The organism is Streptomyces sp. NPDC001663 (genome assembly GCF_042893105.1).
Lineage (GTDB): Bacteria > Actinomycetota > Actinomycetes > Streptomycetales > Streptomycetaceae > Streptomyces.
The window spans coordinates 1-456,620 of sequence record NZ_JBIAUR010000003.1; the positions used below are offsets into that span (position 1 = coordinate 1).

Consider the following 456,620-nt stretch of genomic DNA (forward strand, 5'->3'; position numbering starts at 1 on the left):
TCTACACCCGCGGCAAGGTCGTCACCACCCGCTGGCCCGACCCCGCCGACGCCCCCGCCGGCGTCGACCTCGGCTTCCCCCGCAACCACTGAGCACGTACGGTGCCCCGCCCTCCGGAGACTCCCTCCGGAGGGCGGGGCACCGCCATGTCCGGGTCAGCCCTGCTGCCCCTGGTTCTTCTTTATCTCCTCCGTGAGGTCACCGACCTGCGCGGCCGGCGGGGCCTTCACGGGGGCCGTGGCGCCGAACTTCTCGAAGTCCATGGTCACCTTCACCGCACCGATCTGCTGCTTCAGCCGGACCGGCAGGTCCTTGGACCCGACCCAGATGTCCATGGTCAGCGAGTCGGCGCCGCCGGTCAGCGAGCCCATGACGTTGCTCTTGTCGCCGTACGCGTCCTTGAACTTGCCCATGTGCGCCTTGTCGACCACGGCCCGGTAGTGGGTCGTGGTCTGCCCGTCGACGGTCTCCTTGCCGAGGTCCTTGACGTTGTTCGCGTACTTGAGGCTCTTCATCGAGGCCGCCGGGTTGCCCCCGCTGCTGCCGCTGAAGGCCTGCGAGCCCTTGTCGCCGAAGATCGCCGACGAGTCGATCTTCATCCACTCCTTGCCCTTGAGCGGGCCGGAGGACTGCGGGTCGATGTCGTAGTAGTAGGCGCCGTCCACGAACAGGATCCGGGTCGTCGGGCTGGCGTGCAGCTGCTGCAGCTGGGCGGCCCTGGTGTCCATCCGGGCGTCGAAAGCGAGGCCGTCGCCCCAGGAGTAGGTGCCGTTCATGGCGATCGGGGTGCCCGTGCCCATGTCGGTGCTCACCTTGACCTCGGCCGAGCCGAGCTGCTCGGTCCGGTCGGTCGCCCGCGCCAGCACCGCCATGATCTTGTCGGCGTTGTCCACGGCCTTGGCCGCGGTCTTCGCGCCTTCGGCGCTGCACGCGGACGCCGCGACCATCGCCGCTGCCGTGAACCCCACCCAGGCAGCGGTGTACTTCAGCTTCATGAGTCCCCACCCATTGCTGTGATTCGGTTGTGAGTTCCTTGATCGATGACTCTAGCGGGACACACTGACAGGTCCGGATCCCGGACGTCCTCCCGTTTTTTCGCCGCCGCCCCTGCGATTCCCGTACGACTCAACAGGCCGGAATGACCTGACCGAAACACCGTATCCGCGTGTCCGAGTGCGATTGATCTACGGATTCCGTAGCAGAACACCCATTGACGCGATGGTTTTCGTCGGGGTTCCATGCAGCACCGCCCCACCGCCGGAGGCATTCCGCACGAGTCGATCGGAACCGCTCGATGACCGACACGCTCCGCCCTGTCGACACCGCCGTCCCAGAGGCACCGGACACCAGCCCCACGAAGCTCAAGCGCTCCATCGGGGTGGTGGGCGGGACCCTCCTCACGCTGTCGTGCGTGACGCCCGCCTCCACCCTCTTCGTGGTCGTCCCGGACCTGTTCGGCTCGCTGGGCACGGCAACCGCCCTGACGATCGCCATCGGCTCGGTCCTCTGTATCGCCGTGGCGTTCTGCTACTCGGAGCTGGGCACCCTGATCCCCAGCGCGGGCGGCGAGTACGCGATGGTGTCGACGATGGCGGGACGGCTCGCGGGCTGGCTGGTCTTCGTCCTCTCGCTCCTGGTCGTGATGATCGTGCCGCCCGTGATCGCGATGGGCACGGCGGACTACCTGGCACCGGTGGTGCACCTCGACCCGTCGATCGCGGGAGCCGGCGTCATGCTGCTCGCGACCCTCGCCGGCCTGCTCGACCTGCGCGCCAACGCCTGGATCACCGGCATCTTCCTGGTCCTGGAGGTCATCGCGGCGGCCGTGGTGGCGGTCCTGGGCTTCGCGCACAGCGAGCGGGGCGTGGGCAGCCTGGTGTCGATGCAGGTGGCCGGCTCCGGCGGCCACACGGACACGGTGACGGCGATGCTGGTCGTCTCGGGTCTCGCCATCGCCCTCTTCGTCACCCAGGGCTTCTCGACGGCCGTCTACCTCTCCGAGGAACTGGAGAACCCGCGCCGCAACGTAGCCCGCACGGTCCTGGCCACCCTCGCCATCTCCACGGTGATCATCCTGGTCCCGGTGGTGGCGATCACGATGGGCGCCTCCGACCTCTCCGAGCTGACCGGCGGCGACATCAGCTCCATGGTCACCGCCTGGTCCAACTCCGCGGTCGGCACCTTCGTCAGCCTCTGCGTGGCCCTCGCGATCATCAACGCGGGCATCGTCATGGTCATCCAGAACTCCCGGGTCCTGTTCGCCTCGGCCCGGGACAAGGCCTGGCCCACCCCGGTCAACAACGTCTTCGCCAAGCTCGGCCGCTTCGGCTCCCCCTGGGTCGCCACCCTCGCGGTCGGCGTCCCCGGCGCCCTCCTCTGCTTCGTCAACCTCGACACCCTGTACGGCGTCACAGGCGTCTCGGTGACAGGCATGTACCTCCTCGTCGCAGTTGCCGCCCTCCTCTCCCGCCGCGGCTCCCACAAGCACACACACGCATGGCGAATGCCCCTGTGGCCGGCGATGCCGGTACTCCTGATCGCAGTCCTGGCGTACATCCTGAGCCGGCAGGAGGTGACCTACCTGCTGTGGACGGGCGGGATCACGGCGGCGGCCACTCTCTACTGGGCGCTGTACTTGCGCCCGCGCAAGGCCACGCGGTGGCTTGTTTCACTGCCGGACGACGAGCGTCTTTAGGGGCGCGGGGAACTGCGCGACAAGCCACAACGAACCCGCACCCGGCAAAGCACGGAACCAACCGAGCTCGTAGCCGTACAGCAGTCGCGGTACAAGACGATCACCCCGTACTCCCCCGGGAGGGCCGGACGTTCACCCCGGGGTCTGCCCCGACTGTCGGAGACGCCCCGTACCGTTGAGACATGGATCTTCGACCGCCCCGCCTGCGAGGGCTGTTTCGGGGGCCCCGGAGGCTGCTTGCCGCCGGGGCCGCCGTCGTCGTACTCGCCGGTGCAGGTACGTGGACGGTAGCCGCCGCCTCCGACGACGCACCGCAGGTACACCGCGCCGACCGGATCATGTCCGTGGACGGCGTACGCATCGACACCTCGTACTTCACGGCGGGCCCGGCCGGCAGGCGCCCCGCCGTCCTGCTGGCCCACGGCTTCGGCGGCACCAAGCAGGACGTCCGGCAGCAGGCGGAGGACCTGGCCGAAGACGGCTACGCGGTGCTCACCTGGTCGGCCCGCGGCTTCGGCAAATCCACAGGCAAGATCGGCCTGAACGACCCCAAGGACGAGGTCGCCGACGTCTCGAAGCTGATCGACTGGCTGGCGGAACAACCCCAGGTCGAACTCGACAAGCCCGGCGACCCGCGCGTAGGCGTCGCAGGCGCCTCGTACGGCGGCGCGATCTCCCTGCTGGCGGCCGGCTACGACCATCGCGTGGACGCCATCGCCCCGGCGATCACGTACTGGAACCTGGCGGACGCCCTGTTCCCGAACGGCGTCTTCAAGAAGCTGTGGGCCGGCATCTTCGTCAACACCGGCGGCGGCTGCGACAAGTTCCAGCCCGAGCTGTGCCGGATGTACGAGCGCGTGGCCGAGTCGGGCAGGCCGGACGCACAGGCCCGCGAACTCCTGGAGGCCCGCTCCCCGTCCGCAGTGGGCGACCGCATCAAGGTGCCCACACTCCTGCTGCAGGGCCAGACGGACTCCCTCTTCCCGCTCGGCCAGGCCGACAAGGCCGCGAAGGCCATCCGGGCAAACGGCGCCCCCGTCGACGTCGACTGGATCGCGGGCGGACACGACGGCGGCGACATGGAGACGAGCCGCGTCCAGTCACGCGTGCGTGCGTGGTTCGACCGCTACCTCAAGGACGACAAGGCCACGGACACCGGCCCGGCCTTCCGCATCACCCGCACCGGAGGCGTCGACTCCACCGACGGCGCGGCCCAACTCCGGGGCGCGAGCGGCGACACCTACCCCGGCCTGGAGAGCGGTCAGAAGTCCATCACCCTGACGGGCCGAACGCAGAGCTTCGACAACCCGGCAGGCGCCAGCCCGCCCGCCGTCTCCGCCCTGCCCGGCCTCGGCGGAGGCGGCCTCGCACAGCTCTCCTCGCTCGGCGTCGGGGTGTCGCTGGACTTCCCCGGCCAGTACGCGCAGTTCGAGTCGGCACCGGTGAGCAGCAGCATGCGGATCACCGGATCGCCGACGGTCACCGTCCACGTGAAGTCGACCAGCGACGACACCGTGCTCTTCGGGAAGGTCTACGACGTCGGACCCGGCGCCGGCACACCCGTGCTGCCCTCGCAGCTGGTGGCACCCATCCGGGTCGAGGGCGCGAAGGCCGGCAAGGACGTGACGATCACGCTCCCGGCCGTCGACCACGAGGTCGAGCAGGGCCACCGTCTGCGCCTGGTCCTCGCCTCCACCGACCTGGGCTACGCCTCCCCGGCGACCCCGGCGACGTACACCGTCTCGGTCCAGGGTGACCTGAAGGTGCCGACGGCCCCCGGCGTCACGACCGCGGCCGCCCCGCTGCCGTCCTGGGTCTGGTGGCTCCCGCTGACCGGCGCGGTGATCGCCCTGGCCCTCCTCCTGACGAGCCGCCGCCGCACGACCACGGCGCCGCCGCCCGCCCCCGAGCTCGCCGAAGTGCCGCTCCAGATCACGGACTTGAGCAAGCGGTACGCGAGGTCGGCGGACCGTTACGCGGTACGGGACCTGTCCTTCCGCGTGGAGAAGGGCCAGGTCCTGGGCCTGCTGGGCCCCAACGGCGCGGGCAAGACCACCACCCTCCGTATGCTGATGGGCCTGATCAAGCCGGACGGCGGCGAGATCCGCGTCTTCGGCCACGCGATCCGCCCGGGTGCCCCGGTCCTGTCCCGGGTCGGCGCGTTCGTGGAGGGCGCCGGCTTCCTGCCGCACCTCTCCGGCCGCGAGAACCTGGAGCTGTACTGGCAGGCGACGGGCCGCCCGCCCGAGGACGCGCACCTGGACGAGGCCCTGGAGATCGCCGGCCTCGGCGACGCCCTCGCCCGAGCGGTGCGCACCTACTCCCAGGGCATGCGCCAGCGCCTGGCCATCGCCCAGGCCATGCTGGGCCTGCCGGACCTGCTCATCCTCGACGAGCCGACCAACGGCCTCGACCCGCCGCAGATCCGCGAAATGCGCGAGGTGATGATCCGCTACGCGGCCGCCGGCCGCACGGTGATCGTCTCCAGCCACCTCCTGGCCGAGGTCGAACAGTCCTGCACCCACCTCGTGGTCATGGACCGCGGCCGCCTCGTCCAGGCGGGCCCGGTGGCCGAGATCATCGGCTCCGGCGACACCCTCCTCGTCGGCCTGGCGACCGACATCGCGGACCCGCTGGTCGAGAAGGTGGCCGCACTGCCCGGCGTGGAGTCGGCGGTACGGACGGACGGGGGCCTCCTGGTACGGCTCGCTCCCGGCGAGGGGTCCGGCCCGGGCGGCGTCGGCGAAGTCACCTCCGGTTCGGCAGCTCCCACAAGGGGCGCGGGGAACTGCGCGACCAGCCACGACGCTGCTGCGGACGAACGACAGCATGTCGCGGCACTTGCCGTGGAGCGCCCCGCGGTCGTGCCGGCGCATGCCGAAGAGGCCAACGGTATGGAACCCGCAGCCACCCACACGGGCTCCGCCGCCGCCCGCCTTCTCGTCGAGCTGGTGCGCCTGGAAGTCCCGGTCGCCTCCCTCGGCCCCCACCGCCGCCTCGAAGACGCCTTCCTCACCCTGATCGGAGGTTCCGCATGAGCACGCTCGTCGAGCGCACCGAGACCGCCTCCGGGTACAAGGCGGGCCGCACCCTGCCCCTCCGGGTCGAGCTCGTCCGGCAGTTGAAGCGGCGGCGCACGCTGGTCATGGGCGGGATCCTCGCCGCGCTGCCATTCGTGCTGCTGATCGCGTTCGCGATCGGCGGCGACCCGGGCGGCCGCAACGGCCAGGTGACCCTGATGGACACGGCCACCGCGTCCGGCGCCAACTTCGCCGCGGTGAACCTCTTCGTGTCGGCGGGCTTCCTGCTCGTCATCCCCGTCGCCCTGTTCTGCGGGGACACCGTCGCCTCGGAGGCCGGCTGGTCCTCCCTGCGCTATCTGCTCGCCGCCCCTGTGCCGCGCGCCCGCCTGCTGTGGTCCAAGCTCGTCGTCGGACTCGGCCTCAGCCTGGCCGCGATGATCCTGCTGCCGGTCGTGGCACTCGCCGTCGGCACGGCCGCCTACGGCTGGGGCCCGCTGCAGATCCCCACGGGCGGCGCGCTGGACTCGGGGACAGCGGCGCAGCGCCTGCTGGTGGTCGTGGCGTACATCTTCGTGTCCCAACTGGTCACCGCCGGGCTGGCGTTCTGGCTGTCGACGAAGACCGACGCGCCCCTCGGCGCCGTCGGCGGCGCGGTCGGCCTCACCATCGTCGGCAACGTCCTGGACGCCGTGACGGCTCTCGGCGACTGGCGCGACTTCCTGCCCGCGCACTGGCAGTTCGCCTGGGCGGACGCCGTCCAGCCGCACCCCGAGTGGTCCGGCATGATCCAGGGCACGGCGATTTCCATAACGTACGCGCTCGTGCTGTTCGCCCTGGCCTTCAGGGGTTTCGCCGGCAAGGACGTGGTGTCCTAGGTCAACGGAGGATCTCCCACCGGTCTCGACGGCCCATGATCGTGGCCGTCTTGAGATCCATCCGCAACACCCCGTGCCGCACATTCCGGCCCGCTGCGCCGTCACAGTCACAGACGTCGACGTCAACGCACCAAGGGGGCACGGAAGATGGAGCGGTACCGAACACCACGACCGGGCACGCGACACCGCACCCGACGGCTGCGCGCAGCTGTCCTCGCCGTCACGGCGGCGAGCGGCCTGCTGCTCACGGCCTGCGGCGCGGGCGGTTCCGGGAGCAACAGCAACAAGGCCTCCGACAGCTCGAACAGGACCGGCTTCCCGGCACCGGCCCCGCAGAACAGCCGGGCCACCGGCGAACGGCAGGACGGCGAGGACTCCTTCGCCGGCCCGTCCCCGACGCCCGACTACCTCTCCACCTTCGCCCTCGACGTCGACACCGCCTCCTACGGCTACGCCCGTCGCACCCTCGCCGCAGGCGGGCGCCCCGACCCCGCCACCATCCGCCCCGAGGAGTTCGTCAACAGCTTCCGCCAGGACTACGAACGCCCCGACGGCAACGGCTTCACGGTCACCGTCGACGGCGCCCGCACCGATGAGAAGAACTGGTCCCTGGTCCGCGTCGGCCTCGCCACCCGCCCGGCCACCGACACCGGCGAACGCCCGCCCGCCGCCCTGACCTTCGTCATCGACATCTCCGGCTCCATGTCGGAGCCCGGCCGTCTCGACCTCGCCCAGAAGTCCCTCGACACGATGACGGACCGCCTGCGCAACGACGACTCGGTCGCGATCGTCACCTTCAGCGACAAGGCCGAGCGGGTCCTGCCGATGACCCGCCTCGGCGGCCACCGCGGCGAGATCCACGACGCGATCGACAGCCTGGAGCCGACCTACTCCACCAACCTCGGCGCGGGCGTCAAGACCGGCTACGCCACCGCCGTCGAGGGCCGCCGCGCGAACGCCACCAACCGCGTGGTGCTCGTCTCGGACGCCCTCGCCAACGACGGCGACACCGACCCGGACTCCATCCTGGAGCGCATCTCCTCGGCCCGCCGCGAGTACGGCATCACCCTCTTCGGCGTCGGAGTCGGCAGCGACTACGGCGACGCCCTCATGGAACGCCTCGCCGACAAGGGCGACGGCCACACCGTGTACGTGTCGGAGGAGGACGACGCCCGCAAGGTCTTCTGCCAGGACCTCCCGCAGAACATCGACCTGACCGCCCGCGACGCCAAGGCCCAGGTCGCCTTCGACCCCGGGACGGTCGAGGATTTCCGCCTCGTCGGGTACGACGACCGCCGGGTCGCCGACGACGACTTCCGCAACGACCGCGTCGACGGCGGCGAGGTCGGCCCCGGCCACACGGTCACCGCCCTGTACGCGGTCCGCACCAGGCCCGGCGCCGACGGCCACCTCGCCACGGCCACCGTCCGCTGGCTCGACCCCGACACCCGCGACCCGCACGAGAAGTCCGGCGAACTGGAGACGGGAGCCCTTGACGACTCCCTCTGGGAAGCGAGCCCCCGCTTCCAAGTGACCGCCGTGGCGGCCTACTTCGCCGACTCCCTGCGCCAGGGCGACGAGCGCTGGAGCTCCCTGCCGGGCGACCCGGGCCTGGGCGAACTCCAGGACCGCGCCGAGCAGTTGGCGAAGAAGACCGAGGACAAGGACGTACGGCAACTCGCCGAGGCGATAGACCAGGCCCACCGAGGCCAGGGCTAGAACGTCAGTCCATGGTCACCGCCCCATTGACCTTTCCTTACTTACGAGTAAGTTGACCTCCCAATCAGAGCCGACTGGGGGCCGTCATGGGCGTACGCAAGGATCTGAAACGGGCAAAGCGGCGCACTGACCTGGGGTCCCGCACCAGGACCGAGGTCGTCAAGGACGAGGACGGTGTCGTACGCGAGGCCCGCACCCCCGCCCTCGCCCCGCGCGCGACCGCCGGCAGCACCGCCGACCTCCCCTTCACCAACGCGGCCGAGGCGCCCGACGCGGTGGTCCTGCGCCGCAAGCAGCACGAGCGCGACACCTGGCAGCCCGTCACCGCGGCGGCCTTCGCCCGCGAAGTCACCGCTGTGGCCAAGGGGTTGATCGCCGCCGGCCTCGAACCGGGCGGCCGGGTCGCCGTGATGTCCCGCACCCGCTACGAGTGGACGGTCCTCGACTTCGCGATCTGGGCGGCGGGCGGTCAGACGGTCCCCATCTACGCCACCTCCTCGGCCGACCAGGTCGAGTGGATCGTCCGCGACTCCGACGCCCGCTTCGTCGTCACCGAAACCGTCGAGAACGCCGCCACGGTGACGACGGGCACGGCCCGCCACGAACGGCAGCCGCGCATATGGCAGTTGGACGACGGGGCACTCACCGACCTCACCACCCTCGGCCGCGACATCCCGGACGAGGAGGTCACCAAGCGCCGCACCGCCCTCACGCCCGACACGATCGCGACGATCTGCTACACCTCCGGCACCACCGGAAAGCCGAAGGGCTGCGTCCTCACCCACGCCAACCTGTATGCCGAGGCCGCCAACACGGTCGAGCTGCTCCACCCGATCTTCAAGGAGGTCACGCGTCAGGTCGCCTCGACGCTCCTCTTCCTCCCGCTCGCCCACATCCTCGGCCGCACCCTCCAGATCGCCTGCCTGATGGCCCGCATCGAGATCGGCCACTGCCCGAGCATCAAGCCCGACGAACTCCGGCCCGCCCTCAAGGAGTTCCGCCCGACCTTCCTCGTCGGCGTCCCGTACCTCTTCGAGAAGATCCACGACACGGGCCGCGCGACCGCCGAGAAGATCGGCCGCGGCGCCTCCTTCGACCGCGCGGACCGCATCGGCGTCCGCTTCGGCCAGGCGTACCTGAACAAGTTCCTGGAGACGGGCAAGGGCCCCGGCCCCGCCCTCTACGCCGCCTGGGCCCTGTACGACCTGCTGGTCTACCGCCGCGTCCGCAAGGAACTCGGCGGCCGCATGCGCTACGCCATCAGCGGCGGCTCCCCCCTCGACCGCAACCTCAACCTGTTCTTCTACGCCGCCGGGATCATCGTCTACGAGGGCTACGGCCTGACGGAGACGAGCGCGGCCGCCACCATCGTCCCGCCCCTCAAACCCCGCCCGGGCACGGTCGGCGTCCCGGTCCCCGGTACCGCGGTCCGCATCGCCGACGACGGCGAGGTGCTCATCAAGGGCGGCATCGTCTTCGGCTCGTACTGGAACAACCCGGCCGCGAGCGACGCCGTACTCCAGGACGAGTGGTTCGCGACCGGCGACCTCGGCTCCCTCGACGAGGACGGCTACCTCACCATCACCGGCCGCAAGAAGGACATCCTCGTCACCTCCGGCGGCAAGAACGTCTCCCCGGCCGTCCTGGAGGACCGGCTGCGCAGCCGCCCGCCGATCGGCCAGTGCATCGTCGTCGGCGACAACCGCCCCTTCGTCGCCGCCCTGATCACCCTCGACCCCGAGACCGTCGCGCACTGGCTGACGGTCCGCAAGCTGCCGGCGGACACCCCGATGTCCGAGGTCGTACGGGATCCGCGGATGCGCGCCGATGTCCAGAAGGCCGTCGACTACGCCAACGAGGCCGTCTCCCGGGCCGAGTCGATCCGCGCCTTCACGCTGGTCGAGGGCGAGTTCACGGAGGACAACGGGCTGCTCACCCCGTCGCTCAAGGTCAAGCGACACGCCGTGACGGCGGCGTACAAGGAGGAGATCGAGGCGCTGTATCGCGGCTGAACACGCCTCAGGGGTCACTCGTGCGGACGATCGCACGGGACAGACCAGCTCAAGTGGCGCAATTAAGTGATATATGACTAAGTGTCATTGTTGTGTCACTGTGAGCGAATCTGCGGCGTAGGAGGATGCATGGCCCTTGATCGCCGCCGGTCCGCCCTCGGGCGACTGACGTACAGCACCGCCGCGGTGGCCGTGGTCGCGGCTCTCGCCCAGGGTCCGGCCTTCCCGGCCGCGCTCGCCGCACCGAGTCCGCCCCCGTCGCCCCCGTCGCCGCCGGTCGCCCCGGCCGTCCCGGCCGCCCCTTCGGGACCGGACGAGCGCCGGTTCGCGTTCGGCGCGTTCCTCGACTCCGAGCCCGAAGGCCTGGAGCGCCTGAAGGAGTTCAGCGGCTGGCTGGGCGGCGCCGAACTGCGCGTGGGGCACACGTATCTGCCCGGGGATCTGTGGAGCAATATCGAGGCCGCGCACAACTTCCTCGACAGCTGGGCCAATTGGCGCCGCGCCAAGGCCGACCGGCTGCTCGTGCTCAACGTCCCGTTGATGGAGCGCAACGAGGAGGGCGTCTCCGACATGGGCGTCAGACGGCTGCTGCGGCGCGCGGCGGCCGGCGCGTTCGACGACCACTTCCGGGTGCTGGCCCAGCGCCTGGTCGACCTCGGCGCGACCGACACGGTCCTCGTGCTCGGCTGGGAGATGAACGGCATCACCTACACCCACCGCTGCGGCCCCGACCCGGAGAACTGGAAGCGGTACTGGCGGCGCATCGTCACCGTCATGCGCTCGGTCCCCGGGCAGAAGTTCAGGTTCGACTTCAACCCGAACCGGGGCAGGGACGCGATCCCGTGGCCGGAGTGCTACCCCGGCGACGACGTCGTCGACATCATCGGCATGGACTCCTACGACCAGCCTCGCGGGATGTCGTTCGACGAGGAGGTGTCCGAGCCCTACGGCCTGCAGTTCCACGTGGACTTCGCGCGGGCCCACGGCAAGCCGATCTCGTATCCCGAATGGGGCCTGTACCGCAACGGCGACGACGATGAGTACATGCTGCGCATGCTCGCGTGGATGGACGAGCACAAGCCGCTGTACAACACGATCACCGACTACTGCCCGCACGGCGTGTGGCTGTGCTCCGACAACCCCCGCTCGTCCGCCCTGTACCGCGCGGTGCTGACCGCGAACCTGAAGCCGCAGCCGACACCGGAACCGTCGGTCCCCCTCCCGAACCCGCCCACGGCTCCTGCCGCACCGACTCCGCCCACGGTCCCCGCCGTACCGGTGCCGACGCCGGCACTGCCGCCGACCCCGGCTCCGACTCCCGAACCGACTCCCGAACCGACTCCCGAACCGACTCCCGAACCGACGCCGCCCGCCAAGCCGCCCGACTGCACGCCGGCGGACTTCGCGCACCTGATGCAGCAGCTGGTCGGAGTCAAGAGCGCCGCCTGCCCCCACTGAGGGGAGCGCTACCAGTGTTCCTTGGTGTCGGGGCGAATACGCCGGACCTTCCTGGCCCCGCACCGGGCGGCGACGTCGCAGACGGTGGCGGCCAACAGCGGCAGGGTGCACAGACCGGCCAGCAGTAAACGCTGGTTGACGACCGTGTCGGGGTTCCAGCGGTACTTGTACGGCTCGTCGCCGCGCAGCAGGCTCAGCACCCGGCGCTCGCCCTCGGACGCGAGCCGCTCGGTGGACGCGCGCAACAGCATCGTCGCCACGTCCACCCTGCGCTCCCGCAGCCCCGGATGGAAGCCGTACAGATACTGGCCCGCCAGCCCGCCCGACAGCAGATGCAGGTTGACCGCCACCACCGCGCCGTCGAGCAGGAACTCCGTGAGCGTGGCCTGACCGGAGCGGGCCATCGGGACCACCGAGCGGACCAGGTGCTCCAGAAACCGCGGCCGGGTGTGCTCGGGCGTCATCTTCTTGCCCTCCCACTGCAGGCGGTGCAGGTCGATCAGCCGCCGCAGCGCGATCTCCGTCTCGTCGGGGTCCACCCCGCGCCACTCGACCCCGACCTTGCCACACCTGTTGATCTTGTTGCGCACCCGCTGGGCCCGCGCCGGCGGCAGCCGCTTGACCAACTCCGTCATGGGTACGGCGGGCAGCTCCAGGCACGCCGAGTCGCGCAGGCGGCGGCGCGGGCCGCGCCAGTGCCGGTAAACCTGCTCCACCGCGCTGCCCGGCCGTACCTCCCGGAAGTCGATCAGGGCGGTGCGGGCCGCGCCGGCCAGGGCGTCCGCCAGGGCCACGCTGCCGTGCTCGGCGGCGCTCTCGTCGATCAGCACGTCGCAGAAGTCGGAGATGGCACCGCCGATCGGCACCAGCTTGGGCAGCGGATGCCGCACCCGCATCAGCGGCGCGGCGGCCACCAGTTCACCGCCCCGGCGGACCAGGAACAGCCGCAGCCCGTCGGGTGTGCCGTAGGAGAGCCACCAGGAGTGCAGCCAGGCGTGGCTCTGGAACGGTGTCGCCGACGGACAGGCCCCGTGCAGCCGGCCCCACTCCTCGGCCAGCGCGGCGAACGTGCGCTCGTCGGTGCACAGTTCCACCGACATCGCGCGGGCGGACGCGGTCGTCGGAGCGCTCATCGGGCGTCCGCTGCGTGGGTCGGGGCGGGCACCGTCGGCTGGCCCGGGCCGTCCTCCTCCGCCGCCCGCCGCGGCCGGGCCAGCAGCACCAGGCCGCCCAGCAGACCTCCGGCGCTCGCACCCACCAGCCCGGCCAGCTTCGGGGAGACGGACGACGGCTCGGTGGGCTTCAGGGCACGGGACAGCCGCTCGAGCCGAATGCCGGTGGTGGCCTTGGTGTGGCTCGCCTGCGTGACGAGCGCGCCGGACACGGCGTCGGCCATGTCGACGGCCTGGGCGGGGCTCGTCGAGGTTGCCGAGACGGAGACCATCGGCGCGTCCGGCGAGGTCGCGACCTGCACGTTCTTGCGCAGCTTCGCGGCCGGCACACCCGCCGCCACCTGGGCGTCCCCGAGCACCGCGAGCTGCGGGGCCACCCGGCCGTACGCCTGCGCGAAGCCGAGCGCGTCGGCGCAGTCGACGTCGGAGCGGCCGGCCGCCACGGCGACGACGGAACTCGTCGCGGTGTACTGCGGCGGCTTGACCATGCCGTACGCGCCGCCGGCCACGGCTCCGAGCAGCGCGCCGGCCGGCATCAGCCACCACGAGGGCAGCCGCCTCGCACGTGCGCTCGCACGGTGCCGGTCACGCTGAGCGGGGTTGTCGGTCATCGAGAACTCACTTCCAGGGTCGAGCCGGCCAGGGCGGCCGTGTACACATCCATCAACTGCCGGGCGCTGCAGGCGATGTCGTAGCGCCGCACGGCCTCCGGGGCGGTTCGCCCGCCCGGGCCCGCCGCCCGCAGCCGCAGCAGTTCCCGCACATAGGCGCCGGCGCCGCCGGTGACGCGCAGGGCACCGGGTGCCGCGTCCGGCGGCAGGTCCTCCACGGCGGGGCAGCTCGCGTACAGCACGGGGAGCCCGGCGGCCAGCGCCTCCACCACGGCCAGGCCGAAGGCCTCCTGGGCCGACGGCGAGGCGAGCACGTCCATCGCGCACAGCAGGGCGACCAGGTCGGGCGCGTCGTCGCCGGGGTCCGGCAGACACGGCCGCTCGCCCGTGAGCACCAGCCGGTCCGCGACTCCCAGCGCCCGGGCGGAGCGCCTGAGCGCCGTCTCCTCGGGCCCGCCGCCGACCAGCAGCAGCCGTACGTCACCGGGCAGCCGGGACAGCGCGTGCACCAGCAGGTCGAAGCGTTTGCCCGGGGCGAGGCGTCCCACCCCGCCGATGACGTACGCGTCCTCCGGCAGCCCGTAGTGCGCCCGGGCCTCCTTGCGGCGCACCTCGTCGAAGCGGAAGCGGGGCGCGTCGATGCCGTTCGGGATGACGCGGATACGGGGCCCGGGCACGCCCCAGTGACGCAGCCGCTCGGCCACCGTCGGCGAGACGGCGACCGTGGCGCGGCCGAGGCGCTCGCCGGCCAGGTACAGCGCGCGGACACCCGCGGTCAGCGGCCGGCCCTCCAGCAGGGTGTCGCCGATCGAGTGCTCGGTGGCCACGACGGCCCGGACTCCCGCGAGCCGCGCCGCGACCCGGCCGTAGAGACAGGCCCGGTACAGGTGGGTGTGCACGAGGTCGTAGCCGCCGCCCCGGATCAGCCGGGTCAGGCGGGGGAGCGCGCCGAGGTCGCGGTTGCCGCTCATCCCGAGGTGGGTGACGCGGACGCCGTCGGCGGCCAGGCCCGCGGCGACCGGGCCGGGGTTGGTCAGGGTCACCACGTCGCACTGCGCGGGAAGGTGCCGCAGCAGCAGGCGCAGCTGCTGTTCCGCGCCGCCGACGCCGAGGCCGGTGATGACGTGCAGGGCCCTCACACGGCCTCCACAGTGCGGCCGAAGAGCCGGGCCAGGCGTCGCTTCAGCGCCAGCCGCGCCGGGGTGTCGGCCGTCCCGACGTGGATGCGGGGCAGCGCGAAGTCACCGCAGCCCTCCGGGCCGGGGGTGATCGCGCAGGCGTAGCGGTACCCGGCCAGGCGCACGGCGGCGGCGACGCGCTCGTCGAGGTAGCCGTACGGATAGCAGAAGCCGCCGATGTCGGTGCCGGTGATCGAGGCGAGCAGATGACGGCTGTCGTGGACCTCGCTGTGCAGCACCTCGTCCGTGACCTTGGTCAGGTCGAGGTGGGTCATGCCGTGCGAGGCGATCTCCATGCCGGCGGCCGCGGCACGGTGGATGCCGGCCACGTCGAGCAGCGGCTTGCGCGGCCCGAGCGGCTCCCACCCGTTCTCGCCGCCGAGCCGCCCGGGCAGCACGAACACGGTCGCGGTGAAGCCCCAGCGGTACAGCACGGGCAGCGCGCAGCTGGTGAAGTCCGCGTACCCGTCGTCGAAGGTGAGGCCCACCAGGCCGCGCTCGGTGCCGCGGGCGCGGGCCGCGAGCAGCTCTCGCATGCTCACCCCGCGCAGGCCGCGGTCGGACATCCAGCCGAGCTGGCGGTCGAGGCACGCGGGCGTGACGGTGACGTTGTAGGGATCGTCGGGGCACTCCGAGACGGAGTGGTACATGGCCACCCAGACGGCGGGGCCACGCTTGGAGCGCCTTTTGGCGGGCGCGTGCGGTGCAGCGGAGACGTCAGCGACCATGGCCCAGCTTTCGTGTGACGGAGTGACGGAGGAAGTGCACGACGGGAAGCAGTAGGGACCGGGCGTCCGCCGCGTCGAGGATCCACGCCAGCAGCAGGAACACGGCGGTCACGGAGAAGGAGCAGGCGACGACCGACGCCGCGGGCGAGGTGAACAGCCCCGCGCTCAGCAGCCCGACAGCGGTGGCGCACAGGGCCGCGCACACCGGCCGGACCAACTGGGCGACGACCCGGCGCACGCGCACGGGCACACTGCGCGGCCCCAGGCCCTGCAGCATGAGCAGCGCGGTGACGGTGATGCCGATCGCGTTGCCCGCGGCGATACCGCGCGCCCCCCAGGGCCCGACGGCCCAGGCATTGACGACGACGGTGACGAACGCGCCCACCCCCATCGCGCCCAGTGGGAACCAGGTGGTGCGCCCGGCCGCGAAGTACGACCGCACGAGCGCCCCCACCAGCGTCTGCCCGAGCAGCCCGGCCGCGTAGACCCGCATGACCGAGGCGGTCGCCGCGGTGTCCTGTGCGGTGAACGCCCCGCGCTGGAACAGGAGTTGGACGATCTGCGGTGCGCAGGCCACGACCACCGCGGCGCCCAGCAGGACGAGACAGGCGATCAGCACGATGTCCCGCTCGACCCGGTCCCGGGCCCCCTCGGTGTCGCCCTCGGCGATGGCCTGCGCCACCACCGGGAAGGTGACGACGCACACCATCATCGACAGCGACATCGGCAACTGGGCGATCTTCTGGGCGTAGTTGAGGTGCGAGATGGCCCCGGCGGGCAGCGCGGAGGCGAAGTAGCGCTCGATGAGGACCTGCGACTGCCGGCACAGCGCGAACAGCAGCACCGCGGCGACGAGCCCGGACGACAGCGCCCGCCCGCCGTCCCCGTCGTAGCCGCGCTCGGCCCGCCCGGGCCGCCCGGCGATCCGCCGCACCAGCGACGGTGTCTGTACGGCGACCATGAGGCACCCGCCGAGCGCGACACCGAGCGCGGCGGACCGCACCCCCCAGCGCTCACCGACGACGAACATCGTGGCGATGATCGCGATGTTGTACGCGATGTAGATCGCGCCGGGGGCGAGATACGAACGGTGCGCCCGCAGCGCCGCACTGCAGTACCCGGCAAGCCCGAAGCTCAGCACACAGGTCGCGGTCAGCCGGGTGCAGGAGACGGCGAGTGACGGATCGGGCAGACCGGGCGCGAGGGCGGAGACCAGCAGCGGCGCCCCGGCCACCAGCGCGGCGGCCGTCGCGGCGAAGGCGAGGCACAGCCGCGGCAACGAGGCGCCGACCAGGGCGCGTACGGGATCGAGGGCGCCGTTCCCGCGCGCCCGCCGCGCCAGCGCCATGCTGAACGCGGGCACGAGCACGAACGCCATGCCGTCCTCGATCAGCAGCGTCGCCGCCAGTTCGGGCACGGTCCAGGCCACCAGGAACGCGTCGGTCGCCTCGCCGGCGCCGAAGAGGTGCGCGAGCGCCTGGTCGCGTCCGAGGCCGAGGACCGCCCCGGCCATGGACAGCACGGCGGACAGCAGCGTCGCCTTGGCGAGGAAGCGGCCCGAGGCGGTGTCCGCGCGCAGGGCACCGGCCTGGCCGCGGCCGTCGCCCGCCGGGAGCGTGCCGTCCAGGCCGGTCGTGTGGTCGTAGGGGCCCGCGGTCCTCGCGGGTCCGGGCCTCATAGTGCGTCCGATTCGGCGGTGAGGCCGGTCGTCGCCCCGCCTGCCAGCGACCACCAGGCGGCGAGGCCGAAGCAGACGGCCGTCAGGGTGGTGGAGGGTCCGCCGATGTCGGCGTAGAGGAAGTTCACCAGCTGCCACAGCAGCAGTCCGCAGGCCGCGAGCGCGCAGTCCCGGGCGGGTCCGGCCCGGCGCAGCCGGCGCAGTGCGCAGACCAGCAGGGCCAGCCAGCTGCCCGCCACCGTGAGCAGGCCGAGCAGGCCCTGTTCGCTGAGGACCAGCATGTACATGTTGTGCGGGGAGAGCAGGGGCTGGCGCCGGAAGGCCTGGCCCGCGCCCTCGGTGTCGCTGCCGGACGACAGCGCGAGCGAGGCGTGGGAGTCCCGGTAGGCGGGGAAGGCCTTCAGGCCCACGCCCGTCATCGGGTGCTCGCGCCACATGTCGGTGGCCGCCGCCCACATCGTGTAGCGGTCGAGGACCGACTGGTCCGGTGTGTCGGTGACCTGCGTGATGCTGGACAACCGCTCCTGCAGCGCCGAGCCGCCCACGCCGAACCCGCCCACCAGCACCACCGCGGCCGCGGCCGCCGCCGCGAACAGCTTCAGCGCCCGCCGCACCCCGGCCAACAGCAGCACCGCTCCGCACGCCGCGGCCGTCGCGATCCAGGCACCCCGGCTGAAGGACATCGCGAGCGGCACGAGCAGCGCCAGCGCACACCCGGCCGCCACGACCCGCTGCCGCCCTGCCCGCGCCCCGAGGGCGAGACCGGTCAGGGCCACCACACCGGAGGCGACGACGCTCGCCATCCCCATCACGTCGGACGGCCCGAACGTGCCCACCGCCCGGATGTCGGCCCCCTGGTAGGAGGCCCCGGTCCCCGTCACGTACTGGTGCACGCCGACCGCCCCCTGCCAGAGCGCGAGGCCGGCCAGCGACCAGAGCACCAGCCGGGCGTCGCGCCGGTCGCGCACCAGCAACACCACCCCGAGCGGGACCAGCACGAACACCTGCAGATAGCGGGCCAGTCCGTCGATCCCGTCGCCGGGCGTCACCGCCCCGGTCGCGGCGACCGCGATGCCCACCACGGGCAGCCCGAGCACGACCGCGGCGGTCCGCGTCAGCGGGCGCTGCGTCCGCCCCACACTGCGTACGGCGGCCCAGAGCACGACCAGCCCGCAGGCCAGGTCGGCGGGCGTGGCGCCGCTGTCCGGCTCGGCCGGCAACCCCAGCAGGGCGATCACCGCCACGACGGGCAGCACGGGAGCGGCCCGGTGCAGCGCCGACAGCGGCGGCACGAGCGGTACGGAGGCCGCCGAGGGAGTGCTCACCGGCGCTCAGCTCCCCGTCGGACGTACGAACAGGGCGGCCGTACGCACCAGGATGCAGATGTCCTGCCACAGCGACCAGTTGTCGATGTAGGCGTTGTCGAAGCGGCACCGGTCCTCGATGGAGGTGTCGCCGCGCAGCCCGTGGATCTGGGCGAGCCCGGTGATCCCGGTCGGCATCCGGTGACGCTCCGAGTAGCACGGGTAGGTCTGGCTGAACTGGGCGACGAAGTAAGGCCGTTCGGGCCGCGGCCCGACCAGGCTCATGTCGCCGCGGCAGACGTTCCACAGCTGCAGCAGCTCGTCCAGCGAGGTGCGGCGCAGGAACTGGCAGAAACGGCTCATCTCCTGCTCGTTCGCCACACTCCAGCGGGTCGCCGCCTCGTGCGCGCTGGCGGGCCGGTGGGTGCGGAACTTCAGCAGCGTGAACGGCCGCCCGTCCTTGCCGATCCGCTCCTGCCGGAACACCACGCCGGGCCCGTCCTTGACCCGCAGCACGAGTGCGCACACCAGCAGCACCGGACAGGCCAGCAACAGCAGCGACCCCGCCAGCACCACGTCGAGCACCCGCTTGCCCGTTCTGCCGGGCCGCCGGCCTCCCGGACACAGCAGCCTGCGGGAGAAACCGGCCAGATGCCCGGCGCTCTCGCGCCGCCCACCGGTGCGGTACGACGGCGCGTCCGCGTCCAGTTCCCACAGCACGCATCCGTACGCGGCGAGATCCCGCAGCACGGGCGCCTTCTCCAGCCGAGTGGTGGCCCCCACGACGAGCACCGTCTCCACACCGTTCTGGATGACCGCCCGGCGCGTCGCCTGATCCGTCGTCAGCACCGGCAGCTCGGGGCCCTCTCCGGAGTCGGCGAGGACGTCCAGCGGGCCCGTGACCAGGCCGATCGGCCTTACGCCGCAGCCCGGTCGGCGCAGCAGCGCGGCGGCGACGGACCGGGCCGTCGCGATCGGGCCGACCACCAGGGCGGGGCTGGGCCCACGCAGGAGCGTCCGCTGTGCGTGCACCGCCGCGCGGCCCGCACAGGCCGCGGCGCAGTGCACGGCGAACGCGACCCCCAGCACGGTCGGCGGAATCGGCCGCAGAGGGGAGAACGCCGCGAAGGCCGCCCAGCCGAGCGCGATCCGCCCGCAGAGGGAGGGGAGCACGTCGAGCACGCCGGGCACGACCCGGAGGTCGTACAGACGCGCCCGCCGGTTCAGCCCCATCACACCGAGCGCCAGCAGGACGATGAGCAGCGGGTACCTGTGGGCCCCGGGCACGACGAGAGCCCCCAGCACGGCGGCGCCCCCGTCGACGAGAAGCAGGGGCAACCGGGAGGTCCGGCGCGGACGGCGGGCCCCCCGGCCCGGGGGCAGTCCGCGCCCGGCTGCGGGGCCACGCTCGTCGAGGACGGAGACAGCGTGATCTGCCGCCCGCGGCTGCTGCCCCGTAGAAGAGGGAACGGTACTTTCCGCAGTCATCTGGTGGTGCACTTCCTGCTCTTGTCGGGTGCGACGGCCGGCGCGCCTACGACGCCGAGCAGTTCGCGGTACACGTCGGTCACGGCCTCGGCCGCGCGCCGTAGATCGTGAGCGGCGAGCACATGCCGGCGGCCCTGCGCGCCCAGCGCCGCGCGCAGCTGCCCGTCCCGCAACAGCGCCGTCAGCGCCCGCGCCAGCGCTGCGGGGTCCTCCGGCGGCACCAGGCAGTACGGCAGTTGCTCCGGCGGCAGGCTCTCGCGCGCCCCGTCCACGTCCGTGACGACGACCGGCCGGGCGCACGCCATGGCCTCCAGCGGGGCGAGCGCCATGCCCTCCCAGCGGGACGGCAGGACCACGACGTCGGCGGCCCGGTACCAGGGGGCGGCGTCGGCCGCGGCACCGGCGAAGCTCACCGACTCGGGTGCACAGCCGCGCAGTTGCTCCGCGTCCGGACCGTCGCCGACCAGCACCAACCGTGCACTGGCCACCTCTCGCACCACCTCCGGCCAGGCCCGGAGCAGCACGTCCTGCCCCTTCTGACGGCACAGCCGGCCCACGCACACGACGAGCGGACCCGCCCCGGACGCCGCGTCGTCCCCCTCCGGCCGGAACCTGAACGTGTCGACTCCGTTGGGGACCACGTGCCACGGAGCGCTGATTCCGCACCGCTCCCCGGTACGCCGCTCCGCCTCGCTCACACACACGACGCGCGTCGCCCACCGCGCCCCGAACCGCTCCCAGCCCAGCGCCAGCCGCGCGACGACTCCGTCCGCGGCCTCGAACGACCAGGCGTGCGGCTGGAAGACGGTCGGGAGGCGGCCGCGCACCGCGAGCCGGGCCGCGAGCCCCGCCTTCGCGCTGTGCGCATGCACCAGGTGCGGTCCTACGTCACGCAGGATCCGCGCCAACTGCCGTACCTCGACCGGGAGTCGGGAGCCCGGCGCGCGGGTCGCGTCCCAGCGGAGCACCGTGCAGCCCGGCGCGCGCAGGGCGTTCGTCAGTGTTCCCCCCTCCGGACAGGCCACGCTCACCCGCAGTCCCGCGGCGAGCTGAGCCGCCACCAGGTCCGTCACGACCCGCGCGACACCGCCCTCGACGGGCTGGGCGACATGCAGGATGTGCGGGGGAATACGCATGAGCGAGGCTGCCCTTCCGAACAAAAGAGTCCGAGCCGGGGCCAGGACGTGCGGCTCGTGTTTCCGATATAAAATCCCGCACCCGTTCGAGAGCGTGAGTTCCGTTGTTTCGACCGGCATCGCCGACTTTACGAGGTGAGCAACTGTAGCCGCTCATCCGTATTTAGCTGCCGACCCGTCAACTGTGTCGGAATGGTGGCGTTTCCATGGGCTATTTGTCGCGCCGGACCACCCATTTGGAGCAGAGGCGTCGGCAACAGGGTTTCCAGAAAGCCCCGTCCTCGTTAGGCCAGGAGAAGTGAGGCTTACGAAAGAAAGGCACACGATGAAGACTCTGAAGGCTGCCGCCGTCGTCGCCGGCTCCCTTGCCATCGCCGGCGTTGCCCTGCCCGCCGTCGCGGTGGACATGCCGGCGCAGGGCCTTGTGGACAGCGGAAAGATGGTCGCGGGCGGTGTCCCGGAGGCAGCCAAGGTGTCGACCGGCTACGTGGGCGACAACGTCAAGGACGTGGCGTCGGGCGTGAAGGACGGTGTGAAGAACTCGGGAGTCGTGAAGACCCCCGTCGTCGGCAACACCGTTCCGAAGGCCGCCCTGCCGGGCCCCGTCGACGGCCAGCTGCTCGGTGGGCTGCCGCTCGGCAAGGGCAAGTAGGCAGTGCGGTAGGGCAGGTTGGGCGATTCGGGTCGGCTCCGCATTCCTCGGAGCCGGCCCTTTTGGCATATGTGGGGGAGTGCGGCCGTCATGGCGAGGGGACTGCGATCGCCCGGCGTGCGCTGGGCCAAACGAACGAAACGGGGTGACCGAATGGGGGAGAGCGCCGTTGGTCCCATTGGAATGGCCCCAGTTCGTGCATCGGGGTCATCCGCCGACGCGAGCCGGCAGGAATGCCGTAGGTGGTGGGGCGCTTTTCCTCCTCCTTGTTGCGCGCCCTGCTCGACCGGCGACATACCTGCCGGCCTTCGTCGGCCGTCTCCTGACCGTGGGGCCCGTCTGCATACGACGCAGACGGGCCCCACGGGCTTTTGCGGAACTCGGCGGAGTCGCGCGGGCGCACGGGAAAGCCGATGGCGGCCCGCCGGAAATCCGGCGGGCCGCCATCGGATGACGTACTGCTCAGAAGAGGAGGCCACCGTGGTACGGGGCGTTCTGCGACTGGTCGACCTTGTCCGTGTTGCACGCGGCGTAGTGCGAGTTCGGCGCGGCAACACCGCCGAGGACGGCGCCGTTGGACCACGGCGCGATGCAGCGACCGTCGATCAGCGAGCCGTTGACGATGGCAAGGCCCTGCTGAGGGGCGTTCACGACGACCGGGCCCTGCGAGAAGCCCTTGCCGCCGGTGACGGTGGTGTTGGTGTCGTCGGCCGAGGCGACCCCGCCGGCCGCGAGGACGATGCCCGCGGCGAGGGCGGAAATGGCCGTAACCTTGTTACGCATAAGATGCGCCTTTCGGTGGGGCGGTTGGATTTCCGTGCTCCGAATTGCTCGGGGCAGGTCAGAAGAGCAGGCCGCCGTGGTACGGGGCGTTCTGCGACTGGTCGATCTGCGCCGTGTTGCACGCGGCGTAGTGCGAGTTCGGGGCGACGGTGCCGGCGAGGACGGCACCGTTGGACCACGGCGCTACGCAACGGAGGTCGACGCCCGTGCCGTTGACGATGACGGCGCCCTGCTGAGGGGCGTTCACGACGACCGGGGACGACGAGAAGCCGTCACCGCCGGTGACCTCGGTGCAGTTGTCGGCTGCGGCGGTGCCGGCCGCCGCCAGGACGATGCCTGCGGCGAGGGCGGAGATTGCCGAAACCTTGTTACGCATGAGATGCGCCTTTCCGGGCTGTGTTCGGGGGTGTGCCTGCTCCGAATTGCTCGGTGCAGGTCAGAAGAGCAGGCCGCCCTTGTAAATGGCGTTCTGCGACTGGTCGACCTTGTCCGTGTTGCACGCGGCGTAGTGCGAGTTCGGGGCGACGGTGCCGGCGAGGACGGCCCCGTTGGACCACGGCGCGATGCAGCGACCGTCGATGAGCGTTCCGTTGACGATGAGGACGCCCTGCTGGGGGGCGTTCACGACGACCGGGGACGACGAAAACCCTTTGCCGCCGGTGACGGTGGTGTTGGTGTCGCTGGCCGAGGCAACACCGACGCTGCTCATGACAGCGCCGAGGGTAAGGGCAGTGATGACCGCGAACTTCCTGGGCAACTCGGTTCCTTCCTGAATTCCACGGTTGCGCACGCTTGCATACCAGGAAACCTTGATATGCGCGTATAAGTCACGGGAAGAGCGTCTAAAGAGGGCTGATTCCATCGGATGGCGCAATGAAACATGTCCCGGTGGGGACGAGCATGAATGGCGGCGGTATCCGCACGGCTCTTCAGAATGAGCGCCGACGTGTGTCCGGCCCACCGGAAGGGAGAGGGCCGGTGGGCCGGAAAGAGGGTTCGTGGGTCCCGGCGGTATTCGGAGACCGCCGAGTCCGGATGTGGAGCTGTGCGTGACGGACGAGCGTCACAATTCCGGGCCCGCCTGCGCCGGCTTTCGCCGCACGGCCGACTCCTGGGGTTTCCGTTCGGTCAGCGGCTGAGCATGCTGCCGAGCCCGACAGCGGTCGGGGCCTCGAGCGGGTGCACCTGGACGGCGCCGCTGCCGGCCGGGTTCTTCAGGGGGAGGGTGGGCTTCCTGGCGGCGTTCGGGTCCATGCCGTCCAGGTAGACGCCGGAGAGGCGGGCGGTCTTGTTGGCTCCGGAGACGGCCTGGTTCGTGTCGAAGGCGCTACCGTTGGTGATCTTGCCCTTGTTGGCCAGTCGCGCCACGGTGTCGGCCGCGGGCACGACCGACGGAGTCACCTTGGTCGGGGACATGAGACCGAGCAGGCCACCGTTCGAGGGGGCCGGAGCCGGGGCGGCCGACGCCGCAACGGCGGAGCCGCCCACGAGACTCGCGCCGATGGCCAGCGCAGCAGTTGTGAAAACTGCCTTCTTCATGATTCACCTCGATTGAAAGTACCTCTGATCCGACGGCTGGAGAACATAGCAGTCCAAGGCCTGTGTAAAAGCGGCGCGCTACTCCATACGCATGAAAGTCAGTGGGGTGAACAATGCCTTGAGTACGGTGCCGTCGGAGGGATTCACATCTGGTCGGTGAATCGATTGATCGTATGGTGCGCCCGGCTTTGATCGCATCAATAATCCGAAAGAGGAATTTCGGCACGACAGCCGGAATCCTGGCCGGTCCTACTCCTTCGCAGCCCTACCCTCGCCGCCATGACTGCCGACAGTGCCAAGTTCACACCGACCGCGTCCGCTGCCGTCTCCACCGGCAAGTCGCTTGTCTGGTCGGAGGAGTTCAACGCCCCGATCGCCTGGGGCTCCAAGTGGGTCGGCGACAGAACCAGCGCCTACCGCTACGGCAACCACAACCCGGACGACAACAAGCTCGACTGGCTCGACCCCGGCTGTGTGACCGTCTCCGGCGGCGTGGTCACCTTCACCGCCACCCCGGCCGGCCACACCCTCGAGAACGGTCTGCAGGCCTGGCGCACCGGACTGCTCACCACCGAGTACTCCGCCGAGGGCTTTCAGGTCAGGACCGGCGACTACGTCGAAACCCGCGTCAAGCTGCCATCCCGGGACGGCGCCTGGCCGGCGCTGTGGACCTGGAAGGACGGCCGCAACGAGATCGACACCTTCGAGTACCACCCGGACAACCCGCACCTGCTGGAGCTGTCCAACCACGTCCACTCCGGCTGCACTTACCACACCGACGCCGAGGCGATCGTCCCCGACGAGTGGGTGAGCATCGGCAGTTGCTACGGAGAGCACTCCGTCGACTGGTACGTCGACGGCGAACGCGTCTTCCGCGACGGCACCGGCGTGGGGGCCGACTGGTCGGCGTACCTGATCCTGAACCTGTCGCTGTGCGCCGGGCGGTACCACCCGGCCCCCGCCGGGCCGGAGCCGATCACCTTCGCCGCAAGCCACCTCCGCGTCTACAGATAACGCGCCTCCGCGGCAGCCCCATGCTCGCCGGTGGGCTGCCCGCAGCGAACCGGCCGGGTCTGCCCAGCCTGCCGTTGCCGGTCCGACGGCGGGGGCGTTCGCTTCCCTCGTCCGTGTGGACGGCCCCGAGGGCATCGACCGGACGGGTGAGGAGAGGCCGGGTGGTTCGCCGGCCCGTCGGTAGGGTCGCGCGATGACCTCAACCCCAAGCGACACCAGCCCCCACGGCATCGCCGAGCTCGGCACGCTCGTCCTGCTGCCCTGGAGCGGCGAGGCCCCCGACGGATCCGACATGCCGTATCTACTGGCCTACTCGCTCGGAGACGCCGAGGGCGGTCCGGAGACGACCGCCGCCGCGGTGGAGGGGTTGTTGGCGAGCAACGGGCTGTCGGTCGGCGGGAATCTCGTCGACGGCACCGCCATGCCGGGCCTGGCCGTCACCCTGCGCGTCGAGGGCGGGCAGGTCGTCGTCGGCCTGCCGCAGCTGGGCGCCCGGTGCGCCGCTCCGCCGGATTGGCTCGCGGCGATCGCCGAACGCGGTTACGCCTACCTTGTGTTCACCACCCGCGCCTGGTCCGACGGACGGCCGGGCCAGGCGATCGATCCGGCCGCGCTGGCCGCCTTCGCCGGTGCCGAGCAGACCTTACGGGCCGCCGCGCACGTACTCCTGCCGGCGCTCGGCCCGCGCGGCTGATGCGGCGGGCCGCGGGCGGGCCCGCGTTCGCCGTGCTGCTGGTGCTCACGGGCGCGGCCGGGCTGCTGGCCTCCTGGGTCATCACCCTCGACAAGTTCAAGCTCCTCGAGGACCCCGGCTTCGTCCCGGGGTGCAGCCTGAACCCCGTGGTGTCCTGCGGCAGCGTGATGAAGAGCGACCAGGCCCAGGCCTTCGGCTTCCCCAACCCGATGCTGGGTCTGGTGGCCTACGGCATCGTCGTCTGCGTCGGAGTGAGCCTGCTGGCCGGGGCGACGTTCCCCGGCTGGTACTGGCTCACCTTCGAGGCGGGCTGTCTGTTCGGGATCGGGTTCGTGTCCTGGCTGCAGTTCGAGTCGCTGTACCGGATCGGTGCGCTGTGCCTGTGGTGCTGTCTGGCCTGGGTCGCGACGATCCTGCTGTTCTGGTATGTGACGTCGTTCGTCGTGCGGGGTGGCTTCCTGCCCGCTCCTGGCCTGGTGAAGGGCCTATTCGAGGAGTTCACCTGGGTGCTGCCGCTGCTGCACGTCGGAGTCGTCGGAATGCTGATCCTGACCCGCTGGTGGTCCTTCTGGACGACGTGATGGTTACTGCGGCCGGGCGATTCTTCAACCGACGGCGGGGCCGTACCTGAGCTGAGGTCGGCCACCTGAGCAACCCTTGCCGGACAGCACCGGACGAGGGAGTGAGCCATGGTCGTCACCGGCGGAGCGCCGAAGGGTGCGGAGCAGGGGACCGGGAGCCCGGCGAGAAGCGGGCCCGGGCCGCGGCCGTGGCAGGCGATAAGACGCAGGCTGCTCGCCTCCTTCGCCGCCCTGGCGCTCGCTCCCCTCGTCGCCGCCTCGCGCGCGCAGCGGCCTGTGGACGGCTCCGAAGCACCCGAGAACGCGGGGGCCACGGCCTTCGACGAGATCTACCAAGGCCGCCGTATCCAGGGCACCTTGCTCGCCGCCGACGAATGCGGTGCCGACGACTACGAGTGGCAGGTCACCGTGGACGGTCACCCGCTGCACCTGATGCGTCGCGCCGACGGCAGCTGGCTGACCATGATCGACCACTACAGCTCGTACCGCACCTCGCTGGAGGCGACCCGGGCGGCCGTCGACGAACTCGGCCCCGGGCGGCGGCTGCGCGATCTGGCCCCCGGCCCGCTCGGCGGAAGCCATCTGCACTTGGGGGCGGCGCATGGCGTACGTGCGTAAGGACGTCAGCAAGCTGACGAGTGCCGAGCGGCGGCGGTTCGTGAACGCGCTGCTCGAGATCAAATGGCGTGGTGTGTACGACGAGTTCGTGCGGATGCACATCGCGTACTACACGGCCGACGGTGAACGCGGCCTGCGTGCGGCCCACATGGGGCCCTCCTTCCTGCCCTGGCACCGCCGCTTCCTGCTGGAGCTGGAGGGGGCGCTGCGCCGGGTGGACCCGGCGGTGACGGTGCCGTACTGGGACTGGACGCGGCATCGTTCGGCGACGTCCCTGCCCTGGACGGACGACCTGCTCGGCGGCAACGGCCGCAGCTCGGACCGCATGGTCGTCAGCGGGCCGTTCGCGTACCCGCAGGGCTACTGGACCATCAGGGAGGGCGTCACCGACGGGCCGTTCCTGACCAGGGACCTGGGACGCTCCGGCGATCCGATCGTGCTGCCTACGAAGGCCGAGCTGGATTCGGCGCTCGCCGAGCGGGTCTACGACACCTCGCCCTGGGACTCCACCTGCACCAAGGGGTTCCGCAACAAGCTGGAGGGGTGGAGGACCGGGCGGGACGACGTCCACTGGCGCAACCACAACCGCGTGCACCGCTGGGTCGGCGGTGCCATGCTCGGCGGGGCCTCCGTCAACGACCCCGTCTTCTGGCTGCACCACGCCTTCGTCGACCTGCAGTGGACCCGCTGGCAGCGCAGGCACAAGGGGGCCCGCTATCTGCCGGCCGGGCAGCCCGGCGCCGGCGACGCGCAGAGCGGGCGGATCGTCGCCCGGCACGAGAAGATGCCGCCGTGGGGCGTGACGCCGGACGAGATGGAGGACGTGAGCCGGATCTACCGGTACGCCTGACCCGGCGTCGCGTCGGCCCCCTTGCTCAGCCCAGCCGCCGTACCGGTGCCCCGTCCAGGAACGCCCGGATGTCCTCCACCGCATGGCCGTAGTACGTCTCGTAGTTGGACCGCGAGACATAGCCGAGGTGGGGTGTGGCGAGCAGGCGGGGGGCCGAGCGCATCGGGTGGTCGGCGGGGAGGGGCTCGAGGTCGAAGACGTCGATGCCCGCGCCGGCGAGGCGGCCCTCGTGCAGGGCGGTGAGCAGGGCGTCCTGGTCGACGATCGCGGCGCGCGAGGTGTTGATCAGGTACGCAGTGGGCTTGAGCAGGGCGAGTTCGGCGGGGCCGAGCAGGCCGCGGGTGCGGTCGCTCAGGGCCAGGTGGACGGAGACGTAGTCGCTGGTCGACAGCAACTCCTCCTTGGAGGCGGCGAGTTCGACGCCCACCTCGTCGGCGTACTCCTTGGTGAGGTTCTGGCTCCAGGCGGTGACGTGCATGCCGAAGGCGAGGCCCACGTGCGCCACGCGGCTGCCGATCTTGCCGAGGCCGAGCAGGCCGAGGCGGCGGCCGTGCAGGTCGGCGCCGACCGTCTGCTGCCAAGGGCCGCCGGAACGCAGGGAGTTGGCCTCCTCGACGATGCCGCGGGCGAGGCCGAGCAGCAGGGCCCAGGTCAGCTCGACGGGCGGCGTCGAGGAACTCGCCGTACCGCACACGGTGACGCCGTGCGCCTCGGCGGCGGCGTAGTCGATGACGGTGTTGCGCATGCCGGAGGCGACGAGCAGCTTCAGACGGGGCAGGCGGGCGAGGAGGGAGGCGGGGAAGGGGACGCGCTCGCGCAGGGTGACGACGATGTCGAACTCGGCGAGGGCGGCGGCGAGTTCGTCCTCGGTGGCGATGTGTTCGGGGAAGGACGTGACCTCCACCCGCTCGGCCACCGGCGACCAGTCGGCGAGCTCCGTCGCCACCTGCTGGTAGTCGTCGAGTACGGCGCAGCGCAGTCGCACGGCGGGTCCCTTTCTTCGGCGTACCTGGTCAGGTCAGTAATGGTCCCGCATGAGGTCGGGTGGCCGAGTCGGGCCGGGCGGTGAGCCCCTGGGGGCCGAACTCGGGTCGTGGGGCGCTGTCAGTGGGCGATCCGCCCGGCCTTGGCCTGTACGTGGGCGACGTAGCGGACGGTGAAGACCATCGGGACGGCGAAGCCGGCGATCTGGATGAGGGTGGCGGGGGTGGAGTGGCCGTGTCCGGTGTGCGCCTCGTAGGCCAGTGCCAGGGCGGTCAGGGCGAAGGCGGCGGTCCATACGGCGGTGATGACGACGTTGACGCGGATGAACGGCTTGAGCTCCCACAGCTCGCGGGGCGTCGTGCGCTTGGCGATACCCAGCGTGAACGGGCGCCCGATCGCCAGCGAGCCCCCGGCGATGACCGCGAGGACGCCGGAGGACAGGGCGGCGGAGTACGTGTGGACGCCGGAGTGCGGGTCCGCGAAGGCGATGGCCGCCAGGGCGGCGAAGAAGGCCGCCGATCCCGTTTCGATGATGAGCGCGTCGAATCCGGCGCCCGACCGCTTCTGCTCGACGATGATCGCCACCGCGACCACCAGGGCCGCCAGGGCTCCCCACTGCCAGTCTCCCGAGGGGATGACGGCGAAGACGATCCACGGCAGGAAGGTGCGCAGGTACGACATCGGGGACCCCCGGTTTGTAAGTTCCTCTTCCGACATGTCAAAAGTAGAAGGTCTAGCTGCGACATGTCAATAGTGGAAGGTGGAGGGTAGGGTGGGCGCATGAGCCTTCGACACGCACTGCTCGGGCTTCTCTCGGAGCGCCCCGCCAGCGGGTACGACCTGCTGAAACTGTTCGAGACGTCGCTGGCCAACGTCTGGCCCGCGACGCAGAGCCAGATCTACACGGAGCTCACCAAGCTGGCCGGCACCGGTCTGATCACGGTGGCGGCGGAGGGCCCGCGCGGCCGCAAAGAGTACGCCATCACCGACGAGGGACTGGTGGAGCTGCGGCACTGGCTGACCGAGACCCCTCCACAGCGGAACACCCGCAGCGACGTACTGCTGCGGGTGTTCTTCCTCGGGGTGCTGACGCCCGATCAGGCGCGGTCCTATCTCACCGAGTTGATGGAGATGTCCGAACAGGGGGCGGAGAGCCTGCGTCGTCTGTCGGACTCCATTGACTGGGACGACGACAACCTGTCGGTCTACGGCCGGATCGCCCTGGAGTACGGCCTGCGGTTCAACGCGATGCGGCGGGAGTGGGCGGAATGGGCGGCCGGGCAGATCAGGTAGTCGTGCCTTTCGAGGCGGTGCGGGTCGGCTTGCCCAGCGCCCAGAAGAGCACGCCGAGGAGCATGAACCCGACGAGGGGGACGGCCTCCGTCAGCAGGTACTTGACGCGCTCGTCGTGGCTCCAGCCGTCCGGCGCGTAGTCGGTGCCGAACCAGTTGTCGCCGGCCCCGGGGGCGACGAGCTGCAGGGTGGCGAACAGGACGAGCACCGTGAGGACGATGCTGATGGCCAGGGGAGCGGGTGCCTTGTAGGGGCGGGGGACTTCCGGGGCCTTGCGGCGCAGGACCGCGAGGGCCGGGAAGATGCCCAGGTAGCTGACCAGCGTGGTGGAGACGGCCAGGCCCAGGACGGCGCCGAAGAGTTTCGCCGCGCTGCCGTTGGTCAGTTCGTGGGCCAGCACCAGGACGACGGTGGAGACCAGGCCGCTGAGGATGTTGACGCGCACCGGTGTGCCGAAGCGGCTGGAGATGACGCCGAGGAAGCGGGGCGCGGCGCCGTCGTAGCCGGAGACGGCCAGGGCGCGGTCGGAGCCCATGACCCAGGTGACGCCGGAGGAAAGCACCGTGAGGATGAACATGATCGCGGCGAGGTCCCCGAGCAGGCTGCCGGCACCGCTGAGCGTGGCCGTGCCGTCGGAGGCGACATGGCCGCCGTACACGGTGAAGACCTGGCGGATCGCGTCGATGAAGCCGCCGAGGCCGGTGATGGCCTTGACCGGCAGGACGAGCAGGATGCCGAGGATCGGCAGCGCGTAGAGCAGGACGGCGAGGCCGGCGCTGCGGAAGATGGCGAAGGGCACGTCCTTCTGAGCGTCGGTCATCTCCTCGCCGGCGGTGTTGGGCAGCTCGAAACCGACGTAGTTGAACATCAGGACCGGCACCAGGCCGACGAATCCCGCGTACGTCGGGGAGAAGTCGCCGAGCCCGAAGCCGTGCAGGCCGTGCTTGACGCCGTAGATGACGACGGTGACGGTGAACAGGCCGAGCAGGACGAAGCGGCTCCAGGCGCCGATGGTGGGGATCCACTTGCCGACGTCGAAGGAGAGGATCGCGGCGAGCACGCCCACCCAGACGAACACCAGGGTGAAGACGTAGAAGGCCGGGGTGCTCAGGTCCTTGCCGTCGTTGAAGAAGGTGGTGAAGGCCGTGACGGCGGAGACGGAGAGCGTGCCGCCGAGCCACACCGGGTTGGTGATCCAGTACAGGAAGTTGTTGACGGCGCCCGCGAGGCGCCCGAAGGCCCGGCTGGTCCAGATGTAGGGGCCGCCCTCGTCGGGGAAGGCGGCCCCGAGTTCGGCGGTCAGCAGCGCGGACGGCACGAAGAACACGACGGCCAGCACGATCAGCCAGGTGAAGGCCTCGGCACCGGACGAGGCCACCGTGCCGATGGTGTCCACACCGACGATGGTGCAGAGAAGGAAGAAGAGGATGTCGAAACGGCCGAAGTGCTTGCGCAGCTTCTGCCGTTCCGTCTGGGCTGCCGCCGGCGCTCCGGCCGGCTCGAATGCTATTTGCTCAGCGGCCACCGGGAGCTCCTGCGTGTGGGTGGGTGCGGGCGCGAGATTTGGCCAATGATCTGCCGCCGCACAAAAGCCCACAAGCGTTCATGGACAAGTCTTGACCATGACTTCTTCGCACGAAGCCACCGGAAACCGCACAGAAACATGGGGGTGGCGATGGTGAGGAGTGGAAGCGCCCCCGGCAGGACTCGAACCTGCGGCCAAGCGCTTAGAAGGCGCCTGCTCTATCCACTGAGCTACGGGGGCCGGGTGTGTGGCCTCTGTCTTGGGTGCCCGGGTGTGGGCCGGTCCGTGACGTTGCCGGGGACAAGGATAGGGCTCCCGCGTCCTTGTCCCTGTTGCTTCGCCTCCGTGGCTCGATGTGGAGGTTCGGTGAAGCGGTCCTGATAATCGCAGGCAGGTACGAATCGTGCATCGCTTTTGGGCTCTCACGCACCGGGTGTTGTGCACTCGTTATGCCTGGACTGTGCCTGCGTCCCAGTCGCCCCTTCCGTCCCTTGTGTCCTGTCGGCGCGCAGACATGCTCATATGCTTCAGAATTCCCCTAAAATTGGGCATTCTTCGCATGTGGTGACCTTGGACGTACGGCCTCAGCTGCTCGACGCACTTTCCGCCCTGCGCGACCGTGTCGCCGCCGCACGCTTTCCGCTGCCCCTGGCGGGGGCTCCACGCGCGCGTGCCAACCGCGACGAACTGCTCGCGCAGCTCGACGACTACTTGGTGCCCCGGCTGAGAGAGCCCGAAGCGCCCTTGCTGGCCGTCGTGGGCGGATCGACCGGCGCCGGCAAGTCGACCCTCGTCAACTCCCTTGTGGGGCGGCGGGTCAGCGAGGCGGGTGTGCTGCGGCCGACCACGCGGACGCCGGTGCTGGTGTGCAACCCGGAGGACCATCACTGGTTCAGCGGGATGCGCGTGCTGCCCCAACTCACGCGGGTGTGGGTGCCCCATCGGGACGCGCAGGACGACCTGTTGCTCCCCGACGAGAACTCCGCGCGCGTGCTGCGCGTCGAGACCGCGGACACGCTGCCGCGCGGCCTCGCCCTCCTCGACGCCCCCGACATCGACTCCCTGCTCTCCGACAACCGCGTCCTGGCCGCCGAACTCCTCTGCGCCGCCGACATCTGGGTCATGGTCACCACGGCCGCCAGATACGCGGACGCCGTCCCCTGGCATCTGCTGCGTACCGCCAAGGAGTACGACGCCATGCTCGTGACGGTGCTCGACCGTGTGCCGCACCAGGTCGTCTCCGAGGTGTCGCGGCAGTACGGCGCGCTGCTCACCAAGGCCGGCCTCGGCGACCTACCGCGCTTCACGGTGCCCGAACTGCCCGAGTCCGCCTGGGGGAGCGGGCTGCTGCCGGCCACCGCCGTGGCTCCGCTGCGGAACTGGCTCGTGCACCTGGCGCAGGACCCGGCCGCCCGGCAGCACGCCATGGCCCGCACCGCCTACGGGGTGCTCGACTCCCTCAAGGCCCGGATGCCCGAACTGGCCAGTGCCGCGGCCGCCCAGTACGCGGCCGCCCTGCGGCTCACCTCTGCCGTCGACGGGGCGTACGACAGCGAGTACGCGCGCGTGCGGGGGCGTCTGCAGGCCGGTGCCGTGCTCGCCGGGGACGCCCTGAAGCGGTGGCGGGCCTTTCCGCTCGACTGCACCGCCGGTGAGCTCCTCGACGCGCTCGTGGGGAGCCTGGCCGCGCTGCTGCTGTGCTCCGTCACCGCCGCCGACGAGCGCGTCGACGAGACCTGGCGACGCGAACCCGCGGCGCGCGCACCGGAACTGACGGAGCGCGACCCCTCCCTGGAGACCGCCGAGCACCGCATCGGGATGGCCGTACGGCGGTGGCGGCGGGAGCTCGAGGAGTACGCCGAGGAGGAGGTGCGCGACCTGGACCGCAATGTCGCGCCGGACCCCGAGGTGGTCGCCGCCCTCGTCGCCACCGTGCTGCTGGGCGGCCGCCGGGCGCGCTCGGCCGGTGAGTCGCTCGCCGAGCGGATCGGCGCGCACGGAGCGCTGCGGCTGCGCGACCGGGGCGGGCGGCTGCTCGCCGACCATCTGGACCGAGTCATGCACACCGAACGCGAGCGCCGTCTCGCGCCCCTCGACGCGCTGGAAGTCCATGCCGAGCCCCAGGCCGAACTCATCGCCGCGCTGTCCGTCATGCAGAAGGAGAGGTGACCGGTGACCGCCGTCACTGACCAGGACCACACCGAGCACGCTGATCACACGGGCCACACGAAGCACGGTGATCACACCGATCGCTCGGAGGGCGCGGGCTCCGAAGTCGAGCGCCCCGAAGAGGGAGCCTCCCCGGACGCCGCCAAGGACGCCTCAGGGGAGGACATGTCCGGGAGCGGCCTTCCCGAGGGCGCTGCGGATGAAGAGGGCGCTGCGGAGGACCGGGCCGGTGAGGAGGCCGGCGACGGGGCCGGTGACCGGGAACCGGCCGAAGGTCCGCGCTCCGGTGCGACCGACGAGCGGCACGCGCGCGTGAGCGACGACGACAGCGACGGCCGTAAGCACGGCGTGGGCTCGGGTCGTGGCGACGGCGACGGGACCGCTCGCAAGGACGTGGCGGGCGCCATCCGCAAGGGCGGTGACGGGCTAGGCCGCAAGGGCGGTGACGGGCCCGGTCGTAAAGAAGCCGGCGGACCGGGTCGCAAGGGTGACGACCGCTCGGGTCGTACGGACTCCTCGGGCGTCTGGGACGACGGGCTGATCGCGCGGCGGGTGAACGAGGACAGTGCCGGGGCCGAGCCAGTCGCCGTCGTAGACGTCCGGGCGCACGGTCCGCATGCCGTGGCGCCGCTCGTCTACGACCGGCCGTTGCGGTTGCGGCTCGAGGCCTTGCGGGAGCTGGTCGGGCTCTCCCGGACCCGGCTCGACAGCCGCACGCTCGCGGAGGCCGGGCGGGTGCTCGACGAGGCGGCGGCGCGGCGCAGGCTTTCCGGGCAGCACACCGTGGTCGCCATCGCGGGCGCGACGGGCAGCGGCAAGTCCACGCTCTTCAACACGCTTGCCGGGGTGGCCATTTCGGAGACGGGTGTACGACGGCCCACCACTGCCGCGCCCATCGCGTGCAGTTGGAGCGACGGCGGGGCGAGCCTCATCGAGCGGCTCGGCATCCCGCCCCGGCTGCGGCGGCGCCCGTTGCAGAACTCCGAGGCGGAGGCGCAGTTGCGCGGGCTCGTCCTGGTCGACCTGCCCGACCACGACTCGGCCGCCGTACAGCACCGCGAGCAGGTTGACCGCGTCCTGGCGCTCGTGGACGCCGTCATCTGGGTCGTCGATCCCGAGAAGTACGCGGACGCCGTCCTCCACGAGCGCTATCTGCGGCCCATGGCGGGGCACGCCGAGATCATGTTCGTCGTCCTCAACCAGACCGACCGGCTGCCCGGCGAGGCCACCGACCAGGTGCTCGACGATCTGCGCCGGCTGCTCGACGAGGACGGGGTCGCCCTGGGGGAGTACGGCGATCCGGGCGCCATCGTGCTCGGGCTGTCCGCGCTCACCGGGGACGGCGTCGGCGAACTGCGCGAGGCGCTCGGCCAGTTCGTGGCCGAACGCGGGGCCGCCGCGCGCCGGATCTCCGCCGACCTCGACTCCGCCGCGGCGGGGCTGCGCCCCGTCTACGCCACGCGGCGGCGGACCGGGCTGAGCGAGGAGGCACGCGACGAGTTCGCCGCCCGGCTCGCGGACGCCGTGGGCGCCACGGCCGCGGGCGAGGCCGCCGAGCGCGCGTGGCTGCGCAACGCCAACCGTGCGTGCGGGACGCCCTGGCTGCGGCTGTGGCGGTGGTACCAGGACCGGTACGAAGCGCCCACGGGGCGGCTGACGTTGACCGGGCAGGCGGACGAGGAGGCCACGGCGCGCCAGCGCGTCGAGCATGCGGTGCGGACGCTTGCCGACCGGGCCTCGGCCGGGCTGCCGGCGCCTTGGGCGCAGGCTGTGCGGGAGGCGGCCGTCCGAGGCTCACAGGGGCTGCCCGAGGCGCTCGACGACCTGGCGGCGCGGGCGGGACTGCCGCCGGGGCGGCCGCCGCGGCCCGGGTGGTGGCCGGCGGCCGTGCTGGGGCAGGCGGCCATGACCGTCCTCCAAGTCATCGGCGGGCTCTGGCTGTTGGCCCAGATCATCGGGTTCATGGCGCCGAACCTGGGGGTGCCGGTGCTGCTGATGGTGACCGGCATCGTCGGCGGCCCGCTCGTCGAGTGGGGCTGCCGGATGGCGGCACGGGGGCCTGCCCGGCGCTACGGCACGGATGCGGAACGGCGGTTGCGGGAGGCGGCCGCCGGGTGCGGGCGGGCGCGGGTGCTGGATCCGGTGGCGGCGGAGCTGCTGCGGTACCGGGAGGTGCGGGAGCAGTACGGGCGGGTCACGGGGGTGACGGGAGTGGGGGTCACGACCGGGTGAGCCCGGGTGTGATGGTGGGCCCCTCGGCTGATGATCACTCGTCCGGGTGACGGTGTTGTCCACAGGCTGGGGGTGATCCACAGGGCTCAGCGGGCTCGGCCCGACGGAGGCAGTCTGGCGGTGCGGCGATCGCGAGGGACGTGATCGCCGCGGCAGACGCAGCCGTACGGGACGGGCCCGTACGTGTATCCGCCCGGCCCCGGCGGCCGGGTGAGGGAGGGACTCGCGATGAACGAGACGATCATCTGTGCCGTGGGCAACGTGGCGACGCAGCCGGTGTACCTGGACCTGGCGACGGGGCCGTCGGCGCGGTTCCGGCTCGCGGTGACCTCGCGCTATCTGGACCGGGAGAAGAACGCCTGGACCGACGGGCACACCAACTTCTTCACGGTGTGGGTCAGGCGGCAGCTGGCCGCGAACGTGCAGGCCTCGCTCAACGTCGGCGATCCCGTCATCGTGCAGGGCCGGTTGAAGGTGCGCTCGGATGCGCGCGAGGGGCAGAACTGGATCTCGGCGGACCTCGACGCGGTGGCCGTCGGACACGATCTCGCGCGCGGTACGTCGGCCTTCCGGCGGGTGGTCAAGCCGGACGCCGGCGCGGCTGTTCCGCAGCAGCCCGAGCCCAACTGGGAGACCCCGCCCGGAGGTTCGCAGCAGGTCGCGGCTCAACAGGAGCCGGAGCCCGCCGCGGTGACGTGATGTCAGACAGTGCCCCGAGCTGACCGGACTGCGGCTTATCGGCGAATGCGCTCCGAACGACCCGGTGGATTTGTCGATAAGCCCTGCTCACAGCCGTCTTGGCGATAACGATTCCGAGTCGGATCGGTTGTACGACGGTATGACTGGGAAGCGCGATGCTCCGCGTCCCTAGGATGCCGGGCATAGCTCTCGGGGCTTCTGATTCTGCTGGTGGGACCACACCCCCCACATCAACGGGTCCTGCTCGAAGGGGAATTTGGTGTTCTTTGCTTCGTTCTCTGCGTTTGCCGTGCGCAGGCGAGGGGCGGCCCGCCTCGCCGCCGTGACGATGGTGTCCGGGCTCGTGGCCGCCGGTGTGCTCACCGGGACCGGCGCGGCCGCCGCCGAGGAGACGACACAGAGCCAGGGCGGGGCGACGGCCACCATAGGTGGGCTCAAGACGTACGGCGCGGCCGTCATCCACGAGGACACCGGGGACCAGCAGGTCTCGGCGGGCCTGTTCGAGATGTCCGTCGACGGCGGCGGCATGCTGCAGACGTACTGCGTCGACATCCACAACCCCACGCAGCGGGACGCCAAGTACCACGAGACCGCCTGGAGCGGCACGTCGCTGGGCGCCAACAAGGACGCCGGCAAGATCCGCTGGATCCTGCAGAACTCCTACCCGCAGGTCAACGACCTCGCGGCGCTCGCCGCCAAGGCGGGCGTCAAGGGCGGCCTGACCGAGCAGGACGCGGCGGCCGGCACCCAGGTGGCCATCTGGCGCTACTCGGACGGGGCCGACGTCGATGCCGTGGACCCACAGGCCGAGAAGCTCGCGGACTATCTCCAGAAGAGCGCCGTGGGCGTCGCGGAGCCCCAGGCGTCGCTGACCCTGGACCCGCCCGCGGTCTCCGGTCACCCCGGTGAGCTGCTCGGCCCGGTGACCGTGCACACCAACGCGGCCGGTGTGACGCTGACGCCGCCGGCGGACGCGACCACCAGCGGGGTGCGGATCGTCGGCAAGGACGGCAAGCCGCTCACGTCCGCGGCCGACGGCAGTCAGGTCTTCTTCGACGTGCCCGAGAAGGCGGCGGCCGGTTCGGCCGAGCTGACCGTGCAGGCCTCGACCACCGTGCCGGTCGGCCGGGCCTTCACCTCCGAGAGCCGGAGCCAGACGCAGATCCTGGCCGGCTCCAGTGAGTCGACGGTCTCGGCGACGGCGAGCGCGACCTGGGCGAAGAAGGGCGCGATACCCGCTCTCTCCGCCGCGAGGAACTGCACCAAGGGCGGCGTGGACATCACCGCGGCCAACCAGGGCGACGAGGCGTTCACCTTCGAGCTGATGGGCGCCGAGCACAGCATCCCGGCGGGCGAGTCGCGCACGGTGACGATTCCGCTGCAGGAGGACCAGGCGTACGACTTCACGATCACGGGGCCCGGCGGCTTCGCGAAGCGGTTCACCGGCGTCCTCGACTGCAAGACGCAGAGCGAGGCGGGCGGCGAGACGACCCAGACGCTCAGTGAGCCGAGCCCGGCCACGGTGGGCGGCGGCACGTACGACGACACCAACCTCGCCGCGACCGGCGGCTCCAGCGCGACCCCCCTGATCGCGGGTGTGGCCATCGCGCTGGTGGTGATCGGCGGCGCGGCCCTGGTGCTCGTGCAGAAGAGGAAGACGCCGACGCAGGACTGAGACGAGACGCGGGGCCGGACGGCAGGATGGCCTCATGACCAAGCCATCCGCACTTCCGGAGCACCACACCCCCTCTGGCTCCGTGCTGTCTCTCTGGTCGCACGACTCGGTGCTGTCGATCGGTTCGGTGGGGTCGGTGCTGTCCATCGGCTCCGTCGGCTCGGCCCTGTCCGTCGGCTCGATCGGCAGCGCGCTGTCCGTGGGCTCGATCGGCTCGGCGCTGTCCCTGATCTCGACCGGATCCTGGCTGAGCAAGGGCTCGCTGCTGTCCGCACAGTCCCAGTGGTCGGTGCTCTCCTGGCGCTCGTCCCGGTCGTTCCGGTCGGCCGGGGCGGTGGGCGCGGTGACCGTGACTGCGCTGCTGCTGGCTCGGCGGACACTGCAGAAGTCGTCCGACGTGGTTGGCTGAGCTGCGGCCGACGACTGCGAACCCGCAGGTCAGGGGCGTGCGGCCAAACGGGTTTCCCCCGCGGGGTGGACGTCGGGCAAGATGGGGTGTTACTTGCCGCCAGAGGGCATGAAACAGCCCCTCACCAGCGGTTTTGCTGCCGATGAGGGGCCGTGTCAGGCGGCTTGGGCCGTCTCTGGGCCGTCGTGGGCGTGACCGGCGGCCCGGTACATCGCGGAGATGGCTTTCCGGGTGCGCGTCTCGCTGGACGGCATGAGGTGCGTGTAGACGCGGAGGGTGAACCCCGGGTCACTGTGGCCGAGGTAGAGGCTGAGGGCCTTGATGTTCTCCCCGGCGTCCAGGAGGACCGAGGCGTAGAAGTGGCGTAGGGCGTGCATGCCGTGTTCGCGGGCCACCGCGAACCGCTGCCCCTTCTCGGGGACGGGGATGATCCCGGCGGACGCCAACGCGGGCTTCCACGACTGATCGTTGAACCCTTGGCTCCAGATGGCGGAGTCGACGCTGTTCGTGAAGATCAGCCGGTGCGTGACCTTCGGGCCGTCCGGCCTGAGCCACGGCAAGGTCACCTCGACAGGCGGGAACCGCTTCATGTGCTCGTGCAGCGCGGCCGACACCTCGGGATCGAGGGGGACGTCACGGAGCTTGCCGCGCTTGGGCGGAGCGAAGACGAGGGTCCCGCGCACCTTCTTGACCTGTTGGCGGACGTAGAGCCAGCCGAGATCCCCGATGTTGTCGACGGCCAGCCCGAAGATCTCGCCCTGTCGCAGGCCGCACCCGGCACCGACGTCGACCATGGCTTGGTAGCGGTCGGGCAGTCCGGTCCGTACGCCGAACACTTGCTCAGCGGACCACGGATGGACGCGTGTCGGCAGGGGGCGAGGTGCCTTGACCGATCGGGCCCGGCAGGGGTTCGAGGCCAACAGGCGGTCATCTACAGCCGCGTTGAGCACCGAGGAGACGGCGTCGAAGATCAGGCGTCGGTACTGGGCTGACGACACGGCCCCTTCGAGCTGGCGGTTCCAGTCGCGGATGTGCTCCGGCTGGAAGGAGCCCACGGGGCGCGTGCCGAGGTAGGGCAGCGCGTGCAGCCTCAACCGGCCTTCGACGGCGGCCCGGCTCGTGAGGTCGATGGTGAGCGCGGCCAGCCACTTTTCCGCGTACTCCCGGAAGGTGATCCGCGCCGCTCGCGGATCGATGTACTGCCCGCGCGCCATGTCCGCTTCGATGTTGGTCAACCAGGCGTCGGCCAGTCGCTTTTGCTTGTCGGGGAAGCCCTTCGACTTCTCCGTCCCGTCCGGGGCGACGTAGCGGGCGCGGTAGCGCAGACCTGTGCCGTGGCGCTCAGTTTTGACCTTGCGGGTCTTGCCGTCCGGCCCTACCTCGGCCTTGTACCAGCGGTCTTGGACGTGTCCGGCCATCAGGCAGCGACCCCCTCAAGCTGGGAGTCGACCCAGGCGCGTACGTCTTCCGGGTCGAAGCGGAGATGCCGGCCGACGCGGAAGCCGCGGGGACCGGTGCGCTTGCGGCGCCATTGGTAGACCGTCTCGATGCTGGGCAGGTCGAACATCTCGACCAGGTCGTCAGGGGTCAGGAAGCGGTTCGGCAGCTCTGATGCCATGGTCACCACTCCCTTTCGTCGACGAGCGTGCGCAGTTCTTCCCGGGCTGTTTCTCGGCCGAGTTGGAGGTCGCGGGCGATGGTGGCGGCGAGGGCGGATTCGCCGGGGGTGTGGCCGTGTCCGGCGTACTGCCAGTCGGTGAGGACGAGGACGGTGTCCGGCTCGTGGTCGTCCAGGCCGAGCGCTTCACGTTCCTGGGCGGCTCGGTAGTCGGCGCGTGCCTTGCGGAGGGCGCCGAGGGTGATCGAGTAGCGGCGTGACTTGGAGCTGAAGTGGCCACGGAAGCCCAGCATGTGAGCCCACGCCCAGAGGCGGCGGTCCGGGTAGAGCGGATCGAGTGCCTTGCACGCTTCGATCAGGCGGCGGGTGTGGTCCGGGACCTGGTGGCGGTCGAGTTCGGAGAGCTCACCGATGCGTCGGTCGAGGGTGCCCGTGTTCTCGGCCGCCTTGGTCGCGTACTTGGCGACGTAGGAGGCGACGGCCTGTTCGGTGATGTCGGAGCCGTCACCGAAGGCCTTCACGGGGCGTACATCGAGCTGTATGCCCCAGCGGAACGTACGGGCGGGCTGGTCGTCGGCGGCCGGGACGGAGACCGAGGTGTACGAGTGTCCGGCGGCGGCGCGGATGGCGTCGGTGAGGAGGTCGACCGTGGCCCAAGCGGGCGGTGGGGTGTCGGGTCCCTCGGGGCCATCGAGGCGGATCACGGCATGGAAGTGGAGGGCGCCGCGTTTCTGGAACTCGGCGACCTTGCCGTATGAGACCCGTACGTGGTTGGGGAGTTCGCGGCGGGGGAGTCCGGCGCGGGCAGCGATCTCGCGGCGTAGGCGGGTGGTGAAGCGCTGCCACAGGTCGCCCGCGTGGTTGTTGAAGAGGACGGCGCCCGCGTAGTCGTACGACGTCGGGTCGAGAGCGGTGCCGAGGGCGGGATCGTCGGCGGTGTGGCGGGTGCCGCAGCGGCAAGCGCCTCGGTCGGGGCGGTTGTGGACCGGGCCGAAGGACGGGGCGGTGAGGGTGGCGAAGACGCGGGGGTGGTCGCGGACGGTGGCAGGGATGTCGCGGTTGTCGTCTCCGGCGAGTCCGGCGCGGATGAGGTGGTAGGTGTCGCCCGCGTAGGTCCAGGCGCAGGCCGGGCAGCGGGAGGCGCGGCGGTTGCCGCAGGCGACGCGGAGGCGCCCGCCCGGCTCGTACTCGGTGGAGTAGTGGTGCAGGGTCTCGCCGGTGGTCTTGTCTTTGCGGAGGACCCAGCCGGTCAGGTGGATCGGGTCGGCGCAGCCGCCAGTGCGGCGGACCTGGTCTTCCCAGCGTGTGTAGTCGGAGGCCGAAGCCACCCTCAGCAGGTCGCCGAGGGTGGTCGGGTCGAGCAGCTCGTCAGACACGGGCGCCCTCCCGCGTGCGGCGGGTGCGGGTGACGCCGAGACCATTGCAGGCCGGGCAGTGCGCGGTGATGGTGCGCAGGTGGCCGTGCCGGTCGCGGCCGCCGAGGGTAACGGCAGCGGAGGCGAAGCCGTCGCAGTTCGGGCAGATCCGGTCGGTTGTGGCGGTGGCCGGGGTCGGGCCGGTCATGATGGAGGTTCCTTCCGGTTCTTCTGGATCGGGCAGGGACGGCGCCCGGAGCGGACGAGACTTGGCGGTTGAGGCCGCTCCGGGGGCCGGTCAGCGGTGCTTGGCCTCGGAGGCCAGCAGGGAACGCAGGACGACGGCGACCACGGCGACCGAGACGCCCGTGATGGCCACGGCGAGCAACAGCGAGACCAGGACGGCGCCGACGACCAGGACGACGGCGGTGCCGCCGCCGACGAGGGCGATCACGGTGCCGGGGGTGAGCTGGACCACCGGCCGGGACGGTGCCGGGGCCACCGGTGCGGGCGGCGGAGTCTGAGCGGCCGGGACGATGGCGGTTGGCTCGACGACGGCGGGCGGGGTGACGCGGCCGGTCGGCGTCGGCATGGCCGGGATCTTCGGGCGGAGCATGAGTGAACTCCCTTCTGAAGTGGGCTACTTGACGAGGGCGTTGAGCGCGGGGGCCAAGACGCTGTCGGCGAGGAGGAAGCCGCCGAGGAGGAGTACCGCGATGAGCCAGGCGGGCGGGCGGATGAGCTTGACGCCGAGGTAGCCGACGACGAGCAGGGCGAACCAGAGCGGGACGTCCATGGGGGCCTCCTAGCGGACGCGACAGCGGTGGGTGCGGGCGGCGAGCTGGGCGGCGGTCTGGCTGGTGTAGTCGGCGGACCAGCCGCAGCGGTCGGCGGTGCATACGGCGGCGTGCCGGGTCTGGCCGTGGCGGTCGCGGTGGGTGCCGATCTGCACGGGGCCGATCTGCATCAGCGAGTGAAAGTGGTCGCGAGCGGGCATGGCGGGTGGTTCTCCTTCCTGGTCAGGCGAGTTGGGCGGCGATCGCGTCGGCGAGGTGAGGCGGGACGCCGAGGCGGGCGCGCAGGGTGTCGGTGTCGATCGGGGCCCCGGTACGGGTCCGGTGGTCGTCGGCGACCTTGCGGGCGTGGTCGACGAGCGCGGCCGGAACCGGGACCGCCGGAGGCTCCGGGGCACGGTCGGCGGCCGGGAGTGCCGGGGGCTTGTCGGTAGCCGGGACCGGCTCCGGGACGGGGGCGGGTTCGGGTTCGATGTCGGGTTGGGGGGCCGGGGCTGCGGGTGCCGGCGGAACCGGCACCCGGTCCCCGGCCGGAGTCGGCGAGTGGGCGAGCAGGGTGCTGCCGAGGAAGGCGAGGGCGGGCCATCCGGCGACGAGGATGCGCAGCCAGGCCGGGGGGCTGGTCAGGTCCAGGAGTCCGGCGGTGGCGATGTTGGCGCCGAGCGAGGCAACCAGGGCGATCAGGAACCAGAACCAGGCCGTCACGGACCGGTCGATGCGCAGCCGGTGCAGCACGCACACCAGCAGCAGGTCAACCGAGAGGGGATAGGCCCAGGCCTTCCAGCCGCCCTGCCCGGCCGCCGCGGCGAGGTCATGCAGGTGGGCGAAGGACAGCGAACCAACGATCACGGCCAGGGCGAGGACGATGGGGCGGATCGAGCGGGTCACGGTCACCACCCCTCGCCGGGGTATTCCGGGCCGTCGGTGGGGTCGTAGCCGGGCGGGAACAGGCCGGGCGGCGGCTCCGGCAGGGATGCGGCCAGGCACGGGCCGACGGCGTCGACGAAGTCGAGGTCGGCTCCGAACATGTCGGCGTAGAGGGCGAGTTGGCCGAGCATGACGACGGTGCGGGCGAAGTCCTCGCAGTGCTCACACATGCCGCTCACCCCTGCGAGCGGCGGTCAGCCACACGCTCAAGCCAGCGCGCGGTGAGGCTGTCATCGGCCATGAGGAGTTCCGTGCCGACCGGGTCGCAGTTGCCGTAGTCGGCGTGGCGCCGGTCGGTCTGGGCCTGGCGCTGTTCTTCCAGTTCGGCGGCAGCGGTGGTGTCGTCCTTGCGGTTCATGGGCTTCCTCCTGGTTTTCGGCATGGAGGGGGTAGGGACCTGGCGCGAGACGGTCGCGCCGACCGGGGTGCGTTGGGTGGGATTAGGCGGCCGGGGAGGACTCGACGGCCGGAGCATCGACCGGCTTCAGATGGCCGAGCGCGGGCCGGAACGGGGCCAGGGCGGGCAGGTCCGGGGTGCGGTCGACGTGCCGGTTGCAGGTGTTCACGGCCTGCCGCAGCGAGGTGTGCGGGGCACGGATGCGGTGCCAGCCACCGGTCGAATCGCCCGCGATGGCGACGCCGCGCATGTCGGCTGGGATCTGGATCGCAGCAAGGACGGCGTCCGGGGCGATGTCGCCGAAGGCCATGTTGGCGCTGGATTCGTCGTTGACGCGGTGCGCGGTGCGGCCGGTGAGCTGGGCGCGGAGCATGGTGATGCCCTTGCCGAGTTCGGAGCCGAAGCGCTGCCCGCAGATCTCCAGGTAGATCCCGGAGGCACGGCCGAGCTGGGCGAGCCGGGCGAGCGCGGTGATGATCCGGTCCCGACGCTTCTCCTCTTCCTTGTTGGCGAACAGGGCGAGTTCGGCGACCTCGTCGACCAGGACCACGATTGGCACCGGCCGCAGTTCGGCGGGCAGGTCCCAGATGTCGGCGGCGATCTCCGCGTCCGGGACGTCGGCGGTGATGCGCTGCTCGGCGCGGATCAGGTGGTAGACGCCCTCCATGTGCTGGACGAGTGCGTCGAGTAGGTCGGCGGCGGCGTCGGGGTTGTCGGCGAGCGCGGAGAACCGGCGGGCCAGCGGGAACAGTTCGACGCCCTGCTTGCAGTCGATGCCCACCAGGGCGACGTCCAGCGGGGCGAGCCCGGCGACCAGGTTGCGCTGGTAGACGGACTTGCCGGACTCGGTGGCGCCGAGGGTGAGGGCGTGCGGGATGGCCCGATAGTCGCGGTAGTGGACGGCACCGTCCTCGCGCAGAGCAACGGGGACCCGCATCGGTGTCGTGTCGGTCTGAGCGGGCATCTGCACCCGCTTGAGGACGTCGTAGCCGGTCATCCTCAACTCGACGACGCCCGAGCGGACTTCGCGGGACGTGACGCCGTACATCGAGAAGGAGTGGCGTAGCCGGTCGGAGGCGGCGGCGATATCGAAGGCGTCCTGTCCGGGCCGGAGCTTGAGCCGCAGGACCAGGCCGGTCCGGGTGGGCCGCATCCGCAGAATGCGCGGCGGGCGGGACTCCGGCACAGGCCGGTTGGCGACCCGGGCGAGGGTGAGACGCCAGCGCGAAGGCGGGACAGTCAGGCCGCAGGCGTCCATGACCGAGCCGTACTGGACCAGGACCCGCAGCATGGCGAGGACGGCGCCGAAGGCCAGCCAGTACCAGGCGGGGCGCCGCCACCGCAGGAGACCCGCGGCAGCGACGACCAGCACGAGCGCGACCGTGAACCAGGTCATGGTCAGGCCGCCTTGGGCTTCGTGGCAGCGGCGGCGAGCGAGGTCACGGCGACCGCGCGGAAGGCGATGCCGTGCCGCTTCTGGCCGTTGAACTCGTTCTCCCACGGCCGGGCAATCAGGCCGGTCAGCGCGACCGGCGTACCCATGCCCAGCTCACCGGAGATGCCCGGCTCCGGGACGGTGATCGACAGGATCTCGACCTCGTCGTTCGCCGCGAACATCACGTCGACGGTCATCATCTTCGCGCCGGTCTCGGCGTCCATGGCGATCTCGCCGGTACGGCGGTCCTTGACCTTGGGCTGCGGGGTCTTGGCGACCATCACGGTCGCGGCGGAGGTGTCAACGGGAATCTGACGCACAGCAGATCACTCCTGTAGAGATGCTGGACTCCGTCACTCATGTATATGAGTGACATGAAGAAGAGTGCCTGACTCCTATACATGAGTCAACCCGCCGCGAAGAAGAACTCGCGACGGGCTGCGGGGAGTTGGGTGCGCGTCAGTCGGCGGCGGGGATCCGGTACTCGAAAACGAACTGGTCAGCGGCCATGAGCGTGTCGCAGACCTCGACCACGAGACCCTCGGTCGTACGGGCCTCACGGATCAGGTGAACTACCGGCGCCCCGGGGCTCAGCGCCAGCTCGGACGCCTCCGCCTTGGAGGCGGGACGCGCCTGCAGCGTCTCAACGAACTCCGCGAACTCGTGCCCGTGGTCCTCGAGTCGGGCGTAGATGCCACCGCCGCCGGGGTTCTCGGCGAACAGCTCCGGGATCTCCTTGACGACGTCCCAAGGGAGGTACGACGTGGCGGTCTCGACGGGCGTGCCGTTGCGGAAGTAGAGCCGCCGCCGGGCGAGCACCTGGGTGCCGGCGGGGACCCCCAATCGTTGGGCAGCATCCTCCGGGGCCTCCATCGGGCCGATGTAGAGGACGCTCACCTTGGCCGTGGCGCCGGACTGCGCGGACTCGGCGAGGTACGCGGCCTTGCCGCCCTGGCGAAGCGAGCGCCGGAAGCGATCGGAGGAGCGGTGCCGTACCGGCGGCCGATCCTTCACGATCGAGCCCTTGCCGTGCCGGGTCTCGACGAGCCCGCTTGCGCGCACCTCGACCATGGCCTTGCGGATCGTGCCGCCGGAGACGCCGTAGCGCTCGACGAGGTCGGCTTCACTCGGCACCATGTCACCAGGCTTGATGATCCCCGCCCGGATCTGCTGAACGATCTCGTCGGCGATCTGCACGTACCGAGGTACGGACCGCTCTCCTCCTACTGCGGTTCCCATAGTCCTTCTCTGCCTCCTATGCTCCTGTACATGAGTACATCACGGGAAGCAAGGTCGTCGATGCCGCTGCACTCCGTATCTGTGGCCGGAGTGGTGGTGCGCGACGACGGCCGCCTCCTGGCGATCCGCCGCGCCGACAACGGCACTTGGGAACTCCCCGGCGGCGTACTCGAACTCGACGAGACCCCCGAGGCGGGCGTCGCCCGCGAGGTCCTGGAGGAGACTGGCATCCACGTCGAGGTGGACGAGCTCACCGGCGTCTACAAGAACACGACCCGGGGTGTCGTGGCCCTGGTCTTCCGCTGCAAGCCCTCCGGCGGCATCGAGCGGACATCAAGCGAGTCGACGGCCGTCGCGTGGCTCACGCCCGACGAGGTCGCGGAGCGCATGGCCGAGGTCTTCGCAATCAGGCTCTTGGACGCCTTGGACGGCAACGGCCCGCACGTACGGAGCCACGACGGCAAGCGCCTCATCCCGGCGGGATAGGACTTTCCCTACTTCATCAAGGCCCGCGCGCGGCGCGGGCGCGCGCCGCCCCTGCGCGGCCCGCCTCTGTCTTCGCCCCGGCTGGCCGCGCCAGGCGGCGCGCTGGCGAGCTGCGGGCATGAGGTAGGAGACACCCTCTGTGGCTGGGGCGGTCGGCTCCACGGCTTTAGGCAGCCACCATGGGGCGAGCCTCTAAGATCATGGCCCCAACGTCGTGCTTTACCGGGCAGGTCCACAGACTGCCCGACGCGCCGGAAGCTTACGGGGCCATGATCACTCGCCCCATGGCAGCTCCAGCCCAAAGCCGCTCCGCCGACCGCGTGGGCAACGCACGCAGCTTCAACGAACTACACCCCTTTATCGGGCAAGCTCACTTGCAATTCTCTTTGTACCAATCCTCCATTGCCACGTTAACCACATTGGCGGTGTAGCAGTCGCGAGCCCAGTCTCTCTCTGTAAGCTTCTGGTTATCTTCATTCAGGTTGTAGTTGAAATCGTGGTCCAGCATGATGGGCGGAACCAAGAATCCCGAACTTCCTTTAGCTGCGAGTTTGGCTGCCTTATTGACGACGTCACCCATATAGACGATGTCAGAAATGCCGCTTCCGCTATATCCGGCCTTAATCATTAGCGCCCGGCCGTAAGCCGCACCGAAACCCACCTCGATAGGGTCGCTATATCCGGCTTTGCTCAGCTTAAAGTTGAGCACTTTGACAAGACTATTGCAGCGCGCGATGACCGAGAAGACTTCATCGATGTTGCGCTTGTACGGCGTGTTGAAAACAGCCCACACGCCATCTCCGACAATATTGATCTCTCGCGCCTGCTCGCTGCCGTTCATAATGGCCACCATTTCAGAAATGTAGGCACGGTAGAGTTTGGCCAGTCTCGGGCGCTTGTACTTCTCCGGCAGGCTTGATGACTTGCGGATATCGGCAAATAGTGCAGAGCAAGATGCATAAAAGCCATTGGTGTAGGTCAGCTTATCCCTATCGGGGAGCTCATGTGTCTCCTCGTAGTTCCCTGAGGGCAAAGCCAAGATGTCATCGATGCGAGAAAAGCTAGACACGTGATTGTATGCCTTGTAATTGCTATCCATGCCGATCGATCCTCCTAAGTGAAGTGGATAGCTACTGCGGTAGCTGCAAGTGTCGGAAGAGCCAGAAGCAAACTCGTCAACCCGTAATTACCCCATCGGTATTTGTCGCGCGCCACGTGCGCATTAGCCCAAATCTGTGACGCAATCTCAGATACAAGTAGATCGGCATCTGCCGTCAAAGCCTTCAATTGCTCAATGTAGAGATCGCTTCCACTCCTTCGCTCATACTTGCGAGCGATGTGATGGTAATAGAGCGGACTTGTGGGTTCTTCTTCAGACCGCAATCGAGGCCGGAGCGCCAGTCCTGCGCAAAGCGCCGCTAGAGCAGTAAAGAGCGTGCAAGCGGATGCGCAGACCAAGGAAATGCACGAGAATTTCTTCTCCTCCTTCACGAGATTGTACAGAATTGTTGCGGTGACTCCGGAAGATGCAAGTGTGGCCGCCGCTTTTGTTTCTGCATGCTTAATCCAGTCAACAACTAGAGAAAGAGCTTTCCAAGCTTGATCGGGGTTAGTGATGATTGCGGGCGCAGCAGTGGGCTTGGCGCCGAACCATCTAGGCTTTGGCATTCAGAACCTCCAAATCAAATGTGAAACACGAAGCTTACTTGCAGTTTTCCTTAAACCAGGCTTCCATTTCTGAATCGACTACGTTGCCATTCCAGCATTTTCGCTGATGGTTCCAGCGGAGAAGGCCCTTATTTTTGTCGGTTAGGTTTTGGTAGAAGAGGTCGGATACCATTAGCGGCTCGTCGCCGTCGCTCTTATTTCCATGTGCAGCCAGCTTGGCAGATTGATTTACTACGTCGCCCATGTAGACCACATCGTGCAGTCCGCTTCCGCTGTAGCCAGCCTTGATCATCAAGGCTCGCCCGTACGACATTCCCAAACCTACTGAAATCGCGTCAATCCGTCGGCGCCGCAGCTCGTAGTTCAGAACCTGAATCATTGAATTGATAGTGTAGGCAGTTCGGAAAACGTCATTGATGTCTCTCACGCTCGGCGTATTGTAGACGGCCCAAGCGCCGTCACCGACGATATTGACTTCCCGGCAGAACGGGTCGCTATTCATGATGGCGACAACTTCACTCACGTAGGCTCGATAGAGTCGAGCAAGGGTCGGACGCCGATATTTCGAGGGAAGTTGTGATGACCCGCGAATGTCAACAAATAGAGCGGAGCAATAGGCATAGAACCCGTTCGAGTATGTGAGCCTAGTTCGATCGGGAAGTGAATCCTCTTCGCTGTAATTTATGTCCGACTGGTTTAGAATCTCGCGGATTCTTGAAGCGCTGGCTACATGATCGTAGGGCTTGTAGTTGCTGTCCATTTCTCGCGCTTTTACCTCATCTCGCCGAGTGGTTTAGACCGGAACGCGATGGTAAGGGTTGGCTAACCTAAACGCGTATCAAGTCCTATCTTGTCCATCTAGCGACGACGCTAGCAGCGGGCACTGACAATCAAGGCGGTGTGCAAAAGGCGCGAGGTAGGCCTCGGCGCCTTTGGTGTGGCTCAGGCAGGTCTGGCGAGGCAAGAGCCGGGTGAGGCCGCCGTAGCCGAGCGGCCTCGACGCTCTGGCCCGTGAGTGCCGGGCGCGTCTCGTTCAGTGACGCAGAGGCCGTGGCCAGATCGCACCCTTGTGCGCCCATTGGGTGCGTGTCACACAGTTCAGAGGCAGGGTGATCGGCGGAGGGGGACGCTGCATGTCCGTGTCGGGTGGCAATCCAATAGCACCGTCAACTTGGGCGATTCAGCGGTTCGGGCAGCAGGCCGGCCAACTCGCCGGGGCCGTTCCGGTGCAGCTGGCCAAGGCGCACGCGAAAGCTCATGCCACGCACCTCACTGCCGGGCTGAAGAAGCGAAGTCCCTACGGCGTCACGCTCGCGGAGGCCGTGCGCGAGAACCTGGCTGACATGGCGCGGGAGCTCGGTGAGTCCGTGCGTGACGTACGTGGATACGAGTACGCGGTGATCAACGAGCACGCCCTCTTCCCCTATAGGTACGCAGACCGGCCGAGGGTGCTCGATCGTGCCCGGCTGCCCTCCAACGCTTCCCCTACACGGCGGCGGCTGTTCCGGGCTCACGGACCGCAGTCGCCGGAGGGACTGTTCGAGCTCGACGACGACCTCACGACGGAGGAGTACGTCGAACTGCACGAGGCGTTCGAAGAACTCGGAGCCGCCACAAAGCTCGTGTGCGTGTTCTTCACTGCCGACGTAGAGGGCGGGATCCACGTCATCCACTGGGGAGAGGCTCACCTCGAACCCGACCGCACGTTCACGTGGCCCTACAGCGAACAGCTTCCGGTAGCTCCCGTGCCCCTTGAGTGATCGCGGCACCGTCGCAACCTGCATGTGGCGAGGCGCGGAGGCTGACTCTCGGGCCGTCCCTGGGCCGTCCGACGCCCCCCGAGGCCACTCGACGCCGACCGACAGTGACAGTCGACCCACAGCCGCCAACCACGAACCCCCAGGTCACAGCCCCCCGACCAAACGGGTTACCACCCAAGGCTGGACCTCAGGCAAGATGGGGTGTATCTGCCCACTGCCAGATTTCAAGCTGCCGGACGGTTTCTCTTGGCTGAGTTCATTTACACCATGCGCAAGGCGCGCAAAGCGCACGGCGACAAGGTGATCCTCGACGACGTCACCCTGAACTTCCTCCCCGGGGCGAAGATCGGCGTCGTCGGTCCGAACGGTGCCGGTAAGTCGACCGTGCTGAAGATCATGGCGGGGTTGGAGCAGCCGTCCAACGGCGACGCCTTCATCTCTCCCGGGTACAGCGTCGGCATCCTGATGCAGGAGCCCACCCTCAATGAGTCGAAGACCGTCCTGGAGAACGTCCAGGAGGGTGTCGCCGAGATCAAGGGCAAGCTCGACCGGTTCAACGAGATCGCCGAGCTGATGGCGACCGACTACTCCGACGCGCTGCTCGACGAGATGGGCAAGCTGCAGGAGGAGCTCGACCACGCCAACGCCTGGGACCTCGACGCTCAGCTCGAGCAGGCCATGGACGCCCTCGGGTGCCCGGCCGGCGACTGGCCCGTCACCAACCTCTCCGGTGGTGAGAAGCGCCGCGTCGCGCTGTGCAAGCTGCTTCTCGAGGCGCCCGACCTGCTGCTCCTCGACGAGCCCACCAACCACCTCGACGCCGAGTCCGTGAACTGGCTGGAGCAGCACCTCGCCAAGTACGCGGGCACCGTCGTGGCCATCACCCACGACCGGTACTTCCTCGACAACGTCGCCCAGTGGATCCTCGAGCTCGACCGCGGGCGCGCCTACCCGTACGAGGGCAACTACTCCACGTACCTGGAGACCAAGTCGACCCGTCTCAAGGTCGAGGGCCAGAAGGACGCCAAGCGCGCCAAGCGGCTCAAGGAAGAGCTCGAGTGGGTGCGGTCGAACGCCAAGGGGCGTCAGGCCAAGTCCAAGGCGCGTCTCGCTCGCTACGAGGAGATGGCCGCCGAGGCCGACAAGATGCGGAAGCTGGACTTCGAGGAGATCCAGATCCCGCCGGGCCCGCGGCTCGGCAGCATCGTCGTCGAGGTCAACAACCTCAGCAAGGCCTTCGGGGACAAGGTCCTCATCGACGATCTCTCCTTCACGCTGCCGCGTAACGGGATCGTCGGGGTCATCGGGCCGAACGGCGCCGGCAAGACCACGCTCTTCAAGATGATCCAGGGGCTGGAGACGCCGGACTCCGGTTCGATCAAGGTCGGCGACACCGTCAAGATCTCCTACGTCGACCAGAGCCGCGAGAACATCGACCCGAAGAAGTCGCTGTGGGCCGTCGTGAGCGATGAGCTGGACTACATCAACGTGGGCCAGGTCGAGATGCCCTCGCGCGCCTACGTCTCCGCCTTCGGGTTCAAGGGCCCGGACCAGCAGAAGCCCGCGGGCGTGCTCTCGGGCGGTGAGCGCAACCGGCTGAACCTCGCGCTCACCCTCAAGCAGGGCGGCAACCTGCTGCTCCTCGACGAGCCGACCAACGACCTCGACGTCGAGACCCTGTCGAGCCTCGAGAACGCGCTGCTCGAGTTCCCGGGCGCGGCCGTGGTCGTCTCCCACGACCGGTGGTTCCTGGACCGGGTCGCCACGCACATCCTCGCCTACGAGGGCGAGTCCAAGTGGTTCTGGTTCGAGGGCAACTTCGAGTCGTACGAGAAGAACAAGATCGAGCGGCTCGGGCCGGATGCCGCCCGTCCGCACCGTGCCACCTACAAGAAGCTGACCCGGGGCTGATCGATCTTGCGCCACATCTACCGCTGCCCCCTGCGCTGGTCGGACATGGACGCGTACGGCCATGTCAACAACGCGGTCTTCGTCCGCTACCTGGAGGAAGCCCGTATCGACTTCCTGTTCCGTCCGGAGAAGGACTTCAAGCAGGGGTCCGTGGTGGCGCGCCATGAGATCGACTACAAGCGGCAGCTCGTCCACCGGCACCACCCGGTGGACATCGAGCTGTGGATCACGGAGATCCGGGCCGCGTCCTTCACCATCGCCTACGAGGTGAAGGACGACGACCTGGTCTACGTACGGGCCTCGACGGTGGTCGTGCCGTTCGACTTCGAGAACGAGCGGCCGCGACGGATCACCGACGAGGAGCGCGAATTCCTCAGCGAGTACCGGGACGACGACGAGGCCGTCGCCGCATGACGGTGTTCCACCTCGCCGACGAGGGGGAGGCGGCGGACCTCGCGGCCTTCCTCTCCCGGCTGCTCCACTACGACCGTTCGGCCGCGGTGCGCCTGCAGGCGGCCGGCACCGCGCTCGCCGTGTTCGGACGGCCGCCGTCCTTCGAGGTGCTGGCGATCCGGGCGGTGCGGCTTGCGAAGCCGTACGAGAACGGGCTGGAGGTCACGCTCGACGTGACCGTGTCCGCCGGGGAGTTGCTGGAGTCCGTCGACGAGTCGGCGGCCACGGCAGGCGTTCCCGCCGCGGTGACCGGGCCGCCGTGGGCGGGAGTGCTGCCGCCGCGCGGTGGCTGGCGTCCCGAGGCCGGCCTGCCGGTGCCGGACGCGCTGCGCACGATGGTCCGGGCCGCGGTCGCCGAATTCCGCGGCCGTACGCAGGAGCTGGCGCCGGAGGGTCGTACGCGGGCCGAACTCGACCGGATCGGGCGGGACATCTGGTCCCGGACGGTCGGGGACACGCCGCTTCCCGTGCGGGCCGTGCATGCGGCTCAGTCGCTCGGATTTCTCCGGGCCGACGCGCCGGTCGCGCTCTTCTCGTCGGGCGCGTGGCTGCGGCTGCGTACGCCGTACGGGTCGATCGCCGTGCGCCGGGCGGGACTTGGGGCGTTGGACGTCAGCGTCCGCTGAGCAGTCGCGCCACCTGGTGTTCTGCGCAGTCGCTCACTCGTCTTCGCTGTCGTCCGGCCATACGGCTATGTGGTCCGGCTCCAGTTCCAGGGCCACGCGGTCGCGCATGCCCAGGGCCTCGGTGTACTCGGCGGGGAGCTGGAGGCGGCCGGCCCGGTCGAGCATCGCGTACTCGCGGGCGACCACCGTCTCGTGGCCGGTCGTCTCGTCGACCTCGCTGCGGCGCAGGACCTCCGTGGAGGTGCGGCCGTCGCGGATGGCGACCGTGCGGCGGACCTGGCCGGCGACCGCCTGGTCGTGGGTGACGATCACGATGGTGGTGCCGAGGCGTTCGTTCGCGGTGCGGAAGGCGGCGAAGACCTGTTCCGCGGTGTGGGAGTCGAGTTCGCCGGTGGGTTCGTCGGCGAGCAGGACCGCGGGGTTGTTGGCGAGGGCCACGGCGATGGCTATGCGCTGCTGTTGGCCGCCGGACATCTGGTGCGGGCGGCGGTCGCGGCAGTCGGCCACGTCCAGCAACTGCAGGAGTTCCAGGGCGCGTTCGGATTGCGAGCGGTGTTTGCGGGGGCCGGCCAGTTGCATCGGGAGGGCGATGTTCTGGGCCGCGGTGAGGTACGGGAGCAGGTTGCGGGAGGTCTGCTGCCAGACGAAGCCGACGGTGGTGCGGCGGTAGGTCAGGCGGTCCTTCGCGGTCATCGTGAGGAGGTCGCGGCCGGCCACGCGGGCGGCGCCGGCGGTGGGGGTGTCGAGGCCGGCGAGGATGTTCATGAGGGTGGACTTGCCGCTGCCGGATGCGCCTACCAGGGCCATGAGTTCGCCCTCACGGACGAGGAGGTCGAGGCCTTGGAGTGCCTGGACCTCTATGCCGTCGGTGGTGAAGATGCGGACCAGGCGGTCGCAGGTGATCAGGGCGTCGTGGCCGTAGGTGGGGCGGTTGCGGTGTTCTGCGGCGCGGGTCGCCAGGTCGGCGAGGGTGGGGTTGGTCGTGGTCATCGGCCTCTCCTGGGCTTCGGCTCGTCGACAAGGGCCCGGGGGGTCCTGTGGAGGTGGGTTTCGACTGCCCGCGGGCTTGGTCGGCTGACTGAGTACGTCACCGCACATCCCCCACCCTCAACTCCGCCACAGCCCCCCGCCGTCCCGTCCACCAAGCCTGAACCCCCGCGACTCCCACCGTCACGAGGACGATCGCCAGCGCCGGTATCAGCAGCGACATCGTGTCCGTACGCAACTCGGCTCTGCCGACCGGCGTTTGGGTCGACGCCAGTGCGATCGTCGTCAGGTCCACGCCCGGTGACAGCAGGCGGATCGTCGCCCAACCCGTCAGCACGCCGCCGGCAGCCGCCAGTACGGCTTGCGGCAGGGACTCCAGGATCAGGAGGCGGCGGCCCTGTGTGCGGGTCAGGCCCATGGTGCGCAGGCGGGCCAGCAGGGCCGCGCGTTCGGGGGCCGCGCGGAGAAGGGAGAGCAGGAGGGCCAGGACGGCGTAGCCCGCGCCCGCCGCCACGCCCGCCGCGTAGACGCGTTCCGCGCCGGACTGGAGGGGGGAGTCGATGTATCGGGCTCGTTCCTCGGAGCGGAGGTGTACGTCCGCCGAGCCTCCCGCGGCCCGGCGCAGTGCGGCTGCGTCCAGGTGGGCGCCGGTCAGCAGCAGTGCGGTCGGGCGGGCCACCGACGCGTCCAGGCCGGCGCGGTCCACGACCAGGAAGTCCTCGCCGTTGACGGCCGGGGTGCTGTCCCGGACGGCGGCGATGCGGACGGCGACCGTGCTGCCGTCCTCCAGGCGCACCGGCAGGGTCCGGCTGCCGAATCTCGATGCGGCCGCCGGGGAGGCCACCGCCGGAAGCGCCCCGTCGGCCGACGGGCGCCTCAACTCCCCGGGCGCGAACGCCCCGAGCCCCGTCTGCTTCGCCAACTCCGCGTAGTCCCCCGGGTCCACGCCCACCAGCCGCAGTGACTGCGTCTCGTCGTTCGGTCTGGCCTGGTACGTGATGCTCACCGCGGCCAGCGTGCGCACACCCGGCGTCCGGCGGATCCGGTCCGGCAGGCCCGACGGCAGTGGCGCCGACCCCTCGACCCGGGCGTCGGCGCCGACGGACAGCAGTGCCGCGTGGTCGCGGGCCCCGGCCACGCCCGCGAGGACCGAGCCGCCGAAGGCCGCCGTGGTCAGGGCGGTCAGCAGTGCCAGCAGGGGCAGGACCGCGGAGGCGGACGTGCGGCCCGCGCGGGCGAGCGAGAGGTGACCCACCGCGCCGCGCAGCCGGGCCGCCGGGCGGGCCAGGCCGCGTAGCGGGAGGGGGTAGAGGCGGACCAGGAGCAGGGCCGCCGCCACTCCCACCAACACCGGTGCCAGGGAGGCCAGTTGGTCGCCGGAGGTGCCGGACGTGCCTCGCCTGCGGAGGGTTCCCACGGCTGCCAGGGCCACGGCGACCAGGGTGAGTTCCACGACCGTACGGCGTCTGGACGGTCGTACGGACGCAACATCCGAGCGGGCGCCGTGGATGCGTACGACTCGGTGGGCGGCGGCTGCCCGCAGGGGCAGGGCCGCGCAGGCGACCAGGGTGACCGTCGTGGCCGCCGCGGTAGCGTAGAGGGCGCGGCTCCCGGGGAGTGCGAGCAGTGCGGCCGTCAGGCCCAGGGCGCCCGCGGGGAGCGCGATCACCGTCGTCTCCGCGAGCAGGCGGGCCGTCAGGCCCCGCAGGGAGGCGCCGCGGGCGCGGAGCAGGGCGAGTTCGGTGCGGCGGCGGTCCGCGGTGAGGCCGCCCGCCATCAGCAGGACGACCGCGGCGACCGTGCCGGTCCCGAAGGCGGCGACGGCGACCAGCGGGCGGACCCCGCCGCGCAGCCCCGTGTACGCGGTGAGCACGTCGTCGAGGCCGGTGCTCACGTCCGTGGAGGGGTCGGTGACCGAGCGCATCTCCTGCATGGCGGGCCCGCCCTCCAGGGAGGCGACGGCGGACCTCAGACGCTCCAGCTCGTAGGCGTGGAGGTTGTCGATGGCGGGGGCCAACTGCCAGTACCGCACAGGGTCTCCGGGCGTGCCGAGCAGTGCGGGGGCCGCCTCGGGGGCGAGCAGCAGGGCGCCGAGCCAGTACTTGTCGCGTTCGGTGTTCGGGACCGTGATCAGGCTGGGCGTGCGCAGCAGCAGGTGGCCGGACCAGTAGGCGCCGTCCGGGTCGCGGGGGGCGAGGATGCCGGTGACCCGGACGAGGAGCGGGGCGCGGCCCGTGCCGGGGAAGTGGATCACCGAACCGACCTTGATGTGCAGGCTCTTGGCCGTCTCCGCGCTGACCGCTGCCTCCACCGAGGGCGTCGCCGCGGTCACTTGGCCGTCGGTCCGGGGCAGGCGACCGGACCTGACCTTCGCGTGTCCGGCCAGTCCCTGCTGCGCGGCGAGCTCGAACTTCGCCGGGATGCCGCTCGGCCTGGGCAGCCAAGGATCCGGCACCGCCTGCCCGTTGGCCGTGCGCACCCCGTACGTCGACTGGTCGCGGTCGACGACGAGCGGGCGCGGGACATTGGGCAGGACCCGTGAGTACTGCACGCCGAGCGAGTCAGGGCGCAGCGCGTCCTCCAGCATCCGCTGCGACAGCAGCGGGTCGGACTGCCCGGCGTACACGCTCACGCTGGTCGCGTCGGGCCGCGCCCGCTCGACGGCCCGGCGCAGCCCCGCGTCCTCGTAGCGGTCCACCGCCCGTGGGAACGCCGCCGCCAGACAGGCCGTCAGCATCACCAGCAGCGCCAGCGCACACGCGGCACCGGGCGCCGTCCGCAGCCGCGTACGCACCCAGGGCGCCCTGACCCGGCTCACCTCACTCACCCCCCGGTTCCCGCAACGACACCACCGGATCGGCCCGCCGCAGCGCCAGCCCCGCGATCACCAGCAGCGGTGCGACCGCAACTGCCGTCAGCAGTACGGCGATCTGCAGCACCGGCAGTTCGACCAGCACCTGCGGCACGGGCCGGGTCGCCTGCGCCGTCAGGACGATCAGTGGGACCACCGCCCGGGTCAGTACCGTCCCCAGTGCCGCTCCGACGACCAGGGCCAGCGCCACCAGGACGCCCTGTTCGACGGCGATCATGCGGGCCAGGCGGCGGCGCGGTGCCCCCAGGGCGCGCAGCACCGCGAGTTCGCCGCGCCGCTCCCGAAGGGAGCCCGCGGCGCTCACGGCGAAGCCGACCGCCGCCAGGGCCGCGGCCACCGCGGCCGCCGCGGCGAACGCGGCCTCCGGGCCCGCACCGAACGGGTCGTCCCGCAGCTGCACGGCCGCCTCGTCCCGCACCAGGACCTGTGCGGGGTCCAGGTCGGGCTGCGCCCGCAGGGCCGCGGCGACGCGGGCCGTCTCGCCCGGCGCGGTGCGCAGCCACCACTCCGTGGGCGGGACGCTCACGCCGTACCGCGCCCCCAACACCCGGTTCATGGCCCGCAGATCGACCACCAGGGCGCCGCCGTTCGAATCGCCGGTTGTCGGCAACTCCCGTACGGCACGCACGATCCGCACCGGCACGCTCTGCCCGCCGATCGGCACGTCCACCTCTTGCCCGATGTGCGCGCCCGCCGAGTCGAGGAAGCGGTCGGTCGCGACAGCCGTGATATCGGGCGGCCTGGGCTGGGCGACCTGCAACCGCACCGTCAGCGTCGAGACGGTCCAGATGTCTCCGTCCGGCTTGAACCCCGTGCCGTACTCGACCGTCGGCGATCCGGACCCACTCGTCTTCGGCTTGGTCGGGTGGGTGCGCTCGTCCGGCGACGACACCTGCCCGTCGAGGTGCGAGGTTGCCTTCCAGTCGGTGGGCCACGGCAGCCGCCGTACCGTTCCGTCGGTGCTGACAGCCGTCAACTTGCCCAGCCTGAGTTGGTGTTGTTCCGGCCGTTCGACCGGCTGGGCCATGACCAGCTGCAGGTTCGTGAGCGTCAGCGGACCGGGGGAGACGCTCATGTCGAGTGTGTGCGTCCGGCCGTCGGCGGGGAGTTGGCCCGCCCGCAGCTCGTACGGCGTCCCGTAGGCGTCCTCCACCGTGGCCGTCAGGTCGGCCGTCATCCCGGGCCCGGTGGAGCTGTGCAGGGCGGCCGTCAGCCTCAACCGGGCGGTGTGCGCGGGCACTTGGGTGCCCGCCGTCCGTGCCTTCGGACTCAGCGACGCCAGCAGCGGCCGTACCGGCTCCGAGGCCAGGTCCCGGCGCATCAGCACCATGTCCGCCGCGTGCGCGGTGTCCAGGGCCAGCAGCGTCGCCGTACGGTCGTCGGACAGGGGCAGGTCCGTGCGGACCGCGGGAGCGATCTCCCGTACGTGCGTCACGTCGGCGTACGTCTCCGTGCGGCCGAGGCCGCCGTCCCCGGCGCCCAGGATCCGCACCGGCGCTCCGGCACCGAAGTCCGCCTGGTCGTCCTGCGAGCGGTTCCAGGAGGCGCCCTGGCCGATGGCCAGCATGCCGAGTGCGACGGCGAGGACCAGCAGCAGCACCGGGCCCGCCCCGCGCATCGGGCGGCGGCTCAGCTGCCAGCCCGCCAGCGCCGCCGTCAGCCCGCGCCCGCCGGCCGCCCGGCGCTCCGCGAGCCGCGCGACCAGGGGCAGCAGGCGCAGCGTCAACACCGTGCCGGCGAGCAGCGCGAGCGCGGGAGCCGCCACCAGGAGCGGGTCGATGCCGAGGGTGCCGGAGCTGTTGCCGGTCACGGCGCCGGAGGTCTGGCGGTCGAGCTGCCAGTACGCGACGCCGGCCACGGCCAGCAGGCCCAGGTCCGCGCCCGCGCGCACCGGAGCGGGCAGCGCGCGGGCCCTGCCCCGGCGGAAGCCCTCGACGGTCAGCGCCGGCAAGGTCACCGCGAGGGCGCAGCCCAGCGCCACGCCCGCCGCGACCAGCCACACCCCGAGCCGCCCGGCGGCGGGCACGTCCAGGTGCAGCCCGATCCGGGCCAGCGCCCCCTGCCCGGCCAGCAGCCGGGTGAGCGGGCCCGACAGCAGCGGCGCGCAGACCACCGCGGGCACCGCCAGGAACAGCGCCTCGAGGGCGGCGAGTGCCCCGACCCGGGCCCGGGAGGCGCCGCGGGCCCGCAGCACCCGGGTCTCGCCCTCGCGTTCGTCGCTCAGCAGCCGGGCCACCAGCAGCAGCGCGCACCCGGCGAGCAGCGCGAGTTGCAGCGCGACGATCAGGAGGGTCGAGCGGGAGACCAGCAGCGAGCGTTCGACGCGGGTCAGGACGTCGGGGAGGGCGGTGGTCACGGCCGTGGTGCCGCTGAGCACCGGCTGCTTGCGCAGGGCCGTGCTGCCGGTGCGGGCCGCGTCGCGCAGCTCGCCGATCCGTCCCGTCGTCAGCGTCGAGAAGTCCGGCGACGCCAGCCAGGCCGACTGCCCGGCGCTGACCTGGCCGCCGGTCAGGACTCCGGGAGCGGCGAGCAGGGGACCGTACGTGGTGAAGCCGAGCGTCTTGATGCCCCGGCCGCCCAGGTCGTCCAGCCGCCAGTAGGGCGAGTCCGCCCGGGTGGGCCGGTACAGGCCGGTGAGCGTGACGTGCACCTTCGGGCCGCCGAGCCGGTCGGTGAGGGTGAGACGGGCGCCGGGTTCGAGGCGCAGGCGCTGGGCGGCGACCTGGGGGAGGGCGACCTCGACGGCGTTCCCGGAGCCGGCGTCCCGCGGCATCCGCCCCTCGACGATCCGCACCTGCCCCGCGTCCAGCGCCGCCAGGTAGGTCAGATCCGGGTCCCCGGACCGCGCGGCCGGCGCCTGCAGCGAACGCGGCAGTGCGTACGGGCCCGAGCGCACCAGCGTCCGTACGGACACCGGCAGCCCTTCGAACGTCCGGCGCGCTCCCTGCCGTACGGCGTCGTCGGCGGCCTTGCGCTGTGGCTTCGGCACCTCGGCCTTGACGATCAGCGCGGAGTCGGCGGCGTTCTGAGAGTCCCGCAGCGAGTGGCGCAGGGCGGCGTCGCCGATCGCGCCCGAGTAGGCGGTGAGGGTGGCGAGGACGGCGGTGGTCAGCAGGACGGTCAGCAGCGCGGCGGCGAGCAGGAGGCGGTGCGCGCGGGCACGTAACAGGACGAATCGTGCCACAGCACCGAACGCCGACACCCCGACCCCCCGTGGTTGTCCAGACCTCCGGGCGATGCTGTCAGAGGACCCGGGTCGCGGGTAAGCGCTTGTACGGCGGGCTTGACCGGATTGTGACCGGATTCCGGCGCCGTACGACCGGAATCCGCACGTCAGTCAGGAGCGGCCGGCCGGTCAGCCGGTTATTCCGGGGTGTTCACCATCGACGCGGCGGCATACGTCATGTACTGCCACAGCTGCTGCTCGTGCTCCTCGGACAGGCCGAGTTCCTCGACGGCGTCCCGCATGTGCTTCAGCCAGGCGTCGTGCGCCTCGCGGTTCACGGTGAAGGGGGCGTGGCGCATGCGCAGCCGGGGGTGGCCGCGGTTGTCGCTGTACGTCGTCGGGCCGCCCCAGTACTGGATCAGGAACAGCGTGAGGCGCTCCTCGGCCGGGCCGAGGTCCTCCTCGGGGTACATGGGCCGCAGCACCGGGTCCTCGGCCACCCCCTGGTAGAAACGGTGGACGAGGCGGCGGAAGGTCTCCTCCCCGCCGACCTGCTCGTAGAAGGTCTGCTCCTGAAGCGTGCCGCGCCGAATCTCTGTCACGCCCTCCATGCTCTCAGACCGGGCGGAGGAGGACTTGAGGCTTAGGTCCTGCCCCCGGGCAGGAAGCGGACATTCCGGATCTGAAGCCTCCGGTACTCGCCTCGTGCCCCGTCCCGCAGGACAGTGGACGTATGGTCGCGCAAGCTCTCGACAAGGATCTGGACGATCTCGCCGTCACCGTGCGGGCCGCGCTCGTGCGGGAGATCGATGCGAGCGGGGCCTGGGACGACGACCCGGTGTGGCGGGAGGCGTTCGCGGCGGTCCCGCGTCATGTCTTCGTGCCGTACTACTACGTCGGCGTCATGGGCGGCTACGAGCGGCGGTGGGGTGAGAGCCCCGATCCTCGTACGCGGGAGAAGTGGCTGCGCGGTGCGTACGCCGACGCCCCGCTGGCGACCCGGCTGCGCGACGGCGAGCTGGTCTCCTCCAGCAGCCAGCCCTCGCTGATGGCGAAGATGCTGGCCGAGTTGAGGGTCGAGGACGGCGACCGGGTCCTGGAGGTCGGCGCAGGCACCGGCTACAACGCGGCCCTGCTGGCCCACCGGCTCGGCGACGACGACCTCGTCACCACCGTCGACCTGGAGCCGGAGATCACCGAGACCGCGCGGCAGCATCTCGCCGCCGCCGGGTACCGCCCGGCCGTCGTCACCGGCGACGGCGCACGCGGCGTCCCCGAACGCGCTCCCTTCGACCGGATCATCGCCACTTGCACGCTGACCTCGGTCCCGCACGCCTGGCTCGCCCAGTGCAATCCCGGAGCGCGCGTCCTGACCCCGTTCGCCACCGGCCTGCTCGCGCTGACGGTCCGGGACGCCGGGCACGCCGAGGGTCGCTTCCTGCACACGCCCGCCTACTTCGTGCCGCTCCGCGGCCAGAGCCGCCCCGAGCCCGAGCCCGCACAGCTCGGCGGGATCCCGCGCCGGGCCAGGGACCACGAGCTCTTCCGCTTCCTGCTGGCCCTGACCCGCGGCAGCCTCGACCCCCAGGAGGCGTTCGCGTTGTGGGAGCGCGAGGAGCAGCCGACACGGGAGCGCTACGGCATCACGGTCGCCGGCGGGTACGAGTGGGCGTGGCTGGACGATCCGGAGGGGCCGTACGTCTGGCCCCTCCCGGTCTAGCCTGCTCAGCCCCTACGGATCGTGATCGTCGTCCACGCGCCGACGTGCACGCGGTCGCCGTCCTGCAGGGGTACCGGCACGAAGGGCTGGATCGGCTCCTCGGAGTTGTTGACCGTGGTGCCGTTCGTGGAGTTCTGGTCGACGACCGCCCAGCTTCCGTCCGGCTGCTGGACCAGTACCGCGTGCTGGTGCGAGACGCCCGGGTCCTCCGGCGGCACCGCCAGGTCGATGTCGGGGGTGTCGCCGGTGGAGTGCCGGCGGCGGCCGATGGTGATCTGGTTGCCGTTGAGGGCGCGCTGCTGCTCCGGCGAGTACGCGGGCAGGTTGAGGCCCGCGGCCTCGGGGCCGGAGCGCTGCATCATCGCCATGAAGTACTCGCGGTCCGGACCGATGGTCGCCGTCCAGGTCGCGGGACCGGCCGGCGGCTGCGGGAAGCCCGGGCCGGGCGGCGGCGGGGCCTGGGTCGAGCCGGGCTGCGGATAGCCGTAGCCACCGCCCTGACCGGGACCGCCGGGACCACCGGTCGGCGGGGAGATCACCCAGTCGTCGTCACCGCCGCCGAACGACGGACCGCCGTGCGCGGGCCGCTGCGTCTCCTGCGGGAACCCGGGCGGGGCGGACTGCTGGTACGCCTGTGGGGCGCCCCCCGTCATGCCGGGACCGGCGGGCGGCGTGGGCCCGGGCGGCGGCGGAACCGGCCGCGACGGATCGGCCCCGAAGCCCTGGGGGCCGCCGGGACGCGGGTCGTTGCCGAAGCCCTGGGGACCGCCGGGACGTGGGTCGTTGCCGAAGCCCTGGGGGCCACCGGGATGTGGGTCGTTGCCGAAGCCCTGGGGGCCACCGGGATGTGGGTCGTTGCCGAAGCCCTGGGGGCCGCCCGGTCGCGGGTCGTTGCCGAAGCCGCCGGGGCCCGACGGCTCGCTGCCGAAGGGCGGGATCGGCTCGGCGGGGCGGTTCATCTGCGAGGGGCGGGAGCCCTGGTACTCGTACGAGTCACCGGCGCCGTACGACGGGCCGGGCGGCTGCTGGTAGCGCGCGTTCGGGCCGGGGGCCGGCGGGCGCGGGGCGGCCGGGGTGTACGAGGTCGCGGTGTTGGTCAGGAAGTTCCACCGGCACTCCTCGCAGAACGGCGCACCGCCCTCGCGGGGCGTGCGGCACTGCGGGCAGAGCTCCGGCTCGGGGTCCGGCACGGCGGACAGGTGTGGACGGCCGCCGGGCTGGCCGCCGGGACCACCGGGCGGCGGGAAGCCGTAGCCACCGCCGGGCGGGGGCGGCGGAGGGGGCGGAGGCACGGCACCGGCCATGCGGTGACCGCAGACCTCGCACCAGTCGTCGGAACCCGACTGGTGTCCGTTCGGGCAGGTCGGCATGTCGGCGCTTCCCCCTCTCCTTCAGGGTCCTGCTGATTCGTGCAATGACACTTCGTGTGTCACTGCCTGTGTCACTTCTTTACACGAACAGTCTTTGTGGACCGTGTCTCGAGAGTCATCTCGTCGGCCTCCGCGACCTTCGCTTTCAGTCGCACAGTACCCGTCGCGGCATCGACCACGTCCACCACCTTCGCAAGCAGTTTCGCAGTATCCGCGTTTCCGGAGGCACTTGCGAGCTGAACAGCCCGGCCCAGTTTGGCCGTTGCGCCGTCGAAATCACCCGCTTTGCGAAGATCGAGACCTTGTTGGATGGCCTGTGCCAGTTCGGCCTGCCCGGTGTAGTGGGCGACCTGGGGGTTGATCGACGTGGAGGCCGCCATGTCGTCGGTCCACACAGCCCGTACGAGGCCCTGGGCGCCCAGGTTCTGGGCGCTTCCGTCGGGCTGCGGGATGACCAGGGAGACCCGGGCGGCGAGCATCTCCTGACCGAGGCCGGCGGCCGGGACCTCCACGCATACGTGGTAGTCGCGGGACTCGTCGCCCCAGGAACCGGTGGGGTAGTCCCCGGCGCGCGGGCCCGCCTCGGTGCGGCGGTCGGTCAACTCCTCGACGGTGGGCGCGACTTGCTTGACGAACTTGATGGAGGTGCCCACCGGCGTCCACAGCCTGAGCGCGACGTCGGCGACCTCCTTGCCCATCGCCTTTTCCATCATCTGCGTGAAGTCGGCGGCGAGGGCGGCCGGGTCGGCGACGATGTCGGCGGTGCCGAGCAGCGCGGAGGCGATCCCTGTGACTTCTTTCACTTCCCAGTCGGTGCCCACGCCACGTGCGTCACACGTGAACCGTCCGGCACAGGAGTCAAGGGCGGCCTTCAGGTCCTCGGGCGACTCGTGCTCGTTGCGGCCGTCGGTGAGCAGGATGCCGTGCCGGATGGCGACGTCGTCCGAGGAGAGCAGGCGGTCGGCCAGGCGCAGCCAGGTGCCGATGGCCGTGCCGCCGCCCGCGCTGAGCTTGCGCAGGGCCTGCTTGGCCTGCTCGCGGGTGGTGGCGTCGGCGACCGCGATGCGCCCGCCGCCCGGGTAGACCTCCTTGGCCACGTGCGTGCCGCCGATCACCGCGAAGTGCACGCCGTCGCGCAGGGTGTCGATCGCGGCTGCCGTCGCGTCGCGGGCGTTGCGCATCTTGGTCGGCGGGTAGTCCATCGAGCCGGAGCAGTCGACCATGATCGCCACCGCCGCGGAGGGGCCCTGTCCGGGCGAGTACAGATGGGGCGCCGCGACCGCGCTGCCGACCGTGCCGCCGCCGGTGGCGGTCACCGTGACGATTGCGTTGACCTCACGGCCGCCGTCCGGCAGGTACTCGTTCTGGTACACGTCCATCGAGAACTGCGGCACGTTGGACTTCGAGAAATTGGCCATACGTACTCAAATCCCCCTTGAAAACCCCGCAGTTGCGAGGCGACGACTGAATGCGGACCGGTCCCCTCCGGTCCGCCGAGGCCTCCCCGTCACGCGGCCTCAGGCCGATCCTGCCCCCGGAAGGACGGCCGGGAACGGCACGACGGCCACTGTTACGTTGTCGTGGCCCCCGCCGTCCAGGGCGTGGCCGACCAGAACGCGGGCGCTGTGCAGCGGTCGTACGGCAGCGTCCAGCGGCACGACGTCCGCCATGTCCTCGGCTGCCTCCGCGTAGTTCCACAGTCCGTCCGTGCACACCACCACTACACCCGGCCGGTCCGGCTTGAAGGAAGCGGTGTGCGGCTCCAGTTCGTAGGCGTCCGCGCCGAGCCAGCCCGTGATCGCGTGGGCGCGCTCGTCGGCGTAGGCCTCGGCCTCGTTCATCAGGCCCGCGGCGACCATCTGTGCGGCCCAGGAGTCGTCCTCGGTGAGCCGGGCCGGGGGTGAACTGCGGTCCACCGGCACCCAGTAGGCGCGGCTGTCGCCCACCCAGCCGACGATCAGCAGGCCGGTCGTGACGACCGCGCCGACGATCGTGCAGGCCGGAGCGTTCTGGTGCGGGGCGTGCTCGCGGGCCGTGGCGGGCTCGGCGGCCAGGGCGTTGACCGCGTGCGAGGCGGTGACGATCGCGTCGTGCATCGCCTGCTGCGGGTGCGTACCGCGCGGCAGGGCGGCCAGCAGCGACTCGTTCGCGGCGCGGGCGGCGGCGAGCGAGGCGTCGTCGGGGCGCGTCGCCGAGGAGACGCCGTCGCAGACGATCGCCACGGACGCGGGGGAGCCGTCGGGCAGGGTGGCGGTGCCGATGCCGAAGGCGTCCTCGTTGCGATGGTGGCGCAGTCCGCGGTCGCTGACCGCGGCGACCGGGCCGCTCTCTTGTTCCATGTGGTCGCGCTCCCGGGGCTGGGCGTGCCCGCAGTTCTCGCAGTAGCCGTCGCTGTCGACGCGGCCGGCCCGGCAGGCCACGCACAGCTTGGCCTCCTCGGCGGGGGCGGCCAGCTCGGCGACACGTGGGTCCGGTGCCTGCAGAGGGTACTCGTCGGGCTCCGGCGGCCGGTCGAAACGCACACCGGAGGCCGGGGACACCGGCGATCCCGTGGGCTGCTCCGGCGGCAGCGGGGAGCCGCCCGAGTCCGTGCCGTGCAGGTCGGTCGGGAGATGGGTCGCCGCCGCGGTGTCGGAGCCGGCCGGCTGGTGGGCGACGGGCCAGTCGGTGCCGTCCGTGCTCGGCGCCGGCACCGATCCGTTCAGAGTGATCGTCGGCTGGTCGTCCGGCCGCGCGGGCACCACGGACAGGTCGTATCCGCACGCACCGCAGAAACGGTCACCCGACTCGAGCGGCTCCTCGCAGCTCGGGCAGGCGGACAACTGGGGCATCTGCGACATCAACTACACCCACGTCCGGGGGCGGTAACGGTTGGCACGTTCCACCAGGTCGATCCTCTCCTCGCCGCCTCGCGCCAGCCTGGCCAGCGTGCGGTACGAACGCTCCAGTCCGAAGCGGAGTCCCCGCTCGTCCAGGTCGCTGCCGAGCAGCACCCGCTGCGCGGCGGGCGCGGAACCCTGGCCACCGGAGAGTATCCAGTCCAGCGCGCAGCCGAGGACCTCGGCCGACAACTGCTCTCTGCGCGCCGGGTCCAGACCGTACGCGTCCAGCGCCTCGACCTGCCGGGCGGCGGCCGTCAGATCGTCCAGGAACGGCGCGTCCGCGGCGGTGGCCGCGCGTTGACGCAGCCGCGCCCGTACGGCGGCCACGCGCGCGGCCGTGTAGTGGATGGACGACTCCGGGATCGACTCCAACGTCCCCACGGCGCTGTGGCGGTCCCCGGCCGCGAGCTCGACGCGGGCCAGGCCGAAGGCGGAGCTCACATAGCTCGGGTCGGTCGACCACACCAGACGGTAGTACTCGGCGGCGTTGTCCAGCTGGCCCAGCACCTCGGCGCACAGGCCGAGCGCCAGCTTGGGCGCGGGCTCGCCGGGGAAGGCGTCGTAGATCGCGTCGAAGGCGAGCGCGGCGCCCTCGTGGTCGCCGGTGACCAGCGCGGCCACACCCCGGTACCAGACGACCCGCCAGTCGTCGGACTGCTCGTTCTCCAGCTTGGCCAGGGACGTCAGCGCGGCGGCGGAGTCGCCGTTCTCCAGCAGGGCGCGGATCTTCCTGAGCCGGGTCTCGACCGACGACACCGGCGCGGCGTTGAGCGCGCCGAGCAGTTCGGCGGGCGCCGTCGTCATCAGGCCCGCGAGGAAGCCGGCGTTCGGGTCACCGGGGTCGACGTGGGGGACCGGCAGGGCGAGGGCCGCCGCCGGGGAGTTGACGGGCTTGACGAGGGCGGGGGAGCCGGCCGCGGCGGGCAGTTCGGCCTGCTGCGGCTTGCGCTGCTGCGCCGCCCGGGCCCCCAGCAGCGACACGTCCCCTTCCAGCTTCGGGAACAACTCCGTGTCCGTGACCCTGAGTTCGGGTCCGAACAGCGTCGACAGCGCGGGCCGCGCCCGCCCCGACTGCAGCGAGACGACCTCGCGCAGCACACCCGTCAGCTGTTCGCCCATCTCCTGCGCGGAGGCGAACCGGCGGGCCGGGTCGGGGTCGGTGGCGCGCACCAGGAGCCGGTAGAAGGACTCGTACTGGCGGAAGACCTCGATGTTGTCCGGGTCGGGCAGCGAGTCCACGAAGACGTTCGTGTAGCCCTGGAAGTCGAAGGTCAGGACGGCCAGCGTGCGCGCGACCGTGTACAGGTCCGAGGCCACGGACGGGCCGACCTCCGCGACCTCCGGCGCCTGGTAGCCCACCGTGCCGTAGATGGCCGACTCCTCGTCGTCCATCCTGCGCACCGCGCCCATGTCGATCAGCTTGAGCTGGTCCTCGGTCTGGATGGCGTTGTCGACCTTGAAGTCGCAGTACAGCAGGTTGCGGCTGTGCAGATGGCCGAGCGCCTCCAGCGCCTCGATGCCGTACGCGCAGGCCTGCTCCACCGGCAGCGGGTCGCGCTTGCCGTCCGGTGTGCGGCGGCCGTTGGCGATCTCCTTCAGCGACTTGCCGCCGACGTACTCCATGACGATGTAGCCGTCGAGCGAGCCGGTGCGCTGGTCGAGGTGCTCCACGAAGTTGTAGATCCGCACGATGTTGGCGTGCTCGATCTCGGCCAGGAAGCGCCGCTCGGAGATCGCGGCCGCCATCGCGTCCTGGTCGCCGGTGTCGAGCAGGCCCTTGAGCACGACCCACCGGTCCGACACCGCGCGGTCCACGGCGAGATAGACCCAGCCGAGGCCGCCGTGCGCCAGACAGCCCACGACCTCGTACTGGCCGTGCACCACGTCGCCGGACTTCAGCTTCGGGACGAAGGAGTACGGGTTTCCGCACTTGGTGCAGAAGCCCTCGGTGCGGCCCGTGCGCTCACCGCGCGAGCGCCCCACCGGCGCCCCGCAGTCGGAGCGCGAGCAGAACCGCTTCCGCTCCGGCACCTCCGGGTTGTCCAGGACCATCGCGCGCGGGTCGGGCCGCGGCACGTCCGGCACCTGCACCAGGCCCACGCCCAGCCGCCCGCGGGCGCTCGTCCCGGCGCTGGAGCCGGAGCTGCGCACCGACACCGAACGGCCCGAGGTGCGGCCCGACAGAGACCGCGAGAGCCGGCCCGACACCGAGCGCCGCGACTTCGACGACTGCGAGGACGTACGGGAACTGCCCCGGCTGCCGCGGCTGCTGGGGCGCGAACCGCCGCTGCCCGACGAGCCGTTGTTGCCGCCGCCCGTGATGCCGGTGGCCGGCGAGCCGACCAGGCCGTTGGACGACACGACCGGTGCGAGGCCGCATGTGTCGCAGTACAGTTCGCCGCCGCCCACGTCCTCGTAGGCACCGTCGCAGCCGGGCCGCTGGCAGTTCTGCTGTGCCTGGCTCATCTCGCTGCACCCCCTTCGTCACTCACGCTCCGGGCCCCCTGCGATCCTGCGGCCCGCCCTGCCCCGGCACCCGCGGGGCGCCCAGCACCTCGGCGGCCGCCTGCTGGTAGCGCAGCACCGCCTGTTCGGCGACGCGCAGATCGCACGGCGCGCTCCACAGCATGCGGCGCGCCGCGTCGTACCGCTCGATCAGCAGCGAGTCCTCGGCGAATCCGTGCCGGGCGACCTTCGCCTTGTACGCGTCGAGGCGGCCGCGCAGCTCCGCGCGGACCGCGAGCGGCGCGGTGACCGCGGTCAACGACTCGCGGGCGCGCAGCAGTTCGTCCTCCGCCTTCTGCTCCAGGGACTCCAGGAGCGGGGACAGGCGGTGCCACTGGGCGTGTCTGCGGTACTCGGCGGCCGTCGCCAGCTGCTCCTGCAGCACGGTCGGCGGGCCGCTGACCACCGGCACCTCCGTCGCGGCGATCTTCGCGAGGACCTCGCCGCGCGCGGTGCGCGCCTCGGCGAGGGTGCGGTCCGCGCGGGAGAGCACGTCCCGCAGCTTCACCAGCCGCTGCTCGGCGTCCTGCCGGACGGTGAGCACGGCGTCGATCTCCCGGCGCACCTCCTCCAGGGCGCGCGCCTCCCGGTCGTACACCGCGGTGTCCGGGCGGCCGCCGCCCGGCGCCGAACTCCCGTGCGTGGGAAGCCAGTACGCCAGCGGGTCCGACACCACCTGCTCGCGCAGCGACGTCAACATGCGCGTGATGCGCTCCAGGTCGTCGCCCGACGGGTGCTCGCCCGGGCGCACGCCCACGGAGTGCGCGAGCTTGCGGGTGCGCTGGAGCTCCGCGGCCAGTAAATCGATCCGGGCGGGCAGCGCCGACCAGACCGCGTCGGCGGCGACGACCATGTCCAGGCTCGTCGCGTACAGCTCGTTCATCCGGTCGACCAGCGCGGACAGCGAGAACTGTTCGCTGAGCTTGCCCGAACCGCCGTGCAGCGTCGGAGCGTTGGCCGTGGCCGTCGCGCTGCCCGCGACCGTGACGGACTCGCCGCGCAGCAGCTCCGTGAGCTCCACCAGGTCCTCGCGGCTGGACCAGCGGCGGCGGGCGCGGATGTCCCGGGCACTGCGCAACGCGTCGGTGTACGCGTCGAAGTACGCCCACAGCAGCGTGATCGAGGCCTCCGCGGCCGTCCAGCGTTCCTTGGTGATGCCGGTCAGCTCGGCGCCTTCGAGGAGTCTGCGGCCCGCGTGGTCCTGCAGGGCGAGGAGTGAGGTCTCGATCGCCTCGTGCTCCGCGCCGAGCCGCGCCAGCGCACGGTCCACCTCGTCCCGGTCCATCACCGGCCCGGCGGGGTCCGTGACGCCCATCGATCACCTCTCGCTGCTGTCGTGTTCCGTCGTGGGGTTTCGTGCCGTCAATCGTCCGTCAGTTGATGGTCGGTCACTTGTAGTGGGCTGCGGGAGGGGTCGCCGACGCCGATTTCTTGTCGCCGTTGTCCATGGTCGGGTGCAGCCACTTCTTGTACGACTCCTGCCAGCCGCCGTCCTTGATGTAGTTCTGCAGGGTGCGGTTGACCTGGCGTATCAGATCCTTGGAATCCTTGTTCATCGCCACGCCGTAGTACTCGGTCGTGAACAGGCCGCCCTTGAGTTCCACCGTCGGGTCCTGCGCGGCCTGGCTGGCGGCGAGCGCGCCGTCCGTCACGACCGCGTCGACCTCGCCGAGCTGCAACTTCACCAGGCAGTCGAGTTGGTTGGGGACCACCGTCTTGATGTTGGCGGAGGCGGGAAGCTTCCCGGACCCCTTGTCCGCCTCGAGATTGTCGAGCGCCGTGGACCCGTCGGCCGAGCAGATCCTCTTGTCGGCGAGGGTCTTGTTGTACCCCGTGATCGTCGAGGTCTTGAGTGCGAGGACCTGCTGGCCGGTGCTGAAGTAGGGGGCGGAGAAGGCGACATCGCCCAGTCGGTCGCAGTTGATCGTCATGGTGCGGACCACCATGTCGACCGCGCCGCTCTGGATCGCCGGAATGCGCTGGTTGGTCGGGATGGCCTTGAACGACACCGCCTTCGGGTCGCCGAGAAGGTCCTTGGCGATCCGGTGGACGAGGTCGATGTCGAAGCCCTCCAGCTCACCGGAGGCGTTGTTCGGGTTGAGGTAGCCCCAGCGGTAGCTGTTGGTGTCGACGCCGACGATCAGACGCCGGTCCTTGCGGGCCTTGATCTTGTCGATGGTCGTCGTGCTGCCGTCGCCGCCGGACGGCGAGAGGCTCTGGTCCTGCGGAAGGAGGCCGTTGTCGCACTTCGTCTCCGCCCTGGCCTGGGTGGCGTGGGCGACGCCCTGGCCGCCGCTGCCCGCGGCACCGTCCGCCCCGCTCGTCCGGGTGGTCAGGGGCAGCAGCAGCGCGAAGGCCACGGCGAGGGCGCAGACGGCCGCCATCGCGCCCACCCCGCCCCAGCCGCGCAGGCTGGTCCGCAGACGCTGTGCCAGACGATGTGTCGGACGTTGTGCATTCATCTTCACGCCCCCTCTCACCGGTATTCCGAAAGCCTGCGTCCGATGCCGACCACCGCGCCGGCCGCACCGAGGACGGCGAGGACCGCGGCGCCGTACGGCAGGCCGGTCAGCGCGTCCCGGCCGCCACTCGCGGCCTGGTGGAACTCGGCCTGCTCATGGTCGAGCGCCGTCTTCAGCGCCTTGTCCACGTTGTCGAAGCACACGCTCGTCGGGTCCTTGCCGACGCCGATGACCTTGTCGCGGGCCTTCTGGTAGTCGCCCTTGTCGTTCATGCTCTGGGCGACGCCGTGCCGGTCCTTCCAAGCCTTCATATAACCGTTGGCGTCCTGTACGGGTGTCTTGCCCGCGGAGTCGTCGGCCAGATCGTCGGCCTTGGTGAGCTTGTCGGCGAGGACGTCGATCTGCTCGTCGTAGCCCGCGGAGTACAGGTCCACGGTGTCGCCCTTGGCGTTCTTCGTGGTGTCCGCGCCGCGGCGGATCAGGTTGAGGTTCTCGTCGCTGCGGGCCGTCAGGGACGCGATACGCGCGTCGTGCAGGACGTTCAGCGAGAGGACGCCGTGGTCGTAGGAGTCGTTCAGGCCCGCGCGGGCCACGGTGTGGCCGACGACGGCCCAGAGCAGGACCACCACGGACGCGGCCGAGGCGGTGACCAGGCCGTGGTTCAACACCCGGTTGGTGCGCTGGTAGTTGCGGCGCTGGGCCCAGGCGAGCCCGCCCAGCGCGAGCAGGCCGAGGCCGGTCGCGGCCCACGGGAACGACTTGGCGTCCGCGTAGTCGGAGTTCAGCCGCTGGTTCTCCCGCTGGTACAGGTCCTCGGCCTTGGGCAGCAGCTGCCCCTGCATCATCTCGTTCGCGGCCCGCAGGTAGGCGCCGCCCACCGGGTAGCCCTGCCGGTTGTTGGCCCGGGCCGTCTCGACCAGGCCCTTGTACTGCGGCAGCAGCTTGTTGAGCTGGGCGATGGTCTTCGCCGAGTCGGATCCCGCCTCGGAGTTGGCGGCGGCCGTGACCAGCTTGCCCGCGGCGGTCCGGATGTCGTCCTCGTACGTCTGCCGCATCCCGGGCTTTTCCTGCGGTCCCGCGAGATAGCCGCTGGCCGCGGCCGTGTTGGCGTCGGCGAGCGAGCGGTAGATGTCGGCCGCGTCGGAGCTGAGCGGCTGACTGCTGTTGAGCACGTCGTCGGCGGCCGAGGCGCGGTCCGTCATCTGCCAGGCCGTGACCGCGCCGAACGCGACGACCAGCAGGGCGAGGAGCGCCCCGATGATGCGCAGCCGCCCCGGCTCGGTGGTGGCGGCCACGCGCAGCCGGTCGACGCCCTCCGCGAAGGCGGTACGGCGCGCGGAGACGGGCTCGGGAACTTCGGCGGGACCCGGCGGTGTGGGGGGTGCCGGCCGGCCCTGCTGTGGCGGGACGGCCGGCATCGTGGGCATGCCGGATCCCGGTGGCGCCGCGCTGCTCTTCGGCGGGTGTGTCACCTTGACCTCCCCCATGGTCATCCGTCGCCGCCAGTATTGCGGGCGGGACCGACATCCGCACCGGCCTTAACTGGATCTTGATCGGATCGCAAGCGCGCTTGCTGTTTCGACCGGCGCACGACGCAGCGTCCCGCACCACCCCCTGCCCATGAATACGCCGCCGGAATCAGTTCGGTTCCAGTGAGGTCACTCCTCGAAGTACGCCCGTACCCGTTCGTGCACCTCCGGCTCCGCCCCCACCCGGTCCAGGCCCAGCAGCGCCGCCCCCAGCACCGGGCTCGCCGTGACCACCCGGGCCACCGCCTTCGGTGCCCGCGCAGCCAGCAACTCCCTTATTCCGTCGCTCAGTTGGGGATGCTGCGCGGCCAGCACGCCCCCGCCCAGCAGGACCGGTGTCTCCTCCTCCAGCAGGTCGAGGCGGGTCAGTGCGACCGTCGCCATGGTCACCACCTCGTCGGCCAGCCGGTCCACGATCGCGCGGGCGACCGGGTCGCCGTCGGCCGCCGTGGCGAACAGCACCGGTGTCAGCTCGTGACGGCGGGCGTGCGCCACCTGCTCCAGGTGCAGGGCCTGGATGAGGCCGAGCATGGTGTCGTGGCCGAAGTGCGCCGGGAGTGTGTGCGCGAGGGCCGTGGGTTCGCCGCGGCCGTCCTCCGCCCGCGCCGCGTGCCACAGGGCCTCCTCCGCGAGCCCCCAACCGCCGCCCCAGTCGCCGGAGATACGGCCGAGCGCGGGGAAGCGTGCGGTGCGGCCGTCGGGGCGCATGCCGACGCAGTTGATGCCGGCGCCGCAGACCACGGCGACACCGCGCGGCTCGGTGATGCCCGCCCGCAGGATCGCGAAGGTGTCGTTCCTGACCTCCACTGTCGTGCCCCACGCACGCGCGTGCAGCGCGGCCGCCAGCTGCTCCTCCTCGACGGGGAAGTCGGCGTTGGCCAGACAGGCGGAGACGTGGTCGACAGACTCCACCCCGGCGGCGGCGAAGGCGCGGTCCACCGCCTCGGCGAGGGAGTCCACCGCTGTCTCCACGCCCACCACGGGCGGCCGGAAGCCGCCGCCGCGGCTCGTGGCGAGGACGGTTCCGTCGGCCGCCACCACCGCGACGTCGGTCTTGCTGTTGCCCGCGTCGACGGCGAGGACACGTGCGGTCATGCCCACGCGAGGTGCTCCCGGTTGTGTGCGATCAGTCGGTCGGTGAGGGTCTCGGCGTACTCGTACTGGCCGATGAGGGGGTGGGCGAGCAGCGCCCTGAACACCCGGTCGCGGCCGCCCCGCAGGGCAGCCTCCAGGGCCAGGTCCTCATACGCCGTCACGTTCGCCATCAGGCCCGCGTACAGCGGGTTCACGGCCGGCACGGGCAGCGGCATCGGCCCCTTCGGGCCCACCGCCGCCTGCACCTCGATCACCGCGTCGTCCGGCAGGAAGGGCAGCGTGCCGCGGTTGTAGGCGTTCACCACCTGGTACGGCGACCCGCCCCCGCCGAGCAGCGAGGCCGCCAGGTCCACGGCCGCCTCCGAGTAGTACGCGCCGCCCCGCTTGGCGAGCAGCTCCGGCTTCTCGTCGAGCTCCGGGTCCGCGTACATCTTCAGCAACTGCCGTTCCATCTCGGCCACTTCGGCCGCCCGCGACGGCTTGGTCCGCAGTTCTCGTACGACCTCGTCGTGCGCGTAGTAGTAGCGCAGGTAGTAGGAGGGAACCACGCCCAGGCGGTCCAGGAGCGGGCGCGGCAGGTGCAGGTCGGCGGCGATGGTGTCGCCGTGCTCGGCCAGCAGCTTGGGCAGGACGTTCTCGCCCTCGGGGCCCTCCAGGCGTACGCCGGTCTCCCAGGTGAGGTGGTTGAGGCCGACGTGGTCGAGGTGCACGTCGGAGGGCGAGACGCCGAGCAGGTTCGCGAACTTCCGCTGGAAGCCGATCGCCACGTTGCACAGGCCGACCGCCTTGTGGCCCGCCTGCAGCAACGCGCGCGTGACGATGCCGACCGGGTTGGTGAAGTCGATGATCCAGGCGTCCGGGTTCGTACGGCGGACCCGTTCCGCGATGTCGAGGACCACCGGGACCGTCCGCAGCGCCTTCGCCAGGCCGCCCGCACCGGTCGTCTCCTGGCCCACGCAGCCGCACTCCAGCGGCCATGTCTCGTCCTGCTCGCGGGCCGCCTGACCGCCGACGCGGAGCTGGAGCAGGACCGCGTCCGCGCCCTCGACCCCCGCGTCCAGGTCGGACGTCGTGACGACACGGCCGCTGTGCCCCTGCTTGGCGAAGATACGGCGGGCGAGGCCGCCCACCAGCTCCAGGCGCTCGGGGGCCGGGTCGACGAGGACCAGTTCCTCGATGGGCAGGGTGTCCCTCAGCCGGGCGAAGCCGTCGATGAGTTCGGGGGTGTAGGTCGAGCCTCCGCCGACCACGGTGAGTTTCATACGGGGTTAACCCTTCACTCCGGTGAGCGTGACGCCCTCGACGAACGCCTTCTGGGCGAAGAAGAAGACGATGATCACGGGGGCCATGACCAGCACGGTCGCGGCCATGGTGAGGTTCCAGTCGGTGTGGTGCGCGCCCTTGAACGACTCCAGGCCGTAGGAGAGGGTCCATGCGCCCGTGTTCTCCGACGCGTAGATCTGCGGGCCGAAGTAGTCGTTCCAGGCGTAGAAGAACTGGAACAGGCCCACCGCCGCGATGCCGGGCTTGGCCATCGGCAGGACGACCTTCAGCAGGGTCCTGAAGTCGCCGCAGCCGTCCACCTTCGCCGCGTCCAGGTACTCGTTCGGGATGGTCATCAGGAACTGGCGCAGCAGGAAGATGGAGAACGCGTCTCCGAACGCCATCGGGATGATCAGCGGCCACAGCGTGCCCGACAGGTCCAGCTGCTTCGCCCAGAACAGGTACATCGGGATGATGATCACCTGCGGCGGCAGCATCATCATCGAGATGACCAGCATCAGCGACAGATTGCGGCCGCGGAAGCGGAACTTGGCGAGTGCGTACGCCACCGGGATCGACGACACGACGGTAAGGACCGTTCCCAGTCCCGCGTAGATCAGCGTGTTCTTCCACCAGGTCAGGAAGCCCGGGGTGTCGAAGACCTTCTTGTAGTTGGACCATTCCCAGGTGTGCGGGATCAGGTCCCGGCTGAGGGCCTGGGTGTCGCTCATCAGCGAGGTCAGGAACACGAACACGAAGGGCAGCACGAAGAAGAGCGCGGCCGCGACGCCCAGGGAGTGGATCGCGATCCACTCCAGGAGCGTCCGGCGGCGAGCCGTGCGCTCGGCGGGGGAGACCGGTGCCTTCAACTGCACGGGCTTGTCCAGGACTTGGGCCATGGTCAGTCACCTGCCAGGTTGAGACCGCCCCGGCGCCGCATCAGGAACGCGGTGAACACCATGGACAGGGCGAACAGGACCAGGGCGACGACACACGCGGAGCCGTAGTCGAAGCGCTGGAATCCGAGGTTGTAGACGAGCTGGGGGAGGGTCAGGGTCGACTTCTCCGGGTAGCCGGGCTCGAACTGGGTGCCCGCGCCCTGGATCACGCCGGAGGCGACCTTCCCGGCGATGAGCGGCTGTGTGTAGTACTGCATCGTCTGGATCACGCCCGTGACCACCGCGAACATCACGATCGGCGAAATGTTGGGAAGGGTCACGAACCGGAACCGCTGCCACGCCGACGCGCCGTCCAACTCCGCGGCCTCGTACTGCTCCTGCGGCACGTCGAGCAGCGCGGCCATGAAGATGACCATCAGGTCGCCGATGCCCCACAGGGCGAGCAGGGTGAGGGCCGGCTTGGACCAGTTGGGGTCGTTGAACCAGCCCGGGCCCGGTATGCCGACCTTCTCCAGGATCGAGTTCACCGGGCCCGTACCGGGGTTGAGGAGGAAGGCGAAGGCCATCGTCGCGGCCACCGGCGGGGCGAGGTAGGGCAGGTAGAAGAGGGTGCGGAACACCCCGGTGCCCGTCTTGATCTTCGTGATCAGCAGGCCGACGCCGAGACCGAAGACGACCCTCAGGGTCACCATGATCAGCACCAGCCAGAGAGTGTTGCGCAGGGCCGGCCAGAAGAAGGGGTAGTGCTCGAAGACGTACGTCCAGTTCTTCGTTCCGCTCCACGTCGGCGGCTTGAAACCGTCGTAGTGCATGAAGGAGAAATAGACCGTCGAGATCAGCGGGTACGCGAAGAAGACCGCGAAGCCGATCAACCAGGGCGACATGAAGGCGAGAGTACGAAGCGCCGACCTGCGGCGCTTCGACGCCAGCGTGATGGTGCTCATCGCTCGACTACTTCGCCTGCGCGATGTCCGTGTCGATCTGCGCGGCCGTCTTCTTCAGGCCCGCCTTCAGGTCGGTGACCTTTCCGCTCTCGTAGTCGTAGCCGAAGTTCTGGATCGTCGCGAGGTACACACCGCCGTTGATGGAGGCGGGAGACGTCGTCGAGTTCGGGTTCCCGGCGATTTCCAGGAACGTCTTGAAGCGCGGGTCGTACTTCAGCTTCGGGGACTTCAGCGCGGCGAGCGTCGAGGGCACGTTGTGGATGGCGTTGGAGAATCCGACCACCGCGTCGGTGTTCGTGGAGATGTACTTCACGAACTCCCAGGCCGCGTTCTGCTTGTGGCTGGTGGCGGCGATGCCGGCGATGGTGCCGGTGATGTAGCCCTTGCCGTAGGTGCTGACCTGGTCGTCCGGGACGGGCAGCGGGGCCACGCCGATCTCGAACTTCGGCTTGGCGTCCAGGGCCATTCCCAGCCGCCACTCGCCGTCCAGCTGCATGGCCACCTGACCGGTGTGGAAGGGGTGCTTGGGGCCCCATTCGTCACCGAGCTTGGAGCGGTAGGTCTCCAGCTTCTTGAATCCGCCGAGTTCGTCGACGAGCTTCTTCTGGAGCTTGAATCCGGCCTCGAACGCGGGGTCGGTGGCGAGGCTCGACTTGCCGGCCTTGTTGAAGTACGTCGGGGAGAACTGCCCGAAGTAGTGCTCGGTCGTCGTCTCCCAGCCGTGGTAGTCCGGCATGAAACCGAGCTGCTTGTAGCTGTCGCCCTGAGTGATCGTCAACTTCTTGGCGTCGGCCTCGAATTCGGACCAGGTCTTCGGCGGGCTGGTGATGCCCGCCTCCTTGAACGCCGTCTTGTTGTAGTAGAGCCCGTACGCGTCACCCAGCAGCGGAACCGAGCAGCGGTTTCCGTCGAACTGGGTGTACTCGTTCATCGCCTTCGGGAACGTCGTCTCCGGGTCGATGCTCGCCTTCTTGAAGAAGGGGTTGAGGTCGACCAGCGCACCCGACGAGCAGAACTTGCCGACGTTGTTGGTGGTGAAGGAGGAGATGACGTCCGGCGCCTTGTCGCCGCCCGTCCGCAGGGCCTGGTTGATCTTGTCGTCCGTCATGTTGCCGACGACGTTCACATGGATGTTGGGGTGCGCCTTCTCGAAGCCGGCGACCAGGGACTTGACGGCCTTCACTTCGTTCGGCGCGCTCCAGGCGTGCCAGAAGTTGATGGTCGTGTCCTTGGACGCGTCGTCGTCGGCACCGGAGGAGGACTGGCCGGTACAGGCGGTGGCGAGGAGGGCGAGGGAGGCGGACGCGGCGAGAGCGACGGCCGCCTTCCGGGATATTCCGGGCATGGCAGGGTCTCCCAGGGACAGGGCGGGGGATGGTGAGGAAGGCGGGGGGTGAGTACGGGGGCCCGTACGCGGTGCGTACGGGGTGGTCAGCGCGAGGTGTCGAAGACCTCGTCGCGGGTGGTCGCGAGCGCGCTCTCCAACGCGCCGCGCAGCACGGGATGTTCACGGACGTCGCCGACCACGAGCCGGGGCCGGGAGGCGGCCAGCTCCTCCAGCTCGTCCTGGACGAGGGTGCGCAGCACCTCGCCGCCCGAGGTGAGCGCGCTGCCGCTGAGGACGACGAGTTCGGGGTCGAGGACGGAGACGAGGGAGGCGAGACCGGTGGCGAGGTGCGTCGCGTACGTCTCCAGGAGCCGCCGGTTCAGGACGGTGTCCTCGGTGGCGGCCCGTTCGACGAGGGCGGCGGCGACCTCGGCGTACGGACCCGAGGGGATCTCCCCGATGCCGAGTTCGCGGGCGAGGTGCGGGATGGCCTGGGAGCCGGCCAGCTCCTGGTAGCCACCACTGTTGGCTTTGGTTACGTGACGGACCAGGGGCGCGCCCGGAACCGGCAGGAAACCCACCTCCCCGGCGCCGCCCGTCCAGCCGCGGTGCAGCCGCCCGCCGAGGACGAGAGCGGCACCGAGGCCCCCCTCGTTCCACAGCAGCACGAAGTCCTCGTGTCCACGGGCCGCGCCGAGCCGTTGTTCGGCGACGGCGGCGAGGTTGACGTCGTTCTCGTACTCGACCGGCATGGGCAGCGCGGCGGCGAGTTCGTCGAGGAGGGCCGGGGTGTGCCAGCCCGGGAGGTGGGAGGCGTAGCGCAGCCGGCCGGTGTTGGGGTCGAAGGCGCCGGGGGTGCCGATGACGAGCCGGTGGACGTCGTCGCGGGCGAGACCCGCGGCCTTCACGGCACCGTCGAGGGCGTCGGTGACCTGCCGGACGACGGGCTGGGTGGGCCGCCTCCCGGGGGTCTGGAGCTCGAACGACCCCACCGTGCGGCCGGTGACGTCGGCGACGGCGGCGACGATGCGCTCCGGGGTGACGTCGAGTCCGGCGGCGTACGCGGCGGCCGGATTGACCTCGTACAGCTGGGCGTTGGGGCCGGGCCGTCCCTCGGTGGTGCCGGTGGCGAGGACGAGGCCGGCCGCTTCGAGACGGGCGAGCAGCTGGGAGGCGGTCGGCTTGGAGAGGCCGGTGAGCTTGCCGATCCGCGTGCGGGACAGCGGCCCGTGTTCCAGGAGGAGGTCCAGGGCGGCACGGTCGTTCATGGCGCGCAGGACGCGAGGGGTGCCCGGCGTACCGGCGGATCCTGCCATGTGTGTCGACACCTGCCTTTCGACTGCCCAGCTTCTCAGTGACCTGGGAGGTAAGTCCATCGGTTGATCACCGGACGATCCCCGTGCGGCCACTGACCGATCACTGTTAGGAAAGTTTCCTATTGGCTGGAAAGGAAGGTAGGCCCCGGGCGAAGCGGGCGTCAATAGGAACCGCCCCCGAGGCAACAGACTCGTTACCTGCGGGGGCGGTGGTGGGGCGGAAGTGGTCCGAGTGGGGCTCAGCCCTCGAGGCTCGGTGGCCCTGGGCGTATGCGCTCCAGAACAAGGGCCCGCTGTGGGGGTGAGGCTAGAGGGTCGGGAGGTGTGGCCGGAATGCGATCGGCCTGTGAAGGCGATCTGAGTTCCGGCCGGGCCTCACTTCGCCGCCGGCCGCTGCTGAGCGATCGGTGAAGCCGCCGCTGCCTGGGGCGAGTCGGGGTTGGAGAGCACCGACGGGGCGGCCACCGATGCCGTGGGGTCGACGGGCTCCTCGTCCGCCGGGGCCGTCGCGCCGCCCACGATGCGGATGTCGGCCGCGTCGAAGGCCCGCTTGATGCGCCAGCGCAGTTCGCGTTCGACCGTGAGGGACTTGCCGGGCATGGTCTTCGCCGAGACGCGGACGACCATCGAGTCCAGCAGCACGCTGTCCAGGCCCAGAACCTCGATCGGGCTCCACAGGAGCTCGTTCCAGGGCTCCTCCGCGCTCATCTTCTCCGCGACCTCGTCGAGGGTCGCCTTCACCCGGTCCAGGTCCTCGTTCGCCTTCACCGTCACGTCGACGCCGGCCGTGGCCCAGCCCTGGGAGAGGTTGCCGATGCGCTTGACCTCGCCGTTGCGGACGTACCAGATCTCGCCGTTGTCGCCGCGCAGCTTGGTCACACGCAGGCCGACCTCGATGACCTCGCCGGAGGCGACGCCCGCGTCGATCGAGTCGCCGACGCCGTACTGGTCCTCGAGGATCATGAAGACGCCGGAGAGGAAGTCCGTGACCAGGTTGCGGGCGCCGAAACCGATCGCGACGCCGGCGACACCGGCGGAGGCGAGCAGCGGGGCGAGGTTGATCTGGAAGGCGGCCAGGACCATCAGGCCCGCGGTGCCGAGGATCGCGAAGGACGCCACCGAGCGGAGGACGGAGCCGATCGCCTGCGAGCGCTGGCGACGCCGCTCGTTGTTGACCAGCAGGCCGCCCAGCGAGGTGCCGTCGACGGCCTCGGCCGTGCGGGTCATCCGGTCTATCAGCTTGGTGATCGCCCGCTGCACGACCGCTCTCAGCACCCCCGCGATCACCAGGATCAGCAGGATGCGCAGACCGATCGCGAGCCACGTGGACCAGTTCTGCTCGACCCAGCTGGCCGCGTTGGTCGCGCTCTCCTGGGCATCCTGGAGCGAGGGCACCGCCGGCGTCGTCGACACCGAGGGGGTCGGTGACGGTGACGAACCGGCGGCGAGCAGTAGGGCGGGCAAGGACACGGCGGGTACCTCCAGGTGCAGCGGTCCGCCCTCCGGCGCGTGACGCGGTCAAGGTCACGAAAAGGTCACCGGACGGGCAGGCCCACCACACTATCGGGGCACGGTGTGCGAATCCTTGCCGTCTTCTGAGAGGGGATTGTGCCCACCCCGGGATGAGCAGGTGGGATAAAGCGCAGCCCCTCCGGGGGATGAATCAGATGTGGTCGAAAACACTCCCAGCCCGTTACCGGGACATGGTGGCGCTTCCACCAGGCAAGAGGGGAGACTGACTGCAGATCGTCCCGGCGCGAGCCACGCGCCGCCGACGCCCAAGGAGGCATCCGTGCCGCATGTCCTGGTCCTCAACGCGTCGTACGAGCCACTCGGCGTCGTACCGCTCCGCCGCGCGCTCGTCCTTGTCCTGGAGAACAAGGCTGTCTCCCTGGAGGAATCGGGCGCCTTCATGCACAGCGCAACCGTCACAGTCCCCGCACCAAGCGTGGTCCGGCTCAAGCGATTCGTCCGGGTTCCCTATCGGGGGCCCGTTCCTCTTACCCGACGTGCGCTCTTCGCGCGCGACGGGGGCCGGTGCATGTACTGCGGTGGCGTCGCAACCAGCGTCGACCACGTCATCCCGCGCAGCCGCGGGGGCAAGCACGTCTGGGACAACGTGGTGGCCTCGTGCCGCCGCTGCAACCACGTGAAGGCCGACCGACACCTGTTCGAAATCGGCTGGCGGCTGCGCCACAAACCGGCCCCGCCCACCGGTCTGGCCTGGCGCATCATCGGGACCGGACATAGGGACCCGCGCTGGCTGCCCTACTTGCAGCCGTACGGCGCGGAGGACGCCATGGCCCGGATCGACGGCATCTCCGCCTGACGATCCGGGCCTTCGCATACCCCCTGACCGCATGGCCACCAGGGCGTGCGGACACAGCATGTCCGGCCCGGGAGCCCCCCGTACTCCCGGGCCGGACGGTCATGCGGTCAGGTGTAGCGGAGCTCGGCCGGGTGGACCGAGCGGCGCAGCAGCGGGAGCGAGGTGGCTGCCGCCAGCAGACAGGCCGGATAGACGGCGAGAGGGACCAGGAGCGAGGTGTACGGCACGGGCACTGCCGTGTGCGCCGAGACGATCGAGCCGTACCAGAAGCTGATCACCGTGCCGCCGAGGCCCGCCGCCGCGACCGCGAGCGCCAGCGGCACCGCGGTCTCCAGCAGCAGCGCCCGGGCCAGTACACCGTGCGGCACCCCGGCGGCGGCCTGCGCGGCCAGGCCCCGGCGCCGGGTGGCGACGGACTCGGCGGTGCCCACGGCGAGCGCGGTCAGCATGAGCGCGAGGGCGACGAGGATCGCGGCGCCGGTCAGGTCCAGGCCGTTCTCGTAGAACCCGGGCCCTTCGGCGTAGTGCGCGTCGGGGGCGTGCAGATCCGACAGCATCACCTGCCGTACGCCCATGAAGGCCGATGCCACCACCGTCACCAGCAGCACCGCGGCATGGGTACGGGCCGCCGCCCACGGGTCGTCGCGCAGCCGTCCCGCAGCGATCAGCACCGCGGGTCTCCTGGCGCGGGCCGTGAGCCCCTCGCCCAGCTGCCGGGCCGACGCTCCGGTCAGCCACACCGCCACCGCGCCGACCAGCAGGGACACGGCGAACACGGTGAGCGGGGCGAGCGCGAACTCGAACGGGACCTCGTGGAAGGGGGTGGTCGCGATGTACCCCACCGTGAGCACGAGCACCGCGGTCGCCACCCGGAACATCCGCCCCGGACCCTCGGCCGGCCGAACCCGCCGGATCCGCCCCAGCGGCGAGGCCACCACGCGGCGCAGCACCAGCACGCTCACGGCCGCGCCCAGCACCGGCACCCCGACGGCCACCACGGCGACGCCCGCCCAGGCCAGGGGGGCGGGGCTGTGCCACAGCCGCAGCAGGGTCAGCACGGAGAACACCGTGGCCACTCCTGAACCCGCCAGACACGCCAGCCCCGACTCCAGTGCCGCGATCCGCCGCACCTGGGCGGGCGTGGCCCCCGCCAGGCGCAGCGCGGCCAGCCTGCGGTCCCGGTGCACGGCGCCGATCCGGGCGCACTGGCCGAGGAACCCGAGCACCGGGATGAACAGCATCAGCAGCGCGAAGATCACGCCGATGCGGGTGCCGGGCTCGTCGAGCAGACCGCCGCCCACGGACATGCTGTGGTGGCCGTCCAGCGACAGCAGCACGACGATCACCAGCCCCAGCCCGGTCGCCAGCCCCGCGCCGACGGCGGTGAGGAGCACGCGCCACCATTCGCGGCGGTCCGAGCCCCGGGTGAGCAGCCAGGCCAGCCGCAGATCCGCCCTCACGCGGTCACCCCCGCCGGCAGCACGGCCCCGTCGCTCAGCCGCACCTCGCGGTCCGCGTACGCCGCCACCTGGGCGTCGTGCGTGATCAGCAGCACCGCCGTGCCCGCCTCGCGGGCGGTGTGCGCCAGTGCCGTCATCACCTGCTCGCTCGCCAGGGAGTCCAGCGCACCCGTCGGCTCGTCCGCGAAGACGACCTTGGGGCCGGTCACCAACGCCCGTGCCAGCGCCGTCCGCTGGGCCTGACCGCCGCTCATCTCACCGGGCCGCAGCGCCTCCTGCCCCCGTACGCCGAACCGCTCCAGCCACTCACCGGCCCGCGCCTGGCCGTCCGCACGCGAGGCGCCCGCCAGCATCAGCGGCAGCGCGACGTTGTCGAGGGCCGTCAGCTCCGGGATCAGCTGCCCGAACTGGAACACCACCCCGAAGTCGGTCCGCCTGAGCTCGCTCAGCCGCTTCTCCGGCAGCCGGTCCAGCCGCTCACCGGCATACGTCACCGAGCCCGCGTCCGGGCGGACGATCCCGGCGAGGCAGTGCAGCAGCGTCGACTTCCCGCTGCCGCTCGCGCCGGTCACGGCGAGGATCTCGCCCGCGCCCAGCTCGACCGAGGCGCCGCGCAGCGCCTCGGTCCTGCCGTGCGCCTTGGCGAGATCGCGGGCCGCCAGAAGCGGCACCGTGCTGTCTGGGCTGTCCCCGTTGCTCATGCTGCGTCGACCTCCGCGGTCAGGGTGGTGAGCCGGGCCGCCGTGGTCGTCATCCAGCGGAGGTCGGCGTCGAGGTGGTTGAGGGCGTAGTCCGCCGAGAGCACGGTCGCGAGATCGGCGCCCCGACCCGTCTTCACGGCCGTGAGCTCCCGCATCCGCTCCATGTGGGCGGCGCGCTGGGCGGCCAGATAGGCGGCCGGGTCGCCGCCGGACAGGATCGAGACGACGACCTTGGCGAAGATCTCGTTCGTCACGAAGGGTGCGGGCGGCGCGATCTCCCCGGCCCACTTGGCCAGTTCACGCGCCCCGTCGTCGGTCGAGCGGTACGCCGTCCGCTCCGGCCCGCCGTCCGAATCGGTCCCCTCGACCTCGGCGAGACCGTCCCGGACCAGGCGCTGCAGGGTCGTGTAGACCTGCCCGTAGGCCAGCGGTCGGGCCTGCGGGAAACGTTCGTCGTGCCGTCGCTTGAGGTCGTAGCCATGGCTGGGACCGGAGGCGAGCAGCCCCAACAGGATGTGGCGGGTGCTCATGCGGATCATTATGCACCCAGTACATGTACTGAGTGAATAGTGATCCGCGAAGCCGCTCGTAGGTGGAGCAGAATGTGAGGCGTGGCACCTACTTCCTTCCTGTACGTCTGCCGTCGCGCCCGCTGGGTAGGGCTGCGATAACCCGCAAGGTCGCCGTACACGAAAAGGAGGCCCCTCGTGGCCGCACCGGCATACCCCCTCTCCAAACCCGTGGCGCAGCTGCCGTCCGTCGAACCCGAGCCGCACTTCTGCGTCTTCAGTGCGGAGGGCGCCTGCGCCGAGATCCCGTTGACCAGTGAACCGCCGCTGCCCGACGCCGAGCCCCTGACCAGCGAGCCGCCGCTCGCCGACGCCGCGCCGCTGACCAGTGAGGCCGCGGCCCCCGAGCCGGACTGCACGAGGCCCTAGATGACAGCGCAGGCGCCGGCCGAACCGCCCTCCGAGGACCTGTCCCGGCTCGCCGGGCTGCACGGTGTTGCCACCTCCTACAGCCCCTCCCCGGACCGTACGGTCGCGGCCTCCGCCACCGCCGTCACCCTCGCCCTGGCCGCCCTCGGCGTCGACGCGGGCACCGACGAGGCCGCCCGCGCCGCGCTCGCCGCCCGTGAGCGGGAGCTGGCCGAGCGGCTGCTGCCGCCGACGGTGGTGCTCTGGAGCGGCGGTACGTCCCCCGCGCTCGCCGCCCTGCCGGACGGCACCCGACTGCGCATCGAGACCGAACAGGGCGATACTCGCGCCTCTGCCGAGCAACTGCCGCCCGGCGTCCACCGCTTGACGGCCACCGCACCCGACGGCCGCGGTGCCGAGGCCCACCTCGTCGTGGCCCCGCCCCGGCTGCCCACGCCCACCACGCGTTCGTACGGCCTGATGGTCCAGCTCTACTCCCTGCTGTCCCGGCGCTCCTGGGGCATGGGCGACCTCGGTGACCTCGCCGAACTCACCGCCTGGGCCGGCCGGGCGCTCGGCGCCGGATTCGTGCAGGTCAACCCACTGCACGCGGCCGTACCGGGCGCTCCCACCGACCCCTCCCCGTACCGCCCGTCCTCCCGCCGCTTCCCCGACCCCGTGCACCTGCGCGTCGAGGACGTCCCCGAGTACGCGTACGTCACGGAGCGGGAGAAGGTGCGGACGCTGCTCGAACGGGCGGACCGGCTGCGTGAGTCGGTCCTGGACAAGGGCGCGTTGATCGACCGGGACGCCGTGTGGGAGCTCAAGCGGGAGGCGCTCGAGCTGATCCGCGAGGTGCCCCTCGGGCCGGGGCGGCGGGCCGCGTACGTCGACTTCCTCGCCGAGGAGGGCGAGGCCCTGGAGGACCACGCCACCTGGTACGCACTCGCCGAGGTCCACGGCCCCGACTGGAGTCGCTGGCCCGCCCCCCTCCAGGACCCCCGCTCGGCCGAGACGGCGCGCGCCCGCGGGGAGTTGATGGACCGCGTCGATTTCCACTCCCGTCTCGCCTGGCTCACCGACGATCAGCTGACGGCCGCCCAGCGCGCCGCCCGCGACGCCGGGATGCCGGTCGGGATCGTGCACGACCTGGCGGTGGGCGTGCACCCCGACGGCGCCGACGCCTGGGCGCAGCAGGAGTACTTCGCCGCCGGGATGTCGGTGGGCGCCCCGCCGGACGCCTTCAACGCACGCGGCCAGGACTGGGGCCTGCCGCCATGGAGACCGGACCGCCTCGCCGAGTCCGGCTACGAGCCGTACCGCCGCCTGCTGAGGGCCCTCTTCCGCTACGCCGGCGCCCTGCGCATCGACCACGTCATGGGCCTGTTCCGCCTCTGGTGGGTCCCACAGGGCCACCCGCCCACGGAGGGCACATACGTCCGCTACGACGCCGAGGCCATGCTCGCGATCCTCGTCCTGGAGGCCGCGCGCGCCGGGACGGTCGTCATCGGCGAGGACCTGGGCACGGTCGAGCCGGGGGTACGGGAGCGGCTGCGCGAGCGCGGTGTGCTCGGCACGTCGGTGCTGTGGTTCGAGCGGGACTGGGAAGGTGACGGGCGGCCACTGCCGCCCCAGGCCTGGCGCGCCGACTGCCTCGCCACCGCCACCACCCACGACCTGCCGTCCACCGCCGCCCGCCTCACCGGCGAGCACGTCGAACTCCGCGACCGGCTGGGCCTGTTGACCCGCCCGCTGGAGGAGGAGCGCGCCGAGGCGGCCGCGGACACGGGGGAGTGGCTGGGCCTGCTCACCCGCCTCGGCCTCCTGCACGGCACGGGCGGCGCCCACGGCGCCTCGGAGGAGGAGGCCGAGATCCAGGCCGTCCACCGCTTCCTGCTCCGCACCCCGTCCCGCCTGCTCGGCATCTGGCTGCCGGACACGGTCGGCGACCGCCGGCCCCAGAACCTCCCCGGCACCTGGGACCAGTACCCGAACTGGCGGCTGCCGATCGCGGACGCGGAGGGACGGCCGGTGACGCTGGAGGAGCTGGCGGCGTCACCGCGGCTGCATGCGCTGGTGGAGGTGCTGAGAGCGGGCGCGGAGGGGGATGCCGCGCAGTAGGGCGGTTCCTGCGAAACCCCTGGCGAGCGGCGATACGGCACCCCGGACGAGCGGCCCGGATCGGCCTTCGATATTTTTGCACCGTGGACAAGAAGAACGCCCTGCGCGCCGGCGCCCTGGCTGCCGGTACGACGCTGATGATGCTGCTCATGTCGTCCCCCGCGCTCGCGCTGACCCGCGACGACGGCGACGACCCCGGCACGGGCCTGAGTGTCATCGACACGCTGGGCCTCTACGTTGCCGCCCCGATCATCCTGTTCGCGGTCATCGCGGGCCTGGTGATGGTCCTGGACAAGTCCAAGGACCGCGAGCCGAAGGCCAAGGCGAAGGCCTGACCTCACGCTTTTGCCGAGGGCGCCTGCCTCACCGTGCGTCGGTGAGACGGGTGCCCTCGGTGTTTTCTCACGGGCTCGGTGCCGTCAGATACCGCTGCACCGTGGGCGCCAGCCACGCCACGATCTCCTCGGGGTGCAGCGCCACGACCGGCGGGATCCGCAGGACGTAACGGGTCAGCGCCAGCCCGAGCATCTGCGTGGCCGCGAGCCCGGCCCGCGCCGGCGCCTGCTCGCGGTCCGGGCACACGGCGAGGGCGACCGGCAGCAGCTGGTCCTGGAAGATGCCCTGCATCCGCTCGGCTCCGGCCTGATTGGTCGCGCCGACCCGCAGCAGCGCCGTGAGCACCTCGTTCCGCTCCCACATGCCGAGGAAGTGGACGACGAGTGCCCGGCCGACGTCGTGCCGGGGCAGTGAACCCGGGTCCGGCAGCTCCAGATCGACGGAGACCGCGGCCGCGAACAGCCCTTCTTTGTTTCCGTAGTAGCGCATCACCATCGACGGGTCGATGTTCGCGTCCTTCGCGATGGCCCGGATCGTCGCCCGGTCGTATCCGTCGGAGGCGAAGCGCTCGCGGGCTGCGAGGAGGATCGCGCCGCGGGTCGCGTCGGAGCGGCGGCGGGTGCCGGAGCCGGAATCCGTGCTGCTGTCGCTGTTGCTGTCATGCATGCCAACGAGCGTAGGCCAACATGCGTAGGCCAACAAGTGTTGACTTCCCGGATCGGGCGCCTCTACTCTCGTCAACAAGCGTTGGCAAACAAGCGTTGGCAACTGGAGGCCCCAATGAACGGCACCGCCACCAACCGCTCCGTGATCGTCGTCGGCTCCGGCCCCGCCGGTCTTCTGCTGGCCGGCGACCTCGCGACCGCCGGCGTCTCCGTCACCCTCCTCGAAAAGCGCCCGCACAAGATCAGCAACCTCTCCCGCGCCTTCGTCCTGCATGCCCGCACCCTCGAGCAGCTCGACGCCCGAGGTCTCGCCGACGGTCTGGAGTCCGTCGGCCGCCCCCTCGACCGCCTCCGCCTCTTCGGCCGCCTCACCGTCGACCTCGGCGCCCTCCCGTCCCGCTTCAATCACCTGCTCGTCATCCCGCAGTACGAGGTGGAGAAGGTCCTGGAGCACCGCGCCGTCGAGGCCGGGGTCGACTTCCGGTACGAGACCGAGATGACGGGGCTGACCCAGGACGCGGACGCGGTGACCGTCGGGGTCCGCGGGCCCGGCGGGGCGACCGGGAGTCTGCGGGCCGCGTACGTCGTCGGCACCGACGGCATGCGCAGTGCCGTACGCCATGCGATCGGGCTGTCCTTCCCCGGTCACTCCGTCATCCGGTCCGTCGTCCTCGCGGACGTGAAGCTGGCCGAGGAGCCCGAGTCCCTGCTGACCGTCAACACCGCCGGCGACGCCTTCGCCTTCCTCGCGCCCTTCGGCGACGGCTACTACCGGATCATCGGCTGGAACCGCGCCCGCAACGTCCCCGACAGCGAGCCCCTCGACCTCGAGGAGGTCAAGGAGGTCGCCCGGCTCGCTCTCGGCCGCGACTACGGCATGCGCGACGCCCGCTGGATGTCCCGCTTCCACAGCGACGAGCGCCAGGCGCCCGCCTACCGTGTGGGCCGCGTCTTCCTCGCCGGAGACGCCGCACACGTCCACACCCCGGCCGGCGGCCAGGGCATGAACACCGGGCTGCAGGACGCGGCCAACCTGAGCTGGAAGCTGGCCGCCGTCGTCCAGGGCCATGCGGACGCGGCCCTCCTCGACACCTACCAGGCCGAGCGCCATCCCGTCGGCAAGTCGGTCCTGCGCAGCAGCGGCGGCATCGTCCGCCTCGCCATGGCCAAGCGCCCCTGGACGCTGGCGCTGCGGGCGGTGCTGACCACCTTCCTCAACAACGTCGGCCCGGCCCGCCGCAGGGCGGCCGGCCAGATCACCGGCATCGGCTACAACTACCCGGCCCCGCGCGGTGCCCACCGCCTCACCGGCACCCGCGTCCCGGACGTCGCGCTCAGGGGTGGCCGCCTGTACGAGGTCCTGCGCGGCGGCAGGTTCGTACTGATCACCCCGGAGGAGTACGACGACGGGGGCACCCGCAAGGGCCGGCTGGCCGTGGAGGGCTGGGCGAGCGACCGCCGTACGACCGTGCTGGTCCGCCCCGACGGATACGTGGCCTGGGCGTCGGACTCGGCGGACGGTGCGGCGATCGAGAAGGCGGTCGCCGAACGAGTGGGGTGAGCGGAGCCGGGTTCAGCGGGTCCCGGCGAGCAACTCCCGCAGCAGGCCGGCCAGTTGGCCGGCCTGTTCGTCGTCGAGGACGGTCAGGGTCTCCGTCTCGGCGGCGAGGCCCGCGCCGACCGCCTCGTCGATGATGTTCAACCCCTCTTCCGTCAGGGTGACTTGGAGGGCCCGGCGGTCGTGCGGATCGGGGGAGCGGCGGAGCAGGCCGGCCCGTTCCAACTTGTCGAGGCGGCCGGTCATGCCGCCGGTGGTGAGCATCAGCGTCGCCGAGAGCTCGCGGGGGGAGAGGGTGTAGGGCTCGCCGGAGCGGCGCAGCGTCGCCAGGACGTCGAACTCGCCGCGGGAGATCCCGAAGCGCGCGTACGCCTTCTCCATCCGGTCGCCCATCGCGCGCGACAGCCGGAAGATCCGCCCGAAGACCTCCATCGCCCGGGTGTCGAGGTCCGGCCGCACCTCCGCCCACTGCTCGATGATCGTGTCGACGGGGTCCTTGGCCTGTGCACTCATGCGGTGAGTATCGGACGGATCCCGGTTGCCCGCAAGAAAGTGGCTTGGTAGAAAGTAGCTTAGGGCTAAGCTACTTTCTACCAAGCTAATTCCATCAAGTCACTTCGTCGCCTTCGAGAGGGGTCCGGTCATGAAACGGCCCGCGACCGTACTGCTCACCGCCCTCGCCCCCGTCTCGTGGGGCACGACCTACGCGGTCACCACCCAGTTCCTCCCGGCCGACCGCCCCCTGTTCACCGGCCTCATGCGCGCTCTGCCCGCCGGTCTGCTCCTGCTGGCGCTCTCCCGTGTCCTGCCGCGCGGCGCCTGGTGGTGGAAGGCGGCGGTCCTCGGCGCGCTGAACATCGGTGCCTTCTTCCCGCTGCTGTTCCTGTCCGCGTACCGGCTGCCCGGCGGAATGGCCGCCGTCGTCGGCTCGGTCGGGCCGTTGTTCGTGGTCGGACTGTCGGCGGTGCTGCTGGGGCAGCGGCCCACGGGGCGGGCGCTGGCCGCCGGGGTCGTGGCCGCGTTCGGCGTCAGTCTGGTCGTACTGAAGGCGGCCGGGGCGCTCGACCCGGTCGGGGTCCTGGCCGCCCTCGCCTCGACCGCGTCCATGTCGACCGGCACGGTGCTGACCAAGAGGTGGGGTCGGCCGGAGGGTGTGGGGCCGCTCGCCCTCACCGCCTGGCAGTTGACCGCCGGCGGCCTGCTCATCGCCCCGCTAGCCCTCCTGGTCGAGGGCGCGCCGCCCGCCCTGGACGCCCGTGCGCTCGGCGGATACCTCTACCTCGCCCTGGCCAACACGGCCGTCGCCTACTGGCTGTGGTTCCGCGGCATCGGCCGACTCACCGCCACCCAGGTCACCTTCCTCGGCCCGCTGTCCCCGCTGACCGCCGCGGTCGTCGGCTGGGCGGCCCTCGGGCAGGCGCTCACTCCGGTCCAACTGGCGGGCATGGCGCTGGCGTTCGGGGCGACGGTGGCGGGGCAGCTCGGAGGGCGTCGCACCCTCGTATCGTTCAGTTCTTCTGAACGGAATCGTCGGAAAGATTCGATGGACGTGACAGGTGCGGCGCTGCGACGGTAGGTCCACCGAGATCACCGACCAGTGAAAGGACCTCCGTGGCCGTCGCCCTCCACCGGACCGCCTCCCGTACCACCGCCCCGCTCCTCGGGCTCGCCCTCGCCGCCCTCGCCACCGTCGTCTGGTCCGGCAGCTTCGTGACCTCCCGGGCCCTGCACGACAGCGTGCCGCCGGTGCAGCAGGCGTTCTGGCGGTGGGTGGTGGCGCTGGTGGCGGTGGCGCCGTTCGGGGCCCGACAGGCCTGGCGACAGCGGGAGTTGATACGACGGCACCTCGGTTTCGTGCTGCTCGCCTCGCTCCTCGGCGTGACCGTCTACAACACCCTCGTCAACCAGGCCGGGTTGACGACTCCGGCCGCCAACATGGGCATGGTCATGGCCGCTTCGCCGGTGCTGATGGCGGTGTTCGAGCGGGCGGGCGGCGTACGGCTGGGGGCGCGGCGGGTCGCCGGGCTGCTGACGGCGTGCGTGGGTGTGGTGCTGCTGGTCGGAGGCGGCGCGGGTTTCGCCTCCGGTGACCTCTGGATGATCGCCGCGGCCTGCTGCTTCGGTTCGTACAGCGCGCTGCTCAGGCGCAAGCCGGCCGAACTCGGCGGTACGGCCTTCCTGTTCACCACCTTCCTCCTGGGCACGGCTCTGCTGCTGCCCGCCCAGGCCGTGAGCCTCACCGCCCAGGGCGGCTTCACGCCGACGCCGGGCACCGTCCTCCCGCTCCTCTACGTCGGCGTCGCCTCCTCCGCCGTCGCCTTCCTCGCCTGGAACAAGGCGATCGCCCTGGTCGGCGCGGCCCGGGCGGGAGTCGTCTACTACCTGCAGCCGGTGTGCGTGGCCCTGCTGTCCTGGGCGGTGCTCGGTGAACGGGTGGGCCCGGCGCAGCTGCTGTGCATGGCGCTGATCCTCGGCGGGGTGATGCTGGGGGCCGCCGTATAGGTTGCCGCCATGGTCGACTGGGACATCCGGAAGCTGCAGATCCTGCGGACGCTCGGGGAGCGGGGGACGGTGACCGCGACCGCCGAGGCGCTGCGGATGACGCCCTCGGCCGTGTCGCAGCAGTTGACCAACCTCGCCAGGCAGCTCGGGGTGCCCTTGCTGGAGGCGCAGGGGCGGCGGGTACGGCTGACGGACGCGGCGCGGCTCGTGCTGCGGCATGCGGAGGCCGTGTTCGAGCAACTGGAGCGCGCGGACGCCGAGTTGGCGGCCTATGTGCAGGGTGACGTGGGCGAGGTGCGGGTCGGGGCGTTCTCCACCGCCGTGCCCGCCCTCGTCGTACCGGCCGTGAAGGCGCTGCGGACCGCGCACCCCGGGGTGACCGTGCGGGTGCGGGAGGCGGAGGCCTCGGAGGCTTACGAGCTGCTGGCCGCCGGGGACGTCGATCTCGCGCTGTCCCTCGCCGCGCAGGCCCCGACGGCCGCGGACCCCCGCTTCACCCGCGTACCGCTGCTCGCCGACCCCCTCGACGTCGCCCTGCCCCGCGACCACGCGCTCGCCGCTGTGGACGGGCTGCGGCTCGCAGACCTTGCCGGGGAGCCGTGGATCTTCGGCGGCAGCGGGCCCTGGTCCGACATCACCCGCGGGGCCTGCGAGGCGGCCGGGTTCAGCCCGGTCCAGGGGCACTCGGCGGCCGGCTGGACGGCGATCCTGGCGATGGTCGAGGCCGGGATGGGCGTCGCGCTCGTCCCGCGCATGGCGGCCGTGGGGAGGGAACGCGGCGTGGTGATGCGGGAGTTGACGGCGGACCGGCCGCTGCGGCACGTGGTGGCGGCCGTACGGAAGGGGGCCGGGGAGGGGGCAGCGGTGGGGCGGGTGCTGGAGGCCCTGCGGGAAGCCGCGGCGGGTCAGCTCTCGAAGTAGTGCCCCTCCTCCAGGTCCTCGATCAGACCGGGTCCCGTCGGCTCCCAGTCCAGCCACTTGCGGGTCAGGGTGTTCGACGCCGGTACGTCGAGGGCGGCGACGGTGGCCAGCCAGCCGAAGTGGGTCTCGGCCTCCTCGGGGGCGACGGACCGGACCGGCACGTCCAGGTGGCGGCCGATGACCGTGGCGATGTCGCGGAACGGGACGCCCTCCTCGCCGACGGCGTGCAGACGGGCGCCCGCCGGTGCGGACTCCAGACCGAGCCGGACCAGGCGGGCGGCGTCCGAGCGGTGCACGGCCGCCCAGCGGGTGGCGCCGTCGCCGACGTAGGCCGCGAAACCCTTCTCGCGGGCGGTGGCGATCAGCATCGGGACGAAGCCGTGGTCGCCCCGGCCGTGCACGGACGGGGAGAACCGGACGGACATCGAGCGAACCCCGCGGTCGGCCAGCGCGAGGGCAGTGATCTCGCTGCGCCCTCGGAGCGCCCCGAACGACCCCGGCTGGAACGTGTCCTCCTCCGTGCCGACCGTTCCCGGCTGGAGCAACGCCGTGCCCGAGGCGACCATGAAGGGCTTCCCCGAGCCGTCCAGCACCGCCCCGATCGTCTCGATGGCCCGCCGGTCGGCGGCGTACCCGGCCTCGAGGTCCGAGAAGTCGTGGATGAAGGCGAGGTGGGCGACACCGTCGGCCGCGGCGGCCCCCGCGGCCAGGCTGTCCGGGTCCTCGAGCGAGCCCCGGTGCACCTCGGCCCCGGCGGCCGTCAGCGCCGCCGCGGACGCCTCCGAGCGGGCGAGACCGGTGACCTCGTGCCCGGCGTCGAGAAGTTCGCGGACCACGGCGGAACCGATGAATCCGGTCGCGCCCGTGACGAATACGCGCATGGTCAGTCCTTCGAAAAGAGGGGAAGTGGATGTGCCTCCATCCTCGGAAGGGACCGCGGCCCGCGTCCAAAGCTTCTTTCGCATGGGGCAATGCGCTTCGGGCATCACCCCAGATGGCTACGCTGGATCGTATGGCCGACCTCGATCTGCGCCTCGTCCGGTACTTCACCGCTGTCGCCGAACACCGTCACTTCGGCCGGGCCGCCGAGGCCCTGCACATCACCCAGCCGTCGCTGAGCCGGCAGATCCGCCGCCTGGAGCAGCAGGTCGGCGCCCGCCTCCTGGACCGCACCCCGCGGGGCACCCGGCTCACCGAGGCCGGCGAGGTGTTCCGGCCGCAGGCCGAGGCGCTGCTGCGAGGCGCCGCCCAGGCCACCGCGCAGGCCCGGGCGGCGGCAGAGCCCAGCCGGTTCACCGTCGGCTTCACGGCCGCGATCATCGTCACCCCGGCGGTGCGTGAGCTGCGGCGCCGGAACCCGGAAGCCGAGGTCCGGTCCATGCACCTGGACTGGGGCGAGACGCACACGGCGCTGCTGGACCGCCGGGTGGACGCGGTGGTGGCCCGACTGCCCTTCCCCACCGACCGGTTGGAGGTCACGATCCTCTACGACGAGCCCCGGACCGTGGTGGTCCCCCTCGACCATCGGCTGGCCGGCAAGGAGTCCGTCACCCTGGACGACATCGCCGACGAACCCCTGCCGCGGCTGCTCGGCGCCGATCCGGCCGTGGACGCCTTCTGGCGCCTCGACCCCCGTCCGGACGGCAGCCGGGCACCCGACGGCCCTGTCATCGAAGCCCTGGAGGACAAGTTCGAGGTCGTCGCCGACGGACAGGCCCTGGTCATCGCGGCCGACGTGCGAGGCCGTGCCCTCCGCCCCGACCTCACCGCCGTCCCCCTGCACGGCGTCGAGCCCTGCCATGTCGTCCTGGCCACCCGGGCCGGCGACCGCAGCCGTCTGGTGGCGGACTTCCGCAAGTGTGCGCGCAGCCACCTCACGGGCCCCGACCCGCGATAGCGTCACCCCGTCCCCGCGTGACGCAACTCCGGAGGTGCCCGTGGTCGCCGACGTCTGTGCCGTCTGCGCGAAGCCGCTGCCCGGCCGGAAGGGCCGCACCGGCCGCAGCTCCGTCTACTGTTCGGCCGCCTGCCGGCAGAAGGCGTACCGGGAGCGGCAGCAGGCCGGGGCGAGTGTGCAGGGGCTCATCGAGGACATCGGGCGCCGGGTGAAGGACCTGGTGCCGCAGCCGGCCTCCGTCCTCTACTCCGGGGTGACCGAACTGTCGGCCGCCGTCGCCCAGCTGCGGCGCGTCGCCCGGGTCGCCCGGGACAGCGCGAACGATTCCGTCACGCCGACCCCGGTGACGAAAGACCTCCTCACCGAAGCGGACTTCGCCACCCTCACCGAGTCCCACCGCCGCGAGATCCAGGTGCACTGCTACCGCATGACCGGCTCCTACGACGACGCCGAGGACCTGGTGCAGGAGACGTTCCTGCGGGCCTGGCGGGCGCGGGACGGCTTCGAGGGGCGGGCCGGCGCCCGCACCTGGCTGTACCGCATCGCCACCAACGCCTGCCTGGACTTCCAGCGCCGCACCGCCCGCCGCCCGCAGCGTTACGAGCCGATCCCCGGCATGAACCACGGCACCGGCGAACCGCCCGCCCGCATCACCTGGCTGCAGCCCTATCCCGACGACGAGCTGCCCTCCGCGCAGGAGCAGCCCGAGGCCGCCGCCGTCTCCCGCGAGACCCTGGAGCTGGTCTTCCTCTCCGCCATCCAGCACCTCCCGCCCCGCCAGCGCGCCGTACTGATCCTGCGGGACGTGCTCGGGCTGAGCGCCGCCGAGACCGCCGAGGCCCTCGGCCTGACCGTCGCCTCCGCCAACAGCGCCCTGCAGCGGGCCCGGCCCACCCTGCGCGACCATCTGCCCCGGCAGCGCGGCGACTGGACGGCCGCCGAGCCCACCGAGGCCCAACGGGCCGTCCTGCAGCGGTACATGACCGCCGTCGAACACCTCGACTTCGACGCGATGACCGAGCTGCTCGGCAAGGACGTCACGCTCACCATGCCGCCGAACCCGTTCTGGTTCACCGGCCGCGACGCCCTCCTCGACTTCGTCCGCCCCAACCTCGACCCGGCCTCCCCGATGTTCCTCGGCCACTGGCGCAACCTGCCCGCCCGCGCCAACGGGCAGCTGGCGACCGGGGGTTACGTCCGCCGCCCCGGCACGAACGTCTACCGCGCCCAGGTCCTGGACGTCCTCCGCTTCGACGCCGACGACCGGATCGTGGAGATCATGTCCTTCGAGCCGCACCTGTTCCCGGCCTTCGGACTTCCGCTGCGGCTGTGAAGGGCTCCATGCCTCCCGACCGATGAGCGATCGCGGTGCCGTGCGTCTGTATGACCGACTCGTACGACACGACCCCGACAGGGAGTTGATCACCATGCTGCTCACCGACAAGACCGCGATCGTGTACGGCGCCGGCGGCTCGATCGGCGGTGCGGTCGCCCGCGCCTTCGCCGAGGAGGGCGCCCGCGTGCACCTCGTCGGACGTACGCGTAGGACGCTGGAGGCGGTGGCCGGTGACATCAAGAACGCCGAAGTCGCCGTCGTGGACGCCCTCGACGAGGCGGCCGTGGAGGAGCATCTCGCCCGCGTCGGCGACGTCGACATCTCCTTCAACCTCGTCACGCGCGGCGACGTGCAGGGCGCCCCGCTCACCGACATGCCCGTGGACGACTTCCTGCGGCCCGTGCTCAACGGCGTCCGCGCGGGCTTCATCACCGCCCGCGGTGCCGCCCGCCGGATGGCCGAGCGCGGTTCCGGCGTGATCCTCACCCTCAACAGCGGTTCCGCGCACGGCAGTCCGATGATGGGCGGCACGGGACCCGCCGATGCCGCCATCGACACGCTCGTACGCAACCTGGCGGTGGAGTGCGGTCCCCGCGGGGTGCGGGCCGTCGGGCTGTGGGCGGCCGGGGTGCCGGAGACGTTCACCGTCGAGAAGCTCTCCGCGGTCAACCCGGCCATCGATGCCGCCGCCGTCCAGGGCATCGTCGACAACCTCGCCGGGATGCGCATGACCCGCCGCAACCCCACCCTGGCCGACGTCGCGGCCACCGCGGTCTTCCTCGCCTCCGACCACGCGGCCGGCATCACCGGCACGTTCGTCAACGTGACGGGTGGGATGGTGCCGCGCTGAGCGCACACACGGAAGAGGGCGCCCGGCGGATCGCCGGGCGCCCTCATTCTCGTAGGAACTCTTGCGGGAACTACTCCGCGGCTGCGTCCGCGGCCTGTGCCTTCAGGGCGCGCTCCACGCCCGAGCGGGACTCGGAGACCAGGCGGCGCAGGGCCGCGTTGGGCTCGGCGGAGGAGAGCCAGGCGTCCGTCTTGTCGAGGATCTCCTGGGAGACCTGGATGGCCGGGTAGAGGCCGATCGCGATCTGCTGGGCGATCTCGTGCGAGCGGGCGTCCCAGATGTCCTTGACCACCTCGAAGTACTTGTCGGTGTACGGGGCGAGCAGCTCGCGCTGGTCGATCTGGACGAAGCCGCCGATGACGGCCTCCTGGACGGCGTTCGGCAGCTTGTCGGACTCGACGACCGACGCCCAGGCCTCCGCCTTCGCCTCCGGGGTCGGACGGGCGGCACGGGCGGCTGCCGCGTGGCGCTCGCCGGCGGCCGTCTTGTCCCGCTCGTACTCGGCGGCGATCTCCGCCTCGTCGAACCGGCCGACCGCGGTGAGCCGCTCCAGGAACGCCCAGCGCAGTTCGGTGTCGACGGCCAGGCCCTCGATCGTCTGCGAACCGTCGAGCAGCGCCTCCAGCAGGTCCAGTTGCTCCGGCGTGCGGGCCGTCGCCGCGAACGCCCGCGCCCAGGCCAGCTGGTGGTCGCTGCCGGGCTCGGCCGAGCGCAGGTGGGCGAGGGTGGCGTCGGTCCAGCGGGTGAGCAGGGCTTCGCGGGCGGCCGGGTCGGCGTACAGATCGATGGCGAGCTTGACCTGGCGGTGCAGCGACTGCACGACGCCGATGTCGGACTCCTTGCCGATGCCCGACAGGACGAGGGAGAGGTAGTCGCGGGCGGCGAGCTCGGCGTCCCGCGTCGTGTCCCAGGCCGACGCCCAGCACAGGGCGCGGGGGAGGGAGGACTCGAAGTCGCCGAGGTGCTCGGTGACGAAGGCGAGGGACTGCTCGTCGAGACGGACCTTGGCGTACGACAGGTCGTCGTCGTTGAGGAGCACGACCGCCGGGCGGCGCTTGCCGGTGAGCTGCGGTACGGCGGTGAGCTCGCCGTCGACGTCCAGCTCGATGCGCTCGTCGCGCACCAACTTGCCGCTGTCCTCGTCGAGTTCGTACAGGCCGACGGCGATGCGGTGCGGGCGCAGGGTCGGCTCGCCCTTGGCGCCGGCGGGCAGGGCGGGGGCCTCCTGGCGGATGGCGAAGGAGGTGATGACGCCGTCGGCGTCCGTCTCGATCTCGGGACGGAGGACGTTGATCCCGGCGGTCTGGAGCCACTTCTCCGACCAGTTCTTCAGGTCGCGGCCGGAGGTCTCCTCCAGGGCGCCGAGCAGGTCGGACAGCCGGGTGTTGCCGAAGGCGTGCCGCTTGAAGTACGCCTGCACACCGCTGAAGAACTCGTCCATGCCGACGTAGGCGACGAGCTGCTTCAGGACGCTCGCGCCCTTGGCGTACGTGATGCCGTCGAAGTTGACGAGCACGTCGTCCAGGTCGCGGATCTCGGCCATGATCGGGTGGGTGGACGGCAGCTGGTCCTGCCGGTAGGCCCACGTCTTCATGGAGTTGGCGAACGTGGTCCAGGAGTGCGGCCAGCGCGACTCCGGGTGGTACGACTGGCACGCGATCGACGTGTACGTGGCGAACGACTCGTTCAGCCACAGGTCGTTCCACCACTCCATGGTGACCAGGTCGCCGAACCACATGTGGGCCAGCTCGTGCAGGATGGTCTCGGCGCGCAGCTCGTACGACGCGTCGGTGACCTTGGAGCGGAAGACGTACTGGTCGCGGATGGTCACCGCTCCGGCGTTCTCCATCGCGCCCGCGTTGAACTCCGGCACGAACAACTGGTCGTACTTCTTGAACGGGTACGCGTAGTCGAACTTCTCCTGGAACCACTCGAAGCCCTGCCGCGTGACCTCGAAGATCGCGTCGGAGTCGAGGAACTCGGCGAGCGAGGGCCGGCAGTAGATGCCCAGCGGCACGGACTGCCCGTCCTTCTCGTACACGCTGTGCACCGAGTGGTACGGCCCGACGATGAGGGCGGTGATGTACGACGAGATCCGCGGCGTCGGCTCGAAGACCCAGGTGTCGTCCTTGGGTTCGGGCGTCGGGGAGTTGGAGATGACGGTCCAGCCGGTGGGGGCCTTCACCGTGAACTGGAAGGTCGCCTTGAGGTCCGGCTGCTCGAACGACGCGAACACGCGGCGGGCGTCCGGGACCTCGAACTGGGTGTAGAGATAAGCCTGTTGGTCGACGGGGTCGACGAACCGGTGCAGGCCCTCACCGGTGTTGGTGTAGGCGCAGTCGGCGACGACCCGCAGGACGTTGCGGCCCTCGAGCAGTCCCGGAAGGGCGATCCGCGAGTCCTTGAAGACCTCGGCGGGGTCGAGGGGGTCGCCGTTGAGGGTCACCTCATGGACGGTCGGTGCCACCAGGTCGATGAAGGAATCGGCGCGGTTTTCGGCCACGTCGAAGCGCACCGTGGTCACGGACCTGTAGGTACCGCCCTCCTGCGCGCCGGAGAGGTCGAGATCGATCTCGTACGAGTCAACGTTGAGCAGCTTCGCCCGCTGCTGCGCCTCTTCGCGAGTCAGGTTTGTGCCAGGCACGCGGTCATCTCCTCGTTATGTGTCGGTTCAGCCATCCTTCCACGGGACCGTGAGGAGGGCGACGAGGGTTTTCCCGATGGATCACCCGGTCAGCACTACCGGACCGCCATGTCCGATTCCCGCCGGTCATCCGGCTTTGCCCGCGCCAGCCTGGACCCATGACGACCTACACCGCACGCCCCATCGCCCCGTCCGCCCTCAAGGAACTGCGCACCGCCGACGACGCGGGCCGCCCCATGACCGCCCTCACGGACGACGAAGGCGGTGCTCCCCTCCGGTGCTGTCTGCGCCGCAGTGAGTCCGGTGAGCGGATCGCCCTTGTCTCGTATGCCCCCCTGCGCCGCTGGGCTGCCGAGACGGGTGCCGAGCCGGGGGCCTACGACGAGCAGGGGCCCGTCTTCATCCACGCCGAGGAGTGCTCGGGGCCCGACCGCGACGGCTATCCGTTCGCCAACGCGCACCGCACCGTCCGCCGCTACTCCGCCGACGGCCGCATCCTCGGCGGCGAGCTGGTCGACGCGCCCGACGACGCGGCCTTCCGTAACGCGTTCGACGACCCGGCCGTGGCGCTTGTCCACGTCCGGGCCGTCGAGTACGGCTGTTTCCTCTACGAGGTGCGCAGGCCCTAGCCCTTCAGCTCGGCCGCCACCAGCTCCGCGATCTGCACCGCGTTCAGCGCCGCGCCCTTGCGGAGGTTGTCGTTGGAGATGAACAGGGCCAGGCCGTTGTCCACCGTCTCGTCGCGGCGGATGCGGCCGACGTAGGAGGGGTCCTGGCCGGCGGCCTGGAGGGGGGTCGGGATGTCGGAGAGCTCGACGCCCGGGGCCTCGGCGAGGAGCTCCGTCGCGCGCTCCGGGGAGATCGGGCGGGCGAAGCGGGCGTTGACCTGGAGGGAGTGGCCCGAGAAGACCGGGACACGGACGCAGGTGCCGGAGACCTTGAGCTCGGGGATCTCGAGGATCTTGCGGGACTCGTTGCGGAGCTTCTGCTCCTCGTCGGTCTCGTTCAGGCCGTCCTCGACGATCGAGCCCGCGAGCGGCAGGACGTTGAAGGCGATGGGGCGCTTGTAGACGCCCGGCTCCGGGAAGTCGACCGCGCTGCCGTCGTGCGTCAGCTTGTCCGCGTCGGCGATCACCTTCTGCGCCTGGCCGTGCAGCTCCGCGACGCCCGCGAGGCCCGAACCGGACACCGCCTGGTACGTCGCGACGACCAGCGCCTCCAGGTCCGCCTCCGCGTGCAGCACCTTCAGGACCGGCATCGCGGCCATCGTCGTGCAGTTCGGGTTGGCGATGATGCCCTTGGGGCGGTTCGCGATCGCGTGCGGGTTCACCTCGGAGACGACCAGGGGGACCTCGGGGTCCTTGCGCCAGGCGGAGGAGTTGTCGATCACGACCGGGCCCTGCGAGGCGACCTTCTCCGCCAGCGCCTTGGACGTGGCGCCACCCGCCGAGAACAGCACGATGTCCAGGCCGGAGTAGTCGGCGGTCGCCGCGTCCTCCACGGTCACGCCCTCCAGGACCGAGCCCGCCGAGCGCGCCGAGGCGAACAGGCGCAGCTCAGTGACGGGGAAGTTCCGCTCCTTGAGGATCCTGCGCATGACCGTGCCGACCTGACCGGTGGCTCCGACGATTCCGACCCTCACGGCGACTCCCTATCTCTCACACTTGACCGAGGCTTTTCCATCATGCGGCCGACCCGGGTCCGCCTGTCCAATCCTTTGCGCTCCATGCCCGAGGAGTGGAACGCCGGACGGTGTGACATACGCCTCGGAAAACTTCCCCGGGGATCCGCCGAACGTTTCCGTGCGCCGGCGCGTCGTAGAGGAAACGCGGTGAGGGGGGTGGCTTGTGCTGCGCAGAAAGGCCCGCCGGGCCCAGGAGGACGATCACGGCGATCCTCTGGACGCGGCTCAGGAACGCCGGGTGCGGGCGGTGCTCGCGCTGGGCGGGGTGCCGCAGGCGGACCTGCCGGACGGGGTGCAGCAGGTCCGCCTGCGGCTGCTGGAGCGGGCGGCGAAGGGGTACGAGGCGCCGCGCGACGTGTCCGCGTGGGCGGCCGTCGTCGCCTCGAACCTAGCCATGGACTGGCACCGGGCGAAGAAGCGGCAGGACCGGCTGGGGGAGCGGCTGGCCTCGCTGCGCCAGCACGAGCAGCCCTCCGGCGAGGACACCAGCGTGCTCTCCCTCGCCGTCGCGCAGGGGCTCGACGAGCTGCCGGACTCCCAGCGCCAGGTCCTCGTCCTGCGTTTCTACGCCGACCTGCCGGTCCGCTCGATCGCCCGGGAGCTGGGCGTCCCCGAGGGCACGGTCAAGAGCAGGCTGCACACGGCGGTACGGGCACTGCGCGCCCGCCTGCACGAGGACGAGGTGGTGTGACATGACCGCGGAACACAACGGTGCGGATGCGCTCATGGCCGCGATCACCGGCGAGGAACTCTCCGACGAGGCCCGCGCGGACACCGCCTTCATGGCCGAGCACCGCAAGGCCGAGGCGGACGTGGCGCTGCTGCGCGAGCAGCTCGGGATCATCGGGGAGGCGCTGGCCCGGGACGCGCGGACACAGGAGAAGCCGGCTCCGGTACGAACACCACGGCCCGCCCGGCCCCGGGTGCGCAGGTTCGCCCTCGCCGGCCTCGCCGTGGCCGCCGCCGCGGGCGCGCTGTCGGGGATGGGCTGGCTGCTGGCGCAGGCCGGCGGCGGCGCCGGCTCCCTGTCGAGCGGGGGCAGCGAGGACTCGGGTGCCAAGGCGGCCGATTCGCCCGGATCCGGCTCCGCCTTCGACAGCCCCGGCTACCTCGCCTGCGCCCGGCTGGTCGCCGAGGGCGAGGTCGCGCGGGTGGAGCAGCTGCCCGGAAACGCCGATCAGGAGCGGATCACCCTGGACGTGACCCGCTCGTACAAGCCGGAGAAGGGGAAGAAGGAGCTCACCTTCCTTGTCGAGGAGGAGCTCGTCCAGAAGGCACTCCACAAGGGAGACCACATCCTCGTGGCGATTCCGCAGGGCGCGGCCACCCCGGACTACGTGCTCGTCGGCGAGAAGTCGATCGCCCGCGAACGCGCCGGACTGGACCAGGCGTTGCAGGAGTCGGCCAACGTCAGCTGCTGATGAGCGGACTCCCACACGAGGAAGGGCGGGCGCCCGTACGGACGCCCGCCCTCACCGTCGCATTACCGACTACGGCGTGACCTTCTCGATCTTCACGCTGCCGATGCCCGCGACCGTGCCCTTCGCGTTCACCAGCTGCACCTGGCCGAAGAACTCGCGGCCCTCCGGGGCGGCCGCCGCGGCGGTGACGCTGCCGGAGACCGTCGCCGAGTCGCCCGTGCCGAGCTTGACCGGCGTCGAGCCGTCGACGGTGACCGTGCCCAGGGACGAGGAGAAGAAGACATCCCGGTAGTCGTAGGCCGTCGAGCCGGACGGGACCGCGTAGCCCGCGACCTCGATGGTGTACGTGCCGGCGGCGGGCGAGGCGACCGAGACCGCCTCCTCCGAGTCGCCGTCGGCGGACGTCCCGACGACCGTGCCGGCGGCGTTCTTCACCGTCAGGTCGAGGTCGGCGGTGGCGTCGGAGACGTTGCCGATGGCGACGTCCAGCGACTTGGCGCCCTCGGGCACCTCGACCGTGGTGGTCTGGGTCTCGCCCTCCTTGATGGTCGGGCGGGCCGTCTTGGACGAGCCGAGCGGGCCGCCGACCAGCTTGCCGTCGATCGCGGCGAAGTTGTTGGTCACCTTCCAGGAGGCGGCGGCCGGGGTGCCGACCTTGGCCTCGGGCACGGTCACGGTCTCCGGGTCGAAGGCCGCGCCGTAGACGGCGACGTCCAGCTTGTACGGGTTGTCGAGCAGCGGCGAGGTGCGGCGCGACTCGACCTCGATCTCCCAGACGCCGGCCTGCGGGTCCGCGTACGAACGCACGTCGGGCTTGCAGCCGTTGCCGTCGAGGTAGTTGTTGTAGCAGTACGGGGTCGAGGTGTTGTCGACCGGGACGCCGTACGGGTGGATGGCGATGAAGCGGGTCTGGCTCTTGTCCTTCAGCCCGCCGATCGCGACCTCGAGGGACTTGGCGCCCTGGGGCACGGTCACGAAGTACGACTGCGTGCTGTTGCGCTGCACGGTGTTCGACGCGGAGTAGGTGTACTTCACCGGCGCCGAGACCACGACGGTGGTGAGGATCTGCTTGTCGATCCCCTCCGTCCTCGGGTCGTCGACCTCGAGGATCGCGCTCTTGAGACCGGCGGACCTCGGGTGCGCCTGGACCTTGACGGTCACCGGCTGGTTCAGCGGCAGCTTCACCTCGTCCGAGCCGACGATCCGGAAGGTGTCACCGGCGTTGTTCTCGAAGTCCAGCTCGTGGCGGACCGCCTTGTCCGTGCCGGAGGTCCGGGTGATCGTGACGTCGTACGTCTTCTTCTGCCCGGCCTTCAGGCCGCCCTCGCGGTCGTAGAGACCGGTGCCGGAGCCCGGCGTCTTCAGGGCCTGGTCCAGCGCGGTGTCGACCGACGCCTTCACGGCGTAGTCGTGTGCGCTCGCGCCGTCGCGGATCGAGTCCCAGGCGTCGACGATGTCGATGAGGCCCGCGCCCTCCTCGTACGCCTGAACACCCTTGATGTGATCGGCGGTTGAGGTCAGCGCCGTGCGCAGAGTGGCGGGCTTGAGCGCGATGCCCTTCTGCTTGGCGGCCGACAGCAGCAGCGCGGAGGCACCGGTCGCCTGCGGGGACGCCATCGAGGTGCCCTGCAGCATCGAGTAGCCGGCCGGCAGCGTGTAGCCCGCCTCGGCGACCGGGGCGCCCGGCAGCCAGGTCTGGGTGGTGTTGATCGAGGCACCCGGCGCGGACAGGGTCGGCGTGAAGCCGCCGTCCTCACGCGGTCCGCGCGAGGAGAAGGGCATCATGGCGTACTTCTTCTCCACGACCGAGCCGTAGTTGGCGGCCCAGGTCTGCTTGGAGATGGTGGCGCCGACGGAGATCACCTTGTCGGCCAGGCCCGGGTCGCCGATCGTGTTGGCGCCGGGACCGGAGTTGCCCGCCGAGATCACGAGCTGCACGCCGTAGGTGTCGATGAGCCGCGTGTACAGCTCCGCACGGGCGTTGTTGCCGTCGTTGAGGGCCGGGAGGCCGCCGATGGACATGTTGACGATGTCGACGCCGCGGTTGACGACGAGGTCGATCATGCCCTCGGTGAGCGCGACGTTGGTGCAGCCGCCGGTCCAGGTGCAGGCACGGGAGGAGACGATCTTCGCGCCCGGGGCCGCGCCGTTCATCTTCCCGCCGAACAGACCGTTGGCGGAGGTGATGCCGGCGACGTGTGTGCCGTGCTCGGACTCGATGACGCCGAGGTTGACGAAGTCGGCCTTCTTGCCGACCCAGTCACCGCCGAACGGGTCCATCGGCACGTCCTTGCGGATCTGCACGACGAACGGCTGGCGCTCGACGACGTCCGTGGACGGGTTGTCGGTGCCGAAGTAGCCGATCTGGTAGCCGTCCTTGTACGGCTTCATCGGCGCGTCGTCACCGAAGTCGAAGTTGTTGTTCAGGTCGACACGGACGGTGCCGGCCGCGGCGTCGTAGAGGACACCCCAGCTGTCGGTCGTGTCGCCGTCGCGGTTCGCGTCGCCCTTGGCGTCGCCGCCCGTGGTGGCGGACTCCTTGAACGTGCTGACCTGGTACGACCCGGCGGGCGCCGTCCAGGTCCTGCCGCCGAAGGTGAAGGTGGGCCCGGACACGGACGTCACCATCGGGCGCCAGGTGGCGTCGCCGTCGACGATCGGGTCGGTCGCCGTCACCCAGTCGACGATCTTCCGCTCACCCGTGGTGGTCTTCTGCAGGGCCGGGTGACCGAGGTCCACACCGGAGTCGAGGATGCCGATGGTGATGCCGCGGCCGTCCGCCTTCGGATGGTCCTTCACGAAGTCGACGGCGCCCGTCTCGAAGGACGGGTTGTACGGGTTCTCGGCGGGGGTGTTCTTGCCGGGGGCCGGGTAACTGGCCGTCGCCGACGAGGACTTGGCGGAGCTGCTCGCGCTCGGGTCGTCCAGCGGTATCTCTTCCCGCAGGTCGATGCCGTGCACGGAGGAGAGCTTCGCGGCGGCGGCGATGGCCGAGTCGGCCCGGCCGGTCGGGACGGTGGCGCGGACGTAACCGAGCTTGTCGTACGTCCTTCCGACCGAGCCGCCCTTGACCGCGTCCAGCTCCTTGGCGACCTGCTCGGTCTGCCCCGGCGCGGTGGCGATCATCATCGTGACGTTCTTGTCGCCGTCGGCCTTGGCCTCGGTGAGCAGGTCCGCGTCGTCGGAACCGAGCTTGTCGTGCGCGGACTTGACGGTGCCGTCCGAGGGTGCGGCGGCGGACGGGTCGTCGGCGGAGAAGGCCATGGGTATCGGCCCCGCCGCAGAGAGGGCGGCGACGAGACCGGCGGCCACGGCTATCCGGGCCACACGTCTCGCGCCGCCCGATATGGGTTCGCGCTGGGGGGTGAGGGTCATCGGCATCCCTTGTAGGTAAAGAGTCCAGTGCCGGACGAGCGCACAGCTTTCCCCAAGGGACAGTTGTTTGGGAAGTGTTGACCGAAACGATATGGACGTATGGGGAAAACCCTTGATGCCCTTTAGGGGTATGAGTCCCCAATAGGGCCAAATGGTGTGGCGTGGTGCGGCGGTTCAGGATTCCTTCGAGCGCGCGTAATGCCGCGACGCCTTCGCCCGGTTCCCGCACGCGGCCATCGAGCACCAGCGGCGCGTGCCGTTCCTCGACGTGTCGAAGAAGTGCAGGATGCACGCGTGGCCGGCGCAGCCGCGGATGCGGTCCGGGGCGGTGGCGAGCAGTTCCAGGTAGTTGCGGGCCGCGAGCCAGGCCGGCCCCCATGCGGGGTTGGCGAACTCGGGAAGCTCGCCGGGTCCGGCGGCGGTGAGTGTGGCCCGGATCCGTCCGTGCTCGAGCACGGCGTCGACCGCCTTCGCGCCTTCCTCCAGTGATCCGTCCACGGCCTTCCGGAGGGCGTCGCGGGCCTGGAGGGTGTGGCGCAGCATCCGGGAGTCGGGGAAGTAGCCGCCGCTCAGCCCGGTGGACTCGAGCCACACGCCCAGCCCGTCGACGTCGGCGAGCAGATCCTGCACGACCCCTTCCTGGTTCCACCGCGTGTTGAGCAGATCGAGCGCGAGCGGCTCACCGGTGAGGGGGCGCGGGTCGTGGGTGCCGGGCATGAGGGGCTCCTTCCAGGCTAACCACTAAAGGGTACGTGACCGGTTGACTCACTCTCGACCTAACCGCTAACGTAAGTGACGACGGTTATATTCGACTGGGGGAGACCCATGACCCTGCGCACCGGCCACATCGGCCTGAACGTCACCGACCTGGACCGTTCGCTCGCCTTCTACCGGGACGTCCTCGGCTTCGTCCTCGTGAGCGAGGGCAAGGAGGAGGGCAGGCGGTACGCGTTCCTGGGCGACGGCGAGCGCCTCGTCCTCACCCTCTGGCAGCAGGCGGGGCAGCCGTACGACGGCGAGCGCGCCGGCCTGCACCACCTCGCGCTGGAGGCGGACTCGATCGAGCGGGTGCGGGAGTACGAGGAGGCCCTGCGCGCGTACGGCGCCGACTTCGCGTACGAGGGTGTCGTGGCCCACCGGGAGGGCGCGGCCTCGGGCGGCATCTTCTTCCACGACCCCGACGGGACACGGCTGGAGATCTCGGTGCCGAGCGGGGCGGAGGGGGCGCCGGTGCCCCACGAGTCGGCTCCGACCTGCGGTTTCTTCTAGACAGGGGGGTGTCACTGGTGGTGGGGGTCTATCACACGGGCTCGCGGGCCCTGCAGGACCTGGTGGGCGTCCGGGAGCTCGCCGACCATGTGGGCCGGGCGATCGGCGAGGGGATCAAACCGGTGGCGGCGGCCTTCCTGGAGCTGCAGCCGCTGCTGGTGTTGGGCGCGGCCGACCCGTCGACGGGCCGCGTCTGGACGTCGCCGCTGACCGGCACGCCCGGTTTCGTACGGGCGACGGGCCCGCACCAGATGTCGGTGACCGGCGGGGTGCCCCCGGCCGACCCGCTGGCGTCGGCGCTCGCGACGGAGGGCACACCCGTCGGCACCATCGCACTGGACCCGCGCACCCGCCGCCGTATGCGCCTGAACGGCCGACTCCGGCCGACGGGGCGGGGGTTCGCGGTGGCGGCGGAGCGGGTGTTCTCCAACTGCCCCAAGTACATCCAGCGGAGGGAGTCGTACGAGGTGGTGGCGGGCCGCGAGCCGGAGCCACCCCGGCGCGGCGGTGAACTGACCACGCAGCAGTGCGAGTTCGTCGCCGCCGCAGACACCTTCTTCCTCGCCACGGTCCACGAGGACGGTGCCGAAGTCAGTCACAGGGGCGGCAACCCCGGCTTCGTACAGGTCGATTCACCGCACGAGCTGAGCTGGCGGGACTATCCCGGCAACTCCATGTTCCTCACCCTCGGCAACCTGCGGTCCGACCCCCGGGCGGGCCTGCTGTTCCTGGACTGGACGACGGGCACGACGCTGCAACTGACGGGCGAGGCGCGGACGGAGTTCGCTCCGGACGGTGAACGCCGGGTGCGCCTGACGGTCACCGAGGCGGTCGAGACCCCGTCCGCGCTGCCGCTGCGCTGGGCGGCGCCCGAATACTCGCCTGCCAATCCGTCCGCCGCGGACTAACGTCTGTACGTGCGCAAGAAGTTGAGGGTGGCGGCCTACGCCATGTGCGTCCGTGAGGACCAACTCCTGCTGGCCCGCTGGATCGACGACCACGGCGTGCCCGAGTGGACCCTGCCCGGCGGCGGCATGGAACACGGCGAGGACCCCTACGACACCGTCCGGCGGGAGGTGCACGAGGAGAGCGGCTACGACATCGAGGTGACGGGCCTGCTCGGCGTGCACAGCAACCGCCTCCGCTTCCCCCGCCGCTTCGGCCGCACCGTCGACCACCAGGGCCTGCGCCTGGTCTACGAGGCCCGCATCACCGGCGGCGAACTACGCCCCGAGATCGGCGGCTCGACGGACATGGCGGCGTGGCACCCACTGGAGGCGGTTCCCGGGCTGAATCGCGTCGGCCTGGTCGACGTGGGGCTGGCGTTGTGGCGGGAGCGGCCGGTTACGGGGCGGGTGGCGACGATCCCGCAGAACCCCGCGGAGTAGCCGCACAGAGCCCGGTGAATAGGTGCAGTACCCCGAAAGATGAACACGGAGTGACCGCCCCCCGGCCGTCCGACGAGCTGTCGTGAACGCGCAAGGTTGCTGAAGATCCACGTACGGTGATCGGCGTTGCACGTTGCCGTCTCGTTCACCAGCAGGTCATTCCCGGTGTCAACGATCCAGTATGAGCGGGATGTTCGCGACTGCGACCGCCCGCGACCACTGCCGACGCGTTCGCACTCGGGGAGATCGCGCCATGTCGCGCATACGCTCTGTCGCCGCCACCATCCCGGCGGTCAACCGCCGTACCGTCCTCGCCGCCACCGGCGCGGCGGCCGTCTCCGCGGGCCTCGGCTACGCCCTGCGGCCCACCGACAGCCAGGCCGCCACCACCACGGGCAGCACCCGGGTCGTGGCGCAGTCCCGCAAGGCGCCGGCCGCGCCCCTCGCCCCGTACACCAAGGGCACCACCCTCGCCTCCGTCGCCGCCCCGCGCACCTCCGCCGGCTACCGCCGCCTCGGCGACGGCCCCGGCTGGACCCGCGTCGTGCGCAGTGAGCTGGCCGCGCCCAAGTCGGGCCGCGCCGGCCGCCGTACCGCGCTCGCCTCCTTCGTGCAGCTCACCGACCTGCACCTGATCGACTCCCAGCACCCGCTGCGCCTGGAGTACCTGCGCTCCTCCGACAAGCACGCCTGGCGCCCGCACGAGGCGCTGACCGTGCAGGGCGCCGTCTCGCTGGTCGAGCGGATCAACGCGCTGCGCGGCGCCCCCGTCACCGGCGCCCCGCTGCACTTCGCGATGACCACCGGCGACAACACGGACAACAACGCCAAGTCCGAGCTCGAGTGGTTCCTCACCATCATGAGCGGCGGCCGGATCAGCCCCAACTCCGGTGACCTGCGCCACTACGAGGGCGTCCAGAACAGCGGCATCAAGACGTACTGGCAGCCCGACTCAGTCCTCCGTGACGCGGACAAGCAGGTCGGCTTCCCGCACCTGAACGGCTTCCTGACCGCCGCGATCCGCGAGGTCCAGAGCCCCGGCCTGAACCTGCCCTGGTACTCCACGGTCGGCAACCACGACGCCATGCCGCTGGGCTGCTACGGCCACGGCGACTCCTGGCTCGCCGAGTACGCGGTCGGCGGCAAGAAGCTGATGTCCCTGTCCGCCTCCGAGGCGAAGAAGCTGCAGGATCACATCAAGGCCGGCAACGACCCGAAGGGCACCGCCTTCCGGGACCTGCTCAAGGCGCACACCCGCGACATGCGGTCGGTCACGCCCGACGAGAAGCGCGCCCCGTACACCCCGACCGACTACCTCAAGGCCCACCTCGACCCGGCCCACCGCGGTCTGGGCCCGGTCGGTCACGGCTACTCCACGGCCAACCTCGCGGCGGGCACGCAGTACTACACCTTCCGCATCGCCGACGACGTCATCGGCATCAGCCTCGACACCACCGACCCGGGCGGCCACTACGAAGGTTCCATCGGCAGCGCCCAGTTGAAGTGGCTGGACAAGCAGCTGCGGGACAACAAGGACTCGCACGTCGTCGTCTTCAGCCACCACACCAGCAAGACGATGACCAACACGAACCACGTCGACCCGGCCCGCCCGAACGAGCGCCGGCACAACGGCCAGGAGGTCATCGCCCTCCTCGGCAGCCACGCCAACGTGCTCGCCTGGGTGAACGGCCACATCCACCGCAACGAGATCACCCCGCACTCGGCCCCCGACGGCCGCTCCTTCTGGGAGATCTCCACCGCGTCGCACGTGGACTACCCCCAACTCGCCCGCGTCATCGAGCTGGTGGACAACAAGGACGGCACGATCTCCCTGTTCACCACCCTCGTGGAGTCCGCCGCCCCGCACCGCACGGACTTCTCCGACCTGACCCAGACGGGCCTGGCAGCCCTCTACCGAGAGCTGTCGTACAACGCCCCCGGCGCCAACCTCACGCTCGGCGGCGACGCCAACGACCGCAACACGGAGCTGGTCCTGAAGAAGGGCTGACGGGCCGACTAACGGTTCGCGTCGAGCGCCTCGCGCAGCCGGCGTACCGCTTCGTCCACCGCGCCGTCCGCGAGATTGCCGTACCCGAGGACCAGGCCGTGATCGGCGTGGTCCTCGGTGGCGTGACAGGCCGCGAGGTCGGCCACCTGCAGCGACCGCGCGGCGGCAGCCCTGAGCACGGCCGCCGTGTCCACGTCGGCGGGCATCCGCAGGATGAGGTGAAGCCCGGCCGCGACGCCGGAGACCGGCGCGACGGGCAACTGCTCGGCGAGCGCCCGCACCAGCGCGTCGCGCCGGTCGCGGTACCGCTTCCGGCAGGCCCGCAGATGCCGGTCGTACGCCCCCGATTCCAGCAGCTCGGCGAAGGCCAGCTGGTCGAGGGTCGGGGGCTGGGCCGCCGCCTGGTCGGCCAGGTGCAGATCGCGGGTCCAGCGCGGCGGGGCCACGAGCCAGCCGATGCCGAGCGCGGGGGAGAGGATCTTGCTGAGCGACTTGAACAGGACGACCCGGGACGGGTCCATGCCCTGCAGGGCCGCGACCGGACGCCGGTCGTAGCGGAACTCCGCGTCGTAGTCGTCTTCCAGTACGACGCCGTCGACCGCGTCGGCCCAGCGCAGCAGGGCGGCGCGGCGCTCGGGGGCGAGCACGGTGCCCAGCGGGAACTGGTGCGCCGGCGTCGTCAGCACGGCCCGCAGGCCCGGGTGCCCGGCGAGGTCGTCGGTGCGCAGACCGCGGGCGTCCACGCGTACCGGCACCGGCTCCAGGCCCGCCGCGCGGATCACCTCGCGCAGCCGCGTCCAGCCCGGCTCCTCGCAGCCGACCGCGGTGATGCCACGGGCGCGCAGCACATGGCTCAGGCGCCGTACGCCGTCGGTCACGCTCGTGCACACCGTCACGTCCTCGGGAGAGGCGGACACCCCGCGGGAGCGGCTCAGGTAGGCGGCGAGCAGGCGCCGGAGCCGGAGGTGGCCGCCGGGCGGCGGGTAGCCGAGCTCCGTGAACGCCACGGTGGTCACCTGCGTGCGGACCGCCTCGGCCCACCGGCGGCGCGGAAACGCCCGCAGGTCCGGCAGGCCCGGGGCCAGGTCGAAGCGGGCCACGGGAGCCGGGCGCGGCGCGCGGTCCGCGGAGCCTCGGTCCGGGCTGTTCGACCAGCGCACCCGGGTCGCGGAACCGGTCTGCGCCTCCAGGTATCCCTCGGCGACGAGCTGCCCGTACGCCTCGGTCACCGCCCAGCGCGAACAGCCCAGGTCGGCGGCGAGCTGCCGGCTGGGCGGCAGGGCGGTACCGATCTCGATCCGCCCCGCCCTGATCGCCGTACGCAGCGCCCGCTTGACCCGTTCGTGCAGCGGTCCGGTGCCGTCCCGGCCCAGCTGGAGCAGGAGGTCACCGGCCAGGTTGGTCTGAGTCGCCCGCACATTGGTCTGTGATTCCCGCATGCCATTGGACAGTAGCAGCGAGCCATTTCTCCCTACCTTCGAACCATGGCATCCCTGAGGCACTCCCGGCCGCCCCAACCCCACCAGCTGTTCCACGGCGTGTTCGCGGACTGGTCCGCCAGGGCCGGTGTCTTCTCGGCGCTGCCGGACGCGCCGGTCGAAGACCGGCCGGAACCCGCTCAACCGTCCCGCAGCGCATCAACCCCGGTCCCGCGGTCCGTGTCTGTCTCCTCCGAACCGAACCCGGTGAGAAGGGGGAAGACATGCGTGTACGTACGGCCCTGGTGGCGACGACGGCTGTGGCACTGACGGCCGCCCTGGCGGGCCCCGCCCTCGCGGCGGCGCCCGCCGACGACCACGCGACGACCAGAGCGGCCGTCGAGGCAGCCGTCGAGGACGGCGTCCCCGGCGTAACGGCGACCGCGAAGGACGCGCACGGCAGCTGGTCGACGAACGTGGGCGTGGGCAACCTCCGGACGGGGAAGCCCCGTTCGGCCGAGGACCGCTACCGCGTCGGCAGCATCACCAAGACCTTCGTGGCCACCGTGCTGCTCCAACTGGAGGCGGAGGGCAGGCTGTCGCTGGACGACACGGTGGAGAAGTGGCTGCCGGGAGCGGTCCGCGGCCACGGCCACGACGGCCGCGCCATCACCGTCCGCCAGCTCCTCAACCACACCAGCGGAGTCTTCAATTACACGGAGGACGACACCTTCGTCCGCACCTATTTCCTGAAGGACGGCTTCTTCAAGCACCGTTACGACCGGAAGACCCCGCGGGAACTGCTGGCGGTCGCGATGTCCCACAAGCCGAACTTCGCACCGGGCACCTCCTGGAGTTACTCCAACACGAACTACCTCCTGGCCGCGATGGTGATCGAAAAGGTCACGGGCCATTCGTACGGATCGGAAATCCGCGACCGAATCATCGCCCCACTCCACCTGACCGCCACCTCGGTCCCCGGCAGCCGGGTCACCGTCCCGCAGCCCAGCAGCCGCGCCTACTCCAAACTCGCCGAAACGACGACGGGCCCGACGTACGACGTCACGACCCTGAACCCCTCCCTGGCCCACGGCTCGGGCGAGATGATCTCGGACTCCGCCGACCTGGACCGCTTCTACGCGGCCCTGCTCGGCGGCCGTCTCCTCCCACCGCACCAGCTGAAGGAGATGAAGACCACGGTGAAGGCCGATGTCGTCCCGGGCGCCCGCTACGGCCTGGGCCTGATCGACCGCACCCTGTCCTGCGGCGTCCACGTCTGGGGCCACGACGGCGGCATCCACGGCTCCTCGTCCGTCGCGGCGACCACGGTGGACGGCCGGCATTCCCTCGCCTTCAACTTCAACGGGGACTGGTCGGGGGACAGCGACGCGGTGATCGAGGCGGAGTTCTGCGCCAAATGACCTCCGATTCACACCACCGTGTAAACAAAAGGCGGGTGTAAACGAGCGGACTCCGACACGAAGCACCGAGTTAATCCGTACGCAATATTCATGCCGCCTCATATCGGCTAACCCGCTGTTCACGGGGATGGCTCGATTTACGCAAGGCGGGTGGTCGTGTGCGTGCTAGGCGCGGACTGCACGTGCTCTCGGTCTACGAGGGTTTCTTCTCCGGCGGAGCCCGGATCGTCCACAGCGATGTCGTACTGGGACTGCAGGAGGGTGACCAGCACCATCGCGTGCTGAGCATCCATGGCGAGGTGCACCGGGAGGCCACCCGGCAGCGCATGGAGGACGACGCCTGCTACCGGTCGCTGACCGCGGCCGGGGTGGGCGTCACTTCCCTGGGCCGCACCTTCCCCGCAAGCGGTGATCCGGCCACGTTCACCGGCCCGGAGCTGGCCGATACGGCCCGGGCCACGGCGGACGCCGACGTCATCCTCTCCCTCAAGGAGCAGCCGCTGCGCCTGCTCAACCAGGCGGGCCTCCCGCGCCGCCCGGTCGTGGTCTGTCTGCACCGCTCCGACCCGGAGAACCAGGGCCGGGCCCTCGACGACCTCAAGGCCGCCATCGCCGACGGCACGGTCGCCGCGTGCGTGTGCTGCGCGGAGTCCACGCGGGCCGCGTACGAGGCCGCCGGGATCCCGGCCGGCCTGCTGCACGTCATCCCGAACGGCGTGGACCTGCTGCGCTTCCGCCCCGACCCGGCCCGCCGGCTCGCGCTGCGCACGTCCCTCGGGATCCCCGCCACCGCTCCGGTGGTCGTCTTCGCGGCCCGCTACGACGCGATGAAGAACGTCCCGCTTTTCCTGCGGGCCGCGCGGGAGTGGCTGGAGCGGGAGCCGTACGGGCACGCGCTGATGTGCGGTGCCGGGATGACGCCCCTCAACCCGGGACTGGACGCGGACATCGACGCCGCGTTCGGCGCTGGCCGGCGGCGGCTCGCGGACCGCCTCCACCCGCTCGGGGTCCGGCACGACATGGAGCACGTCTATGCCGCCGCCGACGTGGTCGCCCTCACCTCCTCCTGGGGCGAGGCGGCGCCGCTGTGCCTGATCGAGGGCATGATGTGCGGCGCGGTCCCGGTGGCCACCGACGTCGGCGACAGCGCGGCCATCGTGACCGGCCACGGCATCGTCACCCCGCCGGACCCGACGGCCATCGCCCAGGCCTGGACGACCGCCACCGCCTCCCGAGCCGCCTTCGCCCCGGCCCTCGCCGCCAGTCGCGAACGCTTCAGCAGGTCACGGATGATCGCGTCGTACGCCGCCCTGCTGGACCGGGTGGCCGCGGGGGCCGCGGCGAGGCGGACGCTGCCGGAGCCACTCTGACCCGCAGCATCCGGCTGGTGGGCGACTTGATCCCCGAGTTCGACCAGTGACAATCCGGCCGACGATATGAGGAGGGGGCCGCCGGTCCCAGGCCCGGCGGCCCCCTCCTCTCCCCTCCTGATACAGCCCCGGTCCGTCACTACCGGGGCAGCACCACGACATACGCGGCGGGATCCCGGTCGCCGGACGCCATCAGTGCCGTGCGGACGACCGCCGCCTGCTGCTCCAGGGAGTCGCGGAGCTTCTTCGGGGTGATGTAGACGACCGTGATGCCGAGGCGCTCCAGGTGTTCGCGCTTGCGGGCGTACTCCGACCACAGGGCGTCCTCGTCCTGGCGCGGGGCGCGGGTGTCCAGCTCGACCGCCACCGCCTGCTCCGGCCAGTACGCGTCGAGGCCGCCGAGGTGCGGACCTCCGGGGAGGCGCAGGTCGACGTTCCAGACCGGGTCGGGGAGGCCGTACTGCTGGACCATCCGGTACAGCCGGTCCTCGGCGATCGCGCGGCCCTCGGCCAGCAGCGAGTCCACCGCGTCCACCACGTGCGGGCGGCTCAGCAGCTTGGCGTTGTTCAACTCCCGTACCACCGAGGCAGGTTCGCAGTGGCCGCCGCGCACCGCCTCCGTCAGCAGACGGCGTACCGCGCCGGCGTCCGACAGCTCGGACACCGCGTCGGCCAGGGCGCGCGGGACCGGTGCGATCGGAACTCCCGTCACCTGCTGGGGAGTCGGGAGCGCAGCCGTACGGACGATCCGGGCGCAGCCCGTCGAGCGCAGCCGGCGCAGCCGCGGGACCAGGACGTCGATCTTGTCCAGGGACAGTAGCGGCGGGGCGGAGGTGAAGCCGTGCAGGGTCAGCGCCGCCAGGCCCGTGATCACGGCCTCCGCGTACACCGGTCGGTGCGGTTCGTCCGCGCCGGGCTGGGCCGGCACCCCCGGTGCCGACTCCCGGGACGCGTACATCAGCACCGCGTGCAGCCGCTCCTCGCTGGTCGGCGGGCCCGGGTGGAGCAGGAAGACGCCCGGGAGGAACTGCTGCCAGGGGCCGCCGGGGCGGCACTGCTCGTTCATCTCCGCGGACGAGACCCCGTGCGAGCGCAGCACGGCCGTCGTCACGACTCGGCGGTGCACCTCCGCGAGGTGGCGGAGGGGGCGGGGGGAGGCCGGGGGGAGCGGGGTGTTGTGGTTCATGTCGGGGGGTTTTCCGCGCCCGGCCCGCCCTTTAACCGCTGTTACACGCTCGTCGACAAATACGGACAAGGCGGCACTAAAGGACGCATGTTCGGGTGCCGATAGGGCACGGAAAACCCCTGGTCCAAACGGGTTGGCCCAGGGGTTACGGGTGTTATTGACCGGATTCCGTAACGGTCACTGGTGGCTCAGTCGTTGGCCAAAGCTTGTGCCCGAAGCGCCCGCGCCAGGTCGTCGCGCGCCTCGAGGACCAGCCTCCGCAGCGCCGGTGCCGCGTCCTCGTGGGCGGCGAGCCAGGCGTCCGTCGCGTCCAGTGTCGACTGCGCCTCCTGCTGGGGCGGGTAGGCCGGGAACAGGCCCCGGACCACGTCCATCCCGATCTGGATCGACCGCTCCTGCCACACCCGCTCGATCGCCGCGAAGTACTTGGAGACGTACGGCGCGGTCAGCTCCCGCTGCGACGGCTGCGCGAAGCCCGCGATGGTGGCCTCCACCAGGGCGTTGGACAGCGCGTCCGACTCCACGACCTGCGCCCACGCCTGCGCCTTGACCGCCTCGGAGGGGCGGGCGGCCAGGCAGCGGACCTGGTGGCGCTTGCCGGAGGCCGTGTCGTCGCGGGCCAGCTCGGCCGCCAGCGCCGTCTCGTCCGCGGCCCCGTGCGCGGCCAGCGGTTCCAGGAACGCCCAGCGCAGCTCCTGGTCGACCTCGAGCCCCTCGATCTTCTCCGTGCCCTCCAGCAGGCCCCGCAGCAGCTGCAGATCGGCCGGCGTCGAGGCCACCGTCGCGAAGAAGCGCGCCCAGGCCAGCTGGTGCTGGCTGCCCGGCCCGGCCGCCCGCAGCTCCCGCTGGGCACCCTCGGCGAGCAGCGCCTCACCGGTCGGACGCCACTCGGGCGCCACGTAGTGGACCAGCGCCGAGTTGGCCCACGCGTGCAGCATCTGCAGCACGCCGATGTCCGACTCGCGGCCCGCGAAGCGCAGCACGAAGTCGACGAACTCCCTCGCCGGCAGCAGCGCGTCCCGCGTCAGGTTCCACAGCGCCGACCAGCACAGCGCCCGCGCCAGCGGGTCGGTGATGTCCCCGAGGCCGGCCCGCAGCGCGGCCAGCGAGGTCTCGTCGAAGCGGATCTTGCAGTACGTCAGGTCGTCGTCGTTGACCAGCACCAGCTCCGGCGCCTCGGCCCCGGCCAGCTCCGACACGACCGTACGGGCGCCCTCGACGTCCACCTCGGCCCGCGCGTACCGCTCCAGCGCCCCGCTCTCCGAGCGCCGGTACAGGCCCACCGCCACGCGGTGCGGCCGGAGTTCGGGGTGGGATTCCGCCGCCTCCTGCAGGACGGCCAGCTCGTCCACGCGGCCCTCCGCGTCCAACAGAACCTGCGGAGTGAGGGAGTTGACACCTGCCGTCTGCAGCCAGGCCCGCGACCACGTGGCCATGTCCCGGCCGCTGGTCTCCGCCAGCACCGACAGCAGGTCGCCGAGGCGCGTGTTGCCGTACGCATGCCGCTTGAAGTAGCGGCGAGCGCCTTCCAGGAACGCGTCCCGGCCGACGTACGCCACCAGCTGCTTCAGTACGGAGGCCCCCTTGGCGTACGTGATGCCGTCGAAGTTGAGCTTCGCGTCCTGCAGGTCGCGGATGTCGGCGGTGATCGGGTGCGTGGAGGGGAGCTGGTCCGCGCGGTACGCCCAGGCCTTGCGGCGGTTGGCGAAGGTGATCCAGGCGTCCTTGAAGCGGGTCGCGCCGACGTTGGCGAAGGTGCCCATGAAGTCCGCGAAGGACTCCTTCAGCCACAGGTCGTCCCACCACACCATGGTGACCAGGTCGCCGAACCACATGTGCGCCATCTCGTGCAGGATGACGTTGGCCCGCGCCTCGTACGAGGCCTGTGTCACCTTGCCGCGGAAGATGTACTCCTCGCGGAAGGTCACCAGGCCCGGGTTCTCCATCGCGCCCAGGTTGTACTCGGGCACGAACGCCTGGTCGTACTTCCCGAAGGGGTACGGGTAGTCGAAGTTGTCGTGGAAGAAGTCCAGGCCCTGCTTGGTGACGAGGAAGACGTCGTCGGAGTCGAAGTACGGCGCCAGGCCCTTGCGGCACAGGGCGCCGAGGGGGATCTCCAGCGTCGTACCGTCCTCGAAGGTGCGCGAGTACGAGTCGGTGACGTAGTGGTAGGGGCCGGCCGTCACGCATGTGATGTACGTCGAGATCGGCTTGGTCTCCGCGAACCTCCAGACACCGTCCGTGAGTTCACCGACGCCGTTGCTCCAGACCGTCCAGCCCTCCGGTGCCCGTACCTCGAAGCGGAAGGGGGCCTTGAGGTCGGGCTGCTCGAAGTTGGCGAAGACGCGGCGGGAGTCGGCGGGCTCGTACTGGGTGTACAGGTACACCTCGCCGTCCTCGGGGTCGACGAAGCGGTGCATGCCCTCGCCGGTGCGGGAGTAGGCGCACTGGGCGTCGACGATCAGCTCGTTGTCGGCGGCCAGGTCCTCCAGGAGGATCCGCGAGCCGTCGAAGACCGCGCCCGGGTCGAGATCCTTGCCGTTGAGTGAGACGGCGGTCACACTCGGCGCGATCAGATCGGCGAAGGTCGCGGCGCCGGGCTCGCTGCTGCGGAAGCGGATCGTGGTGACGGACCGGAAGGTGCGCGGACCGTCGCCGACCTCGTCGCCCACCGCCGTACGCAGATCGAGGGACACGTCGTACCCGTCGACGGACAGCAGTGCGGCCCGCTCCCGGGCCTCGTCACGGGTCAGATTCTCACCGGGCACGGGCGGTACTCCCTCTGGACATATCGGACATGGGTGGGGTGCGGCGGAACAGGACCGATCCTGCCATGTGCCCCTGACGCCGGGCACCCGGGAATGGGGGCGGCATGGTGGGTGTTGCCTGGGGAAACGCACGCCTTTCCTAGGAGAGCCATGTCCGAGAGCGCGACCACGTCCGCCAAGACGCCCGTCGACTTCTGGTTCGACCCGCTGTGCCCCTGGGCCTGGATGACGTCCCGCTGGGTGCTGGAAGTGGAGAAGGTCCGGGACATCGAGGTCCGCTGGCACATCATGAGCCTGGCCGTGCTCAACGAGAACCGGATAGACGAGCTGCCCGAGCAGTACCGGGAGATGCTCGCGACCAAGGCGTGGAAGCCGGTGCGCGTGGTGACCGCGGCCTGGCAGAAGCACGGCGCGGACGTCCTCGGCCCGCTCTACACCGCGCTCGGCACGCGCATCCACAACCAGGGCGAGGGTCCGACCGTCGAGGCGATCGTCGGTGCGCTCGCGGACGCCGGCCTGCCCGCCGACCTGATCGACTACGCCGATCAGGAGGACTTCGAGTTCGAGGCCGAGCTGCGCGCCTCCCACAAGGAGGGCATCGAGAAGGTCGGCCAGGAGGTCGGCACCCCGGTCATCGCCGTCCCCGGCTCCGACGGCGAGCAGATCGCCTTCTTCGGTCCGGTCGTCACCCCGGCCCCCAAGGGCGAGGACGCCGCCAAGCTCTGGGACGGCACCCTCGCGGTGGCCTCGGTGCCGGGCTTCTACGAGATCAAGCGCACGCGCACGGCGGGTCCGGACTTCAGCAACCTGTAGGGCGCCTACAAGGGGAAGTCGCCGCCGTCCTGCCAGTCGTTGTACCGCTGGTACCGGGTGCAGTTCCCGTTGTTGCCGGTGCAGCGCCGGTAGGCCTGCGGATCCGACCTGGTGAGCGCGACCCACTTCAGCTCGGCGGAAGTGAGCCTGCGGAACGTCTGCAGCTGCGACGTGTTGCAGTTGGGGCAGCGCACATCCATGGCGGACACCTCCACGAGACGAGGGATCCGGCGAGCGTAGGCCCCCGCAGAGCCGCCGCGGCAGCCCGGAATCCGTCCCGCCAGGGCGGATTCCGGACGTCACTGCCCGGCGGCGGCCTCCACCCGGAAACTCTCGGGCAGGAGGTCGCCCTTTCCCCTGTTCAGATACGGCTGGTACCAGAGGCACTTCTCGGCGGTGCAGCGCCAGAGGTTGCCCACGAAGAATCGGGGTCCCTTCTTCTCCCGGACCGCCGCCTTCTCCTTCGCGTTGAGTTGGCGGAACTTCTGTCTGCTCCGGCAGGTCGGGCACTCCCGCTCGATCTCGGTCATCAACCCCTCCTCGCGATCACCGCCAGGTCCGGGAAGTCGGTCACCACCGCGTCGACTCCCAGGTCGTAGTACAGCGCGTACTCGGCGAATGCGTCCCCGAAATCGTTGGGTCCGGTGCCGCGGCGGAATTCCGGCGGCAGGAACTGGTTCTCGGAGCGGAAGGTGTACGGGCCCACCCGCAGGCCCGCCGCGTGCGCGTCCGTGAGGAGGGACGTGCCGGTGAGCGACGACTTGTCGGGGCCGATCCAGTCCGCGTACTCCGCGATCCTCGCCAGGCCCGCCGGCGTCATCATGTCCTGGTAGGTCGTCGAGGGCAGGTCGTACGGTCCGCCCGTCGTGCCCAGCGCCTGCCACAGCGGCAGGCCCAGTCCCGTCATCCGCTGCAGGCTCGTCGGCTCGAAGGACTGGATGACGCATTCGCGCGGGCCCAGCCGGTTGCGGCGGACGGCCGCCGCCAGCCTCGGCTCCAGCTCCAGGCCGATCGAGCGGAAGTACGTGGGGTGTTTCGTCTCCGGGAAGACGGCGATCGTGCGGCCGTGCGTCCTCGACAACTTCCGCGCCAGGTCGACCACTTCCTGGAAGGTGAGGACCCGGTCGCGGCCGTCGAAGACCGTGTTGCGGTTGCGGACGGCGGGGAGCCGCTCGACCGCCCGCAGGGTCTTGAGCTCCGCCAGCGTGAAGTCCTCCGTGAACCAGCCGGTGACCGAGCGGCCGTCCACCGTCTTGGTCGTACGGCGGTCCGCGAACTCGGCGTGCGAGGCCACGTCCGTCGTCTGCGAGATCTCGTTCTCGTGCCGGACGACCAGGACGCCGTCCTTCGTCGGCACCAGGTCCGGTTCGATCCAGTCGGCGCCGGTCTGGGCGCCGTACGTGTAAGCAGCCGCGGTGTGTTCCGGGCGCCAGCCCGCCGCGCCCCGGTGGCCGATGACCAGCGGGCGGTCCCGGTGCCCGCCGGAGGCCGCCCGTGCGGGTACGGCCGCGGCCGCCGGGGTTGCGGCGGCCGCGAGCAGCAGGGATCGACGTCTTATGCGGTACATCCAACTCCCTTTCGTCATACGGCAATTCAGCCGCGCGCCCGACCCCGCGCCGCCGCCAGCCGGGCCAGATGGTCCTCGTAGGCCTTCGCGTAGTACGCCGCCCGGCCCGGGTCCGGCTCCACCACCGCCGTCGGCTCCGTCCACGCCGCCGCGTCCAGCGCCACCCCGTACCGCTCCGCCGCAGCCAACACCGCGCCCCGCGCGCCCACTTCACCCTCGACCACCCTGAGCGGGCGCCCCAGGACGTCCGCGAGCAGCCGCATCCAGGCGGGGCTGCGCGTGCCGCCGCCGCAGACGGCCAGCGAGCCCGTCAGGCCCGCCGCCGCCAGGCAGTGCCGGGCGGCGTACCCGATGCCCTCGCAGGTCGCGCGGACCAGGTCGGCCTTCGTCGACTCCAGGGAGACGCCGGTGAGTTCGGCGCGCAGCCGGGGCTCGACGAAGGGGGCGCGTTCGCCGGACGGGGCGAAGTACGGCAGGACGCGGACCCCGTTCGCGCCCGGCGGGGTCTCGGCGAGCAGGGCGTCGACGTCCTCGTGCCGGACGCCGGTGGTCGACAGCACCCAGTCCAGGGCCGCCGTGCCGACCATCGCGGGCATGGCGCGCAGCCAGTGGCCGGGGCGGTCGGTGGAGATGTACAGGCCGGCCGGTTCGCCGCTCAGGTCGAGGTCGGTGGTGGCGACGAGGCTGGCCAGACAGGTGCCGACGATGAGGAGACCGTCGCCCGGGGTGGTGACCCCCGCGCCGAGTGCGCAGGACGGCAGGTCGTACGGCCCGTTCGCGAGCCGGGTGCCGGACGGCAGGCCCTCGCCGAGCGCCTCCGCCGTGGTGATCGGGTCGCCGACGGGGGCGAGCAGACCGCGGCGGTGGGTCAGGCCCAGCAGCTCCACCACCCGGTTGTCGTACGTCCGTGTCCGCGGGTCGAGGAACGGCATCGAGGCATCCGAGACATCCGTCGTCACGGGAGCGCCCGTCAGCCGCCGGAACACCATGTCCTTGCAGTACAGCGCGGTGCTCGCCGCGTCGAGGGACTTCGGTTCGTAGCGGTCCAGCCAGGCCAGCAGGGGGCCCGGACAGCCCGGGAACATGGCGCTCCCGGTCCGCCGGAACACCGTCTCGAAGGTGCCGTCCGCCAGCCACTGGTCGAGCAGCTCGTGCGCCCGCCCGTCCATCCAGGAGGCGGCGGGCCGCACCGGCCGGCCCTCCTTGTCGACCAGCCAGACGCCGTCGCCCTGACCGGTGAGGCCGGCCAGTTCGATCGGCTCCGGCACCTTCGCGGTCAGCTCCTGCAGCACACCGACGACGGCCGCGTACACCTCCTCCATGTCCTGCTCGACCACACCGCCGTGCAGGGCGAGGCCGACGGGTCGTGCCTCGACAGCGAGTTCACGGCCGGTGGCGTCGAACGCGGCAGCCTTCACCATGGACGTGCCTACGTCAATCCCGACGTACATAGCGGGCTCTCCTTTACGGTTCGGCAGCGCCCCTGTAGGGGCGCGGGGAACTGCGCGACCAGCCACGACGCCGCCGCAGACCAAAGACGACACATCGCGGCATTCATGTCAGCGCGTGTGCAAGCGGCTCCCCGCGCACCCAGCGGCCCACTTCCTCCGCCGCGATCCGCGCCGCTTTCTCGGCCACCGCGCGTGACGCCCCGCCCAGGTGCGGCGTCATCACCAGCCGGTCGCGGAACCCGAACAGCCGCGAACCCTCCGGCACCGGCTCCTGCTGGTAGGTGTCGAGGGCCGCCGCCGACACCTGACCGCTCTCCAGCGCGTCGCACAACGCCTCCTCATCCAGGAGGGGCCCGCGGGCCGCGTTCACCACCACCGAGCCCCGGGGAAGCAGCGCCAGCTGCCGCGCGCCGATCAGGCCGCGGGTCTCGGCCGTGAGACGGGCGTGCAGGGTGATCACCCGGGAGCGGCGCAGGAGTTCGTCGAGCGAGGAGACGCGCAGGCCGTGGATCTCGCCGCGGACATAGGGGTCGTGGACCATCACCTGCGCGCCGAAGGCGCACAGCGCGCGGGCGACCCGGCTGCCGACCGCGCCGTAGCCGACGAGCCCGATGGGGAGGTCCTCCAGCTCCAGACCGCTGTGTTCGTAGGTGTAGTACGTCGCCCCCTGCCAACTCCCTTGCCCAGCAAGGAGGTTGTGGGCCTGCGGGATGCGCCGCAGGGCCGCCAGCATCAGGCCGACGGTGAACTCGGCGGTCGCGGCGGCGTTGCGCCCGGGGGCGTAGCAGACGCGGACGTCGTGCCGCTTGGCCGCGTCCAGGTTGACGTTGACCGGGCCGCCCCGGCACACGACCACCAGGCGCAGGTCGGGGCAGGCGTCGAGGACGCGTTCCGTGACCGGGCCCATCTGGGTGACCAGCACCTGCGCACCCGCCAGCGCGTCGATCAGCTCGTCCTCGGCGTCGCTCGCCTCCGTCACCTCCGCCACCGGACCGAAGGGCTCAAGGGGCCAGCCGAGGGTCAGTTCGCTCACTTCACAGTCGAGTTCGTGGCCGACCGCCGCAGTGATGAGCGACGGCAGGATGAAGTGGTCGCCGGCGGCGACGACACGTACAGGATCGCTCATCGCAGGGAGTCTCCCGTTTCGGCGTCGAAGACATGGGTGAGGCGCGCGTCGGCGGTGACCCGTACGGGCTCGTCGTGGGCGAGGCGCACCTCGGGGTCGGTGAGGACGACGAGGGGGCGTTCGACGCCGTCGAGGGCGAGGGTGGCGATGCCCGCCTCCAGGAGGGGTTCGTGGGCCACGACCTTGGCGGGCAGGCCGTCGTCGCCGGAGAGGTGGAGGTCCTCCGGGCGGATCCCGACCACCACCTCGCGGCCCTCCGCCACCGGCACCGGCAGGGCGATCCGCACCGTGTCCGACAGGCGGGCGTGGCCGTCGGCGGTCGCGGTCCCCGGCAGCAGGTTGATCGCGGGTTCGCCCACGAAGTCCGCGACGAACAGGTTGGCCGGGCTGTCGTAGATCTCGTACGGCGTACCCAGCTGCTGGATCACGCCGTCCTTCATCACGGCGATCCGGTCGGCGAGGGAGAGGGCCTCCTCCTGGTCGTGCGTCACCAGGATCGTCGTATGGCCCAAGTCCCTTTGGATACGCTTGAGTTCGCGGCGGGTCGTGTCGCGCTGGGCCGCGTCCAGGTGGGAGAGGGGTTCGTCCAGCAGTAGTACGTCCGGTTCGCGGATGAGCGCCCGGGCCAGCGAGACGCGCTGTTTCTGGCCGCTGGACAGGCCGGCCGGGCGGGCCTGAAGGATGCCGGTGAGGTCGACCCGTTCGGCGATCTCGGCGACCTTGCGGGTGACCTCCTTGCGATCGCTGCCTCTGCGCGCCTTCAGGCCGAACGCCAGGTTCTCCGCCACCGTCAGCGGCGGATAGAGGGCGTAGTTCTCGAAGGCCACGCCGATGTTGCGGCGCTGCGCCGGGCGGTCCACCACCGACGCGCCGCCCACCAGGATGTCCCCGCCGGTCACGGTCTCCAGGCCGGCGATCATCCGCAGGGTCGTCGACTTGCCGCATCCGGAGGGGCCGAGCAGCCCGAGCAGCTCGCCGGAGTGCAGGGCGAGGTCGATGCCGCGTACGGCGTCCACCGACGTGCGCCCCCGCGAGCGGTAGGTCTTGCGCAGATCACGTAGCTCCAGCTCGGTCATCGCTGCCCTTCGTCGCGCAGACTTGGTAATTGACCTTGTGCTCGTCCAGGTCCCGCAGCGCCTCCGCCGACGCCCCGTCGTCGACCAGGAGCAGGTCGAAGCGGGAGAGCGGGACGACCCGGTGCAGGGCGGTCCGGGCGAGTTTGGTGTGGTCGATCAGCAGGACATTGCGGGCCGCCGAGTCGAGCATCGCCCGCTTCACCGACACGATGTGCTGCTCCTGGTGGTAGGCGAAACCCCCGCGCACGGCCGAGGTCGACGCGAAGCAGACGTCGACCCGGAGGGACTGGATCGCCTCGACGCAGGACACGCCGAGGAAGGAGGAGTGCAGCGGGTCGTAGTCGCCGCCCAGGGCCATCAGGTGGATGCCCCGCTGGTCGGCGAGCAGGTTGAGCGCCTCCAGGAAGTTGGTGACGACCGTGAGCGGGGTTATCTCGCCCAGGCGGAGTCTGCGGGCTATCTCCAGGGTGGAGGTGGAGTCGTCGAGCATGATCGCCATGCCGGGCTCTATCGAGCGCATCGCCTGCTCGGCCACGGCCGCCTTCTCCGCACGCATGGTCTTCAGCCGGTACTGGACGTTGGACTCGAAGACACCGGACGGCTGTGCGGTCACACCGCCTCTGAACTTCCTTACGATTCCCTGCCGTTCGAGCTCGTCGAGGTCCCGGTGGATGGTCATCAGGCTCACCCCGAAGTGCTCGGCGAGCTCGGCCGCGGTCGCCGAGCCCTGGGCCAGGACCCGTTCGGCCATGGCGGCCTGGCGGGCCGCGGGGCCCTGCTGCGTGTTGTTCATTGCCCGATCCTTCGTCCTGGACGCTCCGGCCGGTCGGCCTCGAACAGCAGCAGGTTCTCAGGCTGGACCGTCAGCCGTACGGGATCGTCGGGCCGCAACCCCGTCGTGTCGGCGCGCGGGGCGACCAGCGACACGTGCTGCTCGCCGAGCCGGACGGTGACCTCGACGGACCGGCCGAGCACCTCGGTGACGTAGACCGTGCCGACGAGTTCGTGCCCAGGGCCCTCGCCGAGCGTGAGATCACGCGGCCGGACGCCGATCAGCACCTCCGTACCGGGAGAGGCCGCGGCTGCGATCGGCAGCTCGACCTTCCCGTCCGCCGACCGGAAACCGCCGTCGGCCGCGACGGCCCCCGGCAGCAGATTGATCCGCGGCCGTCCGAAGGCCCGCGCGACCTCGGTGTCGCAGGGCCGGTACCAGATCTCCTCCCGGGTCCCCGTCTGCACGATCCGTCCCTCCCGGATCACGCCGATCCGGTCGCCGAGCGCCAGCGCCTCGACGGAGTCGTGGGTGACGTAGAGCGTGGTCGTGTTCTGGACCGCGCCGATCGCTTTGAGTTCCGCCCGCATCTGCTGGCGGAGTTTGGCGTCGAGGTGGGAGAGGGGTTCGTCGAGGAGGAAGGCGCGGGCCGGGCGGACCAGGACCCGGCCGAGGGCGATGCGCTGCCGCTGGCCGTTGGAGAGTTGGCCTACCGGGCGGTCCAACAGGGCGCTGATACCCAGGAGTTCGGCGATGGAGCCGATACGGTCGCGGGCCTCGGCGGCGGGCAGACGGTGGCGGGGCGAGCGGAGCGGGGAGGCGAGGTTGTCGTAGGCGGAACGGTGCGGGTAGAGGGCGTAGCTCTCGAAGCACATCGCCACGCCCCGCTCGTAGGGCTCCACGCCCTGCATGTCCTTGCCGTCGAGCATGACGGTTCCGGAGTCGGGCTGTTCCAGCCCCGCGACGGTTTTGAGCGTCGTCGTCTTGCCGGCGCCGGACGGTCCCAGCAGGCAGAAGAACTCGCCCTCCCGGACGTCGAGTTCGAGGCCGTCCAGGGCCGTGACCTTGCTGTACGTCTTCCGGATCCCCCGCAGCCCGATCATGACTTCACCGCCCCGAAGGACAGTCCCCGCACCAGATACCGCTGGATGGTGAGGGCCAGCAGCAGCGGCGGTACGACGGAGACGAGGGCCGCCGCGGCCGTGAGGTTGTACTTGGGACGGTCGCCGCCGAGGAAGGACAGCGCACCGACCGTCACCGTTTGCGCCTCATTGGAGGTGAGGATCAACGGGAACACGAAGTTGTTCCAGGCGAAGATGAAGGCGAGCAGCGACACCGCCGCGATACCCGGTTTCACCAGCGGAAGGGCGACCTTGAAGAAGGCCTGCTTGCGCGTGTAGCCGTCCAGCAGGGCGGCCTGTTCCAGCTCCGGTGTCAGATCGGCGAAGTAGGACCGCATGATCCACACGATCAGCGGGAGCGTGACCAGTTGCAGCACCCAGATCATGCCGACGTACGTGTCGAACAGGCCGAGCTTCTGGTACAGCACGAACAGCGGGATGATCACGGTGAGTTCGGGCGCGAACCGGAACGACAGCAGCGTGAACATCAGGTTCTCGGAGCCCTTGAACCGCCACCGCGCCGACGCGTACGCCGCCGGAAGCCCGACGACCAGGGACAGCGCGACCGCCCCCACCGACACCACCAGGCTGTTCACGAAGAACCGCACGAACGGGATGCCCTCGCTGTCGCCGAGCACCGTGCGGTACCCGTCGAGGGTCGGGGAGAAGGAGAAGTAGGTGCTGAAGAGCTCGTTCGCGGGCTTGAGGGACAGGATCACCATCCAGGCGATCGGGAACAGGGCGAAGACGAAGTAGAGGATGAGGGCGAGATCCGCCAGCCATCCCAACAGGCGCTTTCTGACGGTCATTTCGCCTCGGCCGCCTTTCGCTGGATCTTGCCGAGATGGCGTACGAGCACCATCGCGGCCAGGTACACCACGGCCCACAGCACGATCGTGTAGCTGATCCCGAAGCTGTAGCGCTGGAAGCGGATCGCCTCCAGGTACGCCCGGATCTGCAGGACCACGGTCGAGTCGCCCGGGCCGCCCTCCGTCAGGGCGTAGATGATGTCGAAGACCTTCAGCGAGTCCATGAACCGGAAGATCACCGCGACCAGGACGTACGGCCACAGCATCGGCAGCGTCAGGCGCCGGAAGGTGTACCACCAGCCCGCTCCGTCGACTGCCGCCGCCTCGAAGGGACTTGTGGGCAGCGAGCGCAGCCCGGCCAGTGCGAGGATCGCCACGAACGGGGTGTAGACCCAGACGTCGACGGCGATCGACGACAGCAGCGCACCGGTCGGGGTGTCCGTCCACTGGACTCCCCCCAGGCCGAAGGGTTTCAGGAGGTGGTTCACCACCCCGACCGACGGCTGGAGCATCAGCTTCCACATGATCGCCGCGATCACCGGGGCGATCATCAGCGGCAGGATGAGGATCTTCTCCAGCACCCGCCCCACGATCGACGAACGGTGCAGCAGCAGGGCGACGGCCACCCCGAGCACGGTCTCCACCGCGGCGGCTCCGACGGCGTACAACACCGTCACCCACGCGGAGTTCCAGAAGGCGTCCTGCGTGAAGACGGTCTCGTAGTTGTGCAGCCGCACCATGTCCGGCTGCGGTTTGCTCGCCGAGAAGTCGAACAGCGTGTAGTACAGCCCGAGTCCGAAGGGATAGAGGATCCCGCAGGTCAGCAGGAGCGCCGGCACGATGAGGAAGTACGGGCGCAGGGTGAGCCGCCAGCCCATCGCCGCTCAGCCCACCTTGGAGGCGAGATCGCTCGCCAGCCCGTTCAGCACCGACTTCGCGTTCTTGCCGCCGTAGATCTCCTGGAGGGACGCGGCCCAGCTCGTCGTGGCGTCGAAGAACTGCGCCTGCGGGGTGAACTGGATCTTCGTCTGGTCGACGACCGTCTCGAAGGTCTCGATGAAGCCGGGCAGGTGCTTCATCTTGTCCTTGTACGCCGCGTCCTGGCTGATCGACTTGCGTACCGGGTCGATGTGGTTGTTGGTGACGGCGGCCTTGCGCAGGTGCTCCTTTCCGGTGGCCCACTGCAGGAACAACCAACTGGCGCTCTTCTTCTTGCTCTTGGCGTTCATGCCGAGCGACCAGATCCACATGTTGGTGGCGAGCGAGCCGTCCGGTCCCTTCGGCCCCGGGTGGAAGGCGATCTTCCCGGAGGCGGGGGAGGCCCCCTTCACCGCCTGGAAGTAGGCGGCCGTGTCCGCGTCGAAGAGCATGCCCGCCTTCTTCGCGCCGAGGTCGCTGGAGCACTGGTACCAGGTGTACGACGTCCAGGACGGCGGGCCGCCCTGCTTGACCATGCCGGCCCAGTCCTGGGTGAAGGCGATGGCCTCCGGGGTGTTCATGGCGGGCGTGAGCTTGCTGCCGTTCACGGTGAAGTCGTGCAGGCCGTTGCGGGCGTACATGGTCATGAAGCCCGGGTGGATGGTGGCCCAGCTGCGGGAGCCGCGCACGGCGATCCCGTACATGCCGTCGTATCCGGCGCCCGGGGCCTTGCGCTTGATGACTCCCGCGATCTCCCGCAACTCGTCGAAGGTCTCGGCCGGCTTGAGGCCGAGCTTCTTGAAGACCTCGGTGTTGTAGGCGACGACGTTCGTCTCCCAGCCCCACGGCAGCGCGTACTGGCCGCCCTGGCCGAGCGGTGCGCCCGCCTTCAGCGACCACTGGTCGGCCTGGAGGAGGTTGGGGAAGAAGTCGGCCTGGTCCCATTCGGCGCCGGTGGCCGAGGAGTTGCGCATCCAGGGGCCGAGGTCCTCGAGCCAGCCGGGTGGTCCGTACTGCCAGACCATGTAGGCGCCGAGCATGAAGACGTCGTAGGAGGCCCGCCCGCTGGAGAGATCCACGGTGAGCTTGTCGAAGTAGTTGTCCTCGGGGAAGACGTCGTACTCGACCTTGATGCCGGTCTTGGCGGTGAAGGACTTCAGGTCGGCGATGAGGGCGTCGGTGTACGGGTGCTTGTTGAGCAGGGCCTTGACGGTCTTGCCCTTCTCCCGCTTCCAGTCGAAGGAGCCGGTGACGTCGTCGGCGGCCGAGCCGTCGCTCTTGTTGTCGTCGCCGCCGAAGCCGGCCCCGCAGGCCGCGAGTAACGGGGTCGCGGCGGCCCCTGCTGTGAGGGCGAGGAAGCGTCGGCGGTCGTGCACGTGCTTGTCCATCCGTGACCTCCGCGTGGGGTTGGGCCCGGTGCGCTGTTGGGTTAACACGTCGAGTCGACTCGCTAACAGAGGGTGTAACGGCGGAAGTTGCGCGTCAATCCCTCGCGCAAGCGAAAATCCCGGGTCAATATCGAGGGAGGGTGTGAAGTTCACAGGCAAGGCCGCGATCGCCCGGGAGGCGCGGATGACGGTTGAGGGTGCAGGCGAGGTGTGGCTGGGCGTCGACCTGGGCACGCAGAGCGTCCGGGTGCTGGCGGTCGCCGGGGACGGCACGGTCCTCGGCAGCGGCTCGGCACCGCTCGGCGGGCGCCGGGACGGGGAGCGGCACGAGCAGGATCCGGGGGAGTGGTGGGCGGGGGTGTGCGCGGCCTCGCGGGCGGCGCTCGGTGCACTCGGTTCACTCGAAGGGGTGAGGATCGGCGGGCTCGCGGTGTGCGGGACGTCGGGGACCGTGTTGCTCACGGACGCCGAGGGGCAGCCGCTCAGCCCCGGGCTCATGTACGACGACGGGCGCGCGGCGGCCGAGGCGGCGAGCGCGCGGGCGGCCGGGCTGGCGGTGCAGGACACCTGGGCGCTGCCGAAGGCGCGCTGGCTCGTCGGGGCGTACGGGCCGGGCCGGATCACCCACCAGCCCGACGTGATCACCGCACGGCTCGTCGGCAGACCGGTGCCGACCGACTCCAGCCACGCCCTCAAGACGGCCTACGACGTGGAGCGGGAGGCCTGGCCGGACGTCATGGGGCTGCCCAGGGAGGCCCTGCCCGACGTCGTCCGCCCCGGCACCCGGCTCGGCGAGGTCTGCCCGGCCGCCGCGGAGGCCACCGGCATCCCCGCCGGCACCCCGGTGATCGCCGGGATGACCGACGGCTGCGCGGCCCAGATCGCCTCCGGTGCCCTGCGCCCCGGCTCCTGGAACTCGGTGCTCGGCACCACACTCGTCCTGAAGGGGGCGTCCCCGACGCCCGTGCACGACCCCACCGGCGTGGTCTACAACCACCTTGCTCCGGACGGGAGTTGGCTGCCCGGCGGCGCGTCCAGCGTAGGCGCGGGCGTGCTGACGGCGGCGTTCGCGGGCGCCGACCCGGCCGCCATGGACGCACAGGCGGCCGCCTTCGAACCGTCCGGCGCGGTGGCCTACCCGCTGGTGTCGCCCGGCGAACGGTTCCCCTTCCTGGCGCCGCACGCCTCCGCCCTGGTCCTCGGCGAGCCCAAGGGCGACGCCGACCTGTGGGCGGCGCTGCTGCAGGGCGTCGCCTTCACCGAACGGCTCTGCCTGGACTACCTCCACCACCTCGGCGCCCCGCTCGACGGCCCGCTGACCTTCACCGGCGGCGGCGCCCGCAGCCCGTACTGGAACCAACTGCGCGCCGATGTCCTGGGCCGCCCGGCCCGCGTACCGCTCCAGACCGAACCGGCCCTGGGGATGGCCGCGTTGGCCGCGTACGGCACCGGGGCGGGACCGGAGCTTGCGGACGTCGCCGAGCGTATGGTGCGCATCCGCACGGTCCTCGAACCCGACCCCGACCGTACGGCCCTGTTCGCCGAGCCGTACGCCCGTCTGGTCGACGAACTGGCGGCGCGGGGCTGGCTGCCGGCGCCGGTGGCGGCACACGCCCACGACCGGCTCGAACCGGACACCGTCGACTACCGCAATACTTCGGGCTCATGAGCACCACCCTGCTGCTGGCCCGCCACGGGCAGACCGTCTGGCACGCCGAGAACCGCTACGCGGGGGTGAGCGACGTCGCCCTCACCGAAACGGGCCGCGCCCAGGCGGAGGCCCTCGGCCGCTGGGCCGCCGCCCATCCCGTCGAGGCGATCTGGACGTCCCCGGTGTCCCGGGCGGTCATCACCGCCGAGCCCGTCTGCCGCGCCCTCGGCCTCACCCCGCACCGCGAACCCGACCTGCGCGAATGCGACTTCGGGGTGGCGGAGGGCCGTACGCTCGCCGAGTTCGCGCAGGAGCACCCGAAGGCGGCGGAGGCCTTCCGTGCCGATCCGGTCGCCCACCCCTTCCCCGGCGCCGAGGACCCGGCCGCCGCGGCCGCTCGGGGCGCGGCGGCCCTGCACCGCATCGCCGCGGCGCACGACGGCGAACGCGTCCTGGTCGTCGCCCACAACACACTGTTCCGCCTGGTGCTGTGCGAACTCCTGCGCATCCCGGTGTCTGATTACCGCCGCGTCTTCCCGCGCCTGCGGAACGCCGCCGTCACCGAACTCCGCATGGAAACCACGTCGGTTGGGCTGATGTCGCTGAACGTGCCGTGTGAGCCGGACGAGGCGTAGATGATGGCCGCATGACGGAGATCGACACCTCGGTACCGCATTCGGCCCGCATCTGGAACTACTGGCTGGGCGGCAGCGACAACCACCCGGTCGACGAGGCGGCCGGCGACGCCTACACCGCCGTCTTCCCCGGCATCGTCACCATCGCCCGCAGCAGCCGCGCCTTCCTCGGACGCAGCATCCGGTACCTGGTCACGGAGGCGGGGGTGCGCCAGTTCCTGGACGTCGGGTCCGGACTGCCGACCGTCGACAACACGCACGAGGTCGCCCAGCGCCTCGCCCCCGAGTCGAAGATCGTCTACGTCGACCACGACCCCCTCGTCCTCGCCCACGCCCGCGACCTGCTCACCTCCACACCGGAGGGTGTGACGGCGTACGAGAACCTGAACCTGTACGAGCCCGACCGCATCCTGGAGGCCGCCGGGAGGACCCTCGACCTCACCCGGCCGACCGCGCTGATCCTCAGCGGCGTCCTCGGTCATGTCGCCGGCCACGGCCAGGCCCGCGACCTCGTGCGCAGCCTGCTGGCGGGCCTGCCGTCCGGCAGTCACCTCTCCCTCAACGAGGGCTCACGCGGCACCGACCCCGCCTACGAACGGGCCCAGGACGCCTACAACGAGACCGGCGCCGTCCCGTACTTCCTGCGGCCGGTCGAGCAGATCGCCGCCTTCTTCGAGGGACTCGAGCTGGTGGAGCCGGGCGTGGTGTCCGTCCCGCTGTGGCACCCGGAACCGGGCGCGGCGACGACCCCGATCGGGCAGCACGGCGGCGTGGGCCGCAAGCCTTGAGCCATACGCCATGGGAAAGCCCCCGCGAGTCACTCCCCCGGAGGGGGGACCCCGTCGCGGGGGCTTCCTTCTCTGTGCCGGCCTGCGTGAAGGGTGAGAAGACGATCACGAGGCAGGATGCATCCTTATTGCGAATAGGTTGCAACTACAGGCTAGCAATAAAAAGGTCCGGGGGTCAGCTCCTGGCGCGCGTCTTCTGCCAGGCGTACCCCACCGCCGCCAGGACCGCCGTCATGCCGCCCGTGTAGTAGAGCTGGACCCGGGTGCCGGGCTCCCGTGCCATCAGTACGAAGACCGCCGCCATCCCGGCCAGCGCCACCCACGTCAGCCAGGGGAACGCCCACATCCGTACGGCCAGCTTCTCCGGGGCCTCCCGGTTCAGGCGGGCGCGCAGGCGCAGTTGCGAGACGGCGATGAAGATCCAGACGACCAGGATCACGCCGCCGATCATGTTCAGCAGCCAGGGGAAGACGTCGTCCGGGCGCCAGTGGCTGAGTACGACGCAGACGAAGCCGAAGACGGAGGAGGCGAGGACGGCGGTCCGCGGGACGCCCGACGAGACCCTGCCCAGCGCCTTCGGGCCCTGGCCGCGCTCGACCAGGGAGTAGGCGATGCGCGAGGAGCCGTAGATGTTGGCGTTCATGGCGGAGAGCAGGGCGACCAGGACGACGACGTTCATCAGCTGCCCGGCGCCGGGGATGCCGAGGTGGTCGAGGGCGGCGACGTAGGGGCCCTTCTCGACGACCTCCTTGGAGTCCCAGGGGACCAGCGTGACGATGACCGCCATGGAGCCGATGTAGAAGACCGCGATGCGCCACATCGCCGTACGCACCGCGCTCGCCACACCGCGCACCGGGTCCTGCGACTCCGCCGCCGCGATGGTGACGGTCTCCAGACCGCCGTACGCGAAGATCGAGGCGAGGACCCCGACGATCAGGCCCTCGCTTCCGCCCGGCAGGAAGTCGCTCAGGTTCGAGGTGCCGGGGGCGTCCGTGCCCTGCAGGACGCCCGCGATGGCCAGTACGCCGAGGATCAGGAACAGGCTGATCGCACCGACCTTCAGGGCCGCGAACCAGAACTCGAACTCGCCGAAGTTCTTCACGGCGGCGAGGTTCGCGGCGCAGAAGACGACCATGAACAGGGCCACCCAGGCCCACTCGGGGGTGCCCGGCAGCCAGCCCGTCACGATCTTCGCGGCGCCGATGCCCTCGAGGCCCACGGCCGTGCAGAGCAGGACCCAGAAGGACCAGCCCGCGGTGAAGCCAGCCCACGGGCCGATCGCCCGCTCGGCGTGTGCGGAGAAGGAGCCCGACGAGGGGTATGCGGCCGACATCTCGCCGAGCATCCGCATCACCAGCATCACCAGGAGGCCGGAGAGGGTGTAGGCGATCACGATGGAGGGGCCGGCCGCGGCGATGCCCGCGCCGGAGCCCACGAACAGGCCGGCGCCGATGACACCGCCGAGGGCGATCATCGACAGGTGGCGCTGCTTGAGGCTGTGGGACAGGGTGGCGTCGGCCGCTTGGGGCGGCGTCTCGACCGTGGTGGTGCTGTTCGGCATGAGCGCGGCTGGTCCAGGTAATAGGCGGGCAAAAACGCCCACAGTCTGGGCAGCCTCTCCGCTCAGGAGGAGAGGCTGCCCAGTATCCGGACGCGTTCGGCGCGGTGAGTTACTATGCGGCTACGGACGTGTAGTGCGAGGCGTCGCCCTCGATCGAGTAGCTCTCCTTGCCCTCGATGCCGACCGGGATGTCACCGGCGACGGTCACCCGGTGCAGACGGCGCGGCTGCCCGTCGTAGTTGTCGATGGCGTAGTGCTGGGTGATGCGGTTGTCGAAGAGGACGAGCTGGTTCTCCGACCAGCGGTGGCGCAGGATGTTCTCCGGCCGGGTGACGTACGCCTGGAGCAGGTCGAGGATCTTGCGGGACTCGCCCGGGGAGAGGCCCACGATGCGCTGCGCGAACCCGCCGATGAACAGGCCGCGTTCACCGGTCAGCGGGTGGACGCGGACCACCGGGTGGACCGTGCGGTACTTGATCGACGTGAACTGGGCGCGCTGGGCGGCCTGCTGCTCGTCGAGCTCCTCCTCCGGTACGGCGTAGTCGTAGTCGTTGGTGTGCTCGGCCCAGAGGTTGTCCGCCAACTGCCGGAGAGGCTCGGGGAGTTGGCGGTAGGCGGCCGCCGAGCTGGCGATCAGGGTCTCGCCCCCGTACGGCGGGATCGTGATGGAGCGCAGGGTGCTGGCCTGCGGCGGGTTGAGGACGAAGGTGACGTCGGTGTGCCAGTGGTTGGCGGCCCGGCCGCGCTCGCTGTCGACGGGCAGGACGTTCGGGACGCCGTCGACGGAGGAGACCGTCGGGTGGGCAGTGGTGACGTCCCCGAAGTGGCGGACGAAGGCCTGCTGGCCCTCGTCGTCGAGGTTCACGTCGTCGAAGACCAGGGCCTTGTGGACGTTGAGGGCCTCGCGGAGGGCGGCGGCGGTCTCCTCGCCGAGCGGCTTGGAGATGTCCACGCCGGAGATGCGGGCGCCTATGTGTGCGGTGACCTTCTGGATTTCGATGCCGGACATGTGCGGGTCCTTTCAGACGGCGGCGAGTGCGGGAGTGCTGGTGACGTACTGGTTGGCGGGGCGCGGGAGGCCGTAGCGCTCCCGCAGGGTCTGCCGGGAGCCGTATTCGGTGCGGAGGAGACCTCGGCCGCGGAGGATCGGGACGACCTGCTCGACGAAGGTCTCGAGGCCGGAGGGCAGCACGGCGGGCATGATGTTGAAGCCGTCGGCGGCGCCCTGCGTGAACCACGTCTCGATCGCGTCGGCGACCTGCTCGGGCGTGCCGGCGAAGGTGAGATGGCCGCGTCCGCCGCCGAGCCGGCCGATCAGCTGCCGGACGGTGAGGTGGTCGCGCCGGGCGAGTTCGACGATGAGCGTGTAGCGGCTCTTGGCGCCCTCGATGGCGTCCTCGGGCGGGAGGTCGGCGGGGAGCCGGGCATCCAACTGCAGGGTGCCGGTGGGAAGTTGCAGCAGACGCTCCAGGTTGGCCACGCCGTGCCGGTGCACGATGTGGTCCTCGAGGACCTGCTCGTTCGCCCGGGCCTCCGCCTCCGTCGAGCCGATGACGGGCACGATCCCGGGCAGCACCTTGATGTGCTCGGGGTCCCGGCCGGCCGCCTCCGTGCGGGACTTGAGGTCGGCGTAGAAGGCCTGCGCGTCGGCGAGGGTCTGCTGCGCGGTGAACACCGCCTCCGCGTACCGCGCCGCGAACGTCTTGCCGTCCTCGCTCGACCCCGCCTGCACGAGCAGCGGGTAACCCTGCGGTGAGCGGGGCACGTTGAGGGCGCCCTCGACACTGAAGTACGTCCCCTTGTGCAAGGGCGGGTGGATCTTGTCCTCGTCGCCCCAGACACCGGCCGCCTTGTCGGCGACGATCGCGTCGTCCTCCCAGCTGTCCCAGAGCTTCAGGGCGACGTCGAGGAACTCGGCGGCCCGGGCGTACCGGTCGGCGTGCGCGGGTTCGTGCTCCAGACCGAAGTTGCGCGCGGCCTCGGCACCCGCCGTGGTGACGATGTTCCAGCCCGCCCGGCCGCCGCTGATGATGTCCAGCGAGGCGAACTTGCGGGCCAGGTTGTAGGGGGAGTTGTAGGAGGTGGAGGCGGTGGCGATCAGACCGATGTGCTCGGTGGCCGTCGCCAGCGCGGTGAGCAGGGTGAGGGGTTCGAGGGCACCGGCGGGCCGCTGGGCGATGTTGCCCCACAGCTGCGGGCCGTCGGCGAGGAAGAGCGAGTCGAAGGTGCCGCGTTCGGCGGTTCTGGCGAGCCGTACGTAGTGGTCGAGCTCCACATGTGCGTACGGATCGCTCTCGGGGAGCCGCCACGAGGCCTCGTGGTGGCCGGTGTTCATGAGGAAGGCGTTGAGGTGGAGCTGGCGGGTCATCGGTGATCCTCCGGGGAACCCAGGGCTGTGGTCATGCGTGGTCTTCTGTCACGCCGAGCGCGGCCAGCAGCCGCTCCCGGTACTCGCCGAGCAACGGGTCCCGGTACGAGCGGGGGTGCGGGCGGTCGATGGTCAGGTCGAGGCCTATGCGGCCCTTTTCGAGGACGAGTACGCGGTCGGCGAGCACGATCGCCTCGTCCACGTCGTGGGTGACGAGCAGCACGGACGGCCGGTGGGCCTTCCACAGCTCCCGCAGCAGGGCGTGCATCTTGATCCGGGTCAGGGCGTCCAGCGCCCCGAACGGCTCGTCGGCCAGCAGGAGTTCGGGCTCGCGGACCAGGGAGCGGGCGAGCGCGGCGCGCTGGGCCTCGCCGCCGGACAGCTCGTTCGGCCAGGCGCGCTCGCGGCCGCCCAGACCCACCTCGGCGAGGGCATCGCGGCCCTTCTGCGCCGCCTCCCTGCCGTCCAGGCCGAGGAGCACGTTGTCCAGCACCCGCCGCCAGGGCAGCAGCCGGGAGTCCTGGAAGACCACGGACACCCGCTCGGGGGCGGTGAGCTGCCCGCTCCCGGTGACCTTGTGGTCGAGGCCGGCGATCGCCCGCAGCAGCGTGCTCTTGCCGGAGCCGCTGTGCCCGAGCAGGGCGGTGAACTGTCCGGCCGGGAGGTCCAGGTCGATGCCGTCGAGGACGGTCCGCCCGTCGAACGACCGCGTAAGACCCCGGAGTTGGACGGCGGGCCGGGTCAGCTGCTCAGTGTGCGGCGCCATGACAGCACCCTCCGTTCGATGAGACGGACCGCGCTGTCGGAGATCAGGCCGAAGACTCCGTAGACCAGCAGGCCGACGAGGATGACGTCGGACTGGCCGTAGTTCTGGGCCTGGAACATCATGTAGCCGAGCCCGCTGGTGGCGTTGATCTGCTCCAGGACCACCAGGCCCAGCCAGGAGCCGGTCACCCCGAGCCGGAGTCCCACGAAGAATCCGGGCAGGGCACCGGGGATGACGATCTGCCGGATGAACTGGAACCTCGACAGGCCCTGCACCTCGGCGAGTTCGACGAACCGGCTGTCGATGCCGGACAGTGCGGCATGCGTGTTCAGATAGATCGGGATGTAGACGACGATGGCGATGATCGCGATCTTGAAGCTCTCGCCGATGCCCAGCCACAGGATGAACAGCGGGATCAGGCCGAGGGTCGGGATCGCCCGGTTGAGCTGCACCGTCCCGTCGATCAGCGCCTCGCCGACCCGGCTGAGCCCGGACGCCAGCGCGAGGGCGACCCCGGCCGTCAGACCGATCGCGAAGCCGTACGCGGCACGCTCCAGCGAGGTCAGGATGTCGGTGGGCAGGGTCCCGGCGGTCCACAGATGACCGGCCGAGCGCAGCACCGTCCAGGGCGCAGGGATCGCGCCGGGGTCGAGCTGCCCGGCGGCGGAGGCGACGGCCCACAGGGCCAGGACGGCGCCGGGGCCGATGAGACGGGAGGCGGGCAGCCGTTTGCCGGGGGAGAGGCCTCGCCGGCGTGCCCTGCGTGTGCCCCGGTCCTCCGTGACGACGGGGGCCGTCGTGGTCGTGGTGGTCACGGCGCTCACCTCCGGTACTCCGCCGGTACGGCCTTGGCGGCGATGTCCTCGAAGCGGTGGTCGAAGAGCGAGGAGACGTCGAACTTCTTCACGAAGCCGCCCTCCGCCAGCAGATCGGCGGTCTCCTGCTCCCACTTGACGGCCTCGTCCCAACTCGGCGGGAACAGTGGCTTGTTGGCGAGCTTGGTGATGCCCTGGGCCTGGGCGAGGGTCAGGTTCTGCGTCTTGACGTAGAACTCCTCGTTCCAGGCGTCGGGGTGCTCGTACGTCCAGACCTGGCCCTTGGCCCAGTACGGGATGTACGCGGCGACCGCGGCGGCCTTCGCGGAGTCGTTCAGCACGGAGGTCGGCGCCCACAGCAGGTTGAGCAGGTCGACGACGTCCGTGGTGATGACGTGGGCGCCCTTCGACTCGTACTGCGCCAGGTAGGCGGGGGCCTGGGTGTTGCCGAGCGGCGCGATGTCCACCTGGCCCGACTGCAGGGCCGTCAGGAACTGGTTGCTGGTCAGCGGGACCAGGTCCACCTCGTCGTACTTCAGGCCCGCCTTCTTCAACGCCCGCAGAAGTACGACCCCTTGGGCCTGACCCTGCGAGAACGCGAGCTTCTTGCCCTTGAAGTCCTCGACCGACCGGATGTCGCTGCCGGGCTTCGTGGCGAAGAGGTAATTGGGCTTGCGGGTGATGTTGATCGCGACGATCTTCGCGTCGAAACCCTGGTAGTGCGCCTGGATCGGCGGAATTCCCGCGTTGTTTGCGAGGTCCAGGGACTTGGCGCGGAAGGCGTTGATGACATCGGGCCCCGCGCCGATGTTCACCCAGCTCGACACCTTGAAAGGGAGCTCCAACTTGGCGAGCTTGAACTGCAGTTGCTGGGTGCCCAGATACGAGGCGATCTTCAGGCTCGTACCCGCCGGGACCTTGTCGGCGAGCGGCTCGGACGAGACGCCCTTGGTGTCGGCGGCCGCGCTGCCGCCCGCGCAGCCGGTCAGCCCGGCGACGCCCGCAGCGGCGCCCACGATCGAGGTGAGGAACAGACGCCGGTCGATACCGGACGTACGGGAAAATGGCATGGGAGGACTCCCTGAATCAGCACTGAATGAGCGCACGAGAAAATCACCGAGAAGGGAATTCATGCGCGAGAAATGAGCGCGTCACGCGGGGCAACGTGTCAGCAACAAAGGGCGCGACAGTACAGGTGCGGGCTCATGAACAGGATGTTCCCGGCCGGGCGCAACCCCTGTCAATATTCGGAGTTTCTGAATTAATTCCGCTCAGGTGAGGCGGCCAGCGGATCCCGGTAGAGCACGTCCAATGCCACCGAACCGCCCGCCATCGCCAGCACGGAATCCGGGAAACTCGTCGGCACGACGGAGGCCGCCCGCTCGGCACCGACCCCCTCGCGCAACGCGTTCAGGCAGTCCTGCCGGTGGATGATGCCGATCTCGGTCACGACCACCATCTCCGGATTCAGCACGTCCAGCAGCAGTCGCGCCGCCCGCCCGATGGCACCGGCCCGCTCCACCAGCAGCCGTACCGCCTCCGGATGGCCGGCGTCCGCGGCCGCGACCACGTGCATCGGGTTCACACCCGTCACGAGACCCGCCTCCCGCGCCCTGCTGCACAGCGTCCGTTCGCTCAACTCGGCCTGGAGGCAGCCGATCCGGCCGCAGTCGCACGGCTCCGTGCCGCCCGGCACCGGCAGATGGGCGATCGCGCCCGCCTGGGAGCGCGGCCCGTGGTGCACCTCGTCGCCGGTGGCGAAGGCCGCGTCGACGACATTGCCGACGAACAGGTGCAGCACACTCCCGCTGCCCCGCGCCAGCCCGAACAGCCGCTCCCCGTTCACCAACGCCCGCGCGTGGCCGTCCACATGGACCGGCAGCCCGGTGCGCTCGCCGAGCACCTCCCGCACGGCTACGTCCCGCCAGCCCAGCAGCGGATGCTCCACGACGGTCCCGGACTCCCGGTCGACCCAGCCGCCGACGGCCACGCCGACCCCGAGGGCTCTGCACCGGGGGTTGCCGGCCAGCAGCGCCCCCAGTCCCTCGGCGGCCCGGGCCAGTACCCACCCCGGTTCGGTGCGCTCGTGCTTCAGCTCGCGCCGGGCCACCACCCGGCCGCGCAGATCGAGCAGCGCCACCGTGGTGTACGGCACGGCCACATGCACCCCGACGACCACGAACCGCGAGTCGTCCAGGTCGACGGGGACGTGCGGACGGCCCACCCCGTTCGAGCGCCGGGGCACGTCCGACTCGCGGATCAGGCCGAGTTCGGCGAACCGGGCGCAGTAGTCGGTGACGGACGCGGGCGACAGCCCGGTCAGCCGGGCGATGGTGGAGCGCGCCACCGGCCCGTGCTCCAGCACGGACCGCAGCACGACGCTGGCGCTGGTCCGGCGCCGGTCACTGCGGGGCGGAGGGGAGGGGAGAGTGGTTGCCGCGGTACGGGGCATGGCGATCATCCTCGGGAACGGGTCCGACACTGCGCCGTCTCGTACAGCGGGACGTGCCGGATCCGCTCCGCCCGCCCCGCTAAGTCAGGTGACAGGCGGACGCACCGACTCGTCGCAGGTCGACATGGCGACGCGACGAGAAGTTCCGGGACTGGGCGACCATGAGCTCGAAGCTAGCAAAACGGCCCACCGCTGCCCAGACGGCGACCGACGGGCGAGACGACGGCCAGGTCACTCCGTCTCCGTGACCGGTGTCACGCCGTACCCGGTGTAACCCACATCCTTTGTCCGGAGCCCACGAAGCCGCAGCTCCACGCTTTGTCGAGCGCTGACGGTGATCGCCACGAGTGCCCTGGGTTAGCGTCACCGAGTCCCCTTGTGTCCCCGACCCGCGGAGTCCCCATGAGCACCGCTGCCGCCACCGCCCGCCCCGGACAGGTCCTCGCCGACCTGCTCCCCGCCACCCGCGTCCGCGACATCGCGCTCGTGCTCGGCGGCGCCGCGCTCACCGGCCTCGCGGCCCAGATCTCCGTGCCCGTCCCGGGCTCCCCGGTGCCGGTGACCGGCCAGACCTTTGCCGCGCTGCTCGTCGGGACGACCCTGGGCGCCGGCCGCGGCCTCCTCGCGCTCGCCCTGTACGCACTGGCCGGCGTGGCGGGCACGCCCTGGTTCGCGGGCGGCACCTCCGGCGTCTCCGTCTCCTTCGGCTACATCCTCGGCATGATGCTGGCGTCCACCCTCGTGGGCGCCCTGGCCCGCCGCGGCGCCGACCGCTCCGTGCTGCGCATGGCGGGCACGATGCTGCTGGGCGAGGCGATCATCTACGCCGTCGGCGTCCCGTACCTGGCCTACGCCGCCGACATGTCCGCCTCCGCCGCGATCGCAGCCGGCCTCACCCCGTTCCTCCTCGGCGACGCCCTCAAGGCGGCCCTGGCGATGGGCGTGACGCCCACCGCCTGGAAGCTTCTCAAGCGCTGACGCCGTAGTTCCTGCGGAAGAGGTTCGCCGGGTCGTACCGCGACTTCAGCCCGGCGAGCCTCTTTCGCGTTCCGTCGTCGTACAGCCCCTCCGTCCGGTCACCGGCGCCGAAGGCGAAGTTGAGCGCTCGGCCGATGGTCGTGTCCGCCAGCAGAGCGAAGGCCGGATCCAGCAGCTCACGTGCCTGATCGCGGTCTCCGACCGTCAACAACCGCACCAGGAACCGCCCTTCGCGATACGGCACCGAGTTCGGCGCGGGCTGCGCGAGCGCCCCTCCCAGGCGGTTGATCTGCACCACGCACATAGGCCCGCCCGAGTCCGGACCCACCCGCCCGAGCAGCTCACCGGCGGCCGCCACGTCCAGCTCGCTCAGCACGGCGCTGTCCCCGTAGTACGCGTGCGGGAAGTCCGGGTCGCTGTGGATGGTGTGGCTCTCGGCATACGGCATCTCCCGCAGCGAGTCGGCGAGCACCGGCCCCGACTCCCGCAGTGGAGCAACGAGTTCCGCGCCGTCGCCGCCGGTGTACGCGACGCGCACGGACACCACGTACCTGCCGCGCAGATGCGGCGGCAGCGCCGGGATGTCCGGATACGGTACGGCGGCGAAGGACGAGGTCAGCCCGGCGGGCACGGTCCGCGTCCACTCCTCGTACGCCCGCAGCAGGGCGGCCGGTTCCACCTCCCGCCCGTCGAAGGAGACGGCACCGCCGTACAGCGTCCGCACCGGTACGAGGTCGATCTCCAGCTCCGTCACGATGCCGAGGGTGTGGCCGCCGCCGAGGAGGCCCCAGTACAGCTCGGGGTCCGACTCCCGGGTCACGTGCCGGAGCCGCCCGTCGGCGGTGACGACATCGAGCGAGCGCACATGATCCGCCGCGTATCCGAACTCCCGGGCCAGGATGCCCAGTCCGCCGCTCAGCGTGTACGAGACGGCGCCGACGCTCGGCGCGGAACCGTTGAGCGGAGCCAGTCCGTACGGCTCGGCGGCCGCCACGACCTGCCCCCAGCGGACGCCCGCCTGGACGCGGACGGTGCGGGCCCCGGCATCGACGGTCACCCGGTCCATGCGCTTCGTCGTGACGAGCACACCGCCCTCGAAGCCGCCGGGCAGCCCGTGACCGGTGGCCTGGACGCCGATCGGCAGCCCCCGCTCGGCCGCGTACCGCACGGCGGCGATCACGTCGTCGGCCGAGGAGGCGGCGAGGACCACGGCGGGACACTGGGCGAACCCGGTCTGGAATCCGGCGAGTTCGTCGTCGTAGCCGGGGTCGCCGGGACGGAGGATGAGCAGGTCGGCGGTGTTGTCGACGGAGTTCATGGCGAGCATGATGCCCGCATAACCTGACAAGGACCGTCAGGTTATGCGGACCATGCGATCAGCCGCTTATGCGGGCCATGCGATCAGCCGCGTACTCAGCCGCTCAGCCCCTGCCGGGTCGGCCGCCGGGACGACCACCACAGCCCGGCCGCACCGGCCGCCATCAGCGACGCGCCCGCCGCACCCAGCGGCAGGAGGTCCCGCCCGACACCGGTCTTGGGCAGCTCATTGCTGCCGCCCGGTGCCACCGGCTTGTTGTCGGTGCCGAGGAGGAGCGGCGTGGCCGGAGCGTTCGGCGACGGGTTCGTCGTACCGAAGGGAACCGGGCCCTGCTGCCAGTACGTCTTCTTCCCGTCACCGGTCTGCACCGGCAGGCAGATCTTGCCGGTCTTGCTCAGGTCGTAGGTGGCATCGACCGCGTACGACTTCGACTTGCCGGCCGCCAGATTGTCGATGGGGCAGGCGAAACCGCTGTTCGACCCCTCCGGAAGATTGTTTTTCTCAATTGCGGAGCAGCCTTGGACGTTCTTGACCGTGAGGCCGTCGAAACCGACCACCAAAAGCTGGATCTTGCCGCTGTCCTTGGTCCCCTCGTTCTTGACCGTGGCGGTAATCGCCGTCTTTTGCGAGCTGTTGTCGACCGAGATCTTCGAGGGCAGCAGAGTGGTCAGCTTGACACCTGCCGGGGCCTCGTCCATGACCTTTCCCCCCTTGCTGCTCCCGGGTCCCTGGTCATCCGCGCTGGCGGTGAAGGAAAGGATCATCACCGTCGAAAAAGATGCCGCGACCAGCGATCCCGCGATGGCTGTCGTGCGACGAGAACTCATGTTCACATCCCCCTTGACTCCCCCTGGCTGCGCCTGAATTCGCAGTACTTGAAGAGCTACCACAAGATTTCTCCGCACTATGCTGGTACAGCACGAAGTGTGACCATTGTGTTTCAATAGGGCGTGGTTGAGAGCGCTGAGGGGGTGCAGCGGATTGCCGGGGAATACGGGGAACACGAGGAGCGGCGGAGTCCCAGGGATACTGGTGACGGGGCGCTATCGGTTGGTCGAGAGTATTGGCCAGGGAGGAATGGGGCGGGTGTGGCGAGCGGCCGACGAAATGCTCGACCGCCCGGTGGCCGTCAAGGAGATGCGCATAGACGGCCTGGACGCGGAGGACACACGGACCCGCCGCGAACGCACCCTGCGCGAGGCCAGGGCGACCGCCCGGATCGACCACCCCAACGTCGTACGGGTCTACGACGTGGTGGACGAGGGCGAACGCCTGTGGATCGTCATGGAGTTGATCGCCGGCCGTTCCCTCGAGCGCATCATGGTGGACGACGGCCCCCTGGGCCCCCGTGAGGCGGCCCGCATCGGCCTCGGACTGGTGGCGGCACTGCGCCAGGTGCACGCACGCGGAGTCCTGCACCGGGACATCAAACCCGGGAACGTCCTGGTGGAGGGCGACAGCGAACGCACAGTCCTCACGGACTTCGGCATCGCCGCGATCCAGGACGCCAAGGCGCTCACCATGGTCGGCATGCTGGTCGGCTCCCCCGACTACATGGCCCCCGAGCGCATCTCGGGCCGCCCCCAGGGCCCACCGTCGGACATCTGGTCCCTGGGCGCCACGCTCTGCGCGGCCCTGGGCGGCCGCTCCCCCTTCTCCCGCGACACCACGCTGGCCACCCTGCACGCGGTCCTCTACGAGGAGCCCGAACTCCCCGCCGCGGCCGGACCCCTGCGGGACGTCCTGGCCGCGCTGCTCGAGAAGGACCCGTCGGTCCGCCCGGGCCTCGAGGACCTGGAGGAGGCCTTGCGGCCGGTCGCGTTTCCGGCACCCGAGCCGACTCTTCCCGTCGGCGGGGCGGATTCCGGTCGTCCGACGCGTGAGGAGGAACCGCCGGCCGAGGAGACGGCGGGTTCCGGAGCCGGGCCTGCGACGGAGCCCGAGCCGGAGCCCGTGGGCCGGTCCGAGCACGGGCAGGCGGCGCCCCCTGAATCCGAGCCGCCCGGCCGGACCCCTCCCACCCCCTGGACCCCGAGCGAGGCGCCCACCCCGGCCTACCTGGAAACCCGTCTCGTACGGGCCGCACGCGACCCCAGGCAACCCGAGCCCGAGCCCGCCCCCGTCCAGGACGCGATACCGCAGGAACTACCGGACACCCACGACCTGCGCCGAGACCGCCCCGCACAAGAGGCCCCCGCCGACTCCGCGGCGACGGCATCCCCGGCTCCGGAGACACCCCCGGCGCAACCTGCCGAACCCTTCGTGCACGCCGAGGCGCCCAACGCCTCCACCGAGGTCCCCTCCGAACTGCGCCCGGAGGTCCGCTCCGAGACCCCGTCCGCCGCCAACTCCGCGCCCCCCGCTGCCCATGCCGCTCCATCCGCGCCCCGACCGTCCGGCGTCTCGTTCGTCCGTGAGCACCCGCTAGCCGAGCAGCCCTCCGGGCAGGAGAACGGCTCCGGCTTCGCAACGGGCCTGCATCCGGGCTCCCGACAGGGCGCACAGCCCGGCCCCCGTCAGGGTCCGCCCTCCACCGCCGAGCAAGCCACCCGCCCCGCCCTGGGCCCCCACCCGCTCCGCACTCCCCGGGGCGAACCACCCGGCCCCGCCGTCCCGGCCACCCCCCGTCGCAACCGTCGTCGCACCGGGCTGGTGGCCGCCGCAGGTCTGGTCGGCGCCGGTGCCGTCGTCGCCGTGGTCCTGCTGACGAACTCCGGGTCACCCGGCGACGATCGCGCGGGATCCTCGACGTCTCCGACGACGTCCGCCACCACGCCCGGCGGCAAGTCGTCGCCCACGGTCGAGGGCACTTCCCGACCCCCCAGCCTCCCGCCGGGAACCCACCAGGAGGCCGGCGGCTTCGCGTGGGCTACGCCCAAGGGCTGGCAGCGCAACGTGAAGACGGGAGCGGAGGTGCACTACACCTCCCCGGACGGTGCACAGGAGATCGTGGCCAAGTCGTCCGTCGCGCGCGGCGACCTGCTGAAAACCTGGGAGCAGTCGGAGCGGAACGCCCGCCAGGGCCAGGACTACCAGAAGATCCGCTTCGAGCAGACGACGTTCCGCGGCAACCCGGCAGTGGTCTGGGAGTACACGGTCACCGTCAGCGGTGTGCCCTGGCACGCCCGGCTGCTGGGCTTCAACCAGGAGGGAAGGTCGTACCAGATCAACATCTGGTACCAACCGGACGTCGAGACCGCGGCCGTCAAGACCTACGACAAGGTCAAGGACAGCTTCACCGTGCTGTGAACACACGGTAGAACGCACGGAAGGGGCCCGCGGTCCTCACCGCGGGCCCCTCCGACATGTCTGACGCCGTTCGCGTCAGCCGGTCTTGACCTTGTCGCGCTCCTCGCCGGAGGAAGCAGCCGCGAGGCTCGCCCGGCCCCAGCCCGCCTTCTGCTTCACGACGGCGATGACGAGGACGACCGCCGCTACCAGCAGCGACAGCAGCACCGTCTCCCGCCCGTCGTGCTCCGTGTCCGTGAGCATGTACCCGAGCACGAACACGATCAACGCGGCCGTCGCCCAGGTCAGATACGGGTACAGCCACATCTTCACGACCAGCTTCTCCGGCGCCTCGGCCTGGATGATCTTCCGCATCCGCAGCTGCGAGAAGCAGATGACCAGCCAGACGAACAGGGCCACCGCACCACTGGAGTTGACCAGGAAGAGGAAGACCGAGTCCGGGAACTTGTAGTTGAAGAAGACGGCGACGAACCCGAACACCACGGACGCGACGATGGCGACGAGCGGCACACCGCGCGAGGTCGTACGGGCGAACGCCTTCGGCGCGTCACCCCGCTCGCCGAGCGAGAAGGCCATGCGGGAGGCCGTGTACAGGCCGGAGTTGAGGCAGGACAGCACCGAGGTCAGCACGATGAAGTTCATGATCTGACCGGCGTGCGCGATCCCGAGCGAGTCGAGCGCGGCGACGTAGGAGCCCTGTTCGGCGATGGACTTGTCGTCCCACGGCAGCAGGGTCACGACGACGAAGATCGAGCCCAGGTAGAAGACACCGATCCGCCAGATGATGCTGTTGGTCGACTTGGTGACGGCCCGCTGCGGGTCCTCCGACTCACCGGCGGCCAGGGTCGCGATCTCGCTGCCCATGAAGGAGAAGACGACGAGCAGGACACCGGTGAGGATGGCGCCGGGCCCGTTCGGCAGGAAGCCGCCGTGGCCGGTGAGGTTGCCGAGGCCCGCCTTGTCGCTGTCGACGCCCGGCAGCACGCCGAAGACGGCGAGTCCGCCGACGACGATGAACGCACCGATCGCGACGACCTTGATCCCGGCGAACCAGAACTCGAACTCGCCGTAGGAGCCGACGGACACGAGGTTGGTGGCCGTCAGCACCACCATCACGATGAGGGCCCAGCCCCACTGGGGAACGGCCGGGATCCAGCCTTCCAGGATCTTGGCACCGGCGGTGGCCTCCACCGCGAGCACCACGACCCAGAAGAACCAGTAGAGCCAGCCGATGGAGAACCCGGCCCAGCGGCCGAGCGCCCGGTCGGCGTGCGCGGAGAACGAGCCGGAGGTCGGGTTGGCCGCGGACATCTCCCCGAGCATCCGCATCACCAGCACCACGAGCGTGCCGACGAGGGCGTACGAGAGGAGGATGCCGGGCCCGGCGGTGGCGATACCGGAGCTGGACCCGACGAACAGTCCGGCTCCGATGACACCGCCGATGGCGATCATGGACAGATGTCGGTTCTTCAGTCCGGCCTGGAGACCAGTCATGGGGGAATTCCTTTGTGCCGGGTGAGCGGTCCCCGTACGAGCGGCGTACGAGTTGGTCCAGTGAAACGGAGGCAAAGGAATTCGTGAACCTCTGAATCCAGATCGTTACTTGAGGTTTCCTTGAGGTTCTATGGTCGAACTCGTTTTTTTCCTGGTCGACACCCGGGGCTGCTGCCCAGAAACACCCATGTCACACTCGGAACCATGCGCGTGTATCTCGGCTCCGACCATGCCGGCCTCGAACTCAAGAACCACCTCGTCGAGTGGCTCAAGGCGGCCGGCCACGACCCCGTCGACTGCGGCCCGCACATCTACGACGCCCAGGACGACTACCCGCCCTTCTGCCTCCGTGCCGCGGAGAAGACGGCCGCGGACCCCGACTCCCTCGGCATCGTGATCGGCGGCTCCGGCAACGGCGAGCAGATCGCGGCGAACAAGGTGAAGGGTGTACGGGCCGCTCTCGCGTGGAGCGAGGAGACCGCGTCGCTGGGCCGCCAGCACAACAACGCCAACGTGGTGGCGGTGGGCGCGCGGATGCACACCACGGAGGAGGCGACGAAGTTCGTCGAGACCTTCCTGGGCACCCCGTTCTCGGGTGACGAGCGCCACATCCGCCGCATCGACATGCTCGCGGACTACGAGACGACGGGCGACCTGCCCCCGATCCCGGCGCACCACCCGCAGCAGGACTGACGCCCCGCAGGGGGCCGGAAAGGAACACGCACCGTGCCAGAGGGGCACACGATCCACCGGCTGGCGTCCGACTACGCCGACCGCTTCTCCGGCACGGCACCGCGCGTGACCAGCCCCCAGGGCAAGTTCTCCGACGCCGCCGCCCTACTGAACGGCGCCGAGCTCACCCACACGGAAGCCCACGGCAAACACCTCTTCCTGGGCTTCCGCGACACCGACTGGGTCCACATCCACCTCGGCCTCTTCGGCAAGGTCGACTTCGGCGACGCCCCGGTCCCGCCCCCCACGGACACCGTCCGCCTCCGCCTCGCGAACGACACGTCGTACGTCGACCTGCGCGGCCCCACGACCTGCGCCCTCATCACGGACACCGAGAAGAACGCGATACACGACCGTCTCGGCCCGGACCCCCTGCGCGAGGACGCCGACCCGCAGACGGCGTACCGGCGAATCTCCCGCAGCCGTACGACGATCGCCGCCCTCCTCATGGACCAGCAGGTGATCGCCGGCGTAGGCAACGTCTACCGCGCCGAGGTCCTCTTCCGGCACGGCATCGACCCGTACCGCGCAGGCAGGGACATCGCCCCCGCCGAGTGGGACGCGATCTGGACGGACCTCGTCGAGCTCATGCACGAGGGCGTCCGCCACAACCGCATCGACACCGTCCGCCCGGAGCACACCCCGGAGGCGATGGGCCGCCCGCCGCGCGTCGACGACCACGGCGGCGAGGTGTACGTCTACCGACGGGCCACCCTGCCCTGCCACATCTGCGGCGGCGCGATCCGCACCGCCGACCTCGCCGCCCGCAACCTCTTCTGGTGTCCCACCTGCCAGACCCGCTGACCGGCTCCTCAGAACCCGTGCGGCAGCCAGGGCGCCACCGGTGAGCCGAACGCGATCGACGCCTCGGTCAGCGCACCCTGCCGCAGTTCACGCAACCGCCCGGCAGCCGCCAGCGACACCAGCCGGACGCCGCCGAGGTAGGCCGAGCCCAACTCCCGTACGGACAGGGCGAGATCGGCCGCATCCGTCGTACGCTCGCACGACGCACCCTTCGGATCGCCGGTCAGCCGCCAACGCCCGCTGTTCCAGGGGCAGAAGGCGTCCTCCACCTCCAACACCACGTCCACCGGCGCCTGGTAGGTCCGCGCCTCCAGCGCGGCCCCGACGTCCACCAGCCGTACGTGCAGCGAGTCCCGTACCCGCAGCGCGCACCGCCTGACGTCGGACACCATGTGCTGCCAGGCCTCGTCGACCGGCCGACCGCGCGCGATCACCTTCGCCGTCAGGTCGATGTCGAAGAGGAACCACCACAGCGCCGCGTGCGCCGCCGGATCCAGTGCGCTCACGTCCTGCGTGATCACCGTGCCTCTGGGGCCCGCCGGGTCCCACTCGCTCTTGATCCGGTAGCGGGCGTACCCGACGACCTCGCCGCCCCGCTCAGCCAGCACGCACTGCAGCGGCGAGCCGCCGTCCCGCTCGCTCTCCGGGTCGAGCAGCCACAGCCGCTCCCAGCCCGCAATCCGCGCCACCATTCCGGGCCGCCGAGGCAGGAGTCGGGCGTACACCGCCTCGCACGCGTCGAGCACTTCGGCCGAATTCGCGTACCGCAGCCGTACGTCGTCGGTGCCGGGCGGTACGGACAACCGGACGCGGGTCGTGTCGATCTCGGCGTTGACGTGATATGTCCCGATGCCGTACCCGAATCGCCCGTAGATCACCGGCTCGGAGGCGGTCAGCACGGCCAGCGGCTCGCCCCAGGACCGTACGTCGTCCAACTGCCGCCGCATCATGGCCGTCAGCACCCCGCGCCGCCGGTGCGTGGCGGCCACGCTCACCATGGTGACGCCCGCGGCGGGCACCGCGGCGCCGCCGGGCACGGTCAGCCGGAAGGAGAACGCCCCCGCCGTCCCGACGCACACCTCACCGTCCCAGGCGCCGATGGAACGGTCCGTCTCGGTGAGCTCGCGCCACAGCGCCCGCTCCTCGGCCGACTCCGGAACCCCGCCGAAGGCGCGGATCAGGTTGTCGTACCACTCGTCCCAGTCTTCCTGGTGCAGCACGCGCAAGTCAGTCCCCATGAACCATGACTACCAGGGCATTGCAGGACGAGCGAGGGAATTTCGCCTTGGCGGACCCGCAACGGCTTTCTGTGAAGTTCACTGTGAAGTTGAACCTCGGACGGGGGACAAGTGGGACCTCCCGTGCCAAGCAGCTGGTCCGATGGATAGGGTCCCGAACTAATGGCAGCAGGACGAGAGCGGCGCGCGGCAGCCGAGACGTTCACGGCCCGGTTGAGGATGCAGTGGCACCGGGTCCGCGTCGGCCTGCGCAGAAGCGCCGTGGACTACTTCCGCGGGGACGGCTCGGACTGGGTCGCGCTGGCGGGTCTGCTGCTGACCGTGCCGCTGATCGCGGCCACGACGCTCGCCAACTCGGTGTGGTGCTCGCCGGCCGCGCTGGTCCTGCCGATCGTCGCGGGCGGCCTGGTGCTGCGCCCGGCCAGCCTGCTCGGCCTGTACGCGGCGGCTGCGACGGCGCTGATCGTGGAGTCGGTGCGGCTGGGCCCGTACACGGAGGGCCCCTCGCGCGTGACCCCGGGCGTGGTGCTCGTGGTCGCCGCGTGCGGTTTCTTCGGTCTGCTCCTCGCCCAGTTCCGCAGCCGGGTCGGCGTGCCGTGGCGGCGCGGCGGCACGATGCTGTTCGACCTGCGCGAACGCATCCGCGTCCAGAGCAAGCTGCCGAAGCTCCCGGGCGGCTGGCACCGCGAGATGGCGCTGCGCCCCGCGGGCGGCCAGTCCTTCTCGGGCGACTTCGTGGTGGCGGCGCGCACCAACGGCGGCCGCACGCTGGAGGTCGTCCTCACGGACGTGTCCGGCAAGGGCATGGACGCGGGTTCGCGCGCGCTGCTCCTGTCCGGCGCGTTCGGCGGCCTGCTGGGCTCGCTGCCCCCGCACGCCTTCCTCCCGGCGGCCAACGGCTACCTCCTCCGCCAGGACTGGGACGAGGGCTTCGCCACCTCCATCCACCTGGTCCTGGACCTAGACTCCGGCGACTACGAGTTGTACTCCGCAGGCCATCCGCCGGGACTGCAGCTCAGCGCGGGCAGCGGCCGTTGGGAGGAGAAGGCGGCCGAGGGCCCGCTCCTCGGTGTGTACGACGGCGCGCAGTTCGACCCCGTGAAGGGCTCGCTCCGCCCCGGCGACGTGTTGATGCTGTTCACGGACGGCCTGGTGGAGACCTCCGACCGCGACATCGTCGAGGGCATCGACCGCCTCACCGGAGAGGCCGACCGTTATGTCGCCGGCGGCTTCCACGGCGCGGCCTGGCACCTCATCGAGGCGGTCGCGAAGGACGTGAACGACGACCGGGCCCTGCTGCTGATCTGCCGCGAGGGCCCGACGGCCACGGCGACGGCGCCGTCTCCGCTGTCGGCGAGCTGAGCCCCGCAGGCACGCCACGGTGGGGTTTACCCCCGCCCCGATCCGCCAGCCGCCCTCATCGCCCGAGCACCCTCCGAATCCGTACGTTCGAGACATCACCGAAGTGATGCTCCACCTCGACGTACGGACCGGAAGGGACACCACACATGGCAGGCGACCGGGCGGACTGGGCCGTAGAACTGCACGGAGTGCAACGGCGCTACGGCCGAGGCCGGACCGCCGTGCACGCCCTGCGCGGCATCGACCTCACCCTCCGGCCCGGCACCTTCACCGCCGTGATGGGCCCCTCCGGCTCCGGCAAGTCCACGTTCCTGCAGTGCGCGGCCGGGCTCGACCGCCCCACCACCGGCACCGTCCGCCTCGGCGGCACGGAGATCACCGGCATGAAGGAGAACAAGCTCACCGCCCTGCGCCGCACCCGCCTCGGCTTCGTCTTCCAGGCCTTCAACCTGCTCCCGTCCCTCACGGTCGAGCAGAACGTCGTCCTCCCGATGCGCCTGGCCGGCCACCGCCCCGACCGCCGCCGCACCGCCGACGTACTGGCTCAGGTCGGCCTGACCGACAAGGCCCGCCGCCGCCCCGCCCAGTTGTCCGGCGGCCAGCAGCAACGCGTGGCGATCGCCCGTGCGTTGGTCACCCGCCCCGACGTGGTCTTCGCGGACGAACCGACGGGCGCCCTGGACACCACCACGGCCGCCGAGATCCTCTCCCTCCTGCGCCAGGCCGTGGACACCCACACGGCCACGGTCGTCATGGTCACCCACGACCCGTCGGCCGCGGCCTGGGCGGACCGGGTGCTGTTCCTGGCGGACGGCGAGATCGTGGGCCACCTGGACCGCGGAACCCCGGCACAGATCGCGGCCCGTATGACGGCCCTCACGGCACCGGACTCCTTCACGCAGGCGGCAGCCTGATGTTCGCCCCCAACGGCCTGGCCCGCGCGGCCCTCCGCTTCCGCCCCGCCACCTTCATCGGCACCTTCATCGCCCTGGCGATGGCCGCCATGGTCGTCTCGGCCTGCGGCATCTTCCTGGAAACGGGCATCCGTGCCACCGTCCCGCCCGCCCGCTACGCCGCCGCCCCCGTCGTGGCCGCCGCCGACCAACGCGCCCCCTACGGCCACGGCGACGACGCGGACAGCGAACCGCTGCCCGACCGAGCCCGCCTGGACGCCTCCCTGGTTGCGAGGGCGGCCTCGGCCCCCGGCGCCCGCACAGCGGTGGCCGACGTCACGTTCCCCATTGGCGGCCCGCACTCGACCACCCTCACCGCCCACAACTGGTCCTCCACCACCTTCACCGGCGAAAAGCTCACCGCGGGCCACGCACCCGCCTCCGGCGAGGTAGTCCTGAACCGGGGCACCGTAGGCGACCGCATCACCCTCACCACCCCCGACGGCCCCCACACGTACCGCGTCTCCGGGACCGCCAACACCCGTGAATTCACCGCCTGGTTCACCGACGACGAAGCCCTACGACGCTCGGGCCATCCCGACCGCGTAGACGCCATCGCCGTACTCCCCAAGCCCGGCGTCCCGACCGGCACCCTCAGGTCCCAAGTGGCGCAAGCCCTCGGCAAACACGCCGAGCTGCACACCGGCGACGACCGCGGCACCGTGGAGACCCCCGCCCTCACCGAGGCCAGGGAGACCCTCATGGGCATCGGCGGCTCCTTCGGCGGCATCGCCACCATGGTCGCCGTCTTCACCGCGGCCGGCACCGTGGCCCTCGGTGTGGGCCAACGCGCCCGTGAATTCGCCCTGTTGCGGGCCATCGGCACCACCCCACGCCAGATCCGCCGCACGATCGCCACCGAGACCCTCCTGGTGGCTCCGCTCGCGGGCGCCTTCGGCTGTCTGCCCGGAATCGCCCTGGCCCGTTGGTGGTTCGGGCAGCTGAAGGACAAGGGCGCGATCCCGGAGCCCGTCCACCTCGCCGTCTCCTGGATCCCGCTCGTCTCGGCCATCGGCGCGGTCCTCCTCACGGCCCTGCTCTCCGGCTACATGGCCGCCCACCGCAGCTCCCGCATCAAGCCCGGCCAGGCGCTGACCGAGGCGTCCGTGGAGCGGCTGCGCCCCGGCTGGATCCGCACACCACTCGGCATCGCGGCCGCGGCCGGCGGCATCGTCTGCGCCGGTCTCGCCTCGTCCCTCACCGGCGAGGACGCGGCCAACGCGGCCCTCGGAGTCGTCTTCCTCTTCATGCTCGCCGTGGCCCTGCTCGGCCCGTTCGTGGCCCGGGCCTGCGCCGCCCTGTTCGGCCTGCCGCTGCGCGGCGCGGGCGCCTCCGCGGTGCTCGCGGCCGCCAACTCCCGCACCAACGCCCGCCGTCTGGCCTCCGCGATCACCCCGATCGTGCTCGCCATGGCGTTCTCGTCCGTCCTGATCTTCATGCAGACCAGCACGGACCACGTCACCGCCGACCAGCAGCACGCCGGCATCCGCGCCGACCACATCGTCACCGCCGACCCGGGCCTGCCCCCGGACGCCGTACGACGAGCGGAGCGCACCCCCGAAGTCACGGCGGCCGTGGGCCTGTTGAAGAGCGCCGTACTCGTCCCGGCCACCGGCGGCCTGGAACCGGCCACCGCGCAGGGTGTCACGGGCTCGGCCCACGACCTGACCGCCGTACAGGACCTGGACGTTAAGAAGGGCCAACTGACCCTCGAACCAGGCGAGATCGCCGTAGACGCCACCCTCGCCGACAACTCCCACGTCAAGGTCGGCGACCGCCTCCACCTCCGCCTGCCCGACGGCACGACGGCCTCACCGGTGATCACGGCGACGTACGGACGAGGCATGGGGCTCTCCCAGGTCACCATGGCCCGCGCCGACCTCGCCGGCCACGTCACCTCCGCCTACGACACCGAGCTGTGGACGAAGGGCGGAACGGCCGCCGGTCTCAAGGCACTCGGCACCGTCCTCGACCGCGCCGACTACACCACCGCCCAGTCCCTGGACCGCGAGCTCAACGCCTGGGCCAACGCCGTCATGGCCGGAGTCCTCGGCGGCTTCGCGGCCGTCGCCGCCGTCAACACGCTGGTGATGACCGTCCTCGACCGCCGCCGCGAACTCGGCACGCTCCGCCTCATCGGCTCCACCCGCAGCCAGGTCCTGCGCATGATCCGCTGGGAGGCCCTCCTGGTCGCCCTCGCGGGCATCGCCCTCGGCACGGCGATCGCCCTCGCCACGCTGGTACCGCTGATGAAGGGGCTGACAGGGCAGGGGCCGTACATACCGCCTCTGGTGTACGGCACTTTCGCGGGCGCGATCGTCGTCCTCGGGGTGACGGCCGCGACCCTCCCGGCCCGCGCCGCCCTCCGCAAGGAGACACTGGAGGAGTGACGCACACCCCTCAGTTGACCCTGGCCGAAGTGGAAGCCGTGGCCCGCGCCGCCCACGAAGGGCAGACCGACAAGGCCGGACGGCCCTACGCCGAACACCTCCGGGCCGTCGCCGAGGGCGTACGCGCACGCGGCGGCGACGAGGAGCAGATCGCGGCGGCCTGGCTGCACGACGCCGTCGAGGACGACGCGCTCTCCGAGCAGTGGCTGAAAGAGGCCGCGCTGAGCCGCCGTACGAAAGACATCGTCCGCGCGGTCACCAAGCGGGCGGGGGAGGGGCCCGAGGAGTACGCCGCGCGGATCCTCGCCACACCGGGCGCGCTCCTGGTGAAGGAGGCGGACCTGGCCCACAACGCCGACCCGTCCCGCCTGGCCCGTCTCACCGACGAGCCCACCCGCAAAAGACTGACCGAGAAGTACGCCCGGATGCGCGCACTTCTCGGTCTGCAGGGTGACTAGGCCGGGACCTTCTCGCGCTGGTCGCGCTTCTCGGCCCGCTCCCGCTGCCGTGCAAGTTCCGCCGCGTCGCTCTTGAAGGCCCACTTCATCTCGGGCTCCATCGCGAACTTGAAGACCCGCTGCACCGGCGGAGTGCAGAGCAGGGTGACGGCGGCGGCGAAGACCAGCGTCACGAAGATCTCGCCGAGCGGCTTGTGCAGCCACTTGTGGTCGAACCAGCCGTAGAAGTCACCGGCCTTCACCAGGAACCCGTGCAGCAGATAGCCGTAGAGCGTGCCGGCGCCGAGCGCCGTGAACCACATCTTCCGGCGCGGCACCCAGGCGAAGAAGCAGGCGGTCAGCAGCAGCGAGCAGCCGAACAGGGCGAGCACCATGACCGGCCCGGTCCACCACGGCGCGTTCAACTCCTGTGCGGCGTCACGGTGGTAGAACCACGCGGTGTCCATGCGGGGTACCGCCCACCAGCCGACGGCCAGCGCGCCCGCGACGATCGGCACCGACAGGATCCGCATCTTCCGCGTGCGCACCATCTGGAAGTGCTCGGGCTTCATGCACAGACCCAGCACGAAGTACGGCAGGAACTGCAGGACCCGCTGCAGGTCCAGGTCGTTGCCGATCTCCGGCGAGACGGACCCGAACATCGCGATCCCGAGCGCGACGGGCAGCGGCCAGCGCAGGCTCTTCCACAGGGGGGTCGTCAGGCGCCAGACGAACAGCGCGACCAGGAACCAGGTGAGATACCAGGGGTCGAGCAGACTGACGGTCATGCCCGGGTCGTGGTCGCCATAACGCTTGAAGAGGCTGTACGCCGTCTCGAAGAGGACATACGGCACGACGACGCCGGTGACCAGCCGCCTCAGACGGTCGGGGCGCATGTCGAAACTGCGCGAGAAATAGCCGGAGATGATGATGAACGCCGGCATGTGGAAGCTGTACACGACGGTGTACACGCCCTCCAGGATGCGGCTGTCACCCTTGAGCGGCTCCCAGGAGTGGCCCATGGCCACCAGGACGATCGCCAGGTACTTCGCGTTGTCGAAGAACGCGTCGCGTTGTCTGCCGGGTTTGGGGGTTTTGGTCTGCTGTTCCTGCGGTGAGCGCGGACTCGGCACTCCCGACGCCGGCGGCTGTGCCGGAGGGAGCGGCGCTCTGTTGTGGCCGTGCGGTCGCAACGAGTTCGTCACAGACCCTCCCCCCAGAAACTGGGGGAGACGATCCCGGACCTCGCTGCACGTGCGGGGGACGAGGCAGCGTCAAACATCTGAGGCACCCTAGCGTCGTCTGTGGGTTTTCGTAAAACTCCCCACGTCATTCCTGGTTATTGGCTTCGAGTACCCGTGATTAACGGAAGTTGACGCCTCTGTGGAGGTGACGGTCAACACACCATTACATGTCCTGGTTGTCACGACTCATCCCGACTAAACGGGGCATATGACCAGGGGGCGACTCTGGTGGAATGTCCACTTCATTGCCCTTTTGTGGGGCGGTCGTTGGCGGTTCGGATGTGCCCGTGGCAACAATTCGAATTACCTGCGAACGCGTTGTGTGGACATGGAAACGATCCCGCCGAATTCTCTGTGCGGGTGCACCGTCGAATTGCCGTGCGGCGGGCGGGGGTTGGGGCTTCGCGCGCGGGCGCGTCCTCATGGTTCGGCCATGGGTCGGGCAAAGGTACGGCACAGGTGTGGCCGACGATGCCTCACGGGCCGCATACGCGGGCCTGGTTGGTGGCACGATGGTTCTGGCGGGGGTGCGCGGGCTGGCACTCCCGGGCCGGGAGAGCGGACCGACCGTAGGGTGTGATCAGTTGTGGCCATTTCGTTGTCAGTGGTGCTTCTGTTGGCGATCATCCTGGTGGTGTTGATCCGGGGAGGATCCATCAAGGCCGGTCCCGCCATCGTCGCGGTGCTCTTCGGCTTCTTCCTCGCCTCGACCGGCATGGCCCCGTCGATCAACCGGTTCCTCAACTCGATAGCGGAGACCATCAACTCGATCAGTTTCTGATGCGAGTCCGATCCGGGGAGCTGCGCTCGGCCGTCGGAGGGCTTTCGTGAGGGGCACCCTTCCGGGTGAACGTGTGCCTGCACAGCGTGCGGCTGCGCGGCCGACTGCCGGCTTCGAGCCGCGCCCGGTGGCGACAGCCAAGTCGCCGGGCGGCGGGTAGTCGAGGGCGAGCCCGAACCGGCCGGCCTCCCGGACCCCGCCCGAGTCGGCCCCGACGACATCCGCTCGGTGTACGGCGTGGACGTACGGCGTCTGTGAAAGCGGTTGTACCGGGGTCGCCCCACCGCATGATCGGGCCGATCGCGGGTAAACGAGGGACGTCATGGAGTGACCGGCTTCTCAGCAAGGGTGTGCACCATGAACGAAATCCCCGCCGAGCTCTTCGAGGCAGTGGCCCGGGACGCTCTGCGGGATCTGTCCGCAGCTCCCGACCGCGGGGCCCTGGAGGCGCTGTCGGGCTGCGACGTGCTGATCCCTGCGGTCAGCGGGATCCGTTACTCGCGTGACCGCAGTGAGTTCGTGCGGTTCGTGCTGCCGGTGATCGAGGGCGTGAACGACGCCCCCAAGGTCATGGTCTTCACCTCGGAGGAGCGGCTCCTGAGCGCCTTCCCCCAGGTGCCCTGCTACCGGCCCATCACCTTGCGGCAGCTGGCCGCCCACTGGCCGACCGACGAGGTCGTGCTGGTCATCGACGCCGGACACGAGGACGCGCTGACCCTGTCCGCCCACGAGGCCCGCTGGCTGCTCGCCCGCTGCCTCACCTGAACGAGGTCCGAAACGACCAGGGCCGGGACGGAGGAAGAAACCTCTGTCCCGGCCCTGAGCCGTATGGAGCGGGCGACGGGAATCGAACCCGCGTAGCTAGTTTGGAAGACTAGGGCTCTACCATTGAGCTACGCCCGCACAGCACGCGCCGCAGGTCAGATGACCGCGGCACAGAAGGCATCGTAGCGGGTCGGCCCGCTTCGCCGCACACCCCATTCCCGCCCGCACCGCCTCTTCACCGGCGCTCGGGAAATGCGGCAGCCGCACTGCCTGCGGGCATGTACCCTACGTGTCGCACCAGACGGGGTGTGGCGCAGCTTGGTAGCGCGTCCGCTTTGGGAGCGGAAGGCCGTGGGTTCAAATCCCGCCACCCCGACCACGGGCCGGTCAACACCGGCCACCCGCGCAATCACCTCCTGTGATCGCGTCCCGTGATCGCCTTTGGGGCGTGTCGCCGCTGCCGTTACTATGCAAGCTGCACGCCCGTGTGTCTCTCCCCTACGAAGTCCTCCGGGCGGCGAATCCGCCGGAGCCGTTCTGGCCCCGGCAGAAACCAAGAAGTCAGCCATCAAGGAGACCGAACCGTGAAGAGCGCCGTGGAGACCCTGAACCCGACTCGGGTTCGGCTCACTGTCGAGGTGCCCTTCGAGGAGCTCAAGGACAGCCTCGACGCGGCGTACAAGAAGATCAACCAGCAGGTCACGGTGAAGGGCTTCCGGAAGGGCAAGATCCCGGCGCGCGTCATCGACCAGCGGTTCGGCCGCGGTGCGGTCCTGGAGGAGGCGGTCAACGACGCGCTTCCGAAGTTCTACACGGAGGCGGTCAACGAGGCCGAGCTCAACGTCCTCGGCCAGCCCGAGGTCGACATCACGGAGCTGAAGGACGGCGAGACGCTGAACTTCACCGCCGAGGTCGACATCCGCCCCGCTCTCGAGATCCCGGACTACTCCGGCATCGAGGTCGAGGTCGACGCCGTCGAGGTCACCGACGAGGACGTCGAGAAGTCCGTCGAGCAGCTCCGCGAGCGCTTCGCGTCGACCTCCCCGGTCGAGCGCGCCGCCGAGGACGGCGACGTCGTCACCATCGACCTCGAGGCCAAGGTCGAGGGCGAGGTCCTCGAGGACGGTGTGGCGAGCGGCGTCTCGTACACGATCGGCTCCGGCGAGCTCCTCGACGGCATCGACGACGCCGTGAAGGGCCTGGAGGCCGGTGGCGAGGCCACCTTCACCTCCGAGCTCAAGGGCGGCTCCGCGGCCGGCAAGGAGGCCGAGGTCACCGTCAAGGTCTCCCAGGTCGCCGCGCGTGAACTGCCGGAGCTGGACGACGAGTTCGCGCAGCTCGCCTCCGAGTTCGACACCCTCGAGGAGCTCAAGGCCGACAGCCGCAAGCGCCTCGAGAACATGAAGCAGTACGACCAGGCCACGCAGGCCCAGGAGCGCGTCCTGGAGAAGCTGCTCGAGCTGGTCGAGGTCCCGGTCCCCGAGAAGCTGCTCGAGGACGAGATCAACACCCGTAAGCACAACCTCGAGCACCACCAGCTCGGTCAGATGGGCCTCGACCTCGCGAAGTACCTGGAGATCCAGGGCAAGACCGAGGAGGAGTTCGACGCCGAGACCGAGGAAGCCGCGGTCAAGGGCATCAAGACCCAGTTCGTGCTCGACGAGCTCGTCAAGCAGGAGAAGCTGAACGTCAACCAGGAGGAGCTCACCGAGCACCTCATGCGCCGCGCGGCCTCCTCCGGCATGTCCCCCGACCAGTTCGCCCAGGCGGTCGTCGAGGGCGGGCAGGTTCCGCTCCTGGTCGGCGAGGTCGCCCGCGGCAAGGCCCTCGCGGTCGTCGTCGAGGCCGCCACGGTCAAGGACACCAACGGCGAGGTCATCGACCTGGACGACGAGGACGAGGTCGAGTCGGCCGCCGAGGTCGCCGCCGAGGCCACCGAGGGCGACGCGGTCGAGGCCACCGACGAGAAGACCGAGGGCTGACGCCCACGGCGCCTGGCACGTCGTAGGAAGGGCTCCGGGGACGTATGTCGCCGGGGCCCTTCCGGCTTCCCACGGCGCTACGCCCCCGGCGAACACCCCCCTCTGCGGGATTCCCCGAAGGGACCAGCGCGTTAGGGTCCATGAGTACGAGGGCAGGGAAGTCGGCGAACCGCCGGACAGCCCCTCGCCCCGGCAGAACACGTGAGACGGCCGGACGCCGTCGTAAGACGAGCAGGTGGATACGTGACGAATCTGATGCCCTCCGCCGCCGGCGAGCCCTCCATCGGCGGTGGCCTCGGCGACCAGGTCTACAACCGGCTGCTCAACGAGCGGATCATCTTCCTCGGCCAGCCGGTCGACGACGACATCGCGAACAAGATCACCGCACAGTTGCTGCTCCTTGCCGCTGCCGACCCCGACAAGGACATCAACCTCTACATCAACAGCCCGGGCGGCTCGATCACGGCCGGTATGGCGATCTACGACACCATGCAGTTCATCAAGAACGACGTGATGACGATCGCCATGGGCCTCGCCGCGTCCATGGGCCAGTTCCTGCTCAGCGCGGGCACCCCGGGCAAGCGCTTCGCCCTCCCGAACGCCGAGATCCTGATCCACCAGCCCTCCGCGGGCCTGGCCGGTTCGGCGTCGGACATCAAGATCCACGCCGAGCGACTGCTGCACACCAAGAAGCGCATGGCCGAGCTCACGGCCCAGCACACGGGCCAGACCGTCGAGCAGGTCACCCGGGACTCGGACCGCGACCGCTGGTTCGACCCCGAGGAGGCCAAGGCGTACGGCCTCATCGACGACGTCATCAGCACAGCTGCCGGCATCCCGGGCGGCGGCGGCACCGGGGTCTGACCGCCCCGTGGGGCCGAATCGGCCCCAGCAAGCCCCCCAGCCGACCGCCACAGCTCCTAGGAGACAGACAGTGAACGACATCCCCGGCAGCGGTCTGTTCGACCGCACGCGCGCCGAGTACACGGGCCCGGCCGCCGAGTCCCGCTACGTCATCCCGCGCTTCGTCGAGCGCACCTCGCAGGGCATCCGCGAGTACGACCCGTACGCGAAGCTCTTCGAGGAGCGCGTGATCTTCCTGGGCGTGCAGATCGACGACGCCTCCGCCAACGACGTCATGGCGCAGCTGCTGTGCCTGGAGTCGATGGACCCCGACCGCGACATCTCGGTCTACATCAACAGCCCGGGCGGCTCCTTCACCGCGCTGACTGCGATCTACGACACCATGCAGTTCGTGAAGCCGGACATCCAGACGGTCTGCATGGGGCAGGCGGCCTCCGCCGCCGCCGTCCTGCTGGCCGCCGGTTCGCCGGGCAAGCGCATGGCGCTTCCGAACGCCCGCGTGCTGATCCACCAGCCGTACAGCGAGACGGGCCGCGGTCAGGTCTCCGACCTGGAGATCGCCGCCAACGAGATCCTCCGGATGCGCTCGCAGCTGGAGGAGATGCTGGCCAAGCACTCGACCACGCCGATCGAGAAGATCCGCGAGGACATCGAGCGCGACAAGATCCTCACGGCCGAGGACGCGCTGTCGTACGGCCTGATCGACCAGATCATCTCCACCCGGAAGATGAACAACTCGGCCGTCCGGTAGTCGGAAGGCTGTATTGTCTGCCGCCCCTTGGCCCGGTTGGTGTGCTTTGACACGCTGCACGTCAAAGTGAACCGCGCCAAGGGGGGCCCGAACGGGGGGCCCGGCAAGGTACCGTCGGATTAAGGCAGCACCAGGAGCCGCTGGACCTAGGCGTCTCCCAGGCGAAGGGGAAGCACACCGTGGCACGCATCGGTGACGGCGGCGATCTGCTCAAGTGCTCGTTCTGCGGCAAGAGCCAGAAGCAGGTCAAGAAGCTCATCGCAGGGCCTGGTGTGTACATCTGCGACGAGTGCATCGACCTCTGCAACGAGATCATCGAGGAAGAGCTCGCGGAGACCAGCGAGGTGCGCTGGGAGGAACTCCCCAAGCCCCGCGAGATCTACGAGTTCCTCGAGGGCTACGTGGTCGGCCAGGAGGCCGCCAAGAAGGCCCTCTCGGTAGCGGTCTACAACCACTACAAGCGCGTCCAGGCCGGCGAGAACGGCGGCGGCAGCGGCCGTGACGACGCGATCGAGTTGGCGAAGTCCAACATCCTGCTGCTCGGCCCCACGGGCTCGGGCAAGACCCTCCTCGCCCAGACGCTGGCGCGCATGCTGAACGTCCCGTTCGCCATCGCCGACGCGACGGCGCTGACGGAGGCGGGTTACGTGGGCGAGGACGTCGAGAACATCCTGCTGAAGCTCATCCAGGCTGCGGACTACGACGTCAAGAAGGCCGAGACGGGCATCATCTACATCGATGAGATCGACAAGGTCGCGCGGAAGAGTGAAAACCCGTCGATCACGCGCGATGTGTCGGGCGAGGGCGTCCAGCAGGCCCTGCTGAAGATCCTGGAGGGCACGACTGCGTCTGTGCCCCCGCAGGGCGGGCGGAAGCACCCCCACCAGGAGTTCATCCAGATCGACACGACGAACGTCCTGTTCATCGTGGGCGGTGCCTTCGCGGGCCTGGAGAAGATCATCGAGTCCCGGGCCGGCGCGAAGGGCATCGGCTTCGGCGCGACGATCCGCTCGAAGCGCGAGCTGGAGGCCAAGGACCAGTTCGAGGACGTCATGCCGGAGGACCTGGTCAAGTTCGGCATGATCCCCGAGTTCATCGGCCGCCTCCCCGTCATCACCTCGGTCCACAACCTGGACCGCGAGGCCCTGCTCCAGATCCTGGTCGAGCCGCGCAACGCCCTGGTGAAGCAGTACCAGCGTCTCTTCGAACTCGACGGAGTGGAGCTGGACTTCGAGCGCGAGGCCCTGGAGGCCATCGCCGACCAGGCCATCCTCCGCCAGACGGGCGCGCGAGGCCTGCGCGCCATCATGGAGGAGGTCCTGATGTCGGTGATGTACGAGGTCCCGTCCCGCAAGGACGTGGCACGCGTCGTCATCACGGCGGACGTCGTCCACTCGAACGTGAACCCGACGCTGATTCCGCGGGACGCGCGCAACGGGCGCGGGCCGGGGGAGCAGAAGACGGCGTAACCGCCGCACCGCAGACACCCGAAGGGGCCCCGGTCAACCGACCGGGGCCCCTTCGCAGTTGAGGCGTACGCCGCCCGTCAGGCCTTGACGCGCACGTCGTTGCGGAGCTTGGCCGCGAGGGCCGCCGTTTCGTCGATCGACGGGCTCGACCCGGCGGCGATGGAGGCGAAGCTGAAGGTGGTGACGTCGGCGACGGTGCTGTGGTCGCCCCAGATGCAGATGGGCATCTTGAAGGTCTTCGCGGCACCGGCGCTCGTCGACGACGCCTCGTCGTTCTCGAACTCGGCCACCTGGCACTTCATGATGCCGTTGGAGAAGCCCTCCGGGTGGACCTCCTCCGGGCTGCCGAGGAGCTTGCCCTTGGTGTCCTTGTCCTTCGTGGACTCGGACTTGATCTTCGCGAACATGGCGTCGACAACGGCCTCCGGGTCGTCGATGGTGCCGTAGACGCCGCCGAAGGACAGGTTCGACGCGGACAGCCCGGTGCCCTTGGCGTAGCCCGCGCTGACGCTCTTCGGGTCCTTCACGCCCCACTTCTCGAAGTCGGCCTTGTCGTCGTCGCTGAACGAGTCCGAACTGTCGGCGCTGTTCGACTTCTTGTACGTGCCGCTGATGACCGTCGCCGGCGTCGTCAGCTTGTGCGCACCGTCGTCCGTGATGCCACCGCCGCCGACGCCGCCACCCCCGCCGATCACGAAGTACACGCCGACACCGATCGCCGCCACGACCGCCACCGCACCGATGATCAGGCCCGTCTTCTTGCCGCCGCCACCGCTGGGCACGGGCGGCTGCGGGACCGTGTACTGCTGCTGGCCGTACGGGTCCTGGCCGTAGGCCTGCTGCTGGCCGTACGGCGGGGTCTGCGGCGGGACGCCCTGCGGGGCCTGCTGCGGGTAGCCGTAACCGGGCTGGCCCTGCGGAGGCTGCTGAGGGTAGCCATAGCCGGGCTGGGGGGCCTGCGGCGGCTGCTGGCCGTAGGGGCCCGGCTGGCCGTACGGTCCGGGCTGCTGGGGCTGCCCGCCGTACGGGCCCGGCTGGTTGTGACTCATTTCTGGGTTCCCCTCCAGATGCCTTATGTGGTCCTGACATCCTGGCCTAGACCCGGAGCGCGCGTTCCGGCGGGGGGCGCACCGTTACAGAACAAACGCGTTTCGGGACACCCCCGAGACACCCCTAAACTGGCCCCGTGACCGAGAACGCTCAGCAGCAGCCACCAGCGCCCAACACCGAACTGCCGACCCAGTACGCGCCGGCCGATGTAGAGGGCCCGCTGTACGAGCGCTGGGTAGAGCGCGGTTACTTCGAGGCTGACGAGAAGAGCGACAAGCCGTCGTACACCATCGTCATCCCGCCGCCGAACGTCACCGGTTCGCTGCACCTCGGGCATGCCTTCGAGCACACCCTCATCGACGCCCTCACCCGCCGCAAGCGCATGCAGGGCTTCGAGACGCTGTGGCAGCCGGGCATGGACCACGCCGGCATCGCCACGCAGAACGTGGTCGAGCGCGAGCTCGGCAAGGAGGGCAAGTCCCGGCACGACCTCGGCCGGGAGGCGTTCGTCGAGCGTGTCTGGCAGTGGAAGGCCGAGTCCGGCGGCCAGATCAGCGGCCAGATGCGGCGCCTCGGTGACGCCGTCGCCTGGTCGCGTGAGCGCTTCACCATGGACGAGGGCCTCTCGCAGGCCGTCCAGACCATCTTCAAGCGGCTCTACGACGACGAGCTCATCTACCGCGCCGAGCGCATCATCAACTGGTGTCCGCGCTGTCTGACGGCTATCTCGGACATCGAGGTCGAGTACCAGGACGACGACGGCGAGCTCGTCTCCATGAAGTACGGCGAAGGGGACGACACCATCGTCGTCGCCACGACCCGCGCCGAGACGATGCTGGGTGACACGGCCGTCGCCGTTCACCCCGAGGACGAGCGCTACAAGCACCTCGTCGGCAAGCTCATCAAGCTGCCCCTGACGGACCGTTCCATCCCCGTCGTCGCGGACGAGCACGTCGACCCGGAGTTCGGCACGGGCGCCGTCAAGGTCACCCCGGCCCACGACCCGAACGACTTCGAGATCGGCCAGCGGCACGACCTGCCGGCCATCACGATCATGGACGAGCACGCCGTCATCACCGCCCACGGCCCCTTCCAGGGCCTGGACCGGCTCGAGGCCCGCTCCGCCATCGTCGCCGCGCTGCGCGCCGAGGGCCGGATCGTCGCCGAGAAGCGGCCGTACGTCCACTCCGTCGGCCACTGCTCGCGCTGCAAGACCACCATCGAGCCGCGCCTGTCCATGCAGTGGTGGGTCAAGGTCGGCCCGCTCGCGAAGGCCGCCGGTGACGCGGTCCGCGAGGGCAAGGTCAAGATCCACCCGCAGGAGATGGAGAAGCGGTACTTCGACTGGGTCGACAACCTCCACGACTGGTGTATTTCACGGCAGTTGTGGTGGGGCCACCGCATTCCGGTCTGGTACGGCCCGAACGGCGAAGTCGTCTGCGTCGGTCCCGACGAGGAGCCCCCGAGCGGTGAGGGCTGGCGTCAGGACACGGACGTCCTCGACACCTGGTTCTCCTCCGGCCTCTGGCCCTTCTCGACGCTCGGCTGGCCCGAACAGACCGAGTCGCTCGCGAAGTTCTACCCGAACTCCGTCCTGGTCACCGGCTACGACATCCTCTTCTTCTGGGTCGCCCGGATGATGATGTTCGGCCTGTACGCGATGGACGGCACCCCGCCGTTCCACACCATCGCCCTGCACGGCATGGTCCGCGACCAGTTCGGCAAGAAGATGTCGAAGTCCTTCGGCAACGCGGTCAACCCGCTGGACTGGATGGACAAGTACGGCAGCGACGCCCTGCGCTTCACCCTCGCCCGCGGCGCCAACCCCGGCGTCGACGTCCCGATCGGCGAGGACTGGGTCCAGGGCTCCCGCAACTTCGCCAACAAGATCTGGAACGCCACGCGCTTCGCGCTGATGAACGGCGCGACGGTGGAGGGTCCGCTGCCGGACGCGTCGAAGATGTCCTCGACCGACCGCTGGATCCTGTCCCGTCTCAACACCGTCGTCGCCGAAGTCGACGCGTACTACGAGGACTTCCAGTTCGCCAAGTTGTCCGACGCCCTCTTCCACTTCGCCTGGGACGAGGTCTTCGACTGGTACGTCGAGCTGTCCAAGACGACGTTCCAGGCGGGCGGCGAGGCGGCCGAGGTCAGCAAGCGGGTCCTGGGCGAGGTCCTTGACGTCACCCTCAAGCTGCTGCACCCGGTGGTCCCGTTCGTCACGGAGACCCTCTGGACCACCCTCACGGGCGGCGAGTCGGTCGTCATCGCCGAGTGGCCGAAGGACAGTGGCTTCCGTGACCAGGCCGCCGAGCGGGAGATCGAGACCCTCCAGTCCGTCATCACCGAGGTCCGCCGCTTCCGCGCCGACCAGGGCCTGCAGCCGGGCCAGCGCGTCCCGGCCCGGCTGACCCTCGACGGCACGGACCTGGCCCCCCACGAGGCCGCCATCCGCCAGTTGCTGCGCCTGCAGCCGGAGGGCGAGTCCTTCACAGCGACGGCGACCCTGCCGATCTCCGGTGCCGAGGTGGCCCTCGACCTCTCCGGCACGATCGACGTCGCGGCGGAGCGCAAGCGCCTCGCGAAGGACCTGGCGGCGGCCGAGAAGGAGAAGGCCCAGGCCACCGCCAAGCTGGGCAACGAGGCGTTCCTGGCGAAGGCCCCCGACAACGTCGTGGAGAAGATCCGAGGCCGCCTGGCCAAGGCGGAGGAGGACATCACCCGGATCCGGGCCCAGCTGGACCGCCTGCCGGAGGCATGAGCGGTTGTGCGTGGACGAAGGCCCCCGGAGCTCGAGAGCTCCGGGGGCCTTCGCCTACGTCTGTCAGTGGTCGTCCGTAGACTGGCCCCGTGAGTGAAAGCGACCCCTTCGACGAGATCGTCGCCGCCGAGACCGACCGCGACCCCGACCTCGCGGTCATCGAGGCCGGCAGCCGCACCCTGCGCACCGGGGGCGGCCCGCAGCAGGCGGACGTGCCCGCGCGTCCCGAGGACCCCGAGGTCGACAAGGCGCTGCGCGAGGTCGAGGCGGAGCTCGCGACCCGCTGGGGCGAGACCAAGCTGGAGCCGTCGGTCAGCCGTATCTCCGCGCTGATGGACGTGCTGGGCGAGCCGCAGCGCTCGTACCCCTCGATCCACATCACCGGGACCAACGGCAAGACCTCCACCGCCCGGATGATCGAGGCCCTGCTCGGCGCCTTCGAGCTGCGCACGGGCCGCTACACCTCGCCCCACGTCCAGTCGATCACCGAGCGCATCAGCCTCGACGGGGCGCCGATCTCCGCCGAGCGGTTCATCGAGACGTACGAGGACATCAAGCCGTACATCGAGATGGTCGACGCGCAGCAGGAGTACCGCCTGTCGTTCTTCGAGGTGCTGACGGGCATGGCGTACGCGGCCTTCGCGGACGCGCCCGTCGACGTAGCCGTCGTGGAAGTGGGGATGGGTGGCTCCTGGGACGCCACGAACGTCATCGACGGGGACGTCGCCGTCGTCACCCCCATCGACCTCGACCACACCGACCGGCTCGGCGAGACGCCCGCCGCGATCGCCACCGAGAAGGCGGGCATCGTCAAGCAGGACGCGACGGTCATCCTGGCCCAGCAGCCGGTGGACGCGGCCCAGGTGCTGCTGAAGAAGGCCGTCGAGGTCGACGCCACCGTGGCCCGCGAAGGCCTGGAGTTCGGCGTCGTCGCCCGGCAGGTCGCCGTCGGCGGACAGTTGCTCACCCTGCGCGGTCTCGGCGGTGAGTACGAGGAGGTCTACCTCCCTCTGCACGGCCCCTACCAGGCCCACAACGCCGCCGTCGCGCTCGCCGCCGTGGAGGCGTTCTTCGGCGTCGGCTCCCAGCGCCCCGAGCGCCTCGACATCGACACGGTCCGCAAGGCCTTCGCCGCCGTCTCGTCGCCGGGCCGGCTCGAAGTCGTACGGCGCTCGCCCACCGTCGTCCTGGACGCCGCCCACAATCCGGCCGGCGCGCGCGCCACCGCCGAGGCGATCGGGGAGGCCTTCGACTTCAGCCGGCTGATCGGCGTGGTCGGGGCGAGCGGCGACAAGAACGTGCGAGGGCTGCTCGAGGCCTTCGAGCCGATCTTCGCCGAGGTCGTCGTCACGCAGAACTCCAGCCATCGCGCGATGGACGCCGACGAACTCGCCGCCATCGCCGTCGAGGTGTTCGGCGACGAGCGCGTCCAGGTCGAGCCGCGGCTGCCGGACGCCCTGGAGGCGGCGATCACCCTGTCCGAGGAGGAGGGCGAGTTCGCGGGCGGCGGTGTGCTCGTCACCGGCTCCGTCATCACCGTCGGCGAGGCCCGACTGCTGCTGGGGAGGGGCTGACAACCCGTGCGTACGCTCTGTGCTTCGACCCTGATCGGCGAGCTGTTCGTGATCGGATTCGCCGGACTGGTCGCCATGAAGGACCCCGACCTGTCCGTGTCGACGGTGTGGACGGTCAGCGGCATCGCGATGTTCCTGTGCCTGGTGCTGTGCGGTGTCGTGACGCGTCCGGGCGGGATCGCCCTCGGCTGGGCCCTCCAGATCGCGCTCATCGCCTCCGGGTTCGTCGTCCCGACGATGTTCTTCATGGGCGCGATCTTCGCGGCCCTGTGGTGGGCCTCGGTGCACTACGGCAGAAAGATCGACGAGGCGAAGGCCCGCTTCGCGGCCCAGGCCACCTCCTCCACACCTGACGCTGCGTAACCCGATCTCGGACACGCCCTGTAACCTTCGAACACCCCGCACACTCTTGATCAATAGGAGCCCAGTCGTGAGCCAGCGCACCCTCGTCCTGCTCAAGCCCGACGCAGTCCGCCGTGGCCTGACCGGCGAGATCATCAGCCGTATCGAGCGCAAGGCCGGCTGGCAGATCACCGCGCTGGAGCTGCGCACCCTGGACCTGGACACCCTGGAGCAGCACTACGGCGAGCACAAGGGCAAGCCCTTCTACGAGCCGCTGGTGGAGTTCATGGCCTCCGGTCCGGTCGTCGCGCTGATCGTCGAGGGCGAGCGGGTCATCGAGGGGCTGCGCGCGCTGGCCGGGCCGACCGACCCGATCGCCGCCGCCCCCGGTTCCATCCGCGGCGACTACGGCGTGATCGTCCGCGAGAACCTCATCCACGCCTCCGACTCCGAGGAGTCCGCCGAGCGTGAGGTGAAGATCTTCTTCCCCGGCCGCGCCTGAAAACCCCGTATAACGATTTTCTTCTGAGGCACCGTCACCTCACCCACACGCCTGACCTGGGGCGGCCGAGCAAATCCGGCCGTCCCCTGGCATATGCGTGCCGATCGGGGGAACGAGTGCCCCCGATGGGACGTCTCCACAAGCGAGGCACCACATCATCTGCTGACAATGGCGAAGACCCTCGCGCGGTGTTCGTGCAGGCGCGTCTACGATGGAAGCCTTCACGTCACAGCACCCACTTCGCCGACCTGAAAAGCCCTCAAAAGCTACCAGGAAGGCCAGACGAATCCTGATGGGGAACTCAATGTCGTTCATCGGCCGTGACATGGCTGTCGACCTCGGGACCGCCAACACGCTGGTGTACGTCAGGGGTCGCGGGATCGTACTCAACGAGCCGTCCGTCGTCGCGATCAACACCAACACTGGTGGCATTCTCGCGGTCGGCGCCGAAGCGAAGAAGATGATCGGGCGCACGCCCGGCAACATCGTTGCCGTACGTCCGCTGAAGGACGGCGTCATCGCCGACTTCGAGATCACCGAGCGGATGCTCCGCTACTTCATCCTGAAGATCCACAAGCGGCGGTATCTGGCTCGCCCGCGGGTCGTCGTCTGCGTGCCCTCCGGCATCACGGGCGTCGAGCGGCGTGCCGTCATCGAGGCGTCGTCCCAGGCCGGCGCCCGTCAGGTGCACATCATCGAGGAGCCCATGGCGGCGGCCATCGGCTCCGGCCTGCCGGTCCACGAGGCCACGGGCAACATGGTGGTGGACATCGGTGGCGGCACCACCGAGGTTGCGGTCATCTCGCTCGGCGGCATCGTCACCGCCCAGTCCATCCGCGTCGCGGGCGACGAGTTGGACAATGCGATCATCCAGCACATCAAGAAGGAGTACAGCCTCCTTCTCGGTGAGCGGACGGCCGAGCAGATCAAGATCACGATCGGTTCGGCGTACGACCTCGACGCTGACGAACACACCGAAATCCGCGGCCGGGACCTCGTTTCCGGACTGCCCAAGACCGTCGTCATCTCCGCCGCCGAAGTCCGCAAGGCGATCGAGGAACCGGTCAACGCGATCGTCGACGCCGTCAAGACGACCCTCGACAAGTGCCCGCCGGAGCTGTCCGGCGACATCATGGACCGCGGAATCGTTCTGACCGGCGGCGGTGCGCTGCTGCGCGGCCTCGACGAGCGGCTGCGCCGTGAGACCGGCATGCCGATCCACATCGCCGAGGACCCGCTGGACAGCGTGGCGCTCGGATCGGGCAAGTGCGTCGAGGAGTTCGAGGCGCTCCAGCAGGTGCTGGACGCCCAGCCGCGCAGATGACGTAACTCTTCGATTCCGCCGTGCGAGATGATCTCCTCTCGTGCGGCGGATCGTTGATATAGAGGCATAAGCTCGCCCATAAAGCTCACCCCCCATACCTGCACATTCCTATGAGGAAGGCACGGCCGCCGCACGTGAGGGACACACGAGAGAGCCGGCTGCTCCTGGTGCTGCTGATCGCCATCGCGTTCGCGTTGATCACGGTGGACATCCGCGGCGGGGAGGACTCACCGGTCGACGGCGCCCGACAGGTCGCTGCCACCGTGTTCGGCCCGATCGAGGACGGGGTGTCGTCCGCGGTCAACCCGGTCGGCGACGCGGTCTCCGCGGTCCGTGACTCGGGCACCCGGCACGACCGGCTGGCCCGGCTGGAGAAGGAGAACGCGGCCCTCAAGGCGAAGCTCGGCAGCGACGACCGCAACTCCAGCCGCCTCAAACAGCTCGACAAGATGCTGAAGGTCTCCGCCGAGGGCCAGTACGGCATCAAGGGCGCGCAGGTCATCGCCATAGGGGCGGCCCAGGGCTTCTCCTGGACGATCACCATCGACATCGGCGCCAACGACGGGATCAAGCGGGACATGACCGTGCTGAACGGCGACGGTCTGGTCGGACGGGTCACCACCGTCGGACCCGACACCTCGACCGTCCTGCTCGCCAACGACCCCGACTTCACCGTGGGCACCCGCATGGAGGACAGCGACGAACTCGGCTTCGCCTCCGGACAGGGCGACCGCCCGCTGCGCGTCGAACTCCTCAACGGCAAGGCGGACGTGAAGAAGGGCGACCGGCTCGTCACCTTCGGCTCGCAGGCCGACAAGCCCTTCGTGCCCGGCGTCCCGGTCGGTGTCGTCTCCCGCGTCGAGCCCTCCGAGGGCGGCCTGACCCGCACCATCTACGTCAAGCCGTACGTCGGCTTCACCAAGCTCGACATCGTCGGCGTCGTCGTCGAGGCCCCGAAGAAGGACCCGCGCGACACCGTGCTCCCGAAGAAGCCCAAGCCGACCCCGACGCCGACGGTCACCGTCACGGTCACCCCGTCGGCGACCGCGCCCGTCGACGGCCAGCAGCAAGAGCAGCAGTAGGAGCTGAGTCCCTCATGCGTGTCAACCGGATCCTGCTCTCCTCGGCCCTGATCGTCGTAGCCCTGGTGCTCCAGGTGAGCGTCCTCGCCCGCCTCCATCTCCCGGGCGCCGTACCCGACTTGCTGCTGCTGACCGTGCTGGGCCTCGCCCTGGTGTACGGCCATGTCGGCGGCGCCCTCGTCGGCTTCGGCGCGGGCCTGCTCGCCGACCTCGCCCCGCCCGCCGACCACGCCGCCGGGCGCTACGCCCTGGTGCTGTGCGTCATCGGCTATCTCGCCGGGCTGGTCAAACCGGAGAACGGCCGGCTCAAATCGGCCACCGGCCCCATGCTCGTCGTGGTCGCCGCCGCGGTCGGCTCCACTTTGCTGTACGCCGGTGTGGGCGCCCTCGTCGGCGACACCGCCGCCCGCCATGTCGGCCTGGTCAGCCTGCTGTTCTCGGCGGCCGTGTACGACCTGCTCCTTGCGCCCTTCGTGGTCCCCGGGATCATGTTCCTGGCCCGACGCGCGGAGAACGACCCGCTCGCCGAGACCACCTCCTCGTCAAAGAAGGCCACCGACATCTCCTCCGGCTGGATCTCCGCCGGCACGGGCCTGAAGATCGGCGGCTCGCGCGGCGGCCTCGGCGGCCTGAAGACCAAGGCCCGGACCCGCACCGCGCGCGTGGGACGCATCAAGGGAGTCAAGCGGCTGTGATGGCGCGGGAGTTCACTCGAACGGGGCACCTTTCGCGGAACGACGCCTCACAGGTCAGTCGTTCATCATGCGTACGCGCACACTCATCCGCGCACTGAGAGGGGGAGGCAGCCACACATGACCAACATTCCCGAGACCGGTCGGACGCCACGCGTCCAGATCCGACTCGTCGTCATCCAGATCCTCGTCCTCTCCCTGCTCGGCACCCTCGGCGGCCGCCTGTGGTATCTGCAGATCCGCGAGGGCAACGCGTACGCGAAGGAGGCGTCCGGCAACCACGTCCAGCAGGTCGTCGACCCCGCCGTCCGCGGCTCGATCCTGGACGCGCGCGGCGTGCCGCTCGCCGACAACGAGACGCGGCTGGTGGTCTCCGCCTCCCGCACCGACCTGCTGAAGATGAAGGACGACGGCAAGGCGGTCCTCACCAAGCTGGCCGCGGTCCTCGGCATGAAGCCCAAGGAGGTCATGCAGCGGGTCCGGCTGTGCGACGCCAAGACCCCGCAGCCGTGCTGGAACGGCTCGCCGTACCAGCCGATCCCCATCACCGACGAGGCCACCCCCAAGCAGGCCCTGCAGATCCGCGAGCGCGCCGAGGACTTCCCCGGCATCACCGCCGAGCCCCAGGCCGTGCGCCGCTACCCCGCGCCCGGCAAGGCCAACACCGCCCAGGTCCTCGGCTACCTCTCGCCCGTCACCGACAGCGAGATCCAGCAGGCCAAGGACAGCGACTCGCCCTACCTGCGCTCGGACCAGGTCGGGCGCAACGGCCTGGAGCGCGAGTACGACAAGCAGCTGCGCGGCAAGGCCGGCGTCACCCGCTACGAGGTGGACAACCTCGGGCGCGTGATCGGCAAGGCCAAGGCCGATGCCGCCGAGCCGGGTTCGAACCTCGTCACCAGCATCGACTCCCGCGTCCAGCGGGTCGCCGAGTACCAGCTGGACGAGGCGATGAAGGCCGCCCGCAAGCAGTTCGACAAGATCACCGGCGAGAACTACAAGGCCGACTCCGGTGCCGTCGTCGTGATGGAGGCCAAGACCGGCCGCATCGTCTCCATGGCATCCGCGCCGACATACGACCCGAACGTGTGGGTCGGCGGCATCTCCGCCAAGGACTACAAGCAGCTCACCGGCAAGAACTCCGACTACCCGCTGCTCAACAGGGCCATACAGGGTCAGTCCGCACCCGGTTCGACCTTCAAGGTGATCTCCACCGCCGCCGCGGTCCAGGCCGGCTACGAGTGGGACGGCGGCTACCCGTGCACCAGCTCGTACTCGGTGGGCGGCCAGGTCTTCAAGAACTTCGAGGGCGAGAGCTTCGGCCCCATCTCGCTCGGCCGGGCGCTCGAGGTCTCCTGCGACACCGTCTTCTACGGCCTCGCCGACAGGGAGTGGAAGAAGGACGGCGGCATCAACCCGAAGAAGGGTGAGCCCAAGGACTACTTCTTCAAGACGGCCCACCAGTTCGGCCTCGGCAAGGAGACCGGCGTCGACCTGCCCAACGAGGTCACCGGCCGCGTCCCCGACCGCCAGTGGAAAGAGTCGTACTGGAAGGCCAACAAGGCCTCCTGGTGCAAGACCGGCAAGAAGAACGGCAGTTACGTCGAGAAGATCGCCTACGAGAACTGCCTCGAGGGCAACAAGATGCGCGAGGGCGACGAGATCAACTACTCCATCGGCCAGGGTGACACCCTCCTCACCCCGATCCAGGAGGCCATGATCTACGGGGCCCTCGCCAACGGCGGCACCGAGTACGTCCCGACCATCGGCAAGGCGATCGTCAGCGCCGACGGCAAGACCGTCAAGGAGATCAAGCCCCAGGTCAAGGCCAAGCTCCCGATCAGCCAGGCCACGCACAAGGGCATCGACAAGGCGCTCGCGGGCGTCATCACCAGCGGTACGGCCGCGTGGAAGTTCCAGGGCTGGCCGCAGGACAAGATCACGCTGCACGCCAAGACCGGTACCGCGGAGGTCTATGGCAAGCAGACGACTTCCTGGCTGGCCACGTACTCCAAGGACTACACGGTCGTCATGACGATCTCCCAGGCCGGTACCGGTTCCGGTGCCTCCGGTGAGGCCGTCCGCAACATCTACAGCGCCCTGTACGGCGTCCAGTCCGACGGCTCGATCGACAAGAAGAAGGCGCTGCTGCCCACCCCGCAGAAGGGCCTGCCCAAGATTCAGAAGGACGGCGCGATCGCCTCCCCGAAGATCTCCAAGGACCCGGCCAAGGACCTGACCAAGGCCCTGAAGAAGGCCACCGAGGAGGGCGCGACCGCCCCGGACGAGAACCAGCCGGGCGCCACCACCGCCTCGCCCACCGCGACCAACCGGAACACACGCAGGCGGCCGCGCAAGGGGGGGAGCCGGAGGATGCTCACATGACCGGTGTCAACAGCTTCTCCGTCTCCGGGTACGGACCCGAACGCGCCCGCTGGACACGGGTGTTCGCCCGTGACTCGCTCGCCCGCCGCCTGGACTGGCCGATACTGCTGGCCGCGATCGCGCTCTCGGCGATCGGCTCGATCCTGGTCTTCTCAGCGACCCGCAACCGCACCGAGATCAACCAGGGCGACCCGTACTACTTCCTCATCCGGCACCTCATGAACACCGGCATCGGGCTCGCCCTGATGATCGGCACCGTCTGGCTCGGCCACCGCACGCTGCGCACGGCCGTCCCGATCCTCTACGGCGCCTCGGTCTTCCTGATCCTGCTGGTGCTCACCCCGCTCGGCTCGACCGTCAACGGTGCGCACTCCTGGATCGTCTTCGGCGGCGGTTTCTCGCTCCAGCCCTCGGAGTTCGTGAAGATCACGATCATCCTCGGCATGGCGATGCTGCTGGCGGCGCGGGTCGACGCGGGCGACAAGAAGTACCCCGACCACCGCACGGTGCTGCAGGCCCTGGGCCTGGCCGCCGTACCGATCCTGATCGTCCTGCTCATGCCGGACCTGGGCTCGGTGATGGTCATGGTGATCATCATCCTCGGCGTGCTGCTGACCTCCGGGGCCTCCAACCGGTGGGTGTTCGGGCTCATCGCGACGGGCGCGATCGGCGCGATCGCCGTGTGGCAGCTGCACATTCTGGACGACTACCAGATCAACCGCTTCGCGGCCTTCGCCAACCCGGACCTCGATCCGGCGGGCGTCGGCTACAACACCAACCAGGCGCGTATCGCGATCGGTTCGGGCGGACTGACCGGCGCCGGGCTCTTCCACGGCTCGCAGACCACCGGCCAGTTCGTGCCCGAGCAGCAGACGGACTTCGTGTTCACGGTGGCGGGCGAGGAGTTGGGCTTCGTCGGCGCGGGCCTGATCATCTTCCTGCTCGGTGTGGTCCTGTGGCGGGCCTGCCGCATCGCCCGCGACTCGACGGAGCTGTACGGGACGATCGTGGCCGCCGGGATCGTCGCCTGGCTGGCCTTCCAGACCTTCGAGAACATCGGTATGACCCTCGGCATCATGCCGGTCACCGGCCTGCCACTGCCGTTCGTGTCGTACGGCGGCTCGTCGATGTTCGCGGTGTGGGTGGCGGTGGGGCTGCTGCAGTCCATCAGGGTGCAGAGACCCATGTCGGCCTAGGAACGCATGTCGGTGTGGGAAACCGCCTGTTCCTCCTGGGTTTCCCCGGGATTCACCTTCGGGGGCCTCTGCCATCCGGGGCGGAATCCCACTAGATTCAGGTCATGGCGGACACAAAGCGCGAGATCGAGCGGAAGTACGAGTCCGACGACAGTGGCCTGCCCGACCTGACCGGCGTCGCCGGTGTCGCGGCCGTCATCGACAAGGGTGTCGCGGGCCTGGACGCCACCTACTACGACACCGCGGACGAGCGACTGGCCGCGTCGGCGATCACCCTGCGCCGCCGCACCGGCGGCTCCGACGCGGGCTGGCACCTGAAGTTCCCGGTGGCCCCGGGCGTCCGGGACGAGATCCAGGCTCCGCTCTCCGACACCGTCCCGCGCACCCTCGCCGGTCTGATCCGCTCCCGCGTCCGCGAAGCCGAGCTGCTGCCGGTGATGCGGCTGCGCTCCGACCGCGATGTCCGCGACCTCGTCGACGCCGATGGGCGGCTGCTCGCCGAGGTCAGCGTGGACGCCGTGCACGCCGAACGGCTGGGCGGCGACGGCACCACCGCCCAGTGGACCGAGATGGAGGTCGAGCTCGCCGACGGCGGTGACCCGGCCTTCCTCGACAAGGTCGACAAGCGGCTGCGCAAGGCGGGCGTACGGCCGTCCAAGTCGGCGTCGAAGCTGGCCCGGGCACTCGCGGAGACGGCGCCGAAGAAGAAGCGGAAGAAGCAGCAGCAGGCCAAGGACCCGGTGACCGCCGGCGATCACGTCCTCGCATATGTGCGCCAGCAGCGGGACGCGATCGTCGAACTCGATCCGGCCGTACGGCAGGACGTGTTCGACTCCGTGCACCGCATGCGGGTCGCCACGCGCCGGATGCGCAGCGCGTTCCGCTCGTACGGGAAGGTCCTCGACCGGACCGTCACCGATCCGATCGGCGAGGAACTGAAGTGGCTGGCCGGTGAACTCGGCGTGGACCGGGACCAGGAGGTGCTGACCGAGCGCCTGACGGCGGCTCTCGGTGAACTGCCGCGGACGCTGGTCTCCGGCCCGGTCCGCACCCGGCTGCGCACGTGGATGAACGCCCGGCGCGGCGGATCGCGACGCCGGCTGACCGGCGTCCTGGACTCCAAGCGGTATCTGACCCTGCTCGACACCCTGGACGCGCTGGTCGAGGATCCGCCGCTGCTGGAGGCGGCCGCCGGGAAGCCCGAGAAGGTGATCACCAAGGTCGTACGCAAGGACTTCGGAAAGCTCTCCGGTCTGGTGGAGCAGGCCATCGAGCTCGAGCCGGGGCAGGACCGCGACCTGGCCCTGCACGAGGCGCGCAAGAAGGCCAAGCGCACGCGCTATGCGGCGGAGGCGGCGGCTCCGGCGCTCGGCGGCTCCGCAACGGCCCTGGTCAAGTCGATGAAGTCCCTGCAGGGCCTGCTCGGCGACCACCAGGACAGCGTCATGACCCGCCAGACCCTGCGCGAGCTGTCCGCCGTGGCGCATGCGGCGGGGGAGAGCTCGTTCACGTACGGCGTGCTCTACGGGCGCGAGGAGCAGCGCGCGGCGGCCGCCGAGGCGGCGCTGCCCGCGGCATGGGCGCAGACCGAGGGCGGGATGGAGGTCTGAGCGGTCGCCCGGGCCGCTGATCGGTCGGGGTGGCCTCGCAGTCGCGTTAGGCTAGATGGTCACCCCTGTCAGTTCAGCCCATCCCACGAAGGTTCGCGAGATGTCTGCCGAAGTTGCTGCGGCCGCCGAGTCTGTGTTCCCGCAGCTCGAAGCTCTGCTCCCGCATGTGCAGAAGCCGATCCAGTACGTCGGCGGAGAGCTCAACTCCACGGTCAAGCCGTGGGAGTCCTGCGATGTCCGCTGGGCGCTGATGTACCCGGACGCGTACGAGGTCGGTCTGCCCAACCAGGGCGTCATGATCCTCTACGAGGTGCTGAACGAGCAGGAGGGCGTCCTCGCCGAGCGCACGTACAGCGTGTGGCCGGACCTCGAGGCGCTGATGCGGGAGCACGACGTCCCGCAGTTCACGGTGGACAGCCACCGCCCGGTGAAGGCCTTCGACGTGTTCGGGCTCTCCTTCTCCACCGAGCTGGGCTACACCAACATGCTCACCGCCCTGGACCTGGCGGGCATCCCGCTGGAGTCCAAGGACCGCGGACTGGACGACCCGATCGTCCTGGCCGGCGGCCACGCGGCCTTCAACCCCGAGCCGATCGCGGACTTCATCGACGCGGCGATCATCGGCGACGGCGAGCAGGCCGTGCTGGACATGACCAAGATCATCCGTGACTGGAAGGCGGAGGGCCGGCCGGGCGGCCGCGAGGAGGTCCTCTTCCGCCTCGCGAAGACGGGCTCGGTGTACATCCCGGCGTTCTACGACGTGGAGTACCTCCAGGACGGCCGTATCGCCCGTGTCGTACCGAACAAGTCCGGTGTCCCGTGGCGCGTGTCCAAGCACACGGTGATGGACCTGGACGAGTGGCCCTACCCCAAGCAGCCGCTGGTGCCGCTGGCCGAGACGGTCCACGAGCGTATGTCGGTCGAGATCTTCCGGGGCTGCACACGCGGCTGCCGCTTCTGTCAGGCGGGCATGATCACCCGCCCGGTCCGTGAGCGTTCCATCACGGGCATCGGCGAGATGGTGGAGAAGGGCCTGAAGGCGACGGGCTTCGAGGAGGTCGGCCTGCTGTCCCTGTCCTCGGCGGACCACAGCGAGATCGGCGACATCGCGAAGGGCCTGGCGGACAGGTACGAGGAAGACAAGATCGGCCTGTCCCTCCCCTCGACGCGTGTCGACGCGTTCAACGTCGACCTGGCCAACGAGCTGACGCGCAACGGCCGTCGCTCCGGCCTGACGTTCGCCCCCGAGGGCGGCTCGGAGCGTATGCGCAAGGTCATCAACAAGATGGTGTCCGAGGAGGACCTCATCCGGACGGTGGCGACGGCGTACGGCAACGGCTGGCGCCAGGTGAAGCTGTACTTCATGTGCGGCCTGCCGACGGAGACGGACGAGGACGTCCTGCAGATCGCCGACATGGCGATGAACGTGATCGCCAAGGGCCGCGAGGTCTCGCGCTCCAACGACATCCGCTGCACCGTCTCGATCGGCGGCTTCGTCCCCAAGCCCCACACCCCCTTCCAGTGGGCGCCGCAGCTGTCGGCGGAGGAGACGGACGCGCGTCTCGAAAAGCTCCGGGACAAGATCCGCGGCGACAAGAAGTACGGCCGCTCGATCGGCTTCCGCTACCACGACGGCAAGCCGGGCATCGTCGAGGGCCTGCTCTCGCGCGGCGACCGCCGCATCGGCGCCGTGATCCGCGCCGTCTACGAGGACGGCGGCCGCTTCGACGGCTGGCGCGAGCACTTCTCGTACGACCGCTGGATGAGCTGCGCGGACAAGGTGCTGCCCGCCTTCGGCGTGGACGTCGACTGGTACACGACGCGCGAGAAGACGTACGAGGAGGTCCTGCCCTGGGACCACCTGGACTCGGGCCTGGACAAGGACTGGCTCTGGGAGGACTGGCAGGACGCCCTCGACGAGACGGAGGTCGAGGACTGCCGGTGGACGCCCTGCTTCGACTGCGGGGTGTGTCCGCAGATGGACACCCACATTCAGGTGGGCCCGACCGGTAAGAAGCTGCTGCCTCTTACGGTCAAGAATGCCGCGCCCAGTCCTGGCGGGCACTCGCACTGAGGTGAGCGATCACTGAGGTGCGACGCACTCCATGAGCCCCCTCCGAGACGGGAGGGGGCTCAGTCGTGTCCGGTGCCCTGATCGCTCGGTGCCGTGCGCGGAAGTGCGCGGCTGCCTCGATCGATCAAAGGTGGTGCAGTGTCTCGATGATCTTGGCGGTGACGGCCTTGGTGGAGTAGGGGTTCTGTCCCGTCACGAGTCTGCCGTCGGCTGTGGCGAAGGGGGTCATCGGGATGGTGTTCCTGACGTAGTGCGCGCCCCGCTTGCGGAGTTCGTCCTCCAGCACGAACGGCACCCGCTTCTTCACCATGGCGACTCGCTCCTCCGCGGTGGAGAACCCGGTGACCGTGCGGCCGTCGACAAGCGAGGAGCCGTCGGAGAGCGTGATGTCCAGCAGTCCGCAGGCGTCATGGCAGACCGAGGAGACCACGCCGCCGTTCTCGTAGATCTCACATGCGGCCTGCTGGAGCGCGGAGTTGGAAGGGAAGTCCCACATGACGCCGTGCCCGCCGGTGTAGAAGATCGCGGAATATCGGGCCGGGTCGACGTCGGCCGCCTTGGCGGTGCGGTCCAGGCTCGACATGAACACGGGATCGTTCATGTGGTCGCGCACCGCCTTGTCTGCCATTCTGGTGCTGCGTGGGTCCAGCGGCACCGGTCCCCCTTCCAGACTGACCAGGTCGACCTCGAAGCCGGCCTGACGGACCCCGGCGTGGAAGTGAACCAGTTCTCCGATCCACAGTCCGGTCCGATGGGGGCTCGTCCCGTAGGTCGCCTGGTTGGTGACCACGGCGAGGATCCGCTTCTTCTCCATCACGACTCCTTGCTTGCCACGGAGTTGGCCGCGGAGTTGGCCACGGACCTGGTGTTCAGGCCTGCTCGGTGGGGCGTACGAGCAGCTCGGCGACGGCCACGTGCCGGGGGCGGGTGACGATGTAGCCGACGGTGTCTGCGATGTCCTGGCTCTGCAGCCGCTCGATGTCGCCCAGGGCGGCGACGATGTGCTGCTGGATGACGTCGGGGTTGTGCGTGCGCAGTTCGGTGTCGACGCTGCCCGGCTCGATGACGGAGACGCGGACGTGCTGGCGTGCCAGTTCCTGCCGCAGCGCCTCACTGAAGGCGCCGACGCCGAACTTGGTGGCGCTGTACACGGCGGACATCGCGTAGGCGTTGCGGCCGGCGAGCGAGCCGATGTTGACGATGTCCGCGACCTGACGCGGCTGTTCGGCGGCGGCCTTGACCAGGTGGGGGACGGCCGCGTGGGCGGTGTACATCAGGCCCATGAGGTTGATGTCGATCATGCGCCGCCAGTCGTTCAGGTCCGCACCGGGGGCGGGCCCGAGCAGCATGAGGCCGGCGTTGTTGACCAGCGTGTCCAGACGGCCCAGGCCCTCGACGGTCCGCTCGACCGCTTCCGCGGCGGCCTCGGCGGTGGTGATGTCGGCGGGCACCACCAGAGCCTTGCCACCGGCGTCGGAGATCTCCGCGGCAAGGTCGGTGAGCCGGTCCTCGCGCCGGCCGACCAGGGCCACGGAGGCGCCCTCGCGGGCAAGCTCCAGGGCGGTGGCGTGGCCGATGCCGCTGGATGCCCCGGTGACCAGGGCGACGGTTCCTTCAAGACGACGAGCCATGGGTTCAAGCCTTTCGATGAACGGCCACGCTGTTGCGGGCCGTACGGGACAGCAGGAGGACGGCCCTTTGGCAGGGGCCGTACGGGGGTGGAGGCCGCACGAAGGCGGGCCGAAGGCACAATGGGGGAGTGAGCAGCACTGGGCAGAAGGCCACCGACACCACGCGCCAGGAGACCGGGACCGAGGGAGAACTACCGCCCCGCGAACGACTGGTCCGGGCCGCGTCGCGGTTGTTCTATTACGAGGGCGTACGCGCGATCGGCGTGGAGCGGCTGATCGCCGAAGCCGGGGTGACGAAGGCGACCTTCTACCGGCACTTCGCCTCCAAGGACGACCTGGTCGTGGCCTATTTGCTGACCAAGGACGCCTACTACAAGGGAGTGGCCGAGCCACTGGCCGCCGCGCACCCGCCCGCGGATGCGATCGACCTGATCTTCGAGGCGATCGCCGAGCACGCCCGCGAGCGCGGCTTTCGCGGATCGCCGTTCCTGAACGCGGCCGCCGAGTACCCCGACGCCACCCATCCGGTACGTGGCCTGGTGACGTCCCACCGGGACTGGATCCGCGCCCTCTTCCAGGACCTGCTCACCCGGCTGGGGCATGCCGACCCGGAGTCCGCCGCCGGTGCGCTGCTGATGCTGTACGACGGCGCGATGGCCGCCGGCTACCTGGACGACTCGACGGCCGCCCACAAGACCTTGCTGAACGCGGTCCGGCTCATCCGATCGGGCGGCTGACCCCGTCGGAGCCGCGCGAAACAGCGGCGCTGTGCGAGGCCCCGGCCAGGCCGGGGCGCGGGTTGCTTTCATGGAGCTTCTTGATCTCTCTTCGACGCGCAGCGGGGCCTACCAGCAGTGCTCTGCCGGTAGGCAGTCCCGCCCGGAAGGCCGAGAGGCCGTTCCATCAGAAGTAGGAAGACCGGTCGTTCTCCCTGTCGTCGACGGTAGCCCTCTCTTCGTTCGCGCGCCACTGGGCGGCGCCATTTGTGGCGTCCCTCACCGGTCCGCAGCTGCCGTCGACGACCTCATGGCCGAAGCGAGCGAAGTCGTGTCCGGTCAGCTCTGGCATCCGCAGCCGGATGCCGACTTGGCCTCGGTCGCGGTGAGGGCCGGGTCGGTGGACTGCTCGGTCGGTGTGCAGCATGAGGTGACGCCGCAGCACTCGTCGGCGGCCTCGGCCGTTGCGGATGTCTGCGCGGTGGAGGTGGCAGATGCGGGCTTGATCGCGCGGACGATGGCCGAGTGCATGCCGTCGGCCACCGGGTGTGTGGGTGTGATCTCGATGTCGGTGAATCCGGCCGCTTCGAGGCCCTGGCGGTACTCCGTGAAGGAGAGCGCGCCGGCGATGCAGCCCACGTAGTCACCGCGTTCCGCGCGCTGCGCCGTGGTCAGGGCGTCGTCGGCGACCACGTCGGAGACGCCGAGGCGGCCTCCGGGCCTGAGGACGCGGAAGGTTTCGGTGAAGACGGCGGGCTTGTCGGTGGACAGGTTGATCACGCAGTTCGAGATCACGACGTCGACGGTGTTCGCCGGGAGCGGGATCGCCTCGATGGTGCCCTTGAGGAACTCGACGTTGGTCGCCTTGGCCTTCTGTGCGTTGGCCAGGGCGAGTTGGAGCATCTCGTCGGTCATGTCGAGGCCGTAGGCCTTGCCGGTGGGGCCGACGCGGCGGGCGGAGAGCAGGACGTCGATGCCGCCGCCGGAGCCGAGGTCCAGGACCTTCTCGCCCTCGTGGAGATCGGCCACGGCGGTGGGGTTGCCGCAGCCGAGGGAGGCGGCGAGGGCCTCGGCGGGCAGGGCGTCGCGCTCGTCGGCCGCGTAGAGCGTGGAGCCGAAGTTCTCGTCGACCTCGATGGGCTCCGGCCCGCAACAGGCGGTGCCGCCCTCGGCGACCTTCACGGCTGCCGCCGCGTAGCGTCGGCGGACCGTTTCGCGTAGATCGGTGGACTGCTCGGACATGGCGCACTCCTGGGTGATGGGGCATGGCGGCGCCCCGGAACGGCTTGTATTGACGTTCATTGATGCAACCTTGCGCCTTGGATCGAAAAACGTCAACATAGAGGCATGTCGAAACAAGAGCTGAAGATCCTCGGCCAGGACGCCGACGAGGGCTGCTGCCCCGGTCTCGCGACCGCCCCGCTGGACGAAGACCGGGCGGCCGACCTGGCGAAGATCTTCAAGGCCCTGGGCGATCCGGTCCGGCTGCGGCTGATGTCGATGATCGCTTCGCGCGGGCAGGGCGGCGAGGTGTGCGTGTGTGAGCTGACGCCCGCCTTCGATCTGTCCCAGCCGACGATCTCGCACCACCTCAAGCTGTTGCGGCAGGCGGGGCTCATCGACTGTGAGCGGCGCGGGACCTGGGTCTACTACTGGGTACTGCCCGGGGTCCTGGACCGGTTGGCCGCGTTCCTGACCGCCGCCGAGCCGGCCGGGGTGCCTGCGTGAGCGCCTCTCTGGCCCGGCGTGCGCTGGCCGAAGGGGTCGGCACGGCCGCGCTCGTGACGGTGGTGGTCGGCTCCGGCATCCAGGCCACCGAGCTGTCGCGGGACGTGGGGTGCAGCTGCTGGCCAACTCGCTGGCCACTGTCTTCGGGCTGGGCGTGCTGATCGTGCTTCTCGGGCCGGTCTCCGGTGCCCACTTCAATCCGGTGGTCACCCTCGCGGCCTGGGTTTCGGGGCGGGCGAGCGGCGAGGGGCCGGCCGGCCGGGACGTGGCGGCGTATGTCCCCGCACAGATCGTCGGGGCGGTCGGCGGGGCGGTCCTGGCCGACGCGATGTTCGCCGAACCGCTGGTCAAGTGGTCCACGCATGACCGCTTCGCCGGCCACCTGTGGCTGGGCGAGATCGTCGCGACCGCCGGTCTGGTGCTGCTGATCTTCGGTCTGAACCGGGCGGGGCGTGCCCATCTGGCTCCGGTCGCGGTGGCGTCCTACATCGGGGCCGCGTACTGGTTCACCTCGTCGACGTCCTTCGCCAACCCGGCCGTGACCGTCGGGCGGGCCTTCACGGACACGTTCGCCGGGATAGCGCCGGCTTCCGTCGCCCCGTTCGTCGTGGCCCAACTGGTCGGTGCCGTCGTCGGTTTGGGCCTTGTGGCGGCGGTGTTCGGGCGCCCCGTTCCCGCTGGGACCGGCGTGCCCGTCCCGCACGGCGTCGCCGAATCCGTTGCTCCTGCCGCTCCCTGATCCCCTCTCCCCAGGAAGACATGTCATGACTGTTCCCGGTGCCCGCCCCTCCGTGCTGTTCGTCTGTGTCCACAACGCGGGCCGCTCCCAGATGGCTGCGGCCTTCCTCACCCACCTTGCCGGAGACCGTCTCGAGGTCCGCTCGGCCGGCTCCGCCCCGGCCGATGCGGTCAACCCGGCCGTGGTGGCGGCGATGAAGGAAGCCGGCATCGACATCTCCGCCGAGACGCCGAAGGTGCTCACGGTTGATGCCGTGCAGGCGTCGGACGTCGTGATCACCATGGGGTGCGGCGACGCTTGCCCGGTCTTCCCGGGCAAGCGGTACCTCGACTGGCAGCTCGACGACCCTGCGGGGCAGGGGGTGGACGCGGTGCGCCCGATCCGGGACGAGATCGAACGGCGCGTGCGCGCTCTGGTGGGCGAGTTTCAGCCGTCGCCGGACCCCGGGCCGTAGAGCGCCGCGATGTCCTCGGACCTCGCCCACCGGCTGTACGTGGGTGACTGGGGCCAGCCCTCGGGTGAGTCCTGCCACTCCTCCTGGCGGCCGTACGGCAGGACATCGATCAGGGCGAAGGAGTGGCTGAGCTGTTCGGTGCCCCGACCGTTGGTGTGCCAGGTGCGGTAGACGGTGTCGCCGTCGCGCAGGAACACGTTGACCGCGAATCCTCCGTCGGGCGGTGCGCCGACGTCGGCCCCGAATGAGCTGTTCGCGGTCGAGTACCACGGCATCCGGTTGCCGACCCGCTGCCTGTAGGCGAGTGCCTCTTTGATCGGACCCTGGGTGACGACGACGAACCGCGCGTCGTAGTTGTCCAGGAACTCCAGGCGGGTGTACTGCGAGGTGAACCCCGTGCAGCCGGGGCACTGCCATTCCTTGCCGGCGAACCACATGTGGTTGTAGACGATCAGTTGCCTCTTGCCTTCGAAGACGTCCGCCAGCTGAACGGGGCCGTCCTCGCCCTCGAGGGTGTAGTCGGGCATCTCGACCATCGGCAGGCGACGACGCTCGGCGGCGATGGCGTCGAGCTCCCGCGTCGCGGCCTTCTCCCGGGCACGCAGTGCCTCGAGCCGGTGCTCCCAGGTTGTGGCGTCGACGACGGGTGGTAGTGCGTGGGTGGTCATGGTCCCCTCACAGTTCTCGTGCGCAGCTTTCGCTTGTGCAGAGGCAGACTCCAAAGGGCTGCGGAACTCATCGGTCAACTCCGGAAGTGCACAGCCGAGTTCCTTTCCATGGGCGAGGTGGCCGTTGCTGGATACAGTCGTCTCGTCACAGCTGGTTGTGGGGACAACCAGAGTTCGGTCGGCGATGCCGGCGTCCTGGGGAGGGCTTGCAGCACATGAGTCGTCGCTCTAGTGGTTTTGTCGGTGTCTGGGCCGAGATGGAACGGCAGCGGCAACGGCAGTGGGAAGCCGAGGCCAGGCGGCAGCGGGAGCAGGAGCGGCAGGCGAACGCCTATCAGCGGCAGGTCGCCCGGGGGCAGCGGGAGTTCCGGCAGGCCGAGGCCAGGCGGCGTACCGAGGAACTGGAGGCCCAGGTCGCGGCGCTGCAGGGGCTGCTCGCCGCTGGGTGCCGGGCGCCGGCGTTCCGGGCGGCCTCGCTGATGCGTTCCGAGGAGGTGCAGCCCTTCTCGCCGGGGGCGCTGGCCTCTCCCGTCCCGATGCCGGATCCGAACCAGTACCAGGCCCAGGGCGGATGGACCGCGAACCGGCGGGCGCAGGCGGAGGCCGAGGCGCGGGCCCGCTTCGAGCACGACTGGTATGCGGCGCAGGCCGCGGAGGCGCAGCGTGAGCAGCAGTTGGCGGCATACCGGCGTGAGTACGAGCAGTGGGCCGCGGCGCAGCTGTCGGAGGTGCGGCGGCACAATGCTGGCATCGCCGAGGTGACCGAAGGGGTGCGGGGAAGGGACCCCGACTCGGTCGTCGAGTACTTCTCGGCCGCCCTCCACGCGTCGACGGCGTGGCCGCAGGACTTCCCCCGGCAGGTCGCGGCGGCCTACGACGCGGCGGCGCGGCAGCTGGTGCTCGACTGGCAGCTGCCCTCGTACGGCGTCGTACCCGAGACGAAGTCGGTGCGGTACATGCCCACGCTCGACCAGGAGAAGGAGACCCCGCGTCCCGTGGGCCAGCGGCGGGCGCTGTACCGGGAGGTTCTCGCGCAGGCCATGCTGCTCGTCCTGCACGACCTCTTCGCGGCCGACGAGTTCGGTGCGCTGGAGTCCGTGGCGTTGAACGGGTTCGTGGACGACCACGATCCGGCGACCGGGCGGCAGGCCCACATCTTCCTGGCGACCGTCATGGCACCCCGGTCCGTCTTCTCCGAGCTGCACCTGGAGCAGGTGGACGCGGTCAGCTGCCTGACCGACGGGCTGCGCGGGCAACTCGCCTCCCGGCCCGACCAACTCGGCCCCGTACGGCCGAGCCGCAAGCCGCAGGACGTCGGGAACCGCGTCGTCACGCACGGCGGCGGCTCAGGGCCCGGGCAGGGCGAGGAGGAGCCCGATCTGTACGAGATGGACCCGATCGCCTTCGAGTCGCTGGTCGCCGACCTCTTCCGGGCCATGGGCATGCAGGCCGTGACGACCCAGCGCTCGAACGACGGCGGCGTGGACGTCGACGCCGTGGATCCCACCCCGATCCGCGGCGGCAAGATCGTCGTCCAGGTGAAGCGCTATCGCAACACCGTGCCGCCGACGGCCGTCCGTGATCTGTACGGCACTGTCCAGGACGCAGGCGCCAACAAGGGCGTCCTGGTGACGACGGCGGGCTTCGGCCCCGGCTCGCACACCTTCGCCAACGGAAAGCCCCTGGAACTCATCTCGGGCAGCGAACTCGTCGACCTGCTGCACCGGCACGGACTGCGCGGACGCCTGGGCGACGGCGGACGGGCGACACCGGCGCAGCCGACGCCGCCCGTCGCCACGACCCCGCCCGACGACCACAACGTGCTCGGGATGTCCTGGTCCGGCAACGTCGCGCTGGATGTGTGTGCGCTCGTCTGCTCCGGCAACCGGGTCCTCAGCGACGACCACTTCGTCTTCTTCAACAACCCCCGGACTCCGGACGGTTCGGTGTGTGCGCTGCCGGCCACTCCGCCGGACAAGGCGGCGATTCGGGTCTCCTTCGACGCGTTGCCGGCGAGCGCCGACCGGTTCGTCCTGGTGGCCGCCGTGGACCCGGAGATCAATCCGGAGGCCGATCTGAGCGGGTTCACGGACGCCCGCATCCGGTTGCTCGACCCCGCGATGACGGAACTCGGCCGCCTCGAGGTCTCCGACGGGCGCCCCCGGGAGACGGCCCTGGTGCTCGGTTCGTTCCGGCGCAGAGGCAGTGGAGACTGGGAGTTCGTGCTCGGGGGCAAGGGCTACCCGGGCGGGCTGGAGCAGCTGGTCCAGGAATACGGGATCGACGTGCAGTAGGGCTCCGGTGGGCCGACGTTTCTGCGGACGGATGCATCCGTGGGGGGCGCTGCGGCGTCTTCGACGGTATGGATTTGGAAAAGCCGCCGCAGCGTCAGGAACCCGAGGGCTGCCTCGTGGTGGCGATCCGGCTTCCCGTGCGGATCGTCGTGCTCGTGCTGGTCGTGCCGGTGCGGATGGTGTGGGACGCGCTCGTCGTCTGCGGACGGTTCCTGCGGGACACCGTGCTCAGTCCGGTGGGGCGGGCGCTGGCCTGGGCCGGGCGCGCAGTCTTCGTCTGGCCGTTCGTGGGACTGTGGCGGTACGTCGTCGTACCCCTCGCCAAGGGGCTCGCCTGGCTCGGGAACGTACTCGTCGTCGTACCTCTGATGTGGCTGTACCGGCAGGTGCTGACCCCGGTCGGGCACGCGCTCGTCTGGGTCGCGCGGGGGATCGGAGCCGGTCTTGCGTGGGTGTACGCGCGCGTGCTGACGCCCGTCGGGCATGCCGTGATGTGGCTGCTCAAGGGGATCGGGGCGGTGCTCGCCCTGCTCGGGGCCGGTGTGTACACCGCAGTGGCGTGGCTGGTGCGGTACCTCCTCGTCGTACCCGCGCTGTGGGTGTACGAGTGGATCCTCACACCGGTCGGACACGCGATCGCCTGGTGTGCGAAGGGCCTCGTGTGGGGCGTGAGCATGATCGCCACCGGTGTCGGAGCGGCCCTGTACTGGATCACCCGGATCCTGCTCGTCCTGCCCGCGCTGGCCCTGTGGCGATGGGTGCTCGTGCCGGTCGGACGCGTTCTCGCCGTCGTCGGGCGGGAGGTCGGGCAGGCACTTGGGCACGCCTGGCGGGTGGCCGGGCGGATCTCGCTCGCGGTGGGGCGGGCTCTCGCGACCCTCTTCCGGTGGATCTTCGTAGAGCCCGTGCGATGGGTCTACCGGACGGTGCTCACGCCGGTCGGACATGTCGTCCGGGACGTCCTGCTGCGGCCCGCTGCCGCGGTCGCGCGCAGCGTCGGGCGGGCCACGCGGGAGGCGCTGGCCGCCGCCGCGGAGTCCGTACGGCAGGCCCGGGCCGACTTCCGGCGGATGCTGTTCGGGGAGCCCCGCAAGGTGGCGGAGCCGAACCGGCGGGAACCTGTGGGCCGTGAGACACGTACTCTAGGTAGCAGTACGACCGCTCTCACGAAGGACTGAACGACACTGGGCAAGCGACAGCCCGAAGGCCCGCCGCCCGCACCCGCGGTGCAGCGCATCCGACTGCGCTACACCAAGCGCGGCCGCCTCCGGTTCACCAGCCACCGTGACTTCCAGCGCGCCTTCGAGCGTGCGCTGCGCCGTGCCGAGGTGCCGATGGCGTACTCGGCGGGGTTCACGCCGCATCCGAAGGTGTCGTACGCCAATGCCGCACCCACCGGCACGGGCAGTGAGGCGGAGTACCTGGAGATCGCCCTCACCGAGGCGCGGGATCCGGAGAAGCTGAGGGCGCTGCTCGACGAGTCGCTGCCCGCCGGGCTCGACGTCGTCGACGCGGTCGAGGCGCGGACCTCGGGGCTCGCCGACCGGCTCACCGCTTCCGTATGGGAGTTGCGGCTGGACGGTGCGGACCCGGAGGAGACGGAGCGGGCCGTGGCGGCCTTCAACTCCGCCGAGACCGTCGAGGTCCAGCGCATGACCAAGAACGGCGTCCGGACCTTCGACGCCCGCTCCGCGGTCGTGGATCTCCAAACGCATGTAGATCTTGAAACGCATAGTGAACCGGCTGATAGGCCGACCGACCAGCCCTGTGCGATACTGCGGCTGGTTGTTCGGCACGTGACGCCTGCCGTACGACCCGACGACGTCCTGTCCGGTCTCCGCGCCGTGGCCGACCTGGCGCCGCCGGTCCCCGCAGCGGTGACCAGGCTGGCGCAGGGGCTGTTCGATGAAGAGACCGGCACGGTGACCGACCCGCTCGCGCCCGACCGCGAGGCAGCGACGGCCCTATCCACGGCCGGTTCCGCTGCCGCCGCGAAGGCGCCGGCGTAAGGAAGGTCCCGCGAAAGGACGGACGTCGTAGCGCCGCCCTCGTACTCGGGAGCCACCTGGGTCGGGCAGCGCACCGACCAGAAGACTTTCGCCAGGCCGTACGTACAACATGGCGTACGGAACCGGCGAGACAGGACACAGAAAGCTCCCGTGCGGCGCCCGCGCCCCGGACGGCGGCACCGCGCACCGCGCGAGCCGCGGACGTCAACGGTGATCGATGCCGGACCAGGCGCGGCGCCCGGGAGCCTGACGGGAGAAATGCCCGCATGCTCGAACCGACCGAACCCACTGAGGGTTCCGAACTGAACACACCCAGCGACACACTGCCGCCGCGTCGTCGGCGCCGTGCCGCTTCACGCCCGGCGGGTCCCCCCGTCGCGGCCGCCTCCGAAACCCCGGAGGAGATCGTCGCGCCGGCCATACCGGCCGACGACGACAAGAAGGCCGACGAGGAGGAGACCGCCGAGCCGGTGGTCGTCGCCGAGGCCGAGGAAATCGAAGAGGCCGCCGAGGTCGAGGAGACCGAAGAGGCGTCCGCTGCTGTCGAGGAGCCCGCGCCCGCCGGCCGCACTCGCCGTCGTGCCACGCGTCGCGTGTCCACGCCTGCAGGGGCTCCGGCGTCCGCCGAGGCCGTCGAAACCGTCGTGCCCGTCACCGCTGCCTCCGTGGCGGAGAGTGCGGTGAACGCCGAGGCCGAGGAGGCCGCCGTGGCCGAAGAAGCTGCCGAGGACGCCGCTCCGCGTCGTACCCGCCGTCGTGCCACCCGTCGGGTGTCCGCGCCCGCCGGTACGCCCGAGACGGCGGAGGCTGCCGAGACCGTAGTGGCCGCGGCCGCCGGCGAGAGCACCGAGGAAGAAACGGCGGCTGTCGTTGACGAGCCCGCCGAGGAGGCCGCGCCCGCCGCTCGCACGCGTCGTCGTGCGACCCGCCGGGCCTCCGCGCCTGCCGGTGCTCCGGCGTCCGCAGAGGCCGCCGAGACCGATACGGCTGTCGTGGCCGAGGAGCCCGCCGCCGAGGCCGGGTCCGACGAAGCCGCCGATGAGGCCGCTCCGCGCCGTTCCCGTCGCCGCGCCACGCGTCGCGTGTCCGCGCCCGAGGGTGGCGAGGCCGCGGAGGCCGAGGAGACGGCCGTGACCGCGGTTGCCGAAGAGCCGGAGGCTCCCGCCGCCGCTGCGGCCCAGGCCGAGGACGACGCCGCCCCGCGTCGGCGTCGCCGGGTCGCCCGCAAGGCCGCGACCGGGTTCTCCGCGCCCGCGGCGCCCGCCGACGCCGCCGAGGACGAGGGGGCGCGCAAGCCCGCTCGGCCTGCCGTCGCCGTGTTCCAGGCGCCGGTCTTCACCGAGCCGCAGTTCCAGACGCCGCAGCGGGCCGCCGCCGCAGCCGCCGCCGAGGCCGAGGCCGTGGAGCCCGAGGAGGCTCCGGAGGAGCAGGCCGGGGCGCGGCGCAAGCGCCGTCGTCGCGGTGCCGCGTTCGGCGAGGAGGCCGAGACGCCGGCCGCCGAGTCCGTCGTGGAGGAAGAGGCGGAGGAGGCCGAGGAGTCGGTCGAGGACTCCGCCGAGGGCGACGAGTCCGAGGAGACCGGTTCGCGTCGGCGCCGTCGTCGCGGTGGCCGTCGTCGCCGTCGTGGCGAGTCGGCCGAGGCCGGCGGTGAGGACGAGTCGGACGAGACCGACGAGGCCGCCGCCGCGCAGGCCGATCAGGACGCCGAGGACACCGCCGAGCAGGAGGAAGAGGACGCCGAGGACGCTCACGACGAGCCCGGCGGCTCCAGCTCCAGCCGTCGCCGCCGTCGGCGTCGTCGTCGCTCCGGTGACTCCTCCGTCGACACGGAGCCCGGCGACGGCGACCCCGAGCGCACCGTCGTCAAGGTCCGCGAGCCGCGCCCCAAGGCCGAGCCGTCCGACGAGGTGCAGTCCATCAAGGGCTCGACCCGTCTCGAGGCCAAGAAGCAGCGGCGTCGCGAAGGCCGTGAGCAGGGCCGCCGTCGCGTCCCGATCATCACCGAGGCCGAGTTCCTGGCCCGCCGTGAGGCCGTCGAGCGTGTGATGGTCGTCCGGCAGAGCGGTGAGCGCACACAGATCGGCGTCCTCGAGGACGGCGTGCTCGTCGAGCACTACGTCAACAAGGAGCAGTCGACGTCGTACGTCGGCAACGTGTACCTGGGCAAGGTCCAAAACGTGCTGCCGTCGATGGAGGCCGCCTTCATCGACATCGGCAAGGGGCGCAACGCCGTCCTGTACGCCGGTGAGGTCAACTTCGAGGCGCTCGGCATGGCCAACGGGCCGCGCCGCATCGAGTCCGCCCTGAAGTCGGGCCAGTCGGTCCTCGTGCAGGTCACCAAGGACCCGATCGGGCACAAGGGTGCGCGTCTGACCAGCCAGGTCTCCCTGCCGGGCCGCTACCTCGTGTACGTCCCCGAGGGCTCGATGACCGGCATCAGCCGCAAGCTGCCCGACACCGAGCGGGCCCGGCTGAAGACCATCCTCAAGAAGATCGTCCCCGAGGACGCGGGCGTCATCGTGCGCACCGCCGCCGAGGGCGCGAGCGAGGACGAGCTGCGCCGCGACGTCGAGCGACTGCAGGCGCAGTGGGAGGACATCCAGAAGAAGTCGAAGAACGGCAACGCCCCGACGCTGCTGTACGGCGAGCCGGACATGACCGTCCGTGTCGTCCGCGACATCTTCAACGAGGACTTCACCAAGGTCGTCGTCAGCGGCGACGACGCGTGGGAGACCATCCACGGATACGTCTCGCACGTCGCGCCCGACCTCGCCGACCGGCTGTCGAAGTGGACCTCCGAGGTCGACGTCTTCGCCACGTACCGGATCGACGAGCAGCTCGCCAAGGCGCTGGACCGCAAGGTCTGGCTGCCCAGCGGCGGTTCGCTGGTGATCGACCGGACCGAGGCGATGGTCGTCGTCGACGTCAACACCGGCAAGTTCACCGGCCAGGGCGGCAACCTCGAGGAGACGGTCACCAGGAACAACCTGGAGGCGGCCGAGGAGATCGTCCGCCAGCTGCGGCTGCGCGACCTCGGCGGCATCATCGTCATCGACTTCATCGACATGGTGCTCGAGTCCAACCGGGACCTGGTGCTGCGGCGCCTGCTGGAGTGCCTGGGCCGGGACCGTACGAAGCACCAGGTCGCGGAGGTCACCTCGCTGGGCCTGGTCCAGATGACCCGCAAGCGGGTCGGCCAGGGCCTGCTGGAGTCCTTCTCCGAGACCTGCGTCCACTGCAACGGCCGCGGTGTCATCGTGCACATGGAGCAGCCGACCTCCGCCGGTGGCGGCGGCAAGCGCAAGAAGCGCGGGCGCGGCGGCGACGGGCACGTGCACGAGGCGGCGGTCGCCGTCGAGTCGGCCGAGACCGTCGAGGAAGAGGCGGAGACCGAGGCCGAGGTCGTTGCCGAGGTCGCCGCGCCGGTCGCGCTGGCCGAGCCCGCCTTCGCGCCGGACGAGGAGCTGTACAGCAGCGTCGCCGAGGCGGAGGCCGCGGCGCGCGGCGGCCGTTCGCGGCGCCGCGCGAGCCGGCGGGCGTCCGCCCCGGCGGGTGCGCCCCGGCGCGAGGAGCCGAGGCGCGAGGAGGCCAGGGCCGAGGCGCCGACGGCTCAGGACGTGACGGCCGAGGCCGAGGTGGAGCGTCCGGTGCAGCCGGAGCCCGCCGCCGAGGCGCTCGCCGAGCCCGCCGCCGTGGAGGACGCGGTCGTCCCGGCCGAGGCTCCCGCTGCTGAGGAGGCCGCGCCCAAGGGGCGTACGCGCCGTCGTGCGACCCGCAAGGTGTCCGCGCCGGCCGGGTCGCCCGCGGGTGCCGAGGCCGCCGTGGTGACGGTCGCCGAGACGACGCCGGTCGCGGAGGCCGAGCCGGTCGCGGAGGCGGCGGCGGAGCCCGAGGCTCCGGCCGAGAGCGCCGCCCCGGCCCGTCCGCGCCGCCGTGCCGTGCGCAAGGAGACCGCGCCCACCGCGTCCGAGGAGACGGCCGTCGTGGTCGTACCGTCGGCCGCGGAGACGGGCGAGGCCGCCGAGGAGGGCGTCGAGGAGGCCGCTCCGGCCAAGAAGACGGCCCGTAAGACGGCCAAGAAGGCCACCGCGAAGAAGGCCGCCACCAAGAAGACGGCGGCCAAGAAGACGGTGGCGAAGAAGACCACGGCCAAGAAGGCGGCGAAGACCGCCAAGACGGCCGCGGCCAAGTCGACGGCGAAGAAGACCACGGTCTCGGCCGCCACCGACGAGAGCTGAGCAGTACGAGGTGCGGGTGTGCGGCCGGTCGATGTGATCGGCCGCATACCGGCGGGACCCGGCCCGGTTTGACCCCCTCGGCCACGGCCCCGTAACCTTGACCGTCGGCGTGTCCTTGGATATGGGCGCGCCACATCCCCGTAAACCTCATCCCTCCAGAGCGCTGGGTGTTCCGCACCGGCTGTTCCGGAGAGGCCGTCCGCGTGCCGGGCGGCTGGACTGCGGGGGTGCCGTTCCCGAGCGAGAGAGTGAGATCCGCGTGTACGCCATCGTGCGCAGCGGTGGTCGCCAGCACAAGGTTGCTGTCGGCGACATCGTTGAGGTTGACAAGATTTCCACTGCCAAGGTTGGCGACACGGTCGAGCTCTCGACCCTGCTCGTTGTCGACGGCGACGCTGTGACCAGCGACCCGTGGGTGCTGGCCGGCATCAAGGTCCAGGCCGAGGTCGTGGACCACCACAAGGGCCAGAAGATCGACATTCTGCGCTACAAGAACAAGACCGGCTACCGCCGTCGTCAGGGCCACCGCCAGCAGTACACGGCGATCAAGGTCACTGAGATCCCCGCGGCTGCGAAGTAAGGGACTGAGGAGAGATGGCACACAAGAAGGGCGCATCGTCCACCCGTAACGGTCGTGACTCCAACGCTCAGCGCCTCGGCGTGAAGCGCTTCGGCGGTCAGGTCGTCAACGCGGGTGAGATCCTGGTCCGCCAGCGCGGCACCCACTTCCACGCCGGTGCGGGCGTCGGCCGTGGCGGCGACGACACGCTGTTCGCGCTGCAGGCCGGTGCGGTGGAGTTCGGTACCCACCGTGGCCGCAAGGTCGTGAACATCGTTCCGGTCGCCTGAGTCTTCTGACTCAACGGCTCAGACCGAACGTTTCGCGAGGCGGACCTCACTTCCCGATCGGGAAGGCGGGTCCGCCTTTCGCGTGTTACAGCAGAGACATATCCGTACGTTTTTGAAGTGCTGGAGGCACCCCAGATGACCACCTTCGTGGACCGCGTCGAGCTGTATGTCGCCGCGGGTAACGGAGGTCACGGCTGTGCCTCCGTCCACCGTGAGAAGTTCAAGCCGCTCGGCGGACCCGACGGCGGCAACGGCGGGCGTGGCGGCGACGTGATCCTCACCGTCGACCAGTCGGTCACCACGCTGCTCGACTACCACCACTCCCCGCACCGCAAGGCCACCAACGGCAAGCCCGGCGAGGGCGGCAACCGCTCCGGCAAGGACGGGCAGGACCTGGTGCTGCCGGTGCCGGACGGCACGGTCGTCCTCGACAAGGCGGGCAACGTCCTCGCCGACCTCGTCGGGCACGGCACGTCGTACGTCGCTTCGCAGGGCGGCCGCGGTGGGCTCGGCAACGCGGCGCTGGCGTCCGCGCGGCGCAAGGCGCCCGGCTTCGCGCTGCTCGGCGAGCCGGGGGATCTGCACGACATCGTCCTGGAGTTGAAGACCGTCGCCGATGTCGCGCTGGTCGGATACCCGAGTGCGGGGAAGTCCTCGCTGATCTCGGTGCTGAGCGCTGCCAAGCCGAAGATCGCGGACTATCCGTTCACGACGCTCGTCCCCAACCTGGGTGTGGTGACGGCCGGTTCGACCGTCTACACCATCGCCGACGTGCCGGGGCTGATCCCGGGCGCCAGCCAGGGCAAGGGGCTGGGCCTGGAGTTCCTGCGGCATGTGGAGCGGTGCAGTGTGCTCGTGCATGTGCTGGACACCGCGACGCTGGAGTCCGAGCGGGACCCCGTCTCCGACCTCGACGTCATCGAGGAGGAGCTGAAGCAGTACGGCGGGCTCGACAGGCGGCCGCGGATCGTCGTCCTCAACAAGATCGACGTACCGGACGGCAAGGACCTCGCCGAGATGGTGCGGCCGGATCTGGAGGCGCGGGGTTACCGGGTCTTCGAGGTGTCGGCGGTCGCGCACATGGGGCTGAAGGAGCTGTCGTTCGCGCTCGCCGACCTGGTCGGCAAGGCGCGGGCCGCGAAGCCGAAGGAAGAGGCGACGCGGATCGTGATCCGGCCCAAGGCCGTCGACGACGCGGGCTTCACCGTGACGCGCGAGGACGAGGGGCTGTTCCGGGTGCGGGGCGAGAAGCCCGAGCGCTGGGTGCGGCAGACCGACTTCAACAACGACGAGGCCGTGGGGTATCTCGCGGACCGGCTCAACCGCCTTGGTGTGGAAGAGGAGTTGATGAAGGCCGGGGCCCGGGCCGGTGACGGTGTCGCGATCGGGCCCGAGGACAACGCAGTCGTCTTCGACTGGGAGCCGTCGATGATGTCCGGCGCGGAGATGCTGGGCCGACGGGGCGAGGACCACCGGTTCGAGGCGCCCAGGCCTGCGGCTCAGCGGCGACGGGACCGGGATGCGGAGCGGGATGAGTCCCTCCGGGAGTTCGACGGGTTCGAACCGTTTGGTGAGTAGGCGGGGCGGCGTTTTCGGTGCCGTCGCTGGGGGCTTGCAGCCCCCAGACCCCCTCTTCGGCCCTGAAGGGGCCTCGTCCTCAAACGCCGGACGGGCTGAGGTGCAGTGACGGGCGCTGAGAAGTGCCGGTCGGGCCGGATTGGTTAACGCCGGGAGAATTTGCGGCGCACCCCAGGGCAACCCCATCGCCCCACGGTGAGTCGTACTGGGCAACGCGGATGAGGATCTTGGATCCCTCCGCCGTCAACTGCCCTTCAGACTCCCGGAGTCGACGTGTCCGAGTCCCTTGTTGTGCCCAGATCGCGGCGTGCCCTGGCGGTCGCGATCGCCCTGCTCGCCGGGACGGCCGCCGTGTCGCCGGTCGCGCATGCGCAGTCCTCGACCGTGCAGAGCGTGCGGCAGGACTTCAACGGGGACGGGTACGAGGACCTCGCCACGGGGGCGCCGTACGCCACGGTCGGTGGCAAGAAGAGCGCCGGTTACGTCGCCGTCGTGTACGGCTCCGCGCACGGGCTGAATCTCGCGAGCAAGAAGGTCTTCACGCAGGCGACCTCGGGTGTGCCCGGCACCCCCGAGGCGGGCGACTCCTTCGGCGCCCATCTCACCGCCGGTGACCTGGACGGCGACGGCTACACCGACCTCGTGGTCCCGGCGGCCGGGGAGGAGTGGCAGCAGGGCGGAGTGGCCCGGCACGGCAGCGTGACCGTGCTGTGGGGTGGTGAGAGAGGTCTGTCCGGCGGAACGATCCTGCCGCCGACCGCGCTCCCGTACACGTCCCGGATCACCGCGGGCGACTTCGACGGCGACGGTCATGTCGACCTGGCGCTGGCCGAGGGCGTCAGGTTCGGCCCCTTCACCCGTGGCGGCGCGGCCGCCCGGACCCAGGACATCTCCGTCACCGACGGCGACCAGCAGCTGCTGGATCTGGCGGCCGGGGACGTCGACGGCGACGGCATCACCGATCTCGTGTCGCTCACCGGGCCGTACGACTTCGACGACCCGGAGGACATCAACGTCGGTCACGACCTCCACTATCTGCGCGGCACCCGGGACGGACTCGCCCCGATCACCACGCTCAAGGACAGCCGGGGCCTGGACATCGAGGGCGGCGAGAGCGTCGCGCTCGGCGACCTCGACGGCGACGGCCGCGCCGACGTCGTGTTCGGGCGTCCCTGGTCCGCCAACTCGGGTGACGCGCCTGCCGACCCGCGCAAGTACGGCTCGCGGATCGGCATCGTCTTCGGCACGGCGCAGGGTCCGCAGGCCGGGGATCCGCGCATGATCGACCAGGACACACCCGGCGTGCCCGGCGTCGGGGAGCCGGGCGACCTCTTCGGCGCGGACGTCGCCGTCGGCGACGTGAACGGCGATGGCTACGCCGACATCGCGGTCGGCAACCCCTTCGAGGACTTCTCCGGTGTGACGGACGCCGGCACGGTCGCCGTCATCCCCGGCGGCGCCGCGGGGCCGACCGGCGCCGGCTCGAAGGTGTTCAGCCAGAACACGGCGGGCGTGCCCGGCACCGCGGAGCGCGACGACCGGTTCGGCGAAGCCGTCAGCTTCCTCGACGGCGACCACGACGGTCGCTCCGACCTTGTCGTCGGCGCGCCCGGCGAGAACGCCGACGCCGGCTCGGTCTGGGGCTTCCGTTCGAACGCCTCCGGCGTCACCACCACGGGCTCCGTCTCCTTCGGCGCGACGGCCCTCGGCACGAATCCTCAACTCGCCCGTCTCGGCGGCGAGTTCACGCACTGACCTGCCCAGTAACCCCCCACAACGACAGGAGCACCATGAGCAAGCGCACCTTCGGCCGAGGCATCGGACTCGCGGCAGCGATCGCCGTCGCCGGAGCCGTCGTCACCCCCGTGACCGCGTCCGCCGCCGACGGCGCGGCGGTCACGGCGAAGCCGTCCACCGACTTCAACGGCGACGGCTACGCGGACGTCGCAGTCGCCGCCCCCGGCGCCAAGGTCGACGGCCATGCCCGGGCCGGATACGTGGCGGTGGTGTACGGCTCAGCGCAGGGCGCCGCCCCCTCGCACAAGCAGGTCATCAGCCAGGACACCGCCGGCATACCGGGCGCCGCCGAGACCGACGACCGCTACGGCGACAGCGTCGCCGCCGGTGACCTGAACGGCGACGGCTACGCGGACCTGGTGATCGGCGCGCCCGGCGAGGGAGTCGGCGACGTCACCTACGCGGGCACCCTGGCCGTGGTGTGGGGGAGCGCCCAGGGCCTGTCCGGCGGCACCTCCGTCGCCACCGGCATCACCGACCACCACCTCGACGTGACCTCCGCGCTCGGTGACTTCGACGGCGACGGCCACCTGGACATCGCGACGGGGGACCGGATCCTGTACGGGCCGTTCGACCGCACCACCGGCGCGGCGCGCACGAGTGGCCTCGCGCTCGACTCCGCCGACTACTTCATCGACGACCTGGCTGCCGGTGACGTCGACCACGACGGCATCACCGACCTGGTCGGGCTCATCCACGACTACAGCGACGACGACACGGCCGATCCGGACGCCAAGCACCGTCGCGCGGTCTACGTGCACGGCACGAAGGACGGTTCGGCCGCCCCGGTCACCCTGAAGAACTCCGACGGCACGCTGTTCCGCGGCGGCGAGAGCCTCGGCCTCGGCGACGTGAACAAGGACGGGTACGCCGACCTCGTCATCGGCCGCCCCAACGACGGTTCCGGCGAGTCCACCTCGGTCGACCCCCAGCTGAAGGGCGGTCAGGTGGGCGTCGTGTACGGCTCGGCCGCCGGCCCCGACACCGCGCGTACGACGAACATCACGCAGAACACCGCGGGCGTGCCCGGCGCCTCCGAGTGGGGCGACGGATTCGGCCGGGGCATCTCGGTCGCCGACGTCAACGGCGACGGCTACGCGGACGTCGCCGCCGGGTCTCCGTCCGAGGACCTCGGCAGCGTGTACGGGGCGGGCCAGGTCACCGTCCTGCGCGGCGCCGCCTCCGGCCTCACCGGCACCGGTGCCGTCTCCTTCAACCAGGACACCGCGAACGTCCCGGGCACCGCCGAGCGGAACGACTTCTTCGGCAGCAGCACCGCACTGGTCGACACCAACCACGACGGCCGCGCCGAGCTCTACGTGGGCGCCTCGGGCGAGAACACCTTCGACGGCGCCGTCTGGTCCTTCCGCAACCCCGGCGCCGGTCCCGTCGCCTCCGGGTCGACCAGCTTCGGCGCGGGCACCCTCGGCACCGTCGCGGACGACGCCGGTCTCGGCTCGCACTTCGCCCGCTGACCCGATTTCGGGGCCGACGGCGACCACCTCCTCGTAACGACCGGAACAGGAGAGCGACATGAGCAGACACAGGGGGGCGTGGCGCACGGCTCTCGCCGTCGTCATGGCCGTCACGGGAGCCGTCGCCCTGCCCGCGGCCGACGCCGTCGCCGACAGCGGGCCCGCCACCGCCGAGTTGCGGGACGACTTCAACGGCGACGGTTACGCCGACCTCGTCGTGGCGGCGCCCTCGGCGACCGTCGGCGGCAAGACGCAGGCCGGGTTCGTGGCTGTGCGCTACGGCACCGAGTACGGCTGGGTCACCGGCGCCAAGAAGGTGTTCACGCAGAACAGCGCGGGCGTGCCGGGCACCGCCGAGAAGGGCGACCAGTTCGGCAGCGCGCTCACCACGGCCGACCTCGACAAGGACGGGTACGCCGACCTGATCGTCGGCGTCGGCGGCGAGGACACGGACTCCGCAGGCACCGACTCCGGCTATGTGGAGGTCCTTTGGGGCAGCCCCAACGGGTTGTCCGGCGCCTCCTCCCTGGCCACCGGCAAGAGCGCCTACGACCGCCTCGGTGCAGCGGGTCACCTCGCGGTCGCCGATGTCGACGGCGACGGGGCGACCGATGTGGTGACCGTGCAGAACGAGCACGACCTGCGCGTCCTCAAGGGACCCTTCGGGCGCGACGGTTCGTACGAGGGCGAGCAGGTCGTGAAGGACCAGTACTCCAGCCGCGTCCTGGACCTGGCCGCCGGCGACGTCAACGGCGACGGCATCACCGACATCGCCGCCACCGAGAACGACACGGACGAGTACGACTCCCGCCGGGTCGTCTACTGGCTCGGCACGCACCAGGGCCTGACGCCGTACACCCTGGTCTACGACATCGACGGCGCCGGCCTCCAGGGCGGCGAGAACCTCGCCATCGGCGACATCGACAGGGACGGCTTCGACGACATCGTCGTGGGCCGTGCCGTCGACGGCTACGACAGCGACCTCGACAACCCGTACGTCAAGGGCGGCCGTATCGCCTGGATCCCGGGCACCGCGGACGGACCCGACGGCGTCAGGGCGGTCTTCCTCAACCAGGACAGCGCCGGAGTGCCCGGCACCGCCGAGAAGGGCGACCACTTCGGCACCGACGTGCAGATCGGCGACGTCGACGGCGACGGCTACCCCGACGTGCTCACCGGTGTGCCCGGCGAGGACCTCGGCTCCGTCGCCGACGCGGGCGCCGTCGTCCTCCTGCACGGCAGCGCGGCCGGGCTGACCGGCACCGGCGCCCAGGTCGTCACGCAGAGCACCGGCAACGTGCCCGGGACCGCAGAGAAGGGCGACTTCTTCGGCAAGGCCGTGCACCTCGGCGACTCCAACGGCGACGGGCTTGCGGACGTGGCCGTCGGCGCACCGGGGGAGAACGGCAACTCCGGGTTCGTCTGGCACTTCAAGTCCAGCCCGAACCTCCTCGTGACCCCGAACGCCACCGGCGCCTTCGGCAACACCTGGCTCGGCACCGACGGCACGAACGCCAAATTCGGCTCGAACTTCTCGTACTGAACATCCTTGCGATACGCGTCAATTGAAGTGACGCGAGACCCGTTGTGACCAGAGCACGTTCATTCCGTTGTTCCTGTGTCGCAACGGGTCTTCTGTTGTCTGCCCATTTGTCATGCACGCGAAGGCTCACGTTCAGCGGGTGGACCGCCCGGCTGCGTGAGCTTTCACGTGTCCAAGAGGCCTGCGAGGCAAGGGAGTTCGCCGAATGACCGGAGCAAGCTCGCCCGACCGACGCCGCTTTCTCACCGCCGGGGCCGCCGTCCTCGGTGCCGCCGCCTCCGCCCAGCTGTGGCTGCCGGGCACCGCCCGAGCCGCCGAAACCACCCTGCCCGACGGCGTGTTCAGCCTCGGCGTCGCCTCCGGTGACCCGCTCCACGACGGCATCGTGCTGTGGACCCGGCTCGCCCCGGACCCGCTGAACGGCGGCGGTATGCCCGACAGCGTGATCCCGGTCGAGTGGGAGATCGCCGAGGACGAACGGCTCAGAAAGCCCGTACGCCGGGGCGTCGCCCAGGCCCTGCCCGAGTACGGGCACAGCGTTCACGTCGATGTACGCGGCCTGCGCCCGGGCCGCTCGTACTGGTACCGCTTCCGTGTGAGCGGCCAGATCTCGCCCACCGGCCGCACCCGCACCGCCCCGCACCCGCACAGCAGGGGCGGTTCGCTGCGTGTCGCCCTCGCCTCCTGCCAGAACTGGCAGCACGGCTACTTCACGCCGTACGCCGACATGCTCGAACAGGACCCCGACTTCGTGCTGTTCGTCGGCGACTACATCTACGAGTCCACGCCCTCGTCCGCGGGTCCGCGCCGGCACGAGGGCACGGGGGAGCCGTACACCCTGGTGCAGTACCGCAACCGGTACGCGCAGTACCGCTCCGACCCCGATCTCGCCGCGATGCACGCGAACGCCCCCTGGGTGGTCACCTTCGACGACCACGAGGTCGACAACGACTGGGCCGGCGAGATCCCGCAGGACCCCGACAAGCAGTCGCACGACGCGTTCGTGGCCCGGCTGACGGCGGCCTTCCAGGCGTACTACGAGCACATGCCGGTCCGTGCGACGGCCATCCCGAACGGCCCGCACATCCAGATGTACCGCCGTCTGGAGTTCGGCCGCCTCGCCCGCCTCAACGTGCTCGACACCCGGCAGTTCCGCAGCGACCAGGTGACCAGCCAGGCGGCCGCCGAGAACCCGGCGCTCACGATGCTCGGCGCCGAGCAGAAGGAGTGGCTCCTGGACGGGCTGCAGGACTCGCCCGCCCGCTGGAACCTGATCGCCTCGCAGATAATGATGGCCGAGACCGATCTGCAGATCGGCGAGGGCAAGCTCTGGTACTACGACGCCTGGGACGGCTACCAGGTCGAGCGCAACGCCCTGCTCGAGGACTTCGCCGACATCCGCAACCCGGTCGTGCTCAGCGGCGACCGCCACCTCACGATGATCAGCGACCTCAGGACCGACTACGACGACCCGGACTCCGACGTCGTCGGCGCCGAGTTCGTCGGCACGTCCATCTCCAGCAACGGCGACCAGGACCAGGCCGCCTTCCACGCCCAGTGGGACCCGCTGAAGGCGGACAACCCGCACTGGAAGCTGATCGACGCCCACCGCGGCTACCACCTCTTCGACATCGACCGGAACGGCATCGACGCGCAGGTGCGGGTGGTCGACACGGTCGTACGGCCGACGGCGACGGCGAGCACGCTGGCCGGTCTCCGGGTGGAGAACGGCCGTCCTGGTGTGGAACTCGTCTAGTCGCATGAAGTTTGTGTGACGGGAGCCTGGGACTCATCTGTGTCCCAGGTCTCTCTCAGGTAAGTCTTAGGTGTGCCTCTTACCGTCCCTTAACCATGGAGACGGACTGTACGAGACTGCCCGCGGGCACCCGGCTGCTGCACATCGGCCCGCACAAGACCGGGACGACCTCGATCCAGGGCGCGCTGTTCGCCGCGAAGGACCAACTGCCCGCCTACGGCGTGGAGTTCCCGGCGCACACCCGGCATCCCATGGAGGCCGCGCTGGCCGCCTGTGCCCGCCCGGCGATGATGGGCGACACCGTGCCCACCGACCGGCACTGGACGAAGCTGCTGGAGCAGGTCGGGGCAACCGGCAAGCGCACCTCGGTCGTCAGCAGCGAGTTCTTCGCGGACGCCGAGGACGACGCGACCATCGCCCGGATGGTCGAGCAGCTCGGCGGCGATCGCGTGCACATCCTCGTCACCCTCCGCCCGCTGGCGAAGATCATGCCCTCGCAGTGGCAGCAGTACGTACAGAACGGTCTTCGGCTGGGCTACGAGGACTGGCTGAAGCACATGCTGAAGAAGGCCCCGTACGAGAAGCCCACCCCGAGCTTCTGGCGCCGGCACCGGCACGACCGGCTGGTGGAGCGCTGGGCCCGGGTGGTCGGCCCGGAGCGGATCACCGTGGTCGTGGTCGACGACCGCGACCGGGACGGGCTGATGCGCACCTTCGAGTCGCTGCTCGGACTGCCCGACAATCTCCTGCAGCCGGTTCCGGACGCGGCGAATCGTTCCCTTACTCTCGCCGAGACCGAAATGCTGCGGAATCTTAATAAGGAATTCCGCGGCAATGGACTGCCGGACGAGCTGTATTCCAAGCTCATCCGCAACGGCGCGGTCATGCATATGAAGAACGCGTGCAGCCCCACGCCGCAGGACGTGAAGATCTCGACGCCCCGGTGGGCGGTCGAGGCCGCCGCGGGGACTGCCGCCGAGATGATTGACCGCATCGCTCAAATGGGCGTACGCGTCCTCGGCGATCCGGCACTGTTGTCCGCCGTGCCGAAGCCGTCCGGGCAGGCGTCGGAGCAGGTGTCGGAGGAACCGCGGATCGCGCCCGAGGTGGCGGCGCAGGCTCTCTACGGCGCTCTCGCCGCGGCGGCCGCGGCTCCCGTCCGGCACACCACCCCCGCCAAGGCGCGTACGGTTCACCAGACGTCGTCGGTGGAACTCGTGAAGGTGCTCGGCCACCGTTGTCTGAAGAAGCTGCGACGGCACTGACTCGCTGTGCAGTTACTCACAGCAATTCCAACGGGGCTCACGAAGGCCGTCCCACCGTCACCAGCAGTGCAAGGTGAATGACAGGTTGCGCGCACATATGCAGCGAAGGGCGCTCACCTTGCACAGCGGTAACCGCAAGTGGGACCATTTCGTAGTTCCCTGTCGCCCCAAGGTAGGTCCTCTGTGTCCCAGCACATAGCCAAGCCCCGTACCACCGCAGTAGTCCTGGCCGGTGGTACCGGCCAGCGCGTGGGTCTGTCGATCCCCAAGCAGCTGCTGAAGATCGCCGGCAAGGCAGTCATCGAGCACACCCTGACCACCTTCGAGAAGGCCGACTCGATCGACGACGTCATCGTCCTGATGGCGCCGGGCTACGTCCCCGACATCGAGAAGATCGTCGCCAAGGCCGGGTTCAAGAAGGTCAAGAAGATCATCGAGGGCGGCTCGACCCGGAACGAGACCACCGAGCGAGCCATCGAGGCCCTCGGCGAGGGCCTGGCCGAGGGCGAGGACCTCAACGTCCTGTTCCACGACGCCGTACGTCCCCTGCTGGCGCAGCGCGTGATCGACGACTGCGTGGTCGCGCTGGAGCGCTACCAGGCCGTCGACGTCGCCATCCCGTCCGCGGACACGATCATCGTGACCCGCACGCACGGCGAGGACGGCGAGTTCATCACCGAGATCCCGGACCGCTCCCGGCTGCGCCGCGGCCAGACTCCGCAGGCCTTCAAGCTGTCCACGATTCGGCGCGCCTACGAGGTCGCGGCCGGCGACCCGAACTTCCAGGCCACGGACGACTGCTCCGTCGTACTGAAGTACCTGCCGGACGTGCCGATCCACGTCGTCGCGGGCGACGAGTACAACATGAAGGTCACTCAGCCCGTCGACGTCTTCATCGCCGACAAGCTGTTCCAGCTGGCTTCCACGGCGGCGCCCGAGCAGGTCGATGAGGCCGCGTACCGCGAGCTGCTGACCGGCAAGACGGTCGTGATCTTCGGCGGCTCGTACGGCATCGGCAAGGACATCGCCGAACTCGCCGAGTCCTACGGCTCCAAGGTGTACGCGCTGGGCCGCTCCACCACCGGCACGCACGTGGAGAACCCGGAGGAGGTCGACGACGCGCTGTCCAAGGCGTACGCGGAGACCGGCCGGATCGACTATGTCGTCAACACCGCGGGCGTCCTGCGCATCGGCAAGCTGGCCGAGACCGACAACGCGACCATCGAGGAAGCGCTGAAGGTCAACTACCTGGCGCCGGTGCAGATCGCACGTTCGAGCTACAAGTACCTGTCGGAGACCAAGGGCCAGCTGCTGCTCTACACCTCCAGCAGCTACACCCGCGGTCGCGCCGAGTACAGCCTCTACTCCTCGACCAAGGCCGCCATGGTGAACCTCACCCAGGCCCTGTCCGACGAGTGGGCCGGCGACGGCATCCGCGTCAACTGCATCAACCCGGAGCGCACCGCGACGCCGATGCGCACCAAGGCCTTCGGCCAGGAGCCCGCGGGCTCGCTGCTCTCCTCCGAGGCGGTGGCCCGCACCTCGCTCGACGTGCTGCTGTCCGAGCTGACCGGACACGTCATCGACGTCCGCCAGCAGGACCCGACGGCGGGCGCGGCCAAGGCCTCCGGCTTCGAGCAGGCGCTGGCCTCGGTTCTGGACCGCCAGGACGGCGTGTAATATTCGACGGGAATTAGTCTTCCGTTATTCAGGCCTCTGCTTTCCGGTGTTAATGCAGTGCATTGACCGGGGCTTCGCAGGGGCCTGAATCCGTACACCAGACAAAACACCCGACGAATTGCCACAAATCCTGCGCACTACAGAACAAAACCGGCACTCCCCCTCCCAGAGCAGGTTCTCCGTGATATCCACCGCTATTCGCGTCGCCCGGGTGGGCAGCGCGGCCGAGCTGGCCGCGGCGGCGCTCATGATGCTGGGCTTCCCGGCGCTCATGCTGGCCGCGCTCGTCCCGAGCGTCCCCGCCTTCGCGGCAGCGGCCGCCGTGACGTACCTGGCGGACCACTATCTGCACCGCAAGGGCAGCTACCTGGTCAACCGCCTCAGCAAGGTCCGCGCCGGTCTCTCGATCCGCTTCCTGATCCGAGAACTGCTGCTCATCCTGCTGCTGGCCCGGCTGTCCCTCGCGGACAACCTGATCTACTACGGCGCGGTCGCCTGCTTCATCGCCTTCTACGGCCTCCAGGCCCCGCACGGCGCCCTGGTCACGCTGATCCGCAACCGCCGCCGGATGCCGGTCGCCACCCGCAACGTCGACCTGAAGTCGCGGATCCGCATCCCGGACGCCCCGCCGCGCAGGCTGCTGAACCGCTCGGCCGAGAAGATGCTCCACCTCGACCTCGCGGCCGTCGCCGGCATCCTGGTCGCCGCGGAGATCGAGTCGTCCGTGCCCGGCTTCATCGGCATCGGCGTCACCATCGTCCTGGGCTGCCTGTACGTCCTCGCGCTGATGCCGTACGTCCGCGGCAGCAAGGTCCCGCCGAACGCGGAGAAGGTGCTGGCGGCCGTCGACGACTGGCTGCACGAGTACAAGCCGGAGACGGTGCTCTACTTCTCGGGCTCCAAGGACTCCACGTACCAGGTCAACATGTGGCTGGAGACCATGGAGCAGCTGGACTCCAAGCCGCTGGTCATCCTGCGCGAGCGGGTGATCCTGGCCAACCTGGCGCCCACCACGGTCCCCGTCATCTGCGTGCCCGGCGGTGTGCACCTCATGAACCTGGACCTGTCGAACGTGCGCGTCGCGCTGTACGCGGCCAACGTCGGCAAGAACATCCACCTGCTGCGCGTCCCCACCATGAAGCACGTCTTCATCGGCCACGGCGACAGCGACAAGCTCGCCAGCGTCAACCCGTTCAGCAAGGTGTACGACGAGGTGTGGACCGCCGGGCGGGCGGGCCGCGACCGCTACGCCATCGCCGACGTCGGCGTCCGCGACGACGACATCGTGGAGGTCGGCCGCCCGCAGCTGGCGCCGATCCTGGGCCGGGACGGCGTGCCGGACGGCCAGCGCGGCGGAGCCGCAGACGGACGCTGCCCGACCGTGTTGTACGCCCCCACCTGGGAGGGATGGGACGGCGACCCGGGCAACACCTCGATCGTGCTCGCCGGCGAGAACATCGTGAAGAAGCTGGTGCAGGCCGACCCGCCGGTCCGCGTCCTCTACAAGGCGCACCCGTTCACCGGCACCGTCAGCAAGGAGGCCGGCGCCGCGCACCAGCGCATCGTCGCCCTGGTGGAGAAGGCCGCCGCCGAGCGCGCCGCCGACTCCCGCTTCACCGCCGACGCCGCCGCCCTGGCGCAGGCCAAGGCCGAACTGGCCCGTATCGAGGCCCGATTGGCCGAGCTGTCCGGTACCGGCGGCGAGCGGGGCGACGAGGCCGAGGCCACGCGTGACGGTGTCGTCGACCTCAAGAAGCACGAGGAGGTCGCACGGCTGCGCGGCGAGTGGAACGACGCGTACTGGCGTTCCTTCGGCGCCTTCGAGCACCGTGTCATCTCCGGCGCCGAGCCGCGCCTGTTCGACTGCTTCAACGTCTCCGACGCGATGGTCTCCGACATCTCCAGCGTGGTCTCCGACTTCCTCGCGAGCGGCAAGCCGTACGCGGTCACGGACTCCGCCGAGCTGGGCGTCGAGGAGTTCAAGCGGCAGAACACCGCAGTGCGCGCCGCGACGATCCTGTCCAACAGCGCCGAGGAACTGGGCGAGTTGCTGGCCGCGGTGCGCGACGTGGCCGCCGACCCGCTGGCGGAGGACCGGCTCGAGCTGAAGCAGTACCTGCTCGGCCCGGACGAGCCCACGTCCATCGAGCAGTTCAACAGCGCGGTGGCGAACCTGGCGCTCAAGGCCGAGACGCGCAACCTCGGCCAGGAGTCGCGGGCCGCCGCGGCCGGCACCCCCGGGGCGGACGAGCTCTCGGACGCGCTGTCGGCGCAGCCGCCCACCGCGTGAGAGAGCAGCCCCGCACCGTGTGAAAAAGGTGAGAAGGGCCCGGTTTTCGAGGAGTGATCCTCGAAAACCGGGCCCTTTTACGTATGTTCCGGTGTCCGTAGCTGTCCGTTCACCATGTGACCTGAGTCACGAAAGCGCGGCTTTGAGGCAACCGCTTGCGGGGGTCGGCCGTCTTTCTAAGTAGCGAATGAGGCGATACGGGGGAAATATCCCGTTGATGAGGGGGAAACACGTGACCGTGGCGCAACCTGACGTGACCGTCGTCATAGGTGCGTACGAAGCGATGCCGTACCTGGTCGAGTGCCTTGCATCTGTCGAGGCGCAGACCATCGACCCGGGGCGCATCGAGGTCATCGCGGTGGACGACGGGTCCACGGACGGGACGGGGGAGTACCTGGAGGAGTTCGCGGAGCGCGTGCCCATGTCGGTCACGGTGATCCGGCAGGACAACTCCGGCGGCCCCAGCGGCCCGCGCAACGTCGGCCTGGGCAAGGCCGCCGGGCGCTACGTCTTCTTTCTGGACGCCGACGACCGGCTCGGCCCCGAGGCGCTGGAGCGGATGGTCGCGATGGGCGACCGCAACGGCACGGACGTCGTTCTCGGCCGGGTCGAGGGCATCAACCGCAAGCCGCCGCAGTCGATGTGGGGCAAGACCTTAGAGCGTACGGACGTCTTCTCGTCCAACATCAAGTTCACGCTGAGCGCGCAGAAGCTGTTCCGCCGCGAGTTCCTGGAGCGGCACGGCATGCGCTTCGACGAGTCCCTGTGGACCGGCGAGGACGCGCTGTTCACCATGGAGGCCTATCTGCGGGCGGACGGCGTCTCCGTGCTCGCCGACCACACCTGCTACTACCTGGTGGGCCGCGACGACGGCAAGCACGTGACGAAGAGCGGCAGTTACACCCTGCGCTTCGACTCCGCGCGCGCCCTCATGAACCTGATCGCCGACCTCGTCCCCGCCGGGCCGCGGCGCGACGCGCTCATGATGCGCCCCTTCCTGATCACCCTGCTGCCGCAGTTCGGCCCCAAGTTCCTCAAGGACAGCGAGAAGGTACGGCGGCACAAGTTCGAGCTGGCCAAGCCGCTGATGGAGGAGTTCTGGAACGAGGGCGTCGCCGGCCGCCTCAAGGTCGAGGAGCGACTGCGCCTCCACCTGGTCGCCGAGGAGCAGCCCGAACTCCTCCTCCCCGTCGTGGAGTTCGTCAAGGCGAAGAAGCAGGCGGCCGCCCTCCTGGAGAAGAAGGGCCACCACGTCTACCTCGCCTACCCGCACTTCCGCGACGCGGCGGCGGGCATCCCCGACTCGGTCTACCTCGCCGCCCCGCGCGAGGCCCGCGCCTTCCCGGGCTACCGCGAACACACCACCGCTTCGGTGCTGCGGCGGGCGGTGCGCAAGGCGCGCCGGGTGCTGAAGTCGCGGGTGTCGGCGGGCGGTACGGGTGCGCCGGGCGGGACTGCCGCCGCAGCCTGACGGCGGATCACGGACGGACCGGTGTCACTGCCGGCCCGTCTGCAGCGCCCGGCGGATCGGGCGGCCCACCACACGCCGGGCGCGGCGGTAGACGGACGTGGCCGAGGCCGCCGTGGCAGACCTGGGGTTGCGCTCCAGTTCGCGCTTCAACCGGTCGTTGTCCAGGGACAGTTCGGCGATACGGCTCTGCATCCAGCCGAACCGCGAGGTGAGCGAGGCGAGATCGGCGTCGTTCCAGGGCCGGATGCCCGCCGGGAAGGCCAGCTCCTTCATCCGGGTCTCGAAGGCCGCGCCACCGTCGCCGTGCGTGAACGTGTTCTCCAGGCCGTTCCTGGTCAGGAACGCCGTGAACCGCTCGAAGCGCTCCGGATGACCGCCGGTCAGCCCGCTGAAGTCGGCCTCCTCGTACAGCTGCGCGGGATCCAGGTCCTCGGGCAGCTTGTCGATCCGGCGGTGCGGGATGTCGAAGTAGCGGCACAGCTCCAGCGTCCGTGAGTCGCCGCACAGCACGGTCGCGGGCGTACCCGCCAGCAGCGCCGCGATGTTGCCGTGGATGCGGGAGCCGAACGAGAAGTCGTACCCGCGCAGATCGTCGATCCAGGTCACCGGGTCGACGTAGACACGGACCCTGTCCTCCCGGTACATCGGGTGGTCCGGGTGGGTGGGGCTCGCGGTCACCGCCGCGTTCGGGTGGGACAGGTCCCGCCAGTGCAACTGCCGTGCGTCGCTGAGGTTCTGGCCGATGAAGGTCAGGTGCGGATAGCGGGCACGGGCTCGGTCGATCACCTTGTCCAGGCCCTGCTTCTGCACCGCGCTGTGCGAACCGTTGACCGCGATCCGGGAGTCGGGGGTCAGCTCCAACGCCCGCTTCTGTACGGCCAGTTCCTTGCCGTGCATGAAGAGGGACGGGCAGCCGATGACCTCGACGTCCTTGAAGCCCAGGTCCTTGAGGTACTTCTCGGTGAACTCGCCGCGCACCCCGATCGAGGCACTGCGGTCCAGCACCGCGGAGACGAACTCGCGCACCGACGCCTCCATCGGCTTCAGCCGCGCCGGGTTGTAGCTCAGCCCGGCCTGCGCGCCGATGCCCAGTACGACGACGGGTATCCGCAGCCGGTTGATCAGCCGGGTCAGCCGCTTCAACTGCGGCTCGAACGACGGCCGGAAGGCGTTCGCGAGCGGTACGACGAAGACGTCGTACTCCTCGTTGATCCGTCCCGCGGTGGACACATCGGTCCGGATGCCGTTCGAGACCACCTCAGTGGAGGGTGTCTCGAGGATCTTGTGGGCGGCGTCGCTGAAGATCAGGTTGCCGGAGTTGGTGGCGATGACGTCCTGGTGGAGGGCCTCCTCGATCGGGAAGACGTCGTAGGGGCTCTTGCCCGAGCGGAGGAGGATGCGCTTCACGCGGCGAACTTTAGGTGGCACAGGGTTCAAATTAAGTTTGCTTGCGCTTTGATTTCTATAAGGAACCAGTGCAACCTTTTTGCCGTATGCAACACGTGAGCAACCGGTTACGTGACGCCTGTCCGGGGACTGGACCGATGCGCGGTGCCCGTACCCCTTCGCGTAGATTGCCTGGTGGGGTGGTCCGAGTGCGCGAGGGGACGGAACAGCAGGTGGCAGCGGCTAGGCAGGGTGTGGCGGAAGCCCGCAGGATCGTCGTCAAGGTGGGCTCCTCGTCGCTGACCACGGCCGCCGGCGGCCTCGACGCCGACCGGGTCGACGCGCTCGTCGACGTCCTCGCCAAGAGCCGCAGCGGGGGTGAGAAGGAGATCGTCCTGGTCTCCTCCGGCGCCATCGCCGCAGGTCTCGCCCCGCTGGGCCTGCGCCGCCGCCCCAAGGACCTGGCCCGCCAGCAGGCCGCCGCCAGTGTCGGCCAGGGCCTGCTCGTCGCCCGCTACACCGCCTCCTTCGCCCGCTATGGCGTCCGCGTCGGCCAAGTCCTGCTCACCAGCGACGACATGAGCCGCCGCGCCCACCACCGCAACGCCTCCCGCACCCTCGACAAGCTGCTGGCGATGGGCGCGTTCCCTATCGTGAACGAGAACGACACCGTCGCCACCGACGAGATCCGCTTCGGCGACAACGACCGGCTCGCCGCCCTCGTCGCCCACCTCGTCCACGCCGACCTGCTGGTGCTGCTCTCCGACGTCGACGGCGTGTACGACGGCGACCCCGGCAAGCCCGGCACCTCGCGGATAGCGGAGGTGCGGGGGCCGTCCGATCTTGCCGAGGTGGAGATCGGCAGTGCCGGAAAGGCCGGCGTCGGCACCGGCGGCATGGTCACCAAGATCGAGGCGGCCGGGATCGCTGCGGCCGCCGGTATCCCCGTCGTCCTGACCAGCGCGGTCCACGCCGCCGAAGCCTTGTCCGGCGGTGACACCGGCACCTACTTCCACCCCACCGGCAAGCGCTCCACCAACCGGCTGCTGTGGCTGCAGCACGCGTCCACCCCGCAGGGCTCGCTGACCCTGGACGACGGGGCGGTGCGGGCGGTCGTCGAGCGGCGCAAGTCTCTGCTGCCGGCCGGGATCGCCGCCGTCGAGGGCGAGTTCGTCGCCGGGGACCCGGTGGAGCTGCGGGACGCCCGGGGGCACGCGGTGGCCCGCGGGCTGGTCAACTTCGACGCCAAGGAGATCCCCCAGCTGCTCGGCCGCTCGACCCGGGAGCTGGCGCGCGAGCTCGGCCCGGCGTACGAGCGCGAGGTCGTACACAGGGACGATCTGGTGATCCTGCACCCGTAAATGGGCCGAAACGTCCGCCCCCGGCGGTGGACGTTCCGCAAAAGCGTCACGTGACGGCCTGCGGCCTGCTCAACTTTGTCTCGGGGACACATTCCGCACGAGCACTGCTCGACCTTGCGTAAAGGAGGCCGTCGTGAGACGAGTGCGCCCTGGGACGGCGTCCCGCGGCGGCGCCGGTGCCGCAGCGGGCGCCCCCTCCCGCGCGGCCGGCGAGGAACGCACCCTCACCAGCGTCGCGGCCGGCGACCGGTACGAGAAGCCGGAGGACCTGCCCCGCCTGTGGCACGTCACGCTCAGCGTCTCCGGCGAGGAGGCCCCGCTCAAGGAGGTGCGGCGCGGCCTCGAGCAGCTCGCCCACGACCACCCCTTTCTCCTGACCAGCAGATACGCGAACGACCACGCGGAGATCCGTTACTGGGAGGAGGCCCGCGACCTGCACGACGCGGCCGCCGTCGCCCTGCGCCTGTGGGGCGAGCACCGCCAGACCGCCAAGCTGCCGCCCTGGGAGATCGTCGGCCTGGAGGTCATCGACCGCGAGACCTACCACCAGCGGATCGCGGAGGGGTACGGCCCGCTGCCCGCCACCCCCGTCGGAGTCCACCCCTTTTGAGTCGATACGGCCGCTTGTCGGCCGTTCTGAGGGATCTGCGGGGCTTGTCTCGGGGTTTGGGATGACCGGTGGACGGGCCCGTCCGGCGCACTACCCTTCCCTCATGACCACGCTCTCGCCGTACGACTCCATGTCCCCGGTCACCCAGGCCGCCTACCGCGCCAAGGCCGCCGCCGCCGACCTCGCCCCGCTGCCGCGCGCGGTCAAGGACGACGCGCTGCTCGCCATCGCGGACGCCCTGGAGGTCCGTACGAGCGAGATCGTCGAGGCCAACGCCAAGGACATCGCCAAGGCCCGCGAGAACGGCACCAGCGAGGCCATCATCGACCGTCTGACGCTCACCCCGGAGCGGGTGCGCGCCATCGCCTCCGACGTCCGGGACGTCGTCTCCCTGCCCGACCCGGTCGGCGAGGTCGTCCGCGGCTCGACCCTGCCGAACGGCATCGACCTGCGCCAGGTCCGCGTCCCGCTCGGCGTCGTCGGCATCATCTACGAGGCCCGCCCCAACGTCACCGTGGACGCCGCCGCCCTGTGCCTGAAGTCCGGCAACGCGGTGCTGCTGCGCGGCTCGGCCTCCGCCTACGAGTCGAACACGGCCCTGGTACGGGTCCTGCGCGACGCCGTGGGCGGCGCGGGGCTGCCCGCCGACGCCATCCAGCTCGTGCCCGGCGAGAGCCGCGAGAGCGTGCGCGAGCTGATGCGCGCCCGCGGCCTGGTCGACGTCCTCATCCCGCGCGGCGGCGCCTCCCTCATCCAGACGGTGGTCTCGGAGTCCATCGTCCCGGTGATCGAGACCGGCACCGGCAACTGCCACGTCTACGTCGACGCCCACGCCGACCTCGACATGGCCATCGACATCCTGATCAACTCCAAGGCACAGCGGGTCAGCGTCTGCAACGCCGCCGAGACCCTCCTCGTCCACCAGGACATCGCCCCCGAATTCCTGCCGCGCGCCCTGGACGCCCTCGCGGAGGCGGGCGTGACCGTGCACGCCGACCCGCGGGTGCTGGCGTACGCGAAGGACTCCAAGGCGACCGTCGTCGAGGCCACGCCGGAGGACTGGGACACCGAGTACCTCTCCTACGACATCGCCGCCGCCGTCGTCGACTCGCTGGACAAGGCCGTCGAGCACATCCGGCTGTGGACCTCCGGTCACACCGAGGCGATCGTCACGACCTCCCAGCAGGCCGCCCGCCGCTTCACGCAGCTGGTCGACTCCACGACCGTCGCGGTGAACGCCTCCACCCGCTTCACCGACGGCGGCCAGTTCGGCTTCGGCGCGGAGATCGGCATCTCCACGCAGAAGCTGCACGCGCGCGGCCCGATGGGGCTCCCGGAGCTGACGAGCACGAAGTACATCGTCACCGGGGACGGCCACATCCGGCGCTGAGCCGGCGGTACCGAGGCAGGGGGCGCATATGCGCCGGGCACGCGCGCCTGGTACGCGCCCGTGCCGCACTGGAGATGTCTCAGCAGGCGGATGAATTTCCATACCGTCTGCCCAAATTGACCCCCCAGGTCTACTCTGGATCCGTGCCGGAGGACGTGGGGGGCACGCCGTTCCCTGACGGCTGGGAGCCCGACGACGACCACGACCGCGGGGTGTCGGACGAAGAGTTCGCCTCCGTGGTCTTCGACGAGGCCTTCGTACGGGCGGCCGTGGTGCACGAGCCGACCGCCGTCGAGCGCCTCCTTGCCGCCGCCCAGGCCAGAGCCGAGGCCTCCGAGGCGGAAGCCCGCCGGGCCCTCGGCAGGGGCGAGCGGTACGAGGAGGGCTACGACCCCTCCGGTTTCGGCCGTGATCCCGACCTCGACGACCTGGACGACACCGACGTCCTCGAAGGCCGCTACGGCGCCCCCGGGACGTACGGAAAGCAGGTCCGCTGGCACCGCCCGGTCGCCTGGATGCTCGCCCTGGTGATGGGGATAGGCATGGTCGCGCTGGCCTTCACCGCGGTCTACCGGGGCGCCTCCTCAGGCAGCCGGGACCAGGTCCCACCGCCCGCCTCGACCGGCCTCGAACAGGGCAGCGCGGCAGCGCCCTCCGCTTCCGCCGACACGTCCCAGCCGGCGATCTCGGTGATCCCGCGCAGCCCTTGAGCGGGGCGCTTCGCCCTCACTTTCGATCCTGGTGAGAACCTGTCAGAACTTGTCGTGTACCAGGGCGTTTACCGGGGCGCTCGGCGACCTACCCTGAATGTATGGGAGGGCCTGGAGACCCACCGGAGGGGACACCCGAGGGCGCCCCCGGCGGTGGCGAGGACGAGTACCGATCCGTCGTGTTCGACGAGTCGTTCGTCCGCGCTGCCCGCCTCCAGGAGTTCTCCGCGCAGGAGCGCATGGCCGACCACGCGCCCGCCGTACGCCGCCGCCCACCCCTTCGCCGGGGCCTGTCCCGGCAGGCGCTGATCCTGGTCCTGCTGATCGCCGTGGCCTTCGGCACCGCGATCTACATGGGTGTACGCCACCCCTACCAGACCCCCTCCGCCCGGCAGCCCGTCGAGCCCCTGCGGATGACCGTCATACCGCTCTCCCCGCAGGGCAAGGTGCCCGGCGCGGCCGATCCCGAGTACCTGTACGCGCACAGTCCCGCCGCGCAGTTCCGCGTCGGCGCCGAGGGGATACCCCTGCCCGCCTCGCGGCGCACCGCGCACTTCTCGGACAGCCAGGTGGTTGCCGCCCTGACCACGGCGAAGGACTACATCGTCCGCTCCTCGCTCTACCCCGAGGTCATCAGCGGCCAGGAGGTCCGCCCCGTGCGCGTCATGCTCGACGGCGACCAGCTCGACCAGTTCGACCAGAGCTTCGAGCACCCGGTGGCCGACGGCAGGCACCAGCCCACCGGATGGCTGGTTCGCTTCGACCAGACCCGCGCCGAGCTCGCCGACCGCAGGATCCGCGTCCAGGGCACACTGCAGGCCGCCGAGACCGACTCCTCCACCCTCGAGGTCACCGCCGACCACACCTTCGTGTACGCGCTGAAGCCGACCGGCTCCGGGGCCAAGGCCCAGGCCTCCCTGTTCACCGTCCGGCGCGAGCTGCACTTCCGCTTCGACCGCGACGACCTGCGCCTGCACCAGGCCCAGCTGATCGTCTCCTACGTCCAGGCCGGCCCGCTGTCCTGCGCCGAGGACTCGACCAACCACCTCCACCCGCTCCTGGCCGGCCAGACGGCCAAGGCGGGCGGCCCCGCGGGCACCGACCCGTACGCGACGGGCGGCGCCACGGCCCTGTGCGGATCGCTGGCGACGAGCGCCCAGCCCAAGGTGTGAGCCGAGCGCGCTGCCCCGGGTGCGAGAGGCCGACGGGGCGTTTCCCGTCCCGTCGGCTGCTTACTCGGCCGTCTCGGTCAGTCCTCGTCCCGCGGCGGCGTGTCCGTGGGCGGCTCGTCCTGCGGCGGCTGCTCCTGTGAGGGGGCCGAGCTCGCGAAGCCGTCGAACCCGCGCCGCACCCGCCCGCCGATGCCCCCGGCCCCGCCGGCGATGTCGCTGACGAGCTTCATCAGCGGGTCCTTGGAGCTCTTCACATTGCTGGCGTAGCTCGCCGCCGACTCCCGGAACGAGTCCGAGACCGAGGTGTCCTTGTCCTCGCTGCGCCGCGGGTAGTGGCCGTCCATGATCCGCTGGTAGTCGCGGGTCTCGGACCACTTCTTCAGCTCGGCCGCGCGAATGGTGGTGAACGGGTGCGAGCGCGGCAGCAGGTTCAGGATCTTCAGTACGGAGTCGCGCAGGTCGCCGCCCGCCTCGTACTCCTCGGCCTGCTTGAGGAACGCGTCCACGTTCATCTCGTGCAGATGGTTGCCGCCCGCGATCTTCATCAGACCGCGCATCGAGGCCTTCAGGTCCTGCCCGACCAGGAGCCCCGCCCGGTCCGCGGACAGCTCCGACTTGCGGAACCACTCGCGCAGCGCCGTCACGATCGCCATGATCGCGAGGGTGCCCAGCGGGATCCAGGCGACCCGGATCGCCAGGTTGGTCAGGAACAGCAGGATCGTGCGGTACACCGCGTGCCCGGACAGGGCGTGGCCCACCTCGTGGCCGATGACCGCCCGCATCTCCTCCTCGTCGAGCAGCTCGACGAGCCCGGTGGTGACGACGATGATCGGCTCGTCCAGGCCGATGCACATCGCGTTCGGCTGCGGGTCCTGATTCACGTACATCGGCGGGACCTTCTCCAGGTCCAGGATGTAACAGGCGTCCCGCAGCATGTCGTTGAGGTGTGCGAACTGCTGGTCCGAGACGCGCACCGAGTCGGACAGGAACAGCAGCCGCAGGCTGCGCTCGGGCAGCAGGCCGCTGAGCGCCTTGAACACGGTGTCGAAGCCGCTCAGTTTGCGCAGCGCCACAAGCGCGCTGCGGTCGGCCGGGTGCTCGTACGCACGCGAGGAGATCCCCGGGAAGCGCCGGCGCTGCCTGCTCGGTACGTTCTCGTGTCCGTTGTGCTCGTGGCCGTCGTCGGACATGTCTTCCCCCATGTGCGTGTGAGTGGCCCTTTGCGGACCCTTGTGCGGCCCTTTGCGCCCCCGAAGCAAGGCCCAGCCTAGGCGGAGTTACCGTGGACGGGCACTACACCGAAGGAGTCCCATCACCATGGAGCACACCCCCGCAGCCGCCTGGCTCGCCGAGGCCACGAGCGCCGCCCAGCACCAAGGGCCGGGGAATCTGCTCCGGGTCGTACTGATCGTGATGATGGTGGGTTGCGCGCTGACCGGGTGGTTCCTGTTGCGGGGGTACAAGCAGAAAGACGACTGACGACCGCCCGGGGTTCCCCAACGGCGGAGTCGGCGTGATCGCCGCCGAGAGGCCCCCTTACGATGGGCCGACATCTTTATCCCGCCCACACCGGATAGGTTCTGCCGAAGATGAGCTTCCACAGCACCGCTGCCCAGTTGGTCACCCTCGCTGCCGAGGGCGAGGAGCACGGCGGCAACCACGAGAGCCTCAGCCCCTACGTCACCGGCGGCAGCGCGCTGTTCATCCTGCTGCTCCTGCTGTGGATCACCACCCGCTTCAACCGCGACCGCTGAGTCCGCAGGCGCCCCGTACCAGGGCATCCCGGGCATCCGTCGACCGGCGTCTCAGGCCGGGCCGGTAGGGTCTGCACGCATGGGAGAGCAGGACATGCCTACCGGTCCCGGCAACGGCCCGTCGACCCCCGGCAAGCGGCGTCTCGGCGTCATGGGCGGAACATTCGACCCGATCCACCACGGGCACCTCGTGGCGGCCAGCGAGGTCGCCGCGCAGTTCCACCTGGACGAGGTGGTGTTCGTCCCGACCGGCCAGCCGTGGCAGAAGACCCACCGCCATGTCTCCCCGGCCGAGGACCGCTACCTGATGACGGTGATCGCGACCGCCGAGAACCCGCAGTTCTCGGTGAGCCGCATCGACATCGACCGCGGCGGCCCCACCTACACCGTGGACACCCTGCGCGACCTGCGCGCGCTCAACCCGGACACGGACCTCTTCTTCATCACCGGCGCCGACGCCCTCGGTCAGATCCTCACCTGGCGCGACTCGGAGGAGCTGTTCTCCCTCGCGCACTTCATCGGGTGCACCCGGCCCGGCCACCACCTGACCGACCACGGACTTCCGGAGGGCGGCGTCTCGCTGGTCGAGGTTCCCGCGCTGGCCATCTCCTCCACAGAGTGCCGTGCGAGAGTCGCCAAGGGAGACCCCATCTGGTACATGGTGCCGGACGGAGTCGTGCGCTACATCGACAAGCGCGAGCTGTACCGCGGCGAGTGAGCCGAGAGGGGCACCGGTGAACGACCGATACGACGCGGGCTACGGCGGCGACCACGACGACCAGTACGAGCTCGTCGGCTATGACGAGTACGGCAGGCCCGTGTACCGGCAGGCCCCGCAGCAGCAGGCTCCCCAGCAGCCGTACGACCCGTACGCCCAGCAACAGGGCTACGGATACGACCCGTACGCGACCGGCACACAGCAGCCCGTCCCGCCGTACGACCCCTACGGCACCGGCCAGCAGCCGCCCATGCCTTCCTACGACCCGTACGGCACCGGGGCGCCCCAGGGCGGCGCGCCCTCGGCGCCGTACGACCCCTACGGGCGGGCCGCGGCCAGTGGGCAGCAGCCCCGGGTCGCCGAGCAGACCGCCTACATCCCGCAGCAGGCCGGCCCGGTGGAGCCGACCCGCGAGGCGGAGGCCCCGGGCCGGGACGAACGGGACTACCGCACCGAGCAGTTCGCCTTCGTCGAGGAACCCGACGGCGACTCCGAAGACGTCATCGACTGGCTGAACTTCACCGAGAACCGCACCGAGCGCCGCGAGGAGGCCAAGCGCCGCGCCCGCAGCCGCCTGGTCGCCCTGGTCGTGGTCCTCGCCCTGGTCGCGGTCGGCGGCGTCGGCTACCTCTGGTACGCAGGGAAGCTGCCGGGCCTGTCGAAGTCGGGCTCGAAGACGGCCACGGCGACGGCCGCGGGCGCCCAGAACCGCGACGTGATCGTCGTCCACCTGCACAACACCAAGAAGGGCGGCACCTCCACGGCGCTGCTCGTCGACAACACCACCACCAAGCAGGGCACCACCGTCCTGCTGCCCAACTCCCTTGCCCTGACGGACGACGACGGCAACACCACCACCCTCGCCAAGTCGGTCGACGGCGACGGCTCCTCCGGCACCCGCGACGCCCTCGACACGGTCCTCGGCACCAACATCGAGGGCACCTGGCGGCTGGACACCCCCTACCTGCAGAACCTCGTCGACCTCGTCGGCAACATCGACGTCGACACCAACGCCGACGTACCCGACCCGGACGCCACCAAGAAGGGCGCCGCGCCCTTCGTCCACAAGGGCAAGGACCAGACCCTCAGCGGCAAGATGGCCGTCGCCTACGCCACCTACCGCGCCTCCGGAGAGGCCCAGAACGCCCAGCTGGAGCGGTTCGGCCAGGTCATGCAGGGCGTGCTGCGCAAGCTGTCCTCCGACCCGACGGCGGCGACCACCACCGTGCAGACGCTGGCGCAGATCCTGGACCCCTCCCTGACCGACAAGGACCTCGGCACCTTCCTCGCCAAGCTCGCCGACCTCGCCAAGGGCGGCGACTACAAGACCGCCCTGCTGCCCGTCCAGAACGACGGCACGATGAGCGCGCAGGCCAGCGCCAGTGTGGTCAAGGACGTCCTCGGCGGCACCGCGAAGAGCCCCGACAAGGGCGACGCCGTCAGCGTCTCCGTCCAGAACGCCAGCGGTGTGAAGGACAACACCGAGAAGGCCCGCGTGGTCCTCCTCAACGGCGGCTTCACCTTCCTGGAGGGCGGCACGGCCACCGCCGCCTCGGCGACCTCCAAGGTCGTCTACTCCGACGCCGCCGACAAGGAGAACGCCACCGAGGTCGCCAAGACCCTGGGACTGCCCGGCAGCTCCGTCACCAAGGGCAAGGTCACCTCGAACGCGGACGTCTCGGTGGTCCTGGGCCAGAACTACAAGCCGTCGTCGTCCTGACGGTCCCGGCCGCCCCACGTGATCCCCTAATCACGTGGGGTGCTCCCGGCGGTCCGTGAGACCCTTGATGTCAAGTGACCGCCGACCGAAAGCCACGTAGTGACCGCCACTGACCGTTCTCTCGAGCTCCTCCACACCGCCGCCCAGGCGGCCGCCGACAAGCTCGCGCACGACATCATCGCCTACGACGTCAGCGACGTCCTGTCGATCACGGACGCCTTCCTGCTGGCCTCCGCGCCCAACGACCGCCAGGTCAAGTCGATCGTCGACGAGATCGAGGAGCGGCTCCAGAAGGAGCTCGGCGCAAAGCCGGTGCGCCGCGAGGGCGACCGCGAAGCCCGCTGGGTCCTCCTCGACTACGTCGACATCGTCGTCCACGTCCAGCACAGCGAGGAGCGTGTCTTCTACGCCCTTGAGCGGCTGTGGAAGGACTGCCCCGAGCTGGAGCTGCCCGCCGACGCCAAGGCCACCCGCGGCAAGGCCGAGGAGCACGCCAAGCTGCAGGCCGCCGAGGAGGCGGCCGACCTGGGCGGTGAGTGGTGAGCGCAACCGGTGAGGTGTCCGCGGGAAGGCCGGGCCGGGGCCGCCGCGTCATCCTGTGGCGGCACGGCCAGACCTCCTGGAACGTGGAGCGCCGCTTCCAGGGCACCACGGACGTCCCGCTCACCGAGGCCGGCGTGGCCCAGGCCCGCCGCGCCGCCCGGCTGCTGGTCTCCCTCAATCCCGACGCGATCGTCGCCTCCGACCTCCAGCGCGCCGCGAACACGGCGGCCGAGCTCGCCGGGCTCACCGGCTTGGAGGTCACTCACGACGAGGCGCTGCGCGAGACCTACGCGGGCGTCTGGCAGGGGCTGACGCACGAGGAGATCATCGAGCGGCACGGCGAGGAGTACGCCGCGTGGAAGCGCGGCGAGCCGGTGCGCCGCGGCGGCGGTGAGCTGGAGACCGAGGTGGCCGAGCGCGCCGCCCCCGTCGTGCTGCGGCACGCAGAGAAGCTCCCCGACGACGGCACGCTCGTGGTCGTCAGCCACGGCGGGACGATCCGTACCACCATCGGACGCCTCCTGGGCCTGGAGGCCCACCACTGGGAGAGCCTCGGCGGTCTCTCCAACTGCTGCTGGTCCGTCCTCGGCGAGGGCGCCCGCGGCTGGCGCCTGCTGGAGCACAACGCCGGCACGCTGCCGGAGCCGGTGCTCGGCGACGACGACTGAACGCCGGATCGGCCGTCGCCTGAGCCCCGGGACCCGGATTTCACTTTCCGGCAGGTCGCAGGCTAAAGTTCTTCTTGTTCGCCCCGCGGAGCGGGGGGAACGAAGAACAAGGGGCTATAGCTCAGTTGGTAGAGCGCCTGCATGGCATGCAGGAGGTCAGGAGTTCAATTCTCCTTAGCTCCACAGATCGACTCGACGGATCTACACCCTGTTGAGTTGTCAAAGATCGATTGACGAGGATCCCGTCCCTTCAAGGGGGCGGGATTTTTCATTGCACCCAGGACTCCCGCGACGGCGGCCACAGTTTCTCCCTGCGCTCCCTCAGCAGTGCCGTGCGCTGCGCCGTCTCCTCGTCCTCCGGCGTGTAGACGACGATCCGGCACTCCGGCATGCCGTTGACCGACAGGGACACCGACGTCATCCGCAACTCGCCCACGTCCGCGTGCCGGAAGACCTTCACCCGTCGCCCCGGCTCCGCCACGTCGCCGCTCTCCCACAGCCGGGCGAACAGAGGGCTCGCCGCCGACAGCCTGCGTATGAAGTCCTCCCAGACCGGCTCCCCGGCATGCAGTCCGTACGAGGCGCGCAGGGTCGCCACCATGACCGGCAGCTCGGTCTCCCGGAACAGCAGCGGGCAGTCGTCCTCGGGCACCGTGAACAGCTTCCACAGCGCGTTGGCAGGGCGGTCGGGCGGTATCGGCTCCGTGTGGAACAGGTCGCGGTAGACGGGGTTGGCGGCCAGGATGTCGTAGCGCGAGTTGTAGACCACCGCGGGGCGCGGGTCGAGGGCGTCGATGATGCCCTGGATCTCCGGGCCCACCGTCTGCGCGAGGGCCTCCGGGGCGGTCGTGAACGGCACCTCCGCCAGGTGGTAGAGATGCTCCCGCTCCGGCGGATCCAGTCGCAGGGTGCGCGCCACGGCGTCCAGGACCTGCGCCGAGGCGTTGATCGGTCTGCCCTGCTCGAGCCATGTGTACCAGGTCACGCCCACGCCCGAGAGCTGGGCGACCTCCTCGCGGCGCAGCCCCGGCGTGCGGCGCCGCAGGCCCGGCGGCATGCCCACGTCCGCGGGCGTCACCCGGGCCCGCCTGCTGCGCAGGAACGCGGCCAGCTCGGGCCGTCGTCGGTGTGTCGTCGCCATCGTCACGTCCCCCTCGTCACGACCATCCTCGATGCCGGACTTGTCCCCTGCCAGGTGCTGTCAGTACCAGCATCGGCGGGCTCTCGGCACCCGTACCGGGGCGTCGTCAGGCTCGACGGCATGACGACAACTCCCCGTACGGAACCGGGTTCTGCCCCGGTTCCAAGTCCTGCGAAAAGTGAAACACCCGCCACTGACAATCGGCCCCGGGCGCTGCTCGCCCTCGTGCTCGCCGCCCAGTTCATGGCGCTGCTCGACGTGTTCATCGTGAACGTCGCGGCCCCGACCATCGGCACCGAACTCCACGCCTCGGGCGCCGACTTGCAGCTGGTCATCGCCGGATACGCCATCACCTACTCGGTGTTGCTGATCACCGGTGCCCGGCTCGGCGACCGGCTGGGGCACGGTCGTGTCCATCTGGCCGGGCTCGCCCTGTTCACCGCCGCCTCGCTCGCCTGCGGGCTGGCCCGGGGCTCGACCGAACTCATCGTGTTCCGGCTGGTGCAGGGCGCCGGCTCGGCCGTGATGATCCCGCAGGTGCTCAGCCTGATCCAGCGCAACTTCACCGGCGAGGCCAGGGCCCGGGCGCTCGGCGTGTACTCGGCGGTCATCGCGGTCGGTGCGGCGGCCGGTCAGGTCGTCGGCGGAGTCCTGGTCAGCGCCGATCTGTTCGGCACGAGCTGGCGGCCGGTGTTCCTCGTGAACGTGCCGGTGGGTCTCGTACTGCTGGCCGTAGGAAGTCGCGTACTGCCCGCCAGTGAGGCGGCGCGGGAGCGGGCACGCGGCCTCGACCTGCCGGGGCTGGTGCTGCTCGGCGCGGCCGTGTCGCTGTTCACGGTGCCTCTGGTGCTCGGGCAGGAGGAGGACTGGCCGCTGTGGTCCTGGCTGTCGCTGGCCGCCGCCGCGGTGCTGTTCGCGCTGTTCTGCTTCTACGAGACCCGGCTCGCCCGGCGCGGCGGCGCCCCGCTCATCGCGCCACGTGTGCTTCGTCACCCCGGCATGGCCCTGGCCGTCTTCCGCATCCTTGCGGTCATGGCCGTCAACGGCGGCTTCCTGTTCGCGCTGACCCTGCATGTCCAGGGCGGCCTCGGCTACAGCGCCCTGCGGGCGGGCCTCACCTTCGCGCCGACCGCGGTCGTCTTCGGAGCGGTGGGTCTGACCTGGCGTCGGTGGCCTGCCTCCTGGCAGCGGCTGCTGACGCCCGCCGGGTTCGTGCTCACCGCGCTGTCCGTGGCGGGCGTGGGCATGGTCCTGAAGGGCGGCGACGAGGGCGGAGCGCTGCTGTACGTGGCGTACGCAGGCGTAGGCGTGGGACTCGCGCTCGGTTTCAGCCCGACTCTGACGCGGGCCCTGGCCACGGTCCGGCCGGAGGACGCGGCGGACGCCAGCGGACTGCTCGCCACAGTCGCGCAGCTCGGACAGCTGACCGGAGTCGCCGCGTTCGGCACACTGTTCTTGAACCGGCTTGAGTCACTTGGGGGCCCGGAGGCGTATACCTCTGCGGAGGCGCTTTTGGCGTGCATGTTCGCGCTGGCCGGGACGGCCGCGGTGGGTGCCGTGTCCGGACTGGTACGGAGGCGTCGCTGACCGTATCGGTCCGGCCGTGGCAGAATCAAACGGCCGGAAGGGGGCGCGGCCCGACGGGAGGGAGCAGTGATGCCTGCGAGCATCCTCGAGGAGGTCGGCCACCTCCTCGAAGCGGCGTCGACACGGGACACGGTCACCCGTCTGAGCTGCCCTTCCTGCGGTTCCGCCCATGTGGCCCAGGTCCTTGGCGACAATGGCGGAATTTCCTACGTGTGCACGGCCTGCGGCCACAGCTGGAGCTGATCGATGGGTGCACACAGGCGAAAGTGCGACTGGTGCGGTAGTGGGACGCCGATCGTCCGGGACATGGAACCGGTCAATCCCGACTACCAGTACTGGTGCGAGGAGTGCGCGCGGGCGCTGATCATAAAGGGCGACCCGATCGAGACGTACCGCGAACTGGAGGGCGAGCCGATCTACGGCCGTCTCCTTGAGGAGCACTGCACTCTCAAGCGGTTCTACTCGTTCGTGACGGCTTGACCCGGGCCGCCCCCGGAAACGATTTGGTGTTCCACCCGGGGGACCGTGTAATGTTGGCGCAGCCGCCGGGGGAAACCTCCGCGGAACACCGCAAGGGGCTATAGCTCAGTTGGTAGAGCGCCTGCATGGCATGCAGGAGGTCAGGAGTTCAATTCTCCTTAGCTCCACATTCAGATCCCGCCGGATCATCTCGATCCGGCGGGATCTTTCGTGTGTCCAGGGGGAGTTGGGAAATACGGAAGGGCCGCCCGGTTCGGGCGGCCCTTCGTGGTGCGTGCGTCAGCGGCCCAGTGCGCGTCGTCCGCGGCCCTGGGAGAGGACCGGGAGGTTGCGGGACGGGGTCTTGTCCCGGGGCGTCTCCTCCTCGATGCGCAGGGCGAGTGCCGGGCAGCGGCGGACCGCGCGCAGCGCCTTGGCCTCCGCGTAGCGCGGCACCTGGGCCTGGGCAACGGTCGGGAAGCCGTCGGCGCCGAGTTCGAAGACCTCGGGGAGGATGTCCGCGCAGAGGCCGTGGCCCCGGCACAGCGTCCAGTCGACGTAGATCTTCTGGCGGCTGGGACCGTTCTCCTCGGGCTCGCCGCCGCCCGGGATGCCCGTGGGCAGCTGGCCGCCCTCGAAGAGCGGCAGAACGCCCTCCACGGGCCGTCCGCAGCCGTTTCCGAGGACGTGCGCGGCCAGGTCGTCGGTGAACGCCTTGATGGTCGACTCCAGGAACATCGCGGAGCCGTCCGGGTGCGAGCAGGCGCCGCGCCGTTTCACGTTCTTGGCGACCTGCTTGAGCGCCTCAAGGGCCGCTGGGCCGCCGCCGTTGAGGATGTCGGCCATGCCGCGCGCGGCGGCGGGCAGGCCGAGGTAGCAGGGACCGCACTGTCCCGCGCTCTCCTCCGCCAGCCACTGCGCCACGCGCAGCGACTCGCCCAGCGGACAAGTCTCCTGTGTGATGGGCAGGATGGCGCCGGCGCCGAGCGCACCGCCCACCGCGTCCAGGGAGTTGCGGGAGACGATCGCCTCGTTGACCGTCGCCGCGTCGATCCACTTGCCGTGGTAACCGCCCGTCAGGACGCCCTGCGGGACCGGCGGGGCGCCGGCGAGCTGGAGGACGTAGCGCAGCGGGACGCCCGTGGGCACCTCGATGACCATGGGACGGGCGACCGCGCCGGAGACCGTCAGCATGACGGTGCCCGGCTCGTCGTACAGACCGGTGTTGCCGTAGCGCTCCGGGCCGATGCGGGCCGCGATGGCCAGCTGGGCGAAGGTCTCGGCGTTCGACAGGAGTGTGGGTGCGCCGCCGACGCCGTTCTGGGAGGCGCTGACCTTGCGGCCGGGCGGGATCGCCGGGCCGCCGTCGATCGAGCGGATCAGCGAGGCCGCCGCTCCTGTGACCATGCGGACGGGGTTGCGCTGCACGCTCGCGCGTATCGCTGATCGGCGGCTGTTGCTGAGGCCGCGTTCGGCGAGCGCGGCCTCCATCGAGCGCTGCGTCGACTCACGGGTGACCCCCACCACGAGCGTGCGGGCACCCAGGGCCTCCGCGACCAGCAGCGCGCCGTCGAGGATGAGGTGCGGGGCACGGTTGATCAGCACCGTGTCCTTGCGGCAGGCCGGCTCGTCCTCGCTTCCGTTGACGACGACGACCGGCCGTACTCCGCGCTTGATCGCCGCTTCGGCGACCGAGCGCAGCTTCTTGTGGAAGGGGAAGCCCGCGCCGCCGCGGCCCTTCAGGTTGATGTTCTCGGCGAGCTTGGCGAGCTGCTCGCCGCCCAGGGGTTCGAGCGGCCCGTGCACCTTGAGGTGCATGGGCAGATCGAGTCTTTCGACAAGGTCGAAGCCAGACGTGAGTTGCGGAAGTCCGACCACGCGGACTTCCGGGACGTCGGGCAGGGCCTCGTTCACCTATAGCCTCCGGAAGGCGTGTTCCAAGGTTCGCCCGATCCCGGCGAGTCGAAGGACGCACCGGGCGATGGTTCGTTGGCGGGACCGCTGTTGTACGTGTCGTTCGGGTTGTACGTGCCGTAGAGGTTGTTCGTCTCACCGGTGTCGTACACATCACTGTTGCGGTAGGCAGCGGTGCCCGAATTGCCATAGGTCGGGATGTTGTATCCGGTGTCCTGCATGGGGTCGTACGCCGACGGGGGCGCCTCGCCGACCGGCGGGGGCGACGGGACCGGCCAGCTGCCCGTGTTGCCGCCGTCCATGTGCGGGATCGCCTCCGTGGGCTGCATGTCCATGGGCAGGTCCATGCGTGCCGTCTGGTCGGCCGCCGCGTAGGGCTGCTGCTCGCGCGGGGGCGTGACGGCGCGGTAGGCGGCCGCGAAGCCGTTCGACGGCTCCGGGGTCATGGTGCGCGAGGCGGGGACGTCGTACATGGGGGAGCCCATGGTGTCGGTGACCGACGGCTTCGCCGGGCGCTGGTTCTCGTAGCCCGGCAGCGCGGACGAGGCCTCCGCCACGCGGGCCCGGCTCGCGTCCAGGTCGTCGCGGCCCAGGCGCTCCTCGTTGCCCAGGAGCGCGGCGAGCCGGTCGGCGACCTTGCGCTTGAAGGGGCGGGGGGCCGCACGGAGGGCCAGCGCTCCGGCCACCGCGACCAGGCAGAGCTCGTAGGAGATCATGAAGAACGGCTTGGCCGCGCGGCCCGCGAAGAGGCCGTGGATCAGGGCCGCGCACCAGGCCGGGTAGGCCAGCATGTGCATGGCGCGCCAGCGTGCCGCGACCGGTGCCGGGGAGGCGAACTGGTTGCGCAGGGCTCCGGTGACGCCCACGAAGATCATGAGCAGGCCGGCCAGGGAGCCGAGGCCGATGAGGCCCGCGCTGCCCTTGATGCCGAGACTGAAGGGGATCAGCGCGGCGATGAGCACGGTGTGGTCCAGCGCCAGCTTGATGGTGATGTGGACCAGGAGGAAGGCAATCGAGGCGACGGCGGTCACCCGGTGGATGCCCTGCGCCAGGATCCGCTGGCGCGTGTTGAGGATCAGCCGGTCCTGGGCGACCAGGCCCCAGATCACGGAGCAGCTGAGTGAGACGAGGGACAGTACGCCGGCACCGAAGTTGAGGAAGTCCTGGAGCCAGCCACCTCCGAGCAGCACGACCACGGGTATGAGCAGCAGAACAACAGCGGTCGCGATCCCGTAGGCCGACCGGCCTGCCTTGGGAAGCGAGCTGTTACTACGACGAGGGTTCATGGGGGCAACTCCGAGCGGTTCGGGAAAGCGGTCCCGGTGCCGCACTCTAAGCGGCGCCATACCGGTGGGTACGACGTTTGAGTTATTGCGTTGTTATCAAAGGACAACGCGCTTGTTGCGATGTCCCGGTAGTGGGTGTTACGCGAAGTAACTTTTGACCTTGGTTCAGTTTTTGTCAGGCCGTGTCAGGCACCAAGGACCCATACGGAAGCGCGTCGCGGCGTGCTCAAGGCCTGCGGTACCCTAACCGCATGCGTGCCGTACGCCTTCTGCTTAGCGAGCCGCGCTGATCAGTCCCGACCACCGGTGACCGGATGGATCGGAATCGGCGCGGCGTCCCCTCCTGTGCGAGGGGATTTTTCGTTTCCGGAACGACGCAGCCGCTGGCAGAGACGATCGATGGAGCTTAAGGATCATGAGCGAGACGAACCCCGCTGCCACCGCCGAGGTGGCAGCGCCGCACCGCTACACGGCCGCCATGGCGGCCGAGATCGAGGCACGCTGGCAGGACTTCTGGGACGCCGACGGCACGTACGCGGCGCCGAACCCCAAGGGCGACCTGGCCGGTGACCCGGAGATCGTCGCCCGGCCCAAGAAGTTCATCATGGACATGTTCCCGTACCCCTCCGGTGCGGGTCTGCACGTCGGCCACCCCCTGGGCTACATCGCCACCGACGTCTTCGCGCGCTTCCAGCGCATGACGGGCCACAACGTCCTGCACACCCTGGGCTTCGACGCCTTCGGCCTGCCCGCCGAGCAGTACGCCGTGCAGACCGGCACGCACCCGCGTGTCTCCACCGAGGCCAACATCGAGAACATGAAGGTCCAGCTGCGCCGGCTGGGCCTGGGCCACGACAAGCGCCGGTCGTTCGCCACGATCGACCCGGACTACTACAAGTGGACCCAGTGGATCTTCCTGCAGATCTTCAACTCCTGGTACGACGCCGAGGCGAACAAGGCCCGTCCGATCTCCGAGCTGATCGCGCAGTTCGAGTCCGGTGAGCGTTCCGTACCGGGGCACACGCGCGCGTGGAGCGAGCTGAACGCCGCCGAGCGCGCCGACGTCCTGGGCGAGTTCCGTCTGGCGTACGCCTCCGACGCGCCGGTCAACTGGTGTCCCGGGCTGGGCACCGTGCTGGCCAACGAGGAGGTCACCGCCGACGGACGTTCCGAGCGCGGCAACTTCCCGGTGTTCAAGGCCAAGCTGCGCCAGTGGAACATGCGGATCACCGCCTACGCCGACCGGCTGCTGGAGGACCTGGAGGCGCTGGACTGGCCCGAGGCGATCAAGCTGCAGCAGCGCAACTGGATCGGCCGCAGCGAGGGCGCCCGCGTCGACTTCCCCATCGACGGCGAGCGCATCACGGTCTTCACCACGCGCCCCGACACCCTGTTCGGCGCGTCCTACATGGTGCTGGCGCCCGAGCACCCCCTGGTCGAGAAGTTCACCCCGGACGCCTGGCCCGAGGGCACGCACCAGGTGTGGACCGGCGGTCACGCGACCCCGGCCGAGGCCGTCGCCGCCTACCGCGCGCAGGCCGCCTCGAAGTCCGACGTCGAGCGGCAGGCCGAGGCCAAGGACAAGACCGGTGTCTTCATCGGCTCGTACGCGACCAACCCGGTCAACGGCGAGCAGGTCCCCGTCTTCATCGCCGACTACGTGCTGATGGGCTACGGCACCGGCGCGATCATGGCCGTGCCGTGCGGCGACCAGCGCGACTTCGAGTTCGCGCGCGCCTTCGAGCTGCCGATCAACTGCATCGTCGAGCCGACCGACGGACGCGGTACCGACACGTCCACGTGGGAGGACGCCTTCGGGTCGTACGACGCGAAGATCATCAACTCCTCCAACGCCGACGTCTCCCTGGACGGCCTGGGCGTCGCCGAGGCCAAGGCGCGTATCACGCAGTGGCTGCAGAGCAAGGGCATCGGCGAGGGCACCGTCAACTTCCGCCTGCGCGACTGGCTGTTCAGCCGCCAGCGCTACTGGGGCGAGCCCTTCCCGATCGTCTACGACGAGGACGGCATCGCACACGCGCTGCCCGAGTCGATGCTGCCGCTGGAGCTGCCGGAGGTCGAGGACTACTCGCCGCGCACCTTCGACCCGGACGACGCGAACACGTCCCCGGAGACGCCGCTGTCGCGCAACGAGGACTGGGTCAACGTCACCCTGGACCTGGGCGACGGGCCGAAGCCGTACCGCCGCGAGACCAACACCATGCCCAACTGGGCCGGGTCCTGCTGGTACGAGCTGCGCTACCTGGACCCGCACAACAGCGAGAAGCTGGTCGACCCGGAGATCGAGCAGTACTGGATGGGCCCGCGCGAGGGCCAGCCGCACGGCGGTGTCGACCTGTACGTCGGCGGCGCCGAGCACGCCGTGCTGCACCTGCTGTACGCGCGCTTCTGGTCCAAGGTCCTGTTCGACCTGGGGCACGTCTCCTCCGCGGAGCCGTTCCACAAGCTGTTCAACCAGGGCATGATCCAGGCCTACGTCTACCGCGACAGCCGTGGCATCGCCGTGCCGGCCGCCGAGGTGGAGGAGCGCGACGGCGCGTACTACTACCAGGGCGAGAAGGTCTCCCGGCTGCTGGGCAAGATGGGCAAGTCCCTGAAGAACGCGGTCACTCCGGACGAGATCGCCGCCGAGTACGGCGCCGACACGCTGCGCCTGTACGAGATGGCGATGGGTCCGCTGGACGTGTCGCGGCCGTGGGACACGCGCGCGGTGGTGGGCCAGTTCCGGCTGCTGCAGCGGCTGTGGCGCAACATCGTCGACGAGGCGACCGGCGAGGTCACCGTCTCCGACGCCGAGCCCGACGAGGACACGCTGCGCGCCCTGCACAAGGCGATCGACGGTGTGCGCGGTGACCTGGAGGGCATGCGGTTCAACACCGCCATCGCCAAGGTGACCGAGCTGAACAACCACCTGACCAAGGCGGGCGGCGTCGTGCCGCGCTCGGTCGCCGAGCCGCTGGTGCTGCTGGTCGCGCCGCTGGCCCCGCACATCGCCGAGGAGCTGTGGCGCAAGCTGGGCCACACCGGCTCCGTCGTCCACCGGGACTTCCCGGTCGCCGACCCGGCCTACGTCGTCGACGAGTCCGTGACCTGCGTCGTGCAGATCAAGGGCAAGGTCAAGGCGCGGCTGGAGGTCTCGCCGTCCATCTCCGAGGAGGAGCTGGAGAAGGTCGCGCTGGCCGACGAGAAGGTCGTCGCGGCGCTGGACGGCGCGGGGATCCGCAAGGTGATCGTGCGGGCGCCGAAGCTGGTGAACATCGTTCCGGCATAGCCGCTCACGGGCCGGGGCGCACGCCTCGGGGTAGTCCCCTACGGGCAGGATCGGGGTTCTTCTGGAACTCCGGGCCTGCCCGTCTCGTTTACCGTGGAAAGGCGATGCGATACGTGTCGTGCCCGGCGGAGGAGGAGCGCAGTGGAAGCAGTGATCGCAGTGTTCGCCCTGCTCTTCGTGCTCTTCCTGGCGCTCGGTGTCTACGCCACGGTGAAGGTGGTCGGCGCCGCCAAGCGCAGCGTGGACCGCACGATCACCCAGGCCCGCCGCACGGTCGAGGACCACACCCTGCGGGCCAAGTCCTTCGCCCAGCCCGGAGCGGCGGGCGAGCTGGCCCAACTGCGGCTGAAGCTGCGCACGTCGATGCGCGCCACGCAGGACGCACTGCACGCGGGCGTGAGCGAGGACGAGTCCCTCAAGGAGTCCCTGGGCCTCTTCCAGCGCCTCAGCGCGCACGGACACGAACTGGACGGCGATCTCAAGCGCCTGGAGGCCGAGCCCGACCGGACCACGCTCGCCGCGCGCCTGCCCGAACTGCGAGAGCGCACCGAGCGCATCACACAGTCGGCGGACTCCCTGCGCTGGGCGGCCCGCGACCGGGCCCGCCGCTTCGCCGACGACGACCTGGACACGCTGAGCGCGCAGATAGACGTGGAGGCCGGTGCCCTGCGGCACTGGACGAAGGAGGAGCCGTCCTCCACCCCGCCGCCGTGGCCCGACGCCCCGGCCGCCGACAACGCGACCGCTCAGCAGACATGGCCGGAGACCCCCCGCTCCCGCACGGCCGAGGAGCCCACGCGGGCCTCCATCACCCCGCCCGCAGCACGCCCCACGTACCCATGGCAGAAGAAACCCCGCCCCGAGAGCACTACTTGATCCGGTCAAGGGCATACCAGGTGAGAGGGGCCGGGCTGCCGTCCGGGCGCTACGGCAGGTAACCTCCAGCTCATGTCCCGCCATGTCGCGATCGTCACCGATTCAACGGCCTACCTGCCGCCGCGGACGATGGAGCGCCACGGCATCACAGCGGTGCCCCTGACCGTGGTCCTCGGTGACCAGGCGCTGGACGAGGGGACCGAGATCTCGACCCGTTCCCTGGCCCAGGCCCTGCAGAAGCGGCGCCCCGTCACCACCTCGCGCCCCAGCCCCCAGCTCTTCGCCGAGACCTACCGCAAGGTCGCCGAGTCCGGTGCCACCGGCATCGTCTCCCTCCATCTCTCCGCCGAGCTGTCGGGCACGTACGACGCGGCGGTCCTCGCGGCGCGCGAGGCACCGGTGCCGGTGCGGGTGGTGGACACCGGGGCGGTCGCGATGGCGCTCGGGTTCTGCACGCTCGCCGCCGCGGAGGCGGCGGAGGCGGGCGGCACGGTGGACGAGGCCGTCACCGCCGCCGAGAAGCGCGCCGCCGGGACGTCCGCCTACTTCTACGTCGACACCCTCGACTATCTGCGCCGCGGCGGCCGGATCGGCGCCGCGCAGGCGCTGCTGGGCTCCGCGCTCGCCGTGAAGCCGCTGCTGCAGCTGGACGGCGGCCGTATCGAACTCCTGGAGAAGGTCCGGACGGCATCGAAGGCGATCGCCCGCCTCGAGGAGATCGCCGCCGCCCGCGCCGGCAGCGCACAGGTCGACATCGCGGTCCACCATCTCGCCGCTCCCGAGCGGGCGTCGGCGCTCGCCGATCGGTTGCGCGCGCGGGTGCCCGGGCTGGCCGATCTGCATGTGAGCGAGGTCGGCGCGGTGATCGGGGCGCACACCGGGCCCGGGTTGCTGGGAGTTGTGGTCTCGCCGCGCTGACGTTTCCTCGGCTGACGTTTGCTCACTCGTGTGGGTGGCGGAGTTATCCACAACTGGGCGGTAATCCCCGGGAATTGAGCAAGATCATCACGGGAGCGGCGGTGTGCCCCATCGTCGTGGCATGGCACTTCGATCACGTTCACGCACAGCGACTGCGACCAGTGGCCCGGGGCGCGGCCCCGCCTCCGACGGCCGGATCCGTCATCGTCGTCCACCGGGCCTGAGCCGGGTCCGGCATCGGCACCGGCATGCGTCGGCGGACGAACTCCGTCGACGTGCGGAGGTGCTGTTCCCCGAACGGGCCGGTGAGTGGCGGGAGTCGGGGACGGGGCCGCCGGTCGCGCCGGTGACGGAGGAGGACGAGGACTTCGACCTTCCGTCGGCCCTGCCCCGGGACGACGGGCGCTGCGACACCGATCGCGATTTCGCTTTCGGCGCTGATGCCGACACCGGTGGCGGGCGTGCCGGGGACGGCTGGCGTGTGCGGGCCGGGCTCGCCGTGCGGGAGCGGATGCCTCTGTGGTTGCAGTCGAGGTGTGGGCTGGAGCGGCGCAGCGTGCTGGCGCTCGCGGCGGTGCTGGTGGTCGCCGCTGTGTTCGCCGTGCAGCACTTCTGGGCCGGGCGGACGCAGTCCGTGCGGGCGCCCGAAGTGGTGCGGGCGGCGGCTCCGTTCGGTGAGCGGAAGGAGAGCGGGGAGCCCCGGCCGAGCGGTTCGGTCGGGGCGCCGAATGCCGCGGGCCCGGGCGGGACCGAGATCGTGGTGGACGTCAGCGGCAAGGTCCGCCACCCCGGAATCCATCGCCTCCCGGCCGGTTCGCGGGTCGTCGACGCGCTGCGCGCGGCCGGGGGTGTGCGTCCCGGTACGAGCACGGACGGCCTGAACCGTGCCCGTTTCCTCGTGGACGGGGAGCAGGTGGTCGTCGGCGGTCCCGCTGCCGCCGCGGCGCCGGGCCCGGCCGGTGCGGCCGCCGGAGCTGCGGCCGGGGCGGGCGCTGCTCCCGCGGCTCCGGTCGCCCTCAACACGGCGACCGTGGACCAGCTCGACACTCTGCCGGGCGTCGGCCCCGTGCTGGCCCAGCACATCATCGACTACCGCACGCAGCACGGCGGTTTCCGCTCGGTTGACGAGCTGCGTGAAGTGAATGGCATCGGCGACCGACGCTTCGCCGATCTCCGGAATCTCGTACGGCCATGACGCGCGCTCCCGAGCTCCCGCCCGAGCGCGCGGCCGTCCATGCCCACTCCGGAGGGCGGCTCGGTGCCGCCCATCCCCGACAGGAAGGACCGACGGACCTGCGCCTCGTCCCGCCCGCGCTCGCGGCCTGGGCGACGGCTGCGGTGATGCTGGACGCGACGGTGGGGTGGGTCGTCGGCGTCGCGGTCGTGTGCCTGATCGCGGCGGGCGTTCTTCTTGCCGTACGGCGATGCGGTGCGCGGGTCGGGCCACCGGCGTCGCGGGCCTGGCCGCGTGTCTCGGTCGCCGCCGTGCTGCTCTGCGTCACCGCGGCCGCCGTCTCCGCCGGGCTGCACGGAGCCGACCTGCGGCGAGGGCCCGTGCCCGGGCTGGCGGAGCAGTACGCCACCGTGACCGCCGAGGTCGAGGTCACCGCCGATCCACGGCTCACCCGGCCTCGGATCAAGGGGGATCACCTTGCTCCGGCCTCCGTGGTGATCGAGGGGGAGGTGCGGAAGGTGGCACAGGCGGACGGGACGGCGGTGGTGACGCGGGCGCCGGTGTTGATGATCGTCGACGCGAGGTCGCGTGGGGCGGGGCGTCACTTCGATGGGGTGACCCAGGGTTCGTTCAGGCCGGGAGCAGGCGCGGAACCCTCCGCCGGGCCGCAGCGGTCGCCGTGGCTCGAGTTGTTGCCGTCCACGCGGGTGCGGGTCGTCGCCCGACTGGCGCCCGCAGTGGTCGGCGGGGACCGGGTCGCGGCTGTGCTGCGGGTGCGGGGGAAGGCCGGGCCGGAGGTGGTGGGCGGGCCGTCGGGGGCGCAGCGGTTCGCCGGGCGGCTGCGGGGCGGGCTGCGGGAGGCGACCGAGGGGTTGTCGGCGGATGCGCGGGCGTTGCTGCCCGGGCTGGTCGTCGGGGACACCTCGCGGATCACCCCGGAGCTGGACGAGGCCTTCAAGGAGACCGACCTCGCGCACACCCTCGCCGTGTCCGGGAGCAACCTCACGATCATCCTCGCCCTGCTCATCGGGCCGCCGGGCATGGCACAGCTGGTGGAGCGGCGTGGGCTCGCGCCCCGGCTCGGCATCCCGCTGCGGACGACCGCGTTGTTCGGGGGAGCACTCACCCTCGGGTTCGTGGTCGTGTGCAGACCGGACCCGAGCGTGCTGCGGGCCGCGGCCTGCGGGGCCGTCGTGCTGCTGGCCCTGGCGACCGGACGGCGCAGGTCACTGATCCCGGCGCTGGCGACGGCGGTACTGCTGCTCGTGCTCTACGACCCATGGCTGGCCCGGAGTTACGGCTTCGTGCTCTCGGTGCTGGCCACCGGCGCCCTGCTCACGCTCGCGCCGCGCTGGAGCGAGGCGCTGCGGCGGCGCCGGGTCCCGCCGAGGCTGGCCGAGGGGCTGGCCGCGGCTGCCGCGGCGCAGGCGCTGTGCGCGCCGGTCGTGGCCGTGCTGTCGGCGCGGGTGAGCCTGGTGGCGGTGCCGTGCAATCTGCTCGCGGAGATCGCGGTGGCGCCGGCCACGGTGCTGGGCTTCGCCGCGCTGGCGACGGCGCAGGTGGTGATGCCGGTGGCCAAAGTGCTTGCCTGGTGCGCGAGTTGGCCCGCCGAGTGGATCGCCGGCATCGCCCGGACGGGGGCCGCGCTGCCCGGTGGGGGTGTGGACTGGCCGGGCAGCTGGAGCGGGGCGGCGCTGCTCGCCCTGGTCACGGTCGCCGTCCTGCTGGTCGGCCGGCGCCTGCTGAGACGTCCCTGGCTATGCGCGGCCTGCGGGGTGCTGCTCGTGCTGGTGGTGGTGCAGCCGCCGCTGACCAGGGTGATCACGGGGTGGCCGCCGCCGGGGTGGCGGTTCGCGATGTGCGACGTGGGGCAGGGGGACGCGACGGTGCTCGCGGCGGGGGACGGCAGCGGGGTGGTCGTGGACGCGGGGCCCGATCCGACGCTTGTCGACCACTGCCTGCGCACGCTCGGCATCACCCGAGTCCCGCTGGTCGTCCTCACGCACTTTCATGCCGATCACGTGGCTGGGCTGCCCGGTGTGCTGCGGGGGCGTTCGGTGGGGGCGATCGAGACAACCGGGTTCGAAGAGCCCGCGGATCAGGTGGAGTTCGTACGGAAGGAGGCTGCGGCAGGGCACATTCCGCTCACCCGGGCGGTGGCTGGGGAGCGGCGGCGCGCGGGTTCGCTGTCGTGGCAGGTGCTGTGGCCGCCTCCGCGTCCGGCACCGGATCCGGACGGGCCGAACGACGCCAGTGTGGCCATGCTGGTCAGGTCGGCCGGGCTGCGGATCCTGCTCCTCGGGGATCTCGAACCCCCGGCCCAGCAGGCCTTGTTGAGGTCGCCGGAGGGAGCGCTGCTGGGTGGCGTGGATGTGCTGAAGGTGGCCCATCACGGGTCTGCGTATCAGGACCCGGAGCTGATACGCAGGGTGGCGCCGAGGCTGGCGTTGATCTCCGTGGGCAGGGACAACCCGTACGGGCATCCGGCACCCAGCACGCTCGCGGCGTTGCGGGACGAGGGAGCGGTGGTGCTGCGGACGGACCGGGACGGGGCGCTGGCGGTCGTGGGGACGGGCGCGGAGCTGGGGGTGGCGCGAGACTGAGGGCATGAATTCGTCACAGGTCGATGCCTACCTCCGCCGACTGGGAGTCGAGCGCACGCAGTGGCCCGCGGGTCCCGCCGGCGCCACCCTCGACGTACTGCGCGAGCTGCATCTGCGCCATCTGCAGTCCGTGCCCTTCGAGAACCTGTCGATCCACCTCGGCGAGGAGATCGTGCTGGAGGAGAAGCGGCTGCTGGACAAGGTGGTGGGCGCGCGAAGGGGAGGGTTCTGCTACGAACTGAACGGATCGTTCGGGGCGTTGCTCGGTGCGCTGGGGTTCGAGGTCACGCTGCTCGCGGCGCGGGTGCACGGGGACGGCGGCCGGCTGGGGATTCCGTACGACCATCTCGCGCTGCGGGTGCGGACGGTGGACGGGAACGAGTGGCTGGCGGACGTGGGGTTCGGGGCGCACAGTCACTATCCGCTGGTGTTCGGGGAGAGGGGGGAGCAGGAGGATCCCGGCGGCATGTTCCGGATTGCCGAGGCGGGGCCGGACCTGGACGTCGTCGTGAACGGTCGGCCGCAGTACCGGCTGGAGGTACGGCCCCGGGAGCTCGGTGACTTCGTCGCCGGGGCGTGGTGGCACAGCACCTCGCCCGCGTCGCACTTCACGCAGTCACTGGTGTGTTCGAGGGTCACGGAGGACGGAGGGAGGATCACGCTCAGCGGACGCACGTTCAAGGTGACGGGAGTCGACGGGGCGCGGGAGGAGCGGGAGTTGGGCACGGACGAGGAGGTGCTCGCCGTGTACCGGGAGCGGTTCGGGATCGAGCTCGGCCGGGTGCCGACTGTGCGAAATCCCCATCGGAAGGACTGATCCGGTCACATGGGGCCAGTCGTTGCTACTCGTGCGTAGGCATTCCGTGTTGCCTCGAAAGCCCCATCAGTGATCGAATGCGTCTTCGGCAACAGATGATGTCGAGGCGCACAGGGGTGGCGTGGATGTTCGGCCGCTGGCTGGGAAACCGAACGAGCAGGGTGCAACAGACGAGTCCCCTGGCGGCGGTGCAGACCCCGCCGAGTGCCGGGGTGCTGAGCTGCCGGGTGCTGGATCCGGTCAACGCGCCGGTGACACATGCGGAGTTCGCGGTCAGCGACGCCATGGGACGCAAGGTGGTCAGTGGCGGGACGGATCCCTTCGGGTCGTTCGTCACGACGGTGCCCGCGGGGGAGTACCGGCTCGCGGTGTCGGCCGACGGGTACACGCCATACCGGGCGAGCGCGACCGTCGGGGAGAACGCGCTCGCCTCGTTCGGCGACGTGACCCTCCAGGTCGCGCAGCCGCCGGAGCTGCCGGCGGCGGGGGACTGGGAGATCGAGGCGACGCACTCCTCGATCGGTTTCACCGCGCGGCACATCGGGCTGGCCCGGATCCACGGGCGGTTCAACTCCTTCGCGGGGGTCGTGCGGATCGCGGAGCAGGTGGAGCAGTCGGCGATGCATGTGGTGATCGACGCGGCGTCCATCGACACGAATGTCCGGATGCGGGACGACCATCTGCGGTCGGGGGACTTCCTGGACGTGGCGCGCTTTCCGACGCTGGAGTTCTACAGCGAGCGGTTCGTGCACAAGGGCGGGAGCCGGTGGGCGGTGACCGGGGCGCTGTCGCTGCACGGGGTGACGCGTACGGTCACGCTCGACACGGAGTACCTCGGGCTCGGCAACGGCATGGAGGGCGAAGTGCGGGCGGCGTGCCGGGCCACGACGGAGCTGCATCGTGACGACTTCACGGTGAGCTGGCAGACCATGCTGGCGCGGGGTATCGCGGTGGTGGGGCCGAGTATCCGGGTCGATCTCGATGTGCAGATCGTGCGCAAGGGGTGACCTGCGGGGTTCCTTCGGTGGTGCCCGACAATGGCTGCCGTGAGTGATGTGAGACATGTGCTGGTGCTGCCCGACCGCGACGCCGCGGAGGAGGTGGCCGAGGCGCTCGGGGAGCGGTTCGGGGTGTCCGAGGAGCCGCAGCTCATACGGGACGCGCTGGCCGGTGAGGACGACGCCGAGGACGCGCAGTGGCTGGTCGTGCTGCGGGACGAGGCCGGGCGGCTGGATCCCGGGGAGCTGGACGCGTTCGCCGGCGAGTGGGACGGGTGGCGGGAGGAGCCGTAGGGGAGCGGCGCCCGAGACCCGTTGTCAGTGGGCCGTGCCATGCTTTACCCGATGGCCAGGAAGACTGCTGATGACGACCCTCTCGCCCCGGTGACGCTTGCCGTGGGCCAGGAGGACCTCCTGCTCGACCGTGCCGTGCAGGAGGTGGTGGCCGCTGCCAGGGCTGCCGACGCCGATACGGACGTACGTGACCTCACCCCGGACCAGTTGCAGCCCGGCACCCTTGCTGAGCTGACCAGTCCCTCGCTCTTCGCGGAGCGGAAAGTCGTGGTCGTACGCAATGCGCAGGATCTTTCGGCCGACACGATCAAGGACGTGAAGGCGTATCTCGGGGCGCCCGCCGAGGAGATCACCCTCGTGCTGCTGCACGCGGGGGCAGCGAAGGGCAAGGGGCTGCTCGATGCGGCCCGCAAGGTGGGGGCCCGGGAGGTCGCCTGTCCGAAGATGACCAAGCCGGCGGATCGGCTGGCCTTTGTGCGGGGCGAGTTCAGGGCGGCCGGGAGGTCTGCCACGCCGGAGGCCTGTCAGGCGCTCGTCGACGCCATCGGGAGCGATCTTCGGGAGCTGGCGTCCGCCGTCTCCCAGCTGGTCGCCGATGTCGAGGGGACCATCGACGAGACCGTCGTCGGGCGGTACTACACCGGGCGCGCCGAGGCGTCGAGCTTCACCGTCGCCGACCGGGCCGTGGAGGGGCGGGCCGCCGAGGCCCTCGAGGCGCTCAGGTGGTCGCTGTCCACCGGGGTCGCCCCGGTGATGATCACCAGTGCGCTCGCGCAGGGCGTGCGGGCGATCGGGAAGCTGTCGTCCGCGCGCGGCGGGCGCCCGGCCGATCTGGCGCGGGAGCTGGGCATGCCTCCCTGGAAGATCGACCGGGTGCGCCAGCAGATGCGGGGGTGGACTCCGGACGGGGTCGCGCTCGCGCTGCGTGCCGTGGCCGAGGCGGACGCCGGGGTGAAGGGCGGCGGGGACGATCCCGAGTACGCCCTGGAGAAGGCCGTGGTCACCATCGCCCGCGCGGCGCGCAGCAGAAGGTAGCTTCGCGGGCGGTCCGCCTACGCCGCCTCCTGCCAGCTGATCGGGTGGGTGTAGGACGGCCGGCGCCAGGCCGCGAGGGGAGTGACGGGGGCCGGGAGCGGCTCGGGGGTGTTCAGGGCCAGGAGGACCACGGCGAGGGCGGCGAGTTCGGACTCGGTGGCCGTGCCGCGGACCACGCGGAACAACGGTTCGTCGGATGGGGGCACAAGAACTCCTTGGTGGGACGGGAGTGTTACTGCGGCTGGTTGCCGTGTTTGCGGGGCGGCAGGTCCGCGTGCTTCGTGCGGAGCATCGACAGGGCCGAGGCCAGGACCGCGCGGGTTTCGGCGGGGTCGATGACGTCGTCGACCAGGCCGCGTTCGGCCGCGTAGTACGGATGCATCAGCTCCGACTTGTACTCCTTGATCTTCTGGGCGCGGACCGCCTCCGGGTCGTCCGAGGCGGCGATCTCGCGGCGGAAGATGACGTTCGCGGCGCCCTCCGCGCCCATCACGGCGATCTCGTTCGTCGGCCAGGCGAGGGTCAGGTCGGCGCCGATGGACTGGGAGTCCATGACGATGTAGGCGCCGCCGTAGGCCTTGCGCAGGATCAGGGAGATGCGGGGGACGGTCGCGTTGCAGTAGGCGAACAGCAGCTTGGCGCCGTGGCGGATGATGCCGCCGTGCTCCTGGTCGACGCCCGGCAGGAAGCCCGGGACGTCGACCAGGGTGACCAGGGGGATGTTGAAGGAGTCGCAGAACTGCACGAAGCGGGCGGCCTTTTCGCTCGCTCCGATGTCCAGTACGCCGGCCAGGGACTGGGGCTGGTTGGCGATCAGGCCGATGACATGGCCGTCCAGTCGGGCAAGGGCGCACAGCACATTGGTCGACCAGCGCTCGTGGATCTCCAGGTACTCGCCGTTGTCGACGAGTTCCTCGATCACCCGGCGCATGTCGTACGGGCGGTTGCCGTCCGCCGGGACCAGGTCGAGCAGTGTGTCGGTGCGGCGTGTTGCCGGGTCGTCCGACGGTGCGGCGGGCGGGGCCTCGCGGTTGTTCTGCGGGAGCAGGGAGAGGAGGTAGCGGACTTCGGCGATGCAGGTCTCTTCGTCGTCGTAGGCGAAGTGGCAGACGCCGGAGGTCTCGGCGTGGACGTCGGCGCCGCCCAGGCCGTTCTGGGTGATCTCCTCGCCGGTGACGGCCTTGACCACGTCCGGGCCGGTGATGAACATCTGCGAGGTCTCGCGGACCATGAACACGAAGTCCGTCAGGGCGGGGCTGTAGGCGGCGCCGCCGGCGCACGGGCCGAGCATCACCGAGATCTGCGGGATGACGCCGGAGGCCCTGGTGTTGCGCTGGAAGATGCCGCCGTAGCCGGCGAGGGCGGACACGCCTTCCTGGATGCGGGCGCCGGCGCCGTCGTTGAGCGAGACCAGGGGGGCGCCGGCCGCGATGGCCATGTCCATGATCTTGTGGATCTTGGTGGCGTGGGCCTCGCCCAGGGCGCCGCCGAAGATGCGGAAGTCATGGGCGTAGACGAAGACCGTGCGGCCCTCCACCGTGCCCCAGCCGGTGATCACACCGTCCGTGTGCGGCTTCTTGGCCTCCAGGCCGAAGCCGGTGGCCCGGTGCCGGCGCAGCTGCTCGACCTCCTGGAAGGAGCCCGCGTCCAGCAGCAGCTCGATGCGCTCGCGCGCGGTCAGCTTGCCCTTGGCGTGCTGCGCCTGGGTCGCCTTCTCGCTCGGTCCGGCCAACGCCCGCGCACGGATCTCGTGCAGCTCGGCCACCCGCCCGGCGGTGGTCACAGTCGTGCTCATTTCTCCTCCGTCCCTCCCAACGCTCCGAAGACCAAGGCCGAGGTCAGAAACAGCGTCAAAGCCAAGGTCAGGGTCATCGCCCCGCCCGCGCCCGCACCGCGTCCAGCAGCGTGGCCTGTTGCATGCACTCCGCGGCGGCCCGCGGATCGTTGCCACCCGAGCGGGCCGCCCGTACGAAGGCCCGTACCGTCGCGGCCACCTGGTCGTGCGGTGCGAGGGTCAGTTCGCGGGGGCCGTGGGTGTCCGTGACCCACACCGTCGGCTTGTGGTCGGCGGGCGGGGTGAACGCGGTCTCGACGCGGATCCGGCCCCGGCTGCCCCAGAGTTCGTACGCCGACTGGTAGGCGTGCTCCATGCCGAAGGCCAGCTGTCCGAGCACCCCGTCCCGGGAGCGCACGAGGACCGCGCCCGCCGTCTCCACCGCCGAGCCGCCCGAGTGCTCCAGGGCCGCGCCGACCACCTCGAGGCCGGAGCCGAGGAAGTACAGGGCGGCCCGCAGCGGGTAGTAGCCGATGTCGAGCAGGGCGCCGCCGCCCAGGTCGGGACGATGGCGGATGTTCCCGGCGGGCAGCGGCGGGATCGTGAACGCCGCGGTGAAGGCGCGCAGTTCGCCGATCGCGCCGCCCGCCACCAGCTCTCGTACGACCGCGTGCTGCGGGTGATGGACGAACATCACGTTCTCCATCAGGGCCAGGCCCGATGTGCGGGCCAGGTCCAGCAGCTCGGCGGTGGTGTGCGCGTGGGCGGTCAGCGGTTTCTCCGCCAGGACGTGCTTGCCGGCCGTCAGTGCACGGCGGGTCCACTCGGCGTGCAGGGAGACGGGCAGCGGCACATACACCGCGTCCACGTCGTCCCGGTCGAGTACGGCGTCGTACGACTCGACGGCCGCGCAGCCGTACTGCCGAGCCAGTTCCCGTGCGCGTGCGCCGCTCCGGCTGGCCACCGCCATCAGCTCGACGTCCGGGTCCTGCGCCATGGCGGGCAGGACCCGGCGGCGGGCGATGTCCGCGGTGCCGAGTACGGCGACGCGCAGCGGACGTTCAGTCATGTGCTCGGGTTCCCATGAGGTCGCGGGTGTGCGCGCTGATGGCGTTGAGGCAGGCCAGCAGCGTCCTGGCCTGCACGTTCACGTAGTGGCCGTGCTTGACCAGCTCCGAGAGCTGGCCGACCGTCACCCACTGGAAGCCGGCCGGCGGCAGCAGCGGGGCGTCCTCCTCGTCGGCCTCGATGATCAGGTAGCGGTTCTCGGCGTAGAGGAAGCGGCCGCCCTCCTCGGAGTGGATGGCGTCGTAGCGGATGCGGTCGGGGGCGGCGGACAGCACCTCGTCCAGGAAGGGCGGGTCGACCGACAGGCCGGCGAAGTTGTCCGGGGACGCCTGCACGGTCGGCGCGAGTTCCACGGTGTCCAGGAAGCCGCCCTCGACCTTGGCGTTGGCCAGTACGTGCAGCACCCCGCCGAAGGAGCGGACGACGAAGGCGGCGATGCCGCGGCTGCACGGTTCGATCAGCGGCTGGGTCCAGCCGGTGACCTCGCGGTTGCCGGCCTGCACCTCGACGGCTACGACGTTGAACCAGCGGTCGTCGTCGCTGCCGATGCGGGCCTCGTCGCGGGTCCAGCCGGGGACGTCGGCGAGCGGGATGCGCTCGGCCCGGACGTCGTAGCGGGAGCGTTCGGCGGTGAACCAGGACAGCAGGTCCACGTCGGTCAGCAGCGCGCCGGCCTCCGGGTCGCGGGAGCGTGCCAGCGCGTCCAGGAACCCGTCGACGGCGGGGAGTTGGGGGCGGTGGGCGGGCACGCACGCCAGGACCGTGCGGGAGTCCATGTTGACCAGGTTGTCGTGGTACAGGAGTTCGTTGAGCTGGCCGAGGGTGAGCCAGCAGAAGTCCTCGTCGAGCGGGACGTCTTCGTCCACCTCGACGATCATGTTGCGGTTGCTCTTGTGGAAGAACCACGAGCCGTGCTCGGACTGCAGCACGTCGGCGAGGATCCGCCCGCGCCCGGGACCGGTGAAGTACTGGATGTACTTGACGTCCGTGCCCTTGTGGACCTTGGTGTAGTTGCTGCGGGTGGCCTGGACGGTGGGGGAGAGCTGGAGCAGGTTGCGGTTGCCCGGCTCCATCTTGGCCTGCATCAGGAAGTGCAGGACGCCGTCGAACTCCTTGACCAGGATGCCGAGGATGCCGACCTCGGGCTGCTTGATGATCGGCTGGTACCACTCGCGGTGCGGGCCCTGGTCGGTGGTGACGTGCAGGCCCTCCACGCTGAAGAAGCGGCCGCTGGCGTGCACCAGGTTGCCGGTGTCCGGCTCGAAGGACCAGCCGCGCAGCTTCGAGAACGGGATGCGTTCGACGCTGAACCGGCCCGCCCTGCCGCGTGCGGCGAACCAGTCGTGGAACGCGTCGGTGGTCATGCGCCCGGCCGTGGTCGCCGCGGACGCCGCGATCCGGTCGGCCACCGAGGCCGGTTCGCGGGGCTGGACCACGGGCTGCGGACGCGTCAACTCCGTGAGTGTCGACGACATGTACGGTCTCTCCTTGTCAAGGGCGGTGCGTGGTAAGGGGAGTTGGAGTCACCGGCCGGCGAGGAACTCGCGGACGGACGCGACCATGTAGTCGGTCATCTCGTCGGTGAGGCCGGGGTAGACGCCGATCCAGAAGGTCTGCTCGGTGATGACGTCGGAGTTGGTGAGGTCGCCGACGACCCGGTGCGGCACGTCCTGGTAGGCGGGCTGGCGGGTGAGGTTGCCGGCGAACAGGTTGCGGGTGCCGATCTTGCGGTGCTCCAGGAAGTCCACCAGTTCCTTGCGGCTGAACGGCGCGTCGGGGGCGACCGTGATGACGAACCCGAACCAGCTGGGCTCGCTGTTCAGCGTCGCCTCCGGCAGGATCAGGTGCGGCGCCCCGTCCAGGCCCTCGCGCAGCCGGGACCAGTTGTGCCGGCGGGCCGCGGTGAACGCGTCGACCTTGGCCAGCTGGGTCAGGCCGAGCGAGGCCTGCAGATCGGTGGCCTTCAGGTTGTAACCGACGTGCGAGTAGATGTACTTGTGGTCGTAGCCGGCCGGGAGGGTGCCCAGCTGGTACTCGAACCGCTTGAAGCAGCGGTTGTTCTCGCCCGGCTCGCACCAGCAGTCGCGGCCCCAGTCGCGCAGCGACTCCACGATCCGGGCGAGCGCCAGGTTCGAGGTGAGCACGCAGCCGCCCTCGCCCATCGTGAGGTGGTGCGCCGGGTAGAAGCTGACGGTCGTCAGGTCGCCGAAGGTGCCGGTCAGTCTGCCGTCGTAGAGGGAGCCGACCGCGTCGCAGTTGTCCTCGATGAGGAAGAGGTCGTTCTCCTCGGCGATCTGCGCGACCTCGGCGACCTCGAAGGGGTTGCCGAGGGCGTGGGCGATCATGATGGCGCGGGTCTTCGGGCCGAGCGCGGCCTTGATGCGTTCGGCGGTGGTGTTGTACGTCTTCAGCTCGACGTCGACGAAGACCGGCACGAGGCCGTTCTGCAGGATCGGGTTGACCGTGGTGGGGAAGCCGGCCGCGACCGTGACGACCTCGTCGCCGGGCTTGAGGCGGCGGTCCTCCAGGTGCGGTGAGGTGAGGGCCGACATGGCGAGCAGGTTCGCGGACGAGCCGGAGTTCACCAGGTGGGCCTTGCGGCGCTTCATGTAGCGGGCGAAGCGCGACTCGAAGCGGCGGGAGTGGGTCCCGGCCGCGATCTTCATGTCGAGGGCCGCCTCCACCAGGGCGACCCGGTCCTCGGGGCCGAGCACGGCGCCGGAGGGCCAGATCTCGTCGACTCCCGGACGGAACGCACCCGACGGCTCCTTCTGGAGGTGGTAGTCGCGCACCTGCTCCAGGATCCGTGCCTTGGTGTCACTCATCTTGTCCTGCCTCCATGGTGAGTTCCGGCACGTGGCCGTCAGGTCAGCGGTGGGCCGATGCGGACATCGTGGGCGCCGCTGCTCGAACGGCACTGGACAACAGGTCGCGCAGCGACTCGTCGAGGGTTCGGCGCGGTCGCCAGCCCAGCAGGGTGCCGGCCAGCACGATGTCCATGCGCTGCCACTCGGCCTCCGGGGGGCGCCCGCCGGCCACCGGTGCCTCCACGATGCGGGTGTCGCGCCCGGACAGCTCGACCAGCCGCGCCACCAGATCCCGTACCGAAGTCGCTTCCCCACCGCCGATGTTGACGACCAGCCCGGTCGCCTCGGAGGCGGCCGCGGCGACGACGGCGTCCGCCACGTCCCGTACGTCGAGGAAGTCGCGGTGGGCGAGCAGCGGGGCCAGCCGCAGCGGCTCGGTGCTCCCGCCCGCGAGATGGCCGGCGACCATGCCGAGCAGGCTCAGCGGCGAGGTGCCGGGGCCCGACACGTTCGACACGCGCAGTACGAGCCCGTCGGCGCCGGAGTCGAGCAGGGCGCGGGCCCCGGCCAGCTTGGAGCGGCCGTACGGGGTGACGGGCGCCGTCGGCGTGGACTCGGTGATGCCGGTGCGCGGGGCGGGACCGTACTCGTGCACCGAGCCCAGCTGGATCAGCCGGGGCGGGCCCGCGGCGACCAGACGCTGCACCAGGTCCCGGTTGCACAGGTCCATTTCGTCGGCCGAGACGCCCCAGACCGCACCGGCCGCGTTCACCACCACGTCGGCGCGGTGGTCCCGGATCAGCTGCGCGATACGGGCGGGTTCGGCCCGTACGAGATCGAGTTCGTGGATCTCGTACGCCGTCGCCGTGGCCGGCCGGGTTCGGGCCACGCCCGCCACCCGCCAGCCCGCCCGCTCGAAGGCGCCGCACACATGGCCGCCCACGAATCCCGAGGCGCCCAGCACCAGTACCGCACGCCCGCCGTCCGGCCGTCTCAGAGTCACCGACACGTCCCCGCCTCCCAAGTCGTCTGTGGTGGCGGCACTTTGGCGGGTGCCACTAGGGCATGGCTGGACCCGCCGCCCCGGCGCTACCGGGAATCGAGTCGGGGTGCCTACCGTCCCGGGGCATGAGGATCGAAGAGACCGCTGTGCCGGACGCGTACCGCATCATGCCGAGACTGCTGCCGGACGCCCGCGGCAGCTTCCACGAGTCGTACCGCCACGACCTGCTCGCCGCCGAGACCGGGCACCGCTTCCTGCCCCGCCAGGTCAACTACTCGACCTCCGCCCGCAACACGGTGCGCGGGCTGCACGGGGTGGCTATCCCGCCCGGGCAGGCCAAGCTGGTCAGCTGTGTGCGCGGGGTGCTGCTCGACGTCGTGGTCGACGTACGGGTCGGGTCGCCGACCTTCGGACGGTACGACTGCACCGTGCTGGACGCCCGCAGCGGACGCGCGGTGTTCGTGGCCGAGGGGCTCGCGCACGGCTTCGTCGCGCTCACCGACGACACCTGCATCAGCTACCTGTGCTCCACGGAGTACGTGCCCGGCACCCAGCTCGATCTGCGGGCGCTGGACGGCGAGTTGGGCATCCCGTGGGCCAAGTGGCTCACCGGCGACCCGCTGCTGTCGCAGAAGGACGCGAATGCCCCGACCGTGGCCGAGGCGGCCGAGCGGGGTCTGCTGCCGACGTACGAGCAGTGCCTGGAGCTGTACGGGAAGCCTGCCCGGGCGGCCGCGTGAAACACCGGACCATACGTCGAGGCCCGCTCCGGGAAAATCGGGAGCGGGCCTCAACTCATTTCTGAATCACGCTACTTGAGCGGTCTCCTCCAGTCGTACGCCCAGTGACGCCAGCGCCTGCGACGGCGACTGACCGGCGTCCCCGCGGGCCGCCACATAGCCGTCGGGCCGGACCAGGAGCCAGTCGCCCGGGCGCAGACCGAGGTCGGCGGCGACGGACTCGTCGGTGAGGTGGAGGGTGCGCAGGCGCCGGCCCGCCGTACGGCGGTATGTCAGCAGGAGCCAGTCCGGGCGGCGCAGTTCGGCCAGTACCTCCTGCCAGGCGGGGGAGGCGGCGGCGCGGGCGGCGTCGACCCGGCCGAGGCGTTCGCCGGGGCGGATGCCCGCGGTACCGGGCGCGGGCAGGGTGAGGGGGCTGGTGCCGTAGCCGAGGCCGAGGGCCGACATGCCGCCCATGATCTTGCGCTGGATACGGCCCTTGAGGGGCGGCACATTGCGCAGGAACGTGAAGGCGGTGCGCAGGAAGGCCGCCGCCTTGCGGCTGCGCAGCTGCACCAGCAGCGTGGCCATCCTGGTGGTGCGCAGCAACTCGGCGCCGACCGGGACGCGTTCGGCGCTGTAGGAGTCGAGGAGTGAGTCCGCCGCCTCGCCGCGCAGCACTGACGCCAGCTTCCAGGACAGGTTCACCGCGTCCTGGACGCCGGTGTTCATGCCCTGCCCGGAGGCCGGGCTGTGCACATGGGCGGCGTCGCCCGCCAGCAGCACACGGCCCTGGCGCATCTGCGGGATCATGCGCTGCTGGATGGTGAACACCGAGACCCAGGAGGGGAGTTCGACCCGTGCCGGCCTGCCCGTGCCCGTCGCGATCTTCTCGGCGAAGCGGTCGGCGACCATGCGGTCGTCGCCGCCGTACGAGGTCTCCGCGGTGTCGAGCAGACGCCATTTGCCCTCGTCGGGGAACGGCACCATCATCACCGTGCCGCGCGGGGTGCGCATCCAGTGGATGCTGTCCTTGGGCAGGTCGCAGTCGACGACCGCGTCCGCGATCAGCCAGGTCTCGCTGGACTCGCCCGCCAGCTTGAGGCCGAGCTGCTTGCGGATCGTGCTGTGCCCGCCGTCGGCGCCCACCAGCCAGTCGGCGGCGACCGTCTCGGTGCGGCCGTCGGGGCCGGTGAGCTCGGCGAGCACACCGCCGGAGCCCAGGTCCTGGAAGCGTTCGAGGCGTACGCCCCACTCGACGGTGACCCCGAGGCGGGCCGCGGCGTCGCGCAGCACCTCCTCGGTGATCACCTGGTCGACCATGAGCGTGAACGGGAAGCGGGTGGGCAGCCGGCTGTAGTCCGTGTCGAAGCGGATCAGCCGGCGGCCGTTCTGGTGCAGCGTGAAGTGCTCGACGCGCTGGCCGCGCGGCAGCAGCTCGTCCAGGACGCCCATCTGGTCGTACGTCTCCAGGGTGCGGGCGTGCGTGGCCAGGGCCCTGCTGGTGGTGGCCGGGCCGTCCGCCGCGTCCACCAGCCTGACCCGGACGCCGTGCCGGGCCAGCTCGTGGGCGGCGCTGAGCCCGACCGGCCCGGCGCCCACGACCAGCACCTGGGGGGCGGATACCGTCACTTGTCGCCCTCCTCGGTGCCGTGCTTGACCGCCTTCCACCAGCCCGGGTTGTCCCGGTACCAGGCGACGGTGGCGGCGAGGCCCTCCTCGAAGGAGATACGGGGTGCGTAGCCCAGCTCCTCGTGGATCTTGGACTCGTCGAGCGAGTAGCGCAGGTCGTGGCCCTTACGGTCGGCGACCCGGACCACGCTGGACCAGTCGTTGCCGGTCAACTCCAGGAGCCGCTCGGTGATCTGACGGTTGGTCTGCTCGTTGCCGCCGCCGATGTTGTAGACCTCGCCGGCCCGGCCGCGGGTCAGGACCAGCTGGATCGCCCGGCAGTGGTCGTCGACGTGCAGCCACTCGCGGATGTTGGCGCCCTCGCCGTAGAGCGGCACCGTCTCGCCCTCCAGGAGGTTCGTGACGAAGCGCGGAATCAGCTTCTCCGGGTGCTGGTACGGGCCGTAGTTGTTGGAGCAGCGGGTGATGGAGACGTTCAGGCCGTGGGTGCGCCAGTAGGCGCGGGCGATCAGGTCGGAGCCCGCCTTGGACGCGGCGTAGGGGGAGTTGGGCAGCAGCGGCCACTCCTCGGTCCAGGAACCCTCGTCGATGGTGCCGTACACCTCGTCGGTGGAGACGTGCACGACCCGCTGAACTCCCGTGCGCAGGGCGGCCTCCAGCACGTTCTGCGTGCCGCCGACGTTGGTCGCCACGAACTCCGCGGCGGACTCCAGCGAGCGGTCGACGTGCGACTCGGCCGCGAAGTGCACCACCGCGTCGTGGCCCGCGAACAGCTCCAGCAGCAGCGGCAGATCGCAGATGTCGCCCTCGACGAAGGTCAGCCGCGGGTGATCGGCGGGCAGGTTGTCGCGGTTGCCGGCGTACGTCAGCTTGTCGAGGACCGTGACCTCCTCGTAGCCCTCGTAACCGCCGTCGAGGAGCGTGCGGACGTAGTGCGAGCCGATGAAGCCCGCGCCGCCCGTGACCAGGATCTTCTTGCTCATGCCGCGACCTCCACGCGCGTGTGGTCGCCGACCACCAGACGGTGGTGGCGCTCTTCGAGTTGGGCGCCCGTGACGGCGGACGAGCGGCCCAGCAGCGAGCCGCGCAGGCCGCGCACGCCGGACACCGTCGCGCCGTCCAGGGCGATGGAGCGGTCCAGATGGGCGTCGGTCAGCACGCAGTCCCGGCCGATCGAGGTGTGCGGTCCGATGTGGCTGTCCTCCAGCACCGTGCCCGCGCCGATCACCACCGGGCCCACCACGAACGAGCGGACGATACGGGCGCCTGGCTCGACGACGACCGGGCCGATCAGCACGGAGTCCTCGTCGACCTCGCCCTCGACGCTGCGCGACACGGCGTCCAGGAGCATCCGGTTGCACTCCAGTACGTCCTCGACCTTGCCGGTGTCCTTCCAGTACCCGGCGTACTCCTGGGCCCGTACCGTCTGCCCGTCGGTCACCAGCCACTGGATGGCGTCGGTGATCTCCAGCTCGCCGCGGGCGCTCGGCTCGATCGAGTCGACGGCCCGGTGGATCGCCGGGGTGAAGAAGTACACACCGATCAGGGCCAGGTTGGAGCGCGGCACCGGCGGCTTCTCCACCAGCCGCTCCACCACGCCCCGCGCGTCGACCTCGGCGACGCCGAACGCCCTCGGGTCCTCCACCTGAGCGACCAGGACCTGGGCGGCGGGCTGCAGGGCGCGGAACTCGGCGGCGGCCTCCCGGATGCCCTCCGGCAGCATGTTGTCGCCGAGGTACATCACGAAGTTGTCGTCGCCGAGGAACTCGCGGGCCAGCTGCACGGTCTGCGCGAGGCCGGCCGGGCGCTCCTGCGGGATGTAGGTGATGGCGACGCCGAGCCGGGAGCCGTCGCCGAGGGCGTCCGCGATCTCGGCCGCGTGGTTGCCGACGATGATGCCGATCTCGGTGACGCCGATGTCCCGGATGTTGTCCAGGACGTGTTCCAGTACCGGCTTGTTGGCGATCGGGATGAGCTGTTTGGGCATGGAGTAGCTGAACGGGCGCAGCCGGGATCCCGTTCCGCCGGCCAGCACAAGAGCCTTCATGGGGGCCTCTTCCGTGGAGTTGCGTCGTGAGTGGGGTGTCCGTGGGTCGGTGACGGTCATGGGCGGTCAGGCGGCCGCCGGTGCCAGTCGGCGGGCGGGGCGGTGCAGGGCCTCCACGAGGTCGGCGAACCGGTCGGTGGCGGCGTCGAGTTGGTCGGTCACGGCCGCCGCCTGTTCGGCGTGTACGAAGAAGCTCTCGGCGACCGCGGCCGGCTTCATCGACATCAGCACCGGGCGCAGGCCGTAGTCGAGGGCGAGTACATGGGCGAGGGAGCCGCCGGTGGCAAGGGGCAGCACGACCTTGCCCTCGAGGGCGAACTGGGGGAGCAGGTCGAGGAAGGCCTTGAGCAGGCCCGAGCAGCCGGCCTTGTAGACGGGGGTCGCGAGGACCACGGCGTCGGCCTCGGCGAACTGCCTTGCGGCGGCGGCGATTTGGGGGTGGGTGGTGTCGGCGGCGAGCAGTTCGGCCGGCGGCAGGGTGCGTACGGCCAGGACGTCGACCAAGTGGCCGCGTGCGTCGAGCCGTTCGGCGGCGCGGGTGAGCACGCGGTGGGTGAGCGAGACCGGCGAGGGGCTGCCGGAGACGGCGAGGATCGTCGGCACGGGGCGACCTCCTTCGGTCAGCGGGCGCCGGCGGGCTCGACTGCCCGTGCGGCTTCGCGGCGTACGGAATCGAGGAGTTCGAGGGAGGCGAGCACCTGCGCGGGGTCGCTGACGAAGTCGACCAGGGAGGCGATCTCGTCCACCCCGGCCGCGTGCACCCGGCGGGCCGTGTCGGTGCACTCCTCGACCGAGCCGATCAGGGAGTTGCCGGACAGGTAGCGGTTGACGCCGAGGTCGGCGAGCTTCTGCTGGGCGCGGGCCGCGGACAGGACGTCGCGGCCTTCCTTGTTGCCGCTCATCCGGCCGCCCGCCTGTACGGCGCCCGCCTCCAGGTCGATGGCGGACAGCAGGTAGTCGCGCAGGGCGCCGCCGCCGACCTCGCGGGCCTGCTGCGGGTCCTCGGCGACGTACGTGTGCATCATCACCGTCACCGTGCCGGGGCCCTCCCAGCCGGCCTCGGCGCGGGCCGCGCGGTAGAGGGCGACCTTGCCGGCGAGGGAGGCGACGTCCTGGTTCTCCAGGTGGGTGAGGATGTTGCAGCCGATCCTCCCCGCCTCGACGAACGTGCCCTCGCTGCGGGATGCGGTGACCCACACCGGCAGCTCGGGCTGCACCGGGCGCGGGTACAGCGGCAGGGTGGCCTGGGTGCCGAGGGGGGTGCGGCCGGTCCAGCGGCCGGTGCGCCAGGCCTCCCGGATGTCGGCCACGTCCCTGGCCATCTGCTCGCGCCGGGTCTCGTACCTGTCGGGTGCGATGACGAAGTCGTTGACGTTCCAGCCGGAGCCCACCGAGATCGCCACCCGGCCGCCGGAGATGCCGTCGACCGCTGCGAAGTCCTCGACGATCCGGGACGCCGGGTGCAGCGGGGTGACCACGCTGCCCGCGCGGATCCCGATCCGCCGGGTCACGGCGGCGACGGCGGCCGAGGTGACGGCCGGGTTGGGGAAGGCGCCGCCGAAGCGGTGGAAGTGGCGCTCGGGCGTCGACACGAAGCCGAAGCCGAGCTCGTCGGCGCGGCGGGCCGCGTCGAGCATCAGCCGGTAGGTCTCCTCGGACCGGTCGCCGACCGCGGCGAAGAAGAAGACGCCGAAGTCGAGCGGGCGCCCGCCGGGCTCTGCGCGACCGGAGCCACCGGAGTGACCGGACTGCCGGGATTCCGCGTTCATCCTGTGCTGCCTCCTTCCCCGTCGGACGTCGTCGCGGCGGGGTCGTCGTCATGGGGCTTGCTGTCCGCGGTCACCATCGGGCCGCCCCCTCGCAGCGGACTTGAGCGCGAGCAGGCCGACGGCGGGGTGAGGGGCCTGGCCGGCGGATCAGCGGGGGCCGCCGGGCAGGGACACGCCCTCCGAGGGGACACCCGGACCGGAGTGGTCGTCTGTCGTCGGCTCCCCACTCCCGGCTCCCCACTCCCGGCTTCGCTCGGGCCGAGGCCCCATCGCCCGTCGCCCTCGCGCGAAGTTGCCAGGACGCACCGCTCCTTGCAGCCGGCCCGACCCGCCGACCAGGCCCCAGGCCTGCTCCACCGCCGGTCGAGCAGTGGTCGTCAGGCTCGGTGGGACCGACTTCCGTCCCGACGGACCCGATCGCCCAAGAGGTTGCTGGATGACGACTCAGACACTCGTGGCCGCCGACACCGTCGACGGCCTGCTCGCCGCGGCGGTCGCCGCGCGGCCCGACGCGCCCGCCGTGCGGGACTCCTCGGGCAGCTGGACGTACGCGGAACTCGACGCCTGGTCACGGGCGTACGCCGACTGGCTCACCGCCCGCGGTGTGCGCCGCGGCGACCGGGTGCTGGCCCGGGTCGGCAACGTCCGCGAGTTCACCGCCCTGCTGTTCGGCGCACTGCGCCGCGGCATCGTCTTCGTGCCGGTCAACCCGGCGATGAAGCGCTTCCACCTCAACACCGTCGTACCGGACTGCGATCCTGTGCTGCTGATCGCGCAGACCAACGAAGACGTCGACGTCCTGAGGGAGTTGACGGACCGTCCGGTCGTCCCGCTCGCCCACGCGCGGGCCGGCGCGGAGCAGCAGCTGCACACCGGCAACCACGACGACGTCCCCGTACGCCCGGACGAGCTCGGCCTGCTGATCTACACCTCCGGCTCCACCTCGGCCCCCAAGGCCGTGGCGAGCCCGCACGCGCCGATCGTCTTCGCGGCCCGCGCCATCCAGGCCCGGCTGGGCTACCGCGAGGACGACGTCGTCCTGGCCGCCGTGCCGCTCAGCTTCGACTACGGCCTCTACCAGATCTTCCTCTCGGTGATCGCCGGCGCCCAGCTGGTGCTGACCGAACCCGACCGCCACGTCAGGCTGTTGGGCACCCTGCACGAGTACGGCGTGACCGTCGTCCCGCTGGTGCCCTCGCTCGGCGAGATGCTGCTGACGCTGGCCCGCCGCGACCGTCGCGAGCCGCCGCCGGTGCGGCTGTTCACCAACACCGGCGCAGCCCTGACCGGGCCCGTCATCGCCCAGCTGCGGAATGCCTTCCCTCAGGCGCAGGTGTCGCCGATGTTCGGCACCACCGAGTGCAAGCGGATCACCGTCCTCGAGCCCGACGGCGACCTCGCCAGGCCCGGTTCGGTCGGCCGCGCCCTGGACGGCACCCAGGTGCTGATCCTCGACGACGACGCCCGCCCGCTGCCGCCCGGCACCGTCGGCGAGATCGCCGTACGCGGCCCGCACATCATGGACGGCTACTGGCGCGCCCCCGAGCAGACCGCGCTGCGCTTCCGCCCCGACCCGGTCACCGGTGAAGTCACCCTGCACACCGGCGACTACGGCCACCTCGACGCCGACGGCCACCTCTACTTCGAGGGCCGCCGCGACGACCTGTTCAAGCGCAAGGGCGTCCGCATGGGCACCCTCGAGATCGAGACGGCCGCCCTGGACATCCCCGGCGTCACGGCCGCCGCCGCGCTCGCCCCGGCCGACGGCCACGACCTCACCCTGTACGCCGTCGCCGGACTGACCCCCGACGAGGTCCTCGCACAGCTGGCCGAGCGTCTGGAGGCCGCCAAGGTCCCCGCCGTCTGCCACCTGGTCGACGAGCTCCCGCTCACCCCGAACGGCAAGACCGACAAGCAGCGGCTGCGCAGCGAACAGCAGAACCCCTCGTAGAGACCGCAAAAGCCTTAAGGAGTACCCACCATGACGACCACCCCGGACCCCGACTTCGAGCACCTGCTCCGCTCGGTCCTGCCGCGGCTGGCCGGCTCGGGCCCAATCGACCCGGCGCTCGACCTCAAGGAGGCGGGCCTGGACTCGATGGCGACCATCGAGCTCCTGGTCCGTCTGGAGGACACCTACGACGTGGAGTTCCCGGAGAACACCCTCACCGCCGCGACCTTCGCCACCCCGGCGGCGCTGTGGGGCGTGCTCGACGCCCAGCGCGCTGTCGCCCACTGAGCCACCTCACCGCAACTCAGCACATCCAACCCCTCACAAAGGAGAACCACCATGACCCACCTCTTCATCGGCCTCGGCGTCACCATCGCCCTCATCCTCGCCGCCAAGTTCGTCGGTGACGCGATGAAGCGGAACCGCGGCTGATCAGAAGGAACCGAAGGGCCCCGACCGGAAGATCCGGTCGGGGCCCTTCTGGTTGTGCCTCAGGCAGCCGCCGCCAGCTGCTCCAGGTCCGCAACGACCCGCGCCGGGCTCGGCATCGCGGCCATGTCGTCCCGCAGCTCACGCGCGCCCTTCGCGTACCGCTCGTCGTCCAGTACCTCCGTCACCGCGGCCCGGATCCGCGCAGGATCGTTCTGCGGCTCGGCCTCCCCGAGGACCTGCGCCGCGCTGGCCGCGGCGAGCAGTTCGGCGGACGCGAACTGGTCGACCAGCTGCGGCAGTACGACCTGCGGCAGCCCGAAGTGGCAGCCGGTCATGGTGGTGTTGGCACCGCCGTGGTGGATCAGGGCGTCGCAGTCGCGCAGGAAGAGATTGAGCGGGGCGGGCTCCACCACCCGTACGTTGTCCGGGAGTTGGCCGAAGCCCTCGTGGTACTCGGGGGCCGCGGTGACGACCGCCTCCACGTCCCTCAGGCCCGCGAAGGACTCGATGATCGTACGGAAGAGTCCGGTGCCGTTGAGCACCAGCGTCTGGTTGCCCAGGCAGACCGCCACCCGGCGCACCCCCTCCGGCGCCGGGACGCGCAGCCACTTGGGCGCGGTGCCGACACCGTTGTAGGGGACGTAGCCCATGGGCGCGCCCGGCGGTGCGGTCGGGTGGCGCAGGGCCGCCGGGCACGGGTCGAGGAGCAGGTCGGGGTCGGGCAGGCCGTCGAGGCCGAGCCGGGCGCAGGTGCCGTACAGGAAGTTGCGGGCGGAGGCGCGGGAGGGGCCGCTGAGCGGGTCGACGCCCCAGCGGACCTGTACGGACGGCACGCCGAGGACGGCGGCGACGATCTGGCCGGAGAGCTCCAGCTGTTCGGAGACGACCAGATCGGGGCGCCACTCGCGGGCGAAGTCCAGGTAGCTGCCGAGCAGGTAGCGGGCGTGGGTCTCCCAGAGTTTCGTCGTGCCCGCCATCTTCTCCGGCGGGGTCGGGCCCACCAGCTCCAACGGCCGTACGCCGGGCGGCAGATGGCGCTGCAGGACGTCCAGGCCGTGGAAGCGGTCGCCGATGTCGACGGCCGCGAGGCCGGCCGCGCGGGCCGCGTCCGTGACGTCAGGCTGCGCGGCGACCGTCACCTCGTGTCCCGCGCCCTTCAGCGCCCACGCCAGTGGCACCAGCGGGGTGAAGTGAGTCGGAAAGGGAGTGCTCAGCATCAGTACGCGCATCGTCGTGCGCCTCCTCGGTGACTTCCGTGACTTCCGTGATTTCGGCGTCTTCGGTGATCTCGTTGACGTTGACGTCGCCCATCACCAGCGCGGTGATCAGGGCGAGCAGCAGCAGGCCCGCGGCGGTCAGCAGGAGCGTGCCGGTGGCGTAGGCGAAGGCGTCCACGACCAGGTGCCGACTGGCGGGCGGGAGTGCGGCGAGGCGGGCCGCGGCGGCGTCGGGATCGGTGACACCCGCCGCTTCGGCCGACGAGGCGAACCGGGTGCTCAGGACCGCACCGAGCACGGTTCCGCCGATCGTGGTGCCCAGCATGGTCGCGAACCGGGAGGTGGTGGTGACCACGCCCAACTCCTCGGGGGCGGCCGCGGACTGCGTCATGAACAGGGCGATCTGGGTGACCCCGCCGAGCCCCGCGCCGAGCAGCACCAGCAGCACGTCCAGCTGCCACATGGGTGCGTCGGCGCGGGTGACGGCGAGGCCCAGCCCGGCGGTGGCGGCGACCGCGGTCGCCGTGGTGACCACCAGCACCGGCTTGCAGCGGCCGGTGCGGGCGATCCAGCGGCCCCAGCCGAAGAAGACCAGGACGACGCCGACGGCGAGCGGGATCAGATGCAGACCGACCGCGTCCAGGTCCACGCCCCGCACGATGTTCAGGTAGTTGATGAGGAACACCGGCAGTGACAGCAGCGCGAACCCGCCCACGAACTGCAGGATCGCGGCCGACCGGAACACCTTGTCCTTGAACAGGGTGAGCGGCATCAGCGGGTCGGCCGCCTTCAGCTGCCGTACCGCGAAGAAGACGAACATCATCAGGCCGCCGTAGAAGTACGGCACCACCGGCCCGGAGAACGAGTGCTGCTCCCCGTACGACTTCACGCCGAGCAGCAGTGCGCAGGTCGCGGAGGCGACGAGGACCGAGCCGAAGATGTCGACCGGCTGCCGGGTGCCCCGGACCTTCAGCCGCAGCGCCCAGGTGACGCCGGCGAGCGCGAGCCCGGCGAGCGGCACGTTGAGCAGGAAGATCCACCGCCAGGACAGCTCCTGGCTGAGCGGTCCGCCGATCATCGGGCCCGCGATGATGCCCGCCGCGATCAGCGCACCGCCCGCGTTGGAGCGTCCGGCCCGGGACTTGGGCGGGAACAGCGTGGCGATCACGATCAGCGTCATGCTCATCAGCCCGCCGCCGCCGAGGCCCTGCACGGCCCGGAAGAGGATCAGCTGGTTGAGGGACTGCGCGGTCGCGCAGAGCGCGGAGCCCGCCAGGAAGGTGGCGAGCGCCGAGAGGTAGATCCGGCGCGGCCCGTAGCTGTCGCTGAGCCTGCCGTACAGCGGCTGCGCGGCCGTCGCGGCCAGCAGATACGCGGTGATCAGCCATGGGAAGCGCTCGATGCCGTGCGCCGGGTCGAGGTCGCGCACGATCGGCAGGACGGCCGAGGAGACGATCGAGCCGTCCAGCAGGGCCAGCGTCATGGTCGCCATCGCGCACACGATGAAGACCAGGACCTGGATGTCGGTCATGCCGTGGGGGTTGGACTTCTTCGCCTCGACGGTCATGCGCGTACCTCCCGGCCAACAGCCAACTGCTCGAGTTCCACGGCGACTTCGGCGGGCGACGGCATCGCGTCGATCTCCGCGCGCACGGCCGCCGCGTCCGCGCGGTAGCTGGGCTCGTCGAGCAGGGCCCGTACGGCGTCCGCCAACCGGGCCGTGTCGTTCTGGAGTTCCGCCGAGTCGAGGGTGATCCCGGCACCCGCGTCCGCGATCCGGTCGCCCGCGACGAACGCGTCGCCGAGTTGGGGGAGCACCAGTTGGGGGATGCCGAGGGCGGCGGCGCCCAGCGTGGAGTTCGCGCCACCGTGGTGGATCGCCAGGTCGGCGCCAGGGAACAGCAGCCCGGGGGCGGTGAGTTCGGTGTACGTCATGCCGTCGGGCAGGGCGCCGATCGCCTCGCGGTGCTCGGGCGCCGCGGACACGACCGCCTCGACGCCGCCGAGCCCGGCCAGCACGTCGACGACCCGCCGCAGCAGGCTCGCGCCGCCGAGCTCCAGGGTGTGCCCGCCGAGCGCGACGGCCACCCGCCGGCCGGGCGCGGTGCGGTACGTCCACGGGGTGCCCTGGTCCCTGTGGGGGACCGGGCGGATCTGGCTCGCGGCCGGCGCCTCCCGGTCGGCGAGGGACGGTGGCGCCGGGTCGAGCAGCAGGTCGGGCACCGGCACGTGGTCCAGGCCGAGCCGTTCGCACACCGGCCCCTGGTAGAGCCGTACGAAGTTGAGCATGGCCGGGGCGGTCGGGTTGACGCCCCAGCGGTGCTGCACGTTGGGGATGCCGAGGAGCGCGCCGATGATCGAGCCGGCGAACTCCATGTGCTCGGAGAGCACCAGGTCGGGGCGCCACTCGCGGGCCAGGTCCAGGTAGTCGGGCAGGAAGTACGGCACGTGGTTGCGCCACACCTGGGCGACCCCGCCGATCTGCTGCCGGTCCGGGCGGCCGAAGACCTCGATGGGCCGCATCCCGGCGGGCCGCCGGCCGCCGCGCAGGTCCTCGGAGTGGAAGGCGTCGCCGAAGGTGACCGCGGCGAGCCCGGCGGCCTCGGCGGGCCGGGTGACGTCGGGCTGGCCGGTCACCAGGATCTCGTGGCCGGCGTCGGCGAGGGCCCGGATCAGGGGCAGCAGCGGCAGGAAGTGGGTGTCGACGGGGGTGCTGATGACTAGGACGCGCATCGCAGGTTCTCCAGGTCGCGGACGACGGCGGCGGGGCTCGGCATGGCGGCCACGGAGCGCGCCAGTTCGGCGGCGCCCTTCGCGTGCCGCTCGTCACCGAGCAGGGTGTTCAGGGCGTCGGCGACGGTCGCCGGGTCGTTCTGCTCGTCGGCGGTGCCGAGCGAGATCGCGGCGTCGGTCGCGGCGAGCAGCTCGCCGCCCGCGAACTGGTCGGCCAGCTGCGGCAGTACGAGCTGTGGAATGCCCGAGCCGGTGGCGGTCATCAGGGTATTGGCGCCGCCGTGGTGCACGATCGCCGCGCAGGTGTCCAGGAAGCCGCTGAGCGGCGCGGGCGAGACCAGCCGTACATTGGCCGGTGTCGGGCTCAGGGCCTCCAGGTACTCGTCCTGCACGGTCAACACCCCCTCGAGATGCGGGAGTTCGGCGAAGGCCTCGATCACCGTGCGGAACAGGGGCAGCCCGCCGAGCGCGATCGTCTGCCGGCCCATGGACACCACGACCCTGGGCTTGTCGCCGGGCCTGCGCAGCCACTCGGGGACCGGTCCGGTGCCGTTGAACGCGACGTGGCGGATCGGGGTCGCCTTCGGTGTGCCCGGGTAGAGCAGCTCGGGCGGTGCGGGGTCGAGGATCACGTCCGGCAGCGGGAGGCCGCCCTCGATGCCGTACCGGTCGCAGGTGCCCTGCAGGAAGTCGACCGCCGTCTCGCGCATCAGCGGGCTGAGCGGGTCGACACCCCAGCGGTGCGAGACCACCGGGATGCCCAGGACTCCGCCGACGAGCAGCGCCGCGTAGTCCATCTGCTCGGATACCACCAGGTCCGGCCCGAACCGGCGGGCCACCTCCAGATAGCGCGGGAACAGGTAACGGGCGTGCAGCACCCACACCTTGGAGCCGATGGCGATCATCTTCGGCGTCGTCGGGCCCGCCACCTCGATGGGGCGTTTGTCCGGCGGCAGCGGCGGGCTCAGCAGGTCCTTGGCGTGGAAGGTGCGGCCGACGGTGACCGTGCACAGGCCGGCCGAGCGGGCCGCCGGGATGATGTCCGGCTGGCCCGCGACCAGCACCTCGTGGCCGGCGCCGCGCAGCGCCCAGGCCAGCGGGACCATGGTGGTGAAGTGGGTGGACTCGGGGGTGGACAGGATCAGTACGCGCATGAAAGGTCCTCGGGGTCGGTGGCTGGTCCGCGTCGTACGGCTTCGGTGAAGGCGGTCGCGACGGCGTCCGCGACCGTCGCGGGCAGCCGGTCGGTGCGGACCGTGGCGGTCACCTCGGCGCCCGCGCCGGCGAGGCGGACGTCGAGCTCCAGCTCGGTGGACATGACGGGGCTGTCGATGCGCAGCAACTCGGCCGTGCAGCCCGGGAGTTCGAGCTCCGGGTCCGGGTCGTCCTGCATCAGGAAGGTGGGCATCGCGGCGAGGGCGTCGCTGCCGCCGGCCCACACCAGGATGTGGTCCAGGGCCGCCCCGCCGATCTCCTGCGCGGCGAGCGAGGCGTCGGTGCTCGCGACGGCGCGGCGCAGTAGGTCGCCTTTCGGTTCTGTGCCCGGCGGCCAGAACCGCAGGTAGATCAGGTCGACCCGGCAGCTGACCGCCGTGGCGAGCACTCCGCTGCCGCGCCGGGCCACCGGGACCTTGACGGTGATGTCGTCCTGGCCGCCCAGCTCGCGCAGCACGACGCCGAAGAGGGACGCGAGCAGCGCGAAGCGTGTGGTGCCGAGGGTGCGTGCGCGGGCGTCCCAGTGGGCCAGGCTGTCGGCCGAAAGGAGCAGCGAGCGGGCGTACTTGGGGCCCGCGGACAGGGCACTTCCGGTGCGGCCGGGCAGCCGCAGCGGCTCCGGCTCGTCGAGCAGGTCCTCCCAGAACTCCCGCTGCCCGGCGAGGTCGACACCGGCCAGCGCGCGCCGGTGGTCGGCGGCGACCTCGGCCAGGGTGGCGGCCGGGGCCGGGAAGCGGGGTACGCGGCCGTCGAGACGGGCTTGGTACGCGTACGACAGGTCGGCGGCGAGCACCGTCTCGGACGCGCCGTCGAAGGCCGTGTGGTGGGCCACCAGGCCGAAGAGCGTGCGCCCGGTGTCCCGGCTGCGCAGCGCCGCGCACCGCCACACCCGGCCCTCACCCACGGCGAGCGGGGTGAAGGCGCCCGCCAGCCACTGCCCGACCGCCGCCGACTCGTCCTCCGCGTCCGGGAGATGGAGGAACTCCGCCTGCACCGGCCGCTCCGGTACGACGGCCAGCGCGGTCTGCTCACGCAGCACGTACCGGGCGTGCAGCGCCTGGTGCCTCAAGTGCACGTCGCCCACGGCCAGTTCGAGCGCGGCGCGGTCCACCGGGCCGGACAGCCACCAGGTCAGGCGGCACAGCCCGCTCAGGCCTGTGGTGTCGTGCGCGGCGGCCCACAGGAACCCGGCCTGCTGCGGGGGCAGTTCGACCTCGCCGGTGTCCGTGCCGGACTCCGACGGCTGTGCGGGGGCTTCGACGGCGTCCAGCCAGTCGGCCAGCCCCCGCACCGTCGGCGTCCGGAAGATCTGCGACAGCTGCACGGCCGTACCCAGCGCCTCGTCCAGCCGCTGGCACAGCCGCGCGGCGTCGAGCGAGCTGCCGCCCAGCTCGAAGAACGACGCGTCCTCCGGTACGGGTCCGGACTCCAGCACGGTCCGGAACGCCTCGGCGACCACTCCCGCCGTGCCCTCGAGGGGCGGTGCCTGGGAGTGGGTCTGCTCCGGCTTGGCCCGCGCGGCGAGTTCGCGCCGGTCCAGCTTCCCGTTGCCCAGCAGCGGGAAGCGGTCCAGCCGATGGACCCGGCGCGGCACGAGATAGTCCGGCAGCAGCGCGCCGAGCCGCTCGCGCAGCTCCTCGGGGCCGATGCCCAGCTCGTCGGTGCGCGTGTAGAACAGGGCGAGGCCGTGGTACGAGCCGTCCGGCTTGGGCAGCGGCACGACGGCCGCCCCGGTCACCGTGGCCACCCGCTCCACGGTCCGCTCCACCTCGGCGGGCTCGATCCGGTGCCCCCGGATCTTGATCTGCCGGTCGCCCCGGCCGGTGTAGTGCAGCACGCCCTCGGCGGTGCGGTGGCCCAAGTCGCCCGTACGGTAGAGGCGTTGGCCTTCGACCGTGACGAAGACCCGCTCCGTCAGTTCAGGGTTGCCGAGGTAGCCCAGCGCCAACCCAGGTCCGCCCAGGCACAGTTCACCCGTCTCGCCGGGCGCGCAGACCCGGTCCCCGTCGAGCACCAGGATGTCGGTGTGGGCGAGCTCGTGGCCGAGCGGCACACCTGCCGGGTCGTCGCAGTCCTCGGGGCGGATGTCGTGCGCGGTGACGATCGCCCCGCACTCGACCGGGCCGTACACGTTGAGCAGCCGGATGCCGGGGTGCTCGGCGAGGAAGCGGCGGATACGGGTGGGGGCGGCCCGCTCGCCGCCGATGGCCAGCCACTTCATGCCCGCGAAGGCGCGCACGTCGGTCGTGACCAGCATGTTGAACAGCTGGGTCGTCATGAACGCCGCGTTCACACCGTCCTCGGCGACCAGCGCACGCAGGGCGCGCGGCACCAGCACCGGCTCGTCGAGCAGCACCGTGGTGCCGCCGGTGAGCAGCATGCTCCAGCAGTCCAGGGTGAAGCCGTCCCAGGTCGGCGGCGCGGTCTGCGGCATCACCGTGCCGGGCCCGAGCTCGGCGAAGGTCTCCGCGTCGAAGAGGCGTACGGCGTTCTCGTGCGTGGAGACCACGCCCTTGGGGGCGCCGCTGCTGCCGGAGGTGAAGAACACCGCGCACGGGTCGCCGCCGCCCACCGTCACCGGCGCCGGACGCAGCCCGCGCGCGGCGGTCACGGTGAGGTCCTCGGCGGGCGGCGCCCACGCGGGCACCGACCACGGCCCGGGCTCGGCGGTGACGAGCAGCGGGGCGTCGAGCTGCCGTATCTGCGTCTCGAGCCGTTCGGCCGGCCACCGCGGGTCCAGGACCGAGTAGGCGGCCCCGCACTTGAACAGCGCGACCAGCACGGCGATCAGCCGCGGGCCGCGCTCCATCAGCACCGGCACCAGATCACCCGGCCGTACCCCCTGCTTCTGCAGGAGGGCCGCCAAGGTGTCGGAGGCCGCGTCCAGTTCGCGGTACGAGACCCGAACGGACCGGTGGATCAAGGCGGTTGCGTCCGGGAAGCGGCGGGCCGCGTCCTGGAACAGGGCGTGCATCGTCTCGCCCCGCGCGAACCGGGGCGTCTCGCTCTGCGCGGCGGGCGCAAGGAGTTCTACGGTCATCGTCTTCCTGCCTCCGCGGGGACGGGAACGTCGGTGTGACCGGCTGCGGCGCACGCTTCGAGGAAGCCCACGAGCCGGTCGGGCGTGGGCATCGCGTCGATCTCGTCCCGCAGCGCACGCGCCCGCTGCCGGTAGGAGGGCCGGGCCAGCAGATCCCGTACGGCGGCGCCGACCGCACCCTCGGCGGCGTCCGCGGGCAGCGCGGTGCCGGCGCCGGACGCGCGCACCAGGTGGGCCCAGTGCTCCTGGAAGGCGTTCTGCGGCAGCAGCAGCTGGGGCAGTCCGTGGGTGACGGCGATCAGCCCACTGCCGACGCCGCCGTGGTGGACCAGCGCGTCGCAGTGCGCGAGCAGCACGTCGAGCGGGAAGGACTCCACCGCCCGTACGCCGTCCGGCAGTTGGGGCAGGTTCTCGGCCTGTGCGGCGGTGACCGCGAGGACCACGTCCGCGCCGAGTCCGCGCAGGCTCGCGATCACATGGTCGCGGACCTCGTCGAGAGCGGTGGTGGTGACCCCGCCGGTGACGGCCACCAGCGGCCGGTCCGTGTCCCGCCCGGTGCGCAGCCACGGCGGCAGGGCGGCCGGCCCGGCGAAGGGCACGTACCGCATGTCGGCCCGGCGCACCCCGTGCGGCGGGCGCAGTCCCGGCGGGCACGGGTCGATCCACACGGACGGGCCGACGACCGGGTCGAGCCCGAACCGCTCGAAGAGCCGCGCGTACGACGGCCTGAGCTCGGCCGCGCTCTCGCAGTGCACGCCGAGCGAGACGCCCCAGGTGTGGCCGACGGCCGGGACCTTGAGGGCGGCCGCGGCGACCAGGCCCGCCGCGGCGGCGGTGTCGTGGACGACGACGTCGGGCCGCCAGAAGCGGGCGAAGGCGACCAGGTCGTCGGTGAGCGTGTCGGCGACCGCGACCATCTTCTCGACCAGGGCCTCGGCGAGGTCGCTGTCGAGGACCGAGACGGACTCGCCGGCCTGCTTCAGCCTGCCCGGGCCGAGGCCCAGCGGCCGGGCGGCGACCGCGGCCGTGACGGCCTCGTCGCCCACGGGCACCGCCACCAGGCCGGCCCGGGTCACCGGCGCCACGCACTGCGGCCGTACCGCCACCCGCACCTCGTGGCCCGCGAGTCGGGCGGCCCAGGCGAGCGGGATGATCCAGGGAATGTGGGCCGGGCCGTGGCCCACGAACAACACGCGCATCCAGTTGCCTCACTCCATCGCGTCCGGTCAGTGGCAGGGCAAGGGTGCGGTCGGCCACTCGAATGCGGCTCGCGTTGCGGGCGAACGCCGACGTGCCCGCAAGGGGGCTCAAACCCCTTGCGGGCACGTCGAGTTGATCGGGGTCAGGCGCGGCGGCCGCCCCTGCGGTAGGCGAAGGAGGCGAAGCCCGCCAGGAGGGCCGTCCAGACCGCGAGGACGGCGACCCCGGCGAGGGTGGGCGCCGCGCTGTCGGCGGCGTTCCAGGACAGCTGCGCGTACCGGAAGACCGGCGTGGCCCGCGACAACTCCTGTGCCCAGGAAGGGAAGTTGTCGATCGGCAGGAGCAGCCCGCCGAGCAGCGTCAGGGACAGGTAGGCGACGGTGCCGGCGATCTGCGCGAGCTGCGCCTTGAACAGGTAGCCGATGCCGATGCCGAGCATGGCGAGCGGGGCGATGCCGATCCACAGGAGGAAGAACACGGCGAGCCAGGTGCCGATGCCCAGGTGGACCCCCCGGTAGAAGACACCGATCAGCGAGATCACCGTGATCGGCAGGATCGCCAGGCAGGTCGCGACCGCACCACGGGCCACCACCACCTGCACCGGTGACAGCGGGGTCAGCCGCAGCTGGCGCAGCCAGCCCAGCGCCCGGTCCTCGGCGATGCCGGTGCCGTTGGTGATGACCACGCCGAGCGCGCCGAACGCGGCCGCGCCCACCATGGACTGAGCCAGGGACTTCTGGTCCGGGCCGCCGCCCGCGAAGGTCACGTACATGCCGACCGGCATGACGAGGCTCATCATCAGGTAGCCGCCGTTGCGGACCAGCCGCAGGATCTCCAGACGGATGTAGCCGAGCATCAGTTGGTCCGTCCTTCCGGGGCGGTCTCGCGGTGGCGGGTGCGGTGGGTGAGCGCGATGAAGGCCTCCTCCAGGCCGACGCCGGAGACCTCCAGGTCGGTGAAGGCGTCCGCGCGGGCCAGGGCGTGCACGGTCTGGTCGGAGTCGGTGGTGCGCAGATGCACCCGGCCGCCCTGGAACTCCACCGAGCCGACGCCGGGCAGGAGTTCGTAGCCCTCGCGGCGGCCGCCGCGCGGCACGAAGCTGACCGTGCGGCCCTCGACCATGGACTTGATCTGCGAGGTCGTGCCGTCGGCCACCACCTGGCCGGCGGCGATCACCACGACCCGGTCGGCGCTGTCGTCGGCCTCTTCGAGGTAGTGCGTGGAGAACAGCACGGTGTTGCCGCGCTGGGCGTACCGCTGCATCGCGGCCCACAGTTCGCGCCGCGACTCCACGTCGAGGGCGGCGGTCGGCTCGTCGAGGACCACCAGGTCCGGGTCGCCGGCCAGGGCGAGCGCGAAGCGCACCCGCTGGGCCTGGCCGCCGGAGAGACGGTCCACCTTCTGGTCGGCGATCTTGGTGAGCTCGGCGAGCTCCAGGACCTCCGCCAGCGGCAGCGGATCGCGGTAGGTCTGCCGTACGAAGTCGACGAGCTCGCGCACCGACACCCGGGGAATCATCTTCCCCTCCTGCAGCATGGCGCCCAGGTGCCCGGCACGCATGGCGAGTTCGGGCTTCTTGCCGAACACCTCGATGGTGCCCGAGTCCGGCGGGAAGAGCCCGAGGAGCATGTTGATGGTGGTGGACTTGCCGGCGCCGTTCGGGCCGAGCAGGGCGACGGTCTCGCCGCGCCGGATCGTCAGGTCGATGCCGTCGACGGCGCGGACGCTGCCGTACTCCTTGACGACACCCTTGAAGACGACCGCGGGCGGGCCGTCGTGCTGTTCTGCCATGGGGGGTGGCACTTCCCTTTCCTGTACGTGCTGGGTGAGCGGTCGCATGTCAGATCAGCCCTTCCAGGGTGCGGACCAGTTCCGTCGGGCCGGGGAGGCCCGCGATCTCCGCGGCGACCGCGCGTGCGGCCTTGCGGTGGTGCTCTTCGGTGAGCAGTCCCGTCAGGGCCTGGCGGACCAGGCCGGCGTCGTGCTGCTCGGGTTCGGTGGCGAGGTTGCGTCCGGCGCCGGACTCCTCGACGAGCCGTCCCGTGGTCTGCAGGAACGGCTTGTCGCCCGGGAGCACCAACTGCGGTACGCCGCAGGCGAAGGAGGTCATGCTGGTGCCGCTGCCGCCGTGGTGCACGGCGAAGGCGGTGTGCCGCATCAGCGGGCCGATCGGGAAGCGGTCCACCACCTGCACGGTGTCCGGCACGTCCCCGAGCAGGGGGTGGTACTGGGCGTCGATCGGGAACAGCACGTCCACGCCCAGCTCGGCGCAGCCGGACAGCACATGCCGGAAGCCCAGCGGAAGTTCGCCGGTCTCGGCCAGCACCCGCCCGTGCCACATGCCGAGGCAGAGCAGCGCCCGGGGCCGCGTCGGCTGCCGCACGGCCCAGTCGGGCAGCTCGGCGGTGCCGCAGTAGGGGACGTAACGCGTCAGCAGACCCGGGGTGTTGTCGCCCTCGGGGAGGAGGGAGGCGGGACTGGGGTCGACGATCAGGGTCGGGTCGGGAAAGCCGTCGGCCCCGAACTCCACGCCGAGCTCATGGAGTTGGACCTTCGCCTGGCGCAGCAGCGGGCTGGTGAAGTCGTCGGGGCCCCAGCGGTGGACGATGCCGGGCACACCGAGCGCGGCGGCGGTGATCAGCCCGCCGAACTCCACGGGGTCGGTCACCACCAGGTCCGCCGCCCAGTCCCGGCCGAGGGCGACCAACTCGTCGATGTAGCCGCCGAGCCGGGTGCGCCAGCGCTCGCCGGCCTCGTCCCACTCGGAGTCCGCGCGCCGGTCCATCCCGGCCCGGTCGGGCATCCGCACGGCACCGGGCCGCGTCAGCCGCTGCCGCACCTCCCCGCCGCCGACCAGCCGGGTGTCGAGCCCGGCAGCGGCAGCGAACTTCACGAGCTCGCCGTCCCCGGCGACCAGCACCTGATGCCCGGCGGCCCGCAGAGCCCAGGTCAGCGGCACCATCGGGACGAGGTGGCTGGGGACCAGGGCGGTGATCAGTACGCGCACGGTTCCTCCTTGGTGAGTGCGCGGGCGGGGGCGGCCGCGGGCTTGGGGGCGGTTGTCGGCGAGGGCCGGCGGTCGGTGGTGGCCCGGCGCGTGGGGCCGGTCGCCGCCGGGGGTCGGGATGTGGTGGTGAGCGGGGGCTGCGGGCCGGTCGTGGTCGGGGTCTTGGAGCCGGTGGCGCCCGGGCGTGCGGGGCCGTTCGTCATCAGGAACCCGGGGGCGGCGGCGAGCAGGCGGTCCCGGCCGACGGCAGCCAGGGGCCCAGGGGCGGTGGCCGCCTCGGCCTCGGGGGCGGCGACCGCTGTGTTCAGCGCGCCCATGTCTCCTCCCGCGTACGTTCCTTCGCCGTCGCCACCAGTTCCTCCAGGTCGCTCACCAACCGCTCCACCGGCGGGCAGGCGAGGATCTCCCGCCGTACGGCCGCCGCGCGGCGCCGGAACGAGGGGTCCGTCAGCAGTGCCGTGACCGCCTCGGTGACCGCCTGCGGGTCCGCGAGCGGGGCCGGCAGGTCGATGGCGCAGCCGAGGGCGGCGCAGCGGGCCGCCGAGTGCGGCTGGTCGTCGTACATGGGAGTGACGAGCATCGGTGTGCCCGAGCGCAGGCCCTCGCGGATGCCGCTGTGGCCGCCGTGGGTGATGAACACGTCGGCGGCCTCGAGCAGGACGTCCTGGGGGATCCACTCGGTGACCAGGCGGACGTGCTCGGGCACCGGCCCGAACGTCTCCGGGTCGCGGCCCACGCCGATCGACACGATCGCCGTGCAGTCGATGCCGGACAGGGCCTCGACGACCGCGCCGAGCACGGCGTCCGACTTGCCGGGCAGGGACGGCGCGATGGTGCCGATGGAGGCGTAGACGACCGGCTTGTCCTCGGGCAGCTCGGCCAGCCAGGGCAGGAAAGGGTCGTCGCTGCGGAACGGGGTGGTCTGGCGGTAGTGGCGCAGGGTGCGGCCGTCGAGGCCGTCCCCGGTCCAGCTCGCCGGCAGCCAGCTCACCAGCAGATGACGGTAGGCGGTGTTGTCGTCTGGGTCGGCAGGCAGGCCGAGTTCGGCGCGCAGGGCGTTCAACGGCCCGTGCGTGACGGACGGCGGCAGCAGATGCGTGGAGCCGCCGGCCACCGCCACGTGCGGGATGCCGAGCACCTCCGCGGCCAGGTAGCCGCCCATCTCCTCGCCCTCGCGGACGATCAGGTCCGGCCGCCACTCCCGGGCGACGGCGAGGATGTCGCGGGCCGCCCGCAGCGCAGGTGCGCCCAGGACGCAGTCGACCAGTCCGTCCTCGTACATCTCCTGGTCGCCCGCCCACAGCCCGGGCGCGATCGCGGCGACGCACTCGGGGTCGAGGGCCCAGTCGAAGCCCGCGGGGAAGAACGCGAGGCCGTAGCTCTCGCTCTCGCCGCGCATCGACTCGTCGTCGGCGACGGCCACGGTGTGCCCGGCCCGCAGCGCCGCCTGGGCCAGGGGGATCAGCAGCCGCAGATGCGACTTGCCCGCATGGGCGGTGAACAGGATGCGCACGGCGGATCTCCGAGTGATCGGTGGGGGGTTGAGGGTTCGGGGTGGCAGGCGGAGTCCGCCCGCTCTCCGGTCGTGCACCACAGCGTGCCGACACCCTCTCGGACCGCACTCGCAGCCCGCTCGCAGCTCACTCGCGCCGCGCTTGAGCCCCGCTCGAGTCCCGTCGGAGCGGGCCTTCTCCGCCCGTTCCCCTCCCGGACTCCAGTGCGCTTCGAGAGCCGGAGCCGACCTTGGGCGCATGCCGAAACGTCCGAGTGCCGAGCCGGAGGAGTAGCTGGATGCGCTGGAGAGAGATCTATGTCGCCGGACTCGGCAGCTGGCTGCCCGAACCGGTGCCGGTCAGCGAGTGCGTCGCGGCCGGCGAGTGCGGCCAGGAGTGGATCGACGACTTCGGGTACGAGTCCGTCCGCATCGCCCGAGAGGCCGCGGGGGAGACCCGGACCGCGCCGCCGGACATGGCCGTCGCCGCCGGCCGCACCGCCCACGAGCGCTCCGGACTCGGCAGGTCGGCGTACTCCCTGCTGCTGCACGGCAGCACCTGGTTCCAGGGCCTGGACATCTGGCCCGCCGCCTCCTACGTCGCCGCCCGCACCGTCGGCAAGGCCGTCCCCGCCCTCGACGTGCAGCAGCGCTGCAACGTCGGCATCAGCGCCCTCGACCTCGCCGCGGCCCACCTGAGCGCGGGATACCGCACGGGCAGCGCGGTCATGGTCACCACCGCCGACCGCTTCGGCGGCCCCGGCGCGAACCGCTGGCGCCTGAGGCACGGCAACGCGTACGCCGACGGCGGCACCGCGACCGTCCTGTCCACCGAGGGCGGCTTCGCCCGCCTGCTCGCCACCGCCACCGTCGCCGACAACGGCCTGGAGCCGATGGCCCGCGGCGACGAGCCCTTCCAGCCGGTCTCCCGCGCCGCCGAACGGCAGATCGACCTGACCGCACGCGGCGACGCCCACAAGGCGGTCAGCGACGAGACCCTCACCAACATCCGCTTCGGCAAGGTGATGCAGGAGGCCAAGCAGGCCGTCCTGGACGACGCCGGGCTCGGCATCGAGGACATCGCGTATGTCGTCATCCCCTCGACCGGACGGATCCAGGGCCCCTTCCAGATCCACCACCTGCTCGGCGTCGACGAGGACCGCACCACCTGGGAGTTCGCCCGCCGCAGCGGCCACATCGGCGCCGGCGACTGGGCCGCGGGCCTCGAACACCTCCTGCTCACCGGCGAGTTGGGCGCGGGCGACCACGTGATGCTCTACGGCGGCGGCGCCGGCTACACCCTCACCACGGCCGTCCTGGAGATCCTCGCCGTCCCCGACTGGGCCAGACCCTGACCCTCCCTGCTTGTGAACCACCCATCCACCCCAAGGAGTTGGCACACCCCATGGAGATCGTCGGCAGGGGATTCCTGGCCGGGCACCTGGCGGGCATCAGCGACCACCACCCCGACGTGGTGGCGCTCGCCGCCGGTGTCTCGGCCGCCGGAGACATCCCGCCCGAGCAGTACACGAGGGAGTCGGCCCGGCTGTACGAGACGCTGCGGTACTGCGAGAAGCACGGCAAGCGCCTCGTGTTCTTCTCCACCGCGTCCGCCGGCATGTACTCGGTGCCCGACGCCTCGCCCGGCCGCGAGGACGGACCCGTCTACCCGGCCACGCCCTACGGCCGCCACAAGCTCTCCCTCGAAGCGGTCGTCAAGTCCTCCGACGTCGAGTACCTGATCCTGCGCCTGTCCCACGTGGTCGGCTTCCACCAGCCGCCGCACCAGCTGCTGCCCGCGCTGGTGCGGCAGTTGACCGGCGGCCGCATACACGTGCACCGCGGCGCCCAGCGCGACCTCATCGACGTCGAGGACGTCGTCAAGATCGTCCACACGCTGCTCGTCGACGGCCGCACCCGCGACGTCGTCAACGTCGCCTCCGGGCACGCCCCGCGCATCGAGGACGTCGTCGCGCACATGGAGCAACTCCTCGGCACCGACGCCGAGAAGACCTACGTCCAGGCCTCCGGCGCCCAGCCCGTCTCCATCGACAAGCTCTGCCGGCTCGTACCGACCGTGTACGGCCTCGGCTTCGGGCCCGACTACTACCGGGACGTGCTCGACAAGTACGTGCGCGCGTACGTGCCGCAGCCCATCTGAGCCTCCCGGCCGCCAAGTTCCCGAATATCACCGTCACTTCACCGAAAGGCACAGCCACATGACCGACAACGCCCCTGTCGTCGCCGTCGCCCACTTCGTGCTCAAGGACAAGCACAAGGCGAAGGGCGCCGAGTTCGAGAAGGCGTACCAGACGTACAAGGAGGCCGTCTCGCAGCGCGACGGCCTGCTGCGCACCGCCCTGCTGCGGGGCGTCTCCTCGCCCGACTCCTTCGTCATCCTCACCTGGTGGCGGGACGCCGAGACGCACCGCACGGTCGTCGGCGACTGGCAGTTCTTCACCGCCGTCAGCAGCCGCTTCGTCTACCTCGCCTCGATCACCAGCGTGCACGGCCCGGTGCTGGCCGGCGAGAGCGCCGCGGACGGCGTGGGCCAGGGCGCGGCCCCGGCGGCCGACGCCGCGGTCGCACTGACCACGTTCACCCTGCGCGAGGGCGCCGACCAGCAGGCCTTCGAGGCGGCCTTCCTCGGCCACGTCACCTTCGTCAAGGCCAACGAGGGCTTCCTGACCCACCAGCTGGTCCACTCCGACCGCGAGTCCGGCAGCTACGTCAACATCGGCTGGTGGACCGGCCCGCAGGCCTACGCGCCGGTCCTGAAGAGCCCCGAGATGGCGGCCGACGCCAAGCGGATGGCCGAGCACGCGGAGGTCCAGGGCGGCCTGTACAACGTGGTCGTCGACACGGCCCGCGAGCAGGCGCTGGCCGCTTGAGGCACGACGAAGGGGGCCGGGTCCTGGAAAAGGACCCGGCCCCCTTTCGTATGCCCGTGGCCGGCGCTACAGCGCGAAGAGCTCCTCGGCGATGCGGATCGACGGATTGCCGTACGCGATGGTCCGCAGGATCTTCCGGTACAGCGGGGTGCGCTGCACCACCCCGGCCAGCCGCGGCCGCACCTTCGTGGCGAACGTGCCCGTCGACAGCATCGCCTTGCTCTGCATGGCCTGCAGCCGCATCATCGCCGCGATGTCGGGCGCCCGCAGCTCCTCGAAGCGGGACAGGAACGCGGCGGAGGCGTCGCCTCGGCGCACCGAATCGACCAGCAGCGGGTGCAGCACCACGGCGTCCTGCACGGCCAGGTTGATGCCCTGTGCGCCGATCGGGCTGTGGGTGTGCGCGGCGTCCCCGATGAGCACCAGCCCGTCGACCGCCCAGCGTTCGGCGCGCCCGGAGAACACGTCCAGCAGGCTCAGGTCGCGCAGCGAGGTGATCTGGTCGTCGATGAGCTCGGCGTACGCCGGAACGGCCTTCGCCAGCTGGGACTTGATGTGCCCGAGGCCGTTGCTCGCGACCTCCTGGTAGCCCTTGTGCGGCAGGGTCCAGCCGATCTGCACCTTGTCCGGCCACGACCCGTACACCAGCACCGGACTGGTGCCCGCGCCCCGGAACACCCGTACGTCGTGCCCGGCCTCGCGCTGTTCGCCGCGCAGCTTGAACCAGAGCACGTCCTGGTCGAAGGCCTCGCTGCGGCCCGCCTCGATCCCGGCGAGCCGCCGCACCTTGGAGAACCGCCCGTCGGCGCCGACGACGACCTTGGCGAAGAAGGCGTACCCGTCGCCGCCCACCCCGGTCACCCGCTCGTCCTCGTCACGGATCAGCGTGCCGACCCGGCAGCCGTCGACGTACCGGAAGCCGCTGAACTTCTCGCAGTGCAGCAGGAGTTCGGTCAGCAGGTGGGACTGAGGGATGGACAGCAGGTGGTTGTACGGGGCGGGCAGCGACCGGTAGTCGATGTCGAGCAGCACCCGGTCCTGCTCCAGCAACCGGAAGCGGGAGTGCTCGTGGCAGCCGCGCGCCCGCGCGTTCTCCAGTACGCCCAGTTGGTCCAGGATCTTCATCGCGCCCGGCTGCAGGATCTCCCCGCGGAACTCCCGCTGGTGCGAGCGCGAACGCTCCACCACGCTCACCGTCAGCCCCGACCTGAGCAGCAGCAGCGCCAGGGTGAGCCCGGCGGGCCCGGCCCCGACGATGCAGACGTCCGACTCGACCTCCTCGACGTCCGGCCGCCCGCTCATCGCACACCCGCCGTCGCCAGCGCGTCCCGCACCCCGGCCTCCGCGAGCCGCCGCACCCGCTCGTGCTCGCGCGTGGCCACGGCCAGCACATCGGCGCCCACCCGCACCCCGCCGGCCTCCTCCCTCAGCTGCCACCGCCGCCGGTAGAGGTCCGCGGGCTCGGGAGGCGACAGCAGTTTCTGTACGAGGACGTGGTCGCCGTGCGCGATCTGTACCGTCGGTCCCTCGGAGGTCTCGCCGAACCAGGCGTCGCCGTCCCCGGCGGGCAGCGCGGCCAGCAGCCGGGCCCGTACCTCGGCGAGCGAGCCGCCGGTGACGAGCACCTCCGACTTGGCGCGGATCACATCCGTGGTGAGCGAAGTGGCGCTCTCCGTCTGCGACTTGAGGGTACGCATTTGCAGCGCGCCGTGCCGGTCCAGTTCACCGGCGGTCTCGTCCGGGTCGGCGTCGGTGGTGAACCAGTGCCCGGACTCCACCCGGCAGCCCCCGTCGGGTCGCGGCACGAAGTCCCAGGTACCACCCAGCCGGCTGATCGGGCCGACGGAGCCGCGCTGCTCGAACACCATGCGCAGCGCGGTCGGGTCGAGGGTGCGCCGGGACGTCCAGATGCGCAGTCCGCTCCCGTCGGGGCGCACCGCCCAGAACTTCACCTCGTCGTCCGCGCCCTCGCGCCTCAGCACTTCGGTGTGTGCGATCCAGGGGTAGAGCACCGGCCAGCCCTCGATGCCGGTCAGCGCCCGGTAGACGGTCTCGGCCGGGGCGTCGACGTCGACGGTGGCGCGGGTGCGGTGGACCTGCCGGTCGGTACCGGCGGCCACGGTCGCTTGAGTCATGACGGACCTCTCAACTGGCTTTCTGGGACAGGGATTTGGCGCGCAGCATGCGGCTGAGGGTGAGCGCGGGGTCGCGGACCACGACCGGGGCAAGGGCCGCGTCCACGCGGTGCAGCAGCTCCGGGTCGAGGGCGGTCTCCAGGGCCGCGAGATTGCGGCCGATCTGCTCGGGCGCGGACGCCCCGATGACCGCGGTGGCGACGGACTCGCCGCGCAGCGCCCAGGCGAGGGCGAGCTGCGGCAGCGTGACCCCGGCCCGCTCTGCCAGGTCCGCGGCCTCGGCGACGGCGGTCAGTACCTCGTCGGACATGAAGTTGAACCGCCGTATGGACACGTCGCCGCCCTGCGCGGCCACCGCACGCGAACCGGCCGGAGGCTGCTGCCCCGGCCGGTACTTGCCGGTCAGCACGCCTCCGGCCAGCGGCGACCACACCATCTGCCCGACGCCGAGCTCGGTGCAGGCGGGCATGACCTCGGCCTCGATCACCCGCCACAGCAGGTTGTACTGCGGCTGGTTGGAGACCAGGGGTACGCCCAGCTCGTGGGCGAGTGCGACGGCGCGTTCGATCTCGTCGGCGGCCCACTCGGAGACGCCGACGCAGCGGACCTTCCCGGCGCGCACGGCAGCCGCGAAGGCCCGCATGGTGTCCTCGAGCGGGGTCGTGTCGTCGTACAAGTGGGCCTGGTACAGGTCGATGTGCCCGGTGCCGAGCCGTCGCAGCGAGGCGTCCAGGCTCGTGGCGATCCGGGCCGGGGAGAGCGCGCCGGGGCCGGGACCGCCGCCTCTGCCCACCTTGGTGCAGACGACGACGGAGTCCCGGTCCACGCCGTGCAGCGCACGGCCGAGCAGTTCCTCCGCGCGGCCGTCGGCGTAGGCGTCGGCGGTGTCGAAGGTGGTGATGCCCGCGTCCAGCGCGGCGTGCACGCAGGCCAGGGCGTTCGGGTCGGCGAGCTGGTTGCCGGCGGTCAGTGAGTTCCCGAACGCGATCCGGCTGACCACCGGCCCGTCCGCGCCGAGTCGGCGGTACTGCATGCGGTCCTCCTGTTCAGGCCCCGGTGGGGGAGAGTTCGGCGCGGTTGCCGGCGATCGGGCGGGCGGGCACGGCGCGCTCCACGAAGGGGGCGCGGGCGGCGGTCGCCTGCTCGGCGGAGCGCCAGCGGGTCAGGGCGGTGAAGCCGCCGGGGCGGGCGAACAGCGACTTGGCGACGTCGGCGGAGACGAAGCCGGCGGCCTCGGCGTAACTGCCGTAGGCGCCGGGGTCGTTGTCGGTGACGAACTCGACGACCAGGTGGTCGCCCTCGCGCGCGGACGCGCCGTCGAGACGCAGCACTCCCATCGACGGGTCGGCGACCACGTCCACGATCTTGTGGAACTCCTCGGCGTGCTCCTTGAACGTGTCGCTCGCGAGCACCGCCTGGAAGTCCTCGGGCCGCTCCCACCAGCCGAAGTTGACGTACACCTCGGGCTGTTCGGTGGAGCGCACCGCCTGGTGGGCGACGAACCTGGGGCGGCTGCGCATCCACTCCACGTGGGTCAGGAAGCGCTCCTCGAAGTCCTCGGCGTCGGCCGGGTTCTTGAGGGTGAAGGTGTTGATGACGGTGAAGCTCATGACGGTCCCCTTCGGGTTCAGGCGGGCTGGCGGCTGGTCAACTGCTGGGCCAGGAGCCGGCGTTGGATCTTTCCGTTGCCGGAGCGAGGGATGGCGTCGAGCGTCACCGCGTCCCGGATGTGCTGGTAGTAGGGCAGTTCGTCATTGACGGCGGACACGACGTCCCGCAGGTCCGCGGGGTCTTCGAGTACGACCAGTGCCCCCGCGACCGCGCCGTGCTCGGCATCCGGCAGCTCGACCACGACCGCGTCCCTGACGCCCGGCTGCCGGAGCAGGACCCGCTCCACCTCCGAGGGCGCGACGAGGAAGTTGTCGCACTTGAAGACGTCCTTGAGCCGGTCCACCAGGAACAGCCGCCCGTCCTCGTCGACGCGCCCCACGTCCCCGGTGCTCAGCCAGCCGTCCGGCTCCAGACCGGTGCCGTCCGGCCCGCCCAGGTAGCCCTGCATGACCTGCGGGCCGCGCAGCTGTACCTCGCCCACCGAACCGGCGGGCAGCACCGCCCGGCTGTCGATGTCCACGACCCGGCACCCGGTCCCCGCGACGGGCCGCCCCACCGAGCCGTGCACCGGCCGGTCGGGGTCGTCGCTGTGCGTCAGCGGGGCCGTCTCGGCGAGCCCGTACCCCTGGAACACGGGAATCCCGAACCGCTTCGACAGCCGCCGAGCCGCGGCCACCGGCAGGGCGGAACCGCCCGACGCGATCCGCTTCAGAGTGCGTACGGAGATGCTGTCCAGGTCGGGATCGGCCGCGAGCCGCGCCAGCCGCACCGGCAGGCTGTAGAAGATCGTCGCCTGGTGCCGGTTGGCGGTCATCAGCGCCGCGTACGGCTCCGGCGCCGCGCACAGCACCTGTGTGGCGCCCGCCGCGATCGCCGAGTTGAGGTGCATCGGGTGGTACGTCGGCAGGTGGTTGAGGGCGACCGTGTCGCCGTCGAGGCGGTGGGCGTCGGCGATCTGCGCCGCGTTCACGACGACGTTGCGGTGACTGAGCCGCACCGCCTTGGGGCGGCCGGTCGTACCGCTGGTGAACTGCAGTACGGCGGTGTCGGCGGGCCCGGTACCGGGCCCGGCGGGGGCTTCGGCACCCTCGGGCAGCGCACCGATCCGCAGCACCTCCCGCAGCGCGGGCAGCCGGTCGCGCACGCCCGCGAGCCGGGCCTCGAGGGCCGCGTCCACGACGGCGACGGTCGCGCCGCTCAGTGTCAGGACGTGCAGCAGGTCCTCCTCGCGCAGCAGCGGGTTGACCACGGCGACGGTCCGCCCGGCGCGCGCGGCGGCGTAGTAGGCCACGGCGAAGTCGGGGTGCAGCGAGGAGGCGACGGCCACGACCTCGCCGGCACCGGTCAGGCTCTGCAGCGCGGCGGCGACGGAGCCGACGCGCGCGTCGAGCGCCGCGTAGTCCAACTCCGTGTCGTCGGCGACGATCGCCAAGCGCTCCGGGTGGTCGACGGCGGCGCGCGCGAGCAACTGGTCGATCCGGTCGGGTACTTCGGCGTACGGCAGCTCAGCCACGGAGCGCCTCCGCGTGGGCCTTGGCCAGCTTCAGGGTGTTGGTGCTGTTGGTGCTCAGCGCCTTGTGGACGTACTCACGGGCGTCGGCGACGGTCTTGCCCGCGCCGAGGATCGGCTCCACGGCGGACGGCTTCAGGGTGACCGTGTGCCGGGAGGTGACCGCGACGCCGCCCGCGACGGGACGGATCGTCCAGGCGCCGGTGTGCGCGGTCATCAGGCCGGGCACGGTGGTCTGCTTGTAGACGATGCGGTCGGGCTCGAACACGATCCGCACGGACTCGGTGGTGTGCGTGGAGCCGTCGCGGGCGCTGGTGTCCATCGCCATGATCTGCACGCCCGGCTCGTCCTCGGTGAGGTCCAGACGGGCCACGTGCGGCAGCCGCTCCGGCCACAGGTCGGCCCGGTCGAGGAAGGCGAAGACGTCGGCGCCGTCGGCCGCCATCTCCACGGTGTCCTCGAAGGAGAACACCAGCTCGTCCAACTCCCGGTACTGCTCGGCGAGTTCCTTGATGTTGTTCAGCTCGGCCGCGCTGTTGCGGTCCACCGCCGCCGTGATCCACTCGACGCCGGCCGGGTCGTCGTCGACGGCGGAGAAGTCGTGGTGGAGTTCCAGCAGCGAGGAGTTCGCGTCGACGGGCGAGACCACCCAGGTGCCGCCCATCGCGGCGACCGGCGGCGCGGAGACCTCCTGACGGAAGTCGACGCGCAGCCCGGCCGGGTCCAGGGTGCGGCGCGAGACCCAGTTCTTGACCGCGCCGTTGGCGAACGCCCAGATGTGGATCCGCTCACTGCCCTCGTCCCGCTCCAGGTGCTCGACGTGCACGTTGGGGGCGAAGTACTGGGGCCACTTGGTGACGTCGGCGACGATCCCGTACACGACCTCGGCGGGCGCGGCGACGGCGATGCTGTGCAGGGTGCGGTGCGGTGTGGTCACGGACACGGTTGAACTTCCTTCGTTCAAAGGGCAGTTGATGGGTGGGGTGGCTCAGAAGTTGCCGAGACCGCCGCAGACGTTGAGGGCCTGCGCGGTGATCGAGGCGGCGGTGTCGGAGGCCAGGTAGCCGACCAGGCCGGCCACCTCCTCGGGCGTGGAGTAGCGGCCGAGCGGGATCTTGGCCTGGAACTTCTCGAGGATGGCGGCCTCGGAGGTGTCGTAGGCGGCGGCGTAACCGGCGCGCACGCGCTGGGCCATCGGCGTCTCGACATAACCCGGGCAGACTGCGTTGACGGTGATGCCGGTCGGGGCGAGCTCGTTGCCGAGCGCCTTGGTGAAGCCGACCACGCCGTGCTTGGAGGCCGAGTAGGGGGCGCCGAGCACCACGCCCTGCTTGCCGGCGGTGGAGGCGACGTTGATGATCCGGCCCCAGCCGCGCTCGCGCATGCCGCCCTGGTTGAGGACCTCGCGGGTGGCGAGGAAGACCGAGGTGAGGTTGGTGGCGATGACGTCGTCCCACAGCTCGTCGGCGATGTCGGCGGTCACGCCGCCGCCGCTGCGGCCCGCGTTGTTGACCAGTACGTCGATCCGGCCGTACGCGGCCACGGCGGCGCCCACCAGCGCCTTCACCGAGGCGCCGTCGCGCACGTCGGCGACGGTGCCGTCGGCCTCGTAACCCTCCTCGCGCAGCTGCTTCACGGTCAGCCGGACGGACTCCTCGCTGCGGGCGCAGATGAAGACGGCGTACCCGGCCTCGGCGAGGGTGCGGGCGGCCGCCAGGCCGATGCCGCTGGTGGCGCCGGTGATCAGTGCGGCCCTGCGGTCCTTGTGCTCCTGCGTCATGGGGTCTCTCCTCGGACGTGTCGCGTATCGCTGTCGATGCGCCCCAAAGTGCCGAGCCGCACTCGAACGGGTGTCGAGCACCGGTGGATGGCGGCGGCTCCAGAAACCTCCGACCGGACCCCGACCGGACTTCGAGCCGCGGCGGCGACCGTGGGAGGCGTCAAGAGGAGCCATCGGGAGAGGACCCGCATGACCGTCACCGAGCTGCCGCAGTCCGCAACGGCCGGGCTGTACCAGGAGATCCAGCAGTTCTACGCCCGGCAGATGCATCTGCTCGACGACGGCCGGGTCGAGGAGTGGGCCCAGACCTTCACCGAGGACGGCGTCTTCGCGGCCAACGCCCAGCCCGTCCCGGCGGTCGGCCGCGCCGCCATCACCGAGGCCGCCGCCAAGGCCACCGCGGCGTACGCGGAGGCCGGCGTCCAGCGCCGCCACTGGCTCGGCATGGTGTCGGTCGAGTCCGCCACCGCGTCGGCCGTCACGGCCCGCTGCTACGCCCTGGTCATCGAGACCCCGCGCGGCGGCCGCCCCGAGATCAAGGCCAGCACCCTCTGCGAGGACCGCATCGTCCGCGTCGACGACACCTGGCAGATCCAGGACCGTCGGATCACCCGCGACGACCTCATCTGACCACCCCCCCCAGGGCCGACCCGTGTCGGCCCACCCCGACAGTGCCCGCACGCGAATCCCCCGGCGTGCGGGCACTGTCGTATGCCGGGCGCACGAGTGCCGCTCGGGGGCGTCTTCGAGGGGCGGTGTGCCGTGGTTTTCAGGCTTCGCCGGGGTGCATCTGGCGACGCCGGGGTCTCGGCGAAGGCCCCCGCCGCAGGCCGTCGGCTCTCGCCCCGGGGCGAGAGCCGAATCCCGCGGAGCCGTGCCGGAGGCCGCCGGGCGAAGCCGCGGTCGACGGGCGGAGGCGGCCGTGGATCCACCCGAACGCGCCGCCACACCCACCTGGGCACGCCGCAGGCCGCCACACCCCGCGGGGGGGTGGGCGGCCTGCGTGCGTGGAGCGGTTGCCCGGCCGGAGGCCTACGCGGCCTTCGCCACCGGTGCTGCCCCCAGCTGCTCGTTGATGAACTCCAGCAGCAGGCGCGGGGTCGTCGCCTCGGCCACCGTGTCGTCGGAGAGCTGGATGTCGTAGTCGCGCTCGATGACGCCGGTGACCTGGAGGACGGCCAGCGAGTCGTAGCCGAGCTCGTCGAAGGGGACGTCGAGGACGTCGCCGTCGAGGTCGACGCCTTCGTCGACACCGGCGCAGTCGCGCAGGAGGGTGGTCAGTTCCTTGAGATTCATGGAAGTCGCCTTTCTGATAAGGGAATTCAGTCGTCCGCCGTGACCACGGCCGCCGCGTTGAAGCCGCCCCGGCCCCGCGCCAGCACCAGTGCCGTGCGGACCGGGCCGCGCCGCGCCTCGGTGACCAGGTCGAGGGCGTAACCCGCGGCCGGCGCCGGGACATTGACGGTCGGCGGGATCACCGCGTCCCGCACCGACAGCAGCGCCGCCGCCAGGTCGAGCGAGGCACCGCCCGCCAGCAGTCGGCCGGTCATGGTCTTGGGGGCGGTCACCGGCACCCCGTGCGCCCCGAACAGCGCGGTGAGGGCGTCTGCCTCCTGCCGGTCCAGCTCGGGCACCCCGGCCGCGTCGGCGAACACGACGTCGACCGCGGAGGGCGCCACCGAGGCTTCGTCCAGGGCGAGTTCGGCGGCCCGAAGCAAGCCCGGCGCACCGCCCCTGCCCGGCGCCGGGTCGAACGTCGCCGCGTATCCGGCGAGCCGCCCGTACACCCGCGCCCCCCGAGCCCGTGCCGCCTCCGCGTCCTCCAGTACGAGGATCGCGCCGCCCTCTCCGACGACGTACCCGGAGGCCTCGGCGCCGAAGGGGAGGTAGGCCCGGGACGGGTCCGCGACCGTGCTCATGCGGCCGCCCGCGAGCTGCGCGGTCCAGCCCCACGGGCAGATCGCGCCGTCCACACCGCCCGTGACGATCAGCTTGCTGCCCTTGCGCAGCTGCCGCCGCGCCTGGGCGACCGCGTCGATCCCGCCGGCCTGCTCGGTGACCAGGACGCCGCTCGGCCCGCGCAGCCCGTGCCGGATGGAGATCTGGCCGGTGTTGACGGCGTAGAACCAGGCGTACGACTGGTACGCGCTGACGTACTGCCCGCCCTTGCTCCACAGCGCCTGCAGCTCGCGCTGCCCGTACTCGAAGCCGCCCGCCGAGGCGGCGGTGACCACCCCGGCGGAGTACGGCGGCAGTTCGTCCGGGGCGGCGCCGCTGTCCTCGACGGCCTCCTTGGCCGCGGTGAGCGCGAGGCGCGTCATGTGGTCGGTCGCGGGGAGGAGGCGGTTCGGGACGTGCGCGGCGGGGTCGAAGTCCGGGACTTCACCGGCGAGTCGGGCCGGGTAGCCCGACGCGTCGAAGCGGGAGACCGGGCGGATGCCGCTGCGGCCGTCCAGCGTCGCCCGCCACCAGGCCTCCGTACCGAGGCCGTTGGGCGCGGCGACGCCGATGCCGGTGAAGACCGCGGTCGCGGTGCGGGTCGGCAGTGCGGTGGTCATGCGGCCGTACCTTCCTTCGCACGGCCCGGTCGCCCGGGCCTGGTGAGCACGATCGCGCTCTGGAAGCCGCCGAACCCGCTGCCCACGCTGAGCACCGTGTCGATCTCCTTCTCGCGCGCCGTGACCGGCGTGTAGTCGAGGTCGCACTTGGGATCGGCCTCGTGCAGATTGGCGGTGGGCGGCACCACGCCGTGCTCGATGGCGAGCGCGGACGCCGCGATCTCCAGCGAGCCGATGGCGCCCAGCGAGTGCCCGATCATCGACTTGATCGAGGAGACGGGCGTGTCGTACGCGTGCTCGCCGAGGCTTCGCTTGAACGCGGCCGTTTCGTGCCGGTCGTTCTGCAGCGTGCCGGAGCCGTGCGCGTTGATGTAGTCGACGTCGGTGCCGGGGATGCCGGCCTCGGCCAGCGCGACCGTGATCGCCTCCGCCATCTCGGCGCCGTCGGCCCGAAGGCCCGTCATGTGGTACGCGTTGGAACGCGAGGCGAACCCGGCGATCTCCGCGTAGATGTGCGCGCCGCGGGCGACGGCCTGCTCGTACTCCTCGAGGACGAAGACCGCCGAACCCTCGCCCAGGACGAAGCCGTTGCGCGACTTGTCGAAGGGACGCGAGGCGGTCTCCGGCTCCTCGTTGCGGTTCGACGTCGCCTTGATCGCGTCGAAGCAGGCGACGGAGATCGGCGAGATCGGCGCCTCGGTGGCCCCGGCGACCATGACATCGGCGCTGCCCTCGCGGATCAGCTCGACGGCGTGCCCGACCGAGTCCAGGCCGGAGGTGCAGCCGGTGGACACCACCGCCGTCGGACCCTGCGCGCCGAACTCCCAGGCCACCTCGGCCGCGAACGAACTCGGCACGAAGTAGTCGTACAGATGCGGTACGGCCCGCTCGTGGTCGACCAGCCAGGCGGCGCCGTCGTCGCTGACGGCCGCGTACTCGTAGTCCAGGCCGGTGGTGGCGCCGACCGCGCTGCCGATGGTGACACCGGTGCGGAAGGGGTCCGCGGCGGCCACGTCGAGTCCGCTGTCGGCGACCGCCTCACGGGCGGCGACGAGCGCGAACTGGGCGGCCCGGTCGAGTCGCCCGCCCTGTTCCTCGGTCAGCCCCTGGGCGACCGGGTCGAAGTCGACCTCGGCGGCGATGCGCGACCGGAACGCCGAGGCGTCGAAGAGCGAGATCGCCCGGGTCGCGGTGCGGCCCTCGGTCAGCAGGGACCAGTACTCCTTGGTGCCGACGCCCCCGGGGGCGACCACACCGATTCCGGTAATGACGACGCGTCGGCTCACCAGGCGTCACCTCTCTGATCGGTCAGCTGTTGCGACGAGTGTCGACGGGCCGTCTTGACCGGCACTCGACTCGTCTTGGAACGGCTCCCGCAGCTCCTCGGCCACCTCGCGCAGCAGCCGCGGCACGGATGCCTCCCGGACGAAGAAGTGGCCGCCCGGCAGGGTCTGCAGCCGGAACTCGGCGTCGGTGTAGTCCGCCCACTCGGCCATGTCGGCCAGCGGGGAGATCGGGTCGTCCCGCCCGGCCAGCGCGATCAGCGGCGTACGCAGCCGCGTCCCCGCCCCCGCCCGGCACAGCGACTCCCCGAGCCGCAGGTCGTCCCGCAGCGCGGGCACCACCCGCCGCCGCCACATCCCCACGTCCCGGCCCGCCGCCTCCGCCGGTACGGCGTCCAGGTCGACCAGCAGCTCCAGGAGTTGAACGTCGGACAGGCCGAGGCTGCGCAGCAGCAGATTGCGCAGATGCGGCGGCGGCACGGCGCCCACCACCACCCGGGCCGGCGGATGCAGCCCGTCCTCCTCCAGCGCCAGCGTCAGCGCGTGCGCGACGAGACCGCCGAGGCTGTGCCCGTAGAGCAGATACGGCCGGTCCAGCAGCGGCAGGATCAACTCCCGCAGCTCGCCCATGAGTTCGGCGGCGTCGGTGATCCGGGCCTCGCGCGAGCGGGGCCCGCGGCCGGGCAGCAGCACCGGCACCACCTCGGCGGCGTCGCCGAGTTCGCGCTGCCAGCGGGTGAAGGAGGAGATGCCGGCGCCGGCGTGGTGGAAGCAGAACAGCCAGGGCGCCGCCATCTCCGAGCTCGTACGCAGCCTCATGGCTCGATCAGGGCCACGGCCCGGGTCCAGCCCGCTCCCGCACCGGCGATCTTCACGGGGAAGCAGGACACCCGGAAGCCGTGCGCGGGCAGGGTGTCGAGGTTCGCCAGCCGCTCCACCTGGCAGTACTCGCGGCGCCGGCCGGCGAAGTGGGCGGGCCACAGCACCGAGCGGTCGCCGGTCTCCTGGAAGGTGCGGATCATGTGCCCGAAGGGGGCGTCCAGGCTCCAGGCGTCGGTGCCGATGACACGGACGCCGAGGTCGAGGAGGTGGTCGGTGGCGGGACCGTCGAGGCCCGCGAAGTCGGTGAAGTAGCGGGGCGTACCGGCGAATCGGGACGCGCCCGTGTACAGGAGCACGATGTCGAGCGGCTGCGGCACATACCCGGCGTCGGCGATCGCCTTGTCGATCCGCTCGACGCCGATGACCCCGGTGCCGACGTCGGAGACGTCCAGCACCACCGCCGGGCGCAGGAACCAGTCGAGCGGCATCTCGTCGATGTTGCGCGGCCGCCCGTACTCGCCGACCGAGCCGTAGTGCGAGGGGGCGTCCACATGGGTGCCGGTGTGGCTGGTCAGGGTGAGGGTGTCCAGCGACAGCAGTTCACCGCCGGGCAGGTCGGCGGGGTCGAAGTCGAGGCCGAAGTGCTCCTTCATCTCCGCCGCCATGTGCCGGGCCCCCTCGGCGGGCGTCATGATCTCGTGCACGATCGGGTCCGGCTCCCACCCGGCCGCGTCCACGGCGGACGACAGGTCGATGACTCGCAAGGTGAACCCCCAGGTTCGGTAGGAGAGTTGCGGGTGCACGGTGCGACCGCACGCTGGAGGACCGGTGGAGGACGACAAGCGCCGGACCCCGCCCTCTCGTGAAGGGCGGGGTCCGGCGCGAGTGCGTGCCCGGTGGTTCAGGCGGCGAAGAGGTCGAGCGTGCGGCGGCCCCCCGACACCGCCGCATCCAGGGAAGGGTCCCCGGCGAGCACCGCGTGGTGCAGCTGCTGCAACCGCACGGACGGGTCCAGGCCCAACTCCTCAGCGAGGCCGCGCCGCAGGTTCTGGTACACGTCCAGCGCCTGCCACTGCCGCCCCGAGCGGTACAGCGCCACCATGCACTGGGCGTGCAGGCCCTCGTGCAGCGGGTGACGTGCCGTCAGGGAGGTGAGTTCCGCGAGCAGTTGCATGTGCCGGCCGAGCCTGAGGTCGCAGTCGATGCGCTGCTCCAGCACCTCGAGCCGGCTCTCCTCGAGCCGCACCAGCTCGATCTCCAGCAGCGGACCGAGCCGTACGTCGACCAGGGCCGGCCCGCGCCACATGGCGAGCGCGTCCCGGTACAGCGCGGCGGCCGTGGTGTCGTCGCCGCGGTCGGCCTCCGCACGGGCGGTCGCCACGAGCCGGTCGTACTCGTGCACGTCCACCGAGCCGGGCTGCACCTCGAGCAGGTAGCCGCCGTGCCGGGTCGCCAGCACCTCACGGGCGCCGTAGGGGCTGTCGGGCCCGAGCGCCTTCCCGATCAGGCGGCGCAGCTGGAGGATGTAGGTCTGCAGCGTGGTCAGGGCGCTGCGGGGCATGTCGCCGCCCCAGATCTCCTCCATCAGCGTCGGCACGGGCACGACCTGGTTCGCGTACACGGACAGCAGGGCCAGGATCTGCCGGGGCTTGCCGGCGCTGGGGACGATCGATGTGCCACCTGTTTCGGCCATGAGTGGGCCGAGCACCTTGATCTCCATCGTGGGTTCCTCCGGGGTTGGATCCGCCGGACCTCCCCGTCGTATCGGGCCCGGCTGCAACACCTTCCGAAGCTCTCATCGGGCCGTGTTTCCGGCCAGTGCCGTCCTCCTGAACCCGGCATGCGGCTGTCCCTGTGACGAGTGTGAAAGTTTCATGCCCATCCGGTGACCGTGGCACTGGGGAGGGGCGGATTCCGGCGGCAGTGTTCTCCACGTCGGCCCGACCGGAACACAAGCGCCGAGGGGATCACACCCCGCCGCCGGACGTGCCGACGAATCCACCGACCAACCCACTGACCAAGGGATGGAAGACCATGACGGGGAACACGTTTGCCGCTGCCGCCGCCCACGACGACCTGGTGATCGAGGAGTTCGGCCGGAACACGACGGCGTACCAGGCACCGCTGATGACCCACATCTGCAGCGTGACCGTGCTGCCGGCCGCCGCCGACGCCGCTTCGTACAACGCCTGATGACGGCCGTCGAGTCCGCCGCCCCGCTGCTGGGGTTCAAGCCGCACCTGCGGGTCGAGCAGGTGCCCGGTGAAGCGGTGTACCTGATCTCGGACCAGCGGGTGACCGCACTGCACGGCGAGCAGATAGCCCGCCTCGCCCCGCTCCTCGACGGCACCCGCCCGCTGGACCGCATCGCCCGCGACACCGCGGACGCCCTGCCGCCCGGACAGGCCGCCCACCTGGTGCACCGTCTGGCGGACGCGGGCCTGCTGACCACCCGCGACCATGCGCCCGTCCCCGGCGAGGCCGCGGAGCAGGCGTACTGGGAGGCGGCCGGCCTCGACGGATCCGCGGCGGCGGAGGGCCGCGGATCCGGAACGGTCGGCGCGGTGTCGGTGGGCAGCACGCCCGCACGGGAGTTGGCCGCTGTGCTGCGGGCGGCGGGCCTGACGGTCCCGGACGAGCCGGAGGTTTCCGGCGGTTCCCTCACCGTCGTCGCCTGTGACGACTACCTCGACCCCGCGCTCGCCGTCGTCGACGCCGAGCACCGGGCGGCCGGGCGGCGTTGGCTGCCGGTGCGGACCGAGGGGACCGAGCAGTGGATCGGCCCGTTCTTCGGCGACCCGGACGGGCCCTGCTGGGCCTGTCTCGCCGAACGGCTGTGGCGGTCCCGGCCGGTGGAGGCGCACGTCCAGCGGATGCTGGGCCGCTCGGGCCCGGTGCCCCGGCCCTCGTGCGGCCTGCCCGCCGCGCGTCTCGCCGCCCTGCAGACCGCCGCCCTGGAAGCCGCCAAGTGGCTCTCCGGCTTCCGGCACCCCAGCCAGCTCGCCCTGCGCACCCTCGACGGCCTCGCCCTCACCGCCGCCCTGCATCCGGTACGGCGCCGCCCGCAGTGCCCGACCTGCGGCGAGCCCGGCACCGCGGCCGCCCAGGTGCAGGCCCCCGTGACCCTGCGCTCCCGTATCAAGAACGACACCGCGGGAGGCGGCCACCGCAGCCTCACCCCACGGCAGTTGCTGGGCCGCTTCGGCCACCACCTCGACCCGGTGACCGGCCTGGTCCGCGAGATCCGCCGCGACACCCGAGGCCCGGAGTTCTTCCACTCCTACTGCGCCGGCACCAACCCGGCCGCGGGCCAGGGCCTCGGCGCCCTCAGGGCCGGCCTGCGCAGTTCCTGCGGCGGCAAGGGCACGACCGCCCTGCAGGCCGAGGTCGGCGCGTTCGCCGAGGCCCTCGAACGGCACAGCGGCCACCTCGAGGGCGGCGAGGCGGTCGTCACCGGCAGCTACCGCGACCTCGCCCCGGCCGCGATCCACCCGAACGCCGTCCAGCTCTACGACCCGCGCCAGCACACCGACCGCGCCGCCTGGAACGCCCGCCACAGCAGCTTCCAGTACGTCTGCGACCCCTTCGACGAGGACGCCGAGACCGGCTGGACCCCGCTGTGGTCCCTCACCGAGAAGCGGCACAAACTCCTGCCCACCTCGCTGCTCTACTACGGCGTCCCGCAGCCCCCGGGCCACGTCTTCTGCCTGGCCAACTCCAACGGCACGGCCGCGGGCGGCACCCTGGAGGACGCCGTGCTCCAGGGCTTCCTCGAACTCGTCGAACGCGACGCCCTCGCCCTGTGGTGGTACAACCGCACCCGCCACCCCGCCGTCGACCTGGACGCCTTCGCCGACCCCTGGATCACCGAACTGCGCGGTGTGTACGCCTCGTTGAAGCGCGAGGTGTGGGTCCTCGACCTCACCGCCGACCTCGGCATCCCGGTCCTCGCGGCCGTCTCCCGCCGTACCGACCGCGCCCCGGGCGAGCCGGAGGAGATCATGTTCGGCTTCGGCGCCCACTTCGACTCCCGTGTCGCCCTGCGCCGCGCCCTGACCGAGCTCAACCAGATGATGCCGCACGTCGTCGAGGGCCTGGGGCCCGTTGCGAAGAGCAGCGCCGCCGACGACCCCGACGTCGGCCACTGGCTGCGCACGGCCACCGTCGCCGCCCACCCCTACCTGCTGCCCGACGGCTCGACCCCCACCGGGCCCGGCACGCACCCGTACACCCCCCGCGAAGACCTGCGCGAGGACATCGAGACGGCCGTGGCCCTGCTGCGTACCCACGGCATGGAACTGCTCGTCCTGGACCAGACCCGCCCCGACGTCGGCCTCCCCGTGGTCCGCGTCGTGGTCCCCGGCCTGCGCCCGCACTGGGCCCGCTTCGCCCCCGGCCGCCTCTACGACGTCCCGGTACGGCTGGGCAGACGCACCGAACCGACCAGGTACGAGGACCTCAACCCCGTACCGCTGTTCCTGTAGCGGCTCCCCACAGCCACCCCGATCCCCCCACACCCATCCACCCGGAAGGACCCTCATGCGCATCGACCGTCTCGCGGCCCCCGAACTCTCGGAGCTGTGGTCGCTGCGCGAGGACGTCACCGTCCGGTTCGACGGCGACGCCGCCCTGCTGCGCACGCCGTGGGGCCGCCGGTTCGTCCCGCGGCCCGCCCCCGCCGTCCGCGAGGCGCTGCGCCGGATGCTGCTCGGCCCGGTCTCGCTCGCCAACGTGGTGCCCGGCTTCCCCGGTTACGACGTGCCCGAGGAGCACTGGGACGACGCCTCGCGCGAAGTCCTCGCCGTCCTCGACGCCCACCAGGACGTGGTCGTACGCCATCTCGCGGCCGGTGCCGCCCTGTGCCTGAGCGTGGTGCCCATGGCACCCGAGGCCCGCTTCAGCCCGCCGTCCGCCGAACCGGACCCCGGCGCCCGCCTACGGGACGACGTGGCCGTACGCGACGAAGGGCGCACCACGGTCCTGTACGCCCCCCGGCTCCAGCACCGCCTCGAACTCCACGGCCCCGAGGCGGACCTGCTCCTGCAGCGGCTGCGCGGCCGCCCCGACGACGGCGCCGCCCCGGGGCACCCCCCGCCGGCCGTCACCAGCGCCGCCCGCTGCTACGCGGCCGCCGCCGGACTGCTCGCCGAAGGCGCGGCACCCGGCGGCGGAGCTGTGCGACGGACCGGACAAGGGCTACTGATCAGGGACGATGATTCTTTATGATCCGGGGCTGGAACGTGCTGTGACCGAGCACCGTGATCCATGGGGGAAACTTGAGCACAATCACAGCCGGCCGCGCGGACGGAGACACCGTCCCGGCCGGCAGTCAGGAACTACCGCCACGCAAGGCGATAGCCATCACGGCCGTCGTCCTCGTCGGCTTCTTCGTCATCGACGGCTCGTACGTCTGGGCCGAACACCCGCCCGCCTGGGAGCGGGTCGGCGCCCTGTCCGGTTTCGCCGGGATGCTGGTCCTGCAACTCGGCCACTCCTTCCCGCGGTTGTTCCCCTTCCTGACCCGCTACCGCTACGCGACCTGGGCCCTGCAGGGCCTGCTCGCCTATCTGCCCATCGCGGTGTTCGGAGCGGCGTGGGGCGGCATGACCGTGTTCCTCACCGCGTCCGCGGTGCTGGTCTTCCCGGCCGTGCTCGGCTGGCCGCTGTTCGGCCTGTGCGCGGCCGGGGAGATCGCGGTCTTCTACCACTACCGGCTGGGCTGGGCCGACACCGCCTACGCCGCGGTCGAGGCCGTGCTGATCCCGCTGATCGTGATCGGCCTCTCCCGAATGTCCGACATGATCGTCAAACTGCACCGCTCGCGCGCCGAGCTGTCCGAACTGGCCGTCGCCGGTGAACGGCTGCGCTTCGCCCGGGACCTGCACGACGTGCTCGGCTTCAGCCTCTCGGCGATCTCCCTGAAGTGCGAACTGACCTATCGCCTGCTCGCCGACGCCTCCACGAAGGCACAGGACGAGCTCACGGAGATACTGCACACCTCCCGCAAGGCCCTGGCCGACGTGCGCTCGGTCAGCCGCGGCTACCGGGAGATGTCCCTGTCCGGGGAGGCCGACGCGGCCGTGTCGATGCTGGCCGCGGCCGGTATCCGTACCGATCTGCACTACGACTGCGGGCAGTTGCCGGGCCCGGTGGACACCGCCCTCGCCGCCGCGCTGCGCGAGGGCCTGACCAACATGCTGCGGCACAGCAAGGCCGAGCGGTGCGTGATCGAGGCCGAGGTGGAGACCGGCACCGTACGGCTCGGCCTCGCCAACGACGGCGTGGGCCGCGCCGCCCGGCTCGCCCACTCGATCCCCGACGGCGGACTCGCCGCCCTGGAGCGCCGGATCGAGGCACTCGGCGGCTCGCTCGACCACGGTTGCGGCGACGACGGCTGGTTCCGGCTGGTGGCCACGGTCCCGCTGGCCGAGGAACCGGAGCCCGATCCGCGCTCCCGCCCCGCCCACGAGACCGGTTCCCCGACGGCCCGCGCGGTCGAGGCCGGCCACGCGGACCTGGTGCCGCGCGCCGCCGCGGCGATCACCCTCGCCGTCCTCGCCGGCTACTTCGCCGCGTACCTGGTCGTGTCGCTCTCCTTCGAACCGGAGGCCCCCGAACTGACCGGGGCGGTGCTCTGCCTCCTCGTGATCCTCGGCCTCCACCTCGCCGAATCGTTCCACTGGCGCACCCCGTGGGCGGCCCGCTGGCCCGGCCGCCCCCAGTACCTCGCCCTCGGCCTGCTCGCCGTCTTCCAGTTCGCGCCGTACCTGCTCTTCCACCAGAACTGGGTGGGCATCCCCGGCTTCCTCGCGGGCTCCGCCCTGCTGGTGCTGCCCGCGGCCGCCGCCTGGCCGGCCCTGCTCGCCGTGATCGTCTGCAACGACGCCGCGCTGTACGCGGTGGGCAACGCCGTGCAGGACATCATCTACGAGTCGGCGTACGACGTGATCTGTGCCCTCGTCGTCTTCGGACTGTCCCGGATGGCCCAGCTCGCCTCCGAACTGCACTGGTCCCGCGCCGAGATCGCCCGCCTCGCGGTCATCACCGAGCGCCTCCGCTTCGCCCGCGACCTGCACGACCTGCTGGGCTTCAGCCTCTCCGCGATCACCCTCAAGTGCGAACTGGTGCGCAGGCTCGCGGCGGAGAAGCCGGTACGGGCCCAGGAGGAGTTGACCGAGGTGCTGCAGATCGCCCGGCAGGCCCTGGCCGACGTACGGATCGTGGCGGGCGGCAACCACCGCATGAGCCTGACCACGGAGGCCGAGAACGCCTCGGCCATGCTGGCCGGCGTGGGTATCCGCGCCCAGGTCCGTCTCGACTGCGGCGACCTGCCCTGCGACGTGGACACCGTGCTCGCCACGCTGCTGCGCGAGGGCCTGACCAACGTGCTGCGGCACAGCCAGGCCAGACAGTGCCGGATCACCGCCGAGCGCGCGGCCGGTGCGATACGGCTCTCGCTGGTCAACGACGGGGCCGAGGGCCGCGGCAGACCCGTACTGGACTCCCACGACGGCGGCAGCGGCATCGGCAACCTGTCCACCCGGGTCAAGGCGGTGGGCGGCCGGCTGACGGCGGGCCCGTGCCGGGACGGGTGGTTCGAACTGGCGGCGGAGGTCGAGCTGGAGCCGGTGGGGTAGAGGGGGTGCGCGCGGTCGTTCAGATCGCGCGCAGCCAGCCCGCCTCGCGGGCGATGCGGATCGCGTCCACGCGGTTGCGGGCGTTGAGCTTGCTGACCGCCGAGGTCAGGTAGTTCCGTACCGTGCCGGAGGAGAGGTGCAGCCGGGCGGCGATGTGCGAGGGCTCATGGCCCTCCGCCGCCAGCTGCAGCACCTCCTGCTCCCGGTCGGTCAGCGGCGAGGGCCCCGAGTCCAGGGTGGCGAGGGCCAGTTCGGGGTCGATGACCCGCTCGCCCGCGGCGACCTTGCGGATCGCGTCGCACAGCTCGTCCGGGTCGGAGTCCTTGGGCAGGAAGCCGGAGACATGGGCGGCCAGCGCCCGGCGCAGGTTCCCGGGTCTGCCCAGGCTGGTGAGGATCAGGGTGCGGCACTCCGGGACCGAGGTGTGCAGCGCGGCCGCGGCGGTGATGCCGTCGGTGCCCGGCAGGTCGATGTCGAGAACGGCGACATCCGGCCGCAGGGCGAGCGCGGTCGGCACGATGTCCGAGCCGGAGGACAGCTCCGCCACGATCTCCAGCCCCGATTCCAGCTGGATCAGCGAGACCAGTGCCTTGCGCAACATATGCATGTCTTCGGCAATCAGAACTCGTACCACTTAGGCCCCCCGAGCCTCGGTCATGAGTCAGTCTCGGCCAAGTATGCCGCAAGTCGTGGCCAAGGCTGATGGCCAGATTCCGCACCGTCGCCACGCCTTCGGTCACGGAGCCTCCACGCAAGCTCCAGCAATCCTCCAGCCTGCCCTTTCATCCTCCGAGCCGCCCGGCCGCCGAACGGCCCCGGGGGAAGGGAGAGGCGAGCGATGACGAAGGAAACCCGCGGCTCGAATGGTGTGCTCTGACATGGCGCGGCGGAAGCGTCCAGGCCACTGGCGCCGCCGGCTCGGCCGCCTGCTGCGACCGGTGGGCGAGGCCCTCATGGTCTACGGCGGCGTGGATCTGTACCTAGCGGCGGCGGACGGCACCCGGGCCCGGCTGCACGGCCTCGACGACGGCTTCCGGCTGATGGTCGCCGCCGACGCGGACGGACCGCCGCCGGGCCACCCGGAACGACTGCGCCCGGATGTCCCGCTCAACCCGCAGGAGTTGGCCCTCCTGCACGACCTGCTGGACGGGGCGCCCGGGTTCCGCAGGTGACAGCACAGTTGATCTTCAAGTGTCCGTTTAGTGCCGGCGCGGAGAGTGGGGTGGACGACATCCGCGCCGAGCCCGACGGGGGAGCAGAGGGATGACACCAGCGAGGAGCTTCACACACGCTCTGGCCGGGCGGTTCGCCGCCGGCGCCGGGGACACCGCTCTGCTCTGCCTGGACGAGGAGGGCCGCCCCACCGCCCACACCTACGGCGAACTCGACGCCAGAGCCCGCACCGTGGCCGCCGCGCTGCACGGCCGCGGTGCCGAGGGCGCACCCGTCCTGGTCGCCACCGGCAGCGGCGCGGACACGGTGGCGGCCCTGCTCGGCTGCCTGTACGCCGGGGCCGTCGCCGTGCCCGTGCCGCCGCCGGACGCGTCCCGGGCCGCCGCCGAGCGCACTGCCGCCATCGCCGCGGAGACCGATGCCCCGCTGCTGCTCACCCACTCCGCCGACGCCCCCGAGTTCTCGCGCCGGCTCTCCGCGGCCGGGCGGCAGGCGGTGGTGTGCCTCGCGGTCGACAACCTGCGCGCCCAGAACACCGATTGGCGGCCGCCCGCCGTCGACGGTACGGACCTCGCCCTGATCCAGTACACGTCGGGCAGCACGGCCGCCCCACGCGGCGTCCGGGTCACCCACGCCAACCTGCTCGCCACCATGGAGAGCCTCAGGCACGCCCTGCGCACCGACCGCACCGACCGCATCGGCGGCTGGCTGCCGCTCCACCACGACCTGGGCCTGATCGGGCAGCTCCTGCACCCGCTCTGGCTCGGCGCGACCGCCGTACTCATGCCCCAACGTCTGTTCGCCGCCGACCCGTTGCGCTGGCTGCACGAGGCGGCCCGGCACGGCGTCACGGTCACCGCGGCCCCGGACTCGGCCTACGCCCGCTGCCTGGCCGCCGTCACGGACGCCGACCTCGCCCGCCTCGACCTCGGCCGGCTGAGGCTCGCCGTCAACGCCTCCGAGCCGGTCTCGGCGGTCACCCGGACCGCCTTCGGGCGCCGCTTCGCCAAGGCGGGCCTGCGCCCCGAAGCCCTGGTCGCGGGCTACGGCCTGGCCGAGGCGACCCTGCTGGTCAGCGTCGGCGCCCCGACCACCACCACGTTCTCCGCCGCCGAACTGGAGCACGGCACCCTGATCCCACCGACCCCCGGCCACCCGGTCCGCGCCCTCGCCGCCGGCGGCCGCCCCACCTCCGTCACCGTCCGCATAGTCGACCCCTCCACCTCGACGACCCTCCCGGACGGCTTGGTGGGCGAAATCTGGGTCCGCGGCGAGGCGGTGACCCCCGGCTACTGGCGCCGCCCCACGGAAACAGCAGCCGCCTACGACGCCACGACCACCTCCGGCGAACACGGCTTCCTCCGCACGGGCGATCTCGGCGCCCTGCTGGACGGCGAGCTGTACGTCACCGGCCGCATCAAGGACGCCCTCCTGGTCGACGGCCGCACCCTGCACCCCCAGGAGGTGGAGCGCCAACTCGCCCTGTCCGGAGCCCCGTTCGGCTCGGCGGTGGTACTGGCGGCGCCCGCCGAGCGCGAGCAGCTGGTCGCCATCCAGGAGATCCGCGGCACCGCCTGGAACCCCCGCCAACTGGCCGACCTCGCGGCCCGCGTACACGGCTGCCTGCACGCCGAGTTCGGCACCGCCCCGGGCAACGTCCTCCTGGTCCGCCCCGGCACGGTCCGCCGCACCACCAGCGGCAAGATCCGCCGCACCCTGATGCGCGACCTCTACCTCCGAGGCGAACTGCGCCCGCTGTACGCCCAGTTGGCGGAAGGGGGGCTGAGCCCGTGACCGCGCAGGACCTGACAGACCCCAGGACGACGACCACACCGCTCCTCCCCGCGACCGCGCCGCCCGCCGCCACGGAGTCGGCCCGCTCGCCGCTCGGGACCCGGGCTGCCCCGCGCGGGGCTTCCGCCGCAAACGCCCCGGCCGGACCAGACACTTCGGCGGCCCTTGCCAGTCCCCACCGTTCGGCCGTCGGCGGCCCGGCGGGCGGAGCCGATGTCTTTGCCGTCCCGGAGCCCCCGCCGTCGACCGACGTCCACCACCGCGCCGCGCGCCTCGAACACCGCCTCGGCGACCCCGGCGACCCCGCCAACCCCCTCGGCTTCCGAGCCCTGCTCGCCGCCGACGACGACTGTGAACTCCTGCCGGAGGCCGAGGAGTTGCTCGACGGCGAGGGGTTCGGGGCGGAGCTGGTGCCCGTGGCGCTGGGCGGGCGGCTGCACGATGCCGACGGGCTGGTACGGATGCTGCGGCCCGTCTTCCGGCGTGATGTCGCGCTCGGCTTCGGGTACGGCATCACCTCGCTGTTCGCCGCCGCTCCCGTCTTCGCCGCCGGGTCGCCCGGTCAGCAGGACACCGTGGCCCGGCTGCTCGCCTCCGGCGGGCGTGCCGCCATCGTGCACCGGTCCCTCGCGCACGGCACCGCGATGCTCCGGGGCGAGGTGGACGCCATGCCCTACGGCGACGGCTATCTGCTGCGCGGCCGCAAGGACGTCGTCATCAACGCCGAGCGGGCCGGCGCGATAGTCGCCTACGTCCGCACCGACCCGGCGCCCGGGCCCGCCGCCCACTCGGTGTTCCTGCTCGATCCCGGTCAACTGCGCGGCGAGGGGCTCCGGTTGCTCACCCGGCGCCCCACCACCGGCATGCGCGGCTGCCGTTTCGCCGGCTACGAGTTCGCGGACTGCCGGGTGCCGGGCGACGCCCTGGTCGGCGCGGAGGGCACCGGCGTACGCCTCGCCCTGCGCACCTTCCAGCTCAACCGCACCCTCATCACCGGCGCGGTGATCGCCTCCGTCGACACGGTGCTGCGCGCCGCCGTGCGCGCCGCCCTCGCCACCGGCACCCTCGGCAAGCGCCAACGCGGCGTCCTCGCCGGCGTGTTCGCCGACCTCCTGGCGAGCGACAGCTGCGCCGTCGCCGTACTCCGGGCCCTCTCCCTGCTGCCGAACAGCGCCCACCTCGCCGCCGCCGGCCTGAAGTACCTCGTACCGGACCTGCTCCGCGACGACCTGGAGGAGCTGGCCACCGTCCTCGGCGCCGGCGGCTACAGCCGCGACACCGACCAGGGCATGCTCTCCAAACTGCTGCGCGATCTGCCCGCCGCCGGCCTCGGCCACGCCGGCACCGCCTCCTGCCAGGCCGTCGTCATCCCCCAACTCCCCTTGCTGGCCCGCGAGTCATGGGGGACGGAACCCGAACCCCCGCCCGCCCTGTTCCGCCCCGACGCGCAGGTCCCCGCCCTCGACCTCGCCGCCCTCCAGGTGGCCGGCGGCGGCGACTTCCTGGCCGCCGCGCTCGGCGCCTCCACCGCCCGCCTCGCCGAGAACCGCACACCGGGCCCGTACGGCGAAGCCCTGCGCACCCTGGCCGCCGCCTTCCGCGCCGCCCTGCTCGACCTCCGGGACAGCTGCCGCGCCCTGGAACCCGGCGACCGCGCGGCACTCACCAGCCCCGCCATGCCCGCGCTCGCCGACCGGCACGCCGTGCTCGGCACCGCGGGCGCCGCCCTCGCCACGTGGGAACAGCGCACCGACGGCTTCCTCGCCGACCCCGCCTGGCTCGTCCTCGCCCTGCACCGGCTGGGCCGCCGCCTCGGCCTCACTCTGCCGCCCCTCCCCGCGGACTGCGTCGACCGCGTCACGGAGGAACTGCTGGCACGCTTCCGTGCCGGCCGCGGTCTCGATCTCCACGGGGCGCCGCTGGCGGAAGCAGGTGCGCTGTGAAGAGCCCGGCCGTGACCTCGTTGCCCTCCGTGAACACCCCGGCCGTGCCCCTGTCCCTCGTCTTCTTCGTTCTCCACGGCGCACCCCTGGCGGAAGCAGGTACCCCATGAACAGTCCCGCCGTAGCCCCGCCCCTCCTGATGCCCGGGCCCGACAGCCCCTGGAGCCGGGTCAGGCAGTCCATGGCCTGGCACGGCCATGTCGTCGTGCACGCGGCCTGGCACGACTGGCTGCCCGCCACCCTCGCCGACCCCCGGCTGCGCCCACTGCTCGGCGCCCGCGACTGGCAGCGGTTGCACGCCCTGACCGACCCGCAGGCCCGCGACCGCTTCGCCGCCTCCCGCCTGCTGCTGAAGTACACGGCCGGCGCCGCCCTGCAGACCCCGCCGGACGCCGTGGAACTCGCCTCCAAGGCGGGCGGACGGCCGTATCTGCGCGGCTGCGACCAGATCGAGGTGAGCCTCAGCCACACCGGCGACCTGCTCGTCGTGGGCCTGAACCGGCGCGGCCGCATCGGCGTCGACACCGAGCGCGCGGACCGCCGCATCCAGTACTCGGCGGTCGAGCGCCATCTGTGCACCCCGGACGAGCGCCGCCGCCTCGCCGCCCTGCCGCCCGAGGAACTGCAGCAGGACCTCGTGCACACCTGGGTCCTGAAGGAGGCGTACACCAAGGCGCTCGGGCAGGGCATGCGGATGGGCTTCACCCAGTTCGGCTTCGGCCCGGACCACTCCACCCTGCTCACCCCGCAGGGCGCCCCCGCCTCGCACGGCGAGTGGTCCTTCGCCACCTTCGAGCTCGACGGCGGCCACCTCGTCGGCGTCGCCTGCCACGACGCCGGCTACGGCGACGACGGCGACACGGCCGTCTCCACCATGCTCGACGAGGGCTTCCTCGGCGAGGTCGTCGACCTGGTCGGCCGCGCCGCCCACTGACCGCACGACGAAGGCCCCGCCTCGTAACCCCTGGGGAGGGGAGGAGGCGGGGCCTTCGGTTCAAGCTGTCGAGCCCGTACCCGCGTGGCGAACGCAGGCCGCGTACAGGCTCTGGGGTGCCGGTCGGGAGCGGATGAGAGAGGGCCCGCTCTGGTCCTTCCGGCGGTCAGATCGGAGAGTTTCAGCCCTTGAGGGACTCGACCTTGGAAGCAAGCGCCGACTTCTTGTTGGCGGCCTGGTTCTTGTGGATGACGCCCTTCGAGACGGCCTTGTCGAGCTGACGCGCGGCAGCGCGCTGGTACTCGGTGGCCTTCTCGACGTCACCCGCGGCAGCGGCCTCACGGGCCTTGCGGATCGCGGTCTTCAGGGAGGACTTGACGGCCTTGTTGCGCAGCCGGGCCTTCTCGTTGGTCTTGATCCGCTTGATCTGGGACTTGATGTTCGCCACTGATTGAGCCTTTTCAGGTTCAGGCACGGGACCGCACGGGACCCGCACCAGGTGATTTCTTGAGGTGTGCCTCGCGCTGAGAGGGCATGAGACACAGCCACCCAGGCTACCAGTGGCCCGGAGAATGGCCCAAACCGGTCCCAGGTCGCCCGCCGTGGGACCATGGAGCCTACGTATCGATCCGACCCGAGGCATAAGGCGCCTCAAGAGACAGGACCCTGCGTGCCCGCGACCCCTAACAATGTGCCCGAGCCGAGCCGTACCGACCCGGCTCTGATCCGCAATTTCTGCATCATCGCGCACATCGACCACGGCAAGTCCACGCTCGCCGACCGGATGCTTCAGCTGACCGGCGTCGTCGAGCAGCGGCAGATGCGTGCTCAGTACCTCGACCGCATGGACATCGAGCGCGAGCGCGGCATCACGATCAAGTCCCAGGCGGTGCGCCTGCCCTGGGCTCCGACCCACGAGCCCGGCAACACGCACATCCTCAACATGATCGACACCCCGGGGCACGTCGACTTCACCTACGAGGTCTCGCGGTCGCTGGCCGCCTGTGAGGGCACCGTCCTCCTCGTCGACGCCGCCCAGGGCATCGAGGCCCAGACCCTCGCCAACCTCTACCTGGCGATGGAGAACGACCTCACGATCATCCCCGTACTGAACAAGATCGACCTGCCGGCCGCGCAGCCCGAGAAGTTCGCCGAGGAGCTCGCCAACCTGGTCGGCTGCGACCCGGACGACGTCCTGCGGGTCTCCGCCAAGACCGGCCTCGGCGTCGACGCGCTGCTCGACAAGGTGGTCAAGGAGATCCCGGCACCGGTCGGCGTCGCGGACGCCCCCGCCCGCGCGATGATCTTCGACTCGGTCTACGACTCCTACCGCGGCGTCGTGACGTATGTACGAGTCATCGACGGCCAGCTCAACAAGCGCGAGCGGATCCGGATGATGTCCACCGGCGCCACGCACGAGCTGCTGGAGATCGGCACCAACTCGCCCGAGATGCTGGGCGCCGACGGCCTTGGCGTCGGCGAGGTGGGCTACCTCATCACCGGTGTGAAGGACGTCCGCCAGTCCAAGGTCGGTGACACGATCACCAGCCTGCACAAGGGCGCGACCGAGGCCCTCGGGGGATACAAGGACCCCAAGCCCATGGTCTTCTCCGGGCTGTATCCGCTGGACGGCTCGGACTACCCCGAGCTGCGCGACGCCCTCGACAAGCTCCAGCTCAACGACGCCGCGCTCGTCTACGAGCCGGAGACCTCGGCGGCCCTGGGCTTCGGCTTCCGCGTCGGCTTCCTGGGCCTGCTGCACCTGGACGTGATCCGCGAGCGCCTGGAGCGCGAGTTCGGGCTCGACCTGATCGCGACCGCGCCCAACGTGGTCTACCGCGTGATCATGGAGGACGGGGCCGAGCACACGGTCACCAACCCCAGCGAGTTCCCCGAGGGCAAGATCAACGACGTGTACGAGCCTGTCGTACGCGCCACGATCCTCGCGCCGTCGGAGTTCATCGGTTCGATCATGGAACTGTGCCAGACCCGGCGCGGCACCCTCCTCGGCATGGACTACCTGTCCGAGGACCGCGTCGAGATCCGTTACACGCTTCCGCTCGCGGAGATCGTCTTCGACTTCTTCGACCAGCTGAAGTCCAAGACCCGCGGCTACGCGTCGCTGGACTACGAGCCCACCGGCGAGCAGACCTCCAGCCTGGTCAAGGTCGACATCCTGCTGCACGGCGACAAGGTCGACGCCTTCTCGGCGATCACCCACAAGGACGCGGCCTACGCCTACGGTGTGCGGCTCGTCGCCAAGCTGCGCGAGCTCATCCCGCGGCAGGCCTTCGAGGTGCCCATCCAGGCCGCCATCGGCTCCCGGGTGATCGCCCGCGAGACCATCCGCGCCATCCGCAAGGACGTCCTCGCCAAGTGCTACGGCGGCGACATCTCCCGTAAGCGCAAGCTCCTGGAGAAGCAGAAGGAGGGCAAGAAGCGAATGAAGATGGTGGGTTCCGTGGAGGTTCCGCAGGAGGCGTTCATCGCGGTGCTCTCCAGTGATGACAGTGCGGGTTCGGGCAAGGGCAAGAAGTAACCAGCGGTAACAGCGGGTTACGGCACCAACCGGACACAACAGGGGCTCGTCGTACGAAAGCGCGGCGGGCCCCTACGCGTGCGTAGCGTCGCTCTCTGTACGAAGTGACAGGCCGCCGCCCCTTACGCACCGGCCGGTCGGGCTCTACCCTGATCTCTGCTCGATAGTTACTCGCGAGTTAAACAACGCCTCGTGAGTGAATACAGCCGCAGTGAAAAACAGCCGCACTTGAGCCAGCCGCGCTGCCGCGGGCCCCGGAGGATGTCGTGAGCGACACACAGACACTGATCGAGAACCGTCCGCCGAGCGTGGCGAACCTCTTCCTGGAGCGCGTGGCGGCCACGCCGGACGCCGAGGCGTACCGCTATCCGGTGGCCTCCTCCGGGGAGGGCCCCGACGACTGGAAGTCGCTGAGCTGGGGACAGGCCGCCGAGCGGGTCTACGCGATCGCGGCCGGTCTGATCGAGCTCGGCGTGCTGCCCGAGCAGCGCGTGGCGCTCGCCGCCTCGACCCGGGTCGAGTGGCTCCTCGCCGACCTGGGCATCATGTGCGCCGGCGCCGCGACGACCACGATCTACCCGCAGACCAACGCCGACGAGTCGGCGTTCATCCTCTCCGACTCCGAGAGCCGGGTGCTGATCGCGGAGGACGCGGCCCAGCTCGCCAAGGCGGTGGAGAAGAGGGCCGAGCTGCCCGCCCTCACCCACGTGGTCGTCATCGACCCGGCCGGCGTCGAGACCAGCGACTGGGTCCTGACCCTCACCGAGCTGGAGGCCCGGGGCGCCGCCCGCCTGGAGAAGGACCCCGACCTGATCAGGGAGCGGGTCGGCGCGATCACCAAGGACCAGCTCGCCACCCTCATCTACACCTCGGGCACCACGGGCCGCCCCAAGGGCGTGCGCCTGCCGCACGACAACTGGTCGTACATGGCGAAGGCGATCGCCGCGACCGGCCTGATCAGCGCCGAGGACGTGCAGTACCTGTGGCTGCCGCTCGCGCACGTCTTCGGCAAGGTCCTCACCTCGGGCCAGATCGAGGTCGGGCACGTCACCGCCGTCGACGGCCGCGTGGACAAGATCATCGAGAATCTGCCGGTCGTGCAGCCGACGTACATGGCGGCCGTCCCGCGCATCTTCGAGAAGGTCTACAACGGGGTCGCGGCCAAGGCGAAGGCCGGCGGCGGCGCCAAGTACAAGATCTTCCAGTGGGCGGCCGAGGTCGCCCGCGAGTACGCCAAGGTCGCGCAGGACAACTTCCGGCGCACCGGCACGGCGTCCGTCCCGTTCTCGCTCGGCGCCAAGCACAAGGTCGCCGACGCGCTGGTGTACGCCAAGATCCGCGAGGCCTTCGGCGGCAACCTGCGCGCCTGCGTGTCCGGTTCGGCCGCGCTCGCCCCCGAGATCGGCTACTTCTTCTCCGGCGCGGGCATCCACATCCTCGAGGGCTACGGCCTCACGGAGTCCTCGGCCGCCTCCTTCGTGAACCCCGGCGAGGCGTACCGCACCGGCACGGTCGGCAAGCCGCTGCCCGGCACCGAGGTGCGCATCGCGGACGACGGCGAGATCCTGCTGCGCAGCCCCGGCATCATGGAGGGCTACCACGGGCTGCCCGAGAAGACCGCCGAGGTGCTGGAGTCGGACGGCTGGTTCCACACCGGCGACATCGGCGAGCTCTCGCCCGACGGCTATCTGCGCATCACCGACCGCAAGAAGGACCTCATCAAGACGTCCGGCGGCAAGTACATCGCGCCCGCCGAGGTCGAGGGCCAGTTCAAGGCGGTCTGCCCGTACGTCTCCAACATCCTGGTGCACGGCGCCGACCGGAACTTCTGCACGGCGCTCATCGCGCTGGACGAGCCGTCGATCCTGCAGTGGGCCTCGGAGAACGGCCTCGAGGGCAAGTCGTACGCCGACGTGGTGGCCGCGCCCGTGACGGTCGCGCTCATCGAGGGCTACGTCAAGGAGCTCAACGGGGGCCTGCAGCGCTGGCAGACGGTGAAGAAGTTCCGTCTCCTGCCGCGCGACCTCGATGTGGAGCACGGCGAGATCACACCCAGCCTGAAGCTGAAGCGGCCGGTCGTCGAGCGGGAGTACAAGCACCTCATCGACGAGATGTACGCGGGCGCGCGGGAGGCGTAGGCGCGCGGCTGGGGCGGCCCTGGCACGGGTTCTGCCGGGGGCGCCCTGGGTGCTGCTGGGGGTGCGGGGGTCGTCCCCCGCAGTGATGCAGCCAAGCACCTCATCGACGAGATGTACGCCGGGACACGCGAAGCGTAGGGGGTGGCTCGGGACTGTTCGGCGGCTGCGGGTTCGTCGTGGCTTGTCGCGCAGTTCCCCGCGCCCCTGACGGGCGTTACAGGCGTCCCCTGGCGACAAGCTGGCGCAGTTCTCGGACCTGTTCGCGCAATGCGGGCAGGTCCGGGTCGTCGCCGTCGAGATCTCTCTCCAGTAGCGTCAGTCGGGCGCCCACCTCCCCGTAGTCCGCCTGTTCCTGGGCCAGTAACCGCTCCAACTGCTGGTTCTTGCGGTGCAGGTCGAGGAAGACGGTGACCTTCGCCCTGAGGACCCACGGGTCGAAGGGCTTGGTCAGGTAGTCGGCGGCGCCCGTGGCGTAACCGCGGAAGGCGTAGCCGGAGTCGTCGTCCGCACCGGTCAGGAAGATGATCGGGACGTCCTTGGTCTGGTCGAGCCGCTTGATGTTCGCGGCCGTCTCGAATCCGTCCATGCCGGGCATCCGTACGTCGAGCAGTACGAGGGCGAAGTGCTGGCGCAGCAGCGCCTTCATCGCCTCCTCGCCCGAACGTGCCCGTACCAGCGGCTCGTTGAGGGACCCCAGGACGGCCTCCAGCGCTATCAGGTTGTCCTCCATGTCGTCCACGAGGAGGATGCTGGCGCGCTCGTTGGTCGTTGCCTCAGCGCTCATGGTGAGTGTGCCTCATTCGGTGATTGGCGGGATCGCCGCCTCCACGGTCGTGCCCGGCTCCGGGTCGGCGGTGTCGGTGGTCTCGCCCGGGCCCTCCGGATCCAGGAGAGCGCAGACGACCGTCAGCAGCTGGTCGACGTCCACCGGCTTCGGTACGTAGTCGTTCGCACCCCGCCCGATGGACTTCTCGCGGTCTCCGGGCATCGCCTTCGCGGTCAGGGCGACGATCGGCAGACCGCTCCAGCGGGGGGTGCGGCGGATGGCGGAGATGGTCTCGTAGCCGTCCATCTCCGGCATCATGATGTCCATCAGGACGAGTTCGACGTCCGGGTTGCGCTCCAGGGTCTCGATGCCCTCGCGGCCGTTCTCCGCGTACAGGACCGGCATGCCGACGCGGCCGAGGACATGAGTGAGGGCGAAGACGTTGCGGATGTCGTCGTCGACGATCAACACCCGCCGTCCGGGCAGCACTTGACCCGCCCGGCCGGACTTCCACGCCTCCAGCTTGGTGGGGGCCGGCCAGGAGTCGTCCACGTCGTGCGAGGCGGCGGTGAACGGCTCGGTCGACAACTGCTCCGGCACCGGCAGCTCACGGTCCTCGGGGACTGGTCCGGTCGCCGCGTGGCCGGGGCTGACGACGGGCACGTACAGCGTGAAGGTGGACCCCTCGCCGGGCTCGCTCTCGGCGACGATACGGCCGCCGAGCAGGCCCGCGATCTCGCGGCTGATGGACAGACCGAGGCCCGTGCCGCCGTACTTGCGGTTGGTGGTGCCGTCGGCCTGCTGGAACGCCTCGAAGATCACCGGGAGTTTCTCGGCCGCGATGCCGATGCCGGTGTCGGAGACCGCGAAGGCGATCACGTCGTCGCCGCCCTCGCGGACGTGGATGTGCTCGGGGTCCTTGATCCGGTTGACGCGCAGCTCGACCCGGCCGGTCGCGGTGAACTTGATCGCGTTGGACAGGAGGTTGCGCAGGATCTGCTGCAGCCGCTGCTCGTCCGAGTACATCTCGCGCGGCACGTCCTCGCCGACCGACACCTCGAAGGCGAGCCCCCGGTCGAGGGTGAGCGGGCGGAAGGTGGCGTGCACGTAGTCGAGCAGCTTGATCAGCGGCAGCTTCTTCGGGCGTACGTCCATCCGGCCGGCCTCGATCTTCGACAGGTCCAGGATGTCGTTGATCAGCTGGAGCAGGTCCGAGCCAGAGCGGTGGATGGTCGTCGCGAACTGCACTTCCTGGTCGGAGAGATGGCCGTCCGGGTTGTCGGAGAGCAGCCGGGCCAGGATCAGCAGGGAGTTGAGCGGGGTGCGCAGCTCGTGCGACATGTTCGCCAGGAACTCCGACTTGTACTGGGAGGAGGTCGCCAACAGGGCGGCCTTCTCCTCCAGTTCGGCGTTCGAGCGCTGCAACTCGGCCTGCTGTTTCTGGAGTTCGTCCGAGCGTTCCTGCAACTGCATGGCCAGCCGCTGGGACTCGCCGAGCAGCGATTCCGTACGGGAGTTGGCGATGATGGTGTTGATGGCGACGGCGATGGTGTTCACGAACTGGTCGAAGAACGCCAGGTGCACATCGGAGAAGCGGGAGAAGGACGCCAGCTCGATCACACCGAGGAGCTTGTCCTCGAAGAGGATCGGGATGATGACGACGCTGGTGGGCGCCGCCTCGCCGAGCCCGCTGTTGATCTTGATGTAGTCCGGCGGTGCCTCCTCGACGAGGATCCGCTTCTTCTCGCGGGCCGCCTGCCGCACCAGGCCGTGCACCGGGAGGCCGCCGGTCTCGACCGTCGCGCCCTGCGCCGAGCCGTACCCGGCGATGAACGCGAGCCCCTTCGTGGGCACGGTGGTGCGCAGCGAGGCGCCCTCCTCGTCCGGGTCGGCCAGGAAGAACGCCCCGTACTGTGCGTTGACCAGCGGGGTCAGCTCGCGCAGCAGCAGGTCGGCGACCTCCATCAGGTCCCGGTGGCCCTGCATCAGGGCGGCGAGGCGGGCCAGGTTGGACTCCAGCCAGTCCTTCGCTCGGGTGGTCTCGCGGAGGTTGGCCACCATCAGGTTGATGTTGTCCTTCAGCTCGGCGACCTCGCCCTGGGTCTCCACGGTGATCGAGCGGGACATGTCGCCCTGGGCCACCGCGGAGGCGACCTCGGCGATCGCGCGGACCTGGGTGGTCAGGTTCGACGCGAGTTCGTTCACGTTCGTCGTCAGGCGCTTCCAGGTGCCGTAGACGCCCTCGACCCTTGCCTGGCCGCCGAGTTGGCCCTCGGAGCCGACCTCGCGGGCCACGCGGGTGACCTCGGAGGAGAAGGAGGAGAGCGTGTCGACCATGGTGTTGATGGCGGTCTTCAGCTCCAGGATCTCGCCGCGGGCGTCCACGTCGATCTTCTTGGAGAGGTCGCCGTTGGCGACGGCGGTGGTGACCTGGGCGATGTTGCGGACCTGTGAAGTCAGGTTGTCCGCCATGTAGTTGACGTTGTCGGTGAGGTCCCGCCACACGCCCGAGACGCCCAGCACCTGGGCGCGTCCGCCCAGCCGTCCGTCGGTGCCGACCTCGCGGGCCACGCGGGTGACCTCGTCGGCGAAGGCGCGCAGCTGCTCCACCATCGTGTTGACGGTGTCCTTCAGCTCCAGGATCTCGCCGCGCGCGTCTACGGTGATCTTCTTGGAGAGGTCGCCGTTGGCGACGGCGGTGGTGACCTGGGCGATGTTGCGGACCTGCGAAGTCAGGTTGAGCGCCATGAAGTTGACGTTGTCGGTGAGGTCCTTCCAGACGCCGGACACGCCCCGCACCTGCGCCTGGCCGCCGAGGTTTCCCTCGGTGCCGACCTCGCGGGCGACGCGGGTGACCTCGTCGGCGAAGGCGGAGAGCTGGTCGACCATCGTGTTGATGGTGGACTTCAGCTCCAGGATCTCGCCCTTCGCCTCGACGGTGATCTTCTTGCCGAGGTCGCCCTGCGCCACGGCCGTGGAGACGAGGGCGATGTTGCGGACCTGCGAAGTCAGGTTGTCCGCCATGAAGTTGACGTTGTCGGTGAGGTCCTTCCAGACGCCGGACACGCCCCGCACCTGGGCCCGTCCGCCGAGGTTTCCCTCGGTGCCGACCTCGCGGGCGACCCTCGTCACCTCGTCGGCGAAGGCGGAGAGCTGGTCGACCATCGTGTTGATGGTGGACTTCAGCTCCAGGATCTCGCCCTTGGCGTCGACCGTGATCTTCTGGCTCAGGTCGCCGTTGGCCACGGCCGTGGTGACCTGGGCGATGTTGCGGACCTGCGAAGTCAGGTTCGAGGCCATGAAGTTGACGTTGTCGGTGAGGTCCTTCCAGACGCCGGAGACGCCCCGCACCTGGGCCCGGCCGCCCAACTGGCCCTCGGTGCCGACCTCGCGGGCGACGCGGGTGACCTCGTCGGCGAAGGCGGACAGCTGGTCGACCATCGTGTTGACGGTCAGCTTCAGTTCGAGCAGCTCACCGGTCGCCTCGACGGTGACCGTGCGGGTCAGGTCGCCGCGGGCCACCGCCGTCGTCACCAGGGCGATGTCACGCACCTGGGCGGTCAGCCGGGACGCCATCGTGTTGACCGCCTCGGTCACGTCCCGCCAACTGCCCGAAAGGCCCGTCACCTTGGCCCGCCCGCCGAGCCGGCCCTCGGTGCCGACCTCGCGCGCGACCCGCGTCACCTCGCCCGTGAAGAGGGACAGCTGATCGACCATCTTGTTGACGGCCCGGCCCAGCCGGCGCAGATCACCCCGCAACTGACGATTGCCGTCGTGCAGGTCGACCCGCTGCGTCAGATCGCCGCCGGCCACCGCGTCGAGCACCCGCGTCGCGTTCGCCGCCGGCGCCACCAGGGCGTCGAGGAGCTGGTTCACATCGTTGACCCGGGAGGTCCAGGCGCCCTGCCCCGGGCTCGCCGTGACCCGCTCGTCGAGCCGGCCGTGCCGCACCAACTCCCGCTTCACACGCTGAACTTCACCGTTGAAGTGGGTGCTGCGGTCCATGATCTGGTTGAAGACAGCGGTCAGCTCGGCCACCATTCCGTGGCCCGTCTCCGGAATCTTCGAGAAGTCACCGTCCCGGGCCGCGGTCATCGCGGCGAGCAGCGGGCGCAGCTCCGATGCTCGTAGTTGTTCCGGTTTTTGTCCGTCTTCGAGCACACGCGTAGCACTGTTCTCACTCATGGCGGCCCACTTCGGTAACTCGGCGCTTATGGGCGCAGTCAGTCTGTCACTCTGTCGGCATCGACCGAGGCGTATTCGACCTAACCGCTCGGGGAGCTGTCCATGGGGGCCATTCCGATGCAACAGGAGACCGTTTCCTGTGCCTCCGATGCGCCTGCGCACCCGCGCCCGAGCGCACCAGGGAGCGCGCACCCGCGCGCGCGGGCGTGCACGACGCTGCCCGGCGGTCCCCTCGCACCGGGCTCCGCCCGCGCCCTCGTGCGCTCCGCGCTCACCGACTGGGAGAAGGACAGACTCCCCGGTTCCGAACGCCTCTCCGGCCGTCTCGTCGACGACGCCGTGCTCGTCGTCAGCGAACTCGTCACCAACGCCGTCGTGCACGCGGGCACCGACGTCGACGTCGAGTTCCGGCTGGAGGAGACGGCCGGCGCGCTCGTCGTGGAGGTCTCCGACCACCACCCCTCCCGCACACCGCGCGACTCGGAGGCCGAAGTGCCGTACGAGACACCGGAGTACGGCCGCGGACTGCGCCTCGTCTCGACGCTCGCCGAGTCCTGGGGCATCACCTTCCGCCGGGGCACCAAGACGGTGTGGGCGCGGCTGCTCGGCGAGAGCAGCACGCCCGCCGCCGAGATGGAGGCGTACGCCGGCCGGCGCGCCCTGGAGCGCGGACTGCGCGCCGCCGAGATCCTCGCCCCCGACCCCCAGCGCGCCGAGCGCGACCGCGACTGGCTCAACCGCGGTGCCCTGTCCTTCCTCGCCGAGGCCTCCGACCTGCTCGCCGGGCAGCTCGACGAGAACCTGGTCGCCGCGCTCGCCGGACAGCTGATCGTGCCGCGCCTCGCCGACTGGTGCGCCGTGTGGCTGGAGGATGAGGCGACCGGCCGCGGGGGCTGGGCGGCGGACGGCACGGGCGGGCCCGGTCCGCGCCTCGCCCGGGTCTGGCACGGCAGCGAGAACCGCATCGAGGAGCTGCGCCGGGCCCTGGAGAAGGACCCGCCGCGGCCGTCCGAGGGACTGCGGTCGGGGCCCGTCCCCTACCGCTGGCCCGGCGAGGCCTTCGACATGCGCGAGGAGCACGGCACGGCGCTCGCCTACCGCCTGATCGCGGGCGGCCGGCCGCTGGGCACGCTCGTCATCGGACGGTCCGGGCTGCTGCGCTTCCCCGACGAGGTCACCGGACTCGTCGAGGACCTCAGCCGCCGGGTGGCCCTCGCCATCGGCGCGGCCCGCCAGTACGCCCGCCAGGCCACCATCAGCCAGGTCCTGCAGCGCGGCCTGCTGCCCGCCGGCGTCGCCGAGATCCCGGGTGTGCGCAGCGCCCTCGTCTACGAGCCGTGCGACAAGGGCGGACCGAGCGGCGACTTCTACGACCTCTTCCCGGCCGGCGACGGCCGCTGGTGCTTCGCCGTCGGCGACGTCCAGGGCAAGGGCCCCGAGGCCGCGGTGGTCATCGGCCTGGCCCGGCCCTGGCTGCGCCTCCTCGCCCGCGAGGGCTACGGCGTCGCCGACGTCCTCGACCGCCTCAACCGCCTCCTCCTCGACGACGCCACGGAGGCCGCGGACGCCGCCGCCCGCGCCCTGGTGCGGCCGCCCGCCCCCGGCGACGGCCCGCAGACCCGCTTCCTCTCCCTGCTCTACGGCGAGCTGACCCCCTTCGACGGCGGCGTCCGCTGCACCCTCGCCTCCGCCGGCCACCCCCTGCCGCTGCTCCTCGGCCCCGACGGAACCGTCCGCACGGTCGCCCGCCCGCAGACCCTCCTCGGGGTCATAGAGGACGAGACGTACACCAGCGAGACCTTCGAGCTGGGCCCCGGCGACAGCCTCCTGTGCGTCACGGACGGCGTCACCGAGCGCCGCTCGGGCACCGCCATGTTCGACGACGGCGACGGCCTGACCACCGCGCTCGCCGGGTGCGCGGGTATGAGCGCCGAGCTGATCGCGGAGCGCATCCGCCGGCTGGTGCACGAGTTCGGCGGGAGGCCGCCGGAGGACGATCTGGCGCTGCTGGTGCTGCAGGCGGAGTGAGGAGTCGTACGGGTACTGGACAATGGAGGGCATGCCTTCCGCACTCCCCGACGGCGAGCCGGTCCCCGCCGACGGCGCACTCCCCGCATCCGCGCTCACCGGGGCCGCCGCCCGCCCCCTCGGCTTCTACCTGCACGTCCCGTATTGCGCGACCCGCTGCGGCTACTGCGACTTCAACACCTACACCGCCACCGAACTGCGCGGCACGGGCGGGGTCCTCGCCTCCCGCGACAACTACGCGGACACCCTGATCGACGAGATCCGCCTGGCCAGGAAGGTGCTGGGCGACGACCCGCGCCCGGTCCGCACGGTCTTCGTGGGCGGCGGCACGCCTACTCTGCTGGCCGCCGGTGATCTCGTACGGATGCTGGGGGCGATCCGTGACGAGTTCGGCCTCGCGCCCGACGCCGAGGTCACCACGGAGGCGAACCCGGAGTCGGTGGACCCGGCCTATCTGGCGACCCTCCGGCAGGGCGGCTTCAACCGCATCTCCTTCGGCATGCAGAGCGCGAAGCAGCACGTATTGAAGATCCTCGACCGCACGCACACCCCGGGCCGCCCGGAGGCGTGCGTCGCGGAAGCCCGTGCGGCCGGCTTCGAGCACGTCAACCTCGACCTGATCTACGGCACCCCGGGCGAGTCGGACGACGACTGGCGGGCGTCGCTGGAAGCGGCGCTGGGAGCGGGCCCCGATCACGTGTCGGCGTACGCCCTGATCGTCGAGGAGGGCACGCAGCTCGCCCGCCGCATCCGCCGCGGCGAGATCCCGATGACGGACGACGACGTCCACGCGGACCGCTATCTGATCGCGGACGAGGTGATGTCGGCGGCGGGCTTCGACTGGTACGAGGTCTCGAACTGGGCCACCTCCGAGGCGGCCCGCTGCCTGCACAACGAGCTGTACTGGCGCGGCGCCGACTGGTGGGGTGCGGGCCCGGGCGCCCACTCCCACGTGGGCGGAGTCCGCTGGTGGAACGTGAAGCACCCGGGCGCGTACGCGGCGGCGCTGGCGGCGGGCCGGTCGCCGGGCGCGGGCCGTGAGCTCCTGTCGGACGAGGACCGCCGGGTGGAGCGCATCCTGCTGGAGCTGCGGCTGCGGGAGGGGGCACCGCTGGACCTGCTGCGGGAGGAGGGGCTGGCGGCTTCTCGGCGGGCGCTGGCGGAGGGGCTGCTGCAGACGGGGCCGTACGAGGAGGGGCGCGCGGTGCTGACGTTGCGGGGGCGGTTGTTGGCGGATGCGGTGGTGCGGGACCTGGTGGACTGATCACTCGTGGGGGTGGGTTGCCCCCGGGCGGGCCCTCGCGTGGGCGTGGCCTGTTCCTAGGGTGCCGCCATGAACGACCGACAGCTGATCGAGTTCTTCGGCACGCTTGACGTCCCCGAGGGCATCAGGGCCGAGCTCTTGCGAGGGGACGTCGTGATGACGAGATCCCCGGACGTGGTGCACAACTGCACGGTGGCCGACGTCCAGGATGGTGTTCCGCGGAGCCGCTGGCGGCGGCTGCAGCGCCAGTACGTCGAGATGCACCGGGAAACGAGCGAGCCTGTCCCGGACATCGTGGTGCTCGAACGCGGTGCCGGGTTGGACTCCGGCCGCCTCGTACCGGTCGAGGCGGTCACCATGCTGGTCGAGGTCGTCTCCCGGGCCAGCGCGCACCGCGACTACGTGACCAAGCGATCGATCTATGCCGGGGCAGGTGTACCGGTGTACCTGATCGTCGATCCGGCAGCGACTGCATGCCGCGTGCTCACCGAGCCGTACGGCAGCGGCGAGCGCGCCGACTATCGATGTCAGCGCGACTGGAGGTACGGGGAGACGCTTCACCTGCCGGTGCTCGACACCGGCATCGACACCCGCGAGTTCAGGACTGTCCAGGAGCCGTGACGAAGTCGATCAACTCCTCCACGCGGCCCAGCAGTTCGGGCTCCAGGTCCTTGTAGGACCGCACCCGCGACAGGATCCCCTGCCAGGCCGCACCCGTGTTCTCCGGCCACCCCAGCGCCCGGCACACCCCCGTCTTCCAGTCCTGCCCGTGCGGCACCCGCGGCCAGCCCGCGATCCCCAGGGTCGCCGGCTTCACCGCCTCCCAGATGTCGATGTACGGGTGGCCGACGACCAGCGCGTGCTCGCTCGTCACCGACTCCGCGATCCTCCACTCCTTCGTGCCGGGGACGAGGTGGTCCACCAGGACGCCGAGACGGGCGTCCGGGCCGGGCGCGAAGTCCGCCACGATCGACGGCAGGTCGTCCACGCCCTCCAGGTACTCCACGACCACGCCCTCGATGCGCAGGTCGTCTCCCCAGACACGTTCGACGAGTTCCGCGTCGTGCCGCCCCTCGACGTAGATGCGCCCGGCGCGGGCAACGCGCGCGCGTGCGCCGGGGACGGCGACCGAACCGGATGCCGTACGAGTCGGGCGGACAGGGCCGGAGGCGGGGCGTACCAGCGTCACCACCCGGCCCTCCAGCAGGAATCCCCGCGGCTCCATCGGGAAGACCCGGTGCTTGCCGAAGCGGTCCTCCAGCGTCACCGTGCCCGCCTCGCAGCGGATCACCGCCCCGCAGAAACCGGTCCCGGGCTCCTCGACCACCAGACCCGGTTCCGCCGGCACCTCGGGCACGGGCTTGGGCTTCTTCCACGGCGGGGTCAGATCGGCGGAGTACTGGCGCATTCGGATGACGATAGGAGAAGCCCGCCCCTGACGTCGTACAGATCACGGAGACACGCCGAAACGGGCCGCCAGCTCGTCCCGCTGCCGTCTCACGAACCCCGCGTCGACCACCGCTCCGTGACCGGGCACGTACAACGCGTCCTCGCCGCCCAGGTCCAGGAGCCGGTCCAGCGCGGCCGGCCAGTGCGACGGTACGGCGTCCGGGCCCGCCTGCGGTTCACCGGACTCCTCCACCAGATCGCCGCAGAACACGACCTCCGGGGCGCCGGGGACGAACACCACGAGGTCGTGCGCCGTGTGGCCCGGGCCCACGTTCGCCAGGAGCACCTGCCGGCCGCCGCCGAGGTCGAGCGTCCACTCGCCGGAGACGTGGTGGCGCGGAGGCGTCAGCGCGTCCACGGCCTCCTCCGCCGCATCCGCGTCCAGACCGTTGCCCACCGCGTCCGCCCGCAGCTCCTCGCGCGCGTGCCGGGCCTCGAACACCGCGTCCATGCCCACCGCCCCGTACACCTCCGTGCCCGCGAACGCCGCCGCCCCGAAGACATGGTCGAAATGGGGATGCGTGAGCGCGAGATGAGTCACACGGTGACCGGCGAGCTGCTGCGCCTGAGTACGCAACCGTGCGCCCTCCGCGAGGCTCGATCCCGCGTCGATCAAGAGCGCCGTGCCCTCCCCGACGACCAGCCCCGCCGTGCAGTCCCACCCGGGCAGACGGCACCGCCCGACCCCCGCCGCCACCCGCTCCCACCCCAGCTCTTCCCAAGTCACCGTCATACCGCGACGCTAGCTGTACGACCCCGTCAACGGGGGCCGACCTTGCCCCGGGTGTACCCCACCGCCGTACACTGGGCCGGGGAACGCTGGCACTCGGACGGACAGAGTGCCAGGCGGAGCGCCTAGGGGACGACTTCTGGAGGTGTGCGCGATGCTGAGTGAACGACGGCTCCAGGTCCTGCGCGCCATCGTCCAGGACTACGTAGGCACCGAGGAGCCGGTCGGGTCGAAGGCCCTGACCGAGCGGCACAGCCTCGGGGTGTCCCCGGCGACGGTCCGCAACGACATGGCGGCCCTGGAGGACGAGGGATACATCGCCCAGCCGCACACCAGCGCCGGGCGCATCCCGACCGACAAGGGCTACCGGCTGTTCGTCGACAAGCTCGCCGGCGTCAAGCCGATGAGCCCGCCCGAGCGCCGCGCCATCCAGAACTTCCTCGACGGCGCCGTCGACCTCGACGACGTCGTGGCCCGCACGGTGCGGCTGCTCGCGCAGCTCACGCGGCAGGTCGCCGTCGTCCAGTACCCCTCGCTGACCCGCTCGACCGTGCGGCACGTGGAGCTGCTCTCGCTCGCCCCCGCGCGCGTGATGCTCGTGCTGATCACCGACACCGGCCGGGTCGAGCAGCGCATGGTCGACTGCCCGGCGCCGTTCGGCGAGGCCTCGCTCGCGGACCTGCGGGCGCGGCTCAACAGCCGGGTCGCGGGCCGCCGTTTCGCGGACGTACCACGGCTCGTCGAGGACCTGCCCGAGGGCTTCGACGTGGAGGACCGGGGTACGGTCTCGACAGTGCTCTCCACCCTCCTGGAGACACTCGTCGAAGAGAACGAGGAGCGGCTGATGATCGGCGGCACCGCCAATCTGACCCGCTTCGGACATGACTTCCCCCTCACCATCCGCCCCGTCCTGGAGGCGCTCGAGGAGCAGGTCGTGCTCCTCAAGTTGCTTGGCGAGGCGGGGGATTCGGGCATGACGGTGCGCATCGGGCACGAGAACGCCTATGAGGGACTCAACTCCACTTCGGTGGTGTCGGTCGGCTACGGTTCGGGCGGCGAGGCAGTCGCCAAGCTCGGCGTGGTCGGACCGACACGCATGGATTACCCGGGAACGATGGGAGCGGTACGCGCAGTGGCACGGTACGTCGGACAGATCCTGGCGGAGTCGTAAGTGGCCACGGACTACTACGCCGTTCTCGGCGTGCGCCGCGACGCGTCGCAGGAAGAGATCAAGAAGGCCTTCCGGCGGCTCGCGCGCGAGCTGCACCCGGACGTCAATCCGGACCCGAAGACCCAGGAGCGGTTCAAGGAGATCAACGCCGCTTACGAGGTGCTCTCGGACCCGCAGAAGAAGCAGGTCTACGACCTCGGCGGCGACCCCCTCTCGCAGGCGGGCGGCGCAGGCGCGGGCGGCTTCGGCGCGGGTGGCTTCGGGAACTTCTCGGACATCATGGACGCGTTCTTCGGTACGGCGTCGCAGCGGGGCCCGCGGTCGCGTACGCGCCGGGGCCAGGACGCGATGATCCGGCTGGAGATCGAGCTCGACGAGGCGGCCTTCGGCACGACGAAGGACATCCAGGTCGACACGGCGATCGTCTGCTCCACCTGCAACGGTGAGGGCGCGGCGCCGGGCACCACCGCTCAGACGTGTGACATGTGCCGCGGCCGCGGTGAGGTGTCGCAGGTGACGCGGTCCTTCCTGGGCCAGGTCATGACCTCGCGTCCGTGCCCGCAGTGCCAGGGCTTCGGCACCGTTGTTCCGACACCGTGCCCCGAGTGCGCCGGTGACGGTCGCGTACGGTCCCGCCGTACCCTCACGGTCAAGATCCCGGCCGGTGTCGACAACGGCACCCGCATCCAGCTCGCCGGCGAGGGCGAGGTCGGCCCCGGTGGCGGTCCCGCCGGTGACCTGTACGTCGAGATCCACGAGCTGCCGCACTCCACCTTCCAGCGGCGCGGCGACGACCTGCACTGCACGGTCACCATCCCGATGACCGCGGCGTCCCTCGGCACCAAGGTCCCGCTGGAGACGCTGGACGGCATGGAGGAGGTCGACATCCGGCCCGGCACCCAGTCCGGCCAGTCGATCCCGCTGCACGGCCGGGGCGTCACGCATCTGCGCGGCGGCGGCCGCGGCGACCTGATCGTCCACGTCGAGGTCCAGACCCCGACGAAGCTCGACCCCGAGCAGGAGCGATTGCTGCGGGAACTGGCCAAGCTGCGCGGCGAGGAGCGTCCCCAGGGACAGTTCCAGCCGGGGCAGCAGGGGCTGTTCTCGCGGCTCAAGGACGCCTTCAACGGGCGCTGACGCGAGCCGTGAGAGGTCACTGAATCGCGTTCATTCCTGAGGCACGTGCCAAGGGGACGGCCGGATTCGGACTTGTTCGGAGGACGTGACAACATGCCGTCATGTCCTCCGCGCTGACCGATCTCTTCCCTCATCCGATCGTGCAGGCCCCCATGGCGGGCGGTGTCTCCGTGCCGCATCTGGCCGCCGCCGTGTGCGAGGCCGGCGGGCTCGGGTTCCTCGCCGCCGGGTACAAGACGGCCGACGGCATGTATCAGGAGATCAAACAGCTCCGGGGGATCACGAGCCGCCCCTTCGGCGTGAATCTGTTCATGCCGCAGCCGGAGTACGCCGACCCCGGCGCCGTAGAGATCTACACCCACCAGCTGGCCGGTGAGGCCGCCTGGTACGAGACCGAGCTCGGTGACCCGGACAGCGGCCGCGACGACGGCTACGACGCCAAGCTCGCCGTACTCCTGGACAACCCGGTCCCGGTGGTCTCCTTCCACTTCGGCGTACCGAGCCGCGAGATCCTCGAGGCCCTGCGCGGTGCCGGAACCTTCACCCTGGTCACCGCGACCACCGCCGAGGAGGCGCTCGCCGTGCAGCGGGCCGGCGCCGACGCGGTGATCGCGCAGGGTGTGGAGGCCGGCGGCCACCAGGGCACGCACCGCGACCTCCCGGAGAACGACGGCTCCGGCATCGGACTTCTCTCCCTGATCGCCCAGGTCCGCGAGACCGTGACCATCCCGATCGTCGCTGCCGGCGGCATCATGCGCGGCGGACAGATCGCCGCGGCCCTTGCGGCGGGCGCGAGCGCGGCCCAGCTCGGCACGGCGTTCCTCGCGACGCCGGAGTCCGGTGCCAACGCCGTCCACAAGCAGGCGCTGACCAACCCCCTGTTCACGCGCACGGAGCTGACGCGCGCGTTCTCCGGCCGCCCGGCCCGCGGCCTGGTCAACCGCTTCATGCGCGAGCACGGCCCCTACGCCCCCGCCGCGTACCCCGAGGTCCACCACATCACCTCGCCGATCCGCAAGAAGGCCGCCGCGTCCGGCGACGCGCAGGGCATGGCGCTGTGGGCCGGCCAGGGCCACCGCATGGCCCGCGAACTGGCCGCCGGTCGGCTGGTCGAGGTGCTGGCCGCCGAACTCGACGCCGCAAAGACAGCGTTGTCCGCCAAGGGCGACCTGCGATGACGGCGCCGGTGTTCGTCGTCGAGCAACTCGAAGGCGCCGGAGGGCAGTTCGTCCTCGACGGTCCCGAGGGGCGGCACGCGGTCTCCGTGAAGCGGTTGCAGCCGGGCGAGCCGGTCGTCCTGACCGACGGCGCGGGACGCTACGCGGAGTGCGAGGTGATCGCCGCCGAGGGCAAGGACCGGCTGATCGTCCACCTGGCCTCGGTGTCCGAGGAGCCGGAGCCCGCGCCCCGTATCACCGTCGTCCAGGCCCTGCCCAAGGGTGACCGGGGCGAGCTGGCCGTGGAGACGATGACCGAGGTCGGCGTCGACGCCATCGTGCCCTGGCAGGCGGCCCGTTGCATCACCCAGTGGAAGGGCGAGCGCGGCCTGAAGGCGCTGGGCAAGTGGCGGGCCACCGCCCGCGAGGCCGGCAAGCAGTCCCGCCGGGTCCGCTTCCCCGAGGTCGCGGACGCAGCGACGACCAAGCAGGTTGCGGCACTTCTCGCCAAAGCCGACCTCGCCGCCGTGCTCCACTCCGACTTCGAGCACGGCAGCGAGCCCCTCGCCACCGCCGAACTTCCCGACCGGGGTGAGATCGTGCTGGTCGTCGGCCCCGAAGGCGGAGTTTCCAAGGACGAGTTGGCGCTCTTCGAGGAGGCGGGCGCGAAGGCGTACGTGCTGGGGCCTACCGTGCTGCGTACATCGACCGCCGGAACCGCGGCCGCGGCCCTGCTCCTGGGCCGCACCGGCCGCTGGTCCTGACACCCCAGGGATGAACACCGTGGAACTCGCCCAAGTCCGCCTCCTCGTAAGCGACTTCGCCGCCTGCTACCACTTCTACGCCGAAGTCCTCGGCCTCAAGCCCCAGTCGGGGGCGACCAAGGGGCCGTACGAGAAGTTCAGCCCGGCCACCGGCTCGGCGGGCATCGCCCTCCAGGACCGCTCGATGATGGCCGAGATCCTGGGCGAGCTGGGCGACGAGGCCTCCGGTCACCGCTCCCTGGTCGTCCTGCGCGTCGACGACCTGAACACCTACTGCGAACAGATCGCCTCCCGGGGCGCCACCCTCCTGCACGGCCCGTCCGCGATGACGGACCGCATGCGCGTGGCCCATCTCAAGGACCCGGAGGGCAATTTGGTGGAACTGCAGGAGTGGCTGCTGCTGCGCGGCTGACGGCGCCGACGCGGCGCTTTCGTGACCGTATGCGCTCTACCGCCGGACGGCACACGGTGGCAGGCTGCCCTCCATGGGGGCGTTGAGGCGGGTTTGGCGTCGGCCGCGGGGACAGCGGGTCGCGGCCGTGGCGGGGCTTGCGGTGGTGGCCGTGGGCGGGGTCGTGGCGTGTGATCCGGGTGGGTTGAACTCCGCGGCCGTGGCGTTCACCACCGATCAGACCGCGACCAAGGAGCTCGAGCGGCAGCACGTCGACGTGCAGTGGCTGAGCTGCACGGCCAACTACGGGAACAACAAGGCCGCGACGCCCGGCCAGACGGCGCCCTCGGCGAGCGAGACCACCGTCGCCAACGTCGACTGCCAGGGGCAGACCAAGGACGGCCGGGAGATCACCGTCACCGGCAAGGTCACCCGCGCGGTGGACGGCGCCTGTGTGCGCGGTGACCTGACCGCCAAGGTGGGCGGCAAGCAGTGGTTCCACGTGACGGGGCTCGGCAACTGCAACGCGACCCCCTCGCCGATCACCAACCCCAGCAACGGCAATGGTCAGCAGCCCGGCGCCACCGTCACCGTGACCGTCACCAAGACGATCTGGTGCAAGGGCGATCCGCAGTGCTGGCCCGTCGAGGGCAAGTGATCGGAACCTCTGTCCGCGGATGCCGCCCTTGCCTAAGGTGATCAGGTGACTGAGCCCGCAGCGACGGCATCCCCGGCGTCCCCCGCCTCCTCGTATCTCCGGTTCCCGCACGTGCACGGCGACTCGGTCGCCTTCACCGCCGAGGACGACGTCTGGCTCGCGCCCCTCGACGGCGGCTGGGCCCGCCGGGTCAGCGCCGACAACGTACCGGTGACCCAGCCGCGCATCTCGCCCGACGGCACCACCGTCGCTTGGACCTCCACCCGCGACGGCGCCCCCGAGGTGCACATTGCGCCGGCCACCGGTGGCCGCTCCAAGCGCCTTACGTACTGGGGCAGTTGGGGCACCCGGGTACGCGGCTGGACCCCCGACGGACAGGTCCTCGTCACCAGCGCCCAGGGCCAGGCGAGCTCACGCCGCACCTGGGCCCGCGCCGTCCCGCTCGACGGCGGACCGGCCACCACCCTGCCCTACGGCCCCGTGGGCGGGCTGGCGTACGGCCCGCACACGGTGCTGCTGACCGCGCCGATGCAGAGCGAGGCCGCCTGGTGGAAGCGCTACCGCGGCGGCACGGCGGGCAAGCTGTGGATCGACCGCGCCGGCGACGGGGAGTTCGTACGGCTGCACGAGGAGCTGGACGGGAACATCGAGCACCCCGTGTGGGCGGGGGAGCGGATCGCGTTCCTGTCCGACCACGAGGGCACCGGTGCCCTGTACTCCTCCCTCGCCGACGGCTCCGACCTGCGTCGGCACACCCCCCTCGACGGCTTCTACGCCCGGCACGCCTCCGGCGACGGCACCCGGGTCGTCTACTCGGCAGCCGGTGAACTGTGGCTGCTCGACGACCTCGACGGCGCCGAACCGCGTCGCCTCGACATCCGGCTCGGCGGGCCGCGCCCCGACCTGGAGCCGTTCCCGGTCAACGCCTCCCGCTGGTTCGGCTCGGCCGCCCCCGACCGCACCGCACGCGGCAGCGCGGTCTGCGTCCGCGGCACCGTCCACTGGGTCACCCACCGCTCCGGCCCGGCCCGCGTACTGGCCGCCGAGCCCGGCGTACGGGCCCGGCGGCCGCGCACCTTCCGCGTCGAGGGCGAGGAGTGGGTGGTCTGGGTGACGGACGCCGAGGGCGACGACGCCCTGGAGTTCGCCCCGGCGACCGGCCTCGCACCCGGCGCGACCCCGCGCAGGCTCGCCGCCGGACAGCTCGGCCGCGTCCTGGAGCTCGCCGTCGCGCCGGACGGCAGCCGCACCGCGGTCGCCTCGCACGACGGACGGCTGCTGCTCGTCGAGCGCGAGTCGGGCGAGGTGCGCGAGGTGGACCGCAGCGAGCACGGCGAGGTGTCCGGGCTGGCCTTCTCGCCCGACTCGGCGTGGCTCGCCTGGACCCACCCCGGCCCGCGCCCGCTCAGCCAGCTCAGACTCGCCAACACCACCGACCTGTCCGTCACCGAGGCCACCCCGCTGCGCTTCCAGGACTACGACCCCGCCTTCACCCTCGACGGCAAGCACCTCGCCTTCCTCTCCAGCCGCTCCTTCGACCCGGTCTACGACGAGCACGTCTTCGACCTCGCCTTCGTCGTCGCCTCCCGCCCGCACCTGATCACCCTCGCGGCGACCACGCCCTCGCCGTTCGGCCCGCAGCGCCACGGCCGCCCCTTCGACGCCCCGGACAAGGACGAGACGCCCGACAGCGAGGGCACCCCCACCACCCGTATCGACCTCGAGGGCCTGGCCGACCGCATCGTGCCGTTCCCGGTCGAGGCCGCCCGCTACACCACCCTGCGGGCCGCGAAGGACGGTGTGCTGTGGCTGCGCCACCCGGTGCGCGGCGTCCTCGGCGCCTCCCGCGCGACCCCCGACGCCCCCGACCCCAAGACCGAGCTGGAGCGCTACGACCTGGTCCAGCAGCGCATCGAGCATCTCGCCGCCGACGCCGACGACTTCGAGGTCAGCGGTGACGGCAAGCGGGTCCTCCTGTGGACCGACGGCCGGCTCAAGGTCGTACCCAGCGACCGGCGCGCCTCGAACGACGAGGACAGCGACTCGAACGTCACCGTCGACCTCACCCGTGTCCGGCAGACCGTCGACCCGGCCGCCGAGTGGCGGCAGATGTACGAGGAGACGGGCCGCATCATGCGGGACCACTTCTGGCGGCCCGACATGAGCGGCGTCGACTGGGACGGCGTCCTCGACCGCTACCGCCCCGTCCTCGACCGCATCGCCACCCACGGCGACCTCGTCGACCTGCTCTGGGAGGTCCAGGGCGAGCTCGGCACCTCCCACGCGTACGTCCAGCCGCGCGGCGGCCACGGCAACGGCGCCCGCCAGGGCCTGCTCGGCGCCGACATCTCCCGTCACGAGGACGGCAGTTGGCGCGTGGACCGCATCCTGCCCGCGGAGACCTCCGACCCCGAGGCCCGCTCCCCGCTCGCCGCACCCGGCGTCGCCATCCGCCCCGGCGACACCATCGTCGCCGTCGCGGGACACCCCGTGGACCCGGTGACCGGCCCCGGCCCGCTCCTGGTCGGCACGGCGGGCAAGCCGGTGGAGCTGACGATCTCTCCCTCCGGCGGCGGCGACGTACGGCACGCGGTGGTCGTACCGATCGCGGACGAGGTGCCGCTGCGCTACCACGCCTGGGTCGCCGACCGCCGCGCCTACGTCCACGAGAAGTCCGGCGGCCGGCTCGGCTATCTCCACGTCCCCGACATGCAGGCGCCCGGCTGGGCCCAGATCCACCGCGACCTGCGCGTCGAGGTCGCCCGCGAGGGCCTCGTCGTCGACGTCCGCGAGAACGCCGGCGGCCATACCTCCCAACTGGTCGTCGAGAAGCTCGCCCGCCGGATCGTCGGCTGGGGCATGCCCCGCGGCATGCAGCCCTACAGCTACCCCGAGGACACGCCACGCGGCCCCGTCGTAGCCGTCGCCAACGAGTGGTCCGGCTCCGACGGCGACATTGTCAACGCAGCGATCAAGGCCCTCGGCATCGGCCCGGTCGTCGGCACCCGCACCTGGGGCGGCGTGATCGGCATCGACAGCCGCTACCGCCTGGTCGACGGCACACTGATCACCCAGCCCAAGTACGCGATCTGGCTGGAGGGTTACGGCTGGGGCGTGGAGAACCGCGGGGTCGATCCGGACGTGGAGGTCGTGCAGCGCCCGCAGGACTACGGGGCGGGGAGGGACGCGCAGTTGGACGAGGCCGTACGGATCGCGCTGGCCGCTCTGGAGGAGACCCCGGCGAAGACACCACCGAGCCTGGACTGACGTCCCTCGATACGATGCCCCCGTACTCGATCAACCGGCCCGAGGAGAACGAATGTCAGGGGAGCCGCAGGACGACTGCCTGTTCTGCAAGATCGCCGAGGGGCATGTCCCGGCGACGATCGTCCGCGAGACAGAAACCACCGTCGCCTTCCGGGACATCAACCCGCAGGCCCCCACGCACGTCCTCGTGATCCCCAAGGCGCACTACAAGAACGCCGCCGAGCTCGCGACCGCCGAACCCGCCCTCGCCGCCGACGTCCTCCGCGAAGCCCAGTCCGTCGCCGACGAGGACAAGCTGGAGAGCTACCGCATCGTCTTCAACACCGGCCCCGGCGCCGGCCAGACCGTCTGGCACGCCCACGCACACGTCCTCGGCGGCCGCGGCCTGCAGTGGCCCCCCGGATAACCCACCGTGTCCGTACGTGAATTGGTGGTCCTCGGCACCGCCAGCCAGGTCCCGACCCGGCACCGCAACCACAACGGCTACCTGCTGCGCTGGGACGGCGAGGGCATCCTCTTCGACCCCGGCGAGGGCACGCAGCGCCAGATGCTGCGCGCCGGGGTCGCCGCGCACGACCTGAACCGCATCTGCATCACCCACTTCCACGGTGACCACTCCCTGGGCCTCGCGGGCGTCGTCCAGCGCATCAACCTGGACCGGGTGCCGCACGAGATCACCGCGCACTACCCGAAGTCCGGACAGCGCTTCTTCAACCGCCTGCGCTACGCCACCGCCTACCGCGAGACGGTCCAGCTCACCGAGGCCCCGGTCGACGCGGACGGCCCCGCGGCCGTCACACCCTCGTACACCCTCGAAGCGGTCAAGCTCTCGCACCCCGTCGAGTCCTACGGCTATCGGCTGATCGAACCCGACGGCCGCCGCATGCTGCCGGACCGCCTCGCCGCGCACGGCATCAAGGGCCCGGACGTCGGCCGCATCCAGCGCGAGGGCGTCGTCGACGGCGTGCGACTGGAGGACGTCAGCGAGGTGCGCCGCGGCCAGCGGTTCGCGTTCGTCATGGACACCCGCCTCTGCGACGGCGTGCACGCGCTGGCGGACGGCTGCGACATGCTCGTCATCGAGTCGACGTTCCTCGACGAGGACACCGACCTCGCCGTCGAACACGGCCACCTGACCGCGGGCCAGGCGGCGGCGGTCGCGCGCGAGGCGGGCGTACGGCATCTGGTGCTCACGCACTTCAGCCAGCGCTACACCGACCCCGACGAGTTCGAGCGGCAGGCACGGGCGGCGGGCTTCGAGGGCGAGCTGACGGTGGCGCACGACCTGCTGCGGGTGCCGGTTCCGAAACGGCGGTAAAACACCCGTACGATGCTGCGATGCCCCTCCCCAAAGCAGAACTGCACCTCCACATCGAAGGCACCCTGGAGCCGGAGCTCGCCTTCGAGCTGGCCGCCCGCAACGGCGTCGAGCTGCCGTACGCCGACACCGACGAGCTCCGCAAGGCGTACGACTTCGAGGACCTCCAGTCCTTCCTGAACCTGTACTACGAGCTCATGGCCGTCCTGCGCACCGAGCGGGACTTCGAGGACCTCGCGAACGCCTACCTCGCCCGCGCCGCCGCGCAGGGCGTCCGGCACGCGGAGATCTTCTTCGACCCGCAGGCGCACATCGCACGGGGCGTGGGGATGGGCACGGTCGTGGAGGGCCTGTGGCGCGCGCTGGGGAGCAGCGAGGCGAACCACGGCATCTCCACCAAGCTGATCCTCTGCTTCCTGCGCGACGAGTCCGCCGAGTCCGCACGGCAGACCCTCGAGGCGGCCAAGCCCTACCTGGACCGGATCACCGGCATCGGCCTCGACTCGGCCGAGGTCGGTCACCCGCCGGTGAAGTTCCGCGAGGTGTACGAGGCCGCGGCGGAGCTGGGGCTGCGGCGGGTGGCGCACGCGGGGGAGGAGGGCCCGCCGGAGTACATCACGGAGGCCCTCGACGTCCTCGGTATCGAGCGCGTCGACCACGGGCTGCGGTGCATGGAGGACCCGGCCCTGGTCGCCCGCCTGGTCCGCGACCGCATCCCGCTGACCCTCTGCCCCCTCTCCAACGTCCGCCTGCGCACGGTCGACACCCTCGCCGACCACCCGCTGCCGGCCATGCTCGACGCGGGCCTGCTCTGCACGGTCAACTCCGACGACCCGGCCTACTTCGGCGGCTACGCGGGCGACAACTTCGACGCGGTGCACAACACCCTGGGGTTGTCCCACGACCGGCTTCGCGAACTGGCCCGCAACTCCTTCCTTGCGTCCTTCCTGGACGACGACGAGGAGCGGCGGGCGCGATACCTCGCCGAGGTGGAGGCGTACGCCTTCTAGGCGGCCGTCGTGTCGTAGGCGTGCTGTTGGGCAGGCGCCTCCACCGGGATCTCGACGACCGGGAGGGGGCGCCTTCCCGTTCCCCGGGCCACGGCCGTCATCGGTACGGCGACCACCAGCAGCCCGACGGCGAGCGCCACACCCATCACCGGGAACCCGGCCTGCGCCGACAGCACACTGCCCGTCAGCGGTCCCGCGGCGGTCCCCAGCGAGGACGCCGAACCGACCAGCACCGCCCAACGGCCGCGCGGGTCCAGGGAGGCGGCCAGTCCGATCACGTACGACAGCACGACCGGGTACAGCAGGTTCCAGGCGATCTCGCCGGTCGCGAAGGTCGTCAGGTCGGTCGCGGATGCGCTGAGCACGATGCAGGCCGAGATCAGAGCCGTACCGGTCCCGATGGGCACCGCCAGGCCGAGCCGCGGCCCGACCGCGCCCGCGCCGACGACTCCCAGCAGTCCCGCGCCGAGCGCCACCGCGAAGACCGCGCCGACGGTGGTCTCGGGCAGGTGCGCCTGGGTGAGGCCGATGCGGCCGCTGACGCCCCAGAGGGCGTTCTGCGCAAGGGACCAGCACAGCAGGGTGGCGGCGAGGACGAGACCCGAGCGGGGGTGGGGGAGGGGCGTCCTGTCGTGCTGCCCGGTCCGCGGGGCGGCGGTACGGACCGGGAGACGGCCCGTCAGGGGCCATACGGCGAGCGCGGTGAGTGCGATGGCGGCCAGGGGTTGTCCGTGGCCTGCCCCGAGGTGCGGCACGGTCAGATACACGACGCCCGCGAGCGCCGAGACGCAGAGCAGGCCGAGCGTGGTCACCCGGTGCGGATCCGGCTGGGCGGCGATCCCGGTGGCGGCGACCGTCGTGGCCGTACCGGACCCGAAACCGCCGACCAGCGCGCCCACGACGACGGCCGGGACGGCACTGCTGAGCGCGGCACCGCCGTAGCCGACGACCGCGAGGACGAGCCCGATGCGGGCGAGCGTGCGCGGGCCGACACGGTCGACGCGGGAGGCGAGCAGGAACCCGGCCGCGGCCGAACTCAGCAGCAGCGCACTGCCGATGGCACCCGCCTGCGTGGCGGACACCGCAAGCCCCGAGTCGAGGCGGCCGACGGTGGTCGGCAGCAGATACGGAGCGAGATACCCGGCCGTGAAAAGGGCGACGAGGGGCCAGGGGGTGGTGCGAGGGGCGAACACGGGCGTTCCCAGGGCATGCGAAAGAAGCGGCTCAAGAAAGGGGTTGGGCGACGACCGTCGACGGACAGGAACGCGCGAAGAATTTGTATCAAGCACGCGGTTGCTGAAGAAGACCGGGGGGTGTGATGTGGCGCACGTTGCGTTTGAGGTGGGAGAGGCCGGGTAGACGAGCGGCCTTTCAGGATGTTCGGGCTAGCGCCAGTGAGCCGCGCCGCCGGCCCCCGGAGCCGTCGCCTCGATCTTCGCCCTGATCTCCCGCATCACCGCCACGATCCGCTCCTCGTGCTCCGGCGTCAGCCGGGCCACCGGTACCGAGCAGCTGATCGCGTCCTGCGCCGGGGCGTCGTAGCGCAGGGCGAAGCCGAAACCGACGATGCCGAGGACGCCCTCCTCGCGGTCGACCGAGTAGCCGCGGACGCGGACCCGCGCGAGGTCGGCCGCGAGTGACTGCCTGCTGGTGTGCGTGTTGGGCGTGAGCGCCTCGTACGGCCCCTCGGGCAGCCGCTCGTCGGGCCGTTCCGCGAGCAGTGCCTTGCCCAGCGCGCCCACGTGCGCCGGCAGCCGTCGCCCCACCCGGCTGATCGTCCGCAGGTACTCGTGCGACTCCCGCGTCGCGAGGTACGCCACGTCCGGCCCGTCGAGCCGCCCCAGGTGGATGGTCTCGCCGAGCGCCTCCGACGCCTCGTCCAGATACGGCCGTACGACACGCACGCGCGGGTCGGAGTCCAGATAGCTCGTGCCGGTGAGCAGGGCGTGGATGCCGATGCCGTACAGCGAGCCGGTGATGTCCGTACGCACCCAGCCCCGGCCGATCAGGGTCTGCAGCAGCGCGTACATCGAACTGCGCGGCACACCCAGCTCGTCCGCCAGCTCCTGCAGCCGGGCCGGACGGTCGCCGCGCGCGGCGAGCAGTTCCAGCAGCTCGACCGTCCGCGCGGCCGACTTCACCTCGCGGACGCCCCCGGTCTCGCTCACGGCCCCGCCATCCGTCTCCGACATGAGCCGATCGTAATCGGGCACCCCCGACCCATTGACGCCCGATGTTCGCGTATCTAACCTCCATCTTCATGCATGGATGATGTCTACATAGGGAGATGGACGAGGGTGAGCCCCGATACGGACACGGTCCGGCGGTTGCGGGACGGCATGGTGGGCGGCGTGCTGTCGTTCCCGCTCACGAGCTTCCACGACGACGGCTCCCTCGACGTCGACGGCTTCCGCGCCCATGTCGCGGCGCAGGTCGCCACCGCCCCCGGCGCCGTCTTCCCCGCCTGCGGCACCGGCGAGTTCTTCTCGCTGGACGAGGACGAGTACCGGCAGGTCGTGACCGTCGCCGTGGAGGAGGCGAGCGGGCGCGTGCCCGTCGTCGCCGGCATCGGCTACGGCTGGGCGCAGGCCGTACGGTTCGCCCGCATCGCCGAGGAGGCCGGCGCCGACGCGCTCCTCGTCCTCCCGCACTATCTGGTCGCCGCCCCGCAGGACGGCCTGGTCGCCCAGCTGGAGCAGATCGCCGCCCGCACCCGGCTCCCGCTCATCGCCTACCAGCGCGGCCAAGTCGCCTTCACCGCAACCTCGTTGAGGCGCATCGCCGACATCCCGAACGTCATCGGCCTCAAGGACGGCCACAGCGACCTGGACCGCCTGCAGCGCCTCACCCTCGCCGCCCCCGAGGGCTTCCTCTTCTTCAACGGCGCCTCGACCGCCGAGATCCAGGCCCGCGCCTACGCCACCGTCGGCGTCCCCGCCTACTCCTCCGCCGTCCACGCCTTCGCGCCCGAGATCGCGAACGCCTTCTTCGGCGCCCTGCGCGACGGCGACGACAAGGCGGTGGAGCGGCTGCTGCGCGACTTCTACGTCCCGCTCGTCGAACTCCGCGACCGGGTACCGGGATACGCCGTGTCGCTGGTGAAGGCGGCGGCCCGGCTGCGCGGCCGCCCCGTCGGCCCCGTCCGCGCCCCGCTCACCGACCCGTCGGCCGCCGACCTGGCCGACCTCAAGACCCTCCTGACCGCCGGACTCGACCTCGTGGGAGCAGCGCTGTGAACCTCACGATCACCGATGTACGGCTGACGCCGATCCTGGTCGCCGACCCGCCGCTGCTCAACACGCAGGGCGTGCACCAGCCGTACACCCCACGGCTGATCGTCGAGGTGGTGACGGCCGACGGGATCACGGGTGTCGGCGAGACGTACGGCGACACCAAGTACCTGGAGCTCGCCCGCCCCTTCGCCGAGAAGCTCGTCGGCCGCCAAGTGTCCGACCTGAACGGCCTGTTCACCGTTGCCGACGAGGTCGCCGTCGACGACTCCCGGGTATCCGGCCAGGTCGACGTCGGCGGACTGCGCGGCGTCCAGACCGCAGACAAACTGCGGCTGTCCGTGGTCTCCGGCTTCGAGGTCGCCTGTCTCGACGCCCTCGGCAAGGCGCTCGGGCTGCCGGTGCACGCGCTGCTCGGCGGCAAGGTGCGGGACGCGGTGGAGTACAGCGCGTACCTGTTCTACAAGTGGGCCGACCACCCCGAAGGCGTGGCCTGCGAGAAGGACGACTGGGGCGCCGCCGTCGACCCGGCCGGGGTGGTGGAGCAGGCCCGGCTGTTCAAGGAGCGGTACGGGTTCACGTCGTTCAAGCTCAAGGGCGGTGTGTTCCCGCCGGACGAGGAGATCGCCGCGATCCTGGCCCTTGCCGAGGCCTTCCCCGGGCACCCGCTTCGTCTGGACCCCAACGGCGCCTGGTCCGTGGAGACTTCGCTGAAGGTGGCGAAGGAGCTCGGCGACGTCCTCGAGTACCTGGAGGACCCGGCGCTCGGCACGCCCGCGATGGCCGAGGTCGCCGCGCGGACCAGTGTGCCGCTGGCCACCAACATGTGCGTGACGACCTTCGCCGAGATCAAGGAGGCGTTCACGAAGGACGCCGTCCAGGTCGTCCTCTCCGACCACCACTACTGGGGCGGTCTGCGCAACACCCAGCAACTGGCCGCCATCTGCCGGACGTTCGGCGTCGGGGTCTCCATGCACTCCAACACCCACCTGGGGATCAGCCTGGCCGCGATGACCCACGTCGCGTCGACCGTCCCGGGCCTCCACCACGCCTGCGACTCCCACTACCCCTGGCAGTCGGAGGACGTCCTCACCGAACGCCTGACCTTCGAGTCCGGCAAGCTCACCGTCTCCGACGCACCGGGCCTCGGCATCGAACTCGACCACGACAAGCTGCAGTTCCTGCACCAGCGCTGGCTCGACGACGATGGTTCGCTGCGCGAGCGCGACGATGCGGCGGCGATGCGGGTTGCCGAGCCGGGGTGGGCGACGCCGACCGTGCCGCGCTGGTAGCGCCGGGTTTTCCTCGCCCCTACACCCACCCGCCGTCCAATCAGCGATCCGCAAGAAGCGGCGCCCGGTGCTCGTCGCGCTGCTGGTCCGCGGCGGCGGCCGCAACGACCGGATCCACACCGGCCGCGCCCACGCCCCGAAGGCCACGGCCCCCGAGGCGACCCCGGGCGCGGCCCGCATTACGCACCCGGGACCTGCGACGGCATGACGCGCAGGACGGCTGCGGCGTGAGCGCCGACGCGTTGTCGGTGGTGTGGTGCACACTGGCCAGATCCGCACCATGCCAGGGAGTGCACCGTGATCGCGCCCAACGCGTCCACCGGAAAGGGACCGTCGACCACCACAGAGGGAGCGGCCTGCCAGGCCCAGGTCGACCCCCTCGCCGCCCTGCGCACACCGGACGATCCCCCCTGGGACGTGTACCTGACCGGCCCCGTCTTCCTCGACATCATCTTCACCGGGCTCGACTCCGCCCCGGTGCGCGGGACCGAGTCCTGGGCGCGCGGGATGGGGTCGAGCCCCGGCGGCGTCGCCAACATGGCCACGGCCCTGGCCCGCCTCGGCCTGCGGACGTCCCTCGCGGCGGCCTTCGGCGACGACCACTACGGGGAGTACTGCTGGGACGCGCTGGAGCAGGGCGAGGGCATCGACCTCTCCACCTCGCGCACGGTCCCCGGCTGGCACTCCTCGGTCACGGTCTCGATGGCCTACGAGGGCGAGCGCACGATGGTCTCGCACGGCCACGAGCCGCCCCCGGAGGCCGCGTTCGTCCGGGCGGGCGCGCCGGGCGCCCCCGACAGCTCGCCCCGCGCGCGTGCCGCCATCGCCTCCCTCACGCCCGGCAAGCGCGCACCCTGGATCGCCGAGGCCGCCGGCCGCGGCACCCGCATCTTCGCCGACGTCGGCTGGGACGACACCGGTGCCTGGGACCTGGCGGGCCTGCCCGACCTCGAGCACTGCGAGGCGTTCCTGCCGAACGCGGAGGAGGCGATGCGGTACACGGGCGCCGCGACCCCGCGCGCCGCCGCTCACGCCCTCACCGAGCACGTACCGCTCGCGGTGGTCACCCTCGGTGCGGAGGGGGCGTACGCCGTCGACAGGCATACGGGAGAGACGGCCGAGGTCCCCGCCATCGCGGTGGAGGCCCTGGATCCGACCGGCGCGGGAGACGTGTTCGTCGCGGGGTTCGTCACCGGCACGCTGGCGGGCTGGCCGCTCGCGGACCGGCTGGCGTTCGGGGGGCTGACGGCCGCGCTGTCCGTCCAGGAGTTCGGTGGATCGCTGTCGGCGCCGGGCTGGTCGGAGATCGCGGGGTGGTGGCGGAAGGTGCAGTCGGTGCAGGAGCAGGATCCGGCGGCGCTTCGGCGGTACGCGTTCCTGGAGCGCCTGGTCCCGGAGGGGGAGGCGGCGAGACCGTGGCCGTTGCGGAGAGCTGTGCCGACGATCGGGTTCAGGTCGGCCTGAGGCCGGCTGCATCCGGCGACGGCATGTGAAACACAGGCCGCCGAAAAGCCCTACGGCGTTGTCAGTCCCCCGGCGTACGCTTGAAAACGTCAAGGCAGCCCAAGCGGCTGGCGTGTCGTGATCGAGGAGGACGAGCAAGGCCTACAGAGCCGGCCCATGACTCAGACACCCACAGCTCACACCCCCGCGCAGGGGCAGGCGAGAGCACAGTTCACCGTCCCCGCCCAGCACCCCATGGTGACCGTCCTGGGGTCCGGCGACTCCCTTCTGCGCGTGATCGAGAAGGCCTTCCCGGCGGCCGACATCCACGTCCGGGGAAACGAGATCAGCGCGGTCGGCGATGCCGCGGAAGTCGCCCTCGTCCAGCGCCTGTTCGACGAGATGATGCTGGTGCTCCGCACCGGACAGCCGATGACGGAGGACGCAGTGGAACGCTCGATCGCCATGCTCAGAGCGAGTGAGAACGGTGAGAGTGACGGCCAGGAGACCCCGGCCGAGGTCCTCACCCAGAACATCCTCTCCTCGCGCGGCCGCACGATCCGCCCCAAGACCCTCAACCAGAAGCGGTACGTCGACGCGATCGACAAGCACACGATCGTCTTCGGCATCGGCCCCGCCGGTACGGGCAAGACCTACCTCGCCATGGCCAAGGCGGTGCAGGCCCTGCAGTCCAAGCAGGTCAACCGCATCATCCTGACCCGGCCCGCGGTCGAGGCGGGCGAGCGGCTCGGCTTCCTGCCCGGCACGCTCTACGAGAAGATCGACCCGTACCTGCGCCCGCTGTACGACGCACTGCACGACATGCTGGACCCGGACTCGATCCCGAGGCTGATGGCGGCGGGCACGATCGAGGTCGCACCCCTCGCCTACATGCGAGGCCGCACCCTCAACGACGCCTTCATCATTCTCGACGAGGCCCAGAACACCTCGCCCGAGCAGATGAAGATGTTCCTCACCCGCCTGGGCTTCGACTCGAAGATAGTGATCACCGGTGACGTGACGCAGGTCGACCTGCCCAACGGCACCAAGTCGGGCCTGCGCCAGGTCCAGGAGATCCTCGAGGGCCTCGACGACGTCCACTTCTCGCGCCTCACGTCCCACGATGTCGTACGGCACAAGCTCGTCGGCCGTATCGTCGACGCGTACGAGAAGTACGACAGCAAGCACGGCACCGAGAACGGCACCCACAAGGGCGGCCGGGGCAGGCAGTCCGGGCACAAGGGGAAGTAGACAGACACCGCACCATGTCGATCGACGTCAACAACGAGTCCGGAACCGAGGTCGACGAGCAGGCGATCCTCGACATCGCCCGCTACGCACTCGCGCGGATGCGCATCCACCCGCTCTCCGAGCTCTCGGTGATCGTCGTGGACGCCGACGCCATGGAGCAGTTGCACATCCAGTGGATGGACCTGCCGGGACCCACGGATGTCATGTCCTTTCCGATGGACGAGCTGCGTCCGCCGTCGAAGGACGCCGAGGAGGCCCCGCAGGGTCTCCTCGGCGACATCGTGCTCTGCCCCGAGGTCGCCAAGAAGCAGGGTGAGGAAGCGCCCACGCAGCACTCCATGGACGAGGAGCTCCAGCTGCTCACCGTCCACGGCGTGCTGCACCTTCTCGGGTACGACCACGAGGAGCAGAGCGAGAAGGCCGAGATGTTCGGCCTGCAGGCAGCCATCGTGGACGGCTGGCGCGCGGAGAAGGGCCTGACCGGCCCATCCCCGGCCCCGACCGTCTCATGAGTCCGCAGATCGTCGCGGGCGCGATCGCGCTGGTCGTCGTCGCCTGGCTCGCCGCCTGCGCGGAGGCGGGCCTTGCGCGCGTCTCCAGCTTCCGCGCCGAGGAGGCCGTGCGCAGCGGCCGGCGCGGCAGCGCGAAGCTCGCGCAGATCGCCGCCGACCCGACCCGCTATCTCAACGTCGCCCTGCTGGTCCGCGTCGCCTGCGAGATGGCGGCCGCGGCGCTGGTGACGTACGCCTGTCTGCAGGAGTTCGCCGGCACCACCCGCGCCCTGCTGGTCGCGATCGGCGTGATGGTCCTGGTGTCGTACGTCGCCGTCGGGGTCTCCCCGCGCACCATCGGCCGTCAGCATCCGCTGAACACGGCGACTGCGGCGGCGTACGTCCTCGTGCCCCTGGCCAGGATCATGGGCCCGATCCCCAACCTCCTGATCCTGATCGGTAACGCGCTCACCCCCGGCAAGGGCTTCCGCCGCGGCCCCTTCGCCTCCGAGGCGGAGCTGCGGGCGCTGGTCGACCTGGCGGAGGCGGAGTCGCTGATCGAGGACGAGGAGCGCCGCATGGTGCACTCGGTCTTCGAGCTGGGCGACACCCTCGTACGGGAGGTCATGGTCCCGCGAACCGACCTCGTCGTCATCGAGCGCTACAAGACGATCCGCCAGGCGTTGACGCTCGCGCTCCGCTCGGGCTTCTCCCGCATCCCGGTCACCGGCGAGAGCGAGGACGACATCGTCGGGATCGTGTACCTGAAGGACCTGGCGCGCAAGACGCACATCAGCCGCGACGCCGAGTCCGAACTCGTCTCGACGGCCATGCGCCCGGCGGCCTTCGTCCCCGACACCAAGAACGCCGGCGACCTGCTGCGTGAGATGCAGCAGGACCGCAACCACGTCGCCGTCGTCATCGACGAGTACGGCGGCACGGCCGGCATCGTCACCATCGAGGACATCCTCGAGGAGATCGTCGGCGAGATCACCGACGAGTACGACCGCGAACTGCCGCCCGTGGAGGATCTGGAGGACGACCGCTACCGCGTCACCGCCCGCCTCGACATCACCGACCTCGGCGAGCTGTACGGCCTCGACGAGTACGACGACGAGGACGTGGAAACGGTCGGCGGCCTGCTCGCGAAGGCTCTGGGCCGCGTGCCCATCGCGGGCGCCTCGAGCGTGGTCGAACTCCCCGACGGCCGCGAACTCCGCCTGACCGCCGAGGCCGCCGCCGGCCGCCGGAACAAGATCGTCACGGTGCTGGTGGAGCCGGTGGGATCGGCCGAGTCCAAGGAGGAGCAGGACGAGTGACGGACGCCGACGGGGGACCGGTCACCCGCATGATCGAGTGCGCCCACGCCCGCCCGGAGACCGGTGAGGAGACCGCCGTATGACCCCTCAGGAACTGCGTGCCTTATGCCTGTCCTTCAACGCGGCCGTGGAGGACTTCCCCTTCGCACCCGAGATCTCGGTCTTCAAGGTGTTGGGCAAGATGTTCGCTCTCTCCTGGCTCGACAACCGCCCCCTCACGGTCAACCTCAAGTGCGATCCCGAGGACGCGGTCCGGCTGCGTGCCGACCACTCGGGCCTGATCATCCCCGGCTACCACATGAACAAGCGGCACTGGAACACCGTCACGGTCGACGGTGAGCTCCCGGACCGGCTGGTCCGGGAGCTCGTCGAGGACTCGTACGACCTGGTCGTCGCCGGGCTACCGCGCGCCGAGCGCCTCAGGCTCGACCGACCCTGAGCGCGCGCCCGTCCCGACGACGGGGGTTTCCGGACACCGCCGGCCGAACTCACCGAGGCGCCGCGGGGCGATGTACCCCGTGGCCGGATAGCGGCCCCACCGGTACGTATGCTCGGCTCATGACCGACAGCAGTGCGCTTGATCCCGAGGACCGCAAGATCGTCACCCTGGCCCGTTCCGCGCGGGCCCGCAACGGCGTGCCCGAGGGTGCGGCCGTACGGGACGACACCGGCCGTACGTATGTCGCCGGCACCGTCGAGCTGCCGTCGCTGAAGCTGAGCGCGCTGCAGACCGCGGTGGCCATGGCGGTGGCGTCCGGGGCGAAGTCCCTGGAGGCGGCGGCCGTGGTGACGGAGGCCGAGTCGGCGTCCGACCAGGACCGAGCTGCGGTGGCGGACCTGGGCGGGGCCCGGACGCCGGTGCTGGTCGCAGGGCCCGACGGCACGGTTCGGAGCACCGTGACCGCAGGCTGAAAACCGGCCGCTTCAGACTCGTCCGGAATTCGTCCTTGCCGTTTCTCCATCCCACGCGCATCAATGGAACCGGTAGTTCCGACGGACCGTCAGATTCGCCCTGCCACCCCCCACGCGGCGTACCGCACCACGCCGCCTGTCGGCCCGGTCGGACCTCTCCCATCCATCCCCACATGGCAGTTCCCAGCTTCGGGAAGGGAGCCGGATCCCCAATGAGAGCCAAACGAACAGGTACGGGTGCGGCAATGGCGGTGGGGGCCCTCGCGGCCGTCTCGCTCGCGTTCGCGCCCAGCGCCCTCGCCGTCACCCCCGACACGGCGACGATCAACGCCGACTGCGGAAGCTTCGGCAGCGGCGCGGCCACGCTCACGGCCACCCAGGACGGCACGGCGGCCACCATCACCGTCACGTCGTCCGTCACGGCGCCGATCGCCCTGTCGCAGGACTCGATCTCCTCCACGCTCACCCTCGTGAACAACACGACCGGTGGCACCAGCGTCTTCAGCGGGACGAAGAACCCCGCGATCGCCGCCGGTGACCCCGTCACCGTCGGTCCCCTCGACGGCACCGTCGCCTCCGGCGACAGCCTTGAGGCCTACGGCGGCTCGCTGCAGCTGACCGTCCTCGGGATCACCGTCACCTGCACGGCGACCGGACTGCAGTCGCCCGGACCGTTCGTCTTCGACTGAGCCGCGGCACGAACTCGCCTGTGTGGACCGTCAGTTCGCGAACCTGTGAAACTGACGGTCCATCAGTTCAGTTGCGGCGTCTCCATTGACTTCTCACGCAATCCACACATCAATGCCCCCAGTGCGCGCAGTAGAGAGGGGGCACACCCATGGTTCCGACAACCCGAAGACGCCGCTGGGCGTCGCTGCTCGGGGCGGCCGCGCTCGCGGTCACCGCGGGTGGCGCGCTGGCCTGTCCGGCCGGCGCCGCGTCCACGAACGTGGACTTCGCCACGCACTGCATCCCGCCCGCGGTCGCGGGCATCCCGCCGATCGACGGCACGACCACCGCCAATGTCTCGGTGGACAACACCAGTCCGAAGGTCGGCGACACGGTCACCGTGACCTACACGGTGGTCAAGCCCGCCGCCAGCAATCCCACCGCCATCGCCCTGCCGGCCGACATCATGACGCCCACCGGCAAGGTCACGCTCGGCGGTGCGCAGACCGGTGACGTCACGGTCGCCGGTCCCAAGAAGAACGATCCGGTGCCGGGCAACGGCGCCTTCCCGTCGTTCTCCATGACCGGCACCTTCAAGGTCACCGCGGCCGGCTCGATCAAGCTCTCGCCCGGCGACTACAACATCCACACCAGCTACATCCTCGAGCTGGACACCCCCTGCACGGTGACCAACCCGCCCGCCCCGGTCTCCGAGACGATCACCGCGACGGACGCCACCCCGGTCAACAACCGTGCCATCTCGCTGGGTTCGGCCTCCGGGAACGCCGGTGACAGCGTCACCGTCAACGGCAGCAACTTCACGGCGGGCGCGACCGTCACCCTCGCCGGACGCTCCGGGGGCACCCAGACCGCGGACACGGCGACCGTCACCGCCGGCACCGACGGCTCCTTCAGCGGCTCACTCGTCGTCAACGACAAGACGACGACGGGTGTGGTGGCGTACGAGGGGAGTGCGTGGAGCGCCGACAAGGGCGCCGGGCCCGCGGCCTACGTCGTCAACGACAACACCCCCGTTCCCGACGGCAGTCAGAAGCTGACGACGACCGTGAAGGCGGGCACGCTGTCGATGTCCCAGGCCGGGGACTCCGTGGCCCTGTCGGCGGTCGACTTCGGCCGGGGCGGGGCCTCGGCCGGCGCCCTGAACGCCGTCACCGTCAAGGACTTCCGCGGCGGACCCGCGGGCTGGTCCCTGACCGGCAAGGTCACCGACTTCACCGGTCCCGGCGCCAAGATCGATGCGGGGAAGCTGAGTTGGACCCCTGCCTGTGCCACCAAGGCGGGCAGTCCGAGCACCTGTCAGGCGGGTTCGGCGGGCACGGTGGGCAGTTCGGGCGCGACCCTGGCGTCCACGCCCAACGGCACGCTGACCGGCGGCGAGTTCACCGCCGATGCCCAACTCTCCCTGGACGTACCGGCGTTCACGCCCCCGGGCGCGTACTCCGGCGTCCTGACCCTCACGCTCAGCTGACCGTACGGGCGTCCGCACCCGCCCGTCCATCCGTACCCGTGGGGGTCCGCACCCATGAGAAAGCTCTACGTCCTCCTCCTGGGCCTGCTCCTCGCGAGCCTGGCCGTACCCACGCCCGCTCAGGCCGCCGACAACGGCAGTTGGTCCGTCTACCCCGTCTCCTCCAAGGTCGCCGCCCGCCCGTACTTCTACCTCTCCGCCGATCCCGGGACGACCATCGAGGACAAGGTGGTCGTCGCCAACAAGACCGGGAAGCCGCTGACCTTCCGGCTGTACGCGGCCGACGCGTACAACACCCCGCGGGACGGCGGTTTCGCCGTGAAGACCGTGAAGGAGAAGCAGCGGGGCGTGGGTGCCTGGGCCAAGCCCGCCAAGTCCCGCGTGACCGTCCCGCCGCACGGCAAGGTCACCGTCCCCTTCACGCTGGACGTGCCCCAGGGCGCCGAACCCGGCGACCACCCGGGCGCTGTGGTGGCCCTCGACGAACGGATCGACCAGGGGAACGGCTCACTCGCACTCGGCGTCCAGCGCGCCGTCGCCGCCCGCGTCTACCTCCGCGTCGGCGGCCCGACCCTCCCCGCGATCGCCGTCGAGAACGTCCACGTCGTCCACCACCAGCCGCTCGTCCCCGGCCTCGGCGACAGCACGGCGACGATCTCCTACACCCTGCACAACACCGGAAACGTCACCCTGAACCCGAAGGTGGAGCTGCGCGCGGAGGGCCTCTTCGGCCGTACGCTCCTGTCCCGCGACCTCTCCCGCATCCCCTCCGAGCTGCTGCCCGGCCAGCGCGTCCACCTCACCGAGCCGTGGCGCGGCGCACCCCAACTCGACTGGGGCGACGTCACGTTGACGGCCAGCGCGACGGACACGCGGAACTCGCAGAGCGCGTCGTTCTTCGCGCTGCCGTGGCTGGCGGCGCTGGTGCTCCTGGCGGTGGCGGTCGTAGGAGTGGTCCTCGTGGTCAGAGCGCGTCGGGCCCGCGCTCTCCCGTCCGTACCCGTACGACCGTCTCGACCGGCACGGCCCACACCTTCCCGTCCCCGATCTTCCCCGTCTGTGCGGCCTTGACGATCGCGTCGATCACGGCGTCCGAGTCCGCGTCCTCGACGACGACCTCTATGCGGACCTTGGGGACGAGGTCGACCTGGTACTCGGCGCCGCGGTACACCTCGGTGTGGCCGCGCTGCCGGCCGTACCCGCTGGCCTCGGTCACGGTCAGACCGTGCACGCCGAGTTCCTGGAGGGCGGTCTTCACCTCGTCGAGGCGGTAGGGCTTGACGATCGCGGTGATGAGCTTCATGCCTGGCTCTGGACCTTCTGCGCGGGGGAGAGGACGGAGGACGAGACCGGGGCGCCGTGGCCCAGGACGCCGTGATCGTATGCGGTCTCGGCGTGCACCGTAAGGTCCAGGCCGGTGTGCTCCTGCTCCTCGCCGGCGCGCAGGCCCATCGCCTTGTCGATCAGCTTGCCGATGCCGTACGTCACGAGGAAGGCATACGCCGCCACGACGACCACGGCCACGGCCTGCTTGCCGAGCTGGGCGAGCCCGCCGCCGTAGAGGAGGCCCTCGGCGGAGCCGGTCATCGCCTTCTGTGCGAAGACTCCGATGAGCAGGGTGCCGATGATGCCGCCGACCAGGTGGACGCCGACGACGTCGAGCGAGTCGTCGTAATTGAGCTTGAACTTCCAGCTCACGGCGTACGAGCAGACGACACCGGCGGCGAGGCCGACGACCAGGGCGCCGAGGAGGGAGACCGAGCCGCAGGACGGCGTGATCGCGACCAGGCCCGCGACCGCGCCGGACGCGGCGCCCAGGGTGGTGGGGTGGCCGTCGCGCTTCTGCTCGACGAAGAGCCAGCCGAGCAGGCCGGTGCAGCCGGCGGCGAGGGTGTTGAGGAAGGCGGCCGCGGCGAGGCCGTTGGCGCCGAGGGCGGACCCGGCGTTGAAGCCGAACCAGCCGAACCACAGCAGGCCCGCGCCCAGCATCACCATGGGCAGGTTGTGCGGGCGCATCGCGTCCTTCTTGAAGCCGAGCCGCGGGCCGACGACCAGGCACAACGCCAGTCCCGAGGCGCCGGAGGTGATCTCGACGGGGAGGCCGCCGGCGAAGTCGAGGGCGCCGAGGCGGTTCGCGATCCAGCCGCCGGGGCCCCAGCCCAGTGGGTGACGGGAACGTATACGAGCAGCGCCCAGACGGGGACGAAGACCAGCCAGGCGCCGAACTTCACGCGGTCCGCGATCGCGCCGCTGATGAGGGCGGCGGTGATGATCGCGAAGGTGAGCTGGAAGGTGGCGAAGAGGAGGGTGGGGACGGTGCCCTGCACGCTGTCGGGCCCGAGGCCCGCCATCCCGGCGTGCTTCAGCCCGCCGACGAGCCCGCCGCCGATGTCGTCGCCGAAGGCGAGCGAGTAGCCCGCGGCCAGCCACACCACCGTGACCAGGGCGATCGACACGAAGCTCATCATCAGCATGTTGAGGACGCTCTTCGTGCGGACCATGCCGCCGTAGAAGAGGGCCAGGCCCGGGGTCATCAACAGGACGAGGGCGGTGGCGGCGAGCAGCCAGGCGGTGTCACCTGTGTCTACGTGCGCTGCGGCGAGGGTCACGGTCGTCTCCAACCAGGTGGGGGCTCGTCAGAGGCTCACCGTCACGCGTTTCCGGATGTGCACGTGCGTGTTTCCGTGATGTTTCGTTGCGTGGAGGTTTCCTGAATCTCACAGGGTGGACGGCGATCGCTCGGTGATCGCTCGGTTGTACGGCGGGGCTCTTTGGATCAGGGAGAATGGGCGGCATGAGCGTTCGCAGTCAGTCATCCGAGCCGTCCGAGGCACCCCACCGCGCCGGCTTCGCCTGCTTCGTGGGCCGCCCCAACGCGGGCAAGTCCACCCTCACGAACGCTCTGGTCGGGCAGAAGGTGGCGATCACCGCGAACCAGCCGCAGACGACGCGGCACACGGTACGGGGGATCGTGCACCGGGAGGACGCCCAGCTGATCCTGGTCGACACCCCTGGGCTGCACAAGCCGCGCACGCTGCTGGGGGAGCGGCTCAACGACGTCGTGCGCACCACCTGGGCCGAGGTCGACGTGATCGGGTTCTGTCTGCCCGCGAACGAGAAGCTCGGTCCCGGTGACCGCTTCATCGCGAAGGAGCTGGCGTCGATCAAGAAGACGCCGAAGATCGCGATCGTCACCAAGACCGACCTCGTGGACGGCAAGACGCTCGCCGAGCAGCTCATCGCGATCGACCAGCTCGGCAAGGAGCTCGGCTTCGAGTGGGCGGAGATCGTGCCGGTGTCGGCGGTCGGCGACAAGCAGGTGGACCTGCTGGCCGACCTGATCGTCCCGCTCCTCCCGGAGGGGCCCGCCCTCTATCCCGAGGGCGATCTCACCGACGAGCCCGAGCAGGTCATGATCGCGGAACTGATCCGGGAGGCCGCGCTCGAGGGCGTCCGTGACGAGCTCCCGCACTCCATCGCGGTCGTCGTCGAGGAGATGCTCCCCCGCGAGGACCGCCCCGCCGACAAGCCCCTCCTCGACATCCACGCCTTCGTCTACATCGAGCGCCCCAGCCAGAAGGGCATCATCATCGGCCCCAAGGGCAAGCGCCTGAAGGAGGTCGGCATCAAGTCACGGAAGCAGATCGAGGCACTGCTCGGGACCCCCGTGTTCCTCGACCTCCACGTCAAGGTCGCCAAGGACTGGCAGCGGGATCCCCGGCAGTTGCGGAAGCTGGGGTTCTAAGGGGTCGCTCCCTGCGGGGACATGTCCTGCAGGCCCACCACCCGCAGCAGCTGCAGGCGTTCGTGCGACTCCGTCCCCGGGCGGGCCGTGTGGATGATGAGGGAGTGGTGGTCGTCCTGGTTCAGGAGGATCTCGCAGTCCAGCTCCAGGAGGCCCACCAGAGGGTGCCGGAAGCGTTTCGTCGACCGGCGGCGCACCGCCACCTCGTGCTCGGCCCACAGTCGCTCGAACTCCTCGCTCCCCGCCCGTAGTTCGGCCACCAGCGCGGCCGGTTCCGGGTCGTCGGGACGCGCGGCCGCCACCGCCCGCAGGTTGGCCACATGGGCCCGCGCGTGCTCCGCCACGTCCTCCGGCGGGAACAGGTCCCGTGCCGCCGGGTCCAGGAAGAAGCGGCGCAGCATGTTGCGGTCCCGGGGCGGGCGGGCGAACGCGTCCCCGCTCAGCGCCCGGGACATCGCGTTCTGGGCCAGCACCTCACCGCAGTCGCTCACCACCGACGCCGGGGTGTCGTGCAGCCGGTCCAGGACCAGGAGCAGGCCCGGGCGTACGTGATCGGACACGGTCCCGTGGCGCGGCGGCTCCTCGCCCACCAGGTGGAACAGGTGGTCCCGTTCGTCGTCCGTCAGCCGCAGCGCGCGGGCCAGTGCCGTGAGCATCTGGCGGGACGGGCGCGGGCCCCGGGACTGTTCCAGCCGGGTGTAGTAGTCGACCGACATGCCGGCCAGCTGCGCCACCTCCTCGCGGCGCAGGCCCGGGGTGCGGCGCCGGGCACCCGGCGCCAGCCCCACGTCGGACGGGTCCAGGCGGGCACGGCCACGGCGCAGGAAGTCGGCGAGTTCGGCTCGGTTCACCCCTCCAGCGTGCGGGAGGCCGTCCGGCTTATCCAGGGACTGTCGATCCCCCGATCGGGAGGTCTCTCCCGCTCCCCGCGCCGCCGACCAAAGCTGGTCGGCAACGAGAGGAGCAGAACATGCTGACATTGGTGACCGGTACCACGGGACAGGTCGGACGGCGCTTCGTGCCGAGGCTGCTGGCCCAGCGGCAACCCGGCGAGGAGGTACGGGTGCTGGTGCGCGACGCGGCGCGCGGAGAACCGTTCGCCGAGCTGGGCGCCCAGGTCGTCGTCGGCGACCTGCGCGACGTCGAGGCACTCGGCAAGGCGGTGGCCGGGGCGGACGCCGTCATCAACATCGCGGCGGCCTTCCGCGGGGTGCCGGACGAGGAGGCCCGGGCCGTCAACCGGGACGCGGCCGTCGAACTGGGCCGTGCCGCGCTCGCCTCCGGTGTACGGCGCTTCGTGCAGGTCAGCACGGGCCTGGTGTACGGCGTCGGACGGGGCCGCCCGGTGACCGAGGAGGACGAGAGCCGGCCCGGCGGCGCGATGTGGGGCGCCTACCCCGAGTCGAAGGCCGCGGCCGAGCGGGAGCTGCTCGCGATGGACGGCATGGACGTACGTGTCGGCCGGCTCCCCTTCGTCTACGGCGAGGGCGATCCGCACCTCGCGCAGTCGCTGATGTGGGCCAGGAACTGGGCGGCCACCCAGCGGCTGCACATGGGCCATCACGTGGACGTCGCCCAGGGCCTGCTGCGCATCCTGCACGCACCGGGGATCGCCGGCCGGATCTACAACATCGCCGACGACGCCCCCGTCACGGCGGTCGAACTGCACCAGCTCAACGGGGCGGAGGTCCCCGCCGAACTCCAGGACCGCACCGATCCCGACCCGTGGCTCGTGATCATGTCCACCGAGCGCATCCGCCGCGAGCTGGGCTACCGGCCGCTCTATCCGTCGGTCTACGCGGCCCGGGACGCAGGCGCGCTGTGATGAGCTAGTCGACCCCCCTGATCCGCCCCACCAGCACCGCCCCCGCCAACCCGATCACGGCGGCCACCACGTACAGCACCCGGTAGCCGCCCAGATACGTCACGATCGGTGCGGCGAGGGCGGGCGCCGCCACCTGGGGCAGGGCGTTGGCCACGTTGATCACGCCCAGGTCCTTGCCGCGGTCCAGGGCCTTCGGCAGTACGTCCGTCATCAGCGCGAAGTCCACCGACGTGAACACCCCGAAGCCGATCCCGAGCACCGCCGCCGCGACGATCGCCCCGGGCCACGTCTGCCACGCCGCGAGGCCCGCCGTCGCCACCGCCATCAGCACGCCCGACCAGACCACGAACGGCTTCCTGCGGCCCACCCGGTCCGACCACACCCCGCCCACGACGACCGTCGCGAGCAGTGTCAGCGCGTTCACCGCGGTCAGGATCAGCACGCCCTCGTCGGGGTCGTCGTAGTGCAGGCGATCGCGCAGGTAGTACAGCAGGTACAGCAGCACCAGCGCGTTGCTGAGGTTGATCAGGAAGCGGGTCAGCCAGGCCCAGCCCAGGTCCGGATACCTTCGCGGGCTCAGCCAGAACCCGGCGAGGAAGCCGCGCCACGCCCACACCGGCCGGTCCGCGTCGGTCAGTCGCAGGTCCGGATACCGCAGGACGTACGGCAGCACCCCGACCACCGTGAACACCGCGCACGCCGCATACCCGGCCCCGATGCCCCCCGCCGCCGTCGCGAGCCCGGTCCCGCCGACCACTCCGAGGATCTGCGCGGCCCCCAACCAGCCGCCCACCGAGCCCCGTTGGAGCCGCGGCACCCGGTCCGGCACCGCCGCCGTCACGGCCGCGAAGGCCGCGTTCAGCGTCAGCTGGACCAGGCACCAGCCCGCGGCCATCGTCCACACCCCGCCCGCGCCCGCGAGCAGCAGCAGCGAGAACGCGCCGCCCGCCGCCCCGACCACGATCCACGGTGTACGGCGGCCCCAGCGCGAGGTCGTCCGGTCCGACAGCGCGCCGAAGAGCGGGTTCGCGACCAGGGACACCGCCGCGCCGATCCCCGTCACCCACGCCAGCATCGTCTCCTTGGACATGCCGGAGCCGGGCGCGAAGTCCTTCGCCTGCGAGGCCAGCAGGATCTGCAGCGGGCCGAACCAGCCCACCCAGATGGCCCCGTTGGCAAGCGACAGGGAGGCCGTCCAGCCGCGGCCGACCCGTTCGGCCGGCTCCGCGAGCGCCTCCGACGAAGCCCTCGAAGGGGCCGTCATCTCTGCGCCCGCAGCACGTCCCGGAACCAGCCGTACGAGGCCTTCGGCGTGCGCTTCTGCGTCTCGTAGTCGACGTGCACCAGCCCGAACCGGCGCTCGTACCCCTCCGCCCACTCGAAGTTGTCCAGCAGCGACCACACGAAGTACCCGCGCACGTCCACGCCCGCCTCCGACGCCCGGTGCAGGGCCCGGAGATGCCCGTCCAGGTAGGCGATCCGCTCCTGGTCGTCGAGACCCTCGTACGAGCAGCCGTTCTCGGTGATGACGACGGGCGGGAGCTTGTCGCCGTAGCGGTCGCGGAAGCCGGTGAGCAGTTCGGTCAGGCCTTCCGGGACCACGGGCCAGCCGAAGTCCGTCACCGGCACGCCCTCGATCTGCCTTACGGAGAAGGGGAGTTCGGCCGGGATCGTCAGGCCGCCGAACTCGATGTCCGCGCCCTGAGGCGCGCCCACCCGGGTCGGTGCGTAGTAGTTGACGCCGTACCAGTCGATCGGTTCGGCGATGACCTTCAGGTCCGCCTCGACGTCGCCCGGCATCAGGTCGCCGATCCCCTCCGGGTATTGGCCCAGCAGGAGCGGGTCGGCGAACAGGCGGTTGAGCAGCAGGTCGTAGAAGCCGGCCGCCTCGACGTCCGGTGTCTCCTCGGACGCCGGCCAGGTCGGGCCGTGCGAGTTGGCGATGCCGATGTCCGTGGCGCCGGCCGCGCGCAGGGCCCGTACCGCCAGGCCGTGCGCGAGAAGCTGGTGGTGGGCGACCGGGAGCGCGTCGAACATCAGCTGTTTGCCGGGCGCGTGCGCACCCAGTGCGTGCCCCAACAGCGTATGTTCCGCAGGCTCGTTGAGGGTGATCCATTTCTGCACCCGGTCGCCCAGCCGCTCGGCGACCACCGAAACGTACTCCGCGAAGCGGGATGCCGTGTCCCGCTCCAGCCAGTCCAGGGAGATTGGCAGGTCCCAGTGGAAGAGGGTCGGGACCGGGCGCACGCCCGCCGCGCACAACTCGTCGACGAGACGGTCGTAGAAGTCCAGGCCGCCCTCGGAGCGGACGCGCGGCCAGGAGATCGAGAAGCGGTACGCGTCCACGCCCAGGCCGGCGAGGAGGGCCACGTCCTCGCGGTAGCGGTGGTAGTGGTCGCAGGCCACCGCCGCGGTCGAGCCGTCCTTCACCCGCCCCGGCTCGGCGGTGAAGGCGTCCCACACGGACGGCTCGCGCTCCTCGACCGCGCCCTCGATCTGGTGGGCCGAGGTGGACACGCCCCACAGGAATCCGGCCGGGAACTGCGGAATCGGGTTCGCTGCCTGCAGCGGATCAGTCGCCATGCGCCGGATCATCCTTACCCGCGGTAACGGAAGTCAACGGGCAGGCGTGAAGAACCGGTTACGCCCCCTGCCGGTCAGGCCCCTTCCTTCAGCACCCTCGAGATCAACTTCCGCTGTTCCTCCGTGAGTCGGGGATCGGCCGCGTACACCGTCTTCCCGTCCACCGTGATCTCGTAGCTGAAGCCGTCCGGCACACCGAGCGGGGGCGTGCCCCGGCCGGACGCGAGGGCGCGTTCGGCCAGGGCGTGCCACTCCAGGGCATCGGGCCGCCCCGAGGTGTTCACCTCCGCGTGCCGCTCGATGCCGGCGAACCCACCCGTACGCCTCACCTGAATACGCATGGGTCCCTGTCTAGTACGGAGTTACAGGATCCGCACCCCGACCTGCTCCCACGCCTTCTGTACGGCCTGGAGCTCCTCGCCCTCGTTGAAGCGGGCCTTCGCCGCCGCCACCGTGAGCTTCGCGAAGTCGTTGAAGAGGGCCTGCGAGGACAGCTCGCCGCCGGTCAGGACGTCGTACCAGATCTGTCCCGCCTTCTCCCAGGCGTGGCCGCCGAGGGCCTCGGCGACGAGGTAGAAGGCGTGGTTGGGGATGCCGGAGTTGATGTGGACGCCGCCGTTGTCGCGGCCGGTGCGGACGTAGCCGTCCATGGTCGCGGGCTGCGGGTCCTTGCCGAGCACGTCGTCGTCGTACGCGCTGCCCGGCTCCTTCATGGAGCGCAGCGCCTTGCCGGTCACGCTCGGGGCGAGCAGGCCCGCGCCGATCAGCCAGTCGGCCTCGGCGGCGGTCTGGCCGAGCGTGTACTGCTTGATGAGCGAGCCGAAGACGTCGGACATCGACTCGTTCAGGGCGCCCGGCTGGCCGTAGTACGTGAGGTTCGCGGTGTGCTGGGTGACGCCGTGGGTCAGCTCGTGGCCGATGACGTCGATCGGGATGGTGAAGTCGAGGAAGATCTCGCCGTCACCGTCGCCGAACACCATCTGCTCGCCGTTCCAGAAGGCGTTGTTGTAGTTCTCGTCGAAGTGGACGGTGGCGTCCAGGGGCAGCCCGTCGCCGTCGATCGAGTGGCGCTGGTAGGCCTTGAGGTAGAGCTCGAAGGTGGCGCCGAGCCCGGAGTATGCGCGGTTGACCGTGGCGTCCTTGCCCGGGTCGGCACCCTCGGCGCGCACCTTCCTGCCGGGCAGGTCGGTCCCGTGTCCGGCGTCGTAGATGGTGCGCAGCGGCTGGTCCGACGGTGCCTTCGCCGACGGCGCGGCCGCGAGGCCGAACTCGGTCGTGACGCGGCGCCTGCCGCGCAGCTCGCTGTCGCGCATCAGGGTGCGCTGGGCGGGACCGGAGAGTGCGGGGTCGTCGTTCCGTGCCAGCTTGTCCAGGACGTGTGGCGGTACGACGGTGCAGAAGACGGGCTCGAAGCCCCCGTTGGTCGTCATGCCCGGCACCCTTGCACTGAGTCATGACCGTGTCACTACCCGCAACCATGATTGGTGAAATATACGGACAGGGAACCGCACGCTCCGTGACGAAGTGGTATGGCGCACTTTTTGTCCCGTTCATCCCTCGGGTCCCGCATACTGATACGGCGCCCCGCACGGGGAGTGGCTCGGCTAGCATGCTTCGCATCATGCGTTTCGGGCTGCTTCTTCTTAGCTGCCGCGGCGAGGGCCTGTAGTCCAGGTCGACTCCCTCCCCGCGGAGCTTGGCGTTGCGTCGTCGGCCGTCCTTCCGGACACCCTGAGGAGCCCGAGTCATCATGGCGAACCGCCAGCAGCCCAGCAGCATGCCGATCCACAAGTACGGCCGGTACGAGCAGGTCGACATTCCCGACCGCACCTGGCCCGAGCGGCGGATCACCACCGCACCCCGCTGGCTCTCCACCGACCTGCGTGACGGCAACCAGGCCCTGATCGACCCGATGTCGCCCGAGCGCAAGCGCCGGATGTTCGACCAGCTGGTCAAGATGGGCTACAAGGAGATCGAGGTCGGCTTCCCGGCCTCCGGCCAGACCGACTTCGACTTCGTACGCTCCATCGTCGAGGAGCCTGGCGCGATCCCCGACGACGTCACCATCTCCGTACTGACCCAGGCCCGCGAGGACCTGATCGAGCGGACCGTGGAGTCCATCAAGGGCGCCAAGCGCGCGACCGTCCACCTGTACAACGCCACGGCTCCCGTCTTCCGCCGCGTGGTCTTCCGCGGCTCCAAGGACGACATCAAGCAGATCGCCGTCGACGGCACGCGGCTGGTCATGGAGTACGCCGAGAAGCTGCTGGGCCCCGAGACGGAGTTCGGCTACCAGTACAGCCCCGAGATCTTCACCGACACCGAGCTGGACTTCGCGCTGGAGGTCTGCGAGGCGGTCATGGACGTCTGGCAGCCCGGCCCGGGCCGCGAGATCATCCTCAACCTGCCTGCCACGGTTGAGCGTTCGACCCCCTCCACGCACGCCGACCGCTTCGAGTGGATGGGCCGCAACCTGTCCCGCCGCGAGCACGTCTGCCTGTCGATCCACCCGCACAACGACCGCGGCACCGCCGTCGCCGCCGCCGAGCTGGCCCTGATGGCCGGCGCCGACCGCGTCGAGGGCTGCCTGTTCGGCCAGGGCGAGCGCACCGGCAACGTCGACCTGGTGACCCTGGGCATGAACCTCTTCTCCCAGGGCGTCGACCCGCAGATCGACTTCTCCGACATCGACGAGATCCGTCGCGTGTGGGAGTACTGCAACCAGATGGAGGTCCACCCGCGCCACCCGTACGTGGGCGACCTGGTCTACACGTCCTTCTCCGGCTCCCACCAGGACGCCATCAAGAAGGGCTTCGACGCCATGGAGGCCGACGCGAAGGCGAAGGGCGTCACGGTCGACGACATCGAGTGGGCGGTCCCGTACCTGCCGATCGACCCGAAGGACGTCGGCCGCTCCTACGAGGCCGTCATCCGCGTCAACTCGCAGTCCGGCAAGGGCGGTATCGCCTACGTCCTGAAGAACGACCACAAGCTGGACCTGCCCCGCCGGATGCAGATCGAGTTCTCGAAGATCATCCAGGCGAAGACGGACGCCGAGGGCGGCGAGGTCACCGGCGGCGACATCTGGGCGGTCTTCCAGGACGAGTACCTGCCGAACCCGGAGAACCCCTGGGGCCGTATCCAGGTCCGCAACGGCCAGTCGACCACCGACACCGACGGCGTGGACACACTGCGGGTCGAGGCGACGGTCGACGGCGAGGACACCGTCCTGACCGGCACGGGCAACGGCCCGATCTCGGCCTTCTTCGACGCCCTGCAGAAGGTCGGAGTGGACGCCCGGCTGCTGGACTACCAGGAGCACACGATGAGCGAGGGCGCCTCCGCGCAGGCCGCCTCGTACATCGAATGCGCGATCGACGACAAGGTTCTGTGGGGAATCGGCATCGACGCGAACACGACGCGTGCGTCCCTGAAGGCGGTTGTCTCAGCGGTCAACCGAGCCGCCCGCTGACCCTTCTGACCGGGCATTTCGGGGCCCTGGCCGCCGTATACGGCGGCCAGGGCCCCGTCGTTTATCGGCCACTTGTTCGTGGAGGTCACGGAAAGGTCTCGTCCAGGGTGCTGACTACGCCTCATTGATGTGGCTAACATCACGGACACCGCTGCGATGTTGCCGCGGTGTTAAGGAGGTGCGACGTGCTGCCAGTACGGGGACGAAACGGCCGAGCGGCCAGGCCTGCGCGCTTCCTGGGCACCCGCACCGCGTGGACGCCCGTCGGGGACGGCGAGTTCTTCTGCCCGGGCTGCGGAGGCGACCGCAACTACCAGCGACTGACGGGCCGTCGCCGCTTCACCCTCCTCGGCGTCCCGGTCCTGCCGCGCGGCGAGACCGGCCCGGTCGTCGAATGCGCGGCCTGCCGCCGCCACTTCGGCACCGACGCCCTCGACCACCCCACCACCACCCGCTTCTCCGCGATGCTCCGCGACGCCGTCCACACGGTCGCCCTCGCGGTGCTGGCCGCGGGCGGCACCTGTTCCCGTACGGCCCTGGAGTCCGCCGCGGGCACGGTCCGCGCGGCCGGCTTCGACGACTGCACGGAGGAACAGCTGGCCGCGCTCGTCGAGGCCCTGGCCGCGGACACCGGGCGGGCGTACGGCCAGTCCTGCGGCGCCGGACTCGCCATAGAGCTGCACGAGGCCCTCGACCCACTCGCCCCGCACCTCGCCCCGGTGGGCCGCGAGTCGATCCTGCTCCAGGGCGCCCGCATCGCCCTGGCCGACGGCCCGTACACCCCCGCCGAACGCGACGTCCTGTCCACGGTGGGCGCCGCCCTGACCATCTGCGCGGACGACGTGAGCAGGCTGCTGGCGGCGGCGCGTACGCCGTCCTGATCCCGGCGTTACTCCCACGGGAGTAACGCCGCCGCCGGACCACCCGCGGCAGTACCCCGCACCTCGCCCTCACGCCCGACGAAGCCGCCCTTTCGTGCCGGGAGTCTGGAATCGACCCAGACACCCGACCGGAGGGAGGCCCGACCATGGGGGCCGCAACGACACGAACGCGAGGACGGCGTGCCGTGCCCTGGGTGGTGCTCGGCCTGTGGCTGGCCGCGCTCGTGCTCGCCGGACCGTTCGCCGGGAAGTTCTCCGACGTACAGCAGAACCGGTCCGTCGACTACCTTCCCGACAGCGCGGACTCGACCCAAGTGGCCCGCATCCAGGACCGGATGCCCGGTGGCGAGGCGACCGACCTGGTGCTCGTCTACCACCGTGACGGCGGGCTCAGCACCGCCGACAAGCAGAAGGCCGAGGAGCAGGTCGCCGACATCGGGACGACGTACAAGCTGACGTCCGACCCCAAGGCGGTCCCGTCCCGCGACGGCAGCACCCTCATGTACCCCGTCTCCAGCACCCAGCCCGGCCAGGACGACAAGGCGCGTGACGCCTTCGTCGACGGCGTGCGCGACATCGCGAACGGCGGCTCGGGGCTGAGCGTCGAGGTCGGCGGGCCGGGTGCTCTCAACACCGACATGAGCAAGGTGTTCGGCACCATCGACGGCACCCTGCTCTACGCCACCCTCGGCGTCGTCACCGCGCTGCTCGTCCTCATCTACCGCAGCCCCTTCCTGTGGCTGGTGCCGCTCGCCGTCGCCGGGGTCGCGGCCGGGATGGCGATGGCCGCCGGGTACGGCCTGCATGAGCTGTTCGGCGTCACCATCACCGGCCAGAGCGGCGGCGTGATGACCGTCCTCGTGCTGGGCGCGGGCACCGACTACGCGCTCCTGCTCATCTCCCGCTACCGCGAGGAACTACGGCGCCACGAGCGCCCGTACGAGGCCATGCGGGCCGCCCTGCGCGGCTGCGGCCCGGCGGTCCTCGCCTCCTCCGGCACCGTCGCCGCCGGGCTGCTGTGCCTGCTCGCCGCCGACCTCAACAGCAGCCGCGGCATGGGTCCGGTCGGCATGGTGGGCGTACTGGCGGCGCTGGTCGCGATGACGACGCTGCTGCCGGCCCTGCTCGTCCTGCTCGGCCGCCGGGTCTTCTGGCCGCTGATCCCGGCCTTCGGCAGCGAACCCAGGGCACGACGGTCGCTGTTCTCGGCGATGGGCAGTTCGGCCGCCCGCCGTCCGGTCACCGTGCTCGTCGGCGGAGCCGTGCTCCTCGGCGCGCTCGCCCTCGGTGCCTTCAACCTCCCCGGCACCCTCAAGCAGGAGGACTCCTTCACCGAGAGGCCCGAGTCGATCTCCGCCGGCCAGACCCTCGCCCGCGCCTTCCCCGGGCAGAGCAGCCAGCCCATCACGGTCATCGCCCCCGCCGACAAGGCCGGCGCCGTTCTCGCCGAGGCCCGTACGACGGACGGGGTCGCCCGCGCGGCGACCGGCCGCACCGGCTCCGGCTGGACCGAGATCTCCGTGTACGCCACCGCCGCCCCCGAGACACCGGGCGAGACGAGGTCCATCGAGGCCCTGCGCGCCGGGCTCGACGACACCTACGGCACCTATGTAGGCGGACCCAGCGCCCAGCAGATCGACCTGGCGGACAGTCAGGCCCGGGACCGCGAGGTGGTCGTGCCGCTCGTCCTGGCCGCCGTGTTCGTGATCCTCGTAGGACTGCTGCGGAGTCTGGTCGCGCCGCTGATGCTGCTGGTCGCCGTGGTCGCGGTGTGGGGCGCGGCACTGGGCATCGGCGGGCTGGTGTTCGGGCCGGTGCTGGGCTTCGAGGGCACGGACTCCGGGCTCGGGCTGCTGTCCTTCGTCTTCCTCGTGGCCCTCGGTGTCGACTACGGCATCTTCCTCATGCACCGCATGCGCGAGGAGTCCGTCGCGGGCGCCGAGCCGGAGGCCGCGGCGCTCACCGCGCTGCGGACGACGGGTGGGGTCATCGCCTCCGCGGGAGTCGTGCTCGCCGCCACCTTCGCCGTGCTGACCACGCTGCCGCTGGTGGGGCTGGTCGAGCTCGGGTTCGTGATCGCGGTCGGGGTGCTGCTGGACACCTTCCTCGTGCGGACGTATCTGGTGACGACGGCGAGTGTGCTGCTGAAGCGCCGGGTGTGGTGGCCGGGCCGGCTGTCGCGGGCGCCGCAGCCCGAGCGGCGCGAACGGCAGCCGGAGCCCGTGTGAAGCGCGGAAGATGAACCCTGTGCAGGAGACGACGACAGTGACGCGACCGCGCCGGGGCGAGCGGATCATGGCGGTGGTCAACCGCGACCCCCGCACCGCCCCGCACGGCACCCGCAACGACGCGATCCTGGCCGCCGTCCTCGCGGTGGCGGCCGTGTGCCTGGCGCTGTTCACCGACCAGAGCCGCCGCCCGGACGCCCTCGGCTGGACACTGCTGCTCGCCGCCCACGTACCGATCGTGTGGCGGCGGCGCCGTCCGCTGCTCGTGGTGGCGACGACGGTGGTGCTGGTCGCGCCCTACCACGCCCTGGACAACAACCATCTCGCCCCCCTCCCGGTCTCGTACGTCGCGCTCTACACGCTCGCCGTCACCGGCCGCCCCCTGCGCACGATCCTCACGGGCGTCGCCGTCCTCGGCATCTCCACGAGCGTGATGCTCACCGTCAGCACCCACCAGGCCATCGAGCTGCTGCGGGTCTCCGGCTGGGTGATCGCCGTGCTCTTCTTCGGCGTCGACGTCCGCTACTACCGTCAGTACGTGGCCTCGATCGTCGAGCGCGCCGTGCGCGCCGAACGCACCCGGGAGGAGGAGGCGCGGCGCAGGGTCGCCGAGGAACGTCTGCGCATCGCCCGCGACCTGCACGACCTGCTCGCGCACACCATCACCCTCATCGGCGTCCAGACCTCGGTCGCCGCGCACGTCCTGGCCGCCGACCCCGAGCGCCTGGACCGGGAGACGGTCGCGAAGGCGCTGGACGACATCGCCGACACCTGCCGCACCGCGCGCGGCGAACTGCGCACCACCCTGGAGGTGCTGCGCGCCTCCGAACTCGGCGACGGCCGCGGCCCGCTCCCCGGCCTCGACGGACTGCCCGACCTGGTGGAGGCCGCCCGCCTCGCGGGAGCCCGCGTCGAGCAGACCGTACGGGTGGGGCAGGCGCCGCCCGCCGTCGGCGCCGCCGCGTACCGCATCGTGCAGGAGGCGCTGACCAACGCGGTACGGCACGCCGGCCCCGAACCGGCCGTACGGGTCGAGCTGTACGAGGAGCAGGGCGCCCTGCGGCTGTCCGTCACCGACGACGGCACCGGCCCGACCCCCGGCACCGCGCCCGGCTTCGGGCTCGTCGGCATGCGGGAGAGGGCCCGCAGCGTGGGTGGCACACTCGACGCCGGGCCGCGGGCGGGAGGCGGCTTCGAGGTGACGGCCGTACTGCCGCTGACGACCGTTCAGGAGAAGACGGTGACTCTGGAAGGGACCGGATGACCATCCGCGTACTGCTCGCCGACGACCAGACCCTGGTGCGGGCCGCGTTCGCCATGCTCGTCGAGTCGGCGCGGGACATGGAGGTCGTCGGGCAGGCGGGCACCGGCCGGGAGGCGGTGGAGCTGACCCGTGGGGAGCGGCCCGACCTGGTGGTGATGGACATCCGTATGCCGGATCTGGACGGCATCGAGGCGACCCGGCTGATCGCCGCGGACGAGGACCTGGCGGGTGTGCGGGTGCTGGTCCTCACCACGTACGACACCGACGAGAACATCGTGGAGGCGCTGCGGGCGGGGGCCTCCGGCTTCCTCGTCAAGGACACCCGTCCGGCCGAACTCCTGGATGCCATCCGTACGGTGGCGGCGGGCGAGGCCCTGCTCTCGCCGGGGCCCACGGCAAGGCTGATCGAGCGGTTCCTGCGCAGCCCGTCGACGCCTGCCACGGGCGGTCCCGAGTGCCTGTCCGACCGGGAGCGGGGGGTGCTGGCACTGGTGGCGCGGGGTCTCAACAACGCCGAAATCGCGGACGTGTTGGACCTCAGCCCACTGACGGCGAAGACCCACGTCAGCCGGATCATGGGGAAGCTGGGGGCGCGGGACCGGGCGCAGCTGGTCATGGTGGCCTACGAGTCGGGACTGGTGACTCCGGGAACCATGGGCTCGTGACCCTCCTGAGCCGCACACTCCTCGTCACCATCGCGCTCCTCGCCCCCCTCACCGCGACCGCGCACGCCTCCGCCGCCACCGGCTGCACCTCCTCCGTGCCGTACGTATCGGGGGAGGGCGGCTACGACACCTACCGCATTCCGGCGACGGTCACGACCGGCCGGGGCACGGTGCTCGCCTTCGCCGAGGGCCGCCACAACGGGGCCGGCGACACCGGCCACATCGACGTCGTCCTCAGACGCTCCGGCGACGGCGGCTGCACCTGGGGGCCGATGCGGGTCGTCGCCGCCGGGGACGGGAACACCCGCGGCAACCCCGCCCCCGTCGTCGACCCGCGCACCGGCGCGGTCGTCCTCGTCACCTCCTACAACAGCGGTGCCGTCACCGAGGCGCAGATCATGCGGGGCGAGGTCACGCCGGAGCAGAGCCGGCGGGTGTTCGTACAGCGCAGCTGGGACGACGGGCGGCACTTCACACCGCCGCGGGACATCACCGCGGAGGTGAAGCCGGCGAACTGGCGGTGGTACGCGACGGGACCGGGCCACGCGGTCGCGCTGACCCGTGGCCGGCACGCCGGCCGGCTGGTCGTCCCCGCCAACTACTCCGCGGCCCCGCCCGCCGGCTCCTCCGACACCGGCCAGGAGGCCAAGTACTACGGCGCCCACGCCATCTACAGCGACGACGGCGGCCGCACCTGGCACCTCGGCTTCGTGGACGACTCGCACGACGGCCACGACAACGCCAACGAATCCACCGCCGCCCAACTCCCCGACGGCCGCCTCTACTTCAGCTCACGCGACCAGAACGGCACCAGCGTCGGCAACCGTCTCGACACCTACTCCAGCGACGGCGGCCAAACCCTCGACCGCCCCTACGCCGTGCAGCCCACGCTCGACGACGTCCCGGTGGTCGAGGGCAGCGTCCTCCAACTCGGCGGTACGGACGCCCCGTTGCTCTTCTCCGGCCCGTCCGTGCCGACCGCCCGCCGGGCGATGGCGATCTGGAGCAGCACGGACGGCGGGGCGACCTTCACCAAGGCAATGACGCTCTCGCCGCAGCCGGCCGCCTACTCCGACCTGGTGCAGCTCGGCCGGCACACGGCCGGGATCCTGTACGAGACGGGGGTGGCGGGCACGTACGAGACGATCGAGTTCCGCCGGTTGCCGGCGGAGGAGTTCTAGAGCAGCCCGGCGGCGGCGAGGAACTTGCCGACCTTCTCCACCTCTTCCGGCGACAGCGGCACCTGGGGTTCCGCCGTCGCCGGACAGCCGATGACGCCCCGCAGGTGCAGCGCCGCCTTGAAGGCCCCGAGAGCCGAGGAGCTGCCGCCCATGCGTGCCGGGTCCCCGACGCCCACCATGCCGAACAGGGCGCACAGCCGCTCCTGTTCGGCCCGGGCCCGCTCCCAGTCGCCGGCCCGGCAGAGGCGGTCGAGGCGGACGTAGCCGTGCGGGTCGACGTTGGCGAGGCCCGGCACCGCTCCGTCGGCGCCGAGCGCGAGGGCGGAGTCGACGACCAGTTCCGAGCCGGTCAGCACGCTGAAGTCGGTGATGTCGGGGCGGGTGCGGGCGCCGGTGACGACCTCGCGGAAGGCGGCCAGGTCACCGCTGGAGTCCTTGAGCCCGGCGAGGACGCCCTCGGCGGCGAGCGTGAGGACGACGTCCGCGGGGAGCTTCGTGTGGACGGCGACCGGGATGTCGTACGCGATCACCGGCACCGGCGAGGCGGCCGCGATCAGCCGGAAGTGGCGGGCGATCTCGGCGGGATGGGTGCGCGCGTAGAACGGCGCCGTCACCACCACCGCGTCCGCGCCCGCCGCCGTCACCGACGCCACATGGTCCAGCACCCTCGGCGTCGCCATGTCGATCGCCCCGGCCAGAACGGGGAGTTGGCCTGCCACATGGGCGGCCACCGACTCCACCACCAGCCTCCGCTGCCCGTCGCGCAGATACGCCGCCTCCGACGACGAACCCAGCACGAACAGCCCGTCCACCCCGCCCGCCACCAGATGGTCGACCAGCCTGAGCAGGGAGGGGACGTCCACCTCGCGGTCCGGTGTCAGGGGCGTGCAGACGGGCGGGACGACACCGGTCAGCGGGGCGGCGAAGGTCATGAGGGCTCCGTGGGATGGCTCTGGCGTACGAGGTCCTGGGTCGACTGGTCCTCCTCCACAGGATGGTGGCAGCGGAAGCGGTGTCCGGCGGGTGACACGGCCGAAAAGTCCGGCATCTCCGACGCGCACGCCTCGTCCGCCTTCCAGCACCGCGTACGGAACGGGCAGCCGCTCGGCGGGCGGGTCGCCGACGGGACCGGGCCGGTCAGGGGGATGGGGGCGATGGGGTGCAGGAGGCCGGGGGTGGCCGAGAACAGCGCGCGGGTGTACGGGTGCCGGGCGCGGTCCGTGACGTCCGCGGCCGGGGACTCCTCGACGATCCGGCCCAGGTACATGGTGATCACGCGGTCGCTCATCCGCCGTACCGTCTGGATGTCGTGCGAGACGAAGACCAGCGCCAGGCCCAGGCGTTCCTTGAGGTCCAGGAGGAGGTTGAGGATCTGGGCGCGGACCGAGACGTCCAGCGCGCTCGTCGGCTCGTCCGCCACCACCAGGTCGGGGTCGAGCGCCAACGCCCTTGCGATGGCGACCCGTTGGCGCTGGCCGCCCGACAGCTGGCCCGGCAGTGCGTCGGTCAGCGCGCGCGGGAGGCCCACCAGCGACATCAACTCCCGTACCCGGTCTTCCCGTTGAGGCCTCGTGCCCCGCTCGTGCACGTCCAGCGGATCGCGCAGGATATGCCGTACCGGCAGGCGGCGGTTCAGGGCCGTCGACGGGTCCTGGAAGATCATGCCGGTGGTGCCGCCGACGGCGGACCGGCGCTCGGCGGGCGGCATCGACCACAGGTCGCGGCCCTGGAAGGACACCGTGCCTGACGTCGGCCGTTCCACGCCCACCAGCACCTTCGCCAGCGTCGACTTGCCACACCCGGACTCGCCGACGACGCCGACCGTCTCGCCGGGCGCGACGGTGAGGTCGGCGCCGGTCAGGGCGTACACCCTGTCCCGCCTGAACAGGCCGCCGCTGCGCGCCTTGTGGACGACATGGGCGCCGGACAGCTCGACGATCGCGTTCACTTCACGGCCTCCGACTCCGACGTCACGAGGTCGACCGCCGGGTGGTGGCAGGCCGCCGTGTGCGTCGGTGTGCCCAGCAGGTCGGGTGGGGTCGTACGGCAGACGTCGGTCGCGAGGGGACAGCGGTCGGCGAAGCGGCAGCCCGCCGGGAAGTCCGCGGGGGAGGGCACCACACCCCTGATCTGCGTCATCCGCTCGGCCGCCGACTCCAGCGACAGCACGCTGCCCAGCAGGCCGCGCGTGTAGTGGTGGGCCGGCGACTCCACCAGGTCGGCTGTCGCACCCGTCTCCACGATCTGCCCGCCGTACATCACCACCACCCGGTCGGTGACGTCCGCGATCAGCGCCAGGTCGTGCGAGACGAGGATCAGCGCGAAGCCCAACTCCTCGCGCAGGCGCAGCAGAAGCTCTATCACCTGAGCCTGCACCGTGACGTCGAGTGCCGTCGTCGGCTCGTCGGCGACGATCAGCATCGGGTCGCGGGACAGCGCCATGGCGATCAGGACGCGCTGGCGCTGGCCGCCGGAGAGCTCGTGCGGATAGCTGCGCAGGGTGCGGTCGGGGTCGAGGCCGACCATCGTCAGCAACTCGGCGGGCGTGCGGCGGCCTCCGCGCCGTACGACCTGCTTCAGCTGGGCGCGGATCGTCATCGCCGGGTTGAGGGACGACAGCGCGTCCTGATAGATCATCGCCATCTCGTGGCCGAGAAGCTTGCGGCGCACCCGCATGGGCTCCGCCAGCAACTCCCGCTGATGGAAGCGGACTTGGCCGCGGATCCGGGCACCCTTTGGTGCCAGTCCCATGATCGCCAGCGCGGTGAGCGACTTTCCGCAGCCCGACTCGCCGACCAGCCCCAGGACTTCACCGGCCCGCACCTCGAAGCTGATCCCGTCGACGATGTCCACGCCGCCGTGCCGGCCCTCGAAGCCGATGGCAAGGTTCTCGACTGCCAGTACCGGTTGTTGTCCCTGGGGGAGGGGGCGGGCCCGGGCACGCAACCGCGCGGCCGTCGCCGTCAGGCCAGGCAACTGCAGCACCTCCCCTCCCCCCGGCTCAGGCGCCTGAAGCCGGTCGTCCTCGTCCCGCGCCGCCACCTCCCGCGCCACGGGTGCCGCCCATGCGTCCGACACGCCCTCCGACAGGATGTTCAGCGACAGTACGGTCACCAGCATCAGCAGCCCGGGAAAGACGGTGGCCCACCAGCCCCCGGTCAGCACCATGTTCTTGCCGTCCGCGATGACACTGCCCCACGACGGGTCGGGCGGCCGTACACCCGCCCCGATGAAGGACAGCGACGCCTCGAAGACGATCGCCTCGGCGACCTGCACCGTGCAGAAGACGAGGACGGGAGCCGCGCAGTTGATCGCCACGTGACGCAGCACGATATGAGGCGTCCGCGCGCCGATCACCCGTTCCGCCGTCACATAGTCCTCGCCGTACTGGTCAAGTACGTTGGCCCGTACGACCCTTGCCACCGGCGGGGTGAACAGGAACGCGATCGCGCAGATCAGGACCGTGATCCCGCCGCCGAACACGGCCACCAGGACGGCCGCGAGCGCGATGCCGGGGAACGCCATCACCACGTCCAGACAGCGCATCAGCGTCTCGTCGACGCCCTTGCGGGAGGTGGCCGCGACCGCACCGATCAGTGCTCCCACGACCAGCGCGAGCCCCGTCGCGCCGAGGCCGATCGCCAGCGACCAGCGGGCGCCGTACATCAGCCTGCTGAGGATGTCCCGGCCGAGGCTGTCCTGGCCCATCCAGTGCTCGGCGGACGGGTGCCCGGTGCCATCGACGGGGACCTGCTGGTCGAGCGGGTCGTGCGGTGCGAGAAGCGGTGCGAGCAGGGCCGTCAGGACCACGACGGCCAGGAAGCACACGGCGATCTTCGACAGCAGCGGCAGCCGGCGCCAGCCGCGGAGGCGGACGCCGGGGCGGGACAGCGCCTCGGTGAGGCTCTTGCGGGTGAACTGCGTGATCATGCGGTCGCATCCCTCAGTCGCGGGTTGACCAGCAGGTAGAGGACGTCGATGACGAGGTTGACGACGACGAAACCGGTCGCGGTCGTCAGGACCACGCCCTGGACGACGGCCGGGTCCCCGTTCTTCACGGCGTCGATCATCAGCTTGCCCATGCCCGGGAGGGAGAAGATCGTCTCGATGACGACCGCGCCGCCGAGCAGATAGCCGACGCGCAGGCCAAGGACGGTAAGCGGATTGATCAGTGCGTTCCTGAGCACGTTGCGGCCCACCACCACCCGCGGCGGCAGCCCGCTGCCGATCGCCGTGCGGACGTAGTCCTTGTCCAGCTCCTCGACCACGGATGTCCTCACGATGCGGGTGAGTTGGGCCGCCACCGGAAGGGACAACGCCAGCGCCGGGAGGGTCATGGTCTTGAGCCAGCCCGTGAAGGAGTCGGCCGGATTGATGTAACCGCCCGTCGGGAACCAGCCCAGGTCGACCGCCAGGTACTGGATCATCAGCAGCGCCAGCCAGAAGCCGGGGGCCGCGACACCGGTGAGCGAGACGACGCGGATGATCTGGTCGGGCAGCCGGTCCCGGTAGATCGCCGCCGTCACCCCGCCGACCAGGGACAGCACGACCGCGATCGCCAGGCCCAGAAAGGTGAGTTGGAGGGTGAGCGGCAGCGCGGTGGTGACCTGGTCGATCACCGGGGCGCGGGTCAGCGCGCTGGTGCCCATGTCGCCGTGGAGCAGGTCGCCGACGAAGTGGGCGTAGCGCACGGGCAGCGGGTCCAGCAGGCCGTTCTGCTCGCGGAAGTCGTGCAGTTGCTGCGGGGTGGGGTTCGCGCCCTGGAAGAACGCGGACGCCGGGTCGACGTCCGAGAAGCGCATCACCAGGAACACGAACAGCACGATGCCGAGCATCAGCGGCACGAGCAGGGCGATCCGGCGGAGCAGGATCCGGACGACGGCGATCACGGAACGAACCTCCTTGCTGCTAGGCCCACTTGGCCTGGAGGAGGTTGATGCCGGGATACGGCTGTGCCCTTATCCCGGTGAGAATGCGCGGGTCCCAGGCCGTCATCAGCTCGTTGTGGACGACCGGGTAGAGGACCGCCTGCTCGGCGACGACGTCGATGTAGTCCTGGACCATCGCCTTCTTCTTCGCCGCGTCGGGCTCCTGGGTGGCCCGGTCCATGTCCTTGAAGAGCTGCTTGGCGATGGCGTTGTCCGCCCAACGCGCGTATCCCATCCACAGGTTGGTGGGCCCGTAGTTGTAGTGCATGATCAGGTCGGCGTCGAGGCCGAACTGGTTGGGATTCGAGGCGGCGGCCACCACCTGGTAGTCCTGCTTCTGGTCCATCTTGGTGAAGACGGCCGTGGTCTCCTGCGGGGAGAGCGTCGTCTTCACGCCGATCGCGTCCCAGGACGCCTTGATGGTCGGCAGACAGTCGACGATCCAACTCACGTTCACCGCAAGGATGTCGATCTTCAGCCCGCTGACCCCGGCGGCCTTCAGCAGGGCCTTCGCCTTCTGCGGGTCGTAGTCGTAGACGGTCTTCGCGCGCCGGTAGGAGGGGTTGCCCTCGTTCAGGAACGAACTCGACGGCTTCCCGTGGCCCTTGAGCGCGACCTCGACCATCTTCCCGGTGTCGATGGCGTAGTGCAGCGCCTGCCGCACCCGTACGTCGTCGAAGGGCTTGTGCTTGGTGTTGAACATCAGGAACAGGTTGTTCATCCCGGCCCCGCCGGCGACCGTCAGCCCGCCGCTCTCGAGCTGCTTGATGTTGGCGTACGGGATGTTGTCGGAGATCTGTGCGCCCGCGCTGGAGCCGGAGATCCTGGCGACGCGTGGGGCGGCGTCGACGATCGTCAGCCAGTTCATCTTCTTGAAGGCCGCCGGACGCGGGCCGTTGTAGTCGGCGAAGGCGGCGAAGGTGGTGTTCGACTTCGGGTGGTGCGCGGTTTGTTTGTACGGCCCCGAGCCGACCGCCAGCCCCTTGATGGCGTCGTCCCAGGCGCCGGGCTTGGAGAAGACGTGCCTCGGCATGATCTTCGCGAGGGTGAGCCGCGAAATCCCTTCCGGGAAGGGGAACTTGAGCACCAGCTCGACGTTCTGCGCGTCGATCTTGCGGACTTCCTTCAGCCAGCTCTCGAAGAAGCCCTTGGCGAGCGTCTGCGTCTTGGGGTCGAGGATCCGGTCGAAGACGAACACGACGTCGTCGGCGGTGACCGGCTTTCCGTCGTGGAACTTGGCGCCGGCCCGCAGCGTGAACTTCCAGGACGTGGCGTTCAGGTCCTTCGGCACCTCGGTCGCCAGGGCCGCGTACGGCTTGCGGGTGATCGGGTCGGTGTCGAGCAGCCCCTCGTAGATGTGGTTGTTGGCCGCCATGCAGAAGGCGGACGCGGTCTGCGTCGGGTCCCAGCTGCCGTCGTTGCCGTAGCCGATGACCGCGGTCAGCGTCCGGTCCTTGCCGCCACCGCTGCCGGTGTCGTTCGTGGACTGCGGCCCCGACGAACAGGCCGACAGCGACGCGGAGACGGCGGCGGCCGCGCCCAGCGCGCCGGTGTGCTTCAGGAAGGTCCGGCGGTGCACGGTTCCTCCAGCGAAGAGTCGGAGAGTGAGGAGATACGACGTCCTACGTCCTGCCTCAGCCGCGACCATAGGAGCGGCTCCAGGGGCGGTCAAGGGATCGCACACGAATGGCGTAGCCGTCAGAGGTCGAGCCAATGGCAGTGGGAAATGGCGGGAGTTGGTGCACGTCAGTGCGGGACATGGGACGTGGGACGTCCGGCGCGCGTACGATGCGGCGCATGTCCGCTCAGCCGAGGCAGACGGAGACCGGGAACAGCCGGATTCAGCGGGCGGTCGTGCAGCTGATCCTCGACCGCAGGCTCCGGCCCGGTGCGCCGCTGCCCACCGAGGCCGAGCTGATGGAGGACCTCGGCGTCAGCCGGAACTCCGTGCGCGAGGCCCTCAAGGCGCTCCAGGCCCTCGACATCGTGGAGATCAGACACGGCTACGGCACCTACGTCGGCCAGGCCTCCCTCACCCCGCTGATCGACGGACTGACCTTCCGCACCCTCGCCCGGCACGACGACGACACCGGCGCGCTCGCCGAGATCCTCCAGGTGCGGGAAGTTCTGGAGGAGGGGCTGATCCGGCGGATCGCGGGATCGGTCGCCGAGGCCGAGCTGGACGCGCTGGAAGCGGTCGTGGCCCGGATGGAGGCGGCGGTCCGGGCGGGCCGCCCGTTCCCCGAACTCGACCGCGAATTCCACGAGTTGCTCTACGCGTCCCTGGGCAACGCGCTCGTGCCCCAGCTGCTGGCCGCCTTCTGGACCGTGTTCCGCAGGGTCGCCGACGCCCGCGGCTGGACGGACGACCCGGAGCCGGAGGTGACGGTCCGCCGGCACCGGGACATCGTGACGGCCCTGCGGGCGAGGGACGCCGAGAGCGCCCAGCGGGCGATGGTCCACCACTTCCGGGGCATCGAGGCCCGTACGCTGACCCGATGACGGACACCTGGCACCCCACGGACCCCGGTGTGCTGCGGCTGCCCTCGGGACGGCTGGTGCGGGGCCGCGGTCTGCGGCACCCCCTCGAACCGGGGGCGCCCACGCCCTCGTACGCCCTCTATCTCCTCGGCAGGCAACCCCCGCCCGTCGCCTGGGAGTTCACCTGGGTCCGCTGGCCCGACTTCCGCCTGCCCGCCGACCGCCCGGCCGCCCGCGCCGCGCTGACCGAGGCGTGGGAGCGGGCCGCCGCCGAGCGCGTCGAGATCGCCTGCGGCGGCGGCCGCGGCCGCACCGGGACGGCACTGGCCTGCCTGGCGGTCCTGGACGGCGTACCGGCCGAGGAGGCGGTGGATTTCGTACGGCGGCACTACGACCGGCGGGCGGTGGAGACGCCGTGGCAGCGGGCGTATGTGCGGCGGTTCGCCGAGGACGGGCCCCAGAGCCGGGAACTATAGCCGCAGGCGCATCAACCGGCGATCCGCGCCCGGGCCGAAGTAGTCCTTGCGGACGCTCTGTTCGGCGGTGAAACCCAGCGTTTCATAGAGGAGGATCGCGGCCGTGTTCGTCGGGGCGACGGTCAGATGCACCTCGCGCACCCCGATGCCGCGCAGCAGGTCGAGCACCTCCAGCATCAGCCGCCGGCCGTGGCCCCGTCCGCGTTCGTCCCGTGTGATGCCCAGCCCCAGGATCCAGCTGCGGCTCTTGTCCGGGGCCGTGCCGACGAGGACGTACCCCTTCAGGGCGGCGCCGTCGTCCAGGACGAGCAGATGGTCCGGGTACACGTCGTACATCTGACGCAGTACGAAGTACGGGTACGGCTCCTCCGGGAACGTCTCCCGATCCAGGAGGGCCAGCGCTCCGAGGTCCGCCTCCGTCACGCCTCTCAGCCGAAGTCGCCGTGCGGCTCGATGCACAGGCAGAGCAGTCATGCCACCTCCTGGTGTGGGGGAATTTACGCATGGTTCTGATCAGCATGGCCGCACGCCTTTCCTGCAACAAGCGCGCTTCAAGACCATGTCAGTTTGTCGACGTGCAGACTCACGAGAACCAGGTATATTATTGAGAATTGGCCACCACTCTGCCAGTGGTGTATGGTCGAGCATGACCTCCAGAGCTTCGGTCGACTCTCCCATGCTCAATGACGATGCACCATGGGACGACTTTGACCCCAGCGCATACTTTGATCAAAATTACCGCGATCTTCTCGACGCGGATGCGGAGATCCTCTCGTTCGTAAGGAATCACTTCAGCGATCACTTCCGTGAGCATGGTGAGTATCTCGAACGGCCGATTCTTGGTATTGACATCGGGGCGGGAGCCAATCTCTATCCGGCGCTGACCATGCTGCCGTGGTGCAGGGAGATCACCCTGTTCGAGCGGGCGCCCAAGAACGTCAGCTATCTGCGTGACCAGCGTTTGCATGCCGACCCGGCCTGGGACAGCTTCTGGCAGGTGTTGCGCAAGGATCCGGCGTACACCCGGATCGACACCGAGCGGACGGAGAGATTTCGCAAAGCGATCCGCGTTCAGCAGGGAAATCTGTTCGCTCTGGGGCGGCGGAATGTGTTCGGTCTACGCCGTTCTGCGGGGCGCTGGCAGATCGGAACGATGTTCTTTGTGGCCGAATCCATCTCCACCTCGCACAAGGAGTTCCTGCGCGCGGTCGAGTGCTTCATGCGGAGCCTCGCGCCCGGCGCGCCTTTCGCGGCCGCGTTCATGGAGGGCTCGACCGGGTATGACGTTGGCAACCGACATTTTCCGGCGTGCGACGTGGACGAGGCACAGGTGAAGGAAAGCTTCCGGAACTTCGCCGACAAAATCGAGACGCGACGCCTGAGCGAAGTGAGCCATATGGTGCGTCCAGGGCATACGGGAATCATCTTGGTTTGCGGGAAGCGGAACCCGAAGTCCTGAATTGCCGATTCCAGATTTGGTCGACCTGTGTGAGGGGCATGGGGGATGGAGATCAAGCCTAGGGTTCATCTGCTTGAGATCTGGGAGGCGATCGCCCGGCACTCCTTCGACGGCGGACGCTGGATCTGGGAGGACTGGGGAGTCAGCAGCGTCGCCGACGCCGAGCGGCTGCTGTGCCTCATGTACCCCGCCACGGAGATCCCCGAGTTCCGGCTCGACGAGCCGGACACGACCCAGAGGGACGTCCAGCGCGCCCTCAGACCGGCCGGCGGGCGCACGGAGATCCCGGCGGCCCTGGTGGCGGCCCTCACCGAGTTCATGAGGCGGCACACCGCTGCCGACGGCAGCCCCGCCTTCGGCGGCGGCTACTACTTCACCGCACAGGACGAGCAGTCGGAAGTTGCCGCCGAACAGCGGGAGTTGGGCGTGGTCGACTCCTTCTCCATGTCCGTGACCCTCTGCCTGGCCACGCTCGGCTTTCTCGACAAGTTCGCGGGCGTCACGGTCCGCTCCGACGTACGGGAGACCGTCGCCGAACTTCGGAAGGCCACCAGCGAGCGGCTCACCGCCGCGATGGTGGGCCTGCTGCGCTCCTTCACGGTCAACGTCTTCGACGCCGACACCACCCAGGGCCGGCGGCTGGCCCGGACCCTCGGCCAGCGGCGGCTGTCCGAACGGGCCGTCCTCCAGCAGTTCCAGGAACGCTTCAAGACCCTGCGCGCCACCATCGCCAACCGCATCACGCTCGGCGTCGACGTCGCGGACGGGCTCAAGGACCAGAGCATGATGTTCGAGTGCGGCTGGGCCTGGGGCGTGGTCAAGGACGCGCCGCCGGTCACACGGGCCGACCAGGACGCCGGCAGCCAGAACATCGGCATCCAGGCGGACGGCGTCGCGGACCCCGTGCCGTACCTCTATTTCACCGTCGTCGCCCTGGACGGCATCCAGGACCTGTCCTCCGACCGCACCCTCACCCTCGGCCTGCTCAACGAGGAGCAGCAGATGCTCGCCGAGGCACTGCGGCTGCGGTGGACCGTCACCCGGCAGTACTGGTCGGACATCGCGCGGTTCAGCGCCGATCGCTGGCCGCTGGAGGACATCCCCTGGCGCGTCACCAACCAGAAGCTCGAATCCGAGTACTTCTCGCTCTCCGTGGCCTCGCTCGTCGTCCACGACCTGGTCCGCAGCCGGGCCGGCGACGAGGAACTCGCCCGCACGGTCGACATCATGGAACGCCTCGCCGAACGCGGCCGTATCACCAGCCCTTTGACCCGCAACGACCCCGCACTGGAGCTCCACAGCCCCGGCGTCGTGCTGCCCCTGCAGGGCAGCGAACGACTCGGCCCGCTCCTGCAGTGGACGGTCACCGACTTCTCCGCGCACCTCCTCAAACGCACCGTCCAGCTGGCCGAGTTCGCCCGCAGCACCGACACCCAGGACCGCCTGCTGAAACTGGCCGAGGACACCTTCGAGCACCTGTGGGAGCGGCGGATCGAGGACGGCGAGGGGGCCGACCTCTGGGACGACGCCCAGGCCGTCTTCCCCACGGCGCCCAAGCGCGAGGGACCGCTGTCCTGGAGCATGACCGAACGCCTCACCGAGTGCATGGTCGCCGCGTACAACTTCTACGCGCGTGAGCCGGTCCGCAGCCCCGAACTCGGCGCCTTCGCCACCGCCCTGCTCAGCGAGGCCACCCACCGCTTCGGCAAGGAGCAGATGCAGTCGGCCGTGGTCGCCGACAGCGACCTGGCGAAGTCCCTGCGGAAGATCGAGATCCGGCTGCGCCGGGCGGGCGAACTCGTCGGCAACCAGCCCGGCACCGCGAGCGCGCTGGTGCTGTCCGTGCTCGAGGAACTCGACACCCTCGCCCAGGCGCGGGGTGCGGCTGCCGGGGAGGTGCGGCGGTGATCGTCTTCGCCGCCTCCGACAAGGGAGGCACCGGCCGCTCCGTCACCAGCGCGAACCTGGCCTACCAGCGAGCACTCGCCGGCGAGGACGTGGCCTACGTCGACTTCGACTTCGGCTCGCCCACCGCCCCCGCCGTGTTCGACCTGCCCGACGTGCTGCGCGGCGTCCGCACGGGAGGCCTGCACTCCTACCTGGAGGGAGAGGTCGCCGAGCCGGCCCGCGTCGACGTCTGGCGCCGCACCGAGCACCCGGTCCTGCGCCGGCGGCCCAACGGCGCGGGCCGGCTGGCCCTGCTGCCCGGTGACGCCGGCGGCGGCGAGTTCGCCACGGACGAGGACGCCCTGCGCCGCTGCGTGGACCTGCTGCTGCGGCTCGACAGCGAGTTCGACCTGATCCTCGTCGACCTCAGCGCCGGACGCAGCTACGCGATGGACATGGCCCTGGAGGTCACGGCACGGCGCGAGCTGCGGCACGTCGAGGCCCGCTGGGTGGTCTTCCACCGCTGGACCCGGCAGCACGTCATCGCCGCGGCCGGGCTGGTCTTCGCCGAGCGCGGCATCCTGGAGTGGGGTGCCGAACGGGGGCACGACAAGGACGCGCTCAGGTCCGTGATCCGCTTCGTGCGGGCCGCCGTACCCGACCCCGACTCCTCGCTGTGGTCGCACGTGTCGCCCGCGCAGTCCGCCTGGATGCAGAGTTACGACGAGCGGCTGCGGCGGCTGGCCGCCGAACTCGGCGTCGGCGACAGCGTGTTGCTGGGCACCGTGCCGCTGGAGCCCATCCTCCAGTGGCGCGAGCAGCTCATCACCGAGGAGGAGGTCGTCGCGACGCAGATCGCCAACAAGGACACCCTGGACGCGCTGGAGGAGATCGCCCGTCGGCTCACCGGCGACATCCACTGGGGGCAGCCGTGACGGACTCCGTCTTCCGGGAGACCGCGGCGCAGGCCCGCACCCAGTCGGTGCCGCTCTCCCATCTCTCCCTGGAACTCGGGCACCTGTACATGGAGGACCTGGAGGGCGGGCCGGGGCGGCTGCGCGAGCACTTCGAGCGGGTACGGCCCTGGGCGGACGCGGCCCGCGCCGAGACCACCGCCCTGACCGGCGGCAAACGGCCGCGGATCAGCACCTGCTTCCTGATCGACGACTACTTCACCCGCTTCTCCACGCCCGCCGACCTGGTGCCGCTCGTCCTCGCCGAGGCCGAACGGGCCGGGCTCGTCATCGACTACCTGGCCCGCGAATCGGCCTGCGCCGTCGCCGACAAGTTCCCGCTCGCCCAGGCCGTCGCCGGCCGCCTCGTCGAGTCACCGCCCCCGGGCAGCTACGGCGCCCGCCCGCCGGTGAGCCTGACCGGCTGGCTCGCCAACGGCCGGCGCAGCCCCGACGCGCGCACCTCGCAGGCCATGCGGAGGGCGGCACCCTGGCAGCCGCCCGCTGAGACCGCCGCCCGCCGGCACTCGATCTTCGTGGATGTCGAGCTGTGGGACGACGACAAGGACGGCAACCGCACCTGGTCCTGCCCCTTCCTCGCCGCCGTCTGGCAGCTGGCCCGACTCGGCCTGCTCCGCAACGAGGGCGAGCCCGTCCTGACCCCGCGCGATGCGAGCGCCGGCTGCTTCCCGCGCGAATGGGACGAGTTACCGCCCCTGCTCCGGCTCAACCCGTCGGCGGCCCCGTTCAGCGCCTACCGCACCTGGTCCGTGCTGCCCTCGCGGTTCCTGCCCGTCGAACACGCTGTGCGGGTCGTCCTCGACCAGACAGACGTGGACTCGGGAGCGGTCCGCCAGATCACCGAGCGCGCCGCCCTGGAGGGCCACCCGACGCTCAACTCCGTTGCCGAGCGCGTCTCCTACGTGTTCTACCCGGGGCCCTGACATGACGGCCCCGCCGGACGCGGCACCCGCGGTCCTGGCCTGCGGAGAGGTACGCACCTGCGTCCTGCCGTCCCTCCAGCCCCTGGACGCCCGGTCGGCGGCCCAGCTCCTGAGGCTGCGGGCCGACGAACGCGTCCTCGTCTCCGAACGCCCCAACCTGTACGCGCTCTCCCCGGAGACCCTCACTGGCGTCGACTGCCGTCTGCCCACCTCCAACGGGACGAAGGTGCGCGTGGTCGGCACGGTGGCCGTCCGTGCCGCGCTCACCGAGGGCCGTGTCCTGCAGACCAGCGCATACTTCCGGACACCGGCCGAGGGCCCCGACCGCCGACAGCCCTGGGGGCACTACCTGATACGGCCCGGAGTGGTCGAACCGCTCGGCCGGCTCCCCGAACAGGAGGCCGCACAAGGCATCCTGACCGGCGGCCGGCCCGGCGAACTCGACCTCGGCCTGATCGCGGACGGTGTGCTCACCCCGCTCGTCCGGCACCCGCTGCTCGACCAGCGGGTGCCCTTCAAGAAGTCCCGTCGCACCCGCCTGCGCTGGGCGGCGCTGCCCGCCGCGCACGGCCAGGAGCCCTCCATCGAAGGGTTCACCCTCGCCGAGGACGACCTGCGCACGGTCCGCCTGCGCGTGCCCGACGGCACCGAACCGGCTGCGATCGCCGCTCTGTGCGAGGACTTCGCGCTGCACGACTGGCTGCTCACCACGGTCGTCCGGCTGCTCGACGGCAGACTCGGCCCGGTCGAGGGCCCCGCCTCTCTCATGGCCCTGCGCCCGGCCGTGGAACACCTGATACACCTCTGGATGCCCCGGGCCCGCGGCGACCGCACGCTGCGCGCCCTGTGGGACGTGCTGGAACAGGACCCGGGATTCACCCGCCAGTGGGACAACCTCGTCCAGCGGGTCCGGGACCGGCTGGCTCTGCTCAACGCCCTTCCGAAACTGGGAATTCCGACGGGGGAGAAGACATGAACGGAGCACCGCCGACCACGACGACCACCACCACTACGACCACTGCGCCGCCGCCCTCCCAGCCCGCCCGCCGACTCGAGCCGCGGGGGCTGCGGGTACCTCCGGTCCTGGTGAAGATCCTGGTGACCGCCCTGGTCTTCCTCATCGCCCTTCTGGTCACCAACAAACTCGACCAGAAGCAGGGCGCCGGCGACGTGTGGAACCTGACCGCCTCCGTCGTCATCGGCGGCGCGGCGCTCATCGTGCAGTACCTGGTCGACTTCGAGAAGCGGCTGGAGGAGATCGAGACGAGTCAGACCGACCTGATCCGGGACGTGAAGGAGAACCTGGTCAGCCATCACGTCGCGCTCACGGAACTGGTCGACGACCGCTTCCGGCGGATCAACGCGGCGACCGAGCTCTTCAGCAACGTGGACCGTTCGGTGCTGCGCTCGGACGCGGTCATCAAGCTGGCACGCCGGGCCACGGAGTGCGGGCAGCTCAACAACGAGATCGTGAAGACCTTCGCCAGCGAGGAGATCGAACGGCTCGCGGGACTCCTGGAGAACCTCAGCAGCCGCAGCGCGGACTGCCTCGGCGAGAACCAGGACTGGCTCATCGGCCTCACTCACTGCATCAAGCGAAGCCTCGACGCCACCAGCACCTCCGTCGACCGGGACTTCTGGGACAGCGAACCCGCCGCCCGTTATCTGGAGGCACAGAGCGACGCACGCGGGCGCGGGGTGGAGATACGGCGACTGTTCCTCGTCGACACACCGGAGGAGATCGACGAAGAGGTGAGGGCCCTGTGCAACAAGCAGCGCGCCCTCGACCTCGACGCCCGTGTGGTGGCGCTGTCCGAACTGCCGCCCTGGGCACAGCTCGGGACGAAAAGCGACTTCATCGTCTTCGACCGGGAACTGTCCTACGAGATCGACCAGGACACCAAGGACGTCAACGCCAAGACCACGCTCAACGCCCGCCCCACGCACGTGGATCACCGCCTGAGGCAGTTCACCCGGTTGTGGGACGCGACGTCGAGGCTGCCGCACCAGGGCATTCCGCAGCCGGCGAACGGACCGTCCGCCTAGGACAGGCCCTGGGCGGCTTGGCCCAGCACCTCCGCCAGGAGGGCGGCCGTGTCGACGATCAGGGTGTGGTCCCACGCCGCGTCCTGGTCCGGCTTCGTCACCTGGACGGCCAGCACGATCGGGGTGCCGTCCGGGGTCCAGGCGATGCCGGCGTTGTTGTTAGCGCCGTACGAGCCCGCGCCGGTCTTGTCGGCGACCGTCCAGGTCTTGGGCAGGCCGAGGCGGAAACGGTTGCCGCTGGTGGTGTTGTTCAGCAGCCAGTGAGTGAGGAGTTCGCGGTCCGGGCCGTTCAGGGCGTTGCCGAGGACCAGGCGGGCGTAGGTGCGGCCGATGGCGCGCGGGGTGGTGGTGTCCGTGCGGCGCCACGGCTCGGCCGAGTTGAGCTCCGGCTCCCAGCGGTCCAGGCGGGTCACCGGGTCGCCCAGCGACCGGGCGAAGCGGGTGATCGCGGTGGGGCCGCCCAGTTCGCGCAGCAGGAGGTTACCCGCGGTGTTGTCGCTGTAGCGGATGGCCACGTCGGCGAGTTCGGCGATGGTCATGCCCTCGGCGAGGTGCTTCCTGGTCTGCTCGGAGCCCTCCTCGACGATGTCGGCCTCCGTGTAGTGGATCCGACGGGCGAGGACCTCGCCGTGCCGGTCCAGATCGCGCAGGACGGCCGCCGCGGCGAGGGTCTTGAAGAGGGAGCAGACGGGGAAGCGCTCGTCGGCGCGGTGGGTGACGGTCCGCTTCGTGCGGACGTTGTGCGCGAACACGCCAAGGCGGGCGCCGTGTTGGCGCTCCAGCTCCCGCAGGCGGTCATCTGTGGCGGCGTGGGCGGGTGCGCTCGTGAGGAGCGTGGCGGCGGAGGCGGTGCCTGCTGCGAGCAGGGTGCGTCGGGTCATCGGGGTGCGGTGCGAGCCTAAGATCTTGCTCTCCTTCGCTCGATCGACGGTGACCATCTCTCCAGTGATCGACGCCGTACGTCATCCCTTGGTTGCCGAGCCGTAGACCATCGGCGGACGGCGGGGCGGGCCCGGGCTCGCCACAGTGAGGGGCATGGAGAAGACGAAGGGGATCAATCGGGCGCAGTTCCTGGCGGGGGCCGCGGCCCTCGGGGTCACGGCGGCGGTGCTGCCGTCCGGGTCGGCCGCCGCGGCCACCGGACGTCACGGTCTGCGGCACCGCGGCGTCGTCTACACCGTCGGCGAGGGCGAAACCCCGGGGACCGCGTGGAGCGCCGCCCGGATGCGCCGGGACATCCGCGTCATCCGCGACGAGCTGCACGCCGACACCGTCGATGTCACCGGCGACGGCGTCGAACGCCTCACCGCCACCGCCGCCGAGGCCGCCGAGCGCGGACTGCACGTCTGGCTGCAGCCGACCTTCGGGGACATTCCGCAGCGGGACATCCTCGAGCACATGGCCGAGTGCGGCCGGTTCGCGGAGCGGCTGCGGCGGCAGGGCGCGAGCGTCGACTTCAGTGTGGGGTGCGAGTTCTGGCTGTTCGTGCCCGGGATCGTGCCGGGGGAGACGGTTCTGGAGCGGGTCGAGAATCTGCTGAAGGGCAACTTCGACCCCGTGCAGATGCAGCGCCGGCTCGACGCCTTCACGGCGAAGGCGGCGGCGGTCGGCCGCTCCGTCTTCCACGGCCGGCTGAGCTACGCCGCCGCCCAGGACGACAAGGTCGACTGGCGGCTCTTCGACGTCATCGGCATCGACTGCTACTCGTACTTCCGCCACCACGCCGACTACGTACGGGAGTTGAGGCGCTTCCTGCGCTGGGGCAAGCCCCTCGCGATCACCGAGTTCGGCACCTGCACCTACAAGGGGGCGCCCCAGGCGGGCGGCATGGGCTGGAACGTCGTCGACTTCGACAAGGGCGAGATCAAGGGCCATCTGGTCCGCAGCGAACACACCCAGGCCGCCTACCTGGTCGACGTGCTGTCGGTATTCGAGTCGATGGGCCTGTACGCGGCGATGGCGTTCGAGTTCGTCACCCCGGACGCCCCGCATCGCGCCGACAATCCGCGCAAGGACCTCGACATGGCGAGCTACAGCATCACCAAGACCATCAAGAACCGCCCCGACGACCCCCGTTCGGGCTGGCACTGGGAGCCGAAGGAGGCGTTCCACGCGCTGGCCCGGCAGTACGGCAGGGCGGCCTGCGCGGGTCACTCGCAGTAGACGTCCTTGCCGGGCCGCTCCCCGGTGGCGAGGAACCGGGAGACGGTCACGTCCCCGCACGCGTTGCCATTGTCCAGGTAGGCGTCGTGGCCGGTGGAGTCGACGGTGACCATGACGGCACGGCGGCCGAGCGCCTCGCGCAGCTTCAGGGCGCCGCTCAGCGGGGTCGCCACGTCACGCTCGTTCTGGACGAGCAGGACGTTGGACGGCCCCCGGTCGGTGATCCGCACCGGCTGCTTCGGCTGCCACGGCCAGGCGGCACACACCATGGCGTTACGGGGCATGCCGGCCGTCAGCGGATACCTGGCGCGGCTTTCCTCAACCCCCTTCCGGTACACGGCGGTCGAACGGGGCCAGGCGGCGTCGTTGCAGATGGTGGCGGCGCCGACGGCGGTGTAGTTCTGCAGCACCTCGTCCGGCGGGGACTGGGGCGCGGGCGGCACCGTGCCCTTCTGGGCGGCCAGGATCAGCTGGGCCAGGGCAGGGTAGTCGTCGGGGTCGTAGAGGGTGTTGAGCATGGTCTGGCGCAGGACGTTGCCGTCGAGCTCCGTCGGGTTGGCGCCGGGCCAGGGGATCGGCTCGCGGTCCAGGCGGGCGGCGAGGCGCAGGAACAGCGGGCGCACCTCGGCGGCCGTGTCGGCCAGACGGTACGGATTGCCGGGCGTGGAGGCCCACTTGGCGAACTCGGGGAAGTTGTCCTCGACGCCCACCTCGCCCGCCTGCAGCCAGGCGCGCTCCGGATTCACCGGGTCGGGGTTGTCGTTGCTGTCGAGGACGATGCGGTCGGTGCGCTGCGGGAAGAGCTGGGCGTAGACGGCGCCGACGTAGGTCCCGTAGGAGACGCCCCAGGCCGAGATCTTCCGCTCGCCGAGGGAGGCCCGAATGCCGTCGATGTCGCGTGCGTTGTCGACCGTGCTGATGTGCCGCATCAGTTCACCGCCGTTGCGGGCGCAGGCGTCCGACATGCGCCGGGCGGCGGTCATGTTCCCGGTGACGGAGCCGTCGGGGCCGGGCCAGGGCCGCAGCGTCGTCAGGGCGAGGTCGGCGTGGTCCAGCCCGCAACTGACCGCGGTCGAGGGCGCGTTGCCGCGTGGCGCGAACCCGATCAGGTCGTACTCGTCCCGCACGTCCTGCGGCAGCTTCTGCCCCTTGCCCGAGGGGTCGCCCAGACTGGTGCCGCCGGGCCCGCCGGCGATGAGCAGCAGGGCGCCCCGGCGGGCGGACGGGTTCTCGGCCGGGATGCGGGAGAGGGCGATCTCGATCTTCCGGCCGCCGGGGTCGGCGTAGTCCATCGGGACGGCGAGGGTCGCGCACTGCTGACGGGGGTCGAGGCCGCTGCCCGCACACTTCTTCCAGTCGAGCGACTTGGCGGCGGCTGGTGTTGAGGCATTCGCGGCCACCGGCGCGGTGAGGCCGAGGACGACGGCGGAGGCGGCGATCAGGGAGGCGTTGCGGATGCTCTTCTTCATGCGTTCGAGCGTCGCGGATCTTCAACGAGACTCACATCCGGGCAACTGCCTTGTTGTTGCTGGGGTTTACCCCCGTCCGTCCCCAGGGTTTCTCATACGTCCCGCCGGTCCACGACCACGACCGCCACGACGGTCGCGACCGCCGCCCACACCGCGAACACGACCCATCCGCCGGCGACCGTGGTCGGGTACCGGGGCGCCAGGGTGAAGGGGTGATCGCCGTAGCCGATGTCGACGAGACGCAGCCAGGCGTTGAACGGGAGGGCGTTCTTGACGCACGCCGTCCAGTGGTAGCGCTCGGTGACGAAGGACGGCAGGAGGAGCAGGACCACCGTCGTCAGGACCATCGTCGTCGCGCTGTGCCGTATCAGGGCCCCCGCCCCCATCCCCACCAGCGCGCACACCGGGGCGAGCAGCGCCGACGCCACGACCACCCGCCAGGCACCGGGATGGCTGATCGGCACGCCCAGGCCCCGGCCGTCGAGGACGGCCTGCGTCGTCGCGTAGGAGGCGCCCGCGACCACCGCGCCGTACCCGGTCATCACCGCGGTCACCACGACCGCCTTGGCCGCCATCAGCGCCCGCCGGTCCGGCACGGCGGTGAAGGTCGTACGGATCAGGCCCGTCCCGTACTCGCCGACGATCGTGATCGCACCGATGCTCGCGCACGCCAGCACCAGCATCATGGCGGCGCCCGCGGTGAACGCGTCGCGCAGCGCCCAGTAGACGAACTCACGCTGAATGGGGCCGCCGTAGTGCGGATAGTTGACATAGTCCGCGCGGGCCGCGTTCGCGTTGAACGCGATCAGGGCCAGGGCACTGGAGCCGAGCGCCCAGTAAGTGGACCGCAGGGAGCGGAGTTTGATCCACTCGGCGGCGAGCAGATCGGTGAAGCGGGCGGTCGGCAGGACGAGGGCGGTCATCGGGATTCTCCAGCCGCGTACTCGACGCTGTCGGCGGTCAGTTCCATGAAGGCCGTCTCCAGGGAGGCGGCCCGGGTCGACAACTCCCAGAGCGGGAACCGGTGTTCATGCGCAAGCTCACCGACACGGACAGCGCTGAGCCCGTCGACCTTCAAGCCGTTCCTTTCGTACGGCGTCACGGCCGCACCCTCCGCCGCCAGTACGACGGCCAGCGCGGCCGCGTCGGGCGAGCGCACCGTCACCGTCGGCGCCGTGCCGCGCGCGGCGAACTCGGCGAGGCTCTCGGCGGCGATGAGCTCCCCGCGCCCGATGACGATCAGCTCATCGGCGGTGCTCTCCATCTCGGACATCAGATGACTGGAGACGAAGACGGTCCGCCCCTCGTGCGCCAGCCTTCGGAACAGCCCCCGCACCCACAACGCACCCTCCGGATCAAGGCCGTTGAGCGGCTCGTCGAACATCAGCACCGGCGGATCGCCGAGCAGCGCGCCCGCGATGCCGAGCCGCTGCTTCATGCCGAGCGAGAAGGTGCCGACCCGCCGCCGGGCAGCCGCGTCGGTCAGCCCCACCTCGTCGAGCACCTCGTCCACCCGCTGCTTCGTGATGCGGTTGCTGCGGGCCAGAGCGTGCAGATGTGCCCGCGCGCTGCGACCGTCGTGCACGTCGTGGGCGTCGAGGAGGGCGCCGGCGTGACGCAGGCCGCGCGGGCGGTGTCGGAAGGAGTGGCCGCTGACCGTGGCGGTGCCGGCGGTCGGCTCGACGAGCCCCAGCAGCATCCGCAGGGTGGTGGTCTTGCCGGCGCCGTTGGGTCCGAGGAAGCCGGTGACACGGCCGGGGCGGACGGTGAAGGACAGATCGCGGACGGCGGTCGTAGGCCCGTATCGCTTGGTGAGGTGCTCGACTTCGATCATGCGCACCACGGTCGCGCGGGCGGAGGGCCCGGGACATCGGGCAGTGGCTGACACTCGTAGGAGCCGACTGTCGACCGTGGTTGTACGTCCACGGGCCGATGACCGGGCCGGGAAGACGCCCCTACGATCACGGCATGCCACCAGGGACTTCGCAGCCTCCGCTCAAGCGCGTACCGCCGGGCACCTGGGTGGTGCTCGTGTGGTGTGCGAGCACGCTGTTCACGCTCCTGACGACGTTCAGACTGCCCGGCGAGACGGAGCCGGCCCAGTGGCCGGCGGCCCAGCTCTACCGCTGGGACGGCCTCACGTTCCTCGTGTTGTCCACGGCGCTGGCGGTCCGGGCGGGCCGACTGCTGCACCGAAGGCCGCTCGGCGCGCTCGTCCTGACCATCCTGGCCGCGATCGTCGAGACGACGACACTCGGCGTGGGCGAACTGCCGATGGCGCAGTACCTCACGACGATCGTCGCCCTCTACTTCGTCGCGGCGACGTGCCCCCGGCACACCTCACTCACCGCCCTTGTCCTGGCGATCGGCACCCTGATCGGGTACCTGACCGTACGGGTGCTGAACGGCTGGACCATCGGCCTGTCCGCGGAACTGGCCGTCGGCCTCGTCACCGTGATCGCCTGGCTCCTCGGCAACTCCAGCCACCAGTCCCGTGCGCACGCCGAGCGCCTCAGCGCCGAGCACGCGGCACAGGCGGTCACCACCGAACGTCTGCGCATAGCCCGCGAGATGCACGACACCGTCGCCCACAGCATCGGCATCATCGCCCTCCAGGCGGGCGCGGCGTCCCGCGTGGCGACGACCCGCCCCGAGGCGGCCCTCGCGGCGATGCGGGCGGTGGAGAACGAGGGCCGCGAGACCCTCGCCGGCCTGCGCCGCATGCTGGTCGCCCTGCGGGCGGCGGACGTGACGGAGCTGCCGGACGCGGCCGTCCCCGCGGGCCTGGCGGACGTCGACCGCCTGGCGGCCACGACGACGGCGGCGGGCGTACGGGTGGAGGTGCGCCGTCTCGGCGAGACCCGCCAACTCCCGCCGGACATCGACCTGTCGGCGTTCCGTATCGTCCAGGAGTCGGTGACGAACGTGGTACGCCACGCGGGCACGAGCGCCTGCCGAGTGACTCTCGACTACAGCGACGACGAGGAACTCGCCCTGGAGATCACGGACGAGGGCCGAGGGCGGGGGAGCGCGACGGACACCGGCTTCGGCCTGGCCGGCATGCGCGAGCGAGTCGCCCTGCTGCACGGGGAGTTCACGGCGGCCCCACGCCCCGAGGGCGGCTTCCGGGTCGCGGCCCGACTGCCGCTGCCGATGGCGGTCCGATGACCGGTCGTGAGGTGCGGGTCCTTCTGGTCGACGACCAGGAACTCATCCGTACGGCGTTGGGCATGGTCATGGCCGACCTCGCGGACGTGGAGGTGATCGGCGAGGCGGCGAGCGGCGAGGAGGCGGTACGGCTGACCGCCGAACTCGCCCCGGACGTGGTCGTGATGGACATCCGCATGCCGGGGATGGACGGCATAGAGGCGACGCGCCGCATCACGCAGGCGGAGACCGAGGCGAGGGTGGTCGTTCTGACGACCTTCGACGACGACGCCTACGTGTACGGCGCGCTGCGGGCCGGCGCGTCCGGCTTCCTGGTCAAGGACATGGCACTGGACGACATCATCGCGGCGGTCCGGGTGGTCGCGGCCGGCGACGCCCTGATCGCCCCGAGCGTGACGCGCCGACTGATCCACGACTTCGCGGCGCGGCCCGAACCGGCGGGCGGGCGCCGCGAGTTGAAGGGCATCACCGACCGGGAACGCGAGGTGCTGACGCTGGTGGGCAGCGGCTTGTCCAACGCCGAGATCGCCACCGAGCTGTGCATCAGCGTGGCCACGGCGAAGACGTACCTCACCCGCCTGCTGACCAAGCTGGACGCGAGGGACCGGGTCCAGCTGGTGATCACGGCGTACGAGGCGGGGTTGGTGTCGGTGCCCGGAGGGAGAGGGGCGTGAGGAGCCGGTCCGGCATCGAGGCCTACGCAGAAAGGCTCAGCATGTTCACGGTCGGGCAGCCCGACGCGGTGCGCCCCGGCTATACGTCCATGATCGTGGCTTGCGGATTCCGCGGCGGGGGTAATTCCTGAGAGGTTCTCCGACCGGGCGACGCGATCTGTGGGGGGCACAGGGATGCGGATCAAGCCACGCCTGCAACTGCTGGACATCTGGCAGGCGATCGCCCGCCATTCCTTCCACGAGGGCACCTGGGCATGGGGGGAATCGGGCGGACTGAGCAGTGTCGCGGACGCCGAACGGCTGCTCTGCCTCATGTATCCGGCCACAGAGATACCGGGCTTCCGCCTCGACGACCCTGACATCACGGAGCACGACGTGGAGCGGGCTCTCCGGAGCGTCGGCAACCGGGCAGAGATTCCCACGCGGATCGTCGAGGCACTCCTCGAGTTCATGCGCGTCCACACGGGCGAGGGCGGGCAGCCCACGTTCGCGGGCGGCTCGTCCTTCGCCGCCCAGGACCAGGGCCGCAGCCTCACCGAGGAGCAGCGGCAACTGGGAGTGGTCGACTCCTACGCGAGGTCGGTCACCCTGTGTCTGGCGACGCTCGGCTTCCTCAGGACGTACGAGAGCATGACGAACCGGCCGGAGGTCCTGGCGCGGATCGAGGAGCTGCGGTTGATGAGCAGCAGGCGGCTCACGGCTGCCATGGTCAGCCTGCTGCGTTCGTTCATCGTCAACGTCTACGACGTCGGGTCCGCCCGGGGCCGCGCCCTGTGCGCATTCCTCGGTCAGGGAGAGCTGTCCGAGCGGCTCGTCCAGGACCGGTTCCGGAGGCGCTTCAATGCGCTTGGGGCCATCATCTGCGAGAGCCTGCCCCTCAGCATCGACGTCGCGGACGACCTCCGCGACGGGGGCCTGCTCTTCGAGTGCGGCTGGGCCTGGAGCCTGGTGAAGGACGCGCCGGAGGTGGTGATGGGGCCAGAGGTCGGGCCGCAGCCGCAGGGAGTCGCCGCCCCGCTGCCGGATCCGTACTTCACCGTCGTCGCCCTGGACGGCATCCGGCACCTGTTCTCCGAGCGCACTTTCGCCTTGGGACTTCTCGACCCCCAACAGCAGCGGCTCGCCGAGGCGCTGCGGCTGCGCTGGGAGATCACCCAGCAGTACTGGTCCGGCATCGCGCGCTTCGACGCCGGGCGCTGGCCGCTGGAGGAGATGCCCTGGCGGAGCACCGGCCTGGGACTGGAATCGGAGTATCTCTCGCTCTCCGTCGCCTCCATCCTCGTCCACGACCTGCTGCGCCGCCATGCCGCAGACGACGACCTCACCCGCACCATCGGCGTCATGGAGCGGCTCGCCGAGCGAGGCCGGATCACCGGCCGAGCCATGCGCCAGGACCTGGCCGTCAGCCTCCATCACCCGGGTGGCGCCCTACCCCTTCTGGGCAGCGAGACCCTCGGGCCGCCGATGTGCTGGACCGTGACGGACTTCTCGGCCCAGCTGCTGAAGCGGACCATCCAGCTGTGCGCCCTGTCCCGGGACACCGCCTCCCAGCACCGGCTGCTGCGGCTCGCGGAACAGATCTGCGACCACCTGTGGGCGCGCCGCATCCGACAAGGCGAGGGTGCCGGCCTGTGGGACGACGTCCGTGCCGTGTATCCGGACCTGCCGGACCGCCGGGACGAGCCGGTGTCCTGGAGCCTCACCGAGTGCGTCACCGAATGCATGGTCGCCGCCTGCCAGTTGTACGGCGGGCCGCTGGTCCGTAGTGCCGAATTGGCCACCCTGGCCCAGGCGTTGATCGACGAGTCGATCCATCTGGCGGGCCGGGAGGAGTTGCAGGACACACAGGCGGTCGTCGGTGAACAGGCACAGGTGATGAAACGCGTCGAGGACCAGCTCCGGCACGCTCGTGCCGTCGTCGACGAACGGCCCGGCACCGCCGCCGCCCTGGCCCTGTCGGTGCTCGTCGAACTCGACGCCCTGGCGCGGGCGCGGTTCAGCGCCGAGAGGGAGTGACTCGTGACCGGTTTCGCCGCCTCCGACAAGGGAGGCACCAGACGCTCCAGTGGGACCAACTGGCGCTTCAGGCCATTCCGTTGCCGCATCCGGCGCACTCCACGCGCTGACGGCGGCGGTCACTGACTACTCCGGCGGGAGAGGGCAGGCATGGACTCAGACCCGGGAACACCCGGTCCGGCCGCGGCGGGCGGTCTGCGCATACCGCCGGTGGTGCTCAAGACCCTGATCACGCTGGCCGTGGGGACGGTCACCTACGTGATCACGACCTGGATCGGCCAGTCCGAGGACGAACTGTGGAAACTCGCCATCTCCGTCGTCATCGGCGGTGCCGCACTGATCGTCCAGTACATGGTCGACTTCGAAGAGCGCCTGGCCGCCGTGGAGAGCGGTCAGCGCGAGCACCGGCGGGACCAGCGGGAGGACCTGGCCGCCCAGCACCGCGAGATGACGGAACTGGTGGACCAGGGCTTCAGGCGGGTCGGCGAGGTGACCGGACTGTTCCGGGAGCTGGACGACTCGGGGATGCGCACCGAGGACGTGTCGCGGCTGGTCAGGAGTGCCACGGAGGTGGGATCACAGGGCCACGGCATCATGCAGGAGTTCGCGCGCGCCGAGATAGAGCGCCTGGCCGTGGTCATGACGGAGTTGACGTCGCACACCGCCGACTGGCCGGGCGAGAACAACGACTGGCTCATCTCACTCACCCGGTGCGCCCGCGACACCATCGACGCCACCAGTAGCTTCGTGGACCTGGCCTTCTGGCGTACCGAGCCCGCGAAGCACTATCTGGAGGTGCAGCGCGGGGCGATCCGGCGCGGAGTGAAGGTGCGGCGCCTGTTCATCGTGCAGACTCCGCAGGAACTGAACGCCGACCTGGACGAAATCCTCGAAGCGCAACGGAGCGTGGGCATCGAGGCGGGGGTGGTGGTTCTGTCCCAGCTGTCGTCCCCCGTCGTGGTGGGTCCGACCTTCGACGTCGTCATCTTCGACGGAGAGCTCTACTTCGAAATCGTCCCGGATCTCCGCCAGCTCAACCCCAGGACCAGGCTGGACGCACGTGAGCGGTACGTCACGGAGCGGATGACGCGGTTCGACGAACTCTGGAACGCGGGCCTCAACGGCTCGGCGGGCCAGGCTGGTTGAAGCCCGCGATGAACTCCGTCCAGGCAGCCACCCCCACCAACAGCACCGCCCCACCGGCCACCTTGCTGTCCCGGACAGGAACAACACCGGGGACTCCGTCGGCGACCTCGACGCAGTTGCCGCCATCGCCGTTGCTGTACGTGCTCTTGCGCCAGCAGGCGTTGCTCAGGTCGTACTCGCGCATCGTCTGAAGTCCTCAGCCGCCGATTGGATCAGGGCGAGGGACGCCTCCGGCGACAGAGCGGCGACCCCGAGCAGATCGTAGGCTCGGTTCGCACGCTTCACCACCGCCGGGTCGTCCAGGAGGCTTCCCGAAAACGACGTCTCTGTATAGGCGGTTGGAGGCGCGTCCTCGAACTCCATGAGCCGCAGGGAGCCGTTGTTGGCCGGTGCCCCTGCCGAGAACGGAAACACCTGCAGCAGCACTTTGCGCTCGCGGGCCATCGCGGCCATGTGCTCCAGCGCCTCAGCCGCGACCTGCGGTCCGCCCACTGGGATGCGAAGCACCGATTCATGCACGATGGCCCAATACTCCGGCCTTGTGGCGTCGTTGAGGATCTGTGACCGCTCTACGCGGGCCCCGACCCGATCGTCGACGAACTCGTCGGTCGCGAACGGGTGCGTCGCCAGGACGAGTGCCCTCGCGTAGGCCGGTGTTTGCAGGAGCCCCGGGATGACGGAGTCCTCCCAGTCACAGATCTTCGCCGCCAACCGCTCAAGCTCCGCAGCCTTCGCGAAGTAATCCGCATAGCGGGGGTCGTCGATCAGCTTGCGGCACAACCGCTCGAAAATACCGTCGGTCTGCAGGATCTCGTCGATCCGCGTCGCGATATCCAGCTGAGGTTTTCGAATGGCCGCCTCGAACTGCCCGATATAAGTGCCGGACACGAAGGCCCGGGCGCCCAGTTCCACCTGGCTCATGCCCGCGTCTTCCCGATGCCTCCTCAGTTCCGCGCCGAAGAACTCCCAGATCGCCTGGTACGACCCGGACGAACCCTTGGCCATGGCCAACCCCCTTGCACTGCACATCACTTGTAGGGCGCAGACTCCTGCCGAGTGTAGGCGGAACGGGGCACGCCGGAGCTGAAAAGCGTGAAACTCGAAAGGAGCGGGGAGCGAGAAAAGGTGTTGCAGGAATTCCGGGTTGTATTCGTTACGGTCGTCAAGGAGAGGAAATGAAACCCCCCGTCGGCAGTCACGTCGTGGACACCCGCACCGGAAAGGTGGGAATCGTCATGGGCCATGAAGGACCGTACGTCCAACTGCGACCCTACGGCGGAGGGAGGGAGTGGGACGCCGACCCCGGCAACGTACGGGGGGCCACCCAGGCCGAACGGCTCAGCGCGGCGACGGCGTACGCCAACGCCCGCAGCCGGGGCGAAGTCCCTTGACGTAGGGTGCGGGCGCATGGGCCTGTGGAACATACGGAGATGGACGAAGCCGCGGACCAAGAGCCGCTACCCCACGCCCCTCACCGCGCACCAGCTCTGGATGGTGTCGCTGGGCGCGCCGGTGAGCCGGGACCGCACCGCCTCGCGGACCACCCTGTACCCGTTCACGCGCATCGACGACGACAGTGCCCGCGGCTGGCTGGCCGAGCAGTGGGAGATCACCTCGCGGGGCCGGCTGGCCGGGCGGCTCGACGAGCTGTCCCGCAGCGGCTACCGGGCCCGCGCCCAGCACCTCCTCGGCGTCTCGCCGCTCGCCTGGGACGCCGCGCTGTACGTCGACATCGCGCGGTGCGGCTTCGGCTGCGGGATGATCACCGAGGCCGAGGCCTGGACCGCGCTGAAGAACATCGTGCCGTCGGTCGTGCGGACGTACGCCTCCTGGCAGGAGTACGCCGATCACTACCTGCTGGGGCGGAAGGTCTGGCAGGACGGGCTGCGCGGCACCTCCGATTCGTCGGCCCCCGCGCCGCAGGCCGCCGCCGACGCCCACCTCCGTGCCCTCCTGGACCCGGCGAACCGGTCCAGCCCCTGGAACCTGGCCCCCTGGGACACCATCAGTCACCCCGACCGCGCCCGCTGACTCCGGCCGTACGCGAGAATGGACCCATGAGTCTGTTCCGCGACGACGGCATCGTGCTGCGCACCCAGAAGCTGGGCGAGGCGGACCGGATCATGCTGCAGTCTCGCGGGGGACGACCCCCGCGCCCCCAGCAGTCGGGTGGCGGTGCGCGATGAGTCTCTTCAGGGACGACGGCATCGTCTTGCGGACCCAGAAGCTCGGAGAAGCGGACCGGATCATCACGCTGCTCACCCGCGGTCACGGCCGCGTACGTGCCGTGGCACGGGGTGTGCGCAGGACGAAGTCCAAGTTCGGGGCGCGGCTCGAACCCTTCTCCCACGTCGACGTGCAGTTCTTCGCTCGGGGGAGCGAGCTGGTCGGGCGCGGGCTTCCCCTCTGTACCCAGAGCGAGACCATCGCGCCGTACGGCGGCGGGATCGTGACGGACTACGCGCGGTACACCGCCGGGACGGCCATGCTGGAGACCGCCGAGCGGTTCACGGATCATGAGGGCGAGCCGGCCGTGCAGCAGTACCTGCTGCTCGTCGGCGCGCTGCGCACGCTCGCCCGTGGCGAGCACGCCCCGCACCTTGTTCTCGACGCCTTCCTGCTGCGGTCGCTCGCCGTCAACGGGTACGCCCCGAGCTTCACCGACTGTGCGAAGTGCGGTCTGCCCGGGCCCAACCGGTTCTTCTCGGTCGGCGCCGGGGGCTCCGTCTGCGTCGACTGCCGGGTGCCGGGAAGCGTCGTACCGTCACCGCAGACCCTGGGACATCTCGCCGCGCTGCTTACGGGAGACTGGGAGACGGCCGACGCGAGCGAACCGCGATACGTCCGGGAGGGGAGCGGGCTGGTGTCCGCCTACCTGCACTGGCATCTGGAACGTGGGCTCCGCTCGCTGCGTTACGTAGAGAAGACGTAGAGAAGCAAGCCTGAAGGAGACGAGAAACACATGGTCGTAAACGGGATCCTGGGGCGCCGGCGCCGCGAGTACAAGGCGCCTCAGCCGCACCCGTCCGGTGCCCGCGCGCCCAAGCTGCCGGGCGAGCTGGTCCCGAACCATGTGGCGATCGTCATGGACGGGAACGGCCGGTGGGCGAAGGAGCGGGGCCTGCCGCGGACGGAAGGGCACAAGGTCGGCGCCGAGCGGGTGCTGGACGTGCTGCAGGGCGCCGTCGAGATGGGCGTCGGGAACATCTCCCTGTACGCCTTCTCCACCGAGAACTGGAAGCGCTCGCCCGAAGAGGTCCGCTTCCTCATGAACTTCAACCGCGACTTCATCCGCAAGACGAGGGACCAGCTCGACGAGCTCGGGATCCGGGTGCGCTGGGTGGGCCGTATGCCCAAGCTGTGGAAGTCGGTCGCCAAGGAGCTCCAGGTCGCCCAGGAGCAGACGAAGGACAACGACAGGCTGACGCTGTACTTCTGCATGAACTACGGCGGCCGGGCGGAGATCGCGGATGCCGCGAAGGCGCTCGCGGAGGACGTGAAGGCGGGGCGGCTGGACCCCTCCAAGGTCAATGAGAAGACCCTCGCGAAGTACCTCTACTACCCGGACATGCCGGACGTGGACCTGTTCCTGCGGCCCAGCGGCGAGCAGCGCACCTCCAACTACCTGCTCTGGCAGAGCGCCTACGCCGAGATGGTCTTCCAGGACGTCCTGTGGCCGGATTTCGACCGTCGTGACCTGTGGCGTGCCTGCGTCGAATTCGCCTCGCGCGACCGGCGGTTCGGCGGTGCGGTCCCGAACGAGGAGCTGCTGGCCATGGAAGCCGCCATGAAGGGCAGGCCGGAAGGTTCGTAGCGGCCACCTCGTGGCCACAGGGGGTTCATCCCCGTACCCACTGGCGGTTCACGGAGATCGTTGACGATCCGGCCATGAAACGCGTCACCCCCGCCCTCGCGCTGTGCACCCTGCTGGCCGCGGCCGTGCCCTCCCAGGCCGCGGACCGGCTCGCACACCGCGACAGCTATGGCACGAAGGCCACGTACGAGGCCGAGCAGAGCGCCCGCACCTACCAGCGCCCGCCCGCCGGCTTCACCCCCGTCTTCACGGAGAACGTCTCCCGGCACGGCTCCCGTTCCGCGACGGACGGCGAGGACGCGGATCTCGTCCTCGGCCTGTGGGACAAGGCGCAGGCGGCAGGCCGACTCACCGGCAAGGGCAAGGAGTTCGGCCCGAAGGTGCGGGCCCTGCAGGCCGCCATGGCGAAGATCGGCTACGGCAACCTCAGCGCCCGCGGCAAGCAGGAGATCCAGGACACGGCGGTCCGCACGGCCGACCGGCTGCCGTCGCTGTTCGAGTCGATCGCCGCGAAGGGCGAGAAGATCGACGTCGTCAGCTCCGGGCAGGGCCGTGCGATCGACAGCGCCAACCTGTACGCGGGCGCGCTCGCGGACACCGACCCGGACCTCGAGTCCCTGATCGGCGCGACCCGCACCGACAAGGACCTGCTCTACTTCCACAAGGCGGCCGGCGGCGCGGCGTACCGCGACTACATCGCGAACGACAAGCGCCTGGCGGACACCCTGGAGTCGATCACCGACCAGCCGAGGACGCACAAGGCCGCGTACAGCGTCCTGCGCCGGCTCTTCAAGGCCGACTTCGTGGACCAGATCGCCACTGCGGACCAGGTGGCCGCCGCCGAGGCCGTCTACAACCTGTACGCGATCGCCCCGGCGATGAGCGGGGAGAGCCCGGACGGCGAGGGCTGGGGCATGGAGCGCTACATCTCCCGCTCCGACGCGGCCTGGTTCGGCTATCTCTCCGATGCCGAGGACTTCTACGAGAAGGGCCCCGGCTTCTCGGACAGCGACATCACGTACAAGATGGCCGGCGTCCTCCTCGACGACTTCTTCAAGCAGGTCGAGGCGAAGAAGGCCGGCACCAGCGAACTCGGCGCCGAACTCCGCTTCACCCACGCCGAGGAGATCATCCCGCTGGCCGCCCTGATGGGCCTGCCGGGCAGCACGCGGGCGGCGACGCCCGGGCAGCCGTACACCTACGCGAACAACCCGTGGCGCGGCGCGGACGTGGCACCGCTGGGCTCCAACATCCAGTGGGACGTCTTCCGGAAGGGCGATCGCTACCTGGTCCGCATGCTCTACAACGAGAAGGAGACGGCCTTCAAGACGGGCTGCACTCCGATCGCCAGGGGCAGCAAGTTCTACGACGTGGACGAGCTGGAGAGGTGCTTCGGTCGCACGGCCTCGTAGAACGGCTCAGTTCTTCTGCGTCGCTGCGCAGTCGGCGCAGGTGCCGAAGATCTCCACCGTGTGCGCGACGTTGACGTAGCCGTGTTCCGCCGCGATCGCCTCCGCCCACTTCTCCACCGCGGGGCCCTCGACCTCGACCGCCTTGCCGCAGACGCGGCAGACCAGGTGGTGGTGGTGTTCGCCGGTGGAGCAGCGGCGGTAGACCGACTCGCCGTCGGAGGTGCGCAGGACGTCGACCTCGCCGGCGTCGGCGAGGTTCTGCAGGGTGCGGTAGACCGTGGTCAGGCCGACCGAGTCGCCCTTGTGCTTGAGCATGTCGTGGAGCTCCTGCGCGCTGCGGAACTCGTCGACCTCGTCCAGGGCCGCCGCCACGGCTGCCCGCTGCCGGGTCGCGCGGCCCTTCACGGGCGGTCCAGCGGTCGTCACCGGTTGCCTCCTCTACGTCTGCGCCTTGCCGGGCCATTGTGCCAGCCCGGCCTGTGCGCAGTCAGACGCCGACCTTCCCCTCCGGGACCCGGGCGGCCGGAATCGCACACTCCGCGGGGTCGCCGACGGGCTGTGCGGCGGCTGCCGCGCGGGCGCGGCGGCGGGCCAGCGGGGTCGCCAGCGCGGTCAGCACGATGAAGGCGGCGATGGTCAGCAGCACGATCGTCGCGCCGGGCGGCACATCCTGGTAGTACGAGGTGACCGTGCCGCCGATGGTCACGGAGACCCCGATCGCCACCGCGATCGCGAAGGTCGCCGCGAAGCTGCGGCTCAATTGCTGCGCCGCCGCCACGGGTACGACCATCAGGGCCGACACCAGCAGCAGGCCCACCACCCGCATCGCGACCGTCACCGTCACCGCCGCCGTGATGGCCGTGAGCAGGTTCAGGGCGCGGACCGGCAGGCCCGTGACCCGGGCGAACTCCTCGTCCTGGCTCACCGCGAACAGCTGACGGCGCAGGCCGAGGGTGACCAGGACCACGAAGCCCGCGAGCAGGCAGATCGCCGTGACGTCCGACTCCGACACCGTCGACAGCGACCCGAAGAGGTACGACGTCAGGTTGGCGTTGGAGCCGCCCGGCGCGAGGTTGATGAACATCACGCCGCCGGCCATACCGCCGTAGAAGAGCATCGCGAGGGCGATGTCGCCGCGGGTGCGGCCGTACCAGCGGATCAGCTCCATCAGGACCGCGCCGAGCACCGAGGTGAGGGTCGCCATCCACACCGGCGACGCGGAGAGCAGGAAGCCGAGGCCGACGCCCGTCATCGCCACGTGGCCGATGCCGTCGCCCATCAGGGCCTGGCGGCGCTGGACGAGGTAGATACCGATCGCCGGGGCCGTGATGCCGACGAGGACGGCGGCGAGCAGGGCCCGCTGCATGAAGGCGTAGTCGAGGAAGTCCATCAGCTCAGCAGTCCTGTGCGCAGGGGCTCGTTCTCGTGGGGGTGTACGTGGTCGTGGCCCGGCAGCGCGTGCTGGCCGACCGCCTGCGGGGGCGGCCCGTCGTGCAGCACACAGCCGTCGCGGAGGACCACGGCGCGGTCGATCAGGGGCTCCAGGGGCCCGAGTTCATGGAGGACGAGCAGCACGGTCGTGCCCTGCGCCACCTGCTTCCGCAGCGTCTGCGCTAGCACCTCCTGGCTGGCCAGGTCCACGCCCGCCATCGGCTCGTCCATGATCAGCAGTTCGGGTTCGGCGGCGAGCGCGCGGGCGATCAGCACGCGCTGGTGCTGGCCGCCGGAGAGGGCGTTGACGGAGTCCTTCGCCCGGTCCGCCATGCCGACCAGCTCCAGGGCCCGTCGTACGGCCGCGTGGTCCGCCTTGCGCAGCACGCCGAAGCGGGCCCGGGACAGGCGGCCGGACGAGACGATCTCGGTGACGGTGGCCGGGACGCCGCCCGCGGCCGTCGTGCGCTGCGGGACGTAGCCGACCCGCGCCCAGTCCCTGAAGCGCTTGCGCTCCGTGCCGAACAGCTCGATCCCGCCCGCGGCGAGCGGCACTTGGCCGATGATGGTGCGGATCGCCGTCGACTTGCCGGAGCCGTTGGCGCCGAGCAGCGCGACGACCTCACCGCGGTTCACGGTGAGGTCGATTCCGCGCAGGACGGGGCGCGAGCCCAGGTCGGCACGTACGCCGCGCAGCGATATGACGGGCTCGGTTGCGGGCTCGCCCAAGGCGCCCATGTCGTCCTCCGTAAAGGTCATTCGGATCCCAGGGCTGTCTGCAGCGCCTTGAGGTTGGCCTCCTGGACCGCGAAGTAGTCCTTGCCGCGGGACTTGGCCGTGATGCCCTCGATCGGGTCGAGGACGTCCGTCTTCAGGCCGGCGTCGGAGGCGATGGTCTTCGCGGTCTTGTCGCTGACGAGCGTCTCGTAGAACACCGTGGTGACGCCGTCGGCCTTCGCCATCTTCTCAAGGCTCCTCACCCGGGCCGCGCTCGGCTCGGACTCGGGGTCGAGGCCGTTGATGGCCTCCTCGGTCAGGCCGTAGCGCTCGGCGAGGTAGCCGAAGGCCGCGTGCGTGGTGATGAAGACCTTGGACTTCGTGTTCGCCAGGTCGTCCTTGAACTGCGTGTTCAGGTCGTCGAGCTTCTTCACCAGGGCCGCGGTGTTCTTCTTGTAGTCGGCCGCGTGGTCCGGGTCGGCCTTCTCGAAGGCGGCCCCCACCCCCTTGGCGACCTCGGCGTACTTCACCGGGTCGAGCCAGATGTGGGGGTCCTTGCCGCCGGACTCCTCCTCGCCGTGCGAGTCGTCGTGCTCGGCCGCGTGGCCGCCGACCTCGTTGCCGTGCTCCTCGAGGGAGGTCAGGGAGGAGGCGTCGATCTTCGTCTTCACCTCGGACTGGGCCACCGCGTCGTCGACGGAGGGCTGGAGGTTCTTCAGGTAGAGCACCGCGTCCGACTCCTGGAGCTGCGCCGTCTGCTGGGCGCTGATCTCCAGGTCGTGCGGCTCCTGACCGGGCTCGGTCAGGCTCGTGACGTGCACGTGCTTCCCGCCGATCTGCTCGGCGAGGAAGGCCATCGGGTAGAACGAGGCGACGACGTCGAACTTGTCCGTGTTGCCGGCCGCGGCGGCTCCGGAGCAGGCGGAGAGGGTGGCCAGGCCGAGGGCGGTGACCGCGGCCGTGGCCACCGTGGGTATGAGGCGTCGTCGTACGTTCATGACAGTCATTTTCAACAAATATGGAAACCGTTGTCAACAAAGGTTTGACCAGGCACCGATTTGATTGAGGGGGAGCCCCCGCCGGTACCCTGAAGCATTCGCTCTGAAGCACTGCTCGAAGAGATGCTTCGTCGCCCGTCGTCGTAATGAAGAGAGCACCGTGGCCGCCGACAAGATCGACACCATCGTCAGCCTGAGCAAGCGCCGTGGCTTCGTATTCCCCTGCAGTGAGATCTACGGCGGTCAGCGCGCCGCCTGGGACTACGGGCCGCTGGGTGTCGAGCTCAAGGAGAACCTGAAGCGCCAGTGGTGGCGTTACATGGTGACGTCGCGCGAGGACGTGGTCGGTATCGACTCGTCCGTGATCCTGGCCCCCGAGGTCTGGGTCGCCTCCGGCCACGTCGCCACCTTCACGGACCCGCTCACCGAGTGCACCTCCTGTCACAAGCGGTTCCGCGCGGACCACCTGGAGGAGGCGTACGAGGCGAAGAAGGGCCACCTCCCGGAGAACGGCCTGGCGGACGTCAACTGCCCCAACTGCGGCAACAAGGGCCAGTTCACCGAGCCCAAGCAGTTCTCGGGCCTGCTCTCCACCCACCTGGGCCCGACGCAGGACAGCGGCTCCGTCGCGTACCTGCGGCCCGAGACCGCCCAGGGCATCTTCACCAACTTCGCCCAGGTGCAGACCACTTCGCGCCGCAAGCCGCCGTTCGGCATCGCGCAGATGGGTAAGTCCTTCCGCAACGAGATCACGCCCGGCAACTTCATCTTCCGCACCCGCGAGTTCGAGCAGATGGAGATGGAGTTCTTCGTCAAGCCGGGCGAGGACGAGAAGTGGCAGGAGTACTGGATGGAGCAGCGCTGGAACTGGTACACCGGCCTGGGCCTGCGCGAGGAGAACATGCGGTGGTACGAGCACCCGAAGGAGAAGCTCTCCCACTACTCCAAGCGCACCGCTGACATCGAGTACCGCTTCCAGTTCGGCGGCAACGAGTGGGGCGAGCTGGAGGGTGTCGCCAACCGCACCGACTACGACCTCGGCGCGCACTCCAAGGCCTCCGGCCAGGACCTCTCCTACTTCGACCAGGAGGCCGGCGAGCGCTGGACTCCGTACGTCATCGAGCCGGCGGCCGGTGTCGGCCGGGCGATGCTGGCGTTCCTGCTCGACGCGTACGTCGAGGACGAGGCCCCGAACGCCAAGGGCAAGATGGAGAAGCGCACGGTGCTGCGCCTGGACCACCGTCTGGCTCCCGTGAAGGTCGCGGTGCTCCCGCTCTCCCGCAACCCCGAGCTGTCCCCGAAGGCCAAAGGCCTCGCCCAGGCGCTGCGCCAGAACTGGAACATCGAGTTCGACGACGCGGGCGCGATCGGCCGCCGCTACCGCCGCCAGGACGAGATCGGCACGCCGTACTGCGTGACGGTCGACTTCGACACGCTGGACGACAACGCGGTGACGGTGCGCGAGCGTGACTCGATGAAGCAGGAGCGGGTGTCTCTCGATCAGATCGAGGGGTACCTCGCCGGGCGTCTCATCGGCAGCTAGTTGATCGACGGAGCAGCGTCTGCCTGGCTCGGGTGATCTGCCGGGTGCGCGTTGTCCGTGGCTTGTCGCGCAGTTCCCCGCGCCCCTGGAGGGGCGCGGGGAACCGGCGTTTTACAGGTCCAGGTCCACGTAGAGGGCCGCGTGGTCGGATGCCGCATCGGTCTTCGACGTCACGGTGTCGAAGGACTTGATGCCGTCCGCGAAGATCCCGCGGGTCTCCAGGCCGACGTGCTGCACCTCCTGCCACAGCGGCGGTGGGAGCAGGATGTAGTCGAGCTTGTCGCGCTCGCTCTTGCACTCCCCGTGGGTGCCGGGCACGCCACGGTAGGCGTGGTGACTCATCACGTCGCGCAGACCGGTGTCCCGCAGCACCGCGGCCGCGTCGCTGTCGGGGTCGTCGTTGAGGTCCCCGGCGACCATGACGTGCGGGGAGCGCTCCAGCGCGGCCCGGTAGATCTCCGCGACCCGCTTCGCCTGAGCCAGCCGCAGCTCCGGATCGTCGTGGAACTTGCTCTTCAGGTGGTTGCCGAGGATCACCAGGGGCGTGCCGTCGAGCCTGATCTCGAACTCGGGGCAGTCACGGCTGAAGAGGCGGTCCTCGGGGCGTTCCGGGTCGGTGTCGAAGAGGTGGGACCGCACGGATGTGATCGGGTGCCGGCTGAGGATCCCGATGTCGATGCCCCGGGGGTCGTTGCCGTCGATCAGCAGGATGTAGGGGTACGGCCGCCTGCCGAGCGCCCCGGCCAGGACCTGCGTGTTGAAGCGCTCCAGGGTGAGCCGGTCCTCGACCTCCACGGTGAGCAGGATGTCGGCGTCGACCTCCGAGACCACGCGGCCGGTGTTCCGCACCACGTCCAGATCGAGGTCGTCCTGCCCCAGTTCGGCCCAACCGGACCACGCGGCACGGCCCTTGGCGGTGACCTCGACGCGGGTGCTCTTCCCCGACCCGGTCGTCTTGAACAGCCCGGAGTCCTTGCCGGGGCGGGACTGGTTGACGAAGATCGGCGGGGGGTCCTTCGGGTCGATGTCGTACGCCCGGTGCTTCTCGATGATCCGCGCGATCTCCTTCTTGTCCTCGTCCGTGTACACCGCCCGGTCGAGGCGGGCGACCAACTGGGCGAAGTCGCCGAGGACTTCCTCGCGCTTCGCCGGGTCGGCAAGGCGGAAGGCCGTGGGGCGGCGGAAGACGTTCTCCATGTTGAAGGTGGCGATGCGGATGCTCATGGCTTGCCTCCCTCGGGCGGCGCACGGGCACCACACGGTCGGTGGCAGGCGCCGCCGAAGTGACTGCTCGCCGACAATTCCCATTGTCAGAGGGGTCGGGAAAGGTGTCCAACGGAGCCGATTGGTCCGGCAACCCGGCCGTCGATTGGCTCTGTATCCGGGGGTGCGACGGGCGCCAGGGTGATCGGCATGAGCCTCGCCTTCCTCCTCACCACCCTGGTCGTCGTCGCCACGCCCGGCACCGGCGTCGTCTACACCCTCGCCGCCGGGCTCTCCCGGGGGCGCCGTGCGAGCGTCGTCGCGGCGTTCGCCTGCACGCTCGGGATCGTGCCGCACGTGGTGGCCACCGTCACCGGGCTCGCCGCGCTGCTCAACGCCAGCGCGGCCGCCTTCCAGGTGCTCAAGTACGCCGGTGTCGCCTATCTGCTGTACATGGCGTGGGCCACGGTGCGGGACAAGGAGGCGATCGCCGTCGACGAGGAGGCGGCCCCGGCTTCCGCCGGCCGGGTCATCGTCCGTGGCGTGCTCGTCAACATCCTCAACCCGAAGCTGACGATCTTCTTCTTCGCCTTCCTGCCCCAGTTCGTCGACCCGGCCAGGCCGCACGCGCTGCCAAGGATGCTGGGCCTGAGCGGCGTGTTCATGCTGGCGACCTTCGTGGTGTTCGCCGGTTACGGCATCCTCGCCGCCTCGGTCCGCAGCCACGTCACCTCACGGCCGCAGGTGATGGCGTGGCTGCGGCGGAGCTTCGCGGGGTCGTTCGTGGCCCTTGGTGCGAAGCTCGCCCTCACGGCCAAGTGAACCTCAACGCCCCTGCAGGGACTTCACGTTGTCGCCGAACGTCCAGTTCTTCGAGCCGTCCCAGTTGATCGACCAGGTCATCAGGCCCTTGAGTGAGGTGCCGTAGTGCTTCCACGCCTGCGAGACCAGGCTCGGTGACATGTAGCCGCCGCCCGCGCCCGACTGCGCGGGCAGGCCCGGTACCTGCTTGTCGTACGGCACCTTGATGGTCGTACCCTGCACGACCAGGCCCTTGTTGAGGCAGTCGGTCTGGGCGGTGAAGCCCTGCACCGTGCCCGCCTGGTACGAGTCGCCCGAGCAGCCGTACATGCTGCCGTTGTAGTACTGCATGTTCAGCCACCACAGGCGGCCGTTGTCGGCGTACTTCTTGATGATCGGGAGGTACGCGCCCCAGATCGAGCCGTAGGTGACGCTGCCGCCCGTCACATAGGCCGTCTCCGGGGCCATGGTGAGTCCGAAGTTCGACGGCATCTGCGCCAGCACTCCGTCGATGATGCGGATCAAGTTGGCCTGGGAGGTGGAGAGCTGGGAGATGTTGCCGCTGCCGACCAGGCCCGTCTCGATGTCTATGTCGATGCCGTCGAAGTTGTACTTCTTCAGGATCGGGACGATCGTCGCGACGAACCTGTCCGCCACGGCGGTCGAGTTGAGGTCGATGCCGGCCGTCGCGCCGCCGATCGACAGCAGGATCGTCTGCCCGGACGCCTTGGCCGCGCACATCTCCGCGGGCGTCGCCACCTTCACGCCCGAGTCCATGCCGTCCTCCCACAGGGCCGTGCCGTCCGAACGGATCACCGGGAAGGCCGCGTTGACGACGTCGTAGCCGTGGGCGGCGATGCGGGAGTCGGTGATCGGGGTCCAGCCGAAGGGCGGGTGGACGCCGTTCGCGGAGCCGTCCCAGTTCTCCCAGTAGCCCTGGAGGACCTTGCCGGACGGCTTCGACTTCACGGCGCAGGTGTCGGCCGCGGACGCGGAAGTCGCAACGGGCAGTTGGGTGAGACAAGCGGTCGTCAGCGCGGCGGCGAGCAGGCGCAGGGCGCGGCGGAGCATACGGGCCTCCCGGTGGGGGTGCGGTGAGGTGTCGTAGGCATGACAGTGCTCTGGTCCAGACCTCTCGTCAATAGGTCTGGACCAGCCGGGACGGGTGTGTGACAAGGTTGGAATGACAGATATTGAAATCTGTCAGCTGTCATGTCAGGCTGAGGGCATGACGATGCGAACCCGATCCCTCGGAACCACCGGCCCCCAGGTCTCCGCCCTCGGCCTCGGCTGCATGGGCATGTCCGGCATGTACGGCGAGGCGGACCGCGCCGAGTCCATCGCCACCATCCATGCCGCCCTGGAGGCCGGCGTGACCCTGCTCGACACCGGCGACTTCTACGGCATGGGTCACAACGAACTGCTGATCGCCGAGGCCCTGCGCACCGCCCCGGCCGCCCTGCGCCAGAACGCGCTGACCAGCGTGAAGTTCGGCGCCCATCGCGGCCCGGACGGCGAGTGGCTCGGCTACGACGCGCGCCCGGCCGCCGTGAAGACCTGGGCCGCGTACTCCCTCCAGCGCCTCGGCGTCGACCACATCGACGTCTACCGTCCCGCCCGGCTCGACCCGAACGTGCCGATCGAGGAGACCGTCGGCGCGATCGCGGAACTGGTCGAGCAGGGGTACGTCCGCCACATCGGGCTGAGCGAGGTCGGCGCGGAGACCATCCGCCGGGCCGCCGCCACCGCCCCGATCGCCGACCTCCAGATCGAGTACGCGCTCATCTCCCGCGGCCCCGAGCGGGAGATCCTGCCCACCCTGCGCGAGCTGGGCATCTCCGTCACCGCCTACGGCGTGCTCTCCCGCGGCCTGATCTCCGGCCATGTCACGCCCGGCCAGGGGTTCGCCGCGAACGACTTCCGCGCCCACTCGCCCCGCTTCCAGGGCGACAACCTCCAGCACAACCTCACGCTGGTCGAGTCCCTGCGCAAGATCGCCGAGCAGAAGGGCGTCTCCGTCGCGCAGATCGCCATCGCCTGGGTGCTCTCCCGGGGCGAGGACATCGTGCCGCTGGTCGGCGCCCGCACCCGTAAGCGGCTCGGCGAGGCGCTCGGCGCCCTGGACGTGACCCTGGACGCGGCCGACCTCGCCGCCATCGAGGCAGCCGTACCGGCGGACGCGGCGGCCGGCGAGCGGTACGCCCCCGCGCAGATGGCCATGCTCGACAGCGAGCGCTGATCGCGGTGCCGGGTACCGTCTAGACATGCCACCGACCACCGAGACCCTGACCGCCGAGCGCATCCTCGCCGCCACCGAGGAGGTGCTGCGCCGCTACGGCCCGGCCAAGGCCACCGTGGTCGACGTGGCCCGCGCGCTCGGCGTCAGCCACGGCAGCGTCTACCGGCACTTCCGGACCAAGGCGGCCCTGCGGGAGGCGGTGACGAAGCAGTGGCTGGACCGTACGACGGAGCTGCTCGCCGGCATCACCGCCGACACCGGCCGGGACCCGGAGGCACGGGTGCGGGAGTGGCTCGCGGCGCTCTTCGCGGCCAAGCGGCGGAAGGCGGGGATCGACCCGGAGCTGTTCGCCACGTACTCGGTCCTGGCCGTCGACGCGGGCGAGGTGGTCGCCGCCCACATCACCGAACTCACCGACCAGCTCACCGAGATCGTGCGCGCCGGCGTCGAAGCGGGCGCCTTCACGGTCACCGACCCGGCCTCCGCGGCCCGCGCCCTCTTCCAGGCCACGGGCCGCTTCCACGACCCGGGCTACGCCAAGGAGTGGGAACTGCCGGGCGTGGCGGCCGAGTTCGAGGCCGTGGTGGATCTGCTGGTGCGCGGGCTGCGCGGCTGATCAGCCCGCCACGTACCCCCAGAAGTCCCGCATCACCGGTGTCGGTGTCGGGCTCGTCATGCCCGCCTGGGTCAGCAGGATCGCGACCGTTCCCGTGGGCGGGATGATGTGGCCCGTGGTGCCGGTGCCGCCGACCCAGCCATAGCGGCCGGGGACGTTCCAGGGGTCGGACGGGGCGACGTCGACCTGGCCGCCGTAGCCCCAGCCCTGGCCCTCCAGGAAGAGGGCGCCGCGGTCGCGCTGTTCGGCCGTGAGGTGGTTGGTGGTCATGCGGCTGACCGAGGTGGGGGTCAGGAGGTGGTCGCCGGCCGGGGTGGCGCCCGCGTTGAGGAGCAGGCGGGCGAAGGCCAGCCAGTCGTCGGCCGTGGAGGCCAGGCCGCCGCCGCCCGAGTGGAAGCGCGGGACGCGGCTCCATTCGCCGTCCGGGGTGTCCGCCAACGCCAGGGTGCCGTCCGGGGCCGGTGCGTAGGCCGATGTGAAGCGGTGCCGTTTCGACTGCGGGACCTCGAACGCCGTGTCCTTCATGCCCAGCGGTTCGAAGAGCCGTTCCGCCAGGAAGTCGGGGAGCGTACGGCCCGACGCCCGCTCGATCAGGATGCCCTGGAGGTCGGAGGAGGTGCCGTACAGCCAGGCCTCGCCCGGCTGGTACAGCATCGGCACCTGGGCGAGCAGGCCCAGCCAGGTGTCCGGGTCCGGCCAGTCCTGCAGAGCCCGGCCGTCCTTCTGCACCGTGAACAGCGACTGCACCGCCGGGAGCGAGAAGTCGGAGGGGAAGCCCCAGCCGGTGCGGGAGCTGAGCAGGTCCTCGACCGTGATCGGGCGGGTTGCGGGCACCACGTCGTCGACGGGGCCGGCCGGTGTACGCACCACCATCGGCTTCGACAGCTCCGGAAGCCACTCCTCCACCGGTGACTCCAGCCCCAGTACGCCCTCCTCCACCAGCATCAGCACGGCCGCCGCCGCGATCGGCTTGGTGATGGACGCGATACGGAAGATCGAGTCCCGTGCCATGGGGGCGGTGCCGTCGGTGTCCACCGAGCCGACGGTCACCACCTCCACGTCGTCGCCGCGGGCCACGAGGGCCACGGCACCCGGCACGGTTCCTTCGTCGACGTGTCGTTGCAGGGTGTCGTACAGAGCGCTCATGGTGCGTCGCCTTCCGGTGCGATGGCTTTCCGTCGTACGGCATACGACTCCCGGTGCGACCGAAAGTCATCGCACCGACCGGAGAGACCGGCAGAAGTCCTATGCGTCCGCCGGGTCGACCGTCGCCTGATGCGCCTCCGCCAGGTGCTCCTCCGCCTTCAGCCAGGGCAGGAACTGCGCGCTCTTGCGCCAGCCGCACGTGTCACATCTGATCGTGCGCTGCACTCCCGCACGCTGCACCCGGACGACGTGCTCCCGCCCGTGCTGGTCCCAGCGGCTCACCTTGCTCGTGTTGATCTCCAGCATGATGTCTCGCCTCCGGCACAGGAGTGTGCAGCAAGACCAACATCAACAGGGAGTTCTCCACGGCGAGTTGACCAAGCCGTGGCCGATCCCACACCCCGGACCCACACACCTCAGCCGATGGTGCGCGGCAGACGCAGGCTCAGCAGTCCGGTCAGGACGATGCAGCCCAGCTGGGTCAGCAGGGTGATGACCAGGGCGTCCTGCATGCCCATCCCGGGGATGAGGGAGAGGAAGAGCGTGCCCAGGGCGGCGACGCCGAGGGCGAGGGCGGACTGCTGGGTCGTCATCATCACGCCGCTGCCGACGCCGGCCCGGACGGGCTCCACCTCGGAGAGAACCACCCGGTAGATGATGGGGAGTTGGAGCGCCTGGCCACCGCCCGCGAACACCGCTCCCGGGAGCAGTTCGACCAGGCCGAGGTCCGGCCAGGACCGCCAGGCCGCCAGCGCCATCAGGCCGATGCCGAGCCCCTGGAGCACGGCTCCCGCGGTCACCACCCGGGTGCCGTAGCGGGCGACCAGGCGGGGTCCGGCGAGCGAGACGAAGAAGAAGACCCCGGCCATGGGGGCGAGCGCCAGGCCCGCCTGGACCGGGCCGAGCCCGGCTCCTCGCTGCAGCGCCACCGCGATCACGAACATGAAGCCGCTGAAGCCGACGGAGAACGGCAGGATCATCACCAGGCCGCGGCGGAGCGACGTGAGCGCGAACAGGCTCGGCGGGACGAGTGGCGTACGGCCCCGGCGGTCGGCCCGGCGCTCGACGGCGTAGAACGCTGCCGCCAGGAACGGGAACGCGGCCAGCGACACCCAGGTCCACAGCGGCCAGCCCGCCGAACGGCCCTCGGTGAGCGGGGCCAGCAGGGCGAGGAGGGACGCGGTGAGCAGGACGGTGCCGGGTCCGTCGACCGGTTCGGGGTGCTGGGAGCGGGTCTCCGGTACGGCACGGGTCGCGAGGATCAGGCCCACGACGACCACGGGGACGTTCACCAGGAAGACCGAGCGCCAGCCGGTGCCCGCGATGTCCGCGGCGACCAGGACCCCGCCGAGGATCTGCCCGGCGACCATGGACAGGCCTGCCGTCGCGCCGTACAGGCCCATGGCCTTCGCCCGGCGCGGGCCCGCCGTGGCCGCCTGGATGGTGGCGAGGACCTGCGGCAGCATCGCGGCGGACGCGGCGCCCTGGGCGACCCGGGCCACCACCAGCGTCCAGGCGGTGGGCGCCAGCCCGCACGCCAGCGAGGTCAGACCGAAGGCCGCCATACCGCCGAGGAAGAGCCGCCGGCGCCCGAACAGGTCGCCGAGCCGCCCGCCGAGGACGAGCAGGACGGCGTACGCCAACCCGTAACCGGCGACGACGAGTTCGAGGACGGACTCGCTCGCGTGCAGGTCGTTGCCGATGGTCGGCAGGGCGACGTTGACGATGAAGAAGTCGATGAGAGGGAGTGCCGCTGCCAGCAGCACGGTGAAGAGTCCGATGCCGCCGAGCGAGGGTGTCGCGGCCGGTGGTCGGACGGTGCGTGGAGCGATGGTTTCGGTCACGTCATCGAGGCTGCGCCTGCTCCCAGCGTGGTACCAGAGTCTTCTTATCCTGGTAGAAGGAGTACCTGGAAACAGGTTCCGGCGCGCGGCAGGCTGGAGGCATGACGACGATGGCCCAGGAGACGACGGCCCCGCGCACGCGCGACGCGGGCGCCGAGGTGCGGCGCCACGAACTGGCGGCCTTCCTGCGCAGCCGCCGCGAGCGCATCACCCCGGAGGAGGTCGGGCTCCCGCGCGGCCGCCGGCGCCGCACGCCCGGGCTGCGCCGCGAGGAGGTCGCCCAGCTCGCCGCGGTGGGCGTCACCTGGTACACGTGGCTGGAGCAGGCCCGCGACATCCAGGTCTCCGTCCAGGTCCTGGACGCCCTGGCCCGCACCTTGTTCCTCGACGCCACCGAGCGCGCCCACCTCTTCCAGCTGGCCGGCGCGGTCGACCCGACACCGGCCCTGACCTGCCCGTCGGTGACGCCCGCCCTGCGGGCCATGCTGGAACAGCTGGAGCCGTACGCCGCGAGCATCCAGAACAGCCGCTACGACATCCTCGCCCACAACCGCACGCTCGGACTGCTGCTGTGCGACCTGGAGACGGTGCCGCCCGAGGACCGCAACTGCATCCTGCTGTCCTACGTCAACGAGGAGTGGCGCAACTCGATCGTGCACCTGGAGGAGACGCGGCGCCTGATGGCCGCGAGGTTCCGCGCCGCGATGGCCGGGCATCTCGGGGAGCCCGCCTGGAAGCTGCTGCTGAAGCGGTTGCGTACGTATCCGGAGTTCTGCGAGGCCTGGGAGCGACACGAGGTGGTCGTGGCGCACAGCAAGCGCAAGGAGTTCCTCAACCGCTTGGTCGGGCGGGTGGTCGTGGACCAGTCGGAACTGTGGCTGGGGCCGGAGGTCGGGTCGCGGATGGTGACGTACGTCCCGGCGGACGAGGAGTCGAGGGTGAAGCTGGAGAAGCTGCACGAAATAGCGCTGGGGAGGTAGACCGGCCGCGTGGGCGCGACCTACGCACTGACCCCCGTGGGCCGGCGCACCTCGTCCGACGCAAGCTTGTCAGCCGTCCGCTCAGCAGTCCGCCGAGCCCAACGCCCACTGGTCAACGTCCCGAGAACAAGCACCGCAGCCCCACACCCGACAAGAATCCACCACCCCGGCACCGAGGCCGACACGAACGCCGCCTTGTACGACGAGGCCCCCACCCCGGAGGCCAACACCGCCCCCACCACAGCAACCCCCAGCGTCTGCCCGAGCTGCCGGCTGGTGGACGCGACGGCAGCCGCAACCCCCGCCTGAGCCCGCGGCATCCCCGACACCGCCGTATTGGTGATCGGCGCGTTCACAAACCCGAACCCCACGCCGAACAGGACGTAGCCGAGCATCAACGCCCCGTCGGACGTCTCCGCGTCGAACGCCGCGAACAGCACCGCGCTCGTGGTCATCGCCACTCCGGCGATCACCAACGACAGCCGAGGCCCCCGACTCCCGACCAGTCGCCCCGACAGCGGCGCGCACAGAAACGTCGGCACAGCCATCGGCAGCATCCACAGACCGGCGTGCAGCGCGCTCAGCCCCCGCACGTTCTGCAGATACAGCGTCGACAGGAACAGGAACCCGCCCAGCGCCGCGAACGCGCTGATCGCGATCACCGTCGCCCCGCTGAACGGCGCCGAGCGGAAGAACCGCAGGTCGATGAGGGGTTCGTCGCGACGGGGCTCGTACCACAGCAGCCCCACCAGCGCGGCCAGCGCCACGGCGGCGTACGGGAGGACCGAGGCCGCACCGGAGTTCGGAACCTCGATTATCGCGTACGTCAGCGAGCCGAACAGGGCGATGACCAGCACCTGGCCGACCGGATCCGGGCGGCGGGCGCGGTCGGCGCGGGACTCGGGGACGTAGCGGAGGGTGAGGAGGAGGGCGGCCAGGCCCACGGGCAGGTTGAGCCAGAAGATCGAGCGCCAGCCGACCGAGTCCACCAGCAGGCCGCCGACCAGTGGGCCCGCGGCCATCGAGATGCCGACCACCGCGCCCCACACGCCGATCGCCCGGGCCCGCTCGCGCGCGTCCGTGAAGGTGTTCGTGATGATCGACATGGCGACCGGGTTGAGCATCGAGCCGCCCACCGCCTGGACCATGCGGAACGCGATGAGGGAGTCGAGGTTCGGGGCGAGGGAGCACAGCAGCGAGCCGATGCCGAACACGACCAGGCCCGCCATGAAGACGCGCTTGCGGCCGATGCGGTCGGCCGTGGAGCCGGCGAGCATCAGCAACGACGCCAGCACCAGGGTGTAGGCGTCGATCGTCCACTGCAGGCCGGCCGTGGTCGCGTGCAGCTCGCGCTGCATGGACGGCAGGGCCACGTTCAGGACGGTGTTGTCGAGGCTCACGATCAGCAGGCTCATGCAGCAGATCGCGAGGACGAGGAGTCGTCGGCGTTGGCTGAGCTCGGGCATGTGTGGATAGTACGCCTAACTAATGAATTTCGCTGCACCCGGTCCGGTACGTGAGAATGGGGGAATGCCCACGACCGCCTCGGCCCTGCAGATCGGCCCGCACACCGTCCAGCCGCCCGTCGTCCTGGCCCCCATGGCCGGGATCACCAACGCGCCCTTCCGCACGCTGTGCCGGGAGTTCAGTGGTGGCAAGGGGCTGTTCGTGAGCGAGATGATCACTACTCGGGCGCTGGTCGAGCGCAACGAGAAGACCATGCAGCTGATCCACTTCGACGCGAGTGAGAAGCCTCGGTCGATTCAGCTGTACGGCGTCGATCCGGCGACCGTCGGCAAGGCCGTCCGCATGATCGCGGAGGAGGGGCTGGCCGATCACATCGATCTGAACTTCGGGTGTCCGGTGCCGAAGGTCACGCGGAAGGGCGGCGGGTCGGCGCTGCCGTACAAGCGGAATCTGCTGCGGGCGATTCTGCGGGAGGCGGTGTCCGGGGCCGGGGACCTGCCGGTGACGATGAAGATGCGCAAGGGCATCGACGACGATCACATCACCTATCTCGACGCCGGGCGTATCGCGGTGGAGGAGGGTGTTACGGCGATTGCGCTTCATGGGCGTACGGCTGCGCAGCATTACGGCGGTACGGCGGACTGGGACGCCATTGCCCGGCTGAAGGAGCATGTGCCGGAGATTCCGGTGCTGGGGAACGGGGACATCTGGGCGGCGGAGGATGCGCTGCGGATGGTGCGGGAGACCGGGTGCGACGGGGTGGTCGTGGGGCGGGGCTGCCTGGGCCGGCCTTGGCTCTTCTCGGACCTGGTGGCGGCATTCGAAGGCCGTACGGAGGACATCGCTCGGCCGTCCCTGCGCGAGGTCGCCGATGTCATGGTTCGCCATGCCACCCTGCTCGGTGAGTGGATCGGTGACGAGTCCAAGGGTGTCGTCGACTTCCGTAAGCATGTGGCCTGGTATCTGAAGGGCTTCGCGGTGGGCAGCGAGATGCGCAAGCGCCTTGCGATCACCTCGTCTCTGGCGGAACTTCGGGCCGGGCTCGACGAGTTGGACCTCGATCAGCCTTGGCCTGTCGGCGCGGACGGTCCTCGGGGGCGTACGTCCGGCAACAACAGGGTTGTTCTGCCGGACGGTTGGCTGAAGGACCCGTACGACTGTGCGGGCATCGGTGAGGATGCGGAGCTGGACACGTCCGGGGGCTGAGGTGGGATGCCTGCGGCGGCCTGTGCGGGATCGGTGGGGGTGCGCGTAGCGCCTTGCGGTGTGTTGTGGGTCGGGGCCGGTGCGGGGGGTGTCCGTCCTCGGTCCGGCGGTGCTGGTGGCCCGGGTTGTGCTGTGTCGTGACGCCGGCCGCTGCGGGCGGACACCCCCCGCCCCGGCCCCTTCCCGCCGTACGCGGCTGCCGGTCGTCTGCGGCTGGTGCACCCTCGACAGCCCTCTCGCTTGGGCCGACACTGATCGGCATGGGGGACAGTGCGGTGTGGGTTGCGGCCTTCACCGGTGGTACGGCGGTGCTCGCCAGTTGGGTGACCAATCTCGGGAACGTGCGGGCCGCCCGGGCGCAGGCGGAGGCTTCCGCGTTGGCCCAACAGCGCGGTCGGGTGCGGGAGTTGCGGCGGGCCGCCTATCTGGATGTCATGGAACAGGCGCACGTCACCGGTGAGCTGTACTGGCGGGTGGGTGACGTGTACGCCCAACTTGCCGATCCGGATGAGATTCTTGCGCGCATCCAGGGACTCCGGACCGAACTGCGCGATGCGTACGACCCCTTCATGCGCAGCGTCCGGGTCGTCGTACTGGAGGGGCCCGAGGGTACCGCCGACGCGGCCGAGGCCGTGTTGCGGGCGGCGGCCGAGGCGAACCGGACGTTGTGGCGGGTCGCGCTCGGCGAATCCGACGCGCGCGACCGCTTCGACGAGGCGCAGGCGGCTTACCTTCGGTGCCTGAAGCTGTTCGTCGAAGTGGCGCGCGCGGCGATGAGCGCCTCGTAGCCTTGTGTGTCAGCCCTTCTTCGGGTGCGGGGTCGAGCCGTATGCCGTCAGGAACCTGTCGCGGAAGGCGCTCATCTTCCAGACCGGGGCGTTGTGGGCGGGGCGTAGGCCGTCCGTCCAGTTCCAGCTGTTGATCTTGTCGAGGACCTTCGGGTCCTTGGCGACTATGGAGATCGGGACGTCTCGGCTGGCGTGGTTGCCGCTCACTCGGGCTATGGGCTGGTGGTCGCCGAGGAAGACGAGGACGGTGTTGTCGTTGCCGTAGCGCTCGAGCCACTGGGTGAGGGCCGTTACCGAGTACTGGACCGACTTGCCGTACTCCGCCTGGGACTTGGGGGAGCTGGCGATGATGTCCGAGGGGTTGTTGCCCGCCTTCTGGATGGCGTTGAAGATCGAGCCGTCGCCCAGTTCGTTCCAGGGGACCATCTTGGGGATCGGGGCCCAGGGCTGGTGGCTGGAGGTCAGGATGACCAGGGACATCAGTGGCTTGCTTCGCTTCTTGCTGTGTTCCAGTTTCTGGAACTGCTCCAGGGCGTACTGGTCCGGCATGGTGGACCAGCTGAACTTCGGGCCCTTGTAGCCCATTTGGAAGGCGTTGCGGTACTTGTCGAGGCCGTAGAACTTCGACTCCGGCCAGGACTTCTGCACGCCGGGCATGATGCCCACCGTGTCCCAGGCGTTCGTCTTGGCGAAGGCCTTGGTGAGGCTGAGGTGGTTGCTGGCCATGACTGTGCGGTAGCGCTGTTGGTTGTCGATCCACAGGCCGGACATCGTGGTGGAGTGGCCCAGCCAGCTGCTGCCGCCGTAGGTCGCCGAAGTGAGCCAGCCGCTCTTTGCGTGGAAGCCTGCCTTTGCGAGGGCCTTGGTGCGGGCGTCGAGCGTTGCGTCCACGCCGGGGGCCTCCACCGGGTCCTCGATCGCGCTGCGGCCGTAGCTCTCGATGAAGGTGAAGATCATGTCCTTGCCGCGCAGGTCCGGCACCAGTTGGTCGGGTGGGGTGTTGCCGAACTTGTCCACCTTGGCCACCTGCTGGAACGCCGCCTCGTCCCGGAGGGTGTCCCGCACCCGGCGCGCCTGGATCGCCAGTGCCCCTGCGGTGCGGTCGGAGGCGATCGGTACGCCCATGATCTGCAGGCCCAGCGCGGAGCAGAGGACCCAGACGACGGTTGCGGCCAGCGTGCCTCGTGTTGCCGCCTGTTTGTTGCGGGCCAGGACGTTGCTCAGTCGGACCATTGCCAGGGCCATGACGGTGAGCAGGAGGACGACGAGGACGATCAGGCCCACCGTCGCGACTGTCGCCACCGCCTTGCCCATCGAGTCCGCCACGTACGACTGCGCGTCCGGCAGCAGTTCCCAGTCGAGGACGAGGTTGAAGGCCCGGCCGAGGTACTCCCAGAAGCCCATGTCCAGGAAGTTGAGGATGGTCATGGCCCCCAGGGCCACCCCGGACAGCACCGCAACCGCTATGCGCGGTCTGCGCGGCAGTGCGAGGGCCACGGCCGCCCCGATGATGGCCTCCACCGGTATGCGTGTGAAGCGGTCGGTCTGCAGCGCGCCTATTCGGTTCGGCAGGAGGAGGGCGCCGATGACCAGGGCCGCGGCGAGGATCGTGATCGTCCATTGGGTGTTGCGTACGGCTGTGGGGTGGCCGGTCCGCCAGTCCGCGAGGCGTTTGCGCAGGGTGACGCGGGTGGGTGCCGTCTCGTCCGGCGATTCGGGCCCGGCCTCGGGTGACGTGCCCTCTGTGGTGGTGTCGGTGTCCGGTTGTTGACGAAGGCGCGTGAAGACAGGCACCCGAAGGTCCTTCCGTAGCGAACGAGGCCCGTGGCAGGGTGGCGGGCCTTGCGCCGGGGAGGCATGGGGCCCGCCGACATGACGTACGGCGGGCCCTGGGTGCCTGTTCACATCTCAGGGCAAACACCGGGCAAACGCCTGGTCAACCCTGTGGGGTCAGGCGCCTCCCACTGCTGTGAGCAACGCGAGTGGCGCCGCGGCCGAGCGGGATTCCCGGACACATGCGTGGGGGTACGGGACCGGCTCCGCGTGCGTGTCCCGGCCGTAGCCCGCCAGTACCTCCGGCAGGCGGTGGCCGGTTGCCGTAGCCGCGTCCACCAGGGCGTGGGCCACCGTTCGCGCCTCGTCGTGCAGGCCGTAGCGGGCCAGGCCCAGGGTGATCAGCGCGTTGTCGTGCGGCCAGACGGAACCCCGGTGGTAGGAGAGGGGGTGATAGGCGGCTTGGCCCGCGGCCAGCGTCCGTACGCCCCAGCCGGAGAAGAAGTCCGGTTCCAGCAGGCGCCGGCCGACGACCTCGCCGTACTCCTTGTCCAGCAGGCCGGACCAGAGGAGATGCCCGGCGTCGGAGGCCAGCGCGTCGACCTGGTTGCCGTCGCCGTCGAGGGCGAGTGCCGGGAAGGAGCGGTCCCGCATCCAGAAGTCCCGTTGGAAACGGTCGCGCAGGTCGGCTGCCGCTTGTTCCAGCAGTGCCGCGTATGTCTCGTCCTCCCAGATGGTGCGCGCCACCCATGCCGTACGGCGCAGCGCGTCGTACGCGTAGCCCTGGGCCCCCGCCGCCATGACCGCTCCGGTTGCGCGGGTGCCGTCCGCGGAGCAGATGGCGCCGGGGGAGTCCTTCCAGTTCTGGTTGGCGAGGCCGCCCTGGTCGGCGCGGTAGACCAGGTAGCCGCGCGAGGTCAGTCCGCCGTGGTCCAGCATCCAGCCGATCGCCGCGCGGGCGTGGGGTTCGAGGCGGCGGGCGAGCGTCGCGTCGCCGGTCTGCTCCACGTACGCGCCGAGGAGGACGAGGAACAGCGGGGTCGCGTCCACCGAGCCGTAATAGCGGCCGTACGGGACCTGGCCGAAGTGCGCCAGTTCGCCGTGCCGCACCTCGTGCACGATCTTGCCCGGTTGGGCCACCGCGTCCGCCCCTGTCTCCGTCGCCTGGGCGGCGGCGAGGGCGGGGAGTGTGGCGGCGGCCAGCTGGGGGCGGTAGGGGAGGGTGAAGAGGGAGGTGAGCAGGGCGTCCCGGCCCAGCAGGGTCAGGAACCAGGGGGCTCCGGCCGCCGGGACGCGCAGCTCCTCGCCGTCCGGGCCCGTCGCCGGCACCTGGAGCGACGCGAGGTCCGCGAGGCCGCGGGCGCAGGCCGCCGCCAGCTCCGGCCAGCCGGTCGGGAAGGGCACGCCCTCCACGAACTCCCCTTCCAGAGCGAGGAGTTGCTCATTGGCGGCCGAAGGCGAGGCGGGGACCTGCGGCTCCGTCGTCACCCCGTGCGGATGGGCCGCCACCCGCAGGGCCAGCTCCGCCGTGCCGTGCGGTTCCAGTTCCAGGGTCCATACGAGGCGACGGGCGCCCGTGCCCGTCTCCTCCACGCCGTCCGGGGCGGGCTCCGCCGTGACCGTCGTACACGAACGCCACTCGCCGCGCTGGTAGGTGAACTCCACGCCGTCGTCGAGGACCTGGCGGGAGCGGGTGGCGCCGATCTTGGCGTAGGTGCGGTAGTCGGAGCGCAACTCGAACTGGTCGGTGAAGTCGGCGTCCGCGGTGACCGCCAGGCGGACGGTGGTGGGTACCGGGCGGTTGCTGGTGATCTTGAGAGACTCGACGAACGCGCCGTCTCCCACAGCCTGTTCGCGGAAGATCGTGTACGCGGGGGGCTCCTGGCGGCCGCCGCGCGGGACGAGGACACAGCGCGCCGTGTCCCCGTCCGCGACCGGCGTGAGCGACTCCGGCACGGCGCCGTCGACCGTCAGTTGCCAACGGCTCAGATGCCGTGCGTCGCGCACGAATAACCCGTCCGGGGAGCCGGCCCCCCGGACACCGCTGATGTCCCCGCCGTCGCCCACGGCCGCGAACGTCCCGCCGTGCACGAGCAGATGATGCCGGTCGCTCATCCCCGGTTCCCTCCCCTGATCTTCTTGTCCCTCATCTCGTCCATCTCGTCGAACGTGTCGATGCCCGTGGGGGACACGCCGTCCTCGGGATGGGGGTCCCCCCGCTCGAGCGAAGCCGAGAGTGGGGGCGAATGGAGCAGGTCCAGCGTCAGCGCGGCGGTCCAGCCGAAGCCCGTCGCGCCGCAGGCCTCGCCGGTGAACGGGTCGACGTACTCCGCGAAACCGGAGTCGTCGGCGGTGCGCAGGATCGCCTCCCGCAGCGTGTCGGCCGCCGCCTGCCGGCCGTGCATCCGCAGCCCGCGCTCCAGCAGCCAGCTCGTGTTGAACCAGGCGGGCCCGCGCCAGTACCGGTGCGGGTCGAAGGCCTCGCCGAGGAGGTCGTAGCTGGGCACGAGCCGGGTGTCGCCGCCGAGCCCGAAGTGCGGGCCGCGCAGGGTGCGCAGGAGTGCCGCGGTGATGTCGCGGGGGAGGCCGGGCAGGAGCAGCGGGACGAGGCCGGAGACGCTGCGCTCGGGGATCAGGGCGCCGTTCCGCAGGTCCCGGCAGAGGAACATTCCGCTCGCCGGGTCCCACAGACGGTCCACCAGCGCCGCCGTCAGGCGCTCCGCGCGCGCGTGCCGGGCGGTGGCGACCGCTCCCAGCTCGCCGGCGATCCTGGCCAGGGCGTGCTCGGAGGCGATGAGCAGGGCGTTGAAGGAGGGGTCCTCGACCGCGAATTCGCTCGCCCCGTCGGCGTAGCCCGCGTCCCGGTAGTCCGTCGCCAGCCGCACGTACCGGCCGTAGTCGAGATCCGTCGGCCGGTCCTCGGCGGCCCCGTGGTCGAGGTCCGCCCGACGGAAGGAGCGGGCCGGGGCGGGCGTGATCCTGCTCAGGGGCGCGTCCCAGCACGGGCTGTTGTCCATACCCTGTTCCCAGGGGTGCACCACGGATGCCAGGCCGCCCCCGCCGAGGTCCCGCCGGTGCAGCAGATAGCGGTGCCAGGCGGCCAGCCGGGGATACACCCGGGTGAGGAAGCCCCGTGCCCGCGACAGCCCCGGGTCGGCGCAGTGCACCAGCCAGGCCGCGAGCGCGTGCACCGGTGGCTGCACGATGCCCGAGGTCTGTACGGTGCGCGGAGCGCCCGCAGCGCGCCCCGCGGTCGAGGAGCGCCAGAAGTCGGGGCTCGGGAAGTACGCGTCGAGCGGGACGGAGGGGTTGAAGACGATGTGCGGGATCCGGCCGTCGCCCCACTGGGCGGCGAGCAGCGTCTCCAGCTCCGTCTGTGCCCGTAACGGCGACAGGTGCCGCAGGCCGATCGCGATGAACGCCGAGTCCCAGGACCACTGGTGCGGATACAGGCCGTGCGAGGGGATGGTGGAGGTGCCGGTCCAGTTGCCCTCCAGCACCCGTGCCGCTCTGACGTGCAGCGAATGTGTCGGAGTCGAGGGATCGTATGCAACGCCCTCCAGCCGTGTTACCTCACCACGGCCGGAAAAGGGGGGTGAGGAAATGGTGCGTACGGGATCGAAGTGACCCGTGTCGCGGGCGGTGAGCTGGGTTGTGCGATCCACTCAGGGCTCCCCGAAGACGTCCTGCCGACCAGTTCGGCTGTGGCTACCGTAGGGTTACGTCTATTTAACACGCAAAACTCAATATGTAATGCAAGCTTGAGAAACACAAGGGGGTGCGCATGACCGGACGGGGCCAGGCCAGCGCCGGAGATCTGCTCGAACTGGTACGAAGCGGGCGCGCGACCACGCGCGGTGCGCTCCAGCAGGCCACCGGACTGTCCCGCGCCACCGTCGGCCAGCGCCTGGACCGGCTCTTCCGTGCGGGCTGGCTGCGCGAGGGCGCCGGCGGTCCGGTCGACTCGCCGCTGGGTGGCCGCCCCTCCATCACCCTGGAGTTCGACGACGAGCACGCCGTCGTCCTCGCCGCCGACCTCGACACCCGGCACGCCCGCGCCGCCGTCCTCACCCTGACCGGCGAGATCCTCGCCGAGCACGGCGGCACGCTCGTCATCGAGGACGGCCCGGATGCCGTGCTCGGTGAACTCGGCCGCTGGTTCGCCGAGTTGCTGGAGAAGGCCGGGCGGCCGGCGGAGGCCGTCTGCGGGATCGGGCTCGCGGTCCCGGGGCCCGTCGACAGCGAGACCGGACGGGTCGTGCAGCCGCCGATCATGCCGGGCTGGGACGGCTACGACATAAGAGGCCGGCTGGGCAGGGCCTTCACCGAGCACACGGACGGACCGGCGGTCCCGGTGCTCGTGGACAACGACGCCAACCTCATGGCGTACGGCGAACAGCGCACCGCATACGCCGACTGCTCGGCGTTCGTGCTGGTCAAGGTGTCGACCGGTATCGGCGCGGGGGTCGTCGTGGGCGGCTCGATCTTCCGGGGCATCGACGGGGGCGCGGGCGACATCGGGCACATCCGGGTGGGCGCGGAGGCGCTGTGCCGGTGCGGGTCCTACGGGTGCCTCGCCGCCGTCGCGAGCGGTGGCGCCGTGGCGCGGCGGCTGGCGGAGGCGGGGGTGCCGGCGGCCTCCGGCTCAGATGTGCGGGACCTGCTGGCGGCCGGGCATCCGGAGGCGCTCGGGCTCGCGCGGGAGGCCGGGCGGCAGGTCGGGGACGTCCTCGCGACCGTCGTCACGCTGCTCAACCCCGGGGTGCTGATGATCGCCGGCGATTTGGCCGGAACCGCCTTCCTCACCGGCGTACGGGAGTTGCTGTACCAGCGGGCGCTGCCGCGCTCCACGGCCCATCTGGACGTGGTCACCTCGCGGCTCGGGGAGCGGGCCGGGCTGGTGGGGGCCGGGGCGCTGGTGGTGGAGTACCTGTACGCGCCCGAGCGGGTGGAGGAACGGCTGCTGGCGATGGGCGTGTGACGCCCGGGTTTCGGTCCGGATACCCGTCCGCATGGTGAAATTCCGGCGCCCGTGGCAGCGTGATTCTTGCCACCCTTGATAAGGGTTGCGCTCAGATGAGCGGATCTTGAGCGACTGCACTTCTCCAAGGGGTGGCACCGAGTGCCACCCCTTGATCGTTCATCGATCGAAATCAGACGTGCGGGATGGCTGCTCATCTGAGCGTAAAACTGCACCTGTGGGCGGTCATGCGTTCAAGAAGTGAAAACATCCGCCTGTCACCGCTTGCCAAGCTTTGACTTTCGATCCACTGGCGGACGAGTGGTTACAGGCGCATGACGCGTGAGTAGACGTACCCAGACGCCTTTGATCTGGGTATGTTCCTCGCCGTCAGGGCAGCCACCGCGTCCTCGAGGGAGTCGAGACCGTGTCGGAAAACAAAGAACCCCACGTAGCGAAGTTCGTTTACGACTTCACCGAGGGAAACAAGGACCTCAAGGACCTCCTGGGTGGCAAGGGCGCGAACCTCGCCGAGATGACCAACCTGGGACTCCCCGTTCCCCCCGGCTTCACGATCACGACGGAAGCCTGCAAGGTCTACCTCGACAGCGGCGAGGAGCCGGCGGCACTGCGTGACGAGGTGAGTGCGCACCTCGACGCCCTTGAGGCCCGCATGGGCAAGAAGCTCGGCCAGGCCGACAACCCGCTCCTGGTCTCCGTCCGCTCCGGCGCGAAGTTCTCCATGCCGGGCATGATGGACACCGTCCTGAACATCGGGCTCTCCGACAAGTCCGTGAAGGGTCTCGCCGACCAGGCCGGCGACGAGCGGTTCGCCTGGGACTCGTACCGCCGACTGATCCAGATGTTCGGCAAGACGGTCCTCGGCGTCGACGGCGAGCTCTTCGAGGACGCGCTCGAGGCGGCCAAGGAGGCCAAGAAGGTCAGCGTCGACACCGAGCTCGAGGCGGCCGACCTCAAGAAGCTGGTCACCAAGTTCAAGAGGATCGTCAAGACCGAGGCCGGCCGGGACTTCCCGCAGGACCCGCGCGAGCAGATGGACCTCGCCATCGAGGCGGTCTTCAACTCCTGGAACACCGACCGCGCCAAGCTGTACCGCCGCCAGGAGCGCATCCCGCACGACCTCGGCACTGCCGTCAACGTCTGCTCGATGGTCTTCGGCAACCTCGGCCCGGACTCCGGCACGGGCGTCGCGTTCACCCGTGACCCCGCCTCCGGCCACCAGGGCGTCTACGGCGACTACCTGCAGAACGCGCAGGGCGAGGACGTGGTCGCGGGCATCCGCAACACCGTGCCGCTCGCGGAGCTGGAGCAGATCGACAAGAAGTCGTACGACCAGCTGATGCAGATCATGGAGACCCTGGAGAACCACTACAAGGATCTCTGCGACATCGAGTTCACCATCGAGCGCGGCCAGCTGTGGATGCTGCAGACCCGCGTCGGCAAGCGGACGGCCGGTGCCGCCTTCCGTATCGCCACGCAGCTGGTGGACCAGGGGCTCATCGACGAGACCGAGGCGCTGCAGCGCGTCACCGGCGCCCAGCTCGCCCAGCTGATGTTCCCGCGCTTCGACGAGCAGGCGAAGGCCGAGCAGGTCGGCCGGGGCATCGCGGCCTCGCCGGGTGCGGCGGTCGGCAAGGCGGTCTTCGACTCGTACACGGCCGTCAAGTGGTCGCGCTCCGGCGAGAAGGTCATCCTGGTCCGCCGGGAGACCAACCCCGACGACCTCGACGGCATGATCGCGGCCGAGGGCATCCTGACCTCGCGCGGTGGCAAGACCTCGCATGCGGCCGTGGTCGCGCGCGGCATGGGCAAGACCTGTGTGTGCGGTGCCGAGGAGCTCGAGGTCGACACCAAGCGGCGGCGGATGACGGTGCCCGGCGGCCATGTGGTCGAGGAGGGCGACGTCATCTCCATCGACGGGTCCAGCGGCAAGGTCTACCTCGGCGAGGTGCCCGTCGTCCCCTCCCCGGTCGTGGAGTACTTCGAGGGCCGGATGCACGCGGGCGCCAACGACGCGGACGAGCTGGTCGAGGCCGTGCACCGGATCATGGCCTTCGCCGACCGCAAGCGCCGGCTGCGGGTGCGCGCCAACGCGGACAACGCCGAGGACGCACTGCGCGCACGTCGCTTCGGCGCGCAGGGCATCGGCCTGTGCCGTACGGAGCACATGTTCCTCGGCGACCGGCGCGAGCTGGTGGAGCGGCTGATCCTGGCGGACACGGACGAGGAGCGCGAGGAGTCCCTCAAGCAGCTGCTCCCGCTCCAGAAGCAGGACTTCGTCGAGCTGTTCTCGGCGATGGACGGACTGCCGGTGACGGTGCGTCTCCTGGACCCGCCGCTGCACGAGTTCCTGCCGGACATCACCGAGCTGTCGGTGCGGGTCGCTCTCGCCGAGTCCCGCAAGGACCCGCACGAGAACGAGCTGCGCCTGCTCCAGGCCGTGCACCGGCTGCACGAGCAGAACCCGATGCTGGGTCTGCGCGGTGTGCGTCTCGGCCTGGTCATCCCGGGTCTGTTCACCATGCAGGTACGGGCGATCGCCGAGGCCGCCGCCGAGCGCAAGAACGCCAAGGGCGACCCGCGCGCGGAGATCATGATCCCGCTCGTCGGCACCGTCCAGGAGCTGGAGATCGTCCGCGAGGAGGCCGACCAGGTCATCGCCGAGGTCGAGGCGGCGACGGGCACCGAGCTGAAGCTCGCCATCGGCACGATGATCGAGCTGCCGCGCGCCGCGCTCACCGCGGGCCAGATCGCGGAGGCCGCGGAGTTCTTCTCCTTCGGCACCAACGACCTGACCCAGACGGTGTGGGGCTTCAGCCGGGACGACGTGGAGGCGAGCTTCTTCACGGCGTACCTGGAGAAGGGCATCTTCGGGGTGTCGCCGTTCGAGACGATCGACAAGGACGGCGTCGGCTCGCTGGTGAAGGCGGCGGTGAAGGCGGGCCGCGAGACCCGTCCCGACCTGAAGCTCGGCGTGTGCGGCGAGCACGGCGGTGACCCGGAGTCGGTCCACTTCTTCCACGAGGTGGGTCTGGACTACGTCTCCTGCTCCCCGTTCCGCATCCCGGTCGCCCGCCTCGAGGCAGGCCGCGCGGCCACCCAGTCGGCGGGCAGCGACCACCGATAGGCCGTACGGCCGACAGGACCCCGGAACCGCCGCCCGTCCCCGACCCTCAACACCGATGGGCGGCGGTTCCGGATCACGAAAGAGGGCGGCACCCGTGCGGGGGTGCCGCCCTCTCGCGTTGCCGGCATCTCAGGCCTTCAACCGGTCGTACGTCACCCCCGTCAGCCGCTCGGAGGCGCTCCAAAGGCGTTGCCCCGCCTGGTCGTTGAGGGTCCAGGAGGCACGCCGGGCCGGGGCCGGCGCTCCGCGCCACATCGCGAAGGACGGCCCGGTGAAGGAGTCGGGCCGGACGCCGGGCGCGGTGGCGGCGTACAGGATGGGGAGCGCGCCGGCCTCGGCGGACTGGGCGAAGAAGCGGTTGCCGATCCGCATGAACCACTCGCTGCCCCGGCGGCCGGCCATGCGTGGCCCCTGGGTCTGCAGATTGGTGGCCGCGTACCCGGGGTGGGCCGCGACCGCCACCGGCTCGGCGCCGTGCGCCGCCAGCCTGCGTGCCAGCTCGTGCGTGAACAGCAGGTTGGCGGTCTTGGAGCGGGCGTAGGCGACCCAACGCCGGTAGCGGCGCTCGCTGTTGAGGTCGTCGATGTCGATGTTGGCCATCGCGTGCGCCGGGCTGGAGACGGTCACCACCCGTGCGCCCGGCGTGTCGAGCAGCGCGGGCAGCAGCAGCCCGGTCAGGGCGAAGTGCCCGAGGTGGTTGACCCCGAACTGTGTCTCGAAGCCGTCCGCGGTCGTGCCGTACGGCAACGCCATCACCCCGGCGTTGTTGACGAGTAGCTCGAGCCGGTCGTAGGGGAAGGTCCGCGCGAACTCCCGCACGGATCCCAGGTCCCCGAGGTCCAGCCGCCCGAACTCCACCTCGGCGCCCGGCACTTCGGCGGCGATCCGGTCCCCGGCCTCGTGCCCCCGCCGCTCGCTCCGGCACGCGAGCACCACCCGCGCGCCCTTGCGTGCCAGCTCCCGTGCCGTGGCGTACCCGAGCCCGCTGTTGGCCCCGGTGACGACGGCGACGCGGCCGCTCTGGTCGGGGATGTCGTGCACGCTCCAGCCGGACATGACCGAACTCCTTTCCCGTACGGGACCTTCTGTTCGGTCTACCAGAATCCGGCCGGAGCGGGACTCACTGGATCGGTGCGTCGGGCGGCGGGAGTTCGATGGTGAGCTCCCGGTCGACGGAGTCCACGCCGTCGACCGCCTCCAGGGCGGGGATCCGGTCCTCCACTACGGTGCCGGAGAGCGTGCCGAGGATCGGCTGCTCGCCGGTGACCGTGAGGCCGGCCCGCCGCAACGCCGTTACGACCTCCGCGAACCGGTCGGGGTCGACCGCGAGGACGACCCCGACCGGAGCGGAGTGGGACGACTGGCTCACGGGGCCTGGAGCAGGCCCGAGCCGATGTCCCGGACGGGCTGCGCCAGCGGGAACGCGCCCGACTTCAGAGCGGCCACGAGGTCCGTCGCGGAAGCGTTGGGCATCGCCTCGGCGAGGAGGGCCAGGACACCCGCGACGTGCGGGGTGGCCATGCTCGTACCGCTCAGGTGGCGGTAGCCGCCGCCGGGAGCAGCCGAGAGTACGTCCCTGCCGGGCGCGGCGATGTTGACCTCGCCGCCCTGGCCGTTGATGCCGCCGTTGGAGAAGAACGACGGGGTGAGTGCCCGGTCGAGCGACGCCACCGCGAGGATGGACGGACAGTTGGCGGGCCGGCCGACGGGCTGGATGACCGGGGGCCGGTCGCTCTCGTTGCCCGCGGCGGCGACGATCACGGTCCCGCGCTCGAGGGCGCGCTTGGCCAGGATCTCGTACGTCTGCGGGAAGAGCTCATTCTGCAGGACCGGAGCGCCGAGCGACATGGAGATCACCCGCGCGCCATGGGCGACGGCCCAGGCCATGCCCGCCAGGATCTGGCCGTCGGTGCCGCTGCCCGCGTTGCTGAGCACCTTCCCGGCCAGGATCCGGGCGTCGCAGGCCACGCCGTAGCGGGGCTGTCCCTGCTGGGGGTTTTTCGGGCCGGCGACAGTGCCGATGCAGTGGGTGCCATGGCCATGGGCGTTGCGGTCCTCGACCGCCTCGCCGACCACGAAGGACATCGTGTCCTCGATGCAGCCGACCAGGTCGGGGTGGGTGATGTCCACGCCGGTGTCGAGGACGGCGACCTTCACGCCGCGTCCGGTCAGATGGGACAGGTGGGCGCGGATCGCCTGCAGGCCCCAGGTGAAGTTCTGCTCGTCCGCGGCCGGGCCCTGGGTGGCGGCGATTTCCGCCCTGGTGTGGCGATCGACCACTTCCTCGTCGCTGCGGTAGGCCGGGTAGAACTCGGTCGGCGCCTGTGTCGGGGCGGTGATCGGCATGGCGTACACCATGCGCTCCGGCTCCGCCGCGATGATCGACGGTTCCGCCTCGGCCGTGGTCACCAGCGTGTGGCGCATGTCGGGCCGTACCTCGACGACGGCGGCGCCGAGCTCCTCGAAGTGCACCGATACGTCAGGACGCTCCAGCAGTTCGGAGACGTTACCGACGTCGGTTCCGCGGACACGCTCGACAGACGCGATGTCGGCGGAGGAACGCAGTGCGTTCAGTCCGCTCTCCTGGTTGCTCGGGTCGAGCAGGACCACGTACCGACCGGTGTACTCCGCACCCCGGCCACCGGAGGGGTCGTTGGGTCGGTTGGGCTGCCCGTCGAAGGTGCGCCTGTCCATGGGTCCGTTCGCCATTGAATTTCCCGCTTTCTGTGCGCGTCCCCCCGGTTCGTGGACACGCGTCGAGGCACGGGGAATCAGCGCCGGGAAGAGGGGGCGCGGATAGGTCGTGGATCGACACGTACTGCCGTGACCTGCAAGGATGTCCTCTGCCAGGCCGTCGGCATCGCCCCCTGGTCCACGTTCGCATCGAGCACCGTGACGCGCAACACAGAGCCCTGCCACTCAGCTGCGGTCAGCGCCGCATGCTCGCGACCGGTGCCTCCGGCACAGCCGCCTTCGGATAAGAGCCTGAGCTTTGCTGTCGCCGTCGCCCGAGGTCGTCTCAGGCCGTCGCCCCGCTGTCCACCACCAGGTCCGTGCCGACCACCGAGGAGGCGTGGTCCGAGGCCAAGTAGAGGACGGCGGCGGCGACTTCGGCAGTGGTCGAGATACGGCCGAGGGGGAGCGTGGCCTCGGCTCGCGTCGCGCGGTCGGACTCCGTCTCGTCGGGGCGCAGGGACATGGGGGTGTCGGTGGCGCCGGGGCTGACGACGTTGATGCGGACGCCCTCGCGGATGTGGTCCAGGGCCGCGCCTCTGCTGAGCGCCGAGACGGCGGCCTTGGAGGCGGCGTACGCGGCGGCTCCGGGGATGCGGGCGTGCGCGCCGAAAGTGGAGGCGATGTTGACGATCGCGCCGCCGGACGGCTGGGTCCGCATCCGGCTGATCTGGGCGCGGAGGGCGAGGAAGACGCCGGTGACGTTGGTGTCGAGCTGGGTGCGCCAGTCCTCCTCGGAGAGGTCGGCCAAGGGGCCGCCCCGGAAGACGCCCGCGTTGTTGACCGCCACGTCGAGCGAGCCGAAGCGGTCCACGGCGGCGGCGACGAGCGCCTGTACGTCGGCTGTGTTCGTGACGTCGGCGGTCACCGCCAGCGCCTTGCCCCCGGCCTGCTCGATCAGGGCCACCGTCTCGTCGAGCGGCTCCTGCCGCCGCCCGGCGACGACCACCTGGGCTCCCTCCGAGGCGAAGGCCAGGGCGATCGCCCGGCCGATCCCCGAGCCCGCGCCGGTGACGAGAGCGGTCCTGCCGGTGAATCGAGCCCTGGTGGTCATGATCTCCCCTTTTTCTTGACCGATCGGTTCAGTATGGCGGCAAATAAAAGAGGGCGCCGCCCGACCCTCTTCAGTTGAGCAACGCCAACGCCTGCTCCGCCGCATCCCGCACCCGGGCCGGATCGCCGGACGCCTTGCCGACCACCCGCAGGCCCTGCAGCAGCACCAGCAGCATGCGGGCGAGGGTGAGCGGGTCGCGGTCGGCGGGCAGCTCGCCCTGGGCCTGGGCGCGCACCAGCGCCGAGTGCAGCACCGTCTCCAGCTGGTCCCAGTTGCGCTCGACATACCGGGCGGCGGCCGCGTCGTGCGGGGCGAGTTCGGCCGCCGTGTTGGTGACCAGGCAGCCGTTCAGGCGCAGTTGCTCGTCGGCCGCCTCGGTGGCATAGCGGCGTACGACCGCTCGTACGGCCGGAAGCGCAGGCCCCGGCTGGGACAGCTCCCGCACGATCGGCGGGAGTCCGGCGCGGTCGTAGCGCTCGAGCGCCTTCAGATACAGCTCGTGCTTGTTGCCGAAGGTCGCGTAGATGCTGGCGCGCCCGATGCCGAGGTGCTCGACGAGGTCGGACATCGACGTCGCCTCGAAGCCGCGCCGCCAGAACAGCTCCAGGGCTGCCTGCAGCGCGGCTTCGGGATCGAACTCCTTGGTCCTGGCCACGTACCGCAGCCTAGGCTCAATGAGAACGGTCGGTCAAGAAACCCTCGTATACCTGCCTAGGCCGCACGCACCTCGTACGCCGCGATCCGTACCTCCTCGTCGTCCAGGCACTGCCCGGTCTCCAGGTCGAAGCGCTGCTTCAGGAGCGGCGAGGCGACGAACGGGCGGCCCTGGTGGGTGCCGGTCAGGCCGCGGGAGAGGACCGCCGCGCCGCCGAACGGGTCGCGGTTGTCGATGGCGTACAGCGCGCCGTTGCGGTCGCGGAACAGGGCGACCTGGCGGCCGTCGGGCAGCAGCGCGGCCACGCCCCGGCCGGGCAGCAGCCGGTTGAGGTCGCAGACCGTGAACCAGTCGCCGTCCAGCTGCAGTTGGACCTTCAGGTCGGTCGTCTCGGGTGCCAGGGTCATCGCTGGGCGCTTCCTTCCAGGACGTCTTCAGCAGGGCGCATGCCGATGGACAGCAGCGGCAGGTCGGGCTTGATCTGGTCGCGCTCCGGGACGAAGCCGACGACCGGGTCGGGGGTGTCGGGTGCGTTCACGAAGGACACGAACCGCTCGAGCTTCTCGGGGTCGTTGATGGTCGAGGCCCACTCGTCGGCGTAGTTCGCGACGTGCGCCGCCATCAGGGACTCCAGCTCCTCGCAGATACCGAGGGAGTCCTCCACGACCACGTCCCGTACGTGGTCCAGGCCGCCCGGGATGCGCTCCAGCCAGGTCGAGGTGCGCTCCAGACGGTCCGCCGTGCGGATGTAGAACATCAGGAACCGGTCGATCAGGCGGATCAGTTCGGCGTCGGACAGGTCCTGGGCGAGCAGGTCCGCGTGGCGCGGGGTGGCGCCGCCGTTGCCGGCGACGTACAGGTTCCAGCCGTTGGCGGTGGCGATCACGCCGAAGTCCTTCGACTGGGCCTCCGCGCACTCGCGCTGGCAGCCGGAGACCGCCGACTTGAGCTTGTGCGGCGAGCGCAGGCCCCGGTAGCGCAGCTCCAGGTCGATCGCCATGCGGACCGAGTCCTGGACGCCGTAACGGCACCAGGTCTGGCCGACGCAGGACTTCACCGTGCGCAGCGCCTTGCCGTACGCATGGCCCGACTCGAAGCCGGCGTCCACCAACCGGGCCCAGATCAGCGGGAGTTGCTCGACGCGGGCGCCGAACATGTCGATGCGCTGGCCGCCGGTGATCTTCGTGTAGAGGCCGAAGTCGCGGGCGATCTCGCCGATCACGATCAGGCCCTCGGGGGTGATCTCACCGCCGGGGATGCGCGGGACGACCGAGTACGAGCCGTTCTTCTGCAGGTTGGCGAGGAAGTGGTCGTTGCTGTCCTGCAGGGAGGCCTGCTCGCCGTCGAGGACGTAGCCGCTCGCACCGATCGTCGGGGCGAGGGAGGCGATGATCGAGCCGACCGCCGGCTTGCAGATCTCGCAGCCGTCGCCGCCCTTGGCGCCGTCCCGGCCGTAGCGGTCGAGCAGGTCCTGGTAGGTGTTGATGCGCAGGGCGAGGACGATCTCGTAGAGCTCCTCGCGGGTCTGCGAGAAGCAGCCGCACAGGCCCTTGTCGACCTCGACGCCGCTGGCCTCCAGCTCGGCGTTGACCAGCTGGCCGAGGACCTTGACGCAACTGCCGCACGTCGTACCGGCCTTGGTGCACTTCTTGACCTCGGGCACGGTGGTGCAGTTGTGCTCGGTGACAGCGCCGCGGATCGTGCCCTTGCGGACGTTGTTGCAGGAGCAGATGATCGCGTCGTCCGGCAGCGCGGTCGGGCCGAGCTGTGCGGACTCGCCGGCACCGGCGGGCAGGACCAGCGACTCGGGCGAGACCGGCGGGACGGAACCGGTGAAGGCCTTCAGCGTGCCGTAGGCCTCCGCGTCGCCGACCAGGATGCCGCCGAGCAGCGTGCCGTCGCGGCCGATGACCAGCTTCTTGTACAGGCCGGCGCGGGAGTCGGAGTAGACGACGTCCAGGCAGTCCTCGGTGGTGCCGTGCGCGTCGCCGAAGGACGCCACGTCGACGCCGAGGAGCTTCAGCTTGGTGGAGAGGTCGGCGCCGGTGAAGGACGCCTCGTCGGCGGCGATGGTCGCGGCGGCCGTCTCGGCCTGCTCGTAACCGGGGGCGACCAGGCCGTACACCCGGCCGTCGGAGGCCAGGGCGCACTCGCCGATCGCGAAGACGTGCGGGTCGGAGACCGTGCGGCACTGCTCGTCGACGGTGATGCCGCCGCGCTCGCCGACCGTCAGGCCGCAGTCGCGGGCCAGCTGGTCACGGGGGCGGACACCGGCGCTGAACACCACCAGATCGGTGGCGAGTTCGGATCCGTCGGACAGCTTCATGCCGGTCACGGCACCGGCCTCGTCGACGACGATCTCCTGCGTGCCGACGCCCGTGTGGACGGTCAGGCCCATCTCCTCGATGGTGCGCAGGAGGGCCGCGCCGCCGCCCTCGTCCACCTGCACCGGCATCAGGCGCGGCGCGAACTCGACGATGTGGGAGGTGAGTCCGAGGCCCTTCAGCGCACCGGCCGCCTCGAGTCCGAGCAGACCGCCGCCGACCACGGCACCGGTCGTGCGGGTCTTCGCGTACTCCTCGATCGCGAGGAGGTCGTCGATCGTGCGGTAGACGAAGCAGCCCTCGGCGTCCTTGTTCGGGACCGGCGGCACGAAGGGGAAGGAGCCGGTGGCGAGGACGAGGGTGTCGTACTCGAAGACCTTGCCGGACCTGGCCGTGACCTTCTTCGCCTCGCGGTCGACCGTCTCGGCCGGGTCGCCGACGTACAGCTCGATGCCGTGGTCGTTGATGAACTCCATGTCGGTCATGGAGAGTTCCTCGGGCGTCCTGCCCGAGAAGTACGAGGTGAGGGCGACGCGGTCGTACGCGGGACGCGGCTCCTCGCACAGGACGACCACTCGGTGCGTGGCGGTCATGCCGCGCTCGGCGAGCGCTTCGAGGAAGCGCTGGCCGACCATGCCATGGCCGACGAGCACGATCGTGGGGGTGGCCCCCAGGGTGGCGGTCATCAGGAGCCTCCATCGTTGGTGAGCAGGTGGAGCAGAGGGCCGCCATCGGTGGGGAGCGGCTCTGCTCCCTCCCAGGCGCGGGCGAGCGCGCCGACGGTGCCGAGTTCGCCGACGAGGACCCCGCCGACCAGGCGGTCGTCGCGGACGACGACCTTGCGGTAGGTGCCGCGGGTGGCGTCCGCGAGCTGCACGACGTCGTCCCCGGGCCGCGGCTCGGTCTCGCCGAAGGCGGCGAGGTCGAAGGGGGAGTCGTGCCCGACGAGCGTGAGCCGGGTCAGCGCACGGGTGCCGGTGTAGCGGGCGCCCGCGTCACCGGCCTCGCCGGCCAGCAACTCGGCCAGGACCTCGGCCTGTTCGAGCGCCGGGGTGGCGAGCCCGTACACGTTGCCGTCGTGCTGGACGCAGTCGCCTATGGCCCGGATGTGCGGGTCGGAGGTGCGGAGCTCGTCGTCGACGACGATCCCCTTGCGCACCTCGAGACCGGCGATCTGGGCGAGGCCGACACGCGGGTGGACCCCGCAGGCCAGGACCACGATGTCGGCGTCCAGCGCGTACCCGTCGGACATCTCGACCGAGCGGACCGCACCGCCGACGCAGCGCACGTCACGCACCCGGCACTCGGTGTGGATCTCGACTCCGAGGTCCTTGAGGTGCCGCTTCACGAGCTTCGACGCGCTCGGGTCGAGTTGGCGCTCCATGAGCCGCTCGCCCTGCTGGGCCAGCACCACCTGCGCGCCGCGCTGGGCGAGCGCGCGGGCCGCGGAGACCCCGAGGAGCCCGCCGCCGATGACGACCGCCCGCGCCCCCGGCCGTACGGCCTTCGAAAGGCCCAGGCAGTCGTCCATCGTCCGGAACGCGTGCACGCCCTCGGGCAGCACGTGGTCGGGGGTGAACAGGCCGCGCAGGGGCGGGAGTACGGGGTTGGAACCGGTGGCCAGGACCAGCGTGTCGTATGCGATCTTCGAGCCGTCCGCGAGGTGTACGGCTCGCACCTCGCGGTCGACGCCCGTGACCCGGCCGCGCGTGAGCTCCGCGGGAGCGGGCAGCGCGATCACGTCGGGGTTGTAGCGCCCGGCCAGCACCTCGGCGAGGAGCACCCGGTTGTACGGGCGGTGCTCCTCCTCGCCGATCAGCGTCACGGACGTGCCGAGCTCGCCGAGCCGCCGGGCGAGCCGGACGCCCGCGAGCCCGGCGCCGATCACCACCACACGCGTATTCGAGGTCATGCCTAGGAGCGTGCGTTGCCGGTGTTACCCGACCGCATCACGTCTGTTTCTCGCGAGGAACGCTGCCCTCAGCGGGGGCGGTGAGCGGGTGTGAGGGTTCGGCGTGGGCGCCGGGGGTGCACTGTGAGGAGAGCTCGCGGACCCTGCCCGGGGGCAGGCCACGGCTCAGAAACCCCTCAGGTGAGTGGGCGGTGCACGTATCCCATCCCTGGGGTCGCGAAGGTACCCGACATATCGCTGACCCGTGGAAGTGCGGCACGGATGCCTGACGCTACGGTGACCGGATGGCGACCCAGGTGATCGTGCTCAACGGCGGCTCCAGCTCCGGCAAGTCCGGCATCGTGCGGTGTCTGCAGGCGGTGCTGCCGGACCCTTGGCTGGCCTTTGCGATCGACGGGCTGGTCGAGTCGATGCCCGCGTCGATGCAGGCCGCGCTGATCTCACCGGACGGCGGGGTGACCGTGGGCCCGGAGTTCCGGAAGCTGCAGGACGCCTGGCGGGAGGGGGTCGCGGCGACGGCGCGGGCGGGTGCCCGGATCGTCATCGACGACGTCTTCCTCGGCGGCGCACATTCCCAGCAGGGCTGGCGCAGGGTCCTCGACGGCCTCGACGTGCTGTGGGTCGGCGTGCGCTGCGAGCCCGCGGTGGCCGCGGGCCGGGAGATCGGCCGCGGCGACCGGGCACGGGGGATGGCCGAGCAGCAGGCGGAGTCGGTCCACAAGGGCGTGGTCTACGACCTTGAGGTGGACACCACCCACACCGAGTCCCTGGAGTGCGCGCGGACCATCGCGAAGGCGGTTGTCACCGACTCCCCGTGAGATGTGCGAAGACGACCACGTTGCCCCGGTAACCCGTCGACCGCGAATACCCCCCGCCGCAGGTGATCACCCGCAGCTCGGGCCGGTCCGCGGCGCCGTACACCTTCTCGTCGGGGAAGTGCTCGGCGTCGTACACCGAGACCGCGTCCACCGTGAACAGGGCCACGCTGCCGTCCCGTCGGTCGACCTCGATGCGGCTGCCCCTGCGCAGGGCGCCGAGGTCGTAGAAGACGGCGGGGCCCACGGCGTTGTCGACGTGGCCCGCGACGATCGCGGTGCCCTTCTCGCCGGGGGTGGTGCCGGCCTCGTACCAGCCCGCGAGGTTCTTCTGCGTGGCGGGCGGTACGTCGAGGCTGCCGGCCGGGGTGAGGGCGAGACCCATGAGGGGGGCGTTCACGCGGATCGAGGGGATGCGGATGCGGTCCGGCGGGGACGGCGGCAGAGCGGGCGCGCCCGACAGCGTGCCGTCCTGCGCGGTGCGGCCCTGTGCGGCGGAGGGCTGCGGCGGGGCGTTCGTCTCGGCGCGACTGCCCAGCAGCCACGCACCCGTACACAGGGCGACGGCGGTGACGGCGCCTATCGCGACATTGCTGAACCTGCGCACGAGAGCCTCCTGGACCGTACGGACGAGGTCGACCCGTTCCCCCTCCGGGCCGCGAGGGGCGTCGGGACCCGGAGGGGGAGGGACATGCGGTACCGGCGGACGGACAGCGGAGGGTGTCCGTCAGATCCCGTCGCCTCTCGCCCGGCGATGCAGGAGCCAGGTACCGCCCGCGGCGGCGACGGCGAGAGCCGCCACACCGGCCGCGGTCTGCACGGGATCGGGGCCCAACGCGCCGCCGACCCCCGTCTTCACACTTCCTCGGGGCTGCACCTGCCCGCGCACCGCGGTGAGCGTCACCTCCAGGTCGCCCGAGACCTCCCGGTCGCCGTCGGCGCACTTCGCGACGATCTCGTACGTCCCCGGCTGCGCACTCGGCGGCACCCGGAACTGCCCGATCGCCTCGCCCTCGTGCGCACTCGGCGCCAGCGTGAAGGCACCGGCCCCCACCGCGCCGGCGTCACCCGCCGCCGTACCCTCGTCGCCGCACGCCGCGGTGTTCACGGTGACCTGATCACCCGGCACGACGGAGGACGGGTACACATCCAGGCTGCCGTCGTCGTCGGCGTACGCGGGCGCGCCGACGAAGCCGGCGGCCGCGACCGCGAGCACGGTACCGGTCAGCAGTCGGGCGGTACGTCGCATCGGTGCTCCCTCGAGCTCTTGCTGGTGTCCCCTGCCCTTCCGAGGTAAGTGGCAGCGGCGCGAGCGCGCTTCCTGAGGGAGTGTCAGAAATGGGGTGAATGGGTGTCAGATCGGTGGACGACGGGGGCGGCTGGGCGGACTTTCAGCAGGTCAACGGCGTAGTGCGGGGGTCTCGGGGAAGAGCACCCGAAGGGCGCAGAGCGCACGTGTGAACGGGTGACCCCGCGGTTGGGCATACGAGCGGTGGCGGGACCTTCGCCACCGCACCCGGCCGCCGCAGCCGCGGACAACCCCGATCAGTCCGCCTACAACGACCCCGGCAACCTCTCCGCCCCCTCGGGCCAGTGCCCGATGTGCATCGGCGGAGCCGTCGTCAGCGGCGGCGTCTACAGCTTCTCCCACCAGGACGACTTCGATTGGGGCGCGGTCGGCGGCTTCCTAGCCCCGGCGGGCACCGGCCTCGCCGCCCAACTGGGGCTGCAGGGCGGCCGCGCTCTCGCGGTCGCCACCGTGACGGACGCCGCCGTCGGCATGGGCAAGCCGGCCTGGGGTGCACTCAAGGGCCTCCGGCTGTTCCCGCCCAAGGTCAAGGCCTCCGCACACATCTCGGCCGCATCCGACGCAGCGCGCAACAGCATTCCGACGATCATCAAGAGGACCAAGGGCCGGACCTACAATGCCGCGGTTGACACACGCACCGGCGAAATAGCGGTTGGTTCCTCCGGAACCGTCAGGGAAGGGGCTCCCAGTTATTGCGCCGAGGGCAACGTGCGCAATGTGGGCGGACTCCAAGCCTGTCTGTGTGAAGTACCAGGCGGACTATCCTGAGTCACGTTTCGTCGACGGGATCGACGGGATCGAAGCGGATCCCGATGGGCCCTGGGGTAGGTGAGGGCGTGCCCATGCGCATGCTGGAAACTGAGATTTCGCGCCATGACTGGAAGGCGACGGAGTGCGGCTGCACCAGGGCCGCGACGCATGTCCCGGAGGACTTCGTCTCCGCTCTGGGCGGCCCCCTTCCGGCTCGGATCGGCGAGGGCTGGGCGGACAATCACGTTTATATTCAGTCGAACCTCATGGAGCCCGCCCTCGCCACGGCGGCGATGCTTGTCGCTTCCCTCGCCGACCGTGACGTTCCGTTGGAATGGAGGCCGCACATTCTCGCTGTCCTCGATCAGCTCGTATGCGGGGAACAGGAGGACGTCGCCGAGCAGTGCAAGTGGGTTGTGCGAGGGTGCACGGAGATTCTCTTCGAGGAGATCGCGGCAGGCAGGTCCAAGATGGCGGCGGCCTGCGCCTTTGAACTGCTGCTCGAGTACCCGGACTTGTCGGGCAGGCTGCAGGTCTATCAGGTGCAAGCCCAGGAAAACCTCCCCGAGCGCCTGCACGCGAAGAATCTGGACCTGAATTCCCTTTAGCGCCGACAGGCCGGCTCCTCAGGAGCGCGCGGCCGCCTCGGTCTCCGATTACCGAGGCGGCCCTCCCGCAGACAGAGCAGTCAGGTCAGTTCACATTGACCGCACTCCACGCCGCCCCCACCGCGTTGTACTCAGTACTCCCCGCCCCGTACAGATCCTTCGCCGCGTTCAGCGTCGCCGTACGCGCGCCCGCGTAGTTCGTCGACGAGGTCATGTAGACCGTCAGTGCGCGGTACCAGATCTTGGCCAGCTTGTCCCGGCCGATCCCGGTGACCGTGGAGCCGTTGTACGTCGGCGAGTTGTAGCTGACACCGTTGATGGTCTTCGCTCCACTGCCCTCGGCCAGCAGGTACGCGAAGTGGTTCGCGACCCCCGAGGAGTAGTGGACGTCGAGGTTGCCGACCGAACTGCTCCAGTAGTCGGCCGAGTTGCCGTCCTTCGACGGCTTGTCCATGTACCGCAGCGCCTCCTGCCCGAAGCCGGAGCGCACGACCTTCTCGCCGATCAGGTAGTCGCCGGGGTCGGAGGGGTTGTCGGCGTAGAACTCCACCATCGTGCCGAGGATGTCGGACGTGGCCTCGTTCAGGCCGCCGGACTCGCCCGAGTACGTCAGAGCGGCCGTCTTCGAGGTGACGCCGTGCGTCATCTCGTGGCCGGCCACGTCCAGCGCCACCAGTGGGCCGAGGTTCGTCCCGTCACCGTCGCCGTACGTCATGCAGAAGCAACTGTCGTCCCAGAAGGCGTTGTTGTACTTGTTGCCGTAGTGGACGCGGTTGAACGAGCCCTTGCCGTCGTCCCCGATGCCGTTGCGGCCGAGGACGTTCTTGTAGAAGTCCCAGGTCATGTTCGTGCCGTACTGGGCGTCCACGGCTGCGGACGCGCGATCCGCCGTCGTGCCCGTCCCCCAGTGGTTGTCCGCGTCGGTGAACACCGTCGACGGGGCGCGGCTGACGCAGATGCTGGTCAGGAAGCACAGGTCCGTCTGGTTCGCCGCATCGCCCGTGTACGTGTTCCCGCGCGTCGGGTCCTTCAGCTGGTACGTCGACCCCGACAGCGTCGTCTCCAGCGGAACCGTCCCGCTGTACAGCGACTTGCCGTCGCCCGTCGCCGTCTCGATGTCGTCCCAGGCGTCGATCTGGCTGCCGGTGCGGGCGTCCGTGATGACGGTGCGGGAGACCGGGTTGCCGAGGGAGTCCTTGGCCGCGACGCTCGTCCGCCATGCCAGCTTCGGCGCTCCGTGCAGGGCGTCGACGATCAACTGCGGCCTGGCCGTCAGCTTCTTCAGTGTCTCGCCGAGGTTCACCGCCCGCAGCGCGTTCGCCGCGAGGTCGGCGGCCTTCGGCGCCGATATCAGGGGCGTGATCGAGGCGAGGGATATCTTCGTCCGGGTCGCCTTGTCCGCGCTGCGGTACGCCCCGTCCGGCGCCAGATGGACCACGAAGTCGCCGCCCAGGACCGGGAGTTGGTGGTAGGTGCGGTCGTAGCGGACGTGCTGCGTGCCGTCCTTGTCGACGATCACGTTCCGCACGCTGGTGCCCTCGGCGGAGGTCAGCCCGAGGCTCGCGGCGTGCTCCAGGAGCGCGGACGCCGCGTTCTCGATCGCCCCGACCCTGGTCGGCCTGTTGTCGGCGACGGCGGCGGGGGAGAGGGCGGTGGCCAGCAGGGTGGCGGCCGTGGCGGCGACGCCGGCGGTGGCGAGACGACGGGAACCTCGGACGTCGATCCGTATCCGACTCATCGATCTCCTCAAAAAGGCGCCAACGGGCGGCGCACGTGGGGGGAGGGGGGCGGCGCTGAATGTTGACCACGATTTAAGGGGCCATGACAGGCCGAGGTCCATAGCGCGTACGAGGAGGTATGTGAGGAGAGAGAATCGTTTTTGTGAGACTCCAGCTACCGTTCTTCGTCTACGGCACCCTCCTCCCCGGCGAGGTCAACCACGACCTCTTCCTGCGCGGGCGTACGCAGGCGGAGGAGCCGGGGCGGTTCAGTGGCGCGGTCCTGTACGACGGGCCCGGCTATCCGTACGCCGTGGAGGAGCGGGGCGGAGTGGTCTACGGCGAGCTCGTGACCGCGCTGCCGGACGAGTACGAGGAGCTGCTCGTCGCCCTCGACCGGCTGGAGGAGTACGCCCCCGGGGACCCGCGCAGCATCTACGAGCGCGTCGAGCGCGAGGTGGTGCGTGACGGCGAGGGCGCTACGACCGTGCGTGCCTGGGTGTACGTCGCCGCACCCACCGTCGCGGCCCACCTGCGCGCCCGCGGAAAGCTGATCGAGAGCGGGGACTGGCGGCTCAGGTGAGCCGTGGCAGTGGGCCGAGTCGTACGCACACGGCACCCTGCTCCCGAACGCCCGCTGATCACCTATGCCTTGACGGTCTCCAGGCGCACCGCGCACGCCTTGAACTCCGGCATCCGTGAGGTCGGGTCGAGGGCCGGGTTGGTGAGGGTGTTGGCGCGGCCCTCGCCGGGCCAGTGGAAGGGCATGAAGACGGTGTCCGGGCGGATCGCGGTCGTGATGCGGGCCGGTGCCACCGCCCGCCCGCGCCGGGAGACCACGGCCACGGGGTCGCCCTCCGCGGCTCCCAGGCGTGCCGCCAGCCGCGGGTGCAGTTCCACGAACGGGCCGGGCGCGGCGGCGTTCAGCTCGTCGACGCGGCGGGTCTGGGCGCCGGACTGGTACTGGGAGACGACCCGGCCGGTGGTGAGCAGCACCGGGTACTCCTCGTCCGGCTCCTCCGCGGACGGCCGGTGCGAGACGGGCGCGAAGCGGGCCCGGCCGTCCGGGGTGGCGAAACGGTCGAGGAAGAGGCGGGGCGTGCCGGGGTGGGCGGCGTCCGGGCGGCCGTCCTCGGCTGCCGGGTCGTCGTTCACCGCGGAGTCCTCGCCGAGTGCGTCCAGCGAGGCGTCCTCCCCGTCCTCCGTACCGTCGGTCTCCGCCGGGCACGGCCAGAACACGCCGTTCTCCTCCGCCAGCCTGCGGTAGGTGATCCCGGAGTAGTCCGCGAGTCCGCCCGCGCTCGCCCGGCGCAGCTCCTCGAAGACCTCCTCGGGGTCGGTCGGGAAGCCCTTCTCCACGCCGAGCCGGTCGGCCAGTTCGTGCATGACGTCCAGGTCGCTGCGGACGCCCTCGGGGGGCGTGATCGCGCGTCGCCGCAAAAGCACCCGGCCCTCGAGGTTGGTGGTCGTGCCGGTCTCCTCCGCCCACTGCGTCACCGGCAGCACGACATCCGCGAGGGCAGCCGTCTCCGACAGCACGACATCACAGACGGCAAGGAAATCAAGGGACTTGATGCGCTCCTCGATGTGCGCGGCATGCGGCGCGGACACCACCGGGTTGGAGCCCATCAGCAGCAGGGACTTGATGTCCCCACCGAGGGCGTCGAGGAGTTCGTAGGCACTCCTGCCCGGCCCCGGAAGGCTGTCCGGGTCCACGCCCCACACCTCGGCCACATGCCGCCGCGCCGCCGGGTCGTCCAGCTTGCGGTAGCCGGGCAACTGGTCGGCCTTCTGGCCGTGTTCGCGCCCGCCCTGTCCGTTGCCCTGCCCGGTCAGACAGCCGTACCCGGACAGCGGGCGGCCCGCCCGCCCGGTCGCCAGGCACAGGTTGATCCATGCGCCGACCGTGTCCGTGCCCTTGGACTGCTGCTCGGGCCCGCGGGCCGTCAGCACCATCGCGTTCTCGGGCTCGCAGAACAGCCGTACGGCTTCCCGCAGTTGGGGAACGGACACCCCCGTGATCCGTTCCACGTACTCCGGCCAGTGCGCCATCGCGGCCGCGCGTGCGTCCTCCCAGCCGGTCGTGCGCTCCTGGACGTACGCCTCGTCGACCCGCCCCTCGGCCACCACCAGGTGCAGCAGACCTAGCGCGAGCGCCAGGTCGGTGCCCGGCCGGGGCGCCAGGTGCAGATCGGCCTGCTCGGCGGTCTTCGTGCGGCGCGGATCGATGACGATCAGGGTGCCGCCGTTCTCGCGCAGCTCGTTGAAGAACCTCAGCGACGGCGGCATGGTCTCCGCGAGGTTCGATCCGACGAGGATCACGCAGCCCGTCTTCGGGATGTCCTCCAGCGGGAAGGGCAGCCCCCGGTCCAGGCCGAACGCCTTGGTGCCGGCCGCCGCGGCCGACGACATGCAGAACCGCCCGTTGTAGTCGATCTGCGAGGTGCCGAGCACCACCCGCGCGAACTTGCCGAGCGTGTACGCCTTCTCGTTCGTCAGGCCGCCCCCGCCGAAGACACCGACCGCGTCCGGCCCGTGTTCGCCGCGGGTGCGGAGCAGTGCCCCGGCGATCCGGTCCAGTGCCTCGTCCCAGGTGGCGGGCACCAGCGTGCCCTCGGAGCGCACCAACGGGGAGGTCAGGCGCACCCGGGACGAGAGCACGGCGGGCGCCGTACGGCCCTTGCCGCACAGTGCGCCCCGGTTCACCGGGAAGTCCGCGCGCTCGCTCACCTCGACCGTGCCGTCCGGTGCGGGCGTCAGGTTCATCCCGCACTGCAGGGCGCAGTACGGGCAGTGGGTGGGCGTCGCGGTGTTCTGCATGCCGTTCAGCGTGCTTCGGGCGTGTTACGTGCGGGTCGGTCCCCTGTTACACGGGCAAGACGGCGACCTCCTCGCCGCACCCCGGCCGAGGTGAGACACACGCGAAGGCCCACCTCCAGTCGCCGCCGGGCGTCACGGAAGTTGCCTCTGTTGTGAAAGACGCCACATGTGGCTCATTCCGCACCGTAATTGGCCGATCACGCATCGTTGAGAGTTGAAAGACCGGGACTACAGTCTGGCTTCGCGCAACGGATCCGCACGGCGCTCGCATCGCAAAACCCCGCACGGCGTTCGACATACCGGGCATGCCCGCCGCTCATCCCGGACCGGCAGCAAACCGTCTCGAAACAGCCAGGAGGGTCCCCCGATCATGCCCTTGCGCCACTTAACCCCCCGCGACCAGCACCTTTTCTGGCAATACGGCCGCGGCCCCACCGCCGGCCTCCCCGACCCGCTCGTCCACCGGGCCGTCGAACGGCAGGCCGCGGCCGCCCCGCACGCCGTCGCCGCCGAGCACCTGGGCGCGACGATCACCTACGGCGAGCTCGACCGGTACGCGGACGCGCTCGCCGCCCGTCTGGTCCGCGAGGGCGTACGACCCGGCGACCACGTCGGCCTCTTCGTACGCCGCTCGATCCCGATGCTCGTGGGCCTGCTCGGCATCCTGAAGGCGGGCGCCGCCTACGTCCCCCAGGACATCGGCCTCGCGCCCCCGGCCCAGCTCGGCCATGTGGTCCGCACCGCCCGCACCCGCGTCGTGCTCACCCTTGCGGACCACGCCTCCCGGGTGCCGCTGCCCGCCGGGCACCGCCTGATCGCCCTCGACGCCGAGCCCCTCCCGCGCACCCCCGGCCCCCGACCGGACGTCCGCCCCGACGACGGCTGCTACGTCCTGTTCACCTCCGGCACCACCGGCCGGCCCAACGGCGTCAAGGTCACCCACCGCAACGTCGCCAACATCCTCCTCACCGAACCCGGCTCCCTCGGTATCCGCCCCGGCGACCGTGTGCCCCAACTCCTCAACATCGCCTTCGACATGGCCGCCTGGGAGATCCTCGGCTGCCTCTCCTACGGCGGCACCCTCGTCATCCGCGGCAAGGACGTCGCGGCCGCGGCCCGCACGGCGGACGTGATCGTCGCCACCCCGACCGTCCTGTCCGGCATCGACCCCGCCGCCTGCCCGCACGTCCGCACGGTCGCCGTCGCGGGGGAGCCCTGCCCGCGCCCGCTCGCCGACCGCTGGGCGGCACGGGCCGCCTTCTTCAACTGCTGCGGCCCGACAGAGACGACGATCGTCAACACGATGCGCCGCCACGACCCGGCCGCCCCGCTCCTCACCATCGGCCGCCCGACCCCCAACAACACGGTGTACGTCCTCGACGCGGACCGCCGTGCGCTGCCCATCGGCGAGGTCGGCGAGATGTGGGCGGGCGGCGCCTGTGTCTCGGCCGGGTACCTCGCCAACGACCGCCTGAACGCCGAGCGTTACGCCCCCGATCCCTTCCTCGGCCCCGGCCACCGCATGTTCCGCACCCGTGACCTCGGCCGCTGGACCCCCGACGGCGAACTCGAGCACCTAGGCCGCACCGACGACCAGGTCAAGGTCCGCGGCTTCCGCGTCGAACTCGACTCCGTCTCCTCGGTGTTGGAGTCGGTCGCCGGTTGCGTGCGCGCGGTGACCCTGAAGCGGGACGCCCGCAGCCTCGTCTCCTTCGTCTGCCCGGCCGACGTCGACGCGGACGCGGCCCGCCGCGCGGTGGCGGACGTACTGCCGTACTACTGCGTCCCGTCGGAGATCCTGCCGCTCGCCTTCCTCCCCGAGACGGACCGCGGCAAGATCGACAAACCGGCGCTGCTACGGCTGGCCGAGGAGCGCACGGCGGTGGCCCGATGACGACCTCGCTGGACCGGGAGACCGCCGAACTCCCGCCGCTCACCTCGGCCGCCCGACGGTTCCTCAAGCACCCGCGGCTGATGCACCACAACCGGCTGGCCGGGCTGGTCCTGATGGTCAACGTGACCTACGCGGCGACGAGTCGGCCGCTGTCCACGGCGTCCCTCGCGCACGCGTCCCTCGCCAACCTCGCCCTCGCCGTCCTCGTCCGCCAGCAGTACGTCATCAACCTCCTCTTCCGGCTGGCGACCCGGGCCCCGACGACCTGGCCACTCAAGGTCCGCTGGACGCTCGGCAAGGTGTACCACTTCGGCGGGCTGCACGTGGGCGGGGCGCTGGCGGGGACGGGCTGGTTCCTGGCACTGGTGGCGACGGAGCCCAACGGGCCGTCGGCGGCGGTGGGTTGGTCCCTCGTGGCTCTCCTGGCCGTCATCGTCGCCACTGCCCTGCCGCCCTTCCGCTCCCGCCACCACGACCACTTCGAGAAGATCCACCGCTTCGGCGGCTGGACGGCCCTGGCCCTGTTCTGGGCGCACACCCTGCTGTCCGGAGCCGGCCCCGTCTCCGTGACCGTCCTCGCGGTCGTCACGTTCAGCGTCGCGCTGCCCTGGCTGCGGCTGCGCAAGGTCGCCGTCCGCCTCGAACGCCCCTCCCGGCACGTGGTGTTGGCCCGCTTCGACCACGGCGAGACCCCCTTCGCGGGCTCCTCGACCGCGATCAGCCGCAGCCCGCTCAGGGAATGGCACTCCTTCGCCAACGTCCCGGCCCCGGGCGAGCCCGGCTTCCGGCTCACCATCTCCCGGGCCGGCGACTGGACGGGCTCCTTCATCGACGACCTGCCGGAACGCGTGTGGGTCAAGGGCATCACCACGGCCGGGGTCGCCAACATCGAGACCCTGTTCACGAAGGTCGTATACGTGGCCACGGGCAGCGGCATCGGCCCCTGCCTGCCCCATCTGCTCGCCGCCGAGGTCCCCTCCCGCCTGGTCTGGGCGACCCGCGACCCGCGTGCGACCTACGGCGACGCCCTCGTCGACGAGATCCTCGCCGTCCAGCCGCACGCCCGGATCTGGAACACCTCCCGCGACGGCAAGCCCGACATGGTGCGGCTCGCGTACGCCGCCTACCGCGACTTCGGTGCCGAGGCGGTGATCTGCATCTCCAACAAGAAGCTGACCTGGCAGGTGGTGCACGGCCTGGAACGGCGCGGGATTCCGGCGTACGGCGCGATCTGGGACTCGTAACTCATCGCATCGGAGGGGAAGATGAACAACCTGAAAGCCGAACGCCACGGCGGTGTGGTGACCGTCCGGCTGCACCGCCCGCACGTGCTGAATGCCCTGAGCTCGGAGCTTCTGCAGGAACTCCTCGATTTCCTCCGCCCGTTGGACGAGGACCCCGAGGTCGGCTGCTTCGTCGTCATCGGTTCGGAGAAGGTGTTCGCGGCGGGCGCCGACATCAAGGAGATGGCGCCGAAGTCGGCCGTCGACATGGCGGCCGAGGACTACTTCGCCGCCTGGGAGGACTTCGCCGACCTGCGCACCCCGAAGATCGCCGCCGTCAACGGGCCTGCCCTGGGCGGCGGTTGCGAGCTGGCCATGATGTGCGACCTGGTGATCGCGGGGGAGTCGGCGGTCTTCGGACAGCCGGAGATCAAGCTGGGCGTGATCCCCGGCATCGGCGGCACCCAGCGCCTGACCCGCCTGGTCGGCCGGGCCAAGGCGATGGACCTGGTCCTCACCGGCCGCACGATGGACGCGAGGGAGGCGGAGTCCTGCGGGCTGGTCTCCCGGGTCGTGCCGGACGACCGCGTCCTCCCCGAGGCTCTCGAAGCCGCCGCCACTATCGCCACGTACGGCCGCACCGCCGTCCGTGCCGCCCGAGAGTGCGTCGACCGGGCGCTGGAGACCGGCCTCAGGGACGGCATCCGCTTCGAACGCCGGGTGTTCCACGCCCTGTTCGCGACCGACGACCAGAAGGAGGGCATGACCGCGTTCCTGGAGAAACGCGCACCCCGTTTCACCGGGCGCTAGCCAGTGCCCTGGTCACCCCCGGTTCCTTCGGCCCGAGGAACCGGTGGTCCGGGTGGAACACCGCGTCCAGGGCCGCCTTGCCCGCCGCGAAGATCTCGCGCGTGCCGCCGTAGTACCAGGTCACGTCGTGCTTGGCGTCGACCCCGACGCCGTACGACTCGACGCCCGCCGCCTGGCACAGGGCGACCGCGCGCCGGATGTGGAAGCCCTGGCTGATCAGCACCGCCCGGTCCACACCGAAGATCTTCTTGGCGCGGACGCAGGAGTCCCAGGTGTCGAAGCCGGCGTAGTCGCTGACGATCCGCGAGTCCGGCACCCCGTGCTTCTTCAGATAGGTCCGCATGGCGTCCGGCTCGTCGTAGTCCTTGCGGCTGTTGTCGCCGGTGACGAGGACGACCTCGATACGGCCCTCGCGGTACAGCTCGGCCGCCGCCTTCAGGCGGTTCGCGAGGTACGGGGACGGCTCGCCGTTCCACAGGCCCGCGCCGAAGACGACGGCGACCTCGGTGCGGGGCGCGTCGGCGGTCGTCCGCAGCCGGTCGGCCGTGGAGACGTACAGCCAGGTCACCGGAAGCAGCGCCACCACGCACCCGGCCATCACCACCTGCACCAGCCTCCGCCACCCGGCACGCGTGCGTGGCAGGCGCGGTCTGCGCGGCAGCTTGGGTCGGCGCATCGGACGGTCCCCCCTCTTCGGCCCTGTCTCCGGGCCCTCCTTTTCGACAGTCAGAGACGTCCTGTCAGCCCGACCGGTTCGTCGCACGATACGTGACGAGCTTCACTCCGTACGACGAAACCGCAGGTCACGCCACCTCACAGACCCCGCACACCCCACCGTGAACCGCCGGAAAACACCCGTCATTCTCATGCAACGGGGCGGCAACCTCCCGCCGCCACCATCGGTCCATGACGGCGTCGAACCCTCCTCGCGACGAGTCCACGACCAAGCCCGGTGCGGTGCTGCCGCTCCCGGCGGCCCACCTCGACAGTACGGCGCACCTCATGAACCAGATCGGCAGCCAGCTCGCCAGCCAGCTCAGCCTCGTCTCCCTCAACGGCAGACGACGCCCGGGCCCGCCCGCGCTGGTCGTCGTGGCGCACGGCAGCCGCGACCCGCGTGCGCTGAGCACCGTCCGCGCGCTCCTGGACCGCATCCGCGAGCAGCGCCCCGGCCTGCCGGTCCACCTGGGTCACATCGAACTGAACGAACCCCTCCTGCCCGACACCCTCGCCGCCCTCGGCACCGCGGAGGCGGTCCTCGTCCCCCTCCTCCTCAGCCGCGGCTACCACATCAAGCGCGACATCCCCGAGATGGCGGCCGAGTCGGACGTACGCGCGCGCGTGGCCGGCGCACTCGGCCCGCACCCGCTGCTCGTGGACGCCCTCCACGCCCGCCTCGTCGAGGCCGGCTGGCGCACGGGCATGGACGAGGCCACCCGCCGCAGGAGCGCCGTCGTCCTCGCCGCCGCGGGCTCCCGCGACCCGGAGTCGAAGGTCGACACCAACCGCACGGCCCAACTCCTGGCCGAGCGCCTGGGCGTCCCCGTGGTCCCCGCCTACGCCACCACCGCCGCCCCGACGGTCCCGGACGCAATCCAGGCCCTGGCCTCCCGAGGCCGCGACCGAGTAGCCGTGGCCTCGTACTTCACGGCCCCCGGCCGCTTCGCAACGGAGTCCGCGGAGGCGGCCCCCTGGATCGCCTCGGCCCCCCTGGGCACGCACCCGGCGATGGCAAGCCTGGTACTGCACCGCTACGACCAGGCATTGGCAACGCCGGTGCAGGGTCACGCCGTCAGGGGCGCGGGGAACCGCGCGACCAGCCCCACACAACCCGCACTCGCCGTATGACAGAACCCGGCAGACGACCCGGCGCACCCCATTTGTCACTGCCTGCGCTTACTGTCGACTCATGCCGTACGACTCGCAGTCAACTGAGCGCTGGGCTCCCGAGCCCGACAAACGCCCCGGCCGCACCGCCTTCCAACGAGACCGGGCACGCATCCTGCACTCCTCGGCGCTCAGAAGGCTCGCCGGCAAGACCCAGGTGGTCACCCCGGGAACCCGCAGCCAGGTGTGGGACGCCAGCCCCCGCACCCGCCTCACCCACTCCCTGGAGTGCGCCCAGGTAGGCCGCGAACTCGGCGCAGCCCTCGGCTGCGACCCCGACCTGGTGGAGGCCGCCTGCCTCTCCCACGACCTCGGCCACCCACCCTTCGGCCACAACGGCGAACAGGCCCTGAACGAGTTCGCCGAGGACTGCGGCGGCTTCGAGGGCAACGCCCAGTCCCTGCGCCTCCTCACCCGCATCGAGCCCAAACGGTTCACCCCGGAGGGCTCCGTCGGCCTCAACCTCACCCGCGCCGCCCTCGACGCCGCCACCAAGTACCCCTGGCCGAGAGGCGCCCACCCCACCGCCCCGGCCTCCCCCAAGTTCGGCGTCTACGAGGACGACCGCCCGGTCTTCGACTGGGTCCGCAAGGAGGCCCCGGGCACCCGCACCACCTTCGAGGCCCAGGTCATGGACTGGTCCGACGACGTGGCGTACTCGGTGCACGACGTCGAGGACGGCCTGCACGCCGGCCACATCGACCCGGGCAGCCTGCACGCGGAGCCCGAGCGGCAGGCGGTCTTCGCGGTTGCCGTCGGTCGCTACGTCCCCGCGGACACCGACCCCGCGGAACTCGCCGCCGCCCTCGACCGCCTCCAGGACCAGGAGTGGTGGCCGCACGGCTACGACGGCACCGCCGTCGCCCAGGCCCGCCTCAAGGACGCCACCAGCCAGCTCATCGGCCGCTTCTGCACCGCCGCCGAGACCGCCACCCGTGCGGCGTACGGCACCGGCCGCCTCACCCGATACGGCGCCGAACTCGTCGTACCGCACGAGACCCGTCTGGAGTGCGCGGTCCTCAAGGCGGTCGCCGACCGGTACGTCATGCAGCGCGCCGAGCAGGAGCGGCTCCGTGCCGACCAGCGGATCGTGGTGGCCGAACTGGCACAGGCGCTCACCGCGCGTGCACCCTTCGGCCTGGACCCGCAGTTCCGCGCGCTGTTCGACCAGGCAGGCGACGACCGCGCCCGCAAGCGCGTGATCGTCGACCAGATCGCCTCGCTCACCGACGCCTCGGCCCGTTCGCTTCACGCGCGTCTGACGGGGCATCCGTGAGACCGACGGGACGAGGGTGACGTGGAACAAGCCCGAAGGTGACCCTCCGTGGCCTGATCGGGCCACTCCCTCTTCCCCCATCACGCTCCGTGCGGGACGCTCGCATGTGGCGGCACCCGCAGTGTTTTCTGTGGGGACACCCCCCAGACCCCCCGTAGGAGGCATCAAGTGGTCGACGCGGATCAGACATTCGTCATCGTCGGAGGCGGCCTCGCCGGCGCGAAGGCGGCCGAGACGCTCCGAGCGGAGGGCTTCAGCGGCCGCGTGATACTGATCTGCGACGAACGCGACCACCCGTACGAGCGCCCTCCCCTCTCCAAGGGCTATCTGCTGGGCAAGGAGGAGCGCGACAGCGTCTTCGTCCACGAGCCCGCCTGGTACGCGCAGAACGACATCGAGCTGCACCTCGGCGAGACCGTCGACGCCATCGACCGTACGGCGAAGACGGTCCGCTTCGGTGAGGACGGCACGCTCGTCCGTTACGACAAGCTCCTGCTGGCGACGGGCGCCGAGCCGCGCCGCCTGGACATCCCCGGGACCGACCTCGCGGGCGTCCACCATCTGCGCCGCCTCGCCCACGCCGAGCGGCTGAAGCACGTCCTCGCCGCGCTCGGCCGGGACAACGGCCACATCGTGATCGCGGGCGCCGGCTGGATCGGTCTGGAGGTCGCGGCGGCGGCCCGCGAGTACGGCGCCGAGGTCACCGTCGTCGAGCCGCTCGCGACCCCGCTGCACGCGGTCCTCGGTCCCGAGCTCGGCAGCCTCTTCGGCGACCTGCACCGCGAGCACGGCGTCCGCTTCCACTTCGGCGCCAGGCTCACCGAGATCGTCGGCCAGGACGGCATGGTCCTGGCCGCCCGCACCGACGACGGCGAGGAACACCCCGCGCACGACGTCCTCGCGGCGATCGGCGCGGCCCCCCGCATCGGCCTCGCGGAGGCGGCGGGCCTGGAGATCGCCGAACGGTCGCACGGCGGCGGGGTGATGGTCGACGAGCGGCTGCGCACCTCCGACCCCGACATCTTCGCGGCCGGCGACGTCGCGTCCTTCCCGCACGCCCTCTTCGACACCCACCTGCGCGTCGAGCACTGGGCCAACGCACTCAACGGCGGCCCCGCGGCGGCCCGCGCGATGCTCGGCCGCGACCTCACCTACGACCGTGTGCCCTACTTCTTCTCCGACCAGTACGACCTGGGGATGGAGTACAGCGGGTGGGCGCCCCCCGGCTCGTACGACGAAGTGGTGATTCGAGGGGACGCCGGAAAGCGTGAGTTCATCGCGTTCTGGGTGAAGCAGGGCCGGGTGCTGGCCGGGATGAACGTGAACGTGTGGGACGTCACAGAGCCGATCCAGAAGCTGATCCGATCGCAGGCACGGGTGGACACGGAGGCCCTTGCGGACCCGCACGTTCCGCTGGACAGCCTGGGGAGCGGGGCTTCCTGAGCGTCACTGCTGTCAGTCCGTCCCCGTAGAATTCACGCGTGGCAGGACGGATCAACGACGAGGACGTGAAGGCGGTACGGGACGCGGTCCCGATCGACGCCGTGGTGTCCGAGTACCTCCAGCTGCGGAACGCGGGCGGGGGCAACCTCAAGGGCCTGTGCCCGTTCCACGACGAGAAGTCGCCGTCCTTCCAGGTCAGTCCGAGCAAGGGACTCTTCCACTGCTTCGGCTGCCAGGAGGGCGGCGACACCATCACGTTCGTGATGAAGGTCGACCACCTCACCTTCTCCGAGGCGGTCGAGCGCCTGGCCGGCCAGGCCGGCATCACCCTGCGCTACGAGGAGGGCGGCTACAACCCCGCCCACCAGCGCGGCGAGCGCATCCGCCTGGTCGAGGCCCACAAGATCGCCGCCGACTGGTACATGGAACAGCTGGCCACCAGCGCCGAGGCCGACACCGGCCGCAAGTTCCTGGCCGAGCGCGGCTTCGACCAGTCCGCCGCCGAGCACTTCTCCGTCGGCTACAGCCCCCAGGGCTGGGACCACCTCACCCGCTACCTGCGCGGCAAGGGCTTCACCGACAAGGAGCTCCTCCTCTCCGGCCTCTCCCAGGAGGGCCGCCGCGGTCCCATCGACCGCTTCCGTGGCCGTCTGATGTGGCCGATCCGCGACATCGGCGGCGACGTCGTCGGCTTCGGCGCCCGCAAGCTCTACGAGGCGGACAACGGCCCCAAGTACCTCAACACCCCCGACACGGCGATCTACCGGAAGTCCCAGGTCCTGTACGGCATCGACCTCGCGAAGAAGGACATCGCGAAGGCGTCCCGCGCGGTCGTCGTCGAGGGCTACACGGACGTGATGGCCTGCCACCTGGCCGGTGTCACGACCGCGATCGCGACCTGCGGCACGGCCTTCGGCGGCGACCACATCAAGATCCTCCGGCGGCTGCTGATGGACAACGGCAGCGCGCGCGTGATCTTCACCTTCGACGGCGACGCGGCCGGCCAGAAGGCGGCCCTGCGCGCCTTCGAGGACGACCAGAAGTTCGCCGCCGAGACCTACATCGCGATCGCGCCGGACGGCATGGACCCCTGCGAACTCCGCCTGGCGAAGGGCGACGAGGCGGTGTCCGACCTGGTCGAACCCCGCACGCCCCTCTTCGAGTTCGCCCTCCGCCAGATCGTCGTCCGCTACGACCTCGACACCCCCGCGGGCCGAGCCGCCGCCCTGGACGAGGCGGCCCCCATCGTCGCCCGCATCAAGAACAGCGGTGCCCAGCACGAGGTCGCCGTCCAGCTCGCGGGCATGCTGGGCATCCTGGACACACAGTTCGTGGTCAAGCGCGTTGCCCAGCTGGCCCGTTGGGCGCGCGACCGCGGTGGCAAGGGTCCGGCCCCGGCCCGAGGCTCCCAGCCGTACGACGCCACACCCCGCCCCTCCGGCCCGTCCGGCCCGGCGCTCAACCTCCGCAACCCCGTCTACGCCACCGAGCGTGAACTGCTCAAACTCGCCCTCCAGCGCCCCGAGTTGGTCTCCCCGGCCTTCGACGCCTACGGCCTGGACGAATTCACCGCCGCACCCTACGCCGCCGTACGCCAGGCGGTCATGGAGGCGGGCGGCGCGGAGTACGGCGTCCAGGACGCACAGGACTACCTGGTCCGCGTCCGCGAGGCCGCCCCGGACGACGGGGTCCGCGCGATGGTCACGGAACTGGCCGTCGAGGCGATCATGCGCCGCACGGTCGACGAGAACTACGCGGGCGAGCAGCTCGTCACCGTCCGCCGCCGCGCCGTGGAACGCCGCATCCGCGACATCCAGTCCCAGATGACCCGCCTCTCCGCGGGCGGCGACCCGGCCCAGCTGGCCGCCGTACAGAACGAGTTGTGGGTGCTCCAGCAGTACGACCAGGCGCTACGGGAGCACGGGGCCGGCGCCCTCTGAGCGTCCGGCGAAGGTCGGCGCCACGGCCTGCACCAACCGCTCCGCGTACTCCCGCTCCTTGCCGCCGAACTGCGGATACTCGTCGGCGAAGTGGTTCCACTCGACGTGGATGAGCGCCTCCACCAGGTCCTCCGGGAGGAGGTTCTCGCGGTAGGAGTTCGGCCATTCGTCCGCCAGGCGGAACACCTCGTGCAGCAGCTCGTAGGAGAGCGGGTACCGCTCGGCCAGGAGCACGGCGTCGTACAGGTCCTTGCCCTGTGCGTACATGTCGCAGGTGATCCACAACACCTTCCAGGCGAGCGAGAGTTCGGGCGTCGCGGCCCGCACGATCGCCCCGCCCGGCAGCCGTACCGGCTCCGGCTCGGCGGGAAGCCGCTCGTTGAAGACGAAGTCGAGCTGGACGTGCCCGCCGGGCAGCCCGGGCGCGGACCAGGGCAGCACCATGCGGCGGCCGGGCACCCGCTCGTAGGTCCAGATGTCCTCCACCGCCGAGCCCTCCACCGAGACGACGACACCCGATCCGCTCTCCTCGGACCGCGCCTCGGCGGCCCGCGCGATCCCGTCGAGCATCCCGCGACTGGGCCCGTCGTCGATGTTCCATGTGTGAGGTACGACAACGAAGTCCAGGTCACCGGGCTCGCGGGCGGCCCCGCCGAACCACGCCGACATCAGCATGCTGCCGCGCAGCACCAGTGCGTCGACCCACTCGGAGCCGCCGATCGCGGCGAGGACAAGCTCCAGGGCCCGGCGCCGGGCCGCGCGCCACGCCTCGCCCTTCGCGGGGTCGGCGAACCTGGGGTCGGCGGCGCGGTAGGCGTTCGGGTACTGCTTCATGGCCGGGTCGAAGATCAGACGCTGTGCCACCTCCTCGCCCGGCACGGTCCGCAGCGTGCGCGGGAGTCGCTGGCCCAGGCGCGCCCGGTCGTCCAGCTCCTCGCGCGGCGACTCGCCGCCCGACCAGTTCCAGTCCTGCCACGACGGCCCGGTCATCCCCGCACCCCCTGCATGCCCACCGTCTCCTCGATCCACCCGTCATCCACCGACACATCACTGTCGTGAAGCACGAACTCCCGCTCCACACCCACCACTTCGAACCCGGCCAGCTCCGTCAGCAGAGCGTCCAGCGCCCGCCCCGCCCCCTCGGCGTCCACCCCGCGGCACCGCTGGGTCACGAACCGCTCGTGTCGCCCGCCGTCCCGCACCCGCCGCGCGTTCCACGACACATGCGCGCCGTGCCGTACGACCCGTGCCGTCAGGTCGGCCAGGTCGGTCTCCGCGCCGAGCCGCAGCTTCAGGTGGTGCTCGAAGTACCGCTCGCCGTCGCACGGCCGACGCGGCACCTCCGGGGCCCACGGCGTCGACTCGATCTTCACCCGCACCGGCTCGAAGCCGTCCGCCCGCAACCGCGCCAGCACTTCGCGCGCCCGATCCGATTCGGCGGCGTAGGACCGGGCACCCGAAAGGGTGAGCATCGGCTGGTCGCGCATCCGACCCCGGGCCAGCACGATGTGCGTCAGCTTGAGACCCGCGGCGGCCGCCCACCGGCGCAGCCGCTCCGACTCGGTTGCGCCGACACAGCGAACCGTCACATGGGTTTCGTACAAGGATGCGGACACGCGGGGATCGTGCCAGATCAGGGCGGGCACAGGCATCCAGGTTTCCACGAGGGTAACCACCCGGTCACGGCCCGATTGCAAAAAGTCACCGCACGCCCCTCGTGGCGGCGATGTGTCGTACTCCACACTGGGTCCGGTGCCTGAGTCCTCGGAGCGCGGCCGATCCGTCCCACACGGGTCCCACACCCCCGCGGTTCCGCTCATCGCGTACGGGACGGACAGCGGCGTGGCCGCAGACTCCGCCCCCGAAGTACCGCTGCCGCACACCTCTGCAGCGATCATCCTGGAGGTCGCCCCCGTGCAGACCCAGACCCTCACACAGACCGACAACAGTACGGACACGGAGCCGGACGACGAGACCGACGTTCTCGTCGCGGTCCCCCCGCAGAGCCGTGTCGTGCACCACCCCGAAGCAGAACCGGAGGCGGGCCCTCCCGAGCCCGCCGAACCGCCCGCCGAGGCCCTGGAGGCCGCGGAGGCCCCCGAGCCGGTGGAGACCCGCGCCGCTGAGCGCGCCCGCGCCGACAGCAGCGGCCCGTCCTCGGACCTGTTCCGCCAGTACCTGCGCGAGATCGGCCGCATCCCCCTGCTCACCGCGGCCGAAGAGGTCGAACTCGCCCGCCGCGTCGAGGCCGGCCTGTTCGCCGAGGAGAGGCTCAGCACCGCGCCCGACCTGGACAGCCAGCTCGCCCTGGACCTGGACCGCCTGGTCGTCATGGGCCGCATGGCCAAGCGCCGCCTCATCGAGGCGAATCTGCGGCTCGTGGTGTCCGTCGCGAAGCGGTACGTCGGCCGCGGGCTGACCATGCTCGACCTGGTCCAGGAGGGCAACCTCGGACTCATCAGGGCCGTCGAGAAGTTCGACTACGCCCGCGGGTACAAGTTCTCGACGTACGCCACCTGGTGGATCCGCCAGGCCATGTCCCGGGCTCTCGCCGACCAGGCCCGGACCATCCGGGTCCCGGTCCACGTCGTCGAGTTGATCAACCGTGTCGTCCGCGTCCAGCGCCGCATGCTGCAGGAGCGGGGCTACGAGCCGACCCCGGAAGAGGTCGCCGCCCACCTCGACCTCGCGCCCGAGCGCGTCAGCGAGGTCCTGCGGCTGGCCCAGGAACCGGTGTCCCTGCACGCCCCGGTGGGCGAGGAGGACGACGTCGCCCTCGGCGACCTCATCGAGGACGGCGACGCGACGAGCCCCGTGGAGTCGGCGGCGTTCCTGCTGCTCCGGGAGCACCTCGAGGCAGTGCTCTCCACTCTCGGCGAACGCGAACGCAAGGTGGTCCAGCTCCGCTACGGCCTGGTCGACGGCCGCCCGCGCACCCTCGAGGAGATAGGCCGCATCTTCGGCGTGACCCGGGAACGGATAAGGCAGATCGAGTCGAAGACCCTCAACAAGCTGCGCGACCACGCCTTCGCGGACCAGCTGAGGGGTTACCTGGACTGAGAAGGGGCCGCTCACACGAAGGTGAGCGGCCCCCTGGCGTCAACTGCCCGTGCGGCTAGTCGACCTCGGCCACGGCTTGCGCGAACTGCGCCTTGTACAGCCGCGCATACGCCCCCTCGGCCGCCAACAGGTCTGTGTGCGCGCCCTGTTCGACGATCGAGCCGTTCTCCATGACGAGGATCGTGTCCGCGTCCCGGATGGTCGACAGCCGGTGCGCGATCACGAACGACGTGCGCCCGTGCGCGAGTTTGGCCATCGCCTTCTGGATCAGCACCTCGGTCCGGGTGTCGACGGACGAGGTCGCCTCGTCGAGCACCAGGATCGTCGGGTCGGACAGGAACGCCCGCGCGATGGTGATGAGCTGCTTCTCACCGGCGCTCACACCCGTGCCCTCGTCGTCGATCACGGTGTCGTAGCCGTCGGGCAGGGTCCGGACGAACCGGTCGGCGTGTGCGGCCCGCGCCGCCTCCTCGATCTCGCCCCGGGTGACGTCCCGCGAGGCGCCGTACGCGATGTTCTCCGCGATCGTGCCGCCGAACAGCCAGGTGTCCTGCAGCACCATGCCGATCCCGGCCCGGAGTTCGTCCCGGGACATGGTCGCGATGTCGACGCCGTCGAGGGTGATCCGCCCGCCGGAGACCTCGTAGAACCGCATGAGGAGATTGACCAGGGTGGTCTTTCCCGCTCCGGTCGGGCCGACGATCGCGACCGTGTGGCCCGGTTCGGCCTTCAGGGACAGGTTCTCGATCAGCGGCTTCTCGGGGTCGTAGCGGAAGGAGATGTTCTGCAGCTCCACCAGCCCGCGCAGCTCCTCGGGCTTGACGCCCGGCATCGGATCCGCCTCCTGCTCCTCCGCGTCCAGGAGTTCGAAGATCCGCTCGGCCGAGGCGACACCCGACTGCACCAGGTTCGCCATCGACGCGACCTGCGTCAGCGGCATGGAGAACTGCCGCGAGTACTGGATGAAGGCCTGCACATCACCGATCGACAGCGCACCGGACGCGACCCGCAGCCCGCCGACGACCGCCACCAGCACGTAGTTGATGTTCGACACGAACATCATCAGCGGCTGCATGACCCCGCTGTTGAACTGCGCCTTGAACCCGGCCTCGTACAGCGCGTCGTTCTGCTCCGCGAACTGCTTCGCCGACTCCTCCTGCCGCCCGAACACCTTCACCAGGGTGTGCCCGGTGTACATCTCCTCGATGTGGGCGTTGAGCTTGCCGGTGGTGCGCCACTGCTGCACGAAGTGCGGCTGCGACCGCTTGCCGACCCGCGTCGCCACGACGAACGACAGCGGCACGGTCACCAGCGCCACGAGCGCGAGCAGCCACGACACCCAGAACATCACCGCCAGCACACCGATGATCGTCAGCACCGAGTTGATGAGCTGGCCCATCGACTGCTGCAGCGTCTGGCCGATGTTGTCGATGTCGTTCGTGGCCCGGGACAGCACCTCACCGCGCTGCCGCTTGTCGAAGTACGACAGCGGCAGCCGCGACAGCTTCGCCTGCACGTCCTCGCGCAGCCGGTACATGGTCCGGTTGACGGCCCGGTTCACCATCCGGGTCGCCACCGCCATCAGCAGACCGGCGACGAAGAAGGTGCACAGCGCGAGCAGCAGTACGTTCCCCACCGCGCCGAAGTCGATGCCCTTGCCCGGCGTGAAGTCGGTGCTGCGCAGCATGTCGGCGACCTGACCCTGCCCCCGCTCCCGCATGGAGGCGAGGACCTGCTCCTTCGTCGCCCCGGACGGCATCTGCCGCCCGACGATCCCGGCGAAGACCAGGTCGGTCGCCTTGCCGAGGATCTTCGGCCCGATCACGTTCAGGCCGACGCTCACGACGACGCAGAACAGCAGCACGCAGATGGTCAGACGTTCCGGCTTGAACTGGGCGACCAGGCGCCTGCCCGACACCTTGAAGTCCATCGAGCGCTGGTCGGGGCCGCCCCCGGCCATCATTCGACCCATGGGCCCGGCCATCAGGCAGCCTCCGCTTCCGTCAGCTGGGAGAGCACGATCTCCCGGTAGGTCTCGTTGTCCGCCATCAACTCGTGGTGCCGGCCGGTCCCGACGACCCGTCCTTCGTCGAGTACGACGATCCGGTCCGCGTCCCGGATGGTCGCCACCCGCTGGGCGACGATCACCACGGTCGCCTCCGCGGTCTCCTCGGCCAGCGCCGCCCGCAGGGCCGCGTCGGTCGCGTAGTCGAGGGCGGAGAAGGAGTCGTCGAAGAGGTAGATCTCCGGGCTCTGCACCAGCGTCCGCGCGATCGCGAGCCGCTGCCGCTGACCGCCGGAGACGTTCGTGCCGCCCTGCGCGATGGGGGAGTCGAGGCCGTTCTCCAGCCCCTCCACGAAGTCCTTGGCCTGCGCCACCTCCAGCGCATGCCACAGCTCCTCGTCGGTGGCGTCCGGATTGCCGTACCGCAGGTTGGTGGCGACCGTCCCCGCGAACAGGTACGGCTTCTGCGGCACCAGACCCACCGTCTTCGCCAGCAGCTTCGGCTCCAGTGTCGACACGTCCGTCCCGTCGACGAGCACCTCGCCGTCGGTCGCGTCGAACAGCCGCGGGACCAGCCCGAGCAGCGTGGACTTGCCGCTGCCGGTCGAGCCGATGACGGCGGTCACCTCACCGGGCCGCGCCACCAGGTCGATGCCCTTGAGCACCGGCTCCTCGGCGCCCGGATAGCGGAACCCGGCACCGCGGATCTCCAGATGCCCGTGCCGGCGCAGCTCCGTGACCGGAGCCACCGGCGGAACGACGCTCGACGAGGTCCCGAGCACCTCCTCGATACGCTCGGCGCACACCTCCGCGCGCGGCACCATCATGAACATGAAGGTGGCCATCATCACGGACATCACGATCTGCATGAGGTAGGCGAGGAAGGCGGTCAGGTCACCGATCTGCATCCCGCCGCTGTCGATCCGGTGGGCGCCGAACCACACCACCGCGATCGACGACAGGTTCACCACCGTCATGACGATCGGGAACATCAGCGCGAGCATGTTGCCGGTGGCCAGCTGCATCTCGGTGAGATCGGTGTTGGCCTTCCGGAACCGGTCCTTCTCGTACTCGTCCCGCACGAAGGCCCTGATCACACGGTTGCCGGTGATCTGCTCGCGCAGCACCCGGTTCACGGTGTCCAGACGCACCTGCATCTTCCGGAACAGCGGCCGCAGCCGCCGTACGATCAAGGTCACACAGATGCCCAGCGTGGGCACCACGGCGACCAGCACCCCGGACAGCGGCACGTCCAGCCCGAGCGCCAGGACGATGCCGCCGACGCACATGATCGGCGCCGACACCATCAGCGTGAACGTCATCAGGGCCAGCATCTGGACCTGCTGCACGTCATTGGTGGTACGGGTGATCAGCGAGGGCGCCCCGAAGTGCCCGACCTCCCGCGCCGAGAAGGACTGCACCCGGTCGAACACGGCGGCCCGGACGTCCCGGCCGACCGCCGACGCGGTTCGGGCGCCGTAGTAGACGGCACCCATGTTGCACACGACCTGCGCCAGCGAGATGCCGATCATCAGGGCACCGAAGGAGAGGATGTAGCCGGTGTCGCCCTTCACCACACCCTTGTCGATGATGTGCGCGTTCAGCGTGGGCAGGTAGAGAGTGGCGCAGGTCTGCAGGAACTGCAGCAGCACCAGTACGGCGATGGGTTTCTTGTAGGGCCTGAGATAGGTCCGCAGAAGTCGTATGAGCACGCTACGTCTCTCGGAGTCGGCGGTGGGGCGGGCTTGATGCCCCAGGCTCCTATCGTCGAACACTCCACCCGCGTTACCTCAACCGATTAAGCCGACAGCAGTGCTTCGTACGGCCTTCCGGGTGCCGCTCCTACCGGATCCTTACGTTCCGCTGTGCCCCGGAACGCCCGGAACACCCGGCTCGCTATGCCCGGAATGCCCCGGGGTGCGTCTGCTCCCGCACCGACACGAACTGCTGCCGCACCGCCTGGCCCACGGCCAGTTCGTCGCCGGGTTCCAGGACCTGCGCGGTCGCGCCCTGCCAGGCCGGCGGGGTGCGCGGGTCGACGGTGCCCTGCGACGCGCCGAGCGCCCAGGCCGCCTGCCGGGCGGCACCGATCGCCGCGTAGTCCGCGGGCTGCGGCACGACGACCTGCGCGCCGAACAGCATCGGCGCCGCGGCCTGCACCGCGGACAGCTCGGCGGCCGCACCCAGCAGGAAGACCCGCCGCACCTCGACACCCCGGCCGCGCAGCACGTCGAGCGCGTCCGCGAGCCCGCACAGCATCCCCTCGAACGCGGCCCGCGCCAGATGCTCGCCCTTCATCGACTCCCGCCGCAGGCCCGCAAGAGTCCCCGCGGTGTGCGGCAGATTCGGCGTCCGCTCACCCTCCAAGTAGGGCAGCAGCACGAGCCCGTGGGACCCCGGCGTCGACTTCATCGCCAGCTCGGACAGGCTCTCCAGGTCCGGCAGCCCGAGCAGCTCGGCGGTCCCGCGCAGGGTCCGTACGGCATTCAGCGTGGTGACGACGGGCAGATGCATGCCGGTCGCGTCGGCGAGGGACGTGATCATCCCGGTGCTGTCGACGAGCGCCTCGGGATGTACGGCCATGACGGACCCGGAGGCGCCGAGCGACACGACGGCATCCCCGAGCCCGATGCCGAGACCGAAGGCCGCGGCCATGGTCTCGCCGGTCCCGGCGGAGATCAACAGCCCCTCGGGGGTCGTACCGGCGGCCTCCGCCGGCCCGATCACGTCCGGCAGCATCGCCTGGTGGCCGAGCGCCAACTCGACCAGATCGGAACGGTAGTTGCCGGTGGCCGCCGACCAGTAGCCGGTGCCGGAGGCGCCGCCGCGGTCGGTGGTCCTGCGCACCGGCCGCCCGAGCAGCTGCCACACCAGCCAGTCGTGCGCCTGCATGAGGATCGCGGTGCGCAGGGCGGCGTCGGGTTCGTTCTTCGCGAGCCACCGCAGCTTGGACACCGGCTGCGCGGCCTGCGGCACACACCCCACGGCCTGCGCCCAGGCCTCCCGGCCGCCGAGCGCGTCGATCAGATCGGCCGCCGCGACCTGCGTCCGCTTGTCGCCGCCGACCATCGCGGGCCGCACGGTGCCGCCCTGCGCGTCCAACGGCACCACGGCGTTCTGCTGCGAGGACACGCCGATGGCCTGAACCCCTTCGAGGAGCCCGCCGCCGGCCGCCTCACCGAGGGACAGCAGCCAGGCCTGCGGGTCGACGTCGGAGGGGCGATCGCCGTCCACCGGATGCGGGGCATACCCCTGCCTGAGCACCGTGCCCGTGTCCGTGTCACAGACCACGATGCGAGTGAAATCGGGCGCACTGTCCAACCCGGCGACTATCCCCATGGCGGAAATTCTATGGGCGGCGCGCCGTAGAGGTGTGTGCGGTTCCGTGGGCGCGGGTCGGTCGTGGCTGGTCGCACAGTTGCCTAAGTGTTGCTGGTACCCCAGTCGTCCTCGCCCGTGCCGTTGGTGTTGCGGTCCCTCAGGGAGCGCACCCGCTGGGCCACGGACTCCGGCACGCGGTCGCCGACCTTGTCGCTCACCGCGTGGTACGCCTTGCCGGCGAACTGGCGGCCCTGCTGGGCGGCCGACTCGGCGGTGTTGCGGACGGCCGGGTTCTGAGCGACCTGGCGTGCGGACTTCTTCAGCTGCTCGTAACGCTCGCGCCCGGCACGCGTGCCCAGCACGTAACCCAGAGCCAGCCCGACGACGAACGTGAGCTTGTAGCGCATGGCGGCCACCCTTCCCTTGCAGCGGTCTCTGGTGCGGCGTCGGTGCCGGGGGGAACCGATTGGCGGAGCACCCCCCTGCTTGCGCTAATGTATGTGTCGCAGCGAGCGCCCGCCCCCTGGCGAATACCCAGGTAGGTACGTTCGATGCAACGAGGCATTCCTCCGTAGCTCAATTGGCAGAGCAGCCGGCTGTTAACCGGCAGGTTACTGGTTCGAGTCCAGTCGGGGGAGCTCGGTCCTCCGTAGCTCAATTGGCAGAGCAGCCGGCTGTTAACCGGCAGGTTACTGGTTCGAGTCCAGTCGGGGGAGCATGCTGAACGAGGACCCCCGAAGGGGTCCTTTTTCATGTCCCCACCTGTGCCCGGGAACCGTGCAGGTCAGGGCGGAGTCCTCAAGGGCAGGCGAAGTCGACCATACGAAGCAGGAGATCGTATGAGCGGCTATGCTGCGGCAGACGGCGCGCACAAATGTGCGCGACACGCCGCTATGGGGCGGTAGCTCAGCCGGTTAGAGCAGCGGACTCATAATCCGTCGGCCGTGGGTTCGAGTCCCACCCGCCCCACTGTGCAGGCTTCTGACCTGCGGAAACGTTCATTTTTGAGTGTCGGATCGTCAACTTTGCCTGAACGGACGGAATCCGCTGCTCGTGAGTTCGGATCCGTTGCGGTCGGTGTTGGTTCACACCGCTCTGACCTGCGCAGATGGCGTGGTCCAGCGATGGGGCAGGTTTCCGCGGGTGGCGTGTGCGAGACCTTGGGTGCCGGATTCGGGACACTGACAGGACACGAGGAATCAGAAGTGCTGCCGGGGGCCTTCGGGTAGGCGGCTCTGCCGGGCCGCCGGGTGGGTACGGGGACCGCCCGAAGGGGGTGTGGTCCGAGCCGGGACGCGCAACGGTCCGTACTGGAAACGGCCCGGAGAGGACCGGCAGGCGTGGCGGGAGCGGCTTCTTTACCGTCGCTCTGGTGGCTGCCGGTCATGCGGGTCACGACTTCTTGGCGTCGATCTCAACGATGAGACCCTCGATGAGGGTCTTGATCTCGTCGCGGATGGGGCGGACGGCTTCGACGCCCGGGCCGGCGGGGTCTTCGAGCTGCCAGTCGAGGTAGGTCTGCCGGGGAAGTACGGGCAGGCGTCGCCGCATCCCATGGTGATGATGTAGTCCGATGCCTGGGCAGCCTCGGAGGTGTGGACCTTGGGGGTGATTGCCCAGTGTTTGGCATGGCGTGCAGGACGTCTCTGTGGCGGCAGGTAAGGCAGAGGAGGGCTGCGTTGTGGCGTTTGCTCTCCGCCCCGCCACGCAGGACCTCTCCTTCCTCCGGATCCACCATCCGTAATCCCGTTACGCGGTGAGATGGCATGACGGTGTGGGACAACCACATCGTGATCGGTTACCGGATCGCTTGAGGTGATGGCGCGCACATCAGGGAGAGGAGCCATCGGCCGGGCCGCCTCTTCCTGATGTCGGGTCTACAACCGGACCGTATGGCGCACCGGGAAAACGGCGAATCCCGTGCGGTGCGCCAGCGTCCCCCACAGCCCCCGCGGCAGGTACAGCGAGACCACGATGGCCGCCGCGCCCACCACGATCAGGTACCAGACACCGCTCTGCGCGAAGTACTTGTCGAGGAGGAAATACGTGATCGCGCCGACGACCGGACCCTCGATCGTGCCGATGCCGCCGATGATCACCATGAAGACCATCAGGGCCGAGTACTGCACCCCGAAAATCTGCGTCGGCGACGCCACCCCCAGGCTGTTGACGCAGATCACCGCACCGGCGGCGGCACATCCGGCGGCCGCGGTGATGTAGATGATCCGCTTGCCTCGCGTGACGTTCACGCCGAGGGAACCGGCGGCGGTGTCGTCGTCGCGGATGGCCTGGAGGCTCAGGCCGAGCCGGCTGCGCAGGACGGCGTAGGTGCCGAGCACGGCCGCTGCCATGACGACGAGCGCGAGCCAGTAGGTGAAGGCGCGCCGCAGCACCGGATCGGCGGTGACGTCCGAAAGGGTGCGTCCGCTCGCCGCTCCCAGGGAGTCGAAGCGGACCACGATCAGGCGGACGACCTCGGCGATCACCCAGGTGCCGACGGCGAAGTAGCCGCCGCGCAGCCGGAAGGCGAGGTACGACACCGGCCAGGCGAGCAACGCCACCACGGCGGAGACGACGAGCGTGCCCGCGTAGACGTTCACGCCGTGGTCGTTGACGACGAACAGCAGGTAGGCGCCCAGGCCGATGAACGCCTGCTGGCCCATCGACATCATGCCCGCGTACCCCGCGAGCAGGTTCCACATGGAGGCCAGGGCCACCAGGTAGCAGAGCTTGACGAGTTGGGCCGTGACGCCGGATTCGACGAGGTAGGGAAGGGCGGCCATCGCCAGCAGGACGACGGCCGTGCCCGTGAGGCCGAGGACCGTGGAGCGGCCACCCCGGTGAACGGGCGGCAGTGCGGTCACCTCGGCGGCGGGGACTGTCTGGACGGTCATGCGAGGACACTCCTGCCGAACAGGCCCTGCGGACGGAACACCAGGACCAGGAGGAAGACCACGTGCCCTGCGAGCAGGGGGAGGTCCGGGGAGATCTGGGCGCCGACGGACTGGGCCACACCAAGCACCACACCGCCGGCGAGCGTGCCCCACAGCGAGCCGAGACCGCCGATGATGACCGTCTCGAAGGCGAACAGGACGGTGAGCTGACCCTCGAAGGGGGTGACTCCGCCCTGCCGCATCGTGTACATGACACCGGCCAGGGCCACCGTCGCGAAGGCGATGACCGAGGTCAGGGCGTACACGCGGCGGTTGTCGACGCCCATGAGGCGGACCACCGCGCGGTCGTCGGACGTGGCCCGGACGATCCGGCCGGGCTGGGTGCGGTAGAGGAAGAGGTGGAGGGAGGAGAGGACCGCTACCGCCGCCGCGACCGTGATCAGCGGGAACCATCCGATGGCCAGGCCACCGCCGAGGTCGATGCTCGCGGTGCCGAGCGAGCCGATGGGCAGGGGCTGCGCGTCGCTGCTGAACACCTGGACCAGGACGTTCGGGATGATGACCGAGATGCCGAAGGTGACCAGCATCGGGGCGAGTTCGCCGATGCCCATCGCGCGGTCCAGCATGGAGCGTTGGACGAGGTAGCCGAGCGCGCCGACCGCGACCATCGACACGACGATGGTGACGGGGACCGGGACGCCGTAGTGCGCCGCGGTCACCGAGGCCACATAGCCGCCGAGGATCATCAGATCCCCGTGGGCGAGGTTGGCGATCCGCATCACGCCGAAGACGAGGGACAGGCCCGCGGCGGCCATGGCGAAGATGCCGCCGAGCAGGACGCCCTGCAGGATTGCGTTGAGCCAGGTCATGGGGTCTTCACCTCCGGGAAGGCACCGGTGCCGAAGTACGCGGCGGTCACCTGGTCGCGGGTGAGTCCGGCCGCCGTGCCGGTCAGCACGATCCGGCCCTCCAGGACACACGCGATGCGGTCCGCCACGGCGAACGTGCGGTTGAGGTCCTGTTCGACCAGGATCACGGTCGCGCCCTCGGCACGGATACCGGGCAGCGCCGTGTAGAGCTGGTCCACGACGAGCGGGGCCAGGCCCAGGGAGACCTCGTCGAGGAGCAGCAGACGCGGATTGCCCATCAGCGCGCGGCCGATGGCGACGGCCTGCTGCTCACCGCCGGAGAGCCGGGCCGCCTTGCGGGTACGGCGGTCGGCGACGAGCGGCATCGCCTCGTACACCTTGGCCAGGTTCCAGGGGCCCTTGCGCCCGGTGGCGGCGCCCACCTGGAGGTTCTCCTCGACGGTGAGCGACGGGAAGAGCCGGCGGCCCTCCGGGACCAGGCAGACTCCCTTGCGGGCCCGGCGGATGTCCGGCTCGGCGGTGACGTCCTCGCCGGCCAGGCCGATCGTGCCGCGGAAGGGCTTGAGGGCTCCCGCGATGGTTTTCAACAGGGTGGATTTTCCCGCTCCGTTGGCGCCGACGAGGGCGAGCAGCTCACCCTCGGCCACGTCGAGGTCGATGCCGAACAGGGCCTGGAAGTCGCCGTATCCGGCATCGACGGAGTCGACTCGCAGAAGCGTGCTCATGCTGCCGTACCTCCCAGGTAGACCTCCGCGACCTCGTCGCTGGCCAGTACCTCGTGCGGGTCGCCGTCGACGCGGATCCGGCCGTAGGCGAGGCAGACCAGCCGGTCGACGACCTGGACCAGGGCCCTGACGACATGCTCGATCCACAGGATCGTCATGCCGGACTCCTTCAAGGACAGCACGGTGGCGACGAGTTCCTCCGCCTCGGCCTCGGTGAGGCCGCCCGCGATCTCGTCGAGGAGAAGCAGTTCGGGTCCGGTGGCGAGCGCCCGCGCCAGCTCCAGCCGTTTGCGGCCGAGGAGCGGCAGGGAACCGGCGGGCTTGTTGGCGAGGCGGAGCAGCCCGGCGGTCTCCAGCGCGCGCAGGGCCTGCTCGCGGGCGGGGCCGCCACGCAGCCGGGCTCCCCGCTCTGCGCCGACCAGGGCGTTCTCGAACACGGTCAGGTCGCCGAAGGGGCGCGGTATCTGGAAGGAGCGGCCGACGCCGAGCCGACATCGTTCGGCCGCGGAGGTGCGGGTGACATCGCGGCCCGCGAGCCGCACGGAACCGGCGGTCGCGCGCTCGACGCCCGAGATCGCACTGAGCAGGGTGGACTTGCCCGCGCCGTTCGGGCCGACGATGCCGACGGCCTGCCCGCGGGGGACGGCCAGCTCGACGTCCTCCAGGACCCGCAACTCGCCGAAGTGCACGGCGAGATGGTCCACTTCGAGGAGTGGAGCGGTCACAGTTCTACCGCCTTGGCGTCGGGCTTGACCATCGGCAGCAAGCTGTTGCTGACGACCTTCAGTTCGTACGCGTCACCGCTCCCCTTGATCCACTGGGTGCCGACCATGGGGATGGTGGCGACGTTCTTGACCGGGTTGGCCGGACCGCCGCCGGTCCAGGAGAGGTGGCCGAGGACGGTGTCGAGGCTGGTCTTCGCGATCTGGGCGGCGACGGCCTCGCGGTCCTTGGGGTTCGCGTTGCGCAGGACGTGGTTGGCCACCTCGAACAGCGCGTGGTTGGGGCCGAGCCCCTGGTTCCACGTTCGGCCCTTCGCCAGCGGGGACTTCTCGTAGTCGTCGGCGAGTGCGGTGGCGGTCTGACCGGTGATCGTGGAGGTGAACGGGAACTGCGGCACCCACCAGCTCGCCGTGCACAGCCCGTTGCCGAGGTTGTTCGGCAGGGAGGCCACCGACGACTCGAAGAGGATGGCCTTGGAGATGGTGGCGACCGTGGGCGTGAAGTTCTGCTGTGCGGCCTGCGTCCAGAACGTCGAGAAGTCGGGCGGCGAGGGCACGCCGGCGAGGATCTCGACGCCCTCCTTCTTGAACTTCGCGATGATCGACGAGAAGTCCTTGGTGCCGGGCTCGTAGGAACCCGGGTCGACGAACGTGAAGCCCTTGGTCGGGGGCTGCGCGCGGTAACCGGTGGTCTTGTCCCGGAAGGCGTTGCCGTCGGAGTCGTTCGGCCACAGCACGCCGACCTTCTTGTTGGTGTCGTGCTGCCGCCACATATCGCTCTCGACCCTGGCCAGGTGCTCGATGCCGTCGAAGAAGTGGAACGTGTACTTGAAGGTCTTCTTCGGCGTGCCGCCGCGCCCGAAGAACCAGGCCTGCCAGGGCTCGATGGTCGAGACGCAGGGCACGCCCTCGCTCTCGCACTTGGCCGCCACCGGGTGGATCGTGTCCGGCGTCGCGGTGACGAGGACGAGGTCGACCTGCTGCTGGGAGATCAGCTCGTCCGCGATGGTGGCCGCCTGCTGCGGGTCCGAGCCCGTGTCGCGGTCCAGGATCTTCACGTCGTACTTCTTGCCGTCGTGCGTGATCCCCTTGGCGAAGAAGGCACGCACCTGCTTGAGGATGTAGGCGTCGGACTCGGCGAAGGCCGCGTAGGCGCCGGTGCGCGGGCTGACGTAGCCGATCTTGATGGTGTCGCCGGTCGAACTGCCCGAGCCCTTGAGGCCGGAGGAACAGGCGGACAGGATCGGGGAGGCTGCCACGGCAGTGGCTCCGAGGCCTCTGAGGACGTTACGGCGGGACGGCTGGATCGCGGGGTGTTCCATGGCGGGCTCCGGAGGGCCTTGAGCCGCAGGTCGCGGGCTGCGGCGGGTGGAGGAAGTGGCCGCGAACGTAGGCCCGCCGTCCGTGCCTGGACAGGGCACGGATTCGATATGCGAGACGGCTGGGCCGTCGGTGACCCTAATGAAACATCAGCTGTACGCAGAGGGACGTAGAGGAGATACGGCATGTCCATAACGGGAGGTGTGGGACTTACGTGGTCGCGTGCCGGGCCGCGGGCCATGCCGCAACGCATCCGGAGTCTCGCATTGCGAAACAGTCCTGTTCGCCGGTAGCGGCGAGGCCCTTAGTGTCCGCCCATGCAGACCGCCCTCTCCAGGCTCGCCGCAGGGACGCTCAGCAGCGTCTCGCTCACCGAAGAACTCCTATCGCGTGCGGAGCGGGCGGGCGACCTGGGAGCCTTCGTCACCCTCGATGCCGACCGCGCTCTCGCCGAGGCCGCGGCCGCGGACCGCCGCCCCGGTCGGGGCCCGCTGCACGGGCTGCCGATCGCCGTCAAGGACAACATCCACGTCGCCGGACTCCCCAACACCGCGGGCTGCGAGGCGCTCGCCGGATTCGTCCCGGACCGGGACGCGCAGGCGATCACCCGGCTGCGTGCGGCCGGCGCGATCGTGCTCGGCAAGACCAACATGCACGAGCTGGCCCTGGGAGCCACCACTGCGGGCGGCCCGTACGGCCCCGCTCGCAATCCCGCCGACCCCGCCCGTTTCGCGGGCGGAAGCAGCGGCGGCACCGCCACGGCCGTCGCCGCCGGTCTGGCCCCGGCCGGGCTGGGCACCGACACCGGCGGCTCGGTCCGCGTCCCGGCCGCGCTCACCGGCATCGCCGGTCTTCGCCCGACGACGGGCCGTTACCCCGCGGGGGGAGTGACGCCGCTGTCGTGGACGCGCGACACCATCGGCCCCATGGCCCCGACTGTCACGGACCTGGTCCTGCTGGACACCGTCCTCGCCGCCGACCGCGTCCCGGTCGAGGCGCCCGACCCGCGCGATGTCGTGCTCGCCGTCCCCGAACACCACTTCACCGCGCCGCTGCACCCGCGTACCGCCGAGGTGTGGGAGCACTCCCTGGACGTCCTGAGGACGGCCGGGGTCCGGCTCGTGCCGGTACGGCTGCCGGAGGTCGAGACGGCCGAGGAACGGGCCGGATTCCCGATCACCCTCTACGAGGCGGCCCGGCAGCTCCCCGGGTACCTGAGCGTGGCGACGGGCGGCGCGGAACCGGCGGAACTCCTGGCCCGGATCACCCACCCCGGCGTACGCACGACGATGGAACGGGTCGTGTTCCCGCAGGCGGTCACCGAGTCGGCGTACAAGGCAGCCCTCGAGGTCCGCGACCGTGTCCTCGTGGACGGCTACCGGCGGATCTTCCGCGACACCGGAGCACATGCCGTGCTCTTCCCCACCACACCCCTGCCCTCCGGAAGCATCGACACCGACACCGAGCAGGTACGGCTGGACGGTGACCTGCGCCCGGCCTTCCCCACCTACATCCGCAACACGGGACCCGGCAGCGTCGCCGCTCTTCCCGGCCTCACCGTGCCCGTCCGGTCGGCGGGCCCGGGACTCCCGGTGGGTGTGGCGCTCGACGCGCCCTGGAACACCGACCGACGGCTCCTGGGCCTCGGCCTGCTGGTCGAAGAGCTCCTGGAAGCGGGAGCATGAAGAGAAGGAGACGATCGGACATGACAGAGACCACTCGCCGCTTCAAGGCCGCGGCCGTCCAGGCCGAGCCCGCCTGGCTCGACGCGGAGGCCGGGGTCGCCAAGACCGTCGACCTGATCGCGGAAGCGGCCCGGGGCGGGGCCTCGCTCATCGCCTTCCCCGAAGTGTGGATCCCCGGCTACCCGCACTTCCTGTGGCTGGGCGCGGTCGCCGACCAGGTCCCCTTCGTCGGCCGCTACCACGCCGCCTCGCTCGCCCCCGACAGCGACGGGATGACCACGATCCGCCGCGCAGCCCGACAGCACGGCATCACCGTCGCGCTCGGATACAGCGAGAAGGACCACGGCAGCCTCTACATCACCCAGACCGTGATCGCCGCCGACGGCAGCGTGCTCCTGCACCGCCGCAAGCTCAAGCCGACCCATGTCGAGCGC

General features: G+C 70.7%; 400 protein-coding genes, 8 tRNA genes and 3 pseudogenes (1 of these 411 running past the window's edge). 213 read left to right on the plus strand and 198 right to left on the minus strand.

All coding sequences use genetic code 11. The annotated features are described in order from the left end of the window. Nucleotides 1–155 precede the first annotated feature (155 nt). Nucleotides 156–995 (minus strand): hypothetical protein, encoded by an 840-nt coding sequence (locus ACFY1L_RS10530; protein ID WP_388821217.1) that lies wholly within the window; start codon nt 993–995, stop codon nt 156–158. Between the two features lie 299 nt (nt 996–1,294). Between ACFY1L_RS10530 and ACFY1L_RS10535 the strand changes: the two genes are divergently transcribed. The 6 genes from ACFY1L_RS10535 to ACFY1L_RS10560 all read left to right on the plus strand — a co-directional run bounded on the left by ACFY1L_RS10535 (nt 1,295) and on the right by ACFY1L_RS10560 (nt 11,782). Then, complete coding sequence (locus ACFY1L_RS10535; RefSeq protein ID WP_388821220.1) at nt 1,295–2,695, plus strand: APC family permease; 1,401 nt, start codon at nt 1,295–1,297, stop codon at nt 2,693–2,695. 182 nt (nt 2,696–2,877) lie between these two features. Further along, entirely contained in the window at nt 2,878–5,733 is a 2,856-nt protein-coding gene (locus ACFY1L_RS10540) for a CocE/NonD family hydrolase (RefSeq protein ID WP_388821223.1), read from the plus strand. Next, complete coding sequence (locus ACFY1L_RS10545; protein WP_388821226.1) at nt 5,730–6,593, plus strand: ABC transporter permease; 864 nt, start codon at nt 5,730–5,732, stop codon at nt 6,591–6,593. The genes ACFY1L_RS10540 and ACFY1L_RS10545 overlap by 4 nt, the downstream gene beginning before the upstream one ends. Nucleotides 6,594–6,740: 147 nt before the next feature. Beyond that, nucleotides 6,741–8,312 (plus strand): von Willebrand factor type A domain-containing protein, encoded by a 1,572-nt coding sequence (locus ACFY1L_RS10550; RefSeq protein WP_388821229.1) that lies wholly within the window; start codon nt 6,741–6,743, stop codon nt 8,310–8,312. An 86-nt stretch (nt 8,313–8,398) separates the two neighbouring features. Further along, nucleotides 8,399–10,324 carry an AMP-dependent synthetase/ligase gene (locus ACFY1L_RS10555; RefSeq protein ID WP_388821232.1) on the plus strand — a complete coding sequence of 642 codons (1,926 nt, stop codon included), beginning with the start codon at nt 8,399–8,401 and terminating at the stop codon, nt 10,322–10,324. Between the two features lie 129 nt (nt 10,325–10,453). Continuing rightward, the gene (locus tag ACFY1L_RS10560) at nt 10,454–11,782 is read left to right on the plus strand and encodes a glycoside hydrolase family 26 protein (protein WP_388821234.1); all 1,329 of its coding nucleotides are present in this window, start codon (nt 10,454–10,456) and stop codon (nt 11,780–11,782) included. 8 nt (nt 11,783–11,790) lie between these two features. Here the strand turns inward: ACFY1L_RS10560 and ACFY1L_RS10565 are convergent, their stop codons facing one another. The 8 genes from ACFY1L_RS10565 to ACFY1L_RS10600 are packed head-to-tail and all read right to left on the minus strand — an operon-like array spanning nt 11,791 to nt 21,077. After that, entirely contained in the window at nt 11,791–12,915 is a 1,125-nt protein-coding gene (locus ACFY1L_RS10565) for a GNAT family N-acetyltransferase (RefSeq protein WP_388821237.1), read from the minus strand. Beyond that, the gene (locus ACFY1L_RS10570; RefSeq protein WP_388821239.1) at nt 12,912–13,565 is read right to left on the minus strand and encodes a lipopolysaccharide biosynthesis protein; all 654 of its coding nucleotides are present in this window, start codon (nt 13,563–13,565) and stop codon (nt 12,912–12,914) included. The genes ACFY1L_RS10565 and ACFY1L_RS10570 overlap by 4 nt, the downstream gene beginning before the upstream one ends. Continuing rightward, nucleotides 13,562–14,704 carry a glycosyltransferase gene (locus ACFY1L_RS10575; RefSeq protein WP_388821242.1) on the minus strand — a complete coding sequence of 381 codons (1,143 nt, stop codon included), beginning with the start codon at nt 14,702–14,704 and terminating at the stop codon, nt 13,562–13,564. The genes ACFY1L_RS10570 and ACFY1L_RS10575 overlap by 4 nt, the downstream gene beginning before the upstream one ends. Continuing rightward, on the minus strand, nt 14,701–15,471 hold the full coding sequence (locus ACFY1L_RS10580) for a polysaccharide deacetylase family protein (RefSeq protein ID WP_388821244.1): 771 nt from the start codon (nt 15,469–15,471) through the stop codon (nt 14,701–14,703). The genes ACFY1L_RS10575 and ACFY1L_RS10580 overlap by 4 nt, the downstream gene beginning before the upstream one ends. After that, a complete protein-coding gene (gene murJ, locus ACFY1L_RS10585) occupies nt 15,461–17,149 on the minus strand; it encodes a murein biosynthesis integral membrane protein MurJ (RefSeq protein WP_388821247.1) in 1,689 nt (562 codons plus the stop codon). The genes ACFY1L_RS10580 and murJ overlap by 11 nt, the downstream gene beginning before the upstream one ends. Continuing rightward, nucleotides 17,146–18,474, minus strand: a complete 1,329-nt coding sequence (locus ACFY1L_RS10590; RefSeq protein WP_388821250.1) for an O-antigen ligase family protein — start codon at nt 18,472–18,474, stop codon at nt 17,146–17,148. The genes murJ and ACFY1L_RS10590 overlap by 4 nt, the downstream gene beginning before the upstream one ends. 6 nt (nt 18,475–18,480) lie before the next feature. Continuing rightward, nucleotides 18,481–19,941, minus strand: a complete 1,461-nt coding sequence (locus ACFY1L_RS10595) for an exopolysaccharide biosynthesis polyprenyl glycosylphosphotransferase (RefSeq protein WP_388821253.1) — start codon at nt 19,939–19,941, stop codon at nt 18,481–18,483. Beyond that, the gene (locus tag ACFY1L_RS10600) at nt 19,938–21,077 is read right to left on the minus strand and encodes a glycosyltransferase family 4 protein (RefSeq protein WP_388821256.1); all 1,140 of its coding nucleotides are present in this window, start codon (nt 21,075–21,077) and stop codon (nt 19,938–19,940) included. The genes ACFY1L_RS10595 and ACFY1L_RS10600 overlap by 4 nt, the downstream gene beginning before the upstream one ends. 325 nt (nt 21,078–21,402) lie before the next feature. Here ACFY1L_RS10600 and ACFY1L_RS10605 point away from each other — a divergent pair, with 325 nt between their 5' ends. Continuing rightward, entirely contained in the window at nt 21,403–21,729 is a 327-nt protein-coding gene (locus tag ACFY1L_RS10605; RefSeq protein WP_388821259.1) for a hypothetical protein, read from the plus strand. Between the two features lie 462 nt (nt 21,730–22,191). On the opposite strand, the gene ACFY1L_RS10610 is transcribed toward ACFY1L_RS10605, so the two are convergent. From ACFY1L_RS10610 to ACFY1L_RS10625, 4 genes are all read right to left on the minus strand, one after another. Continuing rightward, nucleotides 22,192–22,512, minus strand: a complete 321-nt coding sequence (locus tag ACFY1L_RS10610; protein WP_388821262.1) for a hypothetical protein — start codon at nt 22,510–22,512, stop codon at nt 22,192–22,194. 58 nt (nt 22,513–22,570) lie between these two features. Next, entirely contained in the window at nt 22,571–22,888 is a 318-nt protein-coding gene (locus ACFY1L_RS10615; RefSeq protein WP_388821265.1) for a hypothetical protein, read from the minus strand. 60 nt (nt 22,889–22,948) lie between these two features. Further along, nucleotides 22,949–23,221, minus strand: coding sequence for a hypothetical protein (locus ACFY1L_RS10620; protein WP_388821268.1), 273 nt, complete (start codon nt 23,219–23,221; stop codon nt 22,949–22,951). Nucleotides 23,222–23,640: 419 nt separating this feature from the next. Next, nucleotides 23,641–24,051, minus strand: a complete 411-nt coding sequence (locus ACFY1L_RS10625) for a hypothetical protein (RefSeq protein WP_388821271.1) — start codon at nt 24,049–24,051, stop codon at nt 23,641–23,643. Nucleotides 24,052–24,330: 279 nt separating this feature from the next. Between ACFY1L_RS10625 and ACFY1L_RS10630 the strand changes: the two genes are divergently transcribed. From ACFY1L_RS10630 to ACFY1L_RS10650, 5 genes are all read left to right on the plus strand, one after another. After that, a complete protein-coding gene (locus ACFY1L_RS10630) occupies nt 24,331–25,065 on the plus strand; it encodes a beta-glucanase (RefSeq protein ID WP_388821274.1) in 735 nt (244 codons plus the stop codon). 193 nt (nt 25,066–25,258) lie between these two features. Beyond that, nucleotides 25,259–25,759, plus strand: a complete 501-nt coding sequence (locus ACFY1L_RS10635) for a DUF5949 family protein (protein WP_388821277.1) — start codon at nt 25,259–25,261, stop codon at nt 25,757–25,759. Further along, complete coding sequence (locus tag ACFY1L_RS10640) at nt 25,759–26,340, plus strand: vitamin K epoxide reductase family protein (RefSeq protein ID WP_388821280.1); 582 nt, start codon at nt 25,759–25,761, stop codon at nt 26,338–26,340. The genes ACFY1L_RS10635 and ACFY1L_RS10640 overlap by 1 nt, the downstream gene beginning before the upstream one ends. Nucleotides 26,341–26,448: 108 nt before the next feature. Beyond that, nucleotides 26,449–26,958 carry a tyrosinase family oxidase copper chaperone gene (locus ACFY1L_RS10645; protein ID WP_388821283.1) on the plus strand — a complete coding sequence of 170 codons (510 nt, stop codon included), beginning with the start codon at nt 26,449–26,451 and terminating at the stop codon, nt 26,956–26,958. Beyond that, nucleotides 26,942–27,808 carry a tyrosinase family protein gene (locus ACFY1L_RS10650; RefSeq protein WP_388821286.1) on the plus strand — a complete coding sequence of 289 codons (867 nt, stop codon included), beginning with the start codon at nt 26,942–26,944 and terminating at the stop codon, nt 27,806–27,808. The genes ACFY1L_RS10645 and ACFY1L_RS10650 overlap by 17 nt, the downstream gene beginning before the upstream one ends. Nucleotides 27,809–27,833: 25 nt before the next feature. Here the strand turns inward: ACFY1L_RS10650 and ACFY1L_RS10655 are convergent, their stop codons facing one another. Both ACFY1L_RS10655 and ACFY1L_RS10660 read right to left on the minus strand, forming a co-directional pair. Further along, nucleotides 27,834–28,793 (minus strand): D-2-hydroxyacid dehydrogenase family protein, encoded by a 960-nt coding sequence (locus ACFY1L_RS10655; protein WP_388821289.1) that lies wholly within the window; start codon nt 28,791–28,793, stop codon nt 27,834–27,836. Nucleotides 28,794–28,912: 119 nt separating this feature from the next. Beyond that, nucleotides 28,913–29,473: a hypothetical protein gene (locus tag ACFY1L_RS10660; protein ID WP_388821292.1), complete on the minus strand. Its 561-nt coding sequence runs from the start codon at nt 29,471–29,473 to the stop codon at nt 28,913–28,915. 99 nt (nt 29,474–29,572) lie between these two features. Here ACFY1L_RS10660 and ACFY1L_RS10665 point away from each other — a divergent pair, with 99 nt between their 5' ends. Beyond that, nucleotides 29,573–30,085, plus strand: a complete 513-nt coding sequence (locus ACFY1L_RS10665) for a PadR family transcriptional regulator (RefSeq protein ID WP_388821295.1) — start codon at nt 29,573–29,575, stop codon at nt 30,083–30,085. Here the strand turns inward: ACFY1L_RS10665 and ACFY1L_RS10670 are convergent. Both ACFY1L_RS10670 and ACFY1L_RS10675 read right to left on the minus strand, forming a co-directional pair. Further along, complete coding sequence (locus tag ACFY1L_RS10670) at nt 30,078–31,610, minus strand: APC family permease (protein ID WP_388821298.1); 1,533 nt, start codon at nt 31,608–31,610, stop codon at nt 30,078–30,080. The genes ACFY1L_RS10665 and ACFY1L_RS10670 overlap by 8 nt on opposite strands. 167 nt (nt 31,611–31,777) lie before the next feature. After that, nucleotides 31,778–31,850 (minus strand) — tRNA-Arg (locus ACFY1L_RS10675). A gap of 321 nt (nt 31,851–32,171) precedes the next feature. Here ACFY1L_RS10675 and ACFY1L_RS10680 point away from each other — a divergent pair. From ACFY1L_RS10680 to ACFY1L_RS10700, 5 genes are all read left to right on the plus strand, one after another. After that, nucleotides 32,172–33,779 (plus strand): dynamin family protein, encoded by a 1,608-nt coding sequence (locus ACFY1L_RS10680; protein ID WP_388821301.1) that lies wholly within the window; start codon nt 32,172–32,174, stop codon nt 33,777–33,779. Between the two features lie 3 nt (nt 33,780–33,782). Beyond that, nucleotides 33,783–36,011 (plus strand): GTPase, encoded by a 2,229-nt coding sequence (locus tag ACFY1L_RS10685; protein WP_388821303.1) that lies wholly within the window; start codon nt 33,783–33,785, stop codon nt 36,009–36,011. Between the two features lie 228 nt (nt 36,012–36,239). Further along, complete coding sequence (locus ACFY1L_RS10690) at nt 36,240–36,710, plus strand: single-stranded DNA-binding protein (RefSeq protein ID WP_388821306.1); 471 nt, start codon at nt 36,240–36,242, stop codon at nt 36,708–36,710. Nucleotides 36,711–37,038: 328 nt separating this feature from the next. Next, nucleotides 37,039–38,385 carry a Cys-Gln thioester bond-forming surface protein gene (locus ACFY1L_RS10695; RefSeq protein ID WP_388822888.1) on the plus strand — a complete coding sequence of 449 codons (1,347 nt, stop codon included), beginning with the start codon at nt 37,039–37,041 and terminating at the stop codon, nt 38,383–38,385. A 34-nt stretch (nt 38,386–38,419) separates the two neighbouring features. Continuing rightward, nucleotides 38,420–38,794, plus strand: coding sequence for a hypothetical protein (locus ACFY1L_RS10700; RefSeq protein WP_388821309.1), 375 nt, complete (start codon nt 38,420–38,422; stop codon nt 38,792–38,794). 155 nt (nt 38,795–38,949) lie between these two features. On the opposite strand, the gene ACFY1L_RS10705 is transcribed toward ACFY1L_RS10700, so the two are convergent. From ACFY1L_RS10705 to ACFY1L_RS10765, 13 genes are all read right to left on the minus strand, one after another. Next, complete coding sequence (locus tag ACFY1L_RS10705) at nt 38,950–40,212, minus strand: tyrosine-type recombinase/integrase (protein WP_388821311.1); 1,263 nt, start codon at nt 40,210–40,212, stop codon at nt 38,950–38,952. After that, nucleotides 40,212–40,412, minus strand: a complete 201-nt coding sequence (locus tag ACFY1L_RS10710; protein WP_384268160.1) for a helix-turn-helix transcriptional regulator — start codon at nt 40,410–40,412, stop codon at nt 40,212–40,214. Before ACFY1L_RS10710 ends, ACFY1L_RS10705 begins: the two co-directional genes overlap by 1 nt. 2 nt (nt 40,413–40,414) lie before the next feature. Continuing rightward, the gene (gene repSA / locus ACFY1L_RS10715) at nt 40,415–41,788 is read right to left on the minus strand and encodes a replication initiator protein RepSA (protein WP_384268162.1); all 1,374 of its coding nucleotides are present in this window, start codon (nt 41,786–41,788) and stop codon (nt 40,415–40,417) included. Then, complete coding sequence (locus tag ACFY1L_RS10720; RefSeq protein ID WP_384268165.1) at nt 41,781–41,975, minus strand: hypothetical protein; 195 nt, start codon at nt 41,973–41,975, stop codon at nt 41,781–41,783. Before ACFY1L_RS10720 ends, repSA begins: the two co-directional genes overlap by 8 nt. Before the next feature lie 90 nt (nt 41,976–42,065). After that, nucleotides 42,066–42,383, minus strand: coding sequence for a SpdD-like protein (locus tag ACFY1L_RS10725; RefSeq protein ID WP_388821316.1), 318 nt, complete (start codon nt 42,381–42,383; stop codon nt 42,066–42,068). A gap of 24 nt (nt 42,384–42,407) precedes the next feature. Next, nucleotides 42,408–42,563 carry a hypothetical protein gene (locus ACFY1L_RS10730; protein WP_384268171.1) on the minus strand — a complete coding sequence of 52 codons (156 nt, stop codon included), beginning with the start codon at nt 42,561–42,563 and terminating at the stop codon, nt 42,408–42,410. Nucleotides 42,564–42,572: 9 nt separating this feature from the next. Continuing rightward, nucleotides 42,573–42,764, minus strand: coding sequence for a mobile element transfer protein (locus ACFY1L_RS10735; protein WP_384268174.1), 192 nt, complete (start codon nt 42,762–42,764; stop codon nt 42,573–42,575). A 22-nt stretch (nt 42,765–42,786) separates the two neighbouring features. Beyond that, entirely contained in the window at nt 42,787–43,449 is a 663-nt protein-coding gene (locus tag ACFY1L_RS10740) for a DUF2637 domain-containing protein (RefSeq protein WP_388821320.1), read from the minus strand. Nucleotides 43,450–43,451: 2 nt separating this feature from the next. Next, a complete protein-coding gene (locus tag ACFY1L_RS10745; RefSeq protein ID WP_388821323.1) occupies nt 43,452–43,658 on the minus strand; it encodes a hypothetical protein in 207 nt (68 codons plus the stop codon). Nucleotides 43,659–43,663: 5 nt separating this feature from the next. Beyond that, entirely contained in the window at nt 43,664–43,846 is a 183-nt protein-coding gene (locus ACFY1L_RS10750) for a hypothetical protein (RefSeq protein ID WP_388821326.1), read from the minus strand. 82 nt (nt 43,847–43,928) lie between these two features. Then, nucleotides 43,929–45,281, minus strand: a complete 1,353-nt coding sequence (locus tag ACFY1L_RS10755) for an FtsK/SpoIIIE domain-containing protein (protein ID WP_388821329.1) — start codon at nt 45,279–45,281, stop codon at nt 43,929–43,931. A 2-nt stretch (nt 45,282–45,283) separates the two neighbouring features. Beyond that, nucleotides 45,284–45,640 (minus strand): hypothetical protein, encoded by a 357-nt coding sequence (locus ACFY1L_RS10760; RefSeq protein ID WP_388821332.1) that lies wholly within the window; start codon nt 45,638–45,640, stop codon nt 45,284–45,286. Nucleotides 45,641–45,779: 139 nt separating this feature from the next. After that, nucleotides 45,780–46,559: a GntR family transcriptional regulator gene (locus ACFY1L_RS10765; RefSeq protein ID WP_388821335.1), complete on the minus strand. Its 780-nt coding sequence runs from the start codon at nt 46,557–46,559 to the stop codon at nt 45,780–45,782. A gap of 18 nt (nt 46,560–46,577) precedes the next feature. Here ACFY1L_RS10765 and ACFY1L_RS10770 point away from each other — a divergent pair, with 18 nt between their 5' ends. Further along, nucleotides 46,578–47,045 (plus strand): NUDIX hydrolase, encoded by a 468-nt coding sequence (locus ACFY1L_RS10770; protein WP_388821337.1) that lies wholly within the window; start codon nt 46,578–46,580, stop codon nt 47,043–47,045. A gap of 370 nt (nt 47,046–47,415) precedes the next feature. On the opposite strand, the gene ACFY1L_RS10775 is transcribed toward ACFY1L_RS10770, so the two are convergent. Genes ACFY1L_RS10775 through ACFY1L_RS10785 form a run of 3 tightly spaced genes read right to left on the minus strand, consistent with a single transcriptional unit; the run spans nt 47,416 to nt 49,236 of the window. Further along, nucleotides 47,416–48,144 (minus strand): adenylate/guanylate cyclase domain-containing protein, encoded by a 729-nt coding sequence (locus tag ACFY1L_RS10775; RefSeq protein ID WP_388821339.1) that lies wholly within the window; start codon nt 48,142–48,144, stop codon nt 47,416–47,418. 14 nt (nt 48,145–48,158) lie between these two features. Then, nucleotides 48,159–48,713, minus strand: coding sequence for a Pycsar system effector family protein (locus tag ACFY1L_RS10780; RefSeq protein WP_388821342.1), 555 nt, complete (start codon nt 48,711–48,713; stop codon nt 48,159–48,161). A 34-nt stretch (nt 48,714–48,747) separates the two neighbouring features. Then, on the minus strand, nt 48,748–49,236 hold the full coding sequence (locus ACFY1L_RS10785) for a hypothetical protein (protein ID WP_388821344.1): 489 nt from the start codon (nt 49,234–49,236) through the stop codon (nt 48,748–48,750). 610 nt (nt 49,237–49,846) lie between these two features. Between ACFY1L_RS10785 and ACFY1L_RS10790 the strand changes: the two genes are divergently transcribed. The 4 genes from ACFY1L_RS10790 to ACFY1L_RS10805 all read left to right on the plus strand — a co-directional run bounded on the left by ACFY1L_RS10790 (nt 49,847) and on the right by ACFY1L_RS10805 (nt 53,463). Continuing rightward, nucleotides 49,847–50,473, plus strand: coding sequence for a hypothetical protein (locus ACFY1L_RS10790; RefSeq protein ID WP_388821346.1), 627 nt, complete (start codon nt 49,847–49,849; stop codon nt 50,471–50,473). 246 nt (nt 50,474–50,719) lie between these two features. Beyond that, nucleotides 50,720–52,384: an energy-dependent translational throttle protein EttA gene (gene ettA / locus ACFY1L_RS10795; RefSeq protein ID WP_388821349.1), complete on the plus strand. Its 1,665-nt coding sequence runs from the start codon at nt 50,720–50,722 to the stop codon at nt 52,382–52,384. A gap of 6 nt (nt 52,385–52,390) precedes the next feature. Next, nucleotides 52,391–52,798, plus strand: coding sequence for an acyl-CoA thioesterase (locus ACFY1L_RS10800; protein WP_388821351.1), 408 nt, complete (start codon nt 52,391–52,393; stop codon nt 52,796–52,798). Continuing rightward, nucleotides 52,795–53,463 (plus strand): hypothetical protein, encoded by a 669-nt coding sequence (locus ACFY1L_RS10805; protein WP_388821353.1) that lies wholly within the window; start codon nt 52,795–52,797, stop codon nt 53,461–53,463. Before ACFY1L_RS10800 ends, ACFY1L_RS10805 begins: the two co-directional genes overlap by 4 nt. Nucleotides 53,464–53,496: 33 nt before the next feature. Here ACFY1L_RS10805 and ACFY1L_RS10810 read toward each other — a convergent pair whose 3' ends face one another. From ACFY1L_RS10810 to ACFY1L_RS10825, 4 genes are all read right to left on the minus strand, one after another. Continuing rightward, nucleotides 53,497–54,453, minus strand: a complete 957-nt coding sequence (locus ACFY1L_RS10810) for an ABC transporter ATP-binding protein (protein WP_388821356.1) — start codon at nt 54,451–54,453, stop codon at nt 53,497–53,499. A 97-nt stretch (nt 54,454–54,550) separates the two neighbouring features. Then, nucleotides 54,551–57,268, minus strand: a complete 2,718-nt coding sequence (locus ACFY1L_RS10815) for an FtsX-like permease family protein (RefSeq protein ID WP_388821359.1) — start codon at nt 57,266–57,268, stop codon at nt 54,551–54,553. Between the two features lies 1 nt (nt 57,269). Next, complete coding sequence (locus tag ACFY1L_RS10820; RefSeq protein WP_388821362.1) at nt 57,270–60,506, minus strand: ABC transporter permease; 3,237 nt, start codon at nt 60,504–60,506, stop codon at nt 57,270–57,272. A 179-nt stretch (nt 60,507–60,685) separates the two neighbouring features. Next, complete coding sequence (locus tag ACFY1L_RS10825) at nt 60,686–61,099, minus strand: globin (protein WP_388821365.1); 414 nt, start codon at nt 61,097–61,099, stop codon at nt 60,686–60,688. Between the two features lie 122 nt (nt 61,100–61,221). Here ACFY1L_RS10825 and ACFY1L_RS10830 point away from each other — a divergent pair, with 122 nt between their 5' ends. Continuing rightward, nucleotides 61,222–62,208 carry a methyltransferase domain-containing protein gene (locus tag ACFY1L_RS10830; protein ID WP_388821368.1) on the plus strand — a complete coding sequence of 329 codons (987 nt, stop codon included), beginning with the start codon at nt 61,222–61,224 and terminating at the stop codon, nt 62,206–62,208. Between the two features lie 5 nt (nt 62,209–62,213). Here the strand turns inward: ACFY1L_RS10830 and ACFY1L_RS10835 are convergent, their stop codons facing one another. The 14 genes from ACFY1L_RS10835 to ACFY1L_RS10900 form a co-directional block, all read right to left on the minus strand. After that, nucleotides 62,214–63,578: an FHA domain-containing protein gene (locus tag ACFY1L_RS10835; protein WP_388821371.1), complete on the minus strand. Its 1,365-nt coding sequence runs from the start codon at nt 63,576–63,578 to the stop codon at nt 62,214–62,216. 71 nt (nt 63,579–63,649) lie between these two features. Beyond that, nucleotides 63,650–64,996, minus strand: a complete 1,347-nt coding sequence (locus tag ACFY1L_RS10840; protein WP_388821374.1) for a VWA domain-containing protein — start codon at nt 64,994–64,996, stop codon at nt 63,650–63,652. Nucleotides 64,997–65,095: 99 nt separating this feature from the next. Further along, nucleotides 65,096–66,421 (minus strand): PP2C family serine/threonine-protein phosphatase, encoded by a 1,326-nt coding sequence (locus ACFY1L_RS10845; RefSeq protein WP_388821377.1) that lies wholly within the window; start codon nt 66,419–66,421, stop codon nt 65,096–65,098. After that, on the minus strand, nt 66,422–68,926 hold the full coding sequence (locus ACFY1L_RS10850) for a tetratricopeptide repeat protein (protein WP_388821380.1): 2,505 nt from the start codon (nt 68,924–68,926) through the stop codon (nt 66,422–66,424). A 22-nt stretch (nt 68,927–68,948) separates the two neighbouring features. Further along, nucleotides 68,949–70,280, minus strand: a complete 1,332-nt coding sequence (locus ACFY1L_RS10855) for a hypothetical protein (protein ID WP_388821383.1) — start codon at nt 70,278–70,280, stop codon at nt 68,949–68,951. 73 nt (nt 70,281–70,353) lie between these two features. Next, a complete protein-coding gene (locus tag ACFY1L_RS10860; protein ID WP_388821386.1) occupies nt 70,354–71,427 on the minus strand; it encodes a glutamate ABC transporter substrate-binding protein in 1,074 nt (357 codons plus the stop codon). A 14-nt stretch (nt 71,428–71,441) separates the two neighbouring features. Then, nucleotides 71,442–72,899, minus strand: a complete 1,458-nt coding sequence (locus ACFY1L_RS10865; RefSeq protein WP_388821388.1) for a hypothetical protein — start codon at nt 72,897–72,899, stop codon at nt 71,442–71,444. A gap of 186 nt (nt 72,900–73,085) precedes the next feature. Next, the gene (locus tag ACFY1L_RS10870; protein WP_388821391.1) at nt 73,086–74,057 is read right to left on the minus strand and encodes an N-acetylglucosamine kinase; all 972 of its coding nucleotides are present in this window, start codon (nt 74,055–74,057) and stop codon (nt 73,086–73,088) included. Beyond that, on the minus strand, nt 74,048–75,313 hold the full coding sequence (locus tag ACFY1L_RS10875; RefSeq protein ID WP_388821394.1) for a 6-phospho-beta-glucosidase: 1,266 nt from the start codon (nt 75,311–75,313) through the stop codon (nt 74,048–74,050). The genes ACFY1L_RS10870 and ACFY1L_RS10875 overlap by 10 nt, the downstream gene beginning before the upstream one ends. 6 nt (nt 75,314–75,319) lie before the next feature. After that, nucleotides 75,320–76,213 carry a carbohydrate ABC transporter permease gene (locus ACFY1L_RS10880; protein ID WP_388821397.1) on the minus strand — a complete coding sequence of 298 codons (894 nt, stop codon included), beginning with the start codon at nt 76,211–76,213 and terminating at the stop codon, nt 75,320–75,322. A gap of 2 nt (nt 76,214–76,215) precedes the next feature. Continuing rightward, complete coding sequence (locus tag ACFY1L_RS10885) at nt 76,216–77,157, minus strand: carbohydrate ABC transporter permease (protein ID WP_388821400.1); 942 nt, start codon at nt 77,155–77,157, stop codon at nt 76,216–76,218. A gap of 7 nt (nt 77,158–77,164) precedes the next feature. Then, nucleotides 77,165–78,502 carry an ABC transporter substrate-binding protein gene (locus ACFY1L_RS10890; protein ID WP_388821403.1) on the minus strand — a complete coding sequence of 446 codons (1,338 nt, stop codon included), beginning with the start codon at nt 78,500–78,502 and terminating at the stop codon, nt 77,165–77,167. An 86-nt stretch (nt 78,503–78,588) separates the two neighbouring features. After that, nucleotides 78,589–79,800, minus strand: coding sequence for an ROK family transcriptional regulator (locus ACFY1L_RS10895; RefSeq protein ID WP_388821406.1), 1,212 nt, complete (start codon nt 79,798–79,800; stop codon nt 78,589–78,591). Nucleotides 79,801–80,175: 375 nt separating this feature from the next. After that, nucleotides 80,176–81,270, minus strand: a complete 1,095-nt coding sequence (locus ACFY1L_RS10900; protein ID WP_388821409.1) for a mechanosensitive ion channel family protein — start codon at nt 81,268–81,270, stop codon at nt 80,176–80,178. A 322-nt stretch (nt 81,271–81,592) separates the two neighbouring features. Between ACFY1L_RS10900 and ACFY1L_RS10905 the strand changes: the two genes are divergently transcribed. Next, nucleotides 81,593–82,129, plus strand: a complete 537-nt coding sequence (locus ACFY1L_RS10905; RefSeq protein ID WP_020116449.1) for an HNH endonuclease — start codon at nt 81,593–81,595, stop codon at nt 82,127–82,129. 107 nt (nt 82,130–82,236) lie between these two features. On the opposite strand, the gene ACFY1L_RS10910 is transcribed toward ACFY1L_RS10905, so the two are convergent. From ACFY1L_RS10910 to ACFY1L_RS10920, 3 genes are read right to left on the minus strand one after another with little or no spacing between them, the layout of a single operon-like run. Then, nucleotides 82,237–83,589, minus strand: a complete 1,353-nt coding sequence (locus ACFY1L_RS10910) for an FtsX-like permease family protein (RefSeq protein ID WP_388821412.1) — start codon at nt 83,587–83,589, stop codon at nt 82,237–82,239. Continuing rightward, the gene (locus tag ACFY1L_RS10915) at nt 83,586–84,290 is read right to left on the minus strand and encodes an ABC transporter ATP-binding protein (protein ID WP_388821415.1); all 705 of its coding nucleotides are present in this window, start codon (nt 84,288–84,290) and stop codon (nt 83,586–83,588) included. The genes ACFY1L_RS10910 and ACFY1L_RS10915 overlap by 4 nt, the downstream gene beginning before the upstream one ends. Then, entirely contained in the window at nt 84,287–84,820 is a 534-nt protein-coding gene (locus ACFY1L_RS10920) for a PadR family transcriptional regulator (protein ID WP_388821418.1), read from the minus strand. The genes ACFY1L_RS10915 and ACFY1L_RS10920 overlap by 4 nt, the downstream gene beginning before the upstream one ends. A 177-nt stretch (nt 84,821–84,997) precedes the next feature. On the opposite strand from ACFY1L_RS10920, the gene ACFY1L_RS10925 reads away from it, so the two are divergent. The 3 genes from ACFY1L_RS10925 (at nt 84,998) to ACFY1L_RS10935 (ending at nt 87,663) form a co-directional block, all read left to right on the plus strand. Next, nucleotides 84,998–85,228, plus strand: a complete 231-nt coding sequence (locus tag ACFY1L_RS10925) for a hypothetical protein (RefSeq protein WP_388821420.1) — start codon at nt 84,998–85,000, stop codon at nt 85,226–85,228. Continuing rightward, nucleotides 85,229–87,328: a 4-alpha-glucanotransferase gene (gene malQ / locus ACFY1L_RS10930; RefSeq protein WP_388821423.1), complete on the plus strand. Its 2,100-nt coding sequence runs from the start codon at nt 85,229–85,231 to the stop codon at nt 87,326–87,328. 83 nt (nt 87,329–87,411) lie between these two features. Then, nucleotides 87,412–87,663, plus strand: coding sequence for a hypothetical protein (locus ACFY1L_RS10935; protein ID WP_388821426.1), 252 nt, complete (start codon nt 87,412–87,414; stop codon nt 87,661–87,663). Between the two features lie 67 nt (nt 87,664–87,730). On the opposite strand, the gene ACFY1L_RS10940 is transcribed toward ACFY1L_RS10935, so the two are convergent. After that, complete coding sequence (locus tag ACFY1L_RS10940) at nt 87,731–88,330, minus strand: TetR family transcriptional regulator (RefSeq protein ID WP_388821429.1); 600 nt, start codon at nt 88,328–88,330, stop codon at nt 87,731–87,733. Nucleotides 88,331–88,444: 114 nt separating this feature from the next. On the opposite strand from ACFY1L_RS10940, the gene ACFY1L_RS10945 reads away from it, so the two are divergent. Continuing rightward, complete coding sequence (locus ACFY1L_RS10945; protein WP_388821432.1) at nt 88,445–89,890, plus strand: FAD-dependent monooxygenase; 1,446 nt, start codon at nt 88,445–88,447, stop codon at nt 89,888–89,890. Between the two features lie 12 nt (nt 89,891–89,902). Here the strand turns inward: ACFY1L_RS10945 and ACFY1L_RS10950 are convergent, their stop codons facing one another. Then, complete coding sequence (locus tag ACFY1L_RS10950) at nt 89,903–90,400, minus strand: MarR family winged helix-turn-helix transcriptional regulator (RefSeq protein ID WP_388821434.1); 498 nt, start codon at nt 90,398–90,400, stop codon at nt 89,903–89,905. 130 nt (nt 90,401–90,530) lie between these two features. Between ACFY1L_RS10950 and ACFY1L_RS10955 the strand changes: the two genes are divergently transcribed. The 3 genes from ACFY1L_RS10955 to ACFY1L_RS10965 are packed head-to-tail and all read left to right on the plus strand — an operon-like array spanning nt 90,531 to nt 93,310. Further along, nucleotides 90,531–91,463, plus strand: a complete 933-nt coding sequence (locus ACFY1L_RS10955; RefSeq protein ID WP_388821437.1) for an EamA family transporter — start codon at nt 90,531–90,533, stop codon at nt 91,461–91,463. A gap of 35 nt (nt 91,464–91,498) precedes the next feature. Beyond that, nucleotides 91,499–92,389, plus strand: coding sequence for a DMT family transporter (locus tag ACFY1L_RS10960; RefSeq protein ID WP_388821440.1), 891 nt, complete (start codon nt 91,499–91,501; stop codon nt 92,387–92,389). A gap of 9 nt (nt 92,390–92,398) precedes the next feature. After that, on the plus strand, nt 92,399–93,310 hold the full coding sequence (locus tag ACFY1L_RS10965) for a LysR family transcriptional regulator (protein ID WP_388821443.1): 912 nt from the start codon (nt 92,399–92,401) through the stop codon (nt 93,308–93,310). Here ACFY1L_RS10965 and ACFY1L_RS10970 read toward each other — a convergent pair. Continuing rightward, on the minus strand, nt 93,295–94,191 hold the full coding sequence (locus ACFY1L_RS10970; RefSeq protein WP_388821446.1) for an SDR family oxidoreductase: 897 nt from the start codon (nt 94,189–94,191) through the stop codon (nt 93,295–93,297). The two genes, ACFY1L_RS10965 and ACFY1L_RS10970, sit on opposite strands and share 16 nt — an antisense overlap. A gap of 131 nt (nt 94,192–94,322) precedes the next feature. Between ACFY1L_RS10970 and ACFY1L_RS10975 the strand changes: the two genes are divergently transcribed. The 3 genes from ACFY1L_RS10975 (at nt 94,323) to ACFY1L_RS10985 (ending at nt 97,393) form a co-directional block, all read left to right on the plus strand. Next, nucleotides 94,323–95,207: a LysR family transcriptional regulator gene (locus tag ACFY1L_RS10975; protein WP_388821449.1), complete on the plus strand. Its 885-nt coding sequence runs from the start codon at nt 94,323–94,325 to the stop codon at nt 95,205–95,207. Nucleotides 95,208–95,247: 40 nt separating this feature from the next. Continuing rightward, complete coding sequence (locus ACFY1L_RS10980) at nt 95,248–96,540, plus strand: sigma-70 family RNA polymerase sigma factor (protein WP_388821452.1); 1,293 nt, start codon at nt 95,248–95,250, stop codon at nt 96,538–96,540. Between the two features lie 94 nt (nt 96,541–96,634). Beyond that, entirely contained in the window at nt 96,635–97,393 is a 759-nt protein-coding gene (locus ACFY1L_RS10985) for an SDR family NAD(P)-dependent oxidoreductase (protein WP_388822890.1), read from the plus strand. A gap of 70 nt (nt 97,394–97,463) precedes the next feature. On the opposite strand, the gene pepN (ACFY1L_RS10990) is transcribed toward ACFY1L_RS10985, so the two are convergent. Next, nucleotides 97,464–100,037, minus strand: coding sequence for an aminopeptidase N (gene pepN, locus ACFY1L_RS10990; RefSeq protein WP_388821454.1), 2,574 nt, complete (start codon nt 100,035–100,037; stop codon nt 97,464–97,466). A 158-nt stretch (nt 100,038–100,195) separates the two neighbouring features. Between pepN (ACFY1L_RS10990) and ACFY1L_RS10995 the strand changes: the two genes are divergently transcribed. Beyond that, nucleotides 100,196–100,666, plus strand: coding sequence for a DUF1203 domain-containing protein (locus ACFY1L_RS10995; RefSeq protein ID WP_388821457.1), 471 nt, complete (start codon nt 100,196–100,198; stop codon nt 100,664–100,666). Here the strand turns inward: ACFY1L_RS10995 and ACFY1L_RS11000 are convergent. Beyond that, nucleotides 100,663–101,679, minus strand: coding sequence for an aspartate-semialdehyde dehydrogenase (locus tag ACFY1L_RS11000; RefSeq protein ID WP_388821460.1), 1,017 nt, complete (start codon nt 101,677–101,679; stop codon nt 100,663–100,665). The two genes, ACFY1L_RS10995 and ACFY1L_RS11000, sit on opposite strands and share 4 nt — an antisense overlap. A 205-nt stretch (nt 101,680–101,884) precedes the next feature. Between ACFY1L_RS11000 and ACFY1L_RS11005 the strand changes: the two genes are divergently transcribed. After that, nucleotides 101,885–102,412, plus strand: a complete 528-nt coding sequence (locus ACFY1L_RS11005; protein ID WP_388821463.1) for a sigma-70 family RNA polymerase sigma factor — start codon at nt 101,885–101,887, stop codon at nt 102,410–102,412. A gap of 1 nt (nt 102,413) precedes the next feature. Beyond that, complete coding sequence (locus ACFY1L_RS11010; protein ID WP_388821466.1) at nt 102,414–103,142, plus strand: hypothetical protein; 729 nt, start codon at nt 102,414–102,416, stop codon at nt 103,140–103,142. A gap of 69 nt (nt 103,143–103,211) precedes the next feature. On the opposite strand, the gene ACFY1L_RS11015 is transcribed toward ACFY1L_RS11010, so the two are convergent. Then, nucleotides 103,212–106,517, minus strand: coding sequence for a S8 family serine peptidase (locus ACFY1L_RS11015; RefSeq protein ID WP_388821469.1), 3,306 nt, complete (start codon nt 106,515–106,517; stop codon nt 103,212–103,214). Nucleotides 106,518–106,691: 174 nt separating this feature from the next. Next, nucleotides 106,692–107,234 (minus strand): CGNR zinc finger domain-containing protein, encoded by a 543-nt coding sequence (locus ACFY1L_RS11020; protein WP_388821472.1) that lies wholly within the window; start codon nt 107,232–107,234, stop codon nt 106,692–106,694. Nucleotides 107,235–107,342: 108 nt separating this feature from the next. On the opposite strand from ACFY1L_RS11020, the gene ACFY1L_RS11025 reads away from it, so the two are divergent. From ACFY1L_RS11025 to ACFY1L_RS11040, 4 genes are all read left to right on the plus strand, one after another. Then, the gene (locus tag ACFY1L_RS11025; protein WP_388821475.1) at nt 107,343–107,786 is read left to right on the plus strand and encodes a VOC family protein; all 444 of its coding nucleotides are present in this window, start codon (nt 107,343–107,345) and stop codon (nt 107,784–107,786) included. Nucleotides 107,787–107,806: 20 nt separating this feature from the next. Further along, nucleotides 107,807–108,694: a pyridoxamine 5'-phosphate oxidase family protein gene (locus tag ACFY1L_RS11030; protein WP_388822892.1), complete on the plus strand. Its 888-nt coding sequence runs from the start codon at nt 107,807–107,809 to the stop codon at nt 108,692–108,694. Between the two features lie 9 nt (nt 108,695–108,703). Continuing rightward, the gene (locus tag ACFY1L_RS11035; RefSeq protein ID WP_388821478.1) at nt 108,704–109,174 is read left to right on the plus strand and encodes an NUDIX hydrolase; all 471 of its coding nucleotides are present in this window, start codon (nt 108,704–108,706) and stop codon (nt 109,172–109,174) included. A 253-nt stretch (nt 109,175–109,427) separates the two neighbouring features. Next, entirely contained in the window at nt 109,428–111,182 is a 1,755-nt protein-coding gene (locus ACFY1L_RS11040) for a TIGR03767 family metallophosphoesterase (RefSeq protein WP_388821481.1), read from the plus strand. Nucleotides 111,183–111,190: 8 nt separating this feature from the next. Here ACFY1L_RS11040 and ACFY1L_RS11045 read toward each other — a convergent pair whose 3' ends face one another. Beyond that, on the minus strand, nt 111,191–112,621 hold the full coding sequence (locus ACFY1L_RS11045; RefSeq protein ID WP_388821484.1) for a PLP-dependent aminotransferase family protein: 1,431 nt from the start codon (nt 112,619–112,621) through the stop codon (nt 111,191–111,193). A gap of 263 nt (nt 112,622–112,884) precedes the next feature. Between ACFY1L_RS11045 and ACFY1L_RS11050 the strand changes: the two genes are divergently transcribed. Together ACFY1L_RS11050 and ACFY1L_RS11055 are read left to right on the plus strand one after the other, a co-directional pair. Then, complete coding sequence (locus ACFY1L_RS11050; protein WP_388821487.1) at nt 112,885–114,021, plus strand: serine hydrolase domain-containing protein; 1,137 nt, start codon at nt 112,885–112,887, stop codon at nt 114,019–114,021. A 182-nt stretch (nt 114,022–114,203) separates the two neighbouring features. Further along, nucleotides 114,204–115,391 carry a glycosyltransferase gene (locus tag ACFY1L_RS11055; protein ID WP_388822894.1) on the plus strand — a complete coding sequence of 396 codons (1,188 nt, stop codon included), beginning with the start codon at nt 114,204–114,206 and terminating at the stop codon, nt 115,389–115,391. A gap of 139 nt (nt 115,392–115,530) precedes the next feature. Here ACFY1L_RS11055 and ACFY1L_RS11060 read toward each other — a convergent pair whose 3' ends face one another. Next, complete coding sequence (locus ACFY1L_RS11060; protein ID WP_388821490.1) at nt 115,531–116,577, minus strand: hypothetical protein; 1,047 nt, start codon at nt 116,575–116,577, stop codon at nt 115,531–115,533. Nucleotides 116,578–116,765: 188 nt separating this feature from the next. Then, nucleotides 116,766–119,345 carry an aminopeptidase N gene (gene pepN / locus ACFY1L_RS11065; RefSeq protein WP_388821493.1) on the minus strand — a complete coding sequence of 860 codons (2,580 nt, stop codon included), beginning with the start codon at nt 119,343–119,345 and terminating at the stop codon, nt 116,766–116,768. Between the two features lie 150 nt (nt 119,346–119,495). Between pepN (ACFY1L_RS11065) and ACFY1L_RS11070 the strand changes: the two genes are divergently transcribed. Further along, nucleotides 119,496–120,158, plus strand: a complete 663-nt coding sequence (locus ACFY1L_RS11070) for a DsbA family protein (protein WP_361257830.1) — start codon at nt 119,496–119,498, stop codon at nt 120,156–120,158. A 5-nt stretch (nt 120,159–120,163) separates the two neighbouring features. On the opposite strand, the gene ACFY1L_RS11075 is transcribed toward ACFY1L_RS11070, so the two are convergent. From ACFY1L_RS11075 to ACFY1L_RS11125, 11 genes are all read right to left on the minus strand, one after another. Next, nucleotides 120,164–120,358 (minus strand): hypothetical protein, encoded by a 195-nt coding sequence (locus ACFY1L_RS11075; RefSeq protein ID WP_388821496.1) that lies wholly within the window; start codon nt 120,356–120,358, stop codon nt 120,164–120,166. A 99-nt stretch (nt 120,359–120,457) separates the two neighbouring features. Next, on the minus strand, nt 120,458–120,688 hold the full coding sequence (locus tag ACFY1L_RS11080; protein ID WP_388821499.1) for a hypothetical protein: 231 nt from the start codon (nt 120,686–120,688) through the stop codon (nt 120,458–120,460). Continuing rightward, entirely contained in the window at nt 120,688–121,725 is a 1,038-nt protein-coding gene (locus tag ACFY1L_RS11085; protein WP_388821502.1) for a glycerophosphodiester phosphodiesterase family protein, read from the minus strand. Before ACFY1L_RS11085 ends, ACFY1L_RS11080 begins: the two co-directional genes overlap by 1 nt. 26 nt (nt 121,726–121,751) lie before the next feature. After that, nucleotides 121,752–123,176, minus strand: coding sequence for an FGGY family carbohydrate kinase (locus ACFY1L_RS11090; protein WP_388821505.1), 1,425 nt, complete (start codon nt 123,174–123,176; stop codon nt 121,752–121,754). Between the two features lie 103 nt (nt 123,177–123,279). Next, entirely contained in the window at nt 123,280–124,302 is a 1,023-nt protein-coding gene (locus tag ACFY1L_RS11095; RefSeq protein ID WP_388821508.1) for a 2-hydroxyacid dehydrogenase, read from the minus strand. After that, complete coding sequence (locus ACFY1L_RS11100) at nt 124,299–125,378, minus strand: ABC transporter ATP-binding protein (protein ID WP_388821511.1); 1,080 nt, start codon at nt 125,376–125,378, stop codon at nt 124,299–124,301. The genes ACFY1L_RS11095 and ACFY1L_RS11100 overlap by 4 nt, the downstream gene beginning before the upstream one ends. After that, complete coding sequence (locus ACFY1L_RS11105) at nt 125,356–126,171, minus strand: DeoR/GlpR family DNA-binding transcription regulator (RefSeq protein WP_388821514.1); 816 nt, start codon at nt 126,169–126,171, stop codon at nt 125,356–125,358. Before ACFY1L_RS11105 ends, ACFY1L_RS11100 begins: the two co-directional genes overlap by 23 nt. Continuing rightward, nucleotides 126,168–127,253: an ABC transporter ATP-binding protein gene (locus tag ACFY1L_RS11110; protein WP_388821517.1), complete on the minus strand. Its 1,086-nt coding sequence runs from the start codon at nt 127,251–127,253 to the stop codon at nt 126,168–126,170. The genes ACFY1L_RS11105 and ACFY1L_RS11110 overlap by 4 nt, the downstream gene beginning before the upstream one ends. Beyond that, nucleotides 127,250–128,080 (minus strand): carbohydrate ABC transporter permease, encoded by an 831-nt coding sequence (locus tag ACFY1L_RS11115; protein WP_388821520.1) that lies wholly within the window; start codon nt 128,078–128,080, stop codon nt 127,250–127,252. The genes ACFY1L_RS11110 and ACFY1L_RS11115 overlap by 4 nt, the downstream gene beginning before the upstream one ends. Beyond that, the gene (locus tag ACFY1L_RS11120) at nt 128,077–128,958 is read right to left on the minus strand and encodes a carbohydrate ABC transporter permease (protein WP_388821523.1); all 882 of its coding nucleotides are present in this window, start codon (nt 128,956–128,958) and stop codon (nt 128,077–128,079) included. Before ACFY1L_RS11120 ends, ACFY1L_RS11115 begins: the two co-directional genes overlap by 4 nt. Before the next feature lie 6 nt (nt 128,959–128,964). Beyond that, nucleotides 128,965–130,386 carry an ABC transporter substrate-binding protein gene (locus tag ACFY1L_RS11125; RefSeq protein WP_388821526.1) on the minus strand — a complete coding sequence of 474 codons (1,422 nt, stop codon included), beginning with the start codon at nt 130,384–130,386 and terminating at the stop codon, nt 128,965–128,967. A 184-nt stretch (nt 130,387–130,570) separates the two neighbouring features. On the opposite strand from ACFY1L_RS11125, the gene ACFY1L_RS11130 reads away from it, so the two are divergent. The 3 genes from ACFY1L_RS11130 to ACFY1L_RS11140 are packed head-to-tail and all read left to right on the plus strand — an operon-like array spanning nt 130,571 to nt 133,460. Then, a complete protein-coding gene (locus ACFY1L_RS11130) occupies nt 130,571–132,055 on the plus strand; it encodes an FGGY-family carbohydrate kinase (RefSeq protein WP_388822896.1) in 1,485 nt (494 codons plus the stop codon). Further along, a complete protein-coding gene (locus ACFY1L_RS11135; protein WP_388821529.1) occupies nt 132,052–132,672 on the plus strand; it encodes a histidine phosphatase family protein in 621 nt (206 codons plus the stop codon). Before ACFY1L_RS11130 ends, ACFY1L_RS11135 begins: the two co-directional genes overlap by 4 nt. 11 nt (nt 132,673–132,683) lie before the next feature. Further along, the gene (locus ACFY1L_RS11140) at nt 132,684–133,460 is read left to right on the plus strand and encodes an SAM-dependent methyltransferase (RefSeq protein WP_388821532.1); all 777 of its coding nucleotides are present in this window, start codon (nt 132,684–132,686) and stop codon (nt 133,458–133,460) included. Between the two features lie 175 nt (nt 133,461–133,635). Here the strand turns inward: ACFY1L_RS11140 and ACFY1L_RS11145 are convergent, their stop codons facing one another. The 7 genes from ACFY1L_RS11145 to ACFY1L_RS11175 form a co-directional block, all read right to left on the minus strand. Further along, a complete protein-coding gene (locus ACFY1L_RS11145) occupies nt 133,636–135,021 on the minus strand; it encodes an amino acid permease (RefSeq protein WP_388821535.1) in 1,386 nt (461 codons plus the stop codon). A 112-nt stretch (nt 135,022–135,133) separates the two neighbouring features. Then, complete coding sequence (locus ACFY1L_RS11150; protein WP_388821538.1) at nt 135,134–136,030, minus strand: TauD/TfdA dioxygenase family protein; 897 nt, start codon at nt 136,028–136,030, stop codon at nt 135,134–135,136. A gap of 12 nt (nt 136,031–136,042) precedes the next feature. Continuing rightward, nucleotides 136,043–137,389, minus strand: coding sequence for an LLM class flavin-dependent oxidoreductase (locus tag ACFY1L_RS11155; protein ID WP_388821541.1), 1,347 nt, complete (start codon nt 137,387–137,389; stop codon nt 136,043–136,045). A gap of 31 nt (nt 137,390–137,420) precedes the next feature. Further along, nucleotides 137,421–138,155 carry an ABC transporter ATP-binding protein gene (locus ACFY1L_RS11160; protein WP_388821544.1) on the minus strand — a complete coding sequence of 245 codons (735 nt, stop codon included), beginning with the start codon at nt 138,153–138,155 and terminating at the stop codon, nt 137,421–137,423. Continuing rightward, a complete protein-coding gene (locus ACFY1L_RS11165) occupies nt 138,131–138,970 on the minus strand; it encodes an ABC transporter permease (protein WP_388821546.1) in 840 nt (279 codons plus the stop codon). Before ACFY1L_RS11165 ends, ACFY1L_RS11160 begins: the two co-directional genes overlap by 25 nt. A gap of 5 nt (nt 138,971–138,975) precedes the next feature. Continuing rightward, complete coding sequence (locus ACFY1L_RS11170; protein WP_388821548.1) at nt 138,976–140,040, minus strand: ABC transporter substrate-binding protein; 1,065 nt, start codon at nt 140,038–140,040, stop codon at nt 138,976–138,978. Nucleotides 140,041–140,231: 191 nt separating this feature from the next. Further along, nucleotides 140,232–141,422: an ROK family protein gene (locus tag ACFY1L_RS11175; RefSeq protein ID WP_388821551.1), complete on the minus strand. Its 1,191-nt coding sequence runs from the start codon at nt 141,420–141,422 to the stop codon at nt 140,232–140,234. A gap of 402 nt (nt 141,423–141,824) precedes the next feature. On the opposite strand from ACFY1L_RS11175, the gene ACFY1L_RS11180 reads away from it, so the two are divergent. Next, on the plus strand, nt 141,825–142,400 hold the full coding sequence (locus ACFY1L_RS11180; RefSeq protein ID WP_388821554.1) for a biotin transporter BioY: 576 nt from the start codon (nt 141,825–141,827) through the stop codon (nt 142,398–142,400). Here the strand turns inward: ACFY1L_RS11180 and ACFY1L_RS11185 are convergent. Together ACFY1L_RS11185 and ACFY1L_RS11190 are read right to left on the minus strand one after the other, a co-directional pair. Beyond that, a complete protein-coding gene (locus ACFY1L_RS11185; protein ID WP_388821557.1) occupies nt 142,390–143,718 on the minus strand; it encodes an FAD-binding oxidoreductase in 1,329 nt (442 codons plus the stop codon). The two genes, ACFY1L_RS11180 and ACFY1L_RS11185, sit on opposite strands and share 11 nt — an antisense overlap. Nucleotides 143,719–143,813: 95 nt before the next feature. After that, the gene (locus ACFY1L_RS11190) at nt 143,814–144,545 is read right to left on the minus strand and encodes an LPXTG cell wall anchor domain-containing protein (RefSeq protein WP_388822898.1); all 732 of its coding nucleotides are present in this window, start codon (nt 144,543–144,545) and stop codon (nt 143,814–143,816) included. A gap of 250 nt (nt 144,546–144,795) precedes the next feature. Here ACFY1L_RS11190 and ACFY1L_RS11195 point away from each other — a divergent pair, with 250 nt between their 5' ends. Beyond that, on the plus strand, nt 144,796–146,967 hold the full coding sequence (locus ACFY1L_RS11195; RefSeq protein WP_388821560.1) for a protein kinase: 2,172 nt from the start codon (nt 144,796–144,798) through the stop codon (nt 146,965–146,967). A 75-nt stretch (nt 146,968–147,042) separates the two neighbouring features. On the opposite strand, the gene ACFY1L_RS11200 is transcribed toward ACFY1L_RS11195, so the two are convergent. Beyond that, nucleotides 147,043–148,461 carry an amino acid permease gene (locus ACFY1L_RS11200; RefSeq protein ID WP_388821563.1) on the minus strand — a complete coding sequence of 473 codons (1,419 nt, stop codon included), beginning with the start codon at nt 148,459–148,461 and terminating at the stop codon, nt 147,043–147,045. A gap of 204 nt (nt 148,462–148,665) precedes the next feature. Between ACFY1L_RS11200 and ACFY1L_RS11205 the strand changes: the two genes are divergently transcribed. Continuing rightward, entirely contained in the window at nt 148,666–149,154 is a 489-nt protein-coding gene (locus ACFY1L_RS11205) for a ribose-5-phosphate isomerase (protein ID WP_388821566.1), read from the plus strand. A gap of 33 nt (nt 149,155–149,187) precedes the next feature. After that, the gene (locus tag ACFY1L_RS11210; protein WP_388821569.1) at nt 149,188–149,997 is read left to right on the plus strand and encodes an Fpg/Nei family DNA glycosylase; all 810 of its coding nucleotides are present in this window, start codon (nt 149,188–149,190) and stop codon (nt 149,995–149,997) included. An 8-nt stretch (nt 149,998–150,005) separates the two neighbouring features. On the opposite strand, the gene ACFY1L_RS11215 is transcribed toward ACFY1L_RS11210, so the two are convergent. After that, a complete protein-coding gene (locus ACFY1L_RS11215) occupies nt 150,006–151,235 on the minus strand; it encodes a GNAT family N-acetyltransferase (RefSeq protein ID WP_388821572.1) in 1,230 nt (409 codons plus the stop codon). A 162-nt stretch (nt 151,236–151,397) separates the two neighbouring features. Here ACFY1L_RS11215 and ACFY1L_RS11220 point away from each other — a divergent pair, with 162 nt between their 5' ends. The 4 genes from ACFY1L_RS11220 to ACFY1L_RS11235 all read left to right on the plus strand — a co-directional run bounded on the left by ACFY1L_RS11220 (nt 151,398) and on the right by ACFY1L_RS11235 (nt 156,398). Next, nucleotides 151,398–152,597 carry a PP2C family protein-serine/threonine phosphatase gene (locus ACFY1L_RS11220; protein ID WP_388821575.1) on the plus strand — a complete coding sequence of 400 codons (1,200 nt, stop codon included), beginning with the start codon at nt 151,398–151,400 and terminating at the stop codon, nt 152,595–152,597. 146 nt (nt 152,598–152,743) lie between these two features. Then, nucleotides 152,744–153,511, plus strand: a complete 768-nt coding sequence (locus ACFY1L_RS11225; protein ID WP_388821578.1) for an ABC transporter ATP-binding protein — start codon at nt 152,744–152,746, stop codon at nt 153,509–153,511. Continuing rightward, nucleotides 153,511–155,940, plus strand: a complete 2,430-nt coding sequence (locus ACFY1L_RS11230; protein WP_388821581.1) for an FtsX-like permease family protein — start codon at nt 153,511–153,513, stop codon at nt 155,938–155,940. The genes ACFY1L_RS11225 and ACFY1L_RS11230 overlap by 1 nt, the downstream gene beginning before the upstream one ends. After that, nucleotides 155,937–156,398, plus strand: coding sequence for an HD domain-containing protein (locus ACFY1L_RS11235; protein WP_388821584.1), 462 nt, complete (start codon nt 155,937–155,939; stop codon nt 156,396–156,398). The genes ACFY1L_RS11230 and ACFY1L_RS11235 overlap by 4 nt, the downstream gene beginning before the upstream one ends. Here ACFY1L_RS11235 and ACFY1L_RS11240 read toward each other — a convergent pair. Next, complete coding sequence (locus ACFY1L_RS11240; protein WP_388821587.1) at nt 156,395–157,582, minus strand: acyltransferase family protein; 1,188 nt, start codon at nt 157,580–157,582, stop codon at nt 156,395–156,397. The genes ACFY1L_RS11235 and ACFY1L_RS11240 overlap by 4 nt on opposite strands. 625 nt (nt 157,583–158,207) lie before the next feature. Between ACFY1L_RS11240 and ACFY1L_RS11245 the strand changes: the two genes are divergently transcribed. Both ACFY1L_RS11245 and ACFY1L_RS11250 read left to right on the plus strand, forming a co-directional pair. Beyond that, a complete protein-coding gene (locus tag ACFY1L_RS11245; RefSeq protein WP_016435177.1) occupies nt 158,208–158,402 on the plus strand; it encodes a hypothetical protein in 195 nt (64 codons plus the stop codon). Between the two features lie 357 nt (nt 158,403–158,759). Then, a complete protein-coding gene (locus ACFY1L_RS11250) occupies nt 158,760–159,167 on the plus strand; it encodes an SseB family protein (protein WP_388821590.1) in 408 nt (135 codons plus the stop codon). Between the two features lie 64 nt (nt 159,168–159,231). Here the strand turns inward: ACFY1L_RS11250 and ACFY1L_RS11255 are convergent. Next, a tRNA-Gly gene (locus ACFY1L_RS11255) sits at nt 159,232–159,305 on the minus strand. A 164-nt stretch (nt 159,306–159,469) separates the two neighbouring features. Between ACFY1L_RS11255 and ACFY1L_RS11260 the strand changes: the two genes are divergently transcribed. The 5 genes from ACFY1L_RS11260 (at nt 159,470) to clpX (ending at nt 164,233) form a co-directional block, all read left to right on the plus strand. After that, nucleotides 159,470–159,546 (plus strand) — tRNA-Pro (locus ACFY1L_RS11260). A gap of 205 nt (nt 159,547–159,751) precedes the next feature. Further along, nucleotides 159,752–161,149, plus strand: a complete 1,398-nt coding sequence (gene tig / locus ACFY1L_RS11265) for a trigger factor (RefSeq protein ID WP_388821593.1) — start codon at nt 159,752–159,754, stop codon at nt 161,147–161,149. A 255-nt stretch (nt 161,150–161,404) separates the two neighbouring features. Next, nucleotides 161,405–162,013, plus strand: a complete 609-nt coding sequence (locus tag ACFY1L_RS11270; RefSeq protein WP_388822900.1) for an ATP-dependent Clp protease proteolytic subunit — start codon at nt 161,405–161,407, stop codon at nt 162,011–162,013. A 70-nt stretch (nt 162,014–162,083) separates the two neighbouring features. After that, nucleotides 162,084–162,764: an ATP-dependent Clp protease proteolytic subunit gene (locus ACFY1L_RS11275; protein WP_388821596.1), complete on the plus strand. Its 681-nt coding sequence runs from the start codon at nt 162,084–162,086 to the stop codon at nt 162,762–162,764. 179 nt (nt 162,765–162,943) lie between these two features. Further along, a complete protein-coding gene (clpX, locus tag ACFY1L_RS11280) occupies nt 162,944–164,233 on the plus strand; it encodes an ATP-dependent Clp protease ATP-binding subunit ClpX (RefSeq protein ID WP_058925301.1) in 1,290 nt (429 codons plus the stop codon). A gap of 77 nt (nt 164,234–164,310) precedes the next feature. On the opposite strand, the gene ACFY1L_RS11285 is transcribed toward clpX, so the two are convergent. Next, nucleotides 164,311–165,282 carry a hypothetical protein gene (locus ACFY1L_RS11285; RefSeq protein WP_388821599.1) on the minus strand — a complete coding sequence of 324 codons (972 nt, stop codon included), beginning with the start codon at nt 165,280–165,282 and terminating at the stop codon, nt 164,311–164,313. A gap of 137 nt (nt 165,283–165,419) precedes the next feature. Here ACFY1L_RS11285 and ACFY1L_RS11290 point away from each other — a divergent pair, with 137 nt between their 5' ends. The 11 genes from ACFY1L_RS11290 to ACFY1L_RS11340 all read left to right on the plus strand — a co-directional run bounded on the left by ACFY1L_RS11290 (nt 165,420) and on the right by ACFY1L_RS11340 (nt 180,825). Beyond that, nucleotides 165,420–168,044, plus strand: coding sequence for a valine--tRNA ligase (locus ACFY1L_RS11290; RefSeq protein WP_388821602.1), 2,625 nt, complete (start codon nt 165,420–165,422; stop codon nt 168,042–168,044). An 89-nt stretch (nt 168,045–168,133) separates the two neighbouring features. Next, nucleotides 168,134–169,618, plus strand: coding sequence for a bifunctional folylpolyglutamate synthase/dihydrofolate synthase (locus ACFY1L_RS11295; protein ID WP_388821605.1), 1,485 nt, complete (start codon nt 168,134–168,136; stop codon nt 169,616–169,618). A gap of 6 nt (nt 169,619–169,624) precedes the next feature. Then, the gene (locus tag ACFY1L_RS11300) at nt 169,625–169,981 is read left to right on the plus strand and encodes a DUF4233 domain-containing protein (RefSeq protein ID WP_388821608.1); all 357 of its coding nucleotides are present in this window, start codon (nt 169,625–169,627) and stop codon (nt 169,979–169,981) included. A 67-nt stretch (nt 169,982–170,048) separates the two neighbouring features. Further along, nucleotides 170,049–170,462 carry a nucleoside-diphosphate kinase gene (ndk, locus tag ACFY1L_RS11305; protein WP_388821610.1) on the plus strand — a complete coding sequence of 138 codons (414 nt, stop codon included), beginning with the start codon at nt 170,049–170,051 and terminating at the stop codon, nt 170,460–170,462. Nucleotides 170,463–170,766: 304 nt separating this feature from the next. Next, a complete protein-coding gene (locus ACFY1L_RS11310; protein WP_004931372.1) occupies nt 170,767–171,786 on the plus strand; it encodes a rod shape-determining protein in 1,020 nt (339 codons plus the stop codon). A gap of 134 nt (nt 171,787–171,920) precedes the next feature. Next, nucleotides 171,921–172,868, plus strand: coding sequence for a rod shape-determining protein MreC (gene mreC, locus ACFY1L_RS11315; protein ID WP_388821613.1), 948 nt, complete (start codon nt 171,921–171,923; stop codon nt 172,866–172,868). Nucleotides 172,869–172,882: 14 nt separating this feature from the next. Then, a complete protein-coding gene (gene mreD / locus ACFY1L_RS11320) occupies nt 172,883–173,563 on the plus strand; it encodes a rod shape-determining protein MreD (RefSeq protein ID WP_388821616.1) in 681 nt (226 codons plus the stop codon). Between the two features lie 117 nt (nt 173,564–173,680). Continuing rightward, complete coding sequence (gene mrdA / locus ACFY1L_RS11325) at nt 173,681–175,945, plus strand: penicillin-binding protein 2 (RefSeq protein ID WP_388821619.1); 2,265 nt, start codon at nt 173,681–173,683, stop codon at nt 175,943–175,945. Further along, entirely contained in the window at nt 175,942–177,141 is a 1,200-nt protein-coding gene (rodA, locus tag ACFY1L_RS11330) for a rod shape-determining protein RodA (protein ID WP_388821622.1), read from the plus strand. Before mrdA ends, rodA begins: the two co-directional genes overlap by 4 nt. 104 nt (nt 177,142–177,245) lie before the next feature. Further along, the gene (locus ACFY1L_RS11335) at nt 177,246–178,751 is read left to right on the plus strand and encodes a CHAD domain-containing protein (protein ID WP_388821625.1); all 1,506 of its coding nucleotides are present in this window, start codon (nt 177,246–177,248) and stop codon (nt 178,749–178,751) included. Nucleotides 178,752–178,851: 100 nt separating this feature from the next. Then, a complete protein-coding gene (locus ACFY1L_RS11340; protein ID WP_388821628.1) occupies nt 178,852–180,825 on the plus strand; it encodes a TIGR03960 family B12-binding radical SAM protein in 1,974 nt (657 codons plus the stop codon). A 124-nt stretch (nt 180,826–180,949) separates the two neighbouring features. Here ACFY1L_RS11340 and ACFY1L_RS11345 read toward each other — a convergent pair whose 3' ends face one another. Beyond that, nucleotides 180,950–181,639, minus strand: coding sequence for a type 1 glutamine amidotransferase domain-containing protein (locus ACFY1L_RS11345; protein ID WP_388821631.1), 690 nt, complete (start codon nt 181,637–181,639; stop codon nt 180,950–180,952). Between the two features lie 55 nt (nt 181,640–181,694). Further along, a complete protein-coding gene (locus ACFY1L_RS11350; RefSeq protein WP_388821634.1) occupies nt 181,695–182,456 on the minus strand; it encodes an SDR family NAD(P)-dependent oxidoreductase in 762 nt (253 codons plus the stop codon). A gap of 128 nt (nt 182,457–182,584) precedes the next feature. Here ACFY1L_RS11350 and ACFY1L_RS11355 point away from each other — a divergent pair, with 128 nt between their 5' ends. Beyond that, a complete protein-coding gene (locus tag ACFY1L_RS11355; protein WP_388821637.1) occupies nt 182,585–183,193 on the plus strand; it encodes a TetR/AcrR family transcriptional regulator in 609 nt (202 codons plus the stop codon). 318 nt (nt 183,194–183,511) lie between these two features. Here ACFY1L_RS11355 and arsM read toward each other — a convergent pair whose 3' ends face one another. Then, complete coding sequence (gene arsM / locus ACFY1L_RS11360; protein ID WP_388821640.1) at nt 183,512–184,414, minus strand: arsenite methyltransferase; 903 nt, start codon at nt 184,412–184,414, stop codon at nt 183,512–183,514. Between the two features lie 105 nt (nt 184,415–184,519). Between arsM and ACFY1L_RS11365 the strand changes: the two genes are divergently transcribed. The 3 genes and pseudogenes from ACFY1L_RS11365 to ACFY1L_RS11375 all read left to right on the plus strand — a co-directional run bounded on the left by ACFY1L_RS11365 (nt 184,520) and on the right by ACFY1L_RS11375 (nt 186,093). Beyond that, on the plus strand, nt 184,520–184,900 hold the full coding sequence (locus ACFY1L_RS11365; protein WP_388821643.1) for an ArsR/SmtB family transcription factor: 381 nt from the start codon (nt 184,520–184,522) through the stop codon (nt 184,898–184,900). Beyond that, nucleotides 184,897–185,639 (plus strand): annotated as a pseudogene (locus ACFY1L_RS11370) (aquaporin). Before ACFY1L_RS11365 ends, ACFY1L_RS11370 begins: the two are co-directional and overlap by 4 nt. A gap of 25 nt (nt 185,640–185,664) precedes the next feature. Beyond that, the gene (locus ACFY1L_RS11375; RefSeq protein ID WP_388821646.1) at nt 185,665–186,093 is read left to right on the plus strand and encodes an arsenate reductase ArsC; all 429 of its coding nucleotides are present in this window, start codon (nt 185,665–185,667) and stop codon (nt 186,091–186,093) included. Here ACFY1L_RS11375 and ACFY1L_RS11380 read toward each other — a convergent pair. Further along, a complete protein-coding gene (locus tag ACFY1L_RS11380) occupies nt 186,066–186,761 on the minus strand; it encodes a DUF899 domain-containing protein (RefSeq protein ID WP_388821648.1) in 696 nt (231 codons plus the stop codon). The genes ACFY1L_RS11375 and ACFY1L_RS11380 overlap by 28 nt on opposite strands. A 215-nt stretch (nt 186,762–186,976) precedes the next feature. Between ACFY1L_RS11380 and ACFY1L_RS11385 the strand changes: the two genes are divergently transcribed. The 15 genes from ACFY1L_RS11385 (at nt 186,977) to ACFY1L_RS11455 (ending at nt 211,006) form a co-directional block, all read left to right on the plus strand. Then, the gene (locus tag ACFY1L_RS11385) at nt 186,977–189,055 is read left to right on the plus strand and encodes a restriction endonuclease (RefSeq protein WP_388821650.1); all 2,079 of its coding nucleotides are present in this window, start codon (nt 186,977–186,979) and stop codon (nt 189,053–189,055) included. Between the two features lie 68 nt (nt 189,056–189,123). Then, nucleotides 189,124–190,233 carry a hypothetical protein gene (locus ACFY1L_RS11390; protein WP_388821652.1) on the plus strand — a complete coding sequence of 370 codons (1,110 nt, stop codon included), beginning with the start codon at nt 189,124–189,126 and terminating at the stop codon, nt 190,231–190,233. Nucleotides 190,234–190,281: 48 nt separating this feature from the next. Continuing rightward, nucleotides 190,282–191,064, plus strand: coding sequence for a TIGR03936 family radical SAM-associated protein (locus tag ACFY1L_RS11395; protein ID WP_388821655.1), 783 nt, complete (start codon nt 190,282–190,284; stop codon nt 191,062–191,064). Nucleotides 191,065–191,330: 266 nt separating this feature from the next. Beyond that, the gene (locus ACFY1L_RS11400; RefSeq protein ID WP_388821658.1) at nt 191,331–195,302 is read left to right on the plus strand and encodes a ribonuclease E/G; all 3,972 of its coding nucleotides are present in this window, start codon (nt 191,331–191,333) and stop codon (nt 195,300–195,302) included. A 259-nt stretch (nt 195,303–195,561) separates the two neighbouring features. Continuing rightward, entirely contained in the window at nt 195,562–195,882 is a 321-nt protein-coding gene (gene rplU, locus ACFY1L_RS11405; RefSeq protein ID WP_004931419.1) for a 50S ribosomal protein L21, read from the plus strand. A 14-nt stretch (nt 195,883–195,896) separates the two neighbouring features. Further along, nucleotides 195,897–196,151, plus strand: coding sequence for a 50S ribosomal protein L27 (rpmA, locus tag ACFY1L_RS11410; protein WP_361258002.1), 255 nt, complete (start codon nt 195,897–195,899; stop codon nt 196,149–196,151). 135 nt (nt 196,152–196,286) lie between these two features. Continuing rightward, a complete protein-coding gene (gene obgE / locus ACFY1L_RS11415) occupies nt 196,287–197,729 on the plus strand; it encodes a GTPase ObgE (RefSeq protein ID WP_388822902.1) in 1,443 nt (480 codons plus the stop codon). Nucleotides 197,730–198,002: 273 nt separating this feature from the next. Continuing rightward, complete coding sequence (locus ACFY1L_RS11420) at nt 198,003–199,484, plus strand: VCBS repeat-containing protein (protein WP_388821661.1); 1,482 nt, start codon at nt 198,003–198,005, stop codon at nt 199,482–199,484. Between the two features lie 35 nt (nt 199,485–199,519). Then, nucleotides 199,520–201,001: an FG-GAP-like repeat-containing protein gene (locus ACFY1L_RS11425; RefSeq protein WP_388821664.1), complete on the plus strand. Its 1,482-nt coding sequence runs from the start codon at nt 199,520–199,522 to the stop codon at nt 200,999–201,001. 58 nt (nt 201,002–201,059) lie between these two features. Continuing rightward, nucleotides 201,060–202,544: an FG-GAP-like repeat-containing protein gene (locus tag ACFY1L_RS11430; RefSeq protein WP_388821667.1), complete on the plus strand. Its 1,485-nt coding sequence runs from the start codon at nt 201,060–201,062 to the stop codon at nt 202,542–202,544. A 205-nt stretch (nt 202,545–202,749) separates the two neighbouring features. Beyond that, entirely contained in the window at nt 202,750–204,300 is a 1,551-nt protein-coding gene (locus ACFY1L_RS11435; RefSeq protein WP_388821670.1) for an alkaline phosphatase D family protein, read from the plus strand. A gap of 95 nt (nt 204,301–204,395) precedes the next feature. Next, on the plus strand, nt 204,396–205,565 hold the full coding sequence (locus ACFY1L_RS11440) for a hypothetical protein (RefSeq protein WP_388821673.1): 1,170 nt from the start codon (nt 204,396–204,398) through the stop codon (nt 205,563–205,565). 183 nt (nt 205,566–205,748) lie between these two features. Further along, entirely contained in the window at nt 205,749–207,245 is a 1,497-nt protein-coding gene (locus ACFY1L_RS11445) for an SDR family NAD(P)-dependent oxidoreductase (RefSeq protein ID WP_388821675.1), read from the plus strand. A gap of 181 nt (nt 207,246–207,426) precedes the next feature. Next, nucleotides 207,427–209,535 (plus strand): hypothetical protein, encoded by a 2,109-nt coding sequence (locus ACFY1L_RS11450; RefSeq protein WP_388821678.1) that lies wholly within the window; start codon nt 207,427–207,429, stop codon nt 209,533–209,535. 232 nt (nt 209,536–209,767) lie between these two features. Continuing rightward, nucleotides 209,768–211,006, plus strand: coding sequence for a glycosyltransferase family 2 protein (locus ACFY1L_RS11455; RefSeq protein ID WP_388821680.1), 1,239 nt, complete (start codon nt 209,768–209,770; stop codon nt 211,004–211,006). A gap of 24 nt (nt 211,007–211,030) precedes the next feature. Here ACFY1L_RS11455 and ACFY1L_RS11460 read toward each other — a convergent pair whose 3' ends face one another. Further along, nucleotides 211,031–212,413, minus strand: coding sequence for a polysaccharide pyruvyl transferase family protein (locus tag ACFY1L_RS11460; protein ID WP_388821683.1), 1,383 nt, complete (start codon nt 212,411–212,413; stop codon nt 211,031–211,033). Nucleotides 212,414–212,646: 233 nt separating this feature from the next. Between ACFY1L_RS11460 and proB the strand changes: the two genes are divergently transcribed. From proB to ACFY1L_RS11485, 5 genes are all read left to right on the plus strand, one after another. Beyond that, nucleotides 212,647–213,753: a glutamate 5-kinase gene (gene proB / locus ACFY1L_RS11465; RefSeq protein ID WP_388822904.1), complete on the plus strand. Its 1,107-nt coding sequence runs from the start codon at nt 212,647–212,649 to the stop codon at nt 213,751–213,753. Nucleotides 213,754–213,895: 142 nt separating this feature from the next. Then, entirely contained in the window at nt 213,896–214,363 is a 468-nt protein-coding gene (locus tag ACFY1L_RS11470) for a hypothetical protein (protein WP_388822906.1), read from the plus strand. 103 nt (nt 214,364–214,466) lie between these two features. After that, on the plus strand, nt 214,467–215,753 hold the full coding sequence (locus ACFY1L_RS11475; RefSeq protein WP_388821686.1) for a glutamate-5-semialdehyde dehydrogenase: 1,287 nt from the start codon (nt 214,467–214,469) through the stop codon (nt 215,751–215,753). A gap of 143 nt (nt 215,754–215,896) precedes the next feature. Next, nucleotides 215,897–216,463, plus strand: coding sequence for a hypothetical protein (locus ACFY1L_RS11480; RefSeq protein ID WP_388821690.1), 567 nt, complete (start codon nt 215,897–215,899; stop codon nt 216,461–216,463). Between the two features lie 101 nt (nt 216,464–216,564). Further along, nucleotides 216,565–217,635, plus strand: a complete 1,071-nt coding sequence (locus ACFY1L_RS11485) for a hypothetical protein (protein ID WP_388821693.1) — start codon at nt 216,565–216,567, stop codon at nt 217,633–217,635. A gap of 77 nt (nt 217,636–217,712) precedes the next feature. Here ACFY1L_RS11485 and ACFY1L_RS11490 read toward each other — a convergent pair whose 3' ends face one another. After that, nucleotides 217,713–218,825 (minus strand): M48 family metallopeptidase, encoded by a 1,113-nt coding sequence (locus ACFY1L_RS11490; protein WP_388821696.1) that lies wholly within the window; start codon nt 218,823–218,825, stop codon nt 217,713–217,715. A gap of 127 nt (nt 218,826–218,952) precedes the next feature. On the opposite strand from ACFY1L_RS11490, the gene ACFY1L_RS11495 reads away from it, so the two are divergent. The 7 genes from ACFY1L_RS11495 (at nt 218,953) to ACFY1L_RS11525 (ending at nt 223,221) form a co-directional block, all read left to right on the plus strand. Further along, the gene (locus ACFY1L_RS11495) at nt 218,953–219,114 is read left to right on the plus strand and encodes a hypothetical protein (protein ID WP_275774861.1); all 162 of its coding nucleotides are present in this window, start codon (nt 218,953–218,955) and stop codon (nt 219,112–219,114) included. Between the two features lie 110 nt (nt 219,115–219,224). Continuing rightward, nucleotides 219,225–219,389: a hypothetical protein gene (locus ACFY1L_RS11500; RefSeq protein WP_388821699.1), complete on the plus strand. Its 165-nt coding sequence runs from the start codon at nt 219,225–219,227 to the stop codon at nt 219,387–219,389. Between the two features lie 79 nt (nt 219,390–219,468). Continuing rightward, nucleotides 219,469–220,107: a nicotinate-nucleotide adenylyltransferase gene (gene nadD / locus ACFY1L_RS11505; RefSeq protein ID WP_388821702.1), complete on the plus strand. Its 639-nt coding sequence runs from the start codon at nt 219,469–219,471 to the stop codon at nt 220,105–220,107. A 16-nt stretch (nt 220,108–220,123) separates the two neighbouring features. Further along, nucleotides 220,124–221,827, plus strand: coding sequence for a LytR C-terminal domain-containing protein (locus ACFY1L_RS11510; RefSeq protein ID WP_388821705.1), 1,704 nt, complete (start codon nt 220,124–220,126; stop codon nt 221,825–221,827). A 99-nt stretch (nt 221,828–221,926) separates the two neighbouring features. After that, a complete protein-coding gene (gene rsfS / locus ACFY1L_RS11515; protein ID WP_388821708.1) occupies nt 221,927–222,370 on the plus strand; it encodes a ribosome silencing factor in 444 nt (147 codons plus the stop codon). Beyond that, on the plus strand, nt 222,367–223,038 hold the full coding sequence (locus ACFY1L_RS11520) for a histidine phosphatase family protein (protein ID WP_388821711.1): 672 nt from the start codon (nt 222,367–222,369) through the stop codon (nt 223,036–223,038). Before rsfS ends, ACFY1L_RS11520 begins: the two co-directional genes overlap by 4 nt. A gap of 110 nt (nt 223,039–223,148) precedes the next feature. Then, nucleotides 223,149–223,221, plus strand: a tRNA-Ala gene (locus ACFY1L_RS11525). Nucleotides 223,222–223,306: 85 nt separating this feature from the next. On the opposite strand, the gene ACFY1L_RS11530 is transcribed toward ACFY1L_RS11525, so the two are convergent. Continuing rightward, nucleotides 223,307–224,179 (minus strand): helix-turn-helix transcriptional regulator, encoded by an 873-nt coding sequence (locus tag ACFY1L_RS11530; protein WP_388821714.1) that lies wholly within the window; start codon nt 224,177–224,179, stop codon nt 223,307–223,309. A 225-nt stretch (nt 224,180–224,404) separates the two neighbouring features. Here ACFY1L_RS11530 and ACFY1L_RS11535 point away from each other — a divergent pair, with 225 nt between their 5' ends. The 4 genes from ACFY1L_RS11535 (at nt 224,405) to ACFY1L_RS11550 (ending at nt 226,413) form a co-directional block, all read left to right on the plus strand. Continuing rightward, nucleotides 224,405–225,766, plus strand: coding sequence for an MFS transporter (locus tag ACFY1L_RS11535; RefSeq protein WP_388821717.1), 1,362 nt, complete (start codon nt 224,405–224,407; stop codon nt 225,764–225,766). A gap of 69 nt (nt 225,767–225,835) precedes the next feature. Then, nucleotides 225,836–226,009, plus strand: coding sequence for a hypothetical protein (locus ACFY1L_RS11540; RefSeq protein WP_388821720.1), 174 nt, complete (start codon nt 225,836–225,838; stop codon nt 226,007–226,009). A 3-nt stretch (nt 226,010–226,012) separates the two neighbouring features. Continuing rightward, a complete protein-coding gene (locus ACFY1L_RS11545) occupies nt 226,013–226,246 on the plus strand; it encodes a hypothetical protein (protein ID WP_003976229.1) in 234 nt (77 codons plus the stop codon). 94 nt (nt 226,247–226,340) lie between these two features. Continuing rightward, nucleotides 226,341–226,413, plus strand: a tRNA-Ala gene (locus ACFY1L_RS11550). 112 nt (nt 226,414–226,525) lie between these two features. Here ACFY1L_RS11550 and ACFY1L_RS11555 read toward each other — a convergent pair. Beyond that, nucleotides 226,526–228,139, minus strand: coding sequence for an NADH-ubiquinone oxidoreductase-F iron-sulfur binding region domain-containing protein (locus ACFY1L_RS11555; protein ID WP_388821723.1), 1,614 nt, complete (start codon nt 228,137–228,139; stop codon nt 226,526–226,528). Continuing rightward, complete coding sequence (locus ACFY1L_RS11560; protein WP_388821726.1) at nt 228,136–229,425, minus strand: cytochrome b/b6 domain-containing protein; 1,290 nt, start codon at nt 229,423–229,425, stop codon at nt 228,136–228,138. The genes ACFY1L_RS11555 and ACFY1L_RS11560 overlap by 4 nt, the downstream gene beginning before the upstream one ends. 415 nt (nt 229,426–229,840) lie before the next feature. Between ACFY1L_RS11560 and leuS the strand changes: the two genes are divergently transcribed. From leuS to holA, 9 genes are all read left to right on the plus strand, one after another. Further along, entirely contained in the window at nt 229,841–232,714 is a 2,874-nt protein-coding gene (gene leuS, locus ACFY1L_RS11565) for a leucine--tRNA ligase (RefSeq protein WP_388821729.1), read from the plus strand. 141 nt (nt 232,715–232,855) lie between these two features. Beyond that, complete coding sequence (locus ACFY1L_RS11570) at nt 232,856–233,590, plus strand: hypothetical protein (RefSeq protein WP_388821732.1); 735 nt, start codon at nt 232,856–232,858, stop codon at nt 233,588–233,590. Between the two features lie 72 nt (nt 233,591–233,662). Further along, complete coding sequence (locus tag ACFY1L_RS11575; protein WP_388821735.1) at nt 233,663–234,508, plus strand: DegV family protein; 846 nt, start codon at nt 233,663–233,665, stop codon at nt 234,506–234,508. 121 nt (nt 234,509–234,629) lie between these two features. Beyond that, entirely contained in the window at nt 234,630–235,703 is a 1,074-nt protein-coding gene (locus ACFY1L_RS11580) for a helix-hairpin-helix domain-containing protein (protein ID WP_388821738.1), read from the plus strand. Then, on the plus strand, nt 235,700–238,285 hold the full coding sequence (locus tag ACFY1L_RS11585; protein ID WP_388821741.1) for a ComEC/Rec2 family competence protein: 2,586 nt from the start codon (nt 235,700–235,702) through the stop codon (nt 238,283–238,285). The genes ACFY1L_RS11580 and ACFY1L_RS11585 overlap by 4 nt, the downstream gene beginning before the upstream one ends. Before the next feature lie 4 nt (nt 238,286–238,289). Then, nucleotides 238,290–239,102 carry an arylamine N-acetyltransferase gene (locus tag ACFY1L_RS11590; protein WP_388821744.1) on the plus strand — a complete coding sequence of 271 codons (813 nt, stop codon included), beginning with the start codon at nt 238,290–238,292 and terminating at the stop codon, nt 239,100–239,102. A gap of 125 nt (nt 239,103–239,227) precedes the next feature. After that, nucleotides 239,228–240,109 (plus strand): YceI family protein, encoded by an 882-nt coding sequence (locus ACFY1L_RS11595; RefSeq protein WP_388821747.1) that lies wholly within the window; start codon nt 239,228–239,230, stop codon nt 240,107–240,109. A 39-nt stretch (nt 240,110–240,148) separates the two neighbouring features. After that, nucleotides 240,149–240,394 carry a hypothetical protein gene (locus ACFY1L_RS11600; protein ID WP_388821750.1) on the plus strand — a complete coding sequence of 82 codons (246 nt, stop codon included), beginning with the start codon at nt 240,149–240,151 and terminating at the stop codon, nt 240,392–240,394. Nucleotides 240,395–240,445: 51 nt separating this feature from the next. After that, nucleotides 240,446–241,429, plus strand: coding sequence for a DNA polymerase III subunit delta (gene holA, locus ACFY1L_RS11605; RefSeq protein ID WP_388821753.1), 984 nt, complete (start codon nt 240,446–240,448; stop codon nt 241,427–241,429). Between the two features lie 17 nt (nt 241,430–241,446). Here the strand turns inward: holA and ACFY1L_RS11610 are convergent, their stop codons facing one another. The 6 genes from ACFY1L_RS11610 to ACFY1L_RS11635 all read right to left on the minus strand — a co-directional run bounded on the left by ACFY1L_RS11610 (nt 241,447) and on the right by ACFY1L_RS11635 (nt 248,081). Then, entirely contained in the window at nt 241,447–241,635 is a 189-nt protein-coding gene (locus tag ACFY1L_RS11610; protein WP_388821756.1) for an acyl-CoA carboxylase epsilon subunit, read from the minus strand. Between the two features lie 26 nt (nt 241,636–241,661). Then, on the minus strand, nt 241,662–243,224 hold the full coding sequence (locus ACFY1L_RS11615; RefSeq protein ID WP_388821759.1) for an acyl-CoA carboxylase subunit beta: 1,563 nt from the start codon (nt 243,222–243,224) through the stop codon (nt 241,662–241,664). A gap of 73 nt (nt 243,225–243,297) precedes the next feature. Next, complete coding sequence (locus ACFY1L_RS11620) at nt 243,298–244,272, minus strand: Gfo/Idh/MocA family protein (RefSeq protein ID WP_388821762.1); 975 nt, start codon at nt 244,270–244,272, stop codon at nt 243,298–243,300. Then, nucleotides 244,265–245,746, minus strand: coding sequence for an NDP-hexose 2,3-dehydratase family protein (locus tag ACFY1L_RS11625; RefSeq protein WP_388821765.1), 1,482 nt, complete (start codon nt 245,744–245,746; stop codon nt 244,265–244,267). Before ACFY1L_RS11625 ends, ACFY1L_RS11620 begins: the two co-directional genes overlap by 8 nt. 48 nt (nt 245,747–245,794) lie before the next feature. Then, the gene (rfbH, locus tag ACFY1L_RS11630) at nt 245,795–247,096 is read right to left on the minus strand and encodes a lipopolysaccharide biosynthesis protein RfbH (RefSeq protein WP_388821767.1); all 1,302 of its coding nucleotides are present in this window, start codon (nt 247,094–247,096) and stop codon (nt 245,795–245,797) included. 43 nt (nt 247,097–247,139) lie between these two features. Beyond that, nucleotides 247,140–248,081 carry an NAD-dependent epimerase/dehydratase family protein gene (locus ACFY1L_RS11635; RefSeq protein WP_388821770.1) on the minus strand — a complete coding sequence of 314 codons (942 nt, stop codon included), beginning with the start codon at nt 248,079–248,081 and terminating at the stop codon, nt 247,140–247,142. Nucleotides 248,082–248,206: 125 nt separating this feature from the next. Here ACFY1L_RS11635 and ACFY1L_RS11640 point away from each other — a divergent pair, with 125 nt between their 5' ends. Then, the gene (locus ACFY1L_RS11640; RefSeq protein WP_388821773.1) at nt 248,207–248,821 is read left to right on the plus strand and encodes a dTDP-4-dehydrorhamnose 3,5-epimerase family protein; all 615 of its coding nucleotides are present in this window, start codon (nt 248,207–248,209) and stop codon (nt 248,819–248,821) included. A 66-nt stretch (nt 248,822–248,887) separates the two neighbouring features. Here ACFY1L_RS11640 and ACFY1L_RS11645 read toward each other — a convergent pair whose 3' ends face one another. From ACFY1L_RS11645 to ACFY1L_RS11665, 5 genes are all read right to left on the minus strand, one after another. After that, nucleotides 248,888–250,432, minus strand: a complete 1,545-nt coding sequence (locus tag ACFY1L_RS11645; RefSeq protein ID WP_388821776.1) for an FAD-dependent oxidoreductase — start codon at nt 250,430–250,432, stop codon at nt 248,888–248,890. Next, nucleotides 250,429–251,415, minus strand: coding sequence for a dTDP-glucose 4,6-dehydratase (rfbB, locus tag ACFY1L_RS11650; protein ID WP_388821779.1), 987 nt, complete (start codon nt 251,413–251,415; stop codon nt 250,429–250,431). Before rfbB ends, ACFY1L_RS11645 begins: the two co-directional genes overlap by 4 nt. After that, nucleotides 251,412–252,479, minus strand: a complete 1,068-nt coding sequence (locus ACFY1L_RS11655; RefSeq protein ID WP_388821782.1) for a glucose-1-phosphate thymidylyltransferase — start codon at nt 252,477–252,479, stop codon at nt 251,412–251,414. Before ACFY1L_RS11655 ends, rfbB begins: the two co-directional genes overlap by 4 nt. Nucleotides 252,480–252,545: 66 nt before the next feature. Continuing rightward, on the minus strand, nt 252,546–253,082 hold the full coding sequence (gene ssuE / locus ACFY1L_RS11660) for an NADPH-dependent FMN reductase (RefSeq protein ID WP_388821784.1): 537 nt from the start codon (nt 253,080–253,082) through the stop codon (nt 252,546–252,548). Between the two features lie 17 nt (nt 253,083–253,099). Next, complete coding sequence (locus ACFY1L_RS11665) at nt 253,100–254,248, minus strand: MupA/Atu3671 family FMN-dependent luciferase-like monooxygenase (RefSeq protein WP_388821788.1); 1,149 nt, start codon at nt 254,246–254,248, stop codon at nt 253,100–253,102. Between the two features lie 436 nt (nt 254,249–254,684). On the opposite strand from ACFY1L_RS11665, the gene ACFY1L_RS11670 reads away from it, so the two are divergent. Next, nucleotides 254,685–256,199 carry a class I adenylate-forming enzyme family protein gene (locus ACFY1L_RS11670; protein ID WP_388821791.1) on the plus strand — a complete coding sequence of 505 codons (1,515 nt, stop codon included), beginning with the start codon at nt 254,685–254,687 and terminating at the stop codon, nt 256,197–256,199. 30 nt (nt 256,200–256,229) lie between these two features. Beyond that, nucleotides 256,230–256,487, plus strand: coding sequence for a phosphopantetheine-binding protein (locus tag ACFY1L_RS11675; RefSeq protein ID WP_361267868.1), 258 nt, complete (start codon nt 256,230–256,232; stop codon nt 256,485–256,487). Nucleotides 256,488–256,690: 203 nt separating this feature from the next. On the opposite strand, the gene ACFY1L_RS11680 is transcribed toward ACFY1L_RS11675, so the two are convergent. From ACFY1L_RS11680 to ACFY1L_RS11730, 11 genes are all read right to left on the minus strand, one after another. Further along, nucleotides 256,691–257,860, minus strand: a complete 1,170-nt coding sequence (locus ACFY1L_RS11680) for a nucleotide disphospho-sugar-binding domain-containing protein (protein WP_388821795.1) — start codon at nt 257,858–257,860, stop codon at nt 256,691–256,693. Beyond that, the gene (locus ACFY1L_RS11685; RefSeq protein ID WP_388821798.1) at nt 257,748–259,415 is read right to left on the minus strand and encodes an MFS transporter; all 1,668 of its coding nucleotides are present in this window, start codon (nt 259,413–259,415) and stop codon (nt 257,748–257,750) included. The genes ACFY1L_RS11680 and ACFY1L_RS11685 overlap by 113 nt, the downstream gene beginning before the upstream one ends. Continuing rightward, nucleotides 259,412–260,581, minus strand: a complete 1,170-nt coding sequence (locus tag ACFY1L_RS11690) for a nucleotide disphospho-sugar-binding domain-containing protein (RefSeq protein WP_388821801.1) — start codon at nt 260,579–260,581, stop codon at nt 259,412–259,414. Before ACFY1L_RS11690 ends, ACFY1L_RS11685 begins: the two co-directional genes overlap by 4 nt. Then, nucleotides 260,569–261,735 carry a nucleotide disphospho-sugar-binding domain-containing protein gene (locus ACFY1L_RS11695; protein ID WP_388821804.1) on the minus strand — a complete coding sequence of 389 codons (1,167 nt, stop codon included), beginning with the start codon at nt 261,733–261,735 and terminating at the stop codon, nt 260,569–260,571. The genes ACFY1L_RS11690 and ACFY1L_RS11695 overlap by 13 nt, the downstream gene beginning before the upstream one ends. Further along, a complete protein-coding gene (locus tag ACFY1L_RS11700) occupies nt 261,723–264,836 on the minus strand; it encodes an amino acid adenylation domain-containing protein (RefSeq protein WP_388821808.1) in 3,114 nt (1,037 codons plus the stop codon). The genes ACFY1L_RS11695 and ACFY1L_RS11700 overlap by 13 nt, the downstream gene beginning before the upstream one ends. After that, complete coding sequence (locus ACFY1L_RS11705; protein ID WP_388821811.1) at nt 264,833–266,035, minus strand: nucleotide disphospho-sugar-binding domain-containing protein; 1,203 nt, start codon at nt 266,033–266,035, stop codon at nt 264,833–264,835. Before ACFY1L_RS11705 ends, ACFY1L_RS11700 begins: the two co-directional genes overlap by 4 nt. 143 nt (nt 266,036–266,178) lie before the next feature. Beyond that, complete coding sequence (locus ACFY1L_RS11710) at nt 266,179–266,892, minus strand: ABC transporter permease (protein WP_388821814.1); 714 nt, start codon at nt 266,890–266,892, stop codon at nt 266,179–266,181. Continuing rightward, on the minus strand, nt 266,892–267,827 hold the full coding sequence (locus tag ACFY1L_RS11715; protein WP_388821816.1) for an ABC transporter ATP-binding protein: 936 nt from the start codon (nt 267,825–267,827) through the stop codon (nt 266,892–266,894). Before ACFY1L_RS11715 ends, ACFY1L_RS11710 begins: the two co-directional genes overlap by 1 nt. Nucleotides 267,828–267,876: 49 nt before the next feature. Next, entirely contained in the window at nt 267,877–269,043 is a 1,167-nt protein-coding gene (locus ACFY1L_RS11720) for a nucleotide disphospho-sugar-binding domain-containing protein (protein WP_388821819.1), read from the minus strand. After that, complete coding sequence (locus ACFY1L_RS11725; RefSeq protein WP_388821822.1) at nt 269,031–269,360, minus strand: hypothetical protein; 330 nt, start codon at nt 269,358–269,360, stop codon at nt 269,031–269,033. Before ACFY1L_RS11725 ends, ACFY1L_RS11720 begins: the two co-directional genes overlap by 13 nt. Beyond that, on the minus strand, nt 269,348–270,556 hold the full coding sequence (locus tag ACFY1L_RS11730) for a glycosyltransferase (RefSeq protein ID WP_388821825.1): 1,209 nt from the start codon (nt 270,554–270,556) through the stop codon (nt 269,348–269,350). The genes ACFY1L_RS11725 and ACFY1L_RS11730 overlap by 13 nt, the downstream gene beginning before the upstream one ends. A gap of 278 nt (nt 270,557–270,834) precedes the next feature. On the opposite strand from ACFY1L_RS11730, the gene ACFY1L_RS11735 reads away from it, so the two are divergent. From ACFY1L_RS11735 to ACFY1L_RS11745, 3 genes are read left to right on the plus strand one after another with little or no spacing between them, the layout of a single operon-like run. Then, entirely contained in the window at nt 270,835–271,890 is a 1,056-nt protein-coding gene (locus ACFY1L_RS11735; RefSeq protein ID WP_388821828.1) for a ketoacyl-ACP synthase III family protein, read from the plus strand. Between the two features lie 50 nt (nt 271,891–271,940). Beyond that, nucleotides 271,941–272,696 (plus strand): NAD-dependent epimerase/dehydratase family protein, encoded by a 756-nt coding sequence (locus tag ACFY1L_RS11740; RefSeq protein ID WP_388821831.1) that lies wholly within the window; start codon nt 271,941–271,943, stop codon nt 272,694–272,696. Nucleotides 272,697–272,754: 58 nt separating this feature from the next. Then, nucleotides 272,755–273,426, plus strand: a complete 672-nt coding sequence (locus ACFY1L_RS11745; protein WP_388821834.1) for an antibiotic biosynthesis monooxygenase — start codon at nt 272,755–272,757, stop codon at nt 273,424–273,426. A gap of 66 nt (nt 273,427–273,492) precedes the next feature. Here ACFY1L_RS11745 and ACFY1L_RS11750 read toward each other — a convergent pair whose 3' ends face one another. Genes ACFY1L_RS11750 through ACFY1L_RS11780 form a run of 7 tightly spaced genes read right to left on the minus strand, consistent with a single transcriptional unit; the run spans nt 273,493 to nt 280,462 of the window. Further along, nucleotides 273,493–274,728: an FAD-dependent monooxygenase gene (locus ACFY1L_RS11750; RefSeq protein ID WP_388821836.1), complete on the minus strand. Its 1,236-nt coding sequence runs from the start codon at nt 274,726–274,728 to the stop codon at nt 273,493–273,495. Beyond that, nucleotides 274,725–275,561: an aromatase/cyclase gene (locus tag ACFY1L_RS11755; protein ID WP_388821839.1), complete on the minus strand. Its 837-nt coding sequence runs from the start codon at nt 275,559–275,561 to the stop codon at nt 274,725–274,727. Before ACFY1L_RS11755 ends, ACFY1L_RS11750 begins: the two co-directional genes overlap by 4 nt. A 10-nt stretch (nt 275,562–275,571) precedes the next feature. Next, complete coding sequence (locus tag ACFY1L_RS11760; RefSeq protein ID WP_388821842.1) at nt 275,572–276,594, minus strand: aldo/keto reductase; 1,023 nt, start codon at nt 276,592–276,594, stop codon at nt 275,572–275,574. 13 nt (nt 276,595–276,607) lie between these two features. Then, nucleotides 276,608–277,171 (minus strand): antibiotic biosynthesis monooxygenase family protein, encoded by a 564-nt coding sequence (locus ACFY1L_RS11765; protein ID WP_388821845.1) that lies wholly within the window; start codon nt 277,169–277,171, stop codon nt 276,608–276,610. A gap of 17 nt (nt 277,172–277,188) precedes the next feature. Further along, nucleotides 277,189–278,685 carry a class I adenylate-forming enzyme family protein gene (locus ACFY1L_RS11770; protein ID WP_388821848.1) on the minus strand — a complete coding sequence of 499 codons (1,497 nt, stop codon included), beginning with the start codon at nt 278,683–278,685 and terminating at the stop codon, nt 277,189–277,191. Beyond that, nucleotides 278,678–279,625, minus strand: coding sequence for an aromatase/cyclase (locus tag ACFY1L_RS11775; RefSeq protein ID WP_388821851.1), 948 nt, complete (start codon nt 279,623–279,625; stop codon nt 278,678–278,680). Before ACFY1L_RS11775 ends, ACFY1L_RS11770 begins: the two co-directional genes overlap by 8 nt. A gap of 45 nt (nt 279,626–279,670) precedes the next feature. Then, nucleotides 279,671–280,462: an SDR family NAD(P)-dependent oxidoreductase gene (locus ACFY1L_RS11780; RefSeq protein ID WP_388821853.1), complete on the minus strand. Its 792-nt coding sequence runs from the start codon at nt 280,460–280,462 to the stop codon at nt 279,671–279,673. 189 nt (nt 280,463–280,651) lie between these two features. On the opposite strand from ACFY1L_RS11780, the gene ACFY1L_RS11785 reads away from it, so the two are divergent. Beyond that, nucleotides 280,652–281,092, plus strand: a complete 441-nt coding sequence (locus ACFY1L_RS11785) for a nuclear transport factor 2 family protein (protein WP_388821856.1) — start codon at nt 280,652–280,654, stop codon at nt 281,090–281,092. Nucleotides 281,093–281,494: 402 nt separating this feature from the next. On the opposite strand, the gene ACFY1L_RS11790 is transcribed toward ACFY1L_RS11785, so the two are convergent. From ACFY1L_RS11790 to ACFY1L_RS11815, 6 genes are all read right to left on the minus strand, one after another. Beyond that, the gene (locus ACFY1L_RS11790; protein WP_361267826.1) at nt 281,495–281,758 is read right to left on the minus strand and encodes an acyl carrier protein; all 264 of its coding nucleotides are present in this window, start codon (nt 281,756–281,758) and stop codon (nt 281,495–281,497) included. A 26-nt stretch (nt 281,759–281,784) separates the two neighbouring features. Next, nucleotides 281,785–283,020 (minus strand): ketosynthase chain-length factor, encoded by a 1,236-nt coding sequence (locus tag ACFY1L_RS11795; protein WP_388821859.1) that lies wholly within the window; start codon nt 283,018–283,020, stop codon nt 281,785–281,787. Continuing rightward, nucleotides 283,017–284,306 (minus strand): beta-ketoacyl-[acyl-carrier-protein] synthase family protein, encoded by a 1,290-nt coding sequence (locus tag ACFY1L_RS11800; RefSeq protein WP_388821861.1) that lies wholly within the window; start codon nt 284,304–284,306, stop codon nt 283,017–283,019. The genes ACFY1L_RS11795 and ACFY1L_RS11800 overlap by 4 nt, the downstream gene beginning before the upstream one ends. Nucleotides 284,307–284,312: 6 nt before the next feature. After that, nucleotides 284,313–285,122 (minus strand): thioesterase II family protein, encoded by an 810-nt coding sequence (locus tag ACFY1L_RS11805; protein ID WP_388821864.1) that lies wholly within the window; start codon nt 285,120–285,122, stop codon nt 284,313–284,315. Then, nucleotides 285,119–285,889 carry a cyclase family protein gene (locus ACFY1L_RS11810; RefSeq protein ID WP_388821867.1) on the minus strand — a complete coding sequence of 257 codons (771 nt, stop codon included), beginning with the start codon at nt 285,887–285,889 and terminating at the stop codon, nt 285,119–285,121. The genes ACFY1L_RS11805 and ACFY1L_RS11810 overlap by 4 nt, the downstream gene beginning before the upstream one ends. Before the next feature lie 137 nt (nt 285,890–286,026). Then, nucleotides 286,027–286,845, minus strand: coding sequence for a BTAD domain-containing putative transcriptional regulator (locus ACFY1L_RS11815; RefSeq protein ID WP_388821870.1), 819 nt, complete (start codon nt 286,843–286,845; stop codon nt 286,027–286,029). Between the two features lie 314 nt (nt 286,846–287,159). Between ACFY1L_RS11815 and ACFY1L_RS11820 the strand changes: the two genes are divergently transcribed. Genes ACFY1L_RS11820 through ACFY1L_RS11835 form a run of 4 tightly spaced genes read left to right on the plus strand, consistent with a single transcriptional unit; the run spans nt 287,160 to nt 292,762 of the window. Continuing rightward, entirely contained in the window at nt 287,160–287,318 is a 159-nt protein-coding gene (locus ACFY1L_RS11820; RefSeq protein WP_388821873.1) for a hypothetical protein, read from the plus strand. Beyond that, nucleotides 287,318–289,609 carry a TOMM precursor leader peptide-binding protein gene (locus ACFY1L_RS11825; RefSeq protein ID WP_388821876.1) on the plus strand — a complete coding sequence of 764 codons (2,292 nt, stop codon included), beginning with the start codon at nt 287,318–287,320 and terminating at the stop codon, nt 289,607–289,609. Before ACFY1L_RS11820 ends, ACFY1L_RS11825 begins: the two co-directional genes overlap by 1 nt. A 55-nt stretch (nt 289,610–289,664) precedes the next feature. Then, a complete protein-coding gene (locus ACFY1L_RS11830) occupies nt 289,665–290,351 on the plus strand; it encodes a hypothetical protein (protein ID WP_388821879.1) in 687 nt (228 codons plus the stop codon). A 50-nt stretch (nt 290,352–290,401) separates the two neighbouring features. Further along, the gene (locus tag ACFY1L_RS11835; RefSeq protein ID WP_388821882.1) at nt 290,402–292,762 is read left to right on the plus strand and encodes a sensor histidine kinase; all 2,361 of its coding nucleotides are present in this window, start codon (nt 290,402–290,404) and stop codon (nt 292,760–292,762) included. Between the two features lie 19 nt (nt 292,763–292,781). On the opposite strand, the gene ACFY1L_RS11840 is transcribed toward ACFY1L_RS11835, so the two are convergent. Then, nucleotides 292,782–293,396, minus strand: coding sequence for a response regulator transcription factor (locus tag ACFY1L_RS11840; RefSeq protein WP_361267806.1), 615 nt, complete (start codon nt 293,394–293,396; stop codon nt 292,782–292,784). A gap of 244 nt (nt 293,397–293,640) precedes the next feature. Between ACFY1L_RS11840 and ACFY1L_RS11845 the strand changes: the two genes are divergently transcribed. The 4 genes from ACFY1L_RS11845 (at nt 293,641) to ACFY1L_RS11860 (ending at nt 298,606) form a co-directional block, all read left to right on the plus strand. Further along, nucleotides 293,641–293,934, plus strand: coding sequence for a DUF6059 family protein (locus ACFY1L_RS11845; RefSeq protein WP_388821885.1), 294 nt, complete (start codon nt 293,641–293,643; stop codon nt 293,932–293,934). A gap of 91 nt (nt 293,935–294,025) precedes the next feature. Beyond that, nucleotides 294,026–295,729 (plus strand): fatty acyl-AMP ligase, encoded by a 1,704-nt coding sequence (locus ACFY1L_RS11850; RefSeq protein ID WP_388821888.1) that lies wholly within the window; start codon nt 294,026–294,028, stop codon nt 295,727–295,729. Beyond that, on the plus strand, nt 295,726–297,672 hold the full coding sequence (locus tag ACFY1L_RS11855; RefSeq protein WP_388821891.1) for an acyl-CoA dehydrogenase: 1,947 nt from the start codon (nt 295,726–295,728) through the stop codon (nt 297,670–297,672). Before ACFY1L_RS11850 ends, ACFY1L_RS11855 begins: the two co-directional genes overlap by 4 nt. Before the next feature lie 106 nt (nt 297,673–297,778). Continuing rightward, nucleotides 297,779–298,606, plus strand: coding sequence for a 4'-phosphopantetheinyl transferase family protein (locus tag ACFY1L_RS11860; protein WP_388821894.1), 828 nt, complete (start codon nt 297,779–297,781; stop codon nt 298,604–298,606). A gap of 181 nt (nt 298,607–298,787) precedes the next feature. Here the strand turns inward: ACFY1L_RS11860 and rpsT are convergent, their stop codons facing one another. Beyond that, on the minus strand, nt 298,788–299,054 hold the full coding sequence (rpsT, locus tag ACFY1L_RS11865) for a 30S ribosomal protein S20 (RefSeq protein WP_361267796.1): 267 nt from the start codon (nt 299,052–299,054) through the stop codon (nt 298,788–298,790). A 222-nt stretch (nt 299,055–299,276) separates the two neighbouring features. Here rpsT and lepA point away from each other — a divergent pair, with 222 nt between their 5' ends. Beyond that, a complete protein-coding gene (gene lepA, locus ACFY1L_RS11870) occupies nt 299,277–301,145 on the plus strand; it encodes a translation elongation factor 4 (RefSeq protein WP_388821898.1) in 1,869 nt (622 codons plus the stop codon). 266 nt (nt 301,146–301,411) lie between these two features. Beyond that, entirely contained in the window at nt 301,412–303,283 is a 1,872-nt protein-coding gene (locus ACFY1L_RS11875) for an AMP-dependent synthetase/ligase (protein ID WP_388821901.1), read from the plus strand. Nucleotides 303,284–303,497: 214 nt separating this feature from the next. Here ACFY1L_RS11875 and ACFY1L_RS11880 read toward each other — a convergent pair whose 3' ends face one another. Together ACFY1L_RS11880 and ACFY1L_RS11885 are read right to left on the minus strand one after the other, a co-directional pair. After that, a complete protein-coding gene (locus ACFY1L_RS11880) occupies nt 303,498–304,067 on the minus strand; it encodes a two-component system response regulator (protein ID WP_388821904.1) in 570 nt (189 codons plus the stop codon). 12 nt (nt 304,068–304,079) lie between these two features. Further along, entirely contained in the window at nt 304,080–308,234 is a 4,155-nt protein-coding gene (locus tag ACFY1L_RS11885) for a HAMP domain-containing protein (protein WP_388821907.1), read from the minus strand. A 102-nt stretch (nt 308,235–308,336) separates the two neighbouring features. On the opposite strand from ACFY1L_RS11885, the gene ACFY1L_RS11890 reads away from it, so the two are divergent. The 3 genes from ACFY1L_RS11890 to ACFY1L_RS11900 all read left to right on the plus strand — a co-directional run bounded on the left by ACFY1L_RS11890 (nt 308,337) and on the right by ACFY1L_RS11900 (nt 312,147). Continuing rightward, nucleotides 308,337–310,262, plus strand: a complete 1,926-nt coding sequence (locus ACFY1L_RS11890) for a SpoIIE family protein phosphatase (protein ID WP_388821910.1) — start codon at nt 308,337–308,339, stop codon at nt 310,260–310,262. Nucleotides 310,263–310,293: 31 nt separating this feature from the next. Then, nucleotides 310,294–311,526: a radical SAM family heme chaperone HemW gene (gene hemW / locus ACFY1L_RS11895; protein ID WP_388821913.1), complete on the plus strand. Its 1,233-nt coding sequence runs from the start codon at nt 310,294–310,296 to the stop codon at nt 311,524–311,526. Between the two features lie 69 nt (nt 311,527–311,595). Then, complete coding sequence (locus ACFY1L_RS11900; RefSeq protein ID WP_388821916.1) at nt 311,596–312,147, plus strand: Uma2 family endonuclease; 552 nt, start codon at nt 311,596–311,598, stop codon at nt 312,145–312,147. On the opposite strand, the gene ACFY1L_RS11905 is transcribed toward ACFY1L_RS11900, so the two are convergent. After that, complete coding sequence (locus ACFY1L_RS11905) at nt 312,125–312,934, minus strand: DUF3097 domain-containing protein (protein ID WP_388821919.1); 810 nt, start codon at nt 312,932–312,934, stop codon at nt 312,125–312,127. The genes ACFY1L_RS11900 and ACFY1L_RS11905 overlap by 23 nt on opposite strands. 42 nt (nt 312,935–312,976) lie before the next feature. Further along, a complete protein-coding gene (locus tag ACFY1L_RS11910) occupies nt 312,977–313,708 on the minus strand; it encodes an MBL fold metallo-hydrolase (protein WP_388821922.1) in 732 nt (243 codons plus the stop codon). A gap of 151 nt (nt 313,709–313,859) precedes the next feature. On the opposite strand from ACFY1L_RS11910, the gene hrcA reads away from it, so the two are divergent. From hrcA to ACFY1L_RS11960, 10 genes are all read left to right on the plus strand, one after another. Then, a complete protein-coding gene (gene hrcA / locus ACFY1L_RS11915) occupies nt 313,860–314,876 on the plus strand; it encodes a heat-inducible transcriptional repressor HrcA (RefSeq protein WP_388821925.1) in 1,017 nt (338 codons plus the stop codon). Beyond that, entirely contained in the window at nt 314,877–316,013 is a 1,137-nt protein-coding gene (gene dnaJ / locus ACFY1L_RS11920) for a molecular chaperone DnaJ (RefSeq protein WP_388821928.1), read from the plus strand. Nucleotides 316,014–316,114: 101 nt separating this feature from the next. Then, the gene (locus tag ACFY1L_RS11925) at nt 316,115–317,191 is read left to right on the plus strand and encodes a nitronate monooxygenase (protein WP_388821930.1); all 1,077 of its coding nucleotides are present in this window, start codon (nt 316,115–316,117) and stop codon (nt 317,189–317,191) included. Next, nucleotides 317,188–317,934 carry a 16S rRNA (uracil(1498)-N(3))-methyltransferase gene (locus ACFY1L_RS11930; protein ID WP_388821933.1) on the plus strand — a complete coding sequence of 249 codons (747 nt, stop codon included), beginning with the start codon at nt 317,188–317,190 and terminating at the stop codon, nt 317,932–317,934. Before ACFY1L_RS11925 ends, ACFY1L_RS11930 begins: the two co-directional genes overlap by 4 nt. 19 nt (nt 317,935–317,953) lie before the next feature. Beyond that, a complete protein-coding gene (locus tag ACFY1L_RS11935) occupies nt 317,954–318,346 on the plus strand; it encodes a VOC family protein (protein ID WP_388822908.1) in 393 nt (130 codons plus the stop codon). 73 nt (nt 318,347–318,419) lie between these two features. Next, the gene (locus tag ACFY1L_RS11940) at nt 318,420–318,983 is read left to right on the plus strand and encodes a hypothetical protein (RefSeq protein ID WP_388821936.1); all 564 of its coding nucleotides are present in this window, start codon (nt 318,420–318,422) and stop codon (nt 318,981–318,983) included. A 45-nt stretch (nt 318,984–319,028) separates the two neighbouring features. Next, nucleotides 319,029–322,250: a S41 family peptidase gene (locus ACFY1L_RS11945; RefSeq protein WP_388821939.1), complete on the plus strand. Its 3,222-nt coding sequence runs from the start codon at nt 319,029–319,031 to the stop codon at nt 322,248–322,250. 52 nt (nt 322,251–322,302) lie between these two features. Continuing rightward, complete coding sequence (locus ACFY1L_RS11950) at nt 322,303–322,656, plus strand: histidine triad nucleotide-binding protein (protein WP_388821942.1); 354 nt, start codon at nt 322,303–322,305, stop codon at nt 322,654–322,656. A 6-nt stretch (nt 322,657–322,662) separates the two neighbouring features. Then, the gene (locus ACFY1L_RS11955; RefSeq protein WP_388821944.1) at nt 322,663–323,568 is read left to right on the plus strand and encodes a ribonuclease Z; all 906 of its coding nucleotides are present in this window, start codon (nt 322,663–322,665) and stop codon (nt 323,566–323,568) included. A 20-nt stretch (nt 323,569–323,588) separates the two neighbouring features. Further along, entirely contained in the window at nt 323,589–324,578 is a 990-nt protein-coding gene (locus tag ACFY1L_RS11960; protein WP_388821947.1) for an adenosine deaminase, read from the plus strand. On the opposite strand, the gene ACFY1L_RS11965 is transcribed toward ACFY1L_RS11960, so the two are convergent. Beyond that, nucleotides 324,575–325,771, minus strand: a complete 1,197-nt coding sequence (locus ACFY1L_RS11965; protein ID WP_388821950.1) for an MFS transporter — start codon at nt 325,769–325,771, stop codon at nt 324,575–324,577. The genes ACFY1L_RS11960 and ACFY1L_RS11965 overlap by 4 nt on opposite strands. A 192-nt stretch (nt 325,772–325,963) precedes the next feature. Continuing rightward, nucleotides 325,964–326,770 (minus strand): IclR family transcriptional regulator, encoded by an 807-nt coding sequence (locus ACFY1L_RS11970; protein WP_388821953.1) that lies wholly within the window; start codon nt 326,768–326,770, stop codon nt 325,964–325,966. A 72-nt stretch (nt 326,771–326,842) separates the two neighbouring features. Here ACFY1L_RS11970 and ACFY1L_RS11975 point away from each other — a divergent pair, with 72 nt between their 5' ends. The 12 genes from ACFY1L_RS11975 to ACFY1L_RS12030 all read left to right on the plus strand — a co-directional run bounded on the left by ACFY1L_RS11975 (nt 326,843) and on the right by ACFY1L_RS12030 (nt 337,745). Continuing rightward, nucleotides 326,843–327,814 carry a 5-dehydro-4-deoxyglucarate dehydratase gene (locus ACFY1L_RS11975; protein ID WP_388821956.1) on the plus strand — a complete coding sequence of 324 codons (972 nt, stop codon included), beginning with the start codon at nt 326,843–326,845 and terminating at the stop codon, nt 327,812–327,814. Then, on the plus strand, nt 327,811–329,100 hold the full coding sequence (locus tag ACFY1L_RS11980) for a glucarate dehydratase family protein (protein WP_388821959.1): 1,290 nt from the start codon (nt 327,811–327,813) through the stop codon (nt 329,098–329,100). Before ACFY1L_RS11975 ends, ACFY1L_RS11980 begins: the two co-directional genes overlap by 4 nt. Nucleotides 329,101–329,167: 67 nt before the next feature. Beyond that, nucleotides 329,168–329,308 carry a hypothetical protein gene (locus ACFY1L_RS11985; RefSeq protein ID WP_388821962.1) on the plus strand — a complete coding sequence of 47 codons (141 nt, stop codon included), beginning with the start codon at nt 329,168–329,170 and terminating at the stop codon, nt 329,306–329,308. 89 nt (nt 329,309–329,397) lie between these two features. Then, nucleotides 329,398–330,564, plus strand: a complete 1,167-nt coding sequence (locus ACFY1L_RS11990) for a carbohydrate kinase family protein (RefSeq protein WP_388821965.1) — start codon at nt 329,398–329,400, stop codon at nt 330,562–330,564. A 156-nt stretch (nt 330,565–330,720) separates the two neighbouring features. Beyond that, the gene (locus ACFY1L_RS11995; protein ID WP_388821968.1) at nt 330,721–331,794 is read left to right on the plus strand and encodes a PhoH family protein; all 1,074 of its coding nucleotides are present in this window, start codon (nt 330,721–330,723) and stop codon (nt 331,792–331,794) included. A gap of 14 nt (nt 331,795–331,808) precedes the next feature. Next, nucleotides 331,809–332,306, plus strand: a complete 498-nt coding sequence (gene ybeY / locus ACFY1L_RS12000) for an rRNA maturation RNase YbeY (protein WP_388821971.1) — start codon at nt 331,809–331,811, stop codon at nt 332,304–332,306. Continuing rightward, complete coding sequence (locus tag ACFY1L_RS12005) at nt 332,303–333,604, plus strand: hemolysin family protein (RefSeq protein WP_388821974.1); 1,302 nt, start codon at nt 332,303–332,305, stop codon at nt 333,602–333,604. Before ybeY ends, ACFY1L_RS12005 begins: the two co-directional genes overlap by 4 nt. Nucleotides 333,605–333,683: 79 nt before the next feature. Next, nucleotides 333,684–334,043, plus strand: a complete 360-nt coding sequence (locus ACFY1L_RS12010; protein WP_388821977.1) for an MmcQ/YjbR family DNA-binding protein — start codon at nt 333,684–333,686, stop codon at nt 334,041–334,043. Between the two features lie 119 nt (nt 334,044–334,162). Continuing rightward, on the plus strand, nt 334,163–334,516 hold the full coding sequence (locus ACFY1L_RS12015; RefSeq protein ID WP_361267739.1) for a cytidine deaminase: 354 nt from the start codon (nt 334,163–334,165) through the stop codon (nt 334,514–334,516). A gap of 212 nt (nt 334,517–334,728) precedes the next feature. After that, entirely contained in the window at nt 334,729–335,205 is a 477-nt protein-coding gene (locus ACFY1L_RS12020) for a hypothetical protein (RefSeq protein WP_388821980.1), read from the plus strand. Between the two features lie 149 nt (nt 335,206–335,354). Then, entirely contained in the window at nt 335,355–336,674 is a 1,320-nt protein-coding gene (locus ACFY1L_RS12025) for a beta-xylosidase (protein ID WP_388821983.1), read from the plus strand. Nucleotides 336,675–336,728: 54 nt separating this feature from the next. After that, entirely contained in the window at nt 336,729–337,745 is a 1,017-nt protein-coding gene (locus ACFY1L_RS12030) for a WxL protein peptidoglycan domain-containing protein (protein ID WP_388821985.1), read from the plus strand. On the opposite strand, the gene ACFY1L_RS12035 is transcribed toward ACFY1L_RS12030, so the two are convergent. Together ACFY1L_RS12035 and ACFY1L_RS12040 are read right to left on the minus strand one after the other, a co-directional pair. Continuing rightward, complete coding sequence (locus ACFY1L_RS12035) at nt 337,639–337,977, minus strand: P-II family nitrogen regulator (RefSeq protein WP_388821988.1); 339 nt, start codon at nt 337,975–337,977, stop codon at nt 337,639–337,641. The genes ACFY1L_RS12030 and ACFY1L_RS12035 overlap by 107 nt on opposite strands. Beyond that, a pseudogene (locus tag ACFY1L_RS12040) lies at nt 337,974–339,283 on the minus strand (ammonium transporter). The gene ACFY1L_RS12035 and the pseudogene ACFY1L_RS12040 overlap by 4 nt, the downstream one beginning before the upstream one ends. 185 nt (nt 339,284–339,468) lie before the next feature. Between ACFY1L_RS12040 and era the strand changes: the two are divergent. Then, the gene (era, locus tag ACFY1L_RS12045) at nt 339,469–340,419 is read left to right on the plus strand and encodes a GTPase Era (protein WP_388821991.1); all 951 of its coding nucleotides are present in this window, start codon (nt 339,469–339,471) and stop codon (nt 340,417–340,419) included. On the opposite strand, the gene ACFY1L_RS12050 is transcribed toward era, so the two are convergent. Next, nucleotides 340,416–341,270, minus strand: coding sequence for a helix-turn-helix transcriptional regulator (locus ACFY1L_RS12050; protein ID WP_388821994.1), 855 nt, complete (start codon nt 341,268–341,270; stop codon nt 340,416–340,418). The genes era and ACFY1L_RS12050 overlap by 4 nt on opposite strands. 119 nt (nt 341,271–341,389) lie before the next feature. Here ACFY1L_RS12050 and ACFY1L_RS12055 point away from each other — a divergent pair, with 119 nt between their 5' ends. Beyond that, complete coding sequence (locus ACFY1L_RS12055) at nt 341,390–342,244, plus strand: NAD-dependent epimerase/dehydratase family protein (protein WP_388821997.1); 855 nt, start codon at nt 341,390–341,392, stop codon at nt 342,242–342,244. 4 nt (nt 342,245–342,248) lie between these two features. Here the strand turns inward: ACFY1L_RS12055 and ACFY1L_RS12060 are convergent, their stop codons facing one another. From ACFY1L_RS12060 to ACFY1L_RS12075, 4 genes are all read right to left on the minus strand, one after another. After that, complete coding sequence (locus ACFY1L_RS12060; RefSeq protein ID WP_388821999.1) at nt 342,249–343,508, minus strand: MFS transporter; 1,260 nt, start codon at nt 343,506–343,508, stop codon at nt 342,249–342,251. Next, nucleotides 343,505–344,839, minus strand: coding sequence for a GH1 family beta-glucosidase (locus ACFY1L_RS12065; protein WP_388822002.1), 1,335 nt, complete (start codon nt 344,837–344,839; stop codon nt 343,505–343,507). The genes ACFY1L_RS12060 and ACFY1L_RS12065 overlap by 4 nt, the downstream gene beginning before the upstream one ends. Nucleotides 344,840–344,901: 62 nt before the next feature. Continuing rightward, the gene (locus ACFY1L_RS12070; RefSeq protein ID WP_388822005.1) at nt 344,902–345,168 is read right to left on the minus strand and encodes a protealysin inhibitor emfourin; all 267 of its coding nucleotides are present in this window, start codon (nt 345,166–345,168) and stop codon (nt 344,902–344,904) included. Nucleotides 345,169–345,189: 21 nt separating this feature from the next. Beyond that, complete coding sequence (locus ACFY1L_RS12075) at nt 345,190–346,257, minus strand: M4 family metallopeptidase (protein ID WP_388822008.1); 1,068 nt, start codon at nt 346,255–346,257, stop codon at nt 345,190–345,192. 320 nt (nt 346,258–346,577) lie between these two features. Between ACFY1L_RS12075 and leuA the strand changes: the two genes are divergently transcribed. The 6 genes from leuA to ACFY1L_RS12105 all read left to right on the plus strand — a co-directional run bounded on the left by leuA (nt 346,578) and on the right by ACFY1L_RS12105 (nt 354,518). Then, nucleotides 346,578–348,299, plus strand: a complete 1,722-nt coding sequence (gene leuA / locus ACFY1L_RS12080) for a 2-isopropylmalate synthase (protein WP_388822011.1) — start codon at nt 346,578–346,580, stop codon at nt 348,297–348,299. Between the two features lie 185 nt (nt 348,300–348,484). Further along, nucleotides 348,485–349,180: a TerB family tellurite resistance protein gene (locus tag ACFY1L_RS12085; RefSeq protein WP_388822014.1), complete on the plus strand. Its 696-nt coding sequence runs from the start codon at nt 348,485–348,487 to the stop codon at nt 349,178–349,180. Nucleotides 349,181–349,326: 146 nt separating this feature from the next. After that, a complete protein-coding gene (locus tag ACFY1L_RS12090; RefSeq protein ID WP_388822017.1) occupies nt 349,327–351,408 on the plus strand; it encodes an MMPL family transporter in 2,082 nt (693 codons plus the stop codon). A 10-nt stretch (nt 351,409–351,418) separates the two neighbouring features. Beyond that, the gene (locus tag ACFY1L_RS12095; protein ID WP_388822020.1) at nt 351,419–352,672 is read left to right on the plus strand and encodes a sensor histidine kinase; all 1,254 of its coding nucleotides are present in this window, start codon (nt 351,419–351,421) and stop codon (nt 352,670–352,672) included. After that, nucleotides 352,669–353,337: a response regulator gene (locus ACFY1L_RS12100; protein WP_388822023.1), complete on the plus strand. Its 669-nt coding sequence runs from the start codon at nt 352,669–352,671 to the stop codon at nt 353,335–353,337. Before ACFY1L_RS12095 ends, ACFY1L_RS12100 begins: the two co-directional genes overlap by 4 nt. After that, on the plus strand, nt 353,334–354,518 hold the full coding sequence (locus tag ACFY1L_RS12105; RefSeq protein WP_388822026.1) for an exo-alpha-sialidase: 1,185 nt from the start codon (nt 353,334–353,336) through the stop codon (nt 354,516–354,518). The genes ACFY1L_RS12100 and ACFY1L_RS12105 overlap by 4 nt, the downstream gene beginning before the upstream one ends. Here ACFY1L_RS12105 and ACFY1L_RS12110 read toward each other — a convergent pair. Genes ACFY1L_RS12110 through ACFY1L_RS12130 form a run of 5 tightly spaced genes read right to left on the minus strand, consistent with a single transcriptional unit; the run spans nt 354,515 to nt 361,025 of the window. Further along, the gene (locus ACFY1L_RS12110) at nt 354,515–355,450 is read right to left on the minus strand and encodes a dihydrodipicolinate synthase family protein (protein WP_388822029.1); all 936 of its coding nucleotides are present in this window, start codon (nt 355,448–355,450) and stop codon (nt 354,515–354,517) included. The two genes, ACFY1L_RS12105 and ACFY1L_RS12110, sit on opposite strands and share 4 nt — an antisense overlap. After that, a complete protein-coding gene (locus tag ACFY1L_RS12115; protein WP_388822032.1) occupies nt 355,447–356,466 on the minus strand; it encodes an oligopeptide/dipeptide ABC transporter ATP-binding protein in 1,020 nt (339 codons plus the stop codon). Before ACFY1L_RS12115 ends, ACFY1L_RS12110 begins: the two co-directional genes overlap by 4 nt. Then, on the minus strand, nt 356,463–358,448 hold the full coding sequence (locus ACFY1L_RS12120) for a dipeptide/oligopeptide/nickel ABC transporter permease/ATP-binding protein (RefSeq protein ID WP_388822035.1): 1,986 nt from the start codon (nt 358,446–358,448) through the stop codon (nt 356,463–356,465). Before ACFY1L_RS12120 ends, ACFY1L_RS12115 begins: the two co-directional genes overlap by 4 nt. Further along, nucleotides 358,445–359,407, minus strand: coding sequence for an ABC transporter permease (locus tag ACFY1L_RS12125; RefSeq protein WP_361267698.1), 963 nt, complete (start codon nt 359,405–359,407; stop codon nt 358,445–358,447). The genes ACFY1L_RS12120 and ACFY1L_RS12125 overlap by 4 nt, the downstream gene beginning before the upstream one ends. 19 nt (nt 359,408–359,426) lie before the next feature. Beyond that, a complete protein-coding gene (locus ACFY1L_RS12130) occupies nt 359,427–361,025 on the minus strand; it encodes an ABC transporter substrate-binding protein (protein ID WP_388822038.1) in 1,599 nt (532 codons plus the stop codon). A 209-nt stretch (nt 361,026–361,234) separates the two neighbouring features. On the opposite strand from ACFY1L_RS12130, the gene ACFY1L_RS12135 reads away from it, so the two are divergent. Both ACFY1L_RS12135 and ACFY1L_RS12140 read left to right on the plus strand, forming a co-directional pair. Continuing rightward, nucleotides 361,235–361,948, plus strand: a complete 714-nt coding sequence (locus tag ACFY1L_RS12135; RefSeq protein ID WP_388822910.1) for a FadR/GntR family transcriptional regulator — start codon at nt 361,235–361,237, stop codon at nt 361,946–361,948. After that, the gene (locus tag ACFY1L_RS12140; RefSeq protein WP_388822041.1) at nt 361,945–362,403 is read left to right on the plus strand and encodes a protein-tyrosine phosphatase family protein; all 459 of its coding nucleotides are present in this window, start codon (nt 361,945–361,947) and stop codon (nt 362,401–362,403) included. The genes ACFY1L_RS12135 and ACFY1L_RS12140 overlap by 4 nt, the downstream gene beginning before the upstream one ends. Here the strand turns inward: ACFY1L_RS12140 and ACFY1L_RS12145 are convergent. Next, nucleotides 362,398–362,877 (minus strand): GNAT family N-acetyltransferase, encoded by a 480-nt coding sequence (locus tag ACFY1L_RS12145; RefSeq protein ID WP_388822044.1) that lies wholly within the window; start codon nt 362,875–362,877, stop codon nt 362,398–362,400. The two genes, ACFY1L_RS12140 and ACFY1L_RS12145, sit on opposite strands and share 6 nt — an antisense overlap. A 172-nt stretch (nt 362,878–363,049) precedes the next feature. On the opposite strand from ACFY1L_RS12145, the gene ACFY1L_RS12150 reads away from it, so the two are divergent. Genes ACFY1L_RS12150 through ACFY1L_RS12175 form a run of 6 tightly spaced genes read left to right on the plus strand, consistent with a single transcriptional unit; the run spans nt 363,050 to nt 369,692 of the window. Next, nucleotides 363,050–363,862, plus strand: coding sequence for an SCO2525 family SAM-dependent methyltransferase (locus ACFY1L_RS12150; protein WP_388822047.1), 813 nt, complete (start codon nt 363,050–363,052; stop codon nt 363,860–363,862). Nucleotides 363,863–363,907: 45 nt separating this feature from the next. Next, nucleotides 363,908–365,770 carry an SCO2524 family protein gene (locus ACFY1L_RS12155; protein WP_388822050.1) on the plus strand — a complete coding sequence of 621 codons (1,863 nt, stop codon included), beginning with the start codon at nt 363,908–363,910 and terminating at the stop codon, nt 365,768–365,770. Next, nucleotides 365,767–366,684 carry an SCO2523 family variant P-loop protein gene (locus ACFY1L_RS12160; protein WP_388822053.1) on the plus strand — a complete coding sequence of 306 codons (918 nt, stop codon included), beginning with the start codon at nt 365,767–365,769 and terminating at the stop codon, nt 366,682–366,684. Before ACFY1L_RS12155 ends, ACFY1L_RS12160 begins: the two co-directional genes overlap by 4 nt. Continuing rightward, nucleotides 366,681–367,646 carry an SCO2522 family protein gene (locus ACFY1L_RS12165; protein WP_388822056.1) on the plus strand — a complete coding sequence of 322 codons (966 nt, stop codon included), beginning with the start codon at nt 366,681–366,683 and terminating at the stop codon, nt 367,644–367,646. Before ACFY1L_RS12160 ends, ACFY1L_RS12165 begins: the two co-directional genes overlap by 4 nt. 1 nt (nt 367,647) lies before the next feature. Further along, on the plus strand, nt 367,648–368,622 hold the full coding sequence (locus ACFY1L_RS12170; protein ID WP_388822058.1) for an SCO2521 family protein: 975 nt from the start codon (nt 367,648–367,650) through the stop codon (nt 368,620–368,622). Then, complete coding sequence (locus tag ACFY1L_RS12175) at nt 368,619–369,692, plus strand: DUF6879 family protein (RefSeq protein WP_388822061.1); 1,074 nt, start codon at nt 368,619–368,621, stop codon at nt 369,690–369,692. Before ACFY1L_RS12170 ends, ACFY1L_RS12175 begins: the two co-directional genes overlap by 4 nt. Here ACFY1L_RS12175 and bla read toward each other — a convergent pair. Further along, entirely contained in the window at nt 369,689–370,573 is an 885-nt protein-coding gene (bla, locus tag ACFY1L_RS12180) for a class A beta-lactamase (RefSeq protein WP_388822064.1), read from the minus strand. The two genes, ACFY1L_RS12175 and bla, sit on opposite strands and share 4 nt — an antisense overlap. 154 nt (nt 370,574–370,727) lie before the next feature. Here bla and ACFY1L_RS12185 point away from each other — a divergent pair, with 154 nt between their 5' ends. Beyond that, nucleotides 370,728–371,855 (plus strand): abortive phage infection protein, encoded by a 1,128-nt coding sequence (locus tag ACFY1L_RS12185; RefSeq protein ID WP_388822067.1) that lies wholly within the window; start codon nt 370,728–370,730, stop codon nt 371,853–371,855. On the opposite strand, the gene ACFY1L_RS12190 is transcribed toward ACFY1L_RS12185, so the two are convergent. The 3 genes from ACFY1L_RS12190 to ACFY1L_RS12200 all read right to left on the minus strand — a co-directional run bounded on the left by ACFY1L_RS12190 (nt 371,843) and on the right by ACFY1L_RS12200 (nt 375,158). Beyond that, on the minus strand, nt 371,843–373,324 hold the full coding sequence (locus ACFY1L_RS12190; protein ID WP_388822070.1) for an alpha/beta hydrolase: 1,482 nt from the start codon (nt 373,322–373,324) through the stop codon (nt 371,843–371,845). The genes ACFY1L_RS12185 and ACFY1L_RS12190 overlap by 13 nt on opposite strands. Nucleotides 373,325–373,416: 92 nt before the next feature. Continuing rightward, nucleotides 373,417–374,247, minus strand: a complete 831-nt coding sequence (locus tag ACFY1L_RS12195) for an ABC transporter permease (protein WP_388822072.1) — start codon at nt 374,245–374,247, stop codon at nt 373,417–373,419. Then, entirely contained in the window at nt 374,244–375,158 is a 915-nt protein-coding gene (locus ACFY1L_RS12200) for an ABC transporter ATP-binding protein (protein ID WP_388822075.1), read from the minus strand. The genes ACFY1L_RS12195 and ACFY1L_RS12200 overlap by 4 nt, the downstream gene beginning before the upstream one ends. A 134-nt stretch (nt 375,159–375,292) precedes the next feature. Here ACFY1L_RS12200 and ACFY1L_RS12205 point away from each other — a divergent pair, with 134 nt between their 5' ends. From ACFY1L_RS12205 to ACFY1L_RS12220, 4 genes are all read left to right on the plus strand, one after another. Further along, the gene (locus ACFY1L_RS12205) at nt 375,293–376,492 is read left to right on the plus strand and encodes a sensor histidine kinase (protein ID WP_388822078.1); all 1,200 of its coding nucleotides are present in this window, start codon (nt 375,293–375,295) and stop codon (nt 376,490–376,492) included. Further along, nucleotides 376,489–377,166, plus strand: coding sequence for a response regulator (locus ACFY1L_RS12210; protein ID WP_388822081.1), 678 nt, complete (start codon nt 376,489–376,491; stop codon nt 377,164–377,166). The genes ACFY1L_RS12205 and ACFY1L_RS12210 overlap by 4 nt, the downstream gene beginning before the upstream one ends. Nucleotides 377,167–377,340: 174 nt before the next feature. Then, nucleotides 377,341–379,182 carry an SCO2524 family protein gene (locus ACFY1L_RS12215; RefSeq protein ID WP_388822084.1) on the plus strand — a complete coding sequence of 614 codons (1,842 nt, stop codon included), beginning with the start codon at nt 377,341–377,343 and terminating at the stop codon, nt 379,180–379,182. A gap of 150 nt (nt 379,183–379,332) precedes the next feature. After that, on the plus strand, nt 379,333–380,328 hold the full coding sequence (locus ACFY1L_RS12220; protein WP_388822087.1) for a hypothetical protein: 996 nt from the start codon (nt 379,333–379,335) through the stop codon (nt 380,326–380,328). On the opposite strand, the gene ACFY1L_RS12225 is transcribed toward ACFY1L_RS12220, so the two are convergent. Next, a complete protein-coding gene (locus tag ACFY1L_RS12225; protein ID WP_388822090.1) occupies nt 380,300–380,512 on the minus strand; it encodes a DUF397 domain-containing protein in 213 nt (70 codons plus the stop codon). The two genes, ACFY1L_RS12220 and ACFY1L_RS12225, sit on opposite strands and share 29 nt — an antisense overlap. Next, entirely contained in the window at nt 380,494–381,333 is an 840-nt protein-coding gene (locus tag ACFY1L_RS12230; RefSeq protein WP_388822093.1) for a Scr1 family TA system antitoxin-like transcriptional regulator, read from the minus strand. The genes ACFY1L_RS12225 and ACFY1L_RS12230 overlap by 19 nt, the downstream gene beginning before the upstream one ends. A 170-nt stretch (nt 381,334–381,503) precedes the next feature. Between ACFY1L_RS12230 and ACFY1L_RS12235 the strand changes: the two genes are divergently transcribed. From ACFY1L_RS12235 to ACFY1L_RS12260, 6 genes are all read left to right on the plus strand, one after another. Further along, complete coding sequence (locus tag ACFY1L_RS12235; RefSeq protein ID WP_388822096.1) at nt 381,504–381,719, plus strand: hypothetical protein; 216 nt, start codon at nt 381,504–381,506, stop codon at nt 381,717–381,719. A 16-nt stretch (nt 381,720–381,735) separates the two neighbouring features. Beyond that, the gene (locus tag ACFY1L_RS12240) at nt 381,736–382,359 is read left to right on the plus strand and encodes a DUF1266 domain-containing protein (RefSeq protein ID WP_388822099.1); all 624 of its coding nucleotides are present in this window, start codon (nt 381,736–381,738) and stop codon (nt 382,357–382,359) included. A gap of 26 nt (nt 382,360–382,385) precedes the next feature. Further along, complete coding sequence (locus ACFY1L_RS12245; protein ID WP_388822102.1) at nt 382,386–382,514, plus strand: hypothetical protein; 129 nt, start codon at nt 382,386–382,388, stop codon at nt 382,512–382,514. After that, a complete protein-coding gene (gene recO / locus ACFY1L_RS12250) occupies nt 382,511–383,260 on the plus strand; it encodes a DNA repair protein RecO (protein WP_388822105.1) in 750 nt (249 codons plus the stop codon). The genes ACFY1L_RS12245 and recO overlap by 4 nt, the downstream gene beginning before the upstream one ends. A gap of 30 nt (nt 383,261–383,290) precedes the next feature. Continuing rightward, nucleotides 383,291–384,142, plus strand: a complete 852-nt coding sequence (locus ACFY1L_RS12255; RefSeq protein WP_388822108.1) for an isoprenyl transferase — start codon at nt 383,291–383,293, stop codon at nt 384,140–384,142. Between the two features lie 74 nt (nt 384,143–384,216). Continuing rightward, the gene (locus ACFY1L_RS12260) at nt 384,217–385,554 is read left to right on the plus strand and encodes a histidine-type phosphatase (RefSeq protein ID WP_388822111.1); all 1,338 of its coding nucleotides are present in this window, start codon (nt 384,217–384,219) and stop codon (nt 385,552–385,554) included. A gap of 6 nt (nt 385,555–385,560) precedes the next feature. Here the strand turns inward: ACFY1L_RS12260 and ACFY1L_RS12265 are convergent, their stop codons facing one another. The 4 genes from ACFY1L_RS12265 to ACFY1L_RS12280 form a co-directional block, all read right to left on the minus strand. Further along, a complete protein-coding gene (locus ACFY1L_RS12265; RefSeq protein ID WP_388822114.1) occupies nt 385,561–385,980 on the minus strand; it encodes a Fur family transcriptional regulator in 420 nt (139 codons plus the stop codon). 61 nt (nt 385,981–386,041) lie between these two features. Further along, nucleotides 386,042–386,944, minus strand: coding sequence for a metal ABC transporter permease (locus tag ACFY1L_RS12270; RefSeq protein ID WP_388822117.1), 903 nt, complete (start codon nt 386,942–386,944; stop codon nt 386,042–386,044). Further along, on the minus strand, nt 386,944–387,723 hold the full coding sequence (locus ACFY1L_RS12275; protein WP_388822120.1) for a metal ABC transporter ATP-binding protein: 780 nt from the start codon (nt 387,721–387,723) through the stop codon (nt 386,944–386,946). The genes ACFY1L_RS12270 and ACFY1L_RS12275 overlap by 1 nt, the downstream gene beginning before the upstream one ends. Nucleotides 387,724–387,740: 17 nt before the next feature. Further along, entirely contained in the window at nt 387,741–388,700 is a 960-nt protein-coding gene (locus tag ACFY1L_RS12280) for a metal ABC transporter substrate-binding protein (protein ID WP_388822123.1), read from the minus strand. Between the two features lie 160 nt (nt 388,701–388,860). On the opposite strand from ACFY1L_RS12280, the gene ACFY1L_RS12285 reads away from it, so the two are divergent. Then, nucleotides 388,861–390,243, plus strand: coding sequence for a glycine--tRNA ligase (locus tag ACFY1L_RS12285; RefSeq protein WP_388822126.1), 1,383 nt, complete (start codon nt 388,861–388,863; stop codon nt 390,241–390,243). Nucleotides 390,244–390,354: 111 nt separating this feature from the next. Here the strand turns inward: ACFY1L_RS12285 and ACFY1L_RS12290 are convergent, their stop codons facing one another. Then, nucleotides 390,355–391,467 (minus strand): endonuclease/exonuclease/phosphatase family protein, encoded by a 1,113-nt coding sequence (locus ACFY1L_RS12290; RefSeq protein WP_388822129.1) that lies wholly within the window; start codon nt 391,465–391,467, stop codon nt 390,355–390,357. A 189-nt stretch (nt 391,468–391,656) separates the two neighbouring features. On the opposite strand from ACFY1L_RS12290, the gene ACFY1L_RS12295 reads away from it, so the two are divergent. Then, on the plus strand, nt 391,657–392,268 hold the full coding sequence (locus ACFY1L_RS12295) for a LysE family translocator (RefSeq protein WP_388822132.1): 612 nt from the start codon (nt 391,657–391,659) through the stop codon (nt 392,266–392,268). A 3-nt stretch (nt 392,269–392,271) separates the two neighbouring features. Here ACFY1L_RS12295 and ACFY1L_RS12300 read toward each other — a convergent pair whose 3' ends face one another. After that, entirely contained in the window at nt 392,272–393,318 is a 1,047-nt protein-coding gene (locus ACFY1L_RS12300) for a chitinase (protein WP_388822135.1), read from the minus strand. 157 nt (nt 393,319–393,475) lie between these two features. Here ACFY1L_RS12300 and ACFY1L_RS12305 point away from each other — a divergent pair, with 157 nt between their 5' ends. After that, nucleotides 393,476–394,486, plus strand: coding sequence for an aldo/keto reductase (locus ACFY1L_RS12305; protein ID WP_388822138.1), 1,011 nt, complete (start codon nt 393,476–393,478; stop codon nt 394,484–394,486). Between the two features lie 25 nt (nt 394,487–394,511). Then, a complete protein-coding gene (locus tag ACFY1L_RS12310; protein ID WP_388822141.1) occupies nt 394,512–395,102 on the plus strand; it encodes a TetR family transcriptional regulator in 591 nt (196 codons plus the stop codon). Here ACFY1L_RS12310 and ACFY1L_RS12315 read toward each other — a convergent pair whose 3' ends face one another. The 3 genes from ACFY1L_RS12315 to ACFY1L_RS12325 all read right to left on the minus strand — a co-directional run bounded on the left by ACFY1L_RS12315 (nt 395,103) and on the right by ACFY1L_RS12325 (nt 398,092). Continuing rightward, entirely contained in the window at nt 395,103–396,248 is a 1,146-nt protein-coding gene (locus ACFY1L_RS12315; protein WP_388822144.1) for a serine hydrolase domain-containing protein, read from the minus strand. Between the two features lie 99 nt (nt 396,249–396,347). After that, on the minus strand, nt 396,348–396,554 hold the full coding sequence (locus ACFY1L_RS12320) for a hypothetical protein (RefSeq protein ID WP_361267624.1): 207 nt from the start codon (nt 396,552–396,554) through the stop codon (nt 396,348–396,350). A 110-nt stretch (nt 396,555–396,664) separates the two neighbouring features. After that, nucleotides 396,665–398,092, minus strand: coding sequence for an MFS transporter (locus ACFY1L_RS12325; protein ID WP_388822147.1), 1,428 nt, complete (start codon nt 398,090–398,092; stop codon nt 396,665–396,667). 101 nt (nt 398,093–398,193) lie between these two features. On the opposite strand from ACFY1L_RS12325, the gene ACFY1L_RS12330 reads away from it, so the two are divergent. Further along, nucleotides 398,194–399,072, plus strand: a complete 879-nt coding sequence (locus tag ACFY1L_RS12330; protein ID WP_388822150.1) for a helix-turn-helix transcriptional regulator — start codon at nt 398,194–398,196, stop codon at nt 399,070–399,072. Between the two features lie 20 nt (nt 399,073–399,092). Here ACFY1L_RS12330 and ACFY1L_RS12335 read toward each other — a convergent pair whose 3' ends face one another. Then, a complete protein-coding gene (locus ACFY1L_RS12335) occupies nt 399,093–400,538 on the minus strand; it encodes an MFS transporter (protein WP_388822153.1) in 1,446 nt (481 codons plus the stop codon). A 64-nt stretch (nt 400,539–400,602) separates the two neighbouring features. Here ACFY1L_RS12335 and dusB point away from each other — a divergent pair, with 64 nt between their 5' ends. Then, complete coding sequence (gene dusB, locus ACFY1L_RS12340; protein WP_361267616.1) at nt 400,603–401,745, plus strand: tRNA dihydrouridine synthase DusB; 1,143 nt, start codon at nt 400,603–400,605, stop codon at nt 401,743–401,745. A 260-nt stretch (nt 401,746–402,005) separates the two neighbouring features. After that, complete coding sequence (locus ACFY1L_RS12345) at nt 402,006–402,533, plus strand: hypothetical protein (RefSeq protein WP_388822156.1); 528 nt, start codon at nt 402,006–402,008, stop codon at nt 402,531–402,533. Between the two features lie 9 nt (nt 402,534–402,542). Here ACFY1L_RS12345 and ACFY1L_RS12350 read toward each other — a convergent pair whose 3' ends face one another. From ACFY1L_RS12350 to ACFY1L_RS12360, 3 genes are all read right to left on the minus strand, one after another. Continuing rightward, on the minus strand, nt 402,543–404,327 hold the full coding sequence (locus ACFY1L_RS12350) for a CDP-alcohol phosphatidyltransferase (RefSeq protein ID WP_388822159.1): 1,785 nt from the start codon (nt 404,325–404,327) through the stop codon (nt 402,543–402,545). Between the two features lie 156 nt (nt 404,328–404,483). After that, nucleotides 404,484–406,421, minus strand: coding sequence for a glycogen debranching N-terminal domain-containing protein (locus ACFY1L_RS12355; RefSeq protein ID WP_388822162.1), 1,938 nt, complete (start codon nt 406,419–406,421; stop codon nt 404,484–404,486). Next, nucleotides 406,418–407,971 (minus strand): trehalase family glycosidase, encoded by a 1,554-nt coding sequence (locus ACFY1L_RS12360; protein WP_388822166.1) that lies wholly within the window; start codon nt 407,969–407,971, stop codon nt 406,418–406,420. The genes ACFY1L_RS12355 and ACFY1L_RS12360 overlap by 4 nt, the downstream gene beginning before the upstream one ends. A gap of 119 nt (nt 407,972–408,090) precedes the next feature. On the opposite strand from ACFY1L_RS12360, the gene ACFY1L_RS12365 reads away from it, so the two are divergent. Both ACFY1L_RS12365 and ppdK read left to right on the plus strand, forming a co-directional pair. Then, nucleotides 408,091–409,287: an ROK family protein gene (locus ACFY1L_RS12365; protein ID WP_388822169.1), complete on the plus strand. Its 1,197-nt coding sequence runs from the start codon at nt 408,091–408,093 to the stop codon at nt 409,285–409,287. Nucleotides 409,288–409,693: 406 nt separating this feature from the next. Beyond that, on the plus strand, nt 409,694–412,414 hold the full coding sequence (ppdK, locus tag ACFY1L_RS12370; protein WP_388822172.1) for a pyruvate, phosphate dikinase: 2,721 nt from the start codon (nt 409,694–409,696) through the stop codon (nt 412,412–412,414). Between the two features lie 129 nt (nt 412,415–412,543). Here the strand turns inward: ppdK and ACFY1L_RS12375 are convergent, their stop codons facing one another. The 8 genes from ACFY1L_RS12375 to ACFY1L_RS12410 form a co-directional block, all read right to left on the minus strand. Beyond that, a complete protein-coding gene (locus tag ACFY1L_RS12375) occupies nt 412,544–413,470 on the minus strand; it encodes an oxidoreductase (RefSeq protein WP_388822175.1) in 927 nt (308 codons plus the stop codon). A gap of 64 nt (nt 413,471–413,534) precedes the next feature. Next, nucleotides 413,535–413,783 carry a hypothetical protein gene (locus tag ACFY1L_RS12380; protein ID WP_388822178.1) on the minus strand — a complete coding sequence of 83 codons (249 nt, stop codon included), beginning with the start codon at nt 413,781–413,783 and terminating at the stop codon, nt 413,535–413,537. Then, on the minus strand, nt 413,780–415,123 hold the full coding sequence (locus tag ACFY1L_RS12385; RefSeq protein WP_388822181.1) for a S8 family serine peptidase: 1,344 nt from the start codon (nt 415,121–415,123) through the stop codon (nt 413,780–413,782). Before ACFY1L_RS12385 ends, ACFY1L_RS12380 begins: the two co-directional genes overlap by 4 nt. Before the next feature lie 310 nt (nt 415,124–415,433). Beyond that, on the minus strand, nt 415,434–416,201 hold the full coding sequence (locus tag ACFY1L_RS12390; protein ID WP_388822184.1) for an SDR family NAD(P)-dependent oxidoreductase: 768 nt from the start codon (nt 416,199–416,201) through the stop codon (nt 415,434–415,436). 70 nt (nt 416,202–416,271) lie between these two features. After that, nucleotides 416,272–416,856 (minus strand): TetR/AcrR family transcriptional regulator, encoded by a 585-nt coding sequence (locus ACFY1L_RS12395; protein ID WP_388822187.1) that lies wholly within the window; start codon nt 416,854–416,856, stop codon nt 416,272–416,274. Between the two features lie 56 nt (nt 416,857–416,912). Further along, nucleotides 416,913–417,263 carry a nitrite reductase small subunit NirD gene (nirD, locus tag ACFY1L_RS12400; RefSeq protein ID WP_388822190.1) on the minus strand — a complete coding sequence of 117 codons (351 nt, stop codon included), beginning with the start codon at nt 417,261–417,263 and terminating at the stop codon, nt 416,913–416,915. Beyond that, entirely contained in the window at nt 417,260–419,866 is a 2,607-nt protein-coding gene (gene nirB, locus ACFY1L_RS12405) for a nitrite reductase large subunit NirB (RefSeq protein ID WP_388822193.1), read from the minus strand. The genes nirD and nirB overlap by 4 nt, the downstream gene beginning before the upstream one ends. Then, on the minus strand, nt 419,866–421,092 hold the full coding sequence (locus ACFY1L_RS12410) for an NAD(P)/FAD-dependent oxidoreductase (RefSeq protein ID WP_388822196.1): 1,227 nt from the start codon (nt 421,090–421,092) through the stop codon (nt 419,866–419,868). The genes nirB and ACFY1L_RS12410 overlap by 1 nt, the downstream gene beginning before the upstream one ends. 284 nt (nt 421,093–421,376) lie before the next feature. Between ACFY1L_RS12410 and cpt the strand changes: the two genes are divergently transcribed. Continuing rightward, complete coding sequence (gene cpt, locus ACFY1L_RS12415; RefSeq protein ID WP_388822198.1) at nt 421,377–421,910, plus strand: chloramphenicol phosphotransferase CPT; 534 nt, start codon at nt 421,377–421,379, stop codon at nt 421,908–421,910. Here cpt and ACFY1L_RS12420 read toward each other — a convergent pair. Both ACFY1L_RS12420 and ACFY1L_RS12425 read right to left on the minus strand, forming a co-directional pair. Then, the gene (locus tag ACFY1L_RS12420; protein ID WP_388822201.1) at nt 421,894–422,514 is read right to left on the minus strand and encodes a class F sortase; all 621 of its coding nucleotides are present in this window, start codon (nt 422,512–422,514) and stop codon (nt 421,894–421,896) included. The genes cpt and ACFY1L_RS12420 overlap by 17 nt on opposite strands. Nucleotides 422,515–422,634: 120 nt before the next feature. Beyond that, the gene (locus ACFY1L_RS12425) at nt 422,635–423,156 is read right to left on the minus strand and encodes a hypothetical protein (RefSeq protein ID WP_388822204.1); all 522 of its coding nucleotides are present in this window, start codon (nt 423,154–423,156) and stop codon (nt 422,635–422,637) included. Nucleotides 423,157–423,399: 243 nt separating this feature from the next. Here ACFY1L_RS12425 and ACFY1L_RS12430 point away from each other — a divergent pair, with 243 nt between their 5' ends. Beyond that, on the plus strand, nt 423,400–423,984 hold the full coding sequence (locus ACFY1L_RS12430) for a hypothetical protein (RefSeq protein WP_388822207.1): 585 nt from the start codon (nt 423,400–423,402) through the stop codon (nt 423,982–423,984). A 74-nt stretch (nt 423,985–424,058) separates the two neighbouring features. Continuing rightward, entirely contained in the window at nt 424,059–424,574 is a 516-nt protein-coding gene (locus ACFY1L_RS12435) for a hypothetical protein (protein WP_388822210.1), read from the plus strand. Nucleotides 424,575–424,659: 85 nt separating this feature from the next. Here ACFY1L_RS12435 and ACFY1L_RS12440 read toward each other — a convergent pair whose 3' ends face one another. Beyond that, complete coding sequence (locus ACFY1L_RS12440; protein WP_388822211.1) at nt 424,660–426,312, minus strand: M4 family metallopeptidase; 1,653 nt, start codon at nt 426,310–426,312, stop codon at nt 424,660–424,662. 143 nt (nt 426,313–426,455) lie between these two features. Here ACFY1L_RS12440 and ACFY1L_RS12445 point away from each other — a divergent pair, with 143 nt between their 5' ends. Further along, nucleotides 426,456–426,875 (plus strand): gamma-glutamylcyclotransferase family protein, encoded by a 420-nt coding sequence (locus ACFY1L_RS12445; protein ID WP_388822214.1) that lies wholly within the window; start codon nt 426,456–426,458, stop codon nt 426,873–426,875. Nucleotides 426,876–426,937: 62 nt separating this feature from the next. Here the strand turns inward: ACFY1L_RS12445 and ACFY1L_RS12450 are convergent, their stop codons facing one another. After that, the gene (locus tag ACFY1L_RS12450) at nt 426,938–429,112 is read right to left on the minus strand and encodes a molybdopterin oxidoreductase family protein (RefSeq protein WP_388822217.1); all 2,175 of its coding nucleotides are present in this window, start codon (nt 429,110–429,112) and stop codon (nt 426,938–426,940) included. Nucleotides 429,113–429,482: 370 nt separating this feature from the next. Here ACFY1L_RS12450 and ACFY1L_RS12455 point away from each other — a divergent pair, with 370 nt between their 5' ends. The 3 genes from ACFY1L_RS12455 to ACFY1L_RS12465 are packed head-to-tail and all read left to right on the plus strand — an operon-like array spanning nt 429,483 to nt 433,039. Then, nucleotides 429,483–431,006, plus strand: a complete 1,524-nt coding sequence (locus ACFY1L_RS12455; protein WP_388822220.1) for an amino acid adenylation domain-containing protein — start codon at nt 429,483–429,485, stop codon at nt 431,004–431,006. Then, complete coding sequence (locus ACFY1L_RS12460) at nt 431,003–432,250, plus strand: hypothetical protein (protein WP_388822222.1); 1,248 nt, start codon at nt 431,003–431,005, stop codon at nt 432,248–432,250. The genes ACFY1L_RS12455 and ACFY1L_RS12460 overlap by 4 nt, the downstream gene beginning before the upstream one ends. Nucleotides 432,251–432,271: 21 nt before the next feature. Next, nucleotides 432,272–433,039, plus strand: coding sequence for an enoyl-CoA hydratase-related protein (locus ACFY1L_RS12465; protein ID WP_388822224.1), 768 nt, complete (start codon nt 432,272–432,274; stop codon nt 433,037–433,039). On the opposite strand, the gene ACFY1L_RS12470 is transcribed toward ACFY1L_RS12465, so the two are convergent. Then, entirely contained in the window at nt 433,026–433,715 is a 690-nt protein-coding gene (locus ACFY1L_RS12470; RefSeq protein WP_388822227.1) for a vancomycin high temperature exclusion protein, read from the minus strand. The genes ACFY1L_RS12465 and ACFY1L_RS12470 overlap by 14 nt on opposite strands. 326 nt (nt 433,716–434,041) lie before the next feature. Between ACFY1L_RS12470 and ACFY1L_RS12475 the strand changes: the two genes are divergently transcribed. From ACFY1L_RS12475 to dnaG, 4 genes are all read left to right on the plus strand, one after another. Continuing rightward, on the plus strand, nt 434,042–434,887 hold the full coding sequence (locus tag ACFY1L_RS12475) for a sirohydrochlorin chelatase (protein WP_388822912.1): 846 nt from the start codon (nt 434,042–434,044) through the stop codon (nt 434,885–434,887). Nucleotides 434,888–434,948: 61 nt separating this feature from the next. Continuing rightward, entirely contained in the window at nt 434,949–436,202 is a 1,254-nt protein-coding gene (locus ACFY1L_RS12480) for a deoxyguanosinetriphosphate triphosphohydrolase (RefSeq protein WP_388822230.1), read from the plus strand. 168 nt (nt 436,203–436,370) lie between these two features. After that, the gene (locus ACFY1L_RS12485; RefSeq protein ID WP_388822233.1) at nt 436,371–437,645 is read left to right on the plus strand and encodes an NAD(P)/FAD-dependent oxidoreductase; all 1,275 of its coding nucleotides are present in this window, start codon (nt 436,371–436,373) and stop codon (nt 437,643–437,645) included. Nucleotides 437,646–437,683: 38 nt separating this feature from the next. Continuing rightward, the gene (gene dnaG, locus ACFY1L_RS12490) at nt 437,684–439,585 is read left to right on the plus strand and encodes a DNA primase (protein WP_388822236.1); all 1,902 of its coding nucleotides are present in this window, start codon (nt 437,684–437,686) and stop codon (nt 439,583–439,585) included. Here the strand turns inward: dnaG and ACFY1L_RS12495 are convergent. Together ACFY1L_RS12495 and ACFY1L_RS12500 are read right to left on the minus strand one after the other, a co-directional pair. Beyond that, entirely contained in the window at nt 439,556–440,575 is a 1,020-nt protein-coding gene (locus ACFY1L_RS12495) for a nucleotidyl transferase AbiEii/AbiGii toxin family protein (RefSeq protein WP_388822239.1), read from the minus strand. The genes dnaG and ACFY1L_RS12495 overlap by 30 nt on opposite strands. Continuing rightward, nucleotides 440,572–441,237 (minus strand): hypothetical protein, encoded by a 666-nt coding sequence (locus tag ACFY1L_RS12500; protein ID WP_388822241.1) that lies wholly within the window; start codon nt 441,235–441,237, stop codon nt 440,572–440,574. Before ACFY1L_RS12500 ends, ACFY1L_RS12495 begins: the two co-directional genes overlap by 4 nt. A 100-nt stretch (nt 441,238–441,337) precedes the next feature. Here ACFY1L_RS12500 and ACFY1L_RS12505 point away from each other — a divergent pair, with 100 nt between their 5' ends. Beyond that, a complete protein-coding gene (locus ACFY1L_RS12505; RefSeq protein ID WP_388822244.1) occupies nt 441,338–442,645 on the plus strand; it encodes an RNA polymerase sigma factor in 1,308 nt (435 codons plus the stop codon). Between the two features lie 55 nt (nt 442,646–442,700). Here the strand turns inward: ACFY1L_RS12505 and ACFY1L_RS12510 are convergent, their stop codons facing one another. From ACFY1L_RS12510 to ACFY1L_RS12525, 4 genes are all read right to left on the minus strand, one after another. Beyond that, complete coding sequence (locus tag ACFY1L_RS12510) at nt 442,701–444,629, minus strand: ABC transporter ATP-binding protein (protein WP_388822247.1); 1,929 nt, start codon at nt 444,627–444,629, stop codon at nt 442,701–442,703. Continuing rightward, nucleotides 444,629–446,362 (minus strand): ABC transporter ATP-binding protein, encoded by a 1,734-nt coding sequence (locus ACFY1L_RS12515; protein WP_388822249.1) that lies wholly within the window; start codon nt 446,360–446,362, stop codon nt 444,629–444,631. Before ACFY1L_RS12515 ends, ACFY1L_RS12510 begins: the two co-directional genes overlap by 1 nt. A gap of 184 nt (nt 446,363–446,546) precedes the next feature. Next, nucleotides 446,547–447,989, minus strand: coding sequence for an FGGY family carbohydrate kinase (locus tag ACFY1L_RS12520; protein WP_388822252.1), 1,443 nt, complete (start codon nt 447,987–447,989; stop codon nt 446,547–446,549). An 83-nt stretch (nt 447,990–448,072) separates the two neighbouring features. Beyond that, complete coding sequence (locus ACFY1L_RS12525; protein WP_388822255.1) at nt 448,073–448,378, minus strand: YtxH domain-containing protein; 306 nt, start codon at nt 448,376–448,378, stop codon at nt 448,073–448,075. A 158-nt stretch (nt 448,379–448,536) separates the two neighbouring features. Between ACFY1L_RS12525 and ACFY1L_RS12530 the strand changes: the two genes are divergently transcribed. The 3 genes from ACFY1L_RS12530 (at nt 448,537) to ACFY1L_RS12540 (ending at nt 448,940) form a co-directional block, all read left to right on the plus strand. Then, nucleotides 448,537–448,609: transfer RNA gene (locus tag ACFY1L_RS12530), tRNA-Asn, on the plus strand. Between the two features lie 5 nt (nt 448,610–448,614). After that, a tRNA-Asn gene (locus ACFY1L_RS12535) sits at nt 448,615–448,687 on the plus strand. 179 nt (nt 448,688–448,866) lie between these two features. Beyond that, nucleotides 448,867–448,940 (plus strand) — tRNA-Ile (locus tag ACFY1L_RS12540). A gap of 423 nt (nt 448,941–449,363) precedes the next feature. Here ACFY1L_RS12540 and ACFY1L_RS12545 read toward each other — a convergent pair. The 6 genes and pseudogenes from ACFY1L_RS12545 to ACFY1L_RS12570 all read right to left on the minus strand — a co-directional run. Further along, nucleotides 449,364–449,578 (minus strand): annotated as a pseudogene (locus ACFY1L_RS12545) (phosphotyrosine protein phosphatase); the annotation flags it as partial. A gap of 270 nt (nt 449,579–449,848) precedes the next feature. Continuing rightward, nucleotides 449,849–450,865, minus strand: a complete 1,017-nt coding sequence (locus tag ACFY1L_RS12550) for a branched-chain amino acid ABC transporter permease (RefSeq protein WP_388822258.1) — start codon at nt 450,863–450,865, stop codon at nt 449,849–449,851. Beyond that, nucleotides 450,862–451,734 (minus strand): branched-chain amino acid ABC transporter permease, encoded by an 873-nt coding sequence (locus ACFY1L_RS12555; protein ID WP_388822261.1) that lies wholly within the window; start codon nt 451,732–451,734, stop codon nt 450,862–450,864. Before ACFY1L_RS12555 ends, ACFY1L_RS12550 begins: the two co-directional genes overlap by 4 nt. After that, nucleotides 451,731–452,459 (minus strand): ABC transporter ATP-binding protein, encoded by a 729-nt coding sequence (locus ACFY1L_RS12560; RefSeq protein ID WP_055636459.1) that lies wholly within the window; start codon nt 452,457–452,459, stop codon nt 451,731–451,733. The genes ACFY1L_RS12555 and ACFY1L_RS12560 overlap by 4 nt, the downstream gene beginning before the upstream one ends. Beyond that, complete coding sequence (locus ACFY1L_RS12565; protein ID WP_388822265.1) at nt 452,456–453,184, minus strand: ABC transporter ATP-binding protein; 729 nt, start codon at nt 453,182–453,184, stop codon at nt 452,456–452,458. Before ACFY1L_RS12565 ends, ACFY1L_RS12560 begins: the two co-directional genes overlap by 4 nt. Further along, nucleotides 453,181–454,503: an ABC transporter substrate-binding protein gene (locus tag ACFY1L_RS12570; RefSeq protein ID WP_388822268.1), complete on the minus strand. Its 1,323-nt coding sequence runs from the start codon at nt 454,501–454,503 to the stop codon at nt 453,181–453,183. The genes ACFY1L_RS12565 and ACFY1L_RS12570 overlap by 4 nt, the downstream gene beginning before the upstream one ends. A 315-nt stretch (nt 454,504–454,818) precedes the next feature. Here ACFY1L_RS12570 and ACFY1L_RS12575 point away from each other — a divergent pair, with 315 nt between their 5' ends. After that, nucleotides 454,819–456,186, plus strand: a complete 1,368-nt coding sequence (locus ACFY1L_RS12575; RefSeq protein WP_388822271.1) for an amidase family protein — start codon at nt 454,819–454,821, stop codon at nt 456,184–456,186. 20 nt (nt 456,187–456,206) lie between these two features. After that, a protein-coding gene (locus ACFY1L_RS12580; RefSeq protein WP_388822274.1) for a carbon-nitrogen hydrolase family protein crosses the window boundary here: on the plus strand, nt 456,207–456,620 show its 5' portion. The gene runs 597 nt beyond the window's last position; 414 of the gene's 1,011 nt are visible here — the first part of the coding sequence; it begins with the start codon at nt 456,207–456,209; its stop codon lies off the right edge, out of view.

What these genes read in the sequence shown, in the direction of transcription:
- ACFY1L_RS11110 (WP_388821517.1), bottom strand. Translation starts at nt 127,253, where the DNA reads ATGATCGGGCTGCGGGGGATCCGGAAGACGTACAGCAAGGTCACGGCC.
- ACFY1L_RS11160 (WP_388821544.1), bottom strand. Translation starts at nt 138,155, where the DNA reads ATGGCGCCGCACACTGAGCAGCTGACCCGGCCCGCCGTCCAACTCCGG.
- ACFY1L_RS10645 (WP_388821283.1), top strand. Translation starts at nt 26,449, where the DNA reads ATGGTCGTCACCGGCGGAGCGCCGAAGGGTGCGGAGCAGGGGACCGGG.
- ACFY1L_RS11790 (WP_361267826.1), bottom strand. Translation starts at nt 281,758, where the DNA reads ATGAATCTCAAGGAACTGACCACCCTCCTGCGCGACTGCGCCGGTGTC.
- ACFY1L_RS12525 (WP_388822255.1), bottom strand. Translation starts at nt 448,378, where the DNA reads ATGCGCTACAAGCTCACGTTCGTCGTCGGGCTGGCTCTGGGTTACGTG.
- ACFY1L_RS12300 (WP_388822135.1), bottom strand. Translation starts at nt 393,318, where the DNA reads ATGCTCCGCCGCGCCCTGCGCCTGCTCGCCGCCGCGCTGACGACCGCT.
- ACFY1L_RS10805 (WP_388821353.1), top strand. Translation starts at nt 52,795, where the DNA reads ATGACGGTGTTCCACCTCGCCGACGAGGGGGAGGCGGCGGACCTCGCG.
- ACFY1L_RS11435 (WP_388821670.1), top strand. Translation starts at nt 202,750, where the DNA reads ATGACCGGAGCAAGCTCGCCCGACCGACGCCGCTTTCTCACCGCCGGG.
- ACFY1L_RS11170 (WP_388821548.1), bottom strand. Translation starts at nt 140,040, where the DNA reads ATGCCATTTTCCCGTACGTCCGGTATCGACCGGCGTCTGTTCCTCACC.
- ACFY1L_RS11655 (WP_388821782.1), bottom strand. Translation starts at nt 252,479, where the DNA reads ATGAAGGCTCTTGTGCTGGCCGGCGGAACGGGATCCCGGCTGCGCCCG.
- ACFY1L_RS12390 (WP_388822184.1), bottom strand. Translation starts at nt 416,201, where the DNA reads ATGACCACCAGGGCTCGATTCACCGGCAGGACCGCTCTCGTCACCGGC.
- ACFY1L_RS11380 (WP_388821648.1), bottom strand. Translation starts at nt 186,761, where the DNA reads ATGACCACCCACGCACTACCACCCGTCGTCGACGCCACAACCTGGGAG.
- ACFY1L_RS12465 (WP_388822224.1), top strand. Translation starts at nt 432,272, where the DNA reads ATGAACAACCTGAAAGCCGAACGCCACGGCGGTGTGGTGACCGTCCGG.
- ACFY1L_RS11425 (WP_388821664.1), top strand. Translation starts at nt 199,520, where the DNA reads ATGAGCAAGCGCACCTTCGGCCGAGGCATCGGACTCGCGGCAGCGATC.
- rfbH (WP_388821767.1), bottom strand. Translation starts at nt 247,096, where the DNA reads ATGAGTGACACCAAGGCACGGATCCTGGAGCAGGTGCGCGACTACCAC.
- ACFY1L_RS10695 (WP_388822888.1), top strand. Translation starts at nt 37,039, where the DNA reads ATGGTGTCCGGGCTCGTGGCCGCCGGTGTGCTCACCGGGACCGGCGCG.
- ACFY1L_RS11735 (WP_388821828.1), top strand. Translation starts at nt 270,835, where the DNA reads ATGCGCTGGAGAGAGATCTATGTCGCCGGACTCGGCAGCTGGCTGCCC.
- ACFY1L_RS12500 (WP_388822241.1), bottom strand. Translation starts at nt 441,237, where the DNA reads ATGCCTGTGCCCGCCCTGATCTGGCACGATCCCCGCGTGTCCGCATCC.
- ACFY1L_RS10860 (WP_388821386.1), bottom strand. Translation starts at nt 71,427, where the DNA reads ATGAATGCACAACGTCCGACACATCGTCTGGCACAGCGTCTGCGGACC.
- ACFY1L_RS10835 (WP_388821371.1), bottom strand. Translation starts at nt 63,578, where the DNA reads ATGCCGACCTGCCCGAACGGACACCAGTCGGGTTCCGACGACTGGTGC.
- ACFY1L_RS10880 (WP_388821397.1), bottom strand. Translation starts at nt 76,213, where the DNA reads ATGGCCCAAGTCCTGGACAAGCCCGTGCAGTTGAAGGCACCGGTCTCC.
- ACFY1L_RS11530 (WP_388821714.1), bottom strand. Translation starts at nt 224,179, where the DNA reads ATGGCGACGACACACCGACGACGGCCCGAGCTGGCCGCGTTCCTGCGC.
- ACFY1L_RS11820 (WP_388821873.1), top strand. Translation starts at nt 287,160, where the DNA reads ATGACGGGGAACACGTTTGCCGCTGCCGCCGCCCACGACGACCTGGTG.
- ACFY1L_RS11125 (WP_388821526.1), bottom strand. Translation starts at nt 130,386, where the DNA reads ATGGACAAGCACGTGCACGACCGCCGACGCTTCCTCGCCCTCACAGCA.
- ACFY1L_RS11485 (WP_388821693.1), top strand. Translation starts at nt 216,565, where the DNA reads ATGGGAGGGCCTGGAGACCCACCGGAGGGGACACCCGAGGGCGCCCCC.
- ACFY1L_RS11070 (WP_361257830.1), top strand. Translation starts at nt 119,496, where the DNA reads ATGTCCGAGAGCGCGACCACGTCCGCCAAGACGCCCGTCGACTTCTGG.
- ACFY1L_RS11310 (WP_004931372.1), top strand. Translation starts at nt 170,767, where the DNA reads ATGTCGTTCATCGGCCGTGACATGGCTGTCGACCTCGGGACCGCCAAC.
- ACFY1L_RS10535 (WP_388821220.1), top strand. Translation starts at nt 1,295, where the DNA reads ATGACCGACACGCTCCGCCCTGTCGACACCGCCGTCCCAGAGGCACCG.
- ACFY1L_RS11670 (WP_388821791.1), top strand. Translation starts at nt 254,685, where the DNA reads ATGACGACTCAGACACTCGTGGCCGCCGACACCGTCGACGGCCTGCTC.
- ACFY1L_RS11890 (WP_388821910.1), top strand. Translation starts at nt 308,337, where the DNA reads ATGGGGGCCATTCCGATGCAACAGGAGACCGTTTCCTGTGCCTCCGAT.
- ACFY1L_RS11750 (WP_388821836.1), bottom strand. Translation starts at nt 274,728, where the DNA reads ATGAGCGGGCGGCCGGACGTCGAGGAGGTCGAGTCGGACGTCTGCATC.
- ACFY1L_RS12055 (WP_388821997.1), top strand. Translation starts at nt 341,390, where the DNA reads ATGCTGACATTGGTGACCGGTACCACGGGACAGGTCGGACGGCGCTTC.
- ACFY1L_RS12090 (WP_388822017.1), top strand. Translation starts at nt 349,327, where the DNA reads ATGGGGGCCGCAACGACACGAACGCGAGGACGGCGTGCCGTGCCCTGG.
- ACFY1L_RS11285 (WP_388821599.1), bottom strand. Translation starts at nt 165,282, where the DNA reads ATGAGTCACAACCAGCCGGGCCCGTACGGCGGGCAGCCCCAGCAGCCC.
- ACFY1L_RS12460 (WP_388822222.1), top strand. Translation starts at nt 431,003, where the DNA reads ATGACGACCTCGCTGGACCGGGAGACCGCCGAACTCCCGCCGCTCACC.
- ACFY1L_RS12320 (WP_361267624.1), bottom strand. Translation starts at nt 396,554, where the DNA reads ATGCTGGAGATCAACACGAGCAAGGTGAGCCGCTGGGACCAGCACGGG.
- ACFY1L_RS10630 (WP_388821274.1), top strand. Translation starts at nt 24,331, where the DNA reads ATGACTGCCGACAGTGCCAAGTTCACACCGACCGCGTCCGCTGCCGTC.
- ACFY1L_RS10595 (WP_388821253.1), bottom strand. Translation starts at nt 19,941, where the DNA reads ATGACTGCGGAAAGTACCGTTCCCTCTTCTACGGGGCAGCAGCCGCGG.
- ACFY1L_RS11095 (WP_388821508.1), bottom strand. Translation starts at nt 124,302, where the DNA reads ATGAGCGATCCTGTACGTGTCGTCGCCGCCGGCGACCACTTCATCCTG.
- ACFY1L_RS11685 (WP_388821798.1), bottom strand. Translation starts at nt 259,415, where the DNA reads ATGACCGTCGAGGCGAAGAAGTCCAACCCCCACGGCATGACCGACATC.
- ACFY1L_RS10830 (WP_388821368.1), top strand. Translation starts at nt 61,222, where the DNA reads ATGGTCGCGCAAGCTCTCGACAAGGATCTGGACGATCTCGCCGTCACC.
- ACFY1L_RS10560 (WP_388821234.1), top strand. Translation starts at nt 10,454, where the DNA reads ATGGCCCTTGATCGCCGCCGGTCCGCCCTCGGGCGACTGACGTACAGC.
- bla (WP_388822064.1), bottom strand. Translation starts at nt 370,573, where the DNA reads ATGACCCGACGCACCCTGCTCGCAGCAGGCACCGCCTCCGCCGCCACG.
- cpt (WP_388822198.1), top strand. Translation starts at nt 421,377, where the DNA reads ATGGCGACCCAGGTGATCGTGCTCAACGGCGGCTCCAGCTCCGGCAAG.
- leuA (WP_388822011.1), top strand. Translation starts at nt 346,578, where the DNA reads ATGGCGAACCGCCAGCAGCCCAGCAGCATGCCGATCCACAAGTACGGC.
- ACFY1L_RS12205 (WP_388822078.1), top strand. Translation starts at nt 375,293, where the DNA reads ATGCCACCAGGGACTTCGCAGCCTCCGCTCAAGCGCGTACCGCCGGGC.
- ACFY1L_RS10945 (WP_388821432.1), top strand. Translation starts at nt 88,445, where the DNA reads ATGAACGGCACCGCCACCAACCGCTCCGTGATCGTCGTCGGCTCCGGC.
- ACFY1L_RS11760 (WP_388821842.1), bottom strand. Translation starts at nt 276,594, where the DNA reads ATGCAGTACCGCCGACTCGGCGCGGACGGGCCGGTGGTCAGCCGGATC.
- ACFY1L_RS11040 (WP_388821481.1), top strand. Translation starts at nt 109,428, where the DNA reads ATGTCGCGCATACGCTCTGTCGCCGCCACCATCCCGGCGGTCAACCGC.
- ACFY1L_RS10755 (WP_388821329.1), bottom strand. Translation starts at nt 45,281, where the DNA reads ATGACCTGGTTCACGGTCGCGCTCGTGCTGGTCGTCGCTGCCGCGGGT.
- ACFY1L_RS11130 (WP_388822896.1), top strand. Translation starts at nt 130,571, where the DNA reads ATGACGGTTGAGGGTGCAGGCGAGGTGTGGCTGGGCGTCGACCTGGGC.
- murJ (WP_388821247.1), bottom strand. Translation starts at nt 17,149, where the DNA reads ATGAGGCCCGGACCCGCGAGGACCGCGGGCCCCTACGACCACACGACC.
- ACFY1L_RS11925 (WP_388821930.1), top strand. Translation starts at nt 316,115, where the DNA reads ATGTCCTCCGCGCTGACCGATCTCTTCCCTCATCCGATCGTGCAGGCC.
- ACFY1L_RS11400 (WP_388821658.1), top strand. Translation starts at nt 191,331, where the DNA reads ATGCTCGAACCGACCGAACCCACTGAGGGTTCCGAACTGAACACACCC.
- ACFY1L_RS11190 (WP_388822898.1), bottom strand. Translation starts at nt 144,545, where the DNA reads ATGAGTTCTCGTCGCACGACAGCCATCGCGGGATCGCTGGTCGCGGCA.
- ACFY1L_RS12030 (WP_388821985.1), top strand. Translation starts at nt 336,729, where the DNA reads ATGAGAAAGCTCTACGTCCTCCTCCTGGGCCTGCTCCTCGCGAGCCTG.
- ACFY1L_RS11490 (WP_388821696.1), bottom strand. Translation starts at nt 218,825, where the DNA reads ATGTCCGACGACGGCCACGAGCACAACGGACACGAGAACGTACCGAGC.
- ACFY1L_RS10710 (WP_384268160.1), bottom strand. Translation starts at nt 40,412, where the DNA reads ATGGCATCAGAGCTGCCGAACCGCTTCCTGACCCCTGACGACCTGGTC.
- ACFY1L_RS10610 (WP_388821262.1), bottom strand. Translation starts at nt 22,512, where the DNA reads ATGCGTAACAAGGTTACGGCCATTTCCGCCCTCGCCGCGGGCATCGTC.
- ACFY1L_RS11765 (WP_388821845.1), bottom strand. Translation starts at nt 277,171, where the DNA reads ATGAGCTTCACCGTCATCAACACCTTCACCCTCAAGAACCCGGCCGAC.
- obgE (WP_388822902.1), top strand. Translation starts at nt 196,287, where the DNA reads ATGACCACCTTCGTGGACCGCGTCGAGCTGTATGTCGCCGCGGGTAAC.
- ACFY1L_RS11850 (WP_388821888.1), top strand. Translation starts at nt 294,026, where the DNA reads ATGACACCAGCGAGGAGCTTCACACACGCTCTGGCCGGGCGGTTCGCC.
- ACFY1L_RS11845 (WP_388821885.1), top strand. Translation starts at nt 293,641, where the DNA reads ATGGCGCGGCGGAAGCGTCCAGGCCACTGGCGCCGCCGGCTCGGCCGC.
- ACFY1L_RS12315 (WP_388822144.1), bottom strand. Translation starts at nt 396,248, where the DNA reads ATGAGCGCTCTGTACGACACCCTGCAACGACACGTCGACGAAGGAACC.
- ACFY1L_RS10790 (WP_388821346.1), top strand. Translation starts at nt 49,847, where the DNA reads ATGTCCGTGTCGGGTGGCAATCCAATAGCACCGTCAACTTGGGCGATT.
- ACFY1L_RS12335 (WP_388822153.1), bottom strand. Translation starts at nt 400,538, where the DNA reads ATGCCCGAGCTCAGCCAACGCCGACGACTCCTCGTCCTCGCGATCTGC.
- ACFY1L_RS12190 (WP_388822070.1), bottom strand. Translation starts at nt 373,324, where the DNA reads ATGAAGAAGAGCATCCGCAACGCCTCCCTGATCGCCGCCTCCGCCGTC.
- ACFY1L_RS10735 (WP_384268174.1), bottom strand. Translation starts at nt 42,764, where the DNA reads ATGCCCGCTCGCGACCACTTTCACTCGCTGATGCAGATCGGCCCCGTG.
- ACFY1L_RS11150 (WP_388821538.1), bottom strand. Translation starts at nt 136,030, where the DNA reads ATGTCCGGCATCGAAATCCAGAAGGTCACCGCACACATAGGCGCCCGC.
- ACFY1L_RS11205 (WP_388821566.1), top strand. Translation starts at nt 148,666, where the DNA reads ATGCGCGTGTATCTCGGCTCCGACCATGCCGGCCTCGAACTCAAGAAC.
- ACFY1L_RS10765 (WP_388821335.1), bottom strand. Translation starts at nt 46,559, where the DNA reads ATGGGAACCGCAGTAGGAGGAGAGCGGTCCGTACCTCGGTACGTGCAG.
- ACFY1L_RS11725 (WP_388821822.1), bottom strand. Translation starts at nt 269,360, where the DNA reads ATGGGCGCGCTGAACACAGCGGTCGCCGCCCCCGAGGCCGAGGCGGCC.
- ACFY1L_RS11350 (WP_388821634.1), bottom strand. Translation starts at nt 182,456, where the DNA reads ATGGCTCGTCGTCTTGAAGGAACCGTCGCCCTGGTCACCGGGGCATCC.
- ACFY1L_RS12120 (WP_388822035.1), bottom strand. Translation starts at nt 358,448, where the DNA reads ATGATCACGCAGTTCACCCGCAAGAGCCTCACCGAGGCGCTGTCCCGC.
- ACFY1L_RS11540 (WP_388821720.1), top strand. Translation starts at nt 225,836, where the DNA reads ATGCCTGCGAGCATCCTCGAGGAGGTCGGCCACCTCCTCGAAGCGGCG.
- arsM (WP_388821640.1), bottom strand. Translation starts at nt 184,414, where the DNA reads ATGTCCGAGCAGTCCACCGATCTACGCGAAACGGTCCGCCGACGCTAC.
- hemW (WP_388821913.1), top strand. Translation starts at nt 310,294, where the DNA reads ATGCCTTCCGCACTCCCCGACGGCGAGCCGGTCCCCGCCGACGGCGCA.
- ACFY1L_RS12385 (WP_388822181.1), bottom strand. Translation starts at nt 415,123, where the DNA reads ATGGCGAACGGACCCATGGACAGGCGCACCTTCGACGGGCAGCCCAAC.
- ACFY1L_RS11270 (WP_388822900.1), top strand. Translation starts at nt 161,405, where the DNA reads ATGCCCTCCGCCGCCGGCGAGCCCTCCATCGGCGGTGGCCTCGGCGAC.
- ACFY1L_RS12280 (WP_388822123.1), bottom strand. Translation starts at nt 388,700, where the DNA reads ATGAACGTACGACGACGCCTCATACCCACGGTGGCCACGGCCGCGGTC.
- ACFY1L_RS12035 (WP_388821988.1), bottom strand. Translation starts at nt 337,977, where the DNA reads ATGAAGCTCATCACCGCGATCGTCAAGCCCTACCGCCTCGACGAGGTG.
- ACFY1L_RS11500 (WP_388821699.1), top strand. Translation starts at nt 219,225, where the DNA reads ATGAGCTTCCACAGCACCGCTGCCCAGTTGGTCACCCTCGCTGCCGAG.
- ACFY1L_RS11970 (WP_388821953.1), bottom strand. Translation starts at nt 326,770, where the DNA reads ATGTCGGAGACGGATGGCGGGGCCGTGAGCGAGACCGGGGGCGTCCGC.
- rpmA (WP_361258002.1), top strand. Translation starts at nt 195,897, where the DNA reads ATGGCACACAAGAAGGGCGCATCGTCCACCCGTAACGGTCGTGACTCC.
- ACFY1L_RS12375 (WP_388822175.1), bottom strand. Translation starts at nt 413,470, where the DNA reads ATGTCCGGCTGGAGCGTGCACGACATCCCCGACCAGAGCGGCCGCGTC.
- ACFY1L_RS12475 (WP_388822912.1), top strand. Translation starts at nt 434,042, where the DNA reads ATGAACCAGATCGGCAGCCAGCTCGCCAGCCAGCTCAGCCTCGTCTCC.
- ACFY1L_RS10625 (WP_388821271.1), bottom strand. Translation starts at nt 24,051, where the DNA reads ATGAAGAAGGCAGTTTTCACAACTGCTGCGCTGGCCATCGGCGCGAGT.
- ACFY1L_RS12025 (WP_388821983.1), top strand. Translation starts at nt 335,355, where the DNA reads ATGGTTCCGACAACCCGAAGACGCCGCTGGGCGTCGCTGCTCGGGGCG.
- ACFY1L_RS11665 (WP_388821788.1), bottom strand. Translation starts at nt 254,248, where the DNA reads ATGAACGCGGAATCCCGGCAGTCCGGTCACTCCGGTGGCTCCGGTCGC.
- ACFY1L_RS11060 (WP_388821490.1), bottom strand. Translation starts at nt 116,577, where the DNA reads ATGAACCACAACACCCCGCTCCCCCCGGCCTCCCCCCGCCCCCTCCGC.
- ACFY1L_RS12550 (WP_388822258.1), bottom strand. Translation starts at nt 450,865, where the DNA reads ATGACCGTCCAGACAGTCCCCGCCGCCGAGGTGACCGCACTGCCGCCC.
- ACFY1L_RS10850 (WP_388821380.1), bottom strand. Translation starts at nt 68,926, where the DNA reads ATGAGCCAGGCACAGCAGAACTGCCAGCGGCCCGGCTGCGACGGTGCC.
- ACFY1L_RS11140 (WP_388821532.1), top strand. Translation starts at nt 132,684, where the DNA reads ATGACGGAGATCGACACCTCGGTACCGCATTCGGCCCGCATCTGGAAC.
- ACFY1L_RS12100 (WP_388822023.1), top strand. Translation starts at nt 352,669, where the DNA reads ATGACCATCCGCGTACTGCTCGCCGACGACCAGACCCTGGTGCGGGCC.
- nirD (WP_388822190.1), bottom strand. Translation starts at nt 417,263, where the DNA reads ATGACCCTGGCACCCGAGACGACCGACCTGAAGGTCCAACTGCAGCTG.
- ACFY1L_RS11145 (WP_388821535.1), bottom strand. Translation starts at nt 135,021, where the DNA reads ATGCCGAACAGCACCACCACGGTCGAGACGCCGCCCCAAGCGGCCGAC.
- ACFY1L_RS10890 (WP_388821403.1), bottom strand. Translation starts at nt 78,502, where the DNA reads ATGCCCGGAATATCCCGGAAGGCGGCCGTCGCTCTCGCCGCGTCCGCC.
- ACFY1L_RS12355 (WP_388822162.1), bottom strand. Translation starts at nt 406,421, where the DNA reads ATGAGCGACCGGCATCATCTGCTCGTGCACGGCGGGACGTTCGCGGCC.
- ACFY1L_RS10810 (WP_388821356.1), bottom strand. Translation starts at nt 54,453, where the DNA reads ATGACCACGACCAACCCCACCCTCGCCGACCTGGCGACCCGCGCCGCA.
- ACFY1L_RS12020 (WP_388821980.1), top strand. Translation starts at nt 334,729, where the DNA reads ATGAGAGCCAAACGAACAGGTACGGGTGCGGCAATGGCGGTGGGGGCC.
- ACFY1L_RS12290 (WP_388822129.1), bottom strand. Translation starts at nt 391,467, where the DNA reads ATGAGCATCCGCATCGCCACCTTCAACATGGAGAACGTCTTCCGCCGC.
- ACFY1L_RS12295 (WP_388822132.1), top strand. Translation starts at nt 391,657, where the DNA reads ATGAGCCTCGCCTTCCTCCTCACCACCCTGGTCGTCGTCGCCACGCCC.
- ACFY1L_RS10940 (WP_388821429.1), bottom strand. Translation starts at nt 88,330, where the DNA reads ATGCATGACAGCAACAGCGACAGCAGCACGGATTCCGGCTCCGGCACC.
- ACFY1L_RS11960 (WP_388821947.1), top strand. Translation starts at nt 323,589, where the DNA reads ATGCCCCTCCCCAAAGCAGAACTGCACCTCCACATCGAAGGCACCCTG.
- ACFY1L_RS10700 (WP_388821309.1), top strand. Translation starts at nt 38,420, where the DNA reads ATGACCAAGCCATCCGCACTTCCGGAGCACCACACCCCCTCTGGCTCC.
- ACFY1L_RS12225 (WP_388822090.1), bottom strand. Translation starts at nt 380,512, where the DNA reads ATGCGCGAGTACGACCTGAGCAACGCCTGCTGGCGCAAGAGCACGTAC.
- ACFY1L_RS11910 (WP_388821922.1), bottom strand. Translation starts at nt 313,708, where the DNA reads ATGACGGTGACTTGGGAAGAGCTGGGGTGGGAGCGGGTGGCGGCGGGG.
- ACFY1L_RS11175 (WP_388821551.1), bottom strand. Translation starts at nt 141,422, where the DNA reads ATGCCCCGTACCGCGGCAACCACTCTCCCCTCCCCTCCGCCCCGCAGT.
- ACFY1L_RS10855 (WP_388821383.1), bottom strand. Translation starts at nt 70,280, where the DNA reads ATGGGCGTCACGGACCCCGCCGGGCCGGTGATGGACCGGGACGAGGTG.
- ACFY1L_RS12365 (WP_388822169.1), top strand. Translation starts at nt 408,091, where the DNA reads ATGACCGGACGGGGCCAGGCCAGCGCCGGAGATCTGCTCGAACTGGTA.
- ACFY1L_RS11155 (WP_388821541.1), bottom strand. Translation starts at nt 137,389, where the DNA reads ATGACCCGCCAGCTCCACCTCAACGCCTTCCTCATGAACACCGGCCAC.
- ACFY1L_RS11805 (WP_388821864.1), bottom strand. Translation starts at nt 285,122, where the DNA reads ATGAGGCTGCGTACGAGCTCGGAGATGGCGGCGCCCTGGCTGTTCTGC.
- ACFY1L_RS12210 (WP_388822081.1), top strand. Translation starts at nt 376,489, where the DNA reads ATGACCGGTCGTGAGGTGCGGGTCCTTCTGGTCGACGACCAGGAACTC.
- ACFY1L_RS12235 (WP_388822096.1), top strand. Translation starts at nt 381,504, where the DNA reads ATGAAACCCCCCGTCGGCAGTCACGTCGTGGACACCCGCACCGGAAAG.
- ACFY1L_RS10955 (WP_388821437.1), top strand. Translation starts at nt 90,531, where the DNA reads ATGAAACGGCCCGCGACCGTACTGCTCACCGCCCTCGCCCCCGTCTCG.
- ACFY1L_RS11825 (WP_388821876.1), top strand. Translation starts at nt 287,318, where the DNA reads ATGACGGCCGTCGAGTCCGCCGCCCCGCTGCTGGGGTTCAAGCCGCAC.
- ACFY1L_RS11590 (WP_388821744.1), top strand. Translation starts at nt 238,290, where the DNA reads ATGAATTCGTCACAGGTCGATGCCTACCTCCGCCGACTGGGAGTCGAG.
- ACFY1L_RS12255 (WP_388822108.1), top strand. Translation starts at nt 383,291, where the DNA reads ATGGTCGTAAACGGGATCCTGGGGCGCCGGCGCCGCGAGTACAAGGCG.
- ACFY1L_RS10615 (WP_388821265.1), bottom strand. Translation starts at nt 22,888, where the DNA reads ATGCGTAACAAGGTTTCGGCAATCTCCGCCCTCGCCGCAGGCATCGTC.
- hrcA (WP_388821925.1), top strand. Translation starts at nt 313,860, where the DNA reads ATGCTGAGTGAACGACGGCTCCAGGTCCTGCGCGCCATCGTCCAGGAC.
- ACFY1L_RS11200 (WP_388821563.1), bottom strand. Translation starts at nt 148,461, where the DNA reads ATGACTGGTCTCCAGGCCGGACTGAAGAACCGACATCTGTCCATGATC.
- ACFY1L_RS10550 (WP_388821229.1), top strand. Translation starts at nt 6,741, where the DNA reads ATGGAGCGGTACCGAACACCACGACCGGGCACGCGACACCGCACCCGA.
- ACFY1L_RS10770 (WP_388821337.1), top strand. Translation starts at nt 46,578, where the DNA reads ATGCTCCTGTACATGAGTACATCACGGGAAGCAAGGTCGTCGATGCCG.
- ACFY1L_RS11560 (WP_388821726.1), bottom strand. Translation starts at nt 229,425, where the DNA reads ATGAACCCTCGTCGTAGTAACAGCTCGCTTCCCAAGGCAGGCCGGTCG.
- ACFY1L_RS11430 (WP_388821667.1), top strand. Translation starts at nt 201,060, where the DNA reads ATGAGCAGACACAGGGGGGCGTGGCGCACGGCTCTCGCCGTCGTCATG.
- ACFY1L_RS12015 (WP_361267739.1), top strand. Translation starts at nt 334,163, where the DNA reads ATGACCGACAGCAGTGCGCTTGATCCCGAGGACCGCAAGATCGTCACC.
- rfbB (WP_388821779.1), bottom strand. Translation starts at nt 251,415, where the DNA reads ATGAGCAAGAAGATCCTGGTCACGGGCGGCGCGGGCTTCATCGGCTCG.
- ACFY1L_RS11995 (WP_388821968.1), top strand. Translation starts at nt 330,721, where the DNA reads ATGACTCAGACACCCACAGCTCACACCCCCGCGCAGGGGCAGGCGAGA.
- ACFY1L_RS11705 (WP_388821811.1), bottom strand. Translation starts at nt 266,035, where the DNA reads ATGCGCGTGTTGTTCGTGGGCCACGGCCCGGCCCACATTCCCTGGATC.
- ACFY1L_RS12435 (WP_388822210.1), top strand. Translation starts at nt 424,059, where the DNA reads ATGCGCATGCTGGAAACTGAGATTTCGCGCCATGACTGGAAGGCGACG.
- ACFY1L_RS10745 (WP_388821323.1), bottom strand. Translation starts at nt 43,658, where the DNA reads ATGTGTGAGCACTGCGAGGACTTCGCCCGCACCGTCGTCATGCTCGGC.
- ACFY1L_RS11475 (WP_388821686.1), top strand. Translation starts at nt 214,467, where the DNA reads ATGACCACGCTCTCGCCGTACGACTCCATGTCCCCGGTCACCCAGGCC.
- ACFY1L_RS11185 (WP_388821557.1), bottom strand. Translation starts at nt 143,718, where the DNA reads ATGAACTCCGTCGACAACACCGCCGACCTGCTCATCCTCCGTCCCGGC.
- ACFY1L_RS12150 (WP_388822047.1), top strand. Translation starts at nt 363,050, where the DNA reads ATGACCTCCAGAGCTTCGGTCGACTCTCCCATGCTCAATGACGATGCA.
- ACFY1L_RS12170 (WP_388822058.1), top strand. Translation starts at nt 367,648, where the DNA reads ATGACGGCCCCGCCGGACGCGGCACCCGCGGTCCTGGCCTGCGGAGAG.
- ACFY1L_RS11740 (WP_388821831.1), top strand. Translation starts at nt 271,941, where the DNA reads ATGGAGATCGTCGGCAGGGGATTCCTGGCCGGGCACCTGGCGGGCATC.
- ACFY1L_RS11045 (WP_388821484.1), bottom strand. Translation starts at nt 112,621, where the DNA reads ATGCGGGAATCACAGACCAATGTGCGGGCGACTCAGACCAACCTGGCC.
- ACFY1L_RS12245 (WP_388822102.1), top strand. Translation starts at nt 382,386, where the DNA reads ATGAGTCTGTTCCGCGACGACGGCATCGTGCTGCGCACCCAGAAGCTG.
- ACFY1L_RS11215 (WP_388821572.1), bottom strand. Translation starts at nt 151,235, where the DNA reads ATGGGGACTGACTTGCGCGTGCTGCACCAGGAAGACTGGGACGAGTGG.
- ACFY1L_RS12060 (WP_388821999.1), bottom strand. Translation starts at nt 343,508, where the DNA reads ATGACGGCCCCTTCGAGGGCTTCGTCGGAGGCGCTCGCGGAGCCGGCC.
- ACFY1L_RS11625 (WP_388821765.1), bottom strand. Translation starts at nt 245,746, where the DNA reads ATGTCGTCGACACTCACGGAGTTGACGCGTCCGCAGCCCGTGGTCCAG.
- ACFY1L_RS11335 (WP_388821625.1), top strand. Translation starts at nt 177,246, where the DNA reads ATGGCGGACACAAAGCGCGAGATCGAGCGGAAGTACGAGTCCGACGAC.
- ACFY1L_RS11580 (WP_388821738.1), top strand. Translation starts at nt 234,630, where the DNA reads ATGGCACTTCGATCACGTTCACGCACAGCGACTGCGACCAGTGGCCCG.
- ACFY1L_RS11905 (WP_388821919.1), bottom strand. Translation starts at nt 312,934, where the DNA reads ATGCGCCAGTACTCCGCCGATCTGACCCCGCCGTGGAAGAAGCCCAAG.
- ACFY1L_RS11640 (WP_388821773.1), top strand. Translation starts at nt 248,207, where the DNA reads ATGAGGATCGAAGAGACCGCTGTGCCGGACGCGTACCGCATCATGCCG.
- ACFY1L_RS10635 (WP_388821277.1), top strand. Translation starts at nt 25,259, where the DNA reads ATGACCTCAACCCCAAGCGACACCAGCCCCCACGGCATCGCCGAGCTC.
- ACFY1L_RS10750 (WP_388821326.1), bottom strand. Translation starts at nt 43,846, where the DNA reads ATGAACCGCAAGGACGACACCACCGCTGCCGCCGAACTGGAAGAACAG.
- ACFY1L_RS12305 (WP_388822138.1), top strand. Translation starts at nt 393,476, where the DNA reads ATGACGATGCGAACCCGATCCCTCGGAACCACCGGCCCCCAGGTCTCC.
- ACFY1L_RS11075 (WP_388821496.1), bottom strand. Translation starts at nt 120,358, where the DNA reads ATGGATGTGCGCTGCCCCAACTGCAACACGTCGCAGCTGCAGACGTTC.
- ACFY1L_RS10725 (WP_388821316.1), bottom strand. Translation starts at nt 42,383, where the DNA reads ATGCTCCGCCCGAAGATCCCGGCCATGCCGACGCCGACCGGCCGCGTC.
- nadD (WP_388821702.1), top strand. Translation starts at nt 219,469, where the DNA reads ATGGGAGAGCAGGACATGCCTACCGGTCCCGGCAACGGCCCGTCGACC.
- ACFY1L_RS10975 (WP_388821449.1), top strand. Translation starts at nt 94,323, where the DNA reads ATGGCCGACCTCGATCTGCGCCTCGTCCGGTACTTCACCGCTGTCGCC.
- ACFY1L_RS11785 (WP_388821856.1), top strand. Translation starts at nt 280,652, where the DNA reads ATGACCGTCACCGAGCTGCCGCAGTCCGCAACGGCCGGGCTGTACCAG.
- ACFY1L_RS11440 (WP_388821673.1), top strand. Translation starts at nt 204,396, where the DNA reads ATGGAGACGGACTGTACGAGACTGCCCGCGGGCACCCGGCTGCTGCAC.
- ACFY1L_RS12065 (WP_388822002.1), bottom strand. Translation starts at nt 344,839, where the DNA reads ATGATCCGGCGCATGGCGACTGATCCGCTGCAGGCAGCGAACCCGATT.
- ACFY1L_RS11375 (WP_388821646.1), top strand. Translation starts at nt 185,665, where the DNA reads ATGACTGTTCCCGGTGCCCGCCCCTCCGTGCTGTTCGTCTGTGTCCAC.
- ACFY1L_RS10565 (WP_388821237.1), bottom strand. Translation starts at nt 12,915, where the DNA reads ATGAGCGCTCCGACGACCGCGTCCGCCCGCGCGATGTCGGTGGAACTG.
- ACFY1L_RS10995 (WP_388821457.1), top strand. Translation starts at nt 100,196, where the DNA reads ATGACGACCTACACCGCACGCCCCATCGCCCCGTCCGCCCTCAAGGAA.
- ACFY1L_RS11090 (WP_388821505.1), bottom strand. Translation starts at nt 123,176, where the DNA reads ATGTACGTCGGGATTGACGTAGGCACGTCCATGGTGAAGGCTGCCGCG.
- rodA (WP_388821622.1), top strand. Translation starts at nt 175,942, where the DNA reads ATGACCGGTGTCAACAGCTTCTCCGTCTCCGGGTACGGACCCGAACGC.
- nirB (WP_388822193.1), bottom strand. Translation starts at nt 419,866, where the DNA reads ATGACCGCCACCCTGGGGGCCACCCCCACGATCGTGCTCGTCGGCCAT.
- ACFY1L_RS12195 (WP_388822072.1), bottom strand. Translation starts at nt 374,247, where the DNA reads ATGACCGCCCTCGTCCTGCCGACCGCCCGCTTCACCGATCTGCTCGCC.
- ACFY1L_RS11615 (WP_388821759.1), bottom strand. Translation starts at nt 243,224, where the DNA reads ATGAGCACGACTGTGACCACCGCCGGGCGGGTGGCCGAGCTGCACGAG.
- ACFY1L_RS10705 (WP_388821311.1), bottom strand. Translation starts at nt 40,212, where the DNA reads ATGGCCGGACACGTCCAAGACCGCTGGTACAAGGCCGAGGTAGGGCCG.
- ACFY1L_RS11880 (WP_388821904.1), bottom strand. Translation starts at nt 304,067, where the DNA reads ATGAGCGCTGAGGCAACGACCAACGAGCGCGCCAGCATCCTCCTCGTG.
- ACFY1L_RS11105 (WP_388821514.1), bottom strand. Translation starts at nt 126,171, where the DNA reads ATGAACAACACGCAGCAGGGCCCCGCGGCCCGCCAGGCCGCCATGGCC.
- ACFY1L_RS10530 (WP_388821217.1), bottom strand. Translation starts at nt 995, where the DNA reads ATGAAGCTGAAGTACACCGCTGCCTGGGTGGGGTTCACGGCAGCGGCG.
- ACFY1L_RS11020 (WP_388821472.1), bottom strand. Translation starts at nt 107,234, where the DNA reads ATGCCCGGCACCCACGACCCGCGCCCCCTCACCGGTGAGCCGCTCGCG.
- ACFY1L_RS10885 (WP_388821400.1), bottom strand. Translation starts at nt 77,157, where the DNA reads ATGAGCACCATCACGCTGGCGTCGAAGCGCCGCAGGTCGGCGCTTCGT.
- ACFY1L_RS11940 (WP_388821936.1), top strand. Translation starts at nt 318,420, where the DNA reads ATGGGGGCGTTGAGGCGGGTTTGGCGTCGGCCGCGGGGACAGCGGGTC.
- ACFY1L_RS12275 (WP_388822120.1), bottom strand. Translation starts at nt 387,723, where the DNA reads ATGGGCGCCTTGGGCGAGCCCGCAACCGAGCCCGTCATATCGCTGCGC.
- ACFY1L_RS10690 (WP_388821306.1), top strand. Translation starts at nt 36,240, where the DNA reads ATGAACGAGACGATCATCTGTGCCGTGGGCAACGTGGCGACGCAGCCG.
- ACFY1L_RS12520 (WP_388822252.1), bottom strand. Translation starts at nt 447,989, where the DNA reads ATGGGGATAGTCGCCGGGTTGGACAGTGCGCCCGATTTCACTCGCATC.
- ACFY1L_RS11220 (WP_388821575.1), top strand. Translation starts at nt 151,398, where the DNA reads ATGGCAGCAGGACGAGAGCGGCGCGCGGCAGCCGAGACGTTCACGGCC.
- ACFY1L_RS11715 (WP_388821816.1), bottom strand. Translation starts at nt 267,827, where the DNA reads ATGGCAGAACAGCACGACGGCCCGCCCGCGGTCGTCTTCAAGGGTGTC.
- ACFY1L_RS11975 (WP_388821956.1), top strand. Translation starts at nt 326,843, where the DNA reads ATGGATGATGTCTACATAGGGAGATGGACGAGGGTGAGCCCCGATACG.
- holA (WP_388821753.1), top strand. Translation starts at nt 240,446, where the DNA reads ATGGCCAGGAAGACTGCTGATGACGACCCTCTCGCCCCGGTGACGCTT.
- ACFY1L_RS11780 (WP_388821853.1), bottom strand. Translation starts at nt 280,462, where the DNA reads ATGACGCAGGAGCACAAGGACCGCAGGGCCGCACTGATCACCGGCGCC.
- ACFY1L_RS11830 (WP_388821879.1), top strand. Translation starts at nt 289,665, where the DNA reads ATGCGCATCGACCGTCTCGCGGCCCCCGAACTCTCGGAGCTGTGGTCG.
- ACFY1L_RS12510 (WP_388822247.1), bottom strand. Translation starts at nt 444,629, where the DNA reads ATGGCCGGGCCCATGGGTCGAATGATGGCCGGGGGCGGCCCCGACCAG.
- ACFY1L_RS12075 (WP_388822008.1), bottom strand. Translation starts at nt 346,257, where the DNA reads ATGACGACCAACGGGGGCTTCGAGCCCGTCTTCTGCACCGTCGTACCG.
- ACFY1L_RS10580 (WP_388821244.1), bottom strand. Translation starts at nt 15,471, where the DNA reads ATGGTCGCTGACGTCTCCGCTGCACCGCACGCGCCCGCCAAAAGGCGC.
- ACFY1L_RS11135 (WP_388821529.1), top strand. Translation starts at nt 132,052, where the DNA reads ATGAGCACCACCCTGCTGCTGGCCCGCCACGGGCAGACCGTCTGGCAC.
- ACFY1L_RS11885 (WP_388821907.1), bottom strand. Translation starts at nt 308,234, where the DNA reads ATGAGTGAGAACAGTGCTACGCGTGTGCTCGAAGACGGACAAAAACCG.
- ACFY1L_RS11620 (WP_388821762.1), bottom strand. Translation starts at nt 244,272, where the DNA reads ATGACTGAACGTCCGCTGCGCGTCGCCGTACTCGGCACCGCGGACATC.
- ACFY1L_RS11680 (WP_388821795.1), bottom strand. Translation starts at nt 257,860, where the DNA reads ATGCGCGTACTGATGCTGAGCACTCCCTTTCCGACTCACTTCACCCCG.
- ACFY1L_RS12495 (WP_388822239.1), bottom strand. Translation starts at nt 440,575, where the DNA reads ATGACCGGGCCGTCGTGGCAGGACTGGAACTGGTCGGGCGGCGAGTCG.
- ACFY1L_RS10825 (WP_388821365.1), bottom strand. Translation starts at nt 61,099, where the DNA reads ATGGAGGGCGTGACAGAGATTCGGCGCGGCACGCTTCAGGAGCAGACC.
- ACFY1L_RS11120 (WP_388821523.1), bottom strand. Translation starts at nt 128,958, where the DNA reads ATGGGCTGGCGGCTCACCCTGCGCCCGTACTTCCTCATCGTGCCGGCG.
- ACFY1L_RS11050 (WP_388821487.1), top strand. Translation starts at nt 112,885, where the DNA reads ATGCGTGTACGTACGGCCCTGGTGGCGACGACGGCTGTGGCACTGACG.
- ACFY1L_RS10570 (WP_388821239.1), bottom strand. Translation starts at nt 13,565, where the DNA reads ATGACCGACAACCCCGCTCAGCGTGACCGGCACCGTGCGAGCGCACGT.
- ACFY1L_RS11675 (WP_361267868.1), top strand. Translation starts at nt 256,230, where the DNA reads ATGACGACCACCCCGGACCCCGACTTCGAGCACCTGCTCCGCTCGGTC.
- ACFY1L_RS12345 (WP_388822156.1), top strand. Translation starts at nt 402,006, where the DNA reads ATGGGGGACAGTGCGGTGTGGGTTGCGGCCTTCACCGGTGGTACGGCG.
- ACFY1L_RS11010 (WP_388821466.1), top strand. Translation starts at nt 102,414, where the DNA reads ATGACCGCGGAACACAACGGTGCGGATGCGCTCATGGCCGCGATCACC.
- ACFY1L_RS11195 (WP_388821560.1), top strand. Translation starts at nt 144,796, where the DNA reads ATGGGGCGGGTGTGGCGAGCGGCCGACGAAATGCTCGACCGCCCGGTG.
- ACFY1L_RS12440 (WP_388822211.1), bottom strand. Translation starts at nt 426,312, where the DNA reads ATGAGTCGGATACGGATCGACGTCCGAGGTTCCCGTCGTCTCGCCACC.
- mreD (WP_388821616.1), top strand. Translation starts at nt 172,883, where the DNA reads ATGCGTGTCAACCGGATCCTGCTCTCCTCGGCCCTGATCGTCGTAGCC.
- ACFY1L_RS12005 (WP_388821974.1), top strand. Translation starts at nt 332,303, where the DNA reads ATGAGTCCGCAGATCGTCGCGGGCGCGATCGCGCTGGTCGTCGTCGCC.
- ACFY1L_RS12145 (WP_388822044.1), bottom strand. Translation starts at nt 362,877, where the DNA reads ATGACTGCTCTGCCTGTGCATCGAGCCGCACGGCGACTTCGGCTGAGA.
- ACFY1L_RS12230 (WP_388822093.1), bottom strand. Translation starts at nt 381,333, where the DNA reads ATGGCCAAGGGTTCGTCCGGGTCGTACCAGGCGATCTGGGAGTTCTTC.
- ACFY1L_RS12410 (WP_388822196.1), bottom strand. Translation starts at nt 421,092, where the DNA reads ATGACCTCGAATACGCGTGTGGTGGTGATCGGCGCCGGGCTCGCGGGC.
- ACFY1L_RS11695 (WP_388821804.1), bottom strand. Translation starts at nt 261,735, where the DNA reads ATGCGCGTACTGATCCTGTCCACCCCCGAGTCCACCCACTTCACCACC.
- ACFY1L_RS10895 (WP_388821406.1), bottom strand. Translation starts at nt 79,800, where the DNA reads ATGGCAGGATCCGCCGGTACGCCGGGCACCCCTCGCGTCCTGCGCGCC.
- ACFY1L_RS11950 (WP_388821942.1), top strand. Translation starts at nt 322,303, where the DNA reads ATGTCAGGGGAGCCGCAGGACGACTGCCTGTTCTGCAAGATCGCCGAG.
- ACFY1L_RS12450 (WP_388822217.1), bottom strand. Translation starts at nt 429,112, where the DNA reads ATGCAGAACACCGCGACGCCCACCCACTGCCCGTACTGCGCCCTGCAG.
- ACFY1L_RS12560 (WP_055636459.1), bottom strand. Translation starts at nt 452,459, where the DNA reads ATGAGCACGCTTCTGCGAGTCGACTCCGTCGATGCCGGATACGGCGAC.
- ACFY1L_RS10660 (WP_388821292.1), bottom strand. Translation starts at nt 29,473, where the DNA reads ATGTCGTACCTGCGCACCTTCCTGCCGTGGATCGTCTTCGCCGTCATC.
- ACFY1L_RS11115 (WP_388821520.1), bottom strand. Translation starts at nt 128,080, where the DNA reads ATGACCGTCAGAAAGCGCCTGTTGGGATGGCTGGCGGATCTCGCCCTC.
- ACFY1L_RS11365 (WP_388821643.1), top strand. Translation starts at nt 184,520, where the DNA reads ATGTCGAAACAAGAGCTGAAGATCCTCGGCCAGGACGCCGACGAGGGC.
- ACFY1L_RS11495 (WP_275774861.1), top strand. Translation starts at nt 218,953, where the DNA reads ATGGAGCACACCCCCGCAGCCGCCTGGCTCGCCGAGGCCACGAGCGCC.
- ACFY1L_RS11180 (WP_388821554.1), top strand. Translation starts at nt 141,825, where the DNA reads ATGAGCACCGCTGCCGCCACCGCCCGCCCCGGACAGGTCCTCGCCGAC.
- mrdA (WP_388821619.1), top strand. Translation starts at nt 173,681, where the DNA reads ATGACCAACATTCCCGAGACCGGTCGGACGCCACGCGTCCAGATCCGA.
- ACFY1L_RS11230 (WP_388821581.1), top strand. Translation starts at nt 153,511, where the DNA reads ATGTTCGCCCCCAACGGCCTGGCCCGCGCGGCCCTCCGCTTCCGCCCC.
- ACFY1L_RS10665 (WP_388821295.1), top strand. Translation starts at nt 29,573, where the DNA reads ATGAGCCTTCGACACGCACTGCTCGGGCTTCTCTCGGAGCGCCCCGCC.
- ACFY1L_RS12470 (WP_388822227.1), bottom strand. Translation starts at nt 433,715, where the DNA reads ATGCGCCGACCCAAGCTGCCGCGCAGACCGCGCCTGCCACGCACGCGT.
- ACFY1L_RS10600 (WP_388821256.1), bottom strand. Translation starts at nt 21,077, where the DNA reads ATGCGTATTCCCCCGCACATCCTGCATGTCGCCCAGCCCGTCGAGGGC.
- leuS (WP_388821729.1), top strand. Translation starts at nt 229,841, where the DNA reads ATGAGCGAGACGAACCCCGCTGCCACCGCCGAGGTGGCAGCGCCGCAC.
- ACFY1L_RS12215 (WP_388822084.1), top strand. Translation starts at nt 377,341, where the DNA reads ATGCGGATCAAGCCACGCCTGCAACTGCTGGACATCTGGCAGGCGATC.
- ACFY1L_RS12455 (WP_388822220.1), top strand. Translation starts at nt 429,483, where the DNA reads ATGCCCTTGCGCCACTTAACCCCCCGCGACCAGCACCTTTTCTGGCAA.
- ACFY1L_RS11595 (WP_388821747.1), top strand. Translation starts at nt 239,228, where the DNA reads ATGTTCGGCCGCTGGCTGGGAAACCGAACGAGCAGGGTGCAACAGACG.
- ACFY1L_RS10950 (WP_388821434.1), bottom strand. Translation starts at nt 90,400, where the DNA reads ATGAGTGCACAGGCCAAGGACCCCGTCGACACGATCATCGAGCAGTGG.
- ACFY1L_RS12425 (WP_388822204.1), bottom strand. Translation starts at nt 423,156, where the DNA reads ATGCGACGTACCGCCCGACTGCTGACCGGTACCGTGCTCGCGGTCGCG.
- ACFY1L_RS10540 (WP_388821223.1), top strand. Translation starts at nt 2,878, where the DNA reads ATGGATCTTCGACCGCCCCGCCTGCGAGGGCTGTTTCGGGGGCCCCGG.
- ACFY1L_RS11710 (WP_388821814.1), bottom strand. Translation starts at nt 266,892, where the DNA reads ATGCTCGGCTACATCCGTCTGGAGATCCTGCGGCTGGTCCGCAACGGC.
- ACFY1L_RS10840 (WP_388821374.1), bottom strand. Translation starts at nt 64,996, where the DNA reads ATGGCCAATTTCTCGAAGTCCAACGTGCCGCAGTTCTCGATGGACGTG.
- ACFY1L_RS10545 (WP_388821226.1), top strand. Translation starts at nt 5,730, where the DNA reads ATGAGCACGCTCGTCGAGCGCACCGAGACCGCCTCCGGGTACAAGGCG.
- ACFY1L_RS10640 (WP_388821280.1), top strand. Translation starts at nt 25,759, where the DNA reads ATGCGGCGGGCCGCGGGCGGGCCCGCGTTCGCCGTGCTGCTGGTGCTC.
- ACFY1L_RS11860 (WP_388821894.1), top strand. Translation starts at nt 297,779, where the DNA reads ATGAACAGTCCCGCCGTAGCCCCGCCCCTCCTGATGCCCGGGCCCGAC.
- ACFY1L_RS12135 (WP_388822910.1), top strand. Translation starts at nt 361,235, where the DNA reads ATGCGGCGCATGTCCGCTCAGCCGAGGCAGACGGAGACCGGGAACAGC.
- ACFY1L_RS10780 (WP_388821342.1), bottom strand. Translation starts at nt 48,713, where the DNA reads ATGCCAAAGCCTAGATGGTTCGGCGCCAAGCCCACTGCTGCGCCCGCA.
- ACFY1L_RS10605 (WP_388821259.1), top strand. Translation starts at nt 21,403, where the DNA reads ATGAAGACTCTGAAGGCTGCCGCCGTCGTCGCCGGCTCCCTTGCCATC.
- ACFY1L_RS11100 (WP_388821511.1), bottom strand. Translation starts at nt 125,378, where the DNA reads ATGACCGAGCTGGAGCTACGTGATCTGCGCAAGACCTACCGCTCGCGG.
- ACFY1L_RS11015 (WP_388821469.1), bottom strand. Translation starts at nt 106,517, where the DNA reads ATGACCCTCACCCCCCAGCGCGAACCCATATCGGGCGGCGCGAGACGT.
- ACFY1L_RS11575 (WP_388821735.1), top strand. Translation starts at nt 233,663, where the DNA reads ATGTCCCGCCATGTCGCGATCGTCACCGATTCAACGGCCTACCTGCCG.
- ACFY1L_RS11930 (WP_388821933.1), top strand. Translation starts at nt 317,188, where the DNA reads ATGACGGCGCCGGTGTTCGTCGTCGAGCAACTCGAAGGCGCCGGAGGG.
- ACFY1L_RS12140 (WP_388822041.1), top strand. Translation starts at nt 361,945, where the DNA reads ATGACGGACACCTGGCACCCCACGGACCCCGGTGTGCTGCGGCTGCCC.
- ACFY1L_RS12010 (WP_388821977.1), top strand. Translation starts at nt 333,684, where the DNA reads ATGACCCCTCAGGAACTGCGTGCCTTATGCCTGTCCTTCAACGCGGCC.
- ACFY1L_RS11815 (WP_388821870.1), bottom strand. Translation starts at nt 286,845, where the DNA reads ATGGAGATCAAGGTGCTCGGCCCACTCATGGCCGAAACAGGTGGCACA.
- ACFY1L_RS11340 (WP_388821628.1), top strand. Translation starts at nt 178,852, where the DNA reads ATGTCTGCCGAAGTTGCTGCGGCCGCCGAGTCTGTGTTCCCGCAGCTC.
- ACFY1L_RS11080 (WP_388821499.1), bottom strand. Translation starts at nt 120,688, where the DNA reads ATGACCGAGATCGAGCGGGAGTGCCCGACCTGCCGGAGCAGACAGAAG.
- ACFY1L_RS10620 (WP_388821268.1), bottom strand. Translation starts at nt 23,221, where the DNA reads ATGAGCAGCGTCGGTGTTGCCTCGGCCAGCGACACCAACACCACCGTC.
- ACFY1L_RS10775 (WP_388821339.1), bottom strand. Translation starts at nt 48,144, where the DNA reads ATGGATAGCAATTACAAGGCATACAATCACGTGTCTAGCTTTTCTCGC.
- ACFY1L_RS12570 (WP_388822268.1), bottom strand. Translation starts at nt 454,503, where the DNA reads ATGGAACACCCCGCGATCCAGCCGTCCCGCCGTAACGTCCTCAGAGGC.
- ACFY1L_RS11795 (WP_388821859.1), bottom strand. Translation starts at nt 283,020, where the DNA reads ATGACCACCGCACTGCCGACCCGCACCGCGACCGCGGTCTTCACCGGC.
- ACFY1L_RS11385 (WP_388821650.1), top strand. Translation starts at nt 186,977, where the DNA reads ATGAGTCGTCGCTCTAGTGGTTTTGTCGGTGTCTGGGCCGAGATGGAA.
- ACFY1L_RS11025 (WP_388821475.1), top strand. Translation starts at nt 107,343, where the DNA reads ATGACCCTGCGCACCGGCCACATCGGCCTGAACGTCACCGACCTGGAC.
- ACFY1L_RS11900 (WP_388821916.1), top strand. Translation starts at nt 311,596, where the DNA reads ATGAACGACCGACAGCTGATCGAGTTCTTCGGCACGCTTGACGTCCCC.
- ACFY1L_RS11225 (WP_388821578.1), top strand. Translation starts at nt 152,744, where the DNA reads ATGGCAGGCGACCGGGCGGACTGGGCCGTAGAACTGCACGGAGTGCAA.
- ACFY1L_RS11345 (WP_388821631.1), bottom strand. Translation starts at nt 181,639, where the DNA reads ATGGAGAAGAAGCGGATCCTCGCCGTGGTCACCAACCAGGCGACCTAC.
- ACFY1L_RS10555 (WP_388821232.1), top strand. Translation starts at nt 8,399, where the DNA reads ATGGGCGTACGCAAGGATCTGAAACGGGCAAAGCGGCGCACTGACCTG.
- ACFY1L_RS11250 (WP_388821590.1), top strand. Translation starts at nt 158,760, where the DNA reads ATGAACGAAATCCCCGCCGAGCTCTTCGAGGCAGTGGCCCGGGACGCT.
- ACFY1L_RS11585 (WP_388821741.1), top strand. Translation starts at nt 235,700, where the DNA reads ATGACGCGCGCTCCCGAGCTCCCGCCCGAGCGCGCGGCCGTCCATGCC.
- ACFY1L_RS10720 (WP_384268165.1), bottom strand. Translation starts at nt 41,975, where the DNA reads ATGACCGGCCCGACCCCGGCCACCGCCACAACCGACCGGATCTGCCCG.
- ACFY1L_RS11700 (WP_388821808.1), bottom strand. Translation starts at nt 264,836, where the DNA reads ATGACCGTAGAACTCCTTGCGCCCGCCGCGCAGAGCGAGACGCCCCGG.
- ACFY1L_RS10915 (WP_388821415.1), bottom strand. Translation starts at nt 84,290, where the DNA reads ATGAGCAACGGGGACAGCCCAGACAGCACGGTGCCGCTTCTGGCGGCC.
- ACFY1L_RS10970 (WP_388821446.1), bottom strand. Translation starts at nt 94,191, where the DNA reads ATGCGCGTATTCGTCACGGGCGCGACCGGATTCATCGGTTCCGCCGTG.
- ACFY1L_RS10730 (WP_384268171.1), bottom strand. Translation starts at nt 42,563, where the DNA reads ATGGACGTCCCGCTCTGGTTCGCCCTGCTCGTCGTCGGCTACCTCGGC.
- ACFY1L_RS12310 (WP_388822141.1), top strand. Translation starts at nt 394,512, where the DNA reads ATGCCACCGACCACCGAGACCCTGACCGCCGAGCGCATCCTCGCCGCC.
- ybeY (WP_388821971.1), top strand. Translation starts at nt 331,809, where the DNA reads ATGTCGATCGACGTCAACAACGAGTCCGGAACCGAGGTCGACGAGCAG.
- ACFY1L_RS10965 (WP_388821443.1), top strand. Translation starts at nt 92,399, where the DNA reads ATGGTCGACTGGGACATCCGGAAGCTGCAGATCCTGCGGACGCTCGGG.
- ACFY1L_RS12555 (WP_388822261.1), bottom strand. Translation starts at nt 451,734, where the DNA reads ATGACCTGGCTCAACGCAATCCTGCAGGGCGTCCTGCTCGGCGGCATC.
- ACFY1L_RS11755 (WP_388821839.1), bottom strand. Translation starts at nt 275,561, where the DNA reads ATGACTCAAGCGACCGTGGCCGCCGGTACCGACCGGCAGGTCCACCGC.
- ACFY1L_RS12200 (WP_388822075.1), bottom strand. Translation starts at nt 375,158, where the DNA reads ATGATCGAAGTCGAGCACCTCACCAAGCGATACGGGCCTACGACCGCC.
- ACFY1L_RS11545 (WP_003976229.1), top strand. Translation starts at nt 226,013, where the DNA reads ATGGGTGCACACAGGCGAAAGTGCGACTGGTGCGGTAGTGGGACGCCG.
- ACFY1L_RS12270 (WP_388822117.1), bottom strand. Translation starts at nt 386,944, where the DNA reads ATGGACTTCCTCGACTACGCCTTCATGCAGCGGGCCCTGCTCGCCGCC.
- ACFY1L_RS12185 (WP_388822067.1), top strand. Translation starts at nt 370,728, where the DNA reads ATGGAGAAGACGAAGGGGATCAATCGGGCGCAGTTCCTGGCGGGGGCC.
- ACFY1L_RS10650 (WP_388821286.1), top strand. Translation starts at nt 26,942, where the DNA reads ATGGCGTACGTGCGTAAGGACGTCAGCAAGCTGACGAGTGCCGAGCGG.
- ACFY1L_RS12330 (WP_388822150.1), top strand. Translation starts at nt 398,194, where the DNA reads ATGACGACGATGGCCCAGGAGACGACGGCCCCGCGCACGCGCGACGCG.
- ACFY1L_RS12575 (WP_388822271.1), top strand. Translation starts at nt 454,819, where the DNA reads ATGCAGACCGCCCTCTCCAGGCTCGCCGCAGGGACGCTCAGCAGCGTC.
- recO (WP_388822105.1), top strand. Translation starts at nt 382,511, where the DNA reads ATGAGTCTCTTCAGGGACGACGGCATCGTCTTGCGGACCCAGAAGCTC.
- ACFY1L_RS10985 (WP_388822890.1), top strand. Translation starts at nt 96,635, where the DNA reads ATGCTGCTCACCGACAAGACCGCGATCGTGTACGGCGCCGGCGGCTCG.
- ACFY1L_RS12155 (WP_388822050.1), top strand. Translation starts at nt 363,908, where the DNA reads ATGGAGATCAAGCCTAGGGTTCATCTGCTTGAGATCTGGGAGGCGATC.
- ACFY1L_RS12175 (WP_388822061.1), top strand. Translation starts at nt 368,619, where the DNA reads ATGAACGGAGCACCGCCGACCACGACGACCACCACCACTACGACCACT.
- ACFY1L_RS12240 (WP_388822099.1), top strand. Translation starts at nt 381,736, where the DNA reads ATGGGCCTGTGGAACATACGGAGATGGACGAAGCCGCGGACCAAGAGC.
- ACFY1L_RS11085 (WP_388821502.1), bottom strand. Translation starts at nt 121,725, where the DNA reads ATGTACCGCATAAGACGTCGATCCCTGCTGCTCGCGGCCGCCGCAACC.
- ACFY1L_RS12070 (WP_388822005.1), bottom strand. Translation starts at nt 345,168, where the DNA reads ATGCGTATTCAGGTGAGGCGTACGGGTGGGTTCGCCGGCATCGAGCGG.
- ACFY1L_RS10875 (WP_388821394.1), bottom strand. Translation starts at nt 75,313, where the DNA reads ATGAAACTCACCGTGGTCGGCGGAGGCTCGACCTACACCCCCGAACTC.
- ACFY1L_RS11390 (WP_388821652.1), top strand. Translation starts at nt 189,124, where the DNA reads ATGGATTTGGAAAAGCCGCCGCAGCGTCAGGAACCCGAGGGCTGCCTC.
- ACFY1L_RS12480 (WP_388822230.1), top strand. Translation starts at nt 434,949, where the DNA reads ATGCCGTACGACTCGCAGTCAACTGAGCGCTGGGCTCCCGAGCCCGAC.
- ACFY1L_RS10920 (WP_388821418.1), bottom strand. Translation starts at nt 84,820, where the DNA reads ATGAGCACCCGCCACATCCTGTTGGGGCTGCTCGCCTCCGGTCCCAGC.
- ACFY1L_RS11745 (WP_388821834.1), top strand. Translation starts at nt 272,755, where the DNA reads ATGACCGACAACGCCCCTGTCGTCGCCGTCGCCCACTTCGTGCTCAAG.
- ACFY1L_RS12220 (WP_388822087.1), top strand. Translation starts at nt 379,333, where the DNA reads ATGGACTCAGACCCGGGAACACCCGGTCCGGCCGCGGCGGGCGGTCTG.
- era (WP_388821991.1), top strand. Translation starts at nt 339,469, where the DNA reads ATGAGCGTTCGCAGTCAGTCATCCGAGCCGTCCGAGGCACCCCACCGC.
- malQ (WP_388821423.1), top strand. Translation starts at nt 85,229, where the DNA reads ATGACAGCGCAGGCGCCGGCCGAACCGCCCTCCGAGGACCTGTCCCGG.
- dusB (WP_361267616.1), top strand. Translation starts at nt 400,603, where the DNA reads ATGCCCACGACCGCCTCGGCCCTGCAGATCGGCCCGCACACCGTCCAG.
- ACFY1L_RS12095 (WP_388822020.1), top strand. Translation starts at nt 351,419, where the DNA reads ATGAACCCTGTGCAGGAGACGACGACAGTGACGCGACCGCGCCGGGGC.
- ACFY1L_RS11690 (WP_388821801.1), bottom strand. Translation starts at nt 260,581, where the DNA reads ATGCGCGTCCTAGTCATCAGCACCCCCGTCGACACCCACTTCCTGCCG.
- ACFY1L_RS12260 (WP_388822111.1), top strand. Translation starts at nt 384,217, where the DNA reads ATGAAACGCGTCACCCCCGCCCTCGCGCTGTGCACCCTGCTGGCCGCG.
- ACFY1L_RS12110 (WP_388822029.1), bottom strand. Translation starts at nt 355,450, where the DNA reads ATGACCTTCGCCGCCCCGCTGACCGGTGTCGTCCCGCCCGTCTGCACG.